The organism is Pseudomonas sp. MDT1-17 (genome assembly GCF_054898105.1).
In genome coordinates this window covers 1,319,854-1,777,076 of the sequence record NZ_JBUBVM010000001.1, presented here as the reverse complement: position 1 = coordinate 1,777,076, position 457,223 = coordinate 1,319,854, and the positions used below count along the sequence as shown (strand labels likewise).

Below are 457,223 nucleotides of genomic sequence, written 5' to 3'. Positions count from 1 at the left end.
GCATACCGAAGCCCACGGAGAAACGCAGCACTTTGACTCCACAGCGACGCGCGACCCAGAAATGGCCGAATTCGTGGAAGGTGACCAGCACACCCAAAGCCACCAGGGTGCCGACAATCATATAGAGCGCGCTCATCTACTTTCTCCGCAATCCTATCCGGTGCTGCATGGGCCAACGTATTGCAGCACTTACCGACCGTGACGACTCAACCATTGCCCGGCCAGAACTCGCGCTTTCGCGTCGGCCGTGAATAAGGCCTCGAGATCATCAACCGCAACCACAGGCTCAAGATTCAACACTTCTTCGATGATACTCGCGATTTCCGGGTAGCGAACCCGCCCGTCGAGAAAGGCCGCGACAGCTACTTCATTCGCCGCATTAAGCATGGCCGGCGCGCTATTGCCGGATTCGGCTGCCTGACGCGCAAGGCGCAGACACGGGAATCGCTGTTCATCAGGCGCCTGAAAGTCCAGCCGCGCAATTGCAAACAGGTCCAGCGGCGCAACACCCGAGTCGATTCGCTCCGGCCAGGCCAGCGCGTTGGCGATCGGCGTGCGCATGTCAGGGTTACCTAACTGGGCCAGTACCGAACCGTCGATGTAATCGACCAGCGAATGAATCACGCTTTGAGGATGAATCACCACTTCGACCTGGGACGGCTTGGCATCAAACAGCCAGCAGGCCTCGATCAACTCGAGCCCCTTGTTCATCATGCTGGCCGAATCCACCGAAATCTTGCGCCCCATGGACCAGTTCGGATGGGCACACGCCTGGTCAGGGGTAACATGCACCAGCTCAGCCATAGGCGTCTGTCGGAACGGACCGCCAGAGGCTGTGAGTAAAATCCGACGGACCCCGACTGCACCCAGCCCGCGAGCGAAATCCTGTGGCATGCACTGGAAAATCGCGTTGTGCTCGCTGTCGATCGGCAGCAATACCGAACCACTCTTGCGTACCGCCTGCATGAACAGCGCACCGGACATCACCAGTGCTTCTTTGTTGGCCAGGAGGATTTTCTTGCCCGCCTCGACCGCCGCCAGGGTCGGTCGCAAGCCCGCGGCGCCAACGATGGCCGCCATGACCGCATCGACTTCAGGATCGGAGGCAACCTGACACAACCCCTCCTCACCCACCAGCACGCGAGTCGGCAGACCTGCGGCGCGCAAGTCGTCCTGCAAGCCTCGGGCAGCACCCGCCTCAGGCACCACGGCGAATCGCGGCGTATGACGAACACACAGCGCAAGCAGCTCGCTCATACGAGTGAAACCGCTCAAGGCAAAAACCTGATAACGCTCGGGATGACGAGCGATGACATCGAGAGTGCTCAGACCAATCGAGCCGGTCGCCCCCAGGACCGTAATCTGCTGTGGGCGGCTCACGGTGCCGCCATCCACAGCAGCACGGCAAACACCGGAATCGCTGCCGTCAGGCTGTCGATACGGTCCAGCACGCCGCCGTGACCCGGCAGCAGATTACTGCTGTCCTTGATCCCGGACTGACGCTTGAACATGCTTTCGGTGAGATCACCTACCACCGAGATGAACACAATGATGGCTGCGCCCATCAGACCTTTAAACAGCTGCGCCACCGTCCAGTCGCGAAACAGACCGACAACAACGGTGATGACCAGACTCAGTGCGAGGCCACCGTAGACGCCCTCCCAGCTTTTGCCGGGACTGACCTGCGGTGCCAACTTGCGCTTGCCAAAGGCCCGGCCGGAAAAGTAAGCACCGATATCAGCGCCCCAGACCAACACCATGACCGCCAAGATGAGCAAGTTGCCCAAAGGGTACTGTTTGATCTGGACCAGACCTTGCCAAGCGGGCAGCAGGATCAGCAGACCGATCCCCAGCTTGCAGGCAGCGCTAGACCAAAGTTCGCTGGAGCGCGGATAAGTCAGCACCAGATAGGTTGCAACGCCCCACCAAAGCACCGAAGCACCCAACACCCAGGGCGCGAGCCCAGGCAGGATATGCATGACAAACAGCATCAACGCGACCACTGCCGCATAGCCAACGCGGATCGGCTGCTCAGTGAAGCCCGCCAGGCGAGCCCACTCCCATGCACCGAGGGTCACGACCAGCCCGATGAACAGCGCAAAGCCGGTGCCCTCGAGCAGGAAAAACCCGCACAGGGCAATCGGCAGCAGGATCAGCGCGGTGATGATTCGTTGTTTAAGCATTAAACCCGGGCCCCAGCCTCGACCTGCTCGCTCGTTTTACCGAAGCGGCGCTGGCGAGAAGCAAAATCGGCCAGCGCATTACGCATGGCATCGTGTTTGAAGTCCGGCCAGAACAGGTCGGAGAAGTACAACTCGGCGTAAGCCAGTTGCCACAGCAGGAAGTTACTGATGCGGTGCTCGCCACCGGTACGGATGCACAAGTCCGGCAACGGCAAATCGCCGGTCGCCAGACAGGTTTGCAACAATTCCGGGGTGATGTCTTCCGGACGCAGGTGCCCGGCTTGAACTTCCCGCGCCAGACGCTGTGCAGCCTGCGCGATATCCCACTGACCGCCGTAGTTGGCTGCGATCTGCAGAACGAAGCGATTGGCGCCCGCCGTCATTGCTTCAGCTTCACGCATGGCAGCTTGAAGCTCTGGATGAAAGCGTGAACGGTCGCCAATGATGCGCAGACTGATGTTGTTTTCGTTCAGGCGCTTGGCTTCGCGGCGCAATGCCTTGAAGAACAGATCCATCAAGGCACTGACCTCGTCAGCCGGGCGCTGCCAGTTCTCGCTGGAGAAGGCGAAGAGGGTCAATACTTCGACCTTGGCCTCGAAACACACCTCGATCACCGCACGAACGGCATCCACACCCGCTTTATGACCGGCGACACCCGGCATAAAGCGCTTTTTCGCCCAGCGATTATTACCATCCATGATGATCGCGACATGGCGCGGCACCGCGAACGGCGCAGTCTGCTTGGTCTTTTCCATGAAAACGCGACCCTTAAACGGCCATCAGGTCCGCTTCTTTTTGCTTGGTCGCCGCGTCGATATCGGCCTCAGCCTTATCGGTGAGCTTCTGGATATCGGCGGCAGCACGACGCTCTTCGTCTTCGCTGATTTCCTTGTCCTTGACCAGTTTTTTCAGTTCACCCAATGCATCGCGACGAATGTTGCGCACAGCAACCCGGGCGTCTTCGGCGGCGCTGCGAGCCTGCTTGGTGAAGCCCTTGCGGGTTTCTTCGGTCAGGGCAGGCATGGAGATCAGCAGCAACTCACCCAGGTTGGTAGGGTTGAGGTTCAGCCCCGCGCTCTGGATGGCCTTATCGACAGCGGCGAGCATGTTGCGCTCGAACGCCACGACTTGCAGGGTGCGGGAGTCTTTTACGGTGATGTTGGCCACTTGGGTGATGGAGGTGTCTGTGCCGTAGTACGGCACCATCACGCTACCCAGAATGCTCGGGTGCGCCTTGCCAGTGCGAATCTGGCCAAATGCATGGTTCAGAGAATCCAGGGATTTCTGCATACGCTCTTGAGCGTCTTTCTTGATTTCATTGATCATTGTTGGCCTTCCTCGATCAGGGTCCCTTCAGCGCCGCCGTGCACGATGTTCAGCAGGGCGCCGGGCTTGTTCATGTTAAAGACGCGCAACGGCATCTTGTGGTCGCGGCACAGGCAAATGGCGGTCAGATCCATCACCCCCAACTTGCGATCCAGCACTTCATCGTAAGTCAGATGATCGAACTTCTCGGCATGCGGGTCTTTGAATGGGTCAGCGGTGTAGACGCCATCGACCTTGGTGGCCTTGAGCACGACATCGGCATCGATTTCGATTGCACGCAGACACGCTGCCGAATCCGTGGTGAAGAACGGATTGCCAGTACCGGCCGCAAAAATCACGACTTCCTTGGCGTTCAGGTGGCGCATGGCTTTGCGGCGATCATAGTGATCGGTCACGCCAACCATGGAAATGGCCGACATCACGATGGCCGAGATATTGGCACGTTCCAGCGCATCGCGCATGGCCAGGGCGTTCATCACAGTGGCCAGCATGCCCATGTGGTCGCCCGTGACCCGATCCATGCCGGCCGCGCTCAGCGCTGCACCGCGGAACAGGTTACCGCCACCGATCACCAGACCGACCTGAACACCGATGCCGACCAATTGACCGACTTCCAGCGCCATGCGATCCAGAACTTTCGGATCGATCCCGAACTCTTCCGAGCCCATCAGGGCCTCGCCGCTAAGCTTGAGTAGAATGCGTTTATAGCGAGCCTGATAACCACTGCCCTGCTGAGCCATTGCGAATCTCTCCTGCGGCGTATTATAAAAAAACTTTGCGAGCTGTTTACAGCTGGCGTTCACTCTAGCTTGGCACTGCTTCAGCGCCATCGGAACATGGCTTTGTAAGCCAGTTCCAAAAGGAAACCAATTAAAAATTGGTGCCCCATCTGAAAAGAGGCTGCGCGCGTAAGCGGGCAGCCTCTTCAGGGCGACAGTTAAAAAACCGTCTTATTGCTTGGCGGCAGCCAGCTGGGCAGCAACTTCTTCAGCGAAGTTGTCGACCGGCTTCTCGATGCCATCGCCTACTTTGAAGTAGGTGAAGGAAACGATTTCAGCACCGGCTTTCTTGGCCAGTTCGCCGACCTTGATTTCAGGGTTCTTGACGAACGCCTGCTCAACCAGGCTCGCTTCAGCCAGGAACTTGCTGATACGGCCTTTGACCATGTTTTCAACGATGTTTTCCGGCTTGCCGGCGATCTTGTCAGCGTTGAGGGTCAGGAACACGCCCTTCTCACGCTCGACCGCTTCAGCGGAAACTTCCGATGGCAGCAGGAATTCAGGGTTGGTCGCCGCTACGTGCATGGCGATGTCTTTGGCCAGCTCAACGCTGCCGCCTTTAAGGGCAACCACAACACCGATCTTGTTGCCGTGCAGGTAACCGCCAACAACATCACCTTCAACGCGAGCCAGGCGACGGATATTGACGTTTTCGCCAACCTTGCCGACCAGAACCAGGCGATCAGCTTCTTGAGCGGCGATCAGCGGAGCAACGTCAGTCAGTTTGTCAGCGAACGCTTTTTCAACGCTGGAAGCGACAAATGCCTTGAAGTCATCCTGCAAAGCCAGGAAGTCGGTCTGCGAGTTCACTTCCAGCAGAACGGCGGATTTACCGTCTTCCTTCAGAGCGATAGCGCCTTCAGCGGCAACGTTGCCAGCTTTCTTGGCAGCTTTGATGGCACCCGAAGCACGCATGTCATCAATGGCTTTTTCGATGTCGCCGCCAGCCTTGGTCAAGGCTTTTTTGCAGTCCATCATGCCTTCGCCAGTACGCTCGCGCAGTTCTTTGACCAACGCTGCAGTAATCTCTGCCATTTCAAAATTCCTCTTGGATAGGTTTTCAACCATTCCACCCGATCGAACGGGCGATCAATTCTTCCCGAACCACCCTTGCTGGCTGCTGCAGGTTACATAGACTGTAACTGCGCCGCCGACAAACGGTTTTCGAGGTGGCAAAAAGGGGGCCAAGCCCCCTTTTTGCTTACTGAGTCAACGCCAAGGCGTCAATTACTCAGCTGCTGCTACCGGAGCTTCTTCAACGAACTGCTCGGTGCCGCCAGCAACGTGGTTGCGACCGCGGATTACTGCGTCAGCCATCGAACCCATGTACAACTGGATAGCGCGGATTGCGTCATCGTTGCCTGGGATGATGTAGTCAACGCCTTCCGGGCTGCTGTTGGTATCGACAACGCCGATAACCGGGATGCCCAGCTTGTTGGCTTCGGTGATCGCGATGCGCTCGTGATCAACGTCGATAACGAACAGAGCGTCTGGCAGACCGCCCATGTCCTTGATACCACCCAGGGAACGATCGAGCTTCTCAAGATCGCGAGTGCGCATCAGCGCTTCTTTCTTGGTCAGCTTGGCGAAAGTACCGTCTTCGGCTTGCACTTCAAGGTCACGCAGACGCTTGATGGAAGCACGGATGGTTTTGAAGTTGGTCAGCATGCCGCCCAACCAGCGGTGATCGACGTACGGCGAACCGCAACGTGCTGCTTCTTCAGCAACGATCTTGCCAGCGGAACGCTTGGTGCCGACGAACAGAATCTTGTTTTTGCCCTGGGCCAGACGCTCTACGAAAGTCAGAGCTTCGTTGAACATTGGCAGGGTTTTTTCAAGGTTGATGATGTGGATCTTGTTACGCGCGCCGAAAATGTATTTACCCATTTTCGGGTTCCAGTAACGGGTCTGGTGACCGAAGTGCACACCGGCCTTCAGCATATCGCGCATGTTGACTTGGGACATGATAGTTCCTTAATAAGTCGGGTTTGGCCTCCACGTATCCCAATGACCAACCAGCAGCATCAGCTGAAGGCACCCAGGTCATCGTGTCGACACGTGTGTGGATTTAGGCTTTTCAGGGGATCCCCGGAAAGCGGCGCATTTTATATCACACGGCTGAAAAAAACGGAACCCGGATTGTTAAATCCTGGCGCGTGCTTTGGTTCCGCCCCTTGGAATCCTCCAAGAATGCGCCATTCTATAAGGAGAAGCGATGCACAGAGGCTCAGATTTGCGCTGCTCGTCTGTTAGAATCGCGTTTTTCAGGGCCGTGAAGATTGATCGCGAAACGCCCATTTCGTTTTAGAAAGCGCCATCGAGCGCAAAGAGAGCCTGTATGACCGTCACCCTCAAAACCCCCGAGGACATCGCAAAAATGCGTATCGCCGGCAGACTGGCCGCCGATGTGCTGGAAATGATTGCCGAACATGTCAAGCCGGGCATCACCACCGAAGAACTGGACCGCATCTGCCACGACTACATCGTCAACGAGCAGAAAGCCATCCCTGCCCCGCTCAACTACAAAGGCTTTCCGAAGTCGATCTGTACCTCGATCAATCACGTGGTCTGCCACGGTATTCCGAACGAGAAGCCATTGAAGGACGGCGACACGCTGAACGTCGACGTCACGGTCATCAAGGACGGCTACCACGGCGACACCAGCCGCATGTTCCACGTTGGCACCGTGCCGGTCTGGGCCGAGCGCTTGTCGCAAATAACCCAGGAATGCATGTACAAGGCCATCGAGATCGTCAAACCCGGTTGCCGCTTGGGCGACATCGGTGAAGTCATTCAGAAGCACGCTGAAAAGAACGGTTTTTCCGTGGTTCGCGAATTCTGTGGTCACGGCATCGGCAAGGTATTCCACGAAGAGCCGCAGATCCTGCACTACGGCCGCGCCGGCACCGGCATGGAGCTGAAAGCCGGCATGACGTTCACCATCGAGCCGATGATCAACCAGGGTAAAGCCGACACCAAGGTATTGGGCGACGGCTGGACCGCGATCACCAAGGACCGCAAGCTGTCGGCACAGTGGGAACACACCCTGCTGGTGACCGAAACCGGTTACGAGATCTTCACCCTGCGCGCCGACGACACCATCCCGCGCGTTTCGGCCTGATCCGGGCCGTGTAGTTTCTCAGCCTTATAGACAGGAAAGCCAATCGATGCCGCAGGTGGATCCCGAACTCTTCGACCGTGGCCAGTTCCAGGCTGAACTGGCCCTGAAGGCAAGCCCGATCGCGGCCTTCAAGAAGGCGATTCGCCAGGCCCGCGAGGTGCTCGACGGGCGCTTTCGCAGCGGCCGCGACATTCGCCGGCTGATCGAGGATCGCGCCTGGTTCGTCGATAACATCCTGCAAAAGGCCTGGGAGCAATTCAATTGGAGCGAAGACGCCGACATCGCGCTGGTCGCGGTCGGCGGCTACGGCCGCGGTGAGTTGCACCCTTATTCCGATATCGATCTGCTGATCCTGCTGGACAGCGCCGATCATGAAATTTTCCGCGATTCCATTGAGCGTTTTCTGACGCTGTTGTGGGACATTGGCCTGGAAGTGGGCCAGAGCGTTCGCTCGGTGGACGAATGCGTCCAGGAGGCCCGCGCCGACCTGACGGTAATCACCAACCTGATGGAAAGCCGCACCATCGCCGGCCCCGAGCGCTTGCGCCAGCGCATGCTGGACGTCACCAGCACCGCGCACATGTGGCCGAGCAAGGACTTCTTCCTGGCCAAACGCGCCGAGCAGAAGGCTCGTCACCACAAGTACAACGACACCGAATACAACCTGGAACCCAACGTCAAAGGCTCGCCTGGCGGCCTACGGGATATTCAGACGATTCTGTGGGTGGCCCGTCGTGAGTACGGCACCCTGAACCTGCGGGCCCTGGCCGGCGAAGGTTTCCTGGTCGAGAGCGAAAACGCCCTGCTGGCCTCCTCCCAGGAATTTCTGTGGAAGGTTCGCTACGCCCTGCACATGCTCGCAGGCCGTTCCGAAGACCGCTTGTTGTTTGATCACCAGCGCACAATTGCCGGTCTGCTGGGCTTCAAAGGCGATGACGCCAAGCAAGCCATCGAAAACTTCATGCAGCAGTATTACCGGGTGGTCATGAGCATTGCCCAGCTCAGCGACCTGATCATCCAGCACTTCGAGGAAGTCATCCTCGCGCCGGAAGACGAAGCGCCGCCGCAGCCGATCAACTCGCGATTCCAGCTGCACGACGGTTACATCGAGGCGCGCAACGACAACGTGTTCCGCCGCACGCCGTTCGCCATGCTGGAAATCTTCGTACTGATGGCTCAGCAGCCGGAAATCAAAGGCGTGCGCGCCGACACCATTCGCCTGCTGCGAGAAAATCGCCACCTGATCGATGACGATTTCCGCAACGACATCCGCAATACCAGCCTGTTTATCGAGCTGTTCAAGTGCAAGATCGGCATCCACCGCAACCTGCGACGCATGAATCGTTACGGCATCCTCGGGCGCTACTTGCCGGAGTTCGGCTTTATTGTCGGGCAGATGCAGCACGATCTGTTTCACATCTATACGGTCGATGCTCACACCCTGAACCTGATCAAACACCTGCGTAAGTTGCAGTACACCCAGGTGTCGGAAAAATTCCCGCTGGCCAGCAAGCTCATGGGCAAACTGCCCAAACCCGAGCTGATCTACCTGGCCGGTCTGTACCACGACATCGGCAAGGGCCGGCATGGCGATCACTCGGAAATCGGTGCCGTGGATGCCGAGGCCTTTTGCCAGCGCCATCAGTTGCCGGTGTGGGACAGTCGCCTGATCGTCTGGCTGGTGCAGAACCATTTGGTGATGTCGACCACTGCCCAGCGCAAAGACTTGTCCGACCCGCAGGTCATCCATGATTTCGCGCAGATCGTTGGCGACGAAACCCACCTCGATTATCTGTACGTGCTGACCGTCGCCGACATCAACGCCACCAACCCGACGCTGTGGAATTCCTGGCGCGCCAGTCTGTTGCGCCAGCTCTACACCGAGACCAAGCGTGCCTTGCGCCGAGGCCTGGAAAACCCGGTGGACCGCGAAGAGCAGATTCGCCAGACCCAGAGCGCCGCACTGGACATTCTGGTGCGCGGCGGTACCGACCCGGACGACGTCGAGCAGCTGTGGGCGCAATTGGGCGATGACTACTTCCTGCGCCACACTGCCGGCGACGTGGCCTGGCACAGCGACGCTATCCTGCAGCAGCCGGCGGACGGCGGGCCGCTGGTGCTGATCAAGGAAACCACTCAGCGCGAATTCGAAGGTGGCACACAGATCTTCATCTATGCACCGGACCAGCACGACTTCTTCGCCGTGACCGTGGCCGCGATGGACCAGCTCAACCTGAACATTCACGACGCCCGGGTTATCACCTCCAGCAGCCAGTTCACCCTCGACACCTACATCGTGCTCGACACCGACGGCGACTCCATTGGCGACAACCCGACACGGGTCAAGCAAATCCGCGAAGGCCTGACCGATGCCCTGCGCAACCCGGACGATTACCCGACGATCATCCAGCGTCGGGTGCCGCGCCAGCTCAAGCATTTTGCGTTTGCGCCACAGGTGACGATCCACAACGACGCCCAACGCCCGGTAACCGTGCTGGAGCTCAGCGCCCCGGATCGCCCCGGCCTGTTGGCGCGGATCGGCACGATCTTCCTGGAGTTCGACTTGTCGCTGCAAAACGCCAAGATCGCGACCCTGGGCGAGCGCGTGGAAGACGTGTTCTTTATTACCGACGCGAACAACCAGCCGCTGTCCGACCCGTTGCTGTGCAGCCGCTTGCAGGATGCGATCGTCAAACAGCTCAGCGTCAGCCACGAACCCGATATCAAACTGTCGCACCTGAGTATCTGAATTAATAAATTCCCCCTGTGGGAGCGGGCTTGCTCGCGAAAGCGTCCTGTCAGACAACATTGATGGTGACTCACACACCGCTTTCGCGAGCAAGCCCGCTCCCACATTGAACGAGGCCCCCGATGAACAACGCTCTGACCCAATTGCAGCCCTACCCGTTCGAGAAACTCCGCGCCCTGCTCGGCAGCGTCACGCCAAACCCGGACAAACGCGCCATCGCACTGTCCATCGGCGAGCCGAAACACCGCTCGCCAAGCTTTGTCGCCGAAGCCCTGGCCAGCAATCTGGATCAGATGGCCGTGTACCCGACCACTCTCGGCATCCCGGCCCTGCGTGAAGCCATCGTCGCGTGGTGCGAACGTCGTTTCAGCGTTCCGCACGGCTGGCTCGACCCGGCGCGCAATGTGCTGCCGGTCAACGGCACCCGCGAGGCGCTGTTCGCCTTCACCCAGACCGTGGTCAACCGTGGCGACGACGCCCTGGTGGTCAGCCCGAACCCGTTCTATCAGATCTACGAAGGCGCGGCGTTTCTTGCCGGGGCCAAGCCGCATTACCTGCCATGCCTGGATGAAAACGGCTTCAACCCGGATTTCGATGCGGTTTCGTCAGACATCTGGAAACGCTGCCAGATCCTGTTCCTGTGCTCGCCGGGTAACCCGACCGGCGCCTTGATCCCGGTTGAAACCCTGAAGAAGCTGATCGCCCTGGCCGACGAATACGACTTTGTGATCGCCGCCGACGAGTGCTACAGCGAACTGTACTTCGACGAACAAACCCCGCCGGCCGGCTTGCTCAGCGCCTGCGTGGAACTGGGCCGCAAAGACTTCAAGCGTTGCGTGGTGTTCCACAGCCTGTCCAAGCGCTCCAACCTGCCGGGCCTGCGTTCAGGCTTCGTGGCCGGTGATGCGGACATTCTCAAAGGCTTCCTGTTGTATCGCACCTACCACGGCTGCGCGATGCCGGTTCAGACTCAACTGGCCAGCGTCGCTGCCTGGAATGACGAAGTGCATGTGCGTGCCAACCGGGAGTTGTATCGCGAGAAATACGATGCGGTGCTGGAAATCCTCAGCCCGGTGATGGACGTGCAGCGCCCGGATGGTGGTTTCTATTTGTGGCCGAATGTTGAAGGCGACGACGAGGCGTTCTGCCGCGATCTGTTCGTCGAAGAGCATGTGACCGTGGTGCCGGGCTCTTACCTGTCCCGTAACGTTGACGGCACCAATCCAGGCGCCGGCCGAGTGCGCATGGCTCTGGTTGCGCCGCTGGCGGAATGCGTTGAAGCAGCTGAACGTATTCGCAACTTCATTCAGCGTCGGCGCTGACCCTAAAGTTATACAATTGCACTTTCGAGTTTCGCATCACGCAATATGATGCGAAACTTCCCTCACGCATTAAAATCAAACACACCGAAACACTTCACCCCTTCTCTTTTTGACTTCCATAATCAATTAATAGAGTTCATTCCGTAAGCACGACTTTCAGGTGCAACATATCAATAGATATGTGCCGGAGACATGCAACTAACAAAGAGAAGAATATGAACTTTACCAAAACGTGTCATCTATCCAATCTCGATGATCGGTGCGCTTATAAAATAGCCATCCTGGAGCGCGACGGAAATGCCGATAGCAAGCAATCATCCTTAAAGACGTTAAGCGTGGCAAATTACACCAAGTTCTGGAAAAACGGCCGAACCCTTCGGATCGCCATTTCCCTATGGAACGAAGAAATGTTCCAGACTGTAGTGGCGGCTATCAATCAATGGGCGCCGCACGTCAATTTGAATTTCGAATTCATCGAACTGGATGATAATGATCAATTATATGAGGGAGACATTCGAATATTGCTTTCTCCGGACATGAACAGCAATGGCGCCTCGGCTGTGGGAACAGACGCGCTGGGGGTACTGCCACATCTTCCTACAATGCAACTGGGCATCGACTACGAAACCCCATTCTTTACCAGTGCAGCCATCCATGAATTTGGTCATGCCCTTGGGCTTGAGCATGAACATCAACATCAACATCAACATCAACATCCTGACAGAACGCTGGACTGGAACGTACCGAAGCTCTACAAAAAATATCAAGATTTAGGATGGACGAAAGAGAATACTTATTTAAATATCTTAAAAGAACTAAATCGCGACCAGTTCCGTTTATCGCCATACGATCAAAAATCCATCATGCATTATCCCTTCTCGGCCGATGTCATGTGGGACAAGATTGAAATCCCGGCCAACACAGAAATTTCTGAAAAGGACATTGAATTCATCAGTACGATTTATCCCCGTTGAAAAATTTAAAACTGGCTAACATAGATCTGAGTGCCTGACCCAGTGCGGCCTTACTTTAATCAAGTCAGGCCAACACCCCTCGCAGTACGTCATCATCCAGCTGACCGACGCCCTTCGAAACCACAACTGTCCCGTCAGAGAAAAGGCCGAGCAACACAGACGCCTCACAAAGCGACAGCTTGCCGTCAAAGTGCCATGTTCGCCACTTAAGCTGTGCCACCGCCGGTGCACATTGAGTCGCAGCTCAATCGCATCAGAGCGCAACTGAAATCGCGCCGCAGCCGAAACCGTCCGGTCATGGCATAATCCGTCACCTTTAATTTCCAGCACCTGCAAAGGGGGCAATTCCTTGACCGTTTCAAGCAAAACGTTGCACCTTTTCGGCATCAAAGCCTGCGACACCATGAAAAAGGCGCGCACCTGGCTCGATGAACACGCTGTCAGCTATGACTTCCATGATTACAAGGCGGTCGGAATCGACCGTGAACACCTGACCCAATGGTGCGACGAGCACGGCTGGCAAGTGGTGTTGAACCGTGCAGGCACGACCTTTCGCAAGCTCGACGACGAACGCAAAGCCGATCTCGACCAGCGCAAAGCCATCGAACTGATGCTCGCACAACCCTCGATGATCAAGCGCCCGGTGCTTGATCTCGGTGACCGAACCCTGATTGGCTTCAAGCCAGATATCTACGCGGCAGCTCTCAAGTAAGGCAGCCCGTTCCATTTTGTTAGAGGTATCAACATGTCCACTACTCTGTTCAGCCTGGCCTTTGGTGTCGGCACTCAAAACCGTCAAGGCGCATGGCTGGAAGTGTTTTACGCGCAGCCACTGCTCAACCCGTCGGCCGAACTGGTCGCCGCCATCGCCCCTGTTCTGGGCTACACCGAAGGCAATCAGGCCATTGCGTTCAGCACCGCTCAGGCTTCGCAACTGGCTGAAGCCCTGAAAAGCGTCGACGCTGTCCAGGCTGCCCTGCTGACCCGTCTGGCCGAGAGCCACAAGCCGCTGGTCGCGACCCTTCTGGCCGAAGATGCACAGTTGACCTCGACACCAGAGGCTTACCTCAAGCTGCACCTGCTGTCCCATCGCCTGGTCAAGCCGCATGGCCTGAACCTGGCTGGCGTGTTCCCTCTGCTGCCGAACGTGGCGTGGACCAGCCAGGGCGCGATCGACCTGGCCGAACTGGCCGAACATCAACTCGAAGCCCGTCTGCGCGGCGAGTTGCTGGAAGTGTTCTCGGTGGACAAGTTCCCGAAAATGACCGACTACGTGGTTCCGGCCGGCGTGCGCATCGCTGACGCAGCACGTATCCGTCTCGGCGCTTATGTCGGCGAAGGCACCACCGTGATGCACGAAGGTTTCGTCAACTTCAACGCCGGCACCGAAGGCCCGGGCATGATCGAAGGTCGCGTGTCGGCTGGCGTGTTCGTTGGCAAAGGTTCGGACCTGGGCGGCGGCTGTTCGACCATGGGCACCCTGTCGGGCGGCGGCAACATCGTGATCAAGGTCGGCGAAGGCTGCCTGATCGGCGCCAACGCCGGTATCGGTATCCCGTTGGGCGATCGCAACACTGTTGAATCCGGCCTGTACGTGACCGCTGGTACCAAAGTGGCGCTGCTGGACGAGCACAACAAGCTGGTCAAAGTCGTGAAGGCTCGTGAACTGGCCGGTCAACCTGACCTGTTGTTCCGTCGCAATTCGGAGACCGGTGCCGTGGAATGCAAAACCCACAAATCGGCTATCGAACTGAACGAAGCGCTGCACGCTCACAACTAAGCGTCGCATGATCACCTGTGGGAGCGAGCCTGCTCGCGAAGGCGTCCGTAAGGTCGCCAAAAGCTTCGCGAGCAAGCTCGCTCCCACAGGGTCCGGCGTACACCCACCAGGGCCCGATAGCATGATGATTCCCTCTCCCTGGCGCGCCGATTTTCCGGCCATCGCCGCATTGCAACGGCAAGACCAGACGTATCTGGACAACGCCGCCACCACACAAAAACCTCAAGCCCTGCTGGATGCCCTGGCGCATTACTACGCCAACGGCGCGGCCAACGTGCATCGGGCGCAACATTTGCCCGGCGCTCATGCCACGCAGGCGTTCGAGGCCAGCCGCAGCAAAGTCGCCCATTGGCTCAATGCCGGCGATTGCGGGCAGATCATCTTTACCCATGGCGCAACGTCTGCGCTGAACCTCCTGGCTTATGGCCTGGAACATCTTTTCAATCCGGGCGATGAAATAGTCATCAGCGCCCTGGAGCATCACGCCAATCTGTTGCCGTGGCAGCAGCTTGCCCTCCGTTGCGAGCTGAAACTGGTGATCCTGCCGCTGGATGCCGACGGTTTGATCGACCTTGATGCCGCCGCGCAGTTGATCGGTCCGCAAACCCGTTTATTGGCGGTCAGTCAGCTGTCCAATGTTCTCGGTGCCTGGCAGCCGTTGCCCGCCCTGCTGGCGATGGCCCAGGCGCACAATGCGCTGACCGTGGTCGATGGCGCTCAAGGCGTGGTCCATGGTCGGCATGACGTGCAGGCGCTGGGTTGCGATTTTTATGTGTTTTCCAGCCACAAGCTCTATGGCCCCGATGGCCTGGGCGTACTGTTCGGGCGCAATGAAGCGCTCAAGCAACTGCGTCATTGGCAATTCGGCGGTGAAATGGTGCTGGACGCGGATTACCACAGCGCTCGCTTTCGACCAGCGCCACTGGGGTTCGAGGCGGGAACACCGCCGATCGCCAGTGTGATCGGTCTGGGCGCGACCGTGGATTATCTGGCAGGGCTCAGTCAGGACGCCGTGACGGCCCATGAGGCAGCGCTGCATGACTATTTGCTCAAAGGCCTTGAAGCGCGCAACGGCATTCGCTTGCTGGGCAAGCCGCAACTGGCGCTGGCCAGTTTTGTCGTCGAGGGTGTGCATAACTCTGATTTGGCGCATTTGCTGACGGAACAGGGGATCGCGGTGCGCGCCGGTCATCATTGCGCCATGCCGTTGCTCAAGCGGTTTGAGCTGGCCGGGGCGATTCGAGTGTCATTGGCGCTGTACAACGACTCCGAAGACCTGGAGCGATTCTTTGAAGCGCTGGATCAGGCGTTGGAGTTGCTGCGATGAGCTTGCCCGCCGATGCCGCTACGGCGCTGAACACGTTTCAGAATACCGCTGGCTGGGAACAGCGGGCGCGCCTGCTGATGCAATGGGGCGATCGCCTGCCGGTGTTGAGCGATGTGGATAAGGTCGACGCCAACCGTGTACATGGCTGTGAAAGCCAAGTGTGGCTGGTGGGCGCGTTGCAGGATGGCCACTGGCAGTTTGCCGCGAGCAGTGATGCGCGGTTGATTCGCGGGTTGGTGGCCTTGTTGTTGGCGCGGGTTAATGGATTGTCGGCAGTCGAGTTGCAGCAGGTGGATTTGCCGGACTGGTTTAATCAGCTGGGCTTGTCGCGGCAACTGTCGCCGTCGCGCAGTAATGGCCTCAACGCCGTGCTACAGCGGATGCGGAGCCTGAGCGACGCGTAGGAGCTGCCGAAGGCTGCGATCTTTTGATCTTGAAAATCAAAAGATCGCAGCCTTCGGCAGCTCCTACAGGGGTTCGACTTTAAGCCTCAGGTTTTATGCGATCCGCCGGCCGCCGAACTCCGGCAACTATCTTATCCACAGCCTTGGTCGCCGCGACCATGCCAAACGTCGCCGTTACCATCATCACCGCACCAAACCCTCCAGCACAGTCAAGCTTCACACCATCACCGACAAAACTCTTCTGCAAGCAAATACTGCCATCCGGTTTCGGATAGCGCAGTTGTTCGGTGGAAAACACGCATGGCACGCTGTAATGACGGGTCACGGTACGGGAGAAGTTGTAGTCGCGGCGCAACGTGGAGCGCACTTTCGAGGCCAATGGATCATTGAATGTCCGGTTCAAGTCGCAGACCTGTATCAGTGTCGGATCAATCTGCCCGCCCGCACCGCCGGTGGTGATGATCTGGATCTTGCGGCGCTTGCACCAGGCGATCAGCGCCGCCTTGGCATTCACGCTGTCGATGCAGTCGATCACGCAGTCGATGTTCGGCGTGATGTACTCGGCCATGGTCTCGCGGGTGACGAAATCCGCCACGGCGTGCACCGTGCAGTCCGGGTTGATCCCGCGCAGGCGCTCGGCCATCACTTCGACCTTGGGTTTGCCAACGGTGCTGTCCAGCGCGTGCAACTGACGGTTGGCGTTGCTGACACAGACGTCATCCAGGTCAAACAGCGAAATCTCGCCCACGCCACACCGGGCAACGGCTTCCGCCGCCCACGAACCGACGCCACCCACGCCGACGATCGCCACGTGGGCCGCGCGCAGGCGCTCCAGGCCCTCGATGCCATACAAACGGGCGATGCCTGCAAACCGCGGATCTTCTGTACTCATGACCATTACCCCAAAAACCGGCGCGCATTATAGGGCTACGCAGCCACAAGTTCTAAGTTACACGCGACAAAGTGAAAGAACTTTAATGAAACCGGATTGCCCAACGTCAAGCTTTTCCCTGCCTGCTGTACGGTAAGTGAAAGCACGGTGTAGGATGCGCGCCCCCGGCCTCTTGGCAACCAGCCGCCGACCGTTCCTTCGTTCTGCAGCCCCTGGAACCTGAAATAGCTATGTCATCGCGTAAATTTGGACTCAACCTGGTCGTGGTGCTCGCCATCGCAGCCTTGTTTACCGGCTTCTGGGCGCTGATCAATCGCCCGGTCACCACCCCGAACTGGCCTGAACAGATCTCCGGCTTTTCGTACTCGCCGTTCCAGCAAGGCCAGTACCCACAAAAAGAGCAGTACCCGACCGACGATGAAATGCGTCGCGATCTGGAGATCATGAGCAAGTTGACGGACAACATCCGTACTTACTCGGTCGACGGCACGCTGGGCGATATTCCCAAGCTCGCCGAAGAGTTCGGTTTGCGCGTGACGCTGGGTATCTGGATCAGCCCGGATCTTGTGCGCAACGAGCGTGAAATCCTGCGCGCCATCGAACTGGCCAATACCTCCCGCAGCGTGGTTCGCGTGGTGGTGGGTAACGAGGCGATCTTCCGCAAGGAAATCAACGCCGAACAACTGAGCGTGATCCTTGATCGCGTCCGCGCGGCCGTCAAAGTGCCGGTGACGACCTCCGAGCAATGGCACGTCTGGGAAGAAAACCCCAGCCTGGCCAAGCACGTCGACCTGATCGCTGCCCACGTCCTGCCGTACTGGGAACATGTGCCGATGGAGCAGTCCGGACAGTTCGTACTCGACCGTGCCCGCGATCTGAAAAAGATGTTCCCGAAAAAGCCGCTGCTGCTGTCGGAAGTCGGCTGGCCGAGCAACGGCCGCATGCGTGGCGGCGCCGATGCGTCGCCGGCAGACCAGGCGATTTACCTGCGCACACTGGTCAACAAGCTCAACCGCCAGGGCTTCAACTACTTTGTGATCGAAGCGTTTGACCAACCCTGGAAAGCCAGCGACGAAGGCTCGGTAGGCGCCTATTGGGGCGTGTTCAACGCCGCTCGTCAGCAGAAATTCAACTTCGAAGGCCCGGTCGTCGCCATTCCGCAATGGCGCGTGCTCGCGGTCGGTTCGGTGGTGTTGGCCCTGCTCTCCCTGACCTTGCTGATGATCGACGGTTCGGCCCTGCGTCAACGCGGCCGTACCTTCCTGACCTTCATCGCGTTCCTCTGCGGTTCGGTGTTGGTATGGATCGGTTACGACTACAGCCTGCAATACAGCACCTGGTTCAGCCTGACGGTGGGCTTCCTCCTTGCCCTCGGCGCGCTCGGGGTGTTTATCGTGCTGCTGACCGAGGCCCACGAACTGGCCGAAGCGGTCTGGACCCACAAACGCCGGCGTGAATTCCTGCCGGTGGTGGGCGATTCGGACTACCGACCGAAAGTCTCGATTCACGTACCTTGCTACAACGAGCCGCCGGAGATGGTCAAACAGACCCTCAATGCCTTGGCCAACCTTGACTATCCAGACTTCGAAGTTCTGATCATCGACAACAACACCAAGGACCCGGCGGTCTGGGAACCTGTGCGCGATTATTGCGAAACCCTGGGCCCGCGCTTCAAGTTCTTCCACGTTGCGCCGTTGGCAGGCTTCAAGGGTGGCGCGCTGAATTACCTGATTCCGCACACCGCCAAGGATGCCGAAGTGATTGCGGTGATCGACTCGGACTACTGCGTCGACCCGAATTGGCTCAAGCACATGGTGCCGCACTTCGCCGATCCGAAAATCGCCGTGGTGCAGTCGCCGCAGGATTATCGCGACCAGAACGAAAGTACCTTCAAGAAGCTCTGCTACGCGGAATACAAAGGTTTCTTCCACATCGGCATGGTCACCCGTAACGACCGTGACGCGATCATCCAGCACGGCACCATGACCATGACCCGGCGCTCGGTGCTCGAGGAATTGGGCTGGGCTGACTGGTGCATCTGTGAAGATGCCGAGTTGGGTCTGCGCGTATTCGAAAAAGGCCTGTCGGCGGCGTATTACCACACCAGCTACGGCAAAGGCCTGATGCCCGATACCTTTATCGACTTCAAGAAACAGCGTTTCCGCTGGGCCTACGGCGCGATTCAGATCATCAAGCGTCACACCGCCAGCCTGTTGCGCGGCAAGGACACCGAGCTGACCCGTGGCCAGCGTTATCACTTCCTCGCGGGCTGGTTGCCGTGGGTGGCGGACGGCATGAACATCTTCTTCACCGTGGGCGCCTTGTTGTGGTCGGCGGCGATGATCATCGTGCCGCAACGGGTCGATCCGCCATTGTTGATTTTCGCGATCCCGCCACTGGCGCTGTTCGTATTCAAGGTTGGCAAGATCATCTTCCTCTACCGCCGTGCGGTCGGGGTCAACCTGAAGGATGCATTCTGCGCGGCACTGGCAGGGTTGGCCTTGTCGCACACCATCGCCAAAGCGGTGTTGTACGGCTTCTTCACCAGCAGCATTCCGTTCTTCCGCACACCGAAGAACGCCGACAATCACGGCTTCTGGGTGGCGATTTCGGAGGCGCGCGAAGAAGTGTTCATCATGCTGCTGTTGTGGGGCGCGGCGCTGGGGATCTACCTGGTGAACGGCATGCCGAGCAACGACATGCGCTTCTGGGTGACCATGTTGCTGGTGCAATCGTTGCCATACCTGGCGGCGCTGATCATGGCGTTCTTGTCTTCGCTGCCAAAACCTTCGGTCCAGGGCGAACCGGCACCGGCGGTCTAAATCGCTACAGATGCACTAAACGGCGGCCAATGGCCGCCGTTTTGCTTTAAGATAACCGCCATTTTGCGCGCCTTGCCCCCAGCTTTCGGAGTTCCCCATGACGGCCTACGCCGACCTTTCGCCGACCCTTCAACTCGCCATCGACCTGATCCGCCGTCCGTCCGTGACGCCGGTCGACGCCGATTGCCAGAAGCAGATGATGCAGCGCCTGGGCGATGCCGGTTTTGCGCTTGAGCCCATGCGGATCGAAGATGTGGATAACTTCTGGGCGATCCACGGCAAGCACGACGGTCCGGTGCTGTGCTTCGCCGGCCACACCGACGTAGTGCCGACCGGCCCGGTGACCGCCTGGCAGATCGATCCGTTCAACGCAGTGATCGACGAACACGGCATGCTCTGCGGCCGTGGTGCGGCGGACATGAAAGGCAGCCTCGCTGCCATGACCGTGGCGGCCGAGCGTTTCGTCACCGATTACCCGGATCACAAGGGCAAAGTGGCATTCCTGATCACCAGCGACGAAGAGGGCCCGGCGCACCACGGCACCAAGGCTGTTATTGAGCGCCTCGCCGCGCGCAAGGAACGCCTGGACTGGTGCATCGTCGGCGAACCGTCGAGCACTACGTTGGTGGGTGACGTGGTGAAGAACGGCCGTCGCGGCTCCCTTGGCGCCAAGCTGACCGTGCGCGGGGTGCAGGGCCACGTGGCGTATCCGCACCTGGCGAAGAACCCGATCCACCTCGCCGCCCCGGCGCTGGCCGAACTAGCCGCCGAGCATTGGGACCACGGCAACGACTTCTTCCCGCCGACCAGCTTCCAGATTTCCAACGTGAACTCCGGCACCGGCGCGACCAACGTGATCCCGGGTGATTTGGTGGCGGTATTCAACTTCCGCTTCTCCACGGAATCCACCGTCGAAGGCCTGCAAAAACGCGTCGCCGACATCCTCGACAAACATGGCCTGGACTGGCACATCGACTGGGCGCTGTCCGGTCTGCCATTTCTCACGGAGCCAGGTGCGTTGCTGGATGCCGTTGCTTCGAGCATCAAGGACATCACTGGTCGCGAAACCAAAGCTTCCACCAGCGGTGGCACCTCCGACGGGCGCTTCATCGCGACCATGGGCACTCAAGTGGTTGAACTGGGCCCGGTCAACGCGACGATCCACCAGGTCAACGAGCGTGTGCTGGCCGCCGACCTCGATGTGCTGACCGAAATCTACTACCAGACCCTGATCAAGTTGCTCGCCTGATGCTCGCCTGCCCGATCTGCAGCGAACCGCTGAACGCGGTGGACAACGGCGTGGCCTGCCCCGCCGGGCATCGTTTCGACCGCGCGCGTCAGGGTTACCTGAACCTGTTGCCGGTGCAGCACAAAAACAGCCGCGACCCTGGGGATAACCTGGCGATGGTCGAAGCCCGGCGAGATTTTTTGAACGCCGGTCATTACGCTCCTGTGGCCAAGCGCCTGGCCGAACTGGCTGCGCAATACGCACCGCAGCGCTGGCTGGACATCGGTTGTGGCGAGGGTTACTACACCGCGCAAATCGCCGAGGCCTTGCCGAACGCCGACGGTTACGCGCTGGATATTTCCCGGGAAGCCGTCAAACGCGCCTGCAAACGCAACCCGCAACTGACCTGGTTGATCGCCAGCATGGCGCGGGTGCCATTGGCCTCGGGCAGCTGCCAGTTTCTCGCCAGCGTCTTCAGCCCGTTGGATTGGGAAGAAGCCAAACGCCTGCTCAGCCCCGGTGGCGGCTTGATGAAAGTCGGGCCGACCAGCGGCCATCTGATGGAATTGCGCGAACGTCTGTACGACGAAGTCCGTGAATACACTGACGACAAGCATCTGGCCCTGGTGCCGGAAGGCATGACGCTGCACCACAGCGAAACCCTGGAATTCAAACTGACGCTGGAAAAGGGTCAGGACCGTGCGAACCTGCTGGCCATGACGCCACACGGCTGGCGCGCCAGTGCTGAACGCCGGGCAGCGGTCATCGAACAGGTCGAGCCGTTCGAGGTCACTGTTTCGATGCGCTACGATTATTTCGTACTTCAATAATTTTTGGTCTTGAGCAACGGCTCAAGGCCGGCTAAATCCGCGAATGGATTTTTCAGACCCGCAGTGAGGACATCCATGCGCCAACCCGATATCGAGATTTACCTGAAAGACGCCGACGTCGACTACAAGGCCATCGCGGCGTGGCTCGGCGCGGCTTTGGGCCCATGCACCGACTGGGTCCAGAAAGGCCAGACCTTCAAGTGCAAGGCCGGCAACGTGCCCGTGACCTGGCTACCGAAAGCCGTGGGCAAATGGAACAGCCTGTACCTGGAAAGCGACCAGACCCCATGGGAAGACGACATCGCCTGCGCCCGCGCTGCGTTTGCCGCGCTGAACGTAGAAGTGCGTTGCGCGCCGGGTAGCTGGGTCGAAGAAGAAGGTGAAGAATCGGCCGATCGCTGGATGCGCATCAGCGCTGATGGTGAAGAAGAAATCACCTGGAAAACCGTGTAAAAACAAAAAGATCGCAGCCTTCGGCAGCTCCTACAGGGTCATGTGTACACCTGTAGGAGCTGCCGAAGGCTGCGATCTTTTGATCTTAAAGCTTACAGCCCCACCACATCCTCAGCCTGCAAGCCCTTCTCGCCAGTCACCACGCCGTATTCAACCTGCTGGCCTTCAGCCAACGAGCGGTGCCCATCGCCGCGAATCGCGCGGTAATGCACGAACACGTCCACCCCGTCCTCGCGCTGAATGAAGCCGTAGCCCTTGGCGTCGTTGAACCACTTCACATTGCCGGTTTCGCGCGTAGCCATGTATCAGTTCCTCTTCTTTTTATTTTGAACGGCCGAGTATATGACAGCCGTCAAAACTCTCAACTCAACTTTACTTAGCCGCTTTTTTGCCGATTTTCGAGGATTCCGGCACACTATCGACCGCCCGAGCAAACGCTCGGTTTTATTCACTCACGCAGAAGCCGTATGACCCGTTCCCCGCTCCGCCGTCTTGTGTTTGGCACCCTGCGCCGACTGTTGTACCTCTGGGTTCGCTCGGAGACGATCAACCAGTCGTCGTTCACCCTCAACCTCGACCGCAGTCGTCCGGTGTTCTACGTCCTGCAAAACCCTTCGCTGACTGACCTTGCCGTGGTCGACACCGAATGCAGCAAGGCCGGCCTGCCGCGTCCGGTGTTGCCGGTATCGGTGGGTGCGTTGGTGGAACCCGCCGCATTCTTCTACCTGACGCCTGATCCCGATTGGCTCGGCCGCCAGGACAAACGTGGCGCGCCGCCGACGCTGACCCGCTTGGTCAGTGCCCTGAGCCAAAACGCCGCTGAAGATGCGCAGATCATTCCAGTCAGCGTGTTCTGGGGTCAGTCGCCAGACAGCGAATCGAGCCCGTGGAAACTGCTCTTCGCTGACAGCTGGGCGGTCACCGGGCGTCTGCGCCGCTTGCTGAGCATCATCGTTCTGGGGCGCAAAACCCGGGTGCAGTTCTCGGCGCCGATTCACCTGCGTGAGCTGATCGATCACAACAAGGGCCACGAGCGCACCGTGCGCATGGCCCAGCGCATTCTACGCGTGCACTTCCGCAACCTGAAAGCCGCCGTGATCGGCCCGGACATTTCCCATCGCCGCAACCTGGTCAAGGGCCTGCTCAACCAGCCTCTGGTCAAGCAAGCGATCCTCGACGAAGCCGAGCGCGAGAACATCTCCCCGGAGAAAGCCAAGGCCCAGGCCCTGCGTTATGGCAACGAAATCGCCTCGGACTACACCTACACCGCGATCCGTTTCCTCGAAGTGGTGCTGAGCTGGTTCTGGAACAAGATCTACGACGGGATCAAGGTCAACCACATCGAAGGCGTGCAGAAGGTCGCTCAGGGTCACGAAGTGATCTACGTGCCCTGCCATCGCAGCCACATCGATTACCTGCTGCTGTCCTACTTGCTGTTCCGCAACGGCCTGACCCCGCCGCACATCGCCGCCGGGATCAACCTGAACATGCCGGTGATCGGCAGCCTGCTGCGGCGCGGCGGTGCGTTCTTCATGCGCCGCACCTTCAAGGGCAACCCGCTCTACACCTCGGTGTTCAACGAATACCTGCACACCCTGTTCACCAAAGGCTTCCCGGTGGAGTACTTCGTCGAGGGTGGCCGTTCGCGCACCGGGCGCATGCTGCAACCGAAAACCGGGATGCTCGCGATCACCCTGCGCAGCTTCTTGCGTTCGTCGCGAATGCCGATCGTCTTCATCCCGGTGTATATCGGCTACGAGCGCGTGCTGGAAGGCCGGACCTACCTCGGCGAACTGCGGGGCGCGAGCAAGAAGAAAGAATCGATCTTCGACATCTTCAAAGTCATCGGCGCCCTCAAGCAGCGCTTCGGCCAAGTGGCGGTGAATTTCGGGGAGCCGATCAAACTGGCGGAATTCCTCGACAGCGAACAGCCGGACTGGCGTCAACAGGAACTCGGCCCGCAGTTCAAACCGGCCTGGCTCAACGAAACCACCAACCGCCTTGGCGAGAAAGTCGCACAGCATCTCAACGAAGCCGCGGCGATCAACCCAGTCACCCTCGTGGCACTGGCGCTGCTGTCCACCAGCCGTCTGGCGCTGGATGATCGCGCCATGGCGAGGGTACTTGATCTGTATTTGGCGCTGTTGCGCAAGGTGCCGTATTCGCCGCACACCACGTTGCCGGAAGGTGACGGACGGGCGCTGATAGAGCACGTGAAGGACATGGATTTGTTGTCCGAGCAGAGCGATGCCTTGGGCAAGATTCTGTATCTGGACGAGCAAAATGCCGTCCTGATGACCTACTACCGCAACAACGTTTTGCACATTTTCGCCCTGCCCGCGCTACTGGCGAGTTTCTTCCAGAGTGCGTCGCGCATGAGCCGCGACCAGATCCTGCGCTACACCCGCGCTCTGTACCCATACCTGCAATCCGAGCTGTTCATTCGCTGGTCGCTGGACGAACTGGATGGGGTGATCGATCAATGGCTCGAAGCGTTCGTCGAGCAAGGTTTGCTGCGTTTTGAGAACGACGTCTACCTGCGTCCGGCGCCGAGTTCGCGGCATTTCGTGCTGCTGACGCTGCTGTCGAAAAGCATCGCCCAGACCCTGCAACGCTTCTACATGACGGTTTCCCTGCTACTCAACAGCGGCCAAAACAGCATCAGTGCCGAAGAGCTGGAAGACCTGTGCACGGTCATGGCCCAACGCCTGTCGATCCTCCATGGCCTGAACGCCCCGGAGTTCTTCGACAAGAGCCTGTTCCGCCACTTCATCCAGACCATGCTCGACCTCGACGTGCTCAAGCGTGACGAGGCCGGCAAATTGAGTTATCACGAACTGCTGGGAGAACTGGCGGAAGGTGCGGCCAAACGGGTGTTGTCGGCGGAGATTCGCTTGTCGATCCGTCAGGTGGCGTTGCATCGCAGTGAAGACGCGGCGGAGTTGGTAACGCCGCTCTGACCCCATCGGGCATATGGCAGAAGCAAGGAGGTTTCTAACTCATCCCGCCCCCCATTCGACCCAGATCACAGGAATTGCCCTACATAAAAATCGCGATTTCGGCTCTATGGTTAACACTCGTCAATACCGACGTTTTTTTGATAAGGAAATCAAAATGAGCAATGAAACCGTAAAGACCATCAGTGGCACAGTGCATTACCTCCCAAGGATCGGGCTTCTGCCTGGCTCGACACTTCATGTCAGCCTGCTGGATGTCACCCTGGCGGATGCACCCGCTAAAGAACTGGCTGTGGAGGTGACGCCCAATGCAAACGCTGTTGGTTTGGGCTTCAACCTGACGTACAAACTTGCAGATGTCTTGTGCGGTCACACCTATGTGATCAGCGCACGCATCACCCACAATGACCACCTGATCTTTGTTACCAATAAACAACACCAGGTGATTTTGGGTGTCGATTATGTGCAAGGGCAGGAAGTGCTGGTCGACCTCGCATGAGAATGGCCACACGCATGAGCGGTGGTTTCCATGGCTCCGCATAGTCGTATTACTGGCGGATATTGCCGGTAAAAACCGCTAAATTGTCGATGGTGCCAGTCTTCCTCAGGCGCCATCGACAAGGATTGAACTTATGAAAAAACTCTCCCTTCTGGGACTTGCAGCCTTGCTCAGTGCCTGCCAAACGATGCAACCCGCCAGCAAAACCAGCCTCGATGGCGAAGTCTTCTACCTGCAACGCATCGCCCTGCCGCCCAGCGCTACCTTAAGCGTCAGCTTGCAGGACGTGTCCCTCGCCGACGCGCCCGCCGTTATCCTCGACGAACAGAAAGGCCCGGTCAAAGGTCAGGTGCCGCTGCCGTTTCATCTGAGTTACGATCCGGGACAGGTCAAACCGGGTCATCGCTATTCGGTCAGCGCACGGATCGAAGTCAACGGAGAGCTGATGTTCATCACCACCGAACATCACGCCGTACAGCTTGATGGCAGCGACCCGCAGCCACTGAAAATCCGCGTCGACGCCGCCCGCTAATTCTTTATTTTGAACAAGGAAGCTGCCATGTTCCGCCCTACCCTCCGCTTTGCCGGCCTGTGCGCAGGCTTGATGATCTCCGCCAGCGCTCTGGCCCTGTCGCTCAGCGATTTGTCGCAAAAAGACGCCACCGGCGGACTCAAGGATGCCCTGACTCAAGGCGCGCAACTGGCTGTGAAACAACTCGGCACGCCGGGCGGCTTCAGCAACAACCCGGACGTGAAAATCGAACTGCCGGGCAAACTGGGAAAAGTCGCCAGCAAGATGAAAGCCTTCGGCATGGGCGCTCAGGTCGATCAGCTGGAAACCAGCATGAACAAAGCGGCTGAAACCGCCGTGACCCAGGCCCAGCCGATCCTGGTGGATGCGGTGAAGAAGATGACCGTGGAGGATGCCAAGGGCATTCTCAGCGGCGGCAATGACTCGGCCACTCAGTACCTGAGCAAAACCAGCCGCGAACAGATCCGCGTGAAATTCCTGCCGATCGTCAAGCAAGCCACCGATCAGGTGGGCCTGGCCAAACAGTACAACTCGTTCGCAGGGCAAGCGGCAACGCTGGGCGTATTGGACGCGAAGAACGCGAACATCGAAGGCTACGTGACCGAGCAGGCGTTGAACGGTTTGTTCGAGATGATTGGTAAACAGGAAGAAACCATTCGCCAGAATCCTGCGGCTGCAGCGACGAGTTTGGCGAAGAAGGTGTTTGGTTCGTTGTAATTTTTGAGCGACTGAAACCCACAAAAAGCCCGCTGACCGTTATAGGTTCAGCGGGCTTTTTCGTTTGCCTGTTTTTCGCAGGGTGGAGCGAGATAGTGGTCCAGGATTACTTGACCAGATCTGCTTGCTCGCGAAAGTGGTGTATCAGGTGACTTCAATGCTGAATGTTAAACAGCCTTCGCGAGCAAGCCCGCTCCCACATTTGATCGAGATCAGCCTGAAAAAATTTGGGTACGTCCTACAGACTTGGCTGTTCTGGGGGAGGATTCCGACAGGTTCTATCGGTTGTCGAGTCGGAAGTTGGGAGGATAGGCTTTGGGTGTCGCTGAAAATCAGCGACCGGGCGTCGCGGCCTGAGTTTTTTACTTGGTGCTTTTCCATTTCCTTTTTGGAGTATCGCCATGTCTACACCAGAAACCGACGACGTTTCACCCTACGAATCCATCGATTCAAAAAAGCTCAACGAAGCCGCCGAACGCGCCCTCGACTTCCACTTCCCGTCTATTGCCGACATCAAAGCCACGCCGCGCACGCCCAGCTCCCTGTTTTCCGTGGACCCAGAGGCGACTACCGAAACCTTGGTGGTTTTTTTGGTCGAGACCCTGGCCTCGGTCGATGTGATGATCCATCAATTGGTGGATCATCTAGAGGGTGGGTCGCGCTATGCCCTGCTGGGCATTTCAAACAGCATCATGGTGGCGGAGATCACCGCGAACCGGGTGCTGGATAACATCGACGTGCCAAAACCTGCACCACACCGCTGATCCCTGTGGGAGCGAGCCTGCTCGCGATGGCGGCGTGTCAGTCGACATCAATGTTGAATGAACAATCGCCATCGCGAGCAGGCTCGCTCCCACAGTTAAATTTTGTACATCAGCAAGATATTGGTCGGCTGTCAGGCCGCCTTCGCGAGCAAGCTCGCTCCCACAGGGGATCGGTGTTCGCCTTTCGCTTCTCACCACTCAACAGGCCGAGCGTTAGCTCGCCTGCAGCTCTTGATCTTGATCCACCCGCCCCTTCGGGAGGCTGAGTGGAGGTGTTCATCTGGGGGTAGGCGCGTAGCGCCGTTCGACGCAGTCGAACACATCGAGAGGAGGTCGAAGCGAAGCCGACCGGAGGCGATGCCCCCAGATGAATGCCGGAACGAAGGAACGCCGAGCCTAAGCGAGGGGCCGGACGCTCGGGGCGAGCGTTTTTTTGCTTACTTTTTTTAGGCGCGGTACGTGTCAAGGTACCTGTCGCCTTGGTACTCCTGCTGCTATGCCATCGCGGCCTTAACATCAGGGCGTTCGGGGTTCAAATACACCGCATCTGCCAATTTCCAGTTGCGCGTTCTGGTACTCCAGCGGCTCGGATTAGCTTCCCTGGCGTCTTCATACAGTGCTGCTCTGGCTTGTAATAGAGCCGTTGCCTTGCCTTCGTGGCGCTCGTTCGGCGTCACGTATTTCAAGGCACTGTGACGGTGGTCTTCGTTGTACCACTCGATAAATTTTTGCACCCAAAGCCTTGCTTCAGTGAGCGTATCAAACGGTTGGTCCGGCCAGAGCGGGCAGTACTTTGCCGTACGAAAAAGTGCTTCGGCGTAGGCATTGTCGTTGCTTACTCGCGGGCGGCTAAATGAAGGCTCGACGCCCAGAGCAACCATGCTTTCGCGTAATAAAGAGCCTCTCATGACGTGGCCGTTGTCCGAGTGCAGCACCAAAGGACGTCCCGCCGTTTGCTCTCGTAGACAGCCCTTTTCAAGCAGCTCACATGCATGCTCGGCGCACTCCACTTCATGCACTTCATTGGCTACCAATTTACGGCTGTAGATGTCCTTGACCATATACCAGTAGAAAAAACGGCCCTTAACTGTGCTCGGCAACCAGGTGATATCCCAGCACCAAACCTGATTGGGGCCCTCAGCACGATGTGTCGTCAGCACTCTGCGTTTCGGGGCTTTGACCCGACCACGGCGAACGTTTTGATTGGCGGCTTTTAATACGCGATAAAAGGTCGATTCCGAAGCCAGATAAATACCTTCATCTGCCAGTTTGGGCACGATCTGGTGGGGTGTGAGGCTGGCGTAGCCAGCCTGATTAGCGGCATCAAGCACTGCTTGGCGTTCTGCCTCGCTGAGTTTATTTGACGGTGCTGTCCGCTGAGCTAGCAGGCGCCCGTCGCCGTCGGTGTGTCGCCAACGTTGAACTGTGCGCAGGCTCAGTCCCAGCTCATCACATGCTCGATATCGGCGAGCCCCACCCAAGACCGCTTCAGTAATCAACTTCATGGCTTGCGTGCGATCAGAGGCGCTGATCAGTCTTCCTTGTCCTTGCCCCAAATCGCATTGGCTTTTTTTCTGAGTTCCAGCAAAGCCTCCGCTTCGGCCCGACCAGCGTCTGATCGGATCAACTGACGCTCCAGCTCTTTGATCCGTCGTTGCTCGGCAGTTTTCTCTGCGCTGGGCTTCAGATCAGCCAAGGTGTTGGCGTTTTGGCAGGCTTCGCGCCATTGCTGGATTTGCTCCGGATAAATGCCCTTTATTCGGCAATATTGAGAGATCTCCACCTCGCTCAACGGTGCGGTTTCCATGACGGCATTGAATTTGTCGGCGCTGGACCATTGATCACTGGTCTTTCCGTTCCCGGGCACGATCAGACCTTTATCTCTAGCCATTTGTCTCCAGTTACGCAGTGACTGTGGCGTGAGTTTGAGCGCAATCGCGAGCTCTGCCACCGAGCGATTAAGGGGCGGCATCATCTGCAGGACAACCCAGTCTTTGAAGTTGTCGTCATAACGTTTGGGCATTGCTAAATACCTTCGCCCTCTTGAATGAATGAGTCAATCAACAAGGGCGACAGGTAGCCTGACACGGAGGGGGCGCTTGTAAAAAAAGTGAGTCGCCGTAAGGGCGAAACCCTAAGCGGCCGTTACCGCAGAAACGGATATGTACACCAACAACAAGTGCTTGGTCGGCCCGAAGGCCGCCAAGATCAAAAGATCATACAGGCTCTTTCCTGACCCTGAACCAAGCCGCATACAGCGCCGGCAAAAACAGCAACGTCAACGCCGTCGCCACAATCAACCCACCCATGATCGCCACCGCCATCGGCCCGAAGAACACACTGCGCGACAGCGGAATCATCGCCAGCACCGCCGCCAGCGCAGTCAACACAATCGGCCGGAAACGCCGCACCGTAGCTTCGATAATCGCTTGCCACGGCTTGAGCCCCGCGGCGATGTCCTGCTCGATCTGGTCCACCAGAATCACCGAGTTACGCATGATCATCCCGGACAACGCGATGGTCCCAAGCATGGCGACAAAACCAAAAGGCTGACGGAACACCATCAGGAACAAGGTCACACCGATCAAACCTAACGGCGCCGTCAGAAACACCATCACCGTGCGTGAGAAACTGCGCAGTTGCAGCATCAGCAACGTCAGCACCACCACGATAAACAGCGGCACACCGGCCTTCACCGAGTTCTGCCCGCGGGCCGAGTCTTCCACGGTGCCGCCGACATCCAGTAGGTAGCCGTCCGGCAGTTCGGCGCGAATCGGATCAAGGGTCGGCATGATCTGCTGCACCAGCGTCGCCGGTTGTTCCTTGCCGTAAATGTCGGCGCGCACTGTCACATTCGGCAAGCGGTTGCGGTGCCAGATAATGCCTTCTTCAAAGCCGTACTCCAGCGTCGCGATCTGCGACAGCGCTACGCTGCGACCATTGTCAGTCGGCACGGCCAGACTCGGCAGCAACGACAATTCAGTGCGCTCATGCAACGTGCCGCGCAACAGAATCTCGATCAATTCGTTGTCTTCACGGTACTGGCTGACGCTGGAACCGGTCAGTGAGCTTTGCAGGAACTTCGACAGGTTCGCAGTGCTCACGCCAAGCGCCCGGGCACGGTCCTGATCAACGTTCAGATAAACAACTTTGCTCGGTTCCTCCCAGTCCAGATGGACGTTGGCCACGTGCGGATTCTCGCGAACCTTGGCCGCGACTTTACGAGCCAGCGCGCGGACTTCCTCGATGTGCTCACCGGTGACCCGGAACTGCACCGGATAGCCAACCGGCGGTCCGTTCTCCAGACGCGTAACCCGCGAACGCAGAGCCGGGAATTGTTCATTGAGGGTTTCGATCAGCCAGGTGCGCAGGGTTTCGCGCTCCTCGATGGTCTTGGCCACTACTACAAACTGCGCGAAGCTCGCCGCAGGAAGTTGTTGATCCAGCGGTAGGTAAAAACGCGGCGAGCCCGTGCCAACGTAAGCGACGTAGTTATCGATACCGGCGTGATCCTTGAGCAGTGCTTCGAGGCGTTTGACCTCATCGCTGGTGTTGCTCAACGAGGCGCCTTCGGCCAGTTTCAAATCGACCATCAATTCCAGACGACCCGATGCCGGGAAGAACTGCTGCGGCACAAAGCGAAACAGGACGACAGAACCGATAAACAACACAACCGTCAGGACAATGACCGTCTTGCGTCGCTGCACGCACCACTCCACCAGGCGTCTGACGCGCTGATAGAACGGCGTGTCGTAAGGGTCGGGCTGGCCGTCGCCGGTGCCGTGTTTGGCTGCATGAACTTTCGCCAGATCCGGCAGGAGTTTTTCCCCCAGATACGGCACAAACACCACGGCGGCCACCCACGAGGCCAGCAGCGCGATGGTCACGACCTGGAAGATCGAACGGGTGTATTCGCCGGTACCCGATTGCGCAGTGGCAATCGGCAGGAAGCCGGCAGCGGTGATCAGCGTGCCGGTGAGCATCGGAAATGCGGTGCTGGTCCAGGCGTAACTGGCCGCCTTGATCCGGTCGAAGCCCTGCTCCATTTTGATCGCCATCATTTCCACGGCGATGATTGCGTCGTCCACCAACAGACCCAGCGCCAATACCAACGCCCCGAGGGAGATTTTGTGCAGGCCGATTCCCAAGTAATACATGCAGGCGAAGGTCATCGCCAATACCAAAGGAATCGCCAGCGCTACCACCATGCCGGTGCGCACGCCGAGGGAGAAGAAGCTCACCAGCAGGACGATTGCCAACGCTTCCACCAGCACCTGAACAAATTCGCCGACACTGCTTTTCACGGCGGCTGGCTGGTCAGAAACCTTGCGCAGTTGCATACCGGCAGGGAGATTTTTCTGGATCCGGTCGAACTCGACTTCCAGTGCCTTGCCCAGCACCAGAATGTCGCCACCGTCTTTCATGGCCACGGCCAGACCGATGGCGTCTTCGGCCATGAAGCGCATACGCGGCGCTGGCGGATCGTTGAATCCCCGACGCACATCGGCCACATCGGAGATGCGGAACGTACGATCACCGACGCGAATCGGGAAGCTCTTGATCTCTTCGACTGTCTGAAAATTCCCCGAGACGCGTAGCTGCAAACGCTCGCTGGTGGTCTCGAAGAACCCGGCGGTGGACACCGTGTTCTGTTCTTCAAGGGCCTGCTGCACCGCCGCCAAAGGGAGACCCAGGGTGGCGAGTTTGACGTTGGAGAGTTCGATCCAGATCTTCTCGTCCTGTAACCCGAGCAGATCGACCTTGCCGACATCCTTGACCCGTTGCAGCTGAATCTGGACGCGGTCGGCGTAGTCCTTGAGCACCGCGTAATCAAAACCGTCGCCGGTCAGCGCGTAGATATTGCCAAACGTTGTGCCGAACTCGTCATTGAAGAATGGCCCCTGGATGCCCGGTGGCAGGGTCTGGCGGATGTCGCTGATTTTCTTGCGAACCTGGTACCAGAGGGCCGGGATTTCCACCGAGTGCATGGAATCACGGGCGACGAAAGTCACTTGGGATTCACCCGGTCGGGAGAACGAAACGATGCGCTCGTACTCGCCGGTTTCCATCAGTTTCTTTTCAATGCGCTCGGTGACCTGGCGCGACACTTCCTGCGCCGTGGCCCCCGGCCAAATGGTACGAATCACCATGGCCTTGAAGGTGAACGGCGGGTCTTCACTTTGGCCGAGTTTGGTGTAGGACAGTGCGCCGACAACTGCCAGCAGGAGCATCAGGAACAGTACGATCTGGCGATTACGCAGCGCCCATTCGGAAAGATTGAAACCCATCGGGGATTACTCCTTGTCCGCCAGATTGACCACGCGGTTGGAGCGATCCACCGGGCGCACTTGCTGCCCGTCATGAAGCACATGAACACCAGCCGCCACCACCCAATCGCTGGCGTTCAGGCCTTCGAGCACCGGCACGGTTTTCTCGCCAAAGGCACCGACCCGGACCGGGGCTTTTTTCAAGGTGTTGTTGGCGGCAAGCACCCAAACGTAGGTGGCACCGTTTTCCGCGGTGACCGCCGACAGCGGCACCGACAGCGACACCACGTCAGCGGTCTGGATGAACACTCGGGCGCTCTGGCCGAGTTCTGCGGCGACCTTGCCGGTGGTGAAAGCGATGCGGGCCGCAAAGGTGCGCGATTTCGGATCGGCAGCAGGCGACAGTTCACGGATGCGCCCGGCGAAACGTTGGTCGGGTTGGGTCCAGAGTTCTACCGACACCGACTGACCCACCTTGAAACGGCCGAAACTTTGTTCCGGCAGGCTGATCGACACTTCGCGCTCGCCATCGGTGGCGAGGGTAAACACCGTTTGCCCGGCCGCCACGACTTGCCCGACTTCGACTGCACGTTTGGCCACCACGCCATCCTGAGGCGCACGCAGCACGGCGTAACTGGCCTGATTGGTCGAGACGTTGAATTCGGCTTTGATTTGCTTGAGGCGTGCTTCACCGGATCGGTAAAGGTTTTCAGAATTGTCGTACTGCGAACGGCTGACCATCTGACGGTCCATCAAGGTCTTGTAGCGATCACGCTCGGCGCGGACCAGGCTCAGATTGGCCTCTGCAGCGGCGACCTGAGCGCGGGTGGCTTCCAGTTGCAGGCGTACATCCTGAGGATCGAGCTCCGCCAACGGTTGGTCGGCCTTGACCCGCTGCCCCTCTTCGACCAGTCGTCGACTGACTTTACCGCCGATGCGAAACGCCAGGTCCGGCTCAAAGCGAGCGCGGACTTCACCGGGAAAACTTTCCATCGCCTGAGCCGAAGGCTCTGGCTGCACGACCATGGCCGGGCGAACGGTGACTTGGGGCGCCTCTTCGTGACCACACGCAGACAATAAAAACACCAGACTGACTGGCAACGCGAGGGGCAAGGCATAGCGGAACATGGTGAAGGACCTTTCGCTAATGGTGCTTGGAATAATTATACTGGGCAGTATGTTATTAATAGCAAACTCACCAGTCCAGTAATAAAAGCGCATATGCCTAACAATCTTTCAGCACCCAACGGCCCAGGCCGTCCCAAGGATTTGGCCAAGCGCCAAGCGATCCTCGATGCGGCGAAAATTCTGTTTCTGAGCAAGGGTTATGCGAATACCAGCATGGACGCCGTGGCGGCCGAGGCCGGTGTATCGAAGCTAACGGTCTACAGCCATTTCAACGACAAGGAGACACTGTTCTCCGCCGCCGTGATGGCAAAGTGCGAAGAGCAATTGCCTACGCTGTTTTTCGAATTGCCGGACGGCGTCGCGGTGGAAACGGTGTTGCTGAACATCGCGCGCGGTTTTCATCAGCTGATCAACAGTGATGAATCGGTCAATCTGCATCGACTGATGATGACGCTGGGCAGCCAGGATCCGAAGCTCTCGCTGATCTTCTTCGAGGCCGGGCCTGAGCGCATGCTGAATGGCATGGAGCGGTTGCTGACCAAGGTTGATCAGAGCGGCGCCTTGAGCATCGACAAACCGCGCAATGCGGCCGAGCATTTCTTCTGCCTGCTCAAGGGTGCGGGGAATTTCAGGCTGCTTTACGGCTGTGGCGAGCCGTTGACCGGGGATGCGGCGGAGAGCCATGTGCAGGAAGTGGTGGGGTTGTTTATGCGGGCCTACAGGCCTGAGACAGCCTGATAGATTTTGGTTGTCTGGTCTGGCCCCTTCGCGAGCAGGCTCGCTCCCACACTGGATCTATGCAACACCGTAGATCCCCTGTGGGAGCGAGCCTGCTCGCGAAGGGCGCACCTCGGTATCAGGGCTTGAGGGCTTTCTTCGGATAAATATCGTACCGACTGGATTTACCCTCCAGCGCATGGCTCGGCTTCGGCCCTTCAATGCACGGCGCCTTGCGTGGTCGCTTGACCACCACCCGGTGGCTGGCCAGGGCCAACGCGGCTTCGAGCAATGCAGGGGCATCCGGATCATCGCCAACCAGCGGCCGGAACAGGCGCATTTCCTTCTTCACCAAGGCAGTTTTCTCACGATGGGGAAACATCGGGTCGAGGTAGATCACCTGCGGCGGCTCGCCTTCCCAATTGCGCATCACCTCGATCGAATTGCCCTTGAGCAAGCGCATCCGCGCCACGATCGGCGCCACGTCAAAGTCTTCCGCGCCGCGCGCCAGGCCATCTTCAAGCAAAGCGCCAATCAGCGGCTGACGCTCGATCAGGCTCATCTCGCAGCCAAGGCTTGCCAGCACGAACGCATCTTTGCCCAATCCCGCCGTGGCATCCAGCACACGCGGACGCACGCCTTGGGCAACCCCGACAGCCTTGGCGATCATCTGACCGCTGCCGCCGCCGTACAAACGGCGATGGGCCGCACCGCCCTCGACAAAGTCCACCCGCACCGGCCCCGGCGCGTCCGGGCCCAGTTGCTGCAGCTGCAAACCCTGGTCGCCGATCTGCAAGGCAAACTCTGCGTCATCCACCTGCATCGGCAAACCCAGGCGCTCGGCCCATTGTTCGGCCTGTGGCTGATAAGTCTCGGCCAGGGCCTCGACATGGATGCGGCAGGCCGCAGGTTGCTCAATCATGGGAAAACACGCTCAAAAAATTAATGATCGGCAAAAACGGCCGATAACAAAACTATCGAGCATTTTGCCAGAGCTGAGCGTCGATCGAGAGAAATGTCAGACATTCAACCCACAATCACAGGCTTTATCTCGCCCTACGGCGATTACAGCCTGCGAAATAGCCAAGCACTGAGCGGTGTCAGTCACGTCTGGCAAGATTTTTTTGCCCGTGCCCTGGCCGAACAGTCGAGCGATGTGGTGCCTGCATGCGGGACTTTCCCACCGGTTGATCTCGAGAGCCCGGTCGAGCCGACCGTCGGCAGCGAGCTCTACGCACACATCATTTCCCAGCGCGAATGCGATGTGACAGAAACCGAGGTCCGCCCGCCGGAGCCACTGTTCCTGCCGATTGCCGAGTTCGACATGGACCTGGCCGACAAACCTTTCCCACCGTTCCCGGCACAAGAAATCGTCGCTCAACAGAAACAACAGGACTTCGAAAGCAGCTGGGTTCGCCCGATCGTACTGGCTGCCGGTCAGCCGGTGCCGGAAGCTGGTCCGGCACCTCAACCGCGTCCGCTGCACTTGCCGATCGCCGAATTCGAACTGCATCTGCTGGACAAACCCTTCCCGCCGTTCTCGCCCGAAGCGCTGGTGGAGCAACAGAAACAACTCGATTTCGATAACGGCTGGGCTCGCCCGATCGTCCTGCAGAACCTGCGCATCGCCGCCTGACCTTCAATAACAGGCCCTCAGCGACACACCCACCACGGCCCGACATCCACATGAAAGTGATTGCGATGGGCGGCGTTGTAATCCGGGCTCAATACCACACTGAACATGTCGCAGGCGCCATCGCGGACCTGGCGTAAAAACTGTGCGTCTTGATTATTCTTCGGCCAATCCTTGAGCACGTTGATGGATCGGCCATTGGCCAGCCGAAACCCAGCGATATCCAGCGCATCTGCGCTGGCATGCTGGCTGCGTCTGCCGTTCTCGCGGCTGTAGACGTTGCGACAGGCAAAGCTGCCGAGATGGTCGACTCGCGTAACCGCTTGCCCATAGACCGCCTGTGCCGCGGGTTGCAGGGCGTGGTGCTCGAACAGGGCAAACGACACCGCCAGGCGACAACTGGCGAGGAAACTGCTGCTCAGGGCCACCTCGCCGCCTTGCACACGCAACGTGTTGATCAACGGGCACGTCGCGTCGGGGCGGTCGGCCTGATGGGTCACGCTCAATCCGGAGCTGCTCAGGGCTTGATCGCACAACTGCGGATCATCGCGCAGGCGCATCAGTTTGTAGCGGGTCAGAAAATTGGGCGCGGCTTTCACGTCCAGCGGCGCCCAAGGATTCCACTGGGGTGGCAAAGAGATCCAGCCGCGCCAGACGCTCACGGCCGCCGCACCCATGATCAACAGCATCAACAGCAGCCACCAGCGAAACCGCATCGTCAGCCTTTGAACAATTGATTGGCCTGGGCGTACGGCATGGATCGCGACGTGAACCCGAACGTGCCCGACGTCTTGATCTCCTCGGCTGCGCGGAAAAACTCGCCATACGCTGCCAGGGCCAGCGCCGAACCGACGCTGATGCGTTTGACGCCCATCTCGCTCAACTGCTCGACCGTCAATTTCAGTCCGCCAGACATCAACACATTGACCGGTTTCGGCGCTACGGCGCGGACCACCGCCAACACGTCTTCAGCACTGCGCAGACCTGGCGCATAAAGTACGTCGGCACCCGCCTCGGCGAAGGCCTGCAAGCGGCGGATGGTATCGGCGAGATCAGGATTGCCGTGCAGAAAGTTTTCCGCGCGCGCGGTCAACATAAAGGGAAACGGCAAGCTGCGAGCTGCTGCCACGGCAGCCTCGATGCGCGCCAAGGCATGCTCGAAGCAGTAAATCGACGCGTCTTCACGGCCGGTGGCATCTTCGATCGAGCCGCCAACCGCACCGGCCTCTGCTGCACGCAAAATACTCTGTGCGCATTCGGCTGGATCGTCAGCGAAGCCGTTTTCCAGATCCACGGCGACTGGTAGATCAGTTGCCGCGACAATCGCCCGAACGTTTGCCAGGGTGTCGTCCAGCGTCAGCCCGCCATCGGGACGGGCGTTGGAAAAGGCGTAACCGGCACTGGTGGTCGCCAGCGCTTCGAAGCCAAGGCTGGCGAGCATTTTCGCCGAGCCGGCGTCCCACGGGTTGGGAATGACAAAAGCACCCTCGCGTTCGTGCAGTGCTTTGAACGCTTGGGCTCGAAGGGTTTGCGCATCCATTGGCAGGCTCCAGAAAAAGGCAAGGAATCCGCTTCAGAGCAGGCCAAGTTGCTCGGCAGCGGGCTCTCTGTATAGCTCAGGCAGCGGCGGCAGGCCAGGCAAACGCAGCATCAGTTGTGCGTGAAAACGTTGCGCCAGTTTGGCGGCCAGCAGGTTGTCGGCGGTGTGCAGGAAGATATAGGGCGTGCGGCCCTCTTCAATCCACACGGCGATTTTCTCGACCCACGGCACCAGGAACGGGTCGTTGGCCTCAAGCTGCGGATGGCCAATGAAGCGCACTTGCGGACATTGCGTGAAGGCTGCGGGACGGGGCGGCACCCGAGGCTTTTTCGATTGGGCGTGAAGTACCGAGGGATCGGTCGATGTGCAGCTGAACAGCGCGCGGGGATCGAGGCAGATACGCTCGACACCGCGATCGAGCAGCAGGCGATTGAGCCTTCTCTCGGCATCGCCCTTGGCGAAGAATTCGTCATGCCGCACTTCTACCGCCAGAGGCCGCTCAAGCGCATCGATGAATCCGGCCAGTTCGGGCAATCGTTGCGGGGTGAAGCTTTTGGACAGTTGCAGCCACAGCGGTGAAACCCGTTCACCGAGGGGGCTGAGCAATTGCAGGAAGGTGTCGACAGCGGTTGATTGTTCGCGCAGGTCACCGCTGTGGCTGATGTCACCGGGGAACTTGGCGGTGAAGCGAAAGTGTTCGGGCATGGTCTCGGCCCAACGCTGCACGGTGGTCGCAGCGGGGCTCGCGTAGAAGGTCGTATTGCCTTCCACGGCGTTGAACACTTGGGAATAGAGATTCAGAAATTCGGCGGGTTTGGCGTCTGCCGGATAAAGATAATCGCGCCAGGCGTTTTCACTCCAGGACGGACAGCCCAGGTAGTAAGGCAGCTGCATCAGATGTACAGGTCGAGGCCCAGCACATCCGAATCCCAATCGACAAAACCGGCGGTGCTCAGGTAGCTGGCCAGGGCCTTTGCGACACTGTTGCTCATGGCCCGATGATAAAGCATGTCTTGTTGACGGGCCGGGAGATTACTCAAGCGTTGCGCAGACGCTTTGGCGGCGCGGGCGGCCATTTGCTCTTCGGACGGAAATTCCAGCTCACCATCGATATCGACAGAATCGTCATCCGCCACAGGGCCTTTGCGGGGCTTGCGCTTGATGGGGTAGGACTGAGAGGGAACGCCGTCTATACGCATGAGTACATGTCCGGTATCAATGATGGCAGTTTAGTGGCGCAGAACCCACTGCGCAAACCGCCGAGTGATAACTAGAACACAGAAAATGGAAAAGGTTTGAAAGCCGGGACATAAAACGACGATTGGCTGCGTTGCTTATACCGCTTTCGCGAGCAAGCCCGCTCCCACAGGGACGATGGAGACCCTGTGGGAGCGGGCTTGCTCGCGAAGGGACCCACTCGGTCCAACGAATTAACGCGCCTTGGGCGTCGCGACTTTATCGCGCAGGTACACCGGCTGCGCCTCATCAGCCACGATCGCTTCGCCGCGCGCCCAGGCAAAACGTGCCAGGGTCAGAAGGTCTTCAGCGTGAGGCAGCATGCCCGCATCCTGCCCGGTCAGGCTGACGGCGATACGCTCGGCGTATCCCCAGCCAGTGCCGGCGCCAAACCACTCACCACTGGCGTCGGTCGGCAACGCTGCCGCTTCCGGTGGCAACACCGCTTCATTGCCGACCAGCCGCATCTCCCCCGCCGTTTCGCGGTAGCAACCCCAATACACTTCATCCATCCGCGCATCAATGGCGGCCGCGACCTGGCTCACGCCGTGTTCGCGATACGCCCGCTGCGCCAACACGGCCAGGTTGGACACCGGCAGCACCGGGCGATCCAGCGCAAACGCCAGCCCCTGCACCACGCCGATGGCGATCCGCACACCCGTGAACGCACCCGGCCCACGTCCGAATGCGATGGCATCGACCGCTTGCAGGGTGGTCCCGGCATCCGCCAGCAGTTGCTGAATCATTGGTAGCAACTTCTGCGCATGCAGGCGCGGGATCACCTCGTAATGGCTCGTGACTTTGCCGTCATGCAGCAAGGCAACGGAGCAAGCTTCAGTCGCGGTGTCCAGGGCCAGCAAGGTGCTCATCGATGTTTCCGTAAGAGAGGTCAGAAAAAGTGCGCCAGTATAAACAACTACGGCCCGCAAGCGGGCCGTAGAAGATGAAGCGGATCAGACTTTTCAGCTAAGCGCTTCAAGCACCTTGCCGGTGATCACTTCAACCGAGCCAACGCCAACGATGTGGCTGTACTTCGGCTTACCCTGATCAGCGGCCAGGTTCTGGTAAAACGCTACCAGTGGCTTGGTTTGCGAGTGGTAGACCGACAGGCGATGACGCACGGTTTCTTCGGTATCGTCCTTGCGCTGTACCAGCTCTTCACCGGTGATGTCGTCTTTACCGGCGATTTTCGGCGGGTTGTAGACGGTGTGGTACACGCGGCCGCTGGCTTCGTGAACACGACGACCGGCGATACGCTGCACGATTTCTTCGTCGTCGACAGCGATTTCGACCACGTAATCCAGCTCGACGCCGGCTTTCACCAGGGCTTCAGCCTGAGGAATGGTGCGCGGGAAACCGTCGAACAGAAAACCGTTGGCGCAATCGGCCTGGCTGATGCGTTCCTTGACCAGGTTGATGATCAGGTCATCGGAAACCAGACCACCGCTGTCCATGACGCTCTTGGCGATCAGGCCCAGCTCGGTGCCGGCCTTGACCGCTGCACGCAGCATGTCGCCGGTGGAAATTTGCGGGATACCGAATTTTTCGGTGATGAACTTAGCCTGAGTACCTTTACCGGCCCCGGGAGCTCCCAGCAGAATGACGCGCATCGATGTGCTCCTCAATTTTTATATAGATAACGTCAGATTCGCCTCGTGGGGCCAATCTCAAAAAAAGGGTCGTGACCGCCCAAACGGCCAAAGGCTGATCAAGATACACAGCAGGCCCAGACCACACAAGCCGCCGAAAGTCGGAGAAACCCGCGCCTGACGTGACCTTTCGTCGGAGTACCCTAAGTCGCAACCCCATCACTAACTGTCGCCTGCCAGCACTTTTCAACCCCTCGCCCACAGGCACTCGACGCTCGCACCAAGTGCCTTCCCCCACGACGAAAACCTTAGCCGGTATTACGCAAACCGGCGGCAATCCCCGCCACAGACACCAGCAGCGCCTGTTCTACCGGGCTGTCCTGTGCCACTTCCTGTTGTCGCGAACGCGCCAACAACTCGGCCTGCAATAGATGAAGAGGGTCAAGGTAAGTGTTGCGCAAGCGGATGAATTCAAGCGTGGCTGGGCTATGTGCCAGTAGCTGCGACTGACCGGTCAGCCCCAGGACCACCGAGCAGGCCTGCGACAATAGGTCGCGTAAATGCGCACCCAAAGGGAGCAGATCCGGCTCGACCAAGCGCTCATCGTAGGACCGGGCGATATCGGCATCGGCCTTGGCCAACACCATTTCCAGCATATCGATGCGCGTGCGGAAGAACGGCCACTGCTCGCGCATTTGCCCCAGCAGCTCGCCTTCGCCGCGCTCCAGCGCCTTGCTCAACGCCGCTTCCCAGCCGAGCCAGGCCGGTAGCATCAGTCGTGTCTGGGTCCAGCCGAAGATCCACGGAATTGCCCGCAGGCTTTCAATCCCGCCGGCGCGGCGCTTGGCCGGGCGACTGCCCAATGGCAGGCGTCCCAGCTCCTGTTCCGGGGTGGACTGGCGGAAATACTCAACGAACTGCGGATTTTCCCGCACCACGGCGCGATAAGCGCTGACACCGTCAGCAGCCAATTCGTCCATCAAATGGCGCCAGGCAGGCTCCGGTGGAGGCGGCGGCAGCAAGGTCGCTTCCAATACCGCGGCCAGGTACAGATTGAGATTCTGCTCGGCGATGTCCGGCAAGCCGAATTTGAAACGAATCATTTCTCCCTGCTCGGTGGTACGGAAACGCCCCGCCACCGAACCCGGCGGCTGCGACAGAATCGCCGCGTGCGCCGGACCACCACCGCGACCCACGGTGCCGCCACGACCGTGGAACAACAGCAGTTCCACTTGCTGCTCGCGGCAAATATCGACCAAGCGCTCCTGCGCCCGATACTGTGCCCAGGCCGCAGCAGTAGTGCCGGCGTCCTTGGCCGAGTCGGAGTAGCCGATCATCACTTCCTGCGGCCCTTGCAGGCGCGCGCGATAACCCGGCAACAGCAACAGCTTTTCGATCACCGGGCCGGCGTTGTCGAGGTCGGCAAGGGTTTCGAACAACGGCACCACGCGCATCGGCCGCAACACGCCAGCTTCTTTGAGCAGCAGTTGCACGGCCAGCACGTCGGAAGCGGCGCCGGCCATGGAGATCACATAAGAACCGAGCGATGCGCCCGGTGCCGCGGCGATTTCCCGGCAAGTTGCCAGCACCTCGGCGGTGTCGGCTGACGGTTTGAAGTACGCCGGCAGCAGCGGCCGGCGGTTGTTCAGTTCACGCATCAGAAAGGTGATGCGCTCTTCCTCGCTCCAGTCTTCGTAACGACCGAGGCCGAGGTAGTCAGTGACTTCAGTCATGGCCGCGGTATGCCGCGACGAGTCCTGTCGCACATCGAGCCGCACCAGGAACAGCCCGAACGTCATCGCCCGGCGCAGGCAATCGAGCAGCGGCCCATCGGCGATCACGCCCATGCCGCAATCGTGCAGCGAGTGGTAGCACAGCTCCAGCGGATCGAGCAGCTCGCGGTTGTTTTGCAACACATCGGCCGTTGCTGGCGTGGCTGTCGTCAACGACGCGTGAGCCCAGTTACGCGTCGCGCGCAGGCGCTCACGCAACTGTTTAAGGACCGCGCGGTAGGGTTCGGCACTGTCCCCGGCCTTGGCCTTCAAATCGTCGCTGGCCTGCTGCATCGACAACTCGGCCGCCAGGTGATCGACATCACGCACGTACAAATCGGCGGCCATCCAACGCGCCAGCAGCAAGACTTCACGGGTGACCGCAGCCGTCACGTTCGGGTTGCCGTCCCGGTCGCCGCCCATCCACGAGGCAAAGCGAATCGGTGCAGCTTCCAGCGGCAAATGCAGGCCGGTGGCGTCATGCAGCGCTTTATCAGCCTTGCGCAAATAGTTGGGGATCGCCTGCCACAGCGAATGCTCGATCACCGCAAAGCCCCATTTGGCTTCATCGACGGGCGTCGGGCGGGTGCGGCGAATTTCTTCGGTGTGCCAGGCTTCGGCGATCAGGCGTTGCAACTTCGCGTGGATCTGCTCGCGCTCGGCAGTGGTCAGGTCGCGATGGTCCTGGGCGGCCAGCTGCGCGGCAATGGCGTCGTACTTCTGGATCAGCGTGCGGCGCGCCACTTCGGTCGGATGAGCGGTGAGGACCAGTTCAATCTCCAGCCGCCCCAGTTGCCGGGCCAGGGATTCGGCGCCATGGCCTTCGGCAAGCAGGCGAGCCAGCAATTCCGGCAGTACTCGCGCTTCGAACGGCGCCGGCTGCGACTCTTCGCGACGGTGAATCAGCTGATACTGCTCGGCGATATTGGCCAGGTTGAGAAACTGGTTGAACGCCCGCGCCACCGGCAGCAACTCTTCTTCGCTCAATTGGTTGAGGCTGGCGCTCAGTTCAGCGTCCATCGAACCGCGACGGTCGGCCTTGGCGCCCTTGCGGATCTGCTCGATCTTGTCGAGAAAGCCGTCCCCGTACTGTTCACGAATGGTGTTGCCCAACAGCTCACCCAACAGGTGAACATCTTCGCGCAAGCGTGCATCAATATCGGTCATCAGCAGTTCTCCAGCGAAAAATCCGGGTGTGCTTCGTCGTTAGAGAGTGCCGCTGTAAAGCGGTTCTTACAAGCAGACGACGAAGGGAATGCTGTTCACCTCCTGGGAAAGTTTTGGGATGGGGATTGGGATTGGTGGGGTACATATCCGTTTCTGCGGTGATGGCGGCTATTGGTTTCGCTTTTACAGCGAGTCACTTTGAAAAGCCCAAAGTAACCAAAGGCTTTTGCCCCGCCATTCGGTGCCTCGCCTAGGCTCGGCATGCCCTCACTCCGGCATTGCACCGGGGGCCCGCCGCCATCGGCCATCCATGGCCGGGGGCGGCTACCGCGGCATCCTTGCCGCGGTGCCCCCTGCGCAACGCCTGCGTTCGGCCTCTGGGAAAGGGGCGGCAGATCTGAAGCCAAAGCAAAGCAAAGCAAAGCAAAGCAAAGCAAAGCAAAGCAAAGCAAAGCAAAGCAAAGCAAAGCAAAGCAACGGCAAGATCAACAGCTTCGCGAGCAGGCTCGCTCCCACATAAAGCAGATCGGCGTACACCTGCTTTTCACCACTCAACAGGCCGAGCGTTAGCTCGCCTGCAGCTTTTGATCTTGAGGCACCGCCCCCTCGTGAGGCCGAGTGTAGGTTCTGCGCAGTGGGCAACCCGGCATGGATGCCGGGTTAGCCGCCCCCGGCCATGGATGGCCGATGGCGGCGGGCCCACGGAGCAGGACCGGAGCGAGGGCATGCCGAGCCTAGGCGAGGCACCGAACGAAAGGGGCAAAAGCGTTTGGTTACTTTGCGCTTTTCAAAGTGACCCGCCGTAAGGGCGGAACCATTAGCTGCCATTACCGGAGAAACGGATATACACCCAATCCCCCCAACGTTCACCATTAGACGACGAAGGGACTTTAAACCTTGGGCGTTAAAGCTAGTCTGAAGAATAAGCCGTACAACGGTTGCAGCCGGCCTTTGCCGGACACTGACACAGCCTGCCACGAGCAGGTGCGCAATGAGGTCACTATGAAAATCCGCGAGCTTGCCCATCACTGGGAAGAAAACGCCAAGGGTCGCCTGACCGACACCGGATACTCGATTCATCTGGATGTAGAGGCCGCCGCACGGCTAGCGGCAATTATCGAGATGTACCCCAAACGACACCCAGAAGAACTGCTCGGCGAGCTGATCGGCGCCGCGCTTGAAGAGCTCGAAAAGAGCTTCCCTTATGTGAAGGGCCCGACGGTCGTGGCCACTGACGAAGAAGGTGATCCGCTGTACGAAGACGTCGGTCCGACTCCGCGCTTTCTCTCGTTGTCCCGTCGTCATTTGCACAAATTGTCGGCCGTTGACGACAAACAGAAACACTGATTACCGCACTTCTCTCCCCTCCAATAATGCGCACTCCCGGCCCTGCACAGGGCTGGGAATACGCCTATGCGCTGTGGAAATACCTGGTTTAGAGCCTTGTCCGCTCGGTCAAAGTTTTTCAGGCAATGGGCCACATTCTCTGAACTTTTGAAAAACGCCACGGGTCACACCCATTAACCACGCCTGGGACGGCCGTTTCAAAACACCCCCGGAAATTGAAGGTTGCGGCTCCTTGCCCAGGATGGATTTTTAAGTTTTTCAGGAGTTAACCCAATGGAGTTGAAGACCATGAAAACCCGAACTGCCAAATCCTCGTTCCCCCCTCTGCGTAGTCTGAAACTGGCTGCACTGGCAATCGGCAGCAGCCTCGTTCTGGCCGGTTGTGCCGGCAACCCGCCAAGCGAGCAATTCGCCGTGACGGAATCGGCGGTCAACAGTGCCGTCAGTGCCGGCGGTACCGAATTCGCGGCTGTGGAAATGAAGTCCGCCCAGGACAAGCTCAAACAAGCCGAAATCGCCATGCACGACAAGAAGTATGACGAAGCCAAGACCCTCGCCCAACAGGCCGAGTGGGACGCTCGAGTGGCTGAACGCAAAGCCCAGGCGATGAAAGCCGAACAGGCTGTGAAGGACTCTCAGAAAGGGGTTCAGGAACTGCGTCAGGAAAGCCAGCGCACCGTGCAATAACGGCGCGGCACGACGCACTTCTTACTCGATTAAAAGGACGAAACCATGATGCGTAAACAATTGATGATCCCTGCCCTGCTGGCCGCAAGCGTTGCACTGGCTGCCTGCTCCACGCCGCCTAACGCGAACCTGGAACAGGCCCGTACCAATTACACCGGCCTGCAAACCAACCCGCAAGCCAGCAAAGTCGCGGCGCTGGAAACCAAAGAAGCCAGCGATTACCTGGACAAGGCCGACAAGGCCTACATGGACAAAGAGGACCAGGCCAAGGTCGACCAACTGGCATACCTGACCAATCAACGTGTTGAAGTGGCCAAGCAAACCATCGCGCTGCGCACCGCTGAAGCCAGTCTGAAAAATGCCTCTGCGCAACGTGCCCAGGCCCGTCTGGACGCACGCGACGCGCAGATCAAGCAATTGCAGGACAGCCTGAACGCCAAGCAGACTGATCGCGGCACGCTGGTGACGTTCGGTGATGTGTTGTTCGCCACCAACAAGGCCGAGCTGAAATCCAGCGGTCTGGTGAATATCAACAAACTGGCCCAGTTCCTTCAGGAAAACCCGGACCGTAAAGTGATTATCGAAGGCTACACCGACAGCACGGGTGCGCCGAACTACAACCAGTCGCTGTCGGAACGCCGTGCGACTTCCGTGCAAGTGGCTTTGATCAAGATGGGTGTAGATCCAGCGCGCATCGTCGCCCAGGGTTATGGCAAGGAATACCCGGTGGCCGAGAATTCCAGCGTTTCGGGTCGTGCGATGAACCGTCGGGTGGAAGTGACCATTTCCAACGACAACCAGCCGGTGATCCCACGTTCGGCTGTCAGCTCGAACTAAGCTTCGTCTGCTGAAACTCAAAAGCCCCGCCTGATCTGATCAGGCGGGGCTTTTGTTTTTAAGCAGATCGCAGCCTCGTTTCACTCGACAGCTCCTACAGAAGCACGCGGTCTTTATAGGAGCTGTCGAGTGAAACGAGGCTGCGATCTTTTCGGGCGCGTTACGGTTGCAGCTTCTGCGGGGTTTCCTCGCCCATGCAGCGCACGGCTTTTTTCTTGTTGTTGACCAATACGCCACTCAGGCCTTTCTGCTCGGTGTCGAACATCACCAACACGCCATCGATGCACTGGGCGACTTGCGGAGCCGGTTCCAGGGAGACTTTGTAGTCTTCGCCCGGCACAGTCTTGAGCAGGGTGAAGTCGCTGAGCAGCAGCGCATCTTCGGGTTTGGCGAAGTGCAGGTAGCCGTAGAACCACAGGGCCCCGACAGTGCCGAGGATGCTGCAGATACCGGTGATGATCAGCGGGATGGCGTTACGTTCTTCACTCATTGCGGACTCTCTGGTGGTTCATCTTCAGAATTTTTCGGCGCCGGGTAATTCGGGACTTCACCCAGTCGGCGCAAACCGTTGAAATGCTGCGGGTCGTCGAGATAACGCAGCATGACGTTGCGCCAGACCGGGTCGGCGAACGTCTGCACATGCCCGCCTCGGGTCAGTTGCAGCACGCGCGGCGGCGGCGCAGCTTGATACAGACGGATGCCGTTGGAAAGGGGCACGATCGGATCGTCGATGCTGTGGTAGATCAGTTTCGGTACGCCGCCCAGCTGCGCCATGGAATTGATCGCGCTGTCGCCATCCGGCACCAGCCAGGACAGCGGCACCTGAAACATCCAGGTCAGCCAGGAATGGCTCAGGGCAAATTGACCGATACTGCGATAACTGGCAGGCACGCCGTCGAGGACGATGGCCTTGAGTTGTTTCTGGCGCTCGGGATGCTGAACCAGATAATGCACGGCCATCGAACCGCCGAGGCTTTGCCCCAGAAGGATCAGCGGCTTGCCTTTGACTTCTGGTGCCTGGTCGAGCCATTTGAACGCGGCGTCGATGTCCTGATAGATCGCCGGCAGGCTCGGTTCCCCCTCGGACAAACCATAACCGCGATAGTCCACCAGCAGCACTTGATAGCCTTCTTTGGGCAACCACCAGCTCCCGCCCAGGTGCATGGGTAGATTGCCGCCGTTACCGTGCAGGTGCAGCACGGTGCCTTTGACCTCGACACCTTTTTTCGCCGGCAACCACCAGCCGTGCAGCCTGAGACCGTCGGCAGTGGTCAGGGTGACGTCGCGGAATTCGAGTTTGGCTTTTTCCGGGGTGAACAACTGGCCGGGTTCGGGGTAGAACAACAGCGCGCTGCAGCCGCTGAGGGTCAGAAGCAGGCAGAAAATGCCGAGGATTCTCATCCGTTGAAAACCTCGTGAAGTGTGGTTGGAATACGGACCAAATGTGGGAGCGGGCTTGCTCGCGAAAGCGGTGTATCAGACAAAAAGATGCTGAATGTTAGACCGCTTTCGCGAGCAAGCCCGCTCCCACATTTGGACTGCGTCAACGTTAGAGAATGTTGGAATAGTCCGCTTCGATCCGGTCCAGGCTCAGGTGATTGAGGAAGTTGGAGAAGCACATCCACGCCGACAGCGCGTTCAGGTCACGGAATTGATCCGGAAGATACTTCGGTGCGACCACCAGCCCTTCATCCACCAACTGGCGCAAGGTCCGCATGTCTTCCAGCGTGGTCTTGCCACAAAACAGCAGCGGTATTTGCTCGAGCTTACCTTTACGCACGGCCAACTGAATGTAGTTGTAAACCATGATAAAGCCCTTGAGGTAGGACAAGTCTTTGGTAAATGGCAGCCCATTGGGCACCGAGCCGCGGAAAACCCGACTGGCGTTGCCGTAGCTTTCAGCCATTTCAAAACCCTGCTCACGGAAGAACTCGAAGATCTGCAGGAAGTCCGCGCCCTCTTCCACCATGTGGATGGCGCGGGTGCGGTTAGTCAGCTTGCGCAGGCGACTCGGGTAAGAGGCGAAGGTGATGATTTCCATCAAGATCGCCAGGCCTTCCTGAGTCACCGTCGACGAAGGCGGACCTTTGGAGAGGAAGGTGCAGATCGGCTGATTCAACCCGTTGAGCGTGGTGCCCACGTGCACCAGCCCTTCATGAACTTCCAGGGCGCGCACGTCACGTTCGTTGAACATCGCGTCGGTGCGAATCTTGATGTAGTCAGCGCCGGCCGCCGCATCGGCAACAATGCCGTCAGACTCAAACACCCGAATGGTCTCTTCGGCCTCGCCAAACACCTTGTTCAACCGATGTTGCAGCTGGCTGACGGCTTCCTTGGCGGTGAGGGTTTTCGGTTCGTCCTTCAGATCGCCACGGCCATCGATATTGTTCAGGTAATCGGAGAGCATCAGCCCCAGGTCGGCCAGGGTCGGGTCGCCGGCGTGGAACGCGTCGGACGCGGCACCGTACAACTCCTGGGAAATCAGTCCGAAATCCTCGGTGCCGCGCGCTTCGAGCATGCGCACCACCATCCGGTATTCCTTGCACATGCGGCGCATGATCTGGCCGACCGGGTTGAACTGACCCAGCTGACGGGTGATGTCGCGCTCGATGTTCTGGAATTCCAGTTTCACTTTGCTGGAGTCAAAAGACAGCGGCCGATTGAGGTAATAGTCGCGGTCCACGGCCGGCATTTCCTTGCCCTTGGCCTTGAGGAAACCCTTGCGGACGCTGTCGTCCCACTTGACCGCATCGAGGACGCGAATCGGCGTCTGCGCCAGCACAATGCGATCGGACAAAATGCGTATCGTCTGCTGGTAATCGTCCACCCGAAACTCCTGTAGAAAAACCGTTACGTGCTGGGTTTATTTGGCTTTGGCCAGGCGCTGATAACGCACCGCCTCGACGAAAACATCGGAATTGGCCGGGTCGTCGAGGTAGGTAAAAACCTGTTCCAGGTTGTTGTTGATCAACACGCCGTCGCCATCGTCTGTCTGGAAGCCTTCGCCACTCAGGACGTTCTGCCCCAGTGCCTGGTTGATCTGCTCGAGGTCGAGGTTGTAGACCACCAGTTCATGCTTATCAGTGAGTTCGAAACCAGCGATGGTGTAATGCCCGCCGAACTGCGCCGGCACCTTCGCCGACAGGTACCAGCGACTGCCATGGCGGGTCACCGTGAAGGGATAGGCTTCACGCTCCTTGGGTTTAGCCTTGAAGTAGCTGACCGCCTGATAGTGGTTGTCGCCAATGCGCGTCAGCTCCAGATTCAGCGGCTCGCCCCAGGCATTGGTGCTGGTCCATTTGCCGAGCAACCCTTTGGGCGCGGGTTCACTCGAGGGCAGCGGCTCCTTGAAGGTCACCAGACAGCCACTGAGCAGCAGGAACGACAAGGCGATCACAACGACACGCCAGGCTTTCATTCAACACTCCCTTTGAACACACGCGGACCTCATATGGGAACCCTCCCACAGGGTTGTGGATTTCCACAAGGGTTTACACCGACGCCAATACCAGATGCATGTAGCGCGTAAGGATGCCGAGCATTTCGGCTTCGGCGACAGGCTCGGCGTCGTTGAGCAGGCCCTGATATTCCATCCGTCCGATAATCGCCGTCAACACTTTGGCATCCTGTTGTGGCTCGCGGGAACCCAACACCTCGAAAAAATGGCAGGTGCCTTGCAGAAGAATTTTCTGATGCGAGCGCACCAACACCGCCAGGCGCGGGTTCAACAGCGCCTCTTGACGGAACGCCTGCTCGGCCATCAAGTGCTCGCGACGGTTGTGTAACTGGCGCTGCACATAATCGGCGGTCAGTCGTGCGATGTCGTCAGCCAGTTGTGAGCGGGACTCGGGGCTGCCATCGCCATAAGCCACCATTTCGCGCAGCAAGCCTTCGTTGCTGGCCCACAACTTGGCCATGAACGCCGCGCTGCGTTCCACGTATTGGGCGAAGGTATCGGTGAGCAGGTCATCGATATCCTTGAAATAGTAAGTGGTGGCGGACAGCGGCACACCGGCCTCGGCGGCCACCGCGCGGTGACGCACGGCCCGCACGCCATCGCGCACGACAATGCGCATCGCCGCATCGAGAATGTCCTGTCGACGCTGTTCGCTGCCCTGTCGGCTGGCCTTGCGGCCCTGGTACTGAACACTTTCAGCGACCGCGGTGGCGACGTCCGCTGCACCCTCTTGAGCAATTGCACGGTTCACGACAGGTCTTCCTCTCTTACTTCAAAAGTAACCAATTGATACGTTTGTACCAGACAGGCAATAAAAAGCCGCCTGTTTTAGGCGGCTTTTTAGTTGAAACATTTACGCTTGCGGCCGCATGTGCGGGAACAGGATCACGTCGCGGATCGACGGGGAGTTGGTCAGCAGCATCACCAGACGGTCGATGCCGATACCTTCACCGGCCGTTGGCGGCATCCCGTACTCCAGCGCACGAACGAAGTCGGCGTCGTAGTGCATGGCTTCGTCATCGCCAGCGTCCTTGTCGGCCACCTGAGCCATGAAGCGCTCGGCCTGGTCTTCCGCGTCGTTCAACTCGGAGTAGGCGTTGGCGATTTCGCGGCCACCGATGAACAGCTCAAAACGGTCGGTGACGTTCGGGTTCTCGTCGTTACGACGGGCCAACGGCGACACTTCGAACGGATACTGAGTGATGAAGTGCGGCTGCTCCAGCTTGTGCTCGACCAGCTCTTCGAAAATCATCACCTGCAGTTTGCCCAGACCTTCGAAGCCCAGCACTTTGGCGCCGGCCTTCTTGGCGATGGCGCGGGCCTTGTCGATGTCGGTCAGGTCGTCAGCGGTCAGCTCAGGGTTGTACTTGAGGATCGAGTCGAACACCGACAGACGCACGAACGGTTCGCCGAAGTGGAACACCTTGTCGCCGTACGGGACGTCGGTAGTCCCAAGAACAAGCTGAGCCAGTTCGCGGAACAGTTCTTCGGTCAGGTCCATGTTGTCTTCGTAGTCGGCGTACGCCTGGTAGAACTCCAACATGGTGAATTCAGGGTTGTGACGAGTCGAAACGCCTTCGTTACGGAAGTTGCGGTTGATCTCGAATACTTTCTCGAAGCCGCCAACAACGAGGCGCTTGAGGTACAGCTCCGGCGCGATACGCAGGAACATTTCCATGTCCAGCGCATTGTGGTGAGTCTCGAACGGCTTGGCCGCCGCACCACCGGGGATGGTTTGCAGCATCGGCGTTTCGACTTCCAGGAAGTCACGCTGCATCAGGAAGCTGCGGATGTGTGCAATCACTTGCGAACGCACGCGGAAGGTCTGGCGCACGTCTTCGTTGACGATCAGGTCAACGTAACGCTGGCGATAGCGCTGCTCGGTGTCGGACAGGCCGTGGTGCTTGTCCGGCAGTGGGCGCAGGGACTTGGTCAGCAGGCGCACGCTGGTCATTTCGACGTACAGGTCGCCCTTGCCGGAACGCGCCAGGGTGCCTTCGGCAGCGATGATGTCGCCCAGGTCCCAGGTTTTCACCGCAGCCAGGGTTTCTTCAGACAGGGTTTTACGGTTGACGTAAACCTGAATGCGCCCGGACATGTCCTGGATCACCATGAACGAACCACGGTTGAGCATGAGACGACCGGCAACCTTGACCGGGATTGCAGCCTCTGCCAGCTCTTCCTTGGTCTTGTCCGCGTACTGTTTCTGCAAGTCTTCGCAGTAAGCATCGCGGCGGAAGTCGTTCGGGAAGGCCTGGCCCTTGGCGCGCTCGGCAGCCAGCTTTTCCTTGCGCAGGGCGATCAGGGAGTTTTCTTCCTGTTGCAGGGCTTGCGGGTCGAGTTCTAGGTCGCTCATGTCTTTAAAAATTCCATCACAGGTTCGTTGCCCCCACCGGTGGCAGGGGACTTGAGGTCTTGACTGGCGGTTTACAGGCCTTGCTTCAGGCTGGCCACCAGGTATTCGTCGATGTCGCCGTCGAGCACCTTGTCGCAGTCACTGCGTTCGACGTTAGTACGCAAATCCTTGATTCGCGACTGGTCGAGCACGTAGGAGCGAATCTGGTGACCCCAGCCGATGTCCGACTTGGTGTCTTCCAGGGCCTGGGAAGCGGCGTTGCGTTTCTGCACTTCCTGCTCGTACAAGCGCGCCCGCAACATTTTCATCGCGGTGTCTTTGTTGGCGTGCTGGGAGCGTTCGTTCTGGCAGCTGACCACGGTGTTGCTCGGTACGTGCGTAATACGTACGGCCGAGTCGGTGGTGTTTACGTGCTGACCACCGGCACCGGAGGAGCGGTAGGTATCGATGCGCAGGTCCGACGGGTTGATGTCGATTTCGATGTTGTCATCGATTTCCGGCGACACGAACACGGCCGAGAACGAGGTGTGGCGACGGTTACCGGAGTCGTAAGGGCTCTTGCGCACCAGACGGTGCACGCCGATTTCGGTACGCAACCAGCCAAAAGCATATTCGCCCTTGATGTGGAGGGTGGCGCCCTTGATCCCGGCGACTTCACCGGCCGACAGCTCCATGATGGTCGCGTCGAAACCACGTTTGTCGGCCCAGCGCAGGTACATGCGCAGCAGGATGTTGGCCCAGTCCTGAGCCTCGGTACCGCCAGAGCCGGCCTGGATGTCCAGGTAGGCGTTGTTGGCGTCCATCTCACCGCTGAACATGCGACGGAATTCGAGTTTTTCCAGGGACTCGCGCAGACGTTCGACTTCGGCAGCGACGTCATCGACGGCGGCCTGGTCTTCTTCTTCGGCGGACATCAGCAGCAGGTCTTTGGCGTCGGCCAGGCCTGTGTGCATTTCGTCGAGGGTTTCGACGATCTGAGCCAGCAGGGACCGCTCGCGGCCCAGCTCCTGAGCGTACGTCGGGTTGTTCCAGACATTCGGATCTTCAAGCTCGCGATTGACTTCAGTCAGACGCTCATGCTTTTGATCGTAGTCAAAGATACCCCCGAATAGTTTCGGAGCGCTCGGACAGGTCCTTGATACTGTTAAGGATCGGGTTGATTTCCATGGCGGGCAGCACTCGTTGGCGAACTTTTGAAAGCCGGCGAGTATACCGTAATCAGGCTGTCAAGGCAGCCCGCCTGGCGGCTTTAGGGCGAATGGTTTTGGCTAAACGGCGAACACCTGTAGCAGCGGTCGAGCCCCGCGAGGCCGCGTTCGGCGGCGAAGCCGTCGTAAACTATACAACACGGCCTTTCAGACAAACCGCGTACACAGGACTGGCGAGGACTTCGTCCTCGGACGCGGCCTCGCGGGGCTCGACCGCTGCTACAAGGGATCGTATTTCAATGGCGGGTTACTCAATCCCCACCTGATTACGCCCATTGTTCTTCGCCAGATACAGCCCCTTGTCCGCCGCCAAGATCAATTGCCGGCAATCGCTCCCCGGCTGCGGGGTCATGGTCGATAGACCAATGCTGATGGTCAAATTCGAACCTTCGGCCGGGGAAATGTGCGGGATCTTCAGCGCCGCAACGGACTGGCGGAGTTTTTCCGCGACCAGTCGCGCGCCGCCCGGCGAAGTATTGGGCAGCACCAGAGCGAATTCTTCGCCGCCGTACCGGGCCGGCAGGTCCGAAGACCGCGCACTGGCATCACGAATCGCCGTGGCCACTTTGCGCAAGGCTTCATCACCTTCAAGGTGGCCGAAGCTGTCGTTGAAGGACTTGAAGTAGTCGACATCGATCATCAGCAGCGACAGTTGGGTCTGCTCACGCAGCGAGCGGCGCCACTCCAGCTCCAGGTATTCGTCGAAATGCCGGCGGTTCGACAGCCCGGTCAGGCCGTCGGAGTTCATCAAGCGTTGCAGCACCAGATTGGTGTCGAGCAACTGCTGCTGGCTGACCCGCAATGCCCGGTAAGCCGCGTCACGCTGCAGCAAGGTCATGTAGGAGCGCGAGTGGTAGCGAATGCGCGCCACCAGTTCGATGTTGTCCGGCAGCTTGACCAGGTAATCATTGGCCCCGGCCGCAAACGCCGCGCACTTGATCAGCGGGTCTTCCTTGGTCGACAGGACAATGATCGGGATGTCCTTGGTCGCCGGATGGTTGCGGTACTCGCGCACCAGACTCAAGCCGTCAAGACCGGGCATCACCAGATCCTGGAGGATCACCGTCGGATTGATGCGGATCGCCTGGGCGATGGCCTGGTGCGGGTCGGCGCAGAAGTGGAAGTCGATATTGTCTTCGTTCGACAACCCGCGGCGCACCGCTTCGCCGATCATCGCCTGATCGTCTACCAACAACACCATGGCGGCGTTTTCGTCGGTTTTGAAGTCATCGAGCTGTAAATCATTCATGGGCTGTCACCTGAGTACTACTTGGACCAGGATTGCTGTGAAAATTCTTCATTTGGGGAATATCTCCAGCAATCGTGGCGCTATCTTGTCCAGTGGGCGGATTTCCATCGCTGCATCGATGGCCGCTGCCGCCTTCGGCATTCCGTACACCGCACTGCTGTGTTGATCCTGAGCGATGGTCAGGTAGCCCTGTTGGCGCATTAGTTTAAGCCCCTGCGCGCCATCGCGTCCCATGCCAGTGAGCAAAACACCCACGGCATCGCCGTTCCAGTAATTGGCCACGCTCTCGAAAAACACATCGATCGAGGGCCGGTAGATCTCGTTGACCGGGTCGGCGGTGTAGGCCAGCGTACCGTTTTTCAACAAGCGAATATGGTGGTTAGTACCCGCCAGCAGCACCGTGCCGCTTTGCGGCGGCTCGCCTTCCTGGGCCAGGCGCACATTCAGGCCGCTGGCGCTGCTGAGCCATTCGGCCATGCCGGCGGCGAACACCTGGTCAACATGCTGCACCAGCACGATGGCCGCCGAAAATTCTCGCGGCAGCCCCTTGAGCAAGACTTCCAACGCGGCCGGCCCACCTGCCGATGAGCCGATCGCTACCAGACACTGGCGCGAGACCGAACTGCGTAGCGGGCTCGGAGCCGATCGCTCCCGATTGCCCTTGTCTCCGATCAGCCAACCGATGTTCACGATCTTGCGCAGTAACGGGGCTGCCGCCTCTTGGGCATTGCCGGCACCGAGGGCCGGCGTATCGACCACATCCAGCGCTCCGTGGCCCATGGCCTCGAACACCCGATGCACGTTTTGCTCGCGGTCGACCGTAACGATGACAATCGCGCACGGCGTATCGGCCATGATCCGCCGGGTCGCCTCCACGCCATCCATCACCGGCATGATCAGGTCCATCAGGATCAGATCCGGCGTATTTTCGGCGCACCGTTGCACCGCCTCGGCCCCATTGCTGGCGACCCAAACCACCACGTGCGCCGGCTCGAACGCCAGGGCGCGGCGCAGGGCCTCCACCGCCATGGGCATGTCGTTGACGATTGCGATTTTCATGCCCGCGCGCCTCCAATGAGCTCATCCACCGCGTCAAGCAGGGCGTCGTCATGAAAACTGGCTTTGGCTAGGTAATAGTCGGCTCCAGCGTCCAGTCCACGACGACGGTCCTCTTCACGATCCTTGTAGGACACCACCATAACCGGAAGCGATTGCAGGCGATTGTCCAGGCGCAATAAAGACACCAGTTCGATGCCATCCATGCGTGGCATATCAATGTCGGTGATCAGCAGATCGAAATCCTCCGAACGCAAGGCGTTCCAGCCATCCATACCGTCCACCGCCACCGCCACGTCGTAGCCGCGATTGAGTAACAACTTGCGTTGCAGCTCGCGCACGGTCAGCGAATCGTCGACCACCAAAATCCGTTTTCGAGCGGCTTCAACCACCGGGCCGCCCTGACGGGCAATGCGCTCAAGGCGCCCGGTATTGAGCAGTTTGTCCACCGAACGCAGCATATCTTCGACGTCGACGATCAGCACCACCGAACCGTCGTCGAGCAAGGCCCCGGCGGAAATGTCCTGCACCTTGCCCAGACGCTCGTCCAGCGGCAATACGACCAACGTCCGTTCGCCGATAAAACGCTCGACCGCCACGCCGTAAATCGCCTCGCGCTCGCGAATCACCACGACTTTGAGGGTTTGCTGGCTGTTCTGGCTCGCCGGACGCTGCAGCAGCTGACTGGCCGCGACCAGCCCGACATGCCGGCCTTCGTGCCAGAAATGCTGACGGCCTTCGACCTGGACGATGTCCGCCGGCTCCAGATCGCACATCCGTTCGATGTGGGCCAGCGGGAAGGCATACGCCTCGTCACCGACTTCCACCACCAGACTGCGCACCACCGACAGGGTCAGCGGCACTTCGAGATGAAAGCGACTGCCCTCGCCCGCCGCCTGCTCCAGCACGACCGCGCCGCGCAACTGGCGGACCATGTGCTGAACCGCATCCAGACCGACGCCGCGTCCGGAGACCTCGGTGACCGTGTCGCGCAGGCTGAAACCCGGTAGAAACAGGAAAGTCAGCAGCTCTTCTTCACTCAGCTGCACCGCGGTTTCTGTCGGGGACAATTGGCGCTCGATGATGCTGCGGCGAACCTTTTCCAGATCGACGCCATTGCCGTCATCGCTCAGCTCCAGCACCAACAGACCGGCCTGATGGGAGGCGCGCAAACGAATCAGGCCTTCAGCGGGTTTGCCCGCCAATAGCCGTAGCTCCGGCGATTCGATGCCGTGATCCACGGCATTGCGCAGCAGGTGGGTCAGCGGCGCTTCAAGCTTCTCCAGCACGTCGCGATCGACCTGGGTTTTCTCGCCCTCGATCTCCAGTCGCACCTGTTTGCCGAGGCTGCGACCGAGGTCGCGGACCATGCGCTCTTGCCCGGCCAACACATCGGCAAACGGCCGCATGCGGCAGGCCAGCGCGGTGTCGTACAACACTTGCGCCCGTTGACTGGCCTGCCAGGCGAACTCGTCCAGCTCGGCATTTTTCTCTACCAACAATTGCTGGGATTCAGCTAGCAATCGGCGGGCATCGTCGAGGGCTTCCTGGGCCTCCAGGCTCAAGGTGTGGTCCTTGAGGTGGACGTTGAGGTTTTCCAGGGCCCGCAGGCCGTTGTTCTGCATGCGTTTGAGGCGCTGCATGGTGGCCAGGTGCGGTTTGAGCCGCAGGGTTTCCACCAGGGATTTGCTCGACAGATCGAGCAGGCTGTTCAGGCGTTCGGCCGTGACTCGCAGCACCCGTTCGCCGCTTTCGGTGGTGCGCTTAATCTTGCGCGGGGGCTCTGCGAAGGGCAGTTCGGCGACCGGGATTGGCGTCTCGACCTTGGGCGCCGGTGGTTCGAGCTGAAGCTCTGCCATCACTGGGACGATAGGTGCAAGGACCGGCGCGGGTGCCGCCTTCGGATCAAGCAACCGCGCCATCAAGGCCACATAGGCCTCGATATCCGCAGGTTCAGGATTGTTGTTCGGCGTCGCAATGCGCATCAGCAAATCGGTGCCTTGCAACAACGCATCGATGTGCTCGGGCCGCAGGTACAGGCGCCCTTCCTGGGCGCTGACCAGACAATCTTCCATCACATGCGAGACGCTGACCCCGGCATCGACGCCGACGATGCGCGCCGCGCCCTTGAGCGAGTGCGCCGCGCGCATGCACGATTCGAGGTGATCGGCCTGGGTCGGGTCGCGTTCCAGCGCCAAAAGACCTGCGCTCAGCACCTGGGTCTGGGCCTCGGCTTCCAGGCTGAAGAGCTCCAGCAAAGAAGCGTCGCGCATTTGCTCGGGGGTCATGTAAGGCTCCGGGTCACGGCGGACAGCAGCTGTTCTTCATCCAGCCAACGCAGGCTGCGACCTTTGAACTGCAACACGCCACGGGTGTATTTGCCGCTGGCCTGAGTGCCGGAGCGGGACGCCGCCTCAAGGAGGTGTTCGTCGATGGCGTGAATCCCGTCCACTTCATCCACCGGCACCACCACCGGCCCGCCGTGGGCGGCGATGATCAGCATCCGCGGCATGACCCGCGCGCCGGACGCCACGCTGCTGGCGCCGTCGAGCCCCAGCAGCTCCACCAGCGACAGGCACGCCACCAGAGCGCCGCGCACATTCGCTACGCCGAGCAAGGCCCGGGAGCGCTGGTGCGGCAACGAATGAATCGCTTGCAGCGGCGCCACTTCCACCAGACTACGGGTGGCCAGGCCCAGCCATTCTTCGCCGAGACGGAACATCAACAACGAACGGGTTTTCACCTCGCTCTTGACCGCGCTGGAGACTTGCCCGCGGTCTTCCTGCTGCAACGCGTACCGGTCGAGCAAGCGCGTCGCGGCGGCCGAATACACCGTGCAATTGCGGCAGTGAATGTGATCGCTCAGCAGTGGGCAGGACTTGTCGCCGTGGATACCGATGCGATTCCAGCAATCGTCGATGGCCTGGGCATCTTCATGGGTGAGGCTAAAGGTGTCGACGGCGTTCATCGTTTACGCTCACTGTCAGCGGCGCGCTCACTGCGGGCGGCGCGGTCCTGCAATCGTCTGGCACCCGCCGTGTCGCCCAAGGATTGCAGCAACGCCGCCAGGTGCATCAACGCGTCGGGATGTTGCGGTTCGAGGTACAACGCCTTGCGATAAAACCCTTGGGCCTCCAGGACTCTGCCGGCGACATCGCTGAGCAAGCCCAGCCAGTAAAAAACCTGGGCCACTGGCTCGTGACTGCGCAAATAGCGCTCGCACGCGACGCGGGCTTCAGCGCTTTTGCCTTCGTTGGCCAGCGCGGCAATGTTCGCCAGCAGCGCGGCGGCGTCCGGGTTGGCGGCTTTCGTCACGACAGGTAGCGGCGTCACCGTTGCGAAGGGCCGACTGCGAACGGGCGGCGGCGTCACGCTGCGCACCGGTTGGCGTACAGGCAAAGGCGTCGGAACGAAAGTCGGAAGGGGCGCAGGCTCAGGTGTGCTCTGACGACTGAACGCAAAGGACTGCGCGATGCCGATCGAACGCATGCCGAAACGGCCGAGCAAACTGCCCTCGGCCGGACCGATAAACAGCACGCCGTCGACATGGGTCAGGCGCTTGAGCACTTCGAACACTTGCTGCTGGGTCGGCTGATCGAAATAGATCAGCAGGTTGCGGCAGAACACAAAGTCATAAGGCGGCTCGTTGGCCAGCAACGTCGGATCCAGCAGATTGCCGACCTGCAAACGCACTTGTTCAAGCACCCGCCCGCTGAGGCGATAGCCCTCGTCTTCGGCGGTGAAATGCCGCTCGCGAAAGGCGATGTCCTGACCACGAAACGAATTCTTACCGTACAGCGCGTGCCGGGCTTTTTCCACCGACAACAGGCTGACGTCCATGCCTTCGACCTTGAACTGGTGCGGCTGGAACCCGGCATCAAGCAACGCCATGGCGATGGAATACGGTTCTTCACCGGTGGAACACGGCAGGCTGAGAATCCGCAGCGCGCGCATGTTGTTGATGTCGCTCAGACGTTTGGCAGCCAGTTTCGCCAGGGTGGCGAAGGATTCCGGGTAACGGAAAAACCAGGTCTCGGGGACGATCACCGCTTCGATCAGCGCCTGCTGCTCGTCCCGCGAACCCTGCAAGGTGTACCAATACTCATCGGCCGTCAGCGCGTTGGACGCCGTGCTGCGCTGACGCACCGCACGCTCGATGATCGCCGGCCCCACCGAGGTCACATCGAGACCGATGCGCTCTTTGAGGAAATCGAAAAACCGCTGATCGCTGCTCATGGCCGCTCCTCAAACAGCGCCAAGTCCAGTGGCGTCGACGGAAACAGCAGCGCGCGAACCTGCTTATCGAGCAAGTCGGCGACTCGCACCCATTGCAGCAAACCCTGAGCATCTTCGCGCACTGGCCCGAGGTACGGCGCCTGGCGATTGTCCAGGCCATAAGGCTGAAAATCCGCCGGGTTGCAGCGCAAGGTATCGGTGGCCTGTTCCAGAATCAGCCCGAGCAATTGCGCCTCAACGGTTTCATCCGGGCGGTAATTGACCAGCACCAAGCGTGTGCTGGTGCGGGCCTGGGCCGGTTGGCCGAAAGTCAGCGCACTGAGGTCGATCACCGGCACCACCGCGCCGCGATAGGCAAACACACCGGCCACCCAGTCCGGCGCGCGGGGAATCGGCTTCAACGGCAGGCGCGGCAGCACTTCCGCCACCTCGATGGCCTGCAAGGCATAGCGCTCGTTGCCGATGCGGAACACCAGAAACAATGATTGCAGCGCCGGCTTCACGGCGCTGCGTTTGGCCGTGAGTTCGCTCATCAGACTTTGAATCGCGAAACGCCGCTGCGCAGCCCTACGGCCACCTGGCTCAGTTCATCGATAGCGAAACTGGCCTGGCGCAGGGACTCGACGGTCTGGCTGCTGGCATCGCCCAACTGCACCAGCGCATGGTTGATCTGTTCGGCGCCCGTGGCCTGGGCCTGCATGCCTTCGTTGACCATCAACACCCGTGGCGCCAGCGCCTGAACCTGGTGAATGATCTGCGACAACTGCTCGCCGACCTGCTGCACCTCGGACATGCCGCGGCGCACCTCTTCGGAGAACTTGTCCATGCCCATGACCCCGGCAGATACCGCCGACTGGATCTCGCGCACCATCTGCTCGATGTCGTACGTGGCGACGGCGGTCTGGTCCGCCAGACGCCGCACTTCGGTGGCGACCACAGCAAAACCGCGGCCGTATTCACCGGCCTTTTCGGCCTCAATCGCCGCGTTGAGCGACAAGAGATTGGTCTGGTCGGCAACCTTGACGATGGTCACCACCACCTGGTTGATGTTGCCAGCCTTCTCATTGAGGATCGCCAGTTTGGCGTTGACCAGATCGGCCGCGCCCATCACCGAGTGCATGGTCTCTTCCATGCGCGCCAAGCCCTGTTGCCCGGAACCGGCCAACACCGAGGCCTGATCGGCGGCGGTGGAGACTTCGGTCATCGTGCGCACCAGATCCCGTGAAGTGGCCGCAATCTCACGGGACGTTGCGCCGATTTCGGTGGTGGTGGCGGCTGTTTCAGTGGCGGTCGCTTGCTGTTGCTTGGACGTGGCGGCGATTTCGGTCACCGAGGTGGTGACCTGCACTGAGGAGCGCTGAGCCTGAGACACCAGGGACGTCAGCTCGGCCATCATGTCGTTGAAGCCGTTTTCCACGGCGCCAAATTCGTCCTTGCGCGCAAGGTTCAGGCGGTTGCTGAGATCACCGGTGCGCATGACGTCGAGAATTTCGACGATCCGGTTCATCGGCGCCATGATCGCGCGCATCAGCAGCAGACCGCAGAGGCCGGCGGCCAGCACCGCGACCAGCAGGGAAATGCCCATGATGACTTGAGCGGTGAGCACGGCGTCATGGATGTCCGCCATGGCCTGATCTGCCCTGACTTTGTTGTACACAAGAATGTCATTTAGTTTCAGACGCCCCGCGGTCCACGTCGGGGTCAGCTGTTCGTTGAGCAACTTGATGGCGTCGGCTCGCTGGTCGCGCTGATGCAAGTCGAACACCGCGGCCAGCATCTTGCCGTAATCCTGATGGATTTTTTGGAAAGCCGCGAACTCGGCTTTGTCTTCTTCGGTAGTCATAGTGCCGCGATAGTTGTTCATCGCTTCCTGCACTTGCGCTTCATAGTTCTTGAGGTCGGCGACATCTTCGGCACTGACGCCCTGCCCTTCCTTCAGACCCAGCATCTCCTCAATGTGGAGGAAGCTGTCGACCCAAGCGCCACGAATCATCGAACTGTAATAGACCCCGGGAAGCGCGTCTTCACGTACGCTGTCTTCGCTGACCTCGATCTTCAACAGCCGCGAATACGAGACGACGACCATCAGCAACATGATGGCGATAATCACCGCAAAGCTCGCCAAAATGCGTTGGCGCAACGTCCAGTTCTTCACAGTCATTCCTCGGGGTGCAGTTCAAATGTTGCGGAGTATAGCTGAGGGCGGTGTTTCATTTGTAAGACAGGTGCGCACCACGTCTCATCTCGGCGCAAATTGCTGAAAAACCTGTGTGGCGAGGGGCTAGTTTCGTTTCGGAACGCACTGTTGTGATGCAAAAAAAATCGCAGGCTCCGCCAGTGCCTACGGTCGATGTAGGCATTGGCGAAACCTGCGATTTTTTTTAGGGCAACGCTTAGATAGAAGCCTGACGCACCTGCTTTTCCAACTCTGCCTTCAACCCCGGCTCTAATTTCAGCTGTCGCGCCAGTTCATCAAGGTAGGACTTCTCCATGAAGTTCTCCTCGTCCACCAGCATCACACTGGCGATGTACATCTCGGCAGCCATTTCCGGCGTGCTCGCAGCACGGGCGACATCAGTAGGGTCCAGCGGTTTGTTGAGTTCAGCGTGCAGCCAGTGCTGCAACTCCTGATCGTTATCGAGCTTGGTGAATTCACCTTCAATCAGCGCACGCTCGCGATCGTCGACATGACCATCAGCTTTAGCCGCAGCCACTAACGCTTGGAGGATCGCCTGGCTGTGCTGTTCAACTTGCGCCGCCGGCAAGCGGTCGATGGTTTGCGGTTCAGTCTTCGGCGCAGTGCCCTGCTGGGCCTGCCAGTTGCCATACGCCTTGTAGGCAATCACGCCCAATGCGGCGAGGCCGCCATAAGTCAGGACCTTACCGCCGACATTGCGCCCTTTCTTGCTGCCCAGCAGCAAACCCATGGCACCCGCCGCCAACGCTCCGCCGCCCGCGCCGGAGAGCAGGCTGCCGAGGCCGCCAGAACCACCACTGCCGCCGAGCAATCCGCCCAAGCCACCGCCAGAGGTCTTGTTTTGTGAGCCGCCGGCCTTGTTCTGCAACATGTCCTGACCGGACTTGAGTAGCTGATCGAGCAATCCACGGGTGTTCATTTGCTGCCTCCACGCATTCGGGTTAACCAGATCTTTAAGGCCACCAGCCTAGATCGAAAGTGCCCGGTGTCCGGGAGCGAGAGTGCTTCGAGATGTTGCGCAGCGCTCTTTAGCGGACCGCAGCCCTTCAGAAAAAAAGATATACACTCAGAAAAATCTATAAAAACCGCCCACCGGGTACATTCCCCATGATGACCTTGCGTCAAATCCGTCACTTCATCGCCGTGGCCGAAACCGGCTCAATCTCCGCCGCTGCACAAACCGCCTTCATTTCTCAGTCCACCCTGACCCTGGCCATCCAGCAACTGGAGCAGGAAATCGGTGTCGGCCTGTTCAATCGCCACGCCAAGGGCATGACGCTGACCCACCAGGGCCACCAATTCCTACGCCAGGCGCACCTGATTCTGGCGACGGTGGACAACGCCAAACGCAGCTTGCAACAGAGCACCGACCAGGTCGCAGGGCAGTTGATCATCGGTGTAACCAGTCTTGTCGCCGGTTACTACCTCGCGGATTTACTCACCCGTTTCCAGCGCGCCTACCCCAACGTCGAGATCCGCGTGATGGAAGATGAGCGCCCTTACATCGAGCATTTGCTGGTCAGCGGTGAAATCGATGTGGGCGTGCTGATCCTCTCCAACCTCGAAGACCGCCACGCCTTGCAGACTGAAGTGCTGACTCATTCGCCCCATCGGCTGTGGCTGCCGGCCCAGCATCCGCTGCTGGAACACGACAGCATCAATCTCGCCGATGTGGCCCGCGAGCCACTGATTCAACTCAATGTTGATGAAATGGACCGCAACGCCCAGCGCATGTGGTCGGCCGCCTCGCTGCAACCGCGCATCACGTTGCGGACAGCCTCGACGGAAGCGGTCCGAAGCCTGGTGGCCGCGGGTTTGGGCGTGTCGATCCAGCCCGACATGACTTACCGCCCTTGGTCACTGGAGGGCGACATCATCGAAGCCCGTCCGATCGCGGACCTGAGCCAGACTCTCGACGTCGGCCTGGCCTGGCGTCGCGGCACCGCACGCCCAGCGTTGGTGGACCCTTTCCTGACTGTCGCCCGTGAGCAACCCCACGGCGGGCGCAAGCCATCTATTTAATCGAACGCCACCTTCAGTATTTAGAATTTGTCGACCTCGGGCCTGAGCACTAGTCTTGCTGCATCTATAAGACGGCCGGGCCCCAGTCACAGGGAGCACCATGGCCACACAAGAAAAGAGAACCCGAAAAATGGCTGGCGCGCAGACCCCGTTGTTCACCGCGTTGTTGATCGATGGCGAATTGGTCGCGGGCCAGGGTGTTGTCGAGCCGATTCTCAACCCGGCCACCGGTGAAGTGCTGACGCACATTGCCGAAGCGAGCACCGAGCAGGTCGAAGCCGCGATCCTCGCCGCCCACCGCGCGTTTGCCGGTTGGTCGCGGACCACGCCGCAACAACGCTCGAATCTGCTGTTGGACATTGCCAACGCCATCGAAAAACAAGCCGACCTCCTCGCCCGCCTCGAATCCCTGAACTGTGGCAAGCCGTTGCACCTGGCCCGTCAGGACGACTTGAGCGCCACAGTCGATGTGTTCCGCTTCTTCGCCGGCGCCGTGCGCTGCCAGACCGGTCAGCTCAGCGGTGAATACCTGCCGGGCTACACCAGCATGGTTCGTCGCGATCCGATTGGTGTGGTCGCGTCGATTGCGCCGTGGAACTACCCGATCATGATGGCTGCGTGGAAAATCGCTCCGGCCCTCGCCGCCGGCAACACGCTGGTGTTCAAACCTTCGGAACACACGCCGCTGTCGATTCTGGCTTTGGCGCCGGCGCTGGCCGAGATCCTGCCGCGCGGCGTGATCAACATCGTTTGCGGCGGTGGTGAAGGCGTAGGCAGCCATTTGGTCAGCCATCCTAAAGTGCGCATGGTGTCGCTGACCGGCGATATCGTCACGGGGCAAAAAATCCTGCAAGCCGCCGCGAAAACTCTGAAGCGCACCCACCTTGAGCTCGGCGGCAAAGCGCCGGTGATCGTTTGTAACGATGCGGACATTCAAGCCGTGGTCGAAGGCGTGCGCACTTACGGCTATTACAACGCCGGTCAGGATTGCACCGCAGCGTGTCGCATTTATGCACAGGCCGGGATTCATGACCGCTTGGTGGCCGAACTCGGCGCGGCGGTCAGCAGCCTGCGCTTCGCCGGTAAGCGCGATGCCGACAACGAGATCGGGCCGCTGATCAGCACTCGCCAACGCGACCGCGTGGCCAGTTTCGTCGAGCGTGCCCTCGGCCAGCCGCACATCGAGCGGGTGACCGGCGCGGCGGTGCATTCCGGCGCCGGCTTCTATTACCAGCCGACCTTGCTGGCCGGTTGCAAGCAGAGCGATGAAATCGTCCAGCGCGAAGTCTTCGGGCCAGTGGTTACCGTGACCCGTTTCGATCAGCTCGAACAAGCCGTGGACTGGGCCAACGACTCGGAATACGGCCTCGCCTCTTCGGTCTGGACCCAGAACCTGGACAAGGCAATGCAGGTCGCGGCGCGGTTGCAGTACGGCTGCACCTGGATCAACAGCCATTTCATGCTGGTCAGCGAAATGCCCCACGGCGGCCTGAAGCGTTCGGGCTACGGCAAAGACTTATCCAGCGATTCGCTCCAGGACTACAGCGTGGTGCGGCACATCATGGCGCGCCACGGACAGCATCTCTGACTACGCTAGTAACAAGCCGCTAACGGCATGCTTCACCACGTTCAAAACTGCCCCGACCATAATTAAAGAAGAGGGAAACCCCATGTTCGTGCACAAGACCGCACTGCTCAGTGCAATCACTTCTGCGCTGTTGGCCAGCGCCAGTATCCAGGCCGCCGAATCGCTGAAAGCCGTCGGTGCCGGCGAAGGTCAGCTGGATATCGTGGCCTGGCCCGGCTACATCGAACGTGGCGAAAGCGACAAGGCCTACGACTGGGTGACCGGTTTCGAGAAGGAAACCGGCTGCAAGGTCAATGTGAAAACCGCCGCCACTTCCGATGAAATGGTCAGCCTGATGACCAAGGGTGGTTACGACCTGGTGACTGCGTCTGGCGATGCGTCTCTGCGATTGATCGCCGGCCAGCGTGTGCAACCGATCAACACGGCGTTGATCCCGAACTGGAAGAACATTGACCCTCGTCTCAAGGACGGCCCTTGGTACGTCGTCAATCAGCAAACTTATGGCACCCCGTACCAATGGGGTCCGAACGTGTTGATGTACAACACCAATATCTTCAAAACAGCGCCGGACAGCTGGAGTGTGGTGTTCGAAGAACAGACCCTGCCGGACGGCAAGTCCAACAAGGGTCGGGTCCAGGCCTACGACGGCCCGATCTATATCGCCGATGCGGCGCTTTATCTCAAATCGAAACAGCCGGAACTGGGCATCAAGGACCCGTACCAGCTCAACGAAGCGCAATACAAAGCGGCGCTGGACCTGCTTCGCAAGCAACAGCCCTTGATACACCGCTACTGGCATGACGCAACGGTCCAGATGAGTGACGTCAAAAACGAAGGCGTGGCGGCGTCCAGCAGCTGGGGCTACATGGTCAACGGCCTGGTGGCGGACAAGCAGTCGGTTGCCTCGGTCATTCCAAAAGAAGGTGCAACGGGTTGGGCCGACACCACCATGCTGCACGCCGAAGCCAAGCATCCCAACTGCGCCTACAAGTGGATGGACTGGTCGCTGCAACCGAAAGTCCAGGGTGACCTGGCGGCATGGTTCGGTTCGCTGCCGGCGGTTCCGGCGGGGTGCAAGGAGAGCGAATTGCTGGGTGCCGAAGGCTGCAAGACCAATGGTTTCGACCAGTTCGAGAAAATCGCCTTCTGGAAAACCCCGCAGGCTGAAGGCGGCAAGTTCGTGCCATACAGCCGCTGGACCCAGGACTACATCGCGATCATGGGCGGCCGTTAAGCCCTTTTAAGATCAAAAGATCGCAGCCTTCGGCAGCTCCTACGCCGATCGCATGCACCGCAAATGTGGCGCCCTATGCAAAATCTGTAGGAGCTGCCGCAGGCTGCGATCTTTTCACGGCACACCCGATTGAATTGATAGAACGCGCGCCTTTTTGGAGCACCGCACCATGACGCTTGCAGTCCAGTTCACCAACGTTTCCCGTCAGTTCGGCGAAGTGAAGGCCGTTGACCGGGTTTCCATCGATATCCAGGACGGCGAGTTCTTTTCCATGCTGGGCCCTTCCGGTTCGGGCAAAACCACCTGTCTGCGCCTGATCGCCGGTTTCGAACAACCGAGTGCCGGCTCTATCCGTATTCATGGCGAAGAAGCCGCCGGGCTGCCGCCGTATCAGCGTGACGTGAACACCGTGTTCCAGGATTACGCGCTGTTTCCGCACATGAACGTACTCGACAATGTCGCCTACGGTTTGAAGGTCAAAGGCGTCGGCAAATCCGAACGCCAGAAACGCGCCGAAGAAGCCCTGGACATGGTCGCCCTCGGCGGTTACGGCGAGCGTAAACCGGTGCAACTGTCCGGCGGTCAGCGTCAGCGTGTGGCCCTGGCCCGTGCCCTGGTCAATCGTCCGCGAGTGCTGCTGCTCGATGAACCGTTGGGCGCTCTCGACTTGAAGCTGCGCGAGCAAATGCAGAGTGAACTGAAGAAGCTGCAACGCCAGCTCGGTATCACCTTCATCTTCGTCACCCATGACCAGACCGAAGCGCTGTCGATGTCGGATCGTGTGGCGGTGTTCAACAAGGGACGCATCGAACAGGTCGACACACCGCGCAACCTGTACATGAAACCGGCGACAACCTTTGTCGCCGAATTCGTCGGCACCTCCAACGTGATTCGCGGCGATCTGGCGAAGCAATTGAGTGGCAATCCACAGCCGTTTTCGATTCGCCCGGAACACGTGCGTTTCGCCGAAGGGCCGCTGGCCAGCCATGAAATTGAAGTCAGTGGTTTGCTCCATGACATTCAGTACCAGGGCAGCGCCACCCGCTATGAAGTGAAACTGGAAAACGGCCAGACCTTGAACATCAGCCAGGCCAACGTCCAGTGGCTGGACGTCAGCGCCCAGCACCAGACCGGGCAACGCATCAGCGCGCGCTGGGCACGGGAAGCGATGATCCCGCTGCACGACACCGTTGTCGGCGGGGTGTGAGATGAACAGCGTGGCGATGACTCAAACCCCGGCCGGCGGCTCGCCGTTACGCAGGTTTTCCAACCTGCTGTATCGCCGACCGAACCTGTACCTGTCGATGCTGCTGATACCGCCGCTGCTCTGGTTCGGCGCAATCTACCTCGGCTCACTGCTGGTGCTGCTGTGGCAAGGCTTCTACACCTTCGATGACTTCACCATGGCGGTCACGCCCGACCTGACCCTGGCGAACTTCGCGGCCCTGTTCCAGCCCTCGAACTTCGACATCATCCTGCGCACCTTGAGCATGGCCGTCGTCGTGTCGATCGCCAGTGCCGTGGTCGCGTTCCCGATTGCCTACTACATGGCGCGCTACACCACCGGCAAGACCAAGGCGTTTTTCTACATCGCGGTGATGATGCCGATGTGGGCCAGTTACATCGTCAAGGCGTATGCCTGGACACTGCTGCTGGCCAAGGGCGGCGTGGCGCAGTGGTTCGTTCAACACCTGGGGCTGGAGCCCGTGTTGCAGTTCGTGCTGGGCATTCCGGGAGTGGGCGGCAGCACGTTGTCGACCTCGCACCTGGGCCGTTTCATGGTGTTCGTCTACATCTGGCTGCCGTTCATGATCCTGCCGATCCAGGCCTCGCTGGAACGTCTGCCGCCGTCCTTGCTGCAAGCGTCTGCCGACCTTGGCGCCAAGCCGCGTCAGACCTTCATGCAAGTGATTTTGCCGCTGTCGATTCCAGGCATCGCGGCCGGTTCGATCTTCACCTTTTCGCTGACCCTGGGCGACTTCATCGTGCCGCAACTGGTGGGGCCACCGGGCTACTTCGTCGGCAGCATGGTTTACGCCCAGCAAGGCGCGATCGGCAACATGCCGATGGCCGCGGCTTTCACGCTGGTGCCGATCGTGCTGATCGCCATTTACCTGTCCATCGTCAAACGACTGGGGGCCTTCGATGCGCTCTGACGCTTCCTCTCAAGATCAGGCTTCTCTGGGCCTGCGCATCGCAGCCTGGGGCGGGTTGGTGTTTCTGCACTTCCCGATCCTGATCATCTTCATGTACGCCTTCAACACTGAAGACGCAGCGTTCAGCTTCCCGCCCAGGGGCTTCACCCTGAAGTGGATCGGCGTGGCGTTCTCGCGCCCTGACGTACTGGAAGCGATCAAGCTGTCGCTGCAGATTGCGTCCGTCGCAACGTTGATTGCATTAGTCCTCGGCACCCTCGCATCGGCGGCGTTGTACCGCCGGGATTTCTTCGGCAAGCAAGGCATCTCGCTGATGCTGATCCTGCCGATTGCCTTGCCCGGGATCATCACCGGTATCGCCTTGCTGGCGACCTTCAAGACGCTGGGGATCGAGCCTGGGATGTTCACCATCATCGTCGGTCACGCGACCTTCTGTGTGGTGATCGTCTACAACAACGTCATCGCCCGGTTGCGCCGCACCTCACACAGTTTGATCGAAGCGTCGATGGACCTTGGCGCCGATGGCTGGCAGACCTTCCGCTACATCGTCCTGCCGAACCTCGGCTCGGCGATGTTGGCCGGCGGCATGTTGGCGTTTGCGCTGTCGTTCGACGAAATCATCGTCACCACTTTCACCGCCGGCCATGAACGCACCCTGCCGCTGTGGCTGCTCAACCAGCTCAGCCGCCCTCGGGACGTGCCGGTGACCAACGTCGTCGCGATGCTGGTGATGATGGTGACCATGCTGCCGATTCTCGGCGCCTATTACCTGACCCGGGGCGGCGAAAGCGTTGCGGGCAGTGGCGGCAAGTGAATTCCCTGACAATTCCAATAATGAATTTGCGGTAGAAAGAGGACAAAGCCATGCAATCCAAACTCTTGATCAACGGCCAACTGATCGACGGCGAAGGCCCCGCCCAACCGGTGTTCAACCCTGCGCTGGGCAGCGTACTGGTGGAAATCAATGAAGCCAGCGAAGCCCAGGTCGATGCCGCCGTGCGTGCCGCCGACAGCGCCTTCGAAACCTGGTCGCAAACAACCCCGAAAGAACGCTCGCTGCTGCTGCTCAAACTCGCCGACGCCATCGAAGCCCACGGCGAAGAGCTGGCCAAACTGGAATCGGACAACTGCGGCAAGCCTTACAGCGCTGCGCTGAACGACGAGATCCCGGCGATTGCCGACGTGTTCCGTTTCTTCGCCGGCGCCAGCCGTTGCATGAGCGGTTCGGCGGGCGGTGAATACCTGCACGGCCACACCTCGATGATCCGCCGCGACCCGGTCGGCGTAATCGCATCGATTGCGCCGTGGAACTACCCGCTGATGATGGTCGCCTGGAAAATCGCCCCAGCCCTGGCGGCCGGTAACACCGTGGTGCTCAAGCCGTCGGAACAAACCCCGTTGACCGCGCTGCGTCTGGCGCAACTGGCGTCGGAAATTTTCCCGGCCGGTGTGCTTAACCTGGTGTTCGGCCGTGGTCCTACGGTCGGCAGCCCACTGGTCACACACCCGAAAGTGCGCATGGTCTCGCTGACCGGTTCGATCGCCACTGGTTCGAACATCATTTCCAGCACCGCTGACAGCGTCAAACGCATGCACATGGAACTGGGCGGCAAGGCCCCGGTGATCATCTTCGACGACGCCGACATCGATGCTGCCGTGGAAGGGATTCGCACCTTCGGTTTCTACAACGCGGGCCAGGACTGCACCGCTGCCTGCCGCATCTACGCACAGGAAGGCATCTACGAAAAATTCGTCGAGAAGCTCGGCGAAGCGGTCAGCAGCATCAAGTACGGCGTGCAGGATGATCCGTCGACCGAGCTCGGTCCGTTGATCACCGCGCAACATCGCGACCGCGTGGCCGGGTTTGTCGAGCGTGCCGTGGCGCAACCGCACATCCGTTTGATTACGGGCGGCAAGGTTGTTGAGGGCAATGGCTTCTTCTTCGAACCGACGGTGTTGGCCGACGCTCAGCAGGACGACGAAATCGTCCGTCGCGAAGTGTTCGGGCCCGTCGTGTCGGTGACCAAATTCACCGATGAAGCGCAGGTGCTGGGCTGGGCCAACGATTCCGACTACGGCCTGGCATCGTCGGTCTGGACCTCTGACGTCGGTCGCGCGCATCGCTTGTCTGCACGCTTGCAGTACGGCTGCACCTGGGTGAATACGCACTTCATGCTGGTCAGCGAAATGCCGCATGGCGGTCAGAAACTGTCCGGTTATGGCAAGGACATGTCCATGTACGGGCTGGAGGACTACACCGTTGTTCGGCATGTGATGTTCAAGCACTAAAAGCTTCGCGAGCAAGCCCGCTCCCACATTTGATCGCATTTCCCCTGTGGGAGCGGGCTTGCTCGCGAAGGTGTCACCACGACCTCAAGGACGATCTTGGCAACACGCACCACCAGGTTCCACCCCAAGCAAACCAAAACAATAACCACCGATCCGGGCAGCGCCGTCATGGCCCTGCCACGGTTTTGGACATCCGAAATCTGCCGATTTTCCGGAGTTAACACACCATGAGTGCATCACCCGATCTCTCTGCAGTCGTCGCCGACAGCGATGCCGAGCAACTGCGCAAACTGGGCTACACCTCGAACTTCAATCGCAGCATGAGCCTGTGGGAAAACTTCGCCCTGGGCTTCACTTATCTCTCTCCGGTCGTAGGGGTTTATACCCTGTTCGGCCTGTGCCTCGCCGCCGGTGGGCCACCGATGTTCTGGGCTTATTTGCTGGTCGGATGCGGCCAGTTGCTGGTGTGCCTGATCTTCGGTGAAGTGGTCTCGCAGTTCCCGATTTCCGGCGGCGTGTACCCGTGGGCTCGCCGCTTGGTGGGCAAGCGCTGGGCGTGGATGGTCGGCTGGATCTACTCCATCGCCCTGTGTGTGACCATCGCTGCTGTTGCGGTGGGCGCCGGTCCGTACCTGGCCGCCATGATGGGCTTTGAACCGAGCAACAACACCAACATCGTCATCGCACTGTTTCTGACGCTGTTCGCCACCCTGGTCAACCTCAGTGGCACCAAGGTGCTGGCGCGGATCGCCATGTTCGGCTTCCTCTGCGAGCTGATCGGTGCGGTGATCGTCGGCGTTTATTTGCTGGTCTTCGAGCGTCATCAATCGATCAGCGTGTTGTTCAACACCTTCGATATCAGCATTGATGGCTCCTACCTTCCGGCGTTCCTCACCGCATCGCTGGCGGGGATGTTCCTGTACTACGGCTTCGAGGCCTGCGGCGATGTGGCCGAAGAAACCCCGAACCCGAGCAAACAGATCCCGATTGCCATGCGCCTGACCATCTACATCGGCGGCATCGCGGCGATGTTCGCCTGCCTGGCGCTGATCCTCGCTGTGCCAGACATGCAAGCGGTGATCAACGGCACCGACAAGGACCCGGTCAGCACCATCCTTAACAACGCCTTCGGCCCGGTGGGTTCAAAAGTGGTGATGGGCGTGGTCATGATTTCCTTCATATCCTGCGTCATCAGCCTGCAAGCGGCGGCGAGTCGTCTGCTCTATTCCTACGCTCGAGACGAAATGGTCATCGGCAGCTCACTGCTGAAGAAGATTTCCCCTACGACTCAGGTTCCGGTTGCGGCGCTGTTCGTGTCCGGCGTCCTACCGGCGCTGATCATTGTGTTGGGCTTCTTCCTGCAAGATGCGGTGGCAACCATCGTCAGCTTCGCGGCCATCGGCATCTACCTGGCGTTCCAGATGATCGTGCTCGCCGCGCTGTATGCACGCATGAAAGGCTGGAAACCGAGCGGCAAATTCACCCTCGGCGCCTGGGGCTGGGCAGTCAACGTCGGAGCGCTGGTCTATGGCGTCGGCGCGATCATCAACATGTCCTGGCCGCGCACGCCGGATGCGGCGTGGTACATCAACTATGCGATGGTGTTGAGTACTGCCATTGTTATTAGCCTGGGGTTGATCTACATGTGGCTGGCCAAGCCGTATGACCACGGGACTGCGCCTGCGGGGGATGCTTGGAAGGTTAGTCGGTAAATGATGTTGCCCAGCCCGCAGCGATGCGGGCTGGGTTGTTAGATCGGTTGAGGTTTGGAGAGGATTTCGAACTCATCCATCAGCAGATGGATTTCAGTGCTGGGGTTGGGTTCGCCGCTGTTGGCGACATCCTCGATAATCTTTGGCGCTAAAGCTCTCGCCTTTTGAAATGGCTCACCCAAGAGTTGTACAAAATAGTTGGTGTCATCGCCCTTCTCGTAATTATCCATGTTGGGTTTCCCTCTGAGGCTCTTGGCCACCAAGTCGCCTGGGGAATTCTTCCCGACCGCTCGAAATGGCTTTCGATTGAACCCGAAGTGCAGAAGTAACCAAAACTCGAAACAGGGGTATGAGGCGATGACTTTAATTTTCGGATGCGGCCGCGCCAGATCTATCGCTCGCTCAAAACACAGATGAGTATCGCGATCCAATGCACAAAACACCCTGTCGAAGACTTTCTGACGGGCGATGGCTGTTTCTACAATGCCACTTGGGTGAGTGACGCCGCAGTGAGCAATTTCCACTTGAGCGTCGGCACGAAAATGAAATGCGGCCTCCTCCAGATATCGTTTTCCTGACTTGCTGTCTTCACAGAGGATCAGCACTTTGGGTTGAGGCTTGAACCGCGGTGCCTTTCGATCAAACAGCCGTAGCGAACGCGCCATGATCAACCCCGCCTTATCAACGGCAACCCACGATAACGACCTTCAAAGTAGCGTTTCTCGACATCCTCCCCTTCCCGCCCTTCAAAATCGTAAACAGAAAAAAGGCAGGTTGCACCGTTAGCGTCTCTTTCGGTGATCCAGAACTGATCGCGCCGAAGCGCTTTGGCGTTCATTAGGTGAGTGTCGTGAGTGGTAAAGATCAGTTGGGTATTCAACCCACTGTCCAGGTGTTTCTCAATCAGGTCAGCGACTATTGAGGGGTGAAGGCTGCTGTCCAACTCATCGACTGAAAGAATCCCGCTCCCATCGGAGTGATTGATCATGAACCAGGGCAGCCAGAATCCGATCAGGTTTTTCGTACCACCGGACTCCTCTGAAAAATCAAACTCCGCTTTGCCTAAAAGACTCGTATGCGTCAGGGTTACTTTGTCTTTTTGGGCTGCTGCGAAGAACTCTTTCAGTGTGAGTTTTTCAGTCCGCTGAACGGACTCCGCGTCTTCGGTATTGAGCCGGATCGCTGACACCGGGACATCCACTTCCTTTAGAAAGTCTTGTAAATCATGTGTGTAATCCGATGCCATCCGAAGAAATCTGATGGACGCTGCTGACAGTCCCATCATGTTGTTCTGCTCAATAACGAGTAGACCTGCTTGAAACCAGCTAAACGGCCCCCGCAACTGAGTCAACTCTTCGCTACTGTTCGCAACCGCCTGCGAAATAAACAACATCTTGGGGCTCGTCAGACGCCGCCAAGCGTTGTGCACCTCTTTACCGCCCTCAAGGCTTGAGCCAAAAACATAATGCTCGCTCTCATCAACAAAGCGACGCGAATACAACAGCATTTCTTTACCTTTGGAATAGGAAACCAATTGTTCCTCGATAATCCGCTGCGCCGTCATGCGTAGAACAAACCGATACCTGAACCCGTGTTGAATGAAGTTGTACTCAAAAGAACTGGGTTCGTTTTGGAGTTGCGGATCAAACCGAAACGGCGAAACCGGTAGCGGTTCATCATTTGATGTAGGTATTGAAGCGAGCAAACTCCCCATGATCCCCATCGCCCGGATGAGCGAAGATTTACCGGATGCGTTCGGTCCGTAAATCGCCGCCACCTTCAACAAATCAGGCAGTTTTTCTCCATTTACGATTGGCGTGAACACGTTGCGCTTTTTGCTCAAGCGCGGCGTCGCAGCCATGGACAGGGTTTGTTTGTCACGGAAGGAGCGATAATTGGAAACTGAAAATTCGATCAACATGTAGCAACCCTGCAGTTCGTTCCTGAATGCAGGAAAAACTATAGGAAAAACCACGGCTGTGATGCTGCTTCACCGCACTTCAGGAAAAAACAGGAAATTCCTACAGATCAAGCCTTCCAGAAAAGACACTGATTCCTACAACACGCGGCGCCAGAGTAGACTTGGCGCCGCGAGCTCCTGAACGATAGGCTTTACCTCGTCGCTGCCAAATCAGCGACCCGGGGTCGAAGCCGGAACACTATCAATATGGCGCATCCGCGCTCTCCTATGAGTGGCGGCTCCCTTTTTCATCCTGGAGTCGAAAAATGCTTGAGCACATCCAAAATCCATCTGAAGTCGTCATAACAAAAAGCCGTCTCACCATCGCGGGAGGCAGGCCATGACCCATCCTCATTTCATCCCCTGCGTCTTCACCCGCCACAACCGTTTCCTCCACGCCTTCATGCAAGACAACCAAGCCTGGTTCTGCGTCCAGGACCTTGGTCGATTGATGGGGCGTTCGATGGACCAACGCCTCACCCTGAAACTCGATCCCGATCAACGTCGATATGTCTGGCTGCTCAAGAATGGGAAAACAGTCGAATCACTGATGGTCAGCGAATCAGGGATGTACGCCCTTCTGGTGCACCATTTCGTCCCGAAAAACCGAAACCTGCGCCAATGGTTGAGCAACGTAGTCATCCCAATGCTGCGGGATTCTAAAGCGGCATCTGTGGAAAACGCTCCTAGCCTGAGTTCGTTGCAGTGGGCCGGGATATCGGTGCCGCTGCTGCATTGGCAGCATCAGGCCTGGATCAAGTGGCGGGACATGCCTGATCTGATGCAAGCACAACGGCCGTTCAAGATCATGGGCACTTGCAGTTGAAGGTAAGGTAAAGAAATGAAAAAGGGGCAGACTTCACAGTCCGCCCCTTTGGTTTGGCTACACCTATTCAATTGCCCTCCTGAATGAGTAATCCGCAGCCATGAGCAAACTGTGCATCAGCAGCCAAAGCGTTGTAGAAGTGATTCCAAGTGATAACTCCTTTGCAGAAAAGTATCTGCGACAGACCATCGAACAAAAAGACATCGCTGCTCGCCACCAAGCAATCCACGAAGGCATCACCGACGCCGATGCAGGAAAATTGACCCGCCTGGCCACCGTAAAAGCCAAATGGCCTTCACGGTAACCATCCTCGGTCAAAACCGCGAAACACTCCTCATCGCATCCACCAGATACCGCATCGCAATCTGGTCGCTTTCCGACAGCTCTCGATAGCGCTCTAACAATTTCATTTCGTCCGAACTGAGCCGACGCCTTCGCCGCCCGGTCGCCAGGCAGGGAAAGATTCCTAACAGTTCGGTGATGCCTTGTACTTTCGACATGGACGATGTCCTTCTATACGTCAGAGAAAACTTCAAAAACCGCATCGCCCTTTCCTTTTCATTAACCACCGGCCTGAAGGGCAGAAACCGGTCATGAACACAGAATAGGAATTAAATCGGCGCTGAAAAGTGGTTTTTAGAGTAATTAGTCAAAAAAAGCAGAAATGCCCTATAAATCAGAAAGTCCTGTCGGAATTGTTAACCGACATTTCTTGTTTCATTGCCGCGCTGTCATCACGCCATCAATCATTTTTTCTCCGCAACCGAACGGTTTAAGCTATTTGTTATCTGTGTAATGTCCGTTGCGTTTGGCCGAAGGCATGTCCGAACCTCCATTTTTGATCCAGCACGTGCCAGGAACGGCGCGGGATTGTTCACGACAGGTTGTACTTATGCACCGCAGGAATTTGCTCAAAGCATCCATGGCCATCGCTGCCTACACCGGATTATCCGCCACCGGTCTGCTGGCTGCGCGGGCCTGGGCCGGTACCAGCGCGGCGGATGGCGAGGCTCAGGCGTTCGACTTCGAAGCGCTGAAGATCCAGGCCAAGCAGCTCGCCGGCAATCGATATCAGGACACCAAGCAGGTGCTGCCGCCGACCTTGGCGACCATGACGCCGCAAAATTTCAATGCGATCCGCTACGACGGCAACCATTCGCTGTGGAATGACCTCAATGGTCAGCTGGATGTGCAGTTCTTCCACGTTGGCATGGGTTTCAAGCAACCGGTGCGCATGTACAGCGTCGATCCCAAGACGCGTCAGGCACGAGAGGTGCATTTCCGCCCGTCCCTGTTCAACTATGAAAAAACCACGGTCGACACCAAGCAGCTCAAGGGCGACCTGGGGTTCTCCGGGTTCAAGCTGTTCAAGGCCCCGGAGCTGGACCGGCACGACGTGTTGTCCTTCCTCGGCGCCAGCTATTTCCGTGCGGTAGATGCCTCGGGCCAGTACGGTCTGTCGGCACGCGGTCTGGCGATTGATACGTATGCCAAGAAGCGTGAAGAATTCCCCGACTTCACCAAGTTCTGGTTCGAGACCCCGGACAAGGACAGCACCCGCTTCGTGGTCTACGCACTGCTGGACTCGCCGAGCGCCACCGGCGCCTACCGTTTCGACATCGACTGTCAGGCCAGCCAGGTCGTCATGGGCATCGATGCCCACATCAACGCGCGCACCGCCATCGAACAACTGGGTATCTCGCCGATGACCAGCATGTTCAGCTGCGGCACGCATGAACGACGCATGTGCGACACGATTCACCCACAGATCCACGACTCTGATCGCCTGGCCATGTGGCGCGGCAACGGTGAGTGGATCTGCCGCCCGCTGAACAACCCGGCCACCCTGCAATTCAATGCCTTCGCCGACACTGATCCGAAAGGTTTCGGCCTGGTGCAGACCGATCATGAGTTTGACAGCTATCAAGACACCGTCGACTGGTACAGCAAGCGCCCGAGCCTGTGGGTAGAACCTACGACCGCGTGGGGTGAAGGCTCTATCGATCTGATGGAAATTCCTACGACCGGCGAAACCCTCGATAACATCGTCGCATTCTGGACCCCGAAGAAACCGGTCGCGGCCGGTGATTCACTGAACTACGGCTACAAGCTCTACTGGAGCGCTCTGCCGCCAGTGAGTACGCCGTTGGCGCGGGTCAACGCCACTCGTTCGGGCATGGGCGGCTTTATCGAAGGCTGGGCCCCCGGCGAGCATTACCCGGAGGTTTGGGCTCGACGGTTTGCCGTGGACTTCACGGGCGGCGGCCTGGATCGCTTGCCGGAAGGTGCGGGGATCGAGCCGGTGGTCACTTGCTCGAATGGGCAGGTGAAGGATTTCAACGTGCTGGTCCTGGATGACATCAAGGGCTACCGCATTACCTTTGACTGGTTCCCGACCAATGACAGCGTGGAGCCTGTGGAACTGCGGTTGTTCATTCGCACCCATGACCGGACGTTGAGTGAAACCTGGTTGTACCAGTACTTCCCACCTGCACCGGATAAGCGCAAGTACACCTGACGGCTGTAGAAATACAAAAGCCCCGGTCAACTCGACCGGGGCTTTTTGGTTTTACAGCGTCAGTCAGTCACGCAAATCCGACTCGTGAATCGGCTGATCCCGATGCGTCGCCCGTTGATACTGCGCCGGCCAGATGGCCTTGCGCCCTCCCAGGTCATCATCGGCATGCAGCGGCCAGTAGGGATCACGCAACAGCTCACGGGCCAGGAAGATGATGTCAGCCTGGCAGGTACGCAGAATGTGCTCGGCCTGCGCCGGTTCGGTAATCATTCCTACAGTGCCGGTGGCAATGCCTGACTCCTTGCGCACGCGTTCGGCGAAGCGAGTCTGATAACCGGGACCTGTAGGAATCTCGGCATTGGCCGCGGTACCGCCCGACGAGACGTCAATCAGGTCTACGCCCAACGCTTTGAGGCGTCGCGCCAGCTCCACGGTCTCATCCGGGTTCCAGCCGTCCTCCACCCAATCGGTGGCCGACACCCGCACGAACAGCGGTAGTTCTTCAGGCCACACCGCCCGCACCGCTTCGGTGACTTGCAGCACCAGCCGGATTCGATTCTCGAACGAACCACCATATTGATCGCGCCGCTGATTGCTCAAGGGCGAAAGAAACTGATGTAACAGGTAACCGTGGGCGGCGTGTACTTCGACTACTTTGAAACCGGCGGTCAGTGCTCGCTTGGCCGAAGCGACAAAGGCCTGAATAACCTCAGCAATCTCGCCTTCATCGAGCTGTTTGGGGTGTGTGTGCTGCGGGTCGAAAGCAATCGGCGAAGGGCCCACCGGAACCCAGCCACCGTCTTCGGGTTTGACGCTGCCATGTTGACCAATCCATGGCCGATGGGTGCTGGCCTTACGCCCGGCGTGAGCCAGTTGAATGCCGGCAACCGCGCCTTGGGCGGCAATGAAGCGGGTGATGCGTTGAAGGGGTTCGATCTGTTCGTCATTCCACAAGCCGAGGTCTTCGGCGGTGATGCGGCCATCGGCAGTGATCGCCGTGGCTTCGGTAAAAATCAGACCGGCCCCGCCGACAGCGCGGCTGCCCAGGTGGACCAGGTGCCAGTCATTGGCCAGGCCATCGACGCTGGAGTACTGGCACATTGGCGATACGGCAATGCGATTGAGCAGGGTCAATTGGCGAAGAGTATAGGGTTCAAGCAGCAGACTCATGGGGCACCTCTCGAATCAGTGGGCAGGCTCCAGGGTTCTGTTTGAAAAGTCGACGAGTGACAGGAAAAAGGTGCAGCACCCGCCCCCGCGGGCAAAAATTCGACAAGACGTCACAAGGATAATCAAGCAGTGCTTAGAGCCTAGTCGACAACGGGGGATGAGGGAGGGTTCATAGAAATTCGGTGTGAGGGAAATCGCCTTCGCGAGCAAGCCCGTTCCCACAGTGGATCTGCGTCGAGCACAAAACCAATGTGGGAGCGGGCTTGCTCGCGAAGGGCTTAACGCGGTTCGATGTGGGCAATCATCAACTGCACCGTCTCGTTGCCACGAAACTCGTTGAGGTCGAGTTTGTAGGCCAATTCCACCCACTTGATGGTGGGATTCGGCCAGATGTCGCGGTCGATTCCGAAGGCAATGCCATCCAGCTTCACCGAACCGCATTCGCTTTTCAGCACTACTTTAAGGTGCCGCTCGCCGACGACGCGCTGCTCGACCAGCTGGAACACCCCATGAAACAACGGCTCCGGAAAGTGCTGCCCCCATGGGCCGGCATGACGCAAGGCGCGAGCCAGTTCCAGATGGAATTCCTCGACCGCCAGTGTGCCGTCCGACAGCAGGCGCCCGGTCAGGTCTTCTTCGCGCAATTGCCTACGCACTTCTGCGTCAAAGGCTTCGGCGAACAACGGAAAATTCGCTTCGGGCAACGTCAGGCCGGCGGCCATCGCATGGCCGCCGTATTTGCTGATCAGATTCGGATGCTGCGCCGCCACCACGCTCAACGCGTCGCGAATATGAAAACCCTGAACCGAACGCCCCGAGCCCTTGAGCAAGCCTTCGCCTGCATCGGCAAAGGCGATAGTCGGACGGAAATAGCGATCTTTCATACGCGATGCGAGGATTCCGATGACACCCTGGTGCCACTCGGGATCGAACAGGCACAAGCCGAACGGCATCGACTCGACCGGCAAATCCTTCAGTTGAGCCAGCGCTTCACGCTGCATGCCCTGCTCGATGGATTTGCGGTCCTGGTTCATGCCGTCGAGCTGAGCCGCCATTTCACGCGCCAGAGCGGCGTCTTCGGTGAGCAGGCATTCGATGCCCAGGCTCATGTCATCCAGACGACCCGCCGCGTTCAGACGTGGGCCAACAATGAAACCCAGGTCGGTAGAGGTGATGCGCGTGTGGTCACGTTTGGCGACTTCGAGAATCGCCTTGATCCCCGGCCGCGCGCGCCCGGCGCGAATCCGTTCCAGACCTTGGTGCACCAGAATCCGGTTGTTGGCATCCAGCGGCACCACGTCGGCGACGCTGCCCAAGGCCACAAGGTCCAGCAACTCGCCGATGTTCGGCTGCGGCTTGCTCTCGTACCAACCGAGGCTGCGCAAACGCGCACGCAGGGCCATCAGCACATAGAAAATCACCCCGACGCCGGCCAGCGCCTTGCTCGGAAACTCGCAACCCGGCTGGTTCGGATTGACGATGGCATCGGCTAATGGCAGTTCATCGCCGGGCAAGTGGTGGTCGGTGACCAGCACCTTGAGCCCGGCCTTTTTTGCCGCCGCCACGCCTTCGACGCTGGAAATACCGTTGTCGACGGTGATCAGCAGTTGCGGCGTGCGGGTCAGCGCCACTTCGACGATTTCCGGCGTCAGGCCGTAGCCGTACTCGAAACGGTTCGGCACCAGATAGTCGACGTGCGCCGCGCCCAGCAGTTGCAAACCCAACATGCCGACGGTACTGGCCGTCGCGCCATCGGCGTCGAAGTCACCGACGATCAGAATCCGCTGACGCTGTTCCAGCGCCGTCACCAGCAAATCCACGGCCGCATCGATACCTTTGAGCTGCTGGAACGGGATCAACCGTGCCAGGCTCTTGTCCAGTTCAGCCTCGGACTGCACGCCCCGCGCCGCGTACAGACGGGTCAGCAGCGGCGGCAGGTCACCGAGGAATGGCAGGGTGTCGGGCAACAGGCGAGGTTCGATGCGCATGGGGTGACAGGTGCTTCTCTTGAATACGTAGGATAAAACCGGATAACGCAGGTTAGCTGCGAATAATCAGCCGCGTTCGCCGCTCAGCCACTGCAACTGAACTTCATGCTGACCACGGTCGTCGGTGACGAAAATCGTCCCTTCGCTGATCATCACGTCCCACTTGATAACGCGGGGCATGTCCTTGGCCAACGTTTCCAGCACTTCCTGCGGAACAGCCGCGATGTGCACGTTTTTCAGGTTTTTGATCGCCGGGATCACTTTGGTTTCCCAGACGCGCAGGCTGCCGTAGGCCAGCAAGCTAGTGCGCTCGGTGCGACGCGAGCACCACGTCAGGCGATCGGCGTCTGGCTGGCCGACTTCGATCCAGTGCAGAACGCGGTCGTCCAGGCTTTTTTCCCACAGGGCAGGTTCGTCCACGTCTGACAGACCGCGACCGAACGACAGCTGCTCGTTGTACCAGAAGGCGTAGGCCAGCAGCCGCACGGTCATGCGCTCTTCGGTTTCCGAAGGGTGACGAGCAATGGTCTGCTTCACGCTCTCGTACACACTGCGGTCGAGGTCGGTAAGGTTCAGTTCAAACTTGTAGGTTGTGGACGGCTGGGCCATGAACGGGCTTCTTGATACGGGGAAAGGCGGCAAGTCTAACCGATGCGGTAGGCAATCCACGAATTGAAGGCGATCAACCTTGGTCGTCTGACGTTCGGCTATGTTAAAACGCTGTATTCGCTCAACCTCTGTCCTACAGGATTCAGCATGCCGCTCACCGGAAAACCGCTCTCAGGTCTGAAAGTCATTGAATTGGGTACGCTGATCGCCGGGCCGTTTGCCTCGCGGATTTGCGGCGAGTTCGGTGCCGAAGTGATCAAAATCGAGTCCCCCGATGGCGGCGATCCATTGCGCAAATGGCGCAAGTTGTATGAAGGCACTTCGCTGTGGTGGTTCGTTCAGGCGCGCAACAAGAAGTCCCTGACGCTGAACCTGAAACACCCCGACGGCCTGGCGATTTTGAAAAAACTGCTCAGCGAAGCGGACATCCTGATAGAGAATTTTCGCCCGGGCGTGTTGGAAAAACTCGGTCTGGGTTGGGAAGTCTTGCACGCACTGAACCCGAAACTGGTGATGGTGCGTCTCTCGGGCTTCGGTCAGACCGGACCGATGAAGGATCAGCCAGGTTTTGGCGCCGTCGGTGAATCCATGGGGGGTCTGCGCTACATCACTGGTTTCGAAGACCGACCACCGGTGCGCACAGGAATTTCTATCGGTGACTCGATTGCCGCACTTTGGGGTGTGATTGGCGCACTGATGGCCCTGCGTCATCGCGAAGTCAACGGCGGCCTCGGCCAAGTGGTGGATGTGGCGCTGTATGAAGCGATCTTCGCCATGATGGAAAGCATGGTCCCCGAGTTCGACGTGTTCGGTTTCATCCGCGAGCGCACCGGCAACATCATGCCGGGCATTACGCCCTCCTCGATCCACACCAGTGCCGACGGCAAGCATGTGCAGATCGGCGCCAATGGCGACGCGATCTTCAAACGTTTCATGCTGATCATGGGTCGCGACGACCTGGCCAACGACCCTGCGTTGGCGAGTAACGACGGACGCGATAGCCGTCGCGACGAGATTTATGGGGTGATTGATCGCTGGGCCAACTCACTGCCGCTGGACGCCATCATCGAGCAGTTGAATCAGGCCGACGTACCGGTCAGTCGGATCTTCAGCGCTGAAGACATGTTCAGTGATCCACAGTACCTGGCCCGGGAAATGTTCCTGAAAGCCAAGTTGCCGGACGGTAAAGATTTCAAGATGCCGGGAATAGTGCCGAAACTCTCTGAGACACCCGGCACTTCGGAATGGGTCGGGCCGCAGTTGGGCGAACACAATGCGCAGGTACTCAACGATCTTGGTTACGACAAGGAACAGATCGCAAAGCTGCGTGAAGACGGGGCGATCTAAGCTGAAACGCCTGCTCTCATCAGCACTCGATTACGCCCGCGGCGGGTGGGCGTTGGCGATGCTCGTATTTCTGTCGGGCCTGAGCTCATCCGTTTCAGCGTACCCCAAAGAGACGCTGATCTGGTTACTGCGTGATTTGCCGCCAACGATGATTCTCGAAGGTCCGAAAAAAGGTCAGGGGATCATTGATGAATTGCTGCCGCTGTTGATCGCCGGCATGCCGCAATACGAACACACCCTGATGCGGGTCAACCGCGCCCGTGGCATGCAAATGCTTCACGAAGAGTCGTTTACATGCGATCCCTCGTTGGTCTGGACCAAGGAGCGAGAACAATGGATTACTTTCTCGATTCCAGCCTTCCGTGCCGTGAGCAATGGCCTTGTCGTTCGCAAGGAAGATCGACGGGTGCTGGTACCCTTTCTTGTCGACGGTGAAGTCGATCTGGCGGCGATGCTGGCCAGTGGTCGAAAGAAAGTCGGTGTCGTGGCCGAACGCAGTTATGGCCAGTTCCTCGACACGCTGCTGAAACAGGCACCGCCCAACGCGCTGACACCCCATCACGGCAACGACGCGCTTGGCAGTCTGTTACAGATGCAGCGCCTGGGCCGTTTGCAGGTTGTCTTGGGTTACTGGCCGGAAATCCGCTATCAGGCCAATCAGGAACATATTGCGGACGACCAACTGGAGTTCTATCCGGTCAGGGGCACGGGCAAATACTTGTCCGGGCACATCGGCTGCTCCCATTCGCCCCAGGGCCGACAGGCGATCACCGAGATCAACCAGCTCTTGCGCACATTGCCGCGCCAGCGACTGGATCAGTTATACGCCGACTGGCTGGATCCGGAACGCCGCAGCGATTACTTAAAAGAAACCAAGGCGTTTTTCGAGCATCAGGCGCAGCAATGACAAATCGCAGGCAAAAAGAAACCCCGAGAAGTGGGGAGACGACTCGGGGTTAAACGTGGCCTACATAAAGACCAGTAACAGCAAGCTACAAGCACCGGAGCACAATGCTTGATCCTGCTGTTACATGGTCTGACTGACATTGGCGCAGGAAGGTTCCCACAAAAAACAATTCAATTTCGATTGGCCAGGATCTTGTCTTGAGCCGCATTGCGCAACGCCGCTATGACGCAGGGTTCCAGCCGACCTTCGGCGATCAGCACGTCGCGATGCAATCCGTCGACCACATCCGTCAGTAAACGTTTGCTGGTCAACTGGGCCTGATTGAACGCGCGTTCGACCACGATAGCGCCGGACGCATTCTTCAGTGTCACCAGGCATTCGCCATGGGTCCCTGACGGGGTCAACGTAACCTGATACGGGCTCAGAGCCTCACCGAGCAATAGACTGATACTTTCCATCTCGATCACCACTCAATAGTCCGAAAACAAAGTGCCTGGGGCGTGCCTACAGTAAATGACCCCTGGCCCGAGAAGAAAGTTCTGGATACCGACTGCAGGTGAACCTGCGCCTCTGGTCGAAAGAGCATGCACGGCGAAGATGACAGAGAGAAAACAGTCGCGTCAGGCCTGCCTCTTGCGCTTGTCGATATCGGTCCATCCCCCCAGCAGACCACGCAATTGCCCATTGGCACTGTAAAAAGGCACCGTCCACTGATAGATATGCCTGACGCCGTTGTTGAACATCAATTGACGTTCACTGAAACGGGGCTTGCGCGTTCCAAGTTGGGCCATGAACTCTGCATGCAGCAGATCGGCAGTCGCTTTGGGCAAGACATCCTGTTCAATCAACTGTCGTCCCTGAACCTGGTCGAAACGAGTCGACAAGCCCTCTTCATAACTCTTGTTGCACATGATCAAACGCCCTTCCAGATCACGAACAAACATCGGATCGGGCATGGCGTCCATCAACGCATGCTGGAAGGCAAGCTGATCACTCAGGCTTTTCTCGGCATCCAGACGCTGCTGGATCAATACCGTGAGCCGGCGGTTCCAGAGCAGAGACAGCAGGCCGAACAGACTGACGATAAACATTCCCCAGCAGCCCCACTGGGTGAGCCGGTGCCATTTGCCGGGCACCTGAACGGGGGCAACCCCATTGAGCCATTTCAGGCGAATCGCGCGCAACTCGGCAGGAGGAAACGCCTCAAGCGCCTTGTTGAGGATACTTGTCAATTGCGGCTGACCTTTGCGCACAGCCAGGTGGTCCGCCTCCCATTTGCCCTCCACCGCATACCCCACCTTGAGCTGACCGGACGGATAGAGTTGTGCTCCGATTTCGTTTTCGATGGTGGCATAGGCCTCACCGCTTTCGACCAACGCCCGGGCCTCCGTATAGGTTTTAACCGAGCGCAGATCGATGTCCGGATTGTCGCGGCGAATCGTAGCCTCCAGCGCATGCCGCGTCGGCAACACCAGAACCTTTCCCGACAGCTGCTCCAAGGATTGCACCACTGGCGCGCCGGCCCGCCCGACGAACACCCAGCCAGCGCCACCGAACGCATGACTGAAATCCAGAAACGTCTTGCGTTCGTCATTCATCGCCAGCGTCGTGCTCATGTCCGCGGCACCGCTTTCCAGCCGTCCAAGCAGCTGATCGGTAGAAAACGACTCTTCATGAACAAACTGCAATCCCGTCATGGCGCTGATGCGGTTGAGCAGATCATTGTTCAAGCCGCTCCAGTGGCCGCGCTCATCCTTGAACAGGTACAGCGGATATTGCACCGAGGCGACGATGACTTGCGAATGCTCGGCAATCCATTCAAGTTCCTGAGCGTCCAGCTCGATCGCTGTGTTGACGACGGATCCCTTGGGCTCGGAAGCCGTCAATTGCGATGCGCCCCCCCATTGAGCAAAGCCCAGGATACCGACCAAAAAAAACATCCAGCGCGCGGCTGGTTTTAACCCTTTTAAAAACAGCATTACCACTTCCTTCGCGATCAACTCGCCCGTCCCTCATGGGCGAAAACGCAACAAGTGTGGCATGCAGAAATGAAAAAGCCCGTCAGGAGACGGGCTTCAAAATGTGACAGTTTTAATTGGTTACAGAGGCTTGCCGCGGTTGCCATGCTGACTGACAAAGGCCTGGACGGCTTTCAGGTCATTTGGCAGCACGGTGCAGCGCTCATCTCGCTCAAACAAATCAGAAAGATGTGCAGGTAGTTCGAGCGCTTTTCCTACGCCTGCTTTTTCCACGGCGTCCGGAAATTTGACTGGGTGGGCCGTACCGAGGATCACCATTGGGATATCCAGGTTGCGACGGCACTCGCGTGCAGCCTTCACACCGATGGCCGTGTGCGGATCCAGCAGTTCGCCGGTTTGCTCGAAGACTTCGGCGATGGTTTCGCAGGTTTGCGCGTCATCCACGGCCAGCGAATCGAACAGTTTGCGAGCTTCGGTCCAGCGCTCCTCTTCGACGCTGAAACCGCCACCCTGCTTGAAGGTGTCCATCAAACCGGCAATCGCTGCGCCGTTGCGACCGTGCAGATCGAACAGCAGGCGTTCGAAGTTCGACGACACCATGATGTCCATCGACGGCGACAGCGTGGCGTGCAGCGTTTCCTTGACGTACTGATTGCCGCTCATGAAGCGGTGCAGGATGTCGTTGCGGTTGGTGGCGACGATCAACTGGTTGATCGGCAGGCCCATGTTGCGTGCCAGGTAACCGGCGAAGATGTCGCCGAAGTTGCCGGTGGGCACCGAGAAGGACACCGAACGTGCCGGACCGCCCAACTGCAGCGATGCGTGGAAGTAGTAAACGATCTGGGCCATGATTCGCGCCCAGTTGATCGAGTTCACCGCCACCAGACGCGTGCCTTTGAGGAAGCTCTGGTCGGCGAAGCTGGCCTTGACCATTTCCTGGCAGTCATCGAAGTTGCCTTCGATGGCGATGTTATGAATGTTCTCGCCGAAGATCGTGGTCATCTGGCGACGCTGCACTTCAGACACGCGGTTGTGCGGGTGCAGGATGAAGATGTCGACGTTTTCGCAGTGTTTGCAGCCTTCGATGGCGGCCGAACCGGTATCACCGGAGGTCGCACCGACGATCACCACGCGTTCGCCGCGTTTTTCCAGCACGTAGTCGAGCAAGCGACCGAGCAGTTGCAGGGCGAAGTCCTTGAACGCCAGGGTCGGACCGTGGAACAGCTCCAATACCCATTCGTTGCCGTTCAGCTGACGCAGCGGTGCGACGGCGTTGTGCGAGAACACAGCGTAGGTTTCTTCGAGGATTTTTTTGAAATCGGCATCGGGGATGCTGCCAGCCACGAATGGGCGCATTACCCGGAAGGCCAGCTCGTGATACGGCAGGCCGGCCCACGAAGCGATCTCTTCCTGGGTGAAACGTGGCAGGCATTCCGGCACATACAGGCCGCCGTCAGTGGCCAGACCGGCCAGCAGAACGTCTTCGAAATTCAGGGCCGGTGCCTGGCCGCGGGTACTGATATAACGCATGACTGGCTCCAATAGACAGTGTTCGCAAACCCGGGCCCGCACGCGAGCCCGGTGAACGATAACGGCTTAGTTCAGGTGCTCGACGCGGATCCGTACGACCGGACCGACCACACCCGCCAGAGCTTCCAGGGCGGCGATTGCGTCGTTCATGTGCTGTTCCAGCACGCGATGAGTCAGCAGAATCATCGGCACCAGGCCGTCGTGTTCTTCGACTTCTTTCTGCATGATCGATTCGATGTTGATGCCGCGCTCCGACAGGATGCTCGCGACCTGAGCCAACACGCCCGGGTGATCCTTGGCCTGAATGCGCAGGTAATAGGAGCTTTCGCAAGCTTCGATCGGCAGGATCGGGTGGGCCGACAGCGAATCCGGCTGGAAGGCCAGGTGCGGCACGCGGTTTTCCGGATCCGAAGTCATGGCGCGAACCACGTCCACGAGGTCGGCAATCACTGACGAAGCGGTTGGTTCCATGCCAGCGCCGGCGCCGTAGAACAGGGTCGAACCGGCAGCATCGCCGTTGACCATCACCGCATTCATCACGCCGTTGACGTTGGCGAGCAGGCGATCGGCCGGGATCAGCGTCGGGTGCACACGCAACTCGATACCGGCAGCCGTGCTGCGAGCCACACCGAGGTGCTTGATGCGATAGCCCAGCGCTTCGGCGTAGTTCACGTCAGCGGTGGTCAGCTTGGTGATGCCTTCGGTGTAGGCCTTGTCGAACTGCAGCGGGATACCGAACGCGATGGACGCAAGGATCGTCAGCTTGTGGGCCGCGTCGATGCCTTCAACGTCGAAGGTCGGATCGGCTTCGGCGTAACCCAGGGCTTGCGCCTCGGCAAGTACGTCTTCGAAGGTCCGGCCCTTTTCGCGCATTTCGGTGAGGATGAAGTTACCCGTGCCGTTGATGATGCCGGCGACCCAGTTGATACGGTTGGCGGACAGGCCTTCACGGATCGCCTTGATCACCGGAATACCACCGGCCACGGCAGCTTCGAACGCAACGATCACGCCCTTCTCGCGGGCCTTGGCGAAAATTTCGTTACCGTGAACGGCGATCAACGCCTTGTTCGCGGTTACCACATGTTTTCCGTTCTCGATCGCTTTGAGTACCAGCTCACGGGCAACGGTGTAGCCGCCCACCAGCTCTATGACGATGTCGATCTCAGGGTTCGTGGCCACTTCGAAGACATCGTTGGTAATCGCAATACCGGTCGTCTGGAACTGAGGCTTTGGCGTGCGCATGGCAATTTGTGCCACTTCGATTCCACGCCCGGCACGACGAGCAATTTCCTCGGCGTTGCGCTGAAGTACGTTGAAGGTACCGCCACCGACGGTCCCTAACCCACAGATGCCTACTTTGACCGGTTTCACTGTGAACTCCCCATAAAACGGCCGACTCAAGGCCGGCCGTGAAAACAACCGCATGCTCGCGGTTCTCTATTGATGGCCCGGTGAATGTTGCCCCCGGACCATGATCCGTCAATGGCTGACCGTGACGATGCAAATTTATTTCGCGTCCAGCGCCAGTTTGGCGACTTGTGGCGCAGGCTGGTAGCCCGGAATGACCTGACCATCAGCCAAAACGATGGCCGGTGTGCCGTTCACGCCGATCGACTGACCGAGGGCGAACTGTTTGGAAACCGGGTTATCGCACTTGGCGGCCTTGATTTCCTTGCCGTCGACCATTTTGTCCATGGCGGCTTTCTTGTCTTTCGAGCACCAGACCGCTTGCAGCTGTTCGTCACCCGGCGAGCCCAGGCCCTGGCGCGGGAACGCGACGTAACGCACTTCGATGCCGCGCTTGTTCAGCTCAGGCACTTCGGCATGCAGCTTGTGGCAGTACGGGCAGGTGGTGTCGGTGAACACGGTGATGTGCGATTTGGTTTCGCCGATCGCCGGGTAAACCACGGTTTCCGCGACCGGGATTGCATTGACCAGTTTGGAAACGCCCAGGCGTTCAGTCTTCTCGGTCAGGTTGACCGGTTTGCCGTCCTTGAGCTGGAACAGGTAACCCTGAACCACGTACTGGCCGTCGGCGCTGGCGTAGAGCACGCGGCTGCCCTTGAGTTTGACTTCGTACAGGCCTGGCAGCGGGCTGGCGGTGATGGATTCTACTGGCACCTCGAGCTGGAGGTTCTCCAGGCTTTTACGAATGGCTTTGTCGGCCGCGTCATCGGCGACGGCAAAGGTGCTGACCAACGCAATGGCTGCGGCGGCGAAAATCTGGGTCAGACGCATGAGAACTCCTGAAGGCGGACAAATGGGACGATCAGAACGCCCGTGCCGAAACACCGGGTCATAACCGCCCATCGTGCAAACCGGCAAAGCCTACCACATAAGGCCCGCGTGGCCGAATGCGGGTGACGCAGGACATTGTGGACGTGCTGGCTTTATGTGGGAGCGGGCTTGCTCGCTCCCACAGGGATCTCATTCAGCCCCTGGGGTGATGTTTGGCATGTAAGTCCTGCAAGCGTGCGCGGGCGACGTGGGTATAGATCTGCGTGGTCGACAGATCGCTGTGGCCGAGCAGCATTTGCACCACCCGCAGGTCGGCTCCGTGGTTGAGCAGGTGAGTGGCGAAGGCATGACGCAGGGTATGCGGCGACAGCGACTTGCCGATCCCGGCGACCTTGGCCTGGTGCTTGATGCGATGCCAGAAGGTCTGCCGAGTCATCTGCTCGCCGCGCAGACTGGGGAACATGACATCGCTGGGACGCCCGCCGAGCAATTCCTGGCGGCCATCGCGCAGGTAACGCTCGACCCAGACAATCGCCTCCTCGCCCATCGGCACCAGCCGCTCCTTGCTGCCCTTGCCCATCACTCGCAGCACGCCCTGACGCAGGTTGACCTGTTCCAGCGTCAGGCTGATCAGCTCCGTCACACGCAAGCCGCAGGCATAGAGCACTTCGAGCATGGCGCGGTCGCGCTGGCCTATGGCTTCGCTCAGGTCTGGTGCTTTCAGCAGTGCTTCCACGTCGGCTTCCGACAACGATTTAGGCAGTGGCCTACCCAATTGCGGCATATCAACGCGCAATGTTGGATCAACGGCGATCAGCTTTTCCCGCAATAAGTAGCGATAGAAGCCGCGCACACCCGAGAGAAATCTCGCAGTGGAACGGGGTTTGTAGTTCTGCTCCAGGCGCCAGGCCAAGTGATCGAGGATCAATTCACGGCCAGCGTTAATCAACTCCAGCCCCTTCTCCTGCAGCCAGCCGTTGAACAGGGCCAGGTCGCTGCGATAGGCATCACGAGTGTTATCGGAAAGACCTTTCTCCAACCACAGAGCATCGAGAAATTGGTCTATCAGTGGATGATCGATGGCGGGCATAGAGGCTCAGGCAAGACCGGCAATACGGCCAAGGAAGATAAATCGCGGGCAACAAAAAAGCAGCCCGTAGGCTGCTTTTTTCTGCATCGGAAGCTGGACTTAAGCCAGTTTTTCCTTGATGCGAGCTGCTTTACCGGACAGGTCACGCAGGTAGTACAGCTTGGCTTTACGTACGTCACCGCGACGTTTAACGGCCATGCTGTCGATTTGCGGGCTGTAGGTCTGGAAAGTACGCTCTACGCCAACACCGTTGGAGATTTTACGAACGGTGAATGCACTGTTTACGCCGCGGTTACGCTTGGCGATAACAACACCTTCGAACGCTTGCAGACGCGAACGGTCGCCTTCCTTCACTTTCACCTGAACGACAACAGTGTCGCCCGGGGCAAAGGTAGGGATCTCTTTGGTCATCTGCTCTGCTTCGAGTGCAAGGATGATTTTGTTAGTCATGCTGTGCTCCTAAGGTAGATCGTCGGATCTACCATCGATACGTTGTTAACTATCGTCCCGCTCGCGGATGTATTCCTCGAGCAGCTTCTTCTCTTCTCCAGAAAGCGAGCGGCTTTCCAGAAGATCGGCGCGTCGTTCAAAGGTCCTACCAAGGGACTGCTGTAAACGCCAACGCCGGATATGCGCGTGATTGCCACTTAGCAATACGTCGGGAACACGCTGATCCGCATACACCTCCGGTCGGGTGTAGTGCGGGCAATCCAGCAAACCATCCGTAAAGGAATCTTCCTCGGCGGAGTCCGCATGCCCTAAAGCTCCAGGCAGCAGTCGTGTAACCGCATCGATCAGGACCATCGCCGGCAGCTCGCCGCCAGACAGTACATAGTCGCCAATCGACCACTCTTCATCGACATGAGCTTCAATAAAACGCTCGTCAATGCCTTCATAGCGGCCGGCAATCAGGATCAATGCATCCGAATTCGCCAACTCGCGAACCGCCGACTGAGTCAGTTGACGGCCTTGGGGGGACAGGTAAATTACCTTCGCCGCCTCCCCGGCTGCTGCCTTGGCCTGAACCAACGCATCTTCCAGGGGCTTGATCTTCATCACCATGCCCGGACCACCGCCAAATGGGCGATCGTCCACAGTGTGATGTCGATCCGTCGTGTAGTCTCGCGGATTCCAACAGGTGAGCTGCAAGAGCCCCTGTTTCACCGCACGACTGGTGATGCCGTACTCGCTGATGGCGGAGAACATCTCGGGAAACAAACTGATCACTTCTACGCGCAAATTAGCCACGCTTAGAAGTCCGCATCCCATTCCACCTTCATCTCGCCTGCGGCAAGGTCGACAACCAACACGCATTGCTCCGTATAGGGCAACAGGCGTTCGCGATCGTCCAGGCTGCCAGCGCAAGGCTTGACCACCATGACATCGTTCGAGCCAGTCTCTAGCAGGTGATCGATTTTCCCGAGCAGCTGCCCGAGTTGGTCGATGACCTTGAGACCTTCCAGCTGGTACCAGTAGTACTCGCCGTCGGTCAGATCTGGAAACAGGTTACGCGGCACGCAGATCTCATAACCGGCCAGAAGACGAGCTTCTTCACGATCATCGAGACCTTTGAGCTTTGTGACCAGAAACTTGCCGTTATGTACACGGCCGCTGACCAGCTCTACCTGCCGTACAACGCCTTCGCGCTTGAGCGTCCAGGTTTTGTAGTCCAACAGGTTTCCAATTGGATCAGTAAAGGAAAAGACCTTCACTTCGCCGCGAACACCGTGAATCGAATAGATTTTGCCGATAACGATCAAATCATCAGCAATGGCTGGCGTCGCGTTCATATTGCTCAGGCCGCAGCCTTAGCAGCGTCCTTCAACAACTGAGCAACACGCTCAGAAGGTTGTGCACCAACGCTCAGCCAGTAGGCTACGCGCTCTTGGTTCACGGACAGACGAACTTCTTGACCACGAGCAACAGGGTTGAAGAAACCAACCTGTTCCTTGTGCGAACCGTCGCGCGGGTTGCGGCTGTCGGTTACGGTCAAGTGGTAAAACGGGCGCTTTTTGGAGCCGCCAAGGGCAAGACGGATTGTTAGCATGTGAACATCGTTCCTGTAGTCGGTGCTGCAAATCTAAAGGCACAGCGGGCATAGGTGCCCGAAAGGCCGCATATTCTAAGGAATATCCGGACTTTTGCAAATGTCTTTTTCCGGCGGCCTATCGGTCGCCATCAAGATTTGCTATAGAGCCGTCGTTGAAAACGGCCAGTCAGCTCCCGCCAAGTGCGGGTTTGCTGGAGATCCCACTTCCGTGTGGGCTGCGCAAGAGCAAGCCCTTGCGCGAATTCTTTACATCTTTGGCATGCCGCCGCCGGGCAACATACCGCCCATGCCGCGCATCATTTTGGCCATTCCGCCTTTCGCGGAGAATTTCTTCATCATTTTCTGCATCTGCTTGTGCTGCTTGATCAAGCGACCGATGTCCTGCACCTGCGTGCCGGAACCCATGGCGATCCGGCGCTTGCGCGAACCGCTGATCAGCTCAGGGTCGCGGCGCTCGGCCGGGGTCATGGAATTGATGATGGCTTCCATCTGCTTGAATTGTTTCTCTGCCGCGCCCTGGGCGTTGCCCATCTGCGCCAGGTTCATACCGCCGATGTTCGGCAGTTTGTCCATGAGGCCGCCGAGGCCGCCCATGTTTTTCATCTGTTGCAGCTGATCGCGGAAGTCTTCAAGGTCGAAGCCCTTGCCCTTCTTCAGCTTCTTGGCCAGTTTGTCGGCCTTGTCTTTGTCGAGAGTCTGTTCGGCCTGCTCGATCAGGCTGAGCACGTCGCCCATGCCGAGGATGCGCGAAGCAATACGCTCGGGGTGGAACGGTTCGAGCGCGTCGCTCTTCTCGCCCATACCGATGAACTTGATCGGCTTGCCGGTGATGGCGCGGACCGACAGCGCAGCACCGCCACGGGCGTCGCCGTCGACCTTGGTCAGGATCACACCGGTCAGCGGCAGTGCATCGCCGAAGGCCTTGGCCGTGTTGGCGGCGTCCTGACCGGTCATGGCGTCGACCACGAACAGCGTTTCGACCGGGTTGATCGCGGCATGCAGCGCCTTGATTTCACCCATCATCTCTTCATCGATGTGCAGGCGACCGGCGGTATCGACGATGACCACATCAATAAACTTAAGCTTTGCTTCTTTTATAGCCGCTTGCGCGATGTCGACCGGCTTCTGGCTCAGGTCGGACGGGAAGAAGGTAACCCCGACTTCACCCGCGAGCATTTCCAGCTGTTTGATCGCTGCCGGACGGTAAACGTCCGCAGACACGACCATGACCGACTTCTTCTTGCGCTCTTTGAGAAAGCGCGCGAGTTTGCCGGCGGTGGTGGTTTTACCAGCACCCTGCAAACCGGCCATCAGCACGACGGCAGGAGGAACGGCGCTCAGGTTCAGGTCTTCGTTGGCCGCGCCCATCAGGCTTTCGAGTTCGGCCTGGACGATTTTCACGAAGGCCTGGCCCGGCGTCAGGCTGCGCGACACCTCGGTGCCGACGGCGCGTTCCTTGACCGAATTGACGAAATCCTTCACCACCGGCAAGGCGACGTCAGCTTCGAGCAACGCCATGCGCACTTCGCGCAGGGTGTCTTTGATGTTGTCCTCGGTCAGCTTGGCCTTGCCGGTGACATGGCGCAGCGTCTGCGAGAGACGGTCGGTTAAGTTTTCAAACATTGCGCGATCCTTTCAGGCCCTGTGTAGACCGGGATAATGGCGGCCCAGACCGGAATAAACATGTGCTCGGCGAGCCTGCGGCGTGGGCAGGTCGCGGATTATAGCGAAGACTGCGTCTGGCGGACACCTCGTCGTAGGTTGCATGGTCTTTCGTGCTGCGGGGGTTCTATGCCAAACTCAGCGCCTTTCGGGCTTGCCTAACAGGATTTATGCTCCCCTTGTCACCCAGCTTGCTAACTACCCTCGCCGCCGCCTGCTTATATGCCGCTGCGACCCTCTACCAGGGCACTCGTCTGGCCACCGGCGCCAAGGCGAACAAGCGCCTGCTGGTCACGCTCGGCGTGCTTGCCGTGCTGGCTCACAGCGCCAGCCTGTTCACCCACCTGCTGACACCGATCGGCCTGGGCCTGGATTTTTTCAGCGCCGCCAGCCTGATTGCCGCCGCTGTCATCGCCCTGACGCTGCTGGCCTGCTCGCGGATCCCGGTGGAGAACCTGCTTATATTGCTGTTCCCGCTCGGTGCCGCCACCGTGCTGCTCGCACAACTCGCCCCCGCCGGCACGGTGCAGATCATCGACGAAGAACCGGGCATCCTCGCCCACATCCTGCTGTCGATCCTCGCCTACGGCATGTTCACCATCGCAGTGTTCCAGGCGTTGCTGCTGTTGGTTCAAGACCATCAGCTCAAGCACAAGCATCCGTCCGGCCTGATCAAGAACTTCCCGCCGCTGCAAACCATGGAAAGCCTGCTGTTCGGCTTCCTCTGGGCCGGCTGGACCCTGCTCTCGCTATCGCTGGTCTCCGGCTGGCTGTTCGTCGACAATTTGTTCGCCCAGCACCTGGTGCACAAAACCTTGCTGGCGTGCCTCGCCTGGATCGTTTTCAGCGTGCTGCTCTGGGGCCGTAATCGCCTCGGCTGGCGCGGACACAAGGCCATTCGCTGGACCCTCGCCGGTTTCTGCCTGCTGATGCTGGCGTATTTCGGCAGTAAGCTGGTTCGTGAATACATCCTGCATATCTGACGGGCGGCATTAATGGACGACTTGCCCATAGGGCCGATGCTCGCGGTAGTGGCCCTGCTGATTTTATGGTCGGGGCTGTTTACCGCCATCGAAGTTGCACAACAGCACTTGCTCGCCCAGCGGACCGCTTCGCGTTCGAGCGACAAGCCGGTGGCAAAGCTGAGCTTTGCGCTCAATAGTCTGATCTTCTGCAACACCCTGTGCCGCGCACTGGTCGTGGTCATCAGCACATTGCTGGCGATTTTCACCTGGGCGGAAAACGGTCCATGGGTGGCCTGCCTCGGGGCTGGCGCCGCGCTTCTGGTGTTCGCCGACTACCTGCCGCGCACCCTCGCCGTTCGCTATCCGGACGCCGTTCTGGCCTTGGGCAACACCTTGCTTGGCGCGCCACTGAAAATCGTCTATCCCGCCGCCTGGTTGCTCAATGGCATAAGCCAGTTGCTGATGCGACCGTTCGCCCGCAAAGTCAAAGTGGTGCAGCAGAGCGAAGACGAGGCACCGAACGATCGGCACAACGATCACGAACACGCCGTCTGCCGCCCACACCCGCTGTCAGGCATCCATGCTCTGGACAACATCACGGTCAACGATATTCTGGTGCCACGCAGTGACATCGACGGGATCAATCTGGACGACTCCCTCTCAGACATCATCCAGCAGCTTCGCGCCAATAAACGTACGCGCTTGCCGGTGTTTCACAGCGACATCAATCAGGTCGAGGCGGTGCTCAACACCCGGCAGATCCGTCACTTGTTGCACGATTCCAGCCTGACCCTGGAGGCGCTCCTGGCGGCTAGCCACGACCCTTATTTCGTGCCGGAAAGCACCCCGTTGCAGCTGCAACTGTTGAATTTCCACAAACAACAGCGACGCCTCGGCATGGTGGTCGACGAATACGGAGAAGTGCTCGGCATCGTGACATTGGAAGACATTCTGGAAGAAATCGTCGGCGAGTTCGAAAGCCAGCACAGCCTGGATAACCCGCACATCCATCCACAAGCGGATGGCCGCTTGGTGATCGAAGGTGCGGCGTCGATTCGCGATTTGAACAAAAGCCTTGGCTGGCACCTGCCCAGCGATGGTCCGAAAACCCTCAATGGGTTGGTGACCGAGGCACTGGAGACGATTCCGGACAGTGCGGTATGCCTGAAGATCGGGCGTTATCGGCTGGAAATTCTGGAGACGGAAGACAACCGCGTCAGCCGGGTTCTGATCTGGCATACCAGCTCAGTGCCTGTTGTGATCTAAACCCTGGCACATATCCTGTAGCGAGGGGGTTTACCCCCGTTGCGCTGCGCAGCAGTGCTAAAACCTGCGACAGTATTCTTCCTGATACGCCGCGCGTGCCGAGCCTACGACTGCTTCGCAGCCGAACGGGGGTCAACCCCCTCGCCACAAAAGCACTCGCCAATCCCAAGCCACTTGTTTGATCGTTAGCCGCCTTCCTATAATCAAGCCGCTTACCCAAGCCCCGCCATACCCAAGTGCTACCCGCACTCTGCGTTAAACCCACGGCGTGCTACCGGGTTACGACAGCATCGGGGCCTGGGCGCCGATCTTGCTCTGTGTGCTGCGCTTTGCCCGTCTATTGGCTTTCTTGCGGCCAACGGTTTGTTCCTGACGCTGGCAATGACTCTGAACGACGAGCAGTTCCGCTCGTGGGGCTGGCGGATTCCTTTCCTGCTCAGCGCCGCGCTGGTGATGGTCGGTCTGTACGTGCGCCTCAAGCTTCACGAAACGCCGGTATTTGCCAACGCAATGGCCCGCCAGGAGCGGGTGAAGATCCCGCTGGTCGAGCTGCTCAGTCAATACTGGCCGCCGATGCTGTTGGGGGCCGGGTCAATGGTGGTGTGCTACGCGCTGTTCTATGTCTCGACGGTGTTTTCGCTGAGCTATGGCGTATCGACGCTCGGCTACACCCGCGAAACTTTCCTCGCGCTGCTGTGCTTCGCCGTGCTGTTCATGGCCGCTGCCACCCGCTGTCGGCCTGGGCCAGTGATCGTTACGGGCGCAAACCGGTGCTGATCATCGGTGGCGTGCTGGCGATTTTGTCCGGATTCCTGATGGAACCGCTGCTGACACAGGGCTCAACCTGGGGCGTGGCGCTGTTCCTGTGCATCGAACTGTTTCTGATGGGCGTGACGTTTGCACCCATGGGCGCGCTGCTGCCGGAGCTGTTTCCAACTCACGTGCGTTATACCGGTGCGTCGGCGGCCTACAACCTGGGCGGCATTGTCGGAGCCTCGGGGGCGGCGGTGCTGAGCTTGATTGCTGTGCTGTGCCTGAAGGAAACGCGCAATAACGATTTGAATCGGGTTGCCTGAATTAAAAGCAAAAGCTTCGCGAGCAAGCTCGCTCCCACAGGGGACCGCGTTCTATCAAAAAGAATGCGTTCCAATGTGGGAGCGAGCCTGCTCGCGAAAGCCGCGCCTCGGTTACAGCTCTACAACAACGGCTTGGGATGCGTGGGTGGCTTTAGCACGAGCCGCTTCAATCGACTCATCCCGCGCCAACGCCACACCCATCCGACGCTGACCATTCACCTCAGGCTTGCCGAACAGACGCAACGCCGTGTCCGGCTCGCTCAACGCAGCCCCCAGATTGGCGAAAGCCGTCTGAGTCGACTGCCCTTCCACCAGAATGACCGCCGAAGCCGAAGGCCCGAACTGACGGATCAACGGAATCGGCAATCCCAAAATTGCCCGCGCGTGCAGCGCGAACTGCGACAAGTCCTGGGAAATCAACGTCACCAGACCTGTGTCGTGTGGACGCGGCGAGACCTCGCTGAACCAGACTTGATCACCTTTGATGAACAGCTCAACACCAAACAGACCACGGCCACCCAGGGCTTCAGTGACGGCTTTGGCAACACGCTCGGATTCGGCCAGGGCAATCGGGCTCATGGCTTGTGGCTGCCAGGATTCCTGGTAGTCGCCCTTCTCCTGACGGTGACCGACTGGCGCGCAGAACGTAGTGCCGCCGACGTGACGCACGGTCAACAGGGTGATTTCGTAGTCGAAGTCGATAAAGCCTTCAATGATCACGCGGCCTTTACCGGCGCGGCCGCCTTCTTGCGCGTAATCCCACGCGGCTTTCACGTCATCGGCACTGCGCAGCAGGCTTTGGCCTTTGCCCGAAGAGCTCATGACCGGCTTGACCACGCAAGGGAAGCCCAGGTCCTGGATGGCCTTGCTGTAATCCTCAAAGGTGTCGGCGAAGTGGTACGGCGAGGTCGGCAGGTCCAGCTCTTCAGCGGCCAGGCGACGGATGCCTTCGCGGTTCATGGTCAGCTGCGCGGCACGAGCGGTAGGGATCACGGTAAAGCCTTCGGCTTCCAGTTCCACGAGGGTCGCGGTGGCAATGGCTTCGATTTCCGGCACGATGAAGTGCGGCTTTTCGGCCTCGATCACGGCACGCAGGGCGGCACCGTCGAGCATGTTGATCACATGGCTGCGATGGGCGACCTGCATGGCCGGCGCATTGGCGTAGCGATCCACGGCAATCACTTCAACGCCCAGGCGTTGCAGCTCGATTACCACTTCCTTGCCCAACTCGCCACAGCCACACAACAATACGCGGGTCGCGGTTGGCGACAATGGAGTTCCGATACGGGTCATCTCAGGTCCTCAAGAAGCGGATCATCGAGGGATGCAACGCCTGGCGCGCTTCCCATGGGGAGAAAGCGCGGCATTTTACATGAACCGAGGGGTTTGGCTTTAACCGGGAATTGCGTTCTTGCGTAGACGCCAGGCCATTGCGATCCAGACAATGGTGACGCCCGCGAACTTCGAGCCCATGGCGGTGAGGATCACGCCTGGGGTGAAGGCATCGATCATGCTGAAGAAGATGAAGGTATCGAGGGGAATACTCAGGGCCGAACTTATCCACAGGCGGTCGTGCAAGGGACGCTTGGTGATGCTGAACACCAGCCAGTCGATGCACTCGGACACCGCGAAAGCGGTGGCGCTGGCCAGGGCGATGGACGGATCGGACGTCACATAGGACAACACCAGCGCGGCCAGCATCGCCGCGATCGCGCCATGGCCGAAACGGGTTTGCACCATGTCGCGCAAAACGAACACTAAACCACCCCAGGCCGACCAGATGATGTCCAGATGCGGAGCGGTGGAAAAGGCGTAGTTGATCAGCACGACACTGCTGATGTAAGCGATCAGGAAGAGCATGGCGGCGGCGGGATACCTGTCAATTTGGCGCACAGGGTACCGTAGGAGCTGACGAGTGCAACGAGGCTGCGATCTTTTGACGTTGTTTTTTAAAGGCAAGATCAAAAGATCGCAGCCTCGTTGCACTCGTCAGCTCCTACAGGTCTGGTGTTTTGCCTAGCATCCAGAGAATGCCACTCGATTTTGCCCGCTCATGACACAACCCCAACACCTTGCGCCGCTCCTCGTTGTCCATCCGGCTCCAGCGCGTGATCTCTTCCACCGTGCGCTGACACCCGGTGCAAACATCATCATCGTCCAGCGCGCAGATATTGACGCACGGCGATCGAACCGGGCGTTCGGGCGTGCTCATTCTTCCTGCTCAACCAGGTCGCGGGCATAACGTTGCGAGTTATGCACATAGTGAGCAGCGCTGGCCTCCAGCATTTTTTTTTGCGGCTCGGTCAGCTCGCGCACCACTTTGCCCGGCGAGCCCATGACCAGCGAACCGTCTGGAATCTCCTTGCCCTCACCGATCAGCGAGTTGGCGCCAATGATGCAGTTCTTGCCGATTTTCGCGCCGTTGAGGATCACCGCGTTAATGCCGATCAAGCTGTAATCGCCCACGGTACAACCATGAAGCATGGCGTTATGGCCGATGGTCACGCCGGTGCCGATGGTCAGCGGGTAACCCATGTCGGTGTGCATCACCGTGCCGTCCTGGACATTGCTGTTCTTGCCGATCAGGATCAACTCGTTGTCGCCCCGCAGCACGGCGTTGAACCAGACGTTGGCGCCCTCTTCCAGTTTGACCTTGCCCACCAGCACGGCATTGGGTGCGACCCAGCTCTGCGGATGGGTTTCGACGCAGGCGTCGCCCAGGCGATATTTCATCTTATTGTCCTCAAGGCCAGGCAGGCTCACTTGAAAAAGCAGGGTTCAGGCCATACGAGCGATGGCTTCAGGTGTTGATAAAAGTATTGGGCGGCTGATGCAGGCTGATTTTGGTGTCATAGAGCAGGTTGATCAACTCGACGATCATAATCGCCGTGAGGCCCCAGATTTTGTACTCGCCATAGCGATAGCTCGGCACGTACCAACTGCGGCCCTGGTAATCGATGCGATGGGTGTGTTCGCGCGGATCCTTGCGGAAGAACTCCAGCGGTACGCTGAAGACTGCGGCAATCTCGGCGTCGTTGGCCTGGTACTCGACAAAGTCCGGAATCACACCGACATAGGGTGTGACCTTGATGCCGTGCAGGGAGATCAACGGGCTCAGCGGGCCGATCACTTCGACCAGCCCCGGCGGCAGGCCAATTTCTTCCTGGGCCTCACGTAGCGCAGTGAAAATCAGGTCAGGGTCTTCAGGGTCACGTCGACCACCGGGAAAGGCCACTTCACCGCCATGGGTCGAGAGCCCGCTGGCGCGCAGGGTCAGAACCAATTCAGGTTCGTCACTGCGGGTGATAGGCACTAATACCGCGGCTTCGGGGAAACGTCGGTCGGTTTCCAGGGTTAGCGGCGTGTAGTTGTTTACCCGGTGAAGTAGCTCGTCCAGCATGAGTCTTCTCGATTTATTCGCTACCTCGCATCATGCACCAATCGAACCGACCGCCCAACCCCATAACTGCTGCATGTCGCTAAACGACAACTTGCCGACAGACACCGCCGCACGCCAAGATAGGCGCAGCATTCAGGAACCCAAGCATGAAATTTTGCAGTCAGTGCGGCAACCCGGTAACCCAGCGCATTCCAGAAGGCGATTCACGCCTGCGTTTTGTCTGTGACAGCTGTCAGGCGATTCACTACCAGAACCCCAATATCGTCGCCGGTTGCGTGGCGACCTGGGGCTCCAAGGTCTTGCTGTGCCGACGCGCCATCGAGCCTCGGCTCGGTTATTGGACCCTGCCCGCCGGTTTCATGGAAAACGGTGAAACCATCGAGCAGGCGGCGATTCGCGAGACGGCAGAAGAAGCCTGCGCGCGGGTGCGCAACCTGACCCTCTATTCGTTGATCGACGTGCCGCACATCAGCCAGGTGCATGTATTCTTCCGCGCCGAACTGGTGGACCTGGACTTTTGCGCCGGTCCCGAGAGCCTGGAAGTGCAGCTTTTCGAAGAAGCCGACATCCCTTGGTCCGAGCTGGCTTTCCGCACAGTGGGCCGTACCTTAGAATGCTTCTTCGCTGACCGGCGGACCGAGGTCTACCCCGTGCGGTCCGAGTCGATCCCGCCGCTTGCTCAGCCTGCCATCACATAACGCTCCTGGGTCTAAAATCACCTATAACTTAATAGTCGCGACACCTCTAAGGGATATCGTTTCAATGCGCTGGCTGCTTGCCCTGTTTTGCTTGTCGTTTGTCGCTGTCTCCCAGGCTTCCGTTGCGGAAACCCAGGACGGCAAAGTCATCGAAAAAATCCTGGTTCTCAAATCCGCCCACCAATTGCAATTGATCAATGACGGCAAGCCGCTAAAGACCTATCGCATCTCATTGGGAAAAAGACCCCTCGGCCCGAAACTCATGGAAGGCGACAAACGCACGCCTGAAGGTTTTTATTGGCTGGACTGGCGCAAGACCAGTGACCGATTCAACCTGTCGATGCACATCTCCTACCCGAATATCAGTGACTCCGCCCGCGCCCGGCGCGAAGGCGTCGAGCCCGGTGGCATGATCATGATCCACGGCACCCCGGACACCGAAGAGAACCCCGAAGACCTGTTCCACACGCTGGACTGGACCGACGGCTGCATCGCTATGCGCAATATGGACATGCGCGAAGTCTGGAATCTGGTACCGGACGGCACAATGATCGAAATCCGTCCATAACGGAGACCTTCGGTCGCTCATCGAAAAATAAAATCAAAAGATCGCAGCCTTCGGCAACACCTACCGGGTAGATACCAATTTCACCCGTAGGAGCTGCCGAAGGCTGCGATCTTTGCTTTCGAAATCCCCACCTCTAATACCACTTCAAACCAACAACCCTTCAGCCTATCCAACTGGGCAGGCTTTCCCGCGCCCACAGCAAAGTGGTGGCATTGACATGGTATTTAAGTGGTATTAATTTCCGCTCACCACCGGGCGACAACAATCCTACATCCGCATCGGACCAAACCTACATGAATGACCTCCTGGCCCTACGCCCAGACGACACCCAGCCCACGCCGTTGTACCTGCAACTGGCGCGCAATCTGGAAGCGGCGATCCATGCCGGCCAGTGGAAAGCCGAACAGGCCATGCCGTCGGAGCGCAACCTCAGCGAAATGCTGGGCATCTCCCGTGTCACCGCGCGCAAGGCGCTGGAAGTGCTGTTCGAACAAGGTCTGATCCGGCGCAACCAAGGTTCCGGCACGTTTATCACCCCACGCCTGGAACAACCGCTGTCGCGTCTCTCGGGTTTCAGCGAAATGCTGCGGCTGAAGGGCTTCGTCCCCGGCTCCCAATGGCTGGAACGGGAAATCACGCCGCCGACCCACGAAGAACTGATCCGCCTTGGCCTCTCGCCGAACGACAAGGTCGCGCGCCTCAAGCGTTTGCGAAAAGCCGACGACACGGTCATGGCGATCGAGATGAGCACCCTGCCCGCCTCGATCATTCCCAAGCCGCAAGCGGTGGGCGACTCCCTCTACGAATACCTCGACGGCATTGGCAAGCCGATTGTCCGCGCCCTGCAGCACATTCAGGCGATCAACGCCTCGGATGAGTTCGCCGCCCTGGTGGGCATCGCCCCCGGCACCGCCATGCTGCTGATGACCCGGGTCGGCTACCTGGAAGACAACACGCCGATCGAAGTCACCGACACCTATTGCCGCAACGACTACTACGACTTTGTTGCAGAGCTGCGCCGCTGATCAGCCACGCCGCTAAACGAGAGAACCGATCATGTCCGAAGACAACATCCTCACCGCCCACGGCTGGGTTCGCGGCCGGCTGATTCATGAACACGGCAAGGTCGTGTCGATCGAAGGCCAACCGTGCGATCCGGCCGACAACGATCTGCCTTACCTGCTGCCGGGTTTTATCGACCTGCACGTTCACGGCGGTGGCGGCAAAGACATCATGGAAGGCGCAACCGCCTTCGAGACCATCACCAAAACCCACGTGCGTTTCGGTACGACGTCGATGCTCGCGACCACCATGACCGCCCCGCCTGCAGAAATTTCCAGCGTGCTCAAAGCCGTCGGCGAGTATTGTGAGCAGCGCCCGAAAGGCAGCGCTCGAGTGCTGGGCGTGCACCTCGAAGGCCCGTACATCAACCCCGGCAAACTGGGTGCCCAACCGAATTTCGCCCACACCGCGTTGATGGCCGAAGTAGAGGAATACCTGGCACTGGCGCCGATCCGGGTGATCACCATCGCCCCGGAAATCGCCGGCCACGATGCCTTGATCCGCGCCCTCAGCGCTCGCGGCGTGCGCATGCAAATCGGCCACACGCTCGGCAGTTACGAGGAAGGCGTTGCCGCGCTGGACGCTGGCGCGAGCAGTTTCACCCACCTCTACAACGCCATGAGCCCGCTGCATCACCGCGAGCCAGGCATCGTCGGCGCGGCACTGGCTCACGCCAAATACGCTGAATTGATTCCGGACTTACTGCACGTACACCCCGGCGCCATCCGCGTGGCCTTGCGCTCGATCCCATGCCTGTATTGCGTCACCGATTCCACCGCCGCCGCCGGCATGCCCGACGGCGAATACAAGCTTGGCAGCCACACCGTGACCAAATGCCTGGGCGGCGTGCGCTTGCCCGACGGCACGCTCGCTGGCAGCACGCTGACCATGGATCAGGCCCTGCGAAATCTGGTGAAGATCGGTTTGCCAATCGCCGAGGCCTCGCAACGTCTTTCGCAATTTCCCGCCGACTACCTCGGCCTCACCGAACGCGGGCGCCTGCAACCCGGCAGCTGGGCCGACTGCGTGCGGCTGGATCGCTCACTCACACTGACCGCCGTCATGGTCGAAGGAGAAGACATTGACTTCAAAAATGCTTGAAGAGGCGCTGTCCTCGTGCGAGGCCGTGCACGCCCAACTGCAACAACTCGACCCACAGATGATCGAGATCGCCGGACGCCTGCGCCGCCAGCCGCCGCAAGTAGCGATGACCGTCGCGCGGGGTAGCTCCGACCACGCCGCCAGTTACTTCGCCTACCTGACCATGCAGCAACTGGGCATCCCGGTGGCGTCGTTGCCGATGTCGGTGGTGACCATGCAGCAAGCGCCGTTGAAGGTCAGCGGCCAAGTGGCGTTCGCCTTCTCGCAGTCTGGGCAAAGTCCCGATCTGGTGAACAGCATGCGTCTGCTGCGCAAGCGTGGCGCCCTGAGTATTTCGATGGTCAATGCCGAGAGTTCGCCGCTGGAGGCCGCGTGTGAGTTCAGCCTCCCGCTGTGTGCCGGCACCGAAAACAGCGTCGCGGCGACCAAGAGTTTTATCGCCACCCTCAGCGCCAGCGCCCGCCTGATCGGCCATTGGAAAGAGGATGTGGAATTACTGGAGGCCGGCCTCGCACTGCCGGAAGGTTTGCGCAACGCGGCGAAACAGGACTGGAGCCTGGCCATCGACGCCCTGCGTGATTGCCAGCGACTGATGGTGATAGGCCGTGGCGCCGGTTTCGCCATCGCCCAGGAAGCCGCACTGAAATTCAAGGAAACCTCGGCGATCCAGGCCGAGGCGTTCAGCAGCGCCGAGGTCCGTCACGGCCCGATGGCATTGATCGGTGAAAATTATCCGCTGCTGATCTTCGCCCCGCGCGGTGCCGAGCAGGCCGGTTTGCTGAGCCTCGCCGCCGACATGCGCCAGCGTGGTGCTCGCGTATTGCTGGCCGCGCCGGATGACGTCGTCGAACGCGACCTCACCCTGACCCGCGCCGAACACCCGATGCTTGATCCGATCCTGGCGATCCAGAGTTTCTACGTCATGGCTGCAGGCCTGGCTGTCGCCCGTGGCATGGACCCGGACCAGCCGCGGCACCTCAGCAAAGTCACGCGCACCCACTAATTCGAATGGCAAACGAATACCCCTGTAGGAGCTGTCGAGTGAAACGAGGCTGCGATCTTTTTAAAGGCAGGATCAAAAGATCGCAGCCTCGTTTCACTCGACAGCTCCTACAAGGGGCGAGCTGTTCCGAACCGTAGTTTTTATTGATGAGACCGAGCCATGCACAACAATAATAAAGAGCTGACCCTCAGCGCCCCGCTCAGCGGCCCGGTGCTCACGCTCGCCAAAGTCCCGGACCCGGTGTTCGCCAGCGGCGCCATGGGCGACGGAATCGCCATCGATCCGCTGAACGACACCCTCCACGCACCGTGCGCTGGCGTGGTGGTGCACGTCGCCCGCACCGGCCACGCCGTGACGTTGCGCGCCGACAACGGCGCCGAATTGCTATTGCACCTGGGCCTCGACACCGTCGAGTTGCAGGGCGAAGGCTTCTCGATGCTGGTCAAGGAAGGTGCGCGAGTCAGCAACGGCCAACCGCTGTTGCGCTATGACCTGGACAAGGTCGCGCAGCAGTGCAAAAGCCTCGTCAGCTTGATGATCCTGACCAACAGCCAGGACTTTCAGGCGCGGCCGATCACGCTGAAATCGGTGAAAGTTGGCGAGCCCTTGCTGCACATCATTCGTCGGCACGCGCCTGGCGCGCAGGCTGAAGCGGAGATTTCAGGGGAAGAAATTGTCGGCCACATTCGCATTGCCCATCGTGGCGGTCTGCATGCTCGACCGGCGGCGCTGATTCGTCAGACAGCGCAAGGGTTCAAGAGCAAATCCCAACTGCATTTCGCCGGCAAATCGGCGACCTGTGACAGCTTGATCGGACTGATGGGCCTGGCCGTCGGCGAGCAGGACGAGGTTCAGGTCAGCTGCCAGGGCCCGGACGCCGAAGCGGCATTGCAAGCGTTGCTGATCGCCTTGTCCACAGCGCTGGCCGAAGACAGCCACGCCGCGGCGCCGACATCGATTTCTCAGCGTAAAAGGGCAGCAGAAGCCGGTGTGCTGCACGGCGTCTGCGCCGCTCCCGGTTTGGTGGGTGGGCCGTTGTTTCGCTTGAACGCCATCAGCCTGCCGGTGGACGCCGGCCACCATGATCCCGAGCAACAACTGAAAACCCTCGCCACTGCACTGACCGCCGTGCGCAGCGAAATCGACCACACACTGACCCAAGCCAGGAAACATAAAAACACCGACGAAGAAGCAATCTTCGCCGCGCACCTCGCCTTGCTCGAAGACCCGGCGCTGCTGGACGCTGCGAACGCGTCCATCGACCAAGGCAGGGCCGCAACCCACGCCTGGAGCCAATCGATCGACGTGCAGTGCGAGGTGCTCCAGCAGCTCGGCAGCCCGTTGTTGGCCGAACGCGCCAACGATCTGCGCGACCTCAAACAACGCGTGCTGCGCGCCTTGCTCGGCGAAACCTGGCACTACGACGTACCCGCCGACGCGATCGTCGCCGCGCATGAACTGACGCCGTCCGACTTGCTGCAACTGAGCCAGCAAGGGGTCGCCGGGTTGTGCATGGCCGAGGGCGGCGCGACGTCTCACGTCGCCATTCTCGCTCGCGGCAAAGGCTTGCCGTGCCTGGTTGCACTGGGTTCGACGCTGCTGGATCAGCCGCAAGGCCAAGCGGTTGTGCTGGATGCCGAGGGCGGTCGCCTCGAACTGATGCCAAGTGCCGAACGGTTGGCCGAAGTGCATCAGGCGCGACTCGATCATCAACAGCGCCGCGCCGAGCAACAGGCTCAGGCGCACACCCCGGCGCTGACGCTCGACGGTTTGCAGATTGAAGTTGCCGCCAACGTGGCCTCCAGCGCCGAAGCGGCAGATGCCCTGGCCAATGGCGCCGACGGCGTCGGCCTGCTGCGCACCGAGTTCCTCTTCGTCGACCGCAACACCGCGCCGGACGAACAGGAACAGCGCGTCGCCTACCAGGCCGTGCTCGACGCCATGGGCGACAAGTCGGTGATCATCCGCACCATCGACGTCGGCGGCGACAAGCAACTCGACTACCTGCCGCTGCCGGCCGAGGCCAATCCGGTGCTGGGCTTGCGTGGCATTCGTCTGGCTCAGGTCCGTCCGGAATTGCTCGATCAGCAACTGCGCGCGCTGCTGCACGTCAGCCCGCTCTCCCGGTGTCGGATCCTGTTGCCGATGGTCACCGAAGTCGATGAGCTGCTGCACATCCGCCAGCGTCTCGACGCGTTGTGTACTGAACTCGGTGTAAGTGAGCGCCCGGAACTGGGCGTGATGATCGAAGTCCCCGCCGCCGCGCTGTTGGCCGAGCAACTGGCCGAACACGCGGACTTCCTGTCCATCGGCACCAACGATTTGTCCCAATACACCCTGGCCATGGACCGCGACCACGCCGGCCTAGCCTCGCGGGTCGACGCCATGCACCCGGCATTGCTGCGTTTGATCGCCCAGACCTGCGCCGGTGCTGTGGTGCATAACCGCTGGGTCGGCGTCTGCGGCGCACTCGCCTCCGATCCACTAGCCACGCCGGTACTGATTGGCCTGGGCGTGAGCGAGTTGTCGGTCAGCCCGGTGCAGATCGGTGAAATTAAGGATCGCGTGCGCCACCTCGACGCCGCCGAATGCCGCCGCATCAGCCATGACCTGCTCACGTTGACCAGCGCCAGTGCGGTGCGTCACGCCTGTCACCAGCACTGGCCTCTGAGCTGAACAACAACTAAAAGAATCCAGGGAGATCCGCCATGTACCAATACTTCATCGAAGGCCTGCAGCGCCTCGGCCGTGCGCTGATGCTGCCGATCGCGATCCTGCCGATTGCCGGCCTGTTGCTGCGCCTCGGCGACACCGATCTGCTGAACATCGCGATCATCCACGACGCCGGCCAGGTGATCTTTGCCAACCTGGCGATGATCTTCGCCATCGGTATCGCGGTCGGTTTCGCCAAGGACAACAACGGCACGGCAGGCCTCGCCGGAGTGATTGGCTACCTGGTGATGATCTCCACCCTCAAGGTGCTCGATGCAAGCATCAACATGGGCATGCTCGCAGGGATCATCAGCGGCTTGATGGCTGGCGCGCTATACAACCGCTTCAAGGACATCAAGCTGCCGGAGTACCTGGCGTTTTTCGGTGGTCGGCGCTTCGTGCCGATTGTCACCGGGTTCGCCGCCGTCGGCCTCGGCGTAATCTTCGGCCTGATCTGGCCACCGATCCAGCAAGGCATCAACAGCTTCGGCGCATTGATGATGGAGAGTGGCAGTTTCGGCGCGTTCGTCTTCGGCGTGTTCAACCGCCTGCTGATCGTCACTGGGCTGCATCACATCCTCAACAACATGGCGTGGTTCGTCTTCGGCAACTTCACCGACCCGACCACGGGCGCCATCGTCACCGGCGACCTGTCGCGCTACTTCGCCGGTGACCCGAAGGGCGGCCAGTTCATGACCGGCATGTTCCCGATGATGATCTTCGGCCTGCCCGCCGCGTGCCTGGCGATGTACCGCAATGCCTTGCCGGAACGCCGCAAGGTCATGGGCGGGATCTTCCTGTCGATGGCGCTGACTTCGTTTTTGACGGGTGTGACTGAGCCGATCGAATTCGCCTTCATGTTCCTCGCGCCGCTGCTTTATCTAGTGCATGCATTGCTGACTGGCCTGTCGATGGCGATCACCAACCTGCTGAACATTCATCTCGGATTTACGTTTTCCGGTGGCTTCATCGACATGATTCTCGGCTGGGGTAAATCCACCAACGGCTGGTTGGTGGTACCGGTCGGGCTGATGTATGCGGTGATCTACTACGGGGTGTTTGATTTCTGTATTCGGCGCTTCAACCTGAAGACGCCGGGGCGTGAACAGGTCGCCGTGGCCGAGCAAGCGGTGGTGGCTGAAAACGAACGGGCCGGGGCTTACATTAAGGCGCTGGGTGGTGCGCAGAATTTGATCACCGTGGGTGCGTGTACCACGCGGTTGCGGCTGGACATGGTTGATCGCAACAAGGCAAACGATGCGGCGTTGAAAGCGCTGGGCGCGATGGCGGTTGTGCGTCCGGGCAAGGGCGGGAGTTTGCAGGTAGTGGTCGGGCCGATGGCCGACAGCATTGCTGATGAGATTCGGTTGGCGATGCCGGCTTTGGGTCGCGCAGTCGTGTCCTCCCCCGCTGCGGCTGTCGATGCGCCGAAACCTGCTGCGGTGACGACGCCGCAAGCGCAGCAATGGCTGAATGCGTTGGGCGGTGGCGAGAACGTGCTGCAGATGGATTGCATCGCCATGACCCGGATCCGGCTGCAACTGGCGGATGGCAAGGCATTGTCGGAGTGTGATTTGAAAACGCTGGGTTGCCAGGGTGTCAGCCAGCTCGAAGGTGGCGTTTGGCACCTGTTGGTTGGTGACAAGGCGCCGAGTTTGAGTGGGGCGTTGGAGGCGTTGGTCAATCGCAGTGAGGTGAGTGCCAAGGTTTAACCCTCACCCCCCTGTAGGAGCTGTCGAGTGAAACGAGGCTGCGATCTTTTGATTTTGATTTTTTACAAGCAAGATCAAAGGATCGCAGCCTCGTTTCACTCGACAGCTCCTACAGGGGTTGGGGGTGGTTCTTGATTTTTCGGCTATAAAAAACCCGCTGAAATCACTTCAGCGGGTTTCACATTTCAGCAGCGCAAGATCAGAAATCCTCCAACCGCCACACTTCATAAGCCGGTGTCTCATAGGGATGGCTGAGTTTCAGCGCGGCCACCACAGCCACGATCAACTCATCCGCCACCACAAGCTCGACCTTCCACTCCTCAACCTGCTCGACCTGCCCCGCTTCACCAATAAACGGCTGACTGCCATCCAAAGGCCGAAACTGACCCAGACCCAACACTTGCCACGCGCAATGATCATAAGCCCCGATCCGCCCACCACCGGCGGCGAATACGGCACTTTTGACCTGTTCCACATGACTGGCCGGAACAAAAAAGCTGAGCTTATACACAGCGCTTAGTTAACCCACACACGAGCATTACGGAACATACGCATCCAAGGTGCGTCTTCGTTCCAGTCTTCCGAACGCCACGAGTTCTGCACCGCGCGGAACACACGCTCCGGGTGCGGCATCATGATGGTCACGCGACCATCACGGCTGGTCAAACCGGTGATCCCGCGCGGCGAGCCGTTCGGGTTGGCCGGGTAGTTCTCGGTGACCTTGCCATGGTTGTCGACGAAACGCATCGCCACGCAACCCGACAGATCGGCTTCCAGCAACGCTTCTTCGCTGGCGAACTCGGCATGACCCTCACCGTGTGCGATAGCGATCGGCATGCGCGAGCCGGCCATGCCTTGCAGGAAGATCGAGTTCGACTCCTGGACCTGAACCATCGCCACACGCGCTTCGAACTGCTCGGAACGGTTACGCACAAAGTGCGGCCAGAACTCGCTGCCCGGGATCAGCTCGTGCAGGTTGGACATCATCTGGCAACCGTTGCACACGCCGAGGGTGAAGCTGTCGTTACGCTCGAAGAAGCCCTGGAACGCATCGCGAGCGCGGCTGTTGAACAGCGCGGACTTGGCCCAGCCTTCGCCGGCGCCCAGTACGTCGCCGTAGGAGAAACCGCCGCAAGCGACCAGACCTTTGAACTCGTTCAGGTCGACACGGCCGGCCAGAATATCGCTCATGTGCACGTCGATCGCGTTGAAACCAGCGCGGTCGAACGCGGCTGCCATTTCCACCTGACCGTTGACGCCCTGCTCACGCAGCACGGCAACTTGTGGGCGAATGCCTTTCTTGATGTAAGGCGCGGCGACGTCCTGGTTGACGTCGTAGCTCAGCTTGACGCTCAGGCCCGGGTTGTCTTCTTCCAGCAGCACGTCGAACTCTTGTTCGGCGCAGTCGGCGTTGTCACGCAGACGCTGGATCTGGTAGCTGGTTTCAGCCCACTGACGTTGCAGCAGACGACGCTGACCTTCGAACACGGTTTCGCCGTTGAAGGTGATGTTGATCTGGCCATTGTTCATTGGCTGACCGACCACCGAAACGCAGTCACCCAAACCGGCAGCACTGAACTGCGCGAGGATGTCCGGGGTAGCGTCCTGACGAACCTGGATTACAGCGCCCAGTTCTTCGTTGAACAGGATCGCGGCGATGTCGGCGGAGGTTTCTGCCAGACCGTCGAGGTTGAGGCTCAGACCGCAATGGCCGGCGAACGCCATTTCCACCACGCTGGTCAGCAGACCACCGTCGGAACGGTCGTGGTAAGCCAGCAGGTGACCGTCGGCGTTGAGGCCCTGGATCACCGCGAAGAACGCTTTCAGGTCTTCGGAGTCATCGACGTCCGGCGCTTGCGAGCCGAGCTTGCCGTGAACCTGGGCCAGGATCGAGGCGCCCATGCGGTTCTGGCCACGGCCCAGATCGATCAGGATCAGGTCGGTGGTGCCCTTGTCCATGCGCAGTTCCGGCGTCAGGGTCTGACGGATGTCGGCCACAGGCGCGAAACCGGTCACGATCAGGGACATCGGCGAGGTCACGGTCTTGTCGACGCCTTCGTCGTTCCAGCGGGTGGCCATGGACATGGAGTCCTTGCCTACCGGAATGGTAATGCCCAGCTCAGGGCACAGTTCCATGCCGACCGCTTTCACGGTGTCGTACAGACGCGCGTCTTCACCTGGGTGACCGGCAGCGGACATCCAGTTGGCCGACAGTTTGATGTCGGAGATCTTGTTGATGCGCGAAGCCGCGATGTTGGTCAGGGTTTCGCCGATGGCCATGCGACCCGACGCCGGAGCGTCCAGCAGTGCCAGCGGAGTGCGCTCGCCCATGGCCATGGCTTCACCGGTGTAAACGTCGAAGCTGGTCGCGGTGACGGCAACGTCGGCCACCGGAACCTGCCACGGGCCGACCATCTGATCACGGGCAACGAGGCCGGTGATGGTGCGGTCGCCGATGGTGATCAGGAAGCTTTTGCTGGCCACGGCCGGGTGATGCAGAACGCGCTCTACGCAGTCTGCAATTTCCAGCGTGCTTGGATCGAAGTCGTCGCCCAGTTCGTTTTCACGAACGGCCGAACGGTGCATGCGCGGGGCTTTGCCCAGCAGCACTTCCAGCGGCATGTCCACCGGGCTGTTGCCGAAGTGGCTGTCGGTGACCGTCAGTTGCGGCTCGGCAGTGGCTTCGCCGACCACGGCAAACGGACAACGCTCACGTTCGCAGATCGCCTGGAAGCGTTCGAAGTCAGCCGGGCCGACCGCCAGAACGTAGCGTTCCTGGGATTCGTTACTCCAGATTTCGTGCGGGGCCATGCCCGGCTCGTCGTTTGGAATGTTGCGCAGTTCGAAGCGACCGCCACGATTACCGTCGTTGACCAGTTCCGGGAAGGCGTTGGACAGACCGCCCGCACCCACGTCATGGATGAAGCTGATCGGATTGTGTTCACCCAACTGCCAGCAACGGTCGATGACTTCCTGGCAGCGACGTTCCATCTCTGGGTTTTCGCGTTGTACGGAAGCAAAGTCCAGGTCCGCCGAGCTGGTGCCCGTGGCCATGGAAGAAGCAGCGCCGCCGCCCAGACCGATCAACATCGCCGGGCCGCCGAGCACGATCAGCTTGGAACCAACGGTGATCTCGCCTTTCTGTACGTGTTCGGCACGGATGTTCCCCATGCCGCCGGCCAGCATGATCGGCTTGTGGTAACCGCGAACTTCGTCGCCACGCGGGGTGGTGATCGACTGTTCGAAGGTCCGGAAATAACCGGTCAGGGCCGGACGACCGAATTCGTTGTTGAACGCGGCGCCACCCAGTGGGCCTTCGATCATGATGTCCAGCGCAGTAACGATGCGCTCAGGTTTGCCGTACGGCACTTCCCACGGCTGTTCGAAACCAGGGATTTGCAGGTTGGACACGGTGAAACCGGTCAGGCCAGCCTTTGGCTTGGCGCCACGACCGGTGGCACCTTCGTCGCGAATCTCGCCGCCGGAGCCGGTGGACGCGCCCGGGAACGGAGCAATCGCAGTCGGGTGGTTGTGAGTTTCGACTTTCATCAAGATGTGCACCGGTTCCTGTACCGCGCCGTACTGGCGGGTTTCAGGGTCCGGGAAGAAACGGCCGGCAACGTTACCGACGATCACCGAAGCGTTGTCCTTGTAAGCCGACAGCACGCCTTCGCTGTGCATCACGTAGGTGTTCTTGATCATGCCGAACAGGCTTTTTTCCTGGCTCTGACCGTCGATGTCCCAACTGGCGTTGAAGATCTTGTGACGGCAGTGCTCGGAGTTCGCCTGGGCGAACATCATCAATTCGATGTCGTGCGGGTTGCGCTTCAGGCCGACGAAGGCGTTGACCAGGTAGTCGATTTCGTCTTCGGCCAGGGCCAGGCCCAGCTCGGTATTGGCTTTTTCCAGCGCGGCGCGACCGCCACCCAAGATGTCGATCGCGGTCAGCGGCTTCGGCTCGGCGTGGCTGAACAAGCCAGCGGCTTGTTCAAGATTGCCCAATACGATCTGGGTCATGCGGTCGTGCAGCGCATCGCAAATCAGCTGCGCGTCGGCGTCGCTGAACTGGCCGGCAACGTAGAAAGCAATGCCGCGTTCCAGGCGCTGGATTTTCGTCAGGCCGCAGTTGCGAGCGATGTCGCTGGCTTTACTGGACCATGGCGAGATGGTGCCGAACCGCGGCAACACCAGGAACAGACGACCGGTCGGCTCTTGTACCGGAACACTGGGGCCGTACTTCAGAAGGCGCGCGAGCACCTGCTGTTCGTCGCCGGTCAGGACGCCGGTGACTTCGGCGAAGTGAGCGAATTCAGCATACAAGCCGCTGACAGCCGGGACCTTCTGGCTCAGTTGCTCAAGAAGTTTGCTGTGGCGAAAGGCAGAAAGGGCAGGAGCGCCGCGCAGGATCAACATCTTCGGGACAGCCTCGGGAAGGGGTGTGCTTTGAGGCCGTGCATTCTAGCCTAAACAGCCCGCGACATCACCCGAAACGGTACGGGCGGCTGCACCCGGGCGTCGGGCCGGGTGTTTGGGCCTGAAACAGGGGGACACCAGGGGTTATTTTTGCTGTCACAAATTGGCATCCGGGCCCATTCCTGCGGGCTCCACGCAGGTTTATCGCTCTCTAGCAGACAAGCCTTTCGCTGTCGAGATATGGCGCTCGTGGTCCTTTGCGTATACTGCGCAAATGTTTTCCCCAACGGCTTTGCGTCCGCGGTACGCCAAATGGCTGATCGCAACCGGACTCTTCCTGATGCTCAGTGGCTGTGTTGATAAACCCAACACGCTGGAGCGCGTAAAGGAGGATGGCGTGCTGCGGGTGGTTACCCGTAACAGCCCCGCCACCTACTTTCAGGATCGCAACGGTGAAACCGGCTTCGAATACGAGCTGGTGAAGCGCTTCGCCGACGATCTGGGGGTGGAACTCAAAATCGAAACCGCCGACAACCTCGACGACCTGTTTAATCAGGTGGGCAAACCGAACGGCCCAGTGATTGCTGCTGCCGGCCTGGTCAGCAGCGAAGTACGCAAAAAGCAGGTTCGGTTTTCCCTCTCTTACCTCGAAGTCACCCCGCAGATCATCTACCGCAACGGCCAATCGCGGCCGACCGACGCGAAGGATCTGGTGGGCAAGAAGATCATGGTGCTCAAGGGCAGCACCCACGCCGAGCAACTGGCGGAGCTGAAAAAGAAATATCCCGGCATTGAATACGAAGAGTCCGACGCCGTTGAAGTCGTCGACCTGCTGCGGATGGTCGATGAAGGTCAGATTGATCTGACCCTGGTCGACTCAAACGAAGTGGCGATGAACCAGGTCTACTTCCCCAAGGTGCGGGTAGCCTTCGACCTCGGTGACGCCAGCAACCAGAGCTGGGCGGTGGCCTCTGGCGACGACAACAGCCTGCTCAACGAGATCAACGCCTACCTCGACAAGGTGAAGAAGAACGGCACCCTGCAACGTCTGAAAGACCGCTATTACGGGCACGTCGATGTTCTCGGCTACGTGGGCGCCTATACCTTCGCCCAGCACTTGCAGCAACGGCTGCCCAAATACGAACAGCACTTCAAGGCGTACGCCAAGAAAGAGAAAGTCGATTGGCGCCTGCTGGCCGCGGTCGGCTATCAGGAATCGCTATGGCAAGCGGCCGTGACGTCGAAGACCGGCGTGCGCGGCCTGATGATGCTGACCCAGAACACTGCGCAGGCCATGGGCGTTTCCAATCGACTGGACCCCAAACAAAGCATCATGGGCGGCGCCAAGTACCTGGCCTACGTGAAGGATCAGCTGGATGAGTCGATCCAGGAGCCGGATCGCACATGGTTTGCACTGGCGGCCTACAACGTTGGCGGCGGTCACCTGGATGACGCACGCAAACTGGCGGCCAAGGAAGGATTGAACCCGGACAAGTGGCTGGACGTGAAGAAGATCCTGCCGCGCCTTTCCGAGAAGAAGTGGTACAGCAAGACGCGTTATGGCTACGCCCGTGGCGGCGAACCCGTTCACTTCGTGGCGAACATCCGCCGCTACTACGACATCCTGACATGGGTTACGCAGCCGCAGCTTGAAGGCAATCAGGTCGCCGAGGGTAACCTGCATGTGCCAGGGGTCGACAAGACCAAGCCGAATCAGGAAACCCCGCAGCTCTGACAGAACAACCGAGATCAAATGTGGGAGCGGGCTTGCTCGCGAAAGCGGTGTGTCAGTCAACGAAGATGTTGAATGTTAAACCGCATTCGCGAGCAAGCCCGCTCCCACAGGGGTGTTGTGTTGGGTTTTTAGGCTTTTGCGGCGGCCAGGATCAATGCCTTCATCTCAGACACCGCCGACTTGAACCCGACGAACAACGCATGCGCCACCAGCGCATGGCCGATGTTCAGTTCGTTGATGCCTTTGATCGCGGCTACCGCTTCAACGTTGTGATAGTGCAATCCGTGGCCAGCATTAACGATCAGGCCCTGAGCCAGACCAAATGCCACACCGTCAGCGACTCGCTTAAGCTCTTCAGCCACTTCAGTCGGCGTCTCGGCATCCGCATAACGACCGGTGTGCAACTCAATCGCCGGCGCACCCACACGACGGGACGCTTCGATCTGCCGCTCGTCAGCATCAATGAACAGCGACACTTCACAGCCGATCTTTGACAGGCGATCCACCGCCGCTTTGATCCGAGCTTCCTGCCCCGCCACGTCCAGGCCGCCTTCGGTTGTCAGCTCCTGACGGGTTTCCGGCACCAGGCAAATGTGCGCCGGACGAATGCGCTCGGCGAACACCATCATCTCTTCGGTAACGCCCATTTCGAAGTTCATGCGGGTTTGCAGCACATCCTTGAGCAGCAACACGTCGCGCTCTTGAATGTGCCGGCGGTCTTCGCGCAGGTGCACGGTGATGCCGTCAGCGCCCGCCTCTTCCGCGTCCAGTGCTGCCTTGACCGGATCGGGATAGCGCGTGCCCCGGGCCTGACGCAGGGTGGCAACGTGGTCGATGTTCACGCCAAGAAGAATGCGATTGCTGGTGGTCACGGAAGCGCTCCTGAAAATGGAAAAGTTCGGCGCACAGCATACACGGGGAGATAGGGTCTGTTGACGCTTGGTGATGGCCGTGACGGGATGACCACTTGGTGCAGGGCAAGGCGCGAGGAACGTAGTTTGGTTGTTCCAAATAAGTTCCGAGCAACGCAGCCCTGCGCCAAGTGGGCGCCCATCGCGGCCATCACCAAGCGTCAACAGACCCTACGGCTTGCGAAACAACTCGCGACTGACCAAGGGACGGCCGCCCAGATGAACGGCCAGCGCCTGACGCATCAATCGCTTGGCTGCCGATAGCGCGCCAGGGGCTGACCAATCTGCATCGGCCATGGCCAACAGCTCGGTGCCGTTGAACAGACCGGGTTGCAGCAGGTAGACCCGTTCGAGCCCCGCATCCACTTGCAAACGGTAGAGCCCGTCCGGCGCGATGGGTTCGTCGTGGATATCGGTGGTCAAGGCAAAGCCATAACCCAAGTCGTCAAGCAGCCGCCATTCGAAGGAACGCAACAACGGTTCCAGCGGACGGCCTTCCGCCAGCGCGAGCAAGGTCGCGGCGTAATGATCGAACACACCGGGGTGCGGGTCTTCGGAGGGCAACAGACGGATCAGCAGTTCATTGAGGTAGAGACCGCTGAACAGTGCCTCACCGTTGAGCCAGGTGGAAACGCCAGCGCTTTCCATGCGTCCGACATTCTTCAATTCACCACGGCCACGGAACTCGACTTCCAGCGGCACGAACGGCCGCGCCAGTGTCCCGGCCTTGCCCCGAGCGCTGCGCAACACGGCCCGCAGCCGACCTTGCGGCGTGAGGAAGTCCACCAGCGCGCTGCTTTCGCGGTAGGCGCGGCTGTGAAGCACGAAGGCGGGCTGGCCGATGGGTTGGGACATGGAGTTCTCAATGACGGAACGCAGTTTTACAAACAACCCAAAACCAATGTGGGAGCGGGCTTGCTCGCGAAAGCGGTGTGACAGTCAACATTAATGCTGAATGTTACATCCTATTCGCGAGCAAGCCCGCTCCCACAGGGGTCATACGGTGCAGCGCAGACCGGGTTTACAGGTCGCCGTAACCCAGCGAACGCAAGGCGCGTTCATCGTCGGACCAGCCGCCTTTCACTTTCACCCAAAGGTTGAGCATGATTTTGGAGTCGAACAGCAGCTCCATGTCCTTGCGCGCCTCGGTGCCGATGCGTTTGATGCGCTCGCCCTTGTCGCCAATGATGATTTTCTTCTGGCCGTCGCGCTCAACGAGGATCAAGGCATGGATGTGCAGGGTTTTGCCCTGCTGCTTGAACTCTTCGATCTCGACGGTGATCTGGTACGGCAGCTCGGCGCCCATCTGGCGCATGATTTTCTCGCGCACCAGTTCAGCGGCGAGGAAGCGGCTGCTGCGGTCGGTGATCTGGTCTTCCGGGAAGAAGTGATCGTTTTCCGGCAGGTAACCGGCAATCACACGCTCCAGCGCTTCGAGGTTGTGCCCGTGCTGGGCCGAGATCGGCATGATCTGCGCGTTCGGCAACTGTTCCTGCAACCAGGTCAGGTGCGGCATCAGCTCGGATTTGTCTTCGATGCGGTCTGTCTTGTTCAGCGCCACGATCAGCGGGCCGGTCACGTATTGAACGCGTTCGAGGACCATCTGGTCTTCGTCGGTCCACTTGGTGCGGTCAACCACGAAGATCACCACGTCGACGTCTTTCAACGCCGCCGAAGCGGTCTTGTTCATGTAGCGGTTCAGGGCTTTCTCGCCACCTTTGTGCATGCCAGGGGTGTCGACGTAGATCGCCTGCACGCTGCCTTCGGTCTTGATGCCGAGCATGTTATGGCGAGTGGTCTGAGGCTTGCGCGAGGTGATCGCCAGCTTCTGACCGAGGATGTGGTTCAGCAGCGTGGACTTACCCACGTTGGGACGGCCGACAATGGCGACATAGCCACAGCGAGTTGCAGTTGAATCAGTCATGGCCATTCTCCACGCCCAGGGCAATCAGTGCTGCGGCGGCCGCTACCTGTTCGGCAATACGACGACTCACACCCTGACCTCGGCTTTTTTCGTTCAGTAAGGTGATTTCACATTCGACGAAGAACGTCCGGCAATGCGGCTCACCCTGGATATCCACCACTTCGTAACGCGGCAGTTCACAACCACGCGACTGCAGGAACTCTTGCAGGCGGGTTTTTGGATCTTTGTTGGTGTCGACCAGCGTCAGGCCTTCGAACTCTCCGGCCAGCCAGGCCAGCACGCGTTCGCGTGCCATGTCCATGCCGGCGTCCAGGTAGATCGCACCGATCAGCGCTTCAAGGGCATCGGCCAGAATCGATTCGCGACGGAAACCGCCACTTTTCAATTCACCGGAACCCAGGCGCAGGTACTCGCCCAGATCGAAACCGCGGGCCAGTACGGCCAGGGTCTCGCCTTTCACCAGGCGTGCGCGCAAACGCGACAACTGGCCTTCGCGGGCCAGCGGGAAGCGATCGAACAGCGCCTCGCCAGCGACGAAGTTAAGGATGGCATCACCGAGGAATTCCAGGCGTTCGTTGTTACGCCCGGCAAAACTGCGGTGAGTCAGGGCCAGGACCATCAGTTCCTGATCCTTGAAGGTGTAGCCGAGCTGACGCTCGAGACGGCTTAAGGAGACGCTCACGGTTTACCCACGCTGAGTTCGTGGTTGGATTCCACCGCCATCGCCGTAATGCGGCGCAGGCTTGGGACAATTAACGCTGTGTTCAAAAATTACGTCCTGAATATCATTGTTTTCATGCTACTGGCGCCGATTGTGTCGACTCCAGAAATGCATTCGGCGCTGTGTTCAACAGCGCCGTGTGTGATTACTTGATCAGGCCAACCCGCGAGAAATTCGGCAGGTGACTGAGTTTAGGTTCCGGCCAGCTCATCCAGACTGCGAAGGCCTTGCCGACGATATTCTTGTCGGGAACCATGCCCAGCAGATCCTTGGGAATACTCGGATCATCCCAGTAGCGACTGTCGTTCGAGTTGTCGCGGTTGTCGCCCATCATGAAGTAGTGCCCGGCCGGCACGGTCCACGAATGGTCCGGCGTTGCGCGGTAACGGCTCATTTCCTTGCGGATCAAGTGCTCGGCGACGCCAAGTTTTTCCTTGTAGAGCTCAGCGCTGCCCAACGTGCCCGGCTCGGCGCCGACCCGTTGTTCGGCGACCGACTCACCGTTGACGAACAAACGCTTGTCGGCGGTGTAACGAATCTGATCACCCGGCAGGCCTACCACACGTTTAATGTAGTTGACGTTCGGATCGCTCGGGAAGCGGAACACCATCACATCGCCGCGCTGTGGATCACCCACTTCGATGACTTTCTTATCGATCACCGGCAAGCGGATCCCGTAAGAAAACTTGTTCACCAGAATGAAGTCGCCAACGTCCAGGGTCGGTTTCATCGAGCCGGAAGGAATCTGGAACGGTTCCACCAGGAACGAACGCAGTACCAGCACGATGAACAACACCGGGAAGAACGACTTGCCGTATTCGACCAGCAGCGGCTCTTTGTTCAGTTTCTCGACGACCACCATGTCAGCCTGGCTGACACTCCCCTGATAGGAGTTGATGGCAGCCCGGCGCCGTGGCGCCAGGAACAGCAGATCGAGCAACGCCAACAGGCCGCAGACGAACACGGCGATGACCAGCAACAGCGGGAAATTTAGTGACATAGGACCTAACTATCCAACCTGAGCACTGCAAGGAAGGCTTCTTGTGGAATTTCCACGTTGCCGACTTGCTTCATGCGTTTTTTACCGGCCTTTTGCTTTTCCAACAGCTTGCGCTTACGGCTAACGTCACCACCGTAGCATTTGGCCAATACGTTCTTTCTGAGCGCCTTGACAGAGGTCCGCGCAATAATCTGCCCGCCAATGGCGGCCTGGATCGCGACGTCGAACATCTGACGTGGAATCAGTTCTTTCATCTTTTCGGTCAACTGGCGACCTTTGTAGTGCGCGTTATCCTTGTGCACGATCAACGCCAGGGCGTCGACCTTGTCACCGTTGATCAGCACATCCAGTTTCACCAGATTAGCCGATTGATAACGATCGAAATGGTAATCCAGCGAAGCATAGCCACGGCTGGTGGATTTCAGACGGTCGAAGAAGTCCAGGACCACTTCGTTCATCGGCAGATCGTAGGTCACTTGAACCTGGGTACCGAGGAACAGCATGTCGTGCTGGACGCCACGCTTCTCGATGCACAGGGTAATGACGTTACCCAGGTGCTCTTGCGGCACAAGAATATTGGCCCGTACGATCGGCTCACGCATGTCTTCGATCGAGGACAGGTCTGGAAGCTTCGACGGGTTGTCGACGTAAATCGTTTCACCGGTTTTCAGCAACAGCTCGAAAATTACCGTCGGCGCCGTGGTGATCAGGTCCAGGTCGTACTCGCGCTCCAGGCGCTCCTGGATGATTTCCATGTGCAGCATGCCGAGGAACCCGCAACGGAAACCGAAGCCCAGGGCGTCGGAGCTTTCCGGGGTGTATTGCAGGGACGAGTCGTTGAGCGTGAGCTTTTGCAGGGCTTCACGGAAGTCTTCGAAGTCATCGGAGCTGACCGGGAACAGCCCGGCGTAGACCTGCGGCTGAATACGCTTGAAACCGGGCAACACGTCGACGTCCGGCGTGGAGCTCAAGGTCAGGGTGTCACCCACCGGTGCACCATGGATGTCCTTGATGCCGGCAATAATGAAGCCCACTTCGCCGGCCTTCAGGTCAACGGTCGCGGTGTGTTTCGGGTTGAACACACCGACGCTGTCCACCAAGTGGATCTTGCCGGTGGATTTAACCAGGATCTTGTCGCCTTTCTTCACGCGACCGTGGCGCACGCGCACCAGGGAAACAACGCCCAGGTAGTTGTCGAACCAGGAATCGATGATCAACGCTTGCAGCGGATCTTCGTAATTGCCGGTTGGCGCAGGAATAGTCTTGACCAGGCGCTCGAGCACTTCGTCGACACCCAGGCCAGTCTTGGCGCTGCACTCGACCGCGTCGGTGGCATCGATACCGATGATTTTCTCAATTTCTTCTTTGACGCGGTCCGGATCGGCCTGAGGCAGGTCGATCTTGTTCAGGACCGGCATGACTTCCAGGCCCTGCTCAATCGCGGTATAGCAGTTGGCAACTGACTGCGCTTCAACGCCCTGACCGGCATCGACCACCAGCAACGCGCCTTCACAGGCCGCCAGCGACCGGCTGACTTCATAGGTGAAGTCGACGTGGCCCGGGGTGTCAATGAAGTTCAACTGGTACTTGATGCCATCGCGAGCGGTGTAATACAGGGTGACGCTGTGGGCCTTGATGGTGATCCCGCGTTCACGTTCCAGGTCCATGGAGTCCAGAACCTGGGCTTCCATTTCGCGCTCGGCAAGGCCGCCGCACATCTGGATGAAGCGATCGGCCAGCGTCGACTTGCCATGGTCAATGTGGGCGATGATGGAGAAATTGCGGATATGACTCAAATCACTCACGGATCAACACTCAAAAAGGCTGCAGGCATAGCCCGCCGAAAAATAGCCGGGAATTGTACCTGATCCACGGCGCAAGCGTCACGTTCGCAGGTCAGACGGCGGATACAAAAACGCCCCGGCCTTGCGACAGGGGCGTTTTCAGCGAACGGCAAGATCAGGAAAACCCCGGAATCAACCGGCTCGACGCAACAGCCAGACCCCGGCCAGGGCACAAACACCCGCCGGAACAAGTACCGCAAACAGTGGCGAGAAACCGAAGACCAGGCTCGAAGGACCGAGCAAATCCTGAACGATGCGGAAGGTGAAGCCCACCAGCACGCCGGTGAACACCCGCTGACCGAGGGTCACCGAGCGCAATGGACCGAAGATGAAGGAAATCGCCATCAGCACCAGCGCGGCGGTGACCAGCGGCTGCAACACCTTGACCCAAAATGCCAGCCAGTAACGACCATTGTTCAGACCCTGGTCAGCCAGATAGTGGATATAACCCCACAGACCGCTGATCGACAGCGTGTCAGGCGACATGACCACGGTACTCAACAGCTGCGGACTCAAGGCGACATTCCAGCGCTCGACCGGGGCGGTGACCACTTCAGTGCTCTTTTCATGGAACAGCGTGGTGGTGACGTCGCTCAATTGCCAGTGATCCTGATCGAACTGCGCCCGCTTGGCGAAGCTGGAAGACAGTATATGACGCTCGTTGTCGAAACGATAACGGGTGACGCCGTACAGCAGACCGTTGGGTTGCACAGAGTTGACGTGAATAAACTCATCACCCTGGCGGTGCCACAAACCATGCTTGGCGCTTTGCGCATCGCCGCCGCCCTGAGCCAGGGAGCGATTGGCCTGAGCGGTGACTTCGGTGGCCGGCGCGACGTATTCGCCGATCAGCACACCCACCACCATCAGGACCAGCATTGGCTTCATGACCGCCCAGACGATTCGCCCGACCGACACACCCGCAGCGCGCATGATGGTCAGCTCGCTGTGACTGGCCAGACTGCCGAGGCCGATCAGGCAACCGATCAGCGCTGCCATCGGCAACATGTCGTAAAGACGACGCGGCGCGGTCAACAGGACATAACTCAACACGTCGACCAGGGTGTAGGTATCGCTGGCATCCCCCATCTCGTCGATGAACGCAAACAGCGTCGCCAGACCGAGAATGATCCCCAGCACCGCCAGAATTGCCACGAACACGCTGCTACCAATGTAGCGATCGAGCTTATCCACGAGCCACCTCCAGCGCGCTGCGGCGACTCGCCAGCTTCAACTGCAAGGGTTCCCAATAGAGCAAACCCAGGCCGATGGCCAGGAAGATTGCATGCACCCACCACAACCCCAGAGCCGGCGGGATCTTGCCCTTTTCAAGGGCGCCACGAGCGGCAATCAGGATGGACAGGTAAGCCATATAAAGAAGAATCGCCGGCAGCAGCTTGAGGAAGCGGCCCTGACGCGGGTTGACCCGCGATAACGGCACCGCCATCAAGGTCACGATGAAGACCAGCAATGGCAAGGACAGACGCCATTGCAGTTCAGTACGCGAACGGATGTCGTCACTGCCCAGCAACGAGACTGTGGTCATCGCGTCACGGTCGGTGACTTCGTCGCTGACGTCCGGCTTGGGCAGCAATACGCCGTACTCGTCGTACTTGATCGCCCGGTAGTCGGCCTGGCCTGGATTGCCGTCATAGCGATAACCGTTGTCGAGAATCAGGTAACGGTTACCGTCCGGGCGAATTTCCTGACGGCCCCTCTCGGCCACCAGCACGGATATTCCACGGTCCTTCTTATCGGACGAGACGTTCTTTTGCGAAATGAAGACGCCGCCAAGGTTGACGCGGTCATCCGACAACGTTTCGGTGTAGGTCACCCGCGTGCCGTCACGCAAAGCCTGGAAGCGACCCGGTTCCAGAGTGTCGAACTCGGTCAGGGCATCCTGCTTGTTCAAGAGCAACTGGAATTGATTGGCGCCTTGTGGCGCCAGGCTCAGGCTCAGCCACGCCACCACCAGTGCAACCAGGGTGGCCGGGAAAAGGGTCATGGCAAACAGACGCTGCTGGCTCATGCCGGTGGCAGACAGCACCGTCATTTCACTTTCAAGGTACAGGCGACCGTAGGCCAGCAGGATTCCGAGAAACAGGCCCAGAGGCAAAATCAGCTGCAGGAAACCCGGCAGACGGAAGCCCATGATCAGGAATAGCGAGCCCGGATCCAGGAGGCCAGAGGCCGCCTGGGCGAGGTACTTGATGAAGCGACCGCTCATGATGATGACCAGCAGCACAGCGCTGACGGCGCTCAAGGTCAACAGGACTTCGCGGGATAGATAACGGAAGACGATCAAACCAGACACTCCAGGGTTGTCAGGCTAAGGCGGCCAAACAAGCAAACGTATCAGACAGCCCGCAGGGCAGAGCCGCCGAAAAAGTTGGCGCATTATCCTGTGATTGGGTGCGCCTGTCACTGCGCATGCTCAAGCAGCCGGGTAAAGCGCTGAAGATCGTACAACCGAGGGTTGTCAGGCGCCGCTAGCGAGGTTCAAACTGCGGCCTTTGTCGCGGGCCGTGACCTGCGTCTTTCTATTTACAAGCAAGCTCGAACGCATGCCGTCGAACACTTGCGTGTTGACCATTAATTCAGGGACCCGGACATGGAACTGGTTGTAAAAAGCGTTAGCCCAGAAACGTTGAAAACCGCCACTCTGGTAGTCGCCGTCGGCGAAGGCCGCAAGCTCGGCGCCGTCGCCAAACAACTCGACGAACTGAGCGGTGGCGCCATCAGCGCTGTGCTCAAGCGTGGCGACCTGGCGGGTAAAGTCGGCCAGAGTCTGTTGCTGCACAGCCTGCCGAACCTGAAGGCCGAACGCGTGCTGCTGGTGGGCGTGGGCAAGGACGAAGAGCTGGGCGACCGCCCGTTCCGTAAGATCATCGCCGGCATCCTCAACATCCTTAAAGGCCTGGGCGGCAGCGATGCGGTGCTGGCCCTGGACGAAGTCATGGTCAAGGGCCGCGACAGCTACGGCAAGACCCGCCTGCTGGCCGAAACCCTGGTCGACGGCGAATACACCTTCGACCAGTTCAAGAGCCAGAAAGCCGAACCTCGCGCCCTGAAGAAAGTCACCCTGGTGACCATCAAGGCTGCCCAGGCTGAAGTCGAGCGCGCCGTGGCCCACGCCACCGCTATCGCCAACGGCATGGCGTTCACCCGCAACCTGGGCAACCTGCCGCCGAACATCTGCCACCCGACATTCCTGGGTGAGCAGGCCAAAGACCTGGGCAAAGAATTCAAGAGCCTGAAAGTCGAAGTCCTGGATGAGAAGAAGATCAAGGACCTGGGCATGGGCTCGTTCTACGCCGTCGGCCAGGGCAGCGCCCAGCCACCGCGCCTGATCGTCATGCAATACAACGGCGGAAAGAAATCCGAGAAGCCGTACGCTCTGGTCGGCAAAGGCATCACCTTTGACACTGGCGGTATCAGCCTGAAACCGGGCGCCGGCATGGATGAGATGAAATACGACATGGGCGGCGCGGCCAGCGTGTTCGGCACCCTGCGTGCCGTGCTCGAACTGAAACTGCCGATCAACCTGGTGTGCATCCTGGCGTGCGCCGAGAACATGCCCAGCGGCAACGCTTCGCGTCCTGGCGACATCGTCACCACGATGAGCGGCCAGACCGTGGAAATCCTCAACACCGACGCCGAAGGCCGCCTGGTGCTGTGCGATGCCCTGACCTACTCCGAGCGCTTCAAGCCGCAAGCCGTGATCGACATCGCGACCCTGACCGGCGCTTGCGTCGTCGCGCTGGGTTCCCACACGTCCGGCCTGCTGGGTAACAACGACGAGCTGATCGGCCAGTTGCTGAGCGCCGGCCAATCGGCCGATGACCGTGCCTGGCAACTGCCGCTGTTCGACGAGTACCAGGAACAGCTGGACAGCCCGTTCGCCGATATCGCCAACATTGGTGGTCCGAAAGCCGGCACCATCACCGCGGCCTGCTTCCTGTCGCGCTTCACCAAGAACCTCAACTGGGCGCACCTGGACATCGCCGGCACAGCCTGGACCAGCGGCGGCAAGGACAAGGGCGCCACTGGCCGTCCGGTTCCCCTGCTGACCCAATACCTGCTGGATCGCGCCAAAGCCTGAAACCGATGACCTCGGGCGGCGTCACCTTCGGGTGGCGCCGCTCAAGGCTCAGGAACCGCAATGACCAAAGTCGATTTCTATATCCTGCCCAGCGCCGATCCTTCGGCACGGCTGGATTTCGCCTGCAAGCTCACCGAAAAAGCCTGGCGCATGGGCCACCGCATCTATCTGCATTGCAGCGATGCTGCACAGCGCGACGATCTCGATGCGCGTCTGTGGGCCTTCAAGGGCGAAAGCTTCGTACCTCATGGCCCTGCTGAAAATGAGCCGGACGGTTTGATTGTGCTGGGTCTTGGCGATGACTGCGGTCAGCATCAGGACCTGCTGGTCAACCTCGACTTGAAGGTTCCCGCCTTTGCCAACCGGTTTGCCCGTGTGGCGGAAGTGGTGGTGGAAGATCCGATCATTCGTACGGCTGCGCGGGAGAGTTTCCGCTTCTACCGCGAACAGGGCTATCCTCTGCAAGATCACCGTTTACAGCGACTCTGAGCATTCCGATGGACACTCCAAAACCGCAACAAAAGTCCGCGCACCTGCTGGACGACCTCGAGTCGATCCGCCAACTGCTCGGCGATGACAACCTGCAACCACCCTTGCTCACCGATACGGTCGAGGACGGTGATCAGGAACAGATTCCGATGCTGTTCGATACGGTCGGCGTCAACCCGCCAACCCTCGCGCCGGTTGCGCCCCCCCCTGTCGCCCAGCCGGCGCCCGCCGCCAGCAAGGGCCCTGACGCTCTGCTGCACCTGGATGACGAGCTGCGCGCCGCCGCGCAATTGATCATGCAAGACGTGATCGACGACTTCGCCCCGCACATCGAAACCGAAATCAAACGCCGCCTTAGCGCGCGGATGGAACGCCTCCTCAGCCAATACGAATAACCCACACACCCTGTGGGAGCGAGCCTGCTCGCGATGCAGCCGCCGCGGTCTGTCAATAAACCGAGGTGATGCTATCGCGAGCAGGCTCGCTCCCACATCGACTCGCGCCGTTATTGAGAATGCGCCCGGTCCGCACCTGCTCGCCCTATGCCCCATGCCCCGCTATACTTGCCGGCTTTTCCTGAATAAATGCCAATAGGGTCCCGCCGCGCATGGATAAGACCTACCAGCCGCACGCCATTGAAACTTCCTGGTACAACACCTGGGAGTCAGAGAATTACTTCGCCCCGCAAGGCGCGGGCGAGTCCTACACCATCATGATCCCGCCGCCGAACGTCACCGGCAGCCTGCACATGGGTCACGGCTTCAACAACGCGATCATGGACGCCCTGATCCGTTTCCGTCGCATGCAGGGTCGCAACACCCTGTGGCAACCGGGTACCGACCACGCCGGTATCGCCACGCAAATGCTGGTGGAGCGTCAACTCGAAGCCCAGGGCCAGAATCGTCACGATCTGGGCCGCGAAAAATTCCTCGATAAAGTCTGGGAATGGAAAGATCAGTCTGGCGGCAACATCAGCCGTCAGATCCGCCGCCTCGGCTCGTCCGTGGACTGGAGCCGCGAGCGCTTTACCATGGACGACGGCCTCTCGGAATCGGTGAAAGAAGCCTTTGTGCGTCTGCACGAAGACGGCCTGATCTACCGCGGCAAGCGCCTGGTCAACTGGGACACCAAGTTGCACACGGCGATTTCCGACCTCGAAGTGGAAAACCACGACGAGAAAGGCTTCCTGTGGAACCTGAAATACCCGCTGGCCGACGGTGCCAAGACTGCCGAAGGCAACGATTACCTGATCGTCGCGACCACGCGTCCGGAAACCATGCTCGGCGACGCCGCCGTAGCGGTTAACCCGAACGATGAGCGCTACCAAGCCCTGATCGGCAGATTTGTCGAGCTGCCGCTGGTCGGCCGCCGCATTCCGATCATCGCCGACGATTACTGCGATCCAGAATTCGGCACCGGCTGCGTGAAAATCACCCCGGCCCACGATTTCAACGACTACGAAGTCGGCAAGCGCCACAACCTGCCGCTGCTGAACATCTTCGACAAGAACGCCGCCGTATTGCCGGCCTGCCAGGTGTTCAACCTGGATGGCACGCTCAACGAAAGCATCGACGGCAAGATCCCGGCTGAATACGCCGGCCTCGACCGCTTTGAAGCGCGCAAGCAGATCGTTGCTGCGTTCGATGCTGCCGACCTCTTGGTCAGCGTCAACGATCACGCCCTGAAAGTACCGAAAGGCGACCGTTCCGGGACCATCATCGAGCCGTGGCTGACCGACCAGTGGTACGTGTCGACCAAGCCATTGGCCGAGCCTGCGATTGCCGCCGTTGAAGACGGCCGCATCCAGTTCGTACCCAAGCAATACGAAAACATGTACTTCTCGTGGATGCGCGACATCCAGGATTGGTGCATCAGCCGTCAGCTGTGGTGGGGCCACCGGATTCCGGCCTGGTACGACGAGTCGGGCAAGGTCTATGTCGGTCGCGACGAAGCCGAAGTCCGTGCCAAGCACAACCTCGGTCCCGACGTTGCCCTGCAACAGGACAACGACGTTCTCGACACGTGGTTCAGTTCCGGCCTGTGGACGTTCTCCACGCTCGGCTGGCCTGAGCAGACCGAATTCCTGAAGAAATTCCACTCCACCGACGTGCTGGTGACCGGCTTCGACATCATTTTCTTCTGGGTAGCCCGGATGATCATGCTCACCATGCACTTGGTGAAGAACGAAGACGGCACGCCACAGGTTCCGTTCAAGACCGTTTATGTTCACGGTCTGGTGCGCGACGGCCAGGGCCAGAAGATGTCCAAGTCCAAGGGCAACGTCCTGGACCCGCTGGACATCATCGACGGTATCGAGCTGGAAGCGCTGGTGCAGAAACGCACGTCCGGCATGATGCAGCCGAAACTGGCGAAGAAGATCGAGAAGCAGACCCGCGACGAGTTCGCCGACGGCATCGCCAGCTACGGCACCGACGCCCTGCGTTTCACCTTCTGCTCGCTGGCCTCCACCGGTCGCGACATCAAGTTCGACATGGGCCGCGTCGAAGGCTATCGCAACTTCTGTAACAAGATCTGGAACGCCGCCCGCTACGTGCTGGACAAGGGCGAAGACTGCGGCCAGAACGGCGAGGCTTACGAGCTGTCGCTGGCGGATCGCTGGATCATTTCGCAGCTGCAACGCACCGAAGCCGAAGTGACCCGTCAACTCGATCAGTTCCGTTTCGACCTGGCCGCGCAAGCCTTGTACGAGTTCATCTGGAACCAGTATTGCGACTGGTACCTGGAACTCTCCAAGCCTGTGCTGTGGGACGAAAACGCGCCGGTCGAACGTCAGCGCGGCACCCGCCGCACCCTGGTTCGGGTGCTGGAAGTGGCCCTGCGTCTGGCGCACCCGTTCATGCCGTTCATCACCGAAGAAATCTGGCAACGCATCGCGCCGCTAGCCGGTATCGAAGGCAAGACGATCATGCTGCAACCCTGGCCGGTGGCCAATGATGAGCGCATCGATCCGGCCGCCGAGAACGACATCGAATGGCTCAAGGAACTGATGCTCGGCACGCGTAACATCCGTGGCGAAATGAACATCGGTCCAGGCAAGCCGCTGAACCTGTTCCTGAAAAACGTCAGCGCCGAAGACCAGCGTCGTCTCACCGAGAACGAAGCCCTGCTGAAGAAGCTGGCTCGCCTCGAATCGATCACCGTGTTGGCCGCCGGCGAAGAAGCACCGCTGTCCGCCACTGCTCTGGTCGGCGAGATGGAAGTGCTGGTGCCGATGGCCGGCCTGATCGATAAAGATGCCGAACTGGCACGTCTGGACAAGGAAATCCTGCGTCTGCAGGGTGAAGTCCAGCGCGTGGGCGGCAAGTTGTCCAACGCTGGCTTCGTCGACAAGGCCCCGGCTGAAGTCATCGAGAAGGAACGCGCCAAACTGGCCGAGGCGGAACAAGCCTTGGGCAAGTTGGCCGAGCAGCACGCGCGGATTGCCAGCCTGTAACGGCAAATCGCAATGAAAACGGGAGGCCCGAAATGGCCTCCCTTTTTTATGCCTGCCACATTCTTCCAAACACCAAAAACCCTTGTGGGAGCTAGCCTGCTCGCGAAAGTGGTTTGTCATTCAACATTGATGTTGGCTGACACGGCCTCTTCGCGAGCAGGCTCGCTCCCACAGGGGTATGGCGGTGTTTTTCACACTTGCGTTCACAACGCCTGGATGTGGGACAATGCCCGCCACTTTCAGCCATACCCGAATCGACAACGCCCATGAACGCCCCCCGCACACCAAGACCTGCGCGCAAAAAGCCTGACACCGCCACCCCGGCCAAAGCCGTGGAGCCCCGTGAGAAGGCCAGCCTGCATCCGCGCAACCGCCATCAGGGTCGTTACGACTTCCCGGCGCTGATCAAAACCACGCCGGAATTGGCGAAGTTCGTGATCATCAACCCGTACGGCAAGGAAAGCATCGACTTCGCCAGCCCGGACGCGGTCCGTGTGTTCAACCGGGCGTTGCTCAAGTCGTTTTATGGCGTCGCCCACTGGGACATCCCGGCCGATTACCTCTGCCCCCCGGTTCCGGGCCGTGCCGATTACGTGCATTTCCTGGCCGACCTGTTGGCCAGCGTCAACGACGGCGAAATCCCACGCGGCGCGCCGGTCAAGGTGCTCGATATCGGCATGGGCGCCAACTGCGTCTATCCGTTGATCGGCTACAGCGACTACCGCTGGCACTTCCTCGGTTCGGAAATCGACCCGACAGCCGTGGCCGCTGCCAAAGCCATCGTGCAGTCCAACGGGTTGAACAAGGCCATCCAGTTACGTCTGCAAAGCAATCCCAAGCACATCCTGCTGGGCCTGCTCGAACCCGGCGAACGCTTCGACCTGACCATGTGCAACCCGCCGTTCCACGCCTCGATGGACGAAGCCACCAAGGGCAGCGAGCGTAAATGGCGCGCGCTGGGCCGTGCCGACCCGAAACGCAAACTGCCAGTGTTGAACTTTGGCGGTCAATCGGCCGAGCTGTGGTGTGAAGGTGGCGAAGCACGGTTTGTGACACAACTGATCGCCGAGAGCGCGCATTTCCAGCACAAAGTACTGTGGTTCAGCACGCTGGTTTCGAAGGCCTCCAACCTGCCGTCGATCCAGACCGCACTGAAAAAGGCTGGCGTACTGGAAAGCCAGGTCGTGGAAATGTCTCAGGGCCAGAAGCAAAGCCGCTTCGTCGCCTGGACTTTCCAGACTAAATCCGAACAGCAGGTCTGGCGCGAACGCTGGGCGCGTAAAAGCTGAGTAACTGACCGTCGGAGATCAACTGTGGGAGCGGGCTTGCTCGCGAAGGCGGTGTGTCAGTCGAATTCAATGGTGACTGACACACCGCCTTCGCGAGCAAGCCCGCTCCCACAATGGTCACAGGGTGTTTGCGGGTAAATTGCAGACGCAAAAAAACCGTGCCCGGATTGCTCCGGAACACGGTTTTTTTTACTGCGTCTTACTTGTTAACAGCGTCGGTCAGGCCTTTGGCCACAACCAGCTTGATAACTTTCTTGGCAGCGATTTCGATGGCAGCGCCAGTCGAAGGGTTGCGGCCGGTACGGGCAGGACGCTCGGTCACTTTCAGTTTGCCGATACCTGGCAGAGTGATTTCGCCGCCGTTTTCCAGCTGATCGGCAACGATTTGGCCCAGTTGGTCCAAAGCGTTACGCGCGGTGGTTTTTGGCGCGTCGATAGCTTCAGCGATGTCGGCGATCAGTTGGTCTTTAGTAAGAGCCATGTAGTGTTCCTTCCCTATCAAATTCATATGGATTGCAGAGTGCAGTGTCAGCCATCGAGCCCGATCTTCTGGATCTGGCACCCTCGGCCAATAACCACGGGATCGGGGTTATAGATACCGAAATCAGGGTTTGGTTCGACCTGACAAATGCTGAATGCACGCTTAACGCAGTGACTTCGCGTAAGACCGGGCAAAACTAGCACAGAGACGGGGAAATATCCGCCTCTAGCTACCCATTTGGTCAGCTTTATTGCTCTAAAACTGTAAAAAACAGCATAAGCGCCATCGGACACTTGCGAATCGCCCTTCGTACCGCGCCAAAACCAGTGGTTGCGGTACACTGAGCGCTTTTTCGGGGAGCACGCCCTCCTCTCTTCAATCAGCCGAGAAGCCCATGCCGATCCGCCATTGCATCGTCCACCTGATCGACAAAAAACCCGACGGCACACCTGCAGTTCTCCATGCTCGCGACGAAGAACTGCCCGAGTCGAGCGCTATCGAGTACATGCTTGCCGACCTCAACGAGAGCTACAACGCCAAACAAGGCAAGGCCTGGGGTTTCTTCCATGCCGAGTCTGGGGCGCATCCGTTCAGCGGCTGGCTGAAGGAATACCTCGATGGCGGCAAGGATTTCACCGCGTTTAGCCGTGTGGCGGTAGAACATCTGCAAAAGCTGATGGAAGAGTCGAACCTCTCTGTGGGCGGCCACGTGCTGTTTGCGCATTATCAGCAGGGCATGACCGACTATCTGGCGATCGCCCTGCTGCACCACAGTGAAGGCGTTGCAGTGACCGATCAGCTGGACGTGACCCCGTCCCGGCATCTGGATTTGGGCCAACTGCATCTGGCGGCGCGTGTCAACGTCTCCGAATGGCAGAACAACAAGCAGTCCAAGCAGTACATTTCGTTCATCAAAGGCAAGAACGGCAAAAAGGTTTCGGAGTACTTCCGCGACTTCATCGGCTGCCAGGAAGGCGTCGACGGCCCAGGCGAAACCCGCACCCTGCTCAAGGCGTTCAGCGACTTCGTCGAAAGCGAAGACCTGCCGGAAGAGTCCGCCCGCGAGAAAACCAAGACCCTGGTGGATTACGCCAGCAGCCAGGCAAAGCTGGGCGAGCCCATGGGCCTGGAAGAACTCTCGGAACTGATCGACGAAGAGCGCCCGAAAGCCTTCTACGACCACATCCGCAACAAGGACTACGGCCTGTCCCCGGAGATCCCGGCAGATAAACGTACCCTCAATCAGTTCCGCCGCTTTACCGGTCGCGCCGAGGGCCTGTCGATCAGCTTCGAAGCGCACCTGTTGGGCTCGAAGATCGAATACGACGAAGAAGCCGGCACGCTGATCATCAAAGGCCTGCCGACCCAACTCACCGACCAGCTCAAGCGACGTAACTGATGCTCGGCGGCGTGCTGAAGAAATTCCTGCTGATCCTGCTGGTGGTCGTGGTTTATCAGAACTGGGGCAAGATCGAGCGGGTGTTCAATCCGGCGCAGGTGGTGTCCGAGCAGACTCAGGCCAAGGCCAGCGTCGTGCTCTACGCCACCGAATGGTGCGGTTACTGCAAATTGACTCGGCGCTTTCTCGACCAGAAAGGTATTCCGTACAAGGAATTCGATATCGAGAAGGATGCCGAGGCGCGCAAGGCCTATGAGGCGCTGGGTGGCGGCGGGATTCCGATCATCGATGTGAACGGGACGTTGATTCGCGGGTATGACCCGGATGCAATCCTCGCCGCACTGAAATAACTGTGGGAGCGAGCAGGCTCGCTCCTACATTTGTACATCAGTGTTTTTCGATGCGAAACCCGAACCGCGGAAAGTGCACATGCACGACGCCGGCACGTTCGTCTTCGCGACGCAGAATCAACTCCTCACGCCCCGCAAACAACAACTCGCCAACCACAGGATCAACACCGTAGTCGGTCGCTGCGATCACCACCTGCTGGCCCGCCTCAAACCCGTTCGGCTCATCGAACTGCTCACTCGGCAACGCGGCAGGTGTGGCATTGCGCGACACCTCCAGCGCCTCCTCTGCCGTCATCTCGCTGAACGCACCATGACCGAAGCCCATCACGCGCCCGAACCATGCGCTGACTGCGGGATAGGCATCAACCAACGGTGAAGTTACCGGTGTGGCTTTGAGGAACCACAGGCAATGGGCCAGGGCAAAGTCGGCAATCGATGGCTCACCGAACAGGAAGTCGCCCGGCTCGCGCTGAAGCTGCTGCTCCAGACGTCCCATGATCGTCGGCCATTGGTGCTTGGCCTGCTCTGCGGACAAACGTGTAGCGCTGCCTCCACTGAACAGCCCGGCGCGATCGGCAATGAAGGCCTTGATCGCTTCTGGCGGTAATGCGCCAAAGCGCACGGCCACCGATTCCGGCTGAAACACCAGGCTCACCGCATGCTGAAACACCACCGAATCCGCCCACGCAGCGAAGGTGGCGACGATCATTTCCTGACCTTCCGGGAAGAACGCCGGCAAGGCTTTTTCCTGTTCCAGACGACGGGCGATCAGCGACGTGTCGCAATAGATATCCGCGCCAATCTGCAACACCGGCGTCTTGCGGTAGCCGCCGGTCAGCGCGGTCAGATCGGGTTTAGGCATCACCGGCGAGATCTTCACCGAGCGCCAGGACAGCCCCTTGAAGCCCAGCAGCAGTCGGGCCTTTTCGGCGAAAGGGGACGTCGGGTAATGATGAAGGATCAACTCTGACATGCTCGGCTCCGCCGCACAGATAGGGATCCGCAGCTTAGCGCGCAAACCGGGGTCAGCCTACAGATCTGCCTGATGGGAACTTATCAGTCAGGTTGATAAGCCCGCGGCAGCGCTTGCGACCAGACATTCCTTGGCAGTTTTCTTGAGTTTTTTGATCAAGCGTTCCTGGCGCAGCGCGTCGCCTTTATCGCGGCAGACTTCGGTGTAAACCAAGGCGACGGCAGGGCTGGAAAGAAAAAAGCGCGCACCCTTGCCGCTCTGGTGAGTAGCGAATCGGCGCACGGGATCATCGCTGATCCCGCAGTAGAGCGAACCATTGGCCGCGCGAACGAGGTAGACGAACCAGGGTTTGCTCACCGGTGTGTCGGCATCGACGGAGATTTCGCTGAGGGTGTTCACGTGACGATCAAGGCTTGTAGGAAACAAGCCGCGATCTTATCAGCGACTGGCCTGGAATGCCTTCAGCCCCTTCAAGGCTTGAGCGCGAACGGCGTTTCTCACCGCCGGCGTCCAGCCCAACAGCAGCCCTTTGAATCCCAGCGCCTGCCGGGACCAGGTCCACATGTCGAAGCTGTCGTGATGCTCGCAGATCTTGCCGTCGCGAAAAACGAAGCGCGCCTGAATATCGTTGACCACGGTGTTGCCGGTCTGGCTGAACAGGTACGTTGCCACCCAATGGGCACCACCGGTGCGCTCATCACTGCGCACGTTATCGAACGTCAGGGAAAAGTCTTTGGCCCGTGTAGTAAGCATGCGCCACATGTCGCCGGCGTCGCGGCCGCGCAGCTCGCCGAACGCTGGATCACTGAACACCACGTCGTCGGTATAGCAGGCACTCATGGCCTCGGCATCCAGCCGCTGGAAGGCTTGGTAGAACTGGGTGATCAATGCGCTGTGGGCATCACTCATGGGCAGGCTCCCTGATGTGCAAATAGATGTGCAAAGCTTCGAAAGAGTGCCTGCACATTAGTCAACAAACGCGCGGCACACTATCGGCATTCGTGGGCCGAATACCGACAGTGCGCGGGTGTCAGACCTTTTCGCTTTCTACCTGGACGTACAGCGAACGTCCGGCGCCGAGCCCGGCAATGATCGCCCCGAGGCCAATGATGCCGAAAATCCAGCCCAGGGCGCTCCAGCCGCCAGTCCAGTCATGCACGATACCGACCGCGAACGGCCCCATGGACGCCAGGGTGTAACCGAAGCCCTGGGCCATGCTCGACAGGTTCGCCGCGACATGCGAGTCCCGCGAGCGCAGCACGATCAGCGTCAGCGCCAGGCTGAACGTACCGCCCTGCCCCAGACCGAGCAGGATCGCCCAGCCCCACAAGCCTTCGATCGGTGCGTAGAGGCAACCGAATAAACCGCCAAGGGTCAGCAGCATGACGATGACGATCGCCAGACGCTGATCCTTGCCGCGGGTCGCCAGCCACGGCGCGGCCAGTGAGCTGGCCAACTGGATAAGGACGGAACCCGAGAGCACCAGGCCGGCCTGGGTCGGGGTCAGGCCGCGGCCAATCAGGATCGATGGCAACCAGCCGAACACGATGTAGGCCAGAGAAGACTGCAGGCCCATGTAGAGCGTCACTTGCCAGGCCAGCGGATCACGCAACAGACCGCGAACCCGATAGGCGACGTTGTGCGCGCCGTGTTTCTGACCGACTTGTGGCAACCAGAAAATCGCCGCGACCAATGCCGGCACCACCCAGAATCCGAGGCCCAGCGCCCAGCTCTTGTCGAAATGCTCGCTCAACGGCACGGTCGCACCCGCTGCCATCGCCGCGCCCAGGCACAGGGCCATGGTGTAGACGCCGGTCATGGTTCCGGCATGTTTCGCGAAGTCGCGCTTAACGATGCCTGGCAGCAACACGCCGATCACACCAATGCTGGCGCCGGCCAGCACGCTGCCGGCAAACAGGCCAATCGTGCCGAACGAACTGCGCAGGATGATCCCGCCGGCCAACATCAAAAGAATCCCCAATACCACCCGCTCGGCGCCGAAACGTCGTGCCAGCACGGGCGCCAGCGGTGCAAACAAGCCGAGGCACAGCACCGGCAACGTCGTCAGCAAACCGGCGTGGGCTGCCGACAAACCGAGGGTCTTCGAGATCTCGCTGAGCATCGGCGCCATGCTCGACAGCGCCGGGCGCAGGTTCAGCGCCACCAGGATCAAGCCCAGCAACAACAGCCATGGACGACGCAGGATCGGGTGGCTTTGCTGGACTTCTTCGTCATCGGCCTCGGCGTCGATCAGCAGTTCTTCAAGTTCCGCCGTGCGCTTGGGTTGCGTGATGTTGCTGTTATTGGCAGACATGGAATTCTCGGTTTCAAGGTTCATTGATCAACTGCCTCGACAGGGCTTTGGCCCGTTCCGGGTCGCGTTGTTCGACGGCATCAAGCAGCTCGATATGAAGGTCGAACACCTCTTGGCGTCGGGGGCTGATGTTCAGGGTCTCGCGCAGATGCGCGCCGACGATGCTGGAAAAATAGCGATACAGCTCGCTAAGCGTCGGGTTGTGCGCGGCGTCCACCAGACGGCGGTGGAACACCAGATCGCAAGCGATATAAGTGTCGAGATCACCGTGGTAATGGCTGCCACTGACGCCCAACGCCTCGCGTAACGCCACCAGGTCTTCATCGGTACGGCGCAACGCGGCCAGGCCGATGGCCTCGACTTCCAGAATGTGCCGAGTCTCCCGGGCTTGCTCGTGGGAGCAGCGGGACAGCGCCTTCATGGTGTCGAGCGGATCGACCACCGCGCGCAGGTAACTGCCGTCGCCCTGACGGATTTCGATCAACCCGGAAAACGCCAACACGCGCATGGCTTCGCGCACGGTGTTGCGGCTGATGCCTAGCTCGGCGGACAGTTCGGGTTCGGTGGGCAAGCGCTGGCCGACCACCCAAACGCCTTGGTTGATGCGCAGGCGCAATTGGTCCAGGGCCTGATCGACCAGGGATCGCTTAACGAGTGGAGAAATGTCTGACATAGGATTCGCCCTTTCATCCAATCATAGGATGAATTTTCTGACATGTTAGTCAGCTTCACGTAGGACGGCAACCGCCTACGGTCAGAGAGAGGGAAATGGAGCGAGATTTTCGATTAGTCAAAATTACCCTTTAAGGGTAATTTAATGGACGGGTTAGCGGCTTCTTATGGAAAAGAACACACCCCCATTACAACCTGGTTGTGATTAAGCAAGACGTCATCCGTCTTGGGAAGGAAGCGTTTACCCGCAGCGCGCAAAAAGGCGGCAGAGAGCTGGGCCTGAGCTTCGAAGAGGTGCAAGAAGTCATTTTCGGGCTGCACGCAAGCATGCTGTACAAATCGATGACCACCTATGACGATCATCGCGTCTGGCAAGACGTTTACCACACCCGTTCGCACGGTCGGGAGATTTATATCAAGGTGACCTACCGCCCTGGCGGAGGCCCTCCGGTAATCTCTTTCAAGGAGAAGGACTCATGAAAACCAAACAGTGTTTCAGCTGCGGCGCCCCTGAAGGAATGCGGCATTTTTCGGGGCGAGGTGAAACCTTGAGCGTAAAGGGAATGGAGCGGCGGGTAGATGACCTTTCCGGCTGGGAATGCCAAATGTGCGAGGAAGTCGAGTTCGACTCCGGTTCCTCAGAGCGATATTCCGATGCAGGTGATGAACTGGTCATCGCCGGCAGACAGATGATCGGCGCCGAGATGAAGCGAATCCGCCGCAAACTGCACCTGTCACAAAAAGAAGCGGTGCAACTGCTGTCAGGCGGTGGGCACAACGCGTTTTCCCGTTACGAGCGCGGCGAAATACTTCCTCCGAAAGCATTGATGCTGCTGATGCGCCTGCTAGATCGTTATCCGCATTTGCTCATTGACGCGAAAACCTTGGGTGTAGGGGCGGATCTGAGAGGCTTCGAGGAGACTGTGCACAAAGAACACGAAACCCTCACGGCTTTCTGATCGCAAAAAACAAACCCGGCGCGAGGCCGGGTTTATTTTTCGATTCAGCCTGACATCAATGCAAAATCTGGCTCAGGAACAACTTGGTCCGCTCATTCTGCGGATTATCGAAGAAGTCATTCGGCGCCGCCTGTTCGACGATTTCGCCCTTGTCCATGAAGATCACGCGATTGGCCACGGTGCGGGCGAAACCCATTTCGTGGGTTACGCAAAGCATGGTCATGCCGTCTTCAGCCAAGCCGATCATGGTGTCCAGAACCTCTTTCACCATTTCCGGGTCGAGTGCCGAGGTCGGTTCATCGAACAGCATGATTTTCGGTTTCATGCACAGGGCACGGGCAATCGCCACACGCTGTTGCTGACCACCGGACAGTTGCCCCGGGAATTTATGCGCCTGCTCCGGAATGCGGACGCGTTCCAGGTAATGCATGGCGATTTCTTCGGCCTTGCGCTTGGGCATCTTGCGCACCCACATCGGCGCCAGCGTGCAGTTCTGCAGGATGGTCAGGTGTGGGAACAGGTTGAAGTGCTGGAACACCATGCCGACTTCACGGCGGACCGTTTCGATCTGCTTGAGGTCGTTGGTCAGCTCCACGCCATCGACCACGATGCGACCCTGCTGGTGTTCTTCCAGACGGTTGAGGCAACGGATGGTGGTGGATTTGCCGGAACCCGACGGACCGCACAGGACGATACGCTCGCCCTGCTTCACGTTCAGGTTGATGTCTTTCAACACGTGGAACTGGCCGTACCACTTGTTCACGCCCTGCATCTGAATAATGCCTTCAGGGCTCACAGGCTGTTTGATCGCTTCACTCATAAACTACGCTCCTAACGCTTGTGGCCAGTGTCCAGCTTACGTTCCAAATGCATGGAGTAGCGGGACATACCAAAACAGAAAATCCAGAACACCAGGGCCGCGAACACATAGCCTTCGGTGGCCATGCCCAACCATTTCGGGTCGGCGGCGGCTTGTTTGACGCTGTTGAGCAAGTCGAACAGGCCGATGATGATCACCAGGCTCGTGTCCTTGAACAGCGCAATGAAGGTGTTGACGATGCCAGGGATCACCATCTTCAGGGCTTGCGGCAGAATCACCAGGCCCATGCTGCGCCAGTAACCGAGGCCCATCGCTGCAGCCGCTTCGTACTGACCTTTGGGAATCGCCTGCAGACCACCGCGCACCACTTCGGCCACGTAAGCCGACTGGAACAGGATCACGCCGATCAACGCCCGCAGCAGTTTGTCGAAGTTCATGCCTTCAGGCAGGAACAACGGCAGCATCACCGAGGACATGAACAGCACCGTGATCAACGGCACGCCGCGCCAGAATTCGATGAAGGTCACGCAGACCACCCGAATCGCCGGCATGTTCGAGCGGCGGCCCAGGGCCAGGACGATACCCAGCGGCAGAGCGCCGGCAATACCGACGGTGGCGATCACCAGGGTCAGCATCAGGCCGCCCCATTGGCTGGTCGCCACCTGGGTCAAGCCGAAAACGCCGCCATGCAACAGGCACCAGGCAATGATCGGGTACAGCACCAGGAAGCTCAGCCCGTACACCGCTTTACGCGGGAAGCGCGAGATGAACAGCGGTGCCACGCCGATGACCGCCAGCCACACGGTCAGGTCCACGCGCCAGCGCAGGTCCACCGGGTAGTAGCCATACATGAACTGGCCGAAGCGCTGCTGGATGAACACCCAGCAGGCGCCCTCCTTGGTGCAGTCAGCCTGGGTGGTGCCAACCCAGTTGGCATCGAGGATCGCCCAGCTAAGGATCGGCGGCACCACCAGGTAGATCAGGTAGAACGCAAACAGGGTCAGCAGGGTGTTGAGCCAGCTGGAGAACATGTTGGCGCGCATCCACGCCACGACACCGATGCTGCGGCTCGGGGGTGGCATGTCGGGTTTGAAAGTATGAGTACTCATGCGCTTTTCCTTACCGCTCGATCAGCGCAATGCGCTTGTTGTACCAGTTCATCAGCAGGGAAATGCTGATACTGATCGCCAGGTACACGCTCATGGTGATCGCAATCACCTCGATCGCCTGCCCGGTCTGGTTCAGCACCGTACCGGCAAACAACGAAACCATTTCCGGATAACCGATACCGGCCGCCAGCGAGGAGTTCTTCGCCAGGTTCAGGTATTGGCTGGTCAGCGGCGGAATGATCACGCGCAGGGCTTGCGGGATGATCACCTTGCGCAGCGTCGGACCGTTGCGCAAACCCAGCGAGTGCGCCGCTTCGGTCTGGCCGTGGCTGACCGACTTGATGCCTGAACGCACGATCTCGGCGATGAACGCCGCGGTGTACACGGTCAGGGCCAGGGTCAGCGCCAGCAGTTCCGGGATCAGCACCCAGCCACCGACGAAGTTGAAGCCCTTGAGCTCCGGCATTTCCCAGTGCAGCGGCGCGCCGAAGATCAGCGCGCACAACGCCGGGATCACCAGCAACAGCGCCAGGCCGGTCCAGAACTTGCGGAACGGAACGCCGGTGGCTTCGAAGCGTTTGTTGGCCCAACGGCTCATCAGCACGATGGCGACAATGGCGACGACGACGCTGACCACAAACGGCCAGAAACCGTCCGCCGCCAACGCGGCCGGCATATTCAGGCCGCGGCTGCTGACGAAGAAGGTGTCGCCGAAGTTGTGGCTGTTGCGTGGCCCTGGCATGGTCAGGAACACCGCGAAGTACCAGAACAGGATTTGCAGCAGCGGCGGAATGTTGCGGAAGACTTCCACATAAACAGTCGCCAGCTTGGCAATGATCCAGTTCTTCGACAGCCGTGACACACCGACGATAAACCCGAGGATCGTCGCCAGGATCACGCCGATGAAGGTCACCAGCAACGTGTTGAGCAAGCCGATGACAAACACTCGGGCATAACTGTCCGATTCGGTGTAGTCGATCAGGGTTTGAGCGATGCCGAAACCGGCACTGCGCTCCAGAAAGCTGAAACCGGAGGTGATGCCCCGGTGTTCAAGGTTGGTTTGCGTGTTGTCGAACAGAAACCAGCCCAGCGAGACCACCGCCACAATGGTGATGATCTGAAATAGCCACGCACGCACTTTGGGATCGCTGAGGCTGAGCCTCTGCTTTGGTGCGCCGATTGAATTTTGCATGAAGTGCCCCGGATGTAATGGAACAGAACATCACCCGGCGGTTGGCCCACCGGGTGATAGAACCATCAGCGCACTGGTGGTGCGTATTGAATGCCGCCGTTGTTCCACAGCGCGTTCAGGCCGCGGTCGATTTCCAGCGCAGTGCCCTTGCCAAGGTTCTTCTCGAACACTTCGCCGTAGTTACCGACCTGCTTGATGATCTGTACGACCCAGTCCTTCGGCAGCTTCAGATCCTTGCCGTATTCACCGTCAGCCCCGAGCATACGAGCGACGTCCGGGTTCTTGGTGGCCTTGGCTTCGGCTTCGACGTTCTTCGACGTGATGCCCGCTTCTTCAGCGTTGAGCATGGCGTAGCCAGTCCAGCGAACAACGGCCAGCCACTCGTCATCGCCATTACGCACGACCGGACCCAGAGGCTCCTTGGAGATGGTTTCCGGCAGAACCACGTAGTCCTTCGGCGAGGCCAGCTTGCTGCGCTGGGCGAACAGCTGGGACTTGTCGGAGGTCAGCACGTCGCAACGACCGGATTCCAGCGACTTGGCGCTTTCGTCGGAGGTGTCGAAGGTGATCGGGGTGTATTTCAGACCGTTGCCGCGGAAGTAGTCGGAAACGTTCAGCTCGGTGGTGGTACCGGCCTGGATGCAGATGGTTGCGCCGTCCAGCTCTTTGGCACTCTTGACGCCCAGCTTGTTGTTCACCAGGAAGCCGATACCGTCGTAGTAGGTAATGAAGCCTGGAAACTTCAGGCCCATGCCCGCATCACGCGAACTGGTCATGGTGGTGTTGCGCGACAGAATGTCAATTTCGCCGGACTGCAGCGCGGTGAAGCGCTCCTTGGCGTTCAATTGGCTGAATTTCACTTTGTTCGCGTCGCCGAATACGGCGGCGGCCACAGCGCGGCAGAAGTCGGCATCGATGCCGAGGATCTTGCCAGTGGAATCCGGTACCGAGAAGCCCGGCAGACCGTCACTGACACCGCACTGTACGAAACCTTTTTTCTGCACTGCATCCAGGGTTGCACCCGCCTGAGCGAACCCGCTGACACCGAGTACTGCGGCTGCAGTCACGATAGCCAGGGTGGATTTCAACATCTTCATTCAAACCTCCAGTTTTGCTCTTGTTGTGTCGGAGCTTGAGTCCAGTCGCACCCTTATGAGGCGTTGCTGACCCGCGTTGGCTTTTTTTGGGGTCAACCGACGTAAGACCTGCGCTATGAGTCTAGTAGGAGAAAATCCACATCATGGACAACTCACTTCTCACCAATCGGCCGAACGGGCTGTAGCCCTTTCACGTTCGCGAAGCCCGTAACGGCCACTGGCGAACATCCATCACCGGATTCTTTGCTATCCCACCGCCAGCAGTACACTGATAGTGTTACCGCAAGGCGCGAGATGGGTTGCACCGTTTTCCCATAGCAAAGCCCGTACCAGACCGCTCGCAGAAGCGATTGCGCGACAGGTCAATAGCAAAACTTGTAGCCTTGCGACATCTTATTAACTGATCAACCAGGCGCGCACTCTGATCTCGCACCCAATGAGAGCGTCTGCACAATACTGGAGCAACCATGACCGAGCCCTTGATTCTTCAACCCGTCAAGCCCGCAGACGCCTGCGTTATATGGCTGCACGGCCTGGGCGCCGACCGCTACGACTTCCTGCCAGTAGCCGAAGCGCTGCAGGAAACCCTGCTGACCACCCGCTTTGTTCTGCCTCAGGCACCGACCTGCGCCGTGACCATCAATGGTGGTTACGAGATGCCGAGCTGGTACGACATATTGGCCATGAGCCCGGCTCGCGCGATCAACCGCGAGCAGCTGGAAGAGTCGGCGGACCGGATCATTAAATTGATCGAAGTGCAGCGCGCCATCGGAATAGACGCCTCGCGGATCTTTCTGGCAGGTTTTTCCCAAGGTGGCGCGGTGGCGTTACACGCCGCGTTTCTGAAATGGCAGGGGCCGTTGGGTGGCGTACTTGCCCTCTCGACGTATGCACCGACCTTCAGCGATGAACTGGAGCTTTGCGCCAGCCAGCAGCGCATTCCTGTGCTGTCTTTGCACGGCCAGTACGATGACGTGGTGCAAAACTCCATGGGCCGGACCGCCTACGAGTATTTAAAGGGGCGTGGTGTCACCGCGACATGGCAGGAATACCCAATGGGCCACGAAGTGTTACCCGAGGAAATTCGCGACATCGGTGTCTGGCTCGCCGAGCGCTTGCGTTAACTGTTATGTGAAAAGCAGCCCATTGATCCATCCCACTACGCCGCGCCCGATTCTTGCATTACACTGGCCGGCGTATATTCCTTAATCAATTGATGAGATGACCGTGCTCAAAGCACTCAAGAAAATGTTCGGTAAAAGCGAGACTGAGCAGCTCGCGCCAGTCTCCAGCGCTCCGTCTCACCATCCCAGCCACCGCACCGACGGTAATCAGCCTGGCCGGACCGCAACCGTAGCGGTACCGAAGCACGAACCGATGGCCACACCGGCCGTCCAACCCGCGGAGGCTCAAGCCTCTGAAGAACCGAGCAGCGAAGCTGCGAAACCTGCCAAACCGCGTCGCGAACCGAAGCCAAAAGTGCCGGTTATCCCCTGGAAACTCGAAGACTTCGCCGTCGAACCCCAGGAAGGCAAAACCCGTTTCCACGATTTCAAACTCGCCCCTGAACTGATGCACGCCATCCAGGACCTGGGCTTCCCGTATTGCACGCCGATTCAGGCACAGGTGCTTGGCTTCACTCTGGCGGGCAAAGACGCCATCGGTCGCGCCCAGACCGGTACCGGCAAAACCGCGGCATTCCTGATTTCGATCATCACCCAACTGCTGCAAACCCCACCGCCCAAAGAGCGTTACATGGGCGAGCCGCGGGCGCTGATCATTGCGCCGACCCGTGAACTGGTGGTGCAGATCGCCAAGGACGCGGCCGACCTGACCAAATACACCGGCCTCAACGTCATGACGTTTGTCGGCGGCATGGACTTCGACAAGCAGCTCAAGCACCTCGAAGCCCGTCATTGCGACATCCTCGTCGCCACCCCGGGCCGCCTGCTGGACTTCAACCAGCGCGGCGACGTGCACCTGGACATGGTCGAAGTCATGGTTCTGGACGAAGCCGACCGGATGCTCGACATGGGTTTCATCCCACAAGTGCGTCAGATCATTCGCCAGACTCCGCCGAAGGACGAGCGTCAGACGCTGCTGTTCTCCGCGACCTTCACCGAAGACGTGATGAACCTGGCCAAGCAATGGACCACCGACCCGTCGATCGTCGAGATCGAGTCGCAGAACGTGGCCAGCGAAAACGTCGAACAGCACATTTACGCCGTGGCCGGCGCCGACAAATACAAACTGCTCTACAACCTGGTCAACGACAATGGTTGGGAGCGGGTGATGGTGTTTGCCAACCGCAAGGACGAAGTGCGGCGCATCGAAGAACGCCTGGTCCGTGATGGCGTCAATGCCGCGCAACTGTCCGGGGACGTGCCGCAGCACAAGCGCATCAAGACCCTCGAAGGTTTCCGCGAAGGCAAGATCCGCGTACTGGTCGCCACCGATGTGGCCGGCCGCGGCATTCACATCGACGGCATCAGCCACGTGATCAACTTCACCTTGCCGGAAGTCCCGGACGACTACGTGCACCGTATCGGTCGCACCGGTCGTGCTGGCGCCGATGGCGTGTCCATCAGTTTTGCCGGTGAAGACGACTCCTACCAGCTGCCGTCCATCGAGGCGCTGCTGGGTCGCAAGATCAGCTGTGAAACGCCACCGACGCATCTACTGCGGGCGGTTGAGCGCAAGCGCCCGTAACGCGGGTCGCACTAAAAGAGGCGCAGCCGGAAACGGACTGCGCTTTTTTTTCGTCCGGCTTTTTTCAACAGGAGCTTGCTCGCGATAACTAAAAGTCCATAATAGACAAATTAGTTTACTTCTAGCTCCCGGAGCCGACCATGTCCAGTACGCCCTACGTGATCACCCAACCTCAGGCACGCGAGCTGCTGGCGCAGGTCGACGTGCCGCAGATCCTGCGCAAACTGTTCCGCGACCTGGCTGCCGGACAAGCCGTGCAACCGGCGCAACAACTGGTGGAGTTTCCGCAGGGCGCTGGCGACTTCATCAACTACCTGGGCGTGCTGGCCGAAGATGGCGTTTACGGGGTCAAGACCTCGCCGTACATCGTGCGTGAACAAGGCCCGCTGGTGACCGCCTGGACATTGCTGATGTCGATGCAGACCGGCCAGCCGCTGTTGCTCTGTGATGCCGGCGAACTGACCACGGCGCGCACCGCTGCAACCACGGCAGTCGCGGTCGACGCGCTCGCCCCGCTGAAGGCCCGACGCCTGGCGATCATCGGCAGCGGCAAGGTTGCCCAGGCGCACCTGCACTATGTGAAAGGATTGCGCGAATGGCAGAGCATCAGCCTCTACTCGCCGAGCCTGAGCGACAAGAACTCCGAAGTATTGGCGCAGCTCAAAAGCCTCGATCCACGCCTGACCATCGTCGACAGTCGTGGAGCAGCCGCTCACGACGCCGATGTCATCATGCTCTGCACCTCGTCCGCAGGGCCGGTGATCGACCCTTCAAGCTTGAGCAAACCGGCGCTGATCACCTCCATCAGCACCAACGCACCGCGTGCCCATGAAGTACCGCCGCAGAGCCTCAATGACATGCAAGTGTTCTGCGACTATCGTCTGACCACCCCAGGCTCGGCCGGCGAGATGCTGATTGCCGGTGAACAGCATGGTTGGGACAAGAACGCGATCATCGGCGACCTGCCTGATCTGCTCAGCGAAAAAGTCCAGCGCCCCGGCTATGACCGTCATGTGTTTTTCCGCTCCATCGGACTGGGCCTGGAAGACATTGCACTGGCCAATGCCATCTATCGCCTACAGCACTAACACCAAAAACCTTGTAGGAGCTGTCGAGTGAAACGAGGCTGCGATCTTTTGATCTTGCCTATAAAAGCAAAGACAAAAGATCGCAGCCTCGTTTCACTCGACAGCTCCTACAGGAGGTCATCGACACCATTGGCATTTGCGCTCAACAGGAGACGTTCATGAGCCAGGCAGATTTCATCATCATCGGCGGCGGGATTGCCGGCGCTTCCACCGGTTTCTGGCTGTCGCAGCACGCCCGAGTGATCGTGCTCGAACGCGAATCCCATCCGGCCTACCACTCCACCGGACGTTCGGCCGCGCTGTTTACCGCCGCATACGGCACACCGCAGGTTCGCGCACTGACCCAGGCCAGCCGTGATTTCTTCGACGCGCCACCAGCCGGATTCTGCGAACACCCGCTGCTGAACCCGCGTGGCGAGATGACCGTGGACTTCACCGGCGATCCGGCCGAGCTGAACAATCAATACCTGAGCGCCAAAGCCTCGGTGCCGGAGATGCAGCTGCTCACCGCCGACGAGGCCTGCGTGCGCTTGCCGATCCTGCGCCGGGAAAAAGTCCATGGCGCGATTTACGACCCGACCGCCAGCGACATCGACACCGATGCCCTGCACCAGGGTTACCTGCGCGGTATCCGACGCAACAAGGGCGAAGTTCATACCGACAGTCAAGTCCTGAGCCTGACCCGTGATGCCGAGGGTGTGTGGCAAGTACACACCACCGGTCAGACCTTCAGCGCCCCGATCATCATTAACGCGGCAGGCGCCTGGGCCGACAAAATCGGTGAGCTGGCGGGTGCCAAACCATTGGGCCTGCAACCCAAGCGGCGCTCGGCGTTCATCTTTGCCGGCCCCGAGGGCGTGGATACCCACCATTGGCCAATGCTGGTCAGTCTCGACGAATCCTTCTACATGAAGCCCGACGCGGGGATGTTCCTCGGCTCGCCAGCCAACGCCGACCCGGTAGAACCGCACGACGTGCAGCCCGAAGAGCTGGACATCGCGATGGGCATCTACCAGATCGAAGAAGCCACCACCCTGACCATCCGCCGTCCGACCCGCACCTGGGCCGGCTTGCGCAGTTTCGTGAGCGACGGTGATTTGCTGTCCGGTTTCGATCCGCAGGTACCAGGGCTATTCTGGGTAGCGGCTCAAGGCGGTTATGGTATCCAGACTTCGCCGGCCATGGGCCAGGCCAGCGCTGCACTGGTGCGCGGTGAAGCCTTGCCCGAGCAACTGACTCGCTTCGGTCTGAACACCGAGATGCTCTCCCCCACTCGGCTGGGCTGACGCTCAGACTCAGGTGACGTGTCGACACGATTGCGGCAAACTTCCAGCGCCCCTTTTTTATGGGGCGCTGATGCTGCCTGGAGCTCCACTTTATGAACGCCCAAGAACAAGATCCGGCCCTTGATGACTCTGCATTGAAGCGCTCGCCGCTGGATAACTTTCGAGCGATCGCCGATGCCATCGCCACGTTGTTCTTTCCTCACGCCGAGGTGGTACTGCACGATCTGCGTACGCAGAAGGTCGACTACATCGCCAACAACCTGTCCAAACGCGAAGTCGGTGACGACTCGGCGCTGGAGGACATGCTCAGCGAAGAGATCAGCGAACGAAACATCGGGCCGTACGAAAAGCTCAACTGGGATGGTCAGAAGATTCGCAGCCTGAGCAGCGTGTTGCGCGACAGTGAAGGTCATCCGCTGGCGGTGCTGTGCATCAATCTGAATATTTCGCTGTTCGAAAATGCCAAGGCCGCTTTGGACCTGTTCCTGTCACCGAGCAAGTTGATTCCGCAACCCGATTCACTGTTTCGCGATGACTGGCAGGAGCGGATCAACACCTTCCTCCACGCCTGGCTGCGCGAACGTCAGCTGAGCCTGAACCTGCTGACCCGCGACCATAAACGCGAACTGGTGCTGGCACTGCACGCCGAAGGCGCCTTCAAAGGTAAAAGCGCCTCCAACTATGTGGCGAACGTACTGAACATGGGCCGGGCGACGGTGTACAAACATTTGAAGGAATTGAAGGGCTGAAAACCTGTGGCGAGGGAGCTTGCTCCCTCGCCACAGAGTACCCGGCGTTATCGTTATTCCAGCGCCGAAGCCGGCCCGAAGAATTCGTAACGGCTTTGCTTCTCCGGCACACCCAAGGCTTTGAGGTGGCGCTTGATCGCCGCCATGAAGCCTTTAGGCCCGAGGAAGTACGCGTCCAGATCACGCTGTTGCGGCAACCACTCGCCCAGTTGCTCCTGGCTCAACCGGCCAACCTTGTGCGCCGACGGGCTCACGCCATCATCTTCGTCGTAGCAATAGAAGCGTTTGAGTTGCGGGTGACGCTCGGCCAGGCCATCGATCCAGTCGCGGAAAGCGTGAACGCTACCGTTACGCGCGCAGTGAATAAAGTGCACCGGCCGTTCAGTCGCCAGCGCCGCTTCGAGCATCGCCAGCGTCGGAGTGATCCCGACGCCGCCGCTGATCAGCACCAACGGTTTGTCGCTTTCGGTCAGGGTGAATTCGCCCGATGGCGGGAACAGCTGGATGCTGGAGCCCACATGCAGCTGATCATGCAGATGGTTCGAGGCACGGCCACCGGTTTCACGCTTGACACTGATGCGGTACTGGCCCTTGTTGGCCAAGGCCGACAGCGAATAGTTACGACGAATCTCTTCGCCATCGAGGATCAGTTTCATGCCGATGTATTGGCCTGGCTCTGCTGCCAGAATCGGTCCTTTGTCAGCCGGTTCGAAGTAGAACGAGGTGATTTCCGCGCTTTCCTCGACCTTGGCCACCACGATGAATTCCCGCGCCCCGCGCCAGCCGCCCGGTGCCTGTTCCTTCTGGTCGTAGATGCTGGTTTCGGCGCCGATCAGGATGTCGGCCAATTGACCGTATGCAGCCCCCCAGGCGGCCATCACTTCAGGTGTGGCGATCTCGTCGCCCAGCACTTCGGAGATGGCTCGCAGCAGGCAGGAGCCGACAATCGGGTAGTGTTCCGGGAGGATTTGCAGGGCCACGTGCTTGTTGATGATCTTGGCCACCAGGTCGCCCAACTGGTCGAGTTGGTCGATGTGCCGCGCATACATCAAGACGCCGTTTGCCAGGGCACGCGGCTGATCACCGCTGGCCTGGTGAGCCTGGTTGAACAACGGGCGAACTTCCGGGTACTCGGAGAGCATCATGCGGTAGAAATGAGTGATCAACGCTTCGCCACCGCTTTCCAGCAAGGGCACGGTGGATTTGACGATTGCACGGTCTTGAACGCTAAGCATAAAGTGACTCCTGATCTACTTGGGTTGCTAACTGACTGCCGATACTTATCATTTTCCGTGCCAGAAAATAAAACGTTATAAATCAACAAGTTGAATTCCTCATAGTCATATCGACACAGACTGTTTTATAGTCATACCGACTACACGGAGTCACTATGACTGCAAAATCCCTACTGACCGCTCTGCTGCCACTGGTCTCCGACCTGTCCCGCGAACTCCCCGAAGGCGAGCGCTATCGGCGTCTGCTCGAAACCATGCGCGCCCTGCTCCCCTGCGATGCCGCCGCGCTGCTGCGCCTCGATGGCGAATGGCTGGTGCCGCTGGCCGTCGACGGGTTGAGCACCGATACCCTCGGCCGACGCTTCAAAGTCAGTGAACACCCACGCTTCGAAGCCTTGCTCAGCAGCTCCGGCCCGACTCGCTTCGCCGCCGACAGCGAATTGCCCGACCCTTACGACGGCCTGGTCGATGGCCTCGACGATCATCTGGAAGTCCATGACTGCATGGGTTGCCCGCTGTTTATCGACGAGCGTCCGTGGGGCTTGCTGACCCTCGACGCACTCGATCCGGAGCGCTTCGAACCGATCGAACTGGATGCCCTGGAAGCCTTTGCCAGCCTCGCCGCCGCCACGGTCAACGCCGCCGAACGTATCGAACGCCTGGCCAATCGTGTCGAAGACGAACATCAGCGTGCCGAGGTTTACCGACAAGCCAGCGGCCAGCAGAACCGCGAGATGATTGGTCAGAGCAAGGCCCACAAACGGCTGGTGGAAGAAATCAATCTGGTGGGCGGCAGCGACCTTACCGTGCTGATCACCGGCGAAACCGGGGTCGGCAAGGAACTGGTCGCCCAAGCCATCCACGCCGCATCGCCCCGAGCCGACAAGCCGATCATCAGCCTCAACTGCGCCGCGTTGCCGGATACGCTGGTGGAGAGCGAATTGTTCGGCCATGTCCGCGGTGCCTTCACCGGCGCAATGAACGATCGGCGCGGCAAGTTCGAACTGGCCAATGGCGGCACGCTGTTTCTCGATGAAGTCGGTGAGCTGTCCCTGACCGTCCAGGCCAAATTGCTGCGAGTCCTGCAAAGCGGTCAATTGCAGCGGTTGGGTTCGGATAAAGAGCATCATGTCGACGTACGACTGATCGCCGCGACCAACCGCGATCTGGCGGAGGAAGTGCGCAGCGGCCGCTACCGTGCCGACTTCTATCACCGCCTGAGCGTTTATCCGTTGTTGGTGCCAGCACTGCGTGATCGTGGGCGGGATGTACTGTTGCTCAGCGGCTATTTTCTGGAGCAAAACCGCTCTCGCATGGGCCTCAGCAGCCTGCGCCTGAACAGCGATGCGCAGGCTGCATTGCTGGCGTATACATGGCCGGGCAATGTGCGGGAACTGGAGCACTTGATTGGCCGCAGTGCCTTGAAGGCGCTCGGTAATTGCAAGGAACGACCGAAGATTCTCAGTTTGAGTGCGGCGGATCTGGATTTGCCCACTGGCAGTGTTGAGCTTGCAGCCGAGCCAGCCCCTGTCAGCCCTGCTGCGTTGGTCTCGGGAGATTTGCGGGCAGCGACCGAGGATTATCAGCGTCAACTGATCAACGCCTGTCTGGAACGGCACCATAACAATTGGGCGAGTGCGGCGCGTGAGCTAGGCTTGGATCGGGCGAATCTTGGAAGAATGGCCAAACGCCTGGGAATGAAATAACGCGATCCCTTGTAGCAGCTGCCGAAGGCTGCGTTCGACTGCGCAGCAGTCGTAAACCGGTAAACGCAGTGCCTCCGATACAACGCATTGCCCGGTTCAGCGAGGACTTCGTCCTCGAACGCAGCCTTCGGCAGCTGCTACAAGGTTCGCGTTGGTCGGCGATACCGGGTATTTAACCTAAAGCCTGCCCGCAACGAGTCGATAACCCGGCATCGATAGCTGTTGGCGATCTTCGCGATCGCCCATCACCTTTTTCCACAGAAGGTTTTTATGTCTTCAAACAAAGCCCGCGCAGATTCACTTTCGCTCCTGCTGTTTACCTTGCGCAGCGGCAAGCTGATGGCGATCAACCTGCTGAAAGTCAGTGAAATCATTCCCTGCCCGCCGCTGACCAAGCTGCCGGAGTCGCATCCCCACGTCAAAGGCATCGCCACTCTGCGCGGTGCGTCGTTGTCGGTGATCGACCTCAGCCGTGCCATCGGTGAACGGCCGCTGGAAGACCCGAACGGTGGCTGCCTGATCGTCACCGATGTCAGTCGCTCAAAACAGGGTTTGCACGTTCAAGCGGTGAGCAAGATCGTCCACTGCCTGACCACCGACATCCGTCCGCCGCCCTTTGGCTCTGGCGGCGTGCGTTCGTACATCACTGGCGTGACCTCGGTCGACGGCACGTTGGTGCAGGTGCTGGACATCGAAAAAGTGATCCATGGCATCGCCCCGGCGCAGATCGAAACGGCCCCGACCGAACTGAGCATGGAAGACGCCGAAGTCCTCGGCAACGCGCGGATTCTGGTGGTCGATGACAGCCAGGTTGCGCTGCAGCAATCGGTTCACACCCTGCGCAACCTCGGCCTGCAATGCCACACCGCCCGCAGCGCCAAGGAAGCCATCGACTGCCTGCTGGACCTGCAAGGCACGGCCCAGCAGATCAACCTGATTGTCTCGGACATCGAAATGTCGGAGATGGACGGCTACGCCTTCACCCGCACCTTGCGTGAAACCCCGGACTTTTCGCACCTCTACGTGCTGCTGCACACCTCTTTGGACAGCGCGATGAACAGCGAAAAGGCCCGTCTTGCCGGCGCGAACGCGGTGCTGACCAAGTTCTCCTCTCCGGAATTGACCAAGTGCCTGATCGAAGCGGCCAAGGCTGTCGCTGAACAAGGTCACTGAGTCTTGGCCAAGGACTTCTGCTTTCTGATGCGGCGCAACCTCGCTGACGTTGTGCCTGCGATCGTTTGGCCTCAAGGAATCGTCCTCAGCGAATACCGCCCCGATCTGGCAGAAACCGTTCATCGCTTGATGCAACTGGGCTATCAGGAAGGTGGCGGTCGCGTGCCGGCACTGGACGTGTGGCAACAGCGTTTTGAAACCGATCCGGAATACGACCCGACCCTGTGCTTCATCGCTCTGGATGCCGAAGGTATTGTGGGTGTTTGCCAGTGCTGGACAAGTGCCTACATCAAAAACCTGGTGGTGCATCCTCGAGCTCAGGGCCTCGGGCTAGGCCGCGCATTGCTGACACACGCGTTCAAAGTGTTTCAGGATCGTCGCGAAGGTTTTGTAGATTTGAAGGTGCTTGAGGACAACCTTCGGGCGCAGCGTTTATATGAAAGCGCCGGGATGCGTGTGATCCGCCGGGAACCGGTTCCGGCCTGACAGACTCAGACCTAGGTCAATAACCGCCCAAGGATGCCCGAACATGAAAGCCTCAACCCTGACCTTCCTCTGCCTCAGCGCCCTGATCACCCAGGCCCACGCCTCCAGCCCCGACGCCTGGACCGCGTACGACAAAGCCGTGCTCGCCAGTTGCACCAAGGCCAGCGGCTTGAAGAATGCCAAACCCGTCGGCAACGCCGCGCAGTTCGATGACCGGGTCGGCTACACCGCACTTCTGTTACAAGGCCAATACCCGCAAAAACACATGAAAGGCCAGCAAGGCACCGAGCTGTGCCTTTACAGCAATAAAAGCAAAACCGCTTACGTCACCGAATGGGACTCCATCCGCCCAACCGCCAAGGCGCAATGACTGGCGCATAACTTGCTTCGACAGTGGCCTTTGCGGCGGCATTCTGTCGCCGTTTCATGCCCTCAAAGGCGACTGGCCGCTCAATGAATACAACGTTTTCCTGCGTAGGTTGTGGCAAATGCTGCAACGACCACCACGTGCCCCTGACCCTGAGCGAAGCCCGGATGTGGGCGGCCGATGGCGGTCAGGTGATCGTGCTGGTGGAAGGTTTCCTGGGCAATGGCCTCGGCCTGCCTCTGCAGCAACGCGAACATGCCGAACGCCGTTCGGTGAGGGTTCGAAGCGGCGCAACCGAGGCGTACATAGCCATCACCTTTGCCGCCTACAACGTCGGTCCTTGCCGGAATCTTGACGAAGACAACCTCTGCCGCATCTACGAACGCCGGCCGCTGGTGTGCCGCATTTACCCGATGGAAATCAATCCGCACATTCCCCTGAACACTGCGGTGAAGGAATGTCCGCCCGAGTCGTGGGAAAAGGGACCGGATTTGATTGTGGGTGGTGAATGCGTGGATCAGGAACTGGTCGGATTAATCCAGCGCTCCCGTCAGGCTGATCGCGATGACGTTCAGACCAAGGATGCGATTTGCGCGTTGCTGGGGATTCGGACGACAGCGTTGAAGGGTGATGGGTTTACCGCTTATCTGCCGGATATGACGGCGTTTGTCATGGTCATCGATCAGGTTGCGGCGCAGCCATTGGCTGGGTCAGGCGCTGACTGGTTGTTCCATGTATCCGGTGAGGACATTGCCGCGCAATTGCTGGCGGCTGGTGCGCAAGTGGTGACAGATACACCCGTGAACTATGCGTTTATCTCTTTGCGAGCAGCCTGAAACAACAAGTGCCAGATCCAAAAAACCACTGCGCAATCCCGTTGCGCAGTGGTTCGTCGTCAAGAGGGTTAGCTGGCCGTCACTGCCAGACATTCCACTTCTACCCGCGCGTCGCCTATCAACTTGCCGGCAAACGTCGTACGAGCGGGCAAGCGATCTACCGGGAAATAACTGCGATACACAGCACTCATGGCGGAAAAATCCTTAATGTCGGCAAGGATGACCGTGCATTTAGCCACTTGAGCCATAGACGAACCGTTGCGTTGCAGCGCGGTACGCAAGTTCTCCATGGCCTGGGTCGTCTGCGGGTCGATGCCGCCCTTCACCAGTTCGCCATCAGCCCCCAGGCCGACCAAGCCGGAAAAATAAATCGTCTCGCCGACCTGCACCGCATCGGAAAATGGCAAGCCTTCGTCGTTAGGAACGTAGCGTGGCGAGTCTGGCGCAGCCGGTGGCAAGTAGCGTTGGGTAATCGCCTGGTACTGGCCATTTTGCTTGAGACGCTCAAGCGCCACATTCAGGTTATCGCGCAGCAGGGTGTCGGATTTTCGCACAGCCATGGCCACGCCACTGCCCAGCATGGGGTCCTTGAGAGGGGGACCGGCAAAGTCGAAAGCTTGACCTTGGGGCAGGCTTAAGAATGCTTGGGTAATTTCAATGGAGTCTTGCAGGGTTGCATCGATTTCACCCGCCAGCAGGCTGTCGACCAATTGATGATTGAGCGCGAAACTGCGCACCGTCACTCCCGCCGGTGCCCAACGGGACTTGGCGAACGCTTCACGGCTGGTACCTGTCAGGACGCCGACACGTTTGCCCTTGAGCGATTGCACTTGCGGTTGCAGATTCGCCCCTTTGCGCGCCACCAGTCGGCTGCTCAGGGGGTAAAGATTATCGGTGAAATCGACCCGCTCGCGACGTGCAGATGTAGCGGTCATGGGCATGATCACGTCGAAACGATTGGTTTCAAGGGCATGAATGTTGGTGGCGTAATCCTGGTCGACCCAGACACAGCGGGATTTGAGTTCAGCACATAGCGCGTTGCCCAACTCGATGTTTAATCCGACCAGCTCACCCTTGTCGTTACGGCTCTCGAACGGCGGAACCAGCGCTTCGACACCGAAACGGATCTGTGGATCGGGCGCAGACGACATGCAGCCAGTGGTCAGGGCCACCAGCGACAATAGAGAGAGGGTTTTTACCAGCGTCATTTCGGCGGCCTTCATCAAGAATTCACGGGCATGAATCTTCGACGAGCGGCCACCTTTTTCCCAGAGGACGAATCGTTCATCCTTGTAGGAACTGTCTCAATGACAGGAGGAACAATTACCGGTCAACAAAACGCCTGACAGTCAGCGTTTACCCATCGAGCGACGAGTGCCGGGAGGCGCTGCACCGGGGGTCTTGGTATGGCCGTTCTTGGCGCCGTTCTTGTACCAAGGCTGGCTGGCGTTCTTCGCTGCAGCCAGGTCGCCCGGCTTGAACGGGAACTTGAATGCCGGGATGGCGGCTTCGGTTTCGCTGTCTGCGCTGGAGTCGACGCTGTCTGGCAGGTCTGCCTGGTCGTCGCTCAAAGCATCGGCAACCGGCGGTTGTGTCGGGGAAGTCATGAAAGCTCCGGGTGATGCACATAGAGTCGGGCCCGGTCAGCGAGCCGCGAAAGGCGGCAGTATACCTGTGTCGGGAGTTGCAAGCTTCAAGCTGCAAGCGAGTCCGTCGGGTTTTGTGTTCACTGAGCTGACGCTATCGTTGGAACGCAGCCCGGAGCAAGCTGGCTTGGATGTCCCAAACTGACAGCGCCGTCAGTTACCCGTCACCTTCCTGACCGGCGAACAGGTTTATAAAGGAAGGTATAAACCTGAAAAAACTCCGATCACCCAGCCCCGGCGCCCCACTCGCATGCGAATTCAGAAAAAACCCGCCCTGCTCGCAGCCCTTCTGATCGTTCTGGCAACGCTGGGCCTGTGGTACGCCACCAAACCCGTCACGACGAAACTCGCCGCCCCTACCGCCATCCCCGTGCGGGTCGTCAGCGTCACCGAAAAGGACGTCCCCCGCTACGTCAGCGGCATCGGTTCGGTGCTGTCCTTGCACAGCGTTGTGGTGCGCCCGCAGATCGACGGCATCCTCACCAAATTGCTGGTCAAGGAAGGCCAACGGGTGAACAAAGGCGACCTGCTGGCCACCATCGACGACCGCTCGATCCGCGCCAGCCTCGACCAGACCCGGGCGCAACTCGGGGAAAGCCAGGCGCAACTGCAAGTGGCGTTGGTCAACCTCAAACGCTACAAACTGTTGAGCGTCGATGACGGCGTTTCCAAGCAGACCTACGACCAGCAACAAGCCTTGGTCAATCAACTCAAAGCCACCGCCCAAGGCAACCAGGCGTCGATCGACGCCGCTCAGGTGCAGCTTTCCTACACACAGATTCGCTCTCCGGTCACCGGCCGCGTCGGTATTCGCACGGTGGATGAAGGCAACTTCCTGCGCATGACCGACGCCCAAGGGCTATTCACGGTGACCCAGATCGACCCGATCTCTGTGGAGTTCTCCCTGCCGCAGCAAATGCTGCCGACCCTGCAGGGTCTGATCGGCGACCCACAACGCGCACACGTGAAAGCCTACATCGGCGCCGACACTGACGGCGAAACCGGCAATCTGCTCGGCGAAGGTCATTTGACCCTGATCGACAACCAGATCAACGCCAACACCGGGACCATCCGCGCCAAGGCTGAATTCGACAACCCCGGGCAGAAACTCTGGCCGGGCCTGCTGGTGACGGTAAAGATTCAGACAGCCCTGGATAAAGATGCGCTGGTGGTGCCGCCCACGGTCGTACAACGAGGGCTCGATCAACATTTCGTCTACCGGGTCAACGGCGACAAGGTCGAGACCGTGCAAGTGCAGATGGTCTACCAGGGCAGCGGCCAGGACATCATCAAAGGCGTGAAACCTGGCGACATCTTGGTCAGCGACGGCCAGTCGCGGCTCAAACCGGGTTCGACCGTCCAGGTACTGACTGATCCACCGCAAGTGGTCCAATCGGAGCCGAAACCATGAAGGGTCATGGCTCGGTCTCTGCCTGGTGCATCGACCATCCGGTTGCGACGATCCTGATGACCTTCGCGCTGGTGCTGCTCGGTGTCATCGCCTTCCCGAAGCTGCCGATCGCGCCGCTGCCGGAAGCCGAATTCCCGACCATTCAGGTCGCCGCGCAATTGCCCGGTGCCAGTCCGGAAACCATGGCGTCGTCGGTGGCCACGCCGCTTGAAGTGCAATTCAGCGCCATCCCGGGCGTGACCCAGATGACCTCAAGCAGCGCCCTCGGATCGACCAACCTGACCCTGCAATTCACGCTCGACAAAAGCATCGACACCGCCGCTCAGGAAGTGCAGGCCGCCATCAACACCGCCGCCGGAAAACTGCCTAAGGACATGCCGACCCTGCCGACCTGGAGGAAGGTCAACCCGGCCGACAGCCCGGTGTTGATCCTCAGTGTCAACTCGACCCAGATGCCCGGCACCGAACTCAGCGACTTGGTGGAAACCCTGCTCGCCCGTCAGATCAGTCAGATCGACGGCGTAGGACAAATCAACATCACCGGTCAGCAACGTCCGGCGATCCGCGTACAGGCCTCGGCCGACAAACTCGCGGCCATCGGCCTGACGCTGTCGGACATTCGTCTGGCGATCCAGCAGACCAGCCTCAACCTGGCCAAAGGTGCGTTGTACGGTGAGTCGAGCATCTCGACCCTGTCGACCAACGACCAGTTGTTCCACCCTGAGGAATACGGCCAACTCATCGTTTCCTACAAGGACGGCGCACCGGTTCATCTCAAGGACGTGGCGAAAGTCGTCAACGGTTCGGAAGATGCCTACGTGCAAGCCTGGGCCGGTGATAAGCCAGGGGTGAACCTGGTGATTTCCCGGCAACCGGGCGCCAACATCGTCGAAACCGTGGATCGCATTCAGGCCGCCTTGCCCAGCCTCGAAGCCATGCTGCCGGCGTCGGTGGAGGTCAAGGTGCTGGTGGACCGCACCCAGACCATCCGCGCCTCCCTGCATGAGGTGGAAATCACCCTGCTGATCGCAATCATGCTGGTGGTCGCGGTGATGGCAATGTTCCTGCGCCAACTGTCGGCGACCTTGATCGTAACCGCGGTGCTCGGTGTGTCGTTGATCGCCAGTTTCGCCCTGATGTACATCATGGGTTTCAGCCTGAACAACCTGACACTGGTGGCGATCGTGGTGGCTGTGGGGTTTGTGGTCGACGATGCGATTGTGGTGGTGGAGAACATTCACCGCCACCTGGAAGCCGGCGACGGCATGCGCGAGGCGGCGATCAAAGGAGCCGGCGAGATTGGTTTCACCGTGGTCTCCATCAGTTTTTCGCTGGTGGCGGCGTTTATCCCGCTGTTATTCATGGGCGGTGTGGTCGGGCGGCTGTTCAAGGAATTTGCCCTGACTGCGACGTCAACCATCATGATTTCGGTGGTGGTGTCGCTGACGTTGGCGCCGACCCTGGCCGCGCTGTTCATGCGTGCGCCCGTGCATCACGCCCACAGCAAACCCACGTTCGGCGAACGCTTGCTGGCCGGCTATGAAAAACTCCTGCGCCGCGCCCTCGCCCACCAGAAACTGATGATCGGTGTGTTCTGCGTGTCTCTGGGCCTGGCGATTGCCGGTTACATCTTTATCCCCAAGGGCTTCTTCCCGGTGCAAGACACCGGTTTCGTCCTCGGCACCACCGAAGCAGCCGCCGATATTTCCTACGGCGATATGGTGAAAAAACACCTGGCGATGGCCGAAATCGTCGCTGCGGATCCAGCGGTCGCGGCGTTTTCCCACTCGGTTGGCGTCTCGGGCAGCAACCAGACCATCGCCAACGGTCGTTTCTGGATCTCCCTGAAAAAGCGTGGCGACCGCGACGTGTCAGCCAGCCAGTTCATTGACCGGATTCGTCCGCAACTGATGAAGGTCCCGGGCATCGTGCTGTACCTGCGCGCCGGGCAAGACATCAACCTCAGCTCCGGCCCAAGCCGCGCCCAGTATCAATATGTACTCAAGAGCAACGACGGCGGAGTCCTCAGCACCTGGACCCAGCGCCTCACGGAAAAACTGCGCAGCAACCCGGCGTTCCGTGACATTTCCAACGACCTGCAACTGGGCGGCAGCATCACCCATATCAGCATCGACCGCAGCGCTGCCGCGCGTTTCGGCCTGACCGCCAGCGATGTCGATGAAGCGCTGTACGACGCTTTCGGCCAGCGCCAGATCAACGAATTCCAGACTCAGATCAACCAGTACAATGTGATTCTGGAACTGGACATCAAGCAGCGTGGCAAGGCCGAAAGCCTCAACTATTTCTACCTGCGCTCGCCCCTGAGCGGAGAAATGGTGCCGCTGTCGGCGCTGGCCAAATTCGATGCGCCGACCGTGGGCCCGCTGTCCATCGCCCATGACGGCATGTTCCCGGCCGCCAACTTGTCGTTCAACCTGGCGCCCGGTGTGGCGTTGGGCGATGCGGTGATCATGCTCAACCAGGCCAAGGCTGAAATCGGCATGCCGGCGGCCATGAGCGGCAACTTCCAGGGCGCGGCCCAGGCGTTCCAGAGCTCTTTGGCCAGTCAACCGTGGTTGATCCTGGCGGCGCTGGTGGCGGTTTACATTATTCTCGGCGTGCTCTACGAGAGCTTCGTCCACCCGTTGACCATCATCTCGACGCTGCCCTCCGCCGGACTTGGCGCGGTGATCATGCTGTGGATTTGCGGGCAGGACTTTTCGATCATGGCGCTGATCGGGCTGGTGCTGCTGATCGGGATCGTGAAGAAGAACGGCATCCTGATGATCGACTTCGCGCTCGAAGCCCAGCGCAAAGGTGGCTTGCCACCGGAAGAGGCGATCTACCAGGCCTGTATCACCAGGTTCCGGCCGATCATCATGACCACCCTCGCCGCCCTGCTCGGCGCGCTGCCATTAATGCTGGGTTACGGAACTGGCGCCGAACTGCGCCAGCCCTTGGGGATCGCGGTCGTGGGCGGCTTGCTGGTGAGCCAGGCGCTGACGCTGTTCACCACTCCGGTCATATACTTGTGGCTTGAGCGGCTATTCCATAGGCCCAAACCTGCGCCCGTGCCGGCGCTGGCGACCACAGACTGAGGCGGGGTAATGCGCGTTCTGATTATCGAAGACGAGGAAAAAACCGCGGACTATTTGCATCGCGGCCTGACGGAACAGGGTTACACCGTAGACCTGGCGCGCGACGGCGTCGAAGGCCTGCACATGGCGCTGGAAAGTGACTATGCGGTGATCGTCCTCGACGTCATGTTGCCGGGCCTCGATGGTTTCGGTGTTTTGCGCGCCTTGCGTGCGCGCAAGCAAACCCCGGTGATCATGCTCACCGCGCGCGAGCGTGTGGAAGATCGCATCAAAGGCTTGCGCGACGGTGCCGACGATTACCTTGGCAAACCGTTTTCCTTCCTCGAACTGGTGGCGCGCCTGCAAGCGCTGACCCGCCGCAGCGGCGGTCACGAACCGGTGCAGGTGAGCATCGCCGACCTGTGGATAGATTTGATCAGCCGCAAAGCAACCCGCGCCGGCACCCGCCTGGACCTGACCGCCAAGGAGTTCTCGCTGCTCAGCGTGCTGGCCCGCCGTCAGGGTGAAATTCTTTCGAAAACCGCCATCGCCGAAATGGTCTGGGACATCAATTTCGACAGCGACGCGAACGTCGTCGAAGTCGCGATCAAACGCCTGCGGGCCAAGCTCGACGGGCCGTTCGACGAGAAACTGCTGCACACGATTCGTGGCATGGGTTATGTGCTGGAGAGCCGCGGTGTCCAGTAACTCAATAGCGTTGCGCCTGAGCGGGATGTTCACGCTGGTGGCGCTTTTGGTGTTTCTGTTGATTGGCTGGGCGCTGTATCAACAGGTCGATAAAGGTCTGGGTTTGCTGCCCGAGGCTGAACTGGATGCGCGTTACAGCGTGCTCGAGTCCACGGTCGGCCGTTACGGCACGCCGGAGCATTGGGTGAAGATTAACAACAAGCTCAAGCTGCTCGGCGAGGAAGACAAACGCATCAGCTTCTGGATTATCAGCGGCGATCCGCATTACGAATACGGCAACCTGACGCCACAGATCCGCGCCTTTGCCGAAGGGCCGCTGGGCATGCGTGATTTGCATCTGCCGGATCAGTCTTATCCGCTGAAGGTGCTGGTCAGCCAGTTCCCCGCCAAGGATCAACGCCCACCCCTGCGCTTCATGATCGGCATCGACACCGAGACGTTTTTGCAGACTCAGCACCATTTGCTGATTGCCCTGATCAGCCTGGCGATCATCGGTGTGTTGCTGGCGTCGGCCCTCGGTTACTGGGTGGCGCGGATCGGCCTCAAGCCGCTGATCAAGTTGTCCCAGGAAGCCCAGCGGCTGGCCCCGCCGTTGTTGTCCGGTCGCCTGCAATTGTCACCGTTGCCGCCGGAACTGAATCAGTTCGTCAATTCGTTTAACTCGACACTGGAGCGGGTCGAGCAAGCGTATTCGCGTCTGGAGTCGTTCAACGCCGATGTCGCCCATGAACTGCGCTCGCCACTGACCAACCTGATCGGCCAGACCCAGGTGGCGCTGACTCGCGGGCGATCCGCCGAACACTATTTTGAAGTGCTGCAATCGAACCTTGAAGAGCTTGAGCGACTGCGTTCGATCATCAATGACATGCTGTTTCTCGCCAGCGCGGATCAGGGCAGCAAGGCCACCAAATTGACGTCCACCTCGCTGGCGAATGAAGTGGCCACGACCCTGGAATATCTGGATTTCATTCTGGAGGACGCGCAGGTTCAGGTGCAGGTGAGTGGCGATGCCCAGGTGCGAATCGAGATCGCGCATTTGCGCCGGGCATTGATCAACCTGCTGAGCAACGCAGTGCAGCACACTGAGCCCGGGGAAGTGATTCAGGTGCGGATCGAAGTTGAGGAGCATCAGGTCAGCATCGGGGTTGCGAACCCTGGGTCGCCGATTGCCAGTGAGCATTTACCACGATTGTTCGAGCGGTTTTATCGGGTGGATGCGTCGCGCAGCAACAGTGGGAACAACCATGGGCTGGGATTGGCGATCGTCAAGGCGATTGCGTTGATGCATGGGGGGGATGTGTTTGTGCGCAGTGATCAGGGGATGAATACCTTCGGCATCCACCTCCCGGTTTAACCCCAATACGACGCCCGGACTGCACCCGGTCCTGTAGCAGCTGGCGAAGCCTGCGTCCGGCGGCGCAGCAGTCGTAACCCTACACACGCGGTTTATCTGACCGACCGCAGCGCCTGATCTCGCGACTGCTTCGCAGCCGGACGCAGGCTTCGCCAGCTGCTATGTATGGACTCGCCCCCACTGTCTACCCGCTTTTGAAAAAACCGTCGCCCCGTTGCATCTATGTATTAGGCCTATTCGTGGAAGCCGTCTTCGGCTTCTGGCCAAAATTGGAAGAGCTCGTGGTATGCCGATTACAGTCAGGCCTCGAAGGCCAGTAGCAGCTAAGGCATCAATCCACGCCGGTCTTACCTGGGGTCAATTTTCTTCAGCAAAGGGTCGGACAGTCAGTACCTCGGTGGCAGAACTCTGTCGCTCAGTGGCTTATCGTCGCTTGCTGGCCATCACCAGCGTGGCGACGATAAGTCTGGTCATTCTGTAGAAGCACCCAGACGATTCGCAGGTTGCGGTTGGCTAGCCTGATCGCAGCCTCCTTACGACCCAGCCGGCTCACCCAGCGCAACAAGCGGCGGTCATCGGGTTGCTGGGAATCAGGTCGTAGTTGTTGCAGCACCGCATGGGCTCCCTGGATCATCAGGCTGCGTAAATAAACATCACCTCGCTTGGTCATGTCCCCCAGCCGGACCGTCTGCCCGCTGCTGTGCTGGTCAGGCACCATGCCAAAGTACGCGGCAAACTTGCGGGCATTGGGAAATCGCTCAGGTTTGGTTTCCTTGGCCACCAGTGCCGTGGCAGTGACTGGGCCGATGCCGCGCACAGTCATCAGTCGCTTCGCCGTCATGTCGGCGTTGGCGGCCACTTCCAGGCGTCCCGTCAGCACGCTGATGCGCTCGCCCAAATGGCGCCACTCGGCCAACAGTTCGTCGATCAGTTCACGCAGCAGGCCAGGCACCGGCTGGGTAGCATCTTCCAGTACCCGCGGAATTTTCTGGCTGATCGCAACATCGCCCTGCGCCAAGGCCACGCCGTGCTCGAGCAGCAGGCCGCGCATCTGATTACTTACCGCCGTGCGTCGACGCACATAGCCCTGACGGGCGCGATGCAGCGCCTGCATTGCCAGCGCCGCAACGCTTTTGACCGGTACTGCGCATATCTTTTCATCGCGACCAGCCCGCAGAATCGCCAGCGCATCGTTGCGATCATTTTTAGGCCCGCTGCGGTGTGTGGCCACCAAACCGGCTGGAAGAATGCGCGCCAAATTGCCTTGGTCTTGCAGCTGCCGGGCCCAGGCTTGAGCGCCCGGACCGGTCTCCATCAAAACCACGACATGAGGCGGTAACTGTTGGAGAAACTCATAAAACGCCTCACGCGACTTGATCCGCTGCTCATAGCGCACCTGGCCGAGGACATCTTCACCGGCGACCTGAAAGACCTGCTTGGCCAGATCGACCGCCAAAGTTGTGCAGGCCGACAAATCGGAAGAAGACAGGGATTGATCAATCGAACTATGATTTTTCATGGACTCGCCCTCGCTGTCGTTGGCTGTTTAGACTGCCACCGTGGCGCATTGACGCCTCGGCTTGGGCGAGTCCATCCAATTACAGGTTCGGGCGTCGCCCTGTTTACTGTTGCCTTAAGCGCAACAGTCCTTTCATTAATCCGCTCTTTTTCCCCTCGCCAAACCCCCTTATCGTTGCCGCACCAAACAGCACTTGCCAAGCAAGAAGGTTTTAAAGATGTCCAACACTATGGGTATTGCCAGCGCGTTCGTTTTGTCCTCTTTGTTTCTGTCTCCGTTCGCCATCGCTGAAGAGTCGCAGACGTTCGTCGTGAAAAATTCCGCACGAGTTGCTGCGTTCGAACAGTATCAGGGCGAATTGACGGCCAAGGCTCAGGAATCTGCGCAAACCCCTCAAGCGTCGACTACTCAAGCCCAGCCACGGGTTGAGAAAGACAGCTGATCATTAAGTATCGATCTGTTTCCCTCGACTCTTTTCATCGGCTCTTCCCTTTGAAAAGTTGTCTTCAAAGCCGCTGCTATCAGCGGCTTTTTTTCGTTGTAGTTTTAAACGAACTACATGAAACGCAATCGCCTGCAGCAAGCGGACGACAGGCATGCGCGGGCCCAGGCTCGACGGCGGTCCGATGAATACCGGGTGATCGTCGACTACCCGCTCAATGTCTTCTAAGCTTTAATCAGTAAAAGGCCGGCACGTTTTGCTGGCCTTTTTTTTATCCGGGATTTATACAGGCGCTCTGAACGAAAACGGTTTCTGGGATTCTGCCCGATTCTTGCTAAAAACTTTCATAACGCCTCATTAGCAGAAGCCAGAACCATGAGTGTGAGCAATGCAACATCTCACCATCCGATCCTGTCGACGCGGTCGGAGCAGCTTCTGGTTCTCTGCAGTTTGCTGCTGGTGGTTGCCATATTGAGCATCGTGGCGTTCCTGCTCATTCGCGAACGCGCCAATGCTGAACAGTCTGCCACTCGCGCAGCAAGCAATATCGTGCAACTGATCGACGCAGACGTGTTACGCAACGTCGAACTCTACGACCTGTCCTTGCAAGGCTTGATCGCCGCCTCACGCCGCGACGACCTCAAGACCGTTTCTCCCGTCATTCGCCATTTGGCCTTGTTCGACCGCGCGACCGCCGCGCCGTACAAGGGCGACATTTTGTTGCTCGATAGACATGGAGAAGTGGTCGCCGACTCGGCTTCGGTGGAGCCACGGCAGGGTAATTTCGCGGACAGTGAATACTTTCAGTCCCACGTCAACAACCCGGCCCCAGGCATGTTCATCAGTCGGCCCTTCCGTTCCAGACAGGCCGAACATGAATGGCGTATCAGCTTCAGCCGCCGGATCAGCGGTACACACGGCGAATTTCTCGGCGTTGCTGAAGCGGCCATGCGCTTGAGCTACTTCGACCAGTTGTTCAACAGCTTGAGCATCGGTCGTGACAGCTCGATCAACCTGATCAGCTCGGGCGGTATTCTCCTGGCTCAGGTACCCCGCCTGGCCGAAGAGTTGATTGGCAAGGACTTCAGCAACCGTCCCAACTTCCAGCGCATCGTCAAAGAAGGTAACGGCAGCTTCACCAGTGTTTCTAGCCGCCACAAGGATAAACGCCTGTACACGTTCTCCAAAGTAGGCAATTTGCCGTTGATCGTCATCGTTGCGCTGTCCAGTGATGAAGTGTTTGCGTCGTGGAAGCGCACGGCGGTGGTGGTCAGCGTTGCGACTATTGCGCTGTGCGTCAGCCTGCTCTGGCTGACCTGGTTGCTCTGCCGGGAATTGCGCCTGCGCCATCACGCCGAGCATGAACTGGCGCAACTGGCGGCCACCGATGCCTTGACCGGCCTGGCCAATCGCCGAACGCTGGATCAGGTCCTGCGTCATGAGTGGTTCCGCGCTCAACGTTCCGGCCAGCCGTTGTCGCTGCTGATGATCGATGCCGACCACTTCAAGGCGTTCAACGATCGTCACGGGCACCAGGGTGGCGATGATGCCTTGCGCTCGGTGGCCAAGGTGATCTCCGCCAATGTGAGGCGACCAGCGGATCTGGTCGCCCGTTACGGCGGCGAGGAGTTTTCGGTCATTCTCGCGGAAACCGGCAGCCAGGGTGCGCAACAGATTGCCGAGCACATCCGTGCGACAGTGGAGCAATTGCCGCTGGTGGCAGGTGCCGAGTCGCCGATCACTGTCAGTATCGGTATCAGTACCTGGACGACGGCGACCGACATCAGCCTGGAGCAGTTGTTGTTTGCGGCGGACAAGGCGCTGTATCAGGCCAAGGAAAGTGGACGGAATCGGGTGGTGGCTGCGGGTTGAGGCCTGTCCCGCAGGTATAAAAAAAGGCCACCCGAAGGTAGCCTTTAAAAACTAGAGAGGTTTTTTACTTACACGGCCGCAACAGGGCGCATGTAAGAGATCGGTGCAGTGCTGGCGTCATCGAAAGTCACGACTTCCCAAGCATCTGTCTGCTCAATCAACTTGCGCAGCAGCTGGTTGTTCAATGCGTGGCCGGACTTGAAGCCCCTGAATTCACCAATCAGGCTATTGCCCAACAGGTAGAGGTCACCAATTGCATCGAGGATCTTGTGCTTCACGAATTCGTCTTCATAGCGAAGGCCGTCTTCGTTCAGTACTCCATCAGCGTCGACCACAATTGCGTTTTCAACGCTGCCGCCGAGTGCGAGGTTGTGCTTGCGCAGGTACTCGATGTCACTCATGAAACCAAAGGTACGGGCGCGGCTGACTTCTTTTACGAACGAAGTGCTGGAAAAATCCACGCTTGCACTTTGGGTGCGGTCACGGAAAACCGGGTGATCGAAATCGATCTCGAAGCTCACTTTGAAGCCTTCGAAAGGGACGAAAGTGGCGCGCTTGTCGCCGTCTTCCACTGTCACTTCCCGCAGGATCCGGATGAACTTCTTGGCGGCGTCCTGTTCTTCCAGGCCAGCCGACTGAATCAGAAATACGAAGGGTCCAGCGCTACCATCCATGATCGGAACTTCGGACGCGGAGAGCTCGACGTAGGCGTTATCGATGCCCAGGCCAGCCATGGCCGAGAGCAGGTGCTCCACCGTATCCACTTTGGTGTCACCACTGACCAACGTGGTCGACATCGTGGTTTCACCAACGTTTTCCGCGCGGGCAGGAATCTGCACCACAGGGTTGAGGTCGGCACGACAAAACACAATGCCGGTGTCGATAGGTGCGGGCTTGAGGGTCAGGTATACCTTCTCCCCGGAGTGCAGGCCTACACCTGTGGCACGGATAATATTTTTCAGTGTGCGTTGTTTAATCATGGCTTGGGCCGCTTCAGCGCAATTTGCGAACTGGTATCAACAAAGGCTGGCGATAATAGCAGACCAGGCCTTTGCTGAACACCAATCACCTTCATAGCCCTGATACATTCCATCAATCAGCCTGACGACGCAGGAAAGCCGGGATGTCCAGGTAGTCCAGATCATCTTGCGGATTCATCTTCGCGGCAGTCGCAGCACCGGCCTGAGCCTGGTTGCGCATGACGGTCGGACGGTCCAGGTCACGGTAGTTTACCGCGGGCTGTTCCTGACGTGCAGGGGCTTGATGTTGTGGCTGGGAAGCCATGGAGGTGTGAACGGAGTTGTCGATGACCTTCACAGGTTTCTCGATTTTCGCGCCCAGACCGGTGGCAACCACGGTCACGTGCAGCTCGTCGCGCATGTCCGGATCGATAACGGTACCGACCTTGACCATCGCGTGTTCGGAAGCGAAGGCTTCGATGATGCTACCCACGTCGGAGTACTCACCCAGGGACAGGTCAGGACCGGCGGTGATATTCACCAGGATGCCGCGTGCACCTTGCAGGTTCACGTCTTCCAGCAGTGGATTGCGAATGGCCGCTTCGGTGGCCTCACGTGCACGGTTCGGACCGCTGGCGCAGCCAGTGCCCATCATCGCCATGCCCATTTCGCTCATCACGGTCCGTACGTCGGCAAAGTCGACGTTGATCATGCCCGGACGCTTGATGATGTCGGAGATACCGCGAACGGCACCGGCCAATACATCGTCGGCCTTGGCGAATGCGGACAGCAGGCTTGCGTCCTTGCCAAGGATGGTCAGCAGCTTCTCGTTGGGAATAGTGATCAACGAGTCGACGCTTTCAGACAGCAGACGGATACCCTCGTCGGCGATCTGCATGCGCTTGCGGCCTTCGAACGGGAACGGACGAGTCACCACCGCAACGGTGAGAATCCCCATTTCCTTGGCCACTTCAGCAATGATCGGCGCAGCACCGGTACCGGTACCACCGCCCATGCCAGTGGTGATGAACACCATATTGGTGCCCTGCAGGACTTCGGCAATGCGCTCACGGTCTTCGAGAGCGGCCTGACGACCTACTTCAGGGTTGGCGCCAGCGCCGAGACCTTTGGTCACGCCGGTGCCCAGTTGCAGGATGGTCCGCGCGCCGATACTTTTCAGCGCCTGGGCATCAGTGTTGGCGCAGATGAACTCAACGCCTTCAATGTTGCTCTTGACCATGTGATTGACGGCGTTGCCGCCACCTCCGCCAACACCGATAACTTTAATAACCGGACTTGCGGGGACGTTGTCTACGAGTTCGAACATTTTCCCTCTCCTTACATTCTCTAGTTTTTTCGCCTACTGCTTTTTGAAGCGGTGCTGCGGTGCTGCGGTAAATCTTTAGAAGTTGCCTTGTACCCAGCTCTTGAAGCGATCGAGCAAGGCGACTTTCGGTTCTTCATTGCTGTAACTGTCGCGGCTGCTGATGCCCGAGAACGAAATCCCGTCGGACTGCTTTTGCAGGCCGTACATCAACAGGCCAACGCCGGTGGAATAAATCGGGTTGCGAACCACATCGTCCAGGCCCTTGACGCCATGCGGCACGCCCAGGCGGACCGGCATGTGGAAGATCTCTTCGGCCAGTTCGACCGCGCCTTCCATCTTCGACGTACCGCCGGTCAGCACGATGCCGGCCGGGATCAGGTCTTCGTAGCCGCTGCGACGCAGTTCGGCCTGGATCAGCGTGAACAGCTCGTCGTAACGTGGCTCGACCACTTCGGCCAGGGCCTGACGGGACAGCTCGCGCGGTGGACGGTCGCCGACACTTGGGACCTTGATGGTTTCACCGGCACCGGCCAGTTTGGCCAGGGCGCAGGCATAGCGAATCTTGATTTCTTCGGCGTACTGGGTCGGGGTGCGCAACGCCATGGCGATGTCGTTGGTCACCTGGTCGCCCGCAATCGGGATCACCGCGGTGTGACGGATCGCGCCTTCGGTGAAGATCGCGATGTCGGTGGTGCCACCGCCGATGTCCACCAGGCACACGCCCAGCTCTTTCTCGTCATCGGTCAGGACCGAATACGCGGAAGCCAGCTGCTCGAGAATAATGTCGTCGATTTCCAGGCCGCAGCGACGCACACATTTTTCAATGTTCTGTGCGGCGTTGACGGCGCAGGTGACCACGTGAACCTTGGCTTCCAGACGTACGCCGGACATGCCCAGCGGCTCACGAACGCCTTCCTGGTTATCGATCACGTAATCCTGCGGCAGGGTGTGCAGCACGCGCTGGTCAGCCGGGATTGCAACGGCCTGGGCGGCGTCGAGAACACGCTCAAGGTCGGCGGAGCTGACTTCGCGATCACGAATGGCCACGATGCCGTGGGAGTTCAGGCTGCGGATGTGATTGCCGGCCACGCCGACGAATGCCGAGTGAATGCGGCAACCGGCCATCAGCTGCGCTTCTTCGATCGCGCGCTGGATCGACTGCACGGTGGACTCAATGTTCACCACCACGCCTTTCTTCAGGCCACGGGACGGATGGGTACCGATCCCGACGATTTCCAGCGTGCCGTCGTCCGAGACCTCGCCGACCAGCGCCACCACCTTGGAGGTGCCGATATCGAGACCGACGATCATTTTGCCGCTTTGCACGTTTGCCATGGGTCCTGCCTCTTCTTAATTCTTCGCGACAGCGGGTTGGGCTGCCGTGGGCGCTACAGGTTCCCGCCAGCCAACAGCGAGGCCGTTGGCGTAGCGCAGATCGATGCGCGCAATGTTCGTAATCTGTTCTTTAAGCGTCTTGTCGTAGATGGCAATGAAGCGGCGCATCTTTTCCACCAGCTTGCCGCGTCCCAGCAGCAGTTCGATTCCCGGGCCCGCGCTGCCGGCACCCGTGGTCAGGAACCAACTGCCTCGTTCACGCAACTCCAGGCGTGCAATCGAGAAGCCCATCGGCCTGAGCATCTGGCTCAGCACCTGGTATTGCTGCATTACCTGCTGCTGAGCTCGTTGTGGGCCGAACAGCTGTGGCAAGTGTTCGTAGTTCGCCAGCTCACGCGGGGTAAACGCCTGGCCCTGGTTGTTCAACAGCGCTTCATCGCCCCAACGGGCTATCGGCAGTTGTTCTTCCAGGCGGATCACCACTTGATCCGGCCACACCCGCCGCACTTCGGCGTGGGCAATCCATGGCATCGTTTCAAGCTCGGTACGCATGCTCGCAAGATCGATGGTGAAGAAGCTCGACGCCACGTACGGGGCGATCCGCTGCTGCACCGCTTGCTGGCTGATGTAACTCAAGTCGCCCTGCACGTTGATCTTGGTGATCGGCCGGTCGGCGTACGGCAACAAACGCTGCGCGCCTTCGTAAGTACCGAACCCCAGCGCAACCAACAGCACCGGCCAGAACAAGGCTTTCAGAAAACCAAAATTGGCTTTCGGCAGGCGCGCAGACATCGGCTCTTTGGCCACCATTCGGCTGGCACCCCGCGGCACCGGCTTGCGGCCGGGTGGTGCGGAGGGCTGATGTCTCAGCTGAGCGCCTTGCATGGTCTTAACCTCGCGGCTCGTTATTGCTGCTAATGCTGGCGGCCAGAATCGCCAGAACCAGTTGCTGGAAATCCAGGCCGGCGGCACGAGCCGCCATCGGAACCAGACTGTGATCGGTCATGCCCGGTGCGGTATTGACTTCCAGGAACCAGAACTGCCCGTCGGCGTCCTGCATCACGTCTGCCCTGCCCCAACCGGCGATACCCAGCGCCTCACAGGCTTTCGCCGTGAGGTCCATGAGTTCTTTTTCTTTGCTGCTGTCGAGGCCACACGGGATCCGGTACTGGGTATCGGAAGCCACGTACTTGGCGTCGTAGTCGTAGAAACTGTGCGTCGTGCCCAGGGCAATCGGTGGCAACACCTGGTCACGCAGGGTGGCGATGGTGAACTCCGGACCTTGAATCCATTGCTCGACCAACACTTGCGAATCGTAGGTACTGGCCGCTTTCCACGCGTCGATCAACTCAAGAGCTGAAGACACTTTGGCCATCCCGATACTTGAACCTTCATGGGCCGGTTTGACGATCAAAGGGAAGCCCAGTTCCGTCGCTGCCGAAATACAATCGGCCTCGGAGCTCAGTACCGCATGGCGTGGCGTCGGAATCCCGAGGCTGTGCCAGACCTGTTTGGTGCGCAGCTTGTCCATGGCCAGTGCCGAGGCCAGAATTCCGCTGCCGGTGTACGGAATCCCCAGGCACTCGAGCAGGCCCTGCATGCTGCCGTCTTCACCGCCACGACCGTGGAGAATGATGAAGGCGCGGTCGATTTTTTCGTTCAGCAGACGCTGCAACAGGTCATCGCCCACGTCGAGACCAAACGCGTCCACACCGGCGCTTAGCAGCGCGTCGAGAACCGCATTACCCGACTTCAGGGAAACCTCACGCTCGGCACTCCTGCCGCCGAACAGCACGGCGACGCGGCCGAAGTCTTTCGGCGCGAGTGTGGAGACGAGGTTGGCGTAAGCAGCAGTCATTTCAACTTCCCCACACTTGGCGCGGCAACGGCGCCTGCGAACAACGGACTTTTCAACAGTTTCGGTGCGAGACCGCCGATATCACCGGCGCCCTGGCACAGCAGGATGTCGCCGGCACGCAGCAGCGGTTTGACGATTGGCGCGAGGTCGACACCGCGCTCGATGTAGATCGGGTCGAGCTGACCGCGCTGACGGATGCTGTTGCACAACTTGCGGCTGTCGGCGCCCGGGATCGGTTCTTCACCGGCCGGGTAGACTTCCATCAGCAGCAGAACGTTGGCGTCGGCCAATACATTGACGAAATCGTCGTACAGGTCGCGGGTCCGGCTGTAACGGTGCGGCTGGTAGACCATCACCAGACGACGTTCCGGCCAGCCACCGCGCACGGCTTTGATCACGGCCGCGACTTCGGTCGGGTGGTGACCGTAGTCGTCGACCAGCATTACGTTGCCGCCTTCTACCGGCAGTTCGCCGTAGACCTGGAAGCGTCGGCCGACACCCTGGAACCCGGACAGGCCCTGGACGATGGCTTCATCGCTGACACCCTCGTCAGAAGCAATGCAGATGGTCGCCAGGGCGTTCAATACGTTGTGGTTACCCGGCATGTTCACCGAGACATCCAACGGATCGCGATCAGGACGCAGCACGGTGAAGAATGTCTGCATGCCCTGCTGACGCACATTGATTGCACGCACATCGCAGTCGTCGCCGAAGCCGTAAGTGACTGTAGGACGTTTCACCAGCGGCAGGATTTCACGCACCACCGGATCGTCCAGGCACACCACCGCCAGACCGTAGAACGGCAGGTTGTGGAGGAATTCGACGAAGGTTTTCTTCAGTTTGTTGAAGTCACCGTCGTAGGTCGCCATGTGATCGGCGTCGATGTTGGTGACCACGGCCACCAGCGGTTGCAAATGCAGGAAGCTGGCGTCGCTTTCGTCGGCTTCGGCGATCAGGTAACGGCTGGTGCCGAGCTGGGCATTGGTGCCTGCGGCATTCAGACGGCCACCGATGACGAAGGTAGGGTCCAGACCACCGGCGGCAAACACCGAAGCGATCAGGCTGGTGGTGGTGGTTTTGCCGTGGGTACCGGCGACGGCGATGCCGTGGCGGTAACGCATCAGCTCAGCCAGCATCTCAGCACGCGGCACCACCGGAATGCGGCGGTCCAGGGCGGTGGCGACTTCCGGGTTGGACGTGTTCACAGCACTGGAGGTGACCAGCACATCGGCGGTCGCGGCGTTCTCGGCACGGTGGCCGATAAAAATCTGGGCACCGAAGGACTCGAGACGCTCGGTCACCGGCGAAGCTTTCAGGTCGGAACCGGACACTTCATAGCCCAGGTTCAGCAACACTTCAGCGATACCGCACATGCCCACGCCGCCGATCCCGACGAAGTGGATGCGACGGATGCGGCGCATTTCCGGTTGCGGCATGGCTTTCTGATTCTCAACCATGGGCCACCTCCAGGCAGGTATCGACCACGTTACGGGTGGCATCGGGTTTGGCCAGGCGGCGTGCGGCGGTGGCCATGTCGGTCAGTCGTTGTGGTTGCATCAGGACCTCTGTCAGGCGTGCGGCAAGATCCGCTGCGCCAGTCGTTCTTTGCGGCATCAGGAAGGCAGCGCCTTCACGGGCCAAATAATCGGCGTTGCGGGTCTGGTGATCGTCGATCGCGTGGGGCAAAGGCACCAGCATCGAGGGCAGACCGGCGGCGGCCAGTTCACTGATGGTCAGCGCGCCTGCGCGGCACACCACCAGGTCGGCCCAGCCATAGGCTTGGGCCATGTCTTTGATGAAAGGCTGCACTTGCGCCTCGACGCCAGCCGCGCGATAACGCTCTGCTGTCACTTCATCGTGGTTTTTGCCGGCCTGATGAAACACTTCCGGGCGCAGGTCGGGGGCGACTTGCGACAGGGCTTCAGGCAGCAACTTGTTCAACGGTTCTGCGCCCAGGCTTCCACCCAGGATCAGCAAACGCGCCTTGCGACCCGCCAGAGCCTGTCGCGGTGTGTCGAGGAACAGCTCGGTGCGCACCGGGTTACCGGTGGTCCGACGGCTGTCCGACAGGGTAAAGGTGTCGGGGAACGCTTCACAGACTCGGGCGGCCAACGGCACCAGCAACCGATTGGCGGTACCGGCCACGGCGTTCTGTTCATGAACGATCACTGGCACGCCGGCCAGTTTGGCTGCAACGCCACCAGGGCCGGTCACATAACCACCGAAGCCGACCACGCACACCGGCCGCAGCTGACGAATGATCGCCCGCGCCTGCCAGATGGATTTGAGCAACATGACCGGTGCCTTGAGCAAGGACAGCTTGCCCTTGCCGCGCAAACCGCTGGCATTGATCCGATGCAGCTCGATGCCGGCCATCGGCACCAGATCGTTCTCGATGCCACGCGGCGTCCCGAGCCAATGCACGGTGTAGCCACGGGCCTGGAATTCGCGGGCACACGCCAGCGCCGGGAACACGTGGCCACCGGTGCCGCCTGCCATGATCAATACGTTAGCGCCCATGGGGGGACTCCTCAGCGAAGTCGCTCTCATGGAACTCCATCTCTTCACTGCCCAGGTGGGTTCGACTCTCCCACTCGATGCGCAGCAACAAGCCGAGACAGGCACAGCAGATCACCAACGAGCTACCGCCATAACTGAGGAACGGCAGGGTCAGACCCTTGGTTGGCAGCAGGCCGACGTTCACCCCGATGTTGATCAGGAACTGACCAATCCACAGGAATGACAGGCCGTACGCGATGTAGGCGGCGAAGAATTGCTTGGCCTTCTCGGCCCAATAGCCGATGTACATGCCACGCACGCAAACAAAGGCGAACAGCGCTACCGTGCACAAGGAACCTACGGCACCCAGCTCCTCGGCCAGGACCGAGAACACGAAGTCGGTGTGGGCTTCCGGCAGGTAAAACTGTTTCTGCACGCTGTTGCCCAGGCCGACGCCCAGCCATTCACCGCGACCAAAAGCGATCAACGCTTGAGACAACTGATAGCCTGCACCGAACTGGTCAGCCCACGGATCCGCAAAGTTGGTCAAGCGCGCCATTCGATAAGGCTGCACTTGAATCAACAACACCACCGCCCCGACCGCGAGGATAACCATCAGGGAAAAACGGAACAGCCCGACCCCGCCGAGGAACAGCATCGCCGCCGCAGCCCCCATCATCACGACGGTGGCACCGAAGTCCGGTTCCATCAGCAACAGACCCGCCATCGGCAGCAGAACGATGAACGGCTTGAAGAAGCCCATCCAGCTTTCACGCACTTCTTTCTGGCGACGTACCAGATAGCCGGCGAGGTAGATCACCACGAACACCTTGGCGATCTCGGAAGGCTGAACGTTGAAGAAACTGAAGCCGATCCAGCGCATCGAACCGTTCACTTCACGGCCGATCCCCGGGATGATCACCATCACCAGCAAACCGAACGCACCAATCAGCATCAGCCAGCCCAGGCGCTGCCAGGTGGCGATCGGAATCATCATGGTAACGATGCAGGCACCCAGGCCCAGCACCACATAGATCAGGTGGCGAATCATGTAGTACAGGGCACTGCCTGACTGCACCGCTGCCACTTCGGTCGATGCCGATGCAATCATGACCAGCCCCAGGCCAATCAATGCCAGGCAGCCGGCGAGCATCGGGAAGTCGAGGTCGATACCGCGCCCGGTAATGATCGGCGACGGGTATGGCTTGATGATGTTTCTCAGGCTCATGCCAGATCCTCCACAGCGCGGACGAACTGGTGACCACGGTCTTCGTAATTCTTGAACATGTCGAAACTGGCGCAGGCCGGGGACAGCAGCACCGCGTCGCCCGGTTCGGCGATGCCGCGGCATTGCACGACGGCTTCGTCCAGCGAGTTGACGCGAATCAGTGGCACGGCATCGCCGATGGCCTGAGCGATCAGCTCGGAGTCGCGGCCGATCAGCACCACGGCGCGGCAGTTAACCGCGACCGGATCACGCAGGTCCTTGAACTCGGCCCCCTTGCCATCGCCACCGGCGATCAGCACGAGCTTGCCGTCGATGTCCGCGCCCAGGCCTTCGATGGCAGCCAGTGCGGCGCCGACGTTGGTGGCTTTGGAATCGTTGTAGTAGCCCACGCCATTGAGGTCGCGGACCCATTGGCAGCGATGTTCAAGCCCGGCGAAAGTACGCAGGCTCGACAGCATCGCGTCGAACGGCAGGCCAACAGCATGGCCCAGGGCCAATGCCGCCAGGGCGTTGGACTGGTTGTGGGCGCCGCGAATTTTCAACTCGCGCACCGGCATCAGGTTCTGGAACTCGAAGGCCAGGTACTTCTCGCCGTCTTCTTCGCGAATACCGAATGCCTTGAAATCGGGTTTGCTCAAACCGAACGTCCAGCATGGCTGACCTTCGCCCATCAGCGGACGGCTCAGGGCATCCTGACGGTTGACCACAAACTGCTTCGCACCGCGGAAGATCCGGTGCTTGGCCAAGTGGTAGGCCGGCAGACCGCTGTAGCGGTCCATGTGGTCTTCGCTGACGTTGAGCACGGTCGCCACTTCGGCGTTCAGTTGGTCGGTGGTTTCGAGCTGGAAGCTCGACAATTCCATCACGTACAGCTCGACGTCGTCACTGAGCAGGTCCAGCGCCGGCGTACCGAGGTTGCCGCCGACGGCGACACGTTTGCCGGCCGCTGCAGCCATCTCGCCCACCAACGTGGTGACGGTGCTTTTCGCGTTGGAGCCGCTGATGGCGACAATCGGCGCTTTCGCGTTACGCGCGAACAGCTCGATGTCACCGGACAATTTCACGCCACGGGCGGCGGCGGCCTGCAGGGCCGGGGTCGCCAGCGCCAGGCCGGGGCTCACATAGAGCTCGTCGGCGCGGCACAGGAATTCGACGTCCAGCTCGCCACAACGCACTTCCACGTGCGGATAGTCACGCTTGAGCGTGGCCAGTTCCGGTGGATTTTCCCGCGTATCGGCGACAGCAAACGACGTGCCCCGGTTCGCCAGGAAGCGAACCAGGGACATGCCGCTCTTGCCGAGGCCGACAACGATGCGGAAGTGGTCAGAAGCGATCAGAGACACTCGTTCTACCTCAGCTTCAGGGTGGCAAGGCCAACCAGTACGAGAATCACGGTGATGATCCAGAATCGGACGATCACACGTGGCTCGGGCCAGCCCTTGAGTTCAAAGTGGTGGTGAATCGGTGCCATGCGGAACACGCGGCGACCGGTGAGCTTAAAGGAAGCAACCTGGATGACGACTGACAGGGTCTCCATCACGAACACACCGCCCATGATGAACAGGACGATTTCCTGACGGACGATCACCGCGATGGTGCCCAGGGCCGCGCCCAGCGCCAGTGCGCCGACGTCGCCCATGAACACCTGAGCCGGATACGTGTTGAACCAGAGGAACCCGAGACCCGCGCCGATCAAGGCACCGCAGAACACGATCAACTCGCCTGCGCCCGGTACATACGGGATCAGCAGGTATTCAGCGAATTTCACGTTACCCGACAGGTAGCAGAAAATCCCCAACCCGCCGCCGACCATGACGGTGGGCATAATCGCCAGACCGTCGAGGCCGTCGGTCAGGTTGACCGCGTTGCTCGAGCCGACGATCACGAAGTACGTCAGGACGATGAAACCTGCGCCCAGCACAATGCTGTGGTCCTTGAGCATCGGCAGGATCAGGGTGGTTTCCACCGGTGTCGCTGCGGTCATATAAAGGAAGATCGCCGCGCCCAGGCCGAACACCGATTGCCAGAAATACTTCCAGCGGCTCGGCAAGCCACGGGAGTTTTTCTCGATCACTTTGCGGTAGTCGTCGACCCAGCCGATGGCGCCGAACAACAAGGTCACCAGCAGCACGGTCCACACGTAACGGTTGGACAGGTCAGCCCAAAGCAACGTGCTGACGCCGATGGACGAAAGAATCAGCGCGCCGCCCATGGTCGGGGTGCCCGACTTGGACAAGTGCGATTGTGGACCGTCGTTGCGAACGGATTGACCGATCTGACGGTTCTGCAAAGTGCGGATCATCCACGGGCCAAAGCACAGCGACAAAACCAACGCGGTCAGCACACCGAGAATCCCGCGCAGGGTCAGGTACTGAAAGACCGCGAAGCCTTTGTAGAACTGTTGCAGATACTCCGCTAGCAGCAGCAGCATTAATGTTTCTCCAGGCTGGTCCCGCACAAAGCGACGACGATGTTTTCCATCGCAGCGCTGCGCGAGCCCTTGATCAAAATGGTGGTGTTTGTGTCTTGCTCGGCGCCCAGGGCCTTGATCAGCTCAGCCTGAGTGGCGAAGTGAAAAGCCTGCGGACCGAAAGCGTTCACCGCGTGAGCCATCATTGGCCCGACGGCGTAAAGCGCGGAAACCTTGCCGCGGGCGTACTCGCCCACATCGCGATGCCCCTGCTCCGCCCAATCGCCCAGCTCGCCGATATCCCCGAGCACCAGAACGGTGCGGCCGGAAAAGCCGGCGAGTATATCAACGGCGGCGCACATCGAGGTGGGGTTCGCGTTGTACGTGTCATCGATCACGCGCATGCCATTGCTGGCCAGTTGCGCGACGGTGCGGCCCTTGACCGGTTGCACCGCGCCAAGGCCGCTGGCGATGCCGAACAGCGACACGCCCAGCGCATGGGCAGCGGCTGCGGCGGCCATGGCATTGGCAACGTTATGGGTGCCGAGCAGGTTCAGTTGAACGCGCTCCACACCTTCAGGACTGTGCAGGTTGAACGCAGGGCAACCGCGAGCGTCACGGTCCAGATCGCTGGCGTAGAAATCGGCGCTGACATTGCTCAGGGCGAAGGTCAGGACTTTGCGACCGACAGCGCGGGTCTTCCAGATGTCGAACGCCTTGTCGTCAAGATTGAGAACGGCGACGCCATCGGCATCCAGCCCTTCAATAATCTCGCCCTTGGCTTCAACGATTTTTTCCGGCCCGCCGAACTCACCGACGTGGGCGGTCCCGGCGTTATTGAGCACGGCCACATGAGGCTTGGTCATGCCGACGGTGTAGGCAATTTCGCCGAGCCGAGAAGCACCGAGTTCGATGACGGCGGCGGTGTGCTCCGGCGCAAGTTCGAGCAGCGTCAGCGGAACGCCGAGGTCATTGTTCAGGTTGCCACGGGTCGCCAGCACCGGACCACGGGTGCGCAGGATGCTGGCGAGCATTTCCTTGACCGTGGTCTTGCCGCTGGAGCCCGTGATGGCCGCGACCGGGTGGGTATAAGCAGCACGGCTCATCGCACCCAGTTGACCGAGGGCCTGACGGGTATCTTTGACCAACAATTGCGGCAGTGTGCTGTCGGCGACTTCGTGTTCGACCAGCGCCGCTACGGCGCCTTTTGCGGCAACGTCATTAAGATAGTCATGACCATCGAAACGCGGACCGGTCAGGGCAATAAAGAGTTGGCCGGGCTTGATCGCACGGCTGTCGATGCTGACGCCGTCGAAGCTGGCATCGGCAGCGATCAGGCGGGCATTCAGCGCGCTGGTCAGTTCGCTCAGCTTCAAGGCTTTAAGCATGAGCCACCTCCCACGCGGTAAGGGCGTGATCCGCTTCGACCAGGTCGGAGAAATCGTGACGCTGGCCGTTGATTTCCTGATAGTCCTCGTGACCTTTACCGGCCAGGACAATCACGTCATCCGCCGAAGCGCTGGCGATCAACTGGGCAATCGCCTGGCCACGGCCAGCGACGAAGGTGACTTTATCCACAGCCTTAAAACCGGCGCGGATGTCGTCGAAGATCACTGCGGGGTCTTCGGTACGCGGGTTGTCATCGGTCACCAGCACGCCGTCGGCCAGACGCTCGACCACTTCGGCCATCAGCGGACGCTTGCCGCGATCACGATCGCCGCCGCAACCGAACAGGCACAGCAAGCGGCCTTTGGCGTGAGGACGCAGGGCCATCAAGACTTTTTCCAGCGCATCCGGTGTGTGAGCGTAATCGACCACGACCAGCGGCTGAGTACCGCCGCCGAGGCGCTGCATACGTCCGGCCGGGCCTTCGAGTTTTGGCAGGACCTTGAGGATTTCGTCCAGTGCGTAGTCCAGGCCGAGCAAGGCGCCGACCGCGGCCAGCACGTTGCTCAGGTTGAAACGACCGAGCAAGGTGCTGCGCAAATGGTGTTGGCCCTGGGGCGTGACCAGCGTAGCGCGCACACCTTCGTCGTCGAACTGCGCTTCACGGCAATAAAGGTAAGCGCTGGCGTCTTCCAGGCTGTAGGTGATCAAGCGCGATTCGCGTTTTTCGGCGGCCAGTTGCCGGCCGAAATCGTCGTCGAGGTTGACCACCCGGCATTTCAAATCATTCCACGCAAACAGCTTGGCCTTGGCTTCACCGTAGGCTTGCATGGTGCCGTGGTAATCCAGGTGATCGCGCGACAGGTTGGTCATCACCGCCACATCAAACGCCAGTGCGGTCACGCGGCCCTGATCCAGACCGTGAGAGGAGACTTCCATGGCGACCGCTTTGGCGCCGGCCTTTTTCAGGTCAGCAAGGGTCGCTTGCACGGCGATCGGGTTCGGTGTGGTGTGCAGGCCGCTTTCGAGCGCGCCGTAAAAACCGGTACCCAACGTGCCGACGATGCCGCAGTGCTGACCGAGCAGGTCGAGCGCCTGGGCAACCAATTGGGTCACGCTGGTTTTGCCGTTGGTGCCGGTCACGCCGATCAGGTTCAGGTGACGGCTCGGGTCGCCATAAAAGCGCCCGGCGATATCCGACAACTGCGCTGCCAGGCCTTTGACCGGAATCAACGGCACATCGGTAATCGGCAATACGGTTGCGCCTTCGACTTCATACGCCACAGCGGCAGCGCCGCGTTGCAGGGCGTCGGCAATGTGCGCACGACCGTCGAACTTGCCGCCAGGGACGGCGAGAAACAGGTCGCCAGCACGCACGTTGCGGCTGTCCAGGGTCAGCTCGCGGATCAACAGATCGCGGCCGGCGTGGGCGAAAATTTTGTTCAGACTTAGAGACATCAGCCGCGCCCTCCATTGGCTTTCAGCGGAACGACCGGTGTTGCGTTCGCTTGTTGAGTAGGTGGCAGGTTGTCCGGGGTAATGTTCATCAGGCGCAAGGTCCCGGACATCACTTTGCTGAACACCGGGGCCGACACCAGACCACCGTAGTAACCAGCCTTGGTCGGTTCATCGATCACCACCACGATTGCGTAACGCGGATCGCTCATCGGGCCGAAGCCGGCGAACAGCGAACGGTAAGAATTTTCGGCGTAGCCTTTGGTGCCGACCGAGGTTTTACGCGCCGTACCGGATTTGCCGCCGACGTGATACGCCGGCACTTGCGCACGGAACACGCCGCGCGGTGCTTCGATCACTTGTTGCAACATGGTCTGCATGGTTTTCGCCACCGTTTCCGGCAGCACTTGCGTGGTTTGCGGCGCCTTGTCGGTTTTGATCAGGGTCAGGGGCGCGAGGCGACCGTTGTTCGCCAACGCGGAGAAAGCGTGAACCAACTGGATCGCGGTCACCGAAATACCGTAGCCATAGGACAGCGTCGCGGTTTCAGCCTTGCGCCATTCGCGGTAGTTCGGCAGGTTGCCGACGCGCTCGCCCGGGAAGCCCAGACCAGTGTCCTGGCCAAGGCCGACTTTTTGCGCCAGACGGAAAATCGTTTCGCCGCCGATATCGAACGCGACCTTGCTCATGCCGACGTTACTGGAGTTGATCAGAATGCCGGTCAGGTCGAGTACCGGACCTTCAGACTTGGACACGTCCTTGATGGTGTACTTACCAATCTGCAAGGTGCCCGGGTAGACCTCGACGGTATCGGTCGGTTTCCAGCGGCCGGTTTCAATCGCGGCACTCATGGAAATCGCTTTCATGGTCGAACCCGGTTCGAACACGTCGATCATCGCGCGGTTACGCATCATCGCCGGTTGCAGGTTGCGACGGTTGTTCGGGTTGTAGGTCGGCTGGTTGACCATGGCGAGGATCTCGCCGGTCTTCACGTCCATGATCACCAGGCTGCCAGCCTTGGCGCCGTTTTCGATGATCGCGTTGCGCAGTTCGCGGTTGGCCAGGTATTGCAGACGCAGATCAATGGACAACGCCAAGGGCTTTCCGGCCTTGGCGTTTTTGGTCACCTGAACATCCTTGATAAGTCGGCCACGCCGATCCTTGATGACCTGCCGCTTGCCGGGGACACCGGCCAGCCATTCGTCATAAGCCAGCTCGACACCTTCTCGACCATGGTCATCGATGTCGGTGAAGCCGACCATATGGGCGGTGACTTCACCGGCCGGGTAGAAACGCCGGAACTCTTCGATGCCGTAGACACCCGGCACTTTCAGATCGAGCACGGACTGGCCTTGCTCGGGGGTCAGCCCGCGCACCAGGTAGATGAATTCTTTGTTGGCCTGAGCTTCGAGACGTTCGGCCAGGGCTTTCGGATCCTGGCCCAGAGCGGCCGCCAGTGCCGGCCACTTCTCTTTAGCCAGCTGCATTTCCTTGGCGTTGGCCCACAGCGTGGTGACCGGCGTACTGACGGCCAAAGGCTCGCCGTTACGGTCAGTGATCAGACCACGGTGAGCCGGAATCGGAATGTGACGAACACTGCGCGCATCGCCCTGACCTTTAAGGAAGGCACGGTCAACCACTTGCAGGTCGATAATGCGCCAGGCGATCGCCGCGACCATAACGCCGAGCAAACCCAGCACCAGGCGGAACCGCCACGGAAAGAGTGCGCCCTCGAGTTTCATCATGGCGCCACCATCTGCACTTCAGCGGCGCCAGGAATGCGCATCTTCAGTTGCTCGGTCGCCAGGACTTCGATACGGCTGTGGGCGGTCCAGGTGCTCTGTTCGAGAATCAAACGGCCCCACTCCGCTTGCGCCTTGTCGCGCACGCTCAACTCGTTGTAAAGCGAGTTCAACAGCTGACGGTTCCAGTGGGCGCTGTAGGAAACGCCGATGGCCGACACGAGCACGCCAATAAACAGCAGCAGCATGAAAAAGCTTCCGCCGGGAAGTGGCTTGGCGAAAAGCTTGCTCACCGCAGCTTCTCCGCGACGCGCATGACGGCGCTACGGGAACGTGGGTTGGCTTTGAGTTCGGCCTCGGAGGCGGACTGTGCTTTGCCATGGATTTTGATGATCGGTTCGAAGGCGACGTGACGGACCGGCAGGTTGCGTGGCAGGTTGTCGGCTTCGCCTTTCACCAGTTTGCGCATGAACAGTTTGACGATGCGGTCTTCCAGCGAATGGAAGCTGATCACCACCAGGCGACCGCCGACTTCCAGGCATTCCAGCGCGGCTTCGAGGCCGGCTTCCAGATCGCCCAGTTCGTTGTTGACGTGAATACGCAAGCCCTGGAACGCACGGGTCGCCGGGTTCTTGCCCTTTTCCCACGCCGGGTTGGCAACTTTCAGGACTTCAGCCAGATCGGCAGTGCGCTCGAACGGCTTGATGTCGCGACGCTCGGCCACGGCACGGGCCATGCGACCGGAGAAACGTTCTTCGCCGTATTGCTTGAACACCCGGGCGATTTCTTCCACCGGGGCGGTGTTGACGAATTCGGCAGCGCTGATCCCGCGAGACGGGTCCATGCGCATGTCCAGCGGGCCATCATTGAGGAAGCTGAAGCCGCGCTCAGGGTCGTCGAGCTGCGGCGAAGACACGCCGAGGTCGAGTAAAACGCCGCTGACCTTGCCGTCCAGACCCCGTTCGGCGACTTCCGAACCGAGCTCGGCAAAGCTGCGCTGTACAACGACAAAGCGGCCGTCTTCGGCCGCTAGCGTTTGCCCGGTGGCAATCGCTTGAGGATCTTTATCGAATCCGAGTACCCGTCCATCGGGACCGAGCTGGCTCAAGATCAACCTGCTGTGTCCGCCGCGCCCGAACGTACCGTCCAGATAGCAGCCATCAGGGCGTACGGCGAGAGCCTCCACGGCTTCGTCAAGCAGTACGGTGATGTGGTTAAAGCCGCTATCAATAGTCACAGGATCAAATCACGCAGTTCATCAGGCATGGCGCCCGGTTGTTGAATAGCAGCCAGGTCAGCGGCAGAAACCGCATCCCAGGCATCCTCGTCCCACAATTGGAACTTGTTCAGTTGGCCTACCAACATCGCGCGCTTATCCAACTTGGCATATTCACGAAGACGCGGCGGAACCAGAAAACGACCACTGCCATCGAGCTCGAGGTCGACGGCATTACCAATCAGTAAACGTTGCAGGCGGCGGTTCTCTTCGCGAAGCGAAGGCAGTGCGCGCAGTTTGGTTTCAATAATTTCCCACTCATCGAGGGGGTAAACACACAAACACGGATCAACGGCATCAATTGTGACGATCATCTGACCGGAACTACGCGAAACGAGCTCGTCACGGTACCGGCTCGGCATGGCGAGACGGCCCTTTGCGTCGAGACTGATAGCGTTAGCTCCGCGAAACACGTCAGCGTTTCTCCAAATATTAGCGTTTTGAGCTCAAAAAACCCACTTCATGCCACTTTCCGCCACTTGTGCACACTATAGGAATGCGGCCACCGCACCGTCAAGGCGCGGATTAAAGGAAAAGCCTTACAGAACTGAGATTTAGGAGTGTATTAGGAGGGGTACGGAGAATCAGACGTGTAATCCTGCTCAGTAACTTGAACCAGCACTGAGGGCTGCGCTCGGAAGTTAAAGTAATTTATTAAGAGTAAGATTTTTTCGGTCTTACGAAAGTGCTTCTGCCGACAATTATGTAAGGAGGGAAATTGCCATCAGCAGAGCCCTGCTCAATGATTTGAGCAGAGGAAAGAAAAAGGTGGAGAGTCGATCTGTAAGCCGGGTTCTGTCTTGAACAGTCATTCGTCTACGATGGCCATCACTGGACATCTTTAGCAACCTACCCGGTCCCAGCGCGGGCCACGCCTTGGGACCCTATTTGGTCTTGCTCCAAGTGGGGTTTACCTAGCCACGAACTGTTGCCAGACGTGCGGTGCGCTCTTACCGCACCTTTTCACCCTTACCGGCGCCGAAGCGCTTAGGCGGTTATTTTCTGTGGCACTTTCCGTAGGCTCACGCCTCCCAGGCATTACCTGGCACTTCGCCCTATGGAGCCCGGACTTTCCTCCCCCCCCTAATTCTCATAGAGGGCAGCGACTGTCCGATCGACTCTCCGCCGCGAAGGTTAACGGCAGAGCGGTTGAAGAACAAGTGCTAAACGCCTTGAGCCCCTTCTACACGTCGGGTTTTACTCGCCCTTCTGTTTGTCCAGCGCAACCTGATAGAGAACATTTTTACGCTCCCCGGTAATTTGCGCCGCCAAGGCTGCTGCACGCTTTAGCGGCATCTCTTCCAGCAACAGATTCAGAATGCGCATCGATTCACTGCTGACAGCGTCCTCGGTCTCGGGGGCAGACCAACCCGCCACCAACACCACGCACTCGCCGCGCTGCTGATTGCTGTCTGACTCGACGAACTCGCGTAACTCGGCCAGCGGCAAGCCTTTAAGGGTTTCGAAAGTCTTGGTCAGCTCGCGCGCCAGCAACGCCGGACGCTCGCCGCCGAATACCAGTTCCATGTCTTGCAGGCACTCAAGGATCCGGTGCGGGGCTTCATAGAAGATCAGCGTGCGCGGCTCTTCCTTTACCAACTCAAGACGAGCGCGCCGACCGACAGCCTTGGCCGGCAGGAAGCCTTCGAAGATGAAACGGTCCGACGGCAGCCCCGCCGCCGACAATGCCGCGATCAGAGCGCACGCGCCCGGAACCGGCACAACATTAATTCCCGCAGCACGGGCCTGACGCACGAGGTGATAACCCGGATCGGAAATCAACGGCGTGCCGGCATCGGAAATCAGCGCCACATCGTCGCCGGCGAGCAAGCGGGTGATAAAGCGGCTACCTTCATCCCGCTCATTGTGTTCATGACAGGCGGCCAACGGTGTTGGAATGCCGAAATGCTGCATCAATCGCTGGGAGTGGCGGGTATCTTCGGCGGCGATCAGGGCGACCTCGCGCAGGATTTTCAGCGCACGCGCACTGATATCGTCCAGGTTGCCGATGGGCGTCGCCACCACATAAAGCGAGCCAGCAGCGGAATTCAAAGCACCTGGAGCAGTCAAAGCGCACACCTCATGATCGGTAAAAGCCGCCATTGTAGCGCGTCGTGACGCTCGGGATACGCGCAAGCAGCACTCGGTTTTTCAGCCTTTTGAGCAGTGCCGCAACATTTGAACGAGCTAAATTGATCGATTCACGCCAGTAACATCGCGCCCCGGCCAGTGCTTGGGTACAATTCCACGCTAATTTGATCGAGTATCAGGAACACTACATGATCGCTTGCCTGCGGCTGTTCACTGCCCTCTGCCTCGCTGCCTTGCTGGCGGCTTGCGCCAGCTCGCCCTCCTCCAGCCTTGGCGAACTTCCACGGACCCCGGATGCCAGTATCGAGCAATTGCTCGAACAGGCCGCCCAAAGCAAAGACCCGGAAAAAGCCGCCCTGTTGCGCTTGAGCGCGGCTGACCTGGCTTATCGTCAGGGGAATGCCGGCCAGTCCGCGCAAATCCTGCAACAAGTCCCGGTCGAACAGCTCAAACCTGGCCAACAGGTTTTCGCCAGCACCCTGGCGGCTGAACTGGCCATGGTTCGCAATCAGCCCAAAGCGGCGCTGACAGCCTTGACTCATCCGAGCCTGCAACGCCTGAGCGAACTGCCGGTCGAGCAACAGGTTCGCACCGGCACCGTTCGTGCCCGCGCCCTTGAAGCCGACGGCCAGACCCTGGCTGCCGCACGGGAACGCATCTTCATCGCACCGATGCTTGAAGGTGAAGCGGCCAGCAAAAACCACGAAGCGATCTGGACCCTGATCGCTTCTTTGCCAACCGATCAATTGCAGCCGAGCGCCACCGATGACCTCGGCGGCTGGATGGGCCTGGCACTGGCGGTGAAAACTGCCGGCACCCTGGAACAGCAGCAAGCCGCGATCGACAACTGGCGCGCGCAGAATCCAAAGCATCCGGCCGCCATTCAATTGCCGCTGCCACTGACCAAACTCAAGGAACTGGCCAGCCAGCCCCTGGGCAAAATCGCCCTGCTGCTGCCGCAAGACGGCCCGCTGGCGTCGGTCGGCAAGGCACTGCGCGAAGGTTTCATGGCTGCTCACTACCAGGCGCAACAAGCCGGGCAGAAGCCGCCAGCCATCGAGTTCTATGACAGCTCGAAACTGACCTCGCTGGATGAGTTTTACCGCAAGGCGCAGGCCGATGGCGTGCAACTGGTTGTCGGCCCGCTGGAGAAGCCGCTGGTCAAACAGCTCAGCGCTCGCCCGCAACTGCCGATTACCACCCTGGCGCTGAATTACAGCGAAGGCGAACAAGGCCCGGCCCAGTTGTTCCAGTTCGGCCTCGCCGCTGAAGACGAAGCCCGCGAAGTGTCGCGCCGTGCTCGCGCCGATGGCCTGCATCGCGCCGCCATCATGGTGCCGAAGGGCGAATGGGGCGATCGCGTGTTGAGAGCGTTCAGCCAGGATTGGCAGGCCAACGGTGGCAGCATTGTCGCTACCGAGCGCGTCGACCAACCGGTTCAACTGGCCCAGCAGATTGCCGACATGTTCCAGCTGCGTCAGAGCGAAGGTCGTGCCAAGACCCTGCAAAGCACCGTTGGCTCGCAGGTCGCCGCCCAACCTTCGCGTCGCCAGGACATTGAGTTCATCTTCCTGGCGGCAACACCTCAGCAAGCCCAGCAGATCAAGCCGACCCTGAACTTTCAGTACGCCGGTGACGTGCCGGTTTACGCCACCTCCCACGTGTTCAGCGCCAGCGGTGACGTGAATCAGTACAACGACATGAACGGCATTCGCTTCTGCGAAACCCCATGGTTGCTGGAGGCCAACGATCCACTGCGCAAACAAGTGACCGCTCAATGGCCACAAGCTGCTGGCAGCCTGGGCCGCCTGTACGCGATGGGTGTCGACGCCTATCGCCTGGCACCACGCCTGGGGCAACTCAAGGCCTTGCCGGACAGCCGCATTGAAGGCCAATCGGGCAGCCTGGGCATGACTCAGAACCAACGTGTCGTGCGTCAGTTGCCGTGGGCGCAGTTCGTTAACGGTCAGGTTCAACGCCTGCCGGACACCGCGCGCTGATGCCTGACAGGTCACGCCAGCAAAGCGGTAAAGATGCCGAGCTACATGCGCTCGAGCATCTTCAACAACAGGGTCTGCGCCTGCTGGCGCAGAACTGGTTGTGTAAACGCGGCGAGCTTGATCTGGTCATGCTTGATGGCGATACAGTAGTATTCGTCGAAGTCCGCTACAGAAAAAACACTCAATGGGGTGGCGCGCTCGATAGCATCGATGAGCGCAAACGGCAGAAACTGATAGTTGCCGCGCAGTATTTTCTTCAGCGCGAGTCGCGTTGGGCCAATTCCCCTTGCCGTTTCGACGTGGTTGCCATCGACAGTAACCTTGATCAGTTGAACTGGTTGCAGAATGCCTTCGACAGCTGATCGCCTGCGTCCCGAACCGGACACTTTCACCCAACACTTTTGCTCTTTGCTTTGCGGGCTGCACATTCATGTGCCGAGTAGCCGCGCTAATTAAGGTCACACAGATGGACATGCAATCCCGAATTCGCCAGCTTTTTCAGGCCAGTATCGACACCAAGCAAATGGCGATGGACGTACTTGCACCGCACATCGAGCAAGCCAGCCAGGTGATGGTCAACGCCCTGCTCAACGAAGGCAAAATGCTGTCCTGCGGCAACGGAGGTTCCGCCGGTGACGCCCAGCACTTCTCGTCCGAGCTGCTCAATCGCTTCGAGCGCGAACGTCCGAGCCTGCCAGCCATTGCGCTGACCACCGACAGCTCGACGATCACCTCGATTGCCAACGACTACAGCTACAACGAAATCTTCTCCAAACAGATCCGCGCCCTCGGCCAGCCGGGTGACGTATTGCTGGCGATTTCCACCAGCGGCAACTCGGCGAACATTATTCAAGCGATCCAGGCCGCACATGATCGCGAAATGATTGTCGTAGCATTGACCGGTCGCGATGGCGGCGGCATGGCGTCGCTGTTATTGCCCGAGGACGTCGAAATTCGCGTACCGGCCAACGTCACTGCACGTATTCAGGAAGTCCACCTGCTGGCGATCCATTGCCTTTGCGATTTGATCGACAGCCAACTGTTCGGGAGTGAAGAATGACCCCTAATCGCCTAGGCCTTCTGGCCTTGACCCTGTGCCTCGGTATCAGCGGCTGCACCTCGGTAGTTAACGCCAGCCGTGAAGCGCCGATTGAAGATGATCGCGGCACCCGCACCTTCGGCAGTAAGATCGACGACTCGCTGATCGACACCAAGGTCGGCGTGAACATCGCCAAGGCCGATCCAGCCCTGGACAACGACTCGCACATCGTCGTCACCAGCTTCAACGGCGTCGTGCTGCTCGCCGGGCAAACCCCGAGAGCAGACCTCAAGGCCAAGGCCGAACAGGCCGCTGCAGCTGTTCAGCGGGTGAAGACGGTCCACAACGAACTGCAGGTCCTGCCACCCTCCGGCTTCCTTGCCCGCCAGAACGACACCTGGCTGACCTCCAAGATCAAGACCCAGATGCTCACCGACCCGAACATCCCGGGTTCGCGCATCAAGGTTGTTACCGAGAACGGCATCGTCTACCTGCTGGGCCTGCTGACCAAGCAGGAAGCCGCTCAGGCCACTAACCTGGTGCAAGGCGTTTCCGGCGTGCAGAAGATCGTGAAGTTGTTTGAATACATCGACTGACACCTACTCAACTGCGATGGCATCCCTGGATCGCCATCGACCTGTAGGAGCTGTCGAGTGAAACGAGGCTGCGATCTTTTGCTCTTTAAAAGCAACATCAAAAGATCGCAGCCTTCGTCAGCTCCTACGCTTGAAAGTGGTGAAATAAAAAAAAGGGCGATCCTTGCGGATCACCCTTTTTTTATTTCACCACTTTCAAACTGGGTCGACCGCTGGGACGCGGTGGCTCACTGTCGGGTGGCGGAATATCGTCATCCGGCTCGATCTCTTCCTCGTCTTCCATAGGCGATTCCAGATCAAACACCATGCCTTGACCGTTCTCCCGAGCGTAAATGCCCAGGATCGATGCGATAGGCACGAACAGGGTGTGTGGCACGCCACCGAAGCGCCCTTCGAAGCTGACCGCTTCGTTGTCCATGTGCAGATGACGCACGGCTGCCGGTGATACGTTCAGGACAATCTGTCCGTCACTGGCAAAACCCTGAGGCACCTGCACCGACGGATACTCGGAATTGACCAGCATGTGCGGGGTAAAATCGTTGTCCACAATCCACTCGTAGAGCGCGCGGACCAGATAAGGTCGACTCGAGTTCATAGCGGCTCCTTAAGCCTTAGCGCATATCACGTTCGACACCAGACAGACTCGCCTGGAAAGCCTCACGCGCGAAAGAGCGCTCCATGTAATCAAGCAGCGGCTTGGCAGGCCGCGGCAGTTCAATACCCAGAATCGGCAATCGCCAGAGTATTGGTAATAGGCAGCAATCCACCAGACTTTGTTCCTCACTGAGGAAAAACGGCTTGTCGGCGAACAACGGCGACACGCCGGTCAGGCTTTCGCGCAGCTCTTTACGAGCCACGACACGGGCTGCTTCCTTGGTCTTCGAATCCAGGATCAGATCCACCAGACCACACCAGTCACGCTGAATACGATGAATCAGCAGACGGCTGTTGGCACGCGCCACTGGATAAACCGGCAGTAACGGCGGGTGCGGGTAACGCTCATCCAGATATTCCATCACCACGGTCGACTCCCACAACGCCAGGTCACGATCGACCAGGGTGGGCAGGCTACCGTAAGGGTTCACTTCAATCAGTTTAGGCGGCTGACGGCCAGCTTCCACGTAGATGATCTCGGCGCTGACACCCTTCTCTGCAAGTACGATACGCACTCGGTGGGAATAGTGGTCGGCGGGGTCGGAGTAACAGGCCAACCGATTGGTCACGCCCATGGCGGTCCTCCTCGCTTGTTGAAATTATCGGAAGCGGAAAAACGCGCGCGCCCAGAGGGCGCCTCCCGTAACGCCTGGATCACCAGGCTCGTTACACCTTCAGAGACGCCCTTGGGCGCGCGCGATTAACAGCAATTGCTTAAAGCTTTATCAATGGACGTCTTTCCAGTATTCACGCTTGAGCAAGTAAGCGAATACGAAGAAGAACGCCAGGTACAGCAACACATAGGTACCGATGCGCTGATGCTGCAGCTTCACCGGGTTGGCCGAGTAGGCCAGGAAGGTCACCAGATTCTTGACCTTCTCGTCGAACTGCTCTTCGTTCAGCGTTCCGGTTTTCGGCAGTATGGTCAGCTGGTCGCAGGCTTCATGAGTCAAAGCCGTACCGGTCAGCGGATCGTATTGCTTCTTGCCGTCTTCGACGATTTGAACTTGTTTACAGCCTACCACCTGACGCCCCTGCAGGCCGACCAGAACGTTAGGCATCCCGACGTTCGGAAACACCTTGTTGTTCACGCCCCAAGGACGCGACGGGTCTTCGTAAAAGGACTTCAGGTAACCATAGAGCCAGTCAGTGCCACGAACGCGGGCGACCAAGGTCAGGTCGGGCGGTGCCGCACCGAACCAGGTCTTGGCGTCCGCCGGCTGCATGCCGATGCTCATGTGATCACCGATCTTGGCGCCGGTGAACACCAGCTTCGAGAGCATCAGGTCGTGCGGAATGCCCAGATCATCGGCGACACGCTCGTAACGCTGGAACTTGGCGCTGTGACAGCCCATGCAGTAGTTGGCGAATGTACGCGCACCATCCTGCATGGCAGCCTTGTCGGAAACGTCGATGTCGACCTTTTCCAGCTCAGGAGCACCCGCTGTCGACGCGAACGAGAACACAGGCATAGCAGCAAGAATCAGTACAGCAAATAGCTTTTTCATCAGCCAGTCACCCTTTCCGGAACCGGTTTGGTCTTCTCGAGCCTGGTGTAGAACGGCATCAGAATGAAGTAGGCGAAGTACAGGAAGGTACATACCTGCGACAGCAACGTACGACCTGGCGTCGGGGCCAGAACACCTAGAATGCCGAGGATCACGAACGAAACGCAGAACACCACCAGCCAGATTTTACTCAGCCAGCCTTTGTAGCGCATCGACTTGACCGGGCTTCGGTCCAGCCATGGCAGGACGAACAGCACCGCGATGGCGGCACCCATGGCGATAACGCCCAGAAGCTTGTCCGGAACCGCCCGCAAAATCGCGTAGAACGGCGTGAAGTACCAGACCGGAGCGATGTGCTCTGGCGTCTTGAAAGCGTTCGCCACTTCAAAGTTCGGCTTCTCGAGGAAGTAGCCGCCCATTTCCGGGAAGAAGAACACGATCGAGCAGAAGATGAACAGGAACACCACCACGCCGACGATATCTTTCACGGTGTAGTACGGGTGGAAGGCAATGCCGTCCAGCGGTACGCCGTTTTCGTCTTTGTGTTTCTTGATGTCCACGCCGTCCGGGTTGTTCGAACCGACTTCGTGCAGCGCCAGAACGTGCAGCACCACCAGACCGAGAATCACGATCGGCAAGGCGACTACGTGCAGGGCGAAGAAGCGGTTCAGGGTAATACCCGAAATCAGGTAGTCACCTCGAATCCACTGAGTCAGGTCGTCGCCGATGAGCGGGATTGCCCCAAACAGCGAGATGATCACCTGGGCACCCCAGTAGGACATCTGGCCCCACGGCAGCAAGTAACCCATGAAGGCTTCAGCCATCAGCGCCAGATAGATCAGCATGCCGAAGACCCACACCAGCTCACGTGGCTTCTGGTACGAACCGTAGAGCAAGCCACGGAACATGTGCAGATAAACCACGATGAAGAACATCGAAGCGCCGACCGCGTGCAACATACGCAGGATCGAGCCGTACTCGACGTCGCGCATGATGTATTCGACGGAAGCAAACGCTTCTTCCGCCGACGGGGTGTAGCTCATGGTCAGCCAGACACCGGTAACGATCTGGTTGACCAGAACGAGCAGTGCAAGGGAGCCAAAGAAATAGAAGAAGTTGAAGTTCTTCGGGGCGTAGTACTTGCTGAGATGGTCTTCCCACATTTTGGTCGCGGGAAAGCGCGCATCAACCCAATCCATGAACTTGCTCATCACGCTTTCTCCGTATCGACGCCAATGACAATGATGTCATCGGTCTCATAGGAATGCGGGGGAACTGGCAGGTTCAAAGGCGCAGGTTGCGACTTGTAGACGCGACCAGCCAGATCGTAGTGGGAACCGTGGCAAGGGCAGAAATAACCACCTACCCAGTCCTTGCCCAGATCCGCAGGTGCCACTTCTGGACGGAAGGTCGGCGAACAACCCAGGTGCGTGCAGATACCGATCAGCAGCAGAACCTCTGGCTTGATCGAACGCGTTTCCGGGTCGACATAGGTCGGTTGTGTCGAGTTCTTGGAGGTCGGGTCAGATAGCTGGCCCTCGATCTTTTTCAGATTCCCCAGGATTTCCTCGGTACGGCGGACAATGAACACCGGCTGACCGCGCCACTCAGCAATCATCTGCTGGCCTGGCTCGATCTTGCTGACATTCACCTTCACCGGTGCACCTGCGGCCTTCGCCTTGGCACTGGGAAACCATGACCCCACGAACGGGACCGCAGCCCCCACCGCTCCTGCAGCACCCACCACGGATGTGGCTGCTACCAAGAAGCGACGCCGGCCTGCATTCACGCCGTCATTGCTCATTCAGTCCTCTCCCATCAGCTTTGTGGCCTGTTAAATCAGGCATCTACTAAGTAAAAATCTGAACTTATAAAAATTTTGCCGAATGGTAATGAAAAGCCCCAATTCTGACAAGGTAATTACCGAGGGGCTCCACTGCCAAGCCTTGCAGTATAGGGCTTCTACGGCTGTGGCAAGTTGTCACAGAGCAATACCCCGGTAAATCGCACCCATAAAAAAACGCCCAGCTTCGCGAGGAAACTGGGCGTTCTTTTTGAACGCGAAAGCGAATTAACGCTTCGAGTACTGCGGACGCTTACGCGCTTTACGCAGACCAACTTTCTTACGTTCAACTTCACGAGCATCGCGAGTAACGAAGCCAGCTTTGCGCAGAGCGCCACGCAGGGTTTCGTCGTACTGCATCAGTGCGCGAGTGATACCGTGGCGGATTGCGCCAGCTTGACCACTTACACCACCACCGATCACGGTGACGTAGATGTCGAATTTCTCGACAGTCTCAGTCAGTTCCAGCGGCTGACGAACTACCATGCGGGCAGTTTCGCGGCCGAAGAAATTTTCCAGGGTGCGGTTGTTGATGGAGATGTTACCAGTACCCGGACGCAGGAAAACGCGTGCGGTTGCGGTCTTGCGACGGCCAGTGCCGTAATTTTGAGTCGCCGACATAATGAACTATTCCGTTAAAACTTCAGTTCTTGGGGCTGCTGAGCAGTATGAGGGTGTACAGCGCCCGCATAGACTTTCAGCTTACGATACATGTCGCGACCCAGCGGGTTCTTAGGCAGCATGCCTTTGACCGCGGTCTCGATCACGCGCTCAGGGGCTTTAGCAATCAGCTTTTCGAAGTTGATCGACTTGATGCCGCCCGGGAAACCGGAGTGGGAGTAGTAGATTTTGTCGGTGGTTTTAGCACCGGTTACACGAATCTGCTCGGCATTGATAACGACGATGTAATCGCCGGTGTCAACGTGAGGAGTGTACTCAGCTTTATGCTTGCCACGCAGACGGCTCGCGATTTCGGTGGCCAGACGACCCAGGGTCTGACCTGCAGCGTCGACGACAAACCAGTCGCGCTGTACTGTTTCCGGTTTAGCAGTAAAAGTTTTCATTCTTTATAGCCTCAGGGGCCGCCCTGTAAATTAGACGGCGGATCTTACTGAATAGTGCGTACTTTGACAAGTCAAAGGCAGCCGGATACAGACGCTTTCGGGGGCTCGGGTCGGCGCGTCCGTTCAACGGCAAGATTCTTCGGCGGCGGCGCATCACTTCCACTGCAGAAAGAGGTGCGCAATTATGCAGATTGCGAAAAATAATTCAACCTGCTTTTATGATTGTTTTGCCAAGGGAGCACCCGATGGACTATCGCCAGCTAGGCCGAACCAATCTGAACGTGAGTGCAATCTGCCTCGGCACCATGACCTGGGGCGAGCAAAACAGCGAGGCTGAAGCCTTCGCGCAGATTGAACGGGCCAAGAGCGCCGGGATCAATTTCATCGATACCGCCGAGATGTACCCGGTGCCACCCAAAGCCGAAACCTACGCCACCACCGAACGCTACATTGGCAATTACTTCAAAAGCCGTGGCGATCGGGCCGACTGGATCCTGGCGAGCAAGATTGCCGGACCCGGCAACACCATCGACTACATTCGCGACAAAAACCTGCGGCACAATCGCCAGCACATCACCGAAGCCGTGGACGCCAGCCTCAAGCGCTTGCAAACCGACTACATCGACCTCTACCAACTGCATTGGCCGGAGCGCAGCACCAACTTCTTCGGTCAGCTCGGCTACAAACACAAGATCGAAGCCAACCTCACGCCGCTGGAGGACACCCTCGAAGCGCTGGACGAACAGGTCAAGGCCGGCAAGATCCGCCACATCGGCCTGTCCAACGAAACGCCGTGGGGCAATATGCGCTTCCTCGCCCTGGCAGAAGCCCGTGGCTGGCCGCGCGCGGTGTCGATCCAGAACCCGTACAACCTGCTCAATCGCAGTTTCGAGGTCGGTCTGGCGGAAATCGCCATCCGCGAGCAGTGCGGCCTGCTCGCCTATTCGCCGCTGGCGTTCGGTTTCCTGTCCGGCAAGTACGAAGGTGGCGCGCGTCCGCCTAAAGGCCGCCTGAGCCTCTACAGCCGCTTCAGCCGCTATTTCAACCCGCAGTCGGAAGCAGCGTGCAGCCGTTATGTCGCACTGGCGCGTGAGCACGGCCTGGACCCGGCGCAAATGGCGTTGGCGTTTGTCACTCAGCAGCCGTTTGTGACCAGCAACATTATTGGCGCGACGACAATGGAGCAGCTTGAAAGCAATTTAGCGAGCTTCGACTTGAAGCTGTCCGATGAAGTGCTGGAGGGGATTGAGGCGATCCACAAGGATCACCCGAATCCTGCACCTTGATTGATTTCTAGATCCATTCGCGAGCAGGCTCGCTCCCACAGGAGATCACTTAACCTGTGGGAGCGAGCCTGCTCGCGAAGGCGGTCTAACGATCACGCTGCATTACAGCGACCGCGCAATAATCTCCTTCATGATTTCATTGGTGCCGGCATAGATCCGCTGCACCCTCGCATCCGCCCACGCCCGGGCGATCGGGTATTCCCACATGAACCCGTAACCGCCATGCAACTGCACGCACTCGTCGAGCACCTTGCATTGCAAGTCTGTGCCCCAATACTTGGCCATAGCCGCCGTCGGGACGTCGAGCTTGCCTTGCAGGTGCAGCTCCAGACAACGATCGACAAAGACCCGACCGATCTGAATCTCGGTTGCCATCTCGGCCAGTTTGAAGCGGGTGTTCTGGAAGTCAGCGATCGCCTTGCCGAATGCCTTGCGTTCACGGGTGTAGTCGAGCGTCCATTGCAGCGCAGCTTCAGCCGAAGCCAGCCCGCCAATGGCAACGGTGAGACGCTCCTGCGGCAACTCCTGCATCAGGTAGGCAAAACCCATCCCGGCCTGCCCCAACAGGTTTTCCTTGGGCACCCGAACGTCCTGGAAGAACAGTTCCGAGGTGTCCTGAGCCTTCATGCCGACTTTTTCCAGGCGCTTGCCCTTGGCGAAGCCTGGGGTGTCGGCTTCCACCAGAAACAGGCTGGTGCCTTTCGCGCCGGCCTTCGGATCGGTCTTGGCCACGACAATCACCAGGTCAGCCAGAAAGCCGTTGGTGATGAAGGTCTTGGAACCGTTGATCACGTACTCATCACCCTCCAGCACGGCGGTAGTTTTCACCCCTTGCAAGTCGGAACCGGCACCCGGCTCGGTCATGGCAATCGCGGTGACCATCTCTCCAGACACCAGCTTCGGCAGGTATTTGTGTTTTAGCGCTTCACTGCCGTAATGCAGGATGTAAGGCGCGACGATGTCCGAATGCAGGGAAAAACCGATGCCGGTCAAGCCGAGACGCCCCACCTCTTCGATCACCACGGCGCTGTAGAGAAAGTCCGCTGCCAGCCCGCCGTACTCTTCCGGCAAGTGCGAACAGAGCATCCCCGCCTCCCCCGCCTTGTTCCAGAGTTTGCGGTCGATATAGCCCTGCTTCTCCCATTGCCCGTGAAACGGCACAGCTTCTTTTTCGAGGAACGTTCGTACGCTGTCTCGAAAAAGTTCGTGCTCGGAACTGAACAAGGTTCTGGGGATCATGCGGCACCTGTCGTTATTGTTAGAAGGGATTGACCTTCAGAGACTAAGCCTCACATCCGATACAGGACACTGGACACATCAGACAAAAAATAAGACGATCCAGCCGTCTGGTGACCACTTTCCCTTATAAAAATAAAGTTGAATTATGTCTAAACAAGCCTCCACGCCCTTGCGGCGCGTCAGCATCCTGGCTATCGACCGGGTTTTCGCTTCCACCCTCATGCAAGCCAAGGATTTCTTCCACCTGGCCAGCCTGCGTTACGGCAAACAACTGGGCCACGGCCTGACTCCGGCGTTCGAAACGCGCCTGGTCAGTCCCGACGGCAAACCGGTGAACAGCTTCAGTGACGTGATCATGCCGGTGGACGGCGGCCTGGAAAATGCCGACATCATTGTCCTTCCAGCCTTCTGGGACGATTTCGATACCCTTTGCCAACGTTATCCACAGGTCCTGCCTTGGTTGCGCCAGCAACACGCTCGCGGCGCAGTGCTGTGCGGCGAAGCCACCGGGGTGTTCTGGCTGGCCGAGGCCGGGCTGCTCGACGGCAAGGAAGCGACCACTTACTGGCGCTTCTTCAATGCGTTTGCCGAACGCTTCCCACGGGTTCAGCTCAATCAGGACAAGCACCTGACCGACGCTGACAATCTGTATTGCGCTGGCGGCACCACCTCGGCCTGCGACCTTTACATCTACCTGATCGAACGCTTTTGCGGCGCCAACGTGTCCCAAGCCGTGGCGCGGGACATTCTCTATGAAGTGCAGCGCAGCTACTCGCCGGGACGCATCGGTTTCGGCGGTCAGAAGCTGCACCAGGACGTGATCATCCTGCAGATCCAGCACTGGCTCGAAGAACACTTCGCCGACAAATTCCGCTTCGAAGACGTGGCTCGCGAACACGGCATGAGCATCCGCAATTTCATGCGGCGCTTCCAGACCGCCACCGGCGACAAGCCGCTGCATTACCTGCAGCGACTGCGCATCGAAACCGCCAAGGGCTTGCTGTCCGCCAGCCGCAAGAGCATCAAGACCATCAGCTATGAAGTCGGTTACGACGATGCGAGCTTCTTCGCGCGGTTGTTTCGCCAGCACACCGAACTGTCACCGAACCAGTATCGGCAGCAGTTTCAGCAAGCGGCGTAGCCCAATACCGCAGGGCCCCTTAGCCGGAGCCCTGCTGGTCTTTTCCCACGCTAAAAAACGAATAAAGAGTATCTGCGAGCCTTACTTGTCTCCTATACGCTGCGCGTTCAGAACCTCAACATCGTCCCTGAAATCACCATCAGGGAAGATCAACAGTGACTATCGGATCAAGCTACAACTACCCCTCCTATGCCACGAAGGATGCCGCTCGCCCCAAACGCTCGGCGGAAAACAAGTGGAAGGCCCGTTTCCCCAACCCGCCAGATTTGTGCTTCGACTATCGAGCATTGGTTGAACAGGAAAACGGCATCGCCAAGGCAACTGACCCACAACATAAAATTTGCATTATTGGCGCCGGCGTCACCGGACTGACTGCCGCCAGAGAACTTTATCGTTGCGGGTTCACCCAAATCACCCTCATAGAACAATCCAGACGCATAGGCGGCAGACACCTGACCGTCCCTGGAAGCCCGAACTCGGCGATGAGTCATACACCGTTTAATGGGGGCCATGCGCATGCCCTTCTTCAACCGGGCGGACGAGTCACCGACAGAGGGCCGATCGCTGATGGCTTATTACGCCAAGGCATTCGACCTGGCGTTTTCAGATTTTGCCAATCCCGGAAGCCAATGGGTCACCTCGACCGGGATCTATCTGCGAGAGGGCAGCATGGGTGCCGGACCGACTCCGCAGATGCTGATCTGGAAAAATGAAGATGGCCAGACACCACCTCCCGGTGAAGAACTGCAAAAGGTTTATGCAAAATGGAAGGCCTTTGCCGATCGCATGACCCGGCACGCCGCAGAGGTTTACGCCAGTCAGGAATGGGAAGCCATGTGGGCCGCTATCGTCGAAAAATACGAGAGCGTTTCGTTTCGCGACCTGGTCAGCATGCCCGCCCTGCAAGCTTGGGATGAACGCTCACCGGGGGACTTTGGCGGAATGGGAATGTCCGCGCAGGAGTCCGCGATCTTCTATGCCATAGGCATCGGCGACGGTAGCTGGGGGGCCTTTTACGATGTCTGCTCCCTATATCCCCTGCGCACTGCCATTTTTGGATTCAGCAGCCAGCTGCAACTGATTCATGGTCGGGTGGACGCGAATGGCGATCCGCTGGCCTCACCCTACCTGCATAGCGAAGCGGTTTACGCGGACAGGTTCCGGCTCCACGGCTCAATCGACCTACGGATTTATTGGCAGCGAGATGGACCTGATCAGTAAAGGTGCATTGATGGCTGGATTTCTCTGTCCACGCAAAGCCCGAATCCTGCTGTGGCTGCTCGTCGGCTGCCAGCGACAAGATGAATTGGTGCGCTTTCTTGCTCAAAACTGACACACAGCGCACAAAAAAAGGCCTGCATTTGCAGGCCCTTTTTTATTTTCCGAAAAAACCTACGGCTTGTGCGCCCGGGACAGGAACTCGTGTGACTGCATTTCCAGCAGACGGCTGAGGGTGCGCTGGAACTCGAAGTTCAGGCGACCGCCGGTGTACAGATCCTTGAGCTCGACTTCAGCAGAAATGATCAGCTTCACGTTGCGGTCGTAAAACTCGTCGACCATGTTGATAAAGCGCCGGGCGATGTCGTCGGTGGTGACGCTCATCTGCTCGACACCGCTGAGCAACACGGCGTGAAAGATCTTGCCCAGCTCGATGTAATCGTTCTGGCTGCGCGGGCCGTCGCAGAGTTCGCGGAAGTCGAACCAGGCCACGTCATCACAGGTGCGCAAGGCACGGATTTCGCGGTTCTCGATCATCAGCACGTCGTTTTCGATGGCTGCCGTGCATTCCGGCGTCAAGGCGCGGAAGCTTTTGCGCAGGCTTTCGTGGGACTCGTCGTCGAGCGGGAAGTGAAACAGCTCCGCTTGTTCAAGGTGGCGCAGACGATAATCGACGCCGCTGTCGACGTTGACGATGTCGGTGTTCTGCTTGATCAGCGCAATGGCCGGCAGGAAGCGCGCACGTTGCAGGCCGTCCTTGTACAGGCCGTCCGGCACGATGTTCGAGGTCGCGACCAGGGTCACGCCGTTCTTGAACAGCTCTTCCATCAGCGTGCCGAGGATCATCGCGTCGGTGATGTCGGACACGAAGAACTCATCGAAACAAATCACCCGGGCTTCGTCGGAGAAGCGCTTGGCGATGATGGTCAGCGGGTTTTTCTCACCGTTGAGGGTCTTCATCTCTTCGTGCACGCGCTTCATGAAGCGGTGGAAGTGAGTGCGGACCTTTTCCTTGAACGGCAGCGCTTCGAAGAAGGTGTCGACCAGGTAGGTCTTGCCGCGACCGACGCCACCCCAGAAGTACAGACCCTTGACCGGCGCCGCGTCTTTCTTGCCAAACAGTTTGCCGAACAGACCCGGTTTGCTGTGCGAGGCCGCGACCAGGTCGTCGTAAAGGCGCTGCAAATGGCGCACTGCAGTTTCCTGCGCAGCGTCATGGAAGAAGTCTGGGCGTTTCAGATCAGCTTGATATCGTTCTAGGGGCGTCATAATTCGTTAGCAAGGCAACAAAAACGGGCCGTCACTGTAGCGACGGCCCGTGGGAATGGCAATCGGCCCTTGGTCGGACCGAGCCGTTGATTATTCCTGAACCGGGGTCAGGGCAACCCGCAAGGTGTCGATGGCGACGTCGCGAGCGGCGTCGTCAGCAAAAGTCGGGCTGTCGGCCACGCACTCGCCTTCCAGCCAGACGCTGAAGCTGCGGTCTTCACTGCGCACCTCCAACGGCTGACCCGATTGCAACTGCTTGGTCACCTGACCTGCGGTTTTGCCGTCGGCGAAGTTGCGCGACAACAGCAGCTGCTCGCCATCGGCCGCCAGCAGACGGAAACGGAAACTGCTGTCTTCTTCGCGGAAACTGACAAAACGCGCGGCTTTCGCGGTTTTCTTCTTGGTGGTGGTCGCGACCTGGGTCTGAGCGACGAAAGAGCGCAGGCCAACCGCTTCACGCAGTTCGTGGAGGAACGGGGTCGCCACCGAGCGGGCCTTTCTGGCGCCGATTTGCAGGATGTCTTCCAGGTCTGCCGGGCGCTCAATCAGTTGGTAATACCGCTCGCGGGACTCGCCCAATTCGTTGTCCAGCAGCTGGAACAGACGATTCTTCGCCTCGCCCCAACCCAGACCCTGCAGCAGTTCGCTGCGGAATTCGTCGGCCTGTGCCGCAGTGGCGAACGCCTGGAACAGGGTAAACAGGTGCGAGTTGTCCGGATCTTTCGCCTCGCCTGGCGCACGGGAGTCGGTGACGATCCGCGAAATGGCGTCCTTCATTTCCTTGGCGCTGCTGAACAACGGGATGGTGTTGTCGTAGCTCTTCGACATCTTGCGACCGTCAAGGCCTGGCAGCGTCGCGACGCTTTCTTCGATCAGCGCCTCGGGCATGGTGAAGAACTCTTTGCCCTGACCGAACAGATGGTTGAAGCGCTGGCCGATGTCACGGGCCATTTCCACGTGCTGGATCTGGTCACGACCGACCGGCACCTTATGGGCATTGAACATCAGAATGTCCGCCGCCATCAGCACCGGGTAGCTGTACAAGCCCATGGTGATGCCGGCGTCCGGGTCTTCGCCGGTTTCGACGTTCTTGTCCACCGAAGCCTTGTAGGCATGGGCACGGTTGAGCAGACCCTTGGCGGCGACGCAGGTCAGCAACCAGGTCAGCTCGGGGATTTCCGGGATGTCGGACTGGCGATAGAACGTTACGCGGTCGACGTCCAGGCCACCGGCCAACCAGGTCGCGGCGATTTCCAGACGCGAGCGCTGGATGCGCAGCGGGTCATCGCATTTGATCAGGGCGTGGTAGTCGGCCAGGAAGTAGAACGAATCGGCATTGCTGTCACGGCTGGCGACGATCGCCGGGCGGATGGCGCCGGCGTAGTTGCCCAGGTGAGGCGTGCCGGTGGTGGTGATGCCGGTGAGGATACGGGTACGAGTCGTCATGGGTAATCGCTTGTCAGACTGCAATCAATTCGAAAGACGCGGCAGGATCAGATCCTTGAGATCGGTCAGCTTGCCATGAAAAAAGTGTCCGCATTCTGCCACTTTCAGCAGCTCATGGGGGCGCTCGAGTTTCGAGGACCAGTCGTAGACAGCTTGTGGATCGATGACTTCGTCGGTTTCCGGCTGGATCAGGGTCAACTCGCCGTGCTGCGGCAGTTGATCCTGATCGCCCAGGCGCATGACCGCTGGCGCAACCATGAACAAATGCTTGAGCTGTTCGCCCTTGGCTTCCAGGCGTCCACCGAGACTTGCCGCAACAAAACCACCGAAGGAAAAACCGAACAGGGTCAGCGGCAAATCTGGTTGTTTGGCCCGCAGCCATTCGGCGACCGCTTGAGCATCGTCAACTTCACCCGTGCCCATATCGTGGGTGCCTTCGCTGGCACCGACGCCGCGATAATTGAAGCGCACAGTAATCAAACCGGCATCGCGCGCGGTGCGCTGCAAGGTCGAGACGACTTTGTTGAGCATGGTGCCGCCCTGCACCGGGTTAGGATGGCAGATCAGCGCCAGGCCGCGGGGCTGCTCGTTATCAAGATATAGAGCTTCCAGTTGGCCGACCGGGCCATCAATCACTACAGGGGTTTCGCGCATAAGCAAGGAAGGAACTCCGTGACCTCTAATCGGGTCGACTCGTCTAGCAAATTGTCTGTGCCAATCTATTGCGAGTGAATCGCGGTATACAGCGCAGGTTCGAGCCGTTAACGTAAAGCAAAGCCGTTTATAGAGGAAGGACTCGTGGAACACTCGCTCTTAGTTTGGTTGTTACCGACTCTTGCCCTGGTTGTGGGTGTCGCCATTGGATTCCTGATCGCTCGCCTGGTGCCGAATGCCGCTCCTAGCAGCACACAACGTCAGCTGGATGACGTTCAGGAACGTTTCGACAGTTATCAGAACGAGGTGGTCACCCACTTCAACAGCACTGCAACCCTGGTCAAGAAACTGACTCAGAGCTATCAGGAAGTGCAGGATCATCTCGCCGAGGGTGCCAACCGCCTGGCCCTGGACGAGCAGACCCGTCAACGCTTGCTGGCCTCGCTGCACGCCGATGCGGCAGTGGCCCCACGGGAACGCCTGACGCCACCGCGCAATCAGGAGCCGCCTCGTGATTACGCCCCCAAAGCCCCTAACGCGCCGGGCATGCTCGATGAGCATTACGGCCTGAAAAAGTAATCAGGTTTCGCGCGATACAAAAAAGCCCGCCCGATCTGTTAAGGATCGGGCGGGCTTTTTTACGCCTGGGGTTCAGTCAGGCTGTTACTGGTACTGCTGAGTCGGCTGCTGATATTGCTGACCCGGAATCGCCTTCAGGTTGACCTCGACCCGACGGTTCTGCGCCCGGCCATTGACGTCGCCGTTATTGGCAATCGGGTTATCCGGCCCGGCACCGCGAGCCGACAGGTTGGCACCGCTCACGCCTTGCGACGTCAGGTAAGTCGCCACGCTCTGGGCGCGACGCTGGGACAGGTCCATGTTGTGCTGGCGGCTGCCGGTGCTGTCGGTGAAACCGACGATCTCGATCTGGTTCTGGCTGAACTCCTTGAGCGAGCCTGCCAGATTGTTCAGCGGCTGGTAGAAGCTCGACGCGATGTTCGCCGAATCGGTAGCGAAGGTAATGTTGCCCGGCATGATCAGTTTGATCTGATCACCTTGGCGCTGCACTTCCACCCCGGTGTTGGCCATGCTGGCACGCAATTTCTTTTCTTGCTGGTCGGCGTAATAACCGTAACCGGCCGCAGAAGCGCCGACCACGGCAGCGCCAATCAGCGCACCCTTGCCACGGTTGTCGTGACCGATGGCGGCACCGGCCAACGCACCGGCCAGAGCGCCGAGGCCGCCGTATTTGGCGGTTTTACTCATGCCCGTGGAGCCACCGTCGGCCTGCCCCTGATTGTCGTAAGGGTTAGGCGAGGCGCAGCCAGACAACAAGGCCACGGCAGTAGCGACAATAATCAAACGACGCTTGGTGAACATGAAGAGCTCCTGATTTTTGCATTCTGTGGTGCAACGGACCAAGGCATTAAACCTTTGCGGGCGTTGGATCATTGCGGATTAAAAAAATTCCGCGACGCCCCTTACAACAGCAGAAATCATGCCCGCACAAAAGGGTTCTCGCGCATTTCATCGCCCAGACGCGTGTCCGGACCATGCCCGGTCACCACCGTCGCCTCTTCATCGAGGGTGTACAGCCGCTGCTTGATCGACCGCACGATGGTCGCCTGATCGCCACCCCACAAATCCGTGCGCCCAACCCCGCGACGAAACAACGTGTCACCGGCAATCAGCAGTTTAGCCTCTGGAAACCAAAAGCTCATGGAGCCCGGCGTATGACCCGGCGTGTGCAATGCTACACCGCAACCGCACGCCAGTTCTTCATCATCGGCCAACCAGCGATCCGGCGACGGCACTGGCGTGTAAGGCACACCGAACATCTGGCACTGCATCTCCAGGTTGTCCCAGAGAAATTGATCTTCTTTATGCAAATGCAGGGTTGCGCCGGTTTTCTCCTTCAACTGACCGGAAGCCAGGAAGTGATCAAGGTGCGCGTGGGTGTGAATGATGCTGACCACCTTCAGGCCCAGTGCGTCGAGCCGCGCGAGGATCAGTTCGTGATTGCCTCCAGGATCGACCACGATGGCCTTTTTGGTGATCGGATCGCCGATGATCGTGCAGTTGCACTGCAACGGGCCGACGGGGAAGGTTTCGCGGATGAGGGCTGTATTCGGGGTTTGCATCGGTTTAATCCTGGTGCCAAGGCTGGGTACTGCGGTTGTGATCCGCAAAATTGATAGGTTATCCTCGCGCCGCGCCTATTTTGAAACAAGACGGCAGGAAGCCGATGCCTGGTTCAAACGACTCTCGAAGCGTTTTTTGTAACGCTCAGCCCAAAAAGGATAATCCCATGCAAGAAGACTATCTCCTTCGTCAGGACATTAAAGGTATTGAAGCCTGGGCACAGGTCTGAACCATGCCCGAGATCCCGGTAGACTTCAGCTGTAAAACGGCCTGCGCGTTTGTGGCAGGACGCTCGCACCTCGAGACTCAAACGCCTTGCCAGGACTATGTCGCGGCCAGAGAGTCCAACGAAGTGACCTGCATTTCATTGGCCGAAGGGGCTGGCTCCAGAGCCAGATCCGAAATCGGCGCCCAAGTAGCGGTCACGGCGACCCTGGCCTTTGTTTGCAAAAACTTTGAAAGCCTCTGGCAAAACATGGACAAACACAACGCGAAGGCAGCCCAGCGACTGGTTAATCGCTGCCTGGACGCGTTCAGACGCAAATCTGCAAAGCTCGGCGGCGATATCAACGACCTGGCCTGTACTTTGTCGTTCGTCGCGTACTCACGAGGCCGCTACCTGGCAGGCCACTTGGGCAATGGGGTCATCGCAAGCGTTGAAGCAGACGGACAGCTTCAGGCCCTTTCTCATCCAGAAAATGGCGAGTTCGCCAATACCACCCTGTTTCTGACTGACCATAAAGCGGCGTCGCGGCTCAGGTTGTACCGCGGGCAAATCGATGCCCCGACCGGCTTCGCGATCATAAGCGACGGCACCGCAGAAAGCCTCTATCACAAATCCAGCGGTGTCCCCGCCCCGGCGATCCAAAAGCTGCTGGAGTGGAATGCAACGTTGCCCAGAAAAAAAATGAGGGAAGCGTTGGGTGACAATCTGCAGAAGTCCATTGCCAGTGAAACCGCAGATGACTGCGCCATCGGCTTATTGTCGATCCTGAAGCACGCCATCGACGTGGGGCAGACATCCGGAGCGACTGTCTCAGAGGAGAAATGACCTAAAATCTCTGATCGCAAGGCCCAACTTGTTTCGGAGGACTTCAACGGCGATTACTGCAATACACCCAACTCTTTCGCCCGCGCCACCGCCTGCGTACGCCGCTCCACCCCGAGCTTGCTGTTGATATGGCTGGCATGGGTTTTTACCGTGTGCAGGGAGATGAACAGCTGATCGCTGATTTCCTGATTCGAACAGCCTTGGGCGATCAGTCGCAGGACGGCCATTTCCCGTGCACTGAGCTGTTCCGCCGCGGCGGATGACTCCGCGGCGGGACGGGCTGCAACTGCCGGAAGCTTTTCTGAAAGGCTCAATGAAACAGGGGTCGGCACACCGAGTTGAAGCTGGTTACGCAGCCAGTCCGGATGTTCAGCCAACAACCCGCCAAACGGTTGCAGCCCCCCACCGGCCGCCGCCTCCAGGGCTTGAGCCAACGCTTTGCGAGCCTCGGGTTCGCGCCCGCCTCCCAGCAACAACGTCACTTTCTGCGTCAACGCCATCACGCTGAGCATCTGCCTGCCGGTTTGCTGCCCATGCTCAAGCAACGCATTCAAGCGTCCTTCGGCCAGCATCGGCTGCCCTTGAATGACCTCCAGCAAGGCCTGCTGCAACTCGATATGCAGCGGCAGTTGCGGATGGAACTCCGGAGGTGCTGCAGCGTGTTCGCCGTTATAGGTCTGACCCAAGCGAGCGAGCCAGGCTTCGGCCAGATCGGTACGTCCCTGAGCTAGCCAGAGTTCACATTTGACCAGCGTGATCATCGCCAGGTAGTAGATCGGCGGCACATCCCAAATGTGCATCAAGCGCTCGGCTTCGGCGAGTTCGGCAAAGGCTTTGGCGAATTCGCCGCTGCTGCCCTCAAGCCGGGCGATCACGCAGTGACCGATCAATACGCTGATGTCGCGACACGCGCGTGCTTCACTCAAACCGGCTTGCAAACGTGCCCGTGCAACTTGCGGTTGCAAGCGCAGGGCCAGTAAAAAGCCCTCGTACAAGGTCAGCCGGGCGCGCACCGCATAGAGCCGTTGCGGGGACAACTGTTGCAGGCGTTGCAGCCCCTGACGCACTTCATCCAGCGAACGAAGGATTTCCCCTCGCGCTTGCAGCACGCGAGCGCGGTCGTAATGGGCCAGCGCTTCGAACAGCGGGTTGCCAACCCGTTGCGCCAACTCCAGAGATTCACGGTTCAACCCGCGTGCGCGCCACAAGTCGCCGTCGGCAATGGCCAGGTTGGACAGGGTCGAGAGGCACATCAGGCGTTGCCCGTAGCGTTTGGCCGGCAGGCTCTCCTGCGCTTCGGTGCAATAGAGCAACGTCAGTTCGCGATTGCCGCGCCCGCGAGCGATGATTCCGCTCAGGGCCAGCCATTGCGCCAGCATGGATTTCTGCGCCGTGGCTGACGGAGCCGGCAGGAAGCGGCTCAAATGACTGGCCAGTTCTTCGGCGGCGTCCAGCTGACAAGCCAGCCCCAATGCCCAGCTGTACAGCACGATCAGCCGGGGCGTGCTGACCAGCAAGCTATCGGGCAAGTCCATTTTCCAGCGCAGCAACATTCCGACGTTCTGTTCGGCCAGCAGTTGTTCTTCGGAGAGGTTCTGGACCAGGTTCGCCGCGACATCCAGGTGCCCGGCACGCAACGCCTGCTCAACCGCCTCATCGAGCAGCCCCTGGGCATTGAACCAGCGACAGGCGCGCAGGTGCAGGCTGGCCGCCGGCACCATCGCCTGCGCGGCAGGCCGGGTGCGCAGCAGGTCGGAAAACAAATGGTGGTAGCGATACCAGTGACCGTTTTCATCCAGTGGCACCAGGAACACCTGATGGGCCAGCAGAAAACGCAGGATCTCGGCACTGTCATGGGCTTCGCGAACGGCGTCGCACAGTTCGCTGCAAAAGCGTTCCTGGGGTGCGGTGTCGTAAAGGAATGACTGCACCTCGGCGGGCAGACAATCGATGACTTCTTCGAGCAGGTAATCGCGGATCAGCCCTTCCCCGCCATGCAGCGTCTGCGGCAAAGCACCCTGGGTGCCCGCCTCGGACGCCGCCAGCAGCCAGAAACGCAGTCCGGCGACCCAACCTTCGCTGCGCTGGATGAGGCTCTCCAGCGCTTCGCCGCGCAAGGAACTGCTATGACGATCAAGCAGGGTCAAGGCTTCATCGTGAGTCAGGCGCAAGTCCTGTTCATTCAACTCAAGCAGTTGCCGCGACAGCCGCAGGCGCGCCAGATGCCAGTCCGGCCGCTGCCGACTGGTGACCATGACCAGTAAGCCGTCAGGCAGGTGATTGAGGAAAAATTGCAGGCAGCGGTCGAGAACCGGGCCCTGTGCCAGATGGTAATCATCAAGCACCAACAGCAGAGGCGTACTCGGTGACAGGTGCACGGCCAGCTCATCGAGCAAACCGTCCAGCCATTCTTCAAAGGCAAACGGCTGATGCCGCTGCCGCATTTTCAGCAGCCCCAGGGACCGGCGGCCGAGTTGCGGATAATAGTCCTGGAGGCCTTCGAGCAACCGCTCAAGAAAACGCCCTGGATCGCTGTCTCGCGGACTCAACCCCAGCCACAGACTTTGCCAGCGAGCCGGCAAGCCCTGGCAGAACTCCACGGCCAACGAACTTTTGCCAAACCCCGCCGGTGCGCTGACCAGCAACAGCCTGCCACCGAGCCCCGCACTCAGGCGCTCGCACAGACGAGGCCGCAGCACATGGCCGTCGGGCAACGGAGGCCGAAAAAAGCGCCCGTCCAATGCCGCGACGGCAACGCTTGCAGGGCCCGGGGGTGGGGACAGATCAGTCATGGCCGGCTCTTGTTTGAATGGCGGTTGGCGGCGTTGCAGATGTCCGCAGCCTAGCGGTAAACGAAGAGGGAATGAAGGTTATTGCTACAAATGGCTACAAAAAGACTACGAACAAAAAAACGCCCCGAACCAGTCGGGGCGTTTTTAGAGGATGCGGCCTCTGTTCAGTACCGCTTAGCGAACACCCTCTTGGCGCAGCGCAGCCGGAGTGAAGTCGCTGGTGGTTGCGGTGAAGCCGAAGTCATACGCCGATTTCTCTTCGTTCTTCATGCCCAGTGCCAGGTAGCGGCCAGATTGCAGGTCGTACAAGGTTTCCAGGGTGTACCACGGCACCTGAAAGTTGTAGTAGTTCTGGGAGTGAGCTTCCGCCACACGCCACAATTGATTACGACCGTCGTAGTGGTCGATCACGGCCGCCTGCCAGGTGTCTTCGTCGATGTAGAAGTCACGCTTGGCGTAGATGTGACGCTGACCTTCCTTCAGGGTTGCCACCACATGCCAGACCCGGCGCAGCTCGTAACGAGTCAGGTCCTGGTTGATGTGGCCGGCCTTGATGATGTCGTCGTACTTGAGTTGAGGCGAGTCGAGCTTGTAGCTGTCGGAGGCGATGTACATCTCTTTCTTGCCTTCGAGCTTCCAGTCGTAACGATCCGGCGCGCCGTTGTACATGTCCAGGTTGTCGGAGGTACGCAGGCCATCCGCCGCAGTACCTGGCCCGTCATAGGACACTTGTGGCGCGCGACGCACGCGACGTTGACCGGCGTTGTAGACCCACGCCGAACGCGGTTCTTTAACCTGGTCGAGGGTTTCGTGCACCAGCAGCACACCACCGGCCAGACGTGCCGGCGCGGTCACTTTCTGCTTGAAGTAGAACAGGATGTTGCCCGGGTTCGCCGGATCGTAATCCTTCATCTTGTCGCGGAACACGAACTGGTCCTGGAAGTACACCAGGCTGTACGAGCCATTCGGTTGTGGCGTGGCCTGGGTTACCAGGCGGGTCACGCTGCCGCCGCGATAGCGGGTGATGTGGTTCCAGATGACTTCAACACCGGTCTTCGGGATCGGAAACGGAACTGCGGTTTCGAAGTTTTCCAGGCCGTTGCCGCCAGACACCAGGTTGGTGCTGGTGGCGTTTTTCTTGATGGAGGCAAACACGGCATCCGGCACGGTGGCGCCGCGATGGGACGGGTAGACCGGAATCTTGAAGGATTCCGGGTAGCGCTTGAACATCGCGTACTGGCCCGGTGCGAGCTTGTCCTTGTACTGGTCGACGTTCTGCGCAGTGATGGTGAACAGCGGCTTTTCACTGGCGAACGGGTCGGACAGGAAGCCTTTGCCGTCGACAGCGCCGGCGTTTTTCGGCAATGGTTTCCAGGCCGGAATCGAACCGTCAGCATTGCCGGCCATTTCGGCGCCCATCGGGGTCAGGCTCTTGCCCAGTTTGTCCGCTTCAGCCGCAGGGACCGCCGCCATGACACCGGTCGCCAGCAGCGAAAGCCCCAGAACACCGACTTGGAACAGACTCTTGGTTATTTTCATAGGTGTGTTCGTCCTGATAATCAGTGCTTAGAAGTTCACGCCGAAGCTGAGCGCAACGAAGTCGCGGTCATCCACGGTGGTGTACTTGCCGTCGAAGAAGTTGGTGTACGCCAGGCTTGCGGTGTAGGTGTTCTGGTATTCGGCATCAACGCCCAGGCTGACCGCTTTGCGACCTTCCTCGAAGTTGCCGCCAGGGCCTGGCGAGTAACCGCTCACGTCATGGGACCAGGCCACGTTCGGCTTGAGGTTCACGCCGGCGAATACGCTGTTGTAGTCCCAGATGGCACGACCGCGGTAACCCCAGGAGTTTGCGGTGGTGAATCCGTCGTTTTCACAATAGCGGCTCACGTTGTTTTGTGGTCCACCGGCCAGGGTGCCGCTGTTCAATGTCTGGCACTGACCACCTGGCAACGGGCCCGGGCCGTAGCTCGGGTCACGACCGTAACGCGCTTTGGAAGTGCTTTCCAGACCGCCAACGTGAGTAAAGCCGACCTCGCCCACCAGGATCAGTCGCTCGGCGCCCATCACCTGGTCGAAGAAGTGAGTAAGGGTCGTCTGGAGCTGGGTCACTTCCTTGCGGCGATAGCCTTTTTGATCCGCCCCTGGCGTACCTTGGAGTACGGAAACGTTAGGGTTCAGAGGTGTCAGACCGGAAAAGAGAATGTCGGTGGTGTTGAGCTGAACCGGAGCATTCGGCCGGTAGCTGACTTCACCACTCCACGCAGTACCTGTCGGTAACGTGGTAGAGAAGCTCAAGCCATACAGGCGAATATCTTCAGGGTACTCGACGTAGTAGCTGGAGTTACCGGCCACATTCAATGGCAACAAGGTCGGTGCCAGGTTACGCGCGACAGCGAGAGGAACACCCCTGGCCACCAGCGAGCCCACCAGGCCCGCCGCGCTGTAAGCGCTCGCCGGAGCACCTTGGCCGCTGAAAATCGGCGCACGGCTGTGGTAGTTCATGAAGTAGGCGCCGAACTCGGTGTCCAGCGGATCGAACATGTATTTGAAGGACACGCCGAATTGACCGCTGTCCCGGGCATCGCGATCCGGACCGCGACGAACGATTACGCCTTCATCCGGGTCACCCCAGTTCACGCCCCTGGCAGCCAGGGTGTTGATGCTGGCATTACGCAGCGAAGCCGGCAGCCTCGCAGCCGTCAATGCGTTGTTGAGTCCGTTACGGGTACGCAGTACGGCAAGGTTGTTGTCGCAACCATCCGAAATCACGTCCGGTTGCGAGAAGAAGGTGCCGCAGTTGTCGGTAACGGTCTGGTCCCATTCGAGCTGGTAGAAGGCTTCGGTCGAGAGGTTCTCGGTGAGGCTCTGGGACACGTAGAACATGTTGACCGGGATCAGACCTTCCTTGATCTCGGCACCTGGTCGACGGAACGCGGACACGTCGATCGGGTTGATCGAGTTGATACCGCCGCCGATGAAGGTACTTTCACCCCAACTCACTACTTGCTTGCCCAGACGCACGGAGCCCGGCTGATCGGCAACGGAGTAGTTGTGGTAGACGAAAGCGTCGAGGATTTGGCCGCCAGAGGACTTGGCGCCTTCCTTGCGATTGCTATCGCTGATGTCCTTGAACGGACGGCTTTCGTCCTTGAGTTCGAAGTCGTACCAGTATTTGCCACGGACGAAAACGCCAGTGTCGCCGTATTTCAATTCAAGGTCATGGATGCCCTTGAAGATCTTCGAGAAGGTTTTCCCGCTCTCGAAGTTCAAGTGACCGTCATCGGAAGTCTGGGAGAGGCCGCGACCACCGTTGTTGACGCCGATGAGGTTCTTGTTGGCACTCTCGGTAGACCAACTGGCACCGATCGACAGGGATGAATCGAACTGACCTTCGATTTCACCAACGTTGAAACTGACGCCGAATGCTGGCCCGGCGAGCGTAGAGGCAAGACTGACCGCCAGAGGCAGTTTCGCCCGGCGCCAGAACTGGTTTACTGATGTCATCGACGCTACTCCATGTGCATTATTGTTATGGCAGTGAGTACTTCTAAAAACGCTGTGGATGACTGGAAGCCAAAGGGTCCCTAATTCATTCCAAAGATGCATCGCCCCGTTTTGTGCGTTTGCCCCGTTCTTAAAAATCCTTGAGCGGACTATAGCCAGCAGGTAGTACTGCTTGATCCCTCTAAAGTGTGATTTGCAGCTGCCAGCCACTCTGGAACAGTCCTTTGCCAAGCCGACGCCCGTCGGCCCGGCAAGGATGGCTGAAAATTCAGATTTAACAAGCCAAGCGCTTGCTTGGTGGGGTTGGCGTGCCTTTAGGGCACGCCAAATGACGCTTAAAGCGTCGAGAGGAACGTGCTGTTGTTGGCTTGCCATTCGGTGATGTCGACGCGAATACGCTTCTTGTCGAGCTTGCCGACACTGGTCTTGGGAATTTCAGTAACAAGAGCGATCTGGCTCGGGATGGCCCACTTGCTCAAGTGCCCCAATTCCACAAATGGCTTGAGGTGCTCCTTCAGCTCCTTCGCCCCGATCACATGGCCTTCGCGGACCACCAGCAGTGCAAATGGACGCTCGCCCCACTGCGGATCGGCAATCCCCACCACTGCTACTTCGCGTACCGCCACGTGGCGGCTGATCAGGTCTTCCAGGTCCAGTGAGGAGATCCACTCGCCGCCGGTCTTGATCACGTCTTTGATCCGGTCGCGAATATCGATCACACCCATGCTGTCCAGTGTCGCTACGTCACCGGTGTGCAGCCAGCCCCCGGCCCAGAGCTCGGCGCCCTTTTGCGGTTCGTTGAAATAACCCTCGGTGAGCCACGGCGCACGCAGCACCAGTTCGCCTTGGGTCTCGCCATCGGCGGGCAGGAAGTTGCCGTCGGTGTCGACGATCGCCGCTTCCACCAATGGCCCCGGCACACCGGCCTTGATCCGATACGTGGTGCGTTCGTCTTCGGTGCCCGCCATCAACTCGTCGTTGAGGTGTGCGCATGAGATCAGCGGTCCGGTTTCCGACATGCCGTAAGCGGCGGTCAGCTGAATGCCATTGGCCTTGGCGGCTTCGTACAACGTGCGGTTCAGCGCACTGCCGCCGATGACGATTTTCCAGCCACCAAAGTCGGTGCCTTGCGCGGCCTTGGAGTTGAGGACCATTTGCAGAATGGTTGGCACGCAATGGGAAAAGGTGACCTTCTCCTTGCGCCACAGCTCCACCAGATATTCCGGGTCGTAACGGCCGGGATAGACCTGCTTGAGCCCGAGCATGGTCGCCACATACGGCAGGCCCCAGGCGTGCACGTGGAACATCGGGGTGATCGGCATGTAGACGTCGTTTGTGCCCAGCAAACGCACGCTGTCGATGGCACCCATGATGGTCGACACACCCATGGTGTGCAGAACCAGTTGCCGATGGGTAAAGTACACACCTTTGGGATTGCCGGTGGTGCCGGTGGTGTAGAACGTGGTCGCGACCGAATTTTCGTCGAAGTCCTGGAAGTCATACTGAGTGCTGGCAGCCGCCAGTAACTGTTCGTACTCGCCGATCAGGTTCGGCAAGTCGGCGGTTTTTTCCGGCAGGTCAGTCAGTAGCAGGGTTTTTTCCACCGTGGTCAGGTGCCCGGCAATGGCCTGGTACAACCCGACGAACTCGCTGTTGACCAGCACAAAGCGGTCCTCGGCGTGGTTCATGGTGTAGAGAATCTGTTCCGGCGACAGGCGCACGTTGATGGTGTGGATCACCGCGCCGATCATCGGGATGGCGAACATGCATTCGAGATATCGATGACTGTCCCAGTCCATCACCGCCACGGTATCGCCAGCCTTGACGCCGGCCGCCGTCAACACGTTGGCCAGCCTTGCAACCCGTTCAATCAGGGTCGGATAGCTGTAGCGCAACTGGTCACGGTAAATGATCTCGCGGGTTTTCTCATAACGAGCGCCGGACATCAGCAGCCGTTTAATCAGCAGCGGATACTGGTAAGCGCCTTCGGCTGGGGGGATAACGCGAGTCTGCAACATAAGTGTCCCTTTTCTGACTGCACGGTCGTGGCTGAAAGTAAGCACTTTAGTGCCCTTGGACGCCCGCCAAATCAGCCAAAGGAATGATTTGCAGATCCGGGCAAAATGCTAGCTTTACGCCACTACCTGGCGTGTTTCGTCGGGAATCAGGGGCCTGCGCTGTAAAACGTTGCAACGCATGCACGTAACACTTGTCTGTGAGCCTACGTACGATACGGACACGATGAGCCGATCGGTTGCCAGCGAATATTCACCCCACGTCGCCCAACCCTGCACCTCATCTTCAAGAGAAGGATCTTGTCACTAGACCTGTCTGGTCACACGCCATCGGTATTGCCTACAAAAATGAGTATTGAACTGACCGCCCTCGAAAACGCCCCCTCCACACAAGCGCCTCTGGTGTCCATTGTGGCGTCCTGCTTCAACATGCAAAAATTTCTGGAAGACGCTATCAAGAGCATCTTCGCTCAGGATTACCCGAACTTCGAAGTCATCATCGTGAACGATGGGTCCAGCGACGACAGCCTCGCCATACTCAAGCAATTACAGCAAACCTATGACTTCCAGCTGTATTCACAACCGAACCAGGGTGTGAGCGCGGCGCTCAACCATGGCTTGCGATACGCCAAAGGCGTCTATGTGTCGACGCCGGACCTGGATGACATCATGTTGCCGGGGTCGGTGCGCACTCGCGCCGAGTATCTGGATCAGCACCCGCACGTCGGCTGCGTGGGTGCGCTGATCAGCTACATGGACAGCGATGGCAACACCATCAAGCAGCAACAACGCGACAAGATCCACACCTACAACTTCGATCAGGTCCTCAGAGGTGCCGTCGTGATCGGCGCCCCTGTTGCGCTCTATCGCATGAAAGCCATGCGAGGTGCCGACTTCTACGCGCCGAAGCTGCGGGTTCAGGACTTCCAGATGACGTTGCGGATTGCCCGGCTGGGGTATGAGATCCATGAACTGCCGGTCTGCATGACCCGCTATCGCCGCCATGCCAACAACCTGTCGAGAAAATACCGGATATTGCTGCAGGCGGACCTTGAGGCCATCGAACCGTACGTAAACCATCCCGGCTACCAGAGCGCCCGCACCAGACTGGTGAACAAGGCCCTCAAATATGCCGTGGTCGAAGACAAGAGAGAAGCCTGGCAGCTGTTGCGCTCGATTCCCTGGCGACACCTCAACAGAACCAGCTTCAAACGCTTCAAGCGGCTGGTATTACATCGCTAGCCGCATCACGGGGCCTCAGTGCATCTCGGTAAACGCGAGTTTCACGCCGATCGCGATCAGTACCGCGCCCATGGTCCGGTCGAACCAGTGGCCCATCCGGGCAAAACCTGCGCGTACACGCTGCTGGCTGAACAGCATCGCCACCAGGCAGAACCACACAGCGGTGGCCACCGCGAGGTAGACGCCGTAGCCAGCCTGTACCGCCAGCGGCGTGTGCGGATTGATCACTACGGTGAACAGCGAGAGGAAGAACAGCGTGGCTTTCGGGTTCAGACCGTTGGTCACGAAGCCCGAGGTGAAGGCGCCGCGAGCCGTGCGCTCGCCCGCTTCCTTGTGCAGATCGTCAGCCGCAGGTTGGGCCGGCTGTGCTCGCAGGGCCTTGAAGCCGATGTACAGCAGGTACGCGGCGGCAGCCCATTTCAGGGCATTAAACAATACGATCGACTGGGACACGATCAGGCCGATGCCGAGCAGCGAATAGCCGACGTGCAGGAAAATCGCCGTGCCGACGCCCAGCGCCGTCCAGGTACCGGCGCGACGACCATGGGTCACGCTCTCACGCACCACCACGGCAAAGTCCGGGCCGGGGCTGGCTACGGCCAGCAAGTGAATCAGGGCAACGGTCAAAAACTCTGTCCAGTACATGGGGGATCCTTTTGGTCCAAGCGTAACTGTTTGTTTCATCTGGTAGGCTCGGCAGATTACGCCTTCAGTTCATTGCACAAAAGGTACAGTTGATGACGAACACTCGCCGCGCCGTTTTCCTCGACCACCCGTCCCTGGACCTGGGCGACCTCGACCTCAGCCCGCTGCAAGAGTGTTTCAGCGACTTACAGCTTTTCGCCCAGACCACGCAAGACCAGGTGATCGAACACCTCAAGGGCGCCACCGTCGCCATCAGCAACAAGATTCTGATCGATGCCGCCGCCATCGCTGCCAGCCCCGAGCTGAAGCTGATTCTGATCACCGCCACCGGCACCAACAACGTTGACCTCGCGGCTGCCCGCGCCCACGGGATTACCGTCTGTAACTGCCAGGGCTACGGCACGCCGTCGGTGGCGCAGCACACGATCATGTTGCTGCTCAATCTGGCAACGCGCCTGGCCGATTATCAAAAGGCTGTCGGCGAAGGTCGCTGGCAGCAGGCGAAACAGTTCTGCCTGCTGGATTACCCGATTGTCGAACTGGAAGGCAAAACCCTCGGTCTGCTCGGTCATGGCGAACTGGGCGGCGCGGTCGCACGTCTGGCCGAAGCCTTTGGTATGCGCGTACTGCTCGGCCAGATTCCCGGGCGCCCTGCCCGGCCGGACCGTTTGCCACTGGATGAGCTGCTGCCGCAGATCGACGCGCTGACCTTGCACTGCCCGCTCAACGAACACACCCGCCACTTCATCGGAGCCCGCGAGCTGGCTTCGATGAAGCCTGGCGCCTTTGTGGTCAACACCGCACGCGGTGGTTTGATCGACGAACAGGCGCTGGCCGATGCCTTGCGCAACGGCCACCTGGGTGGTGCCGCCACCGATGTATTGAGTGTCGAGCCGCCGACCGCCGGCAATCCCCTGCTGGCCCATGACATTCCACGGCTGATTGTCACCCCGCACAACGCCTGGGGCAGTCGCGAGGCTCGGCAGCGAATCGTCGGCCAGTTGACCGAAAACGCTCAGGGATATTTCAGCGGTAAAGCGCTGCGGGTCGTCAGTTGATAGACTGCGGCACTTTTTTTCACAGGAGCAGATTATGGATCCGCGCAGTGAAGTACTGCTTCGTCAGGCCGAGTTATTCCAGGGGTCAGTGCTGCTGGCCGGTTTGCCCGCCGATGATCTGCTGGGCCGTCTGCCCGAAGCTCACGGCTGGTGCTGGCATGCCGGCGATCAAGCAGCACTGGACGCCCGCTTCGCCGAGCGCAGCCATTTCGGCGTGACTGTATCGGAGCGCGCGTTTGACACCGCCGTGGTGTTTCTGCCCAAGTCCAAGGACCTGACCGACTACATCCTCAACGCCCTCGCCTCTAGACTGGCCGGTCGTGAACTGTATCTGGTGGGTGAAAAACGCAGCGGCATCGAAGGCGCGGCCAAACAGCTGAACCCCTTCGGCAAACCGCGCAAGCTCGACAGCGCGCGGCATTGCCAGCTCTGGCAGGTCACCGTGGCCACTGCGCCAGAAGCCAAATCGCTGGAAAGCCTGGCCGAGACTTATGAGTTGCCGCTGGCCGAAGGTCCGTTGACAGTCATCAGCCTGCCGGGCGTGTTCAGTCACGGTCGACTGGATCGTGGCAGCGCGTTGCTGCTGGAGCATCTCGACAAATTGCCGAGCGGTCATTTGCTGGACTTCGGTTGCGGCGCCGGTGTGCTGGGAGCGGCCGTCAAACGTCGTTATCCACACAACCAGGTCACTTTGCTTGATGTGGATGCCTTTGCCGCCGCCAGCAGTCGCCTGACATTGGCTGCCAATGGTCTGGAGGCTGAGGTGATTACCGGTGATGGCATCGACGCTGCACCGATGGGCTTGAGTGCAATTCTGAGCAATCCACCGTTCCATGTCGGCGTTCACACCGACTACTTCGCTACCGAGAACTTGCTGCGAAAAGCAGCCAAACATCTGAAAAAAGGTGGCGAACTACGTTTGGTGGCGAACAGTTTCCTGAAATACCAGCCGCTGATCGAAGAGCACCTCGGGGTGTGCGCAATCAAGGCTGAAGGACAGGGTTTCAGAATCTATCGGGCCAAACGCGGCTAGACCTTCTTTTAAAAAAGAGGCTTGCCCAATCGGATTTGCCTAGGCAGAATCCGCTCCGTCCTAGGGGAGTAGTCTCCCACGAGCGCCATGCTCGTCCGGCATACGTCAACATACTTGGTCAACAGACCATGGCGTATGCGACCCAAGCGTCCGCATCAGACGGATCGCAGGGTTTGACAAGACCTATGACACGAACACCTTACCCGGGGCGGGAAGGCTGTACGTGTCATAGCCGTGTCGACCCGCCCCTTAGGAAAACCCTGATGCTGGATTCACTTCTCGTTCCCACCGCAATCGTTGCCTTGGCCGAAATCGGCGACAAGACGCAACTGCTCGCGCTCATTCTCGCCGCTCGCTTTCGCAAACCCTGGCCGATCATCGCCGGTATCGTCGCTGCGACCCTGGCCAACCACGCAGCAGCCGGTGCGGTAGGCGCCTGGGTCGGTGGTTTCTTCTCGAATGCAATGCTGCACTGGATCCTCGCCGCGAGCTTCGCCGCGACCGCATTGTGGACCCTGGTGCCGGACAAGATGGACGACGACGAAGCCAGCACCGCCCGCAAATACGGACCGTTCCTGACCACGTTGATCGCGTTTTTCCTTGCGGAGATGGGTGACAAGACCCAGGTCGCCACCGTGATGCTCGCTGCGCAATACCCGGAACTGTGGCTGGTGATTATCGGCACCACCGTCGGGATGTTGATTGCCAACGTGCCGGTGGTTTTGGCGGGTAACTTTGCCGCGGATAAATTACCGCTCACCCTGATCCGTCGCCTGGCGGCGTCGGCGTTCTTCATCCTCGCCATTGTCGCGGTGTACAAGGCGATGCAGAGCAGCGGGTGGATTTGACGCGTTTCGTCAGTAGCTCCGTGTAATCGTTCTTCGCGAGCAGGCTCGCTCCCACATGTGATCGCGTTCCAATGTGGGAGCGAGCCTGCTCGCGAAGGCGTGAGCATCTGCGCTACATAACTATCAGGATTTTTGGGCTTTCTCGTACAGCGGCATGACTTTCGGAATCGCCGCTTGTAACGAAGAAATCCGACTGGCCGACGCCGGGTGCGTGCTCATGAACTCTGGCGACGAACCTTGCGAAGCCTTGCTCATCTTGTTCCACAAGGTGATCGCCGCGTTCGGGTTGTAGCCGGCGCGAGCAGCCAGTTCCAGGCCGATCAGGTCCGCCTCGTTTTCATTGGAGCGACTGTTGGGCAAGGTCATGCCGTAGTTGGCCACGGTGTCCGCCAGTGCCAGGCTGTCCTGACCCAGACCGAACAAGGCACCGGCGCCCTGCTTGGCCATTTCGATGCCGTACGCTTTGGACATCGCTTCACGACCGTGCTCACGCAGGGCGTGGGCGATTTCGTGGCCCATGATTGCGGCGATTTCATCGTCGGTCAGTTGCAGGCTGTCGATCAGGCCGGTGTAGAAAATGATCTTGCCGCCAGGCCCGCAGTTGGCGTTGAGTTCGTCGCTCTTGATCAGGTTGACCTCCCACTTCCACTGGGCCGAATCCGGTCGAAAAATCGGCGCCTGGGCAATCAGCCGGTCGGCAATGGCCTGGACACGTTTGGCCTCGCTACTGGTCTTGTCCAGCACGCCTTTACTGCTCGCCTCGCCGACTGTCTTTTGATAAGACTGGGCGTACATCTGATTGACCTGATCGGTCGACAGCATGCTGAACATGTACTGTTTGCGCTCAACGCCCACCGCGCCACCGCTGGTGGTGTTGACCGACTGACAACCTGCGAGCAGCAGACCTGCGCTCAGGGCACACAAAACCAATGTCTTATTCATCAAAAATCTCCCCGAAACATGCGGCGTATCCTAGGCGGTGAATTGTATAGGCGCCAGATACAACAAAGCTGTAGACGCATATTTCAGACAAAGCTCTCATGACCGTTAGAAAAAAAACATCTAGCAGCGCCCACCGCGATCATTACGCGATCAACCCGGAGTAAGACATTCCGGCCCATTCAGCTTCGGATCATTCACCAAATTCGCCAGCACCCGCTCGCGCAATGCAGCAGGTTCACTGGCGAGCAACGCCTGCAACGCATGCAATGGTGTTTCAGGATTCAGCCACGCCTGCTGCCCCACCGCATCGAGAATCAACGGCCGGCGCTGGCTCGCAGCCGGCTGCGTGATCACCGCCGTGCTCAGCCACACCTGTTCCTGCACCGGATACGCTTCCCAGATCGCTGCAAAGAACAGCGTCGAGCCCTCCCCCGGTGTCAGCCAATACGGTCGCTTGCGAGTCGTGCCACGCCACTCGTAAAAACCATTGGCCGGCAGCAGGCAGCGGCGTTCGCGCAGGGCCTGGCGAAACATCGGTTGTTCAGCGACGGTTTCGGCACGGGCATGGGCCGGGGTACGGGAAAGATCGGTCAGCCACGGCGGCGTCAACCCCCAACGCGCCCGGGCCAACTCGCGCTGACCGTCAACACTTGCACGCAGCATCAGCACCGAATCGTTGGGAGAAATATTCCACTGGGCCTGCTGATCGGCGGGGAAGCCAGGCAGGGACGCGAAGGCGGGGTTCCAGCGAAACAGGGCATAACGTCCACACATGGGGCAACACGACTCTAAATTAAACGAATGCCAGCCTAACAGACCAGCGTGCCGGGAAAGCTTTCCGGTTCGTCACCGGGCAGTGGCAGCGCGGCATTGTACGCGGTGATCAGCTCCCGGGCGTATTCGGCCTGGTCATTATCAACTGATAAACCCAGCAGGCCGAAGATCGGCAATTCGCCGGTGCCGCCGAGTAAATCACGCCCCACCAGATGCGCTTCGATACCCTCGCTGGCCAGCATGCCTTGCAGCAACTCACCTTCCATCAGGTTTTCCGGCTCGTAGATTCGCTGCATAGACGCCCCTCACTCATTTTCGCTGAACACTTCGAGATGCCATTCCTCTCCGTGAACCTGCAACACAAACCTTATCGGCCGACAGCACACCTGACAGTCCTCGATATAGGTCTGATCGCCCCCGGACAGATCCACAGTTGTCTCAACCTCCTCACCACAATACGGACATTCATACTGCGCAGTTTCCAGCATCGCGGTCTCCCAGGTGACTTGTGCGTATAATCGCCGGTCTATTTGCAGGGCCATTTTTGTCTGGCTACCGCTTCAGACCGTGCCCCGTTGGTTTTCGATCAAAACCTTTACTTACCCTAGCCGTTTCTAACAAGAGAGCATGATGGGCGAATTCGATGCCATCCGACCGTACGACGACAGCGAAGTCCCAGCGGTGCTGGACCGGCTGCTCGGCGACAAGGCGTTTCTAGACATCCTCATCCACTTCCGCTTCCCGCGCTTTGCCGGTGCTTTCGGCTGGGCACTCAAACCTCTTATAGCTCATCGGCTGCGCCGTGAGTTCGCCGGCGTCACCTCCGTGGCCACGTTGCAGGATAAAGTCGAGATGTACGTCGACCACACCATCGAGCGGGCCACGGACGGTGTGACGTACACCGGCGTCGAGCAGTTCAAGTCCGGCAGCGCCTACCTGTTCATCGCCAACCACCGCGACATCGTGATGGACCCGGCCTTCGTCAACTACGCCGTGTACCACGCCGGCCTGCCGACACCGCGCATCGCGATCGGCGACAACCTGCTGCAAAAGCCCTTCGTCAGCGATCTGATGCGCCTGAACAAGAGTTTCATCGTGCACCGCTCGATCACCGGTCGCCGCGAGAAGATGGCGGCGTATCAACTGCTGTCTGCCTACATCAACCACTCGATCCGCAACGATTGCGCCTCGATCTGGATCGCCCAGGCCGAAGGCCGGGCCAAGGACGGCGACGATCGCACCGAGTCGGCCATCCTCAAGATGTTCCACATGAGCCGCAAGGACGAACCGTTCGGCGAGGTCATCCGCTCGCTGAACGTCACCCCGGTGTCGATCAGCTACGAATATGACCCGTGCGATCAAGCCAAGGCTCGCGAGCTCTTTATCCGCGCCAACACTGGCAGCTACAGCAAAGTGCCGGGCGAGGACGACGTGAGCATCGCCAAGGGCATCACCGGCTACAAGGGCCGGGTCCACGTAAACTTCGCCTCGCCGATCACCGAGTTGTTCGACGACACCAAGCAATTGGCAATCGAGATGGACCGGCAGATCCTCGGCGGCTACCGCCTGTTCCCGGTGCACTACCTGGCCTATGCCCAATGGAAAGACGCCGACCCGCAATTGCAGGTGCCGAAAGCCGCCGAGGTGTTTGCGGCCGACGAACTGGCCAAGGCTCAGGAACAATGGCAGCAACGTCTTGACGCTTGCCCTGAGGAACATCGTCCGTTCCTGGTGCTGCAATACGCGACGCCGGTGCGCAATCAGTACCGCGTGAAAGCAGGGTTGCCGCTGTAAAGTTTTTTTGAAGCAAGATCAAAAGATCGCAGCCTCGTTTCACTCGACAGCCCCTACAGGGCGAACGCTATCCCCTGTAGGAGCTGTCGAGTGAAACGAGGCTGCGATCTTTTGCTTTTAGAGGTTCAAACCCGCGTGCTGATCCACGACACCAGTAGCGCCACCCCGAGGCAGGCAAAACCGAATCGATAGAAAAACCGGTTCATGCGCAACGTCGCGCCGTCCAGCATCAACGTCGGTTCATCGATACGACGGCTTTGGCTTTGCGCTTCGAGAATGGCCTGCGCGCGCTGTTCGCGACGACGAGTGGCATGCAGCAACCAGCCGCCGGGAAAGGCAACCAGCAAGGCCAACAGGTTGATCAACTTGGCGGGATGGTTGGTAAACAGCGAAATCAAATGCAACGACATCACGGACCTCGGCAAAACAGGTGTGACAGACGCCGAACCTACGGCCGCGGCGCGAATTCTACCGAAAGCCTGCCCAACTGCCCTGCCTTTGCGACAAATTACGAAACATCTGGCCAAATACTGCCCTGTGTCACGGCTCCGTCATCTGGATACGCCAGTCTGGCGCCCCTCGAAACCGACACGGATACCGTCATGCTGCACGCCGAAAACCAGGATCGCCTCTACCTCATCGCCCAGAGCGACGAACAACAAAACCTCGTTGGCAGCCTCGCCTTTAACGTTCAGGACCGCCATTGGCTGGTGTATTGCGCGTTGAGCGGGCATCAACATGCGGATTTGCCGGAGACGGATTTGTTGACTGGGGTGAGCATGCTGGATTTCTACTCCCAAGCCGCCTGACACCACAGATCCCTTGTGGGAGCGAGCCTGCTCGCGAAAGCGGTGTGTCAGTCACCTTCAATGCAGGATGTCAGAAAGCCTTCGCGAGCAGGCTCGCTCCCACAGTTGTTCTGTGTACGCCTGCTGAATCGGTGGGCATGAAAAAGCCCGGGGCCATTGCTGGCACCGGGCTTTTTGAATCTCGCGAAAGTTATTCGCCAAGAACCTGACCAATCGTCGGATCCTTGAACAACCGCGTCAACGCATCGCTCAACACATCACTGACCAGCTTGCTATTGGTCTCCTGGTTCGGCGCCATACCGAAACGCTGATCCAGGGACGCACCATACCGACCACTGTAACGACGATTGGCATTCTGCACATCGGAGCGGAACGTCGCGCCAATGGTCGCCTCAGTCACATACATGCCTTCTTTAGGCGACTGATACTTCAACTCCGCCAGCGTCACGGTCAACTGTGGAGCATTCAGTGCATTGGAGGTTGGGGTGAAGCCCAACAACCGCACGGCCGCCTCAGCCTGAGCCTGCAACTTCGGCAGGATCTGCGCGCCCTGCACGGTGATCGCGCTGGTCTCAGGGTACAGACCGCCACGGGTCCCCAGGGTTGGCGACGGACGACCGTCCACCACCCGCACCACAACCTGCTGGCCATGGCCAACCGGCGCCAGCTGAGTCGTCAGCTTGGGTTCCGGATTCAGTTGTTGCGGGCTGTGGGCGCAGCCGACCAGCGTCAAACTGGTCACAGTGATCAAACCGAACAACAGGCGTTGCAACATGCGCTTCTCTCCAGAATCAGGCACAAACAGGCCGGCAGTATAGCGGTGGGCCACTGTGGGTAACTAGCACCTCACAGTGAATACTGAAATCTCTGACAAACCCTTCAGACCGCGGTTCCTGTCACACATTTTTCACCTGCCTTTCACATGCACGTCACGACTGCCTGTCAAGTTCGTCGATAGTCACCCACAAGGTACTTCGCCATGCGCTATCTCACCTCGCTGTTCACCCCACGCCCCCTGCATCGCTGCTTCGCCCTGCTCGACCGCAACGGCCACTGCCAGGCTTTCAAACAGTGCAGCCTCCAGCCCATGGGCGATAGCTGGGTCGAAATCGAAGAAATCCGTCTCAATTGGTTGCATCATCCCCTGCCCCCTAGCGCCCGTGTCAGCCAGCGCCAGCCACGTGCGCGGGCTCATCAGTTGTTGACCAGCTGACCGAACGCCTAATAAAAGTCATTAAACACGACCATTTCCCTGCGTTTCTTCGCTACAATCTCCCCCCGATTATAAGGACGTCTCCTGATCGGGCCTCGCAGCATCGTCAATCCACTTGTATTGACACCCCGCACCGCCCACAGAGAGCCGCCCACACAGATCGAGTGAAGCTGGCGCGCTTGCTGTTCTTTAAGCAAAACCCCCACTTTTCGCGAATCTGCAGAGCTGTCATTACGCTCGGTCACTGAGCTGTTTGCCCGTTTTGCCTGTCATGTATTCCATGGCGGCAATCCATCCGGGCACGGTGCCAGGCTGGGGCAGCCCTTTTTTGAGGTTCACGTCTTCAAAAGAGCGTGAAAAAACGGGTTTTCACAACTTCACAAGAGTGTGGCGAGCAAATGAATAGTTTTGCGTCTGAATATGCACCATTAGCGTCTGAAACAGCCCAACGACACAGGACCGAGTATTCCTCGAACACCGGAGCCTGAAGCCTGTCCCCTACGGATTTGGTTGCACAAACGGATGTATCGACCATAAGTCGAATTGCCAGCGGCGCGTTGAAGTGAGTTCATGTAACTCTTTTAGACCCGGCCGGTAGCGTCCGTCGAAGTTGCGAAAAATTGCGAAGATTCGGACATGGCGATACTGCCATGGGTACTTGGGGCATCACTGACACGCCCCTGAACGCCTGGCAGCCATGCCGACAATTTGGTGCTGCAGATTTTGGAGACGCGTTAAATGGCGCATAACGAAGCAGTCGACGTAGTACTGGTTGGGGCCGGCATCATGAGTGCCACCCTCGCTGTACTGCTCAAAGAGCTCGACCCCGCGATCAAGCTGGAAGTCGTCGAGCTGATGGATTCCGGTGCCGCGGAGAGTTCGAATCCGTGGAACAACGCTGGTACCGGTCACGCCGGGTTGTGTGAACTCAACTACACGCCGCAGGCCGCCGACGGCACCGTCGACATCAAGAAAGCCGTGCACATCAACACCCAGTTCGAGGTGTCGAAGCAGTTCTGGTCCTATCTGACCAAGAAAAGCACATTCGGCTCGTGCAAGACGTTCATCAGCCCGGTGCCGCACCTGAGCTTCGTGCAGGGCGACAATGGCGTTTCCTTCCTCAAGGAACGCTTCAAGACGCTGAGCAAGCACCACGCCTTCTCGGACATGGAATACACCGAAGACAAGGCCACCATGGCCGAGTGGATGCCACTGATGATGCCTGGCCGGCCGGCCGACGAAGTCGTCGCCGCCACCCGCGTCCTGAACGGCACCGACGTCAACTTCGGCGCCTTGACCAATCAACTGCTCAAGCACCTGACCAGCGCACCCGATGCCCAGGTCAAGTACTGCAAGCGCGTGACCGGCCTCAAGCGTAACGGCAGCGGCTGGACCGTCAGCATCAAGGACGTCAACAGCGGCAACTCGCGTGACGTCGACGCGAAATTCGTGTTCCTCGGCGCCGGTGGCGCGGCACTGCCGCTGCTGCAAGCTTCGGGCATCGAAGAAAGCAAAGGCTTCGGCGGCTTCCCGATCAGTGGCCAGTGGCTGCGTTGCGACAACCCTGAAGTGGTCAAGCACCACCAGGCCAAGGTTTACAGCCAGGCGGCTGTGGGCTCGCCACCGATGTCGGTGCCGCACCTGGACACCCGCGTGGTCGACGGCAACAAGTCCCTGCTGTTCGGACCTTACGCCGGTTTCACCACCAAGTTCCTCAAGCACGGTTCGTTCATGGACCTGCCGATGTCGGTTCGCGCCGGCAACATCGGCCCGATGCTGGCCGTGGCCAAGAACAACATGGACCTGACCAAGTACCTGGTCAGCGAAGTGATGCAGTCGATGGAGCAGCGCCTGGAATCCCTGCGTCGCTTCTACCCTGAAGCGAAAGCCGAAGACTGGCGCCTGGAAGTGGCCGGCCAGCGGGTGCAGATCATCAAGAAAGACCCGAAAAAGGGCGGCATCCTGCAGTTCGGTACCGAGCTGGTCGCGGCCAAGGACGGCAGCCTTGCCGCCCTTCTCGGCGCTTCGCCAGGCGCGTCGGTGACCGTTTCGATCATGCTGGAACTGATCGAAAAGTGCTTCCCGAACAAAGCGTCTGGCGAGTGGGCTGCCAAGCTCGCGGAAATCTTCCCGGCTCGCGAAAAAGTTCTGGAAACCGATGCTGCGCTGTATCGCAAGCTCAATGTGCAGAACAACGTCGCGCTGGAACTGGTTGAAGCCAGCAACGAGACCGAAAGCTACGCTTGATTCGGCCGCATAAAAAACGCCCCGTTCTCATTGAGAGCGGGGCGTTTTTTTGTGCCGCTTAAAACTCGCAGCCTCGCTACGCTCGACAGCTCCTACAGGTGTAAGCGATCCATTTGTAGGAGCTGTCGAGCGTAGCGAGGCTGCGATCTGCTGATCTTAGCCGCGAGCCTTTTCGATCAGTTCGATGTACTCGGCCGCGTTGCGCTGATCCTTGATCAGGGCGACGAAGTCATTGCCGTGCTCATCCTTGCCGTCCAGATCCAGACCGGCTTCGACGAAGAACGTCAGAAAACGCCCGAAGTCATCGATGCGCAGGCCGCGATAGGCCTTGATCAGTTTGTGCAGCGACGGCGACGTGGCGTCGACCGGTTCGAAATCGAGGAACAGCTTGATCTGCTCATCGCCGATCTCGTCACCAATCACTTGCTTCTTATCTTTACGCATTGCCGACTCCAGCTCGCAGACATTTCACGGGGCGGGCAGTTTACCCCTCCCCGGGCACAGGGCTCAACGCGGACGAACGCTGCCGGTGTGCAGATCGGCCCAGATATGGCCGTTGGCGTAGCTGAGGAACTGGCAATACACCGTGTCATTGCGCAACAAGTCGATCACCACCCGGTACTGAGCCATCGGGTAAAAGAGCGTCAGGGTTTTGCTCTTGTCGTCGTAGATCGGCTTTTTCAGGCTTTTACTTTCGCCATCGAAGTTGACCAGCACCTGGGTGATGGTCGCGCCCTTGTTCAAGGATTTGCCCTTGAGACGGATCAGCAACGGTGAGGTCACCGGAATCGGCTGCTGGTTGGACTGCCGTTGACTACCGACCACCACCGAGTACTCGGTGACCTGCAACAGCTGTTGCTGCTCGGGTTCGGCGTCACGCAGGGTCAGGTCATCCGGGGGCAGAAACTGCGCGTGCATCGGCGCCGGAGCGGCAGCCAGAGGCAGGCTGAGGGTCAGCAACAGAGCGGCGCAGCTGCGGATCAAAAGGCTCATGACGGGCTCCGGAGGGCGGGGCCGAGCACTCTAGCATGGGTGTACGACAGTGGATCGGTGAACGCAGAACCATTGTGGGAGCGAGCCTGCTCGCGAAGGCGTCGTGTCAGTCAACATCAATGAAGCTGACACCCCGCTTTCGCGAGCAGGCTCGCTCCCACAGGAGATCGCCTGCTGGGATTACATGCCTTTAACGGCAAAAATCCCGTTGGCGTTACGCCAGTAGCCTTTGTAGTCCATGCCGTAACCGAAGATGTAACGGTCGATGCAGGGCAGGCCGACGAAATCGGCTTTCAGGTCCGGGCGAGCCTTGCGGTCGTGGTCCTTGTCGATCAGCACGGCGGTGTGCACTTTGCGGGCGCCCGCGTGTTTGCAGTAGTCGATGATCGCGCCCAGGGTGTGACCTTCATCGAGGATGTCGTCGATGATCAGCACGTCGCGGTCGAGGAACGAAACTTCCGGCTTGGCTTTCCAGAACAGGTCGCCGCCGCTGGTTTCGTTGCGATAACGGGTGGCGTGCAGGTAGGACGCTTCCAGCGGGAAGTTCAGATAGGTCAGCAGCTTGCCGGAGAAAATCAGCCCGCCGTTCATCACACAGAACACCACCGGATTGCTTTCCGCCATCTGATCGTTGATTTGTGCACCGACACGGGCGATGGCCGCCTCGACTTCAGCTTCGGTGTACAGGCAGTCAGCCTCTCGCATGATTTGACGGATATGCTCGAGATCAGCAGGCATGGCGCTCTCCAAGGGGGGACGGACTGAGGAAAAGCGGGCAAAGGTACGCATCCCTCACGGCCAGATCAAGCGTTTGTGGACTAACGTACTGTATGTCTATAGGACAACACCCTCGGATAGATTAATCTAGGCCGGTTTTTTTGCCCGCCGCCGGAGCCTTTCCCATGCCCATCCTCGAGATCCGCCATCCGCTGATCCGCCATAAACTCGGCCTGATGCGCCGCGCCGACATCAGCACAAAGAATTTCCGTGAGCTCGCTCAGGAAGTCGGTGCCCTGCTGACCTATGAAGCCACCAAAGACCTGCCGCTGGAATCCTACGACATCGAAGGCTGGTGCGGCACTGTGTCGGTCGAGAAAATCGCCGGCAAGAAAATTACGGTAGTACCGATCCTGCGCGCCGGCATCGGCATGCTCGAAGGCGTGCTGAGCCTGATCCCGGGCGCCAAAGTCAGCGCCGTCGGCGTGGCCCGCAACGAGCAAACCTTGCAGGCCCACACCTACCTGGAAAAACTGGTTCCGGAAATCAACGAACGCCTGGCGATGATCATCGACCCGATGCTCGCCACCGGCAGCTCCATGGTCGCCACCATCGACCTGCTGAAAAAAGCCGGTTGCCGGGATATCCGCGCGATGGTGCTGGTGGCTGCCCCTGAAGGCATCGCCGCAGTAGCGAAGGCTCACCCGGACGTGACCATCTACACCGCGTCCATTGACGAAAGACTCAACGAACACGGTTACATCATCCCTGGCCTGGGCGATGCCGGTGACAAGATCTTCGGTACCAAGCAGAAGGACGCTTGAGCATGCAGGAGGAGTTCAACGATCCGCTCTGGCGCACGGTGCTGTCGGGTGCGCAGATGCTGTTCGTGGCCTTCGGCGCCCTGGTGTTGATGCCGCTGATTACCGGTCTCGACCCGAACGTGGCGCTGTTCACCGCAGGCCTGGGGACAATTCTGTTCCAGATCATCACCGGGCGTCAGGTGCCGGTATTCCTGGCGTCGAGTTTTGCGTTCATCACGCCGATCATTCTCGCCAAGGGCCAGTTCGGTCTCGCGGCGACCATGGGCGGCGTGATGGCGGCGGGTTTCGTCTACACCTTCCTCGGCCTTGCGGTGAAGATCAAAGGCACCGGTTTCATTGACCGTCTGCTGCCACCGGTGGTGATTGGCCCGGTGATCATCTCCATCGGCCTGGCCATGGCGCCGATCGCCGCCAACATGGCGATGGGCAAGGCTGGCGACGGCACTGAGCTGATTCATTACCAAACGGCAATGTTGATCTCGATGCCAGCGCTGCTGACCACCCTGATCGTCGCGGTGTTCGGTAAAGGCATTTTCCGCCTGGTGCCCATTATCTCCGGCGTGCTGGTGGGTTTTGCGATGGCGTTCTATTTTGGCGTCGTTGATACCGCGAAAATTGCCGCCGCACCGTGGTTTGCCATCCCGCACTTCACCGCGCCGGAATTCAACTGGCAGGCGATTCTGTTCATCGTTCCGGTAGCGCTGGCCCCGGCCATCGAGCACATCGGCGGCGTGATTGCAGTCGGTAGCGTGACCGGTCGCGATTACCTGAAGAAACCCGGCCTGCACCGCACCCTGCTCGGCGATGGCATTGCCACCACCGCGGCGGGCCTGTTTGGCGGTCCACCCAACACCACCTACGCCGAAGTGACGGGCGCGGTGATGCTGACCAAGAACTACAACCCGAAGATCATGACCTGGGCGGCGATATTCGCCATCAGCCTGGCGTTCGTCGGCAAGTTCGGCGCGCTGCTGCAAAGTATTCCGGTACCGGTGATGGGCGGGATTCTGTGCCTGTTGTTCGGTTCAATCGCAGCGGTGGGGATGAACACGCTGATTCGCCACAAGATCGACCTGGGCGAAGCGCGCAATCTGGTGATTGTCTCGGTGACCCTAGTGTTCGGGATTGGCGGCGTGCTGGTCGGCACTGGCACAGGACCGGACGACTTCGGCCTCAAAGGCATCGCGTTGTGCGCGGTGACGGCGATTGCGCTGAACCTGTTGCTGCCGGGTAATGACAGCTGGAAGCACAAGAAGGCGAATGAGTCATTGCTGTAATGACTTGAGATCTTTGCTGCCAGTTAGATTGCTTTCGCGAGCAGGCTCGCTCCCACAGGTTTTGTTGTGGGAGCGAGCCGGCTCCGGGCGGCGATCCGACGAAGCTTTTAAAGGGCCAACGGGGCCCTTTCGCACAAAGTGTTCAACGCCTTTGCCCACTGCGGGTCATCGTTGAGACACGGCACCAGCACCAACTCCTCCCCTCCTGCTTCGCGGAACTGCTCCAGCCCGCGATCACCGATTTCTTCCAGCGTCTCAATACAATCGGCGACAAACGCCGGGCACATCACCAGCACTTTCCTCACGCCCATTCCAGCCAACTCATCGAGGCGCGCTTCGGTGTAGGGTTCGATCCATTTGGCTCGACCCAGTCGCGACTGAAATGACACCGACCACTTGCCGTCGGGCAAGCCCAGACGTTTGGCAAACTCGGACGCCGTACGCAGGCATTGGGCGCGGTAGCAGGTCGCCAATACTTCTGGCGAAGCGTTCTGACAGCAACTGTCGCTTTTAAAGCAATGGTGCCCGGTAGGGTCGATCTTGGTCAGGTGCCGTTCAGGCAAACCGTGAAAACTCAGCAGCAGGTGATCGTGATCCTGTTCCAAATGCGGTTTGGCACTGGCCACCAACGCATCGAGGTATTCCGGCTGATCGTAGAACGGCTGCAGAATCGAAAACTGCACATCCAGATTCTTCTCGCGCACCACTCGCTTGGCTTCTTCGATCACCGTGGTCACGGTGCTGTCGGCGAACTGTGGATAAAGCGGTGCGAGAGTGACTCTCTTGTGACCCTGGGCCGCCAGGCGCACCAGCGTCGATTCAATGGACGGTTCACCGTAACGCATCGCCAACTCCACCGGACCGTGGGCCCAGTGGGCTGTCATGGCCTGTTGCAGGCGACGGCCGAGCACCACCAACGGCGAGCCCTCCTCCCACCAGATCGAGGCGTAGGCGTGGGCTGACTGCTCCGGGCGCTTGAACAGGATCAGCGACACCAGCAAACGCCGCACCGGCCATGGCAGGTCGATCACATACGGGTCCATCAAAAATTGATTGAGGTAACTGCGCACATCCGCCACAGAGGTGGAGGCCGGTGAGCCCAGATTGACCAGAAGCAATGCGTGATCAGTCATGCAACGTCCTATTTCAAAGGCGGCTGGAAAGGTCGTCCAGGGCCGCGCGTAAATCAGTGAACTGGAATGTGAAACCCGCTTCCAGCAAGCGATCCGGTACTGCCTTCTGGCCGCCCAGCAACAGCAATGACAACTCGCCCAGACACACCTTTAAAGCCAGGGCCGGCATGGGCATGAACGTCGGACGGTGCAGCACGCTGCCCAACGTCTTGGCAAACTCGCGATTGCGCACCGGCTTGGGCGCGCAGGCATTATAAGGACCGCTGGCGTCTTTCTGATGCAGAAGAAAATCAATCAGGGCGATTTGATCGTTGATATGGATCCACGGCATCCACTGCCGGCCATTGCCGATAGGCCCGCCCAGCCCCAGCTTGAACGGCAGCAACAGCCGCGACAAAAAGCCGCCCTCGGCCGACAACACCAGCCCGGTACGAATAAGGATCACGCGGATGCCCAAGGCTTCGGCACGCTGGGCGGTTTCCTCCCACGCGATGCACAGCTGGCTGGCGAAATCATCGATGACCGGTGGAGATTTCTCGGTCAATTCCCGCTCGCCCCCGTCGCCGTACCAACCGATCGCAGACCCCGAAATCAACACCTGTGGTTTTTGCTCGCGTGCTTCGAGCCAGGCCAGCAGCGTTTCGGTCAGGGCAATTCGGCTACTCCACAACAGCGCTTTGCGTTTGGTTGTCCAGGGCCGATCGGCAATCGGGGCGCCCGCCAGATTTACAATCGCATCGAGCGGCTCCGGGCCGAGGTCTTCAAGCCGGGCAACAGCACGCACTTGGGCACCGCAGATGTTCGCGACTTTTTCAGGCGTTCGACTCCAGACCGTCAGACGATGTCCCTGACTCAACCAGTGTCGGCAAAGCTGACGTCCTATCAAACCAGTACCGCCGGTCAGCAATATGTGCATGACTTCTTCCTCGCGTGGCGTTTTACCTTGATCACTAGTCTATTTTTATAAGCAGGGATCTTTGGTATCGGGCAGGCTCTATGTTTAACCATAGGCCAAGCTGTCAGAACGAGAACGCTAAAAGTTATACCAAAAAACAATATTGTACAGGTTTAAACCACGGCGTAGTCTGTACAGAAAGGTAAACGAGGCCCCTATGACTGTACCTATCGCAATCATCGGCACCGGCATCGCCGGGCTCTCCGCCGCCCAAGCCCTGACAGAGGTCGGGCATGTCGTTCAACTTTTCGATAAAAGCCGTGGCAGCGGTGGACGCATGTCGAGCAATCGCAGCGATGCGGGTGCTCTGGACTTGGGCGCGCAATATTTCACCGCCCGCGATCGCCGCTTCGTCACTGAAGTCCAGCGTTGGCAAGCCAACGGATGGGTCGCTGAGTGGACGCCGCAGCTCTACACCTACCACGGTGGCCAGCTCAACCTGTCGCCGGACGAGCAAACACGTTGGGTTGGCACGCCGCGCATGAGCGCCATTACCCGCGGCTTGCTCGGTGACCTCGAAGTGCATTTCGCCTGCCGGATCACCGAAGTCTATCGTGGTGAAGAACACTGGCATTTGCAGGATGCCGAAGGCTTCACCCACGGGCCGTTCAGTCATGTGGTGATCGCCACGCCGGCGCCACAAGCGACTGCACTGCTGGCCTCGGCACCGAAACTCGCCGGTGCCGCCGCCGGGGTGAAAATGGACCCGACCTGGGCTGTCGCGCTGGCGTTCGAGACACCGCTGGATACGCCCATGGAAGGCTGCTTCGTACAGGACAGTCCGCTCGACTGGCTGGCTCGCAACCGCAGCAAACCAGGACGGGACAATACGCTGGACACTTGGGTCCTGCACGCCACCAGCGCCTGGAGTCGGCAACATATCGACCTGTCCAAAGAAGCCGTGATCGAGCAACTGCACGGTGCATTTGCCGAGCTGCTGCACAGTGCCATGCCCGCCCCGACCTTCAGTCTCGCCCACCGCTGGCTATACGCCCGACCCGCCAGCAGCCATGAATGGGGAGCCCTGGCCGATGCCGATCTGGGCTTGTATGTGTGTGGCGACTGGTGCTTGTCCGGCCGTGTCGAAGGCGCGTGGCTCAGCGGCCAGGAAGCTGCCCGCCGCTTGCATGCGCATCTGCAGTGAGCGCATCAATCCGGTAGGCGTGCGACGGAAAAAGCCTGTACAAACTATTTGACTTGTACACCTTTGAATCTATGATGAAACCATGTTGTACAGAATCAACACTCTGTACAGGTTTAGACTCGAGGTGCTCCGATGCCCCACGTCCCTGTGAAACCGAAAATCGCCATCAGCGCCTGCCTGATGGGCGCAGAAGTGCGTTACAACGGCGGGCACAAGGAATCGCGGCTGTGCAGTCGCACCCTCACTGACTATTTCGATTTCGTCCCGGTTTGCCCCGAAGTCGCCATCGGCCTCGGCATTCCTCGAGAGCCGATCCGACTGGTTGGCGATCCTGAACATCCCGAGGCTGTCGGCACCGTCACTCCTGAGCTCAATGTCACCCGGCCACTGGCCGGGTACGGTCAGAAAATGGCCGCGGAACTGGCCGATATCTGCGGCTACATCTTCATGCAGAAATCCCCGTCATGCGGCCTGGATCGGGTCAAGGTCTACCACGCCAACGGCGCGCCGGTTGACGGTGGTGGCCGCGGCATCTACGCCCAGGCGTTCTGCGCACTGCATCCGGCTTTACCGGTGGAAGAAGACGGCCGGCTCAACGACCCGGTACTGCGAGAAAACTTCCTCACCCGCGTATTCGCCTACAGCGCCTGGCAGCAGTTGTTGCGTGAAGGCCTGACTCGCCGTGCGCTCACGGACTTTCACTCGCGTTACAAATACCTGCTGATGGCCCACAACCCGGTGCAATACAAAACCCTGGGTATCCTGCTGGGCAACATGGGCCAGACCGACCCGAATGAACTCGGCCCACGCTATTTCAGCGAGCTGATGGCGGCCTTGAAAAAATGCGCCACGCGCCGCACCCACACCAACGTCTTGCAACACATCAGTGGCTATCTCAAACAGACGATCAGCCCTGAAGACAAACAGGAAATGCAGCACATCATTGGCCAGTACCGCCACGGTATCGTGCCGCTGGTGGTGCCGTTGACGCTGCTCAAACACTACTTCCGTCAACACCCGGATCCGTACATTGCGCAACAGGTTTACCTGCAACCGCATCCGGAAAATCTCAGTCTGCGGAACGCGATCTGATGGCAATCTAATGAAAAGCCCACTCGATACCAGCGCCAGCGAAGACCTCGGCGACGACTTTAAAAAGGCTCTGGATGAAGGCTGGCTGCCGATCCGTGAAGTGGCCCGGCAGACCGGCGTCAACGCCGTCACCCTGCGCGCCTGGGAACGGCGTTATGGCCTGATCGTGCCGCAACGCACGCCCAAAGGCCATCGGCTGTTCTCGGCCGAACACGTTCAACGCATTCTGACGATCCTCACCTGGCTCAACCGTGGCGTGGCCGTCAGCCAGGTCAAGCAACTGCTCGACACCCCGCAGGCCTTTACCGAATCCGTCGAAAACGATTGGCAAGTGCTGTGCAACACGCTGCTGCAAGCCGTCACTCAACTGAACGAACGCACCCTCGATGACACCGTCAATCAGGCCATGGCGCTGTATCCACCGCGTACCTTGTGCGCACAACTACTGATGCCGTTGCTGGCTGAACTGGAGCAACGCTGGCAAGGCCAATTCGGCGCGCAGATGGAACGGGTGTTTTTTTACTCCTGGTTACGCAGCAAATTTGGCGCACGCATCTACCATAACAACCGTCAGTTACGTACCGCGCCATTGTTGTTGATCAATCACTCGGACCTGCCACTGGAGCCTCACCTGTGGCTCACCGCCTGGCTGATCAGCAGCGCCGATTGCCCGGTGGAGGTTTTCGACTGGCCTCTCCCCGCCGGCGAACTCGCGCTGGCGGTCGATCACCTGCAAGCCCGCGGCGTACTGCTGTATTCCAGCAAAGCCATGAATCTTTCGCAGCTGTCAAAACTTTTGAATGGTGTCAGTTGCCCAAAAATGATTGCCGGCCCTACGGTATGCATCCACCACGCCGAGTTGTCCGCACGAACGTTCAAGATCACTGACTTGCTCCTGGCTGAAGATCCGTTATCAGCTCATCAGGACCTGGTTCAGCGCGGGTTTATTTAATGGCGAATTTTTAATGAATCACACCACCCTGCAATTGATCTGGTTGCGCAGCGACTTGCGCCTACACGACAACACCGCCCTCTCGGCCGCCGCAGCCCGCGGCCCCACCGTGGCGGTGTACCTGCTGAGCCCGGAACAATGGCGGGAGCACGATGACGCGCCGTGCAAAGTGGATTTCTGGCTGCGCAACCTGAACGCGTTAAACCGCGCATTGGGCGAGCGGAATATTCCCCTTTTGATCCGTAAGGCACCTCACTGGGATGAAGCACCCAAGGTCCTGCTCGATCTTTGCCAGCAGTTGAACATCGACACGGTACACGTCAACGAGGAATACGGCATTCATGAAAGTCGTCGTGACGCAGCCGTGGCCGAAACGCTGAAAGCCAATGGCATCGACTTTTATAGCTACCTTGATCAACTGCTGTTCAAACCGGGCACCGTGCTGACCAAGACGGGCACTTACTTTCAAGTGTTCAGCCAGTTCCGCAAGGTGTGCTATGACCGTTTGCGCGGGTCGTTACCGAAGCTGATTTCAGCACCCGCCGTGCAGGCGCCGCTGTCGATCAGCAGTGACAAAATCCCATCGAACGTTGAGGGTTTCGCAACGCCCAGCGACAGCTTGCGCAGTCTTTGGCCTGCGGGTGAAGACGAAGCTCGACGCCGTCTTGACACCTTCGCCGATGCCCAGATCGACTACTACAAAAACGAACGCGACTTCCCGGCCAAACCCGGCACCAGTCAGCTGTCGGCCTATCTCGCCGCCGGCATAATCTCCCCCCGTCAGTGCCTGCACGCCGCGCTGCAAAGCAATCAGGGCGAGTTCGAAAGCGGCAAGGTCGGCGCCGTCACCTGGATCAACGAATTGCTGTGGCGCGAGTTCTACAAACACATTCTGGTGGGTTACCCACGGGTCTCCCGTCACCGCGCGTTCCGCCCGGAAACCGAAGCCCTGGCCTGGCGCGACGCACCGGACGAACTCGCGGCCTGGCAGGAGGCTCGCACCGGATTGCCGATTATCGACGCGGCGATGCGCCAATTGCTCGAAACCGGCTGGATGCACAACCGCCTGCGCATGGTGGTGGCAATGTTCCTGACCAAGAACCTGCTGATCGACTGGCGTGAAGGCGAGCGTTTTTTCATGCGTCATCTGATCGATGGCGACCTGGCGGCGAACAACGGTGGCTGGCAGTGGAGTTCTTCCACCGGCACCGATTCGGCGCCTTACTTCCGGATTTTCAACCCGCTGAGCCAGTCGGAGAAATTCGACAGCGAAGGGCTGTTCATCAAGCACTGGCTGCCGGAATTGGCCGGGCTGAACAAGAAGGACGTGCACAACCCGGCGAACGTCGGCGGTTTGTTCGGCGCGGTGGATTATCCATCGCCGATCGTTAATCTGAGCACCTCTCGCCAGCGGGCGCTGGCCGCGTTCAAGAACCTGCCATCGCGACAAAATGCCGGGCGATTACCTGGATGAAAAGGAGAATGGGATGAGTTTTACACCTCCACGGCGATACTGGTTGACTGGCGCCAGCAACGGCATTGGTGCCTCGCTGGCCGAAGAAATACTGAAAACCGGTGCTCACCTCGCGGTGAGTTCTCGCTCGGTGGCACCCCTCAAAGTCTTGTCCCTGCGGTATCCGGGGCAAGTGTTGGTGGTGGCCGGCGACCTGACCAACAGCCAGACCGTGCGAGAAATCGGCGAGCAAATTGCGCAGTTCTGGGGAACGCTGGACACGGTGATCCTCAACGCCGGCACCTGCGAATACGTCGACGCTCAGCAGCTCGATGCCTCGATCGTCGAGCACGTGGTGCGCACCAACCTGCTTGCCAGCACCTATTGCATCGAGGCCGCCCTGCCACTCTTACGCGCCGGCACCGCGCCGCATCTGGTGGGCGTCGCCAGTTCGGTAACCTACCTTGCGCTGCCGCGGGCCGAGGCCCATGGTGCCTCAAAGCCCGGGTTGCGTTACCTGTTCGAATCGGTGCGCATTGATCTTGCACCGGTAGGCATCGAAGTCACCGTGGTCAACCCTGGATTTGTCGAGACACCGCTAACAGCGAAAAACGTCCCCCTGCCACTCAGCTGGCCAGCGGACAAAGCAGCGCGGCACATTTTTGCCGAACTCAAGAACCGTCCGCCGGAGATAGCCTTTCCGGCGTTGTTCATGGCCAATCTCTGGCCACTGCCGAAAATACCCAACCGGGGGAAACTGGCGATCGGTAAACGCAGGGAGCGCAGCAATCCGCCGATCATGGATCGGCCGTAACAATCGCAGGCATGGGATCGCCCTCGTCCGTCAGGCCTTTCACACAGCCCCGGCCCACTGCCTTACACTGCGTGCCATGAAAACCATTCCCCACACGCAAATCGCCGAGCCTGCGGTCACTTGCTCGACCTGCGCAGCTTGCTGCTGTCAGCTCGAAGTCATGCTGATCACCGACACAGGCGTGCCCGAACGTTTTATCGATACCGATGACTGGGGTGGGGAAGTGATGTTGCGTCTGGATGACGGTTGGTGTGCTGCGCTGGATCGCAACAGCATGATGTGCACCATCTATGAAAAGCGCCCGCTGATCTGCAGGGAGTTCGAGATGGGAGCGCCTGAATGCATCGAAGAACGCATGGGGATTACCACGGCGTATCGCTGAAGTCGAAGTCACCCTGGCCCCTGTGGGAGCGAGCTCGCTCCCACAAGGCTTCGCGTTTACAACGGCATCGTGTAATGCAGCGCGTAGCTTTCTACACCATTGTTCGGGCTGCTGAGCCCGGCATTGGAATAGTGCGTCGCACGAATCCCGACTTCATGTCCGCCCGCAAAGCGCAGACCAAACCCGAACCGGTCTTCAAACTGAAAGGCGCTGCCGAGTTGGTTGTTTTCGACTTCGGTATTGGCGAACACCGCCACACCAACTCCCAACTCCACATAGGGTTTGACAGTTTGACCGGCAAACTCGTAAACCAGCACCGGCGAGAACGACAGGCTGTGGTTGCTGGAAGTCTTGTCACCTTCCCAGTAGGTGTAGGCACCGCTCCAGTAACCGGTCAAGCGACCGACATCACTCTGCAACCAGCTCTTGTCCCAATCGAATTGCATGCCCAGTCGATAGGTCATGGTCGACTCGCTGGTCTGACCGACCGCGAACTCCACGCCTGCCGCCTGAGCGGTAAAACTGTGCCCCATTAGTGCGGCCGCAATCGCGGCCAAGCAGAATAGTCGCTTCATTAGAAACATCCTTTTCCAAACGATTTCGTATGGTTTTTTTGTTGCTTAACGCTATAGAAGTCGACGCTTAATCAGAAGTTCACCCCAATTACTCGTTTGCCCCAGGCTTTAACTTACCCTTTGAAGCTTTGCACAACGCCAGTGGTATTCCACAGTATCGGCAAGATATTTTTGAAATGTTCCGGATCCGAACTCGTCCAGAACGCTGCGGCACGAGCAGGCCCTTCGGCGAGCAATTCACGCTCGGTCAACAGACGCTGAAGTTGCCGCGCTACAGCGGCGCCAGTGTCGATCAGGCTGATGTCTTCAGGGATCATCTGCTTAAGCAACGGCTTTAGGAAGGGGTAATGCGTGCAGCCTAGAATTATTGTGTCGCACCCGGCGCCGAGCAGCGGTTCGACATACCTGGCAAGCAACTGGCGCAGTGCAGGACTGTGCAGATCGCCGTTTTCAATCAGCTCCACCAGGCCGGGGCACGGCTGAGTGAGGACCCGCACATCGGTGGCGAAACGGTCGAGCAACGCGGCGAACTTGGCACTTTGCAAGGTGCCGGTGGTGGCGAGTACGCCGACCACTCCGCTGCGGGTGGCGGCAGCGGCCGGCTTGACCGCCGGCTCCATGCCGACGATGGGCCACTCGGGATAGTCGCGCCGCAAGTCTGCAACGCCAGCGACAGTCGCCGTGTTACAGGCCAGCACCAAAGCCTTGGCGCCTTGCTGTTGAAAAAAACCGGCCATCACACTGCAACGATGACGGATGAATTCCGGGGTTTTCTCGCCGTAGGGAATATTCCCGCAATCGGCGACGTACAACAGTGACTCGTTGGGCAGCAAACGCTGGATCTCGGCCAGCACCGAAAGCCCACCGACGCCGGAGTCGAACACGCCAATCGGCGCTTCACGCATGCGTCGAACCACAGACGCTGCAGCCCGGATCACGCTTGACCCGCAATTCGCGAAAGCGCGTGCCCAAGGCATCGATCAACAACAGACGCCCCACCAGGGGCTCGCCGAAACCCACCAGCATTTTCATGGCTTCCAGCGCCTGGAGGCTGCCGACCAGCCCGACCAAAGGGCCCACGACGCCAGCTTCGCTGCACGTCAGTTCGGCTTCGCTGCCGTGACCATATAAACAGTGGTAGCACGGACTCTCTGGACGACGCGGATCGAACACCGACAACTGCCCTTCCAGCCGAATCGCCGCGCCACTGACCAGAGGTTTGCGGCCGGCGACACACGCAGCGTTGACCGCTTCTCGGGTGGAGAAATTATCGGAACAGTCCAGCACCAGATCCACCGCGGCCACGGCGGCAGCCAGGGAGTCTTCGTCCAGCGCGGTGCGATGGGCGATCAGCTGAATCTCGGGATTGATCGCGCTCAGCCGGCGAATGGCCGAGTCGACCTTGCTCAGGCCGACGCTGTCGGTGTCGTGAACAATCTGGCGTTGCAGATTGGTCAGGTCGACGGTGTCGAAGTCCGCCAAATGCAACTCGCCGACGCCGGCCGCTGCCAGATACAGCGCGACAGGGGAGCCGAGACCGCCGAGACCGACGATCAACACGCGGCTTTCTTTCAGTCGCAACTGGCCGTCGATGTCGACGTGCTGCAACAGAATCTGCCGACTGTAGCGCAACAATTCCTGATCATTCAGCACGGCAGGCGCCCCAGGCTGATACGTTCGTGACCGCCCAGATCGGTGCGGCTGTGGACTTCTTCAAAGCCGCGGGCCAGTAGCAAATCGCGTACTGCGCTGGCTTGATCGTAACCGTGTTCGAGCATCAACCAACCGCCCGTTTCAAGGTAATCCGGCGCCTGGGCGACGATCAGACGCAGATCGTCGAGCCCGTCGACGCCGGCCACCAAGGCACTGGCCGGCTCGAAGCGCACATCACCTTCCACCAGATGCGGGTCGGCGGACGCGATGTAAGGCGGGTTGCTGATGATCAACTGAAAACGCTGACCTTCCAGGGCACTGAACCAATGGCTGCTCAGCACGGTGGCGTTGTTCAGGTGCAGGCGCTGGCGATTGCGCTCGGCCAAAGCCACGGCTTCGAGCACGCGATCCACGGCGGTTACGGTCCAGGCCGGACGCTCGCTGGCCAGGGCCAGGGCAATGGCGCCGCTGCCGGTGCCGAGATCGAGGACCTTGGCAGGTGTGGCTGGCAGGCGCTCAAGTGCCACCTCCACCAACAGCTCGGTGTCCGGGCGCGGGATTAGCGTGTGTGGCGCAACTTCCAGATCAAGCTTCCAGAAACCTTGCTGGCCGAGGATGTAAGCCACCGGCTCACCGCCACGACGGCGTTGCAGGTACTCGGCAAATTTCAGCGCCGCGTCGCTCGGAACGATGCGTTCGGGCCAGGTGTGCAGAAAACTGCGGGACTTGCCCAGCGCAGCGGCCAGCAACAATTCGGCATCCAGGCGCGCGGAGGGCGAATCCGGCAAGTCGGCGGCGCGTAACAAACTGGCAATGATCGTCATTTACTCACCTATCGCTGCCAATTGGTCAGCCTGGTATTCGGCCAGCAACGGTTCGATCACTGCATCGACACCACCTGCAAGGATTTCGTCGAGGGAATACAGCGTCAGGTTGACCCGGTGGTCGGTGACCCGGCCCTGGGCAAAGTTGTAGGTGCGGATCCGCTCGGAGCGATCGCCCGAGCCCACCAGCAATTTACGCTCGCTGGCGATGGCATTGGCGGCGGCGCTGGTCTGCTGGTCATTGAGCTTGGCCGACAGCCAGGACATCGCCCGCGCGCGGTTCTTGTGCTGGGAACGTTCTTCCTGGCACTCGACGACGATACCGGAGGGCAAGTGCGTGATGCGGATCGCCGAGTCGGTCTTGTTGACGTGCTGACCGCCGGCACCGGAGGATTTATAGGTATCGATACGCAAGTCCGAAGGGTTGATCTCGATCGCTTCCTGCTCGTCCGGCTCGGGCAACACCGCCACAGTGCAGGCCGAGGTGTGGATGCGACCCTGTGATTCAGTGGCCGGAACCCGTTGCACGCGATGGGCACCGGATTCGAACTTCAACTTGCCGTAGACACTGTCGCCTTCGACCCGGGCGATGACTTCTTTATAGCCGCCGTGCTCGCCGATGTTCTCCGAGAGGATCTCCACCCGCCAGCCACGCCGCTCGGCGTAACGCGAATACATGCGGAACAGGTCGCCAGAGAAAATCGCCGCCTCGTCACCGCCGGTGCCGGCGCGGATTTCGAGGAACACGTTGCGCCCGTCATTCGGATCCTTGGGTAGCAGCATGCGTTGCAGGTTGGCTTCGATGTCGATCAGTTGCTCTTTGGCTTCGCGGACTTCTTCCACGGCCATTTCGCGCATGTCCGGGTCGCTGTCCTTGAGCAGCGCCTGGGCGCCTTCAAGGTCGCTTTGCACTTTGAGCAACTGTTTATAGGCATCGACAATCGGCTCGACTTCCGCGTATTCCTTGGAATAGCTGCGGAATTTGTTCTGATCGGAAATGACTTCGCCGTCGCCAAGCAAGGCGGTCAGTTCCTCGAAACGGTCCTGGAGGATGTCCAGCTTATTGAGCAGTGACGCTTTCATTGCGGTTTCTTATCCGAAAAGCTATCCGATGAGCCCTCATTCAGGGCAAAGAGTTCCTGGGCCATGGCCAGCGCATCAAGGCGACCTTCGGCAGAGAGCTTTTTCAACTGCACGCTCGGTGCGTGCAGGAGTTTGTTGGTCAGGCCCCGCGCCAGTTGCACTAGCACGTCTTCGGCGCTGCTGCCGTTGGCCAGCATGCGCTGGGCCTTCTGCAATTCTTCGTCGCGCATGCGCTCGCTTTGTTGGCGATAGGCCTTGAGCACATCCACCGCCGCCAGTTCACGCAGGCGGACCATGAAATCTTCGGCACCGATCGAGACCATCTCTTCTGCCGCTTGGGCTGCACCCTGGCGGCTCTTGAGGTTCTCGGCGACCACTTCGTGGAGATCGTCGACGCTATACAGGTAAACGTCGTCCAGTTCGCCGACTTCCGGTTCGATATCCCGGGGGACGGCAATGTCTACCATGAAGATCGGCTTGTGCTTGCGCAGTTTCAAGGCGCTTTCCACCGCGCCCTTGCCAAGGATCGGCAACTGGCTGGCGGTGGAGCTGATAACGATGTCACTGCGCACAAGTTCGGCCGGGATCTCCGAGAGCAACACCGCATGAGCGCCGAACTGCTCCGCCAGAATGCTCGCGCGCTCCAGGGTGCGGTTGGCGACCACGATGCGCTTCACACCCAATTCGTGCAGATGGCGGGCGACCAGGGTAATGGTCTCACCGGCGCCGATCAGCAAGGCCTGACTGCGTTGCAGGTCACTGAAAATCTGTTTCGCCAGGCTGACCGCGGCAAACGCCACGGACACCGGGTTCTCGCCGATGGCGGTGTCGGTGCGCACCTGTTTGGCCGCATTGAACGTCGCCTGGAACAACCGCCCTAGCAACGGACCGATGGTGCCGGCTTCGCGGGCCACGGCGTAAGCCGATTTCATCTGACCGAGAATCTGCGGTTCGCCCAACACCAGCGAATCGAGCCCGGAGGCCACCCGCATCATGTGACGAACTGCCGCATCATCTTCGTGCACATAAGCGCTCGCGCGCAGCTCTTCGAGGCTCAAATGATGATAATCGGCCAGCCAGCGCAGCACGACGTCAGCCGAAAGGTGATCCTGTTCTATATACAGTTCACTGCGATTGCAGGTGGAAAGGATCGCAGCTTCGCGGCTGTCGGTGAGTCGGCAGAGCTGCTGCAAAGCCTCCACCAGCTGCTCAGGGGTAAAGGCCACGCGCTCGCGGACGTCTACTGAAGCAGTCTTGTGGTTAATACCGAGTGCAAGGAAGGCCATTCAAGGTCGCTGATGGTGACGTGAAGCCGGCAATTGTCCTACTTCGACAGAGCCAGAACAACTACCGCTGACTATTGTCCCCATGACCTGCCCCTATAAAGGCATCACTGAGACTCGGTTATGTTTGGCCGAAGGCTTGTGTCATGATGATCCGACCGCAGGTTAGTCGTCCTCTTCCTATATGAATAGATCTTTCGCGTTGCTCCTCGCTTTTGTCTTCCTCAGCGGCTGCCAGGCCTTGGCACCCGTTTCGTCGGACGGTACGCCGCCGGTCGAAGACAGCACCCCGGCCCCTGAAAAGCCCAAGGTTTACAGCTCATTCAGTGAAGAAACCGTCTTCAGCCTGCTGAGCGCCGAACTGGCTGGCCAGCGCAATCGTTTCGACATTGCCCTGGACAACTATGTCACCCAGGCGATTAACACCCAGGATCCGGGCATCTCCGAACGGGCATTCCGCATCGCCGAGTATCTGGGCGCCGATCAGGCTGCCCTGGATACCGCGCTGATCTGGGCGAAAAATGCCCCGGACGACCTCGAGGCGCAACGGGCCGCTGCCGTGCAACTGGCTCGCGCCGGGCGTTATGACGACTCCATGGTCTATATGGAGAAAGTGCTGCTAGGCAAGGGCGACACGCATTTCGACTTCCTCGCCCTGTCTGCGGCCGATACCGACCAGGACACGCGCAACGGTTTGATGACAAGTTTTGACCGATTGTTGCAGCGCCACCCGAACAACAGTCAGCTTATTTTCGGCAAGGCCCTGCTGATGCAACAGGACGGCGACGCCAAAGGCGCGCTGACGTTGCTGGAAGACAATCCACCGGACGACGGCGAAATCGCTCCGATCCTGCTGCGCGCACGCTTGCTGCAAACGCTCAACCGTGGCGACGAAGCATTGCCGCTGCTGCAAAAAAGCATCAAGAAGTACCCGGACGACAAACGCCTGCGCCTGACTTACGCGCGCATGCTGGTTGAACAGGACCGCATGGACGATGCCAAAGTCGAGTTCTCGAGCCTGGTTCAGCAATACCCGGAAGACGACGAACTGCGTTACTCCCTGGCGCTGGTCTGCCTGGAAGCCAAGGCCTGGGATGAGGCCAAGGGCTATCTGGAAGACCTGATCGCCCGTGAAAGCCACGTCGATTCGGCGCACCTGAACCTCGGTCGTATCGCGGAAGAACGCAACGACCCCCAAGGCGCGCTGATCGAGTACGCTCGGGTCGGCCCGGGCAACGATTACCTGCCGGCGCAATTGCGTCAGGCCGATATTCTGATGAACAACGGCAAGACCGCCGAAGCCCAAAGCCGTCTGGCGGCGGAGCGCGACGAGCAGCCCGATTACGCCATTCAGTTGTATTTGATCGAAGCCGAAACCTTGTCCGCCAATAAACAGCCCGACAAGGCCTGGAATGTATTGCAGCAAGGCTTGCAGAAGTATCCCGACGATCTGAATCTGCTGTACACCCGCGCCATGCAAGCGGAAAAACGCAATGACCTGGCGCAGATGGAAAAAGACCTGCGGCTCATCATCAAGCGCGACCCTGACAACGCGATGGCGTTGAACGCCCTCGGCTATACCCTGTCCGACCGTACGACGCGCTACGCCGAAGCCAAGGCCTTGATCGAACAGGCGCACCAGATCAATCCGGAAGACCCGGCGGTTCTCGACAGCCTCGGCTGGGTGAACTTCCGCATGGGCAATCTCGACGAAGCCGAACGCCTGCTGCGCAAGGCACTGGAGCGCTTCCCCGATCAGGAAGTCGCCGCGCATCTGGGCGAAGTCCTGTGGGCCAATGGCAAGCAACGCGAAGCCAGGCAAATCTGGGACAAGTTCCTCAAGGAGCAACCCGAAAGCCCTATCCTGCGCAGCACCATCAAGCGCCTGACCGGATCAGAGACTCTTTAAGATTATGTTTTTGCGCCACCTCATCGTTTTCAGCTTCATCGCCCTGCTCGCCGGTTGCGCAGGCTTCGGTGCCCGCGAATCGGTCCAGGGTCAAGGCAACCCGGCCCAATGGCGCGTGTACAAACAGCAACTGACCAGTCTCGACGGCTGGCAGATCAACGGCAAGATCGGCATTCGCGCCCCGAAAGACTCGGGCAGCGGCACATTGTTCTGGCTGCAACGACAGGATTACTACGACATTCGCCTCTCCGGCCCCCTGGGTCGCGGCGCAGCACGCCTGACCGGTCGACCGGGCAAGGTCTCGCTGGAAGTCGCCAACCAGGGCCGCTATGAAGCGCCGACGCCTGAAGTGCTGGTCGAAGAACAACTGGGCTGGAAGCTGCCGGTCTCCAATCTAACCTGGTGGGTTCGCGGGCTCCCGGCTCCGGACAGCAAAAGCCGTCTGACGCTCGATGCCGACAGCCGGCTGGCCAATCTGGAGCAGGATGGCTGGCAAGTCGAATACCTGAGCTATGCCGAGCAAAACGGCTTTTGGTTGCCCGAGCGGATCAAACTGCATGGCACCGACCTTGACGTCACGCTGGTGATCAAGGAATGGCAACCTCGCAAACTGGGGCAGTGAACATGACGACTCCTCGCTTGACGCTGCCCTCCCCGGCCAAACTCAATCTGATGCTGCACATCCTCGGTCGCCGCGAAGACGGTTACCACGAGCTGCAGACTATTTTTCAGTTTCTCGATTACGGCGATGAAATCACCTTCGCCGTTCGCGACGACGGCGTGATTCGGTTGCACACTGAATTCGATGGCGTTCCTCACGACAGTAATTTAATCGTCAAGGCCGCAAAAAAACTTCAGGAGCAATCCGGTTGTTCGCTCGGGATCGACATCTGGATCGAAAAAATCTTGCCCATGGGCGGTGGAATCGGTGGCGGCAGTTCAAATGCCGCCACCACTTTGCTGGGCCTCAATCATCTCTGGCAACTGGGTTGGGATGAGGATCGGCTGGCCACTTTGGGCCTGACGCTCGGCGCGGACGTCCCGGTTTTCGTGCGTGGGCACGCGGCTTTCGCCGAGGGCGTGGGGGAGAAACTGACCCCTGTTTACCCCATCGAGCCGTGGTATCTCGTGCTTGTGCCGCAAGTCTCTGTAAGTACAGCAGAAATTTTTTCAGATCCGTTGTTGACACGTAACTCTTCTCCCATTAAAGTGCGCCCCGTTCCCAAGGGAAACAGTCGAAATGACTGCTTACCGGTGGTAGCAAGGCGTTATCCAGATGTACGTAACGCATTGAATTTGTTAGGTAAATTTACCGAAGCAAAACTCACCGGAACTGGAAGTTGTGTGTTTGGGGGCTTCCCAAGCAAAGCTGAAGCTGATAAAGTCTCGGCCCTTCTTACAGAGACCCTTACAGGGTTTGTAGCAAAGGGAAGCAACGTTTCGATGTTGCATCGCAAGCTGCAAAGTCTGCTCTAAAGGAACCGATTACTGGGTAATCGTTGCAACAGATACAGGGGCGTCGCCAAGCGGTAAGGCAGCAGGTTTTGATCCTGCCATGCGTTGGTTCGAATCCAGCCGCCCCTGCCATTTTCTAATACTCATCCAGGTTACCCTCAGCCTTCAGGTACTGCGCGTGTCCAAGATGATGGTCTTTACGGGGAACGCTAACCCCGATCTGGCTCGGCGTGTTGTACGTCAGCTGCATATCCCTCTCGGTGACATCTCTGTCGGCAAGTTCTCCGACGGCGAAATTACTGCCGAGATCAATGAAAACGTCCGCGGTAAAGATGTTTTCATTATTCAGCCGACTTGCGCTCCGACCAACGATAACCTGATGGAACTGGTAGTGATGGCTGACGCCTTCCGCCGCTCCTCGGCTACTCGTATCACTGCTGTTATTCCTTACTTTGGTTATGCCCGTCAGGATCGCCGTCCGCGTTCCGCACGTGTAGCTATCAGCGCGAAAGTCGTGGCTGACATGCTTACCGTAGTCGGCATCGACCGTGTTCTCACGGTTGATCTGCATGCTGACCAAATCCAGGGTTTCTTCGATATTCCGGTAGATAACATCTACGGCTCCCCGGTTCTGGTGGATGACATTGAAGATCAGCGCTTCGAAAACCTGATGATCGTGTCCCCGGACATTGGTGGCGTCGTGCGTGCACGTGCTGTTGCCAAGTCGCTGGGCGTGGATCTCGGGATCATCGACAAACGCCGTGAGAAAGCCAATCACTCTGAAGTGATGCATATCATCGGTGATGTCGAAGGGCGCACCTGTATTCTGGTCGATGACATGGTCGATACCGCCGGCACTCTGTGCCACGCGGCCAAGGCCCTGAAAGAGCATGGCGCTGCCAAGGTTTTCGCCTACTGCACACACCCTGTGCTGTCCGGTCGGGCGATCGAAAACATCGAAAATTCCATGCTGGACGAACTGGTGGTGACTAACACCATCCCGTTGTCCGCTGCTGCTCAAGCCTGCTCGCGTATCCGTCAACTGGATATCGCGCCGGTAGTTGCCGAAGCGGTCCGCCGCATCAGCAATGAAGAATCGATCAGCGCGATGTTCCGTTAAGGGCCCTGCCCTTCTCGAACATTTCGTTGACGAAAAGCGCCCCGCCCCGGCATTCCTGTCGGGGCGGGGCTTTTTTGCCCATATCGCCTTTAGCGCTGGTCGCAAACGCTGGGGCGAATGTGGTTATTTTGGAGATACAACATGAACGATTTTACTCTGAATGCTGAAGTGCGTTCCGACCTGGGGAAAGGTGCGAGCCGCCGCCTGCGTCGTCTCGCAAGCCTGGTACCTGCTGTAGTTTACGGTGGCGAAAAAGCCCCTGAATCCATCAGCATGCTGGCTAAAGAAGTTGCCAAACTGCTCGAAAACGAAGCGGCTTACAGCCACATCATCGAGCTGAACGTTGGCGGCACCAAGCAAAACGTAATCATCAAAGCTCTGCAGCGTCACCCGGCCAAAGGCCACGTGATGCACGCTGACTTCGTACGCGTTGTAGCTGGCCAGAAACTGACCGCTATCGTGCCTGTACACTTTGTTGGTGAAGAAGCTCCGATCAAGAAAGGCGGCGAAATTTCGCACGTTGTTTCGGACATCGAAGTGACCTGCCTGCCGAAAGACCTGCCTGAATTCATCGAAGTTGACTTGGCTAACGCCGAAATCGGCTCGATCATTCACCTGTCTGACCTCAAAGCCCCTAAAGGCGTTGAGTTTGTTGCTCTGGCACACGGTGATGACAAGGCTGTTGCCAACGTTCACGCTCCACGTGTTGCTCCAGAAGCTACTGAAGAAGGCGCAGCAGAGTAATTTCACTCTGTTCGCCGGAGTGAACGGAAACATCGCGGACTAGAGCGTAGCGAGAAAGCGGGCGAGAACGCGGAGTTTACATAATGGTAAATGAGCACTTGTCGTCCACTTTCGCCGCACACACCTGTCGCGGCGATGTTATCCACCACTCCAAGGAAGGGCCCCTATCGTGACTGCCATCAAACTGATCGTTGGCCTGGGAAATCCAGGCGCTGAATACGAACAGACCCGGCATAACGCAGGGGCCCTTTTTGTTGAGCGCATCGCGAACGCACAAGGCGTAAACCTTGTGGCGGATCGCAAATATTTCGGCCTGACCGGGCGCTATTCGCATCAGGGTCAGGATGTTCGTCTGCTGATTCCCACCACGTACATGAACCGCAGCGGCCAGGCCGTCGCGGCACTTGCCGGCTTCTTCCGCATCAAGCCGGAAGAAATTCTGGTGGCGCACGACGAACTCGACCTGCCACCGGGCGTTGCCAAGCTCAAACAGGGCGGCGGCCATGGCGGTCACAACGGGTTGCGCGACATCATCGCGCAACTGGGCAATCAGAATACCTTCTACCGCTTGCGGCTTGGCATTGGCCACCCGGGCGTTGCCAGTATGGTTTCAAATTTCGTCCTGGGTCGTGCGCCACGCGCCGAACAGGAAAAACTCGATGCCAGCATCGACTTTGCCCTCGGCGTGCTGCCGGATATCCTCGCCGGTGAATGGAACCGCGCGATGAAAAACCTGCACAGCCAGAAGGCCTGACTCTACTCCTCGGGGAAAACACCATGGGATTCAATTGCGGCATCGTCGGCCTGCCTAACGTCGGCAAGTCCACCCTGTTCAACGCCCTGACCAAATCCGGGATCGCGGCCGAGAACTTCCCCTTCTGCACCATCGAACCGAATACCGGTATCGTGCCGATGCCGGACAGCCGTCTGGAAGCCCTGGCCGCCATCGTCAATCCCAAGCGCATCCTGCCGACCACCATGGAATTCGTCGACATCGCAGGCCTGGTGGCTGGCGCCTCGAAAGGTGAGGGCCTGGGCAACAAGTTCCTCGCCAACATCCGTGAAACCGATGCCATCGCGCACGTGGTCCGCTGCTTCGAAGACGAGAACGTGATTCACGTCTCCAACAGCGTCGACCCGAAACGTGACATCGAAATCATCGACCTGGAACTGATCTTCGCCGACCTCGACAGCTGCGAGAAGCAACTGCAGAAAGTCGCCCGCAACGCGAAGGGCGGTGACAAAGACGCAGTAGTCCAGAAAGGCCTGCTGGAGCAATTGATCGCTCACTTCACCCTCGGCAAGCCTGCGCGCACCCTGATGAAGACTATGGGTGCCGACGACAAAGCGGTGATTCGTGGTTTCCACCTGCTGACCACCAAGCCGGTCATGTATATCGCCAACGTCGCTGAAGACGGTTTCGAGAACAACCCGCTGCTGGACATCGTCAAGGCCATCGCCGAAGAAGAAGGCGCCATGGTGGTTCCGGTCTGCAACAAGATCGAAGCCGAAATTGCCGAGCTGGATGACGGCGAAGAGAAAGACATGTTCCTCGAAGCCCTGGGTCTCGAAGAGCCTGGCCTGAACCGCGTGATCCGCGCTGGCTACGAGATGCTGCACCTGCAGACCTACTTCACCGCCGGTGTCGAAGAAGTCCGCGCCTGGACCGTACGCGTCGGTGCTACCGCACCACAAGCCGCTGGCGTGATCCACACCGACTTCGAGAAAGGCTTCATCCGCGCCGAAGTCATCGCCTACGACGACTTCATCCAGTACAAGGGCGAAGCCGGCACTAAAGAAGCCGGTAAATGGCGTCTGGAAGGCAAGGACTACATCGTTAAAGACGGCGATGTGATGCACTTCCGTTTTAACGTGTAAGTTCTTCAGGACGAAGCAGCCGCCCAAGAAAAAGCCGCGCTTAGACGCGGCTTTTTTGTGCGTGTGTTTTTTATACTTTTTTGGTTCTCGGCAGGAAGATCGCCAACACACCAAACAACGGCAGGAACGAGCACAGGAAGTACACGTATTCGATGCCGTGTATGTCGGCCAAATGCCCAAGCAACGCCGCACCAATCCCACCGAAGCCGAACATCAGGCCAAAGAACACCCCGGCAATCATCCCGACGTTACCCGGCACCAGTTCCTGGGCGTAGACCACAATGGCGGAGAACGCCGAGGCCAGAATGAAACCGATCACCACGCTCAACACACTGGTCCAGAACAGGTCCACGTGGGGCAGCAACAGGGTGAACGGCGCAACGCCGAGGATCGAGAACCAGATAACGGCTTTACGCCCGATCTTGTCGCCGATCGGTCCTCCGAAAAACGTCCCCGCCGCAACTGCTCCGAGAAACAGGAATAGATGCAATTGCGAACTCGCCACCGACAGGTCGAATTTCTCGATCAGGTAGAAAGTGAAGTAACTGGTGAAGCTGGCCATGTAGAAATACTTGGAGAACACCAGCAACCCGAGCACCACCAGTGCACTGATCACCCGGCCCTTAGACAAGCCATGCGTCGCCGCTTGACCTTGCTTGAGCTTGAACAGACTCAAGTGGTTGGCGTACCAGCGACTGATCCGATAGAGCACGAACAGCGCAAACACGGCGAACAACCCGAACCATGCAACATGGCCCTGACCGAAGGGAATAATGATCGCCGCCGCCAGCAATGGACCGAACGCCGAGCCTGCATTACCGCCGACCTGAAAGGTTGATTGCGCCAGGCCGAATCGCCCACCCGAGGCCAGCCGCGCCACGCGAGAAGCTTCCGGGTGAAAGGTCGAAGAGCCGATACCGATCAAACCGGCCGCCAGCAGAATCATCGGGAAGCTGCCCACCACCGACATCATCAGAATGCCGATCAACGTGCAGACTGTCCCGGCCGGTAGCAGCCAGGGCTTAGGGTGCCGATCGGTGTGATAGCCCACCCATGGCTGCAACAGCGAAGCCGTCAGCTGGAACGTCAAAGTAATCAACCCAACCTGGGTGAAGGTCAGGCCATAGTTGGCCTTGAGCATCGGATAGATCGACGGCAGCACCGACTGAATCAGGTCGTTGATCAAATGCGCCAGCGCCACCGCGCCAATAATGCGCATGACCAAAGGGCTGCTTTGTGAAGTCGCGGATGCCGGCGCTGTGCCGGTCTGGGCATTGCTGATAGCCATAAGAGTTTCCGTACAACAGATGGGTGCACACAGGCGGGTGCGTCAATGTGCCATTTTTCAGTGCATCAGCGCCATCCCCTTAGCCTGCTAACGACCTCGACTTTCATCGCTGAAAAAAGGTGATAGCGCAACGCCATGGTCTGAATCTTGCCTCTGTAATCCGCTTCAACGCGGCCCCTTACAAAGGGGACCGAGAATGGGAAGTTTCGCCACAGAGTCGGCCTACAGAGCTGACGAGGGTGAACTTTCGAGGCCTTTTAAAAGGGCACACGTCGCGGCCGCAACGGTCTCGACGCACGCCGATGGTGCGTGGTGTCCAGAGGAGTTTTGGGGCATGCAGGCTTTTTTATCACCGGGGATCGGGTTGCTGGGGCGTTTGGGTTTCGCACGCAAATTTCAGCTGTTGTTTCTACTGTTTATTCTGCCGCTGGCGGGCAGTCTGTGGATGATCGGTCAGGACTATCGCGACAAACTGAACCTGATCTCCGGCGAACGTGCCGGGGTTCGGCAACTGCTTGCTCTGGATACACTCGATAACCTGCTCGCCGCCCAGCGTAACCGCGCGGCTCGCTGGCGCGCCACGGAAACCAATCGCCAGCCAACGCCAGCGACGATCGCGGCGATGGCTGCTTTCGATACGGTTCAGCCCGCCGTCACCCAGGCCACCTCGGACCTCGGCAACGCATTGCAAACCGAAGGCGCCGAGGGCGAAACCCTGGCCCGTTATCAAACCCTGCAAACCGCCCTCAACGGCCTGGACTCGAAAAGCCTGAGCAGCGTCGGTTGGTGGCCGGACGGTTACGATCGGTTCACCAATGCCTTGAGTGCCCTGCAAGCCTTGCGCGAGCAGATCGCCATGGACAATCGCCTGACGTTGGCGCCGTGGCTGGAAACCTATTTGCTGACCCAGATCTCTACACAGCACGCGCCGGACCTGATTGAACGGGTCGGCCGTCTGGCCAGCGTCGGCCAGGCGTCGGTGGTGTCCGGGCAATTCACCCTGCAAAGCCGTCTGCAATTGCGCGACTTGCGCAGCCGCATCGGCGATGCCCGGGAGCAGCTTGTCAAAACCGCGAGCCTGCTGGAGGCGCGGCTACCCAGCGCGTTGCAAGCCTGGTCCGGGCAATACCATGACAGCCTCAAGCACTTGGACGCCGAGTTGAAAGTTCTCGATGACGGCGTGTTCGGCGGCAGCATCAAGCTCAAGCCAGAAGAGTTCGAACGCAATCTCGACGCCCTGCTCTCCGATTTCGCTTCGCTGCGTCAGCAATCGCTGGTGTCGCTGGATCAGCGTCTGGATTACTACCACGGTTCGGCCATTCGCCAGTTCATCGTCGTCGCGACAATTTTTGGCTGTCTGCTCTTGGCCGCGCTGTACCTGTTCATCTGCTTGCAAGCCTCGATCCGTCGCAGCGCCAGCGGCATCACCCTGCTGGCCGAAGCCTTGCGTGACGGCAATCTGAGCCTTCAAGTACCGGTGCAGGGTCGCGACGAACTGGCCGCCATCAGCACCGCCCTCAATGTCGCGGTCGTGCAGCTGCGCAACAGTCTGCTGGGGGTCGATCATGAAACTTTGCAGCTGAGCAACGCGGTGCGCACCCTCAACCATCACTCCAGCGGTGCCTTGGGGGAAGTCGAAGCTCAGCAGTTGCAGATCAGCCAGATCGCCGCGGCCGCCACACAATTGGCCGCCACCTCGCAAGGGGTTGCCCAGAGTTGCGAACAGGCCTCCGGCAGCGCTCAGCACACCCAGCGCATCGCCGCCGACAGCAGCCGTGACAGCCTGCGCACGACGGCAAGCATTCAGCAACTCAATCAGCGTTTGAACGACACTGCTGCGGCACTGGGCCGGGTCAGTGAGCAGGGGCAGCAGATTCAGTTGGTGGTGGACACCATCCGAGGGGTTGCCGAGCAGACAAATTTGTTGGCGCTTAACGCCGCCATCGAGGCCGCTCGCGCGGGTGAGCAAGGTCGTGGCTTTGCGGTGGTGGCCGACGAAGTGCGCAGCCTGTCGCAACGCACCCAGTCCTCCACCGTGCAGATTGCCGGCACCGTCGACAGCTTGCGCAGCACGGTGAACGAAGCGGTGAGCCTGATGGAAGCCGCCTGCGGCCAGGCTCAATCCGACGCCCAAGCCGTTACTGGCCTGGGCGAACGGTTGGGGGAAATTGCCAGTGCCGTGCAAAGCGTCACCGATACCCTGGCGCAGATCGCCACAGCGGTCGACGAGCAAGCGACCACCGCCGACGAAGTCAGCGGCAACATCCAGCAAGTCGATCAGGCGGCGGTTCGCTTACTCGAAGGTGCGCGGGCGGTGAACCTGGCGGCGGACACCTTGAGCCAGGGCAGCAAGGCCTTGAGTGCCAATACCGGGAGATTTCAGCTCAGTTGACGCCCTCCCCCAACCCGGTTTTCTGGGTCTGGTGGATAAGCGGTTGAAAGCGTAGAGAAATATTTTAGATTTACGCTTGACACATCATCGTTACGAGCCAATAATGCGCGCCACTTGGCTACATAGCTCAGTTGGTTAGAGCATAGCATTCATAATGCTGGGGTCCGGGGTTCAAGTCCCTGTGTAGCCACCAAGTACTAAAAACGGCTTACCGAAAGGTAGGCCGTTTTTTTATGCCTCGAAAAAAGTGCCCGGAATAAACAGCGCCGAGCCGCCCAAGAAGTCGCATCAAGAACGAATCGCCGGCAACGCTGACAACGCCCGCTCCCATATCTGCCAGGTACGCAACCAGACCATGGCCTGCCAGTCGCTGTCAGCGGGATAGAACTGCTCAAGCAGATTCAGTTTTATCGCGCGTCCCACGCCATCACCTGGATTGCCGTGCAGGTGCAGCCAGTGGTCATCGCGCAGATGACGATGAACGTCCGCTCCCGGATAAGTCCCGCACTCAATCACAAACGGCATTAACCGCACGTGCGGCAGCGCATTGATCAACGCTTGCGAGGTGTATCCGGTGGCAGTGGCTGCAACGCCGGTTTCGCTCAGCGTGTCGGCGCCGGTCAGCAGCGTATAGAGCCACGGGCCGTAAATGGCCTGCGCATCTGCAAGCGCTGGATAGGCTGCCTCGGTAATGGTCAGCAACATCGGATGACCGTACTCCCCGGCGCCGGTGTGCAAGTCGAAACACATGGCAACTTCGGCATGGGCGACATGCTTTTGAATGATCTGATGCAACGTGCGGTTCGACCAGCTCGGCGCCCGTCCGCCGTAAAACAAACCATCGGGATGACGGTGCTGGCCGCCCTCGACAATCGACATCACCGCTGGCCAGCCGTGTTCGTCGATCTGCGCATTGAGCAACGCATCGGCGCGATCACGCTCAGGGCCTTGCAACTCCGTACAGGCATAGATTTCATGCAGCGCTGCATAGGCCCGATTATCCGGCAATGGGTGGTCGAAGTTCAGGTGATTGCGGTTCAGGTCGATGTTGTCTTCGTTGACTCGACGCAGCCACGCAGTGCCCCAGGGATTGATCAGGTGGATCATCACCACCGCGACATCGGCCGGCAACGAACGCTCGCCCAACGCCTGCAACCACTTGATCTGACATCCCGAACCATAGAAGCCTTCAACGCCGTGAGTGCCGCTCAGCACAATCAGCAAACGCTTCGCGCCCGGATCGCCAAGCACCGCCACATCGGTGCTCAGTGACTCACCGAACGGCCCGTTGAGTGGATGCGGGTACTCGGTCAGCGTCGCACCGGCCGCGGTCGCAGCGGCCAGGAATTGATCACGCTGAGTGCGGTAACTGGGGTGGGTGGGGAACTCGGTCTGCATGTTTGCCTCTTGTTGATCTTCTGGCCGGTGTTGCCCTCGACCCTACAGAAAATCCTCTACTTCATGAAGAACAAAAGTGTCTTCGCGGTAGGCCTTGGTTTGCGTCGCTCCCTGTCGGCCGATAAAGTCCCCAGATCTTTCCCACGGACGGAGTGCCCCCACGTGTTCTCAGCCTTCCACTTGAGCCACTATCGCCTGTCAGCCTTTTCGCTGATCGCCACGGCGTTAACCCTCGCAGCCTGCAGCGCCCCGATCTCTTCGACATTGCCTGTGGCGCCGGAAATCGCTTCGGGTTATCGCGCCGACCTGCAGACCCAGCACGCCTCAAAACACATGGCGGCCGCGGCCAATCCGCTGGCGGCCGAAGCCGGACGGGAGATGTTGCGTCAGGGCGGTTCGGCAATCGATGCCGCAATTGCGATGCAGGCCGTGCTGACGCTGGTCGAGCCGCAATCCTCGGGCATTGGCGGTGGCGCGTTGATCGTGCTGTGGGATGGCAAGGCCGTGCGCACTTATGACGGTCGTGAGACCGCGCCGGCCGGCGCCACCGAGAAGCTTTTCCTGCAAGCCGACGGCAAACCGATGCCGTTCACCCAGGCGCAGATTGGCGGTCGTTCGGTGGGGACACCGGGCGTGTTGCGGGCACTTGAGTTGGCCCATCAGAAACACGGTCGCCTGCCGTGGGCGCAGCTGTTCGAACCGGCCATCAAACTCGCGGAGCAAGGCTTCACCATCTCGCCACGCCTTCACCGGTTGATCGCCTCGGACTCGTCCGTGCGAAGCTCACCGGACATGGCAGCCTACTTCCTGAGTGCCGATGGCAGTCCGAAAGCCGCCGGCATGCAACTGAAAAACCCGGCACTGGCCGCTGTGTTCAAACGCATCGCCAAGGAAGGACCGGATGCGTTGTACAAAGGCCCCATTGCACAAGAGATTGTCGCTAAGGTTCAGGGCCACGCCAACCCCGGCAGCCTGTCGCTGAACGACCTCAAAGGCTACAGCGCCAAGGAGCGCGCGCCGCTGTGCACCGACTACAAACGCTGGCAAGTCTGCGGCATGCCGCCACCGTCTTCGGGCGGGATCGCCGTGGCGCAGATCCTCGGCACCTTGCAGGCCCTGGAAACCCGTGACCCGCGTTTTGCCCTGGCGCCACTGAAGCCGGTCAAGACAGACAAAGCGGCGCGCATTGAACCGACGCCTGAAGCCGTGCACCTGATCTCCGAGGCCGAGCGTCTGGCCTACGCCGACCGCGCGCTGTACGTGGCCGACGCAGACTTCGTGCCCGTCCCCGTCAAGGGTCTGGTGGACCCGACTTACCTGGCCAGCCGCGCCGCGCTGATCGGTGATCGCAGCATGGGCACAGCCAAACCCGGCACCCCGCCGGGCATTCAGGTCGCCTACGCGCCGGACCGTTCGCCGTTGCGCATTTCCACCTCGCACGTGGTGGCAGTGGATGACGAAGGCGGTGCCGTGTCCATGACCACCACCGTGGAATCCGCGTTTGGCTCGCATTTGATGGTTCAGGGCTTCCTGCTCAACAACCAGATGACCGATTTCTCGTTCATCCCCGAAGAGAATGGCCAGAAGGTTGCCAACCGCGTCGAACCCGGCAAACGCCCACGCTCGTCCATGGCACCGACCCTGATCTTCGACCGCCAGAGCGGTGAATTCCTCGCCTCCGTCGGCTCCCCCGGCGGCTCGCAGATCATCGAATACGTCGCCAAATCCGCCATCGGCCTGCTCGACTGGAACCTCGACCCACAAGCCGCCATCAGCCTGCCCAACTTTGGCAGCCGCAACGGCCCGACAGAACTGGAACAGGGACAGTTCAGCCCGGCGCTGATTCAGGCACTGAAGGACAAAGGGCACAGCGTCAACGAGATCGACATGACCAGCGGGATCCAGGCGATTGTCCGGGTGAAGGATGCGCAGGGGAGAACGTCGTTGGCGGGAGGGGCCGACCCGCGGCGGGAGGGAGCTGCGTTGGGGGATTGAGTCTTACGCGGGAATGAGAGAGGGCTTACTGGGAGGTAGGCCCTTTTTTATGCCTGACTAATCCTGATCGGCCACTTCGCGCAGCCTTTTCCTACCCACAAATGACTGCTTCTTGGATAGAGTTTGAAGATCAGTTTTTCCCAATTCTGCGTCTGCCCCCAACTCATCAAATTAGCTGTCGGCAGTGTTTGATTACAGAAGTCGAACTCGCTCCTCCGCACATCGGATGCGCCTCCAAAGACTTGCGTCAGTCCCACCACGGGACTAGGATCACTCCATGAGAATCATCGCTATCAGTCAGTTGAAAAGGTTTTGGGAGAAATACCCAGACTCGGAACAATCCTTTCTGGCCTGGATTGATGAGTCAAAAAATGCTGAGTGGAAAGCGCCAGCGGACATAAAGGCGCACTTTGCTACCGCCAGTATTCTCAAAAGCCGCAGAGTCGTGTTCAACATCAAGGGCAATGACTTTCGGTTGGTAGTCGCTGTGGCCTATCGCTTCGGCGCCGTATACATAAAATTTGTCGGCACTCACAAACAGTACGACGCGATCGACGCTGATACCGTCGAGATGGAGTAACCCATGAACATTCGCCCAATTCACACCGACGAGGACTACCGTGCAGCCCTCAAGAACGTGTCAGCGCTGTTCGACAACGAACCAGAGCCTGGCACCCCTGAGGGTGATTACTTCGACATTATGATCACGCTGATCGAAGCCTATGAATCGAAGCGGTTTCCCGTGGACCTGCCCAATCCAATCGATGCGATTAAGTTTCGTATGGAGCAGTCCGGCCTCTCTGCTGCAGACCTTGCACCCGCCATTGGTCGTACCAACCGAGTGTATGAAGTGCTTAATGGCAAACGTGCGTTGACGCTTCCGATGATCTGGAAACTTCACGATTTATTCGGGATACCGGCGCAGAGCCTGATCAAACCGGTAAAGCAGGCTTGATCAGGTGCCAGCCGACTCCTGAAAATGCATCAACATGACCCACGGCGCCTTCACCAGCGCGATCGCTTCCCTGCCGACAGCCAGACGTTACGTGCACTAACCTTCTTGGCGTGTCGCCTCGAATAATTCTTGTTGTATTCAGCCTAGCGAGAAATCTTCAGCGCCTGCCGCGCCTTATGCTTCTCCAGCGCCAGCTCGATCAATCGGCTGACCAGCTCGCTGTAAGTCATACCGGTGGCCTGCCATAGTTTGGGGTACATGCTGATGCGCGTGAAGCCGGGCAACGAGTTGATCTCATTGATCAGCACTTCGCCGCTCTCGGTCAGGAACACGTCGACCCGCGCCAGCCCGGAACAGCCCAACACCTGAAACGCCTCGACGGCCAGGGCACGAATGCGTTCGCTGGCCTCGATGCTGATATCAGCCGGCACCAAAACTTGCGCCGCTTGAGCGTCGATGTATTTGCTGTCGTAGGAATAGAACCCGCTGCGCACCACGATCTCGCCACAACCGCTGGCGATGGCGTCTTCGTTGCCCAGCACCGCGCATTCAATCTCGCGGCCGCTGACGGCGGACTCGACCAAGACTTTCTCATCGAAACCCAGGGCCAGTTCTACCGCTGCCGCGTATTCGGCTTCGTCATTCACCTTGCTCACGCCCACGGAAGATCCCTGGTTCGCCGGTTTGACGAACAACGGCAGACCGAGTTTGCCCTGCACCTCGGCGAACCGGGTGCGCGCCGCGGTGGCGCGGGTCAGGGTGACGAATGGCGTGACCGCCAACCCGGCGTCACGCAGCAGGCGCTTGCTGATGTCCTTGTCCATGCAGACGGCCGAACCGAGCACGTCGGAGCCGACAAATGGCAGATCGGCCATGCGCAGCAAACCTTGCAGGCAACCGTCTTCGCCCAGGGTGCCATGGACGATCGGGAAGATCACATCGACGTGACCCAGCAGTTCCTGACTGGAAGTTTCCACCAATTGCTGGCTGACCTTGCCCGGCACAACGGCTAGTTCGCGATTGGACCGGTTAAGGGCGATCAGCGCCGGGTTTTCCTGATTGAGCAGGAAGTTTGAAGGGTCGTTAAGGTGCCAGTGGCCTTGCTTGTCGATGCCGATCAGCACCGGCTCGAAGCGCGAACGGTCCAGCGCATCGACGATGTTTTTCGCCGATTGCAGCGACACTTCGTGTTCAGCCGAACGGCCGCCAAAAATAATGCCTACCCGCAGTTTGCTCATTACCTGACCCACCTTTATGGCTTCAGCGAATGTTCAGCACCTTGCAACATTAGTCCGGGATTTTCCACCAGCCGGGAGATTCGATCGGCAGCAGACAGACGGCTGGTCAGTGGGGTAACGTATTGCGCAACGAGCTCAAGGCAACAACACCATGGCCAAGCACACGCCTTCCATCGACTGGTTCCACCGCGCGCCCGACGTCGGCGGGCTCCAGCGTTTCGAGGCGTTTTTTGCAGGCCACGGCTACGACCTTCACCGCCACGATACCTATGCCATCGGCCATACCCTGGCCGGTGTGCAGAGTTTTCAGTACCGAGGTGGCTGGCGCCACAGTCTGCCGGGCGGGACGATGGTGCTGCACCCGGACGAAGTTCACGATGGCGAAGCCGGCACCGAGACCGGGTTCCAGTACCGAATGATGTACATCGAACCGGCGCTGATCCAGCAGATGCTCGGCGGCCAGCCATTGCCGTTTATCAAGACCGGCCTGTCGACCGACCCACGTTTATTCGCCGCCACTGCCGTGCTGCTGCGAAGCCTCGATTGTCCCCTCGAGCCTATGGAAGAACAGGATGCGCTGTTCGATCTGGCTCAAGCCTTGAACAGCGTTTCAGGCGTGCCTGCGACCCGCCAGAGCTTCGACTACGTGGCAGCCGAACGCGCGCGAGCATTCATTCACAGCGCCCTGGATCGCACCGTGACGCTGGAAGAACTGGCGCAACACAGCGGTCGCGATCGCTGGAGTCTGTCGCGGGATTTTCGCCTGTTGTTCGGCACCAGCCCTTATCGATACCTGACCATGCGCCGGCTCGACCTGGTCCGCACGCTGCTGATCCAGGGCCAGTCACTGGTCAGCGCCGCGCTGATCGCCGGCTTCACTGATCAAAGCCACATGACCCGGCAGTTCAGCAAAACCTACGGCCTGTCGCCGGCCCGCTGGATGAAAATGCACCGCCGCTGAGCCACGCACAATCGTTCAAGAAGCAGGCCGATGCGTGGGCTATCGTGGATTTACGATCAACCACCAGAGCTGCTTCATGAAAGCTTACGAAAGCCTGAATTTCGCTGAAAAAATCGCCAAGATCGGCCCTTACTGGACGCCTCGGGTCATTGCCGAGATGAACGACTACCAGTTCAAGGTGGTGAAACTGCTGGGGGATTTCATCTGGCACGATCACCTTGATACCGACGAAACCTTCATCGTTCTCGAAGGGCAATTACGCATCGACTTTCGCGATGGCCACGTGCTGGTGAACGCCGGCGAAATTTATGTGGTGTCAAAAGGTGTCGAGCACAAACCGTTTGCCGAGCAGGAAGTAAAACTCCTGCTGATCGAACCCAAGGGTGTGCTGAACACTGGCAACGAAGGTGGCGAGCGCACTGCGCAGAATGACGTTTGGGTGTGAAAGGCAGGCTGCCTGGGGAAAACGCCGATTGTAGCGATTTCCACCAGGATGGCAGGCATCAAGTCGCCAGCTGATTGGCAAACTGCCCGACCGCGTTCACCACTTTCTGTGCACCGTCCTGAATCTCGACGATTACCGTACCCGCCTCTGCCGCCAGCGCCAGCCCCTGCTCCGCCTGGAGTTTGCCTTCGGTCATCAGCGCCACGGCGTTGCGCGCCATGTCCTGGTTCTGACGCACCACGCCGACGATTTCATCGGTTGCCTGGCTGGTGCGCGAAGCCAGTTGCCGGACCTCATCCGCCACCACCGCGAAACCACGACCCTGCTCTCCGGCCCGAGCGGCTTCGATGGCTGCGTTGAGCGCCAGCAGGTTGGTCTGTTCGGCAATCCCGCTGATGGTTTTGACAATGGTGCCAATCACCAGCGACTGCTCATTCAGCGCTTCGATGCCTTCGCCGGCGGTTTGCATGTGTTTGGCAAGGTCACGCATCACGTTCACCGCCTGAGTCACCACGGCGTTACCGCGTTGCGCGCTGCTGTCGGTTTGCTGCGAGGTGCTGTAGGCAATGTTCGCCGCTTCGGCGACGGCTTGCTCCTGATTGACTTGATCGGTAATCACCGTGGCGAACTTCACCACTTTGTAGAGCTTGTTGTTGGCATCGACCACCGGGTTGTAGGAAGCCTCCAGCCAGACCTCGCGGCCGTGGCTGTCGATGCGTTTGAAACGGCCAGCGACGAACTCGCCTGCATTCAAGCGGCGCCAGAAGTCCTGGTACGCGGCGCTGTTGTAATCCTCCGGTTGGCAGAAGGTGCGGTGATGTTTGCCCTTGATCTGCGCCAGGCTGTAGCCCATGCCGCTGAGAAACCGGTCGTTGGCTGCAAGCACATTGCCATTGAGGTCGAACTCGATCACCGCCGTGGAGCGCACGAGCGCGCCGATCAGGTTCTCATGCTCACGGGACGCCTCGATGGTGCGGGTCAGGTCACTGGAGTAAATCGAGAAGTGCTTGATCCGGCCGTCCGCGGACCGAACCGGCTGCACGATCGAGCGCAGCCAGGCTTCCTGGCCATTGCCGCGCAACAAGCGCACCGCGCCGACAAAGTGTTCGCCACGGGTCAGCGCGGCTTTGAAACGGTGGTGGAATTCGTCCGATTTCACATGGACCGGGACGATGTCTTCAACGTGTCGACCTATCAGGTCGTTGCTTTTGTAGAGCATCTCGCCGATGAAGTTCTGGTTGACCGATTGAATCCGCCCATCGGTATCGAGGGTCAGGACCAGCATCTCGCTTTCCAGACTTTCCTTCACTTGCTGGAGGCTGGAGAGTTCTTCGCGAAGAGCCGACAGCTCCTGCTTCAAGCGTTTGTTGAACATGGGGATACACCGATGGACAGGGATAGAAAGCGGTATGCAGCCTAACCATCGGCCTTAGGGATATTTTCTGAAGAGTGTTTCAGGGTTGTCCTACAAAAATAGTTGCTACACGAACGGTCCTGCCTTCGATTACATCGCGCCAGCAGGCGAACAGCTTCCAACTTTTGGCATCCGCGTCCCGAAATACGCGGCACTGCTCACACCCACAGCCCCCATCACCGCGCAGAAGATCACGCAGATCCATGGGCTCCACGGCATCAGACCGATCAGCAACAACGGTGTGATACTCGCCCAAACGGCGTAGGCAATGTTGTAGGTGAAGGAAATCCCCGAGACACGAATCCGCGCCGGGAACAGGCTGACCATCACCGACGGCACCGCGCCGACCACCCCGCAACTGAGACCGGCCACCGCGTACGCCAGACCGATCCAGTTGCCACCGATGATCAGGCAGGTGTAGAGAACGCCGATGCCCAGTGGCAGCAGCAGGCTATAGAGCATCACCGTGCGCCAGGCGCCAATGCGGTCGACCAGCAGCCCGGCGAGTACGCAGCCGACATTCAGAAAAACAATGCCCAAGGCACTCAAGGCAAAGGTATGGCTGGCGGTCATACCGAAGGTTTTCTGCATCATGGTCGGGGTGATCACCACGAACACCACCACCGCCGACGTCAGCACACAGGTGAGGATCATCGCCGGCAGCATGGCCAGACGGTGTTCACGCAAGACCGTGCGCAGCGGCAGCTCGACGGTTGCATCGCGTTGGGCCTGCATGGCCATAAACACCGGGGTTTCGCTGAGCCAGCGGCGTAGCCAGACGCCGATTACGCCGAACACGCCGCCCAGCAGGAACGGGTAACGCCAGGCGTAATCGAGGATCTCGGCCGGGGTGAACGCCTGCGCCAGAAACGTCGCCGTCAAAGCGCCGATCAAATAGCCGAAAGTCAGCCCCGCCTGCAGAAAACCCAGGGCGTAACCGCGATGGCCGGCCGGTGCATGCTCGGCAACAAACACCCAGGCGCTCGGCACTTCGCCGCCCACCGCCGCGCCCTGGAGGATGCGCAGGGCCAACAGCAGCAGCGGTGCGAAATAGCCGATCTGGGCGTAGGTCGGCATGATGCCGATGAGCAGGCACGGCAATGCCATCATCAGGATGCTCAGGCTGAAGACCTTCTTGCGACCCAGTCGGTCGGCGAAATGCGCCATGAGAATGCCGCCCAGGGGCCGCGCCAGATAACCGGTGGCGAAAATCCCGAAACTTTGCAGCAGGCGCAGCCACTCCGGCATTTCCGGCGGGAAGAACAGCTGGCTGAGGGTCAGTGCGAAAAATACGAAGATGATGAAGTCGTAGATTTCCAGCGCGCCACCTAACGCCGCAAGGCCCAGGGTCTTGTAGTCCGAACGGTTGAACGGCGCCGGGCGCGAATCGGTATTGGCAGTCATGAAAAGAACTCTGGCATAGGCAAAAACCAAGGCGCCCATGGTCTACGCAAACGCGCCAACGGACAACCCGTTAGACCAAAGTCTCAGACTGGTAAAACTTCGTCACAAGAAGTAACCGATTGATTTACTGTTGGCACCTGTCCAGACGGGCGGTTGCAGCCCTTAAGACCTTCTGGTGCTGTTTCTGCTGTGGGCGTTGGGGACGACGCTGACGTATACGGCGCCGGTGATGCCTTAACGTAAAAAGGGCCGATATATCTATCGGCCCCTACTTCTTGTTCGGTCTAGTCTGTTTCAGTATGTAGGCGCCCCGAACCTAAGGGCCCACACGCTGAAAAGGATCTGAGCATGTTCAAATTTGCAGGACTCACCTTCGCGGCCCTGACCCTGAGTGCCGCCGCCCATGCCGATGTCGACCTGAAGCTGGGCAGTACCGAACGCGTTACCCGCCTGTTCGCTTATCCCAACAATTGCAATGTGATCTGCTTTCGCAACTGGACGCTGGAGCAAACGGTTGAGCATTACCTGACTCAAAGCGTGCAGCGCGATGGCTACAGCGACGCGAAGGTACAGGTCAAAACCGATAACGATCAGCTCTATGCCGCAATCACCGGGGTGCCCAGAGGTTATGAAAAGCCGTTGGCGGCGCTGCTCGATGCCGGCGATCTGGCTTATACCGGCGCCAGCAAGCTGAATGCCGACGGCAAGTGGGCTTACAGCTGGTACTTGTTCCTGCCGCTGGGCATGGCACTGGAGAACCGTAGAAGTGTCGAGTTGCTGCACTTTCCGCCGGATTACTCGCTGACCCAGGCGCAGGATTACCTGAAGTCGGCCACCACTGATCGTTGGGCCACGCTGCTGACGGTCAACGGGATCGCTGCCGATCAGACGCCGGCTTTCCAGACCATCATCGACATCGCGCCGATCGCCGCGCCATCCAACGCTGGCAAAGATCTGGAAGGTGTCTACGACTATTTCAAGGACTACCAGACCACCATGGTCAAGCAACTCAGCCAGAACGCCAGCGGTGAGGCGTTGCCGATGGTCGCCTTCGGCGCGCCGGTGCGTAACTGGATCAAGCAGCAATACGGGCCGACCGTGAATGTGCTGGGCCTGGTCCGCATCAGTCCGACTGACGGGGTGAAAGTACCCGTGCTGGGTTCCAACCATCCGAGTTACATCTGGTACGCCGCCGACCCGGACAGCTACACCGGTAAAGATGCCCAGGCCCAGGCCGACGCAGCGGGCCTGAAAGTCATGGGCCAGGACTTGAGTGCCGCATGCTGGCAGGCCACCATGGGCCGCCAACCGGACAGTAATCCCGACATTGAATTGAGAAGTTGCACCCAAACCTGGCAAGTGGCCCAGTCAGAAAAGACCTGCGAGCTGTTCTACACCTCTATCCGCAAACTGACGTCCGTACAAGCCGTGGCCAAGTGCGCGACGGCAACGATCAAATCTCAGCTCAAACAGCTGAAAGCTCCGCTACCCGCGACTGCGATCCCTGCCCCGCCTCTGTAAAACGATGAACGGCGGGTCTACTGTCAGTTATGACAGTAGACCCGCTGTTTCATTTGCGAGAGGCTTGAGACGTACCCATGTGTTGCAGAGCTGACAGGATCGTCAGCTGACGGAGGTCGCAGCACCCCAGCCGGACAAGGATCGTTATGAAAACCCACGCCCTGCACGCGACGCTTGCGCAACCACCCGATGGGATTTATCCATTTACGGAGTTGCCCGTTCGCCTTGGATTCCCCTCCAGGACCGACTTCGAGATTATCGACAACGCCAACGGATCGGCGGCAGCCGTCGCAGCACTTCGGGACTTCCCCCGTATCAGCCGGATTTGTCGAGCGTCGGGGCATCTGCTGCCTTATCGCTGTCGGCATACCCGGCAAATGGCCCGTGGCATCCATGTCTACGACCCGCGCTTCTGCGGGCTGCTGCGTCACTCCTGCGACCCCAACGTATTTCTCGACATGAGCGAGCTGTGGTTATGGGCGCTGAAAGACATCAAAAAAGGCGACCGACTGACGATGGATTACGCCACCACCGAAGACAAACTCCTGCGTCAGTTCGCCTGTCAGTGTGGCTCGTGCGACTGCCGTGGCTGGATCACCGGCTACGATGAACCGCCGAACGCCGACGGCCAGTTGTTTTTGCAACACTGGCGTCGGCGAACGCTCTGCTGATGGGCGTTACAACGCCTCGACCGGACGCAAACGGTATTGCGGCGGCAGTTGCTCGAAACCACTGATGGTCGTGTTCAGGCTTTTCCAGCGACCGTCCTTGATGCCATAGATGCAACCGTGGATCGAGAGGTTCTGCCCGCGATGCCAGGCGTTTTGCACAATGCTGGTGTGCCCGACGTTGGCCACTTGCTGGATCACGTTGAGCTCGCAGAGACGGTCAACCTGTTCTTCTTCGGTCGGCAACTCCGCCAGTTCTTCGCGCTTTTCGTAATACAGATCGCGAATCGAGCGCAACCAGCCGTCAATCAGGCCCAGCTGACGGTCCTGCATCGAGGCGCGCACGCCACCGCAGCCATAGTGGCCGGTAACGAGGATGTGTTTGACCTTCAGCACGTCGACCGCGTACTGAATCACCGACAGGCAGTTGAGGTCGGTGTGCAGCACCACGTTGGCCACGTTGCGGTGGACGAACAGGTCGCCGGGTAGCATACCGACGATCTCGTTGGCCGGCACGCGGGCGTCGGAACAGCCAATCCACAGGTATTCCGGTGTCTGTTGGCGGGCCAGCTTGGAGAAGAAGTCCGGATCTTCCTGCTTGATCGCTTCAGCCCAGCGTTCGTTGTTATCAATCAGATCTTGTAATTCGTTCATGCTGTGAAGCCTCGATAATGATGCGCTGGTTTGACAGACAACCGTCCATCGGGGTCACGCGCGCGATGCATATTATCCGGTGTTGCGAGTCGTTGGAATTCTCAGCAGCCCAGTGGGTCCACCCTAGTAAGGCCCACAGTATGAGGAATTGCCATGACTGAATCACGACGTCCGTACGATGCGGTGCAACCCGAGCCCATCGATGATAACGAAGACCGCATGGGATCGATGCATGAGCTGGATTTCGACGACAAAACACCCAGCGGTAAAATCGGCGACGAGCTGGCGGAAACGGATCGCAAGCGGCTGATGCCTCAGGATCGAGTACGTGAAGCCGGCATGACCGGGGCCTCGACCGATGACCATGAATCCACTGATGACGATATGAGCCCGGAAACCCTGATTCATGAAGACGGCGCGCGCGATGCTCATGAGGCCGGCGAAGGCGAACAGGCTGATTGGGATTTGAGCATTGTCGATGAAGACGACATTGGCGGTGGTAATGGGCTGGATGAAGCGGAAATGGCGCAGCGCGATCCGATAGACGGTAATCGTTGATCTATCTGTATGAGATATTTGAATGTAGGAGCTGCCGAAGGCTGCGATCTTTTGATCTTTTGTTGTCGCGGCACGGAAAGATCAAAAGATCGCAGCCTTCGGCAGCTCCTACACGGGATCGCCGTTCAATCCACCAAAGTGCAGGCCATGACCACGGCATCTTCCCTGCCGCCAACCGCCGGGTAATAATCGCGTCGACGACCAATCTCGTTAAACCCGTACCGCTCATACAACTTAAACGCGCCACGGTTGCTGTCGCGCACTTCCAGAAAACACTCCCGCGCCTTGGCGTCATACGCCCGGGACATTAAATGCTCCAGCAACGTCAAGCCGAGACCACGGCCCTGGTTTTCCGGTTTGACGGTGATGTTCAGCAGATGCGCTTCATCAAGGATGATCTGCACCACACCGTGACCTACCTGTTGCGCACCTTCGAACATCAACCAGATCTGGTACTTGCCCAGGCCATCGAGAAAAATTCCGCGGGTCCACGGGTGGCTATAAGCCGCGTATTCGATTTTCAGTACAGCGTCCATGTCCGCCTCGATCATCGGGCGGAACGATACAGCGTCACTCATCCGATTCTTTCCAGCGCGCCATCAGCCGACGCATGGCTTGCCAGACATCAGCCTTACGCTGTGGCTCTTCCATTAATAATTCCAGACCCGGCAGGGCCCAGACCGAGCCCAGGCCATCGACCTGGAGTTCACGGTTGAAGGATTCGGCGTTCGCTTCACCCGCGAAACGCACCGCCGGCAGGCCGATCAGCCACACGCAGACGCATGGAGCGTCTTCCAGCCGGGCCGAGAGAAAACCTTGCACGAAGTCGCGAGCCGCTTCCGGGCCTTGATCCATGGTGCCCCGAACCAGCAACGGCCAGCGCACCGGCTCACCGACAATCTGCGGGCTGTCCGGCAGACAGGCGGCACGCAGCATGTCCTTGAGCAACAGATAGGCGGGGTCGCGGGTCTGAAACGATTCGCCTGTGGGTAACTCGACCAACAGCAGGCAGCGCCCGGCTCGCAGCAATTGCAGGGCGAAACGCGGCGGCGGCACGACCGGCGCCTTGACCGCGACCGGCGGCGCCTCTTCTTCGACTTTGGCATTCGTTCGCGTGCTGGCCAACGATGGCCGTGGCACTTCGATTTTTACCCGTTCGGCCGGTTTGACCACAGGTTCCACGGGCGCCTCAGCCACAGGAGCCGGCGCCAACGGGGCGACGACCAACGGCTCGGGCATCTCCAGCAGTTCAGGGCGCGAGGGCGCAGCAAAGGGCAATTCGGTGCGCGGCAGCCAGTTGACCACCTGCATGGCGGTCAAATAAGCGCGGCGACGGGACTCGATAAGCAAAGGTCGGCCACTTGTGGATAACTAAAGTGCGGTGATTCTACCGCCCTTCGCGCAAGATCGCCCACGCTTGATCGATAGAAAGCCAACTGTCCGTCCCGAGAGTGAATCGCAACGAGCCTGATGCAGTACAATCGCTGCTTTTATTCGATAACCAGCCGGCCATTCCGATGATCGAACCCAAGCGCGTCTTGCGCGCCCTCGCTGAACACTGGGCACTTCTGGAGCCACTGTGCGAGCACTTCGACCAAGGCACCTTGAGCCTCAACGAACTGCGCACGCAACTGGGCGCCCAGCAACTGGACAGTACGCCGCAGGACATCACCAGCCTGCTGGACGTGTGGATCCGCCTCGACATTCTGGTTCCCGTGGCGAAAAGCCCGAACCGTTTCGAGCTCAACGCGCAGATCCACGACTTCCTCGCTTACCTGCGCCGTGAGCACCGTCTGGGCCTGTGCCTGGAAATCGAAGCCTATCTGCGCCACCTCGAGCGTCTGGCCGGTTACATCCAGGACGCCTTCGACATACGCGATGGCCACGACCTGGCGCGCCAGCTGCGCCTGCTCGACATGCGCGTACGCGACGTGCTGAAGAAACTCGCCAACGATGAACAGGCGCTGGTGGCCGTCGCCGAGCGCGCGAAGACCAGCGACCGGCAGATCCCACTGCGTCAGCGTTACGCTGAAGTGCTCGCGACCTGGGACGAATACGTCGAACCGATGATCCAGTTGGTCAATGCCGACGGTGCCTTCGAACAAGGCGTGCGCAAGGTCGAGAACGTGCTGCTGCGCATGCTCACCGAGCAGCAGCGCCTCGGCCATCTGGTCGATGACGACATGCTGCTGCGCACTCACGCGCGCATCCTCGAAATGCAGACCAGCGCCCAGCTGACCCTGCGTCACGCTCGCGAGTTGTTGTTGCCGCTGCGTGAAGAAGCACGCCGCCACAACGCCGTGACCCGAGGCGCCGCACTGGCCTTGTCGGCCATCCGCCGCAAGGGTATTGATGCGGTGCCGCAGGCCGCCATGCCGATGTTCACCCGTCCGCAAAGTACCTTCCTTGGCAGCGCCAGCCAGGTCGAAGCCTACGTCTATGCGCTGGCGCGATTCGAGCCAAAACCGGCGCGCTTCCCCAAGGCCCACAAGACTCAGAAAGGCGAAGCCCCGCGCGCGCCACGCACCGTTCGCGAAATGCTCGAACGCTGCGAAGACGCGCTGCCGATGCCGGACCTGATGACCTGGCTGCTGGAGCAGGAGCCGGACGGCGCCACCGACGAATTGCTGTATTGGTTCTCGCGTCTGTCGCGGGAAAAACGCTTCAAACGCGAGCGTCTGGAACGCCGCGATTACCACACTCATGAGCACCAGGTCAGCCTGCGCTCCTTCGCCCTGCTCTCGGCCCGCGACACCGCCGCCGAGGATTCTGCGAGCAACCAAAATGCATCTTGATCTATCCGAACTGTCCCAGCTGGCGCCGATCTTTCGCGAGCTGTTCAAGGGCTACCACGTCAGCCGCCGCGATCCGGAGCTGTACGCGCAACTGTCAAATTTCCAGGACCAGTACCGCACACTGTTCAAGGCGTTGGGCTTTGAACTGGTCTGCGACACTCGTGGTTTCTATTACTTCGTACCGGACCTGGCCGCTGCGACGGTAAACAAGACTGCCCAGCGTCTGGCGCTGTTCACCTTCATCCTCGTCGAGCACCTGGCCGACCAGGGCCGCGACCCGGTCGCCGTGCTGGATGGTGGCAGCCTCGGCCGCGATGAATTGCCGTCATTGCTCGAAAAATATCGCGACCTGTTCATCCAGGCCGAAGTGCAGACAGTCGAAGAACTCGAAGAAAAAATCATGCGCCGCATGACTCAGCTCGGTTTCGCCGGCGAAGAAAACGGCATCTACCGTTTCCTGCCGCCGATGCACCGTTTCCTCGATGTCTGCCTCTCGGTTCAGCAGGATCGCGATCTGGCGGCCAGCCTGCACAGCGTGTTGCCGCTGCCGGTTCCGGTTTTGATCGACGACGACAGCGATGAAAAACTTTTGGAAACCGATGACCCGCTCGATTTGAGTGACTTCGAAGAAGAAAGCGAAGAAGACGCCATGGCCCGCGCCATTGCCGAAGAACAGGAGACCGACGCATGAGCAAGGAACGCTACGGCATTCGCCGCTTTGCCCTTTTGAACACCGCCGGTTACAGCCTCGGCCTGTTCCCGCTGGAAGAACCGTTGTCGGTTTACGGCGCGAACAACCTCGGCAAATCCGCCTCGATCAACGCGTTGCAATTCCCGATCCTGGCGCGCATGTCGGACATGAGTTTCGGCAAGTACAGCCTGGAACAATCCCGTCGCTTCTACTTCGCCTCGGACACCAGTTACATCCTGGTCGAAGTCTCGCTGCCTCACGGCCCTCATGTCATTGGCGTGGTTGGTCGCGGCCCGGGTGGTGGTTTCGGTCACCAGTTTTTTGCCTACGCTGGCAAGCTGGATCTGGCCCATTACCAGAAAAACGACACCTGCCTGCGTCAGAAAGAATTGTTCACCAACCTTGAGCGCGAAGGCCTGAAAGCCTACGAACTCAAGCCTGATGAACTGCGTCGTTTGTTGGTCGGCGGGCACACGTCGATCCCGCTGGACCTGACGCTGATCCCGTTGCGCTCCACCAGCGAGCAGAGCCTGAAGACGTTCCGCGCACTGTTCATCAATTTGCTGCACATGCGCGAAATCACAGCGGCCAAGCTCAAGCAACTGTTTCTCGATGCATTCGAACACAGCCTGCGTTCCGGCAGCGTCGACTACATCGCCGCGTGCGAAGAAGCGTTCCGCGATGTACGACGCATGGAGCAGGACTACAACGCGCTGGTCATTGCGGGCCCATTGGTCGAAGCCCTTGCGGCAGGCGTGACCCAGCGCAATATCCTGCGCGGCAAATTGCACCGGATCTCGCCGTTGCTCGATTCCTTGCTCGGCACCTGGTCGGACTACGCCAGTGCGCGCAAGGAAGAGCTGACGATTCAGGCCGAGCATTACCGTAATGAGCAGGATGCGCTGCAAAACGATCAGCGCGGCGGCACTCAGGAGCTGATGCGTCTGGAGCGGGAAATCACCGGCATCCAGCGCTGGCTCGGCGAGTTGTCGGTGCTCAAGCATCGTTTCGCGTTGGTCACTGACGTCAAAGTCCTTGAGCAGCAACTGCTCGCGGCCAAGGATGCACACGATGAATTGGCCGGTGCGTTGGCTCAGTCGCGGCAGTTCTCTGCCGAAGATCTGGAAGAGCGCTTGCGGGATCTGGAAAAACGCCTGAAGTCGGTGAAACAACAACTCGATCACGCCGACAACAACAGCTACGCCCGCCTGCGCGAGGAGTTCTCGCAACAGGACGTCGAGCGCCTGATGCGTCTGTTCAACAGTGCGCTGTTCAGTCTGCCGCTGGGCGAGCATGGCATCACGCTGGACGAGGACGGTCAGTGGGTCAAATCCATGGAGCTGATTCTCGACGGCTTCAAAGGCGAGCGCTTCGAAGTGCCGGGCCTATCCATCGACATCTCGAACATCGAGCCTCCAGCGTTGCAAGCCCTGGCTGACCGCGCGGCGTTGCGCGATCAGAAAGAGCGCCTGGACAAAGAACTCAAGCAACTGAAAACCCAGCAAGCTGTTGCAGCCGACCGCGCCGCGAGCAAGACCCAGACCGAAGCGCTGTACCAGCAAGTGCTGGATGCGCAGAAAGCGTTGGAAGATTTCCGCCGCGCGCAAACCTTGAGCGCCGAGGAAGACGACAAGCTTGAGCAATTGGCCCAGATGGAAGCAGCTCAGGAAGAGTTGAAGCGTTCCAGCGACGCCTTCACCGAACGCGTCCAGCAACTGTCGGCCAAGTTGCAACTGGTCGGCCGGCAGATCGGCGACATGGAAGCCAAGCAACGCACCCTCGACGACGCCCTGCGCCGCCGTCAGCTGTTGCCGGCAGACCTGCCATTCGGGACGCCATTCATGGACCCGATCGACGACTCCATGGACAACCTGCTCCCGCTGCTCAATGACTATCAGGACAGCTGGCAAGGTTTGTTGCGCAGCGATGGTCAGATCGAGGCGCTGTACGCTCAGGTCCGCCTCAAGGGCGTGGCCAAGTTCGACAGCGAAGACGATATGGAGCGTCGCCTGCAACTGCTGATCAATGCGTACGCGCACCGCACCGACGAAGCCCTGACCCTTGGCAAGGCACGTCGTGCGGCCGTTACCGACATCGCTCGGACCCTGCGCAACATCCGCAGCGACTACGACAGCCTTGAGCATCAACTGGCGCTGTTCAACCGCGAGATCAACAAGCGTCAGGTCTCCAACCTTCAGAGTTTCCGCATCGTGCTGGCGCCGAACAAGGAAGCGCTCAAGCACATCGACCAGATCATCCACAGCGCCGGCCAGTACGAAGAAGGCGAAACCCTTTCGGTTTTCGACCTGAGCCAAAGCGCTGATCAGGACAACAAGAACGAAGAAGCCAAGGAATACCTGGCGCGTCTGGTGGCGGCGAACCACAACCAGCTCGGGCTGAAGGACTTGTTCGAACTGGCGTTCGAGATCACCAAGGTCAACGGATCGCCGGTGATTCATACCGACATCGATGGCGCCGCTTCGAACGGCACGACCATGACCATCAAGGCGCTGACCAACATGTACTTGTTGCTGCACTTGATGGACCGCGATCAGGCCGGTCGCGTGCGCCTGCCGTACTACCTCGACGAGGCGGCGGACATCGACGAAAAGAACCAGGCCGCGCTGTTGGAAACCAGCCTGCAACTGGGCTTCGTGCCGATCCTGGCGAGTGTGAAGCCGCAGGTCTGCGCCAGTGTCGCCATCGACCTCGAAGGTGGCAGCGGCCCGAACGGGATCTACATCGACGAAGCGGACTGGAAGTACATCCGTCGTCACGATGAAGTGAAGGCTGCCGTTAATGTTGAAGCGGACGAGCCTGAGCTGGATGCGGTTTGAGTTAAACCGTTAGATACGAAAAAGGCCGCGATCCAATGGATCGCGGCCTTTTTCATGTCTGCTGTTTGGGCTTAATTGCCGATCGAAATCTTCGGCGCCCAGGTCAGCCATTCATCTTCAAACTTATCGAACAGCGGGAACGTTTGCTCAGGTCGCGCCGGACTGCCCATGCGCTCACCGTCCGGCGTGGCGAAAGCGATACCGCCCTGAATCAGTGTCTCCAGCGATTCGGTTCGCATCGTCGCGCCCTTGAACAAGCCGTAATCAAAGCCGAAACCACTGGAGTTCCAGAAACGCGTGCCGCTGCGCACCAACGGCGCGTACTTCGGCTCGATCAGGATGTGCACCAACACTCGATCGGCGGTCTGGCCGAGCTCATAACCCGTCACTTTGCCCACGGTGATTTCGCGATAGGTGACCGGCACACCGGTTTTCAGCGAACCACGGCGAGCAGCACTCAACACCAGGCTCAAACCGGCTTCTTGTTTAGCAGTTTCCGGCGGACTGGCCAAGGCGACGAAGTTTTTCTGCGGACCGAGGTTTTTCGCTGCCGGTTGCACTTCGATGTATTGTCCAGTGACCAGCGTTTCGAGGTTGGACGTCTTGATCAGACCCAGTTCAGGTTTGACTACCCAGAACTGACTGCCAACCCGAGCGATACGCTCCGGCACTTCGGTGATTCGTGCGGTGAGCATCACCGATTGCAGGTCATCACTGAGGTCGACGTCTTCAATCTTGCCAACATCCAGGCCTTTGAATCTCACAGGTGTGCCGTTGCGTAAGCCATCGGCGCGATCCACCTTGATCGTGACTACGGCGCCTTTCTGGTTGGCCTCGTCATGGCTGGCGAACAGGCGAAAACGCGGAATCCGCTTCTGCAACGGCGCCTTGGCTTCCGGAGTTTCGAAAGCAATACCGCCGGCCATCAGGCTTTGCAGCGACTCACTTTTGACCTGGATCCCCCCAGTCAGCCCACCCGTCAGCGTGATGCCGCTGGCATTCCAGAACCGTGTCGAGGCGTTGACCAGACCTTCGTATTCCTTCTCGATGTGTACACCGATCACCAACTGTTTTTTGGTGCGCGAGAACTGATAGCTCTGGACCGAACCGACCTTGACCTGTTTGTAGAGAATCGGACTGCCGACTTCCAGGGAACCCAGATTCTCGGTAAACAGCACCAGATGCAATCCTGGTGCACGCAAGTCGAGCGGCGGTGCCTTCGGCCGTGCCACAAACTCGCGTTGCGGTGAGGCGCCTTTGTCTCCTGGACGCACGGCAATGTAGTTACCTTTGACCAGCGCTTCGAGACCGGTGATACCGGCCAGCGAGATCGACGGTTTGACCACCCAGAACTGGGTTCCTTCGACCAGGTAATCTTCAGCCAGCGGATCGAGGGTCAATTCGGCGGTGGCACTGGATAGATCAGGGTCGACCTTGAGCGCTTTCAGATTGCCGACCTGGATGCCCTTGTACATCACCGGTGTGCGACCAGCCTGCATTCCTTCGAAGTCGCTGAGTTTGACCTTGACCCGAAGCCCGGCAGCGGCCGCATCGAAATCTTCGTAGAGACGGAACGGCAGGCTTGGATCGGTGGGCGGACTGTCCTTGCGGTTCTCCGGCGTGGCAAACGCGATACCGCCGGCAACGATGCTGGCCAGGGACTCGCTGCGCACTTTCACACCCGACAGGTTGGCGTCGATGCTGATGCCGCTGGCGTTCCAGAAACGCGTGTGTTTGCGCACCAGTTTGGCGTAGGTGGGTTCGATGAAGACTTTGAGCTCAACAGTGCTTTGGTCTTCGGAGAGCAAGTAGCTTTTGACCTGGCCAACCCTGATCTGCTTGTAGAACACCGGACTACCGCGGTTCAACGAGCCGAGGCGATCAGCCTTGATGGTCAGGTGCAGACCAGGCTGAGCGTCCGACAGCGGCGGCTCTTCGGCCAGGGCTTTGAACTTGCGAGTCGGCTCACCCTCGCCTGGGCTTATCGCGACGTAGTTACCCGAGACCAGCGTCTCCAGCCCAGTGATGCCAGCCAGGGTCACGCTCGGTTTGACCAGCCAGAAACGGGTGCTGGTCCGCAGGTATTGCTCCACGTCCTTGTTCATCTCGACGGTAGCGATCACGCCTTTAGAGCTGCCTTTATCATCAAGTTTGAGGGTCTTCACCTTACCCACCGACATGCCTTTGTAGACGACTTCGGTCTTGTTGGCCTGAATGCCTTCACCGCTTTCGAAACGCACCTGAATCTCGAGGCCGGTCTCGTTGTAGGCACGCCAGCCGAGCCAGCCGCCGATGATCAGGGCGATCAGTGGCAGTACCCAGATAGCAGACCAGTTCGAGGCCGGTCGGGTTTTTGCTGTAGGCAAATCAGTCATGGTCGTCGTCCGACTCCGTGTTATCCCAAATCAGTCGGGGATCGAAAGTTACTGCGGCAAGCATCGTCAGAATCACCACACTGGCGAAAGCGATGGCGCCAAGATTGGCTTCGACGCTGGCAAGCCGTCCGAAATTCACAACCGCCACCAGGATGGCGATCACAAAGATATCGAGCATCGACCAGCGGCCAATGAACTCAATAAAGCGATACATCCAAATGCGTTGGCGAGCCGACAGTGGCTGGCGGCGCTGCACGGAAAACAGAAGCAGTGCGATGCCCACCAATTTGAACGTTGGTACCAGAATACTGGCGATAAAAACCACGGCGGCGATGGGGATCATGCCGTGCTGAACCAGTTGGATCACACCGGACATGATGGTGCTGGGATCACCCTGCCCCAGTGAACTGACGGTCATGATCGGCAGCACGTTGGCCGGGATGTACAGAACCGCGGCGGTCACCAGCAGTGCCCAGGTACGCGTCACACTGTTCGGACGGCGGGCGTGAACCAGCGCACCGCAACGGGTGCAGACCTGCTCGTCGGTGTCGGCTTCCTGCTTGTTCAATTCATGGCATTCTGCGCAAATAAGAATGCCTGCATCAATCGCCCGCATGGGCATCCTCTCCTGATAAAGCCTGCCAGATCTGATGAGGCGACATCACAACCTCCAGCCAGACCTGAACCAACAACAACCCGATAAAGCACACCAGGCCAAGACCAACGGTAATTGCTGCCATATCTGCCAGTTTGACGATCGCTACCAGTACGCCCATGAGGTAAACCTCGAGCATCCCCCAATCGCGTAAATGGTGATAAATGCGGTAGAGCAACAGGCCGTAACTGCGTCCGATATCGAAACGAATACTCAGCAGTACTGCCAGTTGGCAGAGCAGTTTGAGCAGCGGGATTCCCATACTGCAGAGAAACACCACGACTGCCACGCCCTGCATTCCGGTATTGAACAGGCCAACAACACCACTCCAGACAGTGTCATCCGATGACTGCCCAAGTAGATGGAGCTGCATGATGGGTAAAAAGTTCGCCGGGATATACAACAACAGAGCGGCGAGAACCAGGGCGAGACTGCGCTGTACGACGTTATGCCGATGGGCGTAGAGCTCGTAACCGCAGCGCGGACAGAGCGCTTTCTCGCCATGGGCGACCACGGGCTTGCGCATCAGCAAGTCGCACTCATGACACGCTACCAAGTCGTCCAGCGGTAATTCTGACAGCCCAGGGGCGTCAACCGGATCTGGCATAAAGGCTCTGGCTCCGAAAAAGTTTGACCTATTCTAGTGTCATAGATCGAAAATAACTGTGCAAATTTGTGCTGTAACTGAAAGCCACTTTCCTGCGGACAAAACAAAACCCCTACCTGCATACGCAGATAGGGGTTTCGGAATTTAATCTTGACGATGACCTACTCTCACATGGGGAAACCCCACACTACCATCGGCGATGCATCGTTTCACTGCTGAGTTCGGGATGGGATCAGGTGGTTCCAATGCTCTATGGTCGTCAAGAAATTCGGTAGCCAGGTCGTGGGCCTTTTCAGGTTCACGCTCCAGCGAATGGGTAGGCGATAGATTTGTGTGTTGCCTTGCGAATTTTCGACTGGTGTCGTCTTCACACACCGCAATCTGGCCTCTTTCGAGTTCACAAATTGCTTGGGTGTTATATGGTCAAGCCTCACGGGCAATTAGTATTGGTTAGCTCAACGCCTCACAGCGCTTACACACCCAACCTATCAACGTCGTAGTCTTCGACGGCCCTTCAGGGGACTCAAGGTCCCAGTGAGATCTCATCTTGAGGCTAGTTTCCCGCTTAGATGCTTTCAGCGGTTATCTATTCCGAACATAGCTACCCGGCAATGCCACTGGCGTGACAACCGGAACACCAGAGGTTCGTCCACTCCGGTCCTCTCGTACTAGGAGCAGCCCCTCTCAAATCTCAAACGTCCACGGCAGATAGGGACCGAACTGTCTCACGACGTTCTAAACCCAGCTCGCGTACCACTTTAAATGGCGAACAGCCATACCCTTGGGACCGGCTTCAGCCCCAGGATGTGATGAGCCGACATCGAGGTGCCAAACACCGCCGTCGATATGAACTCTTGGGCGGTATCAGCCTGTTATCCCCGGAGTACCTTTTATCCGTTGAGCGATGGCCCTTCCATACAGAACCACCGGATCACTAAGACCTACTTTCGTACCTGCTCGACGTGTCTGTCTCGCAGTCAAGCGCGCTTTTGCCTTTATACTCTACGACCGATTTCCGACCGGTCTGAGCGCACCTTCGTACTCCTCCGTTACTCTTTAGGAGGAGACCGCCCCAGTCAAACTACCCACCATACACTGTCCTCGATCCGGATAACGGACCTGAGTTAGAACCTCAAAGTTGCCAGGGTGGTATTTCAAGGTTGGCTCCACGCGAACTGGCGTCCACGCTTCAAAGCCTCCCACCTATCCTACACAAGCAAATTCAAAGTCCAGTGCAAAGCTATAGTAAAGGTTCACGGGGTCTTTCCGTCTAGCCGCGGATACACTGCATCTTCACAGCGATTTCAATTTCACTGAGTCTCGGGTGGAGACAGCGCCGCCATCGTTACGCCATTCGTGCAGGTCGGAACTTACCCGACAAGGAATTTCGCTACCTTAGGACCGTTATAGTTACGGCCGCCGTTTACCGGGGCTTCGATCAAGAGCTTCGCGTTAGCTAACCCCATCAATTAACCTTCCGGCACCGGGCAGGCGTCACACCCTATACGTCCACTTTCGTGTTTGCAGAGTGCTGTGTTTTTAATAAACAGTCGCAGCGGCCTGGTATCTTCGACCGGCATGGGCTTACGCAGTAAATGCTTCACCCTCACCGGCGCACCTTCTCCCGAAGTTACGGTGCCATTTTGCCTAGTTCCTTCACCCGAGTTCTCTCAAGCGCCTTGGTATTCTCTACCCAACCACCTGTGTCGGTTTGGGGTACGGTTCCTGGTTACCTGAAGCTTAGAAGCTTTTCTTGGAAGCATGGCATCAACCACTTCGTCACCCAAAGGGTAACTCGTCATCAGCTCTCGGCCTTAGAATCCCGGATTTACCTAAGATTCCAGCCTACCACCTTAAACTTGGACAACCAACGCCAAGCTGGCCTAGCCTTCTCCGTCCCTCCATCGCAATAACCAGAAGTACAGGAATATTAACCTGTTTTCCATCGACTACGCTTTTCAGCCTCGCCTTAGGGACCGACTAACCCTGCGTCGATTAACGTTGCGCAGGAAACCTTGGTCTTTCGGCGTGGGTGTTTTTCACACCCATTGTCGTTACTCATGTCAGCATTCGCACTTCTGATACCTCCAGCAAGCTTCTCAACTCACCTTCACAGGCTTACAGAACGCTCCTCTACCGCATCACCTAAGTGATACCCGTAGCTTCGGTGTATGGTTTGAGCCCCGTTACATCTTCCGCGCAGGCCGACTCGACTAGTGAGCTATTACGCTTTCTTTAAAGGGTGGCTGCTTCTAAGCCAACCTCCTAGCTGTCTAAGCCTTCCCACATCGTTTCCCACTTAACCATAACTTTGGGACCTTAGCTGACGGTCTGGGTTGTTTCCCTTTTCACGACGGACGTTAGCACCCGCCGTGTGTCTCCCATGCTCGGCACTTGTAGGTATTCGGAGTTTGCATCGGTTTGGTAAGTCGGGATGACCCCCTAGCCGAAACAGTGCTCTACCCCCTACAGTGATACATGAGGCGCTACCTAAATAGCTTTCGAGGAGAACCAGCTATCTCCGAGCTTGATTAGCCTTTCACTCCGATCCACAGGTCATCCGCTAACTTTTCAACGGTAGTCGGTTCGGTCCTCCAGTTAGTGTTACCCAACCTTCAACCTGCCCATGGATAGATCGCCCGGTTTCGGGTCTACTCCCAGCGACTAGACGCCCTATTAAGACTCGCTTTCGCTACGCCTCCCCTATTCGGTTAAGCTCGCCACTGAAAATAAGTCGCTGACCCATTATACAAAAGGTACGCAGTCACCCAACAAAGTGGGCTCCCACTGCTTGTACGCATACGGTTTCAGGATCTATTTCACTCCCCTCTCCGGGGTTCTTTTCGCCTTTCCCTCACGGTACTAGTTCACTATCGGTCAGTCAGTAGTATTTAGCCTTGGAGGATGGTCCCCCCATATTCAGACAAAGTTTCTCGTGCTCCGTCCTACTCGATTTCATGACTAAGAGATTTTCGCGTACAGGGCTATCACCCACTATGGCCGTACTTTCCAGAACGTTCCGCTAATCTCAAAGCCACTTAAGGGCTAGTCCCCGTTCGCTCGCCACTACTAAGGGAATCTCGGTTGATTTCTTTTCCTCAGGGTACTTAGATGTTTCAGTTCCCCTGGTTCGCCTCTTAAGCCTATGTATTCAGCTTAAGATAACCATCTTATGATGGCTGGGTTCCCCCATTCAGACATCTCCGGATCAAAGTCTGTTTGCCGACTCCCCGAAGCTTTTCGCAGGCTACCACGTCTTTCATCGCCTCTGACTGCCAAGGCATCCACCGTATGCGCTTCTTCACTTGACCATATAACCCCAAGCAATCTGGTTATACTGTGAAGACGACATTCGCCGAAAATTCGCATTCTTACTCATTAAGAGCAACTCACAAATTTTACCTTAGCCTGATCCGTTACCAGTGAAAGTAACGTCCAGTCTATCTTTCTATCACATACCCAAATTTTTAAAGAACGATCTAGCCAAAGACTAGAAATCAACATTCACCATCATCACAATGGAATGCTCATTTCTAAGCTTTCAACAAACAGAAGCAGTTAGTGGTGGAGCCAAACGGGATCGAACCGTTGACCTCCTGCGTGCAAGGCAGGCGCTCTCCCAGCTGAGCTATGGCCCCGTATTTCTACAGGCGTTTCCCACACAAAATTGGTGGGTCTGGGCAGATTCGAACTGCCGACCTCACCCTTATCAGGGGTGCGCTCTAACCAACTGAGCTACAGACCCAATTTCGGGCTGCTTCTATATCGTCTTCTTCAATGAATCAAGCAATTCGTGTGGGAACTTATGGAGCAGCTGATGTCGTCGATTAAGGAGGTGATCCAGCCGCAGGTTCCCCTACGGCTACCTTGTTACGACTTCACCCCAGTCATGAATCACACCGTGGTAACCGTCCTCCCGAAGGTTAGACTAGCTACTTCTGGTGCAACCCACTCCCATGGTGTGACGGGCGGTGTGTACAAGGCCCGGGAACGTATTCACCGCGACATTCTGATTCGCGATTACTAGCGATTCCGACTTCACGCAGTCGAGTTGCAGACTGCGATCCGGACTACGATCGGTTTTCTGGGATTAGCTCCACCTCGCGGCTTGGCAACCCTCTGTACCGACCATTGTAGCACGTGTGTAGCCCAGGCCGTAAGGGCCATGATGACTTGACGTCATCCCCACCTTCCTCCGGTTTGTCACCGGCAGTCTCCTTAGAGTGCCCACCATGACGTGCTGGTAACTAAGGACAAGGGTTGCGCTCGTTACGGGACTTAACCCAACATCTCACGACACGAGCTGACGACAGCCATGCAGCACCTGTCTCAATGTTCCCGAAGGCACCAATCCATCTCTGGAAAGTTCATTGGATGTCAAGGCCTGGTAAGGTTCTTCGCGTTGCTTCGAATTAAACCACATGCTCCACCGCTTGTGCGGGCCCCCGTCAATTCATTTGAGTTTTAACCTTGCGGCCGTACTCCCCAGGCGGTCAACTTAATGCGTTAGCTGCGCCACTAAGAGCTCAAGGCTCCCAACGGCTAGTTGACATCGTTTACGGCGTGGACTACCAGGGTATCTAATCCTGTTTGCTCCCCACGCTTTCGCACCTCAGTGTCAGTATCAGTCCAGGTGGTCGCCTTCGCCACTGGTGTTCCTTCCTATATCTACGCATTTCACCGCTACACAGGAAATTCCACCACCCTCTACCATACTCTAGCTCGACAGTTTTGAATGCAGTTCCCAGGTTGAGCCCGGGGATTTCACATCCAACTTAACGAACCACCTACGCGCGCTTTACGCCCAGTAATTCCGATTAACGCTTGCACCCTCTGTATTACCGCGGCTGCTGGCACAGAGTTAGCCGGTGCTTATTCTGTCGGTAACGTCAAAACAGCAAAGTATTAATTTACTGCCCTTCCTCCCAACTTAAAGTGCTTTACAATCCGAAGACCTTCTTCACACACGCGGCATGGCTGGATCAGGCTTTCGCCCATTGTCCAATATTCCCCACTGCTGCCTCCCGTAGGAGTCTGGACCGTGTCTCAGTTCCAGTGTGACTGATCATCCTCTCAGACCAGTTACGGATCGTCGCCTTGGTGAGCCATTACCTCACCAACTAGCTAATCCGACCTAGGCTCATCTGATAGCGCAAGGCCCGAAGGTCCCCTGCTTTCTCCCGTAGGACGTATGCGGTATTAGCGTCCGTTTCCGAGCGTTATCCCCCACTACCAGGCAGATTCCTAGGCATTACTCACCCGTCCGCCGCTCGCCACCAGGTACAAGTACCCGTGCTGCCGCTCGACTTGCATGTGTTAGGCCTGCCGCCAGCGTTCAATCTGAGCCATGATCAAACTCTTCAGTTCAAACATCTTTGGGTTTTTAAGAAACCCTAAACTTGGCTCAGCAATCGTTGGTTACATCTTTGATTTCTCGCGGAGTAACTTGTGATGCTGATAATCTTGTTGACTATCAGTCTGACTCCACAAGCACCCACACGAATTGCTTGATTCAGTTGTTAAAGAGCGGTTGGTTAAGATCTTTCGTCTCAACCGAGGCGCGCATTCTACAGCAGCCTCTGTTGCTGTCAAGCGGTTATCTTAAGAAGTTTTCAAAGTTTCCTCTGCAACTTCAACCACTTGCGCTTCCGATCTCTCGTTAGCGGGAGGCGAATTCTACAGCGTTACTCGCTGCTGTCAACACCTCTTTTACACCGCTTTCGACCGAGAAGATCGAACCGTTAAAAGAGCCACACAACCCTGCTCTCTCAACTCCTTCTGGACTTCGATGACCTGAAGCAACTCGCTGTCGAAAACTGCGTAACTCATTGTTTACCAAGGAGTTTTCCGTTTCGACTGCGCCGGAAGTGGGGCGAATTATAGACTTCCAGAATCTGCCGTCAACACCTATTTACGCTTTTCTCGCAGGAGGTGCCTTTTTAGCCATTAAACGGGGGATTCGGCGGGTTACATGCGGTATCCGCAACACTAATAGCAATGCGCCTATAAAGGCATAAACCGCCCACTCCTTCAGATCGGCGCGAACAATCCACAACATGTGCAGCAAACCAAGCCCGAGAACCACGTAGGAAAGACGATGCAATTTCTTCCAGCGAGAACCCAACCGCCGCTGACTATAGCGATTTGAGGTCACCGCCAACACCAATAAACAGACAAACCCCAGCGTCCCGACAATAATGTACGGCCGCTTACGCAACTCGACACCCAACTGCGACCAATCAAAGCCAAGGATGAATGCCGTATAACCACTCAAATGCATAACCACATAAGCGAAGCACCACAATCCGAGTTGCCGCCGGACAGCAATCCACCCCGCCCAACCGGTAAGCTTCTGCAGAGGTGTCATGCTTAAGGTAATGAGTAGCAGGACAAGCGTCCCCAGCCCCAACCGGTCAACCAGCACCTTGCCCGGATCAGGCCCAAGTACATCCTCCCAGGCCTGGTAGAGCCAAAGCAGCGGCCACACTCCTGCGGCTATAAAAATGCCAATTCGCCAAAACGGAAATCGCATCAATAGTTCTTCCGCAAATCGAGCCCTGTGTATAAAGAGGCGACTTCATCCGAGTAGCCATTGAACATCTGCGTATCCCGAACATTGGGCTTGAACAGCCCACTCGGCAAACGCCGCTCACGTGCCTGAGTCCAACGAGGATGGTCGACCGTAGGATTCACGTTCGCATAAAAACCATACTCATCCGAGGCAATGCTCTGCCAAGTGGTTTTCGGCTGCTCACTCACCAGACTGATCCGCACGATAGATTTGACGCTCTTGAATCCATACTTCCAAGGCACCACCAAACGCAGAGGCGCGCCGTTCTGATTAGGCAGCTCCCGTCCATACATACCTACAGCAAGAATCGCCAACGGATTCATCGCCTCATCCAGACGCAGCCCTTCCACATAAGGCCAGTCGATCAAGGCAAAACCGGAACGCTGCCCGGGCATGCTCTTGGGATCCTCCAGGGTCTCGAAGCGAATGAATTTGGCTTTGGAAGTCGGCTCGACTTCCTTGAGTAACGCCGAGATGGGAAAACCGATCCATGGAATGACCATCGACCAAGCCTCTACACAGCGAAGACGGTAGATGCGTTCCTCCAACTGATAAGGCTTCATGAAGTCTTCCAGTGCGTACCGTCCCGGCTTGCCTACCTCCCCGTCTACTACCACGCTCCAAGGCTCGGTTTTCAGCGCGCCAGCGTTGGCAGCGGGATCACCTTTATCCGTGCCGAACTCATAGAAGTTGTTGTAATGGGTCGCGTCCTTGAATGGCGTGATCGACTCATCCTTGACGTTGACCGCGCCCCACTTGGTAGACGGCAGTTTTTCGGCAAACCAGGAAGGCGCCTTGCCAGGCTCAACATCCGCATAACGCGCAGCATCACCAGCAGAGGCCCAACGCGGCAGGCTACTCACGGCCAAGCCGGCAACGGCGGCACCAAGAACATTGCGACGAGATAGATAGAAGGACTCAGGCGTGACGTCCGACTCATGGCAGTCAGACGCTTTGGAGACTTTGATCAGCATGGCAACTCCGCAGCATTGGAGGACAGATGCACCAATAGACTGCGGAGTATGAGGGAAATTACATCACTCGGCGCTTTTGTGCCGACGAAGACGCAACAGGTACTGCACGGGACCAGAAGCCGCATAGGCGAGGAAGACCAGCAGCAGGATGCGCGGCGGATCACTGAAAACCACGGCAAACACCAGCACCACGGCAAGAATCGCCACGAAAGGTACGCGCCCTTTCAAATCCAGCTCTTTGAAGCTGTTGTACTTGATGTTGCTGACCATCAGCATGCCGGCAGCTGCGACCATCAGCGCAACCAGGAAGGACATCTTGGAACCCTGGATGCCGTAATCACTGAACGCCCAGACAATGCCTGCGACCACACCAGCAGCAGCCGGACTGGCCAGGCCGATGAAGTAGCGTTTGTCCGCGGTGCCAACCTGGGTATTGAAACGCGCCAGGCGCAACGCCGCACCGGCGACATAAATGAAGGCGACCATCCAGCCGACCTTACCCATGTCACCCAATGCCCAACCGAATGCCAGCAATGCCGGCGCCACACCAAAGGCAACCATGTCCGACAGCGAGTCATACTCGGCACCGAAAGCGCTTTGGGTATTGGTCATACGGGCAACGCGACCGTCGAGGCCGTCAAGCACCATGGCAACGAAAATCGCGATCGCGGCAAACGCAAAATATTTGCTCGCGCCGATGGCATCACCGGCACTCAAGGCGCTCTGGGCGCTCATCGAATTGATGATGGAATAAAACCCTGCAAACAGATTCGCAGTGGTGAACAGATTCGGCAGAAGATAGATACCACGATGCCGGACTTTACGACCTTCAGCGTCATGCCCTTCCTCGATGTGTTCATCGATGGGCAGCAGACTTTCGGCGTCAGAAGCCTGGTTTGGCTCTTCGGGACGTTCGCTCATGGACATTACCTTGCAACGGGGTGGAAAGTTGGACAGGTGTCTGGGACGACGGTTCGGCCGCAAACGATGCAGCTTTATACCAGAACCGGTCACCCAAACGAAAAAACGCGGCCTAGGCCGCGTTTTCCGTACAAGTGCGCGACTTAGTTTTTAGCTTTGTCGACGATCTTGTTGGCACCGATCCACGGCATCATGGAGCGCAGTTGCTCACCGATGATTTCGATACCGTGAGCGGCGTTGTTACGACGCTTGGCGGTCATCGAAGGATAGCCGGTAGCGCCTTCGCTGATGAACATCTTGGCGTATTCGCCGTCCTGAATACGTTTCAGGGCGTTGCGCATGGCCTGACGGGATTCGGCGTTGATCACTTCCGGACCGGTCACGTACTCGCCGTATTCAGCGTTGTTGGAGATCGAGTAGTTCATGTTGGCGATACCGCCTTCGTACATGAGGTCAACGATCAGCTTCAGTTCGTGCAGGCACTCGAAGTAGGCCATTTCTGGCGCGTAGCCAGCTTCAACCAGGGTTTCGAAACCGGCTTTGACCAGTTCCACGGTACCGCCGCACAGAACGGCTTGTTCGCCGAACAGGTCGGTTTCGGTCTCGTCCTTGAAGGTGGTTTCGATGATGCCGGTACGACCGCCACCAACGCCAGCGGCGTAGGACAGTGCAACGTTCTTGGCGTTGCCCGAGGCGTCCTGATAGATAGCGATCAGATCAGGAATACCGCCGCCCTTCACGAATTCGGAACGCACGGTGTGGCCCGGAGCTTTCGGCGCGATCATGATCACGTCGAGGTCAGCGCGCGGCACAACCTGGTTGTAGTGGATCGCGAAGCCGTGGGAGAAGGCCAGGGTGGCGCCTTTCTTGATGTTCGGCTCGATTTCGTTCTTGTACAGAGCGGACTGGAACTCGTCCGGGGTCAGGATCATGACCAGGTCGGCAGCCGCAACAGCGGAAGCAACGTCGGTCACTTTCAGGCCGTGAGCTTCGGCTTTGGCAACAGTCGCCGAGCCTTTACGCAGGCCAACGGTAACGTCAACGCCGGAGTCTTTCAGGTTGCACGCTTGAGCGTGACCCTGGGAACCGTAACCGATGATGGCAACTTTCTTGCCCTGGATGATCGACAGGTCGCAGTCTTTTTCGTAATAAACTTTCATGAATTTCCCCTATATATCCAGGCCGTTCAGGCCATTCGCTAATTTGGTTTAGATGCTGAGTACTTTGTCGCCGCGGGCGATACCGGTTACGCCGCTGCGGACGGTTTCCAGAATCGAGGCGGTGCCAATGGACTGAATGAAGCTGTCGAGCTTGTCGCTGGTACCGGTCAATTGAACGGTATACACGCTAGCGCTGACATCGACGATCTGCCCACGATAAATATCGGTCGTACGCTTGATCTCGGCGCGCTGGGCGCCAGTGGCCTTGACCTTGACCAGCATCAGTTCGCGCTCGATGTGAGCACTCTCCGACAGGTCGACCAATTTGACCACTTCGATCAGCTTGTTCAGGTTCTTGGTGATCTGCTCGATGACTTCATCGTGGCCGACAGTGGTCAGCGTCAGACGCGACAGGGTCGGGTCCTCGGTCGGTGCCACGGTCAGGCTTTCGATGTTGTAGTTGCGCTGCGAGAACAGGCCGACTACACGAGACAGAGCGCCCGGTTCGTTTTCCAGAAGCAAGGAAATAATGTGCCGCATGATTAAGTACGCTCCGTCTTGCTCAGCCACATATCGCGCATGGAGCCGTCTTTGATCTGCATCGGGTAGACGTGCTCGCTGGTATCAACCGAAACATCGATGATCACCAGACGATCTTTCATGGCGAACGCTTCCTCCATCTTCGACTTCAAATCTTTCGAGTCGGTGATGCGCATGCCGACGTGACCATAGGCCTCCGCCAACTTGACGAAGTCAGGCAGCGACTCCATGTAGGAATGCGAGTGACGGCTGCCATAGCTCATGTCTTGCCACTGGCGAACCATACCCAGAACACCGTTGTTCAGGATCACGATTTTCACCGGCAAGCCATATTGCAGACAGGTGGACAGTTCCTGAATGTTCATCTGGATGCTGCCCTCGCCCGTTACGCAGGCGACGTCGGCCTCCGGGAAGCTCAACTTGATGCCCATGGCCGCCGGAAAACCGAAGCCCATGGTGCCCAAGCCGCCGGAGTTGATCCAGCGGTTCGGCTTGTTGAACGTGTAGTACTGCGCCGCGAACATTTGGTGCTGGCCCACGTCGGAGGCCACAAAAGCATCGCCCTTGGTCACTTCGCACAGGGTTTCGATCACGGTCTGCGGCTTGATGACGCTACCGTCGCCCTTGTCGTAAGGGAACAGGCCGCGGTCACCGCGCCACTCATCAACCTGCTTCCACCAACTGGCAACGGACTCCTTGTTCGGGGTCTCGCCAATTTCCTTGAGGATCGCGACCATTTCGGTCAGGACACTTTCCACCGGGCCAACAATAGGAACGTCGGCCTTGATGGTCTTGGAGATCGAAGCCGGGTCGATGTCGATGTGAATGATCTTGGCATTCGGGCAGAACTTGGCCGGGCCGTTGATCACGCGGTCATCGAAACGCGCACCGACTGCCAGGATCACGTCGGCATGGTGCATCGCCAGGTTAGCGGTGTAGCTGCCGTGCATGCCGAGCATACCGATGAACTGACGGTCAGTGCCAGGGTAGGCACCCAGGCCCATCAGGGTATTGGTCACTGGCAGGTTAAGCATCTTCGCCAATTCGGTCAGCGGCGCGGAGCCACCACCGAGGATCACTCCGCCGCCTGCGTACATCACAGGACGCTTGGCCGCCAGGAGCATTTCTGCCGCCTTGCGGATTTGCCCGGAGTGACCGCGAACGGCCGGGCTGTAGGAACGCAGCTTGGCTTTTTTCGGGAAGATGTATTCGAACTTCTCGGCCGGGTTGGTCATGTCTTTCGGGATATCGACCACGACCGGCCCCGGACGACCGGATTGCGCCAGGTAGAACGCTTTCTTCATGACTTCCGGGATTTCCGACGCGTGTTTGATCATGAAGCTGTGCTTCACGATCGGCCGGGAGATACCGATCATGTCGGTTTCCTGGAACGCATCGGTGCCAACCATAGTGCTAGGCACCTGGCCGGAAATGATCACCATCGGAATGGAGTCCATATAGGCCGTGGCAATACCGGTGATGGCATTGGTTGCGCCCGGGCCGGAAGTGACCAGTACCACACCGGCTTTACCGGTGGCACGGGCATAACCGTCAGCCATATGGGTCGCAGCCTGTTCGTGACGAACCAGGATGTGGGTCACTTCCGGTTCTTTGAACAGGGCATCGTAGACATGAAGAAGAGCACCACCCGGGTACCCGTAGATATATTTGACGCCTTCGTCACGCAAAAAGCGGACGAGCATCTCACCGCCAGATAAAAGCTCCACGTTGTTCACCTCTAAAACGCCAGAATACCGCCCACATAACAGAGGACGGGTCTTAATAGGTTTACTTCTCAGCAGAGCATGAGCGACGGTGGTCGCCGACTACGTCAGCACTGACTGAGCAAGTATTGGGATCGTCCCAAGTGTTGCGGGCCTTTCCCACCCAGCGCGAGGTAACGCGTTGCGGGTGTAACAGGTCGGCGCGGATATGCGCCTCATGATCTGCTGAGCGGGCCTGCTTCTGGCAGTCCCTCTACAGCGGACTTTGGATTCTTCTGTTTCGTCCTCTCCAAGTCAAGTCGTCTATGTGCTTTATTGAACTAAGCACATGAGAAAGCAAGAAAAAACCGCTAAACAGCACCTGTGTTAGCTTCAATTGCGCAACCCATGACAAGGAAAAGGCATGCGAACGATGTTCTTGATGGTTACTCTGCTGATCAGCCCTTTATGCATGGCAGGCCAGATCTACAAATGGGTCGACGCCCAGGGCGTTACCCACTTCGACGCCCAGCCGCCCCAAGGCCAGGAAGCCACTACCGTGGTCACGCCCTCGCCCCCTGCCGGTAAACAGGCCCCACCGCCACGCAGCGGTGCCATTGGCGATCAACAGGCCATCGACAAAGAAGTGAAAAAGCAGGTCGCCGAGCAGCAAGTCCAGCTGAAGGTGTACTGCGAACAGGCGCGAACGAACCTGGCTCAACTGCAGAACAATCCGCGAATACGGGAGGAGGTCGACGGTGAGACGCGCCGCCTGACCGACCAGCAACGTCAGGAGCGCATCACCGAAGCACAAAAACAGATTGCGGGTAACTGCCAGTAGACATCTGTAGGAGCTGTCGAGTGAAACGAGGCTGCGATCTTTTTAAAAGCAAAGTCAAAAGATCGCAGCCTCGTTTCACTCGACAGCTCCTACAACGGATCGGCGTTAGCGGGAGGCAGTAATCAGTAGATCAAACTCTTTGAGCAGCACCTGCAGTTGCCGATCCTTGCCCTGGACATTACGGGCGGCGAAGACCATTTCGGCCATCTCCTGAATTCCCGAAGCGTTTGGCAAGGGCAGATCCTGCTCGAGGATTGCCTTCATCCGCGGAAGAAAGATCCATTGCAGCCACTGCTCGAAATCCAGCGTGTCGACCGAGAATGGCTCGACGCTGGAAAGCGCTTCAGCGGATGGCGAGACTTCGTCCCACCAACCCTGAATCCGCAGCTCACGCTCGATCAACAACAACTGCTCGGCAATTTTCGGAAAACGTGCATCCATCACAGCGAAACCTTGGCCTTCTGACGGGCCAATGCTGCGCCAGCGGAATCACCCTGTTTCACACGCGACTGAGCGATCAATTCCCACAGGCTGGCCTGAAGCGCCGGACGACCATTGGCGAAGGTCAGGCCACGACGAGCAAACTGCTCGGCTTGTGGCGCATCGCCTTGAGCCATGCGCACCTGCGCCAGACGATAAAGCACTTGTGGCTCACGCGGCGCGACACGCTGGGCGCGCTCAAGGCTGGAGGACGCACCGTTGAGATCACCGCTCGCCTGTTGCTGCTGAGCGGTGGTCAGCAAGGCCAGAACCGGACCGTCCAATTGCTCGTCGGCAGACAAGCCACCGGAGTTCGCCGAAGGAATCCCGCTCGGCGTCGACGGCATGCTGTAGCTGCCCTGATTGACCGGTGCCGACTGGACCGGCGCGGTATCGATCGGCCCCGGAGTAATCGGGCCTGGCGTGATCGGCGCTGTGCTGATCGGAGCCGACGTCACTGCGCCGCCACCTGGCACCATCACGACGACGCCGGTATCACCTTGCGGTATTGCTTGAGTCTGGGCTTGGGCAGGACGTTTTGTCGTCGTCTGACGGAAACCGCCATTCGCCGATACTCGCTCACTGTTGGAGACAGCGCTGCCGGAATCCACAACTGGAATCGAACCGCGTTGTACGGAGGAACAACCGCTGAGCAATGCCACGGCGGTAACCGCTGGAATCAACCACTTGTTCACTTGAAACCCTCTTTGCTTAATTCATCCAGCCTTTGACCCAATCCATCACCGTTTCACCGGAAACAGGGCTTTCGCCACCGCAAGCGGCACCGGGAGGCGGTTCGCTGCCGCGAATATACGGCATCTGCACGGCACCTGGGCAGTTGGCATCAGAGCCTTGTCCAGTGCGCGAATCAACCCATGCCTGAACGATGTTATCTGGTTGCGGCATATCCAGCGGCAACGGATCGGCCTTGCGCATGAAACTGGTCCAGACTTGTAATGCACCGGTGGCACCGGTGAACGGCGTCTTACCGTTGTCGTCGCGACCCAGCCAGACCACGGCCAGCAAGTCCTGACTGAAACCGGCGAACCAGCTGTCCCGCGAATCGTTACTGGTACCGGTCTTGCCGGCCAGCGTCAGGGTTTTGGGCAACACGTTGTACACCGAACTGCCAGTGCCTTCACGCATGACCCGCTGCATGGCGCTCTGGATCAGATAAATAGAAGCCGGATCGAAACGCTGCTGAATCTGGAACGGATAACGCTTGAGCGGCTCCCCTTCGGCGGTCAGTACGCTACGAATCCCGCGCATCGGCGTATTGAAACCACCGTTGGCGAGGGTCTGGTACATGGTTGCCACTTCGATCGGGGTCATACCACCCGCGCCCAGCAACATCGACGGGAAGGCCGGGAATTCGCGAGTCACACCCAGTCGCCCCAGCGTCTTCAGAACATTCGGCACGCCCACCGCCAACCCGAGACGCGCGGTCGACAGGTTGTAAGAATGCGCCAGGCCCTGGTACAGAAATACGGTGCCATGGGAGCGGCGATCGTAGTTCTGCGGTTTCCAGACTTGACCGTCCGCGCCTTTGACCGAGAAGTAGTCGTCCGACAGCCAACTGGTCAAGGTGTACTGGCTCGGTTTCTCAAGGGCTGTCAGATAAACCGCCGGCTTGATCAAGGAGCCGATCGGTCGTACAGCATCCAGTGCACGGTTGAAACCGGCAAAACTTGCCTGACGACTGCCAATCATGGCCTGGACTTCGCCGGTTTCCGGGTTGGTCACGACCATGGCCGCTTCGACGTCATCGGAGCCTTTGCGCCCTGAAAGTCGCTTGAAGGTGTCGTTGACCGACGCTTCCGCTTTCATTTGCAGGATCGGGTCAAAGCTGGTGAAGATCCTCAGACCTTCTTCGGTCAAGTCTTCGTCGCGATAGTCTTCGCGCAGCTGACGTTTAACCAGGTCTAGGAAACCAGGGAACGAGCTGTCGGCCAGCTTGCCGCGAGTCGTCACACCCAGTGGCATTTTCTTCGCAGCAGCGACCTGGTCGGCGGTGGCAACGCCTTGTTCCTCAAGTACATCGAGCACGAGATTGCGCCGTTCAAGCGCTCGTTCAGGGTTGCGACGAGGGTTGTAATAGGACGGCCCCTTGACCATGCCCACCAGCATCGCAACTTGATGCAGCTTCAGTTCAGACAACGGCTGACCGAAGAAAAACTGGCTTGCCAAGCCGAAACCGTGCACCGCGCGCTGGCCATCCTGACCGACGAACACTTCATTGAGGTAAGCCTCAAGAATTTCTCGTTTGTCGTAATGCAGCTCAAGCAACATCGCCATCATGGCTTCGGTGAGTTTACGGGTCAGGCTGCGTTCGCTGGTCAGGTAGAAGTTTTTGACCAACTGTTGTGTCAGCGTACTGCCGCCCTGGGTCATCTTGCCGCCAGAGGTGTTGACCCAGATGGCTCGGGCAATCGACTTGGGCGACACACCCCAGTGGCTATAGAAATCCCGGTCTTCCACGGCAACCAGCGTTTCCAGCAGATACGGCGGGACCTGATCAATCTTGATCAAAATGCGATCTTCGAGATTTTTCGGGTAAATCCCGCCGATCAGTAGCGGTTCCAACCGCACCACAGAGAGCTTCGAACCGTTGGTCGCCGAAAGCTCGGCCACGTAGTCGCCGGAGAACCGCACCCGTACTGGTTGCGCTTGCTCCAGGCCTTCATAGAACTGGAAGCCACGGGTATTCAAGTCGACGGTGTTGCCACTGACCGCCGCCGCGCCGGGCCCATTGCTCACGCTTTCACGTCGGTAGCCCAAGGCGTCGAGCTCGGTGAGGAAGTCATCCTTGCTCAGCTTCTGGCCGGTAAACAGCTCAAGCGGGCGCGCATACACCTTCGCCGGGATGGTCCAGCGCTTGCCGGAGAACTTTTCCTGGACGATAGCGTCGAGGTAAACCGCGAACCCGGCAAGCACCACAAGGCCGACCAGACTGAGTTTAAGGGCCCAGCCCAGCCAGGGGCGCAGGCCCTTGGAAGGTGGTTTTTTTGGGGTACGGGGGGATCGAGTACGAGTCATGGCGGCGGATTATACGCACTTTATTGATACTCAACAGGAGACCTCCGAGGTTTGCGTCAGGCGGACTTACGGCCATAATGGCGGCCGTGAATTTTCCCCAGACTTTGAAGGATCGCCTGTGAGCCAGTCCCTGATCGCTGCCCTGCAAAACCCGGCCCTCTACCCGCATCCCGTAGACGGGTTCCAGGTCATCGAAACCCACATCTCCTGGGTGATCCTCACCGGTCCCTTTGCTTATAAAGTGAAGAAACCGGTGAATTTCGGCTTCCTGGATTTCACCGGCCTCGACGCTCGCAAGCATTTTTGCGGGGAAGAGCTGCGCCTTAACCAGCGCCTGACCAACGATTTGTATCTCGAAGTGTTGCCAATCACCGGCAGCGCCGAAGCACCACAACTGGGCGGCGAGGGTCCGGTCGTCGATTACGCACTGAAAATGCGTCAATTCCCACAGAGCCAACTGCTCAGTACTCTGCAAGCCAACGGCGAATTGACCACCGCACACATCGACGAGATGGCCACGCAGATCGCCCAATTCCACCTCAGCGCACCGAAAGTGCCTGCCGAACACGAAGCCGGCACGCCGGACAGCGTGATGGCGCCGGTACGCCAGAACTTCGAACAGATCCGTCCGTTCCTAAGTGACAAGGCTGATTTGCTGCAACTCGACGCCCTGCAAGCCTGGGCCGAAAGCAGCTTCGAACGCCTCAAGCCACTGTTCGCCCAGCGCAAGACCGAAGGTTTCATCCGCGAATGCCACGGTGACATCCACCTGGGCAACGCCACCGTGATCGACGGCAAGGTCGTGATCTTCGACTGCATCGAGTTCAACGAACCGTTCCGCTTCACCGACGTTTACGCCGACACCGGTTTCCTGGCGATGGACCTGGAAGACCGTGGCCTGAAGAGTCTGGCGCGTCGCTTCATCAGCCAGTACCTGGAATTGACCGGCGATTACCAGGGCCTTGAGTTGCTGAACTTCTATAAAGCCTACCGCGCACTGGTTCGCGCCAAGGTCAGCCTGTTCAGTATGCCGGCAGAGGCCGACCCGGTGCAGCGAGCCACCACCCTGCGCCAGTACCGCAATTACGCCAACCTGGCAGAAAGCTACAGCACCATTCCTTCGCGCTTCATGGCCATCACCCACGGTGTTTCTGCCGTCGGTAAAAGCCACGTAGCCATGCGTCTGGTGGAAGCGTTGGGCGCCATTCGCCTGCGTTCCGATGTAGAGCGCAAACGTCTGTTCGGCGAGCAAACCGTACCCAACGACCCTCAGGCCGGCATCTATAGTGCCAACGCCAGCGCCACCACTTACACCCACCTGCATGAAATTGCCGCGGTGATCCTGCATGCCGGGTTCCCGGTGGTGATCGATGCGACTTACCTCAAGCGCGACCAGCGTGACGGCGCAGCGACAATCGCCGAATCCACCGGCGCGCCATTCCTGATCCTCGATTGCAATGCGCCGCAAGCGGTGATCGAGAGCTGGCTGGCCCTGCGCCAGGCAGACAACAAGGACCCGTCCGACGCCAACCTGACTGTTATCGAAGCCCAACAAGCCACTCGTGAGGCCCTGACACCAGCAGAGATTCTCTGCAGCAAACGCGTTCAGACCAATGAAAGCGGAACCCTCGACAGTGTCGTTGCACAGATTCGCCAGCGCCTTCCGGGCCTGTAAGAAACTATTTCAGCCGTGAAGCCTTCGCCGGCTTCACGGCTGCCAAATAGTGGCACTATACTGGCGCCATAAAACCAACAGGTGATGTGACATGAGCCAGCCGAAACTACTCGACACCCCGCTTTTTGCTTTGCTGCACAAAGACGACATCACAGGTTTCAACAACGAGCGTCCTAAAGACGGACCTATCGACATGGTCGGTGGCGATTTCCGGGGTTTGGACCTGCGTGAGCTGAACGCCGACGGTGTCGACTTTACCGATGCCTATTTCCGCTCCGCCGACTTGCGTGGCATCGACTTTCGCACCGCCTCCCTGGAAGGCGCGAGCCTTGCTCATGCACAGATCTCCGGCGCCTACTTCCCGCCAGAGCTGAGTGCTGACGAGATCCTGATGTCGATGAATTTCGGTACACGCCTGCGTTATCGCACCCGCTAAAGCGACTTTAACTGTCACGTTCGGCGCCCCCGCTTTGCGCTGAACGCTGGGCATATTTTGCCTGGCGACCTGCCTCCACCGCCCTCTCTTCCTACCACGTTCGCGGACTTTCCCGTCGCTTGGGGACTTCGCCTCTTAGAAGCTTTTGCGTCGAAACCGACCAAACAATCACGCTTTTCCTACTGATGGCTACACTCCTCAGAAGCTCGCCCACGCACCGTTCGGCCGTCGCAAGGAGGCTTGATGAATGATGAACTGCAGCACCTGAAGAATCTTGGCAAGACGTCGGCGCAGTGGCTGCATGCCGTGGGCATCCACAGCGCTTCGGACTTGCGTCGCCTGGGGGCAGTGGATGCTTATCGGGCCGTGCGCACGCGCGGGTTTCGGGCGTCCAAGGTGTTGTTGTATGCAATCGAAGGTGCCCTGATGGATGTGCACTGGAACGACATTCCCGCCGAGCGCAAGGACGCCTTGAACAAACAGCTGGAAGCTATCTCGTCACGTCACAAGAACTGAACGGGCACAGCAACCATGTACCTACTTGGGGAACAACCGGCATACGCCGACGCGTTGATTAACCGACTGCAACATATTCCCGTCCGCCTGCTGGAAGGTTTGATGCCGTGCGGACCAACCCTGGAGTTTTCAGCCGTCGATGATCTGGCGGCCCTATTACCCGGCAATCAACTGTTTGTGCTGGACAATGGCCTGCTGCATGGATGCATCGACGAGCGGGCACTGTTTTACTTACATGAAGGAGATCTGATCGGCTTGCGCCGGGGCTCGGAACTGCCACGCTGCCGCTTTCGCAGCGACAGCCCACTGGCGTTGACGCCTTACCTGCGATCCGAGGTTTTTCAGCATATCTACGCTGACCCGGAGCGTTCAGAGCTGTTCCTTCAATACATGGCCGGTCAATCCGCCCTGCTGTCCGACGCCGTCGCCCGCCTGAAACAACCCGAGTTTCGAAGCACCAATGGCTTTCAGCGCGTGGCCAGTGGCGAAGTGTTGATCCGTCAGGGCGATGAGCCGGATCACGTATTCGTCATCATTGATGGCCACGCCGAAGCCTTTGTCGACGGGCATAAAGTCGGCGATATACCCAAGGACGAGATTTTCGGCGCCATGGCGGTGTTCACCGGCGAGAAGCGTAACGCCAGCGTGATCACACGCGAACCCAGCACCGTCATGCTGATCCCAAAGGACCAGTTTCTCAGCCTGACCCAAAGCAATCCGAAGATCGCCCATAGCCTGATTGAGAGCATGGCCCGACATATCGACCTGCTGAACAAGCAGATCAATCTAATGAGCTCGCTCAACCGCACAGGCTGAAACGCAATTATTACAGGCGTTTCCAGCGCACGGGCAGCGCATTTCAAATAATTAAAAATCAGCGGTTGACTTGGTAATGAGAATCGCTATGATTATCACAACTGGTCGCGAGACTGGTCGATATTTGAAAAGCCCTTGGTTCGGACTCTCAGATATCTCCTCATCAGGCTAATCACGGTTATTTGACCCGGCTCTTGCCGGGTCTTTTTTTGCCTGGAGAAAAGTAGTTCGATCACTTGCCAAATTGCTTACGCATTTGCGCGCAGTAATCCTGGGGCGGTGTAGCAGGCGTGTACCAGACGTAGTCGGCCATGGCCGGGGTGACCTCGCTGCCCTGCTCCGCCAGCATCAACACTGCAGGCGGCTGGGGCTCGCCCAGATCAAGCACATGGATCGGCACGCCGACATCCTTGCGCGCATGGTAAGCGCCGGCGAACAACAGTGAAGGTGCAGGCGCAGCCAGCAGGCGCTCGGCCATCCGTCGGTCACGTTGCTGTTGGACCGCCAGCATCGCCGGCATCTGCGATTCAGGCAGTAGGCCACAGTGGGAGTCGCTGATTTGCTTTAGCAACTCGTCCTTGACTGAAGCAGCGTTGGAGCCCGATCCGCTCAATGTCGGGGGATTGGCGTAAACGTTACGGACTTCAAGCGTGTCCAGATTGGCTGCCAGCAGCGGATATGGCTGGGCCAGCGCGAAACGAACGACCGGCCCGTACACATCCCAGTCCCAACCAGGCTGCCAGGCCAATGCACCGGGCAAATCCGCCGGTGGCGGCGAGGCGCGGCGAACGTCGTCGACGCGCGGTTGTTGATCCGGCGTGAGCATTTCCAGCATCAGACTGCCTTGAGCTCGCCGCTCACCCAGCGACTGCAATAGCCATAATTGCAGTTGATGGTGATCGCGATTGTCATGCTGTTCGCCCACGATCAGCCGCGAAGGTTTCTCCAACCGCGCAACCAACTCCTGAGCCGTGAGAGCCTGACCACTGCGCAAGTCCCGAATCTCGCCGACAACCGGCGGCGGCGTCGAAACATGCTGACAGGCACTCAGCATCAGCAAAGCCAGCATCAAAAACCCACGCATGTATTCACCCCCATAAAAAGCTCAGCGGGCGATGATCAGCGGATGCCCACGCTCCGGGTGCTGCTGCACCAGTACTTCCAGCCCGAACACTGCCTTGAGTGGTTCCGGGCGCAACACCTGCTCCGGGGTGTCGAGCGCCACCGGGCGCCCGCCTTCGAGCAGTAACAGGCGATCACAATAGCGCGCCGCCAGGTTCAGATCATGCAGGATCACCAGCACCGCCGCGCCGCGATTGGCGAACTCGCGTACGGCTTGCAAAGTGGTGTGCTGATGAAGCGGGTCGAGCATCGATGTTGGCTCATCGAGCAACAACGTTTGCCCTGCTTCGCCCGGCCAAAGCTGCGCTAGAACACGAGCCAGGTGCACCCGCTGACGTTCGCCACCGGACAAGGCCAGATAGCTTCGGCCACTCAAGTGCCCGGCATCGGCAGCGTGCAACGCGGCGGCGACAATCTCGTCATCGCGGACCCGGCCGCTTTGATGGGGCAAGCGGCCCATGCCGACCACTTCTTCGACGCGAAAGGCGAAATCCAGGGTCGACACCTGCGGCAATACCGCCAAACGCTGCGCTCGCGCCGTCCCGGTCCAATCGCTCAACGCGCGCTCGTCGAGCCAGACGCTGCCGTGATCAGCCTTCAACTCTCCGCACAAGGCGCCGAGCAAAGTGCTTTTACCGGCACCGTTAGGCCCCAGCACACCGAGGACTTCGCCCGGTTTGAGCTCTAGCGTGATGTCCGTCAGCACAATCTTTCGACCCCGACGGATTTGCAGGTTTAGCGTTCTCAACATCAGGCACGCCCCCTGAGCAGCAAATACAGAAAGAACGGCGCACCGATAAAAGCCGTGACGATTCCGATCGGCAATTCGGCCGGTGCCAGGGCCAGTCGCGCCACCAGATCGGCAAACAACAACAGACTGGCACCCGCCAAGACTGACGCCGGCAACAGTACCCGATGATCGGGACCGGCCAATAGTCGCACCAGATGCGGTACCACCAGACCGACAAACCCGATCATCCCCGCGGCGGCCACCGCTGCACCGACACCCAGCGCCGTGCAGAACACCAATTCACGCTTGAGCCTTTCGACGTCGATGCCCAAGTGACCAGCCTCCGACTCACCCAGCAACAACGCATTCAAGGCCTTGGCCCGACGCGGCAGCCACAGTGCCACGCCGGCACTGATCAGCAGCAACGGCCAGAGCCGCGAATAGCTGGCGCCATTGAGGCTGCCCAGGTTCCAGAACGTCAGGGTGCGCAACGTCGCGTCATCCGCCAGATAGGTGAACAGCCCCACTGCGGAGCCGGCCAGCGCAGTCAACGCAATACCGGCCAGCAACATGGTCGCGACATTGGTCTGCCCGTTGCGTCGGCCCAGTCGATACACCAGCGCCGTCACGCCGAGCCCACCGAGAAACGCGCACAGCGATAACAGATAAGGCCCGAAGGCTTCAGGCAGACCGCCGAACACAGAACCACCGACAATCGCGATCGCCGCGCCCAATGCCGCACCGCTTGAGACGCCGACCAGCCCCGGATCGGCCAGGGGATTACGAAACAACCCCTGCATCGCCACGCCGGACAGTGCCAACACACCTCCCACGGCCAAACCCAACAAGGTCCGCGGCAAGCGAATCTGCCCGAGAATCAGCTCGGCTTGCTCCAGTCCGTCGGGCGCGATCGGTACACCCACCAGCCTCAGCGCTGCACGCAAGGTGTCGAGCAACGGCAAGCTTACCGGCCCAAGCGCCAACGACAGCCAGATGGCCAACACACACAGGAGGATCAGACCCATGAATAAAGCACGGGGTTTAACCAGAATGGTCATTGGCCGGCAGTACCGGGGTAAAAAGCGTCCGACAGTTTTTTCAGCGCATCAGGTAGCCGCGGCCCCAAGCCCCCGACCAACAACGTCGGATCAAGCTCCATGACTCGCCCGTGCTTGGCTGCGCGGGTCGAGGACAGGATCGGGTTCTCCTTGAACAACGCCGCACGTGCCGCATTGCCGGTCAATGCACGATCGGCAAACACCAGCACCTCGGGATCCAGACTGACCAGGGATTCGACAGAAAAGGGTTTGTAGCCGGTATGCGTGGCCCGATTATGCCCACCGGCCTGTTGCAGCAACCAATCGGCGGCGGTGTCCTTGCCGGCGATGAGCGGTTTGCCGCCCGCGTGGCCAACCAATAACAGCACGCCCGGCGATTTTTCTTTTAACTGTGCCCGAGTGACCCGGACCTGTTGCTGATCAAGTTGCTGTTGATACGCCTGAAACAATTGCGAGGCCTGACCTTCAGCGCCGAGCAGCTTGCCCAGGTGCTGCAAATTGCCCTGCAAGGTCGGCAGATCCGGCTGGGCCGAGAACAACTCGACCTGCACGCCCGCGCTGCGAACCTGCGAAAGCACCGGTGGCGGCCCCATTTCCTCGGTGCCGACCAGAATCTGCGGGCGCAAGCTCAAGATGCCCTCCGCCGACAACTGCCGCTGATACCCGATACTCGGCAATGCCTTGAGCGATTCCGGGTGCTGACTGGTGGTGTCGACGCCGACCAGTTTCGATTCACCGCCCAGCGCGCTGACCCATTCCGATAAAGCGCCACCGGCACTGACCCAACGTTGTGGCAACTCGGCCGCTGCGGCGTAGTGGCTGACGAGAAGTCCGACACAGAGCGCAGCAACGCGGGTACTCAGGCGCATAAACAGCTTCCTTTAAGGGTTTTCCCGGGCATCGAGATGACAGGCCAAGTATCCTCGGCCTCTGGCACCTGAACCCGACAGGCAAGGCGGCCATTTGATAATTGTTTGCATTTGAACGTCAAGCTCGGACATCTCCAGTCACGAGCCGCCGGACTTGAGGATAGACATGAAGTTTCTTTGTGCAGGCGCTGAGCTGGCCGATGCCAGCAGTCGCGGTTTCGACATCAATGGCCAGAAGCTCTTTGCCGTGCGCCGTGGCGGTCAGGTTTACGTCTACATCAATCGCTGCCCGCACCGTGGCGTCGGACTGGAATGGAAGCCCGACCAGTTTCTGGACCCCAGCAACAGCCTGATCCAGTGCGCGACCCACGGCGCACTGTTTCTGATCGAAGACGGGGAATGTGTCGCCGGTCCTTGCGCCGGGCAGTCCCTGACCACCGTCGCCTGTCGCGAAGACGAGCAAGGGATCTGGGTCAGTCTTTAGCCGTTTAGCAACACCTCCAGACGCCGATCGACCACCATCTCTTCGTGGGTCAAGTGCACGCCATAGGCCAGCACCTCGACCCCGCACGACACCGCCTCACGCAAGGCTGCGGCGTAGGCCGAATCGATTTCTTCTGCAGGACGTACGGCGTCGATGCCGGTGAGATTGACGCAATACAACTGCACCGCACGAATTCCGTCTCGAGCCAAATGCGCCAATTCGCGCAAATGCTTGGCCCCACGCTGAGTCACTGCATCGGGAAACGCCGCTACTGAAGAACGATCGAAGCCCAGGGTGACGCTTTTGACTTCGACATACGCCGGCCCGCTCGGGTAATCGAGGCGAAAATCGATGCGACTGCTTTCCTGACCGTAGGCCACTTCGCGCTTCAGCTCGGTAAAACCGTTGAGTTCGGTGATGACACCTGCTCGCAGAGCCTCTTCGATTAAACCGTTGGCCCGCCCGGTGTTAACGCAAAACAAGCGTCCCTGTGGCGTTTCGCCGATTTCCCAGGTGCCGGGCAACTTGCGCTTGGGATCATTGGAACGGCTGAACCAGACCTGTCCGCCTTCGACTTGGCAATTGAGCATCGAGCCGGTGTTCGGGCAGTGAATGGTCAGCAACTCGCCGCTAACGGTTTCGATATCGGCGAGAAAACGCTTGTAGCGACGAATCAAACGGCCTTCTTCCAAGGGAGGATGAAAGCGCATCAGCCTTGCCAGCTCTTCAAGCCGCGAGCAATCCTCTCGACCGCCTCCTGTAGGCGCGGCAGGCTTTGGGTGTAGGCAAATCGTACGTGATGCCCGGCCTGATAACGGCCGAAATCCAGACCGGGGGTGATCGCCACATGCTCGGTTTCGAGGAAATGCCGACAGAACGCAAAGGCATCGCCGCCGAACTTGCTGATATCGGCGTACAAGTAGAACGCGCCTTCTGGCTCCACGGCGATACCAAAGCCAAGTTCACGCAAGGCTGGCAGCAGGAAGTCCCGGCGACGACCGAATTCGGCGCGACGCTCTTCGAGAATGGCAATGGTCGCGGGTTCAAAGCACGCCAGCGCGGCGTGCTGGGCCATGCTCGGGGCGCTGATGTAGAGGTTCTGGGCGAGTTTTTCCAGCTCACCGACCGCCGCTTCCGGCGCCACCAGCCAACCAAGGCGCCAGCCGGTCATGCCGAAATACTTGGAAAAACTATTCAGCACGAAGGCGCTGTCATCGACTTCCAGCACGCTGGCCGCATCCGTGCCATAAGTCAGACCGTGATAGATCTCGTCCACCACCAGATGACCGTGGCGCTCCTTGATCGCGGCAGACAGGCCCGCCAGCTCGTTGCGAGTCAAAATTGTCCCGGTCGGGTTGGCTGGCGATGCCACCAAGGCGCCAACGCTGTCGTGATCCCAATGGCGGGCCACCAGATCCGGCGTCAATTGATAGCGCACGTCCGGACCTACAGGGACGAGCTGCGCGGCTCCTTCCACCAACCGCAGGAAATGCCGGTTGCAGGGATAACCCGGGTCCGCCAGCAGCCAGTGCTTGCCAGGATCCACCAGCAAAGCGCTCGCCAGCAGCAACGCGCCAGAACCGCCGGGCGTAATGAGGATTCGCTGCGGATCGATGTTCAGGCCATAACGCTGCTGATAAAAGCCTGAAATGGCCTCACGCAACTCGGGAATACCCCGCGCGGCGGTGTAACGCGTCTTCCCCGCCGTCAATGCGGCGTGGCCGGCCTGAATGATCGGCTCGGCGGTGGTGAAGTCCGGCTCGCCGATTTCCAGGTGGATCACGTCGTGGCCAGCCGCTTGCAGTTCATTGGCCCGCGCCAGCAGCGCCATGACATGGAAAGGTTCGATCGCGCGACTGCGGGCACTATAGGGCTGAGCCATTAGCCTTCCTTCAACGGGGAAAAAAATTGATTCTACCCAAGCGCAGGAACGAGCGAGAACCTAAAGCGGTCAGACGCGTTATAACCCTGGCCACAAACGACTCGAGCGTGTGCCCCAGGTTTGACTAAAATCAATATTTGATCAGGTCTCCAGCACCGCCAGACAAGGCTTTGCAATTATTTGCAAGCACAGTGGGCCACTACCTCGACATCTGGGAGTAGCGCGGTCCGATTTGATCTGGTAAGTTCGCCCGCTTGCAGCCGCAGGGCCGGCAGGTGTCGGTGATGGAGCAATCCTGCGCAATGGATTACAAGAGTAGAGGCGGTCCATTTCATGCCCACCCAAGCAAAGCAGCAAAACCAGTCGATCAGCGGCTTCGAACCCTACCAGGCAGTAAAGGGCGAGGAGTACATGGGCAAACCCATGCGCGCTCACTTCACCAAGATCCTGAATAAGTGGAAACAGGACTTGATGCAGGAAGTCGACCGCACGGTTGATCACATGAAAGACGAAGCGGCCAACTTCCCGGACCCGGCAGACCGTGCCAGCCAGGAAGAAGAATTCAGCCTCGAGCTGCGTGCCCGTGACCGCGAGCGCAAGTTGATCAAAAAAATCGACAAGACACTGCAATTGATCGAAGACGAAGAATATGGCTGGTGCGAGTCCTGCGGCGTCGAAATTGGCGTCAAGCGACTGGAAGCCCGCCCTACCGCCGACATGTGCGTTGACTGCAAGACCCTGGCGGAAATCAAGGAAAAGCAAGTCGGCAAGTAATCTCGACTTGAACGAAAAAACGGAGCGTGCGAACGCTCCGTTTTTTGTTTCTGATGTTTTTTGACTTTAAATAGCCGCCATGACCGCCATCACCTACATCGGGCGCTTCGCCCCCACGCCCAGTGGACATCTGCATTTCGGTTCGCTGGTCGCAGCGCTGGCCTCGTACCTCGACGCGCGCTCGGTGGGTGGCCGCTGGCTGATGCGCATGGAAGACCTCGATCCGCCACGGGAAGAACCCGGGGCTCAAGCGGCGATCCTTAACGCCCTGGAAAGCTACGGTTTCGAGTGGGATGGCGAAATGGTCCGACAGAGCGACCGGCACGATGCCTACGCCGAAGTCCTCAATCGCCTGTTCAATCACGGTCTGGCCTACGCGTGCACCTGTTCACGCAAAACACTTGCGCCCTATCACGGGATTTATCCGGGACTGTGCCGCAATGCCGGTCACGGCACTGAAGATGCCGCGATTCGCCTGCGCGTCCCCGAGCTGGAATACCACTTCATCGACCGGGTGCAAGGCGAATACCGCCAACACCTGGGCAGGGACGTCGGCGACTTCGTGATCCGCCGCCGCGACGGGCTCTACGCCTATCAACTGGCGGTGGTGCTGGATGACGCCTGGCAAGGCATCACCGATATCGTCCGTGGCGCCGACCTGCTCGACTCCACACCACGCCAGCTCTATCTGCAAGAACTGCTTGGCCTGCCGCAACCGCGCTACCTGCATATCCCGCTGATTACCCAGCCCGATGGCAATAAACTCGGCAAATCCTACCGTTCGCCGCCGTTGACCGAAGATCAGGCGACCCCCTTGTTGCTGCGTGGGTTGCGCGCGCTGGGGCAGAACGCCGGTACCGAACTGGCTTACGCCACACCACGGGAAGTACTGAACTGGGGCATTGCCCACTGGGATGCATTATTGATCCCGCGCACACTTAACCTGCCCGAAGCGCAACTACAGTGATCACACTTGCAGTGGCGCGCCCATCCGTTACCATCGCCGCACGTTTTCGGGCACGCGCATAAAAAAGAGAGGCCGGGATGTACATCTATCGCTTGGTCCTGCTCCTGGTAGTGGGGATTTATCTGTTCTCCCCGGCCATCATGGATTGGTGGATCGACGCCACTGGCGCCTGGTATCGCCCTTATCTGCTCTGGCTGATTCTGATCGTCGTGACCTTCATCCTGCAGAGCCAAAAAGATGCCGATGAGCTTTAGCCTGACCCAGATGATCCTGATCAGCGCCGCGTACCTGGCGGTGCTGTTCGGCGTAGCCTGGGTCAGCGAACGGGGCATGATCCCCCGGGCGATCATTCGCCACCCGCTGACGTACACCCTGTCGCTGGGCGTTTACGCCAGTGCCTGGGCGTTTTACGGCACGGTGGGCCTGGCCTATCAATACGGCTACGGCTTTTTGTCCAGTTACCTCGGGGTCTCCGGGGCGTTTTTGCTGGCGCCGGTGTTGCTGTACCCGATCCTGAAAATCACCCGCACGTATCAACTGTCATCCCTTGCCGACCTGTTCGCCTTCCGTTTCCGCAGCACCTGGGCCGGTGCGCTGACCACAATCTTTATGCTGATCGGCGTGCTTCCGCTGCTGGCCTTGCAAATTCAGGCGGTCGCCGACTCCATCGGCATCCTCACCCGCGAGCCGGTACAGCATCGCGTGGCCCTGAGCTTCTGCGCACTGATTACGCTGTTCACGATTTTCTTTGGCTCGCGCCACATTGCCACCCGCGAGAAACACGAAGGCCTGGTGTTCGCGATTGCCTTCGAGTCGGTGATCAAACTGATCGCCATTGGCGGCGTCGGCCTGTATGCCCTTTATGGCGTGTTCGACGGCCCGCAACAGCTGGAACTGTGGCTGCTGCAAAACCAGACCGCCCTCGCCGCCCTGCACACACCGTTGCAGGAAGGTCCATGGCGTACGTTGCTGCTGGTGTTCTTCGCCTCGGCGATCGTGATGCCGCACATGTACCACATGACGTTTACCGAAAACCTCAACCCGCGTTCGCTGGTCAGTGCAAGCTGGGGCTTGCCGCTGTTCCTGCTGCTGATGAGCCTGGCGGTACCGCTGATTCTCTGGGCCGGGCTGAAACTGGGCGCCACCACCAACCCTGAATACTTCACGCTGGGCATCGGCATCGCGGCCAATAGCAAGGCTTTGGCGCTATTGGCCTATATCGGTGGATTGTCGGCGGCCAGCGGTCTGATCATCGTCACCACCCTGGCGCTGTCCGGGATGGCGCTGAACCACCTGGTGCTGCCGCTCTATCAGCCGCCAGCCGAAGGCAACATCTATCGCTGGTTGAAGTGGACCCGTCGGGCGCTGATCGTTGCGATCATCATGGCCGGTTACGGTTTCTATCTGTTGCTGGGTGCGGAACAGGATCTGGCGAATCTGGGCATTGTCGCCTTCGTCGCCACCCTGCAATTCCTGCCGGGCGTACTCTCCGTTTTGTATTGGCCGACCGCCAACCGTCGCGGCTTCATCGCCGGTTTGCTCGCGGGGATTCTGGTTTGGCTAGTGACCATGCTGCTGCCACTGGTGGGCAACCTGCAGGGTTTCTACATTCCGCTGCTGAACATGATCTATGTGCTGGACGACACCAGTTGGCACATGGCGGCGATCGCGTCGCTGGCCGCCAACGTGCTGATGTTCACCCTGATCTCGCTGTTCACCAACGCCAGCAGCGAAGAGGCCAGCGCAGCCGAAGCCTGCGCCGTGGACAACGTGCGCCGTCCGCAACGCCGCGAACTGCACGCCGCCTCACCCCAGGAGTTCGCCACGCAACTGGCCAAACCCTTGGGCGCCAAGGCTGCACAGAAAGAAGTCGAACAGGCCCTGCGCGACCTCTACTTGCCTTTCGATGAGCGCCGACCTTACGCGTTGCGCCGCTTGCGCGACCGTATCGAAGCCAACCTCTCCGGCCTGATGGGGCCGAGTGTGGCTCAAGACATGGTCGAGACCTTCCTGCCTTATAAGGCCGGTGGCGAAAACTACGTCACCGAAGACATCCACTTCATCGAAAGTCGCCTCGAGGATTACCACTCGCGCCTGACCGGGCTTGCCGCCGAACTCGATGCCCTGCGCCGCTATCACCGCCAGACCTTGCAGGAGTTGCCGATGGGCGTTTGCTCACTGGCCAAGGATCAGGAAATCCTCATGTGGAACAAAGCCATGGAGGAGCTGACCGGAATTGCCGCGCAGCGTGTGGTCGGTTCGCGCCTGAGCACCATCGCCGACCCATGGAAAGAGTTGCTGCAAGGCTTCATCAATCTGCCGGACGAGCATTTGCACAAACAGCACCTGGCCCTCGACGGCCAGACCCGCTGGTTGAACCTGCACAAAGCGGCGATCGATGAACCGCTCGCACCGGGTAACAGCGGTTTGGTGTTGCTGGTAGAAGACCTGACCGAAACCCAGATGCTCGAAGACAAACTGGTGCACTCCGAGCGGTTGGCCAGTATCGGCCGACTGGCCGCCGGCGTAGCCCATGAAATCGGCAACCCGATCACCGGCATCGCTTGCCTGGCGCAGAACTTGCGCGAAGAGCGCGAAGAAGACAGCGAACTGAAGGAAATCAGCGGGCAGATCCTTGAGCAGACCAAACGCGTGTCGCGCATCGTTCAATCGCTGATGAGCTTCGCCCACGCTGGCAGTCATCAGCACAGCGACGAGCCCGTCTGTCTGGCAGAAGTGGCCCAGGACGCAATAGGCCTGCTGGCCCTGAACCGGCGTAATTTCGAAGTGCAGTTCTACAACCTGTGCGACCCCGATCACTGGGTCGAAGGCGACCCGCAGCGACTCGCACAAGTACTGATCAACCTGCTCTCAAACGCCCGCGATGCCTCGCCTCCCGGCAGTGCGGTGCGCGTCAAGAGCGAAGCCGGCGAACACACGGTCGACTTGATCGTGGAAGACGAAGGCAGCGGTATTCCGAAGAACATCATGGATAGATTGTTCGAACCTTTCTTCACCACCAAGGATCCTGGCGAAGGCACCGGTCTGGGCCTTGCACTGGTCTATTCCATCGTTGAAGAGCATTATGGACAAATCACCATCGACAGCCCGGCTGATGTTCAAAGCCAACGCGGCACCCGAATCCGGGTGACCTTGCCGCGTCATGTCGAAGCGACGTCCGCTGTGAACTGAGACCGTCGAGAGTATCGAATCAATGCCGCACATTTTGATCGTCGAAGACGAAACAATTATCCGCTCCGCCTTGCGCCGCCTGCTGGAACGTAACCAGTACCAGGTCAGCGAAGCCGGTTCAGTGCAGGAAGCACAAGAACGCTTCACCATTCCCACGTTCGACCTGATCGTCAGCGACCTGCGTCTGCCTGGCGCGCCTGGCACCGAGTTGATCAAACTCGGCCAAGGCACTCCGGTGCTGATCATGACCAGCTACGCCAGCCTGCGTTCGGCAGTCGACTCGATGAAGATGGGCGCGGTGGATTACATCGCCAAGCCTTTCGATCACGACGAAATGCTCCAGGCCGTCGCGCGAATCCTGCGTGACCGGCAATCAGTGCAAGCCAGCGTTGAGCCCAAAGCCGGCAATGGCGCCGCGAAACCGGGGGCCAATAACACCAACGGCGAAATCGGCATCATCGGCTCCTGCCCGCCTATGCAGGATCTGTACAGCAAGATCCGCAAAGTCGCGCCAACCGACTCCAATGTTCTGATCCAGGGCGAATCCGGCACCGGTAAAGAACTGGTCGCGCGCGCCCTGCACAACTTATCCAAACGTGCCAAGGCGCCGATGATTTCGGTGAACTGCGCCGCCATTCCGGAAAGCCTTATCGAGTCCGAACTGTTCGGCCACGAAAAAGGCGCATTCACTGGCGCCAGCGCCGGGCGTGCCGGCCTGGTGGAAGCGGCCGACGGCGGCACCTTGTTCCTCGACGAAATCGGCGAACTGCCACTGGAAGCCCAGGCCCGCCTGCTGCGCGTGCTGCAGGAAGGTGAAATCCGTCGTGTGGGTTCGGTGCAATCACAGAAAGTCGATGTGCGCCTGATCGCCGCAACTCACCGGGACCTCAAAAGCCTGGCGAAGATCGGACAGTTCCGTGAAGACTTGTATTACCGCCTTCACGTGATCGCCCTGAAACTGCCGGCCCTGCGCGAGCGCGGCGCGGACGTCAACGAAATTGCCACCGCATTCCTGGCGCGGCAGAGCGCGCGGGTCAACCGCACCGACCTGAAGTTCGCCCCGGATGCAGAGCAGGCGATTCGTCATTACTCCTGGCCGGGTAACGTTCGAGAGCTGGAAAACGCAGTAGAACGTGCGGTCATCCTGTGCGAGAGCCCGGAGATATCCGCCGAGCTGCTGGGTATCGACATCGAGCTGAGCGATCTGGAAGACGATGACTTCATCGGCCTGCCACCCCAACAGGGCAACAACGCCAGCAACTCCAGCCACGAGCCGACCGAGGACCTGTCACTGGAAGATTACTTCCAGCACTTCGTTCTCGAGCATCAGGACCACATGACCGAAACCGAGTTGGCGCGCAAACTCGGTGTCAGTCGCAAATGCCTGTGGGAACGCCGTCAGCGCCTGGGCATTCCGCGACGCAAGACCGGGGTGGCCAGCGAGAGCTGAACGGCACCTGTAAGGTGTGCGGGTAACACGTGACATTGTGAAAAAACTGTTACCTCAGCTTTTTCACGTAACAGAAGCCGGGGCTTACGGTAACGAAGCCCCGGTTTTTTTTGGCCTCTGAAAACCTCACCAGCCGGCCTAACCCCTTGTTTTACTGGGCCCCACAAAAGTTGGCACGCACCCTGCTATATGTTTAGTACAAGAACAATAACAAGCAATGCACAAGACAATAAAAATAAGACGAATCGACTCACGCACAATAAAAACAAGACGGCGAGAGGCGCAGCTAACTGATTCTTTTGGAGAGGCGTTGTATTTGGGGCTTGCCCCACGACCAGGCCGAGAACAATAAAAACTGTCACAAGACAGAGCCTGCACTGGTTGGATCGCAAGATCACTGCAACACAGCGACCAAAGTAATCCGTTTGCTCTTGGCTCCCGATTGGGAGGGTCATGAAGGAAAAACTTCATGGCGAGGGCACTCAACAAAAACAAGAAGCCCGATCAAAAATAAAAACAGAGCATGCAACTACTTTCTTGGGGAGCTTCGGCTCCCCTTGTAGTTTCTGGCGTTTAGACACGCCGATCGACATCCCCTTCAAGCGCTTGCGCAGCTTCCTACACCATCCCCCGACTAAATGCTAGAATCCCCGCCCATCATGCGGTCATTCTTCGTTTTGGCCGAACATTCCTTCAAACAGTGCATCCCATGCTGAAGAAGCTGTTCCAGTCATTCCGTTCTCCCAAGCGTCATACGCAACACATTCGCAGTACGCCTGAAGTGCTCAACAGCGGCCAACATTCGCTGCAAAAGGCCCAATTCAGTCGCTACGCGGTGAACATCGTCGAACGCCTGCAGAACGCCGGTTACCAGGCTTATCTGGTCGGCGGCTGCGTGCGTGACATGCTGCTCGGCATCACGCCAAAAGATTTCGACGTCGCCACCAGTGCCACGCCTGAACAGGTTCGGGCCGAATTCCGCAATGCGCGGATCATCGGTCGACGCTTCAAGCTGGTGCACATCCACTTTGGGCGCGAAATCATTGAAGTCGCGACCTTCCGCGCCAATCACCCGCAAAACGATGAAGAGGAAGACAGCAACCAGTCCTCGCGAAACGAGAGCGGGCGCATCCTGCGCGATAACGTCTACGGCACGCTGGAAGAAGACGCGCAACGCCGCGACTTCACCATCAACGCCTTGTATTACGATCCGGTCAGCGAGCGCATCCTCGACTACGCCAACGGCGTACACGACATCCGCAATCACCTGATCCGCCTGATCGGCGATCCGAAGCAACGCTACCAGGAAGACCCGGTACGGATGCTGCGAGCCGTGCGCTTCGCCGCCAAGCTGAATTTCGGCATCGAAAAGCACAGCGCCGCGCCAATCCGCGAATTAGCGCCGATGCTGCGCGAGATTCCGTCGGCCCGCCTGTTCGAAGAAGTGCTCAAGCTGTTCCTCTCCGGCCATGCCGCGGACACCTTTGAGATGCTGGTCGACCTGCAGCTGTTCGATCCGCTGTTCCCGGCCAGTGCCGAGGCCCTGGAATACAACCCGACGTACACCCACACGCTGATCAGCGAAGCGTTGATCAACACCGACCTGCGGATCAAACAGAACAAACCGGTGACCCCGGCGTTCCTGTTTGCTGCCCTGCTCTGGCCTGCCCTGCCGGCCCGCGTACTGCGCCTGCAAGAACGTGGCATGCCGCCGATTCCGGCCATGCAGGAAGCCGCTCATGAGCTGATCGCCGAGCAGTGCCAGCGCATCGCGATTCCGAAACGCTTCACCATGCCGATCCGCGAGATCTGGGACATGCAAGAGCGTCTGCCACGCCGCAGCGGCAAGCGCGCCGACCTGTTGCTGGACAACCCGCGGTTCCGTGCCGGTTACGACTTCCTGTTGCTGCGCGAAAGCGCCGGTGAGCAGACCGATGGCCTGGGTGAATGGTGGACGGACTATCAGGACGCCAACGACAGCGAACGTCGCGACATGATCCGCGACCTCAGCGGCAAGGATGATGGCACCGGCGCTCCACGCAAACGTCGCCGCAGCGGTGGCGCCAAGCGCAAACGCACCGCAGGCGCACCGAGCACCACGGGCGAGTAATCCATGGAACGCATCTACATCGGCATGGGCAGCAATCTGGCTGACCCCGCCGAACAATTGCGCAGCGCCGTCGAGGCGCTGGCGCAGTTGCCGCAGACCGAACTGATCGGGGTTTCCGCGTTTTATCAGAGCGACTCGCTGCTGCCCGGCCAACCGCGTTACACCAACGCGGTCGCCGCCCTCGACAGCACGCTTGTGCCGCTGGACCTGCTGGATGCGCTGCAAGCGATCGAGAACGAACAGGGCCGCGAGCGTATTGAACGCTGGGGGCCACGCACACTTGATCTCGACATCGTGCTGTTCGGCCATCGGCTGATCGACGAACCTCGCCTCAAAGTCCCTCACTACCATATGCAGGAACGCGCATTCGTTCTCTATCCGCTGGCCGAGCTGGCGCCTGCGGATTTTCGTTTGGCCGATGGTCGCAGCCTGAGTGATTTGCTCGCCGCCTGCCCGTTCGTCGGGCTGGAGCGCCTCCCCCAGAATTGACACAACTTCCCTGTGGGAGCGAGCCTGCTCGCGAAAGCGATCTCATATTCACCCTTTTCGTTGAATGCCGACCGCTTTCGCGAGCAGGCTCGCTCCCACAATGGTTTGTGTCGCCTCAGAGATCCGCAGCAACAAAAAGTTGCTGAATCGCATCAGTTACCCCGGTAACACCCCTGGCGTAACAACGCGGTAACACACGCAATTGACTTCCCGAGTTCTCCTCACGACTATAGGCGTCCCGCTGCCGCCAACATGGCGTTGAAGGGCGCAATCCAGGCCTTAAAAGCACGACAACAGACCGTGCGCCTGTATTTAACGAAGAATCACGCGCGTTACTCGCAGTAGTTTCCACAGCGCCTGAATGAGGAACTTTTCATGCCAGCCATCACCCTGACCACTCTGCAAGGTCTCAAGCAAAAAGGTGAAAAAATCACCATGCTGACCTGCTATGACGCGACCTTCGCCCACGCCTGCAATGAAGCGGGCGTCGAAGTGTTGCTGGTGGGCGACTCCCTTGGCATGGTTTTGCAAGGTCACGACAGCACCCTGCCGGTCACCACCGCGGAAATGGCTTACCACGTGGCGGCCGTCAAACGCGGCAACACCGACGCTTTGATCCTCGCCGACCTGCCCTTCATGGCCTACGCCACCACCGAACAAGCCATGACCAACAGCGCCCTGTTGATGCAGGCCGGTGCGCACATGGTCAAAGTTGAAGGTGCACTGTGGCTGGCGGACTCGATCCGTCTGCTGGCCGAACGCGGTATCCCGGTGTGCGCGCACATGGGGCTGACACCGCAATCGGTGAACATTCTGGGCGGTTACAAAGTCCAGGGTCGCAGCGAGAACCAGGCGCGGCAAATGCGTGCCGACGCCATCGCACTGGAGCAGGCCGGTGCATCCATGTTGCTGCTCGAGTGCGTACCGAGCGAACTGGCTCAGGAAATTACCCAGGCTGTGGGCATTCCGGTAATCGGTATCGGTGCCGGCAGTGGCACCGACGGCCAGGTATTGGTTCTGCACGACATGCTCGGCCTGTCGATCACTGGCCGTGTGCCGAAGTTCGTGAAGAACTTCATGGCCGGGCAACAAAACATTCAAGCGGCGCTTGGCGCTTACGTCATTGAAGTCAAAGCGGCAACTTTCCCAGGTATCGAACACGGATTCTCTGCATGAACACCGTAAAAACCGTACGCGAATTGCGGGCCGCCGTGGCCCGTGCCCGTAACGAAGGCAAGCGAATCGGCTTCGTGCCGACCATGGGCAACCTGCACAGCGGTCATGTCGCACTGATTACCAAAGCCACCCAACGGGTGGATTTCGTGGTCACGAGCATCTTCGTCAACCCGCTGCAGTTCGGCGCCGGCGAAGACCTCGACAAGTACCCGCGCACCCTCGCGGCCGATCAGGAGAAACTGCTCCAGGCCGGTTGCCACTTGCTGTTCGCGCCAACCGTTGAAGAAATATACCCCGACGGCATGGCCGGCCAGACCCGCGTCAGCGTTCCGCAACTCTCCGAAGGCCTCTGCGGCGCCAGCCGTCCCGGGCATTTCGAAGGTGTGGCGACGGTGGTCACCAAACTGTTCAACATGGTCCAGCCGGACCTGGCCATCTTCGGCCAGAAAGACTTCCAGCAACTGGCAGTGATCCGCGCCCTGGTGCATGACCTGAACATGCCGATCGAGATCATCGGCGAACCGACGGTACGTGCAGCCGATGGCCTGGCGCTGTCGTCGCGCAACGGTTTCCTCAGCGAAGAACAGCGGGCCGTTGCGCCGGTGGTGTATCGCGGTTTGAACCAGATTGCCGACGCGATCAAACAGGGCGAGCGGGATTTCCCGACCTTGATCGGCGCGCAGATCAAGCAGCTTGAAGCGGCTGGTTTGCGTCCCGACTATCTGGAAATTCGTCATGCCCTGACGCTGCGTCCGGCCACCCCGGAGGATCGGGACCTGGTGATCCTGGTAGCGGCGTTCCTGGGTACTACGCGATTGATCGATAACCTGCACCTGAATCTCGACGCAACTGCCTGAAACACCGCCATACCCCTTCCGTTTGTCGGACCGTTCCCTGCTTGATGTATAAAAAAGTACCGGGAACGGGTCTGACAAAGTCAAGACAGATCGCGGCGCGAGGTTTACTGTATTCGCCCTGTGTCATGAAATCGTGTCGACGCAGTTGACCGGACGCCCATCCACAGCGCTCCGGGATTTTTTGTGTTCAAAAGGCCGTTCAAGTAAAAAGGAAACCCGCAGCGATGGCGTATTACCGCACCCCTCAAGACGTTACCGCTCTGCCCGCCTGGCAAGCGTTGAATGATCACCGCCAAGCCATGCAAGATTTCAGCATGCGCGAAGCCTTTAATGCCGATCCGCAGCGCTTTACCCAATTCACCCTCAGCAGCTGCGGCCTGTTTCTCGATTATTCGAAGAACCTGATCAACGCCGAGACCCGCGATCTGCTGGTGGGCCTGGCCAACGAAGTCGATCTCCAGGGCGCGATCAAAGCGCTGTTCGAAGGCGAAATCGTCAACTCCTCCGAAGGCCGCCCCGCCTTGCATACCGCGCTCCGCCGTCCAGTCGGCGACAAGCTGTCGGTCAATGGCGTCAACGTGATGCCTGAAGTGCACAAAGTGCTGAACCAGATCACTGACCTCGTGGGCCGTATCCATGACGGTCTGTGGCGCGGTTACACCGAGAAGCCGATCACTGATGTGGTGAACATCGGCATCGGTGGCTCGTTCCTCGGCCCGGAGCTGGTCTCCGAAGCGCTGCTGTCCTACGCCCAGAAGGGCGTGCGCTGCCATTACCTGGCGAACATCGACGGCAGTGAGTTCCACGAACTGACCATGAAACTGCGTGCCGAAACCACGCTGTTTATCGTTTCGTCGAAATCCTTCAACACCCTCGAAACCCTGAAGAATGCCCAGGCCGCACGCGCCTGGTACCTGGCTCAGGGCGGTTCGGAAGCCGAGCTGTATCGTCACTTCATCGCCGTCTCCAGCAACAATGCAGCGGCTGTGGCATTCGGGATCCGCGAAGAAAACATCTTCCCGATGTGGGACTGGGTTGGCGGCCGTTACTCGCTGTGGTCGGCCATCGGGTTGCCGATTGCCCTGGCCATCGGCATGTCGAACTTCAAGGAACTGCTGTCCGGTGCCTACACCATGGACCAGCACTTCCAAAGCACGCCTTTCGATCAGAACATGCCGGTGCTGCTGGCCTTGCTCGGCATCTGGTATGGCAACTTCTGGGGCGCGCAGAGCCACGCGATCCTGCCGTACGACCATTACCTGCGCAACATCACCAAGCACTTGCAACAGCTGGACATGGAATCCAACGGCAAGAGCGTGCGCCAGGACGGCACTCCAGTGTCCACCGACACGGGGCCTGTGATCTGGGGTGGCGTTGGCTGCAACGGTCAGCACGCGTATCACCAGTTGCTGCACCAGGGCACTCAACTGATCCCGGCCGACTTCATCGTGCCGATCGTCAGCTTCAACCCGGTGTCCGACCACCACCAGTGGCTGTACGCCAACTGCCTGTCGCAAAGCCAGGCGCTGATGCTGGGCAAGACCCTTGCCGAGGCCGAAGCCGAGTTGCGCGATAAAGGCATGAGCGAAGAAGACGTGCAGAAACTCGCGTCACACAAGGTGATCCCGGGCAACCGTCCGAGCAATACCTTGGTGGTCGAACGCATCAGCCCGCGTCGTCTCGGCGCATTGGTGGCGATGTACGAACACAAAGTCTTCGTGCAAAGCGTGATCTGGGGCATCAACGCCTTCGACCAGTGGGGCGTGGAGCTGGGCAAAGAGCTGGGCAAAGGCGTCTACAACCGCCTGGTCGGCAGCGAAGAAACCCCGGCTGACGATGCGTCAACCCAAGGCCTGATCAACTACTTCCGAGGTCGTCACCGCGGTTGATCTGACGCCACACTGCTGACCTTGTGGGAGCGGGCTTGCTCGCGAAAGCGGTCTATCATTCGACATTCATGTTGAATGACACACCGTATTCGCGAGCAAGCTCGCTCCCACATTGGTTTTGTGTCTGGCTTGAACCCTTTGGCTACTCGGCGCATCTTTATCTCTTGTCGTGCAAACAAGAATAAGGAACCGTCATGTTCGATATCAGCACGTTCCCCCAAGCCGATGCCGTCCGCCGGGCCGCACACTTAAGTCAAGACGACTACAAGCGCCTGTACCGCCAATCCATCGACCACCCCAGCACCTTCTGGGCCGAACAGGCCACACGCTTTCTCGACTGGAGTACCCCGTGGGATACCGTCCAGCGCTATAACCTGAAAACCGGTGAGGCGAGTTGGTTCGCCGGCGGAAAATTAAATGTCAGTTACAACTGCATTGACCGTCACCTGGAAAAGCGCGGCGATCAAATCGCGATCATCTGGGAAGGCGACGACCCTGCCGAATCCGCGCAGATCACCTACAAAAAACTCCATCACAACGTTTGTCGCCTGGCCAACGTGCTCAAAAGCCGTGGCGTGAAGAAAGGCGATCGCGTGTGCATCTACATGCCGATGATCCCCGAAGCCGCCTACGCCATGCTCGCCTGCACGCGCATTGGTGCGGTGCATTCGGTGGTGTTCGGTGGTTTCTCTCCAGACTCCGTACGTGACCGGATTCTCGACGCCGACTGCCGCACCGTGATCACCGCCGATGAAGGCGTGCGCGGCGGCAAATTCGTGCCCCTCAAAGAGAAGGTCGACAAGGCGCTGCAAAGTTGCCCGAACGTCAGCACCGTCATCGTAGTCGAGCGCACTCAGGGCGAAGTGGACTGGGTCGAGGGCCGGGACATCTGGTATCACCAGGCGCTACGCGACGTCAGCGACGATTGCCCGCCTGAGCCGATGGACGCCGAAGACCCGCTGTTTATCCTCTACACCTCCGGCAGCACCGGCAAACCCAAAGGTGTGCTGCACACCACCGGCGGCTATCTGCTGCAAGCGGCGATGACCTTCAAGTACGTACTCGACTACCGCGACGACGAAGTCTTCTGGTGCACCGCCGATGTCGGCTGGGTCACCGGCCACAGCTACATCGTCTACGGCCCGTTGGCCAATGGCGCGACCACGCTGATCTTCGAAGGGGTGCCGAGCTACCCGAGCAGCTCGCGCTTCTGGCAGGTGATCGACAAGCACCGGGTGAACATTTTCTATACCGCCCCGACCGCCCTGCGCTCCCTGATGCGTGAAGGACCCGAACCGTTGAAGGAAACTTCCCGCGCAAGCCTCAGACTACTCGGCAGCGTCGGTGAGCCGATCAACCCGGAAGCGTGGGATTGGTACTTCAACGTCGTCGGCGAACAGCGTTGCCCGATTGTCGACACCTGGTGGCAGACCGAAACCGGCGGCATCATGCTCAGCCCTCTGGTCAGCGCTCAACGGATCAAACCCGGCTGCGCCACGCAACCGATGTTCGGCGTACAACCGGTGCTGCTCGATGAAACGGGCAAGGAAATCAAAGGCGCCGGCAGCGGCGTGCTGGCGATCAAATCCAGCTGGCCGGCGCAGATCCGCAGCGTCTACGGCGACCCGCAACGAATGGTCGACACCTACTTCAAGCCCTACCCCGGCTACTACTTCACCGGCGACGGCGCCAGGCGCGACGAGGACGGCGACTACTGGATCACCGGACGCATCGACGACGTGATCAACGTCTCCGGGCACCGCATCGGCACCGCGGAAGTGGAAAGCGCGCTGGTGCTGCACGACAGCATTGCCGAAGCCGCCGTGGTCGGTTACCCCCACGACGTCAAGGGCCAGGGTATCTACGCCTTCGTCACCCCCATGAACGGCACCGAGCCCAATGACGAACTGAAGAAAGAATTGCTGGCTCACGTCAGCGAGGAAATCGGCAGCTTCGCCAAACCGGACCTGATCCAATGGGCGCCGGCCTTGCCGAAAACCCGTTCGGGCAAGATCATGCGGCGCATTCTGCGCAAAATCGCCTGCAACGAACTGGACAGCCTGGGCGATACGTCGACACTGGCCGACCCGAGCGTGGTCCAGGAGTTGGTCGATAAACGCCTGAATCAATAAGCTCATGCTTTAAACTTCCCGGCGCGGCCTGTAACGGCCGCGCCTCTTTTTCACCACTGAGTCGCCATGGAATTCATCCGCAGCCGTATTGAAACCCAGATCATGAGCCTGACCGGTCTGTCTCTGGGCAAGCTCGACCTGGAAAACCCCAAGGGTGATCCCGGCCTGTTCGGGCCGGATTCGGTGAGCTGGCAAGTTCACGGCGACTTCAGCAGCATGCTGATCGGCGGCATCAGCGCCTTGATGCTGCAAGCCCTGCATCCACTGGCCCTGGCCGGCGTCTGGGACCATTCGAATTTTCGCGAGGACATGCTTGGCAGACTGCGCCGCACCGGGCAGTTCATTTCCGGCACCACGTTCGGTTCGCGAAAGGACGCCGACTGGCTGATCGAGAAAGTCCGCACCATCCACCTGCAAGTGACCGGCACTGCACCGGATGGCCGGCCTTACGCCGCCAGCGATCCTGATCTCCTGACCTGGGTGCACGTGGCCGAGGTGAGCAACTTCCTCGCTGCGCACTTGCGTTACCGCAATCCAGACCTGTCGCTGGCCGACCAGGACCGTTACTACACGGAAATCGCGCTGGTCGCCGAACGGCTCGGCGCCCGTGACGTGCCGCGTTCACGGCAGGAAATGGCCGATTATCTTGAACGAATTCGCCCACAACTGCTGTGCGACGAGCGCAGTCGCGAAGTGTTGCGGCTGTTGCTGAACGCCCCCTCCCCCAGTCTTTTGGCCAGGCCTTTCGGCAGTTTGATGATGCAGGCCGGGATCGACCTGCTGCCGGACTGGGCCAGTGACATGCTGGGTGTCCAACAGAGCCCGCTGCAACGCAAGCTGATCCGCGCCGGCGTCAACCGCAGCACACCGATGCTGCGTTGGGCGGTGCGTAACGGCTCGGTCCACCGGGCCAAACGCCGAATGGGTCTGCTGAACTGAGCAAAAGCAAAAAGCTTCGCGAGCAGGTCGGTCCCACGCCAAGCTGTTAAACTCCCGCGCCAAATTCCCTCCTGCAAGGCGCCCAGCATGTCTTCCTTGAATCAGGCGCTGCGCGCCGCCCTCGATCGTCGCCAGGACCTGCTGGCCGAACTGCATCAGCAAGGCACCGATTGCTATCGCCTGTTCCATGGCAGCCAGGAAGGCGCCGGCGGCCTGACGATCGACCGCTACGGCCCGCAATTGCTGGTGCAAAGCTTTCACCAGTCGCTGGAACGTGATGCGCTGCTGCAACTGCACGAAACCATCAATCAGCACCTGGGCCTCGAAACGCTGCTGGTCTACAACGATCGCTCCCGTGGCAACTCGCGCATCGACCGTGAAGACACCGTCTACCGCGCCGACGAGGCCGCCCTGCAAGACCTGATCGGCCACGAATGGGGGCTCAATTACCGGGTTCGCGGTCGCCATGCCGGCCAGGATCCGCTGCTGTTCCTCGACCTGCGCAATACGCGCGGCTGGGTCAAGCAGCACAGTAAAAACAAAAGCGTGCTGAACCTGTTCGCCTACACCTGCGGCGTCGGCCTCAGTGCGGCGGCCGGGGGCGCGAGCGAAGTCTGCAACCTGGATTTCGCTGAAGGCAACCTGGCCGTCGGCCGCGAGAACGGTCTGCTCAATCCCCAGTTGCCGACCATGGACTTCATCCAGTCCGACTATTTCCCGGCCATCCGCCAATTGGCCGGCCTGCCGATCAGCCAGCGCCGCGGGCAGAAACTGCCAAGCTATCACCGTCTGGAACAGCGCCAGTACGACCTGGTGCTGCTGGATCCGCCGGCCTGGGCCAAGAGCGCTTTCGGCACCGTCGACTTGCTGCGCGACTATCAGAGCCTGCTGAAGCCGGCGCTGCTGACCACCGCCGACAATGGCGTGCTGATCTGCTGCAACAACCTGGCAAAAGTCAGCATGGACGACTGGCGCGAGCAAGTTTTGCGCTGTGCCGAGAAAGCCGGACGTCCGGTGCGTGAATGGACCGTAATGAAACCGGGCGGTGATTTTCCGTCGATGGATCAACAACCGCCGCTGAAAACGCTGATTCTGCAGCTCTGAGATTCGTCCGCAAAATCAGATAAATCCTATAAAGCATGATCACTTCGGAACCGGATACGCGTGCCATACTCCAACGCACTCCGATTCAGACAGATGAAGCCGCACATGCCCAAAGGATTGATTCGCGCTATTGGCGCTCTGTTGACCGCTCTAGCCCTCTATAGCCTGCTGGGGTTTCTGATTTTGCCGGGTATCGCGTTGCGGGTGGCCAACCAACAATTGGCCAGCTACGCCACGACGCCCGCCACGCTTTCGCGGATCGAACTCAACCCGTTCAGCCTTGAAGTGACCCTGTGGGGCTTGATCATCGGCGATCCGGGCAAGGAGCAGGTCGGCTTCGAGCGGCTGTATGCCAACCTCCAGATCGACAGCCTCTGGACCAAGGCGCTGCACCTGTCCGATATCGAAATAGACAAACCCAAGACCGAAATCCTCTTCGGCAAGGACGGCAAACTCAATCTGCTCGGCCTGTTCAAAATACCCGCCAGCGAGCCGACCCCGGCCGACCCGAACGCCAAGCCGTTCCCGCTACGCGTGGAGCGCATCAAACTGGCCGACGGCTATGTGCACTTCCAGGATGCGCGTCCTCGCGAGCCCATCGAGTTCCTCTACGACAAGCTCGATTTCGAGCTGAAGAACCTCAGTACACTGCCCGAAGATAACGCCGACATGACCCTGGTGGCCGTCGGCCCTTCCGGTGGGCAGATCGACTGGACCGGTAATTTCAGCCTGATCCCGATCGCCTCCGAAGGTAAATTGAAAGTCACCGATGCCAACATGAAAGTCTGGTGGCCTTACGTGCGCGACTCGGTGCCGCTGGATCTGGAAAACGGCACCCTGAACCTGAGCACCGATTACAAGCTGAACCTGTCCAAAGAAACCGAACTGCTGCTGAGCAATGTCGCCGTCAGCATCGCCCCTTTCAACATCAAGGCTCCAGATGGTCGGCCGCTGGCGAAGCTTAAGCGGCTGGACATCAGTGAAACGACTGTAGACCTGGCTAAGCAGCAAGTGGTCGTCGGCAAGATCCGCAGCCAAAAACTGGAAACCTGGGCCGCCCTCGAAGCCGACGGGCAACTCGATTGGCAGAAGCTGTTCGCCAGCCAACCGTCCAAACCGGCCGCCAAAGCCAACGCCGAACCGGCCAGCACCCCGGCAGCCGCCGACTCACCAAAGCCTGAGCCGACACCGCCAGGCAAACCTTGGCAGGTGCTGCTCAAAGACGTGCAACTGCGTGATTACAAAGTGCATCTGACCGACCGCAAGGCGCAACCCGCCGTGGCGCTGGACGTCGGCCCGCTGAACCTGGACCTGCAGAATTTCGACAGCCTCAATGGCTCGCCTTTTAACCTCAAGCTCGATACGGGCCTGGGCAAGCAAGGCAAGATCACGGCAGACGGCGTCGTCAATCTCGCCCCGGTCAGCGCCAAGTTAAACGTGCAAACCAAGGACATCGACCTGCGCGTCGCCCAGTCCTACATCAACCCGTTCATTCGCCTGGAAGTGCGCAGCGGCATGCTCGGCAGCGATCTGGCGGTCGATCTGAAAAGCACCGAGCCACTGGCGTTCAGCGTCACAGGCCGCGCCCAGGTCGATCAACTGCACACCCTCGACACCCTCAAGACCCGCGACTTTCTCAAGTGGCAGCAGTTGGTACTCGAAGGCCTGAATTATCAACACGGCGACAGCCTGTCGATCGACAAGGTCAACCTGCTCCAGCCTTATGTGCGCTTCATGATCAATGATGACCGCACCACCAACGTCGATGACTTGCTCATCCCGCAACCGCCCGACTCCGGTGCCAAGACCGCGGCGGCCAAACCTGCCAGCAAGGAAAAACCGCTGGGCATCCACATTGGCGGTATCGCCATCAATGACGGCTCGGCCAACTTCGCCGACTTCAGCCTGACCCCGAACTTCGCCACTGCTGTTCAACAGCTCAACGGGCAGATCGGCACCATCGACAACCGGCAGGCGAAACCTGCGACCGTGGACATCAAAGGCAAGGTCGACCGCTATGCGCCGGTGACCATCAAGGGCTCGGTCAATCCGTTCGACCCGATGGCCAGCCTCGACATCACCACCAGCTTCAAACGGGTGGAACTGACCACGCTGACGCCCTACTCCGGCAAGTTCGCCGGCTACCGCATACGCAAGGGCCGACTCAATGTCGACCTGCATTACCTGATCACCAAGGGCCAGCTCAAGGCCGAAAACAAAGTGGTGGTCGAGCAGTTGCAACTGGGGGAGAAAGTTGACAGCCCGGACGCCGTGAGCCTGCCGCTGAAACTGGCGATCGCGTTGCTCAAGGACGTCGACGGTAAAATCTCCATTGAGCTGCCGGTGACCGGCGACCTGAAGAACCCGCAGTTCAGCATCATGCCGATTGTCTGGCAGACCCTGCGCAACCTGATCGTCAAAGCCGCCGCGGCGCCGTTCAAAATGATTGGCGGGCTGGTCAGTGGCGGTGGTTCGCAAGATTTGGGCACTGTCTCGTTTGCGGCAGGTTCAAGCGACCTGAGCAAGGATGCCGAGGGTTCGTTGGTCAAACTGTCCCAGGCCCTCAAGGAACGTCCGGCCTTGCGCCTGGAAATCGAAGGCACAGCTGCCGCAAGCAGCGATGGCCCGTTGATCGCCGAGCAACGTCTGGAACGGGAATACCAGTACAACTACTACAAAATGCTCCAGCGCCGCGGTGACAAAGTGCCGGCTCAGGCTTCGTTGGTGCAAGTGCCGGACAGCGAGAAAGGTTCGCTGCTGGAAGGGATTTACCGCACGCGCCTGAAGACGCAGCCGCCTGCCGAATGGAAGGATCTGGGCAAGGAGGAACGCACTGCAAAAATGCGTGAGGGTGTGATCAAGTTCTGGAGTTCCAGCGACGTTCTCTTACGCCAGCTGGGTCAGGAACGCGCCAGCAGTATCAAGGACTATCTGGTCGACAAGGGTCAGTTGGCCGATGAACGCGTGTACTTCATCGACGCTAACCTTGGCGTAGCGGAAAGTGACGGCAGGGTGGTTACACCGCTGCATCTGGATGCCGAGTAATGGGCGCGAAATGGCTGATGAGCCTGGCACTGGCAATGGCCGCCAGTCAGGCCTCGGCAGCCGATACCCTGCGCTGCGGCAGTCAACTGGTCAGTGTCGGGGACAGGTCCAGTGAGGTGGTGCAGAAATGCGGTGAACCGGTCAGCCGTGATCTGTTGGGCTACAAGCGCAGCGTTAACCGGCGGGAAGAATTTCAAGTCGAGGAATGGACCTACGGGCCAAAAGGCGGAATGTACCAATACCTGAGATTTGAAGGTAATCGTTTGAAGCAGATCACCAGTAATCGCGGCAATTGAAAATTAGCCATCACCTGCCAGCGGCTACAGAAATTTTCTACCCTTCCACAATAGAACAGGCCCCTGACACGAATGTCCGGGGCCTGTAATGGCCACATCCTTATGGCCGTTCGCATGAACTCTCCAGAGGCGGCAGACGTATTGCTCGGCCCGTCTGTCGCACCTTCTCCCGGTCCAGGCGAGAAGTCTTGCCTTACTCGGCTTTCAGGCCGTCAGCGGAAACCGCTTTGACGCCTTTGATTTTTTTGGTGATGGCCACAGCAGTGGTTTTCTGAGCGTCAGTCACCGCGACGGTGGACGACAGGGACACAACGCCTTTATTGGTTTCGACTTTGATATCGGTACCAGGAATGCCTTTTTCAGTCACCAGGTCACTTTTGACTTTGGTGGTGATCCAAGTATCGGAAACATCCTCTTTCGCTTCAGTGACCTCACCAGCAGCCAGCATCATAGGTGCTTGAGTGGCTTGGGTTTGAGCAAATGCAGCGTTGGCCATGGTCAGGGTCAGCGCGGTAGCAGTAGCGGCAGCGATAGCGAACTTCTTCATACGAGTAACTCCTGTTTTTCTAGAAAGTCTGCTGCGTGTCTTGTCAGCAGGGTTACTGGGTATATTGCGAACGCTGTGCCAACTTTGAGACTGAAAATAAATCCTTATAAAACAACAAGTTACTTATTAGTCTGATTTTCGGAATCATGCAAATTGCATGACTTCGAAATTATCGACATGCAAGTTGCGGGTTTTGCCGCAGGCCTAAGGCCATGAATTGTCGGGGTTTTCTTGTTTTTCGAAACTCGAGGGTGTCGTTCCAACAAAAAGCCCCGCTTTTCAGGGCGTAATGCTGTTCACTTAAGCTCGATGTTTCCAGGCACACACATATGCGTAGCGAGGGGGCGGTGGAACAAGAGCAAAAGCGAGGCGGCCGACCGACCTAGCTTTTGTTGATCGTGTACATATCCGTGGCTGCGGTCACGACCGCCTATGGTTCCGCTTTTACAGCGGGTCACTTGGAAAAGCCCCAAGTAACCAAGGGCTCTTGCCCCTGACGTTCGGTGCCTCGCTTAGGCTCGGCATGCCCTCGCTCCGGTCCCGCTCCGTGGGCCCGCCGCCATCGGCCATCCATGGCCGGGGGCGGCTAACCCGGCATCCATGCCGGGTTGCCCACTGCGCAGAACCTCCACTCGGCCTCTCGAGGGGGCGTGCACCGCAAACGCCAAAGCGAGGCGGCCTACCGGCCGGCCTGGCTTCAAGTGACCGCATTTCCCTGTAGGAGCTGTCGAGCGAAGCGAGGCTGCGATCTTTTGATCTTGCCGTTGCTTCTGCCGTCGCTGTTGCTTTAGCTGTAGATCTGCCGCCCCTTTCCCAGAGGCCGAACGCAGGCGTTGCGCAGGGGCACCGAATGGCGGGGCAAGAGCCCTTGGTTACTTGGGGTTGGGCGGCATTCCGTATTTCCAAGTGACTCGCTGTAAAAGCCAGCCCTTTCAAGGTGTTTTCCCTTTATGGGCTTTGAGCACTCGATCGGTCGACACATGAGCATTCGCAGCCTTTCCCTCCAACCACTCCTTGGGCTTGGCGATTTTGGGGCCGCGTATGCTTTTGGCAACCTGTTTGGGCTTGATATTCCTTGCCAGCGCCAACAAGCGCTGTGCCAGCGTTTCTGAGGTCGATTGAAGTGACAGATAATCCGACGGTAACGCGATCTGCATGCCCTCATAACCACTGCGCACTTGCACTGCCAAATGGAAAATCGATGCCTCCCATCCCTCTGGTTGCGTCTGGCGATGAGCCTGTTCAACGCTGCGCTTAAGTACTGACAAAACGTTGTAAGCCAACACGGCCGCGGCAAATCCCAGCAGAGCCGCCTTGGGGTTGCCCAGGCTTTCGATTTCACTGTCCAGCACCGATTCCAGGCGCTGGAACATCCCTTCGATACTCCAGCGACGACGATACAAATCGGCGATTTGCTCAGCGGTGATGGTGTCGGGCAAGTTGCTCCAGAACAACAGCATGGTGTCGCCTGATTCGGTAGCTTTTTGCAGGTTCAGTTCAACACGCCGCCACTGACGTCCGCCTTTCACTTCGATGGTTTGCTCGCGCACGCTTCCCGCCTCGACCGCGACAGGTTCTTGCCAGTCGCTTTCCTGAAGCAGGCGCGGATGCTTACTCGGCTCACGAATAATGAAAGAAGCGCCAGCGTCTTCGCAGGCCTCCATGACCGGGAGCGTGCAATAGAGCCGATCAGCCATCCACAACTGGCCCCTACTGGCGTTTTCCAGCAACGGCAGCACGCCGACGCGCTCACTGGCATAAGCATCTTCACAGGGCTGAAGATCGACGACCTGGTCGAGATCAGGGTCGTAAACCACGACCGAAAAACCAGGCCGGGCGGCGCCTCGTTCACGGCGCAAAGCGCTCAGACGTTTTTCGCTGGAAGGCAGGTGATTGCCGTCAACGACCCGCAGTTGCCAGCCAGGCAAAATGGCCGAACAGCCCAACTCTTCAATCGTCGGTGCCAAACGTTGTGCACTGCCGGCTACCAAGGCGCGCAGCAGCGCAGGCTCTGTGCGGCTGACCTTGTCATAGAGCGCCGCCAAGCTGACAGGAAGATCCATCTGCCGTGCGGCGGCATGTAGCGACGGCCGCAAACCCAGTGAAACAAGGGACATAAGCTCAACGATGGTCGAAAATAAAAGCTCACGCGGGTACTGTCGTTGACGATGCTCTTCGAACACCTGATCGACCCACTCAGCTGTAACAGCCTGCTCCAACACCAATTTGGCCATGACACTGGCCGGTGCTTTTTTCTCGAACCGCGCTAAAACCTCTTCCCACATCGTCTCGTCGCCCTGACTGGAGTTTTGGGAGATTCTAAACGAAGACCTTGAAAGGGCTGGCTGTAAAAGCGAAACCGCCAGCCGCCGTGACCGCAGAAACGGATATGTACCCAACCTTAAGTGAACAGCATTATGCTTTTCAGGGCGGGGCTTTGCCTTTCAAGAAAACTGCCGAGCGTTATGTTGCCGAACCTGTGCAACCTGTAGGCAAGAAGTCCTGCTGAGCGGTGCTGGTGCAAACCCAGCCAGTCGTCGAACGCGTCAGCGTGACCGTCTTGCCTAAAACCGGTGCAGGCGCGTTAACGATCGTACAAACAATGCTCCCAGTACCATCAGTGGCTGTACCGGACGCTGCCATCGTGCAGTTTGAAGTTGTGCTAGCCCCACCAATTGCTGCCACATTCGCCGGGCTGGTCCCGTTATTCATAAGTTCTTCAAATGGCACTTTCAACGCCGAAATCTCCGCTAGGCCAGCGGTGACCTTGGCCTTCGCCTGATATTTGGAGTACATCGGCAACGCAAACGTCGCCAGAATCCCGATGATCGCCACCACGATCAACAGCTCGATCAGGGTAAAACCTTTTTGAGTATTCATAGACAAGCTCCGTGCATGAGTCGAAATCTCATGATCTGAACTAGCCGCAGCACAGCCCATGCCAAGCCCCTCGCCCCGTGTTGTCGGGGCGTGTGATCGACACAAACCCCTTTCCTACTCCCAGAGTCCGCACTATCTGACACTTTTTGTCACCCGAATGCCGCTGGTTTGGTTCCTCCGCTTGACTAGGCTATAAGTCATGAACTGTCTGCGTCCGGTATCCCAATGAATGACATCGCCCTTAGCGGTCTGGCCAAGCAATTGGTCCTGGCCGAGCTGCTCACTGACAAAAGCGCGCAACAGGCGTATCAGCAAGCCCAACGTGATAAATCCCCCTTGGTCAGCTACCTGGTGCAGAACAAGCTGGTGAAAAGCCGCCAGGTCGCCGAGATCGCGTCGGAACACTTCGGCATGGCACTGCTTGATCTCAACTGCCTGGACAAGGACACCCAACCCAAGGGTCTGGTCAGCGAGAAACTGATCCGCCAGCACCGCGCCCTGCCCCTCTGGCGGCGCGGCAACAAGTTGTTCGTGGGCGTTTCCGACCCGACCAATCATCAAGCCATCAATGACATCCAGTTCAGCACCGGGCTGAACACTGAAGCCATCCTGGTGGAGGAGGATAAACTCAGCGACGCCATCGAAAAATTCTTCGATACCCCAGGCACCGGCCTGGAAGACATGGCCGATGTCGACCTTGATGGTGTGGACATCGAGTCGATCGATGACAACAGACAGGACGCCATCGCCGGCCAGGATGCCGATGACGCGCCGGTGGTGCGCTTCGTCCACAAAATGTTGCTGGACGCGATCAAAAGCGGCTCTTCCGACCTGCATTTCGAACCCTATGAAAAAACCTACCGCGTGCGGATGCGTACCGACGGTATTTTGCGTGAAGTCGCCAAACCACCGATTCAACTGGCCAATCGCATCGCCGCGCGGCTGAAAGTCATGGCCAGCCTCGACATCTCCGAACGACGCAAACCCCAGGACGGGCGGATCAAGATGCGGCTATCCAAGAGTAAGTCCATCGACTTCCGGGTCAACACCCTGCCGACCCTGTGGGGCGAGAAAGTGGTGATCCGGATCCTCGACCCGTCCAGCGCTCAAATGGGCATCGACGCCCTCGGCTACGAGCCCGATCAGAAAGACCTGTACATGGCCGCCCTCAAGCAGCCACAGGGGATGATTCTGGTGACCGGGCCCACCGGCTCGGGCAAAACCGTGTCGCTCTACACCGGGCTGAACATTCTCAATACCGTGGACATCAACATCTCCACCGCCGAAGACCCGGTGGAGATCAACATGGAAGGCATCAACCAGGTCAACGTCAATCCCAAGCAGGGACTGGGCTTTGCCCAGGCGCTGCGCTCGTTCCTGCGCCAGGACCCGGACGTGATCATGGTCGGCGAGATCCGCGACCTCGAAACCGCCGAAATCGCCATCAAGGCCGCCCAGACCGGGCATCTGGTGCTGTCGACCCTGCACACCAACAGCGCCGCCGAAACTCTGACACGCCTGCACAACATGGGCATTCAGGGATTCAACATTGCCACCTCGGTCAGCCTGATCATCGCCCAGCGCCTGGCGCGCAAATTGTGCAGCCATTGCAAGAAACCCATCGAAATTCCCCGGGAGGCGCTGCTCAAGGAAGGCTTCCCCGAGGAACGCATCGGCTCATTCACGATCTATGAGCCAGTCGGTTGCGATCACTGCAACAACGGCTACAAAGGCCGAATCGGGATTTATGAAGTGGTGAAGAACACACCGGACCTGCAACGGCTGATCATGGCCGAAGGCAATTCACTGGAAATCGACATCCAGATGCGTAAGGACGGTTTTAACGACCTGCGTACGTCGGGCCTGCTCAAGGCCATGCAAGGCATCACCAGCCTTGAAGAAATCAACCGGGTCACCAAGGACTGAATATGGCGGTCAAAGCAGCAAAAATCAGCGTCTACGCCTGGGAAGGCACAGACCGCAAAGGCACCAAAATGACCGGTGAGTTGAGCGGTCAGAACCCGGCGTTGATCAAGGCCCAGTTGCGCAAGCAGGGCATCAACCCTGGCAAGGTACGCAAGAAGTCCACCTCGATTTTCAACATGGGCAAGCGCATCAAGTCCCAGGACATTGCCCTGTTCACCCGGCAGATGGCGACCATGATGAAAGCCGGTGTACCGCTGTTGCAGTCCTTCGACATCATCGGTGAAGGCTTCGATAACCCGGCCATGCGCACACTGGTCGACGAGGTAAAACAGGAAGTTGCGGCGGGTAACAGCTTCGCCGCTTCCTTGCGCAAAAAGCCCAAATACTTCGATGAGCTCTACTGCAACCTGGTCGATGCCGGCGAGCAGGCCGGTGCTCTCGATACCTTGTTGGAGAGAGTGGCGACCTATAAGGAAAAGAGCGAAAGCCTCAAGGCCAAGATCAAGAAAGCCATGACCTACCCGCTGGCGGTGGTGTTCGTTGCGGTCATTGTGACCGGGATTTTGCTGGTCAAAGTGGTGCCGCAGTTCGAATCGGTGTTCAAAGGGTTTGGCGCCGAATTGCCGGCCTTCACCGTGATGGTCATCGGCCTGTCGGAGTTCATGCAGCAATGGTGGTGGGCGATGCTCGGCGTACTGATCGCGGCGATCTTCGGCGTGCGCCACGCCTTTAAAACGTCGCCGGGTTTTCGGGACTGGATGGACACCTGGTTACTTAAACTGCCGCTGATTGGCACGCTGATGTACAAGTCTGCCGTGGCCCGTTACGCCCGCACACTGTCGACCACCTTCGCCGCCGGGGTGCCGCTGGTGGAAGCCCTGGATTCGGTGGCCGGCGCGACGGGCAACATCGTATTCAAGCGTGCGGTGCTGCGTATCAAGCAGGACGTATCCACCGGTATGCAGCTGAATTTTTCCATGCGCACCTCCGGCATCTTTCCCAACATGGCGATTCAGATGACCGCCATTGGCGAAGAGTCCGGCGCGCTGGACGACATGCTCGACAAAGTCGCGAGCTTCTACGAGGACGAAGTGGACAACATGGTTGATAACCTCACCAGCCTGATGGAGCCGTTCATCATGGTGGTGCTGGGTGTTATCGTCGGCGGCCTGGTGGTTGCGATGTACCTGCCCATCTTCCAACTCGGCACAGCGATCTGACATGCCCTTGAACGACATTCTGACCCTCTACCCGATGGCCTTCGCGATCGCAGCCATGTTGGTCGGCCTGCTGATTGGCAGCTTTCTCAACGTAGTGGTCTGGCGCCTGCCAAAAATGCTCAACCGCGAATGGTGCCAGGAGGCCCGGGACGTTTTGGGCTTGCCAGGCGAGACACCGCTGCCGACCTTCAACCTGATGCTGCCCCATTCCCAGTGCCCTCATTGCGGCCATCGAATCCGCGCCTGGGAAAACATTCCGCTGCTCAGTTATCTGTTTTTACGGGGTCGGTGCTCGAACTGCGCGGCAGCGATCAGCAAACGCTACCCGCTGACCGAACTGGCGTGCGGTCTGCTCTCGGCACTCATCGCCTGGCATTTCGGTTTCGGCTGGCAGGCCTGCATGGCACTGGTCCTGAGCTGGGGGTTGCTGACGATGAGCCTGATCGATGCCGAGCACCAACTGCTGCCTGATGTGCTGGTGCTGCCACTGATGTGGCTGGGACTGATCGTCAACAGCTTCGGGCTCTTCGTGTCCCTGCATGACGCAGTGTGGGGCGCGGTGGCCGGCTATATGGCGTTGTGGTCGGTGTTTTGGCTGTTCAAGCTGATCACCGGCAAGGACGGCATCGGCCACGGCGATTTCAAGTTATTGGCCATGTTCGGGGCCTGGGGTGGCTGGCAGATTTTGCCCCTGACTATCCTGCTGTCATCGCTCGTGGGGGCGATCATCGGGGTGATTTTACTGCGCCTGCGCAACGCGAAAACCTCGACACCGATCCCCTTCGGACCCTTTCTGGCGATTGCCGGCTGGATTGCCTTGCTCTGGGGTGGTCAAATAACCGACTTCTATTGGCAGTTTGTCGGTTTGAAATGAATACCCCTGTGGAAAAACCCTGGATTCTCGGCCTGACCGGCGGCATCGGCAGCGGCAAAAGCGCGGCGGCCCAGCACTTCATCGACCTGGGCGTGCATGTGGTGGACGCTGATCATGCGGCGCGTTGGGTGGTAGAACCGGGGCGCCCGGCACTGGCAAAGATCGCCGAACACTTCGGCCCCGGCGTCTTGCAAGCCGACGGGCAACTGGATCGCGCTGCGTTGCGCAAACTGATCTTCGAAGTGCCAGAGGAACGCCGCTGGCTCGAAGCGCTGCTGCATCCGCTGATCGCCAAGGAAATCGCCGATCACCTGGCCAAGGCACAATCACCTTACGCGATTCTGGTTTCGCCGCTGCTGATCGAGTCCGGGCAGTACGCCATGACCCAACGGGTCCTGGTGATCGATGCCCCGGAACAGCTACAGATCGAGCGCACCCTGCAGCGTGACCAGACCAGCGAGCAACAGGTCCAGGCGATCCTCAAGGCCCAGTCCAGCCGACAGGACCGCGTGAGCCACGCCGACGAGGTGGTGGTCAACGACCGCGACCTCGCCTGGCTGCACAGCGAGGTCGAACGCCTGCATCACTTTTACCTTACTTTGCCTGGAGGCCAGTCATGAGCCAAACCCCAACCGTCGATTGCCCAACCTGCGGCGCCCCTGTTGAATGGAGCCCCGAGAGCAAATTCCGGCCATTCTGTTCGGACCGTTGCAAGCTGATTGACCTGGGCGCCTGGGCATCGGAAGAACACAAGATTCCCGTCAGCCCGGATGCCGAAGACGAACTGTTCAGCGAAGACTTCGACCCGCGCCACTGATCTTCAAGGCCGCATAAAACCGTAGTCCTGGCTGTCATCGAGGTTTTCCGCAAGAAAACGCAACTCATCGGCCAGGTCTTCGGCGCTGCGCACTGCCTTGCTCTGTTGCACCACTGCACTGAGCAAGGCGCGCAGGCTCAACCCCGGATCAAACCCCATTTCCTGCGCCCCATCCAGACTCTGGCGCAACTCCTGCCTTGCCCATTCGTAGACACTCATTTCGATGCTCCTGAAGGTTTTCCCGAGCATGGATTCGTGAGCGTTTTTTGGATTTGATGTGGATCAAGATTTGGGATCGTCGTCTTTCCAGGGTGCCGAAAGGTAGCGAGTGCGGTTGAACGTTTCCAGCCACTCAGGGCAAAACACCACCAGCGCGCTGACCACCATGCCATTGATAAATGCTTCCGGGAAAATCAGCAGCCACAGATAACCGACAAAATCTTCCAGCCAATACGGCATGGCGAAACGTTCGTTGAACCACAGCAACCACAGCGCCAACAGCAGGCAAAGCAACGCCGACAACGCAGCCGAAAAAAAACCGGACACGAAGATATACACAAAGGGATTACGCGGTTGTGCACGCTCCACCAGGATCGCGCAGCACTCGGTGACCAGCACCGGCAGCAGAATCAGCAGCGCCCCGTTGACCCCCATCGCCGCCAGATCTTGTCGCCCGAGCAGCACTAATCCCGCTTGCGCGACCAACCCGCCGACAATTGCCAGCGGCCAATCGAGCAACAGGGTGACGGCGGTCATGCCGATAAAGTGGTAGGACACGCCGGTATCGAAGTCTTGTCGCACCAGCCAGAGCATGAACAGCGCGAACACCGTGCCGAACAACAGATGTTGGCGGCGCCTGTCGCTGAACAGTTCGACCCACGGTGCTCGCGCAACGGCCCAGATCAGCACCGGTACATAGATCAACCACCCAGCAGTGAGGGTTTCAGGTGACAGTAACTCGGCGCCGATCATGGGCGAACCTTCTCCGGCCCCTGGGCCCATGCAAGCGCAAGATCGGTCGATAACACTGTTCTATCTTTCACGCGGCTCCCCTCCTGACCTCCCTCAGTCTACACCGGCGGTTCTGACTGCCCATGTCGCTCGCAAATACCCGTCCCGACGACCAATGGTGATTTATTGCCTAGACTCCTTTTGTCCATCGTGCAGATGCAGTTCAGACATCAACTGCACGAAATAACAACAAGGGGAACATCTGAATGCTCAAGTCATTGTGGAACGCAGTTGCCTGCACGCTCGCGCTTGGCGTGTCGAACCTGGCGCTGGCGGCTGATCCAATCATTATCAAGTTTTCCCATGTCGTCGCCGAACAGACGCCCAAAGGCCAAGGCGCCCTGCTGTTCAAGAAGCTGGTTGAAGAACGTCTGGCGGGCAAGGTCAAGGTAGACGTTTATCCGAACTCTGCGCTGTTTGGCGATGGCAAGGAAATGGAGGCGCTGTTGTTAGGCGATGTACAGATTATTGCGCCGTCGCTGGCCAAATTCGAACAATACACACCCAAGTTGCAGCTATTTGATTTGCCGTTCCTGTTCAACGACATCTCGGCAGTAGACCGCTTCCAGCGAAGCCCTGAAGGCCAGGGACTTCTGAAGTCCATGGAAAGCAAAAACATCACCGGACTTGCCTATTGGCATAACGGCATGAAGCAGCTGTCCGCCAACAAGGCGCTGCGTGAACCAAGCGATGCCCGTGGCTTGAAGTTCCGCGTGCAGGCCTCGGCCGTGCTCGAGGAGCAATTCAAGGCGGTGCGCGCCAACCCTCGCAAGTTGAGCTTTGCCGAGGTGTACCAGAGCTTGCAGACCGGTGTCGTCAATGGCGCGGAAAACCCTTACTCGAACATCTACAGCCAGAAAATGTACGAAGTGCAAAAGTTCATTACCGAGTCCGACCATGGCTTGCTGGATTACATGTTGATCACCAACACCAAGTTCTGGACTGGCCTGCCGCCGGATGTGAAAGCCGAACTGGACAAAATCATCGTCGAGGTCACCACCCAGGTGAACCAAAAGGCAGAGAAACTGAACCAGGAGGACAAACAGCGCATCATCGACGCCAAAACCACCGAAATCATCACGCTGACCCCGGAGCAACGTGGCAAGTGGCGTGAAGCAATGAAGCCGGTCTGGGCGAAGTTCGAAGGTGCTATCGGTGCCGACCTGATCAAGGCCGCCGACGCCTCAAACCAGGCTCAGTAATCTACCTAAGGGCGCCGCTCGAAAGGGCGGCCCCTGTTTCAGGGTCGTCACTCGATCGGGAGATGCCACTCATGAATGCCTTGCGGCGCATCTGGGACCACTTCGAAGAAGGCTTCATTGTTTTCCTGCTGGCGGCAATGACGCTGGTGACGTTCGTTTACGTCATCCTGAACAACCTCTATAGCGTTTTCTACAGCTTCGCGGACTCTTGGCCGAGCGCCAGTGAACCGTTATTCGCGATGGGCGACAGCGTCATGGGGATGGCCCAGGCGATGACGTGGAGCATTTCGCTGACCAAAGCCCTGTTCGCCTGGCTGATCTTTTTTGGCTTGTCCTATGGGGTGCGCACGGCCGGGCATATCGGTGTCGACGCCTTGGTGAAACTGGCCAGCAAACCGGTTCAGCGAATCATCGGCATCATTGCCTGCCTCTGCAGCCTGGCCTATGCAGGCCTGCTCAGCGTCGCCAGTTTCGAATGGATTCAAACCTTGTTCATCGCCGGAATCGGCGCTGAAGACCTTGGTCATTACGGCATCATGCAATGGCACATCGGGCTGATCGTGCCCGTGGGTTTTGCCCTGGTATTCATCCGTTTTGCCGAAATCCTGGTGCGCATCGTGCAAAACCGCCAAACGGGCCTGGGCCTGGCCGATGAGGCCGCGGATGTGTTGAAACTGACCGAGCATGAGGACGACAAGAAATGACCATTCTTTTCCTCTTTGTTGCTCTGTTCGTGCTGATGTTTATCGGCGTACCGATCGCCATTTCCCTTGGCTTGGCCGGTTCGCTGACGATCATCCTTTTCAGCCCTGACTCCGTGCGTTCACTGGCCATCAAGTTGTTCGAGACGTCCGAGCACTACACGTTGCTGGCGATCCCGTTCTTTTTGCTGGCCGGCGCCTTCATGACCACGGGCGGCGTGGCACGGCGCTTGATCGATTTTGCCAACGCTTGCGTCGGTCATATTCGCGGCGGCCTGGCCATCGCGGCCGTTTTAGCGTGCATGCTGTTCGCCGCGCTGTCCGGCTCAAGCCCCGCCACGGTAGCCGCCGTGGGCTCCATCGCTATCGCGGGCATGGTCCGTTCCGGTTATCCGCAGGCGTTCGGTGCCGGTATTGTGTGCAACGCCGGCACGCTGGGCATTCTCATCCCTCCGTCCATCGTGATGGTGGTGTATGCCGCGGCAACCGAAACCTCGGTCGGCAAGCTGTTCATGGCCGGCGTGGTGCCGGGCCTGTTGCTGGGTACTTTCTTGATGATTGCCATCTACATCGTCGCCGTCAGGAAAAACCTGCCCTCCATGCCGCGGGCGACTGTCCGTGAATGGTTGACGGCAGCACGCAAGGCCATCTGGGGCCTGTTGCTCATGGTGATCATCCTGGGCGGCATCTACTCCGGGATGTTCACCCCGACCGAGGCGGCGGCAGTGGCGGCGGTGTACTCGGCATTCGTTGCGCTGTTCGTCTACAAGGACATGACATTCCGTGAAACGCCGAAAGTGCTGCTCGAATCCGCCAAGCTGAGCATCATGCTGATGTTTATCATCGCCAATGCCATGCTCTTCGCCCATGTATTGACCACCGAGCAATTACCCCAACAAATCACCGCCTGGGTCATCGGGGCGGGCCTGACGCCGGTGACATTCCTGCTCGTAGTGAACATCGTGTTATTGGTGGCGGGGGCGTTCATGGAACCCTCGGCAATCATCCTGATCCTGGCACCGATCCTGTTTCCGATTGCCGTGCAGTTGGGGATCGACCCGATTCACCTGGGCATCATCATGGTGGTGAACCTGGAAATCGGCCTGATTACCCCGCCCGTGGGGCTGAACCTGTTCGTCACCTCAGCGGTGACCGGCATGTCGCTGGCGGCCACCATCCGTGCAGCCATGCCTTGGCTGGTTATCCTGTTGCTGTTCCTGATACTGATTACCTACGTACCGTGGATTTCGCTGGTCCTGCCGAACTGGCTGGGAATGACGTAACCGGGATGAGTAGTTTCGGGCCGTCAGGCCCAATGCCGTGCATCGTTCATCACCGCCTCGGGTTCAGCGAACAGCTTGGGTAAATCGGCCTTGAGAAAGTCCACGCCGTTGCAGGTATTGCGGGGAGGCGCAGGGCTCGCTGTAAATCTGTCCGATAGCCTGGGCGACCCATTGCGAATCGGCCAGTTCATGGGCTGACCCGCAGCCGTCCACTCGGCTTGAGATGGGCGCCGCGGGCCTCTGCCGTTGCCTCCTCCACTTCTTCAAGTATTTGCCGACTGCGCAGCAGGAAGCGTTCACCGGCCTCGGTCAGGCTCAATCGCCGCGTGGTGCGTTGCAGCAAGCGTGCTTGCACATGTTGCTCCAGATCCGCCACCAGTCGCGACACTTGCGCGGTCGACAAGTCCAGCGCATCAGCGGCGGCGGTGAAACTTGCGCAGTCCACCACGCGGACGAACACCCGCAAGTTATTGAGCAGATCCATAGGCCCTCCAAGGGCAGTGACTGTTACGTTTCATGTAAGGCTGTATCAGGCGCAGGCCCCTTTATCGGTCGCGGGCAAAGACTAGAATTCAGGTATCGGAATCAACACGGAGCATGGAAAAATGAAAGCCCTGATCAGCCTGTTTCTGACCGTTGTCGCCACCTCGGCCATGGCCGCCGGCAACGAGCCAGCCGCCACCCGTTACAACCCGGCACAGCCGCTGGACATCGCCGAAGTGGTTTCAGTGACAGACACCGCAACAGCCTGCGACGTTGTGCCAGCCACCATGGTCTACATCGATCACCAGGGCCAGACCCATCGCGTGACGTATCAGGTGATGGGTAACTGCATGAGCAATCTGTCATCGCTGCTTCATAGCAACGTCCACGTATAGCTGAGGATCAAACGGTTCTCGTCGATATCACTGCGGTAGTTTGAGCGCGCCATCACGTTGCGCACGCGAATCCCGAGGCCTTTGAGGCTGCCACTCTGCAGCACATAGCCGAGATCGAGATCACGCTCGCGATCCTTTCCTTCGAACCCTTGCCCGGTATCGACATTGTTGCCGGTGATGTAGCGCACGGTACTGGTCAGCCCCGGCACGCCAAGCGCCGCGAAATCGTAGTCGTAACGCGCCTGCCAGGAGCGCTCATCGGTGTAAGCGAACTCGTAGGTCGGCACCTCGTTGCCCAGCGGTGAGATGTTGGCAAACACTCGCGGGAAGGCGCTGTCGCCGAACATGCCCTGATAGCCGACATAAAACGTGTGGCCGCCGCGCTTGGCCGACAGCAAGGAGAAGAACGCCTGGTTGTCGATGTTGCCGAGCAATTTTTTGCCATCTTCGCGCGAATCGTAATAACCAAGGTTGGCACCCAGGGTCCAGTTGCCCAACGGCTGGCTGTGCTTGAGGCCGAGAAAGCGCTGGTTGTAGATATCTTCCAGTTGCCCGAACCAGGCGCTGACCGAGCTGCGTTTATCGTTGAAGGCGTAATCGGCACCGGCAAAGTTGAAGCCATCACTGCTGACCTGACGTTGCGGCACATGACCGAGCATGGCTTGCATCTTTTCGTCGCCGGCCTCGTTGCGCAGGCTGGTCGAATTCAAGTGGCCGCCCTGCACAGTCAGGCCATTGATCTCGTTCGAGCTGATGCTTGCGCCCTGATAGCTGGGCGGCAGCAGCCGGATATCGCTGAAAGCCAGTACCGGCAGATTGGGTTGCAGCTCTCCCACCTTCAGTTCGGTTTTGGAGTAACGCACCTTCAACGCGCCCTCCAGTCGGCTGTAATCATTCGCCGCGCGCCCGTCATCCTGCACCGGCAGCAATCCGGTATTAACCCGGTCCGGGCTGCTGTCGAGTTTGAGGCCGAGCAGGCCAATGACATCCACACCAAAACCGACGGGGCCCTGGGTGTACCCGGATTTGACGTTGAGGATGAAGCCCTGTGCCCACTCTTCGGCCTTCGACTGTTTGTTCGCACCGACGATGTCGGAAAAGTCCCGGCTGAAGTAGTAATTGCGTGCTTGTAAGGTGGCCGTGGTGTCTTCGATGAAGCCGCCCTCGGCCGCCATCGCACCCGCAGAGAAACTTGAGACGACAGCCATGGACAACACTGAACCGGTTGTTGGAAGAATCTGTTTCATCGTTTTTTCTCTTGTTTTTATTGATCGACAGGTTGAAGCGCTTCAGCCGCAGCGGATTTGCTGCGAGGAACGGGACGACGGGCGTTTAACAACAAGTGGGTGACCATGCCGAAAATCAGTCCCCAAAAAGCTGCGGACAAACCAAACAACGACATGCCCGACGCGGTGGTCAGAAAGGTCACCAACGCGGCTTCGCGATCACTCGGCACGGCCATTGCGCCGGCCAGCGCCCCGGCAATCGCGGCGAACAGCGCCAGCCCGGCCAAGGCCGCGATCAGTTCTTTGGGGAACGCCGAAAACAGTGAAACCAGGGTGGCACCGAAGACCCCCAGCACCAGGTAACACAGCCCACCCACAACCCCGGCCACATAACGTTTGCCGGGATTTTCATGGGCTTCGCGCCCGGTACAAATCGCCGCGGTGATTGCCGCCAGATTCAGCCCGTGACAACCGAACGGTGCCAACAGCGCCGTGCCCAACGCACTGCTGGCGATGATCGGGCTTGCCGGCGTTTGATATCCGCTGACACGCAGCACCGCCATGCCGGGCACAAACTGGCCGGTCAGCGCCACCATCACCAGCGGCAAGGCGATATTCAGGGTCGCGCTCAGGCTGAACGCAGGGGTGATCCACACCGGTGTGGCCAAACCGATCACCAACGCTTCGCTGTGCAAATCACCGGAGAAAAAGGCGATGGAACACCCCACCAGCAGCACCATCACCACCGCATAACGCGGCATCAGCCGTTTGCAGATCAGGTACGTGGCGAACATCGCCAGCACCAGCAACGGCTTGCCCTGCAACGAGACGAATAACCCGGTGCCAAAGCTGAACAGAATCCCCGCCAGCATGGCCGCCGCAATCGCCGCGGGCAGTTTGCTGATGATCCGGTCAAATGCGCCTGAAACCCCGACCAGGAAAATAATCAGGCTGCTGACCAGATACGCACCCACGGCCTCCGGCATGGAGATCCCCGGCAACAGCGCCACCAGCAACGCCGAGCCCGGCGCCGACCACGCGATGATCACCGGGACGCGGTAACGCAGGCTCAGACCGATGCCGAGCACGGCGCTGCCGATGGAGATCGCCCAGACCCAGGACGACAACACCTCCCGCGAGAGGTGCGCGGTCTCGGCAGCCTGAAAGATGATCACCAAAGGGCCGGCGTAGGAAATCACCGTGGCGATAAATCCCGCGACTGCCGCAGACAGGGAAAAGTCCTGGAATAACGTTTTCATGAAGCCCCGCCGACAGCCCCGTCAGGCGATCCGTGCAAGCCCGGCAATTGTTGTTTGGCACTGCGCCGACTGCTGATGGCGAACACGGTCATGGCAATCGCGGCCACCGCACCGGGCAAGGCAAACGCCATGAAATTAAGTTGCAGCGGCAGACTGATCCCCAGCAACGCACCGCCCAGCAGCGGGCCGACGATGGCGCCGTTGCGCCCGATGCCCGACGCCCAGCCCAAACCGGTGGAGCGAATGGTCATGGAGTAGAACTGCGCGGCGCAGGCGTACAACAGAATCTGCGAGCCGATAGTGGTGGCGCCGGCAATGGCGATCAGCAGGTACAACAGCGGCATCGGGCTATTAAATCCCAGCAAGGTGATCGATACCGCCGCCACGGCGAAGAACACCGCCAACACCCGCGGCAGGTTGAGTTTGTCCCCCAGCACACCGCCGCCGACCGCGCCGAAAATGGCACCGAAGTTGAGCACCAGCAGGAACGACAAACTCGAGCCCAGGCTGTAACCGGCGTTGGCCATCAGTTTTGGCAGCCAGGAACTCAAGGCGTAGACCATCAGCAGGCAGCAGAAGAACGCCAGCCACAGCATCAGCGTGCGCAGCGCACGCCCCTCGCGGAACAGTTGCAGCACCGGGGTGCCGGTGCCCTTCACTTCGCTCATGTGCAACTGATCGCTGGCGTGTGCGACGTACGCCGGATCAATCCGTTCCAGAATCTTGCGCGCCTCTTCATTGCGCCCCTGACGCAGCATGAAACCCACCGACTCGGGCAGGAAGTACATGATCAATGGCAACAACAGCAACGGCAGCACCGCCACGTAAAACACCGATTGCCAGCCAAAACTCGGGATCAGCACGATACCGAGCCCCGCCGAGAGCATCCCGCCCACCGAATAGCCGCTGAACATGATCGCCACCAGCGTGCTGCGGATCTTCTTCGGCGCGTACTCATTCATCAGCGCCACGACGTTAGGCATCACCCCGCCGATGCCGAGCCCGGCAATGAACCGGCAGAGGCCAAACTCGGTGGGGTTGCGGGCAAAACCATTGAGCACGGTAAACCCGCTGAAGAGCATCACGCAGATCGTAATGGCTTTTTTGCGGCCGATCCTGTCCGACAGCGGGCCGAAAAACAGCGCACCGAACATCATGCCGAACAGTGCATAACTGCCCAGTGCGCCCGCCTGCAGGGGACTGAGCCCCCACTCTTTCATCAGCATCGGCAGCACCACGCCGTAGATCACCAAATCGTAACCGTCGAAGATGATGATCAGTGCACACCAGAACAGCACCATCCAGTGGAAGCGGTTGAATCGTGCGTTGTCGATAACCTCATGTACGTCAATCTTGCGCATGGCATCTATCTCTTGTTGTTGTTTTTTTAGAGCGTCGGTAGCACGGCTCACGTCCGTACAGCCGAGGGTAAGGTCGCCAGGCACGGGGCAATATCCGCTTTGCGCAGATCGCTATCCGTTTTGTGCATGGCCCTGAACCGGGCGCGGGATGAGGATTGTCGCGGACAGGGGACACGGCAAATCCGGCAGTTCTGACCTTCCCCGATAAACTGTCTTCTTCGCGATCGCATTTGAACGCTAAGCTTGGGCCTATGGATGACTCAGATTATTTACGCCTGCTGACCATCGCGGCCGAGCAAGCCAACGCGTTCCTGTCCAATGCCCGCAAATGGGAGCGTGAGCGTTGGGTTTGCCAGCGCCTGCTGCAAGGCCTGAACATTCCCTATCGCGCCGACGAATTCGCCCCGGCCGGGGAGCCGCCGGACGTGCTGTTTCGTGACGCCAGTTTCGAAGTGTTTTTCGTACTTGATGAAGGCCGACGCCTCAACGACGAATGGCGCGATGAGCTGCAACGCCGGCGCAGCGCGTTTTCCCTGAGTTCGCTGGTACGCCGCGAGGCCAAGCCCCGGCGCATTCCGGCCAATGAATTCTTGCTGAGACTGGCGCCGACCTTGCGCAAAAAAGCGCACAACTACAAAGAACGTGGCATGGACCTGGGCGAACTGGACATCATTGCCTTCGCCAGCCTCAAGCGCGAAGTGCTGGACCTCAACAGCCATTTCCCGCCGCCGACCGAATACCTGCGCCAGGGTTGGCGCTCGTTGTCGCTGGTCGGCCCGACCTTCGCCCGCGTGCTGTTCGCGCACCCGGATGCGCCGGATTTCCTGCGCAGCAACCTGGGCCGCAGTATTGTTTTCGACGTCGGGATCAGCCTGTGAGTCCGCTGCAGGCATTAATCGCCGAAGTCCCGCAAACCGGCCGCGTGCGCTGGATCGGTGTGCGCCCGGAACCTCATGTGCCGATGATCGAACTTGACGCCGTGGAGGCGCGACTTGAAGCCGGCCTGACTGGCGATCGAGCGCGCCCTGGCGTACGTAACGCGCGGCAGGTGACGTTGATTCAGTGGGAGCATCTGGCGGTGATCAGTTCGCTGATGGGCCGCCCGCACGATAAACCGGTATTGCCTAATGATTTGCGGCGCAACCTCGTTATCAGCGGTATCAACCTGTTCAGCCTCAAGGGTCGTCGCTTCCGCATCGGCCAGGCGATTTTCGAAACCACCGGTTGGTGCCAGCCGTGCGCACGCCTGCAAAACAACCTCGGCCCCGGGACGTTTCAGGCCGTTCGCGGACATGGCGGAATCACGGCCCGAGTGCTACAAGGTGGAATCATTCGCCTGGACGACACGGTGAGCGTCGAGCCTGTTCCAGCCAGCGGCTATGCTCCGTTCAACGTTCGTTAAATCAGCCTGTAGCTTCTACACATTCAGCAACGTCTACCTGACGAGGCCCAATATGACCAGCCGCCTGAACCCCGAAGACCAAAAGCATGTCGAAGAGTACCTGCACCTGTCCCAGCACCGAGTCGAGCGCCGGCCTTTCCGGCCGTGGATGCTCCTGGTGGTGGTGTTGGCAGTGACCATTGGTTTAGGCCTGTTGAGCCGACTTATCAGTTACCTGACGCTATGAGCTGCCTCGCGCTCGCTCGGGTAATTGCACCGATTTCTTTTAGCCTTGCGAGATATCCCCATGACTCATCGTATTGTCATCGTTGGCGGCGGCGCCGGCGGTCTGGAGTTGGCTACCCGTCTGGGTAAGACTCTGGGCAAGCGCGGCACGGCCAGTGTAATGCTGGTCGACGCGAACCTGACCCACATCTGGAAACCGCTGTTGCATGAAGTGGCGGCCGGGTCGCTGAACTCTTCCGAAGACGAACTCAACTATGTTGCCCAGGCGAAATGGAACCACTTCGAGTTCCAGCTGGGGCGCATGAGCGGGCTTGATCGCGCACAGAAGAAAATCCAGCTGGCTGCCACCTACGACGAAGCGGGCATTGAATTGGTCCCGGCGCGCGAAGTGGGTTACGACTCGCTGGTGATCGCGGTCGGCAGCACCACCAACGATTTCGGTACTCAGGGCGCGGCGCAACACTGCCTGTTCCTCGACACCCGCAAACAGGCCGAGCGTTTCCATCAACAATTGCTCAACCACTACCTGCGCGCGCACGCCGGGCAGACCGACAAGGTCGAGCAGATCAGCGTCGCCATCGTCGGTGCCGGTGCCACCGGGGTCGAACTGGCTGCCGAACTGCACAACGCCGCCCATGAACTGGCGGCGTACGGCCTGGACCGGATCAAACCGGAAAACATGCACATCACCTTGATCGAAGCCGGGCCACGGGTGTTGCCAGCGCTGCCGGAACGTATCGGCGGCCCTGTGCATAAAACCCTGGAGAAGCTTGGGGTCAACGTCATGACCAATGCCGCCGTCAGTGAAGTGACGGCCGACAGCCTGATTACCGCCGATGGCAAAGTCATCAACGCCAGCCTGAAAGTCTGGGCGGCCGGGATTCGTGCACCGGGGTTCCTCAAGGACATCGATGGTTTGGAGACCAACCGGATCAATCAGCTGCAAGTGCTGCCGACCCTGCAAACCACCCGCGACGAGAACATCTTCGCCTTCGGTGACTGCGCGGCCTGCCCGCAGCCAGGCACCGATCGCAATGTTCCGCCACGCGCCCAGGCGGCGCATCAGCAGGCTTCATTGCTGGCCAAATCGCTGAAACTGCGGATCGAAGGCAAGCCTTTGCCTACGTATAAATACACCGACTACGGCTCGCTGATCTCGCTGTCGCGTTTTTCGGCTGTGGGTAACTTGATGGGCAACCTCACGGGCAGCGTAATGCTCGAAGGCTGGCTGGCGCGGATGTTTTACGTGTCGCTGTATCGCATGCACCAGATGGCGCTGTATGGCGCGTTTCGTACGGCGATGCTGATGCTGGGCAGCAAGATCGGGCGCGGGACTGAGCCTCGCCTCAAACTGCACTGACACACATCCACTGTGGGAGCGGGCTTGCTCGCGAAGGCGGCTTAACAGTCAACACTGATGTTGAATGTTATGGCCTCTTCGCGAGCAAGCCCGCTCCCACATTTGCTCTCCATCGATCTGCAGATCTGTGTCTCACTGTATCTCCCCCCGCGATTTCCCCCTTCGCTTACAAACTCCCCCTTGCGCGACACAGTAGCGATACACCTCGCCCTTTAAATGGCCACATCCGAGCAAGGCAACTCGCCCGCTACGGTTATCGCCGCACTCACGTGGCGTCCTTTATCGAACGGTTGTGTCGTGCAACCCAGGAGTATTGAAATGTCCCGTACCACCAAAAACACTATTGGTCTGCTCGGCGCTGTTTTGGCCGGTGGCATGATGTTGTCCGGCTCTGTGTTCGCCTCGCAACCACTGACCCAAGGCTACCTGCTGGCCTCGGCCGAACAGGTGGTGAAAACCCCTGAAGGTAAATGTGGCGAAGGCAAGTGTGGCGATGCGTCGATGGCAAAAACCGACACTGATGGCGACGGCAAGGTATCCCGTGCCGAATTTCAGAAAGTCGCGCCGAAATCCAATTTCGACAAGATCGACACCAACCATGACGACTTCATCGACGAGCAAGAGGCTTTCGATAACGTGAAAGCCAACTTCGAAGCCAATGGCAAGAAAATGCCAAAAGGCCTGTTCGAGCATTTGAAAGACCAAGACGGCGCCTGAGTTTCTGAGATCCAGGCCGCGCTTCTCCGTCGAGAAGCGCGGTTTTTGTGTGTGTGTGTTTCCAGCAGACAAAAAAAATCCCCGTATCTTTCGATACGAGGATTTTTAATATGGTCGGGGTAAGGGGATTCGAACTCCTGACATCCTGCTCCCAAAGCAGGCGCGCTACCGGACTGCGCTATACCCCGGTAAAAAAAAGGCGACCTTCACAAGTCGCCTTCTTCGATCAGTGCTTTTGGCCTCTGATCTTAAGATCTGATCCCAGCGTTAACTGGTTTCAAAAATGGTGGGTCGTGTGGGATTCGAACCTACGACCAATTGGTTAAAAGCCAACTGCTCTACCAACTGAGCTAACGACCCAAAAATGGTCGGGGTAAGGGGATTCGAACTCCTGACATCCTGCTCCCAAAGCAGGCGCGCTACCGGACTGCGCTATACCCCGGCTTGAAATTGGCTCCGTGACCAGGACTCGAACCTGGGACCCAATGATTAACAGTCATTTGCTCTACCGACTGAGCTATCACGGAACTACATATTCAATTTACAACTGTGAAGCTTGCTTCACCTCTTCGACCCGTTCGCATCGCTGCGTTCGTGTGTCTGAGGCGCGCTATTCTACAATCTTAAGCACCTCTGTCAACCCCTTAAATTGCTTTCAAGTTAATGATTTGCAACTTATTTCAGATTCCTGCTTGGGGAGCAGAAACCCATCAGGGCGACTTACTGCGGGGCGCACTTTACAAGCCTTTTCCTTTCAGTTCAACAGCCTGGCGAAAAAAAGGCCTCGCAATGCGAGGCCTCGTAAGTTTTGCTGCCGCCGTGGATCAGACGAATACGATTTCGTCGTTTTCCACGACACCTTTCGCGGTGTCGCCGGGCAGGAAACGACCGGACAGAATCAGCTGCGCCAGCGGGTTCTCGATCCAGCGCTGGATCGCTCGCTTGAGCGGCCGTGCGCCGTAAACCGGGTCGTAACCCACCGCGATCAGCTTATCCATGGCCTCAGGGCTGAGATCAAGCTTCAGCTCGCGCTCGGTCAGGCGACTGCGCAGACGACCCAACTGGATCTCGGTAATGCCCGCGATCTGATCCCGAGCCAACGGTTCGAAGATCACCACTTCGTCGACCCGGTTGATGAACTCCGGTCGGAAGTGTGTGGAAATCGCGTCCATCACCGCCGCACGTTGCGCCTCACGATCACCGACCAGTTCCTGGATCTGCACCGAGCCCAGGTTGGAGGTCATGACGATCACGGTATTTTTGAAATCCACCGTGCGACCATGACTGTCGGTCAGTCGGCCATCTTCCAGCACTTGCAGCAAGATATTGAAGACGTCCGGGTGGGCCTTCTCGACCTCGTCCAGGAGGATCACCGAATAAGGCTTGCGACGCACCGCCTCGGTCAGGTAACCGCCCTCTTCATAGCCCACGTAGCCTGGTGGCGCGCCGATGAGTCGGGCCACGGAATGTTTCTCCATGAACTCGGACATGTCGATCCGCACCATCGCCTCTTCAGTATCAAAGAGGAACTCGGCCAGCGCCTTGCACAGTTCGGTTTTACCGACACCGGTCGGGCCGAGGAACATGAACGAACCGCTCGGGCGATTCGGATCGGACAACCCGGCACGAGAACGCCGCACTGCGTTGGAAACGGCAATGACCGCTTCGTCCTGGCCGATCACACGTTGGTGCAACAGGCTTTCCATCTTCATCAGCTTGTCGCGCTCGCCTTCGAGCATTTTCGACACCGGAATGCCAGTCCACTTGGACACCACTTCGGCGATCTCTTCTTCGGTCACCTTGCTGCGCAGTAACTGGTTTTCAGTTTTGCCATGCTGGTCGACCATTTGCAGGCTGCGCTCCAGGTCCGGGATGATCCCGTATTGCAGCTCGGCCATGCGGTTCAAGTCGCCTTTGCGACGGGCCGCTTCCAGCTCCTGACGGGACTGTTCGATTTTTTGCTGGATCTGCGCTGAACCCTGGACTTCGGCTTTTTCCGCGTTCCAGATTTCTTCCAGGTCCGAGTATTCACGCTCGAGACGGACGATTTCTTCCTGGAGTTTTTCCAGACGTTTTATGGCCGCTTCGTCGCTTTCTTTTTTCAGCGCCTGGGATTCCACCTTCAACTGAATCAGGCGGCGCTCAAGACGATCCAAAACTTCCGGTTTGGAGTCGATCTCCATGCGGATGCGGCTCGCCGCCTCATCGATCAGGTCGATGGCCTTGTCCGGTAGCTGGCGATCGGTAATGTAGCGGTGACTGAGCTTGGCCGCGGCGATGATCGCGCCGTCGGTGATCGCCACCTTGTGGTGAACCTCGTAACGCTCTTTCAGGCCACGCAGGATAGCGATGGTGTCTTCTTCGCTTGGCTCGTCCACCAAGACTTTCTGGAAACGCCGTTCGAGGGCTGCGTCCTTCTCTATATATTGGCGGTACTCGTTGAGCGTAGTTGCACCGACGCAGTGCAGCTCACCGCGAGCCAGCGCCGGTTTGAGCATATTGCCAGCATCCATCGAGCCTTCGCCTTTACCGGCGCCGACCATGGTGTGCAGTTCGTCGATGAACAGAATGATCTGCCCTTCCTGCTTCGACAGTTCGTTGAGCAGGGATTTGAGGCGCTCTTCGAATTCTCCACGGTATTTGGCACCGGCAATCAACGATCCCATGTCCAGGGACAACAGGCGCTTGCCTTTCAGTCCATCCGGCACTTCACCATTGATGATGCGCTGGGCCAGGCCTTCGGCGATGGCGGTTTTACCCACGCCAGGCTCACCGATCAGCACCGGGTTGTTCTTGGTACGGCGCTGCAGGACCTGAATGGTCCGACGAATTTCGTCGTCACGGCCGATCACTGGATCGAGCTTGCCTTCTTCGGCACGCTTGGTCAGGTCGACGGTGTATTTATCCAGCGCCTGGCGCGACTCTTCGTGGTTGGCGTCATTGACTGCTTCGCCACCACGCAAGTTATTGATTGCATTTTCCAGGGCTTTCTTGCTGACACCCTGGCCGAGCAACAATTTGCCGAGCTTGCTGTTCTCGTCCATGGCGGCGAGCAGCACCAGTTCGCTGGAGATAAACTGATCGCCCTTCTGCTGGGCCAGGCGATCGGCCTGGTTGAGCAGGCGCGCCAGGTCCTGCGACATGTTCACGTCGCCGGTCGGGTTCTGGATTTTCGGCAGTTGGTCGAGCTCTTTCGTCAGCTCTTTACGCAAGCTGTTGACGTCGAAACCGACCTGCATCAGCAGAGGTTTGATCGAACCACCCTGTTGCTCAAGCATGGCTTGCATCAAGTGCGCCGGCTCAATGCCGGGATGGTCAAGGCCGACGGCCAGAGATTGGGCGTCGGATAGAGCTAACTGCAATTTGCTGGTTAAACGATCTATGCGCATGGGTCACCTTCCTTTTGAGCAGGCCGGACCGATAAAACATCCTGAATGAAGAAACCTGCCAGATACCTCACTAGATGTGGTCAATTCTGGGAGTTTCAAGCGTCATGACGTTGATGCAGGTCAGGCAAGTCTAGCGTTCGAGCCAGATAAGGGAGGCAAACCGACCCGTTTGAGGACTGCGGCGGTAAGAAAAGAAACGTGGATCGGTCACGGTGCAGAAGCCGCCACCATAGACAGCAGTGACGCCACGAGCGGCCAGCCGTAAACGCGCCAGCTCATAGATGTCGGCCAAGAATTTGCCGGCGTTCTGACTCGGGGTGAAGGCTTTAGTGGCTTCAGGCAGTTGCTGGATGAAGACTTCACGCACTTCCGGGCCGACTTCAAAGGCTTGCGGGCCAATGGCCGGACCGAGCCAGACCAGCACCTCGGCAGGCGGCACGGCCAACGCGTCCAAAGTCGCTTCCAGCACACCCGCCGCCAATCCGCGCCAACCGGCGTGGGCCGCCGCTACGCGAGTGCCGGCACGGTCGCAAAACAATGCCGGCAGGCAATCAGCGGTCATCGCCGTGCAGGCAATACCGGGCGTTGCCGTCCAGCTGGCATCGGCAGTCGCCACCTGGCTTGGGTCTGCATGGGCCACGGCGATGCCGTGAACCTGCTTTAACCAGGCCGGTTGAATAGAGAAATGATCGGTGAGGCGACGGCGATTTTCGACAACGGCTTCGGGGCTGTCGTCGACGTGATCGCCGAGGTTGAGGCTGTCGAACGGCGCCAGACTGACGCCGCCCGCACGGGTGGTAACGCAGGCTTTCACCCCGGCAGGCGCAGGCCAGTCGGGAATCAGCCAGTCACTCATCCGATGAACGCCTCACGGTCTTGCTTGAGCAGCGTCAGCAACCAGACGAAATCGTCCGGAAGTGGCGATTCCCAGCTCATGCGTTTACCGGTGGTCGGGTGATCCAGCTCCAGGAACCGCGCATGCAGCGCCTGACGCGGGAACGCCTTCAATGATTCGATCATGGTCACACTGGCTGCCGGCGGAATGCGGAAACGACCGCCATAGGCAGGATCTCCGACCAACGGGAAGTTGATGTGAGCCATGTGCACACGAATCTGGTGCGTACGACCGGTTTCCAGCTTCACCCGCACGTGAGTGTGGGAGCGGAAACGCTCAAGTACGCGGTAATGGCTGACGGCTTGCTTGCCACCTTCCATAACCGCCATGCGCTGGCGTTGCTGACCGTGACGACCAATCGGCGCGTTGATCTTGCCGCCGGCAGTCACCACACCGATCACGATGCACTCGTAGATCCGGCTTACGCTACGGCTCTGCAATTGCGTGACAAGCTGTGTCTGCGCTTGAATGGTCTTGGCCACCACCATCAGACCGGTGGTGTCCTTGTCCAGGCGGTGCACGATACCGGCGCGGGGCACATTGATGATGTCCGGCACGTGGTGCAGCAAGGCATTGAGCAAGGTGCCATCGGCGTGACCGGCGGCAGGATGCACCACCAGTCCCGCAGGTTTGTTGATCACCAGGATGTCGTCATCTTCATAGACGATGTCCAGTTCGATGTCTTGAGCGATCCATTCGCCCTGAGCTTCCTGCTCGGCAGTGAGCTCAAGAATGGCGCCACCATGAACGATGTCTCGCGGGCGGATAACCGCCCCATCCACAGTCAGGCGGCCGTCTTTGATCCAGGCGGAAAGGCGCGAGCGCGAGTGCTCAGCGAATAATTGTGCGGCGACTTGATCGAGGCGTTGGCCGCCCAATTCGGACGGCACCTCTGCGCGAAGTTCAATTTTATCGGACATGCTCGGACTAGGCGTCGGCACAGCCTTTGGTTTCGGCTGCGCGCTTGTGGTTAAATACGGCGTCTTTTGCCCCGAGGCTATTCAACGGGGCGCTCATCATAACAGGACGGCCCCGCCCAAGACAGCGGCCGTCATAGGGACGCAAGCCGCCATGCAAGTGAAACACCTGCTGCTGATCGCCATCCTCGCATTGACCGCTGCTTGCTCATCGAAGGAAGTCGTAGACGAAAACCTGAGCGAAGTCGAGCTGTACCAGCAGGCTCAGCACGATCTGGACAACAATAGCTACACCGCCGCCACAGCCAAGCTGAAGGCGCTGGAGTCACGTTATCCGTTCGGTCGCTACGCCGATCAGGCTCAACTCGAGCTCATTTACGCCAACTACAAGAACACCGAGCCTGAAGCTGCGAAGTCCGCTGCCGAGCGCTTCATTCGCCTGCACCCGCAGCACCCGAATGTGGATTACGCGTATTACCTCAAGGGCCTGACTTCTTTCGACCAGGACGTCGGCCTGCTGTCGCGCTTCCTGCCGTTGGACATGACCAAGCGTGACCCGGGTGCCGCTCGCGACTCCTACAACGAGTTCGCCCAGCTGACCAGCCGCTTCCCTAACAGTCGCTACTCGCCGGACGCCAAGCAGCGCATGATCTACCTGCGCAACCTGCTGGCGGCCTACGAAATTCACGTTGCCGACTATTACCTGACCCGTCAGGCCTATGTCGCTGCCGCGAACCGTGGTCGTTACGTGGTGGAAAACTTCCAGGAAACCCCTTCGGTCGGTGACGGCCTGGCGGTGATGACAGAGGCCTACCAGCGTTTGCACCTCGACGATCTGGCCAACACCAGCCTCGAAACCCTGAAGCTCAACTACCCCAACCATCCAACCCTGGTCGACGGTCAGTTCAAACCTTCAGTAGACGAAGCCGACAACCGTTCGTGGTTGAGCAAAGCGACCCTGGGCCTGATCGAATCCCGTCCACCGCTGCCGCCAGGCGAAACCCGCGCCAACCAGGACGTGCAGAAGCAGTTCCAGGACGCCAAGGACGCGATTCCTAGCGATCTCAAGCCTAAAGATGCAGATGGCGATGTGATCGAGGAAGAGGAACACGAAGCGGAAGGCACCAACAGCGACCGCTCGTGGTTCAGCTACATGACCTTCGGCGTGTTTGACTGACACGTCGGACGGTAAATAAAGGAGCCTTTCGAGGCTCCTTTTTTATGGGCTCGATTATTACGCTGTGCGCTGGTCATGTCCTTGGCTAAACTGGCTAATCACTCGTCAAATAGCAGCTCATCATGCTTCGTTTACTGTTCTGGATCGCCCTGATTGCCGCTGCGGTATGGTTCTGGCGCAAATTCAAGAGATCGTCTACAAATCCCAAGTCCTCCGCCGAGCTGGAAGCGGCCCCGATGGTCCGCTGCGCCCATTGCGGCGTACACCTGCCCCGCGACCGCGCGCTGAGCCTTCAACAACAGTGGTATTGCAGCCAGGCTCACCTTGAGCAAGGCCCGGGCTCCAGTGATCGCTGAGACGTCCAGTCCCGGCAGCAGACAGGCCCTGCGACTGCTGCGCCTCTATCATCTTTACCGTTTAAGCGTCGGCATCACCCTGGTGCTGCTGATCGCCAGCGACATGGACAACCAGCTGCTGACGTTTGCCCATGACGACCTGCTGCTCAGTGGCAGCTGGGTGTACCTGGTGCTGAATATTCTGCTGGTGGTGTTCTTCGAGAACACCCGGCGCCCGGCGCAACTGTTCAGCCTGGCGCTGACTGACGTCCTGCTGCTGTGCGGTCTGTTCTACGCCGCCGGCGGTGTGGCCAGTGCCATCGGCAACCTGCTGATCGTATCGGTAGCCATCAGCAACACCTTGTTGCGAGGGCGCATCGGCCTGTTGATTGCCGCCGTCGGCGCGCTCGGCATCGTGGGGCTGAGCTTCCTCCTGAGTTTCAGCCATCCCGCTACCCCCAATGATTACTTGCAAGCCGGTACGCTCGGCGCCCTGTGTTTTGCTGCGGCATTGCTGGTGCAAGGGCTGATCAGACGCCTGGAAGTCAGCGAAACCCTGGCCGAACAACGGGCCAGCGAAGTTGTCGGCCTCGAAGCCCTCAACGCGCTGATCCTGCAACGCATGCGTACCGGCATCCTGGTACTCGACGATCAGCGGCGGGTTCAACTGGCCAACCACAGCGCCTTGAACCTGTTAGGCAGGGAAAATCTTGAAGGCCAATTGATCGACGACTATTCACCCAACCTGGTCGAACGCCTTCAATTGTGGCTCAACAACCCGACGCTGCGACCTCAGAGCCTGAAAGTCGCCAGCAGTGGCCTGGAGTTGCAACCGAGCTTCATTGCCCTGGACCAAAGCCCACACCACCAGACCCTGGTCTTTCTCGAAGACCTCGCGCAAATCGCCCAGCAGGCCCAACAACTGAAGCTGGCCGCCCTCGGTCACCTGACTGCCGGTATCGCCCATGAAATCCGCAATCCACTGGGCGCCATTAGTCATGCCGCGCAACTATTGCAAGAATCAGAGGAACTCAACAGTGCGGATCGACGTCTGACACAGATTATTCAAGACCACTCTCAGCGAATGAATCGGGTAATCGAAAACGTCCTGCAACTGTCCCGCCGCCAGCAAACCGTGGCGCAACGGCTCGATCTGAAGCCGTGGCTGGAGCAGTTCGTCAACGAAACCCGCGAGGGGGCGACCGAGCATCAGCAGATTCATCTGCGCATCGGCTCAGGAGACTTCAAAACCCTGATGGACCCCAACCAGCTGACCCAGATTCTCGACAATCTGTTGCGCAACGCCTGGCGCCATAGCGCCTTGAATCACGATCCGGCGCAGGTCTGGCTCGAGTTATTTGTCGACCCGGACAGCCAGCTGCCGATCCTCGAGGTCCTGGACAATGGCCCTGGCGTGGCACTGGAGCATCAAGCGCACTTGTTCGAACCGTTCTTCACCACGAGCACCCAAGGCACCGGCCTTGGGCTTTATCTGTCCCGTGAGCTGTGCGAAAGCAACCAGGCCCGCCTAGACTTCAAACCACGCCAAGGCGGCGGCTGCTTTCGCATCACCTTTGCTCACGGACGGAAACAAAGTTGAACATGAGCCCACAGCAAAAAGTCCTGATCGTCGATGACGAACCGGATATCCGCGAACTCCTGGAAATCACCCTGGGACGGATGAAACTCGACACCTTCAGTGCCCGCAACCTCGGCGAGGCCCAGGCCCTGCTGACGCGGGAGACGTTCGACCTGTGCCTGACCGATATGCGCCTGCCGGACGGCACCGGCCTTGAGCTGGTGCAATACATCCAGCAACGCCACCCACAAGTACCGGTGGCAATGATCACCGCTTACGGCAGCCTGGATACCGCAATCAACGCCCTCAAAGCCGGCGCGTTTGACTTCCTGACCAAACCGGTGGACCTGACCCGCCTGCGGGAGCTGGTCAGCAGCGCGCTGCGTTTACCTGCGTCGGGTGGCACCGGCATCGCCATCGAACGCCGACTGCTGGGTGACTCACTGCCCATGCGCGCCTTGCGCAAACACATCGACAAACTGGCCCGCAGCCAGGCGCCGGTGTACGTCAGCGGCGAATCCGGCAGCGGCAAGGAATTGGTCGCACGACTGATCCATGAGCAAGGACCGCGCGCCCGCCAACCGTTTATCCCTATCAACTGCGGGGCGATTCCGTCTGAATTGATGGAGAGCGAATTTTTCGGCCATCGCAAAGGCAGCTTCAGCGGTGCCATCGAAGACAAACCCGGACTGTTCCAGGCCGCCCATGGCGGCACCCTGTTCCTCGACGAAGTGGCGGATTTGCCGCTGGCGATGCAGGTCAAGCTGCTACGGGCAATCCAGGAAAAAGCCGTTCGCGGTGTCGGCGAGCAGCAGGAAACCGTGGTTGATGTACGCATCCTTTGCGCCACCCACAAAGACCTCGACGCCGAAGTCGCCGCCGAACGCTTTCGCCAGGATTTGTACTACCGGTTGAACGTGATCGAACTACGGGTGCCGCCCTTGCGCGAACGCCGTGACGACATCGAATCACTCGCCAGCCATGTGCTCAAACGCCTGGCTATCAGCACTGGCCAACCCGCCGCAAAACTCCACCCGGAGGCGCTTGACGCGCTGAAAAGGTATCGCTTCCCCGGCAACGTGCGGGAACTGGAGAACGTGCTCGAACGGGCTCACACATTGTGCGAAAACAAGCAGATCGAGGCCAGTGACCTGCGACTGGCCGAAGGCAACTGCAACCCGGAAGGTGGTGTGCCGGACCTGACGCAAATCGACAACCTGGAAGACTACCTGGAAAACGTCGAACGCAAACTGATCCTCCAGGCTCTGGAAGAAACCCGCTGGAACCGCACGGCGGCGGCTCAGCGGCTGAGTCTTTCATTCAGGTCGATGCGCTACAGGCTCAAAAAACTGGGACTCGATTGAGTCTCAGATCCGTCCAGCCGGCGCATACGGTGCCGGATCAATGATCGGCTCACGCCCCAGCATCACATCCGCAAACAACTGACACGACGCTGGCGCCAGCACCAAACCGTTGCGGTAATGCCCGCAATTGAGCCAAAGCCCATCGAACCCTGGCACCCGACCGATGTAGGGAATGCCTTCCGGCGAGCCCGGTCGCAACCCGGCCCAGTGCCCCACGACCTCGGCATCCGCCAGTGCCGGAATCAACTCCACCGCCGACGCCCTCAAACTTTCCAGGGCCGCTTCGGTCGGTGTCTTGTCGAAACCTTCGTGTTCCAACGTACTGCCAATCAGAATGTGCCCGTCGCGCCGAGGAATTGCATAACGCCCCTTGGCCAGAACCATGCTCGGCAGGAAATCCGCGGCGCATTTGTAGAGAATCATCTGCCCTTTCACTGGCTCGACCGGCAGGTCCAGGCCCAGGATTTTAAGTAAATCACCGCTCCAGGCACCCGCGGTCAGAACCACCTGATCGCCATGAACAGCTCCCGCTGAGGTCTGCACCCCAACCACCGAAGCGCCTTCATGGATAAACCCGCTGACTTCACACTGCTCATGAATCGTCACGTTCGGCAGTGCAAGCAACGCCGCCTTGAGGGACTTCACCAGCCGCGGATTACGTACATTGGCCACATCGGCCATGTAGATCGCCCGGGAAAAACCCGCGCCCAATACCGGCACCGCATCATGAGCCGCCGAAATATCCACAGCCCGCAACGGACGGTTTTCCCGCTCGGCCCAGGCCAGGGCCTCAGCCTCATCATCCAGATCCAGCCAGTACAACCCGGTGGTATGCACTTCAGGATCGACACCGGTGGCTGCAAACAATCGCTCGCCCAACTGTGGATAAAAGTCCTGGGACCAATGCGCCAGCGCGGTAACCGCCGGGCTGTAGCGCCACGGGTAGAGCGGCGAAACGATACCGCCACCGGCCCAGGACGATTCCTGACCAACGTTCGAGCGATCCAGCAGCACAACGCTTTGCACTTCGGACGCGAGGTTGAACGCTGTCAGCAGGCCAATCACGCCGCCGCCGACAATCACCACTTGCTGTTGCCTGGTCATGTTCTGATCCAACGATTAATAGACAGAGGACGCAGAAAAGGCGCCCGAAAAAGGAACTCAGCGACCCCAGCAATCCTTGGTCGTGGCCGTCGCATTGACCATGCTTCTGACGCCAGTGTTGGTGATGGTGAAATCACCGCATTTGTCAGCTGCCATAGCCTTGCCGGCCTTGCGCACGGCCGTCAGCAGGAAGGTCTGGTCGGTCAGGGTCTGGGTAATGGTGTAAAAGTCATTGCCGGCACTCAGGCCTGCGACGTTGGTGTAGACGTTGTTCTTCGAATAGAAACGCTCGAGGATTTGCGCCTGTTCGGAGAGCAGCCCGGCCACTTCCGTTCGACGGCCCTTTTTTACGTACTCGGTAAGGCTCGGGTAGCCAATGGTGATAACGATCCCGATGATCGCTATCACGATCATGATTTCGATCAGGGTAAAACCTCGGTTGGATCTGCGCATGCCTCAACTCTCACTTACTGTATTTGTCGCCACATGATGCGACGGTTGACACCACCGCCGGGCTTTTCCACCAGCGAGTTCACGCCGCCACCGGAGTCGCTCACGATCTTGCGGGACGCATTGTTGACTATCGCGTTGAGCGTCGGAATACCACCGGTGAAAATCACCCCGCTGGAAATCGAATCCGCGATGTCGACCAGCCCGTCGCCATTGGTGTCGAGCACCGCGTAGTTGAGCATCTTACCGCTGAATGCATCCAGCTCGACCAGTTTGCCGGTACCGGAACTGGCGCAAGGATCGGTGGTGTCCACGCTGGCCGTGGTAAACACGATCCGGCCGGACACCAGATTGGCCTGATTGATCACCCGCTCACCAGTCAACACGTTGTTGTAAACCAATGGCAGATACCAGCCCTTCTTTGCCGGATAGGTCACCTCATTCTGGCTGGTGGTGATGAATTGTCCGCTGCTGCCCGAGAACACACCGGTCACCGCTTGGACCTGCAAACTGGACGTTGTGATTTGTCCGGAGCCACCTTCCGCATCCCACACTGCATAGAACGCCTGGAGGTCTTTGTTGCTCTTGTCGGCCGTCTCGTTGAATTTACCGGTGCCGAAAAACACTACTTTCCCTCCCAACGAATTGTCCGCCAGCAATGGTTGCGCGGTGATCGGCTGGGTGACGCCACCCGCGGTGGTAAACAGCGGTTTGCGGGAAAACGCCAGGTCCCACGATTCCGGGGCGGTAGCGCTCAAATCAAACTTCCACATCCGCCCCTTCAAATCGCCGCCATAAGCGGCCTGCACCACATTCTGCGAATTGACCCGAAGTTTTACCGATGACAAGCCGTTGGTAGTTTCGGCGCCGTCGATCACTATTTTCTTGATCAGCGAGCCGTCACGAACATCGACCACGTACAACGCTGCCACCCCGGAGTTGCTGCCATAACCGTTGGAGATGAATGCGGCCCATCGACCGTCGGCCAAGCGTGCCACTTCCGGTCGTGCGTAGGCATAACCCAGATCATTGAAAACGTTCGCCGTATTTGCTGTGGACGGTGCGCTGATCTCCCACAACGCCTTGGTCACGTTACCGGCCGAGGCATCGAACAACTGCAACGCGTAGAAGGTCCTGCCCCCCGCCCCTGTTCCACCCAATGCCAGGGTCTTCCAGGCGCTGTTGAGTTGCGCATCGAATACCGCGACCTGACCGTCAACCAGAAACTTGTGGCTGACGCCGTTGATGTAATTGGTGTCGGCGATCAAACGCAGCGAAGGCAACACACTGGAAGGCATGTAGGCATAACGCCTGATACCGTCGGCCGAGTTGACGACGTTCACAAAACCGTCGTTGGCGTTCACCACCAGGCTGGCATTCATGTTGGCGGCTTTGATGGCCAGGTAGGTGCTGTAAGTAGTGTCCCCCACCAGATCGGACGCGGTTTGGTCCGTGGGCGCGGCCAGCACGAGTGGCGAATTGATAATGTCGCCGAGCAACACGCTACGCGCTTTCAACCCGGTTTTGTTGGTGCCCTTGCTCCACTCCACCAGATCGCTGCCCGTGATCCCGATGGGCAAGTTCTGGCTGAGGGAAGTCTGCTGGGCCGGGGAAAAATTGCCGTAGGCCAGAGTGACAGCGGCGTTGGTCAGGGTGTTCCAGGACTGGTAGGTCGGCGCAGTAGCACCGGGCACGATAGTGGTATCGGTCGTCCATAGCACCGCGGCCATGTTAACCGCGCCTGCCGATGTGAAGCCAAGGGATTTGATGGTGCCCCGCCAGTCCTTGGGGTCGTAGGTGGTCTGGAAGTAGGTTGAGTTGCTCGCAAGAGTGGTGCCGCTGGCAACGCCGCTGCCACCTGAGCCGGCCTTGGCGGTTAGGTCGCTCAAGGCTGCAGCCAGTGCACTGATGAGTTCCGCGCTATCGCTCGCCTGGTAGTACTGGCCCTGTCCGTAGGTCGCCGCATCCGACAACATCTGGTTAGCGACGGCAAAACCCACGGTGTAGGTGTTCATGTTCTGCTTGGGAAAATCCACCTCGTTCCAGCTTTTACCCGCGGCATCTGTCCCTGTGGAGCGCATGTCGATGTCGAAGACGAACTTGGCGATGTCATCCAGGTACAGGGTGTCGCCCTCATCGTCGCCGGAGAGGTTGGCGCCATCGTTATTGCTGATCCCGTCCCAGTTCGGTAACCGGCTGCCACCCAGCGGATCGCTGGTCGGAAAGGTTCGGTCGTAGGTCGGCAGACCATCGGTAATCACCACCCCATAATTTTTCTGGCAACGGTACTGAATCGGACTGGTATAGGTTGTGGGCGTCGAGTTGTTGTATGGCGCCATGCCACGGAAATAGCGGGTGATTTCGTAATAGGCTTCTGCCAGCGGTGTATTGGCTTCCGCGCTCAGTTCATCGATCGCGTCGATCAGTGCGTTGTAGTTGGTATTGGCCTGAGCCTGGGTCACTGTGCCGCTGACCGCTGACATATCACTGACCGAACGGGCAATGTAACCGCCGTCATTCTTGTGGTTGCCGACCGCCAGATTGAACGTCGACAGGCCGATGCGCAGCGCGCGGTTGCCGGCCACCAACATCTTGGAAACGTTGCGCGCCACGTTCATCCGGTAATCATTGGGGATCGAGCCATCAGTGAAATCCCGATCTGAATTGTTGGCCAGATTTATCAGATAGGACAAATAATTTGCCGTATACCGCGTGTCCTCGCTCCCCACCGGATCGGGAAGTTTGAGGCAAAGCGAATCCGGACCGGAAGAGCTGTTATAAAAACCGTACCATCCTTTCGAACATTTTCCTCGAGTCAAACTCGACAAAGCAATATTGGTATCGGTCATATCAAGCTCGCGGCCTTTCGCGCACGAACCATTCGAGAGGCAAATAGTCACTGTGGGGCGTGCGACCGTCGGGTCGAAGCCTGCCGCCCAGATAATGTTGTTCATACTCCCCGAGTCGTCGAGTAACAGCATCACATTGGGTGCGACGGCGGCGGCGCTCAACAGCGGCGAATCCGAGGGCGTGAAGGCGTAAGTCGGCGCTGCCAAATAAAGACTCAACGCCGCGCCGTAGAGCAGCTGCAACAACCAACGGCGCCAGCCTGTGCGGGCCTCAGAACTTCGCATAAATACTCTCCACCACACTGCGAACGTTGTTGCCCACGATGGCCACGGCGGTCACCCGGTACAGCGTCGCCGAGGTATTGCTCGGCACATTCACGGCGTTCAACGTGGTGCCGATGTTTTGCACCCCGTAGAAACCATTGCCGGCTGCGATCCAGGTGACACCCGACGTGGAGTTGAACCCGGCTGCAGTGATCAACGATGACTCGACCGGCGGCGCGCATTGAGTGGTGCCGCTGCAAACCGGCAATGCGTAGGTATCCAGTTGCACCGCGCTTTCGCCGATGCGCAGCGCGGCTTCGGCGCCCTGGAACGACTGGTTGCGCAGGGTCACACTGGTGGCCATTTTTTCCTGCAGGGTAGCGTTTTGCATCGATGAAAGGCCGATCAGAGTCAGCAACAGAAGAAACACCAGGCTGACCAGCAGTGCCATGCCGCGCTGGGAGTGAGGGGGCTCGGTAGAAATACTCATCGGCCCTCCCCTCATGGCAAGCGGTTGCGCAGAGCGGCAACCACGTAAAAGGTTTGATTGCTTACCCGGTTGTTCGGGTCGGTGAGAGTCAACGTCAGGCGTACGCTGCGGATTCGGGCAGGTTCCGACGGATTGCTGCTGTAACTGGAGGTGGACGCATCGGTAGCCGAACTGGCAAGACCGAAGCTCACGTTGAAGGCACTGACGTTGTCGACCAGCACCGCTTGGGTAGGCGTGGTGCCGCTTCCCATCGTTAGCTGATTGTTCTTAAGGCTGTAAACCAGTCGCCGAATCGGAAACGCCAACTGTCCCGATGCGGGAGCCTGCAAATTTGAATAAGCCGTCGCCGTGTTTCGACAATCAGAGACCACCGTCCAGGTCGGCGTACCACCACCTGCTCCCACATCGGCGGTCACCAAGGTCAGCTTGAGATTGGCATTGTCCCAACTGATCGGCGTTACCTGGCTGGCATTGAAAATCCCCCCGGCGCTTGCGTCAGTGATCGTTCCCAGACAACCAAACATCCCCACCATGCGAATTTCCTGAATCATTTTGCTCAGCACAAAGCGAGCATCTTCCTGCATGTTGGCCGACAGGTTTTGGCTGACGTAGGTGTTCTTGGCCGCAATGAAAATCTGCGTCACACCGAGCACGACGACCAGGCTCAACGCCAGGGCGATCAGCATTTCGATCAGGCCGAAACCTCGATTGAGCCGGTTCATGGCGTCGTCACCGGATCGACGGCGGCGCGACTGGTCAGCACTAAGCTGCGACGGGAATTGGCGGTGTTGGCAGCCCGCGAGTCGTCCCAAGTGACGGTGATGGTGTACACCCGCTGATTGAGGGTGACGCTCCCGGTGGCGGTGGTGCCGAGTAAATTGACGATATTGGTGGTGAAATCGTAGAGGTCCTGATCCCGGGCGACGCTCATGTTTGCCGACGTCGGCGGCGTGACGGTGTAATCGGCAGCGGAGTTGGCGCGAATGCGGTCCATCATGTCGTAGGCGATAAAACTGGCCTGGCTGGTCATCCGCGAGCTGTCAGTGTACTTCAGCGCATTGAGCTGAATCGCCGCCGCCCCCAACAGTCCAACACCCAGAATCAACAACGCAACCAAGACTTCGATCAGCGTCATGCCCTCCTGTGCACGTTTGCTCCATCCCCTCATCCGCAACTTCCACCCAATAGAATTCGTCCGTTCAAACACACATTCAGCGTCCTGCTTTGCGCCCCCAGTACATAGCTGAACACGACCGCCGTGGACGGTGCCGACAACCCGCCCAGATTGTTGAAATCGATGGCGGTCACTCCTGAGGTTAGCGTCAGAGTCGCCCCGCTGCTCATCGCTGGAACAACCCGCAATACTTTGGCCAATTTGCCAGTACCGTCATAGACCGACAGATCCCCGGTCCAGGCACCGCCTTCCGCCGTTGGCCGAACCCGGGTCGTGACACCCCGATTGATCGCCTCGATTCGGGCGAAATTCAGAACCCGTTGCAGATCGCCGATTTCGGTGTCGGCGTTGGTGATTTGCACCGAACGGGTAAATGCCGGTACGGCCAGAGTGATCAGGACCAGAAACACCGCGAGCGCGACCAGCAACTCGATCAGCGTGAAACCTTTTGTACGATGATCCATCGGTGCCCTCCGTTGCCGTCGGCTATACCTGCTTCTACACGCTAGAACATTCGACCGGCAGATGTTCGGTTGTTTTGCCTTTACTCGCGCAGGGATCGCGCGGGCCGCAGCACTCCAGGGAGGGAGATGACATGCATCAGCGAGGTTTCAGCCTGATCGAACTGCTCATGGGACTGGCAATTGTCGGGATTGTTCTGCAGTTGGTCAGTCCGGCGTTTGCAGCACTGACTGAGTCGAACCATCGCGAGCAGGTGGCGCAGTTGCTGATCGGCGGTATACGCAACGCCAGAACCGTTGCCATCACACGCAATCAGAGCGTCGTGATTCACGGCATCAACGGCGACTGGGGTCAGGGCTGGCGGATCATTCTGGATATCAGTGGTAAAGGGGCGGAGGACAACAGCAATCCGCTGCTGGTTGAGCGTGCGAGTGGCGTTCGGGTGCCGATTGTCGGCAACTGGCCGGTCAGGCGATACATACGTTTCAACAGTATTGGCGAGCCACAGATGCCCGGACGAGCCTTCCAGGCAGGGACATTGCACATTTGTGCAACCCACGAACCGGTCACTCAGCTCCAGGTGGTGCTGGCCGCGACCGGCCGCGTCAGTCTGCGCAGCCATAAGGCTGAGCAGGCGCTATGCCCAGGGGGCAAAAGCGTTAAAGCAGCGAGCGGACGCGCAACTCTTTAGGCATGGAGAAGGTGATGTTCTCCTCGCGACCGGCCAGTTCATCAGCACCGGTAGCGCCCCACGCATGCAACTGCTGGATCACGCCACGCACCAGGACTTCTGGCGCGGAGGCACCGGCGGTGATGCCGATTCGCTCGACGCCCTCGAACCAGCTCTTTTGCAGGTCTTCGGCCCCGTCGATCAGGTAGGCCGGGGTGGCCATGCGCTCGGCCAGTTCACGCAAGCGATTGGAGTTGGAGCTGTTCGGGCTGCCGACCACCAGCACCACGTCGCATTCGTCAGCCAGTTGCTTGACCGCATCCTGACGGTTTTGCGTGGCGTAGCAGATGTCGTCCTTACGCGGGCCACCGATCGCCGGGAAGCGCGTACGCAGTGCGTCGATGACGCGGCTGGTATCGTCCATGGACAGGGTGGTCTGGGTCACGAAAGCCAGTTTTTCAGGGTTGTTCACCTGCAAGGCGGCGACGTCTTTCTCGTCTTCGACCAGATAGATCGCGCCACCGTTGCTGCCATCGTACTGGCCCATGGTGCCTTCGACTTCCGGGTGACCGGCGTGGCCGATGAGGATGCATTCACGGCCGTCGCGGCTGTAGCGCGCCACTTCGATGTGCACCTTGGTCACCAGCGGACAGGTAGCGTCGAACACTTTCAGGCCACGACCGGCGGCTTCGGTACGTACGGCCTGGGAAACGCCGTGGGCACTGAAGATCACGATGACGTCATCGGGCACCTGATCCAGTTCCTCGACGAAGATCGCTCCGCGAGCGCGCAGGTCTTCGACGACGAATTTGTTGTGGACCACTTCGTGGCGCACGTAGATCGGCGGCCCGAAGACTTCCAGGGCACGGTTGACGATTTCGATCGCCCGGTCCACACCGGCGCAGAAGCCACGGGGGTTGGCGAGTTTGATTTGCATGCTGTGCCTCGTGTCTTGCGCGCGAAAAATAACGAACCCAATGAATAACTATTGTAGGAGCGAGCCTGCTCGCGAAAGCGGTGCGTCAGTCAACATTGATGTTGGATGTGATGGCCCTTTCGCGAGCAGGCTCGCTCCCACAGGTTACAGCGATTTGACTTCGAAGATCTCGACGTCAAATGTCAATGTCTTGCCGGCCAGCGGGTGGTTGAAGTCGATGGTCACTTGCTCGTCATCGAATTCCTTCACTACACCGGGCAACTCAGTATTCGCCGCATCGTTAAAGATCACCAGCAAGCCAGGCGACAGTTCCATGTCCTTGAACTGCGAGCGCGGGATGATCTGTACGTTCTGCGGGTTGGGTTGACCAAACGCGTTTTCCGGCTGAATCGTCAGCGTACGCTTGTCGCCAGCCTTGAAGCCGAACAGCGCAGCTTCGAAACCTGGCAACAGGTTGCCGTCACCGACCTTGAAGGTCGCCGGGGCTTTGTCGAAGGTGCTGTCGACGGTGTCGCCGTTCTCCAGGCGCAGTGCAAAGTGCAAGGTGACTTCCGTGTTCTGGCGGATGCGTTGCTCAGCCAATACCTGTTCAGTCATGAACGGCTTCTCCGGTCTTTTTACTTTTGAACATATCCAGCGCAAGCATCACGGCACCGACAGTAATTGCACTGTCGGCAACGTTGAACGCCGGGAAATACCAGCGGTTCTGCCAATGCACCAGGATGAAATCGATCACATGGCCATAGGCAATGCGATCATACAGATTGCCCAGCGCGCCACCCAGAACCAGCGCCAAAGCGACGGCCAGCCAGGTTTCGTTGCGCCCCAGACGTTTGAGCCAGATCAGCAGCACGGCGCTGACCACCACCGCGATCAGGGCAAACAACCAGCGCTGCCAGCCAGAGCTGTCAGCCAGGAAACTGAACGCCGCGCCGGTGTTGTAGGCCAGGGTCCAGCTGAACAGATCGGGGATCACCACGATTTGCTGGTACATCTCGAGCTTGCCTTCGAAGTAGAACTTGCTGGCCTGGTCGATGACCAGGACCAGCAAGCTCAACCAGAGCCAGCTCAGCCGTCCGAAACGGCTAGCAGCATTAGGCATAGTGACGAACCTCGCCAGCGCCGCTGATGTTATCGACGCAACGACCGCAGATTTCCGGGTGCTCCGGGTTCACGCCGACGTCTTCACGGCAATGCCAGCAACGGGCGCACTTGGTGTGGCTCGACTTGACCACTTGCAGTTTCAACCCGCTGACTTCGGTGACCACCGCATCGGCCGGCGCCTGCACGAACGGTGCAACGCTGGCGGTCGAGGTGATCAGTACGAAGCGCAGTTCGTTGCTCAGCTTGGCCAGGTCGGCGCTCAGCGCCTCTTCGGCGAACAGCGTCACTTCGGCTTGCAGGTTGCCACCGACGGCCTTGGCCGCGCGCTGGATTTCCATTTCCTTGTTGACCGCGACCTTCACCGCCATGATCCGCTCCCAGTAGGCGCGGTCCAGCTCGACGCCTTCCGGCAGCTCGGTCAGGCCTTCGTACCAGGTGTTGAGCATCACGGATTCGTTACGCTCGCCCGGCAGGTATTCCCACAGTTCGTCGGCGGTGAACGCCAGGATCGGCGCGATCCAGCGCACCAGCGCTTCGGAGATGTGGTACAGCGCGGTTTGCGCCGAACGGCGGGCCTTGCTGTTGGCGCCAGTGGTGTACTGGCGGTCCTTGATGATATCGAGGTAGAAACCGCCCAGCTCCTGCACGCAGAAGTTGTGGATCTTGGAGTAGACGTTCCAGAAACGGTATTCACTGTAGTGCTCTTGCAACTCGCGTTGCAGCAGCAGGGTGCGGTCCACGGCCCAACGGTCCAGCGCCAGCATTTCTTCGGCCGGCAGGATGTCGGTTGCCGGGTTGAAACCGGTCAGATTGGAGAGCAGGAAGCGCGCGGTGTTACGGATACGCCGGTAGGCGTCCGCACTGCGTTGCAGGATCTGCTCGGAAACCGCCATTTCACCCGAGTAATCGGTGGAAGCGACCCACAGACGCATGATGTCGGCGCCCAGCGTGTCATTGACCTTTTGTGGCGCGATCACGTTACCCAAGGACTTGGACATCTTGCGACCGGACTCGTCGACGGTGAAGCCGTGAGTCAGCAGCTCGCGGTACGGCGCGTGATTGTCGATGGCGCAACCGGTCAGCAGCGACGAGTGGAACCAGCCACGGTGTTGGTCCGAGCCTTCCAGGTACAAGTCGGCACGCGGGCCGATCTCGTGGCCCATCGGGTGCGAACCGCGCAGGACATGCCAGTGCGTGGTGCCCGAATCGAACCAGACGTCCAGGGTGTCGCTGATCTTGTCGTACTGCGGCGCTTCGTCACCGAGCAACTCGGCGGCGTCCATCTTGAACCAGGCTTCGATGCCTTCGACTTCGACGCGCTTGGCGACTTCTTCCATCAGCTCGGCGGTACGTGGGTGCAGCTCGCCGCTTTCCTTGTTCAGGAAGAACGGGATCGGCACGCCCCAATTGCGCTGACGCGAGATGCACCAGTCCGGACGGTTGGCGATCATCGAGTGCAGGCGCGCCTGGCCCCAGGCCGGAACGAACTTGGTCTCTTCGATGGCTTTGATCGCGCGCTTGCGCAGGGTTTCGCCAGTGACCGGCTCTTTGTCCATACCGATGAACCACTGCGCGGTGGCGCGGTAGATCAGCGGAGTCTTGTGACGCCAGCAGTGCATGTAACTGTGTTCGATGGTTTCGGTGTGCAGCAGCGCGCCGACTTCCGACAGTTTGTCGACGATGGCCGGGTTGGCCTTCCAGATGAACTGGCCGCCAAAGAACTCCAGCGACGTCGCATAGACGCCGTTGCTTTGTACTGGATTGAGGATGTCGTCGTTGACCATGCCGTACTTCTTGCAGGTCACGAAGTCGTCCACGCCATAGGCCGCAGCGGAGTGAACCACGCCAGTGCCGGCGCCCAGTTCGACGTACTCGGCCAGGTAAACCGGCGACAGACGGTCGTAGAACGGGTGACGGAAGTTGATCAGTTCCAGCTCTTTGCCGGTGGTGGTCGCGATGACCGAACCTTCCAGGCTGTAACGGGCCAGGCACGACTCGACCAGCTCTTCAGCCAGCACCAACAGTTTGTCGCCGACGTCGACCAGGGCGTAGTTGAATTCCGGGTGAACGTTCAGCGCCTGGTTGGCCGGAATGGTCCACGGGGTGGTGGTCCAGATCACGATCGAAGCCGGTTTGCCCAGCGACGGCAGACCGAAAGCAGCCGCCAGCTTGGCTTCGTCGGCAATCGGGAAGGCCACGTCGATGGTCGAGGACTTTTTGTTCTCGTACTCGACTTCCGCTTCAGCCAGGGCCGAACCGCAGTCAAAGCACCAGTTCACAGGCTTGAGGCCCTTGAACACGAAACCGCCCTTGACGATTTCGGCGAGTGCGCGGATTTCACCGGCCTCGTTTTTGAAGTCCATGGTCTTGTACGGGTTGGCGAAGTCGCCCAACACGCCCAGACGGATGAATTCGGACTTCTGGCCTTCGATCTGCTCGGTGGCATAGGCACGGCACAGTTCGCGGGTCTTGTCCGCGCCCAGGTTCTTGCCGTGGGTCACTTCGACTTTGTGCTCGATCGGCAGACCGTGGCAGTCCCAGCCCGGAACATAAGGCGCATCGAAACCCGACAGGGTTTTCGAGCGGATGATCATGTCCTTGAGAATCTTGTTCAGCGCATGACCGATGTGAATCGTGCCGTTGGCGTACGGAGGACCGTCGTGCAGGACGAACTTCGGACGATCCTTGCCAATCTCGCGCAACTTACCGTACAGGCCAATGCTGTCCCAGCGCTGCAGAATCTGCGGTTCGCGCTGAGGCAGGCCGGCCTTCATTGGGAAGGCGGTGTCCGGAAGGTTTAGCGTGGCTTTATAGTCGGTCATTTAAGGCTCTTCATTAGCGATTGGCGCTAGGTGCGACAGGGCACGGGCGGCGGCAACATCCGCATTGATCGCCGTCTTAAGCGCCTCCAGAGAGGCGAAACGCTGCTCTTCACGCAGCTTGTGGTGGAAAACCACCGTCAAACGCCGGTCATACAGATCGCCGGCAAAATCTAAAAGATGCACTTCGAGGTGGGCTTTGCCATCACCTTGGACTGTTGGCCGCACGCCGATATTGGCGACGCCTGGCCAGGTCTTGTCGTCGATGTCGACGTTGACCAGGTAAACCCCGGTCAGCGGTACGCGACGACGCTTGAGTTGTATGTTGGCCGTGGGCGTACCCAATTGGCGCGCCAGCTTCTGGCCATGCAGGACCCGCCCGGTAATCTGGAACGGACGACCGAGCAGCCGTTCGGCAAGGGCAAAATCGGCAGCGGCCAGGGCGTTGCGGACCTGAGTGCTGCTGACGCGAATACCGTCCAGCTCGACGGTTTGCGCCGCTTCGACGGTAAAGCCTTGCAGGACGCCGGCCTGTTGCAGGAAATCGAAATCTCCTACCCGGTCGCAGCCGAAACGGAAGTCGTCACCGACCTCCAGGTGCTGGACGCCGAGGCCGTCGACCAGAATGGTGTCGACGAATTCGCTGGCGCTGAGCTTGCTCAGGCGCTGGTTGAAGGCCAGGCACAGCACCCGGTCGACACCTTCCTCAGCCAGCAGCTGCAGTTTGTCCCGCAGCCGGGCCAGACGGGCCGGAGCCGTATCAGGGGCGAAGAATTCTCGCGGCTGCGGCTCAAAAATCACCACGCAGCTGGGCACGCCCAACTCGAGCGCACGCTCACGGAGCCTTGCCAGGATAGCCTGGTGGCCACGGTGAACACCGTCAAAGTTGCCAATAGTGGCGACACAGCCCCGATGCTGGGGGCGCAGGTTGTGGAGGCCTCGAACCAGCTGCATAACGCGCTTCTTGCTCATAAAGTGGTCGATTATAACCACACCCGGCGGCCGACGACAGGCAACACCGTAACCCAAAGTGATCGAGCCGACAAAACCGTCGATTCGCCCGTGTTTTTCAAGGCAAAGACCTTAGCTCAAGGTCTTGCGATTGAAGTCGCGCAAACGGAAGCCCATCAACAGCAACATGCCGAAATAAGCGACCACACCCGCAACAACCAGTGCGCCAAGACGCAGGAACCGCTCAAGCATATGCCCCTGATCCCACACCGGCATGAAGTGCATCCCGACCAGTAGCACAGCAGACATCACCAACACCGCAACCACTAGTTTGGCAGCGAATTTCGCCCAGCCCGGTTGCGGCTGATACATCTGCTGCTTGCGCAGTTGATAGAACAGCAGGCTGGCGTTAATGCACGCACCGATGCTGATGGCCAGTGCCAGACCGGCGTGGGCCAGCGGGCCGATCAATACCAAGTTGAACAATTGGGTAACAATCAGGGTGAAAATCGCGATTTTTACCGGCGTGCGAATGTTTTGTTGCGCATAAAAACCCGGCGCCAGCACTTTGATCACGATAATCCCGAGCAAACCGACCGAATATGCGATCAGTGCCCGTTGCGTCATGGAGGCGTCAAACGCGCTGAACTGACCGTACTGGAACAGCGAAACGGTCAACGGCTCGGCGAGAATCCCCAGCGCCAGTGAGCACGGTAACACCAGCACGAAACACAGACGCAGACCCCAATCGAGGATCCGCGAATATTCCTGGCGATCCTTGCTGGCGTAAGTCTTGGCCAGGGTCGGCAGGAGAATCGTACCCAGCGCCACACCCAGAACGCCGGAGGGCAACTCCATCAAACGGTCGGCGTAGTACATCCAGGACACGGAACCGGCGACGAGGAACGAAGCGAAAATGGTATTGATGATCAGCGAAATCTGGCTCACGGACACGCCGAGAATCGCCGGAAGCATTTGCTTCATGACCCGCCAGACGCCGCTGTCACGCAGGTTCAGTCGTGGCAACACCAGCAGGCCGATCTTCTTCAGGTGCGGCAGCTGATAGAGCAATTGCGCCAGGCCGCCCACCAGTACTGCCCAGCCCAGCGCCATGACCGGCGGATCGAAATACGGTGTCAGGAACACCGAAAAAATGATCATGCTGACATTGAGCAAGGTTGGGACGAAGGCCGGCACCGAGAATCGGTTATACGTATTTAGGATTGCCCCGGCCAATGAAGACAGGGAGATCAGCAATATATAAGGGAAGGTCACACGCAACAGGCTGGCCGTCAGCTCGAATTTTTCCGGCGTATCGGTGAAACCCGGTGCGGTCGCCCAGATGACCCACGGCGCGGCGATCATGCCCAAAGCGGTGACCAAGGCCAGCACCAGCGTCAGCAAGCCCGAGACGTAGGCAATGAAGGTTCGCGTCGCCTCCTCGCCCTTCTGGCTTTTATATTCAGCAAGAATCGGCACGAACGCCTGGGAAAATGCCCCCTCGGCAAAGATCCGCCGCAGCAGATTGGGCAATTTGAAGGCGATAAAGAAGGCGTCGGTCGCCATCCCCGCGCCAAATGTACGCGCGATAAGGGTGTCACGTACGAACCCCAAAACCCGGGAAAGCATCGTGATAGAGCTGACGGCGGCCAACGATTTGAGCAGATTCATTGAAAGAGTTTGTGCCTGTCGATAAACAGCAGGCGAACAAAGCGCCTACTTATGCGATACTCCGCGCCGCAGCAGCACAGAGCCAAAGCTCGCGAGTTTACAGGTCAAGCGCCGGAAATAAATATCCCGCCTCTTTATACCTACCACTTAGCGGAACGTCTCAACCGCCCTTGACAAGACATCAACTCATCGGCATGATTCGCGGCCTATTTTGTTTGCTATTTCCTAAAAAGTCTTTCGAGGAGCTCGACGGTGGCCAACACACCTTCCGCCAAAAAACGTGCAAAACAGGCTGAGAAGCGTCGCAGCCACAACGCCAGCCTGCGTTCCATGGTTCGTACCTACATCAAGAATGTAGTTAAGGCCATCGACGCAAAAGACGCTGAAAAAGCTCAAGCTGCTTACGTTCTGGCCGTGCCAGTTATCGACCGTATGGCCGATAAAGGCATCATCCACAAGAACAAGGCTGCTCGTCATAAGAGCCGCCTGAACGGTCACGTCAAGGCTCTGAACCTTGCTGTTGCCGCCTAAGCGATAAGCTTGTTAAAAAACCGACCCCAGGGTCGGTTTTTTATTGCCTGCGATTTGAGTAAACGCAGGGCAAAAAAAATGGGAAGAGCCAAGCCCCTCCCACCTTTTGATCTTCCTCAGATTACTGAGCCTGCGCCCACGGCAAAATCGGAATCGCCGTCACCGCATTCTGCGGGCTGCCTTCGATCACACGATCGCTGTAGACCAGGTACACCAGCGTATTGCGCTTCTTGTCGAGGAATCGCACCACCTGCATGGTCTTGAACACCAGCGACGTGCGCTCCTTGAACACCTCGTCGCCATCCTTCAACTCGCCTTTGAAGCTGATCGGCCCGACCTGACGGCAGGCGATAGACGCTTCAGCGCGATCTTCAGCCAACCCCAGACCACCCTTTACGCCGCCCGTCTTGGCACGCGACAGGTAGCAGGTCACGCCCTCGACCTTTGGATCATCAAACGCCTCAACGACGATACGGTCGTTCGGGCCGACGAACTTGAACACCGTCGACACCTGGCCAATCTCCTCGGCCGAGGCCAGCAGCGGCATTACCAACAGCAGACCCAACAATCCTTTTGCAACGCGCATTCAGGTATTCCTTCAGACCAGAATCAGGTTATCGCGGTGAACCAGTTCCGGCTCCGCCATGTAACCCAACAAACCGACAATCGCCTCAGACGACTGACCGATAATTTTTTGTGCTTCCAGCGCACTGTAGTTGGCCAGGCCTCGGGCGATTTCACGACCGTCCGGCGCCACGCAAACCACCATCTCACCACGACGGAAGCTGCCCTGGACCAGCTTGACACCGACCGGCAGCAAACTTTTGTTGCCCTGAGAAAGCGCCGTCACTGCACCCGCATCCAGCACGAGCGTGCCGCGGGTTTGCAGGTGCCCGGCCAGCCATTGCTTGCGCGCCGCCAGCATGCCGCGCTCAGGCGACAGCAAGGTGCCGATGCGCTCGCCCGCCTTGAGGCGATCCAGCACGCGCTCAATGCGCCCGCCGACGATGATGGTGTGCGCACCGGAACGGGCCGCCAGCCGTGCAGCACGCAATTTGGTCTGCATGCCGCCACGACCCAACGCACCACCCGTACCGCCCGCCACCGCATCCAGTGCCGGATCATCGGCGCGCGCTTCGTAAATCAGCTTGGCGTCAGGGTTGTTGCGCGGATCGGCATCGAACATGCCATCGCGATCAGTGAGGATCACCAGCAAGTCTGCCTCGACCAGGTTGGCTACCAGCGCCGCCAAAGTGTCGTTGTCACCGAAACGGATTTCGTCAGTGACCACGGTGTCGTTTTCGTTGATTACCGGAATCACTTTCAGCTCAACCAGCGCTCGCAAGGTGCTGCGGGCGTTCAGGTAGCGCTTGCGGTCGGACAAGTCGTCGTGCGTCAGGAGAATCTGTGCGGTATGCCGGCCATGCTCGGCAAAGCTCGACTCCCAAGCCTGCACCAGCCCCATCTGGCCAATGGCGGCAGCAGCCTGCAACTCGTGCATCGCACTGGGTCGGACGGTCCAGCCCAAGCGACTCATGCCGGCCGCCACCGCCCCGGAGGACACCAGCACCAGCTCGACGCCGGCCTCATGCAAAGCCACCATCTGCTCGACCCAAACACTCATTGCCGCGCGATCCAGGCCCTTGCCGTCCGCTGTCAGCAAAGCGCTGCCGATCTTCACGACCCAACGCTGCGCACCTGTCACCTTGCTCCGCATCATCTTCAACCTTAGCTTGAGGACAGCGCGACCCAGCGCTGCCCGTGACGTTATTCGTGACTACCGATTTCCAGATACTAAAACGCCGCTCTGGTGAGCGGCGTTTAAGTTTATCGCAACGAATCAGTCACGCACGTAAATGATTTCCGGACCGTCTTCGTCATCCACATCTTCTTCATCCCAATCATCGTCGCCGATGTCGTGGACCGACTTCACGCCGCTACGGCGCAGGGCACGCTGATCATCCAGCGCCTGCAACTGAGCACGAGCTTCGTCTTCGATGCGCTGATCGAGATCGGCCAACTCTTCTTTGTAGGCCGGATCATTAGCCAGGCGATCGGCACGATCTTCCATGTAACGCATGATGTCGTGGCAAAGACGCTCAGTGCCCAGCTTGGAGATGGCCGAGATCACGTAGACCGGACCGGTCCATTCCAGGCGATCAACGATCTCCTTGACGCGAGCGTCGTGCTCTTCTTCAAGGATCTGGTCGCACTTGTTCAGCACCAGCCAACGATCACGCTCAGCCAGGGATGGGCTGAACTTGGTCAGTTCACTGACGATTACTTCAGCAGCATCCGGTGCGCTGGCATCATCGAGCGGCGCCATGTCAACGAGGTGCAGCAGCAGACGCGTACGCGACAAGTGCTTGAGGAAACGAATCCCCAGACCCGCACCATCGGAAGCGCCTTCGATCAGACCCGGAATGTCCGCGACCACGAAGCTTTTCCAGCGATCGACGCTGACCACACCCAGGTTCGGCACCAGCGTGGTGAACGGATAGTCGGCGACTTTCGGCTTGGCGGCCGACACCGAACGAATGAAGGTACTTTTGCCGGCGTTCGGCAAGCCCAGCAGACCGACGTCTGCCAACACCTTCATTTCCAGCTTCAGATCACGCGCCTCACCCGGCTTACCCGGAGTGGTCTGACGAGGAGCACGGTTGGTACTGGATTTGAATCGGGTGTTACCCAGACCGTGCCAGCCGCCATGCGCGACCAACAGCTTTTGACCGGCCTTGGTCAAGTCGCCGATTATTTCCTGGGTGGCAGAGTCGATGACCGTGGTGCCCACCGGAACACGCAGCACCAGCTCTTCTCCTTTCTTGCCGGTGCAGTCAGTGCTGCCGCCGTTGGAACCGCGCTCGGCATCGAAGTGCCGGGTGTAACGGTAGTCCACCAAGGTGTTCAGGTTTTCGTCGGCAACCATGTAGACCGAGCCGCCATCACCACCGTCACCGCCGTTCGGGCCGCCGTTTTCAATAAATTTTTCGCGACGGAAGCTCATGCAACCGTTACCGCCGTCCCCGGCCTTTACTCGAATCGATACTTCATCAACAAACTTCATAACAAAACGCCTCTCGTCATACGGACGAGCCGAAAAACACTAAGACATAAGACTCTTGCAAAAATGAGCGCAGCGACCTCAATCAACGACCGCAAATCCAGCGCTGGAGCCCATCACAAACAGCTTTGCAAGAGACTCACCCCACAAACGAAAAAGCCCCGTCGCGAGACAGGGCTTTTCCAGCAACTACGTAATTATGCCGCGACGACTTCAGTCTTCGGGACAATGCTCACGTAACGGCGGTTGAAAGCGCCTTTTACTTCAAACTTGATCACGCCGTCGATTTTAGCGAACAGAGTGTGATCTTTACCCATGCCAACACCGTAACCGGCGTGGAATTGGGTGCCGCGCTGACGCACGATGATGTTGCCCGGAATGATAACCTGGCCGCCATACATCTTCACGCCAAGGCGTTTGGCTTCTGAGTCGCGACCGTTACGGGTACTACCACCAGCTTTTTTGTGTGCCATGAGTCAATTCTCCTAGTGAGGAATTAGGCTGAAATTAAGCCTGAATACCGGTGATTTTGATCTCGGTGTACCACTGGCGGTGGCCCATACGCTTCATGTGGTGCTTACGACGACGGAACTTGATGATGCGGACTTTATCGTGACGACCTTGGGAGATCACTTCAGCCACAACGGTAGCGCCAGCAACAACTGGAGCGCCGATGTTCACGTCATCGCCATTGGCGACCAACAGAACGCGATCAAAAGTAACGGATTCGCCGGTAGCGATTTCCAGTTTTTCGATCTTCAGGTATTCACCTGGGGCGACCTTGTATTGCTTGCCACCAGTAACAATTACTGCGTACGACATGGTATTTCTCCGATAATCCTGCTCACCCAGCTCTTTATAAGAAGAGGTATTGGCTGGCATGGCTGCATAAGGCTGGAAGGCCTGTTTGCAATTGCGTAAGGCAGGTGCTGCCCAGGAAGTTCAGGGTGCGCGATTGTACGCAAGCTGCCGGGGCGATGCAAGAGGCCGTCCATCGTACCTTGACACCCGCCGACGTGGGTCCTAGCATGCCGCGCAACCCTTCTGGAGCAACTGTCGCTGATGCAACCCCAAGCTTTCTACCGCGCGGTGGCGGACGATTTTAGCGCCGTCGACGGCATCATCAAGAAACAGCTGACTTCCCGAGTGCCGCTGGTATCGAAAATCGGCGACTACATTACCTCGGCTGGCGGTAAACGCCTGCGCCCGTTGCTCGTGCTGCTGTGCGGCAAGGCGCTCGGCCGCGAAGGTGATGACCTGCGTCTGCTGGCCGCGACCATCGAGTTCCTGCACACCGCCACCCTGCTGCACGACGACGTCGTCGACATGTCCGGCATGCGCCGTGGCCGCTCGACCGCCAACGCCATGTGGGGCAACGCGCCGAGCGTGCTGGTGGGCGACTTCCTGTATTCGCGTTCTTTCGAAATGATGGTCGAACTGGGCTCCATGCCGGTGATGAAGATCCTTTCGCAAGCCACGCGCATCATCGCTGAAGGCGAAGTGTTGCAGCTGTCGAAGGTCCGCGACGCCAGCACCACCGAAGAAACCTACATGGAAGTCATCCGCGGCAAAACCGCGATGCTCTTCGAAGCCTCGACCCACAGTGCCGCAGCTCTCTGCGAAGCCACAGCGGAACAGGCTGAAGCCCTGCGCACGTTTGGCGACCATTTGGGCGTGGCGTTCCAACTGGTCGACGACCTGCTGGACTACAAAGGTGACGCTGAAACCCTGGGCAAGAACGTCGGTGACGACCTGGCTGAAGGCAAGCCAACCCTCCCGCTGATCTACACCATGCGTGAAGGCACGCCGGAGCAGGCTGCACTGGTTCGCAAAGCAATCCAGAAAGGCGGCATCGAAGACCTGAAAAGCATCCGCGAAGCCGTCGAAGCGTCAGGCTCGCTGGATTATACCGCCCAACTGGCTCGCGACTATGTGGCTCGAGCGATCAAATGCCTCGACGCGCTGCCTGCCAGCGAATACCGCGATGCTCTGGTCGAGTTGAGCGAGTTTGCGGTCGCGCGCACGCACTGACAGTCCTCAACCTGTGGGGACCCTTCCCCACAGGTTTGCTCCTCGCCCTCCTCCGCCTAAAAACCCTATACAATGTGCGACTTTTAGCGATCCTCAACCCAAGGAGCTTTAGTGAGCACGTTGCCACCCTGCCCAAAATGCAATTCCGAATACACCTACGAAGACGGCGCCCAGCTGATCTGCCCTGAGTGCGCCCACGAGTGGTCCGCCAGTGGAGAAGCCGAAGCAGTGTCCGATGACACCGTAAAAAAGGATTCGGTGGGCAATGTCCTGCAGGACGGCGACACCATCACCGTGATCAAGGACCTCAAGGTCAAAGGCACGTCGCTGGTGGTCAAGGTCGGCACCAAGGTCAAGAACATCCGCCTGTGCGATGGCGATCACGACATCGATTGCAAGATCGACGGCATCGGCCCGATGAAGCTCAAATCCGAATTCGTCAGAAAAGTCTGAGTCTGTTGTCTTCCATCCTGCGCCCTGCGTGGGATGGTGTTTCACCCTCCCCGCCTGACCCAACAGTCCTTCACACTAGACAAACGCCAGCCGTTTTGACCTTGCGCAATCTTTCCCCCGAAAAAAACACAAACCGCCAATAGGTCCTTGCTATTTGATGAATAGGAATTATTCTCATTGAGACCTATCAATGGAGATGAGACCCATGACTTATTTGATCGATGCCTGGCTGGACCGGCCACACCCTTACCTCAGGATCCTGCATCGGGAAACCGGGGAAGTCTGTGCGGTGCTTGAAGAAGAAGCCTTGAACGAGCTGCAGGATCAGGGTGATCTGGACGTCAACGGCTTGAGTTCCAGCGAGCCGGTGGTGCTCAAGGAACTGGTGCGCAATCTGTTTCTGTTCTGCTATGCCCGGGCATTGCGCCCGACAAGCGAACTGCACCACAAGATCGAGATATGAGAAACACTGAAAAACCCTGTAGGGGCAGAGCGCCTACAGGGTTACGGTCTTACAGAACGTCGAGCAGTTCGACGTCGAATACCAGCACGCTGTGCGGCGGAATGCTGCCAACGCCTTGAGCGCCGTAAGCCAGTTCGCTCGGCACGTACAGACGCCATTTGCTACCGGCGTTCATCAGTTGCAGGGCTTCGGTCCAGCCAGGGATCACGCCGCCGACCGGGAATTCTGCAGGCTGACCACGATCGTAGGAGCTGTCGAACACAGTGCCGTCGATCAGGGTGCCGTGGTAGTGAGTACGCACTTGATCTTCACGGGTTGGCTTGGCGCCTTCACCGGCGGTCAGCACTTCGAATTGCAGGCCGGACGCCAGGGTGGTGATGCCGTCACGCTTGGCGTTTTCAGCCAGGAATGCCAGGCCTTCGCCAGCAGCTGCTTCAGCTTTGGCTGCTGCTTCAGCTTGCATGATTTCGCGGATTACCTTGAAGCTTGCGGACATTTCTTCCTGACCCACACGGCTTTCCTTGCCGGCGAATGCGTCGGTCAGACCTGCCAGGATCGCGTCCAGGCTAACGCCCGGTGGCGGGTTGTCGCGCAGTTGGTCGCCGAGCTGACGGCCAATACCGTAGCTGACGCGGGTTTCGTCGGTGGACAGATTTACTTCGGACATGACACTGCTCCGCTGTGCGGGCGGCCCTGGAACTTGCCGTGCGTGCACAGCGCATCCCGGAGCGCCCGGAACCAAAAGGGCCAGCAGACTAGCACAGATGCCATCGCGTTGATGAGAGGGGTCAGCGCTGCCAGACAGAACGGAAGGCGATCGGCACCTTCAGGCTTTCCTCTGCATTGGCAACGAGCCCGCACATTTCGTCATGAACAGAGGTGTGCACGAGATTAAACGGCAAATTGGGGCAAGCATGTAGCACCTGACGTGCGTGTTCGACCGAGCGCACATGAAACATCTGTCCATGGACATCGCTCAACGGGTACGCGGCGCCGTGCATTCGCGCTTCCAGCAGATAGATGCCCCCCTCCATGGAGATCAGGTTCAACTCATCGACCTTCCCGGCGATGGCATAGGCATTCAGCTCTTGCAGGTTCATGAACACACCTCACACAGTGGCGAGCCAAGACCCTTACAGGCATAGGCCTCGGCGCATCAAAGTACAAGCCACAAACGACACCGCCCGTCTGTTTCGCAACAGACGGGCGGTTTGGTATAGCGATTAAAGCGATCAGTGCTTGGTCAGTTTATCCAGATAACCCATGGCAAACGCCGAAATCACGAAGGTCATGTGGATGATCACGTACCACTTCAAATGCTCGGGATCGATGTTCTTGGCGTCCATGAAAACCCGCAGCAGGTGGATGGACGAAATCGCCACGATGGAAGCGGCCACCTTCATCTTCAACGAAGAAGAATCCATGGTGCCCAACCAGTTGAGCTTCTCCTTGCCTTCGTCGATATCCAGTTGGGAAACGAAGTTCTCGTACCCGGAGATCATCACCATCACCAGCAGGCCGCCCACCAGCGCCATGTCGATCAGCGACAGCAGCACCAAAATCAGATCCGACTCGGCCATCGAGAACACGTTGGGGATGACGTGAAACACTTCCTGGAAGAATTTCAGCGCCAGCGCCAGCAGCCCGAGGGACAGACCGAAGTAGATCGGCGCCAGCAGCCAGCGCGAGGCGTACATTGCGTTTTCGATAAAGCGTTCCATTAAATCTCACATGTGGGCTGGAAATGGCCGGGAGTATATCAGCCCCTCGTTACACCCAGAAATCGTCGAGAAATCCGCAACCTGCGTGTGTGTGACAAGGTTTTTCTGCTAGTGTCCAAAGCATTGACAGCTCAGCGACAGCGGACAGGAAGACGGGAAATGGATGTGCGATTGCCTTTAACGAGCGCCGGAATTTGCCTGGCTTTGCTGATGAGCGGCTGCTCTCCCAGCGATGAGAAGCGCCAGGTCAGCCTCGAGGAAAAGACTGCGCAGTTCGAGAAGTCTCTGGATGCGATTCAGGACCCAAAACTCAAGGATGCCGTGGCTGAACTCGGCGGCTCACTGTTGTTGCTCGAGCGTGCGCAACTCAAGCTCGACAGCAAACCGGTGGAAACAGAATACGGCGAAGACGCCCTCGCCGTGCTCAAGCACTACCCCACGCCACAAGCCCTGGTCGACACCTACATCAACGGTCTGTTCGTACTGCTCAAAGACTCCAGTTCCGACTACCTGACCGATCTGCAACCGGTGTTCCCTTTCAACTTCAACATTCCGGCCGCGTTTCTCTTTCCCCATGGGCTGGAATGGCAATCGGTGACCCTGAGCAACAAACGCGTCATCCCGTTTCAGCCGGAATGGTCGGAAACCGATCCCGGTATACAGTTGAGCCCGTCGAGCTCAAACCTGACCAACCCCGACGACCTGACAGTGACCTACCCCTTCATCGATGGCCTGGACGTCGAAAACAAGAACCAGCCACAACCGGTGAGCCTGCAAGGCAAGGTAGAAGTGATCGCACCGCGCCGGCTCTACAGCTTCGACCTGACGAAAAAGGACGTTGGCCAGACTCGCACCAACGACAACCTCAGCGTCACCCTGCTGAAACTTGCCAACAACTACGCCGAAATCGAATTCAACAACAGCGCACCCCTGGCCCCCGAGGTCAGCGAAACACCGTTGAACCCGCTGATCGTTCAGGCCAGGGACACCACAGGGCAATTTATCTCGCGCTCAGGCTCGATAAACGAAACCGCCGCACAAATTGCCTTCTACCAAAAACAACTGGCGAAAATTCAGCAGCAGAAGGCCTGGAGCGAGAGCTTCGAGCAACAGATCAACGAAGAGCAGCGCGTCTTTGATCAGCAACAGAGCCACCATTATTCCAAGGTGTACTTCAACGGGCCGATCGAGACCCTCGAGGTCAGCGTACTGGACTTCTCAACCGCCACGGTGACCCGCAAGGGCCTGGACCTGCCAGTCCGTCGCTTCGACCAGCACACCACGGAAAAGGCCATTCAGCCACTGACGTTGCCGGTTGTGGTGTACGACGACCAGGCCCCGATCTGGCTCAAGGGCGCAACGCTTGGCGAGGAACAACTGAAAAAGAACGTCAGTATCAGTCAGTCGGTCGAAGACCCCAGCGCCGCGCGTATCGAGTTCGATCACTCCAAAAGCTTCAATGACGAGTTGCTCGGCACCTCCTTCAATCCCGGTGAGAGCCCGGTCAGTTTCTTTACCGAGGACGGTAGCGGCAAACGCGATGAGCCAATTGAATTACCGCCGGAGGCTTACCAGGTTGATCCCCTGCGCGGCACCATTACTTACGACTTGAATTTGTTTCCGCAAACCCCGGCTTACGCGGTGGGCTCCATGCCGCTGTTCCTCGCCTCCGTCGAAAAGAAAACCATCGACGCCCACCAGTTGCCCAAAGGGCTGCTGCTTAAAGGCAATGCGCTGGTGGTTGATCTGAAGCTGTTTCCCGCCCAGGACTGGCGTTTCTTCGCCAGGGACGACAGCGGCAATTATCTGAAGGAGATTCTTTCGGTCATTCACGATGCGAGCGCAGAAGGCCCGGCATTATTGGGCGTGCATTACTTCTACGGGCAGCCTGCCCGACTGGAAACCTATCAACGAACAGACCTCAACACCGTGCAATACGGTTTCGAGGTCAAACTCGACAAGGCGGATACGTCCCACCTTGCCCAATAGACTGTTCAGTGCTCGGGTCGAAACTCGAAACCTCCAGGGTTGCGGCAACGGCCACCATTGATTTCCCGCAGTTGAGCTTGCAAGTGCAGGCACCAGATTTGCGGATCATCGGCCAGCTCATAGCCGTGCAGGGTGAGGCTTTCAACGATGGTGTCGAGAATCGACTCAGCCACAAAGGGACCATGAAACGGGCCTTGGGCTTTGATGGCAGAAGGTTGTTCGCCGGCCATTCCGGCGGCAAAGAGTAAGGTCCACATGCCCGTATCTCCCGCCAATGGGCGGATGGCACACTCGATACGGGTCACAAGGCCCAGGCATTGACGGGTGAGGCAGAGGTTGCGCGACATGGCGGCGACCCTCAGTAGATCCGGTATTCAGCCCCCACGGGAGGACTGTCTCGATCCAGTGATTACTGTCGATATCCTTGAGCTGAGAATAGAGGAAAAGTTTGACTTGTACGTCAGGTGAGACCGAAAGGCGCCGAATGGTCATTGCGTGAATATTGACGCCAGACTGATGGCACTTTTTGAGTAGGCCCGGATAGAAATGTGGGAGCGGGCTTGCTCGCGAAGGCGATCTGACATTCAACATTTATGTTGCCTGAAAGACTGCTTTCGCGAGCAAGCCCGCTCCCACATTAGTTTCTGCGTCAGGCGGGTTTGGCCTCGACCAGTGCTTCCTGCGCAGCTTCTTTTTCGGCTTCCTTGAGGTCTTCTTCGCTGATCATTTCTGCGATGACCCGCAAGCGTTCTACCACCCGCGCGTTAACGCTGCCTTCAGGGAACTGGCCATCTGCGTCTGGCGCACCGGCCGGCTCGCCAACCAACAGGCTTAGCGCCTCATCGGCCTGGCGTACGGCGTAGACGTGGAACTGCCCGGCGCGCACCGCCGTCAGCACTTTCTCGTCGAGCATCAGTGTGGCAACGTTGGCCTGAGGAATGATCGCCCCTTGCTCACCGGTCAACCCGCGCGCTTCGCAGAGTCGGAAGAAGCCTTCGATCTTCTCGTTGACCCCACCCACCGCCTGCACTTCACCGAACTGGTTGATCGAGCCGGTGATCGCAAAACACTGCTTGAGCGGGGTTTTCGACAACGCCGAAATCAAGGTGCAAGCCTCGCCCAGCGATGCACTGTCGCCATCGACGTAACCGTAGGACTGCTCCAGGGCGATACTCGCGGAAATCGCCAGGGGGAATTCCTGGGCGTAACGGCTGCCCAGATACCCGGTGAGGATCATCACGCCTTTGGAGTGAATGGGCTGGCCGAGGTTGACCTCGCGCTCGATGTCGACAATGCCGCTACCGCCCGGATACACCGTAGCGGAAATCCGCGCCGGCACACCGAACGCCGAGTCGCCGACCTCCAGCACTGTCAGCCCGTTACATTTGCCCACCGCCGCGCCATCCGTGTCGATCAGGATGATCCCCGCCAGCATGTCATCAAGAATCCGCGCCGAGACGCGCCCGGTGCGCGTGGCCTTGGCCTTGAGCGCACGTTCGATGTGCCCCGCGTCGGTCATTTCATCACCGGCCAGTTGGCGAATGAAATCCGCCTCGCTGACCAGTTGGAACAGATCACCGATCCGCGCCGACAAACGCCCCTGATGCTCAGCCAGGCGAGCACTGTAAGTCGCAAGACGCGCCACCGCATCAGCGGTCAGCGGCGCCATGCCTTCTTCCGAGGTGCGGGTTTTGAGCAACTGGGCGAACTGCTCCAGGCTTTCGTCGACCATCGGGATGTCTTCGTCGAAGTCCACCAGAACGCGGAACATCTCCTGGAAGTCCGGATCGAGGTCCTGCAGCGTGTAATAGAGCTGGCGGGCACCGATGATGACGACTTTGACCTGCAGCGGGATATGTTGCGGAGTCAGGGTCACGGTGGCGAAACGGCCCATCTCGCCCAGCGGCGATTCCATTTTCAGCTTGCGTGATTGCAAGGCGCGCTTGAGCGCATCCCACACGAACGGCTCGCTGAGCATTTTTTCCGCTTCAAGGATCAGGAAACCGCCATTGGCGCGGTGCAGCGCACCCGGACGCAACTGGCGATACGTGGTGTAGAGCGCACCCTGATCGGTGGTGTACTCGATGCGGCCGAACAGGTTTTCGTAAGTCGGGTGTGGCTCAAAGACCACTGGCGCACCACCGCTGAACGGATGACCGACCACCAGGCTCGGCGCGTATTGCTCTTCCAGCAGCTTGCGGGCGATGGCGTCGGTCTTGCTGTCGTCCACCAGTTGCTCGACCACCGTCTTGAGCAGGTACACCTGCATCGCTTGCAGGTAACCGCAGACACCGGCGTTTTCCGCGTACTTTTCCGACAGCGGTGCGAGCAATGGCTGCAAGGCCAGGGTGATGGTTTCTTCGTTGAGCTGGCGCATTTGATTGCTCGACTCACGCTTCCACTGCGGCAGGCTGGCGAGCTCTTCGTTCAGCCGCTCTTCCAACCACGCAATGTCGTCGTGAAAACGTTCGCGATCGGCTTCCGGCAGTTGGGCAAATTCGGCTTCGTCCACGGCCTTGCCTTCGCTCATCGGGGTGAAGGCGATATTGGTGCTGTCGCGGTACAGCGCAACTTCCTTTTCCAGCGCCAGGCGCTCGATCACATCCAGCGCGCGGTCATAGCGTTGATTGAAGGCGCGGTCGATGGCGCTTTTCTTCTGCTGGTAGGACGGGTGCTCGAACACCGCCGGAAAAATCGCCAGCAGGTTGTCGATCAAGCCGTTGATGTCATCGATAAAGGCACCGGCAGTGCCCGAGGGCAATTCCAGGGTGCGAGGTTCGCGAGGATCATCGAAATTGTTGACATAGACCCAGTCCGCCGGAGTCTGCAGGCGTTTGCCTTCGGCTTTCAGGTAGCGTTTGACGAACGAGAACCGGCCAGTGCCGGGCTCACCCATGACGAAGACGTTGTAACCGGGGCGTGGCATGGCCACACCGAACTGCAAGGCTTCGACCGCACGTTCCTGGCCAAGCACACCGCGGAAGGGCTCCAAATCATTGGTGGTAGAGAAGCTGAACTGTTCAGCGGAAAACGGACGGGTCAGCGCGTCGGGCGCTAAACGCAAGCTGGCAGCTACAGGATCAGGCATCGGGCTTCCTTACATCAGGCGGGGCAGATAGCGGCATTCTGGCGCTGCCCATACCTCACTTGCAAGGCGCGCCTCTAGCCAAAGCATAGACAAAGCGGCATCGCTAAGCGGGCCGGGTCTAAATCATTGTTTTCAACGAATGTTATGCAAAAAATAACGGAACCTCAGGAACGTGCCTAAACTCCAAATTGCGCGGCTGGAACAATAACCGGCCCACTGGCGCCAGATCGGGCCAGACCCCTTGTCCATTGGTATGCACATAAGAGAACAAAGCTATGAAACGGATTCTTCTCGGTACTCTCTTCACCGCTGTATCCCTCAATGCCATGGCTCAGGCGCCAGGCGGCCCGGATTGCGGTTGGGGCAACATGCTGTTCGAAGGTCAGCGTGGCACCCCGGCTCACTTCCTGGCATCCACCACCAACGGCACTTCCGGCAACGCAACATTTGGTATGACCTCTGGTACCAACGGTTGCTCGACAAATGCGTCGCTGACCTATGGCGGCAAATCCTGGATTGCCATGAATGGCATGATGAACGAGCTGTCCGAAGACATGGCTAAGGGTCAGGGCGAAGCGCTGACCACTTACGCCGTGGTAATGGGCGTGGCGCCGGAAGACCGTGCGCACTTCGCCGCCGTCACTCATGAGCACTTCCAGCAGATCTTCAGCAAGGCTGACGTGACCGCTGACGACGTGCATACCAACACCCTGGCCGTTCTGAAGAACGATCCTCGTCTGGCTAAGTACGCTACTCAAGCTTAAGCTCGACCCGCCCGTTCCTTTCGGGGAACGGGTTTTATTTTTTGGACCTGACCCTTTTTGGTCTTTGTATTCTTCGAGTTTAAGTAGCCCACTATGCTCAAACGCCTTGCCTGGCTGGCGCTCTGTTTCTGCGCCCCGCTGTCCGCCGCGCCTCACATAGACAATCAACGTTTGCAGCAACTGGCCAACGACCCCTTCTGGATTTCCCTGGGCCATTACGAAACCGCCAAACTCGGCGGCTGGCGCAGCTATGTCAGCGACAAGAAATTCTTCCTCGCCGCCGACGGCAATGAACATCCTGACCGTGAGCTGGCGGCGACCGTGCAAGCGCTGTACGCCCCGGCCAGTGCCGACGAAAAACATGCGCAATGCGTCTACCCCGCCCGCACCCGCTGGTTGAAGGCACAGCTCAACCTGAGCGATCTGCCGAAGCTTCCCTGCACTGAATTCGAGCAATGGTTCAAGGATGTTTCGCCTCACAGCGCGGTGATGATTTTCCCGGCGGCGTATCTGAACAGCCCGTCATCGATGTTCGGCCACACGTTGCTGCGCATCGATCAGGCCAATGTGCAAAGCGATCAAACCGCCCTGCTCAGTTATGCGATCAACTTCGGCGCGTACATTGAAGGTTCCGACAACAGCATCCTGTATGCCTGGAAAGGCCTGATGGGCGGCTATCCCGGTTTGTTTGCGCTGGTGCCTTATCAGGAAAAACTCTCGGAATACCGCAGCCTCGAGAACCGCGATCTGTGGGAATACCGCCTGAACCTGACCCAGGCAGAAACCGAGCGCATGGTCGAGCACGTCTGGGAACTGAAACAGATCCAGTTCGACTATTTCTTCTTCGACGAAAACTGCTCCTATCGCCTGCTGGAACTGCTGCAAGTGGCCCGCCCGAGCCTGCGATTGACCGAACAATTCCCGCTGACCGCGATTCCTACGGACACCGTGAAAGCGGTGAAAGAAGCCGGACTGGTGGAATCCATTCAGTATCGACCGTCTCGCGAACGTGAACTGCTGAGCCGCGCCGAGCCGTTGACCGATGAAGAACAGGATTGGGTGCTAAAAGTCAGCGCCGACCAGAAGCAGTTGCAGGAGCCGGCGTTCAAGGCTCAACCGCGCGAGCGTCAGGCGCTGATCATCGACGCGGCCTATCGCCTGGAGCGCTACCGCGCCAACGGCCAGGAACGTGACCCGCAACGGGCGCAGCGCAGTTTCGAACTGCTGCGGGCAATCAACCAGAACCCGCCACCGGCACTGGACATCCCGCAACCCGGCCTGCCCGAGGATGGCCATGAATCGCGAACCTGGCAGGCCGGCATCGGCACCCGGGGCGACAAGGCTTTTGGCGAATATGGCCTGCGCATGGCGTATCACGATCTCAACGACAACGCCGAGAGCTTCCCCCTCGGTGCACAGATCGAAATCCTGCAAATGAAACTGCGCCAGTACGAAGGCAATCACTGGCAGTTGCAGCAATTGGACCTGGCGACCATCCGCTCACTGACCCCGCGCAATGAGTTGCTGCAACCGCTCTCATGGCAGGTCACCGGCGGCCTGGAGCGAGTGCCCGGCAAACATGATGACGAAACCCTGGTCAGCCACGTCAATGGTGGCGGCGGCGGTACCTGGCAACTGGGCGAGAACATGCTCGGCTTTGCCTTGGGCACCGTGCGCATGGAGCACAACAACGACTTCGCCGGTTTCATCGCCCCGGCGGCGGGTTTCAATACGGGCGTGCTGTGGAACAACCCGCTGGGCAACTTCAGCCTGGAGGCCAAAGGTGATTACTTCACCAATGGCGAAGTGCGCCGTAGCGTGAGTCTGAATCAGCAGTGGGAATTGTCGCGCAACCTCGGTTTGCGCCTGAGTGCCCAGCGCGAATTCAGCCACCTGGCGTCGCCCGAGAACGAAGTGATGCTTGAGGTGAAGTGGTATCACTACTGAAAGATCGCAGCCTTCGGCAGCTCCTACATTAGATCGCGTACATCTGTAGGAGCTGGTGAAGCCTGCGATCTTTTGATCTTTCTTTCACATCCCGCTCACGAATCCACTCTTAGACTTCTCATATAGGCCGTTGACGGCCCGGGAGTCTGAGATGTGGCGTTGCGTGGGTGTGGTGGGGTTGCTGATGTTGATCGCGGGTTGCCAGACGACCCACGAGGATCTGATCGCCAAGGGCTATCCACCGGCGTTCGCCGATGGCTTCGATGACGGTTGCAGCAGTGGTCGGCAAGCCGCTGGCGCAATCACGGGTGAGTTTCGCAAAAACGTTCCGCGTTACCTCAAGGACAAGCAGTACGCGGAGGGCTGGAGCGATGGCTTCCGTCAGTGCCAGGCGATGCGCGAAAGCGAGGATCGCGAAGATTATCGCAGCCATCATTGGGACGACCGCGACGAAGACTGGCAGCAGCAAAAGGACCAGGGCGCCGCCCGTGCCTATCGCTCGCAATGAGTCGCTGACAGACATCCGTCGAAACTAAAAGCCTGCGACCATGGCCCAAACCCTATAACGGGAGAAAACCATGAGTCGCGCCTTCGTCAATGAAGATAACGCCGCCGCGCAAGCCGATCAGCCAGTCGAACGGCAGGTCAGCGCGCAGCCCAATTACGTCACGCCCGCCGGGTTTGTTCAGCTTCAGGCGAAAGTCGCCGAGGTGCAAAACCTGCTCAATGAACAAAGTGCGAAGGGTGAACTGGCGGACAAACAGCGCCAGGCCGACCTTGAGCGCGACTGGCGGTATTTCAATCAACGCCTGCAAAGCGCTCAGTTAGTTGTACCGGCCTCCTCGACCAACAAAGTGCAGATTGGCGCTTGGGTGACCTTTGCCGATGAACAGGGCACCGAACAACGCGTGCAGTTGGTGGGTGAGGATCAGGCGGAAGCTGCAAGTGGGCTGATCAACTGGGGTTCGCCGCTGGGGCGGGCGTTGCTGGGTGCGCAGGTCGGGGATGAAGTGCTGTGGAAGCGGCCGGCGGGGGATTTGGTGATTGAGGTTTTGTCCTTGGAAATCGGGTGATCATGAGGTCGTCATCGCGAGCAGGCTCGCTCCCACATTTGGAATGCATTCCCCTGTGGGAGCGAGCCTGCTCGCGATGGCCGCGCCACGATGATACTGAAACCCCATAAAAAAACGGAGCCCCGAAGGCTCCGTTTTTTCATGCAACCAACCTGAAATCAGGCCAGTTTCTTGTGCCGTACACGATGCGGCTGAGTAGCCGCTTCGCCCAGGCGCTTGCGGCGATCGGCTTCGTACTCGGTGTAGTTGCCTTCGAAGAACACCGCTTGCGAGTCGTCTTCGTACGCCAGGATGTGAGTCGCGACGCGGTCAAGGAACCACCGATCGTGAGAGATCACAATGGCAGCGCCCGGGAAGTCCAGCAGGGCTTCTTCCAGGGAACGCAGGGTTTCAACGTCTAGGTCGTTGGACGGTTCGTCGAGCAGCAAGACGTTGCCGCCCTCTTTCAGGGTCAGGGCCAGGTGCAAGCGACCGCGCTCACCACCGGACAGGTCCTTGACGAACTTCTGTTGATCGCCGCCCTTGAAGTTGAAGCGACCGACGTAGGTGCGCGACGGGATCTCGTAGTTGCCGATGCGGATCTGGTCGGAACCGTCAGAGATTTGCTGGAACACAGTCTTGCTGCCGTCCAGGTCGTCGCGGCTCTGATCGACGCACGCCAGTTGCACGGTTTCGCCAACTTCGATGCTGCCCGAATCCGGCGTTTCCTTGCCCATCAGCATGCGAAACAGGGTCGATTTACCGGCACCGTTACCGCCGATCACGCCGACAATCGCGCCTTTCGGCATGGAGAACGACAAGTTGTCGATCAACACGCGATCGCCATAACCCTTGGATACGTTCTTGAATTCGATGACCTTGTCGCCCAGGCGCGGACCGGCCGGGATGTAGATCTCGTTGGTTTCGCTGCGCTTCTGGAATTCCTGCGACTGCATTTCTTCGAAGCGTTGCAGACGAGCCTTGGATTTCGACTGGCGGGCCTTGGCGCCTTTGCGCACCCACTCCAGTTCTTCCTTCATGGCTTTTTCATGGGCCGACTGCTGCTTGGATTCGGCAGCCAGACGATCGGACTTGGCTTCAAGCCAGCCCGAATAGTTGCCCTCGTACGGGATACCGGCGCCGCGGTCGAGCTCGAGGATCCAGCCGGCGACGTTGTCCAGGAAGTAACGGTCGTGCGTGATCGCTACCACGGTACCCGGGAAATCGTGGAGGAAATGCTCCAGCCAGGCAACGGAATCGGCGTCCAGGTGGTTGGTCGGTTCATCGAGCAGCAGCATGTCAGGTGCGGACAGCAACAGGCGGCACAGGGCCACACGACGCTTTTCACCACCGGACAGGAATTCGACCTTGGCATCCCACGCTGGCAGACGCAGCGCATCGGCGGCGACTTCCAGTTGGCGATCCAGGTTGTGACCGTCGCTGGCCTGCAGGATGGCTTCGAGTTTGGCCTGCTCTGCCGCAAGCTTGTCGAAGTCGGCATCCTCATCAGCGTAAGCCGCGTAGACCTCGTCCAGGCGCGCCTGAGCGTTCTTGATCACGCTGACCGCTTCCTCGACTACTTCACGCACGGTCTTGGTCGGGTCCAGGATCGGTTCTTGCGGCAGGTAGCCGATGTTCAGGTCCGGCATCGGACGGGCTTCGCCGTCGAACTCGGTGTCGACGCCCGCCATGATTTTCAACAGCGTGGATTTACCCGAACCGTTAAGGCCGAGCACGCCAATCTTGGCGCCCGGGAAGAACGAGAGCGAAATGTTTTTCAGGATTTCCCGCTTCGGCGGAACAACTTTACCCAGCCGATGCATGGTGAATACGTATTGAGCCATGGAGAACCTAGGGTCAGTGAACGATGAATGATTGGGGCGCGGGCGATGCCCGGCCAGGCCGTGCGCGTCGTCCGACTGATGGGTATCAATGCGTGCGCGTTAAAAAAGCCTGAGTATAGGGGGCGTTCTCAATTTAGTTTCCACGCCGCGTTGTCGCCTTAAAGCGGGCCAGGCAAGGCGCAGGCCGCTGGGAATGGTTGTTCCCTTTCCAAGGCCTGCAACGCAGCCTGGCCCGCTTTAAGGCACAACCCGAAGGGCCAGGCCTGCTGTTGTGCAGGGCTGCGTTGCTCGAAGCTTATTTGGAATGACCAAACCACGCTTCTCGCGCCTTGCCCTGCACAACAGCAGACCCGGCGCGGCGCGGAAACTAATTGAGAATGCCCCCTAAGAGCTGGAACGCTCCCGCGTAACGGGCAAAGCTACCTGAATGACCGATGGCAGTCCAGCCGAGCAGGACTGGCACTTTGCCACAACTCAAGGCATGCTAGCCGCCCTTCGGGCGTCCGGCTTATAGTGCGCGTCGCGCCAGTCCAGCCAAACCGCAGGATTACAGTTTGTCTAATGTCACTCCCTCATCTTCCGTGAGCGCACTCAATCCTGCGACCGGCTCACCCCTGCGTGGATCCTTGAAGGGCGCGCTGGCGATGCTCGGCCTGCTGCTGCTCGCGCTGCTGTTCTGGCAGTTGCTGGATCAGCTTCGCGAAACCCAGAAAAACCAGCGTCAGTACACCATCGACTACACCGCCGACCTGGCCTCGCAAGTCAGCCTGAACATGGCGCTCAACGCCCAGATCGCCCTCAACCTGCTACCGATCGTCGAACAACCCAAAAGCGCCGACGAACTGCAGGAGCTCTTGCGCAAGATGCAAAAATCCTTGCCCGACCTGCGCAGCCTCGCGTTGCTCAGCCCTTCCGGAAAAGTCCTCAGCGACAGTGCCGAGGACAGCAACGATGCCGACTACCTGAGCGAACTGGTGCGTCGCAGTCACGCCCAGGCCCATTATTTCAGCAACGCCAATGACGGTTCGATGGTGCATCTGCTCCTGCATCAGACCAGCGGCAGCACCCGCGGCTACTGGGCTCTGCGCCTGACGCCGACATTTTTCTCGTCGCTCACCAACCCCAACGAAGCCGGTATTCGCCCGCTGTGGCTGGTGGAAAACCGCGTCAATCACCAGGTCATCAGCCGCGATGAATCGCAGACTTTAACCAAATCGAGCGAGCTGACCGCGAACGATGTAGCCAACAGCGTGCTGACAGTGCCCCTGAGCAGCAGCGACTGGCAACTGCGCGGGCTGTTCGACCGGCAACGGGTGATCGAACACCTGCTGCCGGCGTTCATTGGCAAATGCCTTCTGGGCCTGGCCTTCTCCCTGCTGCCGTTCATCGCCCTGCTGAACATGCGCCGCCGCCAGCGCCAGGTGCACGAAGGCCGTCGACGCTACCAGGATATTTTCGAAGGCACCGGCGTCGCCCTGTGCGTGCTCGACGTATCCGGGATCAAAAGCTTCCTCGACAAGGCTCAGCTGCACAGCAGCGAACAACTGAAAAGCTGGCTCGATACGCCGCAACAACGCCAGCAACTGCTGCAGGAACTGCGCATCACCGAGGTCAACCTGGTCGCCCTGCAACTGCTCAACGTCAACACCTGCGATCAGGCCTGGAAACTGCTGATCGACGGCAATCCGCAGGACGGCACCGCCATCGGCAATCAAGTGCTCGACGCGGTGCTCAACCAGCAGAAACAGCTTGAACTAGAAATCAAACTGCAGGACGCCAATGGCCGCGACCAGCACGTGTGGCTGGTCCTGCGGTTGCCGGAAGACCTGGACGACCATAAAGCGGTGATCCTGAGCATCACTGACATCACCAGCCGCAAGCTCGTCGAACTGTCATTGCTGGAGCGTGAAGGATTCTGGTCCGACGTGGTGCGCACCGTGCCGGATCATCTGTACGTGCAAGACGTGATCAGCCAGCGGATGATTTTCAGCAACCACCACCTGGGCCAGACGCTCGGTTACAACCGTACCGAACTGCACCAGATGGGCGAGTATTTCTGGGAAATTCTCCTGCATCCCGAAGATGCCGATTTCTACCACCGCTCACGCCAGACCCAGCGGCAGGCCGGCTACAGACAATTGCTGCAATGCCAACTGCGCTTTCGCCACCGGGACGGTCAATGGCGGCGTTTCGAGATCCGCGAGCAGGCGCTGGCGCGGGACAAGCACGATCAGGTCACGCGGATCATCGGCGTGGCCAAGGACATCACCGAGCAGATTGAGGCCAGTGAGTCCCTGCGCGACAGCGAGCAGCGTTACCGGATGCTCGCCGAAAGCATCAGCGACGTGATTTTCTCAACCGACAGCAAGATGGTGCTCAACTACGTCAGCCCGTCGGTGCAAGCCGTGCTGGGCTACGACGCCGACTGGATTTTCCAGAACGGCTGGCAATCGACCATCGCCAACCCGCAACAACTGACCGGCATTTACAACCTGATGGACCGGGTCAGCAAAGCGCTGAATAAACCCGACCAACTGGCGCTGTTGCGCAGTCAGGTGCAGACCCAACTGTTTTTGTTCGACTGCCTGCGGGCCGACGGGCGCAAGATTCCCATCGAACTGCGGCTGGTGCTGGTCTGGGACGAACTCGGTGCATTCGAAGGCGTGCTGGGCGTCGGTCGCGACATCAGCCAGCAGCGCCGGGCCGAAAAAGACCTGCGCATGGCCGCGACAGTCTTTGAGCACTCGACCTCGGCGATCCTGATCACCGACCCGGCCGGCTACATCGTCCAGGCCAACGAAGCCTTCAGCCGTGTCAGCGGTTATGCGGTGGAGCAGGTGCTCGACCAGTTGCCGAACATGCTGACGGTCGACGAGCAGCAGGAATCCCATCTGCGGTACGTGCTCAAGCAACTGCATCAGCACAGCACGTGGGAAGGTGAAGTCTGGCTCAAACGACGCAATGGCGAGCATTACCCGGCCTGGGTCGGGATTACGGCGGTGCTGGATGACGAAGGCGATCTGGCCAGCTACGTGTGCTTCTTCAGCGACATCAGTGAGCGCAAGGCCAGTGAGCAGCGGATTCACCGCCTCGCCTATTACGACGCCTTGACCCACCTGCCCAACCGCACGCTGTTCCAGGATCGGCTGCACACGGCGCTGCAATCGGCCGAACGGCAGAAGTCCTGGGTGGTGCTGATGTTCCTCGACCTGGACCGCTTCAAACCGATCAACGACTCCCTGGGCCACGCCGCCGGCGATCGCATGCTCAAGGAAATGGCCACGCGCCTGCTCGGTTGTGTCGATGATGACGACACCGTAGCGCGCATGGGTGGCGATGAATTCACCTTGCTGCTGCAACCGCGGCCGACCCGTGAAATCGCCTTGAACCGGGCGATTCATGTGGCCGAACAGATACTCGCCAGCCTGGTGAAACCGTTCGTGCTTGAAGGCCGCGAGTTCTTCGTCACCGCCAGTATCGGGATCGCCCTGAGCCCTCAGGACGGCAACGAACTCAGCCAGCTGATGAAAAACGCCGACACTGCGATGTATCACGCCAAGGAACGTGGCAAGAACAACTTCCAGTTCTATCAGGCCGACATGAACGCCAGCGCCCTGGAGCGCCTGGAGTTGGAAAGCGACTTGCGCCATGCTCTGGAGCAGGACGAATTCGTTCTCTATTACCAGCCGCAGTTCAGCGGCGATGGCAAACGCCTGACCGGCGCCGAAGCCTTGCTGCGCTGGCGCCACCCGCGACGCGGCCTGGTGCCGCCGGGAGACTTCATCCCGGTGCTCGAAGAGCTCGGTCTGGTGGTGGATGTCGGCGACTGGGTGATCAGCGAGGCTTGCCGTCAGCTCAAGACCTGGCATCAGGCCAAAGTCCGGGTGCCCAAGGTGTCGGTGAACATTTCGGCCCGGCAATTCTCCGACGGCCAGCTCGGGACGCGGATCGCCACCATCCTCAAGGAAACCGGCCTGCCGCCGGCGTGCCTGGAGCTGGAACTGACCGAAAGTATCCTGATGCGCGAAGTCAGCGAAGCGATGCAGATACTCGCCGGGCTGAAAAATCTCGGCCTGAGCATTGCGGTCGACGACTTCGGCACCGGTTACTCATCGCTCAACTACCTCAAGCAGTTCCCGATCGACGTGCTGAAAATCGACCGCACCTTCGTCGACGGCCTGCCGTCGGGTGAGCAGGATGCGCAGATTGCCCGCGCGATTATCGCCATGGCTCATAGCCTGAATCTGGCGGTGATTGCGGAAGGCGTGGAAACCCACGAGCAACTCGACTTCCTGCGTGAGCATGGTTGCGATGAGGTTCAGGGGTATCTGTTTGGCCGTCCGATGCCGGCGAGCCGGTTTGAAGCACAGTTCAGCAATGATGCGCTGTTCATGTTCGACTGAGATTTATAGTGCTGCGGGCGGCCCCATCGCGGGCAAGCCCGCTCCCACATTTGGAACGCGTTCCCCTGTGGGAGCGAGCCTGCTCGCGAAGGCGCCAGCACGATCACCGCTGATCCCAGCATGAACGCCACTTGTCTGCGACATGATGTCCTTTCATATGCCATCTAAAACCCATTGGGTTAGAATGCCCCCCTTTTCTGCCCCGATCCTTGAGGACCGCCATGTTCAGCCGTGATTTGACTATTGCCAAGTACGACGCCGATCTCTTTGCCGCCATGGAGCAAGAAGCTCAGCGCCAGGAAGAGCACATTGAGCTGATCGCTTCGGAAAACTACACCAGCCCTGCGGTGATGGAAGCTCAAGGCTCGGTACTGACCAACAAGTACGCCGAAGGCTACCCGGGCAAGCGCTACTACGGTGGTTGCGAGTTCGTCGACGTGGTCGAGCAACTGGCCATCGATCGTGCAAAAGAACTGTTCGGCGCCGATTACGCCAACGTTCAGCCGCACGCCGGTTCGCAAGCCAACAGCGCCGTTTACCTGGCTCTGCTGCAAGCGGGCGACACCCTCCTGGGCATGAGCCTGGCTCACGGCGGTCACCTGACCCACGGTGCCAGCGTTTCCTCCTCCGGCAAGCTGTACAACGCCGTTCAATACGGCATCGACGGCAATGGCCTGATCGACTACGACGAAGTCGAGCGTCTGGCCGTTGAACACAAGCCAAAAATGATCGTGGCCGGTTTCTCTGCTTACTCGCAGATCCTGGACTTCCCGCGTTTCCGCGAAATCGCTGACAAAGTCGGCGCCTACCTGTTCGTCGACATGGCCCACGTGGCTGGTCTGGTCGCCGCTGGCGTCTACCCGAACCCGGTGCCTTTCGCTGATGTCGTGACCACCACCACGCACAAGACCCTGCGCGGTCCACGTGGCGGTTTGATTTTGGCTCGCGCCAACGCCGACATCGAGAAGAAGCTGAACTCCGCGGTATTCCCGGGCGCCCAGGGCGGCCCGCTGGAGCACGTGATCGCCGCCAAAGCGATCTGCTTCAAGGAAGCGCTGCAGCCTGAGTTCAAGACTTACCAGCAACAAGTGGTGAAGAACGCCAAGGCCATGGCCGGCGTGTTCATCGAGCGCGGTTTCGACGTCGTATCGGGCGGTACTGAAAACCACCTGTTCCTGCTGTCGCTGATCAAGCAGGAAATCTCCGGTAAAGACGCCGACGCCGCTCTGGGCAAGGCTTTCATCACCGTGAACAAGAACTCCGTGCCAAACGATCCACGCTCCCCGTTCGTCACCTCCGGTCTGCGCTTCGGTACTCCGGCTGTGACCACTCGCGGCTTCAAGGAAGCAGAGTGCAAGGAACTGGCCGGCTGGATCTGCGACATCCTGGCGGATCTGAACAACGAAGCGGTGATCGACGCCGTTCGTGAGAAGGTCAAGGCCATCTGCAAGAAACTGCCGGTATACGGCGCTTAATTGCCCCGCTAAACCGCAGCAATGGAAAACCGGCCAGTGATGGCCGGTTTTTTTTCGTCCACGATTTTTTTCAAACAACGAAAAGGCTCAAGGTCAGGGCATTGCGCCCAACTGGTAAGACCGGTCATGCCAACCGCTTAAATTCTGCTTGCGATCACCCAAAAACAGCGCCTAGACTGCGCCTGCACTGGACATACCGGTAAGACCACAATAATTAAGTCCTGAATCTGATGCGCTTAAGCGCACGGCAGCCAGGACACCGACCAGGATTCCTCCCATGCTCAGATGGTGCTCGCGTTCAATCTTCCTCCAAGTGGTTCTCGGACTGGTGCTCGGCATCGTCTGCGGGCTGACCCTTCCTGAATACTCCGCCCAGCTCAAACCGCTCGGCGATGGCTTCATCAAACTGATCAAGATGCTCATCGGTCTGATCGTGTTCTGCGTGGTGGTCAGCGGCATCAGCGGTGCTGGCGACCTGAAGAAAGTCGGCCGCATCGGCCTGAAATCGGTGATCTACTTCGAAATCCTGACCACCATCGCCCTGGTGATTGGTCTGGTGCTCGCTTTCACCACCGGCATCGGCAGCGGCGCGAACATTCATCTGGATCAGCTTTCCGCTGCCGACATGGGCGACATCGCTCAGCGCGGTCAGCACATGCAAACCACCTCCCAGTTCCTGATGAACCTGATCCCGACCTCAGTGATCGGCGCCTTTGCCGAAAACAACATCCTGCAAGTTCTGCTGTTTTCGGTGCTGTTCGGCAGCGCCCTGAATCTGGTGGGTGAAGCCGCCTCCGGTATCTCCCGGTTGATCAACGAACTCAGCCACGTGATCTTCCGCATCATGGGCATGATCGTGCGCCTGGCGCCAATCGGCGTGTTCGGAGCGATTGCCTTCACCACCAGCAAATATGGCCTGGATTCGCTGCAACACCTGGGCAGTCTGGTCGGCCTGTTTTACCTGACCTGTGTGGCGTTTGTGACATTGATTCTCGGCCTGGTGATGCGCCTTTCGGGCCTGAAGATGTGGCCGTTGCTCAAGTACTTGCGCGAAGAACTGCTGATCGTGATGGGCACCGCTTCCTCCGACGCCGTACTCCCACAAATCATGCGCAAGCTTGAGCATCTGGGCATCGGCAGTTCGACGGTCGGGCTGGTGATTCCAACCGGTTACTCGTTCAACCTGGACGGTTTTTCGATCTACCTGACCCTGGCCATCGTGTTCATCGCCAATGCCACCGGCACGCCGCTGGCCATGACCGACTTGCTGACGATTCTGCTGGTGTCGTTGATCACCTCCAAAGGTGCCCACGGGATTCCCGGCTCGGCACTGGTGATTCTCGCGGCGACACTCACAGCGATCCCGGCAATTCCGGTGGTCGGCCTGGTGCTTGTGTTGGCGGTTGACTGGTTCATGGGCATTGGCCGGGCGCTGACCAACCTGATCGGCAACTGCGTGGCTACCGTGGCCATCGCCCGCTGGGAGAAGGACATCGACATCCAACGGGCGAACAAAGTACTTTCCGGCCAGGTGGGTTATACCTTCCAGCCGAGAAAACCTGCTGGCCCGGCGCATCAGCAGGAATTCTGAATAAACACTGTGCCTGCCTGCAGGCAGGCACGGTCATCAATCCTTATGGATGCTCATGGAGCGAACAGTGATCACCTCGTCGACCGTTGTGAATTCAGTCGTAGAAAAACTTCGGGCCGCTTTGGCCCGTGGTCAGTGGCGCTCCGGCGAGATGTTGCCGGGACAGCGTGAGCTGGCCGAACAACTGGGCATCAGCCGCCCGAGCCTGCGTGAAGCCGTCATCGTGCTGGAAACCCTCGGGTTGGTGCGCTCCATGCCCGGTAAAGGCGTGGTGGTGCTGGAGGCCAATCTGAGCGACAGCCAACGCCACGACAACGCGGTGGCCGGTGCGAGCCTGGAAGACGTGCTGCAACTGCGCTACACCCTCGAGCCGTTCATTGTCGGCCTGGTCGCGCAGTCGATCAGCAGCAAGGAAGTCGGGCAATTGCGCCTGACCCTGATGGACATGCGCGAAGCCCTTGAAGCCAACGACAGCGAGGCCGGGGTGAACGCCTACATAGCGTTCCACGAAGAGCTGTTCACGCTGACCTCGAACCCGATTTTCCAGAGTGTGGTGCAACAGACCAGCAACGCCCTCAAGCAAAGCGCAGACGTGCTGCGCAACTCCCCGGAACATTTGGCCGAGCGCCTTGAGGAGAACGAAGCCGTGGTGCGGGCGATCCGCAGCAAGAACAGCGCCCAGGCCAGCGCCGAGATGCGTCGGCACATCCTTCGCGAAGGCCAGAGGATGGGCATCGAATTGAATATCCCGGACGACAACCTCGGCAGTTGAGCCCGCTTTGAACTGGAGACAAGCCATGAACAGCTTCGCCTCACCGCAGACACTCACTGCCCTGCCCTTTCCACCGCGGGCGGATGATCTCTATTCGCAAATCTTCGACGCCATTCTCGAACAGCGCATCGATGCGTCCAGCCGCTTTACCGAGGAAAGCCTGGCGCAGATGTTCAGCGTTCGACGCAGTGACATTCGGGGCGTGCTGACGCGGCTGTCCCATCAGCAGATCATCGTCCTTCGGGCGAACCATCGGCCCCGCGTTGCCGCGCTCGATGCCGAGCAGACCCGGCAGACATTGCATGCCCGGCGGCTGACCGAGATCACGCTGGTGCGACTGGCCTGCCGGCAACCTCGTGCGCAAGACTTGAAGCGCCTGCATACCCTGATCGATAGCGAGCGCCGCTGTACCGCGCGTGGCCCGGCGATTCGGTTGTCGGGGGAGTTTCATTTGCAGTTAGCGGAAATGGCGGGGAATGCGCCGTTGGCGCATTTTCTTGGCAGTCTGGTGCCGCTGACTTCGCTGGCGATTGCGCAGTTTGATGCGCAGGTGGAGGGATATTGCGGGTGGCAGGTGCATGAGGACATTGTGAATGCGGTGGAGCGTGGGGATGCTCGGAAGGCCGAGACACTACTGAGCCGGCATCTGGATCTGCTGGAGGAAACATTGCTGAACGCTGGATCGGTACGCGGCCAGAATCGTGTTGCCGGTTAGATCGCCTTCGCGAGCAAGCCCGCTCCCACATTGATTGATGTTGCCCACTCTATTCGGGACGACGCAAATCCAATGTGGGAGCGGGCTTGCTCGCGAAGGCGGCCTCAAATACGCAGAAAAACTCTAACCTTACTCCGCCGCTACCCGCGCAAACCCCTCACGGATTTTCTCTTCCGGCAAATCATCGGCAATAAACACGATCACACTTTCCCGCGGTTCATCATCAGCCCACTCGGTATCCCAGTCGAAGCCGTAAAGCTTCAGCACACCTTGAAACACCATACGTCGTGATTCGCCGACGATGTTCAACACGCCTTTGTAGCGCAGCAGTTGCTTGCCATGGTCTTCCAGCAGCTCGTTCATGAACTCACTGAGTTTGTCGATATCCAGTGGCTTGTCGGTTCGCAGCACCAGGCTGGAAATGCGGTCGATGGACGGCGCTTTGCTCACCGGGCGCAGGCTGACGCCGCCGCCAAGGTCAGCATTGAGATTGAAACCGCGCACATCGAGCAATTCGGCCAGATCGATCTTGCCGTGCTCGACCACGCGAATCGGTGCGCGACGGTTGATGCGCGTCAGCCGTTCGCTGAGGGCGTTGAAGGTCGCTTCGTCCACCAGATCGCGTTTGCTCACCAGCAAGCGGTCGGCGAAACCGATCTGCGCCTGGGCAATGGTTTGGGTCAGGTGAGTGTCAGCGTGCGCCGCGTCGACGAGGGTGATGATGCCGTCGAGGATGTAGCGCTCGCGCAGCGCTTCATCGATGAAGAACGTTTGCGCCACCGGTGCCGGGTCGGCCAGGCCGGTGCATTCGATCACCAGACGGTCGAAGGCGATTTCATCGCTGTCCAGGCGTTCGAGCAGCAAATACAAGGCCTTTGTCAGATCGGTGTGGATGGTGCAGCAGACGCAGCCGTTGGACAGCGTCATCACCTGCACCGGTTCGTCGCCCAATAGTTGGGTATCGATACCGGCGTCGCTGAATTCGTTCTCGATCACGGCGATTTTCAGGCCGTGTTCGACTTTGAGCAGATGGCGCAACAGCGTGGTTTTACCCGCGCCAAGGAAGCCACTGAGGATCGTGACAGGGATGGGAGAGGACAACTGGAGTCTCCTGTTTTACAAAATTAGAAAGCAACACTAAACAACTGTGGGAGCGAGCCTGCTCGCGAAAGCGGTGTGTCAGTCAACATCAGTGTCGAATGACAGATTGCCTTCGCGAGCAGGCTCGCTCCCACAGATTTTTGCTTCACATCATGACCTGACTCAGCAGATCAACAGCACTTCGGCCCACCCTTGCCACCGTAACGAGCTTCCTGGCGTTCCCGGAAGAACATCTCGTAGCTCATCACCGGTTTGTCCGGGTGTTTGGTTTGCATATGCTCGACGTAATTGTCGTAGTCGGGCATCCCCACCATCAGGCGCGCGGCCTGACCGAGGTATTTACCGAGGCGACTCAGGTCATTGAACATGCTGCAATCCTCGATCAAGCATCCGGCAGAGCCTGGAATGGCGCTTCTTTATCCGTACGTTCTTTGGTGCCCCAGGCGGCGATACCGACCTTGAGCGCAAAGAACAGGATACTGAATACCACGAACAGGAACAGCGCGGTCAGCGTTGCGTTGGTGTAGGCGTTGAAGATCACGTGCTGCATTTGGGTGATGTCCTTGGCCGGGGCGAGGATCTGACCGTTGGCCAGCGCATCGCTGTACTTCTTGGCCAGCGACAGGAAGCCGATCGCCGGGTTGGCGTCGAACAGCTTGATGAAACCGGCAGTGGTGGTGCAGATCAGCAACCACACCGCTGGCAGCATGGTGACCCAGACGTAGCGTTGACGTTTCATTTTGATCAGCACAACGGTGCCGAGCATCAGCGCGATACCGGCCAGCATCTGGTTGGAGATACCGAACAGCGGCCACAAGGTGTTGATGCCACCCAGCGGATCGATCACACCCTGGTACAGCAACCAACCCCACATCGACACGCAACCAGCAGTCGCGATCAGGTTGGCGGTCCAGGATTCGGTGCGCTTCAGCGCCGGCACGAAGGCGCCAAGCAAGTCCTGCAGCATGAAACGGCCGGCACGGGTACCGGCGTCCACCGCGGTCAAGATGAACAGCGCTTCGAACAGGATCGCGAAGTGGTACCAGAACGCCATGGTGTTTTCACCCGGCAGGACACTGTGCAGGATCTGCGCGATACCCACCGCCAGGGTCGGCGCACCGCCGGCACGGGCGAGGATGGTGGTTTCACCGATGTCCTTGGCCACCGCCTGCAACGCTTCCGGCGTGATTGCAAAGCCCCAGCTGCTGACCATCTGCGCGACCGAAACCACGTCACTGCCGACGATGGCCGCCGGGCTGTTCATGGCGAAATACACGCCTGGCTCAATCACCGACGCGGCAACCATGGCCATGATGGCGACGAAGGATTCCATCAGCATGCCGCCGTAACCGATGTAACGGGCGTTGACTTCGTTATCCAACATTTTCGGTGTGGTGCCCGAAGCAATCAGCGAGTGAAAACCCGAGACCGCGCCACAGGCGATGGTAATAAACAGGAATGGGAACAGACCGCCCTTCCACACCGGCCCGGTGCCGTCGATGAACTGGGTCAGAGCCGGCATTTTCAAGTCAGGCATGGTGATCAGGATGCCGATCGCCAACGCCACGATAGTACCGATTTTGAGAAACGTGGACAGGTAATCACGCGGTGCCAGAATCAGCCAGATCGGCAACACTGCGGCAACAAAACCGTAGCCGATCAGCATCCAGGTTATTTGTACGCCGGTGAAGGTGAACGCTTTGGCCCACACCGGATCGGCAGCCACTTGCCCGCCCAGCCAGATCGAACCCAGCAACAGCAACACGCCAATCACCGAGATTTCACCGATCCGGCCCGGACGGATGTAGCGCATGTAGATGCCCATGAACATCGCGATCGGGATGGTCGCCATCACCGTGAAAATCCCCCAAGGGCTTTCAGCCAGGGCTTTCACGACGATCAGCGCCAACACCGCGAGGATGATGATCATGATCAGGAAGCAGCCAAAGAGCGCGATGGTCCCAGGGATACGGCCCATTTCCTCACGGACCATGTCGCCGAGTGAACGACCATTGCGGCGGGTGGACATGAACAGGACCATGAAGTCCTGAACGGCACCGGCCAGCACTACACCGGCAATCAGCCACAGCGTACCGGGCAAATAGCCCATCTGCGCCGCCAATACCGGACCGACCAGCGGCCCCGCGCCAGCGATGGCCGCGAAGTGGTGACCGAAGAGGATGTGTTTGTTGGTGGGGACGTAGTCCAGACCGTCATTGTTAAGCACGGCGGGGGTGGCCCGTCGCGGGTCGAGTTGCATCACATTGTTAGCGATGAACAGACTGTAATAACGATAGGCAACCAGATAAATGGCCACCGCAGCGACCACAATCCACAAGGCGTTGATCGCCTCGCCTCGGCGCAATGCCACTACACCAAGGGCGCACGCACCTACAATTGCCAGCAGCAGCCAGGGTAAGTGGCGTAGCAGGCTATTATTGTTTTTCATTTTATGATTCCAGCCAGGGAGGACAAGAAAGACAGCCGTTCGGAGTTTAGCGCTAACGGCCGCAAAGGCCATACCCCGACATGGGTTGCGCCATCACTTTGCTGGCAGCCTTTGACAATGCGGGTCTATAGTCAGCGGACATTCAGAGGATTGCGCCATGAGCGAGCACCTTGCCGATCGCCGCCGCTTCAAACGTATTGCGTTCGATGCCCGAACCGAGCTAAGCCAGGGGGAATTCATCTGGCCGGTGAAGTTGATCGATCTGTCCCTGAAGGGACTGTTGGTCGAAAAGCCCGAGCCGTGGCTGGGTAATCGGGACTGGCATTTCCTGGTCGATATTCATCTCAACGAAGAGGTCGAGATCAAGATGGATGTGATGTTGACCCACGATGACCATGGTCAGCTCGGCTTCGTCTGCAAACACATCAGTCTGGAATCCATCGAGCGCCTGCGGCGGTTGATTGAGTTCAACCTGGGCGACCCGCAGGAGCTGGAGCGGGAGTTGGGGGCGCTGATCGAAATTTAACCAACGCCCGCCATCGTTACTCGAACAACGCGTCCAACGCCTGTTCCAGACGCGTCACGGCAATAATCTGCAACCCCGGCGGTGCCTCTTTCGGCGCATTGCCCTTGGGCACGATGGCGCGCTTGAAGCCGTGTTTGGCGGCTTCTTTCAAGCGTTCCTGACCGCTTGGCACTGGGCGTACCTCGCCGGAAAGCCCGACTTCGCCGAACACCAGCAGATCATGGGGCAATGGCCGGTTGCGCAAACTGGACATGACCGCCGCCATCAGCGCCAGGTCGGATGCCGTTTCCAGCACCTTGACCCCGCCGACCACGTTGAGGAATACGTCCTGATCGTGGGTCGGAATGCCGCCGTGACGGTGCAGCACCGCCAGCAACATCGCCAGACGATTCTGATCCAGACCCAGCGTTACCCGACGTGGATTGGCGAGATGGCTGTCATCCACCAACGCCTGGACTTCCACCAACATCGGTCGCGTACCTTCCCACGTCGCCATGACCACACTGCCCGGCACTTCTTCCTGAGCACGAGTGAGAAAAATCGCCGAAGGGTTAGAGACTTCTTTCAGGCCCTTGTCGGTCATTCCGAACACGCCCAGTTCATTGACGGCGCCGAAACGGTTTTTCACCGCCCGCAACAAACGCAAGCGCCCATCGGACTCGCCTTCGAAATACAGAACCGTGTCGACCATGTGCTCCAGCACTCGCGGCCCCGCCAATGCACCTTCTTTGGTCACGTGGCCGACCAGAAAAATCGCTGTGCCGCTCTGCTTGGCATAGCGCACCAGCAACGCCGCACTTTCCCGAACCTGCGACACGCCGCCAGGTGCCGATTGCAGCTGCTCGGTGAAGATCGTCTGGATCGAGTCGATCACCATCACTTTGGGTTTTTCCTGCCGGGCCGTGGCGATGATGGTTTCAATGCAGGTTTCGGTCATCACCCGCAGTTGATCCTGAGGCAAGCCGAGACGGCGGGCGCGCATGGCCACTTGCTGTTGGGATTCTTCGCCGGTGACGTACAACGCCGGCATGCTTTTAGCCAGGTTGCACAAGGTTTGCAGCAGAATGGTCGATTTGCCGATGCCCGGATCGCCGCCGATCAGCACCACCGAACCGTCTACCAGACCACCGCCCAGCACCCGATCGAGTTCGCTGGAGGCCGTGGAAAAACGCGGAATTTCTTCGACGCTGACTTCGGCCAGGGTCCTGATCTGAGCCTGCTGGCCGGTCCAGCCGGTGCGACCGCTGGGAGCTGCGGCGCCGCCACTCTCGACCATGGTTTCCGTCAGGGTATTCCAGGCCCCGCACTCACCGCACTGGCCAGCCCACTTGGGGAAGGTTGAGCCACACTCGGTGCAGCCGTACATGCGCTTGGCCTTGGCCATCTGAACTCCCGGCAAAAAAACGCGATGATAGCTCAGCTGGAGCGGATCAGCGCGGCGAAGTCGCCCAGCGGATCTTCGGTAGCAACTTGTTCAGCCCTTGGAATACATTCACCGCAGGACTAATCATAAAAACCTGTACAACTTCCTGCCCCAATATATTCAATCAAGCGCCTCGCCAAATGAAACAAAAATCAAAACCTGTACAAATCTTTTCCATTTAAAACCCGAACGTACAATCCAACTTACACGTTGACCTTATGATATGCATAGCCACGGACAACTTCTTCTTGGCGTGGGTTTTATATCTTGCAATCCATTATGCAAACTTCATATAACGCACATTGCCCTTGAATCAACCCAGCGATGCGACCGCCTTCACTTTATCTCGCTTTATCATCATCTCCTCCGCTCAGCAGAGGCAAGTTAGCGCTGAGCATGAATGTCCTGCGCACGATAGGGAAATTCGTTGGCGCCCCCTGCCCAGAGCGGCCTGCTCGGCATTTTGTAAACTTTTTACTGCCAAGAAGGTCGGTAGCAGGCAAGCTCTGTGAGCAGTAGTGTCGAGCAGGATGCATCTTGCTGATTTACACTGCGCTCACCAACCTCATCGGTACCAAGGAAATAACTTATGGGCGTGATAACTGAGTTCAAGGCCTTCGCGGTCAAAGGTAATGTGGTCGACATGGCCGTCGGTATCATCATCGGCGCCGCCTTCGGCAAGATCGTTTCATCGTTTGTCGGCGATGTGGTGATGCCACCCCTCGGCCTGCTGATCGGAGGGGTGGATTTCAGTGACCTGGCCATCACGCTCAAGGCAGCCAACGGCGATATCCCGGCGGTAATGGTGGCGTACGGTAAATTCATCCAGAGCCTGATCGACTTCATCATCGTCGCCTTCGCGATCTTCATGGGCGTCAAAGCCATCAACCGTCTGAAACGCGAAGAGGCCGTTGCGCCAACGCTGCCGCCGGTTCCGACCAAAGAAGAGGTGCTGTTGGAAGAAATCCGCGATCTGCTCAAGGCCCAGAACAATCGGCCCTGAACGCTTTTGTGAATCAACAAACGGCGCCCTTGAGGTGCCGTTTTTTTTACCAGTAGTTTTCCACCGCCACTTGCCCGGGCCGTCGACTGAGGCTCAAGTGCATGTCGCGCTGTTTGAGCAATTTACGCGTGTCATCGATCATCTGAGGATTGCCGCAGAGCATGACCCTCGAATGCTCGGCCGTCAGCGCCACACCTGCCGCCCGCTCCAGCTCGCCATTTTCGATCAGCGTCGTAATCCGGCCACTCAGGGCCCCAGGATGCTGCTCGCGAGTGACGGTCGTGATGAACTGCAGTTTGTGCGCGAACTCCGCTAAATAGTCGCGTTGCGCCAACCCGCTGATGAGCTCCTGATACGCCAGCTCCCGGGCTTCGCGCACACTGTAGACCAGGATAATTCGTTCAAATTTCTCCCAAACCTCGAAGTCCTGCAGGATCGATAGAAACGGCGCCAGACCGGTGCCTGTGGATAACAGCCAGAGATCACGGCCATCGACAAAACGATCGAGCGTCAGGTAACCAAAGGCCTGACGTTCGACCAGCAACGTATCGTCGACGCCCAGCCGACTCAGCTCGCAGGTGAACTCCCCCCCCGGCACCACAATAGAAAAGAATTCGAGGAATTCGTCATAGGGCGACGACACCATGGAATAGGCGCGCCATACGGTGCTGCCATCAGCTTTGGTGACACCTAACCGGGCGAATTGCCCGGCACGAAAACGAAAACCCGGATCCCGGGTGGTCCGCAGGGTGAACAGACTGGAGGTCAACGGCTGGACGTCGAGCAAGGTCTGGCGAGTGAACTTTTCTGCACTGGCGGTCATGGGGCGCTCCATTTAACAGATAGCCACAGTGTCCTGCAAAGTGGCTGGCTTAAACACCGATGATTTGTAGTGGCTTTAGCCAGGCACGCTCATTTTCAATAACTTCATAGAACAATTTAATACTAACCGCTCAGTTAACTCACAATTACAAAGCCAATTATAGGAAGCCCGACATCTCGCTTTCCAAGCCCGTATCGCTAAACGTTAGAACCAAATACTTGTTTAAAAAATGTAAGCAAATCCAAAAATTCTGAACGTGTCAGTAGGAATTATCCTACACTCGGTTCGTGTCGTATTTTGGATCCAAAAATGCACCCCAAGTAATTCCACAAATGGAGAGACGAGATGGTGAGGTGGAAGGAATCACAGCTCAACCAATTATCGCGTGCAACGGAAATTGATACCGCGTACAGGATTTCACTTGGCTTCGCCAAAAACATTGGGTTTAAATTTTTCTCCTTTTCAACAAGATACCCAACAAAAGCTGACCATTTTAATACGGTCCAGCTCAACAACTTCCCCACGGACTGGAACATTGAATATGAACAAAAAAACTTTGGGGAGATAGATCCAGTAGTAGCTCATTGCAATCACTCAAGACTACCTATTCTTTGGAGTGAAGCGCTTTTCACCAAGGTTCCGTGGTTGTGGGACGCGCTTGAGCAACAAGGATTGCAGCACGGTTGGTCACAATCGTTCCATGATGAGGAAAACGGTCATTGCAGCATTCTGAGCCTGGCGAGAAGCCATTGCCCGATAACGCCATATGAGCTGTATGAAAATCTCGGTTTTGCAATGCTCATTGGGCACCATCTGCATATGTTGATCGCGCAGACCCTGCCCAAGAAAGCTGCAAAGCCCTGCGCACCGCATTTGTCCCCCCGCGAACTTGACGTATTGAAACTGGCGGCTGAAGGCAAGACTGCATATGAGAGTGCCAGAATCCTCAATCTCAGCGCACGCACGGTCAATTTTCATGTGCAAAGCGCGATTCTGAAACTGGGAGTCATTAACAAGATTTCGGCAGTCCTCGCCGCCGCCAAGGAAGGCTTCCTCAACACCAGTGCGATACGTTGACGCAAAAAACCTGCGAGTAATCCAAAAGAAAAAAACGTACCATTTGCGGTCCTTCTTGAGTGATGACGTGTGAACCTTCACGACGCAGTACACTCGGACGGTCTCGCCCGCTACAACGCCCCCTGGGCCGCGGGACACCTGTTGATGCCCCCTGTTGATTACCCAGAGCCCCGCCTCATGCCCTTGCTCGAAACACCCTTCGCCCGACTCGACCTGATCCGCCAGCCCGACCAGCAGAACGAACCGCTGCAGGCGTTTGATGCCGCAGACGAATACCTGCTCAATCATTTGGCTGACCAACAGCCCTCGGCCGGCACTCGGGTTTTGGTGCTCAACGACAGTTTTGGCGCATTGGCCGCCAGCCTGGTGGGCAAGGTTCAAGTAACCAGCAGCGGTGACTCGTTCCTGGCCTTTCAGGGGCTGGAAAAAAATCTGATCCGTAACGGCCAGGCGTTTGATACGGTGCCGAGCGTACCGGCCAGCGAAGCCTTTTCAGGCCCCTTTGACCGGGTACTGATCCGGGTGCCGAAAACCCTCGCCTTGCTGGAAGAGCAATTGATTCGCTTGCAGGAACAACTCGCGCCGGGGGCTCAGGTGATTGCTGCTGCGATGATCAAGCATTTACCCCGAGCCGCGGGCGATCTGCTGGAACGCTACATCGGCCCGGTGCAAGCCTCGTTGGCGGTGAAGAAAGCTCGGCTATTGATCGCGACCGCTGAAGTCAAAGCGCCCGTCGTGTCCCCCTACCCGACCCGTTATCGACTCGACACACCTGAGATCGAACTGCTTAATCACGCCAATGTGTTCTGCCGCGAAGGGCTGGACATCGGCACGCGAGCGTTTTTACCGCACCTGCCAAAAAACCTCGGCTCGGCGCGGGTCGCCGACCTCGGTTGCGGTAACGGGGTTCTGGCCATTGCCAGCGCTTTGCAAAACCCTGAGGCCCATTACACGATGGTGGACGAGTCGTTCATGGCCGTGCAATCGGCCGCCGAAAACTGGCGCGCGGCACTGGGTGACCGCGAAGTGATGGTACGTGCCGACGATGGTTTGGCGGGTCAAGAACCTCAGTCCCTGGACGTGGTGCTGTGCAATCCACCGTTTCACCAGCAACAAGTCGTTGGCGACTTCCTGGCCTGGCGCATGTTCCAGCAGGCCCGAGAGGCTCTGGTAGTAGGGGGTGCGCTGTACATCGTCGGCAACCGTCATCTGGGTTATCACAGCAAGCTCGCGCGGTTGTTCCGCGGCGTCGAGCAAGTGGCGGCCACACCCAAGTTCGTGATCCTTAAAGCCCGCAAATGACGGGTAAAAAAACCGTCCATCGGGAGGGTTGTAAATCCGTGCCGCAAGGCAACGGAATGGGATCAGGTGTCAAAAAATCAGTGGGTCGTCAGGCCCGCGGCATTCATGAACATGCGCATCAGGCTGGCCACGATGAACAGCGCTACGACGCTGCCGGTCCAGATCATCGCCAGCCAGCCGAGTCGCTGCCAGAGCGGCTTTTTCTCTGCTGCTTCGATTTCCTGCAAGGAATGTTTACCCGCTTTCATCGCAATCTCCTCTGAAAGGGCGCAGGTATCGGCACTGCGCCGCTGTCGCGTGATCTAGTGGTAACCATCTTCGTGGGTGACCTTGCCGCGGAACACGTAGTAGCTCCAGAAGGTGTAACCCAGGATGAACGGGATGATGAACAACGTGCCCACCAGCATGAAGCCCTGACTTTGCGGCGGTGCGGCAGCGTCCCAGATCGAGATCGACGGCGGCACGATGTTGGGCCACAGGCTGATGCCCAGACCGCTGTAGCCAAGGAAAATCAGCACCAGTGTCAGCAGGAACGGCGTGTAGTTCGCATGGCGAGCCACCGCGCGGATCAAGCCGTACATGGTCACCAGCACCAGAATCGGCACCGGCAGGAACCAGAACAGATTCGGCAGGGTAAACCAGCGAGACGCGATGTCGGCGTGGGCCAGGGGAGTCCAGATGCTGACGATACCGATCACCGCCAGCACCACGAAGGCCAGTGGTCGTGCCAGGTCATGCATCTGCTCCTGCAACTTGCCTTCGGTCTTCATGATCAGCCAGGTGCAGCCAAGCAGCGCGTAAGCCACCACCAGCGCTGCGCCACAGAACATTGTGAACGGCGTGAACCAGTCCAGTGAGCCGCCGGCAAACTGACGGTTGACCACTGGAAATCCATCGATGAACGCCCCCAACGCCACGCCCTGGAAGAAGGTAGCGGCGATTGAGCCACCGATGAACGCCTTGTCCCAGAGATGGCGCTTGTCGTCCTTGGCCTTGAAGCGGAACTCGAAAGCCACGCCGCGGAAGATCAGCCCGATCAGCATGAAAATCAGCGGCAGGTACAACGCCGAGAGCACCACCGAATAGGCCAGCGGGAAGGCACCGAACAACGCTGCGCCACCCAGTACCAGCCAGGTTTCGTTACCGTCCCAGACCGGCGCGACGGTGTTCATCATCACGTCACGGTCAGTCTTGCCCTTGATGAACGGGAAGAGAATCCCGATACCCAGGTCGAAGCCGTCCATGACCACGTACATCATGATGCCGAAGATGATGATCACGGCCCAGATCAGCGGAAGATCGATACCCATGAGTCAAATCTCCTTGGTCAGGCTGGGGCTGTGATCACCGTCACCGTTGTCATCGGCGGCGGACAGCGGCCGGGCCGGTGTGCGTTTCTTGCCTGGACCGCCCTCGGGCGTTTCCTTGCCTTCGTCGATCTTCGGCCCTTTGCGCACCAGGCGCATCATGTAGCCCAGACCGGCACCGAACAGCGCGAAATAGACCACGACAAACATGATCAACGTGATGCTCATCTGCATGAAGCTGTGATTGGAGGACGCATCCGCCGTGCGCATCAAGCCGTAGACCACCCACGGCTGACGGCCGATTTCAGTGGTGAACCAACCGGCGAGGATCGCGATCAGGCCGGACGGGCCCATCCACAACGCCAGGTACAGGAACGGCCGCGAGGTATAGAGCCTGTCGTGTTTGCGCAGCCACAGGCTCCACAAACCGGTAAAAATCATCAGGAAACCCAGACCAACCATGATCCGGAACGACCAGAACACAATGGTTGAATTCGGCCGGTCTTCAGGCGGGAAGTCCTTGAGCGCCGGCACCTGCTTGTCCAGCGAGTGCGTGAGGATCAGGCTGCCCAGGTACGGAATCTCTACCGCGAACTTGGTCCGCTCTTCTTTCATGTCCGGCCAGCCGAACAGGATCAGCGGGGTCGGTTCATCACCATGGTTTTCCCAGTGGCCTTCAATCGCGGCGATTTTCGCCGGCTGATGCTCAAGCGTATTCAGCCCGTGGAAGTCACCGATGACGGCCTGAATCGGCGCCACGATCAACGCCATCCACATGGCCATCGAGAGCATGGTGCGGATCGCCGGGTTGTCCTTGCCGCGCAGCAAATGCCAGGCCGCCGAGGAACCGACGAAGAAGGCGGTCGCCACGAACGCTGCCGTCGACATATGCAGCAGACGGTACGGGAACGACGGGTTGAAGATCACTGCCAGCCAGTCAGTTGGAATGACCTGGCCATTGACGATTTCGTAGCCCTGCGGGGTCTGCATCCAGCTGTTGGAGGCGAGAATCCAGAAGGTCGAAATCAGTGTGCCGATGGCCACCATGACCGTGGCGAAGAAGTGCAGATTGCGCCCAACCTTGTTCCAGCCAAACAGCATGACACCGAGGAAACCCGCTTCGAGGAAGAAAGCAGTGAGCACTTCATAGGTCAACAACGGGCCGGTCACGGCACCTGCGAAGTCCGAGAAACGGCTCCAGTTGGTGCCGAACTGATAGGCCATGACCAGCCCGGAGACCACGCCCATACCGAAGTTGACGGCAAAGATCTTCGACCAGAAATGGTACAGATCGCGGTACGTATCGTTGTTGGTTTTCAGCCACAGACCTTCGAGCACCGCCAGGTAACTCGCCAAGCCAATGGTGATGGCCGGGAACAGGATGTGGAACGAGATGGTGAACGCGAACTGCATCCGGGCGAGATCAAGAGCCTCCAAACCGAACATAAGTCTTCCTCTGTCAGGTAATACCGGCTGAAGGCTTGTGGCCTACACCCACTGCCCCCACGGATATGGAGTGTGGCGAATTTGAATTCGTTCTTTTTTTACCAACATCACAACGTAGGGAGTTTGGCCAACTGGCCTCCGGATCATTTCAACGTACGGTCTTGATCTGGATCAAGCAACGGTAAAAGAGTAGTCCCATTTTTGACGATGGACGGTGTGGTCTTTTGCCGCGTGACAGGTTGCCTCACTGATTCGGGCCAGGCATATCGGTGTCTAGCTAACGAAATTTCCCGAACCTGCAACTTTTGGTTACAGCTTGGTGATAATCTCGACCCTCCCCTCGCTCAAGACCTGCCCTGAGATGCCCAGCCAAGCGCCCTTGCTGTTACGTCATCACCGCCCATTTATCGCGTTTTGGCTGGCTCGGGTGTTTACCGCCAGCGGTTTTCAGATGCTCACGGTGGCCATTGGCTGGAACCTCTACCAACTGACCGGCAATGTGCTCGATCTGGGCCTGGTCGGTCTGGTGGAGTTCGCTCCGCGAGTGCTGTTCATGCTGCACACCGGGCATGTCGCCGACCGCTATGACCGACGCAAGGTCGCGGCGATCTGCCAGTCCCTGCAAGCGCTGATCACCCTGTCGCTGGCCATCGGCAGCGCGACCGACCATGTCACCCGGGAGATGATCTTCATCCTCGCGTTCCTGCTTGGAGCCGCGCGCTCCTTCGAGATGCCGACCACTCAGGCCCTGCTGCCGAGCATCGTGCCCAGCGCGCTGTTTCCCCGCGCCGTCGCCGCCGCCCAATCCGCACAGCAATCAGCAACCATCGTCGCCCCGGCGTTGGGTGGTTTGCTTTACGCCTTCGGCAGCGTCTGGGTCTATGGCCCGACGGTGATCCTCTACCTCATCGCCTGCATGCTGATGCTCAACCTGCCGGCCCGGCAGACACCGTTGAACAAGGGCAAGGCAACCCTGGATTCTTTGCTGGCGGGCATCCGTTTCATTCGCAGTCGTCCGGACATTCTCGGGGCAATTTCTCTGGATCTGTTCGCCGTCCTGCTCGGCGGTGCGACGGCGTTGCTGCCAGTGTTCGCCAAGGACATCCTGCTGACCGGCCCTTGGGGCCTGGGCCTGTTGCGTTCAGCGCCGGCGGTGGGTGCGCTGCTGATGTCGCTGTACCTGGCGAGATTTGCCGTGGAACGCAACGTCGGACGGGTCATGTTCACCGCTGTGGGTATATTTGGCGTCGCGACCATTGCGTTCGGCCTGTCGACCTCGTTCTGGTTTTCCCTGGCGGTGTTGGTGGTGTTGGGCGCGGCGGACATGATCAGCATGGTGATCCGCGCCTCCTTCGTGCAACTGGAAACCCCGGACGAAATGCGCGGCCGGGTCAGTGCCGTGAATGGCTTGTTCATTGGCGCTTCGAATCAGTTGGGTGAATTCGAATCCGGCTTGACCGCCCACTGGTTCGGCACGGTGCCGGCAGTGGTCATGGGCGGTATTGGCACTTTGGTGGTGACAGGGGCGTGGATCAAACTGTTCCCGACCCTGGCCAATCGAGACCGCATGCATGTGCCGGTGGATGAAGTGAAGGCTTGAAGCAGTTGCCAATCACAATTTTTCCGAGCAGGTGCAATACATAGATAGTGCAACAGGTGTAATGTATCGCCTTACACTTGCTCCATGATCAAATCCTTTCAGCACAAAGGCCTTCGTGGCTTCTATGAAACAGGTTCGACTCGTGGGATCCGCGCAGATCATGCGAAGCGTCTGTCTCGAATGCTTCAGTTCATGGACCGCGCAACGCTACCTGGCGACCTGGATCTTCCGGGATGGCGATTACACCCACTCAAGGGAGAACTGACCGAATATTGGTCACTGAGCGTTTCGGGGAACTGGCGAGTTATTTTTCGTTTTATCGGTTCAGATATCGAACTGGTCGACTATCTGGACTACCACTGACAGGAGGCAGGACATGCCCATGCACAACCCGCCACACCCTGGTGAAACCCTTTTGATGGATGTATTGCCTGAACTTGGCATCAGCGTCACAGAATTGGCCCGGCACCTGAGATTTGCGCGCCCGCATCTATCGAGAGTCCTGCATGGCCACGCGCCGATCAGTCCTGATTTGGCGGTACGCCTGGAGCGGGCTGGAATTGGTAAGGCCAGAATGTGGCTAGGCGTTCAGACCGACTACGATCTCTGGCAAGCGGAGCAGCGCGAGCAACCGGTCATCGAACCCATTGCCGTCCACGCCTGACACTGTCTAAACCACCAACTCCCCCGCCACTGCCGCTCGCGTGGCTTTGCCGCAGAGTTGTTCCACTAGCGTCAGGGCAAACACCAATGCTGCCGCCGAACCCTGCGCGGTGATGCAGTTGCCATCGACCACCACCGGTTGATCGACGAAGTTGCAGCCCAACAGTTGATGGCTGGCCGATGGCAGGCAGGTCATGCGCCTCTGACGCAGTACGCCAAAGGCTTGCAGCGCCAGCGCCGGGGCCTCGGCGATACCGGCGAACAGACGTCCGGCCGCGGCCTGATCCTTGATCAATTGTTGCAGGGGTTGATGGGCCGCCAGATGTTGCGCCCCCACGGTACCGCCGGGCAGGGCGATCAGGTCGAACGGCTGTGCCAGCAAGTCCACCAGCATCGCATCGGCCGTCAAGCGGGTGCCGCGGGCGCACGTGATCATGCGTCGCCCCTCGATACTGGCCACCACCACTTCCACCTTGGCGCGGCGCAACACATCGATCAGGGTCGCTGATTGCAGGTCATCGATGCCCTCGGCGAGGGTAATCAGAGCTCTAAAGGTCATGGGCGCAGTCCACAGGATGATCTTTAAAGCGTAGTCAGGTTTCCTGTCCCTTGTTCGAACCCGCCGTTACTTGATGTAAAGCTGCGTCGACAGCGTATTGCCTGGCGCGTTGATCGACGTGTTGCTGAAGGTGAATGTGCCTTCCTGCTTGCCGGCCAGATCGAAGACATATAAATAGCCGACGGTTTTTCTCCCGACGGTGCACTCGGTCAGGTTGCCATTATCAAAAGCACAGACCGGGGTTCGGGTGCCGTTCACGTCAAAACCATCCAGCCCGACATGTGCCCTGCGGCCGTAGCCGACTTCCAGCACGTAGATCCTGATGTTCGGTCCGCTGTGATTACAGCGCGTCTGCTCCTGTCCCTCGGCAATGTTTTCAAAACCACAGCCCGGCGACTCGACCTTGAGTACCTTCACCTGACTCAACGGCGCCGCCGATGCAGCCGAGGCGGTGTGTGCCCCCAGAAACAGGGCGATCGACACTCCGAATACGGCAATCAGACGTTTATTCATGCAATACATACATACCCCCAAAACCAGCGCGCAGTATGGCGCAGTTGGCTTTGACGCAAAACATCGACGACGATCGCAGCCATAAGCAGCCATAGACCCACGCTGCTGGTATGATGCGCGGCTTTTTCCGACCCACAGAAAATGACCAGGGCGCCATCAGCGGTCTGTGCTTTGCTGTTGAGGTCGATACATTCACGGCGCCGGGCGCGCCACGGGGAGCAGACATGCTGGAAAGGCTGTTTCAACTCAAGGCACATAACACCAACGTGCGGACCGAGATTCTGGCGGGCGTCACGACCTTTTTGGCCATGGCCTACATTCTGTTCGTCAACCCGAGCATCCTCGGCGAGACCGGCATGGACAAGGGCGCGGTGTTCGTCGCCACGTGTCTTGCAGCCGCCATCGGCTCCACGGTGATGGGCCTGATCGCCAACTACCCGATCGCCCTCGCGCCGGGCATGGGCCTGAACGCTTTCTTTACTTACACTGTGGTCCTGCACATGGGCCATACCTGGCAAGTGGCGCTGGGGGCCGTGTTCATCTCGGCGGTGCTGTTTTTCCTGCTGTCGATCTTCCGCATCCGCGAATGGATCATCAACAGCATCCCGTTGCCGCTGCGCTCGGCGATTGCCGCCGGTATCGGCCTGTTCCTGGCCCTGATCGCCCTGCATAACGCGGGCATCGTGGTGAGCAACCCGGCAACCATGGTCGGCCTCGGCGATTTGAAACAACCGGCCCCGATCCTCGCGACCCTCGGCTTTGCCCTGATCGTGGCGCTCGAAGCCCTGAAAATTCGCGGCGCGGTACTGATCGGCATTCTGGCGGTGACCATCGTTTCGATCGTGATGGGCTTCACCCCGTTTGGCGGCGTGATGTCGATGCCGCCGTCCCTGGCCCCGACGTTCCTGCAACTGGACATCAAGGGCGCCCTGGACATCGGTCTGGTCAGCGTGATTTTCGCCTTCCTGTTCGTCGACCTGTTCGACAACTCCGGCACCCTGATCGGCGTCGCCAAGCGCGCCGGCCTGATGGGCAAGGACGGTCATATGCCGAAAATGGGTCGCGCCCTGATCGCAGACAGTACCGCGGCCATGGCCGGTTCGCTGCTGGGCACCTCGACCACCACCAGCTACATCGAATCCGCAGCCGGCGTGAGCGCCGGTGGCCGCACCGGCCTGACCGCCGTTGTCGTAGCGATTCTGTTCCTGCTGGCGCTGTTTTTCTCGCCATTGGCGGCCAGCGTTCCAGCCTTTGCTACCGCGCCTGCACTGCTGTTCGTCGCGGTATTGATGACATCCGGCCTGGCCGAAATAGACTGGGACGACATCACAGTCGCCGCACCGGTCGTGGTCACCACCTTGGCCATGCCGTTCACTTATTCCATCGCCAACGGCATCGCCTTCGGTTTCATCTCCTGGACCGCGATCAAGTTGCTGTCCGGCCGCGCCCGTGAGCTCAACCCGGCGCTGGTGATTCTGTCGATTCTGTTCGTGATCAAGTTGGGTTGGTTCAACGCATGACTTTTGATTCCCAGGCTTACGCCGTTCAGCTCGAAGAAAAGGTCACGCGCCTGCGTGACCTGCTGGCCCCGTTCGGTGCGCCAGAACCTGCAGTGTTCGACTCGCCGCTGCAAAATTTCCGCCTGCGCGCCGAATTCCGCTTGTGGCGCGAAGCCGGCGAGCGTCACTACGCGATGTTTTCCCAGGAAGATAAACGCACACCGATCCTGATCGAAGAGTTCCCGATCGCCAGCCTGCGCATCAACGAGTTGATGCCGCAGCTGAAGGCAGCGTGGAAAGCGAGCGCGGCCCTGAGCCACAAGCTGTTTCAGGTGGAGTTCCTGACCACGTTGGCCGGCGATGCGATGATCACGCTGTGCTATCACCGCCCGCTGGATGAGCATTGGCACGCGGCGGCCTCGAAACTGGCCGCCGATCTGAACGTCAGCATCATCGGCCGCTCCAAGGGCAAACGCGAAGTGATTGGTCACGATTACGTGGTCGAGCAGATGGAAGTCGGCGGTCGCACCTTCAGCTACCGCCAGCCGGAAGGCGCGTTCACCCAGCCCAACGGCAGCGTGAACCAGAAGATGCTCAACTGGGCTTACGACTCACTCGGTGATCGCTCCGACGATTTGCTGGAGCTGTATTGCGGCAACGGCAACTTCACCCTGCCGCTCGCGACGCGCGTGCGCAAAGTGCTGGCCACCGAAATCAGCAAGGCCTCGGTCAACGCAGCGTTGAGCAATCTCAGCGAAAACGCTGTGGATAACGTCACGTTGGTGCGTTTGTCCGCCGAGGAGCTGACCGAAGCCCTGAACGAAGTTCGTCCGTTCCGTCGTCTGCACGGCATCGATCTGAAGAGCTACGAATTCGGTAGCGTCTTCGTCGATCCGCCTCGCGCCGGTATGGACCCGGACACCTGCGAGCTGACCCGTCGCTTCGACAACATCCTCTATATTTCCTGCAACCCGGAAACCCTGGCGGCCAACATCGCCCAACTGCACGACACCCACAGCATCACGCGATGCGCAATGTTCGACCAGTTTCCGTGGACCCATCACATGGAATCCGGGGTGTTGTTGACCCGTCGTTGATTGCCGTTGGCAGAAACAAATCAGCCGTCATCACGACGGCTTTTTTGTGCGTGCTTAAAGTGTGACATCTGCCTTGCGCGGACGCCCGCCCTTACGGCCATTCGCCCGGGCAGCCTCTGCTTTAGCGGCGCTGCTCTGGCGACCGTTACGCGAAGCGATGACCGACGCGGCCATATCCATCAGCGGCTTGCTGGCCGAAATCATCCCGGCGATAGAAACCTGCAGATCTTTACCTTCGTGGCAAAGGGCTGTCCCGGAAAAGCCGACTTTCAGGTCTGCGAAATCATCGACGTCGAAATTATCGAATTCCGGATAGTGGCGCACGGGCAAAAGCACGCCACTGCCATCAATGAAACCGACCGCCAGGCACGGTTCCACAAAGGTCACCGAAGTCGCCTGCAGACCGCCTTTGTGCCGCACTTGCCCACGCTGGATGGCTTCATCCAGCACGGCCTCGGTTACGGGCCGATCCACCAACATTTTTGCTGTTATCGTTTTCATAGTTCGATCTCCACACCCTCCGGAACGCCCATCAGCGCCAGTAGGGTCTTGTTCGTCTCGGGCTCATAGCAAGCCGAGCCAATCATGCAGGTCGTACTGGCGACCCTTTTTACCACCACGATTTCGCTGGTTTGCCAGTCCCATAGCTGATGATCGAGGCAGACCGTTTGTAGCTTGTCCCACCAGATACACCGAGCGCGGCGCAAATGAGCGGGTTGTCCGAGTGCGTGACGCAACCCTTCCAGCACCGCCACAGGTGGCCTGCGAGAATGAGGAACCACGTCCCACAGTTCGACACTGTTGTGCCAGAAGCTGAATTTGAAGCGCGCACTCCAGGTTCCGGCATCCACATGTGCATGCGGCGGGCAGTGCTCATCGCGCAACATGATCACCATTGAAAACCCTTTGTAGCTGAATAATCTCATGCTAACCCATCCGTTAGGTTAATGAGCCCGAAGACCCGACATTCCCTGGAAAATCCGATAACTGGCGCTGTGTTGAATCATCACTGCGACTGTTGAGACTAGCGCCAAGGCTCGGCTCGGGTCGGTGGATAACACCGAAAAATGGTAAGCAATCCTTTCCTCGCGCCTACAAAAAAGCCGTCCCGAGGACGGCTGTCTTGGCTTGTCAGAAATCATCCCGACTGGTTTTTTCGATATTCGGTGGTGGTGATGCCCGCATAACCCCAATTATCCGTGTCGACCTCCTCGATCACGATGTGGGTCAGCTCCGGGGGCTTGCCGAGGACTCGCTGCAAGGTGTCGGTGATTTCGGCGATGACCTGGGCTTTCTGCTCCCGGGTCACGCCGTCACGGGTAATACGCACACTGACGAAAGGCATGACGTTGCTCCTGTCCGGTGATTAAAAAAGACCGACCACTTGCCGTTGGTGAAGTCGGCGCTGGTCAAGTAAAGCACCGCTTCGCTGAATTCATCTACAGTGGCGAAATCCAGCACTTCATTTGGTCCCCGGTGTAATTAATCATGCAGCGACAATTCGACGATCTTCAATTGGGCAGCATCGAACTGTTTTGTCTGGCCGCCGAGGCTGGCAGCTTTACCGCCGCCGCGCTGGTGGCTGGCGTGACGCCGGCAGCCGTGAGCCGCTCGGTGTCGCGCATGGAAGAGCGCCTGGGCGTGCGGTTGTTCGCGCGCACCACCCGAAGCGTCAAACTGACCGACAGTGGTCGGCGGTATTACGAGGAATGCCGCCAGGCGCTGGCACAACTTGTCGAGGCCCAACGCGAGGTCATGGGCCAGCAGCAACAGCCGTCCGGTACCTTGCGCATCAGCATTCCCACCACCTATGCCCATCACCGAATCCTGCCTTTGCTACCGGCTTTTCGGGCACGCTATCCCGCGGTGAAGGTCGAGTCGCACATCAGCAATCGCAATATCGATTTTGTCGGCGAGGGCTATGACATGGCCATCCGCGTGCGGGCGATTCCGGATTCCGGACTGATCGCCCGACATCTTGAGGATGCGGCGCTGGTGATGATTGCCAGTCCCGATTACCTGAAACGAGTCGGCGTCCCGTACACCCTGGATGACCTTCAGCAGCACGAATGCATTCAGTACGAACTGCCCAGCAGCGGCCGACGCATTGCCTGGTTGTTCAACGACAGTGGCACACCGCGGGAGATTCTGGCCGAGGGCAACCTCAGTTGTTCCGACGATGTGCTGGGAGGCGTGACCCTGGCAAAACATGGAGCAGGGTTGTTTCAGACTTATCGCTTCATTGTCGAAAAAGAACTGTCCGATGGCTCGCTGGTGGAAGTCCTCAAGCCTTATGGCGGACGCTCGCGGCCGTTCACCCTGCTCTACCCGCAAAGTCGCCATATGCCGCTGCGGTTGAGGGCGTTTATCGATTTTCTGGTTGAACATCTGCCGCGCTGAAAAACCGAAACCGTCCGATCACCGCACACAAAAACCTTGCGAACCGCCTCTTCAATTGATCAGATTAACCAGCTAGTACAATTTATCTCCACAGGCTGAAACCCTCGGCCAATGCCAAAAATAATAAGTGGAGAGACCCCGATGCCCCCGATCGTTCTGGTGCTCAACGGCCCGAATCTGAACCTGCTCGGCACCCGAGAGCGCTGGAGCATTTCAGTCAACGTTTGAAGGGGTGAAGGCCGTGACTCAGAACAGCGGTATTGGCCGGACTGTTGATGGCCGCCGAACGCATGAACTTTACCGGCCTGAATATCACCTTTCCGTGCACATCAGGCCCGCAGATACCGCAGAACCGACTCGCAAATCATCTCGCGATGACGCTCTTTGATGCTTTCGTCCGGCAGGTCGATCTGAAAAATCTCACCGAATGTATGGCGGTTCGACACCCGATAGAAGCAGAACGAACTGATCAGCAGGTGCACATCCAGCGGCTCAAGCCCCGCGCGAAACACGCCTTCCTCGGCACCGCGACGCAAAATCTCGCCCAGTGAATCGAGAATCGTGTTGTTCATCGCCTTGATCGCATCGGAACGTTTCACGTATTCAGCGTTGTGAATGTTCTCGATGCTGACAATCCGCACAAAGTCGACGTTGCGATCATGGTGGTCGAACGTGAATTCAACCAGCCGACGAATCGCTTCCACCGGCGCCAGTTCGGTCAGGTGCAGACGGTTTTCGGTGCTGCGGATATCGCCGTAGAGCTTCTCCAGCACCTCGACGTAGAGCTGTTCCTTACTGCCGAAGTAGTAATAGATCATGCGTTTGGAGGTGTGGATACGTTCGGCGATCGCATCGACGCGAGCGCCGGAAAGCCCCTGCTGGACGAACTCGACAATGGCTTCTTGAAGGATGTTCTCGCGGGTCTTTTCCGGGTTGTTCTTGCGACTCTTGCGGGGCTCGGCCATGGGTTCGCCGGGCGCAGGGGAGAGTTCTGAAATTATTGTCATTGCGGGCTCACGGCCATCACTGCACAGGCTGGCGATTATGGGCCGGGCCGCACAGTGAAGGAAGCCGCGCGGCCGCGGTTTGTACCCGTGTTTACGATTTTCCTACAACTTTGCCTGACGTACGGCACCACTGCGGGATTTGGCCATGGCCGCCAGTCGCACCGCCACGTTGGCCGCACCGTATCCCGCATAGCCGTTCTTGCACTGGATAATTTCAAAGAAGAACCGCCCTTCAAACGGCTCGGTGTACACGTGAAACAGTTCGCCACCCAGCAGCGGTACACCCGCCTCTTTGGCCCGGCTGATTTCGGCAAAGATGTCGTCGCAATCGAAGGCGATGTGATGCACACCGGAGCCGCGATAACTCGACAGCGCATGTGAGATCGCGGTGTTGCGGTTCTCGGAAATGTTCAGCGGCAAGCGGATCGAACTGCAACGGCTGCGCAGCGCCCGGCTCTTACCAAGCCATATGGATCGGGAAGCACCACTTCATCGTCGGCCTCGAAATCCAGCAGGCTTTTATAGAACAGCACCCAACGGTTTCGGCGGCATGTGCGCCGCCATCGGCGGGGTGTTCATGACCCAGTTGGTCGGCCACATTCTGACGATCACCAACAACAACTACACCATGCTGTTCACCATGATTCCGGCGATGTACTTCATCGCGCTGATCTGGATGTACTTCATGGCACCGCGCAAGATTCCGACCGTCACTCCGTAAAACCCCTCCCCCGGCAGGCCTGATTCCAGGCCTGCCATGCTTCTCTCACCGACGACTCTGCTGATGATCAACACGCCGATGAATCCGCAAATCACCGCAATCCACTGGCCACGGGTGACGCGCTCACCCAGCAGCGGCACCGACAGCGCGGTCACCAAAACCGGCGCAAGAAAGTTGACTGCCGTCGCTTCCGCCAACGGGATGTACTGGAGGCCGGTGGTAAAAAACAAACTGGTGCCCAACAGGCACAACGCCCTCACCAACTGCAGCATCGGCCGCTTGGTCCGTAGGACGCGCAACCCGGACTGCGGCAGAAAAATTCCGGCCATCAACACGGTGTGAACCACATAGCGGGCCCAGACCACCATCACGATCGGATAGAACCCCGAGAGGTATTTCGAAAAAGCGTCATGGCTGGAAAACAGAAAAGTCGCAACAACGATCAGCAAAATCCCTTTGAAGGGTTGGTTTACGCCGGAGAGCGGAGTGCTTGCTGTCATGTGTATCCTTTGCGAAGTGAAACGTGTCGCGGACGGCGAGTTCCAATAATTTAGAACCTGGTTCCAGATTACAATACAAGCATAGGCCGGATGTGTTCGAACACCGCACAGTTTTACGAGCTGAACAACTCCGACGCCAGACTCGCCGCCGCCAACTCCTCGGCATACCTCAACAGCAGCGGCGCCAACTCATGCAACCGTGCGCCCGGCATGCGCGCACTCGGCCCGGCGATGCTCAGCACACCGATCACCCGCCCCTCCCTCGGGTGCCGCACCACCGCCGCGATTGCCGAGGTGCCCACAGCCGAACTTTCCTCGACCCAGGCGTAACCCTGCTCTCGCGCAAGACGCAAACGCTCGAGCAGTTCAATGTTGGAACGCGGTGCATTCGGCCCTAGGTCTTCAGGCCGCTCGCCGCCCTGGCGTTCCACCAGCGACAACGCCTCGGCATCACTCATGCACGCCAGCCACGCATGGCCCGACGCGGTATAGAACAAAGGCGCATCGCGGCCCATTTCCGGGTCGTAACGCAGGCCGGAACGAGCCCCCTGAGACTTGGCGATCCATATTTGCCGCTCGCCTTCAATCACCCCAAGACGTACCAGCTCCCCGGTTTCCTCGGCCAGGCGATCCAGCACGGGCTGAACGATATCGGCACCGCTGCCCGACAGATAACGAAAACCCATCGCCACCAGTTTGGTGGACAAGTGATACCGCAGGCTCTCCGGATTCTGCCGCACATAACCCAGCCGGATCAGTTCCGCGAGCAGACGGTGAGTGGCGCTTTTAGGGATGTCCAGCTGCTCCGCGAGCATCTGCATCGGCAGGCCGCGAGGATCACTGGTGAGGCTTTCGAGCACGTTGAAGACACGTTCGATCTGACTGCCGGCCATGGAGGGTTCCCAACGAAATTTTCCCGATTCTAGAAGACAACCCGTCGAATGCGAAATCTGGAACTCGCTGTAATCCTGACGCTGGTTTACCAACCCTTACACATTTCGCCTACCTATGTTCGCCAGTGCGGTTATTCATAGGTTCGGCGATACCCGCCCAATCAATCTATGGAGAAACCGTAAACATGTTATGGAACAAGGCAAGACGCAGCGAGAACGTCAACGACACTCGCGAGGGCAAGGATGCCCGCCAACTCACAGGGAAAGCCCTGGGCGCCGGACTGGCCGCCGCCGCATTGGCGGGTGTAGGACTTTACTCGACGCTCAGTACGACACCGGGCGTAGTGTCTGCCGAAACGGATGCCCCCAGCCACTACACCGCCCCCCAGCCCTCTGACGACCCGAAATTACTGTTCGCTCAGTCCGTGCTGGGCGATACCGAAGACACCTGGAAACAACTTTTTGCCCAGTCCGGTCGCCACTACCCGCCACCTACGCTGACCTTGTACAGCCATGACGTGACTTCCGGCTGCGGTTTTGCCAACGGCGGCAGCGGTCCGTTTTATTGCCCGGACGATCAGCAGATTTATCTCGATCCGGAGTTTTTTGCGCAGATGGCCCAGCGGTTTTCGGTGATCGGCGACTTCGCCCAGGCCTACATCATCGCGCACGAAATCGGCCACCACGTGCAGCTTGAACTGGGGATATCCGAACCTTTCGAGACAGCCCTGGACAAGCGGCAACCGGTTACCGGTGATGGCGGCCTGGAGGTTCGCGCGGAGTTGCAGGCCGATTGCCTCGCCGGCGTCTGGGCGCATCATGCGCAAAAACGACTGGCCTGGCTGGAGCCCGGTGACATCGACACGGCCCTGCATGCCGCCGCAGTGTTCGGCGACGATTATCTGCAACGCGCCCAAAACGCCGCAATACGACCGGAGACGTTCAGTCATGGCACTTCGGAGCAGCGGGCGAACTGGTTCAAATCCGGATTCGCCACAGGCCGGATCAATGCCTGCGACACCTTCACGATCGTGGACCTGTAATACCCTCCCGCCGACGAAACCGCTAATGTCAGTGCAGGCCACAGAACCGGCGCCGCGAAAGGCTGTCTGACGACTGGACTGGCGCCACGCCGCCACACCAGCAACACTCATCACCACGCGCCTTCACCCGATAAGAAAGAGGATTCCCCACATGCTATGGAAAAAAGGCCGACGCAGCGACAACGTGGTGGATGCCCGTGGAGATAATGTCGGCGGTGGTGGTGGCGGGATGCGCTTCGGTGGCGGCAAGGGCCTGAGCCTGACGGCGATTATTTTGATTGTCGGGATCGGCTGGATCACCGGCCAGGACCCGATGCAGATCCTCGGACAACTCACCGGGCAGATGAGCGAGCAATCGGCACCCGCACCGACCGAAACCCGCAAGGCACCGCCGGCCAATGATGAAGGGGCCGAATTCGTGCGCTCGATCCTCGGCGACACCGAAGACACTTGGGGCCAGATCTTCCAGCAGGCCGGTCGGCAGTATAAGAATCCGACCTTGGTGCTGTTCAGTAGCCGTGTCAACTCGGCCTGTGGCCTGGCGACATCGGCGACCGGTCCGTTCTACTGCCCGGCGGACCAGAAAGTCTATCTGGACACGAGTTTCTTCCAGGAAATGTCCCAACGCTTTGCCGCAGCGGGTGACTTCGCGCAGGCCTACGTCATCGCTCACGAAGTCGGACACCACGTGCAGACCTTGCTTGGCGTTTCAGCGAAAATTCAGACCGCTCGCCAACAGGGCCAGCAAATGGAAGGTGACAATGGATTGCTGGTGCGCCAGGAACTTCAAGCCGATTGCCTGGCCGGGGTCTGGGCCAACAATGCGCAGAAGCGGCTGAACTGGCTGGAACCCGGTGACATCGAAGAAGCCTTGAACGCCGCGAACGCCATCGGCGATGACCGTTTGCAGCAGCAAGGTCAGGGGCGTGTCGTCCCCGACTCGTTTACTCATGGTACGTCGGCGCAAAGGGTGCGCTGGTTCAAAACCGGATTTGCGCAAGGCCAGGTTGGCCAGTGCGATACCTTTGCAGCGAAAAATCTATAAATGAATAAGTGGCTGTTAACTCTACTGATCACCTGCGCAAGCGCCCAGGCTGCCGAGCATGCGGTCAAGGAGGTCAGCCCCGGACGCCTGCTGTTGACTTCAGGTGAAATCGCGGTGGGCATCGGCACGGCGCCGACGAAAATCGAACGTGTGTTGATCATCATCCACGGTCTTTCGCGCAATGCCCCAACCTATCGCCAGAGAGCCGAGCACGCGGCCGAACAGGCCGGGCAAAGCGCGAGCACCTTGGTGCTCGCCCCGCAATTTCTCAATGAAACCGACATCGCGGCCCATCCCGTGGCTGACAGCGTATTGCGCTGGCAGGGCAATGACTGGATGGGTGGGGGCTTATCCACCGCTCCGTTTTCCCTGAGTTCCTACGCTGCGCTCGACGAAATCATCGCCCGAATCGGCGATCGCCGACAGTTTCCGGACGTGAAGCAAATCATCATCGCCGGTCACTCCGGTGGCGCTCAGGTGGTGCAGCGCTATGCATTGCTGGGCCACGATCAGCCAGCGCTCAAGGCGGCCGACATACAAGTGCGTTACGTCATTGCGAACCCGTCTTCTTATGCGTACTTCGATGAACGACGGCCGGTTGCGTTCAGCCACGCCGGTTGCCCGAATTTCAATCGCTGGAAGTACGGGCTGACGGATTTACCTGCCTACGTCGAAGGGCAAACGCCTGCGCAGCTGGAAGAAAACTACGTCAAGCGCGACATCGTTTATCTACTCGGGCAGAAAGACAGCGACCCGAAGCATCCGGCGCTGGACAAAAGCTGTGAGGCCCAAGCTCAGGGCACCAATCGATTGGTTCGCGGGCGCAATTATTTTGCTTCTCTGAAACGGCGGCATCCTCAAGGGTTGAGTCAGCAACTGATCGAAGTGCCTGGGGTCGGGCATGATGGGGATGGAATGTTCAACTCGCCGCAGGGGCAGAAAGCGTTGTTCGGTCAGTGAGTTTTTGTGTTGGCTGAATCGACGCCTTCGCGAGCAGGCTCGCTCCCACATTTGGCCGCATTCCAATGTGGGAGCGAGCCTGCTCGCGAAGAGGCCGTCAAGCGAACAACATTTCCCGCAACGCCACGCAATCGGCGGCATGCCAATCCGTCAATTCCGGCCACGGATTATCCGGCAGGTTCACCAACACCGTCCGCGCCCCTGCCGCCCGGCCGCAATCCAGATCAAATCGGTAATCACCGACCATCACCATTTCACTGGCCGGTACATTCCAGGCCTGGGCCAACTTCAGCAAACCACCAGGATGGGGTTTTGGCGGTGCTTCATCACGACCCAGCACATCCTCCTGCGCAAAGCAGTCGGCCAGGCCAATCGCCGCCAGTGTGACGTGCGCCAGTTCGCGGGCATTGCGGGTGAGAATGCCCAGGCGATAACCGCGCCCGGCCAGCTCACGCACCAGATCTACCGCGCCCGGTGCCGCTTTCGAACCCAGCGCCAGGTCTCGTTCGTGTTCCAGCAACCACGCATGTTTGGCCGCGGCTTCATCGGCCGGGAGCGCGGCGAGGTGGGTCAGGATGTCGTCTTCGGCCGGGATCGCCAACGCCACGCGGATCGCCGCGAAGTCATGCACGGCCACCGTCAGGGTGCCGTCCATGTCGAACACCCAGTGCCGCACCTCGGCCAGGCTCATGCCCAATCCTTGCGGTGGCGAATCAGGCCTTCCTGCGTGACCGACGCCACCAGTTGCCCGGCGCGGTTGAACACGCTGCCACGGGTAAAGCCACGGGAATTGCCGGCCCACGGGCTGTCCATCGCGTAGAGCAACCAGTCATCGGCACGCAGGTCCGCGTGGAACCACAGCGCGTGATCGAGGCTGGCGACCTGCATGTCTTTCTGCCAGACCGACTTGCCGTGAGGCTGCATCGACGTGGTCAGCAGACCGAAATCCGAGGCGTAGGCCAGCAGGTATTTATGCAGCGCCGGGGAATCGGCCAAGGCGCCGTCGGCGCGAAACCAGACGTACTTGATCGGATCGGACGGTTGCGGGTTGTAGGGATCTTTCTCGGTGATCGGTCGGAATTCGATCGGTTTGGAGCATAGCAGTTTTTCGCGCATGTGCTCGGGGATCAGGTGCGCGCGCTGCTGAGCGAGTTCCAGCTCCGACGGCAGGTTTTCCGGGCCGACCACAATCGGCATCTCGGCCTGGTGCTGGAAGCCTTCTTCGTCGTACTGAAAGGAGGCACTGCAGGTAAAGATTGGGTTGCCTTTCTGAATTGCTGTCACCCGACGCGTACTGAAGCTGCCGCCGTCGCGCACCCGATCAACCTGATAAATCACGGGCAACGCGGAATCGCCCGGACGCAGGAAATAGCCGTGCATCGAATGCACATGGCGCGCTTCTTCGACCGTCTGACTGGCCGCCGACAGAGACTGACCGATCACCTGACCGCCGAACAACTGACGGAAACCCAAATCCTGACTGCGGCCACGGAACAGGTTTTCTTCGATCGGTTCCAGGGTCAGCAGGTCAACCAGATCATCCAACACTTGGCTCATTCAGACTCTCCTCACACAACGCATGCCGCGCAGTCTTCGCTGCGACGGTCGATTCAATTTCCGGCCAGGGCCCATGGGCGCCATTGTAAACGTCCGTGCCGGCTTATCCATGCAAGGTTTGCAGCCATTGTTCACGAGTGATGCGGTACAACACATGGTGACGCAGGGGATTATCGACCGCGAGCCTTGGGTGTTCGAAATCATCCGCTGAATCATGGTGCATGCCGATCGCCTGCATGACTTTCTGCGACGGCATGTTGGTTTCGCTGGTGAAGGACACGACCTCTTTCAGCGGCAACCGGTCAAACCCGCAGCGCAGAGCGGTCCACGCCGCTTCGCTGGCGTAGCCAAGGCCCCAGTGCTCGCGGGCCAGGCGCCAGCCGATTTCGGTGGCCGGGGTGAAAGGCGCGTCGAAACCGACTACCCCGAGCCCGGTAAATCCGATAAATGCCCCGGTATCCTTGCGCTCCAGCGCCCAGAGTCCGAAGCCATGCTCGGCAAAATGGCCACGAATCCGCCCGATCAGCGAAGCACTTTCCAGTCGACTCAAGGGCGCCGGAAAATATCGCATCACCTGTGGATCGGCGCACATCGCCGCAAACTCAGGCAAATCCTCATCGCGCCACTGCCGTAACAGCAGTCGCGCGCTCTCGAGTTTCAGTATCGGCTCCATCGTGCCCCCCGTTTCCATGCCGCAAGTCTACATCGCTGGTAGGATCCTTCACTCATTCCTACAGGCCTTCCTGGATAAATCAGCCATGCCCCTGCCCCTGATCTACCACGAAGACTACAGTCCCGAGTTCCCGGCGGATCACCGCTTCCCCATGGACAAGTTTCGCCTCCAGAGATGTAATGTATACAGTGATAATTTCTGAGGGTATCACCATGCCGATTGCAGTGCCGTACATTCGATTTTCTAGCGTTGAGCAGGGTGACGGCAGCAGCCTTGACCGGCAGGAAGAGCGGGTAACCCAGTGGTTTGCTCGGAACCCCACCTACACCCGGTACGAAAGGACTTTTAGCGACCTGGGCATAAGCGGCTACAAGGGTGATCACATCAAAGAGGGGGCGCTAGGCAAACTGCTGCTCGCCATCGAGCAAGGCTACATACCCGCTGGCTCAGTTGTTCTTGTTGAAGCGTTGGACAGATTCAGCCGGCTTCCACCGCTACAGACTTTGCGGCATCTCGAAACGATCATCGAGGCCGGTGTCGATCTGATAACCATAAAGGACGGGGTTCGTTACGACAGCTCAAGCCTGACGAGCCAGAGTTTGATGGGTCTGGCGTATCACGCTTTCGCGGCCTACGACTACTCGAACACCATCGCTGGCCACATTAGAGATTCGTACACCGACCGGGCCAAGGAAGCGAAGCTCGGAAATCCGATTAAACGCCGCAATCCGTTCTGGCTCACAAGTGAAGGCAAGCTGAAGCAACCTGAGACCGACGTTCTGAAGCAGGTTTTCCAAGCCTTCTCTAACGGCGTCCCCCTACGTGCCCTAGCAATCCAGTACGGCCAGTACTTCGCCAACAGGCAAAGTCTCAAGCACGCTCTGCGAAATCCTGCCGCCATTGGCCACTGGCAACGCACCACAACCGTCGAGGTGGACGGTGAAGAGAAGCGGGTTCCGGGTGAACTGATTAAGGGCGTCTTCGAGGAAGCCGTCACCGACGAGTTGTTCTACCAAGTACAGAAGATGCTGGACGGCTTAGCCGATCAACCAGTTACGGTCGCCCGTAAATTCCCCTTGGCTGGACTCCTGCAATGCAGTGATTGCGGGGCCAATATGGTGCTGCTCCGTCAAAACGCTAGGCAGCAGACCGATGCAGTTCGTTGCTATCGCCGGATGCAGAACAGCGGCAAATGCACGAACCAGAAAACTATCCCTGTACCGGTCATTGGTTGGTTCTATGAGGCAACCCGCAAGCCCCACGCTTTCCGGGCATACCAACGCACCAAACTGCCAGAGAATCAGCGCCATCGAATCAAGCTCGATGGCCAGATTGATCAGTTGAAGCAGCAGCAGGGCAGACTACGGCAACTTGTGATGCTGGACGCTAGCGATAAAGATGCCCAAGCGGACTATCAGAAGTTGGTGGATGAGAAGAAGCTGCTAATAGAAGAGTTGGCGTTTTTACCAACGGTGGCAGACACGGCAGTAGTCGGCATGCCGGAATTCCAGCGGTTTCTTAATACTGATCCCTTCGCAATTTCCAACCTGCTGCAACAGGATGGATACCGAATAGTTTGCCATCGCGACGGGGCACTTGAGGTCAAGGTCAGCGCCGACGATAACCTCGCTGAAGTTGCCCAGTACGTCGGCTATGCACGCAAATACAAGATGTGGGAGATCAACCTCAGAAATGGAGACGCTCTGTTCGTCGACAAATACGGTCAAGTGCAGTTCCCGCAGTACGTCACCATTACTACGTCCGAGCAGTGGCAGCAGCGTATAAAGGGGACGGATTTGTCCGCCTACATGGACGACGACCTTGCGGACTACCTTGACGCTCAAGACTGAAGTGTCCCGCATACAGGGCCATGCCCCGCAAACAGGGGCATACCCCACCAGTTTGCACCCAGCGTCACGCCTGCGTCGCTCCGCAACATGGCCCCACGTCTGGGGATGTCCACCGCTCGTCAATTTAGTAAAAATAAGTATTGCAATATCGAAAGAAGTGTGATTCTTCACTTGACAAGATGGGCTAGTAGTGCTACCATGTGTGCTTAGTTAGATAAACCCCTCAAGTAACTCCCCCCCCAGAAAAGTTTCCGCCTGCCGACAACATAGTTAGGCCTAATCCTTGCCGAACTATGTTGTTAAGTACTTGTTGTCGATCCAAGTGCAGAAGATCGACGTTATTCCTTAGGAAGTGTCGCCATAATGGCTATAGGGCTAGGCATATCCCTATTGTCGTTAATGCCAGTCCTCGACCGTCAGGATGCAACAGAAGACGGTCACTGATTCAAGTTCCTGCAAAGCAGGAAGTCTTCCGCACTACTCAGTGCAAACAACTGATAGCCGGTTCCCCCGAAACTCTCATACGGAGTTAGGGGTTTTCTTTGGCTTGTCGAAAGCAACTACACACTCAGAGATACAACTAATGATAAAGCGTTATCCGCTCAAGCGGAAATACTGCCATCACTGCGGGGCTATGTATTATAGCCGAAGTCACCGCAGTCGCTGGTGTACCGGTACATGCCAAACTCGCAACTACCGTGCAGCCCGGAAGCAGACACAGGCAGAATTGGAACTAGAGTTCAATGCACAAGAGGCACACCAACAACTTAACCAACAAGAAGCGGCAGCATGACACAACAACTGTATATCGAAGTGGATAAAGTCCACCAAGGAATCATGGGTCTGACAGATCGTATAGGCGAATCGAGTCGATATGAGTATGTACCTGTTACTCAGGCTGAAGTCGATTTCATCAATCGTCTTGAGAATGAGGTATTTCCCTCCGGAACTATTGCTACACTTAGTGATCTGGAGTTTTATCGAGCAGGGCGACAAAAGATTGCCAAGGCTAAACAAGCTCATGCAGCAGCACAGGTGAAGCTCGCCAAAGCCAAGTTAGCCATTAGCATTGCCAAGGCCAATCTAGAAACCTTCATGAATGCAGAAGCCGCTAAGCGGGGCGTTTCCCGTACTGAGTTGGTGGCCCTTCTAGATGACCGCCAGAAGCGTATAGCAGCCGCTACTGACGCAAGTAATACCAAATCATCCCCCAGCGATGACAGGGCCCGACAGAGCCTTATAACGCAGATCAAAACACGTAAGAAATCTAAGTAATCATAAGGTATAACAAGCATGACAACTACAGCTACACACGTGTACGGCACTAACGTTATCGAAATCGAAAAACACAGTGACGCAGAACTACAGAAACTAATTAAGCAGAGCGAAGTGCAATACTTCCGTAACTGCATGTCGCCAGCATATCCAGACTTGGGTGTGAACGTGTCTTGGGTAAGTGAGGAGCCGCTAACTCACGCTCTTAATGAACTAGCAAGCTGGTTTAAAAACGGGTACACCGTTGCAACCTCCCTCTGCCGCCCGCTATATCTTAGCGTGCAGCTCAAAAAGCCGGCGACTATTGTCGATGCCGATCTTCTTGAAGTTGCGGGTCAGGCGAAGGTTAAATATACGGCAGACCGTTACGAGCGTAACCAACTCGAAACCCGCCGACAAATGGACATTACAATTTCTCGACGAGCCCGCGAGGCGGCTGCGGCTAAAGCTAAAGCAGAGGCAGAACTTCAGGTAAGCGAAGAAGAGTTCGCACTTTCTGATTTGATCGCCGCGTACTTGCCAAAGAAAGCCGCGACAGCTAAGTAACTTCTCCCGCACTATATCCGCCTTCCCTGAACTGCTATCCCCGATAGTCAAGCCGAATGGCCCAACTGACTACGTCGGTTTCCTGCTGTCTGGTGAAAGGCGTTTTATGGACCGAGATAAATAATGGAGAGACACCCATGTTGCACTTACGACTTCCCCCAGACACCTACGCAGCTCTACGCCTTCAGGCCGATGCAGCCGGTATCAGTGTCGCCGCTTACATTGCCGGCCTTCTGAAAACGCACACAAAGCAAAACAAATAACCAACCCAACATCTCATATAAGGAGATATGCATGTCCGCAACCGTAGTACAACTCGCCCCAAAGGCTAAAGAGGCACAAGCACGACAAGCACTGAAAGACCGGTTTGTCCGCGTTCCGTCCAAGTCGGCTCTTCCTAGTTACCGTGATCTGGTGACAGGTATTGTCCAGTCTGATCCCTACGTTCTGTTGACGTACTATCGGAAGAACGGCGGCACGGAATTGAAGCAGGGCGACAACCTGCCTCTAACTGTCGTAATGGGTGAAGGTTTCCAGCCGCTAGGGCAAACCATTCTGGAAGGTGATCTGCTGAATCTCTGGCAACCGCCCATGCTGCAACCATCCGGCCAGAAGGTGACAAGGGAGCAGGGTGCCCCATTCCTTGAGTTCCTGACACGCTGGTTTCCTGATAATGAAGAGCGTGCCTATTTCACTCGCTGGATGGCTTGGACAGTGCGTTACCCTCACCGCCGTATCATTGTTTCGCCATTGCTGCGAAGTGATCAAGGCACCGGAAAAGGGTTCTTCGTTGAGTGCCTGATGACTGGTCTGCTCGGTAAAAAGAGCGTGGCTAATACGGGTCTGAAGAGCGTTGTAGGCGATTTCAACGAGGTGTTGGAAGGCAAGACGTTCATTGTCATCGACGAGCTTTATAGGAATGGCGAAACCACGGCAAACACCCTCAAGACCATTCAGGGCGGTGGGACGTTCACGTTGAACCGGAAGCACCAGCCAATAGTGACCGTGGACAACTTTATCAACTTCGTTGTCACCAGCAACGATCTGGTGCCGCTGGACCTTGAAGCAGGGGACCGCCGTTTCTGGGTGCCTCAGTTCATCAGGCACAAGGTCGATGTTAACGAGACTTCCCGCTTCATTAACGGCGAGTTGCGTCCATGGCTAGAAGACGCTGGCGGTTTCCAAGTGGTACGCGATTACCTGGAGCAGATCAGCCTAGCCGACTTCTACCCGACAAACCCGGCGCCAATGACGCAGAGCAAGAAGGAGATGATCGGTTTCAGCCCGCGTGAAGAGTTGGCCGAGTTCGTTGCCGAATATATCGACGATGTGCTGGTGCTCAAGGCCGCTGACATCGAAAGTGCCTACAGGCAGTCCACCGATACTGATGTTTCATCTTCTGCCATTACAAAAGAATTGGCGAAGTTAGGATGCAAACAGAAGCGTACGAATCTAGCCCGCTGGTGGATCACTCTGAAGGGGCTCGCCGCTGGTTTGTCCGAGACGTCTACGCCTGCCGAAATGCAAAAGGCATATGCGGCGTGACGCTTATCGTGTCGCTCGTGACGCTTCGGTGTCGCTCCCTCCAGCAAAGCGTCACGCCTGCGAGGCCCACGGGCTGCGGGGTCTGGAGTACTCGTGACGCTCGTGACGCTTCCACTGCATCTTTTTATATTAAGGGCAGGAGTTACGCGATATACCGGGAACGTAGTGAACGGTATTCGCGTGAGTGAAGTGGCTTTAGCCACGAACGGTAAGCCGCTTGCGGCTAGCGGGTACAGTCCTGTTAGTTTCACAGTGCAGAGGTTTTCTCTCCCGCCTATCGAAACATGTTCCCGGCATACTTCCCGCTGGCGGGCATTCTCGCCAAGCATCAGCCCCAAGATGCTCTGCAAAACTTATTTCCGCTTGGGGTTTGCCGGTACTACCTTAAGTTGCTCTATAGGGGCGCCCCAGTCTGAAAACATCCCCTTGCCTAAAACATACGGCTCCCCGGCCTTATGCCCGGCCTCATGCTCGCTTAGTGCTTTGTAAAGTGCGTGAATCTGCTCTGTTGTACGGTCGTCAAAGTTTTCGGGAAGCCATTTCCCGATGAGAGTTCTCATCACGGTGATAGTGCCGGGCTCTAACTTGTCGGCGGCAAAAAGATCATCTAAGTAGAGCGGCTTTGGTTTTATACCTCTCAGCAGCATCTTGAAGAACTCCATGGTGGTTGTCCCAATCCGAATAATCACACCAGTGATCATAGTCGAACGCGAGTGCATGTCTAATAGGGCATCTATTAGTTATCTAACCCGGCTAGGCGTCGGCTACAGGGGCTGATACTTTTGTAGCACGTCAGTACCCCTGTTTATGGCGCGTTGCCGCTACAGGGGGCTAAGCCAGCCTCTCTTTTCGTGCAACTTGCTTCGGATGCAGCAGAGTTGTCGGGCATCACGCCGCAAATCCGCGAAAACGCTTATTTCTCAGGATTCCAAGCGGTCCGGTTGATGGTCCAGTTTTGGTTCATCGTCGCAGCAGACGTCGATCCAGTTTTGGATGCACCTCCAGAAGTGATGCGGCCCCAGCAACCGGCACTTCTGTAGGTACCAACAAACGACCGTTAAATGATACCGTCTATCCGATACCCAGATTGGTGTCATCAATTACGGGTAGACAGGTTGATGATACCAGTGCAATATGATCCCACCGTAAGTGATGCTAGGAGATGCGAGAAATGAGTCGCCAATTTGCATATGGTCGTGTGTCGACAACCGAGCAACATACAGACAACCAATTGGTGGCACTCGCCAGCAAGGGCTTCGATATCCTCCCGGCTCGCTGGTTCTCTGAGCAGATTAGCGGTGGAGTGCCAGCCTTACAGCGTCCCCAGTTCAGTAAGATGTTCGAACGTCTGGAAGCAGGCGATACCCTCGTAGTGCTGAAGTTGGATCGTCTAGGTCGTGATGTGCAAGACGTCCTCGCCACAGTAGAGAAGTTGGCTGCTGTGGGGGTCCATGTTCGCTCCCTTGACCTTGACGGCGTAGACCTCACCAGTGCAGCGGGTAAGCTACAACTCACCGTGCTGGCTGCTGTAGCAGCGTTTGAGCGTGACCGTATCAAGGAACGCACGAGAGAAGGCTTGGCCCGCTCCCCTAATAAGGGTGGTCGTCCAGTAGCTGTTGAAACCACTAAGTCTGTACAGGCGTTGAAAGCCAAAGACATGACACAGTCTCAAGTAGCTGGTGAACTGAAGATCGGCATTGCTACAGTCAAACGCCACTGGAACAAGGCTTAACCCTCTCTGCAAGCCCTGCCAAGTGCGGGGCTTTTCTTTGAGCCTTGATATTTTGAATTTGTAGTTGCCGGCAGCGAGGTGGCACGGGAATGGCTCTTAACCCCGACCCACCCTGTGCGGGAAATCCGCCGATCTGCCAGATTCTCCGCCCTGATATTCCGCCACAGATTCACAGGCAATATTCGGCCGAGGGCAGGTGCCGATTTTGAAAAGTTTGGGTATCAGCGGATTTCAAAGAGTGGCTTACGACCGACAGAGAACGGCCAAAAGCAGGCATTTACTTAAGAAAATATTGAGCCATCGAACGATGACTCTTGCGGGGGGATTGTCATTGTCACGTGTCGCTTAGCTGATATGCACCGCTGCTGACTCTGCGCTCCCGACGGGTAACATGCGTCTCTAGTCCAGCTTGGCGCTCCTGCTTGTAGTCGAAGTAACTATCAACGGCTGCGATAAACTCGTTATTCTGAAAAGGCCAAGCGTTGTCATTATCGAGCCCCCCGGTAACGAGAATGTCTCCAGTGAAGTTGGGGCCAATGGTTTCGAAGGCTAGGACCACGACAATGCTACAGGCATCATGTACCTCCTGAACAACCGCAGCTAGCATCTCTGCAGTCTCAAAACCAAGGCGTACGCCTTCAGCTCTCAGCTTGACCTTTTCATCAATACGTCTTTTGGTTAAATGGACGTAGTTGGACGAATTCACCCAAGCAAGCCGGGTTGCATCTACGAATTTTTCGCGTTTATCCGCAAGCATACGAAGGGGTAGATCGCGAATATGGTCGACGTTCTGCTTTTTAACCCCTTTCCCTTTGAAAAAAGCAAGTCGTGCTTCCACATCGCCGTCTGAGGCGACTTCGTCAACAAAAGCTGTATTTACGGCCACCTCAAGCATATATCTCAGCTCACGTCGTGCCGTATTCAAAGCGCCATTCTCTATCGCCAGCTGAGCGGCTACGGCTGCCTCACCGATATCGTCTTTATGCCTTGGAAAAAGATAGCGCTCTGCATACACAGGCCATCGAGTAGCAGCAAATTCACAGATCTGAAATGTTTTATGCAGCCCCTCGATCGAGCAGCGAAGGTACGCTAGAGATTTTTGATATTCCGATGATTTCCGTACATTTTCGTAGTCCCTCTGCGAGTGATGTAGTTCCTCCTGGTCAGCCTGTAGGACTGCTGTAATAGGGTCATCTTGCTGGGACATACTTTTCTCCTCTGGTTGCCGTCAGTTTAACCTGCTCCATGACTGGCTGCTTTGGGTTGTGGCTGCCATTCGTAACAGGCAGCAAACGGCCATAAGCGGCCCTTCGCGACAGGCACGAAACGACCCAAGCCAGCCGGTTGTTTCACCTACGAAGCTAGGGTCTGTTGAGGCATAGCGCCTAATCAGTAGGGGGACGTCAGTTTTACTTTAATAGAGAGGGTAATGGCTATAGGCTTCATACAGCCCACGGTTAACCCAACGGTCGAACCGTCTACGGCGACCCAGGAGGTAGAGTGAAAGAACTCCTAGACCAGCCACCCAACCAAAGTTAAATAGGAATCGGCTTTAGAATGAAAGATTACCGCAGTGCCCCTTTATGGATAGAGGCTTTTGGACCTCGCGGCGATAATTATGATGAAAGAAGATTATTCCTATCGAATGCTCTTCACGAATTTCGTGAACGAGTATCCAAGTTAGTCGCACAAATTCAAAAAGACATGCCGGCTTTAACAGTCCATGACGTAACTCATATAGATGCGCTCTGGTGGACAGCCTCGGAGATTGCAGGTCCTAAGTATGACCTCAATGCAGCCGAAGCTTTTTTGCTTGGAGGGGCATTTCTGTTGCATGATTCTGCCCACTGTATCGCTGCCTTTCCTGGCGGAGTTACTGAAATAGTAAATTTACCCCAGTGGATCACCTCCTGCATAAAACAGGGTGTCAATCCGGAAGACGTTCTGCGCGGGACGGAACAATTCCAGAATATACTGTTCGACGTCTTACGAGCTCTTCATCCAACTCAAGCTCGAGTGCTAGCGCGGCAAAGTTGGAAAGCCCCAAATGATCAGGAGCCTATGTACCTGCTTCCGAACGAGGAGCTCCGCAGAGCCTACGCGGAGGCAATCGGTATTGTCGCCGAAAGTCATTGGTTGTATCCCCACCAGTTAGAACGCCTCAATCAGTACAAAATAACACCGCCTACCTGCATCCATCCCGCACCATGGGGAGTTGACGTTCTAAAAGTTGCGATTCTTCTACGGACTGCCGACGCTGCTCACGTCGACTCGGAGCGGGCACCTAGATTCCTACAAGCATTGATTAACCCACAGGGAATTTCAAAGCTGCATTGGGACTTTCAATCTAGGATCAACAAGCCAACGCGTGATCCTGATGCAAGTCGAAAGGAACTTTGCATAAGTGGCTCGAGCTTTCCAATTAACGAGCAGGAATCATGGTGGTTAGCTTATGACACTGCCCGCATGATTGACAACGAACTAAAAGCTGCCGATAGACTATTAATGGATTTTCGTAGACCTCGTCTAGCCGTCAATGCAGTCGCCCACTCCCACACTCCCGAAGACTTCTCAAAAGTTGTGCCCGTGGAGGGATGGCACCCTATCGATGCAAGCATTAAAATCACAAACATTCAAGAGACAGTTAGGCGGTTCGGTGGGGAAAAACTATACGGCCCCGACCCTTCTGTCGCACTCAAGGAGTTATTGCAAAATTCTGTCGACGCGATCCGCGCATGCAGGAAGCTCGGTGGACTTGGAGATGAAGAAGGAGAAATAGAAGTTGCTCATGAACAAACTTCCTCCGGTGACTGGTTACATATTTCTGACACCGGGTTAGGTATGAGCAGATACGTCCTAACGGATGTTCTATTGGATTTTGGGAAGTCGCTATGGCGCAGTAACGACTTGGATGGAGAGTGGAGTAATTTGCTGGCGACAGGTTTTCAGGCAACGGGACAATTTGGTATAGGGTTCTTCTCAGTTTTCATGCTAGGCAACCACATAAAAATCGTGACCCGCCGGATTGAGCAGAAAGAAAATGAGGGTTCTCAGTGGGTGCTTGAATTCAACAAAGGCCCTAATCAACGACCAATCCTTCGTCCACCAACCGATAGTGAACGCTTGAAACGTCCTGGCACTCGAATTTCGGTAATGCTTGAAGGTGATACGCTTAATAAGCTCCGATATACAGGCCAGACATCAGATCAAGGTAGTGTTCTACTTAACTTGTCCGAGGTCTGCGGAAAACTTACGCCGACACTCGATATTAATTTTTATACAAAAGAACACGCCAGCGAGAGAAAGAGAACAATACAAGCAAACGACTGGCTTGATTTGGAACCATATGAATTCGCGAAGCGAATATCGCCCGCTTATTTTAAACACCCCAAAGTATTAAAAATGGGAAAAGTCGGTCCGTGGTCAAATATGACCATTTTAAAAGACAGCTCTGAAAATATTCTTGGACGTTTTGCGCTTTATGATAGCTACCGCTATTTATCAGACGCTTCCGTCGGGGTCGGAGTCATAAATGGCATTCGTGCAGGTGCCGTCAATGACATTATGGGAGTAGTGATTGCTCACCAGCAAGACGACTTGGCTAGAAGATCGGCAACTCCCATCATGGACACTAGCGACTTGCAAGAGTGGGCGCAAGAGCAGGCCAAAATACTGTTCGACTCTAAAGCAATCAATATTTCCTCCAGCAGTCTGCTGGCCCACTTTGGATCCGGGCCAGAAAATCTGCTACTTGGAAAATTAATGGGGATCGCTGTTTACTATAGTGATATAAAAAAGTTTCTAGAAGAGTCTGACATATTAATAGTTCATGATGGAGCCATTGAACATGATGATGACGATGACATTGTGTCTAGGGATTTTTACACCCACTACGAATCCATGGCCGATGTCCTAGAAATTGAAGATTTTGCCTCGGCTCTTTGGCCTGACGACTTAGTTCAATCTGGCCCGGATCGTGAGAGTTGTTCGATCATGGCTTATATACACGAACTCGTCGATTCGGTCTGGTCTAAATATGACATCCAGACATTTGATGCAAAAGTAGCGGAAGTTATGTCGGTACCGATATTCAGGGATTGCACGGTATACAAGCGCAACGAGCTCTCAACTTGAGCGAACAAGCTAGAGCCACCTATTAAAATAAAGGTGCCCCGAGCCTACTACCCGATGAGTCTAGCAAGCCTTAAACTTCCATTTTAGAAGTTTTTAGTTGCTGATTTAGTATGGTCAGCGCACTGGTTAAAAAGCGTAGATCACCCGAGTGAAATAGATTCATCTGAACGACCGCATTGGCCGGTAGCGGCCCTCCGCAAAGGGCCGCTATGGGTCGCCTTCTGCCGGTCATAACCACGAAGAGTGCTGGTCAAATCCAGCTCAAAGGACTGTTCATGTCGAATGCAGACAATTGGGTAGGCCTGAGCAATTACTTACCCAGCCCCAGCCAGCGGTGAGATGAACTAGGCTTCCCGCAATATCACTCAAGGACGATAGCCATGTCAGATAGCCCAGAAAGCAAGATCGCAACGGCGGATGCTTTGACGCTGCTTCTTTACAACCAGCACGCCTTAGCTGCGGCCATTGAAGAAGTTACAAAGTGGCTCTCAGAGAACGGTGTCGGGATTGTCGCCGCTAACGCCATGGTTGCCATGGAAACGCTGGATACGAATGGACAAGCGATCGCTGACGCAATCATGCGATTACGTCTTTAATCAATGACAGCCAGAGAGTAGCAACCTACAATCTGTCCCGCTCGCCCGGTGTGGACAGTGCCCGTCTTCGCTGGATGCAGTACGTCACGCCGGGTGAGCCCCATCATTATATTTTCCAGCGTGAATCTAGATCGTCTGAAGAGTTGCACTTGTTCTGACGCAGCGGATTTGAAGTCTGTGGAAAGAGGCCCCGGCCTGTTTGTTTCGAGGCCCGAAAAATTGGTGAGGGCCTGAATCCTATCGGTAGCTACTCTAACTATTTATTGGTGCTGGATAGGCTTCGATGCTCTCCGTTATTAGCTGTGCATACTCAACTAGCACGGTGAGGTAATAGGACGCGAAGTCTTGATGGTTTCCGTTTGGCGTTCCGTCTTCATCGAATGCCGGCGCTTCAAAAATGTCAATTAGGTTGTACTTTCCGTGTTGAATAAAGTGCGAATTCACGTATTCCCCGACAGCATCTCTGTCTTCATCTTTCAAGGAGTCTTGGACATTGCTTGTCAACTGGTTCAGGTTTTTAGAATAGCCGCCGTAGTGAACAGTGCACTGTCGAAACTTCTCTATTAACGCAAAAACCACTTTGTAATTAGTGCCGGTTGGGCTATTGGTTTCATATTGTGCAAAGTGAGCAGAGTTTTTTCGGAACGCCTCAAGCTGAGTGAATGGCTTATACCCAACCTTATAGTGGTTAATATCCATAGAGCCTGTCCGGTACTTCCAATTACTTGGTTTCTCCCAGATACCTGTTCCTGTACGTCCGCAATGGGCATACGCGTTGACTAGGAAAACTTCGAACGCTTCGTACGCGTCTACAAGTAGCCATTGATATGTTTTCAGTCGTAGAAGAGTGTTAATTTCTAACTCATCTTCCAGCTTTTGTCGTGCTGAGCTGATTGTAATGTCAACACCGGATGATGGGGAGCGATAGAATAAGTGAAAAGGATGTCCATCCTGTTTGTTGATGGACCACTCAGGAAGTTTGTCGTGAGTTTCTTGAATCTTTTGATGTTGCTCTGTGAATATTCGCTCCGCGTGACGTTTGTACTGAATCAGCTTGCTGATATTGGTTGTGAGAGTCGCAAATTCCTCTGTTAGAAAGTGGTCAGACATTTCATCGCTCCTTGCACTTGTTCCATTAGGGAGAAGAGTTGACCGGGTGCAGTACTGCCACCAAGTCACTCGTTCGTCTTGGGCTTAGCGTTTTTCTCGTTTCGAGTAGTCGCCGTAAGCGTAGCCCATCTTCGCCGTCTCTCGCTCCGACTCCCTTCGATACATATCGCTTAACGTCCATCGCAGACGCTCATGTTCCAGCTTCAATGCTGCCAGCTCCTTGGAACAGTCGCGCCACATGCAGATCATTCCGGCAAGGTTCTTGTGAGCCTGCCGAAGGTCTCGCCGCGTGATGTCCAATTCAGAGCACAGCAGATCACACTGGTGCTTCAGCATCTCTTCGCGGGTGGGCAATCCCAATTCAAACCCGCTGTCATTGATCAAGTCGTCTTTCATCACACCGCACACCAATAACTGTATATACAAACAGTATCCCGATAGGTGATGCAGTTCAATCTGTGGGTGATGGGTGGCAAACCGGGGACTCAGATCGAACGAATCAGCGACAAAGGACACACATCACTTCCACTGTATAAGATGAAATTCTGCCTGCTGCGCGATCACCTGGTGGACAGTGGCCTGACCCGGGACGCCGACCTGCTGCGCCCCGACCTCTGCCCGCCAGAGATTCTCGCCCTCGCTCATGACTCTGCGTATATCGAACGCTACATGGGCGGCGAATTGTCCCGCGAAGACCAGCGGCGCCTCGGCCTGCCGTGGAGCGAAGCGTTGGCCCGGCGCACGGTGCGGGCAGTCGGCGGCTCGCTTCTGGCCGCCGAGCAGGCGCTGGAACATGGCTTGGCCTGCCACTTGGCGGGCGGCACCCATCATGCTCACTACGACCATCCTGCCGGGTTCTGCATCTTCAATGACCTGGCAGTGATCAGCCATTTCTTGCTGGAAAGCGGCCGTGTGAATCGAGTGCTGATCTTCGACTGCGATGTGCATCAGGGCGACGGGACTGCACGGATTCTGCACAACACCCCGGACGCGGTGACCGTTTCCCTGCACTGCGAAAAGAATTTCCCTGCACGCAAAGCCGAAAGTGACTGGGACATTCCACTGCCCATGGGGATGGGCGATGCCGATTACTTAAAGGTGGTGGACGACGCGCTCAACTATTTGCTGCCGCTCTACCAACCTGACCTGGTGCTGTACGACGCCGGCGTCGATGTGCATAAAGATGACGCGCTCGGTTACCTGAAGCTGACAGACGAAGGCGTCGCCGCTCGCGATGAACGTGTGATGCGTCATTGCCTGGGCCGCGATATTCCGGTGGTCGGTGTGATCGGCGGCGGCTACAGCAAGGACCGCAAGGCGTTGGCGCGCCGTCATGGAATCCTCCATCACAGCGCGCAACGGGTCTGGCAGTCATCAGGTTGTCATTGAGGTATGGGTCTTTACTCACAATGCCTGTGGAACTGCCTGTGGATAACCTGAGTGAAAGGTCCTGCAGGCCATGCTGCCTATAGCCTGCAAAGGGGTGGTTGTTTTTTGATCAGCTTCTTCAACAACTACCACAATGATTCGTGCTGGTAGAATGCGCGGCTTATTCCGCCACGCCGCAGCTCTAGCCATGACCCAGCCCTCGCCCTCCTCCTCTTCTCACGTTGCCATCATCGGCGGCGGCCCAGCCGGTTTGATGGCGGCTGAAGTGCTGAGCCAGGCCGGGATCAAGGTTGATCTGTACGACGGTATGCCTTCAGTTGGGCGAAAATTCCTGCTGGCCGGTGTGGGTGGCATGAACATCACCCATTCCGAAGCCTACCCGGCATTTCTCTCGCGCTACGCCGAACGCGTGCCGCAGATTGCGCCGTTGCTGCGGGGTTTCGGGGCCGAAGCCTTGTGCCAATGGATTCATGACCTGGGCATCGAAACCTTTGTCGGCAGCTCCGGCCGGGTTTTTCCTACAGACATGAAAGCCGCCCCGCTGTTACGCGCCTGGCTCAAACGTCTGCGAGACGCAGGCGTAGTTATCCACACCCGCCACCGCTGGCTTGGTTGGGATGACAGCGGTGGTTTGCGCATTGATAGCCCCGACGGCGAAAAAACCGTTCGACCCGACGCAACCTTGTTGGCCCTCGGCGGCGGCAGCTGGTCGCGCCTCGGCTCGGATGGCGCCTGGATGCTGCCATTGGAACAACACGGCGTAGGACTAACGCCGCTGCAACCGAGTAATTGCGGCTTCGAGGTGCAGGCCTGGAGCGAGTTGATGGTCAGCAAATTCGCCGGCGCACCGCTGAAAAACATCGCCATTGGCCTCAATGACGACGTCCCACGGCTCGGTGAATGTGTGATCACGGCGACCGGGATTGAAGGCAGTTTGATCTACGCCTTGTCGGCGCCGATCCGCGAAGCCATCAATCAGCACGGCTCGGCGACCCTTCACCTCGACCTGTTGCCGGGCAGGCCTGTGGATAAAGTGCAGGCTGCGTTGAATAAGCCGCGCGGGTCTCGTTCCATGTCGAAACATCTGCACAGCCAGCTCGGGATCGATGGCGTGAAAGCGGCGTTGCTGCGCGAACTCACGCCGGCCGAATGCTTTGCAGAGCCGGTGCTGCTGGCCAAGGCGATCAAGGCGTTGCCATTGACGTTGGTGAAAACCCGTCCGCTGGATGAAGCCATCAGCAGCGCCGGCGGCGTGATGTTCGAATCGATGGATGAACGATTGATGCTCAAGCCACTGCCTGGCGTTTTCTGCGCGGGGGAAATGCTGGATTGGGAAGCGCCGACGGGGGGGTATTTGCTGACAGCGTGTTTCGCCAGTGGTAGAGCGGCGGGATTGGGGATGGTGGAGTGGTTGAAGCGCAAGGACTGAAGAACCGAGGTGCGCCCTTCCTTCGCGAGCAGGCTCGCTCCCACAGGTGACCGAGTTCCTTCATGAGAATACGGTCAAAATGTGGGAGCGAGCCTGCTCGCGAAGGCGGCTTAACTAACGACGCACATTTTAAGGTTTCTTCTTGCGCGGCCCAGTATTAAACACTGGCACCTTGCGCACAGGCTTGATCGAAGGTTCCGGCGCCGAAGCATCACCACTCTCGACCCACTTACCCAGATTGCGTTTGCCGCCACCAGACGTCTTCGGCTTCTTCGGTTTTTTCGGTTTCTTGACCACCTGACCGCTGGCATCGGTGTCCGGCACCCGGTGCTCAGGCTCGAAGTCATGCTCCATCTGGCGAGGCAATGTCTGACGGGTCAACGTCTCGATGGCCGACAGTAGATTCACTTCATCGGCACAGACCAGCGAAATAGCCTGCCCGGTAGCACCCGCGCGACCGGTACGACCGATCCGGTGGATGTAGTCCTCAGCCACGATCGGCAGGTCGAAGTTGACCACCAATGGCAAATCTTCGATATCCAGGCCACGGGCCGCGACGTCGGTGGCCACAAGAATCTGCACTTCACTGGCCTTGAAACGATCCAGGGCACGCTGACGGGTCGCCTGCGGTTTGTCGCCGTGGATGCCGTCGGCATTGATGCCCAGGCCCTGGAGTTTTTCCACCAGCGCGTCCACGCCATTGCGGGTCTTGGCGAACACCAACACCTGTTTCCACTTGCCCTTGCGCAGCAAGTGAATGAACAGCTCCGGCTTGCGCTTCTTGTCCACCACCACAACCCATTGCTTGACGGTGCTGGCGGCGACGTTGCGCGGGCTGACTTCGATGCTCAGCGGATCGTTGAGCATTTGCCCGGCCAGCAAACGGATGGCGTCGGAAAAGGTCGCGGAAAACAACAGCGTCTGACGTTGCTTCGGCAGCACGCGGTAAATATTACCCAGCTCCTCGGAAAAACCCAGGTCGAGCATGCGATCGGCTTCGTCAAGAATCAGGGTTTGCAGCTGATTGAACTTGAGGGCCTTCTGGCGATACAGGTCGAGCAAACGACCCGGGGTCGCCACCAGCACGTCGACACCTTTGCGCAGCTTCATCATCTGCGGGTTGATGCTGACGCCGCCGTACACCGCGTAAGTGCTCAACGGCAGGTTCTCGGCGTACTGACGCACGGCTTCGTGAACCTGTTCCGCCAATTCGCGGGTCGGCACCAGGATCAGGGCGCGGACTGAGTTGGAGGCAACTTTCGGCCCTTCCATGGCCAGCAACTGCAGCAGCGGCAGCGCGAAACCGGCGGTCTTGCCGGTGCCGGTCTGGGCCGCAGCCATCAGGTCGCGACCGGCCAGCACCGCCGGAATGGCTTGCGCCTGAACCGGCGTCGGGGTCTGGTAGCCGAGCGTCTCGAGAGAGCGCAGCAAGGGTTCGATCAGGCCAAGGGTGGCGAAAGTCATGGGATTACCGTAGGAAAATTCAGCGCGGGTGTGCAAAGCGAGTATGCAATGGCGCGCAGTTTACCCTAATTCACACGGGATTCTGTCGGCACCGCTACGGCAGGTTGAACGGGAGCTCGACGCCATTGCGGCAATCCGATCAATACCACCGCACTGATGATCACCAACATGGCCAGCGCTTCCTCGATACCAATGGTCTCGCCTACAAACACGATCCCCAGCAACACCGCCACCGCCGGGTTGACGTAGGCATAACTGGTGGCCGCTGCCGGACGCACGTTTTTCAACAGGTACATATAAGCATTGAAGGCGATGATCGAACCGAAGAAGGTCAGGTAGGCCAGCGCCGCCCAACCTTCAATTGGCGGCATGCGTTCCAGATGCTCACCGCTCAACGCACTGCCGATCAGCAGCGCCACGCCGCCCACCAGCATTTCCACGGCACTGGCCATCGCGCCCTGGGGCAACGGCAAGTGTTTGCTCCACACCGAACCGAAGGCCCAGGAAGCTGCTGCGAATATCAGCAATGCGGCGCCCAGCGGGCTCGATTGCAAGTTGGAGCCGAGGTTGAGCATGGCAATGCCGATCAGCCCGAGCATAATCCCGGCCCATTCGAGACGGGTATTACGCGCACCCCAGAAATATCCGCAGAGCAAGGTAAACAGCGGCACTGTCGCCACCGCCAGCGCGGCAACGCCAGAAGCGACGCCCATGTGTTCGGCGACACTGACCCCGCCGTTACCGCAAGCGAGCAACAAAATCCCGATGATCCCCGCCGCTTTCCACTGCGGCCAGGTCGGTGCCGGTGCCCCGCGCCAACGCAGGAACGCGTACATCAACGTCCCGGCGATCACGAAACGAATACCGGCGAGCAGCAACGGCGGCCAGTACTCCACGCCGATGCGAATCACCAGGTAGGTCGAGCCCCAAATCACGTACAACGCAAAAAAGGCGGCGATCAACGGCAAGGGAAAACGGCGTAGGCCAGGCATGGGGCGGCTCGTAGGCAAGACAAGTGAACAGCTATTCTAGAAAGGCCAGCGGCGTAAAATAAGTTACAAAACCTGTTTATAGCGCCGGTACACTTTTCAAAACACGGAGATTGCCGTTATAACCCGTGTTTTCGAAAGTCAGTCATTGTGCAGGAATACCACGATGGATAAATACGACCGCATGCTCCTCAGCGCCCTGCTGGAAAACGGTCGTGCGTCCTACGCCGACCTGGCGCGCAAAGTGAACCTGTCCGCCCCGGCCGTGGCTGAGCGCGTGGCCAAACTCGAAGCCTGCGGGGTGATCACCGGGTACCAGGCGAAAGTCGACATGGCCAAGCTTGGATTGCCGATCCAGTGCGTGATCGAACTGCGCCTGAACCAGCACGGCAACCAGAAGGCCTACGACGACCTGATCAAAATCCCACAACTGACCGAATGCCATCGGGTGACGGGTGATCCGTGCGTGATCATGCAAGCGGCAGTGGGTTCGATGCCGGAGCTGGAAGAGTTGATTAACCGGATTGCCAAATTCGGGTTCAGCAAGACGTCGATCGTGTTGTCGAGCGCCATCGAGAAGCGAGTGCCGTTGGGGCAACTGGAAGGGAATGGCAAATAACTCTCCTGTAGGAGCTGTCGAGTGAAACGAGGCTGCGATCTTTTGACTCTGACTTTAAGGATCAAGATCAAAAGATCGCAGCCTCGTTTCACTCGACAGCTCCTACAGGGGGTCAGGGGATTTGCGGTGTTTCTGTCAAAACCCGCGATGGCGCTTGAGATGCTCATTGATCTTCGCCGCCGGCACTTTCTGCAAGCTGACCAGCAAATCATGCGACAACTCGCGCAACCCGTGCTTCTGCCGCAGTTCCTGGGCCAAATGCGCCGTCAGGTTGGCCGCCATCTCGGCATCGGCCATGGCCCGGTGAGCCTTGCCGGTGTTGGGCAGGCTGGCGAACGTGGTGAGGGTGCCGAGTTTGTGGTTCGGCGCGGCGGGCATCAAACGGCGGGCGAGTAGCAGCGAGCAGGCAAAGTTCTGCAAGCGTGTGCGCTTGATGCGGCCGAGTTCAAAGTCCCAGAACTTCTGGTCGAACGCGGCGTTGTGCGCCAGCAGCGGTGTGATGCCGACGAACTCGTTGACTTCGTTCATCACCTGCTCGGCCGACGGCGCGGTGCGCAGCATGGCGTTGCTGATGCCGGTGAGTTGTTCGATGAAGGCCGGGACGCGCACACCGGCATTCATCAGGCTTTGGTAACGCTCGACGATGCGCCCCTGTTCAAGGATCACCACGGCAATTTCCGTGGCCCGGCAGTTGCTGCTCGGGGAGATCCCGGTGGTTTCAAAGTCGATGACTGCTATGCGTTCCAAACCTGTTTCAACTCCGTAAAAATCAATTCTTGAGCAGCAATGCGCCTTCGATCGGCACGTAGCGGCTGGCGGCGCGGATCAGCGAGTTGGCCGTCAGGCCCGGCACGCCGTAGGCCACTGCTTGCACCCCGTGCTTCGTGATGATGCGCTCCAGCAGCATGTCGAAATCACCGTCACCGGAGGCCAGCACCACTTCGTCGACATGATCGGCGGCGTCCATGATATCGAGGGTGATGCCCACGTCCCAGTCGCCCTTGGCCGAGCCATCGCTGCGCTGGATGTAAGGCTTGAGCTTCACGATGAAACCGAGGTTGCGCAGGATCTGCTGGAATTGCTGCTGTTTGCTGTCGCCGCGATCGATCGCGTAGGCATAGGCCTCGACGATCTCGCCCTGTTTGCTGATATCAGCCCACAGTGCGGCATAGTTGAAGTGGCAACCATAAGCCTGACGCACGGTGTAATAGAGGTTCTGGACATCGGCGAACACTGCGATTTTTTTCACCGGTCATCCTCATTAACGCGCCGCAGCGCAGGCAGGATCAGGCACCAGGCCCGAAAAGTTGCCCAGTATGCCAGCCTGAAGGATTGTTCCGCGAAAAATCGGCCCGGAGCGCCAGAGCGCTCCGGACGAATGGCTTATCAGACGAAGGAATCGTCGTCGCCGCCGAAGAACGATGAGCTGTCATCGCTGTAGTCGGCGTCGGTAAAGCCGCCCTGATCGCTGGCGTTGTTGTCAGCCACGCGCGGGTCATCGCCCCAACCATTGCCGCTGTCGCTCTGATCGTTGACCTGAGCCGGTTCTTCCTTGATGACTTCAGCAACTTCCGGCTGCTGATTGTGGTTGAACAGGCTGCTGATGCCTTGCGCCAGCATCACGCCACCGGCCACACCGGCGGCGGTTTTCAGCGCACTACCGAGGAAACCACTGCCGGCAGGCTGTTGCTGGCCGTAATTCTGCTGAGGAGGCGCTGCACCGAAGTTCTGTTGTGGCGGCTGCGAGTTGAACGACGGCCGCGCCGGTTCACGCCAGCCGCCACCGCTCGATGCGGGTGGGTTTGGGGTTGGCGCGGGTAGCGAATCACGGGAACCGCCACCGAATATGCTCGATAGAAAACCGCCGCCGCTGGTTGCCGGAGCAGCCGGCTGAGCTTTGGCCTGCTGCAGTTCGGCCTGCAATTGCTGGACTTGCTGGGCGAGCTGCTTGTTCTGTTCGTCGAGGCTCTTGATGGCAGCCTCTTGCACCAGAATCGCCTGGGTCATGAAATAGCCTGCCGCTGGCTGGCGAGTCAGGTGTTCCTTGATCCGCGCCTCGGCCTGGGCGTCGCGCGGGGCTGAGTCCGTTTCGGCCTGTTGCAGCCGGGAAAACAGTCCATCGATCAGGGTTTGTTCTTCGCTGTTCATGGCGACCTCGTAGATTGCCGGGAATTTCTGCCCTATCCACTGTGGATAAGGGACACCCCTCTAATGGAGCTTGATGCAGGATGTTTCAATGGTCTTTACCGAACGTTTACGTTTGCGCCCAAAAGCGCTTCATCGGTTAAAGTGGGCCACTGCTTCCAACCTGCGATACCGACTGATGAATTCGTTAGATGTGCTGCGTGACTCTCTGTATTTCTTCAAACGCAATCTGGGCCAGATCGTTCGGCTGTGCCTGCCGCTGGTGATCTTCGAGGCGTTGTTACAACTCGTGGTCGACCACTCCACCGAGCCGGACAGTTTTCCCGGCATCAGCGTGATCGTCGGCTTGCTGGTCTACCCGCTGTACACCGGCGCACTGATCCTGTTTCTCGATGCCCGCAGCCGTGGCGAATCGCCGCGCAATCGCGACCTGCTGGCGATGTCCGCGACCCTGTGGCCACGCTTCGCCCTGCTCACCGCCCTCAATACCCTGCTGATTCTGCTCGGCCTGTCGCTGTATTTCCTGCCGGGTATCTGGCTGATGGTGACCCTGGCGTTTGGCGAGTACCTGCTGGTGCTGCGTGGCCTCGCCCCGCTGGCGGCGATGAAGGAAAGCCTGCGTCTGACCCGCGGCAACTTCCTGCGCATTCTGGTGTGCATTCTGTGTGTGATGGGCCCGTTGTGGCTGCTCAAGGGTGCGACGCTGGCGGTCTACCCCGAGCCGCAGAACCCGGTGATTTCGTTGCTGATCGACAGCGCCCAGAGCTTCCTGCAACTGTTCGTTAGCGTGGTGTTGTTCCGCTTGTTCATGCTGATCAGCGAAGTGCCCGAGAAAATTGACGGGCCCCTCTGACCGCTCTACCCGTGGGCTTAAGCCCGTCTGTCGGTTATGCTCGGTTCAACTTTTGTAACGCTATAAGCCGAGCCATGACCCGTCTACTGCGCTACACCCTGCTGGGCCTGTTGATCATGACCGGCCTGATGGCCTTGCTGCTCTACAACCTGACTTGGCGCCCCGAAGCCAAGGAAGCCTTACCGGTCAGTTGCAATGCCCAGGCACCGACGCTGGTGCCCGGTCAGGCGCTGAAGGTGATGACCTGGAACGTCCAGTACCTGGCGGGAAAACGCTACGTATTCTGGAATGACCTGGCGGCCGGCAATGACGAAAAACCCACGCCCGATGACATGGCCTTCAGCCTCGATGAAGTAGCGCGGGTGATCCGCGACGAGCAACCGGACGTCGTGCTGTTGCAGGAGCTCGATGACGGCGCCAAGGCCAGTGATTACCAACGCCAGTTCAAGCTGCTGCAGGAGCGGGTCGCGGACCTTTATCCGTGCAGCACCAGCGCGTTCGACTTTAAGGCTGACTTTGTCCCTGATCCCCACATCTTCGGCAGCGTCGGCCGGCAACTGGCAACCCTGAGCCGCTACCAGATCGACCATGCCCAGCGCCTGCAATTGCCGGTGGCGCCGGCCAACCTGATCAGTCGCCAGTTCCAGCCGAAAAACGCCATTCTCGTTGCCTACCTGCCATTGAGCGACGGCAGTCAGGTAGCGCTGCTCAATACCCATCTGGACCGCGCCGCGCAACCCGACGACACGTTGCAAGCGCAGGTGTCGACCGTGGCCAAAGTCCTCGACAAGTTCGAAAGCCGCGGTACGCCATGGCTGATCGGCGGCGACTTCAATCTGTTGCCATTGGGGCAGTATCAACGCTTGCCCGCCGAGCAACGCTCGCCCTACTCCGCTGACAGCGCGTTGCACGTGCTGTGGGACAAATACGCGATGATCCCCAACAACAATGAGGCCAGCGGGATCGACCGCGCACGCTGGCTGACCCATTACCCGAACGATCCGAGCCTGAGCGGCCCGGACCGCACCGTCGACTATCTGTTTTACAGCCCACGCATCAAACGGGTCGAGGCGATGGTGAGGCAGGACGATACGTTGCGCATCTCCGATCACTTGCCGGTGATAGCGCGGTTCCTGCTACCCGCCGCGCCTTAACGACTGCCTCGCTCCCACAAAGATCGTGTCAAACCCAGTATCAGTTCTGCTGCCAGTCATCAGGAATAACCGCGATCACATCGATTTCCATCAGCCACTGCGGTTGACCGAGTCCGGAAATGACCAACCCCGTCGAGATCGGGAAAACGCCCTTCAGCCATTTGCCCACCACTTGATAAACCGGCTCGCGGTAACGCGGGTCGATGATGTAAGTGGTGGTTTTGACGATATGCGACAGATCGCTCCCCGCCTCCTCCAGAAGCTGTTTGACGTTTTTCATCGCCTGTTCGGCCTGGGCGCCCGGATCGCCAAGGCCCACCAGGTTGCCCTCGAAATCGGTGCCGATCTGGCCGCGTACATACACCGTGTTGCCAGTGCGTACGGCCTGGCAAAGATCATTGTCCAGTGACTGATTGGGGTACGTGTCTTGGGTATTGAACATGCGAATTCGCGTGTGAGTAGGCATCAACTGACTCCCCTGAAACTTGATTGAAAAAGCGGTGGATCGAGAATGACCAGCGGTCATTCCCGCGGTCGATTCTTAACGCTGCGACGGGTCCCGGTATTCGAGGTACTGGCGCTGCGTGGCAATGTGGCCGGCGACGTGCTTGGCGTCGTGCCAGACACCCCAGATAAAGCTCGAACCGCGACGCGACAGCCACGGCAGGCCCACGAAGTAGACGCCCGGCTCGTTCGAGACTCCGCGCTGATGACGCGGCTTGCCCTTCTCGTCGAAGGTGTCGACCTGCAGCCAGCTGTAATCGACGGCGTAGCCGGTTGCCCAAATGATCGAGGTGACGCCCGCCTCGGCCAGATCAAGTTCGAGAATCGGGTGAGTGATGCAATCTGGATCGGGAAGCATGAACCGGGCTTCGGGCTCTTCCGGAAGGTCGAGTCCGTTGCGCGCAATGTAGGCATCCGCCGCATCCAGCAGCGACAGGTAGTTCTCGTCGCCCGCAGCGATGTTGCGCGCCAGATCCTGCTGGAACGTCACCACGCCGTTGTTGAACGATTGGGTCAACCCCACCAGCGTCACGCCTTGTTGGGCGAGGCCCCGGAAATCGACGGTATGCCCGCCACGCGCACCGCTCACCGCGATGGTCACGTGCTCACGCCCCGGCTCCATCACTTCGGCATCCCAAAGCCCCAGCACCCCCAGCCACCAGCAGAAATCACGGTTGCGATAGGCACGAGGCGGACGGTCATGCTGACCGACCGACAGATAGACTTGCTTGCCTGCGCGCTGCAATTCATCGGCAATCTGCACACCGGAAGAACCTGCACCGACCACCAGCACAGCGCCTTCGGGAAGCTGCTGCGGGTTGTAGTACTGAGCCGAGTGAATCTGCGTGATCGTGCTGTCTGTTGGCGCAATTGGTGGAATCACCGGACGCTGGAACGGACCGGTCGCCGCCACCACACGATTGGCCTGAATCACGCCTTCGGAGGTTTCGATGGTGAAGCCTGGACGGTCACTGTTGCGCACCATTTTTTTGACTTCTACACCGGTACGAATCGGTGCTTCGAATTTCTCGGCATAGGCTTCGAAGTAAGCGGCAACGCGATCTTTTGAAGCGAAGGCGTCGGGCTCCAGGTCTTCAAAGGCCAGCCCGGGGAAGCGGTCATGCCAGACCGGGCCGTTGGCCACCAGCGAATCCCAACGCCCGGTGCGCCACGCTTCAGCGATGCGGTTACGCTCCAGGACGAGGTGCGGCACGCCGAGTTTGCTCAGGTGCTCGCTCATGGCGACGCCAGCCTGGCCGGCACCGACAACAAGCGTATCTATTTCTATCTTTTTATCATTCATGCTTGTGTCCTTCAGAGAGGCGACTATGGCGCGACACGTCGCGACAGTTCAGCTGTTTCAATAATTAATTCCGCGTAAACAACTTTGCAGACGGGGTAGTTTTATTGTGCTTAGCGAATGCCAAGAACGAAATTATGATTTTTGTGGTTGTTGCCCATGAAAAAACTAACCAACAACTAAACTTGGCACCGGGAGCTCTCGGGATAAATGAAAACACTGTAGGAGCGAGCCTGCTCGCGATGTACTTGAAAGCACCGCGTTTATTCAGGCAATACGCGTTATCGTTAACGACCATCGCGAGCAGGCTCGCTCCTACCGTTAATGGAGCGAGCCTGATGGTTACTTAAAGCACGCCAATTTCTTGCGCGGTTCTATCAACAGCAATCTTCGTCTTGGCAACCAGTTCGTCGATTTCAGCGCGCGTCGCGATCAATGCCGGCGCCATGATCATGCGTCCAAGCGTCGAGCGAATAATCACGCCTTCCTCAAAGCCAATCGTGCGGCAACGCCAGGAGATGTCGCCTTCGTTGGCGAAGCGCTTGCGGGTCGCCTTGTCCTCGGCAAACTGCAACGCGGCAACCAGGCCGACACCCTGGATCTCACCCACCAGCGGATGATTGCCGAACACCTCACGCAGACACTGCTGCAGGTAAGGACCGGTGTCGCTTTTCACCTGGGTGACCACCCCCTCATCGCGCAACGCCTTGAGGTTGGCGATCGCCACGGCAGCCGCCACCGGGTGACCGGAATAGGTCAGGCCGTGGGCAAACACACCGCCCTGCTCGACCAGCACTTCGGCCATGCGCCGACTCAGAATCAGCCCACCCATTGGGATGTAGCCCGAGGTCAGGCCCTTGGCGATCGATAGGGTGTCCGGCTCGAAATCAAAGTGTTGGTGGGCGAACCATTCACCGGTCCGGCCGAAGCCACCGATCACTTCGTCAGCACACAGCAGCACGTCGTACTTGCGGCAGATTCGCTGGATTTCCGGCCAGTAGCTTTCTGGCGGGAAGATCATGCCGCCGGCGCCCTGGAACGGCTCGGCGATAAACGCAGCGACGTTCTCCGCGCCCAGTTCGAGAATTTTAGCTTCCAACTGCCGAGCCGCGCGCAGGCCGAACTCGGCAGGCGTCAGATCACCTTCGTGGGCGAACCAGTACGGTTCATCGATGTGCGCGACGTCAGGAATCACACCACCCATTTCGTGCATGAACTTCATCCCGCCCATCGCGCTGGCGGCCAAGGTAGAGCCGTGGTATCCGTTCCAGCGACCGATCATGACCTTCCTCTGCGGCTTGCCGAGAACCTGCCAGTAACGGCGCACGGTACGGATCAACACCTCGTTGGCCTCGGAGCCGGAGTTGGTGTAGATCGCGTGGCTGTAGTGCTTGGGCAGCAGGCTGAACAGCAGCTCGGAAAGCTCGACCACGGCCGGGTGAGTGGTGTGAAAGAACATGTTGTAGTACGGCAACTGCTCCAGCTGGCGGGTCGCCGCCGCGGCGAGATCCTTGCGCCCATAGCCGAGGTTGGTGCACCACAAACCGGACATGCCATCGAGGTAGCGATTGCCGTCGTTGTCCCACAGATGCAGGCGGTCGCCACCGACGATGACGCGCGGCCCCTCTTCGTTCAACGCCTTCTGATCGAGGAATGCGTGAATGTGGTGGGCGGCATCGGCCGCTTGATAGTCCTTGGTGTCGCGCTGGGGTTTGTAGTCAGTTGTCATCTCTTATTCTCCTGAATTGAATAAAGGTTCAGTTCCCGGACACCGTGGCGATCGGTGTCACCTTCGGCGCATCGTTGCCCTGCGATTCGTTTTGAATGAGTGGCTCCGGCGTAAACAGCGGTTTGCGCATCACGAATTTGACCCACACCACTGCGATTACCGATATCACACCCAGCACCACACCGGCGTAGGCAAAAATGCTGGCGGTCATCTCCGGCGTTGGCGACACGTGGTAGATCGCAAACAGCATGCCGACGATGCCGATGACCTGTGGCCATGGATAAAACGGTGAGCGGAATGGACGGGCCAGATGGGGATAACGCCGGCGCAAGGCGATCACATCGATGTGCACGATGATGTAGGCCAGCAGCCAGGCGAGTGCGGCGGCCAGCAGCAACAAGCTGATCGCTGCCGAGTCGTGCCCCAGAATGAGGATCGGCAGGCCGGTGATCGCGGCAACGAACAGCACCGCCACCCAGGGCGTACGGCCGCGTGCCGTGAGCTTTTTGAACTGCGGGAAGGCCTGGCCGTTTTGCGCCATGCCGTAGAGCATGCGCGGCAAGGCTGCCAAGGAGGAGTTCACTGTGCTGCAAGTCGCGGTAATGGCCGCGACCACCAGGAACAACTTGCCAGCCTCACCGAAAACCGTGGTGGCCAGCAGGTAATGCGGCAACGCATCGCTCGCCAGTTGCTCACGTGGAATGCACAGCAACGCGCCAAAGCAGTACAGCGCGATCACCCCGAAAATCACCGTCAGGCCAATGGTCATCGAGCGTGGAATATTGCGCTCGGGATTGCGGGTTTCTTCCACCAGCGGACAGACGAACTCAGCCCCGACAAAGCCCCAGACGGCCATGGCAACCAGGGTGATCGCGCCGAACTCCAGCGGGTTCCAGCCTTGGTCCAGCGGCAACTGCAGACTGGCCTGGCCGTTACTCAGCGACGCCAGGCCCATGGCGACGAGGATCACTACCATCACCAACGCCAGCACGTTTTGCAGCTTGGCGAAGACATCGATCCCGAACAGGTTCAGCACAGTGAACAGCCCCAGCACCCCATAGGCCACCAGCATATGCGGAATGACATCCGGGTAAACCTTGCTGATCACCAGGTCCAGCAGCAGAAGCTCGGCGGAGAGCGCAAACATCGCCACCACCATGTACCCCGAGAACGTCGCGAGAATCGCCGGGAAATGCCCGATCGCCACTTCGGTGTAACTGCTGAGGCTGCCCGCCCGCGGGATCATCAAGGCCAGCTCGGAAAACGACCAGGCGTAAGTGATTGCCAGCACATAGGCGATGGCCAGCGGAATGATGAAACCGAAACCGGCGATGCCGGCGCCTTGCAGCATCAGCACCATGACACCTTGCGACACCACGACGCCCACCGCAACGGCCAGCAACGAGCCCAGCCCCAGGACCCGGCGCAATCCGCCAGACGGTCCCTGGATGGACGCGGTTGTACTTGAACTCATGACAAACTCCCCGTGTTTTCTTGTTGTTGATCGCCTCCGAGTGGAAGGCAGGGATAAACATCGCGACTCATCCTTGAGTTGCGATGGGTGACAACAGCGGTTTAGCGGGCCGCCCAAGCGTTGAAGCGTTCCTCGAGCTCTTCGCCGTGATCGACCCAGAATGTGGCATCGACCAGCTGACCTTCAGAAAGATTGGCTTGAGCCGTGGGCAGTTGGGCGAGCGTGTCGGCCGGTAGCTGCGCCAGCACATCCTTGCGGATCGGGCCGTAGGGAATTTGGCTGGAGAAGGCTTTCTGGCCGCTCGCCTGGCTGGCAAACACGATGAAACGCTCGGCCAGCGCCTTGTTCGGACTGCCGCGAACAATCGCCCAGTGATCAGGATCGTAGAGGTGGCCGTTCCAGGAGATGGCCAGTTTCGAACCTTCCTTCTGCGCCACGGCAATTCGGCCGTTGTAGGCCGCCGACATGACTACGTCACCGGCCACGAGCCATTGCGGTGGCTGGGCGCCGGCTTCCCACCACTGGATCGAAGGCTTGATCTGGTCGAGCTTGTGAAACGCCCGATCCACGCCTTCCTTGGTGCCCAGTACTTTGTACAGGTCATCCTGTTTGACCCCATCGGCGAGCAGCGCCACTTCCAGGGTGTACTTGGCGCCTTTGCGCAGGCCACGCTTGCCGGGAAATTGCTGCAAGTTCCACATGTCCGCCCAGGAGGTTGGCGCCGCGCTCACCTTGTTCGAGTTGTAGGCGAGCACCATCGACCACACGTAGCTCGCCACACCGCACTCGCTGACCGCGCCTGGCAAGTAGCTTTTTGAATCCCCGATCAGCGCCGGGTCCAGTCGCTCGAACAATCCCTCTTCACAGCCGCGCAAGAGTTCAGGGCTTTCAACTTCGACAACGTCCCAACTGACCTGGCCCACATCGACCATGGCTTTCACCTTGGAAAGTTCTCCGCTGTACTCTCCGACGACAACTTTGCCAGCGCCACTTTGTTCAAAGGGTTTGAAGTAAGCCCCCTCCTGCGCTGCTTTGGTGGCACCACCGAACGAAATAACCGTGAGACTTTCGGCGTGCGCAACAACCGGCACCGTACATACCAGAAGCGCAGTTAAACCAGCCGCTGCTGTAACGCTCGAAGACG

General features: G+C 58.7%; 418 protein-coding genes, 8 tRNA genes, 3 rRNA genes, 1 other RNA gene, 11 pseudogenes and 1 riboswitch (2 of these 442 only partly in view). Of the genes and pseudogenes, 199 read left to right on the top strand and 242 right to left on the bottom strand.

Features of this window, described 5'->3' with window-relative positions; genetic code table 11:
* The 8 genes from rseP to rpsB form a co-directional block, all read right to left on the bottom strand.
* Positions 1–136: the beginning of a sigma E protease regulator RseP gene (gene rseP / locus ACYZTX_RS07990; protein ID WP_462033613.1), read on the bottom strand. It extends 1,217 nt beyond the left edge of the window; 136 of the gene's 1,353 nt are visible here — the first part of the coding sequence; it begins with the start codon at positions 134–136; its stop codon lies beyond the left edge, outside the window.
* Between the two features lie 53 nt (positions 137–189).
* A complete protein-coding gene (ispC, locus tag ACYZTX_RS07985) occupies positions 190–1,380 on the bottom strand; it encodes a 1-deoxy-D-xylulose-5-phosphate reductoisomerase (RefSeq protein ID WP_462033612.1) in 1,191 nt (396 codons plus the stop codon).
* Complete coding sequence (locus ACYZTX_RS07980; RefSeq protein WP_462033611.1) at positions 1,377–2,183, bottom strand: phosphatidate cytidylyltransferase; 807 nt, start codon at positions 2,181–2,183, stop codon at positions 1,377–1,379. The genes ispC and ACYZTX_RS07980 overlap by 4 nt, the downstream gene beginning before the upstream one ends.
* A complete protein-coding gene (gene uppS / locus ACYZTX_RS07975) occupies positions 2,183–2,938 on the bottom strand; it encodes a polyprenyl diphosphate synthase (RefSeq protein WP_462033610.1) in 756 nt (251 codons plus the stop codon). Before uppS ends, ACYZTX_RS07980 begins: the two co-directional genes overlap by 1 nt.
* Before the next feature lie 13 nt (positions 2,939–2,951).
* The gene (gene frr, locus ACYZTX_RS07970; RefSeq protein WP_276196847.1) at positions 2,952–3,509 is read right to left on the bottom strand and encodes a ribosome recycling factor; all 558 of its coding nucleotides are present in this window, start codon (positions 3,507–3,509) and stop codon (positions 2,952–2,954) included.
* Entirely contained in the window at positions 3,506–4,249 is a 744-nt protein-coding gene (gene pyrH / locus ACYZTX_RS07965; protein ID WP_003172271.1) for a UMP kinase, read from the bottom strand. The genes frr and pyrH overlap by 4 nt, the downstream gene beginning before the upstream one ends.
* Before the next feature lie 210 nt (positions 4,250–4,459).
* The gene (gene tsf, locus ACYZTX_RS07960) at positions 4,460–5,323 is read right to left on the bottom strand and encodes a translation elongation factor Ts (RefSeq protein WP_033056302.1); all 864 of its coding nucleotides are present in this window, start codon (positions 5,321–5,323) and stop codon (positions 4,460–4,462) included.
* Between the two features lie 192 nt (positions 5,324–5,515).
* Positions 5,516–6,253 carry a 30S ribosomal protein S2 gene (rpsB, locus tag ACYZTX_RS07955; RefSeq protein WP_003219330.1) on the bottom strand — a complete coding sequence of 246 codons (738 nt, stop codon included), beginning with the start codon at positions 6,251–6,253 and terminating at the stop codon, positions 5,516–5,518.
* A 373-nt stretch (positions 6,254–6,626) separates the two neighbouring features.
* Between rpsB and map the strand changes: the two genes are divergently transcribed.
* The 8 genes from map (at position 6,627) to ACYZTX_RS07915 (ending at position 15,965) form a co-directional block, all read left to right on the top strand.
* Positions 6,627–7,409: a type I methionyl aminopeptidase gene (gene map / locus ACYZTX_RS07950; RefSeq protein ID WP_462033609.1), complete on the top strand. Its 783-nt coding sequence runs from the start codon at positions 6,627–6,629 to the stop codon at positions 7,407–7,409.
* Between the two features lie 46 nt (positions 7,410–7,455).
* Positions 7,456–10,158, top strand: a complete 2,703-nt coding sequence (locus ACYZTX_RS07945; RefSeq protein WP_462033608.1) for a [protein-PII] uridylyltransferase — start codon at positions 7,456–7,458, stop codon at positions 10,156–10,158.
* Between the two features lie 122 nt (positions 10,159–10,280).
* Complete coding sequence (gene dapC / locus ACYZTX_RS07940; RefSeq protein ID WP_462033607.1) at positions 10,281–11,480, top strand: succinyldiaminopimelate transaminase; 1,200 nt, start codon at positions 10,281–10,283, stop codon at positions 11,478–11,480.
* A gap of 215 nt (positions 11,481–11,695) precedes the next feature.
* Entirely contained in the window at positions 11,696–12,454 is a 759-nt protein-coding gene (locus tag ACYZTX_RS07935; protein ID WP_462033606.1) for a zinc metalloprotease, read from the top strand.
* A gap of 349 nt (positions 12,455–12,803) precedes the next feature.
* Entirely contained in the window at positions 12,804–13,166 is a 363-nt protein-coding gene (locus tag ACYZTX_RS07930) for an ArsC family reductase (RefSeq protein WP_462033605.1), read from the top strand.
* A 33-nt stretch (positions 13,167–13,199) separates the two neighbouring features.
* Entirely contained in the window at positions 13,200–14,234 is a 1,035-nt protein-coding gene (gene dapD / locus ACYZTX_RS07925; RefSeq protein WP_462033604.1) for a 2,3,4,5-tetrahydropyridine-2,6-dicarboxylate N-succinyltransferase, read from the top strand.
* A 121-nt stretch (positions 14,235–14,355) separates the two neighbouring features.
* The gene (locus tag ACYZTX_RS07920; RefSeq protein WP_462033603.1) at positions 14,356–15,561 is read left to right on the top strand and encodes an aminotransferase class V-fold PLP-dependent enzyme; all 1,206 of its coding nucleotides are present in this window, start codon (positions 14,356–14,358) and stop codon (positions 15,559–15,561) included.
* Positions 15,558–15,965 carry a SufE family protein gene (locus ACYZTX_RS07915; RefSeq protein ID WP_462033602.1) on the top strand — a complete coding sequence of 136 codons (408 nt, stop codon included), beginning with the start codon at positions 15,558–15,560 and terminating at the stop codon, positions 15,963–15,965. The genes ACYZTX_RS07920 and ACYZTX_RS07915 overlap by 4 nt, the downstream gene beginning before the upstream one ends.
* A gap of 79 nt (positions 15,966–16,044) precedes the next feature.
* Here the strand turns inward: ACYZTX_RS07915 and tcdA are convergent, their stop codons facing one another.
* Complete coding sequence (gene tcdA, locus ACYZTX_RS07910) at positions 16,045–16,857, bottom strand: tRNA cyclic N6-threonylcarbamoyladenosine(37) synthase TcdA (RefSeq protein ID WP_161807497.1); 813 nt, start codon at positions 16,855–16,857, stop codon at positions 16,045–16,047.
* A gap of 230 nt (positions 16,858–17,087) precedes the next feature.
* Between tcdA and ACYZTX_RS07905 the strand changes: the two genes are divergently transcribed.
* The 4 genes from ACYZTX_RS07905 (at position 17,088) to ACYZTX_RS07890 (ending at position 22,190) form a co-directional block, all read left to right on the top strand.
* Positions 17,088–19,679 (top strand): glycosyltransferase, encoded by a 2,592-nt coding sequence (locus ACYZTX_RS07905; protein ID WP_462033601.1) that lies wholly within the window; start codon positions 17,088–17,090, stop codon positions 19,677–19,679.
* Between the two features lie 97 nt (positions 19,680–19,776).
* Complete coding sequence (gene dapE, locus ACYZTX_RS07900; RefSeq protein WP_462033600.1) at positions 19,777–20,928, top strand: succinyl-diaminopimelate desuccinylase; 1,152 nt, start codon at positions 19,777–19,779, stop codon at positions 20,926–20,928.
* On the top strand, positions 20,928–21,737 hold the full coding sequence (locus ACYZTX_RS07895; protein WP_462033599.1) for a putative RNA methyltransferase: 810 nt from the start codon (positions 20,928–20,930) through the stop codon (positions 21,735–21,737). Before dapE ends, ACYZTX_RS07895 begins: the two co-directional genes overlap by 1 nt.
* Before the next feature lie 75 nt (positions 21,738–21,812).
* Positions 21,813–22,190: a hypothetical protein gene (locus ACYZTX_RS07890; RefSeq protein ID WP_462033598.1), complete on the top strand. Its 378-nt coding sequence runs from the start codon at positions 21,813–21,815 to the stop codon at positions 22,188–22,190.
* Positions 22,191–22,282: 92 nt separating this feature from the next.
* Here the strand turns inward: ACYZTX_RS07890 and ACYZTX_RS07885 are convergent, their stop codons facing one another.
* Positions 22,283–22,492 carry a cold-shock protein gene (locus ACYZTX_RS07885; RefSeq protein ID WP_462033597.1) on the bottom strand — a complete coding sequence of 70 codons (210 nt, stop codon included), beginning with the start codon at positions 22,490–22,492 and terminating at the stop codon, positions 22,283–22,285.
* A gap of 165 nt (positions 22,493–22,657) precedes the next feature.
* On the opposite strand from ACYZTX_RS07885, the gene plsB reads away from it, so the two are divergent.
* The 5 genes from plsB to ACYZTX_RS07860 all read left to right on the top strand — a co-directional run bounded on the left by plsB (position 22,658) and on the right by ACYZTX_RS07860 (position 27,659).
* Positions 22,658–25,150: a glycerol-3-phosphate 1-O-acyltransferase PlsB gene (plsB, locus tag ACYZTX_RS07880; RefSeq protein WP_462033596.1), complete on the top strand. Its 2,493-nt coding sequence runs from the start codon at positions 22,658–22,660 to the stop codon at positions 25,148–25,150.
* A 154-nt stretch (positions 25,151–25,304) separates the two neighbouring features.
* Entirely contained in the window at positions 25,305–25,646 is a 342-nt protein-coding gene (locus ACYZTX_RS07875; protein ID WP_462033595.1) for a YbaY family lipoprotein, read from the top strand.
* Positions 25,647–25,779: 133 nt separating this feature from the next.
* Positions 25,780–26,178 carry a YbaY family lipoprotein gene (locus ACYZTX_RS07870; RefSeq protein WP_462033594.1) on the top strand — a complete coding sequence of 133 codons (399 nt, stop codon included), beginning with the start codon at positions 25,780–25,782 and terminating at the stop codon, positions 26,176–26,178.
* A gap of 27 nt (positions 26,179–26,205) precedes the next feature.
* On the top strand, positions 26,206–26,895 hold the full coding sequence (locus tag ACYZTX_RS07865) for a DUF4197 domain-containing protein (protein WP_462033593.1): 690 nt from the start codon (positions 26,206–26,208) through the stop codon (positions 26,893–26,895).
* A gap of 401 nt (positions 26,896–27,296) precedes the next feature.
* Positions 27,297–27,659 (top strand): DUF6124 family protein, encoded by a 363-nt coding sequence (locus ACYZTX_RS07860; protein WP_462033592.1) that lies wholly within the window; start codon positions 27,297–27,299, stop codon positions 27,657–27,659.
* Between the two features lie 494 nt (positions 27,660–28,153).
* Here the strand turns inward: ACYZTX_RS07860 and ACYZTX_RS07855 are convergent.
* From ACYZTX_RS07855 to ACYZTX_RS07845, 3 genes are all read right to left on the bottom strand, one after another.
* A protein-coding gene (locus tag ACYZTX_RS07855; protein ID WP_462033591.1) for an IS3 family transposase occupies positions 28,154–29,682 on the bottom strand; the annotation gives its coding sequence in 2 pieces (ribosomal slippage) (positions 28,154–29,217 and positions 29,217–29,682; 1,530 coding nt in all).
* Between the two features lie 193 nt (positions 29,683–29,875).
* Entirely contained in the window at positions 29,876–32,947 is a 3,072-nt protein-coding gene (locus ACYZTX_RS07850; RefSeq protein ID WP_462033590.1) for an efflux RND transporter permease subunit, read from the bottom strand.
* Between the two features lie 6 nt (positions 32,948–32,953).
* On the bottom strand, positions 32,954–34,054 hold the full coding sequence (locus tag ACYZTX_RS07845; protein ID WP_462033589.1) for an efflux RND transporter periplasmic adaptor subunit: 1,101 nt from the start codon (positions 34,052–34,054) through the stop codon (positions 32,954–32,956).
* Positions 34,055–34,147: 93 nt separating this feature from the next.
* Here ACYZTX_RS07845 and ACYZTX_RS07840 point away from each other — a divergent pair, with 93 nt between their 5' ends.
* Positions 34,148–34,792 carry a TetR/AcrR family transcriptional regulator gene (locus ACYZTX_RS07840; RefSeq protein ID WP_462033588.1) on the top strand — a complete coding sequence of 215 codons (645 nt, stop codon included), beginning with the start codon at positions 34,148–34,150 and terminating at the stop codon, positions 34,790–34,792.
* Positions 34,793–34,910: 118 nt separating this feature from the next.
* Here the strand turns inward: ACYZTX_RS07840 and ACYZTX_RS07835 are convergent, their stop codons facing one another.
* Complete coding sequence (locus tag ACYZTX_RS07835) at positions 34,911–35,693, bottom strand: class I SAM-dependent methyltransferase (RefSeq protein ID WP_462033587.1); 783 nt, start codon at positions 35,691–35,693, stop codon at positions 34,911–34,913.
* A 93-nt stretch (positions 35,694–35,786) separates the two neighbouring features.
* Here ACYZTX_RS07835 and ACYZTX_RS07830 point away from each other — a divergent pair, with 93 nt between their 5' ends.
* Complete coding sequence (locus ACYZTX_RS07830) at positions 35,787–36,407, top strand: energy transducer TonB (RefSeq protein WP_462033586.1); 621 nt, start codon at positions 35,787–35,789, stop codon at positions 36,405–36,407.
* A gap of 17 nt (positions 36,408–36,424) precedes the next feature.
* Here the strand turns inward: ACYZTX_RS07830 and ACYZTX_RS07825 are convergent, their stop codons facing one another.
* The 7 genes from ACYZTX_RS07825 to ppc form a co-directional block, all read right to left on the bottom strand.
* Positions 36,425–37,120, bottom strand: coding sequence for an extensin-like domain-containing protein (locus ACYZTX_RS07825; RefSeq protein ID WP_462033585.1), 696 nt, complete (start codon positions 37,118–37,120; stop codon positions 36,425–36,427).
* A gap of 2 nt (positions 37,121–37,122) precedes the next feature.
* The gene (locus ACYZTX_RS07820) at positions 37,123–37,944 is read right to left on the bottom strand and encodes an isocitrate lyase/PEP mutase family protein (RefSeq protein WP_462033584.1); all 822 of its coding nucleotides are present in this window, start codon (positions 37,942–37,944) and stop codon (positions 37,123–37,125) included.
* Between the two features lie 33 nt (positions 37,945–37,977).
* A complete protein-coding gene (locus ACYZTX_RS07815; protein ID WP_462033583.1) occupies positions 37,978–38,838 on the bottom strand; it encodes a DUF72 domain-containing protein in 861 nt (286 codons plus the stop codon).
* Complete coding sequence (locus ACYZTX_RS07810; protein ID WP_462033582.1) at positions 38,838–39,143, bottom strand: hypothetical protein; 306 nt, start codon at positions 39,141–39,143, stop codon at positions 38,838–38,840. Before ACYZTX_RS07810 ends, ACYZTX_RS07815 begins: the two co-directional genes overlap by 1 nt.
* A 231-nt stretch (positions 39,144–39,374) precedes the next feature.
* Complete coding sequence (gene tsaB / locus ACYZTX_RS07805; RefSeq protein ID WP_462033581.1) at positions 39,375–40,049, bottom strand: tRNA (adenosine(37)-N6)-threonylcarbamoyltransferase complex dimerization subunit type 1 TsaB; 675 nt, start codon at positions 40,047–40,049, stop codon at positions 39,375–39,377.
* Positions 40,050–40,142: 93 nt separating this feature from the next.
* Positions 40,143–40,790, bottom strand: coding sequence for an adenylate kinase (gene adk, locus ACYZTX_RS07800; RefSeq protein ID WP_462033580.1), 648 nt, complete (start codon positions 40,788–40,790; stop codon positions 40,143–40,145).
* Between the two features lie 287 nt (positions 40,791–41,077).
* On the bottom strand, positions 41,078–43,708 hold the full coding sequence (gene ppc, locus ACYZTX_RS07795) for a phosphoenolpyruvate carboxylase (protein WP_462033579.1): 2,631 nt from the start codon (positions 43,706–43,708) through the stop codon (positions 41,078–41,080).
* A 1,002-nt stretch (positions 43,709–44,710) separates the two neighbouring features.
* On the opposite strand from ppc, the gene ACYZTX_RS07790 reads away from it, so the two are divergent.
* From ACYZTX_RS07790 to ACYZTX_RS07780, 3 genes are all read left to right on the top strand, one after another.
* Positions 44,711–45,055, top strand: coding sequence for a pilin assembly protein (locus ACYZTX_RS07790; protein ID WP_462033578.1), 345 nt, complete (start codon positions 44,711–44,713; stop codon positions 45,053–45,055).
* A 273-nt stretch (positions 45,056–45,328) separates the two neighbouring features.
* Positions 45,329–45,742, top strand: coding sequence for a DUF4398 domain-containing protein (locus ACYZTX_RS07785; protein ID WP_462033577.1), 414 nt, complete (start codon positions 45,329–45,331; stop codon positions 45,740–45,742).
* Between the two features lie 48 nt (positions 45,743–45,790).
* Positions 45,791–46,579, top strand: coding sequence for an OmpA family protein (locus tag ACYZTX_RS07780; protein ID WP_462037006.1), 789 nt, complete (start codon positions 45,791–45,793; stop codon positions 46,577–46,579).
* 160 nt (positions 46,580–46,739) lie between these two features.
* Here the strand turns inward: ACYZTX_RS07780 and ACYZTX_RS07775 are convergent, their stop codons facing one another.
* The 15 genes from ACYZTX_RS07775 to ACYZTX_RS07705 all read right to left on the bottom strand — a co-directional run bounded on the left by ACYZTX_RS07775 (position 46,740) and on the right by ACYZTX_RS07705 (position 63,257).
* Entirely contained in the window at positions 46,740–47,069 is a 330-nt protein-coding gene (locus tag ACYZTX_RS07775) for a hypothetical protein (RefSeq protein ID WP_462033576.1), read from the bottom strand.
* Complete coding sequence (locus ACYZTX_RS07770) at positions 47,066–47,980, bottom strand: alpha/beta hydrolase (protein WP_462033575.1); 915 nt, start codon at positions 47,978–47,980, stop codon at positions 47,066–47,068. Before ACYZTX_RS07770 ends, ACYZTX_RS07775 begins: the two co-directional genes overlap by 4 nt.
* 148 nt (positions 47,981–48,128) lie before the next feature.
* Positions 48,129–49,406 (bottom strand): flavohemoglobin expression-modulating QEGLA motif protein, encoded by a 1,278-nt coding sequence (locus tag ACYZTX_RS07765; protein WP_462033574.1) that lies wholly within the window; start codon positions 49,404–49,406, stop codon positions 48,129–48,131.
* A 36-nt stretch (positions 49,407–49,442) separates the two neighbouring features.
* Positions 49,443–49,997: a hypothetical protein gene (locus ACYZTX_RS07760; protein WP_462033573.1), complete on the bottom strand. Its 555-nt coding sequence runs from the start codon at positions 49,995–49,997 to the stop codon at positions 49,443–49,445.
* Between the two features lie 73 nt (positions 49,998–50,070).
* On the bottom strand, positions 50,071–50,775 hold the full coding sequence (locus tag ACYZTX_RS07755) for a TetR/AcrR family transcriptional regulator (protein WP_462037005.1): 705 nt from the start codon (positions 50,773–50,775) through the stop codon (positions 50,071–50,073).
* 114 nt (positions 50,776–50,889) lie between these two features.
* Positions 50,890–52,392 (bottom strand): lysine--tRNA ligase, encoded by a 1,503-nt coding sequence (lysS, locus tag ACYZTX_RS07750; RefSeq protein WP_462033572.1) that lies wholly within the window; start codon positions 52,390–52,392, stop codon positions 50,890–50,892.
* Positions 52,393–52,463: 71 nt separating this feature from the next.
* Positions 52,464–53,559, bottom strand: a protein-coding gene (prfB, locus tag ACYZTX_RS07745) for a peptide chain release factor 2 (protein ID WP_462033571.1) whose coding sequence is annotated in 2 segments (ribosomal slippage) — positions 52,464–53,486 and positions 53,488–53,559 — 1,095 coding nt in all. Because the reading frame shifts where the segments join, the coding sequence is not laid out codon by codon here.
* Positions 53,560–53,847: 288 nt separating this feature from the next.
* Positions 53,848–54,849 carry a diguanylate cyclase domain-containing protein gene (locus ACYZTX_RS07740; RefSeq protein ID WP_462033570.1) on the bottom strand — a complete coding sequence of 334 codons (1,002 nt, stop codon included), beginning with the start codon at positions 54,847–54,849 and terminating at the stop codon, positions 53,848–53,850.
* 48 nt (positions 54,850–54,897) lie between these two features.
* Positions 54,898–55,908 carry a chemotaxis-specific protein-glutamate methyltransferase CheB gene (gene cheB, locus ACYZTX_RS07735; protein ID WP_462033569.1) on the bottom strand — a complete coding sequence of 337 codons (1,011 nt, stop codon included), beginning with the start codon at positions 55,906–55,908 and terminating at the stop codon, positions 54,898–54,900.
* Entirely contained in the window at positions 55,905–58,193 is a 2,289-nt protein-coding gene (locus tag ACYZTX_RS07730) for a response regulator (RefSeq protein WP_462033568.1), read from the bottom strand. The genes cheB and ACYZTX_RS07730 overlap by 4 nt, the downstream gene beginning before the upstream one ends.
* On the bottom strand, positions 58,190–58,873 hold the full coding sequence (locus ACYZTX_RS07725; RefSeq protein ID WP_462033567.1) for a chemotaxis protein CheW: 684 nt from the start codon (positions 58,871–58,873) through the stop codon (positions 58,190–58,192). The genes ACYZTX_RS07730 and ACYZTX_RS07725 overlap by 4 nt, the downstream gene beginning before the upstream one ends.
* On the bottom strand, positions 58,870–60,141 hold the full coding sequence (locus ACYZTX_RS07720) for a CheR family methyltransferase (RefSeq protein ID WP_462033566.1): 1,272 nt from the start codon (positions 60,139–60,141) through the stop codon (positions 58,870–58,872). Before ACYZTX_RS07720 ends, ACYZTX_RS07725 begins: the two co-directional genes overlap by 4 nt.
* The gene (locus ACYZTX_RS07715) at positions 60,138–60,674 is read right to left on the bottom strand and encodes a chemotaxis protein CheW (RefSeq protein ID WP_462033565.1); all 537 of its coding nucleotides are present in this window, start codon (positions 60,672–60,674) and stop codon (positions 60,138–60,140) included. The genes ACYZTX_RS07720 and ACYZTX_RS07715 overlap by 4 nt, the downstream gene beginning before the upstream one ends.
* Positions 60,674–62,296: a methyl-accepting chemotaxis protein gene (locus tag ACYZTX_RS07710; RefSeq protein ID WP_462033564.1), complete on the bottom strand. Its 1,623-nt coding sequence runs from the start codon at positions 62,294–62,296 to the stop codon at positions 60,674–60,676. The genes ACYZTX_RS07715 and ACYZTX_RS07710 overlap by 1 nt, the downstream gene beginning before the upstream one ends.
* Positions 62,297–62,534: 238 nt before the next feature.
* The gene (locus ACYZTX_RS07705; RefSeq protein ID WP_462033563.1) at positions 62,535–63,257 is read right to left on the bottom strand and encodes a tellurite resistance TerB family protein; all 723 of its coding nucleotides are present in this window, start codon (positions 63,255–63,257) and stop codon (positions 62,535–62,537) included.
* A 188-nt stretch (positions 63,258–63,445) separates the two neighbouring features.
* On the opposite strand from ACYZTX_RS07705, the gene ACYZTX_RS07700 reads away from it, so the two are divergent.
* The 8 genes from ACYZTX_RS07700 (at position 63,446) to ACYZTX_RS07665 (ending at position 73,339) form a co-directional block, all read left to right on the top strand.
* The gene (locus ACYZTX_RS07700) at positions 63,446–64,360 is read left to right on the top strand and encodes a LysR family transcriptional regulator (protein WP_008072897.1); all 915 of its coding nucleotides are present in this window, start codon (positions 63,446–63,448) and stop codon (positions 64,358–64,360) included.
* A gap of 130 nt (positions 64,361–64,490) precedes the next feature.
* A complete protein-coding gene (locus ACYZTX_RS07695; RefSeq protein ID WP_462037004.1) occupies positions 64,491–65,948 on the top strand; it encodes a gamma-aminobutyraldehyde dehydrogenase in 1,458 nt (485 codons plus the stop codon).
* A gap of 82 nt (positions 65,949–66,030) precedes the next feature.
* Positions 66,031–67,182 (top strand): putative ABC transporter substrate-binding protein YdcS, encoded by a 1,152-nt coding sequence (gene ydcS / locus ACYZTX_RS07690; RefSeq protein ID WP_462033562.1) that lies wholly within the window; start codon positions 66,031–66,033, stop codon positions 67,180–67,182.
* A 169-nt stretch (positions 67,183–67,351) separates the two neighbouring features.
* Positions 67,352–68,389, top strand: a complete 1,038-nt coding sequence (locus ACYZTX_RS07685) for an ABC transporter ATP-binding protein (RefSeq protein ID WP_462033561.1) — start codon at positions 67,352–67,354, stop codon at positions 68,387–68,389.
* Between the two features lies 1 nt (position 68,390).
* Positions 68,391–69,338 (top strand): ABC transporter permease, encoded by a 948-nt coding sequence (locus ACYZTX_RS07680; protein WP_462033560.1) that lies wholly within the window; start codon positions 68,391–68,393, stop codon positions 69,336–69,338.
* Positions 69,328–70,152, top strand: a complete 825-nt coding sequence (locus tag ACYZTX_RS07675; RefSeq protein ID WP_462033559.1) for an ABC transporter permease — start codon at positions 69,328–69,330, stop codon at positions 70,150–70,152. The genes ACYZTX_RS07680 and ACYZTX_RS07675 overlap by 11 nt, the downstream gene beginning before the upstream one ends.
* A 50-nt stretch (positions 70,153–70,202) precedes the next feature.
* Positions 70,203–71,627, top strand: a complete 1,425-nt coding sequence (locus ACYZTX_RS07670) for a gamma-aminobutyraldehyde dehydrogenase (protein ID WP_462033558.1) — start codon at positions 70,203–70,205, stop codon at positions 71,625–71,627.
* Positions 71,628–71,854: 227 nt separating this feature from the next.
* The gene (locus tag ACYZTX_RS07665; protein WP_462033557.1) at positions 71,855–73,339 is read left to right on the top strand and encodes an APC family permease; all 1,485 of its coding nucleotides are present in this window, start codon (positions 71,855–71,857) and stop codon (positions 73,337–73,339) included.
* 38 nt (positions 73,340–73,377) lie between these two features.
* On the opposite strand, the gene ACYZTX_RS07660 is transcribed toward ACYZTX_RS07665, so the two are convergent.
* Positions 73,378–74,004, bottom strand: coding sequence for an RloB family protein (locus ACYZTX_RS07660; protein WP_462033556.1), 627 nt, complete (start codon positions 74,002–74,004; stop codon positions 73,378–73,380).
* Positions 74,005–74,006: 2 nt separating this feature from the next.
* The gene (locus ACYZTX_RS07655; RefSeq protein WP_462033555.1) at positions 74,007–75,260 is read right to left on the bottom strand and encodes an AAA family ATPase; all 1,254 of its coding nucleotides are present in this window, start codon (positions 75,258–75,260) and stop codon (positions 74,007–74,009) included.
* A gap of 379 nt (positions 75,261–75,639) precedes the next feature.
* On the opposite strand from ACYZTX_RS07655, the gene ACYZTX_RS07650 reads away from it, so the two are divergent.
* Positions 75,640–76,125 (top strand): BRO-N domain-containing protein, encoded by a 486-nt coding sequence (locus tag ACYZTX_RS07650; protein WP_462033554.1) that lies wholly within the window; start codon positions 75,640–75,642, stop codon positions 76,123–76,125.
* Positions 76,126–76,225: 100 nt separating this feature from the next.
* Complete coding sequence (locus ACYZTX_RS07645; protein WP_462033553.1) at positions 76,226–76,429, top strand: hypothetical protein; 204 nt, start codon at positions 76,226–76,228, stop codon at positions 76,427–76,429.
* A 10-nt stretch (positions 76,430–76,439) separates the two neighbouring features.
* Here the strand turns inward: ACYZTX_RS07645 and ACYZTX_RS07640 are convergent, their stop codons facing one another.
* Positions 76,440–76,625 (bottom strand): hypothetical protein, encoded by a 186-nt coding sequence (locus tag ACYZTX_RS07640; RefSeq protein ID WP_282377029.1) that lies wholly within the window; start codon positions 76,623–76,625, stop codon positions 76,440–76,442.
* Between the two features lie 392 nt (positions 76,626–77,017).
* Between ACYZTX_RS07640 and ACYZTX_RS07635 the strand changes: the two genes are divergently transcribed.
* A complete protein-coding gene (locus ACYZTX_RS07635) occupies positions 77,018–78,643 on the top strand; it encodes a glucan biosynthesis protein D (protein WP_462033552.1) in 1,626 nt (541 codons plus the stop codon).
* Between the two features lie 63 nt (positions 78,644–78,706).
* On the opposite strand, the gene ACYZTX_RS07630 is transcribed toward ACYZTX_RS07635, so the two are convergent.
* From ACYZTX_RS07630 to ACYZTX_RS07620, 3 genes are all read right to left on the bottom strand, one after another.
* Positions 78,707–79,813 carry an NADH:flavin oxidoreductase/NADH oxidase gene (locus ACYZTX_RS07630; RefSeq protein ID WP_462033551.1) on the bottom strand — a complete coding sequence of 369 codons (1,107 nt, stop codon included), beginning with the start codon at positions 79,811–79,813 and terminating at the stop codon, positions 78,707–78,709.
* Positions 79,814–80,091: 278 nt separating this feature from the next.
* A complete protein-coding gene (gene recJ, locus ACYZTX_RS07625) occupies positions 80,092–81,801 on the bottom strand; it encodes a single-stranded-DNA-specific exonuclease RecJ (protein ID WP_462033550.1) in 1,710 nt (569 codons plus the stop codon).
* Positions 81,802–81,867: 66 nt separating this feature from the next.
* Complete coding sequence (locus ACYZTX_RS07620) at positions 81,868–82,410, bottom strand: YaeQ family protein (protein ID WP_007897614.1); 543 nt, start codon at positions 82,408–82,410, stop codon at positions 81,868–81,870.
* A 147-nt stretch (positions 82,411–82,557) separates the two neighbouring features.
* On the opposite strand from ACYZTX_RS07620, the gene ACYZTX_RS07615 reads away from it, so the two are divergent.
* Complete coding sequence (locus ACYZTX_RS07615; protein WP_462033549.1) at positions 82,558–83,757, top strand: CaiB/BaiF CoA transferase family protein; 1,200 nt, start codon at positions 82,558–82,560, stop codon at positions 83,755–83,757.
* Positions 83,738–84,664 carry a TIGR02285 family protein gene (locus ACYZTX_RS07610; RefSeq protein ID WP_462033548.1) on the top strand — a complete coding sequence of 309 codons (927 nt, stop codon included), beginning with the start codon at positions 83,738–83,740 and terminating at the stop codon, positions 84,662–84,664. Before ACYZTX_RS07615 ends, ACYZTX_RS07610 begins: the two co-directional genes overlap by 20 nt.
* A gap of 170 nt (positions 84,665–84,834) precedes the next feature.
* On the opposite strand, the gene ACYZTX_RS07605 is transcribed toward ACYZTX_RS07610, so the two are convergent.
* The 11 genes from ACYZTX_RS07605 to ffh form a co-directional block, all read right to left on the bottom strand.
* Entirely contained in the window at positions 84,835–85,122 is a 288-nt protein-coding gene (locus ACYZTX_RS07605) for a DUF3509 domain-containing protein (protein WP_461974037.1), read from the bottom strand.
* 162 nt (positions 85,123–85,284) lie between these two features.
* On the bottom strand, positions 85,285–86,643 hold the full coding sequence (locus ACYZTX_RS07600) for a transporter substrate-binding domain-containing protein (RefSeq protein ID WP_462033547.1): 1,359 nt from the start codon (positions 86,641–86,643) through the stop codon (positions 85,285–85,287).
* 120 nt (positions 86,644–86,763) lie between these two features.
* A complete protein-coding gene (thrC, locus tag ACYZTX_RS07595) occupies positions 86,764–88,173 on the bottom strand; it encodes a threonine synthase (RefSeq protein WP_462033546.1) in 1,410 nt (469 codons plus the stop codon).
* A gap of 66 nt (positions 88,174–88,239) precedes the next feature.
* Positions 88,240–89,544: a homoserine dehydrogenase gene (locus ACYZTX_RS07590; RefSeq protein ID WP_462033545.1), complete on the bottom strand. Its 1,305-nt coding sequence runs from the start codon at positions 89,542–89,544 to the stop codon at positions 88,240–88,242.
* 135 nt (positions 89,545–89,679) lie between these two features.
* The gene (dsbC, locus tag ACYZTX_RS07585; protein WP_462033544.1) at positions 89,680–90,411 is read right to left on the bottom strand and encodes a bifunctional protein-disulfide isomerase/oxidoreductase DsbC; all 732 of its coding nucleotides are present in this window, start codon (positions 90,409–90,411) and stop codon (positions 89,680–89,682) included.
* A gap of 193 nt (positions 90,412–90,604) precedes the next feature.
* The gene (gene xerD, locus ACYZTX_RS07580; protein ID WP_462033543.1) at positions 90,605–91,501 is read right to left on the bottom strand and encodes a site-specific tyrosine recombinase XerD; all 897 of its coding nucleotides are present in this window, start codon (positions 91,499–91,501) and stop codon (positions 90,605–90,607) included.
* Between the two features lie 99 nt (positions 91,502–91,600).
* Positions 91,601–91,951 (bottom strand): 50S ribosomal protein L19, encoded by a 351-nt coding sequence (gene rplS / locus ACYZTX_RS07575; RefSeq protein ID WP_063322826.1) that lies wholly within the window; start codon positions 91,949–91,951, stop codon positions 91,601–91,603.
* 45 nt (positions 91,952–91,996) lie between these two features.
* Entirely contained in the window at positions 91,997–92,770 is a 774-nt protein-coding gene (gene trmD / locus ACYZTX_RS07570; protein WP_282377051.1) for a tRNA (guanosine(37)-N1)-methyltransferase TrmD, read from the bottom strand.
* Positions 92,752–93,291 carry a ribosome maturation factor RimM gene (gene rimM / locus ACYZTX_RS07565; protein WP_282377052.1) on the bottom strand — a complete coding sequence of 180 codons (540 nt, stop codon included), beginning with the start codon at positions 93,289–93,291 and terminating at the stop codon, positions 92,752–92,754. Before rimM ends, trmD begins: the two co-directional genes overlap by 19 nt.
* A 5-nt stretch (positions 93,292–93,296) precedes the next feature.
* Complete coding sequence (gene rpsP, locus ACYZTX_RS07560) at positions 93,297–93,548, bottom strand: 30S ribosomal protein S16 (protein ID WP_007944872.1); 252 nt, start codon at positions 93,546–93,548, stop codon at positions 93,297–93,299.
* A 249-nt stretch (positions 93,549–93,797) separates the two neighbouring features.
* Positions 93,798–95,174, bottom strand: coding sequence for a signal recognition particle protein (gene ffh / locus ACYZTX_RS07555; RefSeq protein ID WP_282377053.1), 1,377 nt, complete (start codon positions 95,172–95,174; stop codon positions 93,798–93,800).
* 209 nt (positions 95,175–95,383) lie between these two features.
* Here ffh and ACYZTX_RS07550 point away from each other — a divergent pair, with 209 nt between their 5' ends.
* The 3 genes and pseudogenes from ACYZTX_RS07550 to ACYZTX_RS07540 all read left to right on the top strand — a co-directional run.
* Complete coding sequence (locus ACYZTX_RS07550; RefSeq protein ID WP_462033542.1) at positions 95,384–96,196, top strand: cytochrome C assembly family protein; 813 nt, start codon at positions 95,384–95,386, stop codon at positions 96,194–96,196.
* Between the two features lie 12 nt (positions 96,197–96,208).
* Positions 96,209–97,444, top strand: a complete 1,236-nt coding sequence (locus tag ACYZTX_RS07545; protein ID WP_462033541.1) for a transporter associated domain-containing protein — start codon at positions 96,209–96,211, stop codon at positions 97,442–97,444.
* A 265-nt stretch (positions 97,445–97,709) separates the two neighbouring features.
* A pseudogene (locus ACYZTX_RS07540) lies at positions 97,710–98,520 on the top strand (MFS transporter); the annotation flags it as partial.
* 111 nt (positions 98,521–98,631) lie between these two features.
* On the opposite strand, the gene purT reads toward ACYZTX_RS07540, so the two are convergent.
* From purT to ACYZTX_RS07515, 5 genes are all read right to left on the bottom strand, one after another.
* Positions 98,632–99,813: a formate-dependent phosphoribosylglycinamide formyltransferase gene (purT, locus tag ACYZTX_RS07535; RefSeq protein ID WP_462033540.1), complete on the bottom strand. Its 1,182-nt coding sequence runs from the start codon at positions 99,811–99,813 to the stop codon at positions 98,632–98,634.
* Positions 99,814–99,912: 99 nt separating this feature from the next.
* Positions 99,913–100,380: a preQ0 transporter gene (locus ACYZTX_RS07530; protein WP_462037003.1), complete on the bottom strand. Its 468-nt coding sequence runs from the start codon at positions 100,378–100,380 to the stop codon at positions 99,913–99,915.
* Between the two features lie 136 nt (positions 100,381–100,516).
* A complete protein-coding gene (locus ACYZTX_RS07525; RefSeq protein WP_462033539.1) occupies positions 100,517–100,732 on the bottom strand; it encodes a DUF1289 domain-containing protein in 216 nt (71 codons plus the stop codon).
* Positions 100,729–101,253: a gamma carbonic anhydrase family protein gene (locus ACYZTX_RS07520; RefSeq protein ID WP_462033538.1), complete on the bottom strand. Its 525-nt coding sequence runs from the start codon at positions 101,251–101,253 to the stop codon at positions 100,729–100,731. Before ACYZTX_RS07520 ends, ACYZTX_RS07525 begins: the two co-directional genes overlap by 4 nt.
* Positions 101,254–101,320: 67 nt before the next feature.
* Positions 101,321–101,920: a CoA pyrophosphatase gene (locus ACYZTX_RS07515; RefSeq protein ID WP_462033537.1), complete on the bottom strand. Its 600-nt coding sequence runs from the start codon at positions 101,918–101,920 to the stop codon at positions 101,321–101,323.
* Positions 101,921–102,066: 146 nt separating this feature from the next.
* Here ACYZTX_RS07515 and ACYZTX_RS07510 point away from each other — a divergent pair, with 146 nt between their 5' ends.
* The 7 genes from ACYZTX_RS07510 to nagE all read left to right on the top strand — a co-directional run bounded on the left by ACYZTX_RS07510 (position 102,067) and on the right by nagE (position 110,776).
* A complete protein-coding gene (locus ACYZTX_RS07510; RefSeq protein ID WP_462033536.1) occupies positions 102,067–102,618 on the top strand; it encodes an NUDIX hydrolase in 552 nt (183 codons plus the stop codon).
* A 64-nt stretch (positions 102,619–102,682) separates the two neighbouring features.
* A complete protein-coding gene (locus ACYZTX_RS07505; RefSeq protein ID WP_461974066.1) occupies positions 102,683–103,186 on the top strand; it encodes a L,D-transpeptidase family protein in 504 nt (167 codons plus the stop codon).
* 293 nt (positions 103,187–103,479) lie between these two features.
* Positions 103,480–104,211: a GntR family transcriptional regulator gene (locus ACYZTX_RS07500; RefSeq protein WP_462033535.1), complete on the top strand. Its 732-nt coding sequence runs from the start codon at positions 103,480–103,482 to the stop codon at positions 104,209–104,211.
* A gap of 31 nt (positions 104,212–104,242) precedes the next feature.
* Complete coding sequence (gene nagA, locus ACYZTX_RS07495; RefSeq protein ID WP_462033534.1) at positions 104,243–105,349, top strand: N-acetylglucosamine-6-phosphate deacetylase; 1,107 nt, start codon at positions 104,243–104,245, stop codon at positions 105,347–105,349.
* Positions 105,330–106,352: an SIS domain-containing protein gene (locus ACYZTX_RS07490; protein WP_462033533.1), complete on the top strand. Its 1,023-nt coding sequence runs from the start codon at positions 105,330–105,332 to the stop codon at positions 106,350–106,352. Before nagA ends, ACYZTX_RS07490 begins: the two co-directional genes overlap by 20 nt.
* A 159-nt stretch (positions 106,353–106,511) precedes the next feature.
* Positions 106,512–109,028, top strand: a complete 2,517-nt coding sequence (gene ptsP, locus ACYZTX_RS07485) for a phosphoenolpyruvate--protein phosphotransferase (RefSeq protein ID WP_462033532.1) — start codon at positions 106,512–106,514, stop codon at positions 109,026–109,028.
* Between the two features lie 32 nt (positions 109,029–109,060).
* Entirely contained in the window at positions 109,061–110,776 is a 1,716-nt protein-coding gene (gene nagE / locus ACYZTX_RS07480; RefSeq protein ID WP_462033531.1) for an N-acetylglucosamine-specific PTS transporter subunit IIBC, read from the top strand.
* Positions 110,777–110,975: 199 nt separating this feature from the next.
* Here nagE and ACYZTX_RS07475 read toward each other — a convergent pair whose 3' ends face one another.
* Together ACYZTX_RS07475 and purL are read right to left on the bottom strand one after the other, a co-directional pair.
* On the bottom strand, positions 110,976–111,287 hold the full coding sequence (locus tag ACYZTX_RS07475) for a YqfO family protein (RefSeq protein WP_109628126.1): 312 nt from the start codon (positions 111,285–111,287) through the stop codon (positions 110,976–110,978).
* A 5-nt stretch (positions 111,288–111,292) separates the two neighbouring features.
* Positions 111,293–115,189 carry a phosphoribosylformylglycinamidine synthase gene (purL, locus tag ACYZTX_RS07470; protein WP_462033530.1) on the bottom strand — a complete coding sequence of 1,299 codons (3,897 nt, stop codon included), beginning with the start codon at positions 115,187–115,189 and terminating at the stop codon, positions 111,293–111,295.
* Between the two features lie 274 nt (positions 115,190–115,463).
* Here purL and mltF point away from each other — a divergent pair, with 274 nt between their 5' ends.
* Positions 115,464–116,924, top strand: a complete 1,461-nt coding sequence (gene mltF / locus ACYZTX_RS07465; RefSeq protein WP_462033529.1) for a membrane-bound lytic murein transglycosylase MltF — start codon at positions 115,464–115,466, stop codon at positions 116,922–116,924.
* A gap of 128 nt (positions 116,925–117,052) precedes the next feature.
* Here the strand turns inward: mltF and pdxJ are convergent, their stop codons facing one another.
* From pdxJ to lptF, 8 genes are all read right to left on the bottom strand, one after another.
* Complete coding sequence (gene pdxJ, locus ACYZTX_RS07460; protein WP_109786046.1) at positions 117,053–117,796, bottom strand: pyridoxine 5'-phosphate synthase; 744 nt, start codon at positions 117,794–117,796, stop codon at positions 117,053–117,055.
* Between the two features lie 210 nt (positions 117,797–118,006).
* Positions 118,007–118,690, bottom strand: coding sequence for a DNA repair protein RecO (recO, locus tag ACYZTX_RS07455; protein ID WP_462033528.1), 684 nt, complete (start codon positions 118,688–118,690; stop codon positions 118,007–118,009).
* Between the two features lie 166 nt (positions 118,691–118,856).
* Complete coding sequence (era, locus tag ACYZTX_RS07450) at positions 118,857–119,759, bottom strand: GTPase Era (RefSeq protein WP_282382557.1); 903 nt, start codon at positions 119,757–119,759, stop codon at positions 118,857–118,859.
* On the bottom strand, positions 119,752–120,441 hold the full coding sequence (rnc, locus tag ACYZTX_RS07445; protein ID WP_033053426.1) for a ribonuclease III: 690 nt from the start codon (positions 120,439–120,441) through the stop codon (positions 119,752–119,754). The genes era and rnc overlap by 8 nt, the downstream gene beginning before the upstream one ends.
* 184 nt (positions 120,442–120,625) lie before the next feature.
* Complete coding sequence (lepB, locus tag ACYZTX_RS07440) at positions 120,626–121,480, bottom strand: signal peptidase I (protein WP_462033527.1); 855 nt, start codon at positions 121,478–121,480, stop codon at positions 120,626–120,628.
* A gap of 5 nt (positions 121,481–121,485) precedes the next feature.
* Positions 121,486–123,285, bottom strand: a complete 1,800-nt coding sequence (gene lepA / locus ACYZTX_RS07435) for a translation elongation factor 4 (protein ID WP_169356213.1) — start codon at positions 123,283–123,285, stop codon at positions 121,486–121,488.
* Between the two features lie 171 nt (positions 123,286–123,456).
* Entirely contained in the window at positions 123,457–124,518 is a 1,062-nt protein-coding gene (gene lptG / locus ACYZTX_RS07430; RefSeq protein WP_462033526.1) for an LPS export ABC transporter permease LptG, read from the bottom strand.
* On the bottom strand, positions 124,511–125,629 hold the full coding sequence (gene lptF / locus ACYZTX_RS07425) for an LPS export ABC transporter permease LptF (RefSeq protein WP_462033525.1): 1,119 nt from the start codon (positions 125,627–125,629) through the stop codon (positions 124,511–124,513). Before lptF ends, lptG begins: the two co-directional genes overlap by 8 nt.
* 306 nt (positions 125,630–125,935) lie before the next feature.
* Between lptF and ACYZTX_RS07420 the strand changes: the two genes are divergently transcribed.
* The 5 genes from ACYZTX_RS07420 (at position 125,936) to rlmF (ending at position 132,658) form a co-directional block, all read left to right on the top strand.
* Positions 125,936–127,426, top strand: coding sequence for a leucyl aminopeptidase (locus ACYZTX_RS07420; protein WP_462033524.1), 1,491 nt, complete (start codon positions 125,936–125,938; stop codon positions 127,424–127,426).
* A gap of 60 nt (positions 127,427–127,486) precedes the next feature.
* The gene (locus tag ACYZTX_RS07415) at positions 127,487–127,915 is read left to right on the top strand and encodes a DNA polymerase III subunit chi (RefSeq protein WP_462033523.1); all 429 of its coding nucleotides are present in this window, start codon (positions 127,487–127,489) and stop codon (positions 127,913–127,915) included.
* Between the two features lie 8 nt (positions 127,916–127,923).
* Positions 127,924–128,310: a DNA polymerase III subunit chi gene (locus tag ACYZTX_RS07410; RefSeq protein WP_462033522.1), complete on the top strand. Its 387-nt coding sequence runs from the start codon at positions 127,924–127,926 to the stop codon at positions 128,308–128,310.
* A 212-nt stretch (positions 128,311–128,522) separates the two neighbouring features.
* On the top strand, positions 128,523–131,369 hold the full coding sequence (locus ACYZTX_RS07405) for a valine--tRNA ligase (RefSeq protein WP_462033521.1): 2,847 nt from the start codon (positions 128,523–128,525) through the stop codon (positions 131,367–131,369).
* A gap of 266 nt (positions 131,370–131,635) precedes the next feature.
* Positions 131,636–132,658 carry a 23S rRNA (adenine(1618)-N(6))-methyltransferase RlmF gene (gene rlmF / locus ACYZTX_RS07400; protein WP_462033520.1) on the top strand — a complete coding sequence of 341 codons (1,023 nt, stop codon included), beginning with the start codon at positions 131,636–131,638 and terminating at the stop codon, positions 132,656–132,658.
* A gap of 199 nt (positions 132,659–132,857) precedes the next feature.
* On the opposite strand, the gene ACYZTX_RS07395 is transcribed toward rlmF, so the two are convergent.
* Positions 132,858–133,139 carry an HU family DNA-binding protein gene (locus ACYZTX_RS07395; protein WP_007905514.1) on the bottom strand — a complete coding sequence of 94 codons (282 nt, stop codon included), beginning with the start codon at positions 133,137–133,139 and terminating at the stop codon, positions 132,858–132,860.
* Between the two features lie 394 nt (positions 133,140–133,533).
* On the opposite strand from ACYZTX_RS07395, the gene yejK reads away from it, so the two are divergent.
* Together yejK and ACYZTX_RS07385 are read left to right on the top strand one after the other, a co-directional pair.
* Positions 133,534–134,538, top strand: coding sequence for a nucleoid-associated protein YejK (gene yejK, locus ACYZTX_RS07390; protein ID WP_462033519.1), 1,005 nt, complete (start codon positions 133,534–133,536; stop codon positions 134,536–134,538).
* Positions 134,538–134,888: a glutaredoxin family protein gene (locus ACYZTX_RS07385; RefSeq protein ID WP_462033518.1), complete on the top strand. Its 351-nt coding sequence runs from the start codon at positions 134,538–134,540 to the stop codon at positions 134,886–134,888. Before yejK ends, ACYZTX_RS07385 begins: the two co-directional genes overlap by 1 nt.
* A gap of 37 nt (positions 134,889–134,925) precedes the next feature.
* On the opposite strand, the gene ACYZTX_RS07380 is transcribed toward ACYZTX_RS07385, so the two are convergent.
* The 5 genes from ACYZTX_RS07380 to ACYZTX_RS07360 all read right to left on the bottom strand — a co-directional run bounded on the left by ACYZTX_RS07380 (position 134,926) and on the right by ACYZTX_RS07360 (position 138,848).
* A complete protein-coding gene (locus ACYZTX_RS07380; RefSeq protein ID WP_462033517.1) occupies positions 134,926–135,861 on the bottom strand; it encodes a glutathione S-transferase family protein in 936 nt (311 codons plus the stop codon).
* Between the two features lie 87 nt (positions 135,862–135,948).
* Positions 135,949–136,260 (bottom strand): GIY-YIG nuclease family protein, encoded by a 312-nt coding sequence (locus ACYZTX_RS07375; RefSeq protein ID WP_462033516.1) that lies wholly within the window; start codon positions 136,258–136,260, stop codon positions 135,949–135,951.
* A 39-nt stretch (positions 136,261–136,299) separates the two neighbouring features.
* Entirely contained in the window at positions 136,300–136,770 is a 471-nt protein-coding gene (locus ACYZTX_RS07370) for a nuclear transport factor 2 family protein (protein ID WP_462033515.1), read from the bottom strand.
* 121 nt (positions 136,771–136,891) lie between these two features.
* On the bottom strand, positions 136,892–138,199 hold the full coding sequence (locus tag ACYZTX_RS07365; RefSeq protein WP_462033514.1) for a CynX/NimT family MFS transporter: 1,308 nt from the start codon (positions 138,197–138,199) through the stop codon (positions 136,892–136,894).
* Positions 138,189–138,848: a FadR/GntR family transcriptional regulator gene (locus ACYZTX_RS07360; protein ID WP_462033513.1), complete on the bottom strand. Its 660-nt coding sequence runs from the start codon at positions 138,846–138,848 to the stop codon at positions 138,189–138,191. Before ACYZTX_RS07360 ends, ACYZTX_RS07365 begins: the two co-directional genes overlap by 11 nt.
* Before the next feature lie 200 nt (positions 138,849–139,048).
* On the opposite strand from ACYZTX_RS07360, the gene ACYZTX_RS07355 reads away from it, so the two are divergent.
* Both ACYZTX_RS07355 and ACYZTX_RS07350 read left to right on the top strand, forming a co-directional pair.
* Complete coding sequence (locus ACYZTX_RS07355; RefSeq protein WP_462033512.1) at positions 139,049–139,327, top strand: type II toxin-antitoxin system MqsR family toxin; 279 nt, start codon at positions 139,049–139,051, stop codon at positions 139,325–139,327.
* Positions 139,324–139,806 (top strand): type II toxin-antitoxin system MqsA family antitoxin, encoded by a 483-nt coding sequence (locus ACYZTX_RS07350; RefSeq protein WP_462033511.1) that lies wholly within the window; start codon positions 139,324–139,326, stop codon positions 139,804–139,806. Before ACYZTX_RS07355 ends, ACYZTX_RS07350 begins: the two co-directional genes overlap by 4 nt.
* A gap of 55 nt (positions 139,807–139,861) precedes the next feature.
* On the opposite strand, the gene ACYZTX_RS07345 is transcribed toward ACYZTX_RS07350, so the two are convergent.
* The 4 genes from ACYZTX_RS07345 to ACYZTX_RS07330 form a co-directional block, all read right to left on the bottom strand.
* Positions 139,862–140,626: an amino acid ABC transporter ATP-binding protein gene (locus ACYZTX_RS07345; RefSeq protein ID WP_032859991.1), complete on the bottom strand. Its 765-nt coding sequence runs from the start codon at positions 140,624–140,626 to the stop codon at positions 139,862–139,864.
* A gap of 11 nt (positions 140,627–140,637) precedes the next feature.
* Positions 140,638–141,735, bottom strand: coding sequence for an amino acid ABC transporter permease (locus tag ACYZTX_RS07340; protein ID WP_462033510.1), 1,098 nt, complete (start codon positions 141,733–141,735; stop codon positions 140,638–140,640).
* Positions 141,736–141,745: 10 nt separating this feature from the next.
* Positions 141,746–142,927, bottom strand: coding sequence for an amino acid ABC transporter permease (locus ACYZTX_RS07335; protein WP_462033509.1), 1,182 nt, complete (start codon positions 142,925–142,927; stop codon positions 141,746–141,748).
* Positions 142,928–142,992: 65 nt separating this feature from the next.
* Positions 142,993–144,024, bottom strand: a complete 1,032-nt coding sequence (locus ACYZTX_RS07330) for an amino acid ABC transporter substrate-binding protein (protein WP_461974130.1) — start codon at positions 144,022–144,024, stop codon at positions 142,993–142,995.
* Between the two features lie 467 nt (positions 144,025–144,491).
* On the opposite strand from ACYZTX_RS07330, the gene ACYZTX_RS07325 reads away from it, so the two are divergent.
* The 5 genes from ACYZTX_RS07325 (at position 144,492) to ACYZTX_RS07305 (ending at position 149,856) form a co-directional block, all read left to right on the top strand.
* Positions 144,492–145,148, top strand: coding sequence for an alpha/beta hydrolase (locus ACYZTX_RS07325; protein ID WP_462033508.1), 657 nt, complete (start codon positions 144,492–144,494; stop codon positions 145,146–145,148).
* A gap of 97 nt (positions 145,149–145,245) precedes the next feature.
* Positions 145,246–146,733, top strand: a complete 1,488-nt coding sequence (gene rhlB / locus ACYZTX_RS07320) for an ATP-dependent RNA helicase RhlB (RefSeq protein WP_462033507.1) — start codon at positions 145,246–145,248, stop codon at positions 146,731–146,733.
* 140 nt (positions 146,734–146,873) lie between these two features.
* Positions 146,874–147,821, top strand: a complete 948-nt coding sequence (locus tag ACYZTX_RS07315) for an ornithine cyclodeaminase family protein (protein ID WP_462033506.1) — start codon at positions 146,874–146,876, stop codon at positions 147,819–147,821.
* Positions 147,822–147,979: 158 nt separating this feature from the next.
* The gene (locus ACYZTX_RS07310) at positions 147,980–149,107 is read left to right on the top strand and encodes an NAD(P)/FAD-dependent oxidoreductase (RefSeq protein WP_462033505.1); all 1,128 of its coding nucleotides are present in this window, start codon (positions 147,980–147,982) and stop codon (positions 149,105–149,107) included.
* Positions 149,108–149,199: 92 nt separating this feature from the next.
* Positions 149,200–149,856, top strand: coding sequence for a helix-turn-helix transcriptional regulator (locus ACYZTX_RS07305; protein WP_462033504.1), 657 nt, complete (start codon positions 149,200–149,202; stop codon positions 149,854–149,856).
* A gap of 53 nt (positions 149,857–149,909) precedes the next feature.
* On the opposite strand, the gene hmpA is transcribed toward ACYZTX_RS07305, so the two are convergent.
* On the bottom strand, positions 149,910–151,091 hold the full coding sequence (gene hmpA, locus ACYZTX_RS07300) for an NO-inducible flavohemoprotein (RefSeq protein ID WP_462033503.1): 1,182 nt from the start codon (positions 151,089–151,091) through the stop codon (positions 149,910–149,912).
* A 155-nt stretch (positions 151,092–151,246) separates the two neighbouring features.
* On the opposite strand from hmpA, the gene norR reads away from it, so the two are divergent.
* The 5 genes from norR (at position 151,247) to ACYZTX_RS07275 (ending at position 155,659) form a co-directional block, all read left to right on the top strand.
* Positions 151,247–152,797: a nitric oxide reductase transcriptional regulator NorR gene (gene norR, locus ACYZTX_RS07295; RefSeq protein ID WP_462033502.1), complete on the top strand. Its 1,551-nt coding sequence runs from the start codon at positions 151,247–151,249 to the stop codon at positions 152,795–152,797.
* 270 nt (positions 152,798–153,067) lie between these two features.
* Positions 153,068–153,970 carry a chemotaxis protein CheV gene (locus ACYZTX_RS07290; protein WP_008147551.1) on the top strand — a complete coding sequence of 301 codons (903 nt, stop codon included), beginning with the start codon at positions 153,068–153,070 and terminating at the stop codon, positions 153,968–153,970.
* A gap of 27 nt (positions 153,971–153,997) precedes the next feature.
* Positions 153,998–154,456: a GNAT family N-acetyltransferase gene (locus tag ACYZTX_RS07285; RefSeq protein WP_462033501.1), complete on the top strand. Its 459-nt coding sequence runs from the start codon at positions 153,998–154,000 to the stop codon at positions 154,454–154,456.
* 43 nt (positions 154,457–154,499) lie between these two features.
* On the top strand, positions 154,500–154,826 hold the full coding sequence (locus tag ACYZTX_RS07280; protein WP_462033500.1) for a hypothetical protein: 327 nt from the start codon (positions 154,500–154,502) through the stop codon (positions 154,824–154,826).
* 83 nt (positions 154,827–154,909) lie between these two features.
* Complete coding sequence (locus tag ACYZTX_RS07275; RefSeq protein ID WP_462033499.1) at positions 154,910–155,659, top strand: YkgJ family cysteine cluster protein; 750 nt, start codon at positions 154,910–154,912, stop codon at positions 155,657–155,659.
* A 68-nt stretch (positions 155,660–155,727) separates the two neighbouring features.
* Here the strand turns inward: ACYZTX_RS07275 and ACYZTX_RS07270 are convergent, their stop codons facing one another.
* Together ACYZTX_RS07270 and ACYZTX_RS07265 are read right to left on the bottom strand one after the other, a co-directional pair.
* Positions 155,728–156,867, bottom strand: coding sequence for a transporter substrate-binding domain-containing protein (locus tag ACYZTX_RS07270; RefSeq protein ID WP_462037002.1), 1,140 nt, complete (start codon positions 156,865–156,867; stop codon positions 155,728–155,730).
* A gap of 141 nt (positions 156,868–157,008) precedes the next feature.
* Positions 157,009–157,266 (bottom strand): hypothetical protein, encoded by a 258-nt coding sequence (locus tag ACYZTX_RS07265; RefSeq protein WP_462033498.1) that lies wholly within the window; start codon positions 157,264–157,266, stop codon positions 157,009–157,011.
* A gap of 289 nt (positions 157,267–157,555) precedes the next feature.
* Here ACYZTX_RS07265 and ACYZTX_RS07260 point away from each other — a divergent pair, with 289 nt between their 5' ends.
* The 4 genes from ACYZTX_RS07260 to ACYZTX_RS07245 are packed head-to-tail and all read left to right on the top strand — an operon-like array spanning position 157,556 to position 163,855.
* Positions 157,556–158,716 carry an efflux RND transporter periplasmic adaptor subunit gene (locus ACYZTX_RS07260; RefSeq protein ID WP_462033497.1) on the top strand — a complete coding sequence of 387 codons (1,161 nt, stop codon included), beginning with the start codon at positions 157,556–157,558 and terminating at the stop codon, positions 158,714–158,716.
* The gene (locus tag ACYZTX_RS07255; RefSeq protein WP_462033496.1) at positions 158,713–161,814 is read left to right on the top strand and encodes a multidrug efflux RND transporter permease subunit; all 3,102 of its coding nucleotides are present in this window, start codon (positions 158,713–158,715) and stop codon (positions 161,812–161,814) included. Before ACYZTX_RS07260 ends, ACYZTX_RS07255 begins: the two co-directional genes overlap by 4 nt.
* A 9-nt stretch (positions 161,815–161,823) precedes the next feature.
* Positions 161,824–162,501, top strand: a complete 678-nt coding sequence (locus ACYZTX_RS07250; protein ID WP_077044915.1) for a heavy metal response regulator transcription factor — start codon at positions 161,824–161,826, stop codon at positions 162,499–162,501.
* Entirely contained in the window at positions 162,491–163,855 is a 1,365-nt protein-coding gene (locus tag ACYZTX_RS07245) for a heavy metal sensor histidine kinase (protein ID WP_462033495.1), read from the top strand. Before ACYZTX_RS07250 ends, ACYZTX_RS07245 begins: the two co-directional genes overlap by 11 nt.
* Positions 163,856–164,270: 415 nt before the next feature.
* Here the strand turns inward: ACYZTX_RS07245 and ACYZTX_RS07240 are convergent, their stop codons facing one another.
* Entirely contained in the window at positions 164,271–165,329 is a 1,059-nt protein-coding gene (locus ACYZTX_RS07240; protein ID WP_462037001.1) for an IS110 family RNA-guided transposase, read from the bottom strand.
* A gap of 262 nt (positions 165,330–165,591) precedes the next feature.
* On the opposite strand from ACYZTX_RS07240, the gene ACYZTX_RS07235 reads away from it, so the two are divergent.
* A complete protein-coding gene (locus tag ACYZTX_RS07235; RefSeq protein WP_462033494.1) occupies positions 165,592–165,816 on the top strand; it encodes a hypothetical protein in 225 nt (74 codons plus the stop codon).
* Between the two features lie 375 nt (positions 165,817–166,191).
* A complete protein-coding gene (locus ACYZTX_RS07230) occupies positions 166,192–167,688 on the top strand; it encodes a sensor domain-containing diguanylate cyclase (RefSeq protein ID WP_462033493.1) in 1,497 nt (498 codons plus the stop codon).
* A 68-nt stretch (positions 167,689–167,756) separates the two neighbouring features.
* Here ACYZTX_RS07230 and lpxC read toward each other — a convergent pair whose 3' ends face one another.
* The 18 genes from lpxC to rsmI form a co-directional block, all read right to left on the bottom strand.
* Complete coding sequence (lpxC, locus tag ACYZTX_RS07225; RefSeq protein WP_462033492.1) at positions 167,757–168,668, bottom strand: UDP-3-O-acyl-N-acetylglucosamine deacetylase; 912 nt, start codon at positions 168,666–168,668, stop codon at positions 167,757–167,759.
* A gap of 112 nt (positions 168,669–168,780) precedes the next feature.
* A complete protein-coding gene (gene ftsZ / locus ACYZTX_RS07220; protein WP_462033491.1) occupies positions 168,781–169,974 on the bottom strand; it encodes a cell division protein FtsZ in 1,194 nt (397 codons plus the stop codon).
* 75 nt (positions 169,975–170,049) lie between these two features.
* On the bottom strand, positions 170,050–171,309 hold the full coding sequence (gene ftsA / locus ACYZTX_RS07215; protein WP_033061341.1) for a cell division protein FtsA: 1,260 nt from the start codon (positions 171,307–171,309) through the stop codon (positions 170,050–170,052).
* A gap of 15 nt (positions 171,310–171,324) precedes the next feature.
* Entirely contained in the window at positions 171,325–172,194 is an 870-nt protein-coding gene (locus ACYZTX_RS07210; protein WP_462033490.1) for a cell division protein FtsQ/DivIB, read from the bottom strand.
* A 4-nt stretch (positions 172,195–172,198) separates the two neighbouring features.
* Positions 172,199–173,167, bottom strand: a complete 969-nt coding sequence (locus ACYZTX_RS07205; RefSeq protein WP_462033489.1) for a D-alanine--D-alanine ligase — start codon at positions 173,165–173,167, stop codon at positions 172,199–172,201.
* Positions 173,164–174,624 (bottom strand): UDP-N-acetylmuramate--L-alanine ligase, encoded by a 1,461-nt coding sequence (gene murC / locus ACYZTX_RS07200; protein WP_462033488.1) that lies wholly within the window; start codon positions 174,622–174,624, stop codon positions 173,164–173,166. Before murC ends, ACYZTX_RS07205 begins: the two co-directional genes overlap by 4 nt.
* Positions 174,617–175,687, bottom strand: a complete 1,071-nt coding sequence (gene murG / locus ACYZTX_RS07195; RefSeq protein ID WP_462033487.1) for an undecaprenyldiphospho-muramoylpentapeptide beta-N-acetylglucosaminyltransferase — start codon at positions 175,685–175,687, stop codon at positions 174,617–174,619. Before murG ends, murC begins: the two co-directional genes overlap by 8 nt.
* Positions 175,677–176,894, bottom strand: a complete 1,218-nt coding sequence (gene ftsW, locus ACYZTX_RS07190) for a putative lipid II flippase FtsW (RefSeq protein WP_462033486.1) — start codon at positions 176,892–176,894, stop codon at positions 175,677–175,679. The genes murG and ftsW overlap by 11 nt, the downstream gene beginning before the upstream one ends.
* Complete coding sequence (gene murD / locus ACYZTX_RS07185; RefSeq protein WP_462033485.1) at positions 176,891–178,237, bottom strand: UDP-N-acetylmuramoyl-L-alanine--D-glutamate ligase; 1,347 nt, start codon at positions 178,235–178,237, stop codon at positions 176,891–176,893. The genes ftsW and murD overlap by 4 nt, the downstream gene beginning before the upstream one ends.
* 5 nt (positions 178,238–178,242) lie before the next feature.
* Positions 178,243–179,325, bottom strand: coding sequence for a phospho-N-acetylmuramoyl-pentapeptide-transferase (gene mraY / locus ACYZTX_RS07180; protein ID WP_461966012.1), 1,083 nt, complete (start codon positions 179,323–179,325; stop codon positions 178,243–178,245).
* Positions 179,325–180,692, bottom strand: coding sequence for a UDP-N-acetylmuramoyl-tripeptide--D-alanyl-D-alanine ligase (locus tag ACYZTX_RS07175; RefSeq protein ID WP_462033484.1), 1,368 nt, complete (start codon positions 180,690–180,692; stop codon positions 179,325–179,327). The genes mraY and ACYZTX_RS07175 overlap by 1 nt, the downstream gene beginning before the upstream one ends.
* Positions 180,685–182,148, bottom strand: coding sequence for a UDP-N-acetylmuramoyl-L-alanyl-D-glutamate--2,6-diaminopimelate ligase (locus tag ACYZTX_RS07170; RefSeq protein ID WP_462033483.1), 1,464 nt, complete (start codon positions 182,146–182,148; stop codon positions 180,685–180,687). Before ACYZTX_RS07170 ends, ACYZTX_RS07175 begins: the two co-directional genes overlap by 8 nt.
* Entirely contained in the window at positions 182,148–183,887 is a 1,740-nt protein-coding gene (locus tag ACYZTX_RS07165; RefSeq protein ID WP_462037000.1) for a peptidoglycan D,D-transpeptidase FtsI family protein, read from the bottom strand. The genes ACYZTX_RS07170 and ACYZTX_RS07165 overlap by 1 nt, the downstream gene beginning before the upstream one ends.
* A complete protein-coding gene (gene ftsL / locus ACYZTX_RS07160; RefSeq protein WP_003205353.1) occupies positions 183,887–184,180 on the bottom strand; it encodes a cell division protein FtsL in 294 nt (97 codons plus the stop codon). The genes ACYZTX_RS07165 and ftsL overlap by 1 nt, the downstream gene beginning before the upstream one ends.
* Positions 184,177–185,124, bottom strand: coding sequence for a 16S rRNA (cytosine(1402)-N(4))-methyltransferase RsmH (rsmH, locus tag ACYZTX_RS07155; RefSeq protein WP_046048256.1), 948 nt, complete (start codon positions 185,122–185,124; stop codon positions 184,177–184,179). The genes ftsL and rsmH overlap by 4 nt, the downstream gene beginning before the upstream one ends.
* Entirely contained in the window at positions 185,121–185,576 is a 456-nt protein-coding gene (mraZ, locus tag ACYZTX_RS07150) for a division/cell wall cluster transcriptional repressor MraZ (protein WP_403107792.1), read from the bottom strand. Before mraZ ends, rsmH begins: the two co-directional genes overlap by 4 nt.
* Before the next feature lie 355 nt (positions 185,577–185,931).
* An RNA gene (gene rnpB, locus ACYZTX_RS07145) (RNase P RNA component class A) lies at positions 185,932–186,285 on the bottom strand.
* A gap of 75 nt (positions 186,286–186,360) precedes the next feature.
* Positions 186,361–187,266 carry a 16S rRNA (cytidine(1402)-2'-O)-methyltransferase gene (gene rsmI / locus ACYZTX_RS07140; protein WP_462033482.1) on the bottom strand — a complete coding sequence of 302 codons (906 nt, stop codon included), beginning with the start codon at positions 187,264–187,266 and terminating at the stop codon, positions 186,361–186,363.
* Positions 187,267–187,442: 176 nt separating this feature from the next.
* Here rsmI and ACYZTX_RS07135 point away from each other — a divergent pair, with 176 nt between their 5' ends.
* From ACYZTX_RS07135 to ACYZTX_RS07120, 4 genes are all read left to right on the top strand, one after another.
* Entirely contained in the window at positions 187,443–189,254 is a 1,812-nt protein-coding gene (locus ACYZTX_RS07135) for a penicillin-binding protein activator (RefSeq protein WP_462033481.1), read from the top strand.
* The gene (locus ACYZTX_RS07130) at positions 189,254–189,616 is read left to right on the top strand and encodes a YraN family protein (protein ID WP_462033480.1); all 363 of its coding nucleotides are present in this window, start codon (positions 189,254–189,256) and stop codon (positions 189,614–189,616) included. The genes ACYZTX_RS07135 and ACYZTX_RS07130 overlap by 1 nt, the downstream gene beginning before the upstream one ends.
* A gap of 104 nt (positions 189,617–189,720) precedes the next feature.
* Positions 189,721–190,314, top strand: coding sequence for a phosphoheptose isomerase (locus ACYZTX_RS07125; protein ID WP_008025961.1), 594 nt, complete (start codon positions 189,721–189,723; stop codon positions 190,312–190,314).
* A complete protein-coding gene (locus ACYZTX_RS07120) occupies positions 190,311–190,889 on the top strand; it encodes a BON domain-containing protein (RefSeq protein WP_008147477.1) in 579 nt (192 codons plus the stop codon). The genes ACYZTX_RS07125 and ACYZTX_RS07120 overlap by 4 nt, the downstream gene beginning before the upstream one ends.
* A gap of 181 nt (positions 190,890–191,070) precedes the next feature.
* Here ACYZTX_RS07120 and ACYZTX_RS07115 read toward each other — a convergent pair whose 3' ends face one another.
* From ACYZTX_RS07115 to rplM, 7 genes are all read right to left on the bottom strand, one after another.
* The gene (locus tag ACYZTX_RS07115) at positions 191,071–191,484 is read right to left on the bottom strand and encodes a ClpXP protease specificity-enhancing factor (RefSeq protein ID WP_462033479.1); all 414 of its coding nucleotides are present in this window, start codon (positions 191,482–191,484) and stop codon (positions 191,071–191,073) included.
* Positions 191,485–191,500: 16 nt separating this feature from the next.
* Positions 191,501–192,118 (bottom strand): glutathione S-transferase N-terminal domain-containing protein, encoded by a 618-nt coding sequence (locus tag ACYZTX_RS07110; protein WP_027922678.1) that lies wholly within the window; start codon positions 192,116–192,118, stop codon positions 191,501–191,503.
* Between the two features lie 150 nt (positions 192,119–192,268).
* A complete protein-coding gene (locus ACYZTX_RS07105; RefSeq protein WP_462033478.1) occupies positions 192,269–193,051 on the bottom strand; it encodes a cytochrome c1 in 783 nt (260 codons plus the stop codon).
* Complete coding sequence (locus ACYZTX_RS07100) at positions 193,051–194,262, bottom strand: cytochrome b (RefSeq protein WP_064675962.1); 1,212 nt, start codon at positions 194,260–194,262, stop codon at positions 193,051–193,053. The genes ACYZTX_RS07105 and ACYZTX_RS07100 overlap by 1 nt, the downstream gene beginning before the upstream one ends.
* Entirely contained in the window at positions 194,262–194,855 is a 594-nt protein-coding gene (gene petA, locus ACYZTX_RS07095; RefSeq protein WP_007905300.1) for a ubiquinol-cytochrome c reductase iron-sulfur subunit, read from the bottom strand. The genes ACYZTX_RS07100 and petA overlap by 1 nt, the downstream gene beginning before the upstream one ends.
* 267 nt (positions 194,856–195,122) lie before the next feature.
* Positions 195,123–195,515, bottom strand: coding sequence for a 30S ribosomal protein S9 (gene rpsI, locus ACYZTX_RS07090; RefSeq protein WP_003216038.1), 393 nt, complete (start codon positions 195,513–195,515; stop codon positions 195,123–195,125).
* A 14-nt stretch (positions 195,516–195,529) separates the two neighbouring features.
* On the bottom strand, positions 195,530–195,958 hold the full coding sequence (gene rplM / locus ACYZTX_RS07085; protein ID WP_007905295.1) for a 50S ribosomal protein L13: 429 nt from the start codon (positions 195,956–195,958) through the stop codon (positions 195,530–195,532).
* 245 nt (positions 195,959–196,203) lie between these two features.
* Here rplM and ACYZTX_RS07080 point away from each other — a divergent pair, with 245 nt between their 5' ends.
* A complete protein-coding gene (locus ACYZTX_RS07080) occupies positions 196,204–197,244 on the top strand; it encodes an NADP(H)-dependent aldo-keto reductase (RefSeq protein WP_462033477.1) in 1,041 nt (346 codons plus the stop codon).
* A 102-nt stretch (positions 197,245–197,346) separates the two neighbouring features.
* On the opposite strand, the gene ACYZTX_RS07075 is transcribed toward ACYZTX_RS07080, so the two are convergent.
* The gene (locus tag ACYZTX_RS07075) at positions 197,347–198,483 is read right to left on the bottom strand and encodes an acyl-CoA dehydrogenase family protein (protein ID WP_462033476.1); all 1,137 of its coding nucleotides are present in this window, start codon (positions 198,481–198,483) and stop codon (positions 197,347–197,349) included.
* A gap of 244 nt (positions 198,484–198,727) precedes the next feature.
* Between ACYZTX_RS07075 and ACYZTX_RS07070 the strand changes: the two genes are divergently transcribed.
* Positions 198,728–199,624, top strand: a complete 897-nt coding sequence (locus tag ACYZTX_RS07070; RefSeq protein WP_461979850.1) for a GlxA family transcriptional regulator — start codon at positions 198,728–198,730, stop codon at positions 199,622–199,624.
* A 167-nt stretch (positions 199,625–199,791) separates the two neighbouring features.
* Here ACYZTX_RS07070 and ACYZTX_RS07065 read toward each other — a convergent pair whose 3' ends face one another.
* Complete coding sequence (locus ACYZTX_RS07065) at positions 199,792–200,076, bottom strand: hypothetical protein (RefSeq protein ID WP_462037132.1); 285 nt, start codon at positions 200,074–200,076, stop codon at positions 199,792–199,794.
* Between ACYZTX_RS07065 and ACYZTX_RS07060 the strand changes: the two are divergent.
* Positions 199,963–200,770, top strand: a pseudogene (locus ACYZTX_RS07060) (NAD(P)-binding protein); the annotation flags it as partial. The gene ACYZTX_RS07065 and the pseudogene ACYZTX_RS07060 sit on opposite strands and share 114 nt — an antisense overlap.
* A pseudogene (locus ACYZTX_RS07055) lies at positions 200,769–200,957 on the top strand (asparaginase); the annotation flags it as partial. The pseudogenes ACYZTX_RS07060 and ACYZTX_RS07055, both read left to right, overlap by 2 nt.
* 59 nt (positions 200,958–201,016) lie before the next feature.
* Here ACYZTX_RS07055 and zapE read toward each other — a convergent pair.
* The 3 genes from zapE to ACYZTX_RS07040 form a co-directional block, all read right to left on the bottom strand.
* Positions 201,017–202,111 (bottom strand): cell division protein ZapE, encoded by a 1,095-nt coding sequence (zapE, locus tag ACYZTX_RS07050; RefSeq protein WP_462033475.1) that lies wholly within the window; start codon positions 202,109–202,111, stop codon positions 201,017–201,019.
* Positions 202,112–202,201: 90 nt separating this feature from the next.
* Complete coding sequence (locus ACYZTX_RS07045; protein WP_462033474.1) at positions 202,202–203,557, bottom strand: tryptophan--tRNA ligase; 1,356 nt, start codon at positions 203,555–203,557, stop codon at positions 202,202–202,204.
* Positions 203,558–203,581: 24 nt separating this feature from the next.
* Entirely contained in the window at positions 203,582–204,211 is a 630-nt protein-coding gene (locus tag ACYZTX_RS07040; protein ID WP_462036999.1) for an alpha/beta hydrolase, read from the bottom strand.
* A 144-nt stretch (positions 204,212–204,355) separates the two neighbouring features.
* Here ACYZTX_RS07040 and ACYZTX_RS07035 point away from each other — a divergent pair, with 144 nt between their 5' ends.
* Positions 204,356–204,790, top strand: a complete 435-nt coding sequence (locus tag ACYZTX_RS07035; RefSeq protein WP_283181616.1) for a Z-ring associated ZapG family protein — start codon at positions 204,356–204,358, stop codon at positions 204,788–204,790.
* Positions 204,791–204,874: 84 nt separating this feature from the next.
* Here ACYZTX_RS07035 and ACYZTX_RS07030 read toward each other — a convergent pair whose 3' ends face one another.
* Together ACYZTX_RS07030 and ACYZTX_RS07025 are read right to left on the bottom strand one after the other, a co-directional pair.
* A complete protein-coding gene (locus tag ACYZTX_RS07030) occupies positions 204,875–205,591 on the bottom strand; it encodes an OmpA family protein (RefSeq protein ID WP_461974221.1) in 717 nt (238 codons plus the stop codon).
* 116 nt (positions 205,592–205,707) lie between these two features.
* Entirely contained in the window at positions 205,708–206,352 is a 645-nt protein-coding gene (locus tag ACYZTX_RS07025) for an MBL fold metallo-hydrolase (RefSeq protein WP_462033473.1), read from the bottom strand.
* A gap of 233 nt (positions 206,353–206,585) precedes the next feature.
* Here ACYZTX_RS07025 and ACYZTX_RS07020 point away from each other — a divergent pair, with 233 nt between their 5' ends.
* Positions 206,586–207,404, top strand: coding sequence for a PP2C family serine/threonine-protein phosphatase (locus ACYZTX_RS07020; protein ID WP_462033472.1), 819 nt, complete (start codon positions 206,586–206,588; stop codon positions 207,402–207,404).
* Between the two features lie 53 nt (positions 207,405–207,457).
* Here the strand turns inward: ACYZTX_RS07020 and ACYZTX_RS07015 are convergent, their stop codons facing one another.
* The 4 genes from ACYZTX_RS07015 to ACYZTX_RS07000 all read right to left on the bottom strand — a co-directional run bounded on the left by ACYZTX_RS07015 (position 207,458) and on the right by ACYZTX_RS07000 (position 215,718).
* Positions 207,458–210,196 carry a LuxR C-terminal-related transcriptional regulator gene (locus ACYZTX_RS07015; protein ID WP_462033471.1) on the bottom strand — a complete coding sequence of 913 codons (2,739 nt, stop codon included), beginning with the start codon at positions 210,194–210,196 and terminating at the stop codon, positions 207,458–207,460.
* A 174-nt stretch (positions 210,197–210,370) separates the two neighbouring features.
* A complete protein-coding gene (locus tag ACYZTX_RS07010; protein WP_462033470.1) occupies positions 210,371–211,735 on the bottom strand; it encodes a DUF1329 domain-containing protein in 1,365 nt (454 codons plus the stop codon).
* Positions 211,736–211,762: 27 nt separating this feature from the next.
* The gene (locus tag ACYZTX_RS07005) at positions 211,763–213,700 is read right to left on the bottom strand and encodes a DUF1302 domain-containing protein (RefSeq protein ID WP_462033469.1); all 1,938 of its coding nucleotides are present in this window, start codon (positions 213,698–213,700) and stop codon (positions 211,763–211,765) included.
* 335 nt (positions 213,701–214,035) lie between these two features.
* Entirely contained in the window at positions 214,036–215,718 is a 1,683-nt protein-coding gene (locus tag ACYZTX_RS07000) for a fatty acid--CoA ligase (RefSeq protein ID WP_462033468.1), read from the bottom strand.
* Between the two features lie 345 nt (positions 215,719–216,063).
* Between ACYZTX_RS07000 and ACYZTX_RS06995 the strand changes: the two genes are divergently transcribed.
* Entirely contained in the window at positions 216,064–216,957 is an 894-nt protein-coding gene (locus ACYZTX_RS06995; RefSeq protein WP_462033467.1) for a glycosyltransferase family 2 protein, read from the top strand.
* Positions 216,958–216,972: 15 nt separating this feature from the next.
* Here the strand turns inward: ACYZTX_RS06995 and ACYZTX_RS06990 are convergent, their stop codons facing one another.
* Entirely contained in the window at positions 216,973–217,602 is a 630-nt protein-coding gene (locus ACYZTX_RS06990) for a LysE family translocator (protein WP_462033466.1), read from the bottom strand.
* Positions 217,603–217,694: 92 nt separating this feature from the next.
* Between ACYZTX_RS06990 and ACYZTX_RS06985 the strand changes: the two genes are divergently transcribed.
* The 3 genes from ACYZTX_RS06985 to ACYZTX_RS06975 all read left to right on the top strand — a co-directional run bounded on the left by ACYZTX_RS06985 (position 217,695) and on the right by ACYZTX_RS06975 (position 220,541).
* The gene (locus tag ACYZTX_RS06985; protein WP_462033465.1) at positions 217,695–218,660 is read left to right on the top strand and encodes a 2-hydroxyacid dehydrogenase; all 966 of its coding nucleotides are present in this window, start codon (positions 217,695–217,697) and stop codon (positions 218,658–218,660) included.
* A gap of 34 nt (positions 218,661–218,694) precedes the next feature.
* Positions 218,695–219,693 carry a methyltransferase gene (locus ACYZTX_RS06980; protein WP_462033464.1) on the top strand — a complete coding sequence of 333 codons (999 nt, stop codon included), beginning with the start codon at positions 218,695–218,697 and terminating at the stop codon, positions 219,691–219,693.
* A 50-nt stretch (positions 219,694–219,743) separates the two neighbouring features.
* Positions 219,744–219,868, top strand: a riboswitch (yybP-ykoY riboswitch).
* 88 nt (positions 219,869–219,956) lie between these two features.
* Positions 219,957–220,541 carry a TMEM165/GDT1 family protein gene (locus ACYZTX_RS06975; RefSeq protein WP_462033463.1) on the top strand — a complete coding sequence of 195 codons (585 nt, stop codon included), beginning with the start codon at positions 219,957–219,959 and terminating at the stop codon, positions 220,539–220,541.
* 123 nt (positions 220,542–220,664) lie between these two features.
* Here ACYZTX_RS06975 and ACYZTX_RS06970 read toward each other — a convergent pair whose 3' ends face one another.
* The 4 genes from ACYZTX_RS06970 to ACYZTX_RS06955 all read right to left on the bottom strand — a co-directional run bounded on the left by ACYZTX_RS06970 (position 220,665) and on the right by ACYZTX_RS06955 (position 222,745).
* Positions 220,665–221,483, bottom strand: a complete 819-nt coding sequence (locus tag ACYZTX_RS06970) for a M48 family metallopeptidase (protein WP_462033462.1) — start codon at positions 221,481–221,483, stop codon at positions 220,665–220,667.
* 150 nt (positions 221,484–221,633) lie between these two features.
* Entirely contained in the window at positions 221,634–222,257 is a 624-nt protein-coding gene (locus ACYZTX_RS06965) for an SOS response-associated peptidase (RefSeq protein ID WP_462033461.1), read from the bottom strand.
* 35 nt (positions 222,258–222,292) lie between these two features.
* Positions 222,293–222,553 carry a putative signal transducing protein gene (locus ACYZTX_RS06960; RefSeq protein ID WP_401218953.1) on the bottom strand — a complete coding sequence of 87 codons (261 nt, stop codon included), beginning with the start codon at positions 222,551–222,553 and terminating at the stop codon, positions 222,293–222,295.
* 9 nt (positions 222,554–222,562) lie between these two features.
* Positions 222,563–222,745, bottom strand: coding sequence for a CPXCG motif-containing cysteine-rich protein (locus ACYZTX_RS06955; RefSeq protein ID WP_462033460.1), 183 nt, complete (start codon positions 222,743–222,745; stop codon positions 222,563–222,565).
* A gap of 142 nt (positions 222,746–222,887) precedes the next feature.
* Between ACYZTX_RS06955 and ACYZTX_RS06950 the strand changes: the two genes are divergently transcribed.
* Entirely contained in the window at positions 222,888–224,051 is a 1,164-nt protein-coding gene (locus tag ACYZTX_RS06950) for a 1-acyl-sn-glycerol-3-phosphate acyltransferase (protein WP_462033459.1), read from the top strand.
* A 125-nt stretch (positions 224,052–224,176) separates the two neighbouring features.
* Here ACYZTX_RS06950 and ACYZTX_RS06945 read toward each other — a convergent pair whose 3' ends face one another.
* On the bottom strand, positions 224,177–224,461 hold the full coding sequence (locus ACYZTX_RS06945) for a hypothetical protein (protein ID WP_462033458.1): 285 nt from the start codon (positions 224,459–224,461) through the stop codon (positions 224,177–224,179).
* Between the two features lie 192 nt (positions 224,462–224,653).
* On the opposite strand from ACYZTX_RS06945, the gene ACYZTX_RS06940 reads away from it, so the two are divergent.
* Entirely contained in the window at positions 224,654–224,860 is a 207-nt protein-coding gene (locus ACYZTX_RS06940) for a hypothetical protein (RefSeq protein ID WP_414907573.1), read from the top strand.
* Positions 224,861–225,050: 190 nt separating this feature from the next.
* Here the strand turns inward: ACYZTX_RS06940 and ACYZTX_RS06935 are convergent, their stop codons facing one another.
* The gene (locus tag ACYZTX_RS06935) at positions 225,051–225,635 is read right to left on the bottom strand and encodes a YajG family lipoprotein (RefSeq protein ID WP_462033457.1); all 585 of its coding nucleotides are present in this window, start codon (positions 225,633–225,635) and stop codon (positions 225,051–225,053) included.
* A gap of 204 nt (positions 225,636–225,839) precedes the next feature.
* Between ACYZTX_RS06935 and ACYZTX_RS06930 the strand changes: the two genes are divergently transcribed.
* Positions 225,840–226,073, top strand: a complete 234-nt coding sequence (locus tag ACYZTX_RS06930; protein ID WP_462033456.1) for a hypothetical protein — start codon at positions 225,840–225,842, stop codon at positions 226,071–226,073.
* 738 nt (positions 226,074–226,811) lie between these two features.
* Positions 226,812–228,320, top strand: a complete 1,509-nt coding sequence (gene mqo / locus ACYZTX_RS06925; RefSeq protein WP_462033455.1) for a malate dehydrogenase (quinone) — start codon at positions 226,812–226,814, stop codon at positions 228,318–228,320.
* 156 nt (positions 228,321–228,476) lie between these two features.
* Here the strand turns inward: mqo and ACYZTX_RS06920 are convergent, their stop codons facing one another.
* The 3 genes from ACYZTX_RS06920 to ACYZTX_RS06910 form a co-directional block, all read right to left on the bottom strand.
* Positions 228,477–228,764 (bottom strand): PA4642 family protein, encoded by a 288-nt coding sequence (locus ACYZTX_RS06920; RefSeq protein ID WP_008153397.1) that lies wholly within the window; start codon positions 228,762–228,764, stop codon positions 228,477–228,479.
* Between the two features lie 63 nt (positions 228,765–228,827).
* Entirely contained in the window at positions 228,828–229,313 is a 486-nt protein-coding gene (locus tag ACYZTX_RS06915) for a hypothetical protein (RefSeq protein ID WP_449643073.1), read from the bottom strand.
* 180 nt (positions 229,314–229,493) lie between these two features.
* Positions 229,494–230,051 carry a hypoxanthine-guanine phosphoribosyltransferase gene (locus ACYZTX_RS06910; RefSeq protein WP_462033454.1) on the bottom strand — a complete coding sequence of 186 codons (558 nt, stop codon included), beginning with the start codon at positions 230,049–230,051 and terminating at the stop codon, positions 229,494–229,496.
* A 164-nt stretch (positions 230,052–230,215) separates the two neighbouring features.
* Here ACYZTX_RS06910 and upp point away from each other — a divergent pair, with 164 nt between their 5' ends.
* Complete coding sequence (upp, locus tag ACYZTX_RS06905; protein ID WP_462033453.1) at positions 230,216–230,854, top strand: uracil phosphoribosyltransferase; 639 nt, start codon at positions 230,216–230,218, stop codon at positions 230,852–230,854.
* Positions 230,855–230,856: 2 nt separating this feature from the next.
* Positions 230,857–232,131, top strand: coding sequence for a uracil-xanthine permease family protein (locus tag ACYZTX_RS06900; protein WP_462033452.1), 1,275 nt, complete (start codon positions 230,857–230,859; stop codon positions 232,129–232,131).
* Positions 232,132–232,238: 107 nt separating this feature from the next.
* Here ACYZTX_RS06900 and hemH read toward each other — a convergent pair whose 3' ends face one another.
* Together hemH and ACYZTX_RS06890 are read right to left on the bottom strand one after the other, a co-directional pair.
* Positions 232,239–233,264: a ferrochelatase gene (gene hemH, locus ACYZTX_RS06895; RefSeq protein WP_462033451.1), complete on the bottom strand. Its 1,026-nt coding sequence runs from the start codon at positions 233,262–233,264 to the stop codon at positions 232,239–232,241.
* A gap of 13 nt (positions 233,265–233,277) precedes the next feature.
* Positions 233,278–234,180, bottom strand: a complete 903-nt coding sequence (locus ACYZTX_RS06890; RefSeq protein ID WP_462033450.1) for a TIGR01777 family oxidoreductase — start codon at positions 234,178–234,180, stop codon at positions 233,278–233,280.
* 196 nt (positions 234,181–234,376) lie between these two features.
* Between ACYZTX_RS06890 and ACYZTX_RS06885 the strand changes: the two genes are divergently transcribed.
* The 6 genes from ACYZTX_RS06885 to ACYZTX_RS06860 all read left to right on the top strand — a co-directional run bounded on the left by ACYZTX_RS06885 (position 234,377) and on the right by ACYZTX_RS06860 (position 240,056).
* Entirely contained in the window at positions 234,377–235,363 is a 987-nt protein-coding gene (locus tag ACYZTX_RS06885; RefSeq protein ID WP_462033449.1) for an NAD(P)/FAD-dependent oxidoreductase, read from the top strand.
* Between the two features lie 132 nt (positions 235,364–235,495).
* Complete coding sequence (locus ACYZTX_RS06880) at positions 235,496–236,455, top strand: YbgA family protein (RefSeq protein ID WP_462033448.1); 960 nt, start codon at positions 235,496–235,498, stop codon at positions 236,453–236,455.
* A gap of 10 nt (positions 236,456–236,465) precedes the next feature.
* Positions 236,466–237,407 carry a MerR family transcriptional regulator gene (locus ACYZTX_RS06875; RefSeq protein WP_462033447.1) on the top strand — a complete coding sequence of 314 codons (942 nt, stop codon included), beginning with the start codon at positions 236,466–236,468 and terminating at the stop codon, positions 237,405–237,407.
* A 28-nt stretch (positions 237,408–237,435) separates the two neighbouring features.
* The gene (gene phrB, locus ACYZTX_RS06870; RefSeq protein ID WP_462036998.1) at positions 237,436–238,881 is read left to right on the top strand and encodes a deoxyribodipyrimidine photo-lyase; all 1,446 of its coding nucleotides are present in this window, start codon (positions 237,436–237,438) and stop codon (positions 238,879–238,881) included.
* A 13-nt stretch (positions 238,882–238,894) separates the two neighbouring features.
* Positions 238,895–239,674: an SDR family NAD(P)-dependent oxidoreductase gene (locus tag ACYZTX_RS06865; protein ID WP_462033446.1), complete on the top strand. Its 780-nt coding sequence runs from the start codon at positions 238,895–238,897 to the stop codon at positions 239,672–239,674.
* A 76-nt stretch (positions 239,675–239,750) separates the two neighbouring features.
* The gene (locus ACYZTX_RS06860) at positions 239,751–240,056 is read left to right on the top strand and encodes a YkgJ family cysteine cluster protein (protein WP_462033445.1); all 306 of its coding nucleotides are present in this window, start codon (positions 239,751–239,753) and stop codon (positions 240,054–240,056) included.
* 56 nt (positions 240,057–240,112) lie between these two features.
* On the opposite strand, the gene ACYZTX_RS06855 is transcribed toward ACYZTX_RS06860, so the two are convergent.
* The 6 genes from ACYZTX_RS06855 to hemA form a co-directional block, all read right to left on the bottom strand.
* The gene (locus ACYZTX_RS06855; protein ID WP_449643081.1) at positions 240,113–240,631 is read right to left on the bottom strand and encodes an acyloxyacyl hydrolase; all 519 of its coding nucleotides are present in this window, start codon (positions 240,629–240,631) and stop codon (positions 240,113–240,115) included.
* A 113-nt stretch (positions 240,632–240,744) separates the two neighbouring features.
* The gene (murI, locus tag ACYZTX_RS06850) at positions 240,745–241,536 is read right to left on the bottom strand and encodes a glutamate racemase (RefSeq protein WP_462033444.1); all 792 of its coding nucleotides are present in this window, start codon (positions 241,534–241,536) and stop codon (positions 240,745–240,747) included.
* Positions 241,529–242,284, bottom strand: a complete 756-nt coding sequence (locus ACYZTX_RS06845; RefSeq protein ID WP_462033443.1) for a molybdopterin-synthase adenylyltransferase MoeB — start codon at positions 242,282–242,284, stop codon at positions 241,529–241,531. Before ACYZTX_RS06845 ends, murI begins: the two co-directional genes overlap by 8 nt.
* Complete coding sequence (prmC, locus tag ACYZTX_RS06840) at positions 242,278–243,108, bottom strand: peptide chain release factor N(5)-glutamine methyltransferase (RefSeq protein ID WP_462033442.1); 831 nt, start codon at positions 243,106–243,108, stop codon at positions 242,278–242,280. The genes ACYZTX_RS06845 and prmC overlap by 7 nt, the downstream gene beginning before the upstream one ends.
* Positions 243,109–244,191 (bottom strand): peptide chain release factor 1, encoded by a 1,083-nt coding sequence (prfA, locus tag ACYZTX_RS06835; protein ID WP_462033441.1) that lies wholly within the window; start codon positions 244,189–244,191, stop codon positions 243,109–243,111.
* Positions 244,188–245,477: a glutamyl-tRNA reductase gene (gene hemA / locus ACYZTX_RS06830; protein ID WP_461966114.1), complete on the bottom strand. Its 1,290-nt coding sequence runs from the start codon at positions 245,475–245,477 to the stop codon at positions 244,188–244,190. Before hemA ends, prfA begins: the two co-directional genes overlap by 4 nt.
* A 181-nt stretch (positions 245,478–245,658) precedes the next feature.
* Here hemA and ACYZTX_RS06825 point away from each other — a divergent pair, with 181 nt between their 5' ends.
* The 8 genes from ACYZTX_RS06825 to ychF all read left to right on the top strand — a co-directional run bounded on the left by ACYZTX_RS06825 (position 245,659) and on the right by ychF (position 252,580).
* Complete coding sequence (locus ACYZTX_RS06825) at positions 245,659–247,383, top strand: tetratricopeptide repeat protein (RefSeq protein WP_462033440.1); 1,725 nt, start codon at positions 245,659–245,661, stop codon at positions 247,381–247,383.
* 4 nt (positions 247,384–247,387) lie between these two features.
* The gene (gene lolB / locus ACYZTX_RS06820; RefSeq protein WP_462033439.1) at positions 247,388–248,005 is read left to right on the top strand and encodes a lipoprotein insertase outer membrane protein LolB; all 618 of its coding nucleotides are present in this window, start codon (positions 247,388–247,390) and stop codon (positions 248,003–248,005) included.
* Between the two features lie 2 nt (positions 248,006–248,007).
* Entirely contained in the window at positions 248,008–248,859 is an 852-nt protein-coding gene (gene ispE / locus ACYZTX_RS06815; protein ID WP_462036997.1) for a 4-(cytidine 5'-diphospho)-2-C-methyl-D-erythritol kinase, read from the top strand.
* A gap of 36 nt (positions 248,860–248,895) precedes the next feature.
* A tRNA-Gln gene (locus ACYZTX_RS06810) sits at positions 248,896–248,970 on the top strand.
* A 46-nt stretch (positions 248,971–249,016) separates the two neighbouring features.
* The gene (locus ACYZTX_RS06805) at positions 249,017–249,958 is read left to right on the top strand and encodes a ribose-phosphate pyrophosphokinase (RefSeq protein ID WP_003208392.1); all 942 of its coding nucleotides are present in this window, start codon (positions 249,017–249,019) and stop codon (positions 249,956–249,958) included.
* 141 nt (positions 249,959–250,099) lie between these two features.
* Positions 250,100–250,702, top strand: a complete 603-nt coding sequence (locus ACYZTX_RS06800; protein WP_461979856.1) for a 50S ribosomal protein L25/general stress protein Ctc — start codon at positions 250,100–250,102, stop codon at positions 250,700–250,702.
* 169 nt (positions 250,703–250,871) lie between these two features.
* Positions 250,872–251,456 (top strand): aminoacyl-tRNA hydrolase, encoded by a 585-nt coding sequence (pth, locus tag ACYZTX_RS06795; protein WP_008037207.1) that lies wholly within the window; start codon positions 250,872–250,874, stop codon positions 251,454–251,456.
* Between the two features lie 23 nt (positions 251,457–251,479).
* Complete coding sequence (ychF, locus tag ACYZTX_RS06790) at positions 251,480–252,580, top strand: redox-regulated ATPase YchF (RefSeq protein ID WP_134419017.1); 1,101 nt, start codon at positions 251,480–251,482, stop codon at positions 252,578–252,580.
* Between the two features lie 70 nt (positions 252,581–252,650).
* Here the strand turns inward: ychF and ACYZTX_RS06785 are convergent, their stop codons facing one another.
* Positions 252,651–253,868: an MFS transporter gene (locus tag ACYZTX_RS06785; RefSeq protein WP_462033438.1), complete on the bottom strand. Its 1,218-nt coding sequence runs from the start codon at positions 253,866–253,868 to the stop codon at positions 252,651–252,653.
* Between the two features lie 334 nt (positions 253,869–254,202).
* Here ACYZTX_RS06785 and ACYZTX_RS06780 point away from each other — a divergent pair, with 334 nt between their 5' ends.
* Positions 254,203–256,260, top strand: a complete 2,058-nt coding sequence (locus ACYZTX_RS06780) for a methyl-accepting chemotaxis protein (protein WP_462033437.1) — start codon at positions 254,203–254,205, stop codon at positions 256,258–256,260.
* A gap of 116 nt (positions 256,261–256,376) precedes the next feature.
* Positions 256,377–256,453 (top strand) — tRNA-Met (locus ACYZTX_RS06775).
* Between the two features lie 95 nt (positions 256,454–256,548).
* On the opposite strand, the gene ACYZTX_RS06770 is transcribed toward ACYZTX_RS06775, so the two are convergent.
* The gene (locus ACYZTX_RS06770; RefSeq protein ID WP_462033436.1) at positions 256,549–257,658 is read right to left on the bottom strand and encodes a DUF2817 domain-containing protein; all 1,110 of its coding nucleotides are present in this window, start codon (positions 257,656–257,658) and stop codon (positions 256,549–256,551) included.
* Positions 257,659–257,820: 162 nt separating this feature from the next.
* On the opposite strand from ACYZTX_RS06770, the gene ggt reads away from it, so the two are divergent.
* The 3 genes from ggt to ACYZTX_RS06755 all read left to right on the top strand — a co-directional run bounded on the left by ggt (position 257,821) and on the right by ACYZTX_RS06755 (position 260,608).
* Complete coding sequence (gene ggt, locus ACYZTX_RS06765; protein ID WP_462033435.1) at positions 257,821–259,653, top strand: gamma-glutamyltransferase; 1,833 nt, start codon at positions 257,821–257,823, stop codon at positions 259,651–259,653.
* Between the two features lie 277 nt (positions 259,654–259,930).
* Entirely contained in the window at positions 259,931–260,233 is a 303-nt protein-coding gene (locus ACYZTX_RS06760; RefSeq protein ID WP_462033434.1) for a type II toxin-antitoxin system HigB family toxin, read from the top strand.
* A gap of 3 nt (positions 260,234–260,236) precedes the next feature.
* Positions 260,237–260,608: a helix-turn-helix domain-containing protein gene (locus tag ACYZTX_RS06755; RefSeq protein WP_449643099.1), complete on the top strand. Its 372-nt coding sequence runs from the start codon at positions 260,237–260,239 to the stop codon at positions 260,606–260,608.
* Positions 260,609–260,751: 143 nt separating this feature from the next.
* Here ACYZTX_RS06755 and ddlA read toward each other — a convergent pair whose 3' ends face one another.
* The gene (gene ddlA, locus ACYZTX_RS06750; RefSeq protein WP_462033433.1) at positions 260,752–261,846 is read right to left on the bottom strand and encodes a D-alanine--D-alanine ligase; all 1,095 of its coding nucleotides are present in this window, start codon (positions 261,844–261,846) and stop codon (positions 260,752–260,754) included.
* A 151-nt stretch (positions 261,847–261,997) separates the two neighbouring features.
* On the opposite strand from ddlA, the gene ACYZTX_RS06745 reads away from it, so the two are divergent.
* Together ACYZTX_RS06745 and ACYZTX_RS06740 are read left to right on the top strand one after the other, a co-directional pair.
* Positions 261,998–262,807, top strand: coding sequence for an AraC family transcriptional regulator (locus ACYZTX_RS06745; RefSeq protein ID WP_462033432.1), 810 nt, complete (start codon positions 261,998–262,000; stop codon positions 262,805–262,807).
* Positions 262,808–262,883: 76 nt separating this feature from the next.
* Positions 262,884–263,252 (top strand): cupin domain-containing protein, encoded by a 369-nt coding sequence (locus ACYZTX_RS06740; RefSeq protein ID WP_462033431.1) that lies wholly within the window; start codon positions 262,884–262,886, stop codon positions 263,250–263,252.
* Between the two features lie 58 nt (positions 263,253–263,310).
* Here ACYZTX_RS06740 and ACYZTX_RS06735 read toward each other — a convergent pair.
* The 3 genes and pseudogenes from ACYZTX_RS06735 to ACYZTX_RS06725 form a co-directional block, all read right to left on the bottom strand.
* Positions 263,311–263,748: pseudogene (locus ACYZTX_RS06735) on the bottom strand (methyl-accepting chemotaxis protein); the annotation flags it as partial.
* 150 nt (positions 263,749–263,898) lie between these two features.
* Positions 263,899–264,537 (bottom strand): annotated as a pseudogene (locus ACYZTX_RS06730) (PAS domain-containing protein); the annotation flags it as partial.
* Positions 264,538–264,756: 219 nt separating this feature from the next.
* The gene (locus ACYZTX_RS06725; protein ID WP_462033430.1) at positions 264,757–266,070 is read right to left on the bottom strand and encodes an MFS transporter; all 1,314 of its coding nucleotides are present in this window, start codon (positions 266,068–266,070) and stop codon (positions 264,757–264,759) included.
* 348 nt (positions 266,071–266,418) lie between these two features.
* Between ACYZTX_RS06725 and ACYZTX_RS06720 the strand changes: the two genes are divergently transcribed.
* Positions 266,419–267,591, top strand: coding sequence for a hypothetical protein (locus tag ACYZTX_RS06720; protein WP_462033429.1), 1,173 nt, complete (start codon positions 266,419–266,421; stop codon positions 267,589–267,591).
* A 146-nt stretch (positions 267,592–267,737) separates the two neighbouring features.
* Complete coding sequence (locus ACYZTX_RS06715) at positions 267,738–268,262, top strand: SET domain-containing protein-lysine N-methyltransferase (protein ID WP_462033428.1); 525 nt, start codon at positions 267,738–267,740, stop codon at positions 268,260–268,262.
* A 6-nt stretch (positions 268,263–268,268) separates the two neighbouring features.
* Here the strand turns inward: ACYZTX_RS06715 and can are convergent, their stop codons facing one another.
* Entirely contained in the window at positions 268,269–268,913 is a 645-nt protein-coding gene (gene can, locus ACYZTX_RS06710; protein ID WP_462033427.1) for a carbonate dehydratase, read from the bottom strand.
* Positions 268,914–269,066: 153 nt separating this feature from the next.
* Between can and ACYZTX_RS06705 the strand changes: the two genes are divergently transcribed.
* A complete protein-coding gene (locus tag ACYZTX_RS06705) occupies positions 269,067–269,471 on the top strand; it encodes a serine kinase/phosphatase (protein WP_462033426.1) in 405 nt (134 codons plus the stop codon).
* Positions 269,472–269,596: 125 nt separating this feature from the next.
* Here ACYZTX_RS06705 and rimI read toward each other — a convergent pair whose 3' ends face one another.
* Both rimI and ACYZTX_RS06695 read right to left on the bottom strand, forming a co-directional pair.
* On the bottom strand, positions 269,597–270,049 hold the full coding sequence (gene rimI, locus ACYZTX_RS06700) for a ribosomal protein S18-alanine N-acetyltransferase (protein WP_462033425.1): 453 nt from the start codon (positions 270,047–270,049) through the stop codon (positions 269,597–269,599).
* The gene (locus ACYZTX_RS06695) at positions 270,042–270,782 is read right to left on the bottom strand and encodes an energy transducer TonB (RefSeq protein WP_462036996.1); all 741 of its coding nucleotides are present in this window, start codon (positions 270,780–270,782) and stop codon (positions 270,042–270,044) included. The genes rimI and ACYZTX_RS06695 overlap by 8 nt, the downstream gene beginning before the upstream one ends.
* A 206-nt stretch (positions 270,783–270,988) precedes the next feature.
* Here ACYZTX_RS06695 and mksB point away from each other — a divergent pair, with 206 nt between their 5' ends.
* Genes mksB through mksF form a run of 3 tightly spaced genes read left to right on the top strand, consistent with a single transcriptional unit; the run spans position 270,989 to position 275,794 of the window.
* Positions 270,989–272,266, top strand: coding sequence for an Mks condensin complex protein MksB (mksB, locus tag ACYZTX_RS06690; protein ID WP_462033424.1), 1,278 nt, complete (start codon positions 270,989–270,991; stop codon positions 272,264–272,266).
* On the top strand, positions 272,256–272,957 hold the full coding sequence (gene mksE, locus ACYZTX_RS06685) for an Mks condensin complex protein MksE (protein WP_462033423.1): 702 nt from the start codon (positions 272,256–272,258) through the stop codon (positions 272,955–272,957). The genes mksB and mksE overlap by 11 nt, the downstream gene beginning before the upstream one ends.
* Positions 272,954–275,794: an Mks condensin complex protein MksF gene (gene mksF / locus ACYZTX_RS06680; protein WP_462033422.1), complete on the top strand. Its 2,841-nt coding sequence runs from the start codon at positions 272,954–272,956 to the stop codon at positions 275,792–275,794. The genes mksE and mksF overlap by 4 nt, the downstream gene beginning before the upstream one ends.
* 71 nt (positions 275,795–275,865) lie before the next feature.
* On the opposite strand, the gene ACYZTX_RS06675 is transcribed toward mksF, so the two are convergent.
* The 14 genes from ACYZTX_RS06675 to ACYZTX_RS06610 all read right to left on the bottom strand — a co-directional run bounded on the left by ACYZTX_RS06675 (position 275,866) and on the right by ACYZTX_RS06610 (position 291,324).
* Positions 275,866–278,169 (bottom strand): PqiB family protein, encoded by a 2,304-nt coding sequence (locus ACYZTX_RS06675; protein ID WP_462033421.1) that lies wholly within the window; start codon positions 278,167–278,169, stop codon positions 275,866–275,868.
* Positions 278,162–278,785: a paraquat-inducible protein A gene (locus ACYZTX_RS06670; RefSeq protein WP_462033420.1), complete on the bottom strand. Its 624-nt coding sequence runs from the start codon at positions 278,783–278,785 to the stop codon at positions 278,162–278,164. The genes ACYZTX_RS06675 and ACYZTX_RS06670 overlap by 8 nt, the downstream gene beginning before the upstream one ends.
* Complete coding sequence (locus ACYZTX_RS06665) at positions 278,772–279,431, bottom strand: paraquat-inducible protein A (protein ID WP_462033419.1); 660 nt, start codon at positions 279,429–279,431, stop codon at positions 278,772–278,774. Before ACYZTX_RS06665 ends, ACYZTX_RS06670 begins: the two co-directional genes overlap by 14 nt.
* A gap of 148 nt (positions 279,432–279,579) precedes the next feature.
* Positions 279,580–279,695, bottom strand: a 5S ribosomal RNA gene (rrf, locus tag ACYZTX_RS06660).
* 155 nt (positions 279,696–279,850) lie between these two features.
* Positions 279,851–282,742 (bottom strand): 23S ribosomal RNA (locus ACYZTX_RS06655).
* A gap of 251 nt (positions 282,743–282,993) precedes the next feature.
* A tRNA-Ala gene (locus tag ACYZTX_RS06650) sits at positions 282,994–283,069 on the bottom strand.
* A gap of 30 nt (positions 283,070–283,099) precedes the next feature.
* Positions 283,100–283,176: transfer RNA gene (locus tag ACYZTX_RS06645), tRNA-Ile, on the bottom strand.
* Positions 283,177–283,259: 83 nt separating this feature from the next.
* A 16S ribosomal RNA gene (locus ACYZTX_RS06640) occupies positions 283,260–284,798 on the bottom strand.
* Together the 16S, 23S and 5S rRNA genes with 2 tRNA genes alongside form the textbook arrangement of a ribosomal RNA operon.
* Before the next feature lie 544 nt (positions 284,799–285,342).
* Positions 285,343–285,963 carry a protein-methionine-sulfoxide reductase heme-binding subunit MsrQ gene (msrQ, locus tag ACYZTX_RS06635; protein WP_462033418.1) on the bottom strand — a complete coding sequence of 207 codons (621 nt, stop codon included), beginning with the start codon at positions 285,961–285,963 and terminating at the stop codon, positions 285,343–285,345.
* A complete protein-coding gene (msrP, locus tag ACYZTX_RS06630; RefSeq protein ID WP_462033417.1) occupies positions 285,963–286,976 on the bottom strand; it encodes a protein-methionine-sulfoxide reductase catalytic subunit MsrP in 1,014 nt (337 codons plus the stop codon). Before msrP ends, msrQ begins: the two co-directional genes overlap by 1 nt.
* Positions 286,977–287,039: 63 nt before the next feature.
* A complete protein-coding gene (gene pssA / locus ACYZTX_RS06625) occupies positions 287,040–287,897 on the bottom strand; it encodes a CDP-diacylglycerol--serine O-phosphatidyltransferase (protein WP_462033416.1) in 858 nt (285 codons plus the stop codon).
* 143 nt (positions 287,898–288,040) lie between these two features.
* Entirely contained in the window at positions 288,041–289,057 is a 1,017-nt protein-coding gene (ilvC, locus tag ACYZTX_RS06620; protein WP_007948647.1) for a ketol-acid reductoisomerase, read from the bottom strand.
* Between the two features lie 48 nt (positions 289,058–289,105).
* Complete coding sequence (gene ilvN / locus ACYZTX_RS06615; RefSeq protein ID WP_003176102.1) at positions 289,106–289,597, bottom strand: acetolactate synthase small subunit; 492 nt, start codon at positions 289,595–289,597, stop codon at positions 289,106–289,108.
* Between the two features lie 2 nt (positions 289,598–289,599).
* Positions 289,600–291,324: an acetolactate synthase 3 large subunit gene (locus ACYZTX_RS06610; RefSeq protein WP_462033415.1), complete on the bottom strand. Its 1,725-nt coding sequence runs from the start codon at positions 291,322–291,324 to the stop codon at positions 289,600–289,602.
* 400 nt (positions 291,325–291,724) lie between these two features.
* Here ACYZTX_RS06610 and ACYZTX_RS06605 point away from each other — a divergent pair, with 400 nt between their 5' ends.
* A complete protein-coding gene (locus tag ACYZTX_RS06605) occupies positions 291,725–292,141 on the top strand; it encodes a DUF4124 domain-containing protein (protein WP_462033414.1) in 417 nt (138 codons plus the stop codon).
* A gap of 105 nt (positions 292,142–292,246) precedes the next feature.
* Here ACYZTX_RS06605 and ACYZTX_RS06600 read toward each other — a convergent pair whose 3' ends face one another.
* From ACYZTX_RS06600 to mrcB, 3 genes are read right to left on the bottom strand one after another with little or no spacing between them, the layout of a single operon-like run.
* Positions 292,247–292,582 carry a YqcC family protein gene (locus ACYZTX_RS06600; RefSeq protein ID WP_149418325.1) on the bottom strand — a complete coding sequence of 112 codons (336 nt, stop codon included), beginning with the start codon at positions 292,580–292,582 and terminating at the stop codon, positions 292,247–292,249.
* A complete protein-coding gene (locus tag ACYZTX_RS06595) occupies positions 292,582–293,316 on the bottom strand; it encodes a tetratricopeptide repeat protein (RefSeq protein ID WP_462033413.1) in 735 nt (244 codons plus the stop codon). The genes ACYZTX_RS06600 and ACYZTX_RS06595 overlap by 1 nt, the downstream gene beginning before the upstream one ends.
* Before the next feature lie 16 nt (positions 293,317–293,332).
* The gene (gene mrcB, locus ACYZTX_RS06590; RefSeq protein WP_462033412.1) at positions 293,333–295,657 is read right to left on the bottom strand and encodes a penicillin-binding protein 1B; all 2,325 of its coding nucleotides are present in this window, start codon (positions 295,655–295,657) and stop codon (positions 293,333–293,335) included.
* Between the two features lie 118 nt (positions 295,658–295,775).
* Here mrcB and ACYZTX_RS06585 point away from each other — a divergent pair, with 118 nt between their 5' ends.
* From ACYZTX_RS06585 to ACYZTX_RS06570, 4 genes are all read left to right on the top strand, one after another.
* On the top strand, positions 295,776–297,332 hold the full coding sequence (locus tag ACYZTX_RS06585; protein WP_462033411.1) for a bifunctional aminoglycoside phosphotransferase/ATP-binding protein: 1,557 nt from the start codon (positions 295,776–295,778) through the stop codon (positions 297,330–297,332).
* A 91-nt stretch (positions 297,333–297,423) separates the two neighbouring features.
* Entirely contained in the window at positions 297,424–297,768 is a 345-nt protein-coding gene (locus ACYZTX_RS06580; protein ID WP_462033410.1) for a pentapeptide repeat-containing protein, read from the top strand.
* A 243-nt stretch (positions 297,769–298,011) separates the two neighbouring features.
* A complete protein-coding gene (locus ACYZTX_RS06575; protein ID WP_003228231.1) occupies positions 298,012–298,284 on the top strand; it encodes a TfoX/Sxy family protein in 273 nt (90 codons plus the stop codon).
* A 15-nt stretch (positions 298,285–298,299) separates the two neighbouring features.
* Positions 298,300–299,100, top strand: coding sequence for a Crp/Fnr family transcriptional regulator (locus ACYZTX_RS06570; RefSeq protein WP_462033409.1), 801 nt, complete (start codon positions 298,300–298,302; stop codon positions 299,098–299,100).
* A 232-nt stretch (positions 299,101–299,332) separates the two neighbouring features.
* On the opposite strand, the gene ACYZTX_RS06565 is transcribed toward ACYZTX_RS06570, so the two are convergent.
* Genes ACYZTX_RS06565 through ACYZTX_RS06550 form a run of 4 tightly spaced genes read right to left on the bottom strand, consistent with a single transcriptional unit; the run spans position 299,333 to position 302,879 of the window.
* Positions 299,333–300,184, bottom strand: coding sequence for a ChaN family lipoprotein (locus ACYZTX_RS06565; protein ID WP_462033408.1), 852 nt, complete (start codon positions 300,182–300,184; stop codon positions 299,333–299,335).
* 21 nt (positions 300,185–300,205) lie between these two features.
* Positions 300,206–300,973 carry a heme ABC transporter ATP-binding protein gene (locus ACYZTX_RS06560; protein ID WP_462033407.1) on the bottom strand — a complete coding sequence of 256 codons (768 nt, stop codon included), beginning with the start codon at positions 300,971–300,973 and terminating at the stop codon, positions 300,206–300,208.
* Positions 300,973–301,956 (bottom strand): FecCD family ABC transporter permease, encoded by a 984-nt coding sequence (locus tag ACYZTX_RS06555; RefSeq protein ID WP_282381871.1) that lies wholly within the window; start codon positions 301,954–301,956, stop codon positions 300,973–300,975. The genes ACYZTX_RS06560 and ACYZTX_RS06555 overlap by 1 nt, the downstream gene beginning before the upstream one ends.
* 50 nt (positions 301,957–302,006) lie before the next feature.
* On the bottom strand, positions 302,007–302,879 hold the full coding sequence (locus tag ACYZTX_RS06550) for a heme/hemin ABC transporter substrate-binding protein (protein ID WP_462033406.1): 873 nt from the start codon (positions 302,877–302,879) through the stop codon (positions 302,007–302,009).
* 166 nt (positions 302,880–303,045) lie between these two features.
* Here ACYZTX_RS06550 and ACYZTX_RS06545 point away from each other — a divergent pair, with 166 nt between their 5' ends.
* On the top strand, positions 303,046–303,363 hold the full coding sequence (locus tag ACYZTX_RS06545; protein WP_462033405.1) for a Rieske (2Fe-2S) protein: 318 nt from the start codon (positions 303,046–303,048) through the stop codon (positions 303,361–303,363).
* Here ACYZTX_RS06545 and sfsA read toward each other — a convergent pair.
* Together sfsA and ACYZTX_RS06535 are read right to left on the bottom strand one after the other, a co-directional pair.
* Positions 303,360–304,073, bottom strand: coding sequence for a DNA/RNA nuclease SfsA (gene sfsA / locus ACYZTX_RS06540; protein WP_462033404.1), 714 nt, complete (start codon positions 304,071–304,073; stop codon positions 303,360–303,362). The two genes, ACYZTX_RS06545 and sfsA, sit on opposite strands and share 4 nt — an antisense overlap.
* Positions 304,073–305,245, bottom strand: a complete 1,173-nt coding sequence (locus ACYZTX_RS06535) for a pyridoxal phosphate-dependent aminotransferase (protein WP_462033403.1) — start codon at positions 305,243–305,245, stop codon at positions 304,073–304,075. The genes sfsA and ACYZTX_RS06535 overlap by 1 nt, the downstream gene beginning before the upstream one ends.
* 333 nt (positions 305,246–305,578) lie before the next feature.
* Here ACYZTX_RS06535 and dksA point away from each other — a divergent pair, with 333 nt between their 5' ends.
* The 15 genes from dksA (at position 305,579) to ACYZTX_RS06460 (ending at position 325,665) form a co-directional block, all read left to right on the top strand.
* Positions 305,579–306,019: an RNA polymerase-binding protein DksA gene (gene dksA / locus ACYZTX_RS06530; protein ID WP_045059401.1), complete on the top strand. Its 441-nt coding sequence runs from the start codon at positions 305,579–305,581 to the stop codon at positions 306,017–306,019.
* 79 nt (positions 306,020–306,098) lie between these two features.
* Positions 306,099–306,986: a tRNA glutamyl-Q(34) synthetase GluQRS gene (gene gluQRS, locus ACYZTX_RS06525; protein ID WP_462033402.1), complete on the top strand. Its 888-nt coding sequence runs from the start codon at positions 306,099–306,101 to the stop codon at positions 306,984–306,986.
* A gap of 77 nt (positions 306,987–307,063) precedes the next feature.
* On the top strand, positions 307,064–307,240 hold the full coding sequence (locus ACYZTX_RS06520; RefSeq protein WP_003176118.1) for a hypothetical protein: 177 nt from the start codon (positions 307,064–307,066) through the stop codon (positions 307,238–307,240).
* Positions 307,224–310,178 (top strand): sensor histidine kinase, encoded by a 2,955-nt coding sequence (locus ACYZTX_RS06515; protein WP_185752803.1) that lies wholly within the window; start codon positions 307,224–307,226, stop codon positions 310,176–310,178. The genes ACYZTX_RS06520 and ACYZTX_RS06515 overlap by 17 nt, the downstream gene beginning before the upstream one ends.
* Before the next feature lie 22 nt (positions 310,179–310,200).
* A complete protein-coding gene (locus ACYZTX_RS06510; protein WP_462033401.1) occupies positions 310,201–311,628 on the top strand; it encodes a sigma-54-dependent transcriptional regulator in 1,428 nt (475 codons plus the stop codon).
* Between the two features lie 709 nt (positions 311,629–312,337).
* A complete protein-coding gene (locus tag ACYZTX_RS06505) occupies positions 312,338–313,738 on the top strand; it encodes a polynucleotide adenylyltransferase PcnB (protein WP_462033400.1) in 1,401 nt (466 codons plus the stop codon).
* A gap of 3 nt (positions 313,739–313,741) precedes the next feature.
* Positions 313,742–314,227, top strand: a complete 486-nt coding sequence (gene folK, locus ACYZTX_RS06500) for a 2-amino-4-hydroxy-6-hydroxymethyldihydropteridine diphosphokinase (protein ID WP_462033399.1) — start codon at positions 313,742–313,744, stop codon at positions 314,225–314,227.
* Between the two features lie 375 nt (positions 314,228–314,602).
* Positions 314,603–315,403 carry a 3-methyl-2-oxobutanoate hydroxymethyltransferase gene (gene panB / locus ACYZTX_RS06495; RefSeq protein WP_462033398.1) on the top strand — a complete coding sequence of 267 codons (801 nt, stop codon included), beginning with the start codon at positions 314,603–314,605 and terminating at the stop codon, positions 315,401–315,403.
* Positions 315,400–316,260 carry a pantoate--beta-alanine ligase gene (gene panC / locus ACYZTX_RS06490; RefSeq protein WP_462033397.1) on the top strand — a complete coding sequence of 287 codons (861 nt, stop codon included), beginning with the start codon at positions 315,400–315,402 and terminating at the stop codon, positions 316,258–316,260. Before panB ends, panC begins: the two co-directional genes overlap by 4 nt.
* Positions 316,261–316,484: 224 nt before the next feature.
* Entirely contained in the window at positions 316,485–318,149 is a 1,665-nt protein-coding gene (pgi, locus tag ACYZTX_RS06485; RefSeq protein WP_462033396.1) for a glucose-6-phosphate isomerase, read from the top strand.
* 194 nt (positions 318,150–318,343) lie between these two features.
* On the top strand, positions 318,344–320,281 hold the full coding sequence (gene acs / locus ACYZTX_RS06480) for an acetate--CoA ligase (protein ID WP_462033395.1): 1,938 nt from the start codon (positions 318,344–318,346) through the stop codon (positions 320,279–320,281).
* Positions 320,282–320,347: 66 nt separating this feature from the next.
* Entirely contained in the window at positions 320,348–321,220 is an 873-nt protein-coding gene (locus tag ACYZTX_RS06475; RefSeq protein WP_462033394.1) for an oxygenase MpaB family protein, read from the top strand.
* An 87-nt stretch (positions 321,221–321,307) separates the two neighbouring features.
* A complete protein-coding gene (locus tag ACYZTX_RS06470) occupies positions 321,308–322,324 on the top strand; it encodes a class I SAM-dependent rRNA methyltransferase (protein WP_462033393.1) in 1,017 nt (338 codons plus the stop codon).
* A gap of 93 nt (positions 322,325–322,417) precedes the next feature.
* Complete coding sequence (locus tag ACYZTX_RS06465) at positions 322,418–325,369, top strand: DUF748 domain-containing protein (protein WP_462033392.1); 2,952 nt, start codon at positions 322,418–322,420, stop codon at positions 325,367–325,369.
* Positions 325,369–325,665, top strand: coding sequence for a DUF2845 domain-containing protein (locus tag ACYZTX_RS06460; RefSeq protein WP_462033391.1), 297 nt, complete (start codon positions 325,369–325,371; stop codon positions 325,663–325,665). The genes ACYZTX_RS06465 and ACYZTX_RS06460 overlap by 1 nt, the downstream gene beginning before the upstream one ends.
* Before the next feature lie 193 nt (positions 325,666–325,858).
* Here the strand turns inward: ACYZTX_RS06460 and ACYZTX_RS06455 are convergent, their stop codons facing one another.
* The 3 genes from ACYZTX_RS06455 to ACYZTX_RS06445 form a co-directional block, all read right to left on the bottom strand.
* Positions 325,859–326,212 carry a BON domain-containing protein gene (locus ACYZTX_RS06455; protein ID WP_274074573.1) on the bottom strand — a complete coding sequence of 118 codons (354 nt, stop codon included), beginning with the start codon at positions 326,210–326,212 and terminating at the stop codon, positions 325,859–325,861.
* A 932-nt stretch (positions 326,213–327,144) separates the two neighbouring features.
* Positions 327,145–328,446 (bottom strand): IS4 family transposase, encoded by a 1,302-nt coding sequence (locus ACYZTX_RS06450; protein ID WP_462036995.1) that lies wholly within the window; start codon positions 328,444–328,446, stop codon positions 327,145–327,147.
* Between the two features lie 229 nt (positions 328,447–328,675).
* A complete protein-coding gene (locus ACYZTX_RS06445; protein WP_462033390.1) occupies positions 328,676–329,092 on the bottom strand; it encodes a pilin in 417 nt (138 codons plus the stop codon).
* A gap of 225 nt (positions 329,093–329,317) precedes the next feature.
* Here ACYZTX_RS06445 and pilB point away from each other — a divergent pair, with 225 nt between their 5' ends.
* Genes pilB through yacG form a run of 5 tightly spaced genes read left to right on the top strand, consistent with a single transcriptional unit; the run spans position 329,318 to position 333,929 of the window.
* Entirely contained in the window at positions 329,318–331,018 is a 1,701-nt protein-coding gene (pilB, locus tag ACYZTX_RS06440) for a type IV-A pilus assembly ATPase PilB (protein ID WP_462033389.1), read from the top strand.
* A gap of 2 nt (positions 331,019–331,020) precedes the next feature.
* Positions 331,021–332,238, top strand: a complete 1,218-nt coding sequence (locus ACYZTX_RS06435; protein ID WP_462033388.1) for a type II secretion system F family protein — start codon at positions 331,021–331,023, stop codon at positions 332,236–332,238.
* A 1-nt stretch (position 332,239) separates the two neighbouring features.
* Positions 332,240–333,112 (top strand): prepilin peptidase, encoded by an 873-nt coding sequence (locus ACYZTX_RS06430; RefSeq protein WP_462033387.1) that lies wholly within the window; start codon positions 332,240–332,242, stop codon positions 333,110–333,112.
* Positions 333,109–333,732: a dephospho-CoA kinase gene (coaE, locus tag ACYZTX_RS06425; RefSeq protein WP_462033386.1), complete on the top strand. Its 624-nt coding sequence runs from the start codon at positions 333,109–333,111 to the stop codon at positions 333,730–333,732. The genes ACYZTX_RS06430 and coaE overlap by 4 nt, the downstream gene beginning before the upstream one ends.
* Positions 333,729–333,929, top strand: a complete 201-nt coding sequence (yacG, locus tag ACYZTX_RS06420; RefSeq protein WP_253418608.1) for a DNA gyrase inhibitor YacG — start codon at positions 333,729–333,731, stop codon at positions 333,927–333,929. The genes coaE and yacG overlap by 4 nt, the downstream gene beginning before the upstream one ends.
* A 3-nt stretch (positions 333,930–333,932) precedes the next feature.
* Here the strand turns inward: yacG and ACYZTX_RS06415 are convergent, their stop codons facing one another.
* Both ACYZTX_RS06415 and ACYZTX_RS06410 read right to left on the bottom strand, forming a co-directional pair.
* Positions 333,933–334,148 carry a hypothetical protein gene (locus ACYZTX_RS06415; RefSeq protein ID WP_462033385.1) on the bottom strand — a complete coding sequence of 72 codons (216 nt, stop codon included), beginning with the start codon at positions 334,146–334,148 and terminating at the stop codon, positions 333,933–333,935.
* Between the two features lie 63 nt (positions 334,149–334,211).
* Positions 334,212–334,901 (bottom strand): energy-coupling factor ABC transporter permease, encoded by a 690-nt coding sequence (locus ACYZTX_RS06410; RefSeq protein ID WP_462033384.1) that lies wholly within the window; start codon positions 334,899–334,901, stop codon positions 334,212–334,214.
* A gap of 245 nt (positions 334,902–335,146) precedes the next feature.
* Here ACYZTX_RS06410 and ACYZTX_RS06405 point away from each other — a divergent pair, with 245 nt between their 5' ends.
* From ACYZTX_RS06405 to dctM, 3 genes are all read left to right on the top strand, one after another.
* Positions 335,147–336,142: a TRAP transporter substrate-binding protein gene (locus ACYZTX_RS06405; protein ID WP_462033383.1), complete on the top strand. Its 996-nt coding sequence runs from the start codon at positions 335,147–335,149 to the stop codon at positions 336,140–336,142.
* A 71-nt stretch (positions 336,143–336,213) separates the two neighbouring features.
* A complete protein-coding gene (locus tag ACYZTX_RS06400; protein ID WP_462033382.1) occupies positions 336,214–336,846 on the top strand; it encodes a TRAP transporter small permease in 633 nt (210 codons plus the stop codon).
* Positions 336,843–338,126: a C4-dicarboxylate TRAP transporter large permease protein DctM gene (gene dctM / locus ACYZTX_RS06395; protein ID WP_462033381.1), complete on the top strand. Its 1,284-nt coding sequence runs from the start codon at positions 336,843–336,845 to the stop codon at positions 338,124–338,126. The genes ACYZTX_RS06400 and dctM overlap by 4 nt, the downstream gene beginning before the upstream one ends.
* 96 nt (positions 338,127–338,222) lie before the next feature.
* Here dctM and ACYZTX_RS06390 read toward each other — a convergent pair.
* Positions 338,223–338,610, bottom strand: a pseudogene (locus tag ACYZTX_RS06390) (LysR family transcriptional regulator); the annotation flags it as partial.
* Between the two features lie 121 nt (positions 338,611–338,731).
* Between ACYZTX_RS06390 and ACYZTX_RS06385 the strand changes: the two are divergent.
* Entirely contained in the window at positions 338,732–339,004 is a 273-nt protein-coding gene (locus ACYZTX_RS06385) for a DUF2790 domain-containing protein (RefSeq protein WP_462033380.1), read from the top strand.
* Here ACYZTX_RS06385 and ACYZTX_RS06380 read toward each other — a convergent pair.
* Genes ACYZTX_RS06380 through ACYZTX_RS06370 form a run of 3 tightly spaced genes read right to left on the bottom strand, consistent with a single transcriptional unit; the run spans position 338,983 to position 342,850 of the window.
* The gene (locus tag ACYZTX_RS06380) at positions 338,983–340,251 is read right to left on the bottom strand and encodes an OprD family porin (protein WP_462033379.1); all 1,269 of its coding nucleotides are present in this window, start codon (positions 340,249–340,251) and stop codon (positions 338,983–338,985) included. The genes ACYZTX_RS06385 and ACYZTX_RS06380 overlap by 22 nt on opposite strands.
* A gap of 17 nt (positions 340,252–340,268) precedes the next feature.
* Positions 340,269–341,489, bottom strand: a complete 1,221-nt coding sequence (locus ACYZTX_RS06375) for a benzoate/H(+) symporter BenE family transporter (RefSeq protein ID WP_462033378.1) — start codon at positions 341,487–341,489, stop codon at positions 340,269–340,271.
* On the bottom strand, positions 341,486–342,850 hold the full coding sequence (locus ACYZTX_RS06370) for an aromatic acid/H+ symport family MFS transporter (RefSeq protein WP_462033377.1): 1,365 nt from the start codon (positions 342,848–342,850) through the stop codon (positions 341,486–341,488). The genes ACYZTX_RS06375 and ACYZTX_RS06370 overlap by 4 nt, the downstream gene beginning before the upstream one ends.
* 251 nt (positions 342,851–343,101) lie before the next feature.
* Between ACYZTX_RS06370 and ACYZTX_RS06365 the strand changes: the two genes are divergently transcribed.
* From ACYZTX_RS06365 to ACYZTX_RS06345, 5 genes are all read left to right on the top strand, one after another.
* A complete protein-coding gene (locus tag ACYZTX_RS06365) occupies positions 343,102–343,728 on the top strand; it encodes a DUF1780 domain-containing protein (RefSeq protein ID WP_008154887.1) in 627 nt (208 codons plus the stop codon).
* A complete protein-coding gene (locus ACYZTX_RS06360; protein ID WP_462033376.1) occupies positions 343,725–344,252 on the top strand; it encodes an MOSC domain-containing protein in 528 nt (175 codons plus the stop codon). Before ACYZTX_RS06365 ends, ACYZTX_RS06360 begins: the two co-directional genes overlap by 4 nt.
* Before the next feature lie 52 nt (positions 344,253–344,304).
* Complete coding sequence (locus tag ACYZTX_RS06355; protein ID WP_462033375.1) at positions 344,305–344,478, top strand: DUF3094 domain-containing protein; 174 nt, start codon at positions 344,305–344,307, stop codon at positions 344,476–344,478.
* 60 nt (positions 344,479–344,538) lie between these two features.
* Complete coding sequence (locus ACYZTX_RS06350) at positions 344,539–345,837, top strand: NAD(P)/FAD-dependent oxidoreductase (protein ID WP_462033374.1); 1,299 nt, start codon at positions 344,539–344,541, stop codon at positions 345,835–345,837.
* A gap of 318 nt (positions 345,838–346,155) precedes the next feature.
* A complete protein-coding gene (locus ACYZTX_RS06345) occupies positions 346,156–346,554 on the top strand; it encodes an HvfA family oxazolone/thioamide-modified RiPP metallophore (protein WP_462033373.1) in 399 nt (132 codons plus the stop codon).
* A gap of 111 nt (positions 346,555–346,665) precedes the next feature.
* Here the strand turns inward: ACYZTX_RS06345 and ACYZTX_RS06340 are convergent.
* The 7 genes from ACYZTX_RS06340 to rluD all read right to left on the bottom strand — a co-directional run bounded on the left by ACYZTX_RS06340 (position 346,666) and on the right by rluD (position 351,758).
* A tRNA-Pro gene (locus ACYZTX_RS06340) sits at positions 346,666–346,742 on the bottom strand.
* 96 nt (positions 346,743–346,838) lie between these two features.
* A tRNA-Lys gene (locus ACYZTX_RS06335) sits at positions 346,839–346,914 on the bottom strand.
* A gap of 5 nt (positions 346,915–346,919) precedes the next feature.
* Positions 346,920–346,996, bottom strand: a tRNA-Pro gene (locus ACYZTX_RS06330).
* 9 nt (positions 346,997–347,005) lie between these two features.
* Positions 347,006–347,081: transfer RNA gene (locus ACYZTX_RS06325), tRNA-Asn, on the bottom strand.
* A 297-nt stretch (positions 347,082–347,378) separates the two neighbouring features.
* Complete coding sequence (gene clpB, locus ACYZTX_RS06320; protein ID WP_462033372.1) at positions 347,379–349,943, bottom strand: ATP-dependent chaperone ClpB; 2,565 nt, start codon at positions 349,941–349,943, stop codon at positions 347,379–347,381.
* A 130-nt stretch (positions 349,944–350,073) separates the two neighbouring features.
* Positions 350,074–350,799: a peptidoglycan editing factor PgeF gene (gene pgeF / locus ACYZTX_RS06315; RefSeq protein WP_462033371.1), complete on the bottom strand. Its 726-nt coding sequence runs from the start codon at positions 350,797–350,799 to the stop codon at positions 350,074–350,076.
* Positions 350,796–351,758, bottom strand: coding sequence for a 23S rRNA pseudouridine(1911/1915/1917) synthase RluD (gene rluD / locus ACYZTX_RS06310; protein ID WP_046048807.1), 963 nt, complete (start codon positions 351,756–351,758; stop codon positions 350,796–350,798). Before rluD ends, pgeF begins: the two co-directional genes overlap by 4 nt.
* Positions 351,759–351,909: 151 nt before the next feature.
* Here rluD and ACYZTX_RS06305 point away from each other — a divergent pair, with 151 nt between their 5' ends.
* The 4 genes from ACYZTX_RS06305 to ACYZTX_RS06290 all read left to right on the top strand — a co-directional run bounded on the left by ACYZTX_RS06305 (position 351,910) and on the right by ACYZTX_RS06290 (position 356,210).
* On the top strand, positions 351,910–352,932 hold the full coding sequence (locus ACYZTX_RS06305) for an outer membrane protein assembly factor BamD (RefSeq protein WP_462033370.1): 1,023 nt from the start codon (positions 351,910–351,912) through the stop codon (positions 352,930–352,932).
* 122 nt (positions 352,933–353,054) lie between these two features.
* Positions 353,055–353,288: a PP0621 family protein gene (locus ACYZTX_RS06300; protein WP_462033369.1), complete on the top strand. Its 234-nt coding sequence runs from the start codon at positions 353,055–353,057 to the stop codon at positions 353,286–353,288.
* The gene (locus ACYZTX_RS06295; RefSeq protein ID WP_462033368.1) at positions 353,278–354,867 is read left to right on the top strand and encodes a sensor histidine kinase; all 1,590 of its coding nucleotides are present in this window, start codon (positions 353,278–353,280) and stop codon (positions 354,865–354,867) included. The genes ACYZTX_RS06300 and ACYZTX_RS06295 overlap by 11 nt, the downstream gene beginning before the upstream one ends.
* A 2-nt stretch (positions 354,868–354,869) precedes the next feature.
* The gene (locus ACYZTX_RS06290) at positions 354,870–356,210 is read left to right on the top strand and encodes a sigma-54-dependent transcriptional regulator (RefSeq protein WP_462033367.1); all 1,341 of its coding nucleotides are present in this window, start codon (positions 354,870–354,872) and stop codon (positions 356,208–356,210) included.
* A 3-nt stretch (positions 356,211–356,213) separates the two neighbouring features.
* Here the strand turns inward: ACYZTX_RS06290 and thiO are convergent, their stop codons facing one another.
* The 7 genes from thiO to ACYZTX_RS06255 are packed head-to-tail and all read right to left on the bottom strand — an operon-like array spanning position 356,214 to position 363,005.
* Positions 356,214–357,314, bottom strand: a complete 1,101-nt coding sequence (gene thiO, locus ACYZTX_RS06285) for a glycine oxidase ThiO (protein WP_462033366.1) — start codon at positions 357,312–357,314, stop codon at positions 356,214–356,216.
* Positions 357,315–357,371: 57 nt separating this feature from the next.
* Positions 357,372–357,767 carry a type IV pilin protein gene (locus ACYZTX_RS06280; protein ID WP_462033365.1) on the bottom strand — a complete coding sequence of 132 codons (396 nt, stop codon included), beginning with the start codon at positions 357,765–357,767 and terminating at the stop codon, positions 357,372–357,374.
* 14 nt (positions 357,768–357,781) lie between these two features.
* On the bottom strand, positions 357,782–360,898 hold the full coding sequence (locus ACYZTX_RS06275) for a pilus assembly protein (RefSeq protein ID WP_462033364.1): 3,117 nt from the start codon (positions 360,896–360,898) through the stop codon (positions 357,782–357,784).
* Positions 360,885–361,367, bottom strand: coding sequence for a pilus assembly PilX family protein (locus ACYZTX_RS06270; RefSeq protein ID WP_462033363.1), 483 nt, complete (start codon positions 361,365–361,367; stop codon positions 360,885–360,887). The genes ACYZTX_RS06275 and ACYZTX_RS06270 overlap by 14 nt, the downstream gene beginning before the upstream one ends.
* Before the next feature lie 11 nt (positions 361,368–361,378).
* A complete protein-coding gene (locus tag ACYZTX_RS06265; RefSeq protein ID WP_462033362.1) occupies positions 361,379–362,089 on the bottom strand; it encodes a PilW family protein in 711 nt (236 codons plus the stop codon).
* Positions 362,086–362,535, bottom strand: coding sequence for a type IV pilus modification protein PilV (gene pilV / locus ACYZTX_RS06260; RefSeq protein WP_462033361.1), 450 nt, complete (start codon positions 362,533–362,535; stop codon positions 362,086–362,088). The genes ACYZTX_RS06265 and pilV overlap by 4 nt, the downstream gene beginning before the upstream one ends.
* Positions 362,532–363,005, bottom strand: coding sequence for a GspH/FimT family pseudopilin (locus ACYZTX_RS06255; RefSeq protein ID WP_462033360.1), 474 nt, complete (start codon positions 363,003–363,005; stop codon positions 362,532–362,534). The genes pilV and ACYZTX_RS06255 overlap by 4 nt, the downstream gene beginning before the upstream one ends.
* A gap of 131 nt (positions 363,006–363,136) precedes the next feature.
* On the opposite strand from ACYZTX_RS06255, the gene ACYZTX_RS06250 reads away from it, so the two are divergent.
* Positions 363,137–363,694 carry a GspH/FimT family pseudopilin gene (locus ACYZTX_RS06250; protein WP_462033359.1) on the top strand — a complete coding sequence of 186 codons (558 nt, stop codon included), beginning with the start codon at positions 363,137–363,139 and terminating at the stop codon, positions 363,692–363,694.
* Here the strand turns inward: ACYZTX_RS06250 and ispH are convergent.
* The 6 genes from ispH to murJ form a co-directional block, all read right to left on the bottom strand.
* The gene (gene ispH, locus ACYZTX_RS06245; RefSeq protein WP_462033358.1) at positions 363,663–364,610 is read right to left on the bottom strand and encodes a 4-hydroxy-3-methylbut-2-enyl diphosphate reductase; all 948 of its coding nucleotides are present in this window, start codon (positions 364,608–364,610) and stop codon (positions 363,663–363,665) included. The genes ACYZTX_RS06250 and ispH overlap by 32 nt on opposite strands.
* A 144-nt stretch (positions 364,611–364,754) precedes the next feature.
* Entirely contained in the window at positions 364,755–365,192 is a 438-nt protein-coding gene (gene fkpB / locus ACYZTX_RS06240) for an FKBP-type peptidyl-prolyl cis-trans isomerase (RefSeq protein ID WP_462036994.1), read from the bottom strand.
* A 7-nt stretch (positions 365,193–365,199) separates the two neighbouring features.
* Entirely contained in the window at positions 365,200–365,712 is a 513-nt protein-coding gene (gene lspA / locus ACYZTX_RS06235) for a signal peptidase II (protein WP_462033357.1), read from the bottom strand.
* A complete protein-coding gene (gene ileS, locus ACYZTX_RS06230; protein WP_462033356.1) occupies positions 365,705–368,536 on the bottom strand; it encodes an isoleucine--tRNA ligase in 2,832 nt (943 codons plus the stop codon). Before ileS ends, lspA begins: the two co-directional genes overlap by 8 nt.
* A complete protein-coding gene (gene ribF, locus ACYZTX_RS06225) occupies positions 368,537–369,487 on the bottom strand; it encodes a bifunctional riboflavin kinase/FAD synthetase (RefSeq protein ID WP_462033355.1) in 951 nt (316 codons plus the stop codon).
* Positions 369,488–369,616: 129 nt separating this feature from the next.
* Positions 369,617–371,155, bottom strand: a complete 1,539-nt coding sequence (murJ, locus tag ACYZTX_RS06220; RefSeq protein WP_462033354.1) for a murein biosynthesis integral membrane protein MurJ — start codon at positions 371,153–371,155, stop codon at positions 369,617–369,619.
* A 252-nt stretch (positions 371,156–371,407) separates the two neighbouring features.
* Here murJ and rpsT point away from each other — a divergent pair, with 252 nt between their 5' ends.
* Positions 371,408–371,686: a 30S ribosomal protein S20 gene (gene rpsT, locus ACYZTX_RS06215; RefSeq protein WP_008154937.1), complete on the top strand. Its 279-nt coding sequence runs from the start codon at positions 371,408–371,410 to the stop codon at positions 371,684–371,686.
* 121 nt (positions 371,687–371,807) lie between these two features.
* Here the strand turns inward: rpsT and ACYZTX_RS06210 are convergent, their stop codons facing one another.
* The 5 genes from ACYZTX_RS06210 to rplU all read right to left on the bottom strand — a co-directional run bounded on the left by ACYZTX_RS06210 (position 371,808) and on the right by rplU (position 375,569).
* Positions 371,808–372,272, bottom strand: coding sequence for a CreA family protein (locus ACYZTX_RS06210; RefSeq protein ID WP_462033353.1), 465 nt, complete (start codon positions 372,270–372,272; stop codon positions 371,808–371,810).
* A gap of 12 nt (positions 372,273–372,284) precedes the next feature.
* Positions 372,285–373,403 carry a glutamate 5-kinase gene (gene proB / locus ACYZTX_RS06205; protein ID WP_462036993.1) on the bottom strand — a complete coding sequence of 373 codons (1,119 nt, stop codon included), beginning with the start codon at positions 373,401–373,403 and terminating at the stop codon, positions 372,285–372,287.
* Positions 373,404–373,526: 123 nt separating this feature from the next.
* A complete protein-coding gene (cgtA, locus tag ACYZTX_RS06200; protein WP_462033352.1) occupies positions 373,527–374,750 on the bottom strand; it encodes an Obg family GTPase CgtA in 1,224 nt (407 codons plus the stop codon).
* 194 nt (positions 374,751–374,944) lie between these two features.
* Positions 374,945–375,220, bottom strand: coding sequence for a 50S ribosomal protein L27 (gene rpmA, locus ACYZTX_RS06195; protein ID WP_003215862.1), 276 nt, complete (start codon positions 375,218–375,220; stop codon positions 374,945–374,947).
* 34 nt (positions 375,221–375,254) lie between these two features.
* A complete protein-coding gene (rplU, locus tag ACYZTX_RS06190) occupies positions 375,255–375,569 on the bottom strand; it encodes a 50S ribosomal protein L21 (RefSeq protein ID WP_003176051.1) in 315 nt (104 codons plus the stop codon).
* 240 nt (positions 375,570–375,809) lie between these two features.
* Between rplU and ACYZTX_RS06185 the strand changes: the two genes are divergently transcribed.
* The 3 genes from ACYZTX_RS06185 to ACYZTX_RS06175 all read left to right on the top strand — a co-directional run bounded on the left by ACYZTX_RS06185 (position 375,810) and on the right by ACYZTX_RS06175 (position 377,694).
* Positions 375,810–376,778, top strand: a complete 969-nt coding sequence (locus tag ACYZTX_RS06185) for a polyprenyl synthetase family protein (RefSeq protein WP_462033351.1) — start codon at positions 375,810–375,812, stop codon at positions 376,776–376,778.
* Positions 376,779–376,889: 111 nt separating this feature from the next.
* Positions 376,890–377,231 (top strand): zinc ribbon domain-containing protein YjdM, encoded by a 342-nt coding sequence (locus tag ACYZTX_RS06180; RefSeq protein WP_008154270.1) that lies wholly within the window; start codon positions 376,890–376,892, stop codon positions 377,229–377,231.
* A 205-nt stretch (positions 377,232–377,436) separates the two neighbouring features.
* Complete coding sequence (locus ACYZTX_RS06175; RefSeq protein WP_008154268.1) at positions 377,437–377,694, top strand: PA4570 family protein; 258 nt, start codon at positions 377,437–377,439, stop codon at positions 377,692–377,694.
* A 49-nt stretch (positions 377,695–377,743) separates the two neighbouring features.
* Here the strand turns inward: ACYZTX_RS06175 and ACYZTX_RS06170 are convergent, their stop codons facing one another.
* From ACYZTX_RS06170 to ACYZTX_RS06160, 3 genes are all read right to left on the bottom strand, one after another.
* Positions 377,744–378,361, bottom strand: coding sequence for an FKBP-type peptidyl-prolyl cis-trans isomerase (locus ACYZTX_RS06170; protein ID WP_462033350.1), 618 nt, complete (start codon positions 378,359–378,361; stop codon positions 377,744–377,746).
* 121 nt (positions 378,362–378,482) lie between these two features.
* Positions 378,483–378,794 (bottom strand): DUF6482 family protein, encoded by a 312-nt coding sequence (locus tag ACYZTX_RS06165; protein WP_462033349.1) that lies wholly within the window; start codon positions 378,792–378,794, stop codon positions 378,483–378,485.
* A 132-nt stretch (positions 378,795–378,926) separates the two neighbouring features.
* The gene (locus ACYZTX_RS06160; RefSeq protein WP_282381060.1) at positions 378,927–379,415 is read right to left on the bottom strand and encodes a TIGR00645 family protein; all 489 of its coding nucleotides are present in this window, start codon (positions 379,413–379,415) and stop codon (positions 378,927–378,929) included.
* A 159-nt stretch (positions 379,416–379,574) separates the two neighbouring features.
* Between ACYZTX_RS06160 and ACYZTX_RS06155 the strand changes: the two genes are divergently transcribed.
* Positions 379,575–381,404 (top strand): hypothetical protein, encoded by a 1,830-nt coding sequence (locus ACYZTX_RS06155; protein ID WP_462033348.1) that lies wholly within the window; start codon positions 379,575–379,577, stop codon positions 381,402–381,404.
* 5 nt (positions 381,405–381,409) lie between these two features.
* On the opposite strand, the gene ACYZTX_RS06150 is transcribed toward ACYZTX_RS06155, so the two are convergent.
* Together ACYZTX_RS06150 and ACYZTX_RS06145 are read right to left on the bottom strand one after the other, a co-directional pair.
* Positions 381,410–381,751 (bottom strand): PA4575 family protein, encoded by a 342-nt coding sequence (locus ACYZTX_RS06150; RefSeq protein WP_046048783.1) that lies wholly within the window; start codon positions 381,749–381,751, stop codon positions 381,410–381,412.
* Between the two features lie 302 nt (positions 381,752–382,053).
* Positions 382,054–384,492, bottom strand: a complete 2,439-nt coding sequence (locus ACYZTX_RS06145; RefSeq protein ID WP_462033347.1) for a Lon protease family protein — start codon at positions 384,490–384,492, stop codon at positions 382,054–382,056.
* 275 nt (positions 384,493–384,767) lie between these two features.
* Between ACYZTX_RS06145 and ACYZTX_RS06140 the strand changes: the two genes are divergently transcribed.
* The 4 genes from ACYZTX_RS06140 (at position 384,768) to ACYZTX_RS06125 (ending at position 388,276) form a co-directional block, all read left to right on the top strand.
* Complete coding sequence (locus tag ACYZTX_RS06140; protein WP_461974501.1) at positions 384,768–385,256, top strand: DUF3015 domain-containing protein; 489 nt, start codon at positions 384,768–384,770, stop codon at positions 385,254–385,256.
* 93 nt (positions 385,257–385,349) lie between these two features.
* A complete protein-coding gene (locus ACYZTX_RS06135) occupies positions 385,350–387,203 on the top strand; it encodes an Lnb N-terminal periplasmic domain-containing protein (RefSeq protein ID WP_462033346.1) in 1,854 nt (617 codons plus the stop codon).
* Between the two features lie 151 nt (positions 387,204–387,354).
* Positions 387,355–387,711, top strand: a complete 357-nt coding sequence (locus tag ACYZTX_RS06130) for a hypothetical protein (RefSeq protein ID WP_462033345.1) — start codon at positions 387,355–387,357, stop codon at positions 387,709–387,711.
* A gap of 70 nt (positions 387,712–387,781) precedes the next feature.
* Positions 387,782–388,276: a GreA/GreB family elongation factor gene (locus tag ACYZTX_RS06125; protein WP_462033344.1), complete on the top strand. Its 495-nt coding sequence runs from the start codon at positions 387,782–387,784 to the stop codon at positions 388,274–388,276.
* A gap of 158 nt (positions 388,277–388,434) precedes the next feature.
* On the opposite strand, the gene ettA is transcribed toward ACYZTX_RS06125, so the two are convergent.
* Positions 388,435–390,099 carry an energy-dependent translational throttle protein EttA gene (gene ettA, locus ACYZTX_RS06120; protein ID WP_458510211.1) on the bottom strand — a complete coding sequence of 555 codons (1,665 nt, stop codon included), beginning with the start codon at positions 390,097–390,099 and terminating at the stop codon, positions 388,435–388,437.
* A 554-nt stretch (positions 390,100–390,653) separates the two neighbouring features.
* Between ettA and ACYZTX_RS06115 the strand changes: the two genes are divergently transcribed.
* From ACYZTX_RS06115 to ACYZTX_RS06095, 5 genes are all read left to right on the top strand, one after another.
* Positions 390,654–394,502: a bifunctional diguanylate cyclase/phosphodiesterase gene (locus ACYZTX_RS06115; RefSeq protein WP_462033343.1), complete on the top strand. Its 3,849-nt coding sequence runs from the start codon at positions 390,654–390,656 to the stop codon at positions 394,500–394,502.
* Between the two features lie 221 nt (positions 394,503–394,723).
* Positions 394,724–395,977, top strand: a complete 1,254-nt coding sequence (gene glyA, locus ACYZTX_RS06110) for a serine hydroxymethyltransferase (RefSeq protein WP_462033342.1) — start codon at positions 394,724–394,726, stop codon at positions 395,975–395,977.
* A gap of 277 nt (positions 395,978–396,254) precedes the next feature.
* Positions 396,255–397,568: a C4-dicarboxylate transporter DctA gene (locus ACYZTX_RS06105; protein ID WP_462033341.1), complete on the top strand. Its 1,314-nt coding sequence runs from the start codon at positions 396,255–396,257 to the stop codon at positions 397,566–397,568.
* A 67-nt stretch (positions 397,569–397,635) separates the two neighbouring features.
* Positions 397,636–398,340, top strand: coding sequence for a FadR/GntR family transcriptional regulator (locus tag ACYZTX_RS06100; RefSeq protein WP_462033340.1), 705 nt, complete (start codon positions 397,636–397,638; stop codon positions 398,338–398,340).
* Positions 398,341–398,365: 25 nt separating this feature from the next.
* Positions 398,366–399,055 (top strand): GntR family transcriptional regulator, encoded by a 690-nt coding sequence (locus ACYZTX_RS06095; RefSeq protein ID WP_462033339.1) that lies wholly within the window; start codon positions 398,366–398,368, stop codon positions 399,053–399,055.
* Positions 399,056–399,184: 129 nt separating this feature from the next.
* Here ACYZTX_RS06095 and yjiA read toward each other — a convergent pair whose 3' ends face one another.
* The 3 genes from yjiA to ACYZTX_RS06080 form a co-directional block, all read right to left on the bottom strand.
* Positions 399,185–400,156: a GTPase gene (gene yjiA, locus ACYZTX_RS06090; protein ID WP_462033338.1), complete on the bottom strand. Its 972-nt coding sequence runs from the start codon at positions 400,154–400,156 to the stop codon at positions 399,185–399,187.
* Between the two features lie 170 nt (positions 400,157–400,326).
* On the bottom strand, positions 400,327–400,524 hold the full coding sequence (locus ACYZTX_RS06085; RefSeq protein WP_007895266.1) for a YbdD/YjiX family protein: 198 nt from the start codon (positions 400,522–400,524) through the stop codon (positions 400,327–400,329).
* Between the two features lie 14 nt (positions 400,525–400,538).
* Positions 400,539–402,605, bottom strand: coding sequence for a carbon starvation CstA family protein (locus tag ACYZTX_RS06080; RefSeq protein ID WP_462033337.1), 2,067 nt, complete (start codon positions 402,603–402,605; stop codon positions 400,539–400,541).
* Between the two features lie 157 nt (positions 402,606–402,762).
* Between ACYZTX_RS06080 and ACYZTX_RS06075 the strand changes: the two genes are divergently transcribed.
* Positions 402,763–403,131: a PilZ domain-containing protein gene (locus ACYZTX_RS06075; protein ID WP_462033336.1), complete on the top strand. Its 369-nt coding sequence runs from the start codon at positions 402,763–402,765 to the stop codon at positions 403,129–403,131.
* Between the two features lie 16 nt (positions 403,132–403,147).
* Here ACYZTX_RS06075 and radA read toward each other — a convergent pair whose 3' ends face one another.
* The gene (gene radA / locus ACYZTX_RS06070) at positions 403,148–404,515 is read right to left on the bottom strand and encodes a DNA repair protein RadA (RefSeq protein ID WP_462033335.1); all 1,368 of its coding nucleotides are present in this window, start codon (positions 404,513–404,515) and stop codon (positions 403,148–403,150) included.
* Positions 404,516–405,143: 628 nt separating this feature from the next.
* Between radA and mscL the strand changes: the two genes are divergently transcribed.
* A complete protein-coding gene (gene mscL / locus ACYZTX_RS06065; RefSeq protein WP_462033334.1) occupies positions 405,144–405,557 on the top strand; it encodes a large-conductance mechanosensitive channel protein MscL in 414 nt (137 codons plus the stop codon).
* Positions 405,558–405,603: 46 nt separating this feature from the next.
* Here the strand turns inward: mscL and ACYZTX_RS06060 are convergent, their stop codons facing one another.
* On the bottom strand, positions 405,604–406,380 hold the full coding sequence (locus ACYZTX_RS06060; protein ID WP_462033333.1) for a ferredoxin--NADP reductase: 777 nt from the start codon (positions 406,378–406,380) through the stop codon (positions 405,604–405,606).
* 345 nt (positions 406,381–406,725) lie between these two features.
* Here ACYZTX_RS06060 and ACYZTX_RS06055 point away from each other — a divergent pair, with 345 nt between their 5' ends.
* Positions 406,726–407,457 carry a helix-turn-helix transcriptional regulator gene (locus ACYZTX_RS06055; RefSeq protein ID WP_462033332.1) on the top strand — a complete coding sequence of 244 codons (732 nt, stop codon included), beginning with the start codon at positions 406,726–406,728 and terminating at the stop codon, positions 407,455–407,457.
* 177 nt (positions 407,458–407,634) lie between these two features.
* Positions 407,635–408,759 carry a methyltransferase gene (locus ACYZTX_RS06050; RefSeq protein WP_462033331.1) on the top strand — a complete coding sequence of 375 codons (1,125 nt, stop codon included), beginning with the start codon at positions 407,635–407,637 and terminating at the stop codon, positions 408,757–408,759.
* Positions 408,760–408,836: 77 nt separating this feature from the next.
* Here ACYZTX_RS06050 and ACYZTX_RS06045 read toward each other — a convergent pair whose 3' ends face one another.
* From ACYZTX_RS06045 to ACYZTX_RS06035, 3 genes are read right to left on the bottom strand one after another with little or no spacing between them, the layout of a single operon-like run.
* Positions 408,837–409,007, bottom strand: a complete 171-nt coding sequence (locus tag ACYZTX_RS06045; RefSeq protein WP_082555883.1) for a DUF2474 domain-containing protein — start codon at positions 409,005–409,007, stop codon at positions 408,837–408,839.
* A gap of 54 nt (positions 409,008–409,061) precedes the next feature.
* Positions 409,062–410,069 (bottom strand): cytochrome d ubiquinol oxidase subunit II, encoded by a 1,008-nt coding sequence (gene cydB, locus ACYZTX_RS06040; protein WP_449645977.1) that lies wholly within the window; start codon positions 410,067–410,069, stop codon positions 409,062–409,064.
* A gap of 3 nt (positions 410,070–410,072) precedes the next feature.
* Positions 410,073–411,512 carry a cytochrome ubiquinol oxidase subunit I gene (locus tag ACYZTX_RS06035; RefSeq protein ID WP_462033330.1) on the bottom strand — a complete coding sequence of 480 codons (1,440 nt, stop codon included), beginning with the start codon at positions 411,510–411,512 and terminating at the stop codon, positions 410,073–410,075.
* Between the two features lie 361 nt (positions 411,513–411,873).
* Between ACYZTX_RS06035 and ACYZTX_RS06030 the strand changes: the two genes are divergently transcribed.
* The 3 genes from ACYZTX_RS06030 (at position 411,874) to ACYZTX_RS06020 (ending at position 413,776) form a co-directional block, all read left to right on the top strand.
* Positions 411,874–413,112 carry an MFS transporter gene (locus ACYZTX_RS06030; RefSeq protein WP_462033329.1) on the top strand — a complete coding sequence of 413 codons (1,239 nt, stop codon included), beginning with the start codon at positions 411,874–411,876 and terminating at the stop codon, positions 413,110–413,112.
* A gap of 84 nt (positions 413,113–413,196) precedes the next feature.
* On the top strand, positions 413,197–413,475 hold the full coding sequence (locus ACYZTX_RS06025) for a type II toxin-antitoxin system RelE/ParE family toxin (RefSeq protein ID WP_082555882.1): 279 nt from the start codon (positions 413,197–413,199) through the stop codon (positions 413,473–413,475).
* Positions 413,476–413,488: 13 nt separating this feature from the next.
* Positions 413,489–413,776: a HigA family addiction module antitoxin gene (locus tag ACYZTX_RS06020; protein WP_283181760.1), complete on the top strand. Its 288-nt coding sequence runs from the start codon at positions 413,489–413,491 to the stop codon at positions 413,774–413,776.
* A gap of 6 nt (positions 413,777–413,782) precedes the next feature.
* On the opposite strand, the gene ACYZTX_RS06015 is transcribed toward ACYZTX_RS06020, so the two are convergent.
* Together ACYZTX_RS06015 and ACYZTX_RS06010 are read right to left on the bottom strand one after the other, a co-directional pair.
* The gene (locus ACYZTX_RS06015; RefSeq protein ID WP_462033328.1) at positions 413,783–414,334 is read right to left on the bottom strand and encodes a DJ-1 family glyoxalase III; all 552 of its coding nucleotides are present in this window, start codon (positions 414,332–414,334) and stop codon (positions 413,783–413,785) included.
* 66 nt (positions 414,335–414,400) lie between these two features.
* Complete coding sequence (locus ACYZTX_RS06010; RefSeq protein ID WP_462036992.1) at positions 414,401–414,856, bottom strand: DUF4879 domain-containing protein; 456 nt, start codon at positions 414,854–414,856, stop codon at positions 414,401–414,403.
* Between the two features lie 215 nt (positions 414,857–415,071).
* On the opposite strand from ACYZTX_RS06010, the gene ACYZTX_RS06005 reads away from it, so the two are divergent.
* Together ACYZTX_RS06005 and trmA are read left to right on the top strand one after the other, a co-directional pair.
* The gene (locus ACYZTX_RS06005) at positions 415,072–416,367 is read left to right on the top strand and encodes an NCS2 family permease (RefSeq protein WP_462033327.1); all 1,296 of its coding nucleotides are present in this window, start codon (positions 415,072–415,074) and stop codon (positions 416,365–416,367) included.
* The gene (gene trmA, locus ACYZTX_RS06000) at positions 416,364–417,443 is read left to right on the top strand and encodes a tRNA (uridine(54)-C5)-methyltransferase TrmA (RefSeq protein WP_462033326.1); all 1,080 of its coding nucleotides are present in this window, start codon (positions 416,364–416,366) and stop codon (positions 417,441–417,443) included. Before ACYZTX_RS06005 ends, trmA begins: the two co-directional genes overlap by 4 nt.
* A gap of 54 nt (positions 417,444–417,497) precedes the next feature.
* Here the strand turns inward: trmA and ACYZTX_RS05995 are convergent, their stop codons facing one another.
* The 3 genes from ACYZTX_RS05995 to ACYZTX_RS05985 all read right to left on the bottom strand — a co-directional run bounded on the left by ACYZTX_RS05995 (position 417,498) and on the right by ACYZTX_RS05985 (position 418,788).
* Positions 417,498–417,944: a DUF2442 domain-containing protein gene (locus ACYZTX_RS05995; RefSeq protein WP_462033325.1), complete on the bottom strand. Its 447-nt coding sequence runs from the start codon at positions 417,942–417,944 to the stop codon at positions 417,498–417,500.
* Positions 417,941–418,369 (bottom strand): DUF4160 domain-containing protein, encoded by a 429-nt coding sequence (locus ACYZTX_RS05990; RefSeq protein WP_462033324.1) that lies wholly within the window; start codon positions 418,367–418,369, stop codon positions 417,941–417,943. The genes ACYZTX_RS05995 and ACYZTX_RS05990 overlap by 4 nt, the downstream gene beginning before the upstream one ends.
* Before the next feature lie 212 nt (positions 418,370–418,581).
* A complete protein-coding gene (locus tag ACYZTX_RS05985; RefSeq protein WP_129441029.1) occupies positions 418,582–418,788 on the bottom strand; it encodes a tautomerase family protein in 207 nt (68 codons plus the stop codon).
* A 143-nt stretch (positions 418,789–418,931) separates the two neighbouring features.
* Here ACYZTX_RS05985 and ACYZTX_RS05980 point away from each other — a divergent pair, with 143 nt between their 5' ends.
* Entirely contained in the window at positions 418,932–419,843 is a 912-nt protein-coding gene (locus ACYZTX_RS05980) for a LysR family transcriptional regulator (protein ID WP_462033323.1), read from the top strand.
* 329 nt (positions 419,844–420,172) lie between these two features.
* Here the strand turns inward: ACYZTX_RS05980 and ACYZTX_RS05975 are convergent, their stop codons facing one another.
* Positions 420,173–420,850 (bottom strand): TetR family transcriptional regulator, encoded by a 678-nt coding sequence (locus tag ACYZTX_RS05975; RefSeq protein ID WP_462033322.1) that lies wholly within the window; start codon positions 420,848–420,850, stop codon positions 420,173–420,175.
* Between the two features lie 102 nt (positions 420,851–420,952).
* A pseudogene (locus tag ACYZTX_RS05970) lies at positions 420,953–421,386 on the bottom strand (VOC family protein); the annotation flags it as partial.
* Between the two features lie 2 nt (positions 421,387–421,388).
* On the opposite strand from ACYZTX_RS05970, the pseudogene ACYZTX_RS05965 reads away from it, so the two are divergent.
* A pseudogene (locus tag ACYZTX_RS05965) lies at positions 421,389–421,571 on the top strand (MFS transporter); the annotation flags it as partial.
* 44 nt (positions 421,572–421,615) lie between these two features.
* On the opposite strand, the pseudogene ACYZTX_RS05960 reads toward ACYZTX_RS05965, so the two are convergent.
* Positions 421,616–422,071 (bottom strand): annotated as a pseudogene (locus ACYZTX_RS05960) (DMT family transporter); the annotation flags it as partial.
* Positions 422,072–422,184: 113 nt separating this feature from the next.
* Positions 422,185–422,964, bottom strand: coding sequence for an IclR family transcriptional regulator (locus ACYZTX_RS05955; RefSeq protein WP_462033321.1), 780 nt, complete (start codon positions 422,962–422,964; stop codon positions 422,185–422,187).
* A 185-nt stretch (positions 422,965–423,149) separates the two neighbouring features.
* On the opposite strand from ACYZTX_RS05955, the gene ypfJ (ACYZTX_RS05950) reads away from it, so the two are divergent.
* The 3 genes from ypfJ (ACYZTX_RS05950) to ACYZTX_RS05940 all read left to right on the top strand — a co-directional run bounded on the left by ypfJ (ACYZTX_RS05950) (position 423,150) and on the right by ACYZTX_RS05940 (position 426,012).
* The gene (gene ypfJ / locus ACYZTX_RS05950) at positions 423,150–424,007 is read left to right on the top strand and encodes a KPN_02809 family neutral zinc metallopeptidase (protein WP_462033320.1); all 858 of its coding nucleotides are present in this window, start codon (positions 423,150–423,152) and stop codon (positions 424,005–424,007) included.
* Positions 424,008–424,158: 151 nt separating this feature from the next.
* On the top strand, positions 424,159–425,052 hold the full coding sequence (gene ypfJ, locus ACYZTX_RS05945; RefSeq protein WP_462033319.1) for a KPN_02809 family neutral zinc metallopeptidase: 894 nt from the start codon (positions 424,159–424,161) through the stop codon (positions 425,050–425,052).
* Complete coding sequence (locus ACYZTX_RS05940) at positions 425,053–426,012, top strand: alpha/beta fold hydrolase (RefSeq protein ID WP_462033318.1); 960 nt, start codon at positions 425,053–425,055, stop codon at positions 426,010–426,012.
* Positions 426,013–426,109: 97 nt separating this feature from the next.
* On the opposite strand, the gene ACYZTX_RS05935 is transcribed toward ACYZTX_RS05940, so the two are convergent.
* From ACYZTX_RS05935 to ACYZTX_RS05925, 3 genes are all read right to left on the bottom strand, one after another.
* Complete coding sequence (locus ACYZTX_RS05935) at positions 426,110–426,703, bottom strand: HAD family hydrolase (protein ID WP_462033317.1); 594 nt, start codon at positions 426,701–426,703, stop codon at positions 426,110–426,112.
* Entirely contained in the window at positions 426,700–427,569 is an 870-nt protein-coding gene (tesB, locus tag ACYZTX_RS05930; protein WP_462033316.1) for an acyl-CoA thioesterase II, read from the bottom strand. Before tesB ends, ACYZTX_RS05935 begins: the two co-directional genes overlap by 4 nt.
* 103 nt (positions 427,570–427,672) lie before the next feature.
* Entirely contained in the window at positions 427,673–428,242 is a 570-nt protein-coding gene (locus tag ACYZTX_RS05925) for a GNAT family N-acetyltransferase (protein WP_462033315.1), read from the bottom strand.
* Positions 428,243–428,258: 16 nt separating this feature from the next.
* On the opposite strand from ACYZTX_RS05925, the pseudogene ACYZTX_RS05920 reads away from it, so the two are divergent.
* The 5 genes and pseudogenes from ACYZTX_RS05920 to ACYZTX_RS05900 all read left to right on the top strand — a co-directional run.
* Positions 428,259–428,417 (top strand): annotated as a pseudogene (locus ACYZTX_RS05920) (histone deacetylase); the annotation flags it as partial.
* Between the two features lie 37 nt (positions 428,418–428,454).
* Positions 428,455–430,092, top strand: a complete 1,638-nt coding sequence (locus ACYZTX_RS05915; RefSeq protein ID WP_462033314.1) for a recombinase family protein — start codon at positions 428,455–428,457, stop codon at positions 430,090–430,092.
* Positions 430,093–430,881: 789 nt separating this feature from the next.
* Positions 430,882–431,367 (top strand): hypothetical protein, encoded by a 486-nt coding sequence (locus tag ACYZTX_RS05910; RefSeq protein WP_462033313.1) that lies wholly within the window; start codon positions 430,882–430,884, stop codon positions 431,365–431,367.
* A gap of 18 nt (positions 431,368–431,385) precedes the next feature.
* Complete coding sequence (locus ACYZTX_RS05905; protein ID WP_462033312.1) at positions 431,386–431,913, top strand: hypothetical protein; 528 nt, start codon at positions 431,386–431,388, stop codon at positions 431,911–431,913.
* 294 nt (positions 431,914–432,207) lie between these two features.
* On the top strand, positions 432,208–433,458 hold the full coding sequence (locus ACYZTX_RS05900; RefSeq protein WP_462033311.1) for a DUF5906 domain-containing protein: 1,251 nt from the start codon (positions 432,208–432,210) through the stop codon (positions 433,456–433,458).
* Positions 433,459–433,811: 353 nt separating this feature from the next.
* Here the strand turns inward: ACYZTX_RS05900 and ACYZTX_RS05895 are convergent, their stop codons facing one another.
* A complete protein-coding gene (locus ACYZTX_RS05895) occupies positions 433,812–434,120 on the bottom strand; it encodes a hypothetical protein (protein WP_462033310.1) in 309 nt (102 codons plus the stop codon).
* Positions 434,121–434,629: 509 nt separating this feature from the next.
* Between ACYZTX_RS05895 and ACYZTX_RS05890 the strand changes: the two genes are divergently transcribed.
* Positions 434,630–435,190: a recombinase family protein gene (locus ACYZTX_RS05890; protein WP_462033309.1), complete on the top strand. Its 561-nt coding sequence runs from the start codon at positions 434,630–434,632 to the stop codon at positions 435,188–435,190.
* A gap of 334 nt (positions 435,191–435,524) precedes the next feature.
* Here ACYZTX_RS05890 and ACYZTX_RS05885 read toward each other — a convergent pair whose 3' ends face one another.
* Positions 435,525–436,397, bottom strand: a complete 873-nt coding sequence (locus ACYZTX_RS05885; protein ID WP_462033308.1) for a hypothetical protein — start codon at positions 436,395–436,397, stop codon at positions 435,525–435,527.
* Between the two features lie 350 nt (positions 436,398–436,747).
* Here ACYZTX_RS05885 and ACYZTX_RS05880 point away from each other — a divergent pair, with 350 nt between their 5' ends.
* Both ACYZTX_RS05880 and ACYZTX_RS05875 read left to right on the top strand, forming a co-directional pair.
* A complete protein-coding gene (locus ACYZTX_RS05880; protein WP_462033307.1) occupies positions 436,748–439,324 on the top strand; it encodes an HD domain-containing protein in 2,577 nt (858 codons plus the stop codon).
* Positions 439,325–439,704: 380 nt separating this feature from the next.
* A complete protein-coding gene (locus ACYZTX_RS05875) occupies positions 439,705–439,920 on the top strand; it encodes a hypothetical protein (protein WP_462033306.1) in 216 nt (71 codons plus the stop codon).
* 252 nt (positions 439,921–440,172) lie between these two features.
* On the opposite strand, the gene ACYZTX_RS05870 is transcribed toward ACYZTX_RS05875, so the two are convergent.
* The gene (locus tag ACYZTX_RS05870) at positions 440,173–441,030 is read right to left on the bottom strand and encodes a hypothetical protein (RefSeq protein ID WP_462033305.1); all 858 of its coding nucleotides are present in this window, start codon (positions 441,028–441,030) and stop codon (positions 440,173–440,175) included.
* Between the two features lie 84 nt (positions 441,031–441,114).
* A complete protein-coding gene (locus tag ACYZTX_RS05865; RefSeq protein ID WP_462033304.1) occupies positions 441,115–441,426 on the bottom strand; it encodes a hypothetical protein in 312 nt (103 codons plus the stop codon).
* A 144-nt stretch (positions 441,427–441,570) separates the two neighbouring features.
* Between ACYZTX_RS05865 and ACYZTX_RS05860 the strand changes: the two are divergent.
* Both ACYZTX_RS05860 and ACYZTX_RS05855 read left to right on the top strand, forming a co-directional pair.
* Positions 441,571–442,419 (top strand): annotated as a pseudogene (locus ACYZTX_RS05860) (histone deacetylase family protein); the annotation flags it as partial.
* A gap of 187 nt (positions 442,420–442,606) precedes the next feature.
* Positions 442,607–443,848 carry a TIGR03862 family flavoprotein gene (locus ACYZTX_RS05855; protein ID WP_462033303.1) on the top strand — a complete coding sequence of 414 codons (1,242 nt, stop codon included), beginning with the start codon at positions 442,607–442,609 and terminating at the stop codon, positions 443,846–443,848.
* A gap of 129 nt (positions 443,849–443,977) precedes the next feature.
* On the opposite strand, the gene ACYZTX_RS05850 is transcribed toward ACYZTX_RS05855, so the two are convergent.
* Both ACYZTX_RS05850 and yedA read right to left on the bottom strand, forming a co-directional pair.
* Positions 443,978–445,312 carry a DEAD/DEAH box helicase gene (locus ACYZTX_RS05850; protein ID WP_462033302.1) on the bottom strand — a complete coding sequence of 445 codons (1,335 nt, stop codon included), beginning with the start codon at positions 445,310–445,312 and terminating at the stop codon, positions 443,978–443,980.
* 65 nt (positions 445,313–445,377) lie between these two features.
* Positions 445,378–446,304 carry a drug/metabolite exporter YedA gene (gene yedA, locus ACYZTX_RS05845; protein WP_462033301.1) on the bottom strand — a complete coding sequence of 309 codons (927 nt, stop codon included), beginning with the start codon at positions 446,302–446,304 and terminating at the stop codon, positions 445,378–445,380.
* Positions 446,305–446,467: 163 nt separating this feature from the next.
* Between yedA and ACYZTX_RS05840 the strand changes: the two genes are divergently transcribed.
* Positions 446,468–446,920, top strand: coding sequence for an Lrp/AsnC family transcriptional regulator (locus tag ACYZTX_RS05840; protein WP_008149219.1), 453 nt, complete (start codon positions 446,468–446,470; stop codon positions 446,918–446,920).
* Between the two features lie 135 nt (positions 446,921–447,055).
* On the opposite strand, the gene ACYZTX_RS05835 is transcribed toward ACYZTX_RS05840, so the two are convergent.
* The 3 genes from ACYZTX_RS05835 to ACYZTX_RS05825 all read right to left on the bottom strand — a co-directional run bounded on the left by ACYZTX_RS05835 (position 447,056) and on the right by ACYZTX_RS05825 (position 449,068).
* Positions 447,056–447,667 (bottom strand): 3'-5' exonuclease, encoded by a 612-nt coding sequence (locus ACYZTX_RS05835; RefSeq protein WP_462033300.1) that lies wholly within the window; start codon positions 447,665–447,667, stop codon positions 447,056–447,058.
* Between the two features lie 22 nt (positions 447,668–447,689).
* Complete coding sequence (locus ACYZTX_RS05830) at positions 447,690–448,169, bottom strand: LabA-like NYN domain-containing protein (protein WP_010467410.1); 480 nt, start codon at positions 448,167–448,169, stop codon at positions 447,690–447,692.
* 137 nt (positions 448,170–448,306) lie between these two features.
* Complete coding sequence (locus ACYZTX_RS05825; RefSeq protein WP_462033299.1) at positions 448,307–449,068, bottom strand: DUF2076 domain-containing protein; 762 nt, start codon at positions 449,066–449,068, stop codon at positions 448,307–448,309.
* Between the two features lie 175 nt (positions 449,069–449,243).
* Between ACYZTX_RS05825 and ACYZTX_RS05820 the strand changes: the two genes are divergently transcribed.
* A complete protein-coding gene (locus ACYZTX_RS05820) occupies positions 449,244–449,918 on the top strand; it encodes a YciC family protein (RefSeq protein ID WP_462033298.1) in 675 nt (224 codons plus the stop codon).
* Positions 449,919–449,992: 74 nt separating this feature from the next.
* Entirely contained in the window at positions 449,993–451,072 is a 1,080-nt protein-coding gene (locus ACYZTX_RS05815; RefSeq protein ID WP_462033297.1) for an endonuclease/exonuclease/phosphatase family protein, read from the top strand.
* A 40-nt stretch (positions 451,073–451,112) separates the two neighbouring features.
* On the opposite strand, the gene ACYZTX_RS05810 is transcribed toward ACYZTX_RS05815, so the two are convergent.
* The 5 genes from ACYZTX_RS05810 to ACYZTX_RS05790 all read right to left on the bottom strand — a co-directional run.
* Positions 451,113–451,538, bottom strand: coding sequence for a RidA family protein (locus ACYZTX_RS05810; RefSeq protein WP_462033296.1), 426 nt, complete (start codon positions 451,536–451,538; stop codon positions 451,113–451,115).
* A 75-nt stretch (positions 451,539–451,613) separates the two neighbouring features.
* Complete coding sequence (locus ACYZTX_RS05805; RefSeq protein ID WP_462033295.1) at positions 451,614–452,879, bottom strand: flavin-containing monooxygenase; 1,266 nt, start codon at positions 452,877–452,879, stop codon at positions 451,614–451,616.
* A 343-nt stretch (positions 452,880–453,222) separates the two neighbouring features.
* The gene (locus ACYZTX_RS05800) at positions 453,223–454,605 is read right to left on the bottom strand and encodes an aspartate aminotransferase family protein (protein WP_462033294.1); all 1,383 of its coding nucleotides are present in this window, start codon (positions 454,603–454,605) and stop codon (positions 453,223–453,225) included.
* A 28-nt stretch (positions 454,606–454,633) separates the two neighbouring features.
* Complete coding sequence (locus ACYZTX_RS05795) at positions 454,634–456,079, bottom strand: APC family permease (RefSeq protein WP_462033293.1); 1,446 nt, start codon at positions 456,077–456,079, stop codon at positions 454,634–454,636.
* Between the two features lie 101 nt (positions 456,080–456,180).
* Positions 456,181–457,223, bottom strand: partial view of an ABC transporter substrate-binding protein gene (locus tag ACYZTX_RS05790; RefSeq protein WP_462033292.1) — the 3' portion only. 13 nt of this gene lie beyond the right edge of the window; 1,043 of the gene's 1,056 nt are visible here — the last part of the coding sequence; its start codon lies beyond the right edge, outside the window; the stop codon is at positions 456,181–456,183.

What these genes read in the sequence shown, in the direction of transcription:
- ACYZTX_RS07980 (WP_462033611.1), bottom strand. Translation starts at nt 2,183, where the DNA reads ATGCTTAAACAACGAATCATCACCGCGCTGATCCTGCTGCCGATTGCC.
- uppS (WP_462033610.1), bottom strand. Translation starts at nt 2,938, where the DNA reads ATGGAAAAGACCAAGCAGACTGCGCCGTTCGCGGTGCCGCGCCATGTC.
- frr (WP_276196847.1), bottom strand. Translation starts at nt 3,509, where the DNA reads ATGATCAATGAAATCAAGAAAGACGCTCAAGAGCGTATGCAGAAATCC.
- pyrH (WP_003172271.1), bottom strand. Translation starts at nt 4,249, where the DNA reads ATGGCTCAGCAGGGCAGTGGTTATCAGGCTCGCTATAAACGCATTCTA.
- tsf (WP_033056302.1), bottom strand. Translation starts at nt 5,323, where the DNA reads ATGGCAGAGATTACTGCAGCGTTGGTCAAAGAACTGCGCGAGCGTACT.
- rpsB (WP_003219330.1), bottom strand. Translation starts at nt 6,253, where the DNA reads ATGTCCCAAGTCAACATGCGCGATATGCTGAAGGCCGGTGTGCACTTC.
- map (WP_462033609.1), top strand. Translation starts at nt 6,627, where the DNA reads ATGACCGTCACCCTCAAAACCCCCGAGGACATCGCAAAAATGCGTATC.
- ACYZTX_RS07945 (WP_462033608.1), top strand. Translation starts at nt 7,456, where the DNA reads ATGCCGCAGGTGGATCCCGAACTCTTCGACCGTGGCCAGTTCCAGGCT.
- dapC (WP_462033607.1), top strand. Translation starts at nt 10,281, where the DNA reads ATGAACAACGCTCTGACCCAATTGCAGCCCTACCCGTTCGAGAAACTC.
- ACYZTX_RS07935 (WP_462033606.1), top strand. Translation starts at nt 11,696, where the DNA reads ATGAACTTTACCAAAACGTGTCATCTATCCAATCTCGATGATCGGTGC.
- dapD (WP_462033604.1), top strand. Translation starts at nt 13,200, where the DNA reads ATGTCCACTACTCTGTTCAGCCTGGCCTTTGGTGTCGGCACTCAAAAC.
- ACYZTX_RS07920 (WP_462033603.1), top strand. Translation starts at nt 14,356, where the DNA reads ATGATGATTCCCTCTCCCTGGCGCGCCGATTTTCCGGCCATCGCCGCA.
- ACYZTX_RS07915 (WP_462033602.1), top strand. Translation starts at nt 15,558, where the DNA reads ATGAGCTTGCCCGCCGATGCCGCTACGGCGCTGAACACGTTTCAGAAT.
- tcdA (WP_161807497.1), bottom strand. Translation starts at nt 16,857, where the DNA reads ATGAGTACAGAAGATCCGCGGTTTGCAGGCATCGCCCGTTTGTATGGC.
- ACYZTX_RS07905 (WP_462033601.1), top strand. Translation starts at nt 17,088, where the DNA reads ATGTCATCGCGTAAATTTGGACTCAACCTGGTCGTGGTGCTCGCCATC.
- dapE (WP_462033600.1), top strand. Translation starts at nt 19,777, where the DNA reads ATGACGGCCTACGCCGACCTTTCGCCGACCCTTCAACTCGCCATCGAC.
- ACYZTX_RS07895 (WP_462033599.1), top strand. Translation starts at nt 20,928, where the DNA reads ATGCTCGCCTGCCCGATCTGCAGCGAACCGCTGAACGCGGTGGACAAC.
- ACYZTX_RS07890 (WP_462033598.1), top strand. Translation starts at nt 21,813, where the DNA reads ATGCGCCAACCCGATATCGAGATTTACCTGAAAGACGCCGACGTCGAC.
- ACYZTX_RS07885 (WP_462033597.1), bottom strand. Translation starts at nt 22,492, where the DNA reads ATGGCTACGCGCGAAACCGGCAATGTGAAGTGGTTCAACGACGCCAAG.
- plsB (WP_462033596.1), top strand. Translation starts at nt 22,658, where the DNA reads ATGACCCGTTCCCCGCTCCGCCGTCTTGTGTTTGGCACCCTGCGCCGA.
- ACYZTX_RS07875 (WP_462033595.1), top strand. Translation starts at nt 25,305, where the DNA reads ATGAGCAATGAAACCGTAAAGACCATCAGTGGCACAGTGCATTACCTC.
- ACYZTX_RS07870 (WP_462033594.1), top strand. Translation starts at nt 25,780, where the DNA reads ATGAAAAAACTCTCCCTTCTGGGACTTGCAGCCTTGCTCAGTGCCTGC.
- ACYZTX_RS07865 (WP_462033593.1), top strand. Translation starts at nt 26,206, where the DNA reads ATGTTCCGCCCTACCCTCCGCTTTGCCGGCCTGTGCGCAGGCTTGATG.
- ACYZTX_RS07860 (WP_462033592.1), top strand. Translation starts at nt 27,297, where the DNA reads ATGTCTACACCAGAAACCGACGACGTTTCACCCTACGAATCCATCGAT.
- ACYZTX_RS07850 (WP_462033590.1), bottom strand. Translation starts at nt 32,947, where the DNA reads ATGGGTTTCAATCTTTCCGAATGGGCGCTGCGTAATCGCCAGATCGTA.
- ACYZTX_RS07845 (WP_462033589.1), bottom strand. Translation starts at nt 34,054, where the DNA reads ATGTTCCGCTATGCCTTGCCCCTCGCGTTGCCAGTCAGTCTGGTGTTT.
- ACYZTX_RS07840 (WP_462033588.1), top strand. Translation starts at nt 34,148, where the DNA reads ATGCCTAACAATCTTTCAGCACCCAACGGCCCAGGCCGTCCCAAGGAT.
- ACYZTX_RS07835 (WP_462033587.1), bottom strand. Translation starts at nt 35,693, where the DNA reads ATGATTGAGCAACCTGCGGCCTGCCGCATCCATGTCGAGGCCCTGGCC.
- ACYZTX_RS07830 (WP_462033586.1), top strand. Translation starts at nt 35,787, where the DNA reads ATGTCAGACATTCAACCCACAATCACAGGCTTTATCTCGCCCTACGGC.
- ACYZTX_RS07825 (WP_462033585.1), bottom strand. Translation starts at nt 37,120, where the DNA reads ATGCGGTTTCGCTGGTGGCTGCTGTTGATGCTGTTGATCATGGGTGCG.
- ACYZTX_RS07820 (WP_462033584.1), bottom strand. Translation starts at nt 37,944, where the DNA reads ATGGATGCGCAAACCCTTCGAGCCCAAGCGTTCAAAGCACTGCACGAA.
- ACYZTX_RS07815 (WP_462033583.1), bottom strand. Translation starts at nt 38,838, where the DNA reads ATGCAGCTGCCTTACTACCTGGGCTGTCCGTCCTGGAGTGAAAACGCC.
- ACYZTX_RS07810 (WP_462033582.1), bottom strand. Translation starts at nt 39,143, where the DNA reads ATGCGTATAGACGGCGTTCCCTCTCAGTCCTACCCCATCAAGCGCAAG.
- tsaB (WP_462033581.1), bottom strand. Translation starts at nt 40,049, where the DNA reads ATGAGCACCTTGCTGGCCCTGGACACCGCGACTGAAGCTTGCTCCGTT.
- adk (WP_462033580.1), bottom strand. Translation starts at nt 40,790, where the DNA reads ATGCGCGTCATTCTGCTGGGAGCTCCCGGGGCCGGTAAAGGTACTCAG.
- ppc (WP_462033579.1), bottom strand. Translation starts at nt 43,708, where the DNA reads ATGACCGATATTGATGCACGCTTGCGCGAAGATGTTCACCTGTTGGGT.
- ACYZTX_RS07790 (WP_462033578.1), top strand. Translation starts at nt 44,711, where the DNA reads ATGAAAATCCGCGAGCTTGCCCATCACTGGGAAGAAAACGCCAAGGGT.
- ACYZTX_RS07785 (WP_462033577.1), top strand. Translation starts at nt 45,329, where the DNA reads ATGGAGTTGAAGACCATGAAAACCCGAACTGCCAAATCCTCGTTCCCC.
- ACYZTX_RS07780 (WP_462037006.1), top strand. Translation starts at nt 45,791, where the DNA reads ATGCGTAAACAATTGATGATCCCTGCCCTGCTGGCCGCAAGCGTTGCA.
- ACYZTX_RS07775 (WP_462033576.1), bottom strand. Translation starts at nt 47,069, where the DNA reads ATGAGTGAAGAACGTAACGCCATCCCGCTGATCATCACCGGTATCTGC.
- ACYZTX_RS07770 (WP_462033575.1), bottom strand. Translation starts at nt 47,980, where the DNA reads ATGAGAATCCTCGGCATTTTCTGCCTGCTTCTGACCCTCAGCGGCTGC.
- ACYZTX_RS07760 (WP_462033573.1), bottom strand. Translation starts at nt 49,997, where the DNA reads ATGAAAGCCTGGCGTGTCGTTGTGATCGCCTTGTCGTTCCTGCTGCTC.
- lysS (WP_462033572.1), bottom strand. Translation starts at nt 52,392, where the DNA reads ATGAGCGACCTAGAACTCGACCCGCAAGCCCTGCAACAGGAAGAAAAC.
- ACYZTX_RS07740 (WP_462033570.1), bottom strand. Translation starts at nt 54,849, where the DNA reads ATGAATGATTTACAGCTCGATGACTTCAAAACCGACGAAAACGCCGCC.
- cheB (WP_462033569.1), bottom strand. Translation starts at nt 55,908, where the DNA reads ATGAAAATCGCAATCGTCAACGACATGCCCATGGCGGTGGAGGCCCTG.
- ACYZTX_RS07730 (WP_462033568.1), bottom strand. Translation starts at nt 58,193, where the DNA reads ATGACCCCCGAGCAAATGCGCGACGCTTCTTTGCTGGAGCTCTTCAGC.
- ACYZTX_RS07725 (WP_462033567.1), bottom strand. Translation starts at nt 58,873, where the DNA reads ATGAACGCCGTCGACACCTTTAGCCTCACCCATGAAGATGCCCAGGCC.
- ACYZTX_RS07720 (WP_462033566.1), bottom strand. Translation starts at nt 60,141, where the DNA reads ATGAGCAGCGATCAGCGGTTTTTCGATTTCCTCAAAGAGCGCATCGGT.
- ACYZTX_RS07715 (WP_462033565.1), bottom strand. Translation starts at nt 60,674, where the DNA reads ATGAGCGAACTCACGGCCAAACGCAGCGCCGTGAAGCCGGCGCTGCAA.
- ACYZTX_RS07705 (WP_462033563.1), bottom strand. Translation starts at nt 63,257, where the DNA reads ATGAACACCCGTGGATTGCTCGATCAGCTACTCAAGTCCGGTCAGGAC.
- ACYZTX_RS07700 (WP_008072897.1), top strand. Translation starts at nt 63,446, where the DNA reads ATGATGACCTTGCGTCAAATCCGTCACTTCATCGCCGTGGCCGAAACC.
- ACYZTX_RS07695 (WP_462037004.1), top strand. Translation starts at nt 64,491, where the DNA reads ATGGCTGGCGCGCAGACCCCGTTGTTCACCGCGTTGTTGATCGATGGC.
- ydcS (WP_462033562.1), top strand. Translation starts at nt 66,031, where the DNA reads ATGTTCGTGCACAAGACCGCACTGCTCAGTGCAATCACTTCTGCGCTG.
- ACYZTX_RS07685 (WP_462033561.1), top strand. Translation starts at nt 67,352, where the DNA reads ATGACGCTTGCAGTCCAGTTCACCAACGTTTCCCGTCAGTTCGGCGAA.
- ACYZTX_RS07680 (WP_462033560.1), top strand. Translation starts at nt 68,391, where the DNA reads ATGAACAGCGTGGCGATGACTCAAACCCCGGCCGGCGGCTCGCCGTTA.
- ACYZTX_RS07675 (WP_462033559.1), top strand. Translation starts at nt 69,328, where the DNA reads ATGCGCTCTGACGCTTCCTCTCAAGATCAGGCTTCTCTGGGCCTGCGC.
- ACYZTX_RS07670 (WP_462033558.1), top strand. Translation starts at nt 70,203, where the DNA reads ATGCAATCCAAACTCTTGATCAACGGCCAACTGATCGACGGCGAAGGC.
- ACYZTX_RS07665 (WP_462033557.1), top strand. Translation starts at nt 71,855, where the DNA reads ATGAGTGCATCACCCGATCTCTCTGCAGTCGTCGCCGACAGCGATGCC.
- ACYZTX_RS07660 (WP_462033556.1), bottom strand. Translation starts at nt 74,004, where the DNA reads ATGGCGCGTTCGCTACGGCTGTTTGATCGAAAGGCACCGCGGTTCAAG.
- ACYZTX_RS07655 (WP_462033555.1), bottom strand. Translation starts at nt 75,260, where the DNA reads ATGTTGATCGAATTTTCAGTTTCCAATTATCGCTCCTTCCGTGACAAA.
- ACYZTX_RS07650 (WP_462033554.1), top strand. Translation starts at nt 75,640, where the DNA reads ATGACCCATCCTCATTTCATCCCCTGCGTCTTCACCCGCCACAACCGT.
- ACYZTX_RS07645 (WP_462033553.1), top strand. Translation starts at nt 76,226, where the DNA reads ATGAGCAAACTGTGCATCAGCAGCCAAAGCGTTGTAGAAGTGATTCCA.
- ACYZTX_RS07640 (WP_282377029.1), bottom strand. Translation starts at nt 76,625, where the DNA reads ATGTCGAAAGTACAAGGCATCACCGAACTGTTAGGAATCTTTCCCTGC.
- ACYZTX_RS07635 (WP_462033552.1), top strand. Translation starts at nt 77,018, where the DNA reads ATGCACCGCAGGAATTTGCTCAAAGCATCCATGGCCATCGCTGCCTAC.
- ACYZTX_RS07630 (WP_462033551.1), bottom strand. Translation starts at nt 79,813, where the DNA reads ATGAGTCTGCTGCTTGAACCCTATACTCTTCGCCAATTGACCCTGCTC.
- recJ (WP_462033550.1), bottom strand. Translation starts at nt 81,801, where the DNA reads ATGCGCATCGAACCTCGCCTGTTGCCCGACACCCTGCCATTCCTCGGT.
- ACYZTX_RS07620 (WP_007897614.1), bottom strand. Translation starts at nt 82,410, where the DNA reads ATGGCCCAGCCGTCCACAACCTACAAGTTTGAACTGAACCTTACCGAC.
- ACYZTX_RS07615 (WP_462033549.1), top strand. Translation starts at nt 82,558, where the DNA reads ATGCCGCTCACCGGAAAACCGCTCTCAGGTCTGAAAGTCATTGAATTG.
- ACYZTX_RS07605 (WP_461974037.1), bottom strand. Translation starts at nt 85,122, where the DNA reads ATGGAAAGTATCAGTCTATTGCTCGGTGAGGCTCTGAGCCCGTATCAG.
- ACYZTX_RS07600 (WP_462033547.1), bottom strand. Translation starts at nt 86,643, where the DNA reads ATGCTGTTTTTAAAAGGGTTAAAACCAGCCGCGCGCTGGATGTTTTTT.
- thrC (WP_462033546.1), bottom strand. Translation starts at nt 88,173, where the DNA reads ATGCGTTATATCAGTACCCGCGGCCAGGCACCGGCCCTGAATTTCGAA.
- dsbC (WP_462033544.1), bottom strand. Translation starts at nt 90,411, where the DNA reads ATGCGTCTGACCCAGATTTTCGCCGCCGCAGCCATTGCGTTGGTCAGC.
- xerD (WP_462033543.1), bottom strand. Translation starts at nt 91,501, where the DNA reads ATGCCCGCCATCGATCATCCACTGATAGACCAATTTCTCGATGCTCTG.
- rplS (WP_063322826.1), bottom strand. Translation starts at nt 91,951, where the DNA reads ATGACTAACAAAATCATCCTTGCACTCGAAGCAGAGCAGATGACCAAA.
- trmD (WP_282377051.1), bottom strand. Translation starts at nt 92,770, where the DNA reads ATGGGATGCGGACTTCTAAGCGTGGCTAATTTGCGCGTAGAAGTGATC.
- rimM (WP_282377052.1), bottom strand. Translation starts at nt 93,291, where the DNA reads ATGAACGCGACGCCAGCCATTGCTGATGATTTGATCGTTATCGGCAAA.
- rpsP (WP_007944872.1), bottom strand. Translation starts at nt 93,548, where the DNA reads ATGCTAACAATCCGTCTTGCCCTTGGCGGCTCCAAAAAGCGCCCGTTT.
- ffh (WP_282377053.1), bottom strand. Translation starts at nt 95,174, where the DNA reads ATGTTTGAAAACTTAACCGACCGTCTCTCGCAGACGCTGCGCCATGTC.
- ACYZTX_RS07550 (WP_462033542.1), top strand. Translation starts at nt 95,384, where the DNA reads ATGCTCCCCTTGTCACCCAGCTTGCTAACTACCCTCGCCGCCGCCTGC.
- ACYZTX_RS07545 (WP_462033541.1), top strand. Translation starts at nt 96,209, where the DNA reads ATGGACGACTTGCCCATAGGGCCGATGCTCGCGGTAGTGGCCCTGCTG.
- purT (WP_462033540.1), bottom strand. Translation starts at nt 99,813, where the DNA reads ATGACCCGTATCGGAACTCCATTGTCGCCAACCGCGACCCGCGTATTG.
- ACYZTX_RS07530 (WP_462037003.1), bottom strand. Translation starts at nt 100,380, where the DNA reads ATGCTCTTCCTGATCGCTTACATCAGCAGTGTCGTGCTGATCAACTAC.
- ACYZTX_RS07525 (WP_462033539.1), bottom strand. Translation starts at nt 100,732, where the DNA reads ATGAGCACGCCCGAACGCCCGGTTCGATCGCCGTGCGTCAATATCTGC.
- ACYZTX_RS07520 (WP_462033538.1), bottom strand. Translation starts at nt 101,253, where the DNA reads ATGAAATATCGCCTGGGCGACGCCTGCGTCGAAACCCATCCGCAGAGC.
- ACYZTX_RS07515 (WP_462033537.1), bottom strand. Translation starts at nt 101,920, where the DNA reads ATGCTGGACGAGCTACTTCACCGGGTAAACAACTACACGCCGCTAACC.
- ACYZTX_RS07510 (WP_462033536.1), top strand. Translation starts at nt 102,067, where the DNA reads ATGAAATTTTGCAGTCAGTGCGGCAACCCGGTAACCCAGCGCATTCCA.
- ACYZTX_RS07505 (WP_461974066.1), top strand. Translation starts at nt 102,683, where the DNA reads ATGCGCTGGCTGCTTGCCCTGTTTTGCTTGTCGTTTGTCGCTGTCTCC.
- ACYZTX_RS07500 (WP_462033535.1), top strand. Translation starts at nt 103,480, where the DNA reads ATGAATGACCTCCTGGCCCTACGCCCAGACGACACCCAGCCCACGCCG.
- nagA (WP_462033534.1), top strand. Translation starts at nt 104,243, where the DNA reads ATGTCCGAAGACAACATCCTCACCGCCCACGGCTGGGTTCGCGGCCGG.
- ptsP (WP_462033532.1), top strand. Translation starts at nt 106,512, where the DNA reads ATGCACAACAATAATAAAGAGCTGACCCTCAGCGCCCCGCTCAGCGGC.
- nagE (WP_462033531.1), top strand. Translation starts at nt 109,061, where the DNA reads ATGTACCAATACTTCATCGAAGGCCTGCAGCGCCTCGGCCGTGCGCTG.
- purL (WP_462033530.1), bottom strand. Translation starts at nt 115,189, where the DNA reads ATGTTGATCCTGCGCGGCGCTCCTGCCCTTTCTGCCTTTCGCCACAGC.
- mltF (WP_462033529.1), top strand. Translation starts at nt 115,464, where the DNA reads ATGTTTTCCCCAACGGCTTTGCGTCCGCGGTACGCCAAATGGCTGATC.
- recO (WP_462033528.1), bottom strand. Translation starts at nt 118,690, where the DNA reads ATGTCCCAACCCATCGGCCAGCCCGCCTTCGTGCTTCACAGCCGCGCC.
- era (WP_282382557.1), bottom strand. Translation starts at nt 119,759, where the DNA reads ATGACTGATTCAACTGCAACTCGCTGTGGCTATGTCGCCATTGTCGGC.
- lepB (WP_462033527.1), bottom strand. Translation starts at nt 121,480, where the DNA reads ATGTCACTAAATTTCCCGCTGTTGCTGGTCATCGCCGTGTTCGTCTGC.
- ACYZTX_RS07420 (WP_462033524.1), top strand. Translation starts at nt 125,936, where the DNA reads ATGGAACTGGTTGTAAAAAGCGTTAGCCCAGAAACGTTGAAAACCGCC.
- ACYZTX_RS07415 (WP_462033523.1), top strand. Translation starts at nt 127,487, where the DNA reads ATGACCAAAGTCGATTTCTATATCCTGCCCAGCGCCGATCCTTCGGCA.
- ACYZTX_RS07410 (WP_462033522.1), top strand. Translation starts at nt 127,924, where the DNA reads ATGGACACTCCAAAACCGCAACAAAAGTCCGCGCACCTGCTGGACGAC.
- ACYZTX_RS07405 (WP_462033521.1), top strand. Translation starts at nt 128,523, where the DNA reads ATGGATAAGACCTACCAGCCGCACGCCATTGAAACTTCCTGGTACAAC.
- rlmF (WP_462033520.1), top strand. Translation starts at nt 131,636, where the DNA reads ATGAACGCCCCCCGCACACCAAGACCTGCGCGCAAAAAGCCTGACACC.
- ACYZTX_RS07395 (WP_007905514.1), bottom strand. Translation starts at nt 133,139, where the DNA reads ATGGCTCTTACTAAAGACCAACTGATCGCCGACATCGCTGAAGCTATC.
- yejK (WP_462033519.1), top strand. Translation starts at nt 133,534, where the DNA reads ATGCCGATCCGCCATTGCATCGTCCACCTGATCGACAAAAAACCCGAC.
- ACYZTX_RS07385 (WP_462033518.1), top strand. Translation starts at nt 134,538, where the DNA reads ATGCTCGGCGGCGTGCTGAAGAAATTCCTGCTGATCCTGCTGGTGGTC.
- ACYZTX_RS07380 (WP_462033517.1), bottom strand. Translation starts at nt 135,861, where the DNA reads ATGTCAGAGTTGATCCTTCATCATTACCCGACGTCCCCTTTCGCCGAA.
- ACYZTX_RS07370 (WP_462033515.1), bottom strand. Translation starts at nt 136,770, where the DNA reads ATGAGTGATGCCCACAGCGCATTGATCACCCAGTTCTACCAAGCCTTC.
- ACYZTX_RS07365 (WP_462033514.1), bottom strand. Translation starts at nt 138,199, where the DNA reads ATGAACCTTGAAACCGAGAATTCCATGTCTGCCAATAACAGCAACATC.
- ACYZTX_RS07360 (WP_462033513.1), bottom strand. Translation starts at nt 138,848, where the DNA reads ATGTCAGACATTTCTCCACTCGTTAAGCGATCCCTGGTCGATCAGGCC.
- ACYZTX_RS07350 (WP_462033511.1), top strand. Translation starts at nt 139,324, where the DNA reads ATGAAAACCAAACAGTGTTTCAGCTGCGGCGCCCCTGAAGGAATGCGG.
- ACYZTX_RS07345 (WP_032859991.1), bottom strand. Translation starts at nt 140,626, where the DNA reads ATGAGTGAAGCGATCAAACAGCCTGTGAGCCCTGAAGGCATTATTCAG.
- ACYZTX_RS07340 (WP_462033510.1), bottom strand. Translation starts at nt 141,735, where the DNA reads ATGAGTACTCATACTTTCAAACCCGACATGCCACCCCCGAGCCGCAGC.
- ACYZTX_RS07335 (WP_462033509.1), bottom strand. Translation starts at nt 142,927, where the DNA reads ATGCAAAATTCAATCGGCGCACCAAAGCAGAGGCTCAGCCTCAGCGAT.
- ACYZTX_RS07330 (WP_461974130.1), bottom strand. Translation starts at nt 144,024, where the DNA reads ATGAAGATGTTGAAATCCACCCTGGCTATCGTGACTGCAGCCGCAGTA.
- ACYZTX_RS07325 (WP_462033508.1), top strand. Translation starts at nt 144,492, where the DNA reads ATGACCGAGCCCTTGATTCTTCAACCCGTCAAGCCCGCAGACGCCTGC.
- rhlB (WP_462033507.1), top strand. Translation starts at nt 145,246, where the DNA reads ATGACCGTGCTCAAAGCACTCAAGAAAATGTTCGGTAAAAGCGAGACT.
- ACYZTX_RS07315 (WP_462033506.1), top strand. Translation starts at nt 146,874, where the DNA reads ATGTCCAGTACGCCCTACGTGATCACCCAACCTCAGGCACGCGAGCTG.
- ACYZTX_RS07310 (WP_462033505.1), top strand. Translation starts at nt 147,980, where the DNA reads ATGAGCCAGGCAGATTTCATCATCATCGGCGGCGGGATTGCCGGCGCT.
- ACYZTX_RS07305 (WP_462033504.1), top strand. Translation starts at nt 149,200, where the DNA reads ATGAACGCCCAAGAACAAGATCCGGCCCTTGATGACTCTGCATTGAAG.
- hmpA (WP_462033503.1), bottom strand. Translation starts at nt 151,091, where the DNA reads ATGCTTAGCGTTCAAGACCGTGCAATCGTCAAATCCACCGTGCCCTTG.
- norR (WP_462033502.1), top strand. Translation starts at nt 151,247, where the DNA reads ATGACTGCAAAATCCCTACTGACCGCTCTGCTGCCACTGGTCTCCGAC.
- ACYZTX_RS07290 (WP_008147551.1), top strand. Translation starts at nt 153,068, where the DNA reads ATGTCTTCAAACAAAGCCCGCGCAGATTCACTTTCGCTCCTGCTGTTT.
- ACYZTX_RS07285 (WP_462033501.1), top strand. Translation starts at nt 153,998, where the DNA reads ATGCGGCGCAACCTCGCTGACGTTGTGCCTGCGATCGTTTGGCCTCAA.
- ACYZTX_RS07280 (WP_462033500.1), top strand. Translation starts at nt 154,500, where the DNA reads ATGAAAGCCTCAACCCTGACCTTCCTCTGCCTCAGCGCCCTGATCACC.
- ACYZTX_RS07275 (WP_462033499.1), top strand. Translation starts at nt 154,910, where the DNA reads ATGAATACAACGTTTTCCTGCGTAGGTTGTGGCAAATGCTGCAACGAC.
- ACYZTX_RS07270 (WP_462037002.1), bottom strand. Translation starts at nt 156,867, where the DNA reads ATGACGCTGGTAAAAACCCTCTCTCTATTGTCGCTGGTGGCCCTGACC.
- ACYZTX_RS07265 (WP_462033498.1), bottom strand. Translation starts at nt 157,266, where the DNA reads ATGACTTCCCCGACACAACCGCCGGTTGCCGATGCTTTGAGCGACGAC.
- ACYZTX_RS07260 (WP_462033497.1), top strand. Translation starts at nt 157,556, where the DNA reads ATGCGAATTCAGAAAAAACCCGCCCTGCTCGCAGCCCTTCTGATCGTT.
- ACYZTX_RS07255 (WP_462033496.1), top strand. Translation starts at nt 158,713, where the DNA reads ATGAAGGGTCATGGCTCGGTCTCTGCCTGGTGCATCGACCATCCGGTT.
- ACYZTX_RS07250 (WP_077044915.1), top strand. Translation starts at nt 161,824, where the DNA reads ATGCGCGTTCTGATTATCGAAGACGAGGAAAAAACCGCGGACTATTTG.
- ACYZTX_RS07235 (WP_462033494.1), top strand. Translation starts at nt 165,592, where the DNA reads ATGTCCAACACTATGGGTATTGCCAGCGCGTTCGTTTTGTCCTCTTTG.
- ACYZTX_RS07230 (WP_462033493.1), top strand. Translation starts at nt 166,192, where the DNA reads ATGAGTGTGAGCAATGCAACATCTCACCATCCGATCCTGTCGACGCGG.
- lpxC (WP_462033492.1), bottom strand. Translation starts at nt 168,668, where the DNA reads ATGATTAAACAACGCACACTGAAAAATATTATCCGTGCCACAGGTGTA.
- ftsZ (WP_462033491.1), bottom strand. Translation starts at nt 169,974, where the DNA reads ATGTTCGAACTCGTAGACAACGTCCCCGCAAGTCCGGTTATTAAAGTT.
- ftsA (WP_033061341.1), bottom strand. Translation starts at nt 171,309, where the DNA reads ATGGCAAACGTGCAAAGCGGCAAAATGATCGTCGGTCTCGATATCGGC.
- ACYZTX_RS07210 (WP_462033490.1), bottom strand. Translation starts at nt 172,194, where the DNA reads ATGCAAGGCGCTCAGCTGAGACATCAGCCCTCCGCACCACCCGGCCGC.
- ACYZTX_RS07205 (WP_462033489.1), bottom strand. Translation starts at nt 173,167, where the DNA reads ATGACTGCTGCTTACGCCAACCTCGTCTCCACACTCGCGCCGAAAGAC.
- murC (WP_462033488.1), bottom strand. Translation starts at nt 174,624, where the DNA reads ATGGTTGAGAATCAGAAAGCCATGCCGCAACCGGAAATGCGCCGCATC.
- murG (WP_462033487.1), bottom strand. Translation starts at nt 175,687, where the DNA reads ATGGGCGCTAACGTATTGATCATGGCAGGCGGCACCGGTGGCCACGTG.
- ftsW (WP_462033486.1), bottom strand. Translation starts at nt 176,894, where the DNA reads ATGAGCCTGAGAAACATCATCAAGCCATACCCGTCGCCGATCATTACC.
- mraY (WP_461966012.1), bottom strand. Translation starts at nt 179,325, where the DNA reads ATGCTGCTGCTGCTAGCGGAGTATCTGCAACAGTTCTACAAAGGCTTC.
- ACYZTX_RS07175 (WP_462033484.1), bottom strand. Translation starts at nt 180,692, where the DNA reads ATGCTTAAAGCCTTGAAGCTGAGCGAACTGACCAGCGCGCTGAATGCC.
- ACYZTX_RS07170 (WP_462033483.1), bottom strand. Translation starts at nt 182,148, where the DNA reads ATGTCTCTAAGTCTGAACAAAATTTTCGCCCACGCCGGCCGCGATCTG.
- ACYZTX_RS07165 (WP_462037000.1), bottom strand. Translation starts at nt 183,887, where the DNA reads ATGAAACTCGAGGGCGCACTCTTTCCGTGGCGGTTCCGCCTGGTGCTG.
- rsmI (WP_462033482.1), bottom strand. Translation starts at nt 187,266, where the DNA reads ATGGCGGCTTTTACCGATCATGAGGTGTGCGCTTTGACTGCTCCAGGT.
- ACYZTX_RS07135 (WP_462033481.1), top strand. Translation starts at nt 187,443, where the DNA reads ATGATCGCTTGCCTGCGGCTGTTCACTGCCCTCTGCCTCGCTGCCTTG.
- ACYZTX_RS07130 (WP_462033480.1), top strand. Translation starts at nt 189,254, where the DNA reads ATGCCTGACAGGTCACGCCAGCAAAGCGGTAAAGATGCCGAGCTACAT.
- ACYZTX_RS07125 (WP_008025961.1), top strand. Translation starts at nt 189,721, where the DNA reads ATGGACATGCAATCCCGAATTCGCCAGCTTTTTCAGGCCAGTATCGAC.
- ACYZTX_RS07120 (WP_008147477.1), top strand. Translation starts at nt 190,311, where the DNA reads ATGACCCCTAATCGCCTAGGCCTTCTGGCCTTGACCCTGTGCCTCGGT.
- ACYZTX_RS07115 (WP_462033479.1), bottom strand. Translation starts at nt 191,484, where the DNA reads ATGAACTCGAGTCGACCTTATCTGGTCCGCGCGCTCTACGAGTGGATT.
- ACYZTX_RS07110 (WP_027922678.1), bottom strand. Translation starts at nt 192,118, where the DNA reads ATGGGCGTGACCAATCGGTTGGCCTGTTACTCCGACCCCGCCGACCAC.
- ACYZTX_RS07105 (WP_462033478.1), bottom strand. Translation starts at nt 193,051, where the DNA reads ATGAAAAAGCTATTTGCTGTACTGATTCTTGCTGCTATGCCTGTGTTC.
- ACYZTX_RS07100 (WP_064675962.1), bottom strand. Translation starts at nt 194,262, where the DNA reads ATGAGCAAGTTCATGGATTGGGTTGATGCGCGCTTTCCCGCGACCAAA.
- petA (WP_007905300.1), bottom strand. Translation starts at nt 194,855, where the DNA reads ATGAGCAATGACGGCGTGAATGCAGGCCGGCGTCGCTTCTTGGTAGCA.
- rpsI (WP_003216038.1), bottom strand. Translation starts at nt 195,515, where the DNA reads ATGTCGGCGACTCAAAATTACGGCACTGGCCGTCGCAAGACCGCAACC.
- rplM (WP_007905295.1), bottom strand. Translation starts at nt 195,958, where the DNA reads ATGAAAACTTTTACTGCTAAACCGGAAACAGTACAGCGCGACTGGTTT.
- ACYZTX_RS07080 (WP_462033477.1), top strand. Translation starts at nt 196,204, where the DNA reads ATGGACTATCGCCAGCTAGGCCGAACCAATCTGAACGTGAGTGCAATC.
- ACYZTX_RS07075 (WP_462033476.1), bottom strand. Translation starts at nt 198,483, where the DNA reads ATGATCCCCAGAACCTTGTTCAGTTCCGAGCACGAACTTTTTCGAGAC.
- zapE (WP_462033475.1), bottom strand. Translation starts at nt 202,111, where the DNA reads ATGACGCCCCTAGAACGATATCAAGCTGATCTGAAACGCCCAGACTTC.
- ACYZTX_RS07045 (WP_462033474.1), bottom strand. Translation starts at nt 203,557, where the DNA reads ATGACGACTCGTACCCGTATCCTCACCGGCATCACCACCACCGGCACG.
- ACYZTX_RS07040 (WP_462036999.1), bottom strand. Translation starts at nt 204,211, where the DNA reads ATGCGCGAAACCCCTGTAGTGATTGATGGCCCGGTCGGCCAACTGGAA.
- ACYZTX_RS07030 (WP_461974221.1), bottom strand. Translation starts at nt 205,591, where the DNA reads ATGTTCACCAAGCGTCGTTTGATTATTGTCGCTACTGCCGTGGCCTTG.
- ACYZTX_RS07025 (WP_462033473.1), bottom strand. Translation starts at nt 206,352, where the DNA reads ATGCAAACCCCGAATACAGCCCTCATCCGCGAAACCTTCCCCGTCGGC.
- ACYZTX_RS07020 (WP_462033472.1), top strand. Translation starts at nt 206,586, where the DNA reads ATGCCCGAGATCCCGGTAGACTTCAGCTGTAAAACGGCCTGCGCGTTT.
- ACYZTX_RS07015 (WP_462033471.1), bottom strand. Translation starts at nt 210,196, where the DNA reads ATGACTGATCTGTCCCCACCCCCGGGCCCTGCAAGCGTTGCCGTCGCG.
- ACYZTX_RS07010 (WP_462033470.1), bottom strand. Translation starts at nt 211,735, where the DNA reads ATGAAAATAACCAAGAGTCTGTTCCAAGTCGGTGTTCTGGGGCTTTCG.
- ACYZTX_RS07005 (WP_462033469.1), bottom strand. Translation starts at nt 213,700, where the DNA reads ATGACATCAGTAAACCAGTTCTGGCGCCGGGCGAAACTGCCTCTGGCG.
- ACYZTX_RS07000 (WP_462033468.1), bottom strand. Translation starts at nt 215,718, where the DNA reads ATGTTGCAGACTCGCGTTATCCCCCCAGCCGAAGGCGCTTACCAGTAT.
- ACYZTX_RS06995 (WP_462033467.1), top strand. Translation starts at nt 216,064, where the DNA reads ATGAGTATTGAACTGACCGCCCTCGAAAACGCCCCCTCCACACAAGCG.
- ACYZTX_RS06990 (WP_462033466.1), bottom strand. Translation starts at nt 217,602, where the DNA reads ATGTACTGGACAGAGTTTTTGACCGTTGCCCTGATTCACTTGCTGGCC.
- ACYZTX_RS06985 (WP_462033465.1), top strand. Translation starts at nt 217,695, where the DNA reads ATGACGAACACTCGCCGCGCCGTTTTCCTCGACCACCCGTCCCTGGAC.
- ACYZTX_RS06980 (WP_462033464.1), top strand. Translation starts at nt 218,695, where the DNA reads ATGGATCCGCGCAGTGAAGTACTGCTTCGTCAGGCCGAGTTATTCCAG.
- ACYZTX_RS06975 (WP_462033463.1), top strand. Translation starts at nt 219,957, where the DNA reads ATGCTGGATTCACTTCTCGTTCCCACCGCAATCGTTGCCTTGGCCGAA.
- ACYZTX_RS06970 (WP_462033462.1), bottom strand. Translation starts at nt 221,483, where the DNA reads ATGAATAAGACATTGGTTTTGTGTGCCCTGAGCGCAGGTCTGCTGCTC.
- ACYZTX_RS06965 (WP_462033461.1), bottom strand. Translation starts at nt 222,257, where the DNA reads ATGTGTGGACGTTATGCCCTGTTTCGCTGGAACCCCGCCTTCGCGTCC.
- ACYZTX_RS06960 (WP_401218953.1), bottom strand. Translation starts at nt 222,553, where the DNA reads ATGCAGCGAATCTACGAGCCGGAAAACCTGATGGAAGGTGAGTTGCTG.
- ACYZTX_RS06955 (WP_462033460.1), bottom strand. Translation starts at nt 222,745, where the DNA reads ATGCTGGAAACTGCGCAGTATGAATGTCCGTATTGTGGTGAGGAGGTT.
- ACYZTX_RS06950 (WP_462033459.1), top strand. Translation starts at nt 222,888, where the DNA reads ATGGGCGAATTCGATGCCATCCGACCGTACGACGACAGCGAAGTCCCA.
- ACYZTX_RS06945 (WP_462033458.1), bottom strand. Translation starts at nt 224,461, where the DNA reads ATGTCGTTGCATTTGATTTCGCTGTTTACCAACCATCCCGCCAAGTTG.
- ACYZTX_RS06940 (WP_414907573.1), top strand. Translation starts at nt 224,654, where the DNA reads ATGCTGCACGCCGAAAACCAGGATCGCCTCTACCTCATCGCCCAGAGC.
- ACYZTX_RS06935 (WP_462033457.1), bottom strand. Translation starts at nt 225,635, where the DNA reads ATGTTGCAACGCCTGTTGTTCGGTTTGATCACTGTGACCAGTTTGACG.
- ACYZTX_RS06930 (WP_462033456.1), top strand. Translation starts at nt 225,840, where the DNA reads ATGCGCTATCTCACCTCGCTGTTCACCCCACGCCCCCTGCATCGCTGC.
- mqo (WP_462033455.1), top strand. Translation starts at nt 226,812, where the DNA reads ATGGCGCATAACGAAGCAGTCGACGTAGTACTGGTTGGGGCCGGCATC.
- ACYZTX_RS06920 (WP_008153397.1), bottom strand. Translation starts at nt 228,764, where the DNA reads ATGCGTAAAGATAAGAAGCAAGTGATTGGTGACGAGATCGGCGATGAG.
- ACYZTX_RS06915 (WP_449643073.1), bottom strand. Translation starts at nt 229,313, where the DNA reads ATGAGCCTTTTGATCCGCAGCTGCGCCGCTCTGTTGCTGACCCTCAGC.
- ACYZTX_RS06910 (WP_462033454.1), bottom strand. Translation starts at nt 230,051, where the DNA reads ATGCCTGCTGATCTCGAGCATATCCGTCAAATCATGCGAGAGGCTGAC.
- upp (WP_462033453.1), top strand. Translation starts at nt 230,216, where the DNA reads ATGCCCATCCTCGAGATCCGCCATCCGCTGATCCGCCATAAACTCGGC.
- ACYZTX_RS06900 (WP_462033452.1), top strand. Translation starts at nt 230,857, where the DNA reads ATGCAGGAGGAGTTCAACGATCCGCTCTGGCGCACGGTGCTGTCGGGT.
- hemH (WP_462033451.1), bottom strand. Translation starts at nt 233,264, where the DNA reads ATGACTGATCACGCATTGCTTCTGGTCAATCTGGGCTCACCGGCCTCC.
- ACYZTX_RS06890 (WP_462033450.1), bottom strand. Translation starts at nt 234,180, where the DNA reads ATGCACATATTGCTGACCGGCGGTACTGGTTTGATAGGACGTCAGCTT.
- ACYZTX_RS06885 (WP_462033449.1), top strand. Translation starts at nt 234,377, where the DNA reads ATGACTGTACCTATCGCAATCATCGGCACCGGCATCGCCGGGCTCTCC.
- ACYZTX_RS06880 (WP_462033448.1), top strand. Translation starts at nt 235,496, where the DNA reads ATGCCCCACGTCCCTGTGAAACCGAAAATCGCCATCAGCGCCTGCCTG.
- ACYZTX_RS06875 (WP_462033447.1), top strand. Translation starts at nt 236,466, where the DNA reads ATGAAAAGCCCACTCGATACCAGCGCCAGCGAAGACCTCGGCGACGAC.
- ACYZTX_RS06865 (WP_462033446.1), top strand. Translation starts at nt 238,895, where the DNA reads ATGAGTTTTACACCTCCACGGCGATACTGGTTGACTGGCGCCAGCAAC.
- ACYZTX_RS06860 (WP_462033445.1), top strand. Translation starts at nt 239,751, where the DNA reads ATGAAAACCATTCCCCACACGCAAATCGCCGAGCCTGCGGTCACTTGC.
- ACYZTX_RS06855 (WP_449643081.1), bottom strand. Translation starts at nt 240,631, where the DNA reads ATGAAGCGACTATTCTGCTTGGCCGCGATTGCGGCCGCACTAATGGGG.
- murI (WP_462033444.1), bottom strand. Translation starts at nt 241,536, where the DNA reads ATGCGTGAAGCGCCGATTGGCGTGTTCGACTCCGGCGTCGGTGGGCTT.
- prmC (WP_462033442.1), bottom strand. Translation starts at nt 243,108, where the DNA reads ATGACGATCATTGCCAGTTTGTTACGCGCCGCCGACTTGCCGGATTCG.
- prfA (WP_462033441.1), bottom strand. Translation starts at nt 244,191, where the DNA reads ATGAAAGCGTCACTGCTCAATAAGCTGGACATCCTCCAGGACCGTTTC.
- hemA (WP_461966114.1), bottom strand. Translation starts at nt 245,477, where the DNA reads ATGGCCTTCCTTGCACTCGGTATTAACCACAAGACTGCTTCAGTAGAC.
- ACYZTX_RS06825 (WP_462033440.1), top strand. Translation starts at nt 245,659, where the DNA reads ATGAATAGATCTTTCGCGTTGCTCCTCGCTTTTGTCTTCCTCAGCGGC.
- lolB (WP_462033439.1), top strand. Translation starts at nt 247,388, where the DNA reads ATGTTTTTGCGCCACCTCATCGTTTTCAGCTTCATCGCCCTGCTCGCC.
- ispE (WP_462036997.1), top strand. Translation starts at nt 248,008, where the DNA reads ATGACGACTCCTCGCTTGACGCTGCCCTCCCCGGCCAAACTCAATCTG.
- ACYZTX_RS06800 (WP_461979856.1), top strand. Translation starts at nt 250,100, where the DNA reads ATGAACGATTTTACTCTGAATGCTGAAGTGCGTTCCGACCTGGGGAAA.
- ychF (WP_134419017.1), top strand. Translation starts at nt 251,480, where the DNA reads ATGGGATTCAATTGCGGCATCGTCGGCCTGCCTAACGTCGGCAAGTCC.
- ACYZTX_RS06785 (WP_462033438.1), bottom strand. Translation starts at nt 253,868, where the DNA reads ATGGCTATCAGCAATGCCCAGACCGGCACAGCGCCGGCATCCGCGACT.
- ACYZTX_RS06780 (WP_462033437.1), top strand. Translation starts at nt 254,203, where the DNA reads ATGCAGGCTTTTTTATCACCGGGGATCGGGTTGCTGGGGCGTTTGGGT.
- ACYZTX_RS06770 (WP_462033436.1), bottom strand. Translation starts at nt 257,658, where the DNA reads ATGCAGACCGAGTTCCCCACCCACCCCAGTTACCGCACTCAGCGTGAT.
- ACYZTX_RS06760 (WP_462033434.1), top strand. Translation starts at nt 259,931, where the DNA reads ATGAGAATCATCGCTATCAGTCAGTTGAAAAGGTTTTGGGAGAAATAC.
- ACYZTX_RS06755 (WP_449643099.1), top strand. Translation starts at nt 260,237, where the DNA reads ATGAACATTCGCCCAATTCACACCGACGAGGACTACCGTGCAGCCCTC.
- ddlA (WP_462033433.1), bottom strand. Translation starts at nt 261,846, where the DNA reads ATGAGCAAACTGCGGGTAGGCATTATTTTTGGCGGCCGTTCGGCTGAA.
- ACYZTX_RS06745 (WP_462033432.1), top strand. Translation starts at nt 261,998, where the DNA reads ATGGCCAAGCACACGCCTTCCATCGACTGGTTCCACCGCGCGCCCGAC.
- ACYZTX_RS06740 (WP_462033431.1), top strand. Translation starts at nt 262,884, where the DNA reads ATGAAAGCTTACGAAAGCCTGAATTTCGCTGAAAAAATCGCCAAGATC.
- ACYZTX_RS06725 (WP_462033430.1), bottom strand. Translation starts at nt 266,070, where the DNA reads ATGACTGCCAATACCGATTCGCGCCCGGCGCCGTTCAACCGTTCGGAC.
- ACYZTX_RS06720 (WP_462033429.1), top strand. Translation starts at nt 266,419, where the DNA reads ATGTTCAAATTTGCAGGACTCACCTTCGCGGCCCTGACCCTGAGTGCC.
- ACYZTX_RS06715 (WP_462033428.1), top strand. Translation starts at nt 267,738, where the DNA reads ATGAAAACCCACGCCCTGCACGCGACGCTTGCGCAACCACCCGATGGG.
- can (WP_462033427.1), bottom strand. Translation starts at nt 268,913, where the DNA reads ATGAACGAATTACAAGATCTGATTGATAACAACGAACGCTGGGCTGAA.
- ACYZTX_RS06705 (WP_462033426.1), top strand. Translation starts at nt 269,067, where the DNA reads ATGACTGAATCACGACGTCCGTACGATGCGGTGCAACCCGAGCCCATC.
- rimI (WP_462033425.1), bottom strand. Translation starts at nt 270,049, where the DNA reads ATGAGTGACGCTGTATCGTTCCGCCCGATGATCGAGGCGGACATGGAC.
- ACYZTX_RS06695 (WP_462036996.1), bottom strand. Translation starts at nt 270,782, where the DNA reads ATGCAGGTGGTCAACTGGCTGCCGCGCACCGAATTGCCCTTTGCTGCG.
- mksB (WP_462033424.1), top strand. Translation starts at nt 270,989, where the DNA reads ATGATCGAACCCAAGCGCGTCTTGCGCGCCCTCGCTGAACACTGGGCA.
- mksE (WP_462033423.1), top strand. Translation starts at nt 272,256, where the DNA reads ATGCATCTTGATCTATCCGAACTGTCCCAGCTGGCGCCGATCTTTCGC.
- mksF (WP_462033422.1), top strand. Translation starts at nt 272,954, where the DNA reads ATGAGCAAGGAACGCTACGGCATTCGCCGCTTTGCCCTTTTGAACACC.
- ACYZTX_RS06675 (WP_462033421.1), bottom strand. Translation starts at nt 278,169, where the DNA reads ATGACTGATTTGCCTACAGCAAAAACCCGACCGGCCTCGAACTGGTCT.
- ACYZTX_RS06670 (WP_462033420.1), bottom strand. Translation starts at nt 278,785, where the DNA reads ATGCGGGCGATTGATGCAGGCATTCTTATTTGCGCAGAATGCCATGAA.
- ACYZTX_RS06665 (WP_462033419.1), bottom strand. Translation starts at nt 279,431, where the DNA reads ATGCCAGATCCGGTTGACGCCCCTGGGCTGTCAGAATTACCGCTGGAC.
- msrQ (WP_462033418.1), bottom strand. Translation starts at nt 285,963, where the DNA reads ATGCGATTTCCGTTTTGGCGAATTGGCATTTTTATAGCCGCAGGAGTG.
- msrP (WP_462033417.1), bottom strand. Translation starts at nt 286,976, where the DNA reads ATGCTGATCAAAGTCTCCAAAGCGTCTGACTGCCATGAGTCGGACGTC.
- pssA (WP_462033416.1), bottom strand. Translation starts at nt 287,897, where the DNA reads ATGAGCGAACGTCCCGAAGAGCCAAACCAGGCTTCTGACGCCGAAAGT.
- ilvC (WP_007948647.1), bottom strand. Translation starts at nt 289,057, where the DNA reads ATGAAAGTTTATTACGAAAAAGACTGCGACCTGTCGATCATCCAGGGC.
- ilvN (WP_003176102.1), bottom strand. Translation starts at nt 289,597, where the DNA reads ATGCGGCACATTATTTCCTTGCTTCTGGAAAACGAACCGGGCGCTCTG.
- ACYZTX_RS06605 (WP_462033414.1), top strand. Translation starts at nt 291,725, where the DNA reads ATGCGAACGATGTTCTTGATGGTTACTCTGCTGATCAGCCCTTTATGC.
- ACYZTX_RS06600 (WP_149418325.1), bottom strand. Translation starts at nt 292,582, where the DNA reads ATGGATGCACGTTTTCCGAAAATTGCCGAGCAGTTGTTGTTGATCGAG.
- mrcB (WP_462033412.1), bottom strand. Translation starts at nt 295,657, where the DNA reads ATGACTCGTACTCGATCCCCCCGTACCCCAAAAAAACCACCTTCCAAG.
- ACYZTX_RS06580 (WP_462033410.1), top strand. Translation starts at nt 297,424, where the DNA reads ATGAGCCAGCCGAAACTACTCGACACCCCGCTTTTTGCTTTGCTGCAC.
- ACYZTX_RS06575 (WP_003228231.1), top strand. Translation starts at nt 298,012, where the DNA reads ATGAATGATGAACTGCAGCACCTGAAGAATCTTGGCAAGACGTCGGCG.
- ACYZTX_RS06570 (WP_462033409.1), top strand. Translation starts at nt 298,300, where the DNA reads ATGTACCTACTTGGGGAACAACCGGCATACGCCGACGCGTTGATTAAC.
- ACYZTX_RS06565 (WP_462033408.1), bottom strand. Translation starts at nt 300,184, where the DNA reads ATGCGTGGGTTTTTGATGCTGGCTTTGCTGATGCTGAGTGCCTGTCAG.
- ACYZTX_RS06560 (WP_462033407.1), bottom strand. Translation starts at nt 300,973, where the DNA reads ATGTTGAGAACGCTAAACCTGCAAATCCGTCGGGGTCGAAAGATTGTG.
- ACYZTX_RS06550 (WP_462033406.1), bottom strand. Translation starts at nt 302,879, where the DNA reads ATGCGCCTGAGTACCCGCGTTGCTGCGCTCTGTGTCGGACTTCTCGTC.
- ACYZTX_RS06545 (WP_462033405.1), top strand. Translation starts at nt 303,046, where the DNA reads ATGAAGTTTCTTTGTGCAGGCGCTGAGCTGGCCGATGCCAGCAGTCGC.
- sfsA (WP_462033404.1), bottom strand. Translation starts at nt 304,073, where the DNA reads ATGCGCTTTCATCCTCCCTTGGAAGAAGGCCGTTTGATTCGTCGCTAC.
- ACYZTX_RS06535 (WP_462033403.1), bottom strand. Translation starts at nt 305,245, where the DNA reads ATGGCTCAGCCCTATAGTGCCCGCAGTCGCGCGATCGAACCTTTCCAT.
- dksA (WP_045059401.1), top strand. Translation starts at nt 305,579, where the DNA reads ATGCCCACCCAAGCAAAGCAGCAAAACCAGTCGATCAGCGGCTTCGAA.
- gluQRS (WP_462033402.1), top strand. Translation starts at nt 306,099, where the DNA reads ATGACCGCCATCACCTACATCGGGCGCTTCGCCCCCACGCCCAGTGGA.
- ACYZTX_RS06520 (WP_003176118.1), top strand. Translation starts at nt 307,064, where the DNA reads ATGTACATCTATCGCTTGGTCCTGCTCCTGGTAGTGGGGATTTATCTG.
- ACYZTX_RS06515 (WP_185752803.1), top strand. Translation starts at nt 307,224, where the DNA reads ATGCCGATGAGCTTTAGCCTGACCCAGATGATCCTGATCAGCGCCGCG.
- ACYZTX_RS06510 (WP_462033401.1), top strand. Translation starts at nt 310,201, where the DNA reads ATGCCGCACATTTTGATCGTCGAAGACGAAACAATTATCCGCTCCGCC.
- ACYZTX_RS06505 (WP_462033400.1), top strand. Translation starts at nt 312,338, where the DNA reads ATGCTGAAGAAGCTGTTCCAGTCATTCCGTTCTCCCAAGCGTCATACG.
- folK (WP_462033399.1), top strand. Translation starts at nt 313,742, where the DNA reads ATGGAACGCATCTACATCGGCATGGGCAGCAATCTGGCTGACCCCGCC.
- panB (WP_462033398.1), top strand. Translation starts at nt 314,603, where the DNA reads ATGCCAGCCATCACCCTGACCACTCTGCAAGGTCTCAAGCAAAAAGGT.
- panC (WP_462033397.1), top strand. Translation starts at nt 315,400, where the DNA reads ATGAACACCGTAAAAACCGTACGCGAATTGCGGGCCGCCGTGGCCCGT.
- pgi (WP_462033396.1), top strand. Translation starts at nt 316,485, where the DNA reads ATGGCGTATTACCGCACCCCTCAAGACGTTACCGCTCTGCCCGCCTGG.
- acs (WP_462033395.1), top strand. Translation starts at nt 318,344, where the DNA reads ATGTTCGATATCAGCACGTTCCCCCAAGCCGATGCCGTCCGCCGGGCC.
- ACYZTX_RS06475 (WP_462033394.1), top strand. Translation starts at nt 320,348, where the DNA reads ATGGAATTCATCCGCAGCCGTATTGAAACCCAGATCATGAGCCTGACC.
- ACYZTX_RS06470 (WP_462033393.1), top strand. Translation starts at nt 321,308, where the DNA reads ATGTCTTCCTTGAATCAGGCGCTGCGCGCCGCCCTCGATCGTCGCCAG.
- ACYZTX_RS06465 (WP_462033392.1), top strand. Translation starts at nt 322,418, where the DNA reads ATGAAGCCGCACATGCCCAAAGGATTGATTCGCGCTATTGGCGCTCTG.
- ACYZTX_RS06460 (WP_462033391.1), top strand. Translation starts at nt 325,369, where the DNA reads ATGGGCGCGAAATGGCTGATGAGCCTGGCACTGGCAATGGCCGCCAGT.
- ACYZTX_RS06455 (WP_274074573.1), bottom strand. Translation starts at nt 326,212, where the DNA reads ATGAAGAAGTTCGCTATCGCTGCCGCTACTGCTACCGCGCTGACCCTG.
- ACYZTX_RS06450 (WP_462036995.1), bottom strand. Translation starts at nt 328,446, where the DNA reads ATGGCCAAATTGGTGTTGGAGCAGGCTGTTACAGCTGAGTGGGTCGAT.
- ACYZTX_RS06445 (WP_462033390.1), bottom strand. Translation starts at nt 329,092, where the DNA reads ATGAATACTCAAAAAGGTTTTACCCTGATCGAGCTGTTGATCGTGGTG.
- pilB (WP_462033389.1), top strand. Translation starts at nt 329,318, where the DNA reads ATGAATGACATCGCCCTTAGCGGTCTGGCCAAGCAATTGGTCCTGGCC.
- ACYZTX_RS06435 (WP_462033388.1), top strand. Translation starts at nt 331,021, where the DNA reads ATGGCGGTCAAAGCAGCAAAAATCAGCGTCTACGCCTGGGAAGGCACA.
- ACYZTX_RS06430 (WP_462033387.1), top strand. Translation starts at nt 332,240, where the DNA reads ATGCCCTTGAACGACATTCTGACCCTCTACCCGATGGCCTTCGCGATC.
- coaE (WP_462033386.1), top strand. Translation starts at nt 333,109, where the DNA reads ATGAATACCCCTGTGGAAAAACCCTGGATTCTCGGCCTGACCGGCGGC.
- yacG (WP_253418608.1), top strand. Translation starts at nt 333,729, where the DNA reads ATGAGCCAAACCCCAACCGTCGATTGCCCAACCTGCGGCGCCCCTGTT.
- ACYZTX_RS06415 (WP_462033385.1), bottom strand. Translation starts at nt 334,148, where the DNA reads ATGAGTGTCTACGAATGGGCAAGGCAGGAGTTGCGCCAGAGTCTGGAT.
- ACYZTX_RS06410 (WP_462033384.1), bottom strand. Translation starts at nt 334,901, where the DNA reads ATGATCGGCGCCGAGTTACTGTCACCTGAAACCCTCACTGCTGGGTGG.
- ACYZTX_RS06405 (WP_462033383.1), top strand. Translation starts at nt 335,147, where the DNA reads ATGCTCAAGTCATTGTGGAACGCAGTTGCCTGCACGCTCGCGCTTGGC.
- ACYZTX_RS06400 (WP_462033382.1), top strand. Translation starts at nt 336,214, where the DNA reads ATGAATGCCTTGCGGCGCATCTGGGACCACTTCGAAGAAGGCTTCATT.
- dctM (WP_462033381.1), top strand. Translation starts at nt 336,843, where the DNA reads ATGACCATTCTTTTCCTCTTTGTTGCTCTGTTCGTGCTGATGTTTATC.
- ACYZTX_RS06385 (WP_462033380.1), top strand. Translation starts at nt 338,732, where the DNA reads ATGAAAGCCCTGATCAGCCTGTTTCTGACCGTTGTCGCCACCTCGGCC.
- ACYZTX_RS06380 (WP_462033379.1), bottom strand. Translation starts at nt 340,251, where the DNA reads ATGAAACAGATTCTTCCAACAACCGGTTCAGTGTTGTCCATGGCTGTC.
- ACYZTX_RS06375 (WP_462033378.1), bottom strand. Translation starts at nt 341,489, where the DNA reads ATGAAAACGTTATTCCAGGACTTTTCCCTGTCTGCGGCAGTCGCGGGA.
- ACYZTX_RS06370 (WP_462033377.1), bottom strand. Translation starts at nt 342,850, where the DNA reads ATGCGCAAGATTGACGTACATGAGGTTATCGACAACGCACGATTCAAC.
- ACYZTX_RS06365 (WP_008154887.1), top strand. Translation starts at nt 343,102, where the DNA reads ATGGATGACTCAGATTATTTACGCCTGCTGACCATCGCGGCCGAGCAA.
- ACYZTX_RS06355 (WP_462033375.1), top strand. Translation starts at nt 344,305, where the DNA reads ATGACCAGCCGCCTGAACCCCGAAGACCAAAAGCATGTCGAAGAGTAC.
- ACYZTX_RS06350 (WP_462033374.1), top strand. Translation starts at nt 344,539, where the DNA reads ATGACTCATCGTATTGTCATCGTTGGCGGCGGCGCCGGCGGTCTGGAG.
- ACYZTX_RS06345 (WP_462033373.1), top strand. Translation starts at nt 346,156, where the DNA reads ATGTCCCGTACCACCAAAAACACTATTGGTCTGCTCGGCGCTGTTTTG.
- clpB (WP_462033372.1), bottom strand. Translation starts at nt 349,943, where the DNA reads ATGCGCATAGATCGTTTAACCAGCAAATTGCAGTTAGCTCTATCCGAC.
- pgeF (WP_462033371.1), bottom strand. Translation starts at nt 350,799, where the DNA reads ATGAGTGACTGGCTGATTCCCGACTGGCCTGCGCCTGCCGGGGTGAAA.
- rluD (WP_046048807.1), bottom strand. Translation starts at nt 351,758, where the DNA reads ATGTCCGATAAAATTGAACTTCGCGCAGAGGTGCCGTCCGAATTGGGC.
- ACYZTX_RS06305 (WP_462033370.1), top strand. Translation starts at nt 351,910, where the DNA reads ATGCAAGTGAAACACCTGCTGCTGATCGCCATCCTCGCATTGACCGCT.
- ACYZTX_RS06300 (WP_462033369.1), top strand. Translation starts at nt 353,055, where the DNA reads ATGCTTCGTTTACTGTTCTGGATCGCCCTGATTGCCGCTGCGGTATGG.
- ACYZTX_RS06290 (WP_462033367.1), top strand. Translation starts at nt 354,870, where the DNA reads ATGAGCCCACAGCAAAAAGTCCTGATCGTCGATGACGAACCGGATATC.
- thiO (WP_462033366.1), bottom strand. Translation starts at nt 357,314, where the DNA reads ATGACCAGGCAACAGCAAGTGGTGATTGTCGGCGGCGGCGTGATTGGC.
- ACYZTX_RS06280 (WP_462033365.1), bottom strand. Translation starts at nt 357,767, where the DNA reads ATGCGCAGATCCAACCGAGGTTTTACCCTGATCGAAATCATGATCGTG.
- ACYZTX_RS06275 (WP_462033364.1), bottom strand. Translation starts at nt 360,898, where the DNA reads ATGCGAAGTTCTGAGGCCCGCACAGGCTGGCGCCGTTGGTTGTTGCAG.
- ACYZTX_RS06270 (WP_462033363.1), bottom strand. Translation starts at nt 361,367, where the DNA reads ATGAGTATTTCTACCGAGCCCCCTCACTCCCAGCGCGGCATGGCACTG.
- ACYZTX_RS06265 (WP_462033362.1), bottom strand. Translation starts at nt 362,089, where the DNA reads ATGAACCGGCTCAATCGAGGTTTCGGCCTGATCGAAATGCTGATCGCC.
- pilV (WP_462033361.1), bottom strand. Translation starts at nt 362,535, where the DNA reads ATGAGGGGATGGAGCAAACGTGCACAGGAGGGCATGACGCTGATCGAA.
- ACYZTX_RS06255 (WP_462033360.1), bottom strand. Translation starts at nt 363,005, where the DNA reads ATGGATCATCGTACAAAAGGTTTCACGCTGATCGAGTTGCTGGTCGCG.
- ACYZTX_RS06250 (WP_462033359.1), top strand. Translation starts at nt 363,137, where the DNA reads ATGCATCAGCGAGGTTTCAGCCTGATCGAACTGCTCATGGGACTGGCA.
- ispH (WP_462033358.1), bottom strand. Translation starts at nt 364,610, where the DNA reads ATGCAAATCAAACTCGCCAACCCCCGTGGCTTCTGCGCCGGTGTGGAC.
- lspA (WP_462033357.1), bottom strand. Translation starts at nt 365,712, where the DNA reads ATGCCTAATGCTGCTAGCCGTTTCGGACGGCTGAGCTGGCTCTGGTTG.
- ileS (WP_462033356.1), bottom strand. Translation starts at nt 368,536, where the DNA reads ATGACCGACTATAAAGCCACGCTAAACCTTCCGGACACCGCCTTCCCA.
- ribF (WP_462033355.1), bottom strand. Translation starts at nt 369,487, where the DNA reads ATGCAGCTGGTTCGAGGCCTCCACAACCTGCGCCCCCAGCATCGGGGC.
- murJ (WP_462033354.1), bottom strand. Translation starts at nt 371,155, where the DNA reads ATGAATCTGCTCAAATCGTTGGCCGCCGTCAGCTCTATCACGATGCTT.
- ACYZTX_RS06210 (WP_462033353.1), bottom strand. Translation starts at nt 372,272, where the DNA reads ATGCGCGTTGCAAAAGGATTGTTGGGTCTGCTGTTGGTAATGCCGCTG.
- proB (WP_462036993.1), bottom strand. Translation starts at nt 373,403, where the DNA reads ATGCGGAGCAAGGTGACAGGTGCGCAGCGTTGGGTCGTGAAGATCGGC.
- cgtA (WP_462033352.1), bottom strand. Translation starts at nt 374,750, where the DNA reads ATGAAGTTTGTTGATGAAGTATCGATTCGAGTAAAGGCCGGGGACGGC.
- rpmA (WP_003215862.1), bottom strand. Translation starts at nt 375,220, where the DNA reads ATGGCACACAAAAAAGCTGGTGGTAGTACCCGTAACGGTCGCGACTCA.
- rplU (WP_003176051.1), bottom strand. Translation starts at nt 375,569, where the DNA reads ATGTCGTACGCAGTAATTGTTACTGGTGGCAAGCAATACAAGGTCGCC.
- ACYZTX_RS06185 (WP_462033351.1), top strand. Translation starts at nt 375,810, where the DNA reads ATGCAACCCCAAGCTTTCTACCGCGCGGTGGCGGACGATTTTAGCGCC.
- ACYZTX_RS06175 (WP_008154268.1), top strand. Translation starts at nt 377,437, where the DNA reads ATGACTTATTTGATCGATGCCTGGCTGGACCGGCCACACCCTTACCTC.
- ACYZTX_RS06170 (WP_462033350.1), bottom strand. Translation starts at nt 378,361, where the DNA reads ATGTCCGAAGTAAATCTGTCCACCGACGAAACCCGCGTCAGCTACGGT.
- ACYZTX_RS06165 (WP_462033349.1), bottom strand. Translation starts at nt 378,794, where the DNA reads ATGAACCTGCAAGAGCTGAATGCCTATGCCATCGCCGGGAAGGTCGAT.
- ACYZTX_RS06160 (WP_282381060.1), bottom strand. Translation starts at nt 379,415, where the DNA reads ATGGAACGCTTTATCGAAAACGCAATGTACGCCTCGCGCTGGCTGCTG.
- ACYZTX_RS06155 (WP_462033348.1), top strand. Translation starts at nt 379,575, where the DNA reads ATGGATGTGCGATTGCCTTTAACGAGCGCCGGAATTTGCCTGGCTTTG.
- ACYZTX_RS06150 (WP_046048783.1), bottom strand. Translation starts at nt 381,751, where the DNA reads ATGTCGCGCAACCTCTGCCTCACCCGTCAATGCCTGGGCCTTGTGACC.
- ACYZTX_RS06145 (WP_462033347.1), bottom strand. Translation starts at nt 384,492, where the DNA reads ATGCCTGATCCTGTAGCTGCCAGCTTGCGTTTAGCGCCCGACGCGCTG.
- ACYZTX_RS06140 (WP_461974501.1), top strand. Translation starts at nt 384,768, where the DNA reads ATGAAACGGATTCTTCTCGGTACTCTCTTCACCGCTGTATCCCTCAAT.
- ACYZTX_RS06135 (WP_462033346.1), top strand. Translation starts at nt 385,350, where the DNA reads ATGCTCAAACGCCTTGCCTGGCTGGCGCTCTGTTTCTGCGCCCCGCTG.
- ACYZTX_RS06130 (WP_462033345.1), top strand. Translation starts at nt 387,355, where the DNA reads ATGTGGCGTTGCGTGGGTGTGGTGGGGTTGCTGATGTTGATCGCGGGT.
- ACYZTX_RS06125 (WP_462033344.1), top strand. Translation starts at nt 387,782, where the DNA reads ATGAGTCGCGCCTTCGTCAATGAAGATAACGCCGCCGCGCAAGCCGAT.
- ettA (WP_458510211.1), bottom strand. Translation starts at nt 390,099, where the DNA reads ATGGCTCAATACGTATTCACCATGCATCGGCTGGGTAAAGTTGTTCCG.
- glyA (WP_462033342.1), top strand. Translation starts at nt 394,724, where the DNA reads ATGTTCAGCCGTGATTTGACTATTGCCAAGTACGACGCCGATCTCTTT.
- ACYZTX_RS06105 (WP_462033341.1), top strand. Translation starts at nt 396,255, where the DNA reads ATGCTCAGATGGTGCTCGCGTTCAATCTTCCTCCAAGTGGTTCTCGGA.
- ACYZTX_RS06095 (WP_462033339.1), top strand. Translation starts at nt 398,366, where the DNA reads ATGAACAGCTTCGCCTCACCGCAGACACTCACTGCCCTGCCCTTTCCA.
- ACYZTX_RS06085 (WP_007895266.1), bottom strand. Translation starts at nt 400,524, where the DNA reads ATGTTCAATGACCTGAGTCGCCTCGGTAAATACCTCGGTCAGGCCGCG.
- ACYZTX_RS06080 (WP_462033337.1), bottom strand. Translation starts at nt 402,605, where the DNA reads ATGAAAAACAATAATAGCCTGCTACGCCACTTACCCTGGCTGCTGCTG.
- ACYZTX_RS06075 (WP_462033336.1), top strand. Translation starts at nt 402,763, where the DNA reads ATGAGCGAGCACCTTGCCGATCGCCGCCGCTTCAAACGTATTGCGTTC.
- radA (WP_462033335.1), bottom strand. Translation starts at nt 404,515, where the DNA reads ATGGCCAAGGCCAAGCGCATGTACGGCTGCACCGAGTGTGGCTCAACC.
- mscL (WP_462033334.1), top strand. Translation starts at nt 405,144, where the DNA reads ATGGGCGTGATAACTGAGTTCAAGGCCTTCGCGGTCAAAGGTAATGTG.
- ACYZTX_RS06060 (WP_462033333.1), bottom strand. Translation starts at nt 406,380, where the DNA reads ATGACCGCCAGTGCAGAAAAGTTCACTCGCCAGACCTTGCTCGACGTC.
- ACYZTX_RS06055 (WP_462033332.1), top strand. Translation starts at nt 406,726, where the DNA reads ATGGTGAGGTGGAAGGAATCACAGCTCAACCAATTATCGCGTGCAACG.
- ACYZTX_RS06050 (WP_462033331.1), top strand. Translation starts at nt 407,635, where the DNA reads ATGCCCTTGCTCGAAACACCCTTCGCCCGACTCGACCTGATCCGCCAG.
- ACYZTX_RS06045 (WP_082555883.1), bottom strand. Translation starts at nt 409,007, where the DNA reads ATGAAAGCGGGTAAACATTCCTTGCAGGAAATCGAAGCAGCAGAGAAA.
- cydB (WP_449645977.1), bottom strand. Translation starts at nt 410,069, where the DNA reads ATGGGTATCGATCTTCCGCTGATCTGGGCCGTGATCATCATCTTCGGC.
- ACYZTX_RS06035 (WP_462033330.1), bottom strand. Translation starts at nt 411,512, where the DNA reads ATGTTCGGTTTGGAGGCTCTTGATCTCGCCCGGATGCAGTTCGCGTTC.
- ACYZTX_RS06030 (WP_462033329.1), top strand. Translation starts at nt 411,874, where the DNA reads ATGCCCAGCCAAGCGCCCTTGCTGTTACGTCATCACCGCCCATTTATC.
- ACYZTX_RS06025 (WP_082555882.1), top strand. Translation starts at nt 413,197, where the DNA reads ATGATCAAATCCTTTCAGCACAAAGGCCTTCGTGGCTTCTATGAAACA.
- ACYZTX_RS06020 (WP_283181760.1), top strand. Translation starts at nt 413,489, where the DNA reads ATGCCCATGCACAACCCGCCACACCCTGGTGAAACCCTTTTGATGGAT.
- ACYZTX_RS06015 (WP_462033328.1), bottom strand. Translation starts at nt 414,334, where the DNA reads ATGACCTTTAGAGCTCTGATTACCCTCGCCGAGGGCATCGATGACCTG.
- ACYZTX_RS06010 (WP_462036992.1), bottom strand. Translation starts at nt 414,856, where the DNA reads ATGTATTGCATGAATAAACGTCTGATTGCCGTATTCGGAGTGTCGATC.
- ACYZTX_RS06005 (WP_462033327.1), top strand. Translation starts at nt 415,072, where the DNA reads ATGCTGGAAAGGCTGTTTCAACTCAAGGCACATAACACCAACGTGCGG.
- trmA (WP_462033326.1), top strand. Translation starts at nt 416,364, where the DNA reads ATGACTTTTGATTCCCAGGCTTACGCCGTTCAGCTCGAAGAAAAGGTC.
- ACYZTX_RS05995 (WP_462033325.1), bottom strand. Translation starts at nt 417,944, where the DNA reads ATGAAAACGATAACAGCAAAAATGTTGGTGGATCGGCCCGTAACCGAG.
- ACYZTX_RS05990 (WP_462033324.1), bottom strand. Translation starts at nt 418,369, where the DNA reads ATGAGATTATTCAGCTACAAAGGGTTTTCAATGGTGATCATGTTGCGC.
- ACYZTX_RS05985 (WP_129441029.1), bottom strand. Translation starts at nt 418,788, where the DNA reads ATGCCTTTCGTCAGTGTGCGTATTACCCGTGACGGCGTGACCCGGGAG.
- ACYZTX_RS05980 (WP_462033323.1), top strand. Translation starts at nt 418,932, where the DNA reads ATGCAGCGACAATTCGACGATCTTCAATTGGGCAGCATCGAACTGTTT.
- ACYZTX_RS05975 (WP_462033322.1), bottom strand. Translation starts at nt 420,850, where the DNA reads ATGACAATAATTTCAGAACTCTCCCCTGCGCCCGGCGAACCCATGGCC.
- ACYZTX_RS05955 (WP_462033321.1), bottom strand. Translation starts at nt 422,964, where the DNA reads ATGGCCGGCAGTCAGATCGAACGTGTCTTCAACGTGCTCGAAAGCCTC.
- ypfJ (WP_462033320.1), top strand. Translation starts at nt 423,150, where the DNA reads ATGTTATGGAACAAGGCAAGACGCAGCGAGAACGTCAACGACACTCGC.
- ypfJ (WP_462033319.1), top strand. Translation starts at nt 424,159, where the DNA reads ATGCTATGGAAAAAAGGCCGACGCAGCGACAACGTGGTGGATGCCCGT.
- ACYZTX_RS05940 (WP_462033318.1), top strand. Translation starts at nt 425,053, where the DNA reads ATGAATAAGTGGCTGTTAACTCTACTGATCACCTGCGCAAGCGCCCAG.
- ACYZTX_RS05935 (WP_462033317.1), bottom strand. Translation starts at nt 426,703, where the DNA reads ATGAGCCTGGCCGAGGTGCGGCACTGGGTGTTCGACATGGACGGCACC.
- tesB (WP_462033316.1), bottom strand. Translation starts at nt 427,569, where the DNA reads ATGAGCCAAGTGTTGGATGATCTGGTTGACCTGCTGACCCTGGAACCG.
- ACYZTX_RS05925 (WP_462033315.1), bottom strand. Translation starts at nt 428,242, where the DNA reads ATGGAGCCGATACTGAAACTCGAGAGCGCGCGACTGCTGTTACGGCAG.
- ACYZTX_RS05915 (WP_462033314.1), top strand. Translation starts at nt 428,455, where the DNA reads ATGCCGATTGCAGTGCCGTACATTCGATTTTCTAGCGTTGAGCAGGGT.
- ACYZTX_RS05910 (WP_462033313.1), top strand. Translation starts at nt 430,882, where the DNA reads ATGACACAACAACTGTATATCGAAGTGGATAAAGTCCACCAAGGAATC.
- ACYZTX_RS05905 (WP_462033312.1), top strand. Translation starts at nt 431,386, where the DNA reads ATGACAACTACAGCTACACACGTGTACGGCACTAACGTTATCGAAATC.
- ACYZTX_RS05900 (WP_462033311.1), top strand. Translation starts at nt 432,208, where the DNA reads ATGTCCGCAACCGTAGTACAACTCGCCCCAAAGGCTAAAGAGGCACAA.
- ACYZTX_RS05895 (WP_462033310.1), bottom strand. Translation starts at nt 434,120, where the DNA reads ATGGAGTTCTTCAAGATGCTGCTGAGAGGTATAAAACCAAAGCCGCTC.
- ACYZTX_RS05890 (WP_462033309.1), top strand. Translation starts at nt 434,630, where the DNA reads ATGAGTCGCCAATTTGCATATGGTCGTGTGTCGACAACCGAGCAACAT.
- ACYZTX_RS05885 (WP_462033308.1), bottom strand. Translation starts at nt 436,397, where the DNA reads ATGTCCCAGCAAGATGACCCTATTACAGCAGTCCTACAGGCTGACCAG.
- ACYZTX_RS05880 (WP_462033307.1), top strand. Translation starts at nt 436,748, where the DNA reads ATGAAAGATTACCGCAGTGCCCCTTTATGGATAGAGGCTTTTGGACCT.
- ACYZTX_RS05875 (WP_462033306.1), top strand. Translation starts at nt 439,705, where the DNA reads ATGTCAGATAGCCCAGAAAGCAAGATCGCAACGGCGGATGCTTTGACG.
- ACYZTX_RS05870 (WP_462033305.1), bottom strand. Translation starts at nt 441,030, where the DNA reads ATGTCTGACCACTTTCTAACAGAGGAATTTGCGACTCTCACAACCAAT.
- ACYZTX_RS05865 (WP_462033304.1), bottom strand. Translation starts at nt 441,426, where the DNA reads ATGAAAGACGACTTGATCAATGACAGCGGGTTTGAATTGGGATTGCCC.
- ACYZTX_RS05855 (WP_462033303.1), top strand. Translation starts at nt 442,607, where the DNA reads ATGACCCAGCCCTCGCCCTCCTCCTCTTCTCACGTTGCCATCATCGGC.
- ACYZTX_RS05850 (WP_462033302.1), bottom strand. Translation starts at nt 445,312, where the DNA reads ATGACTTTCGCCACCCTTGGCCTGATCGAACCCTTGCTGCGCTCTCTC.
- yedA (WP_462033301.1), bottom strand. Translation starts at nt 446,304, where the DNA reads ATGCCTGGCCTACGCCGTTTTCCCTTGCCGTTGATCGCCGCCTTTTTT.
- ACYZTX_RS05840 (WP_008149219.1), top strand. Translation starts at nt 446,468, where the DNA reads ATGGATAAATACGACCGCATGCTCCTCAGCGCCCTGCTGGAAAACGGT.
- ACYZTX_RS05825 (WP_462033299.1), bottom strand. Translation starts at nt 449,068, where the DNA reads ATGAACAGCGAAGAACAAACCCTGATCGATGGACTGTTTTCCCGGCTG.
- ACYZTX_RS05820 (WP_462033298.1), top strand. Translation starts at nt 449,244, where the DNA reads ATGAATTCGTTAGATGTGCTGCGTGACTCTCTGTATTTCTTCAAACGC.
- ACYZTX_RS05815 (WP_462033297.1), top strand. Translation starts at nt 449,993, where the DNA reads ATGACCCGTCTACTGCGCTACACCCTGCTGGGCCTGTTGATCATGACC.
- ACYZTX_RS05810 (WP_462033296.1), bottom strand. Translation starts at nt 451,538, where the DNA reads ATGCCTACTCACACGCGAATTCGCATGTTCAATACCCAAGACACGTAC.
- ACYZTX_RS05805 (WP_462033295.1), bottom strand. Translation starts at nt 452,879, where the DNA reads ATGAATGATAAAAAGATAGAAATAGATACGCTTGTTGTCGGTGCCGGC.
- ACYZTX_RS05800 (WP_462033294.1), bottom strand. Translation starts at nt 454,605, where the DNA reads ATGACAACTGACTACAAACCCCAGCGCGACACCAAGGACTATCAAGCG.
- ACYZTX_RS05795 (WP_462033293.1), bottom strand. Translation starts at nt 456,079, where the DNA reads ATGAGTTCAAGTACAACCGCGTCCATCCAGGGACCGTCTGGCGGATTG.